377 protein-coding genes, 5 tRNA genes, 1 other RNA gene and 2 pseudogenes (2 of these 385 running past the window's edge) are annotated in these 461,373 nt (G+C 66.3%); 194 read left to right on the forward strand and 191 right to left on the reverse strand.

Going from position 1 to position 461,373, the window contains the following annotated elements; all coding sequences use genetic code 11:
* The 8 genes from Pla108_RS04070 to Pla108_RS04105 all read left to right on the forward strand — a co-directional run.
* Positions 1-353, forward strand: the final stretch of a protein-coding gene (locus Pla108_RS04070; RefSeq protein ID WP_146443263.1) for a hypothetical protein. 592 nt of this gene lie to the left of the window's left edge; 353 of the gene's 945 nt are visible here — the last part of the coding sequence; its start codon lies beyond the left edge, outside the window; its stop codon occupies positions 351-353.
* 2 nt (positions 354-355) lie between these two features.
* A complete protein-coding gene (locus Pla108_RS04075; RefSeq protein ID WP_146443265.1) occupies positions 356-841 on the forward strand; it encodes a SixA phosphatase family protein in 486 nt (161 codons plus the stop codon).
* 86 nt (positions 842-927) lie between these two features.
* A complete protein-coding gene (scpB, locus tag Pla108_RS04080) occupies positions 928-1,569 on the forward strand; it encodes an SMC-Scp complex subunit ScpB (RefSeq protein WP_146443267.1) in 642 nt (213 codons plus the stop codon).
* A gap of 214 nt (positions 1,570-1,783) precedes the next feature.
* A complete protein-coding gene (gene rpe / locus Pla108_RS04085; RefSeq protein WP_146443269.1) occupies positions 1,784-2,509 on the forward strand; it encodes a ribulose-phosphate 3-epimerase in 726 nt (241 codons plus the stop codon).
* Positions 2,510-2,534: 25 nt separating this feature from the next.
* Positions 2,535-3,134 carry a histidine phosphatase family protein gene (locus Pla108_RS04090; RefSeq protein WP_146443271.1) on the forward strand — a complete coding sequence of 200 codons (600 nt, stop codon included), beginning with the start codon at positions 2,535-2,537 and terminating at the stop codon, positions 3,132-3,134.
* A 269-nt stretch (positions 3,135-3,403) separates the two neighbouring features.
* The gene (gene katG, locus Pla108_RS04095; protein ID WP_146443273.1) at positions 3,404-5,725 is read left to right on the forward strand and encodes a catalase/peroxidase HPI; all 2,322 of its coding nucleotides are present in this window, start codon (positions 3,404-3,406) and stop codon (positions 5,723-5,725) included.
* A gap of 45 nt (positions 5,726-5,770) precedes the next feature.
* Positions 5,771-6,661 (forward strand): DMT family transporter, encoded by an 891-nt coding sequence (locus Pla108_RS04100; RefSeq protein WP_146443275.1) that lies wholly within the window; start codon positions 5,771-5,773, stop codon positions 6,659-6,661.
* Between the two features lie 67 nt (positions 6,662-6,728).
* Positions 6,729-8,027, forward strand: coding sequence for an MFS transporter (locus Pla108_RS04105; protein WP_146443277.1), 1,299 nt, complete (start codon positions 6,729-6,731; stop codon positions 8,025-8,027).
* Between the two features lie 798 nt (positions 8,028-8,825).
* Here the strand turns inward: Pla108_RS04105 and Pla108_RS04110 are convergent.
* Positions 8,826-9,785, reverse strand: a complete 960-nt coding sequence (locus tag Pla108_RS04110) for a histone deacetylase family protein (protein WP_146443279.1) — start codon at positions 9,783-9,785, stop codon at positions 8,826-8,828.
* Positions 9,786-10,018: 233 nt separating this feature from the next.
* Between Pla108_RS04110 and Pla108_RS04115 the strand changes: the two genes are divergently transcribed.
* Complete coding sequence (locus tag Pla108_RS04115; RefSeq protein WP_146443281.1) at positions 10,019-11,269, forward strand: hypothetical protein; 1,251 nt, start codon at positions 10,019-10,021, stop codon at positions 11,267-11,269.
* 117 nt (positions 11,270-11,386) lie between these two features.
* On the opposite strand, the gene Pla108_RS04120 is transcribed toward Pla108_RS04115, so the two are convergent.
* The 4 genes from Pla108_RS04120 to Pla108_RS04135 form a co-directional block, all read right to left on the reverse strand.
* Entirely contained in the window at positions 11,387-12,100 is a 714-nt protein-coding gene (locus Pla108_RS04120; protein ID WP_197526226.1) for a DUF2513 domain-containing protein, read from the reverse strand.
* 399 nt (positions 12,101-12,499) lie between these two features.
* Positions 12,500-13,156 carry an RNA polymerase sigma factor gene (locus Pla108_RS04125; protein ID WP_146443285.1) on the reverse strand — a complete coding sequence of 219 codons (657 nt, stop codon included), beginning with the start codon at positions 13,154-13,156 and terminating at the stop codon, positions 12,500-12,502.
* A gap of 322 nt (positions 13,157-13,478) precedes the next feature.
* Positions 13,479-13,769: a hypothetical protein gene (locus tag Pla108_RS04130; RefSeq protein WP_146443287.1), complete on the reverse strand. Its 291-nt coding sequence runs from the start codon at positions 13,767-13,769 to the stop codon at positions 13,479-13,481.
* Positions 13,770-14,231: 462 nt separating this feature from the next.
* The gene (locus tag Pla108_RS04135; protein ID WP_146443289.1) at positions 14,232-15,140 is read right to left on the reverse strand and encodes a cytochrome c; all 909 of its coding nucleotides are present in this window, start codon (positions 15,138-15,140) and stop codon (positions 14,232-14,234) included.
* A 212-nt stretch (positions 15,141-15,352) separates the two neighbouring features.
* Between Pla108_RS04135 and Pla108_RS04140 the strand changes: the two genes are divergently transcribed.
* Positions 15,353-17,152, forward strand: coding sequence for a phospho-sugar mutase (locus tag Pla108_RS04140; protein ID WP_146443291.1), 1,800 nt, complete (start codon positions 15,353-15,355; stop codon positions 17,150-17,152).
* Between the two features lie 187 nt (positions 17,153-17,339).
* Complete coding sequence (locus tag Pla108_RS04145; protein ID WP_146443293.1) at positions 17,340-18,194, forward strand: hypothetical protein; 855 nt, start codon at positions 17,340-17,342, stop codon at positions 18,192-18,194.
* Positions 18,195-18,312: 118 nt separating this feature from the next.
* Here the strand turns inward: Pla108_RS04145 and Pla108_RS04150 are convergent, their stop codons facing one another.
* Together Pla108_RS04150 and Pla108_RS04155 are read right to left on the reverse strand one after the other, a co-directional pair.
* Positions 18,313-19,257: a hypothetical protein gene (locus Pla108_RS04150; protein ID WP_146443295.1), complete on the reverse strand. Its 945-nt coding sequence runs from the start codon at positions 19,255-19,257 to the stop codon at positions 18,313-18,315.
* A 74-nt stretch (positions 19,258-19,331) separates the two neighbouring features.
* Entirely contained in the window at positions 19,332-20,021 is a 690-nt protein-coding gene (locus tag Pla108_RS04155) for a YbaN family protein (protein ID WP_146443297.1), read from the reverse strand.
* Between the two features lie 301 nt (positions 20,022-20,322).
* Between Pla108_RS04155 and Pla108_RS04160 the strand changes: the two genes are divergently transcribed.
* The gene (locus tag Pla108_RS04160) at positions 20,323-21,093 is read left to right on the forward strand and encodes a phosphoadenylyl-sulfate reductase (RefSeq protein ID WP_146443299.1); all 771 of its coding nucleotides are present in this window, start codon (positions 20,323-20,325) and stop codon (positions 21,091-21,093) included.
* Positions 21,094-21,199: 106 nt separating this feature from the next.
* Positions 21,200-21,619: an RrF2 family transcriptional regulator gene (locus tag Pla108_RS04165; RefSeq protein ID WP_146443301.1), complete on the forward strand. Its 420-nt coding sequence runs from the start codon at positions 21,200-21,202 to the stop codon at positions 21,617-21,619.
* A 73-nt stretch (positions 21,620-21,692) separates the two neighbouring features.
* Here Pla108_RS04165 and Pla108_RS04170 read toward each other — a convergent pair whose 3' ends face one another.
* The gene (locus Pla108_RS04170) at positions 21,693-23,759 is read right to left on the reverse strand and encodes an alpha-L-arabinofuranosidase C-terminal domain-containing protein (protein ID WP_146443302.1); all 2,067 of its coding nucleotides are present in this window, start codon (positions 23,757-23,759) and stop codon (positions 21,693-21,695) included.
* Between the two features lie 356 nt (positions 23,760-24,115).
* Here Pla108_RS04170 and Pla108_RS04175 point away from each other — a divergent pair, with 356 nt between their 5' ends.
* Genes Pla108_RS04175 through Pla108_RS04185 form a run of 3 tightly spaced genes read left to right on the forward strand, consistent with a single transcriptional unit; the run spans position 24,116 to position 26,653 of the window.
* Positions 24,116-24,379 (forward strand): hypothetical protein, encoded by a 264-nt coding sequence (locus Pla108_RS04175; protein ID WP_146443304.1) that lies wholly within the window; start codon positions 24,116-24,118, stop codon positions 24,377-24,379.
* Positions 24,372-25,940: a radical SAM protein gene (locus Pla108_RS04180; RefSeq protein ID WP_146443306.1), complete on the forward strand. Its 1,569-nt coding sequence runs from the start codon at positions 24,372-24,374 to the stop codon at positions 25,938-25,940. The genes Pla108_RS04175 and Pla108_RS04180 overlap by 8 nt, the downstream gene beginning before the upstream one ends.
* Positions 25,937-26,653, forward strand: a complete 717-nt coding sequence (locus Pla108_RS04185; RefSeq protein WP_146443308.1) for a prolipoprotein diacylglyceryl transferase — start codon at positions 25,937-25,939, stop codon at positions 26,651-26,653. Before Pla108_RS04180 ends, Pla108_RS04185 begins: the two co-directional genes overlap by 4 nt.
* 52 nt (positions 26,654-26,705) lie before the next feature.
* On the opposite strand, the gene Pla108_RS04190 is transcribed toward Pla108_RS04185, so the two are convergent.
* Together Pla108_RS04190 and Pla108_RS04195 are read right to left on the reverse strand one after the other, a co-directional pair.
* Positions 26,706-28,184 (reverse strand): MATE family efflux transporter, encoded by a 1,479-nt coding sequence (locus Pla108_RS04190; protein WP_146443311.1) that lies wholly within the window; start codon positions 28,182-28,184, stop codon positions 26,706-26,708.
* A gap of 166 nt (positions 28,185-28,350) precedes the next feature.
* On the reverse strand, positions 28,351-29,742 hold the full coding sequence (locus tag Pla108_RS04195; RefSeq protein ID WP_146443313.1) for an outer membrane protein assembly factor BamB family protein: 1,392 nt from the start codon (positions 29,740-29,742) through the stop codon (positions 28,351-28,353).
* Positions 29,743-29,979: 237 nt separating this feature from the next.
* Here Pla108_RS04195 and Pla108_RS04200 point away from each other — a divergent pair, with 237 nt between their 5' ends.
* Both Pla108_RS04200 and Pla108_RS04205 read left to right on the forward strand, forming a co-directional pair.
* Entirely contained in the window at positions 29,980-34,107 is a 4,128-nt protein-coding gene (locus Pla108_RS04200) for a hypothetical protein (protein WP_146443316.1), read from the forward strand.
* Between the two features lie 191 nt (positions 34,108-34,298).
* Positions 34,299-35,144: a hypothetical protein gene (locus tag Pla108_RS04205; protein ID WP_146443318.1), complete on the forward strand. Its 846-nt coding sequence runs from the start codon at positions 34,299-34,301 to the stop codon at positions 35,142-35,144.
* 148 nt (positions 35,145-35,292) lie between these two features.
* Here the strand turns inward: Pla108_RS04205 and Pla108_RS20820 are convergent, their stop codons facing one another.
* A complete protein-coding gene (locus Pla108_RS20820) occupies positions 35,293-36,831 on the reverse strand; it encodes a prenyltransferase/squalene oxidase repeat-containing protein (protein ID WP_197526227.1) in 1,539 nt (512 codons plus the stop codon).
* Between the two features lie 289 nt (positions 36,832-37,120).
* Here Pla108_RS20820 and Pla108_RS04215 point away from each other — a divergent pair, with 289 nt between their 5' ends.
* The 7 genes from Pla108_RS04215 to Pla108_RS20825 all read left to right on the forward strand — a co-directional run bounded on the left by Pla108_RS04215 (position 37,121) and on the right by Pla108_RS20825 (position 44,027).
* Positions 37,121-39,502 carry an NfeD family protein gene (locus Pla108_RS04215; protein WP_197526228.1) on the forward strand — a complete coding sequence of 794 codons (2,382 nt, stop codon included), beginning with the start codon at positions 37,121-37,123 and terminating at the stop codon, positions 39,500-39,502.
* A 160-nt stretch (positions 39,503-39,662) separates the two neighbouring features.
* Complete coding sequence (locus tag Pla108_RS04220) at positions 39,663-40,265, forward strand: NfeD family protein (RefSeq protein ID WP_146443322.1); 603 nt, start codon at positions 39,663-39,665, stop codon at positions 40,263-40,265.
* A gap of 252 nt (positions 40,266-40,517) precedes the next feature.
* Positions 40,518-41,531: a flotillin-like protein FloA gene (gene floA / locus Pla108_RS04225; protein WP_197526367.1), complete on the forward strand. Its 1,014-nt coding sequence runs from the start codon at positions 40,518-40,520 to the stop codon at positions 41,529-41,531.
* A gap of 49 nt (positions 41,532-41,580) precedes the next feature.
* The gene (locus tag Pla108_RS04230) at positions 41,581-42,396 is read left to right on the forward strand and encodes a hypothetical protein (protein ID WP_146443326.1); all 816 of its coding nucleotides are present in this window, start codon (positions 41,581-41,583) and stop codon (positions 42,394-42,396) included.
* A gap of 41 nt (positions 42,397-42,437) precedes the next feature.
* Positions 42,438-42,653, forward strand: a complete 216-nt coding sequence (locus Pla108_RS04235; RefSeq protein WP_146443328.1) for an FmdB family zinc ribbon protein — start codon at positions 42,438-42,440, stop codon at positions 42,651-42,653.
* 395 nt (positions 42,654-43,048) lie between these two features.
* On the forward strand, positions 43,049-43,888 hold the full coding sequence (locus Pla108_RS04240) for a hypothetical protein (protein WP_146443330.1): 840 nt from the start codon (positions 43,049-43,051) through the stop codon (positions 43,886-43,888).
* Positions 43,860-44,027: a hypothetical protein gene (locus Pla108_RS20825; protein ID WP_197526229.1), complete on the forward strand. Its 168-nt coding sequence runs from the start codon at positions 43,860-43,862 to the stop codon at positions 44,025-44,027. The genes Pla108_RS04240 and Pla108_RS20825 overlap by 29 nt, the downstream gene beginning before the upstream one ends.
* Positions 44,028-44,776: 749 nt before the next feature.
* On the opposite strand, the gene Pla108_RS04245 is transcribed toward Pla108_RS20825, so the two are convergent.
* Positions 44,777-44,860, reverse strand: a tRNA-Leu gene (locus Pla108_RS04245).
* A 346-nt stretch (positions 44,861-45,206) separates the two neighbouring features.
* Between Pla108_RS04245 and Pla108_RS04250 the strand changes: the two genes are divergently transcribed.
* Positions 45,207-46,322 carry a DUF1559 family PulG-like putative transporter gene (locus Pla108_RS04250; RefSeq protein WP_146444428.1) on the forward strand — a complete coding sequence of 372 codons (1,116 nt, stop codon included), beginning with the start codon at positions 45,207-45,209 and terminating at the stop codon, positions 46,320-46,322.
* 26 nt (positions 46,323-46,348) lie between these two features.
* Here Pla108_RS04250 and Pla108_RS04255 read toward each other — a convergent pair whose 3' ends face one another.
* From Pla108_RS04255 to Pla108_RS04265, 3 genes are all read right to left on the reverse strand, one after another.
* Entirely contained in the window at positions 46,349-47,059 is a 711-nt protein-coding gene (locus Pla108_RS04255; protein ID WP_146443332.1) for an exosortase-associated EpsI family protein, read from the reverse strand.
* Between the two features lie 172 nt (positions 47,060-47,231).
* On the reverse strand, positions 47,232-48,077 hold the full coding sequence (locus Pla108_RS04260) for a hypothetical protein (RefSeq protein ID WP_197526230.1): 846 nt from the start codon (positions 48,075-48,077) through the stop codon (positions 47,232-47,234).
* Positions 48,078-48,196: 119 nt separating this feature from the next.
* Positions 48,197-49,276, reverse strand: a complete 1,080-nt coding sequence (locus Pla108_RS04265; protein WP_146443336.1) for a polysaccharide biosynthesis/export family protein — start codon at positions 49,274-49,276, stop codon at positions 48,197-48,199.
* Between the two features lie 433 nt (positions 49,277-49,709).
* On the opposite strand from Pla108_RS04265, the gene Pla108_RS04270 reads away from it, so the two are divergent.
* From Pla108_RS04270 to Pla108_RS04280, 3 genes are all read left to right on the forward strand, one after another.
* Positions 49,710-50,903 carry an exosortase/archaeosortase family protein gene (locus Pla108_RS04270; protein WP_146443338.1) on the forward strand — a complete coding sequence of 398 codons (1,194 nt, stop codon included), beginning with the start codon at positions 49,710-49,712 and terminating at the stop codon, positions 50,901-50,903.
* A gap of 295 nt (positions 50,904-51,198) precedes the next feature.
* On the forward strand, positions 51,199-53,502 hold the full coding sequence (locus Pla108_RS04275; protein ID WP_146443340.1) for a polysaccharide biosynthesis tyrosine autokinase: 2,304 nt from the start codon (positions 51,199-51,201) through the stop codon (positions 53,500-53,502).
* 204 nt (positions 53,503-53,706) lie between these two features.
* Positions 53,707-54,084, forward strand: a complete 378-nt coding sequence (locus tag Pla108_RS04280; protein WP_146443342.1) for a DUF2237 family protein — start codon at positions 53,707-53,709, stop codon at positions 54,082-54,084.
* A 116-nt stretch (positions 54,085-54,200) separates the two neighbouring features.
* Here the strand turns inward: Pla108_RS04280 and metG are convergent, their stop codons facing one another.
* The gene (metG, locus tag Pla108_RS04285) at positions 54,201-56,327 is read right to left on the reverse strand and encodes a methionine--tRNA ligase (RefSeq protein WP_146443344.1); all 2,127 of its coding nucleotides are present in this window, start codon (positions 56,325-56,327) and stop codon (positions 54,201-54,203) included.
* 442 nt (positions 56,328-56,769) lie between these two features.
* On the opposite strand from metG, the gene Pla108_RS04290 reads away from it, so the two are divergent.
* Positions 56,770-58,131, forward strand: coding sequence for a trypsin-like peptidase domain-containing protein (locus tag Pla108_RS04290; protein WP_197526231.1), 1,362 nt, complete (start codon positions 56,770-56,772; stop codon positions 58,129-58,131).
* A 152-nt stretch (positions 58,132-58,283) separates the two neighbouring features.
* Entirely contained in the window at positions 58,284-59,522 is a 1,239-nt protein-coding gene (locus Pla108_RS04295) for a hypothetical protein (RefSeq protein WP_146443348.1), read from the forward strand.
* Positions 59,523-59,555: 33 nt separating this feature from the next.
* Here the strand turns inward: Pla108_RS04295 and Pla108_RS04300 are convergent, their stop codons facing one another.
* The gene (locus tag Pla108_RS04300; protein WP_146443351.1) at positions 59,556-60,020 is read right to left on the reverse strand and encodes a RidA family protein; all 465 of its coding nucleotides are present in this window, start codon (positions 60,018-60,020) and stop codon (positions 59,556-59,558) included.
* A gap of 43 nt (positions 60,021-60,063) precedes the next feature.
* Positions 60,064-60,462, reverse strand: coding sequence for a phosphoribosyl-AMP cyclohydrolase (hisI, locus tag Pla108_RS04305; protein WP_146444429.1), 399 nt, complete (start codon positions 60,460-60,462; stop codon positions 60,064-60,066).
* A gap of 230 nt (positions 60,463-60,692) precedes the next feature.
* Between hisI and Pla108_RS04310 the strand changes: the two genes are divergently transcribed.
* Positions 60,693-61,343, forward strand: coding sequence for a glycosyltransferase (locus Pla108_RS04310; RefSeq protein WP_146443353.1), 651 nt, complete (start codon positions 60,693-60,695; stop codon positions 61,341-61,343).
* 338 nt (positions 61,344-61,681) lie between these two features.
* A complete protein-coding gene (locus Pla108_RS04315) occupies positions 61,682-62,260 on the forward strand; it encodes a helix-turn-helix domain-containing protein (protein WP_146443355.1) in 579 nt (192 codons plus the stop codon).
* Between the two features lie 93 nt (positions 62,261-62,353).
* Here the strand turns inward: Pla108_RS04315 and Pla108_RS04320 are convergent, their stop codons facing one another.
* Positions 62,354-63,154: an inositol monophosphatase family protein gene (locus Pla108_RS04320; RefSeq protein ID WP_197526232.1), complete on the reverse strand. Its 801-nt coding sequence runs from the start codon at positions 63,152-63,154 to the stop codon at positions 62,354-62,356.
* Between the two features lie 444 nt (positions 63,155-63,598).
* On the opposite strand from Pla108_RS04320, the gene Pla108_RS04325 reads away from it, so the two are divergent.
* Both Pla108_RS04325 and Pla108_RS04330 read left to right on the forward strand, forming a co-directional pair.
* Positions 63,599-64,282, forward strand: a complete 684-nt coding sequence (locus Pla108_RS04325) for a hypothetical protein (RefSeq protein ID WP_146443359.1) — start codon at positions 63,599-63,601, stop codon at positions 64,280-64,282.
* Positions 64,283-64,323: 41 nt separating this feature from the next.
* The gene (locus Pla108_RS04330; RefSeq protein WP_146443361.1) at positions 64,324-64,854 is read left to right on the forward strand and encodes a hypothetical protein; all 531 of its coding nucleotides are present in this window, start codon (positions 64,324-64,326) and stop codon (positions 64,852-64,854) included.
* A 40-nt stretch (positions 64,855-64,894) separates the two neighbouring features.
* Here Pla108_RS04330 and Pla108_RS04335 read toward each other — a convergent pair whose 3' ends face one another.
* The 3 genes from Pla108_RS04335 to Pla108_RS04345 all read right to left on the reverse strand — a co-directional run bounded on the left by Pla108_RS04335 (position 64,895) and on the right by Pla108_RS04345 (position 67,875).
* Positions 64,895-65,536, reverse strand: a complete 642-nt coding sequence (locus Pla108_RS04335; RefSeq protein WP_146443363.1) for a hypothetical protein — start codon at positions 65,534-65,536, stop codon at positions 64,895-64,897.
* Positions 65,537-65,919: 383 nt separating this feature from the next.
* Positions 65,920-67,185, reverse strand: a complete 1,266-nt coding sequence (locus Pla108_RS04340; RefSeq protein WP_146443365.1) for a hypothetical protein — start codon at positions 67,183-67,185, stop codon at positions 65,920-65,922.
* Positions 67,186-67,239: 54 nt separating this feature from the next.
* Complete coding sequence (locus tag Pla108_RS04345; RefSeq protein WP_146443367.1) at positions 67,240-67,875, reverse strand: ATP-dependent Clp protease proteolytic subunit; 636 nt, start codon at positions 67,873-67,875, stop codon at positions 67,240-67,242.
* A gap of 320 nt (positions 67,876-68,195) precedes the next feature.
* Between Pla108_RS04345 and Pla108_RS04350 the strand changes: the two genes are divergently transcribed.
* Together Pla108_RS04350 and Pla108_RS04355 are read left to right on the forward strand one after the other, a co-directional pair.
* Entirely contained in the window at positions 68,196-68,858 is a 663-nt protein-coding gene (locus tag Pla108_RS04350; protein WP_146443369.1) for a DUF4339 domain-containing protein, read from the forward strand.
* A 40-nt stretch (positions 68,859-68,898) separates the two neighbouring features.
* Positions 68,899-69,462, forward strand: coding sequence for a hypothetical protein (locus Pla108_RS04355; RefSeq protein WP_146443371.1), 564 nt, complete (start codon positions 68,899-68,901; stop codon positions 69,460-69,462).
* 103 nt (positions 69,463-69,565) lie between these two features.
* On the opposite strand, the gene Pla108_RS04360 is transcribed toward Pla108_RS04355, so the two are convergent.
* Positions 69,566-70,540, reverse strand: coding sequence for an SDR family NAD(P)-dependent oxidoreductase (locus Pla108_RS04360; RefSeq protein WP_231934283.1), 975 nt, complete (start codon positions 70,538-70,540; stop codon positions 69,566-69,568).
* Between Pla108_RS04360 and mtnA the strand changes: the two genes are divergently transcribed.
* A complete protein-coding gene (gene mtnA / locus Pla108_RS04365; protein WP_146443373.1) occupies positions 70,539-71,654 on the forward strand; it encodes an S-methyl-5-thioribose-1-phosphate isomerase in 1,116 nt (371 codons plus the stop codon). The two genes, Pla108_RS04360 and mtnA, sit on opposite strands and share 2 nt — an antisense overlap.
* A 104-nt stretch (positions 71,655-71,758) precedes the next feature.
* Here mtnA and Pla108_RS04370 read toward each other — a convergent pair whose 3' ends face one another.
* Positions 71,759-73,000 carry a glycosyltransferase gene (locus tag Pla108_RS04370; RefSeq protein ID WP_146443375.1) on the reverse strand — a complete coding sequence of 414 codons (1,242 nt, stop codon included), beginning with the start codon at positions 72,998-73,000 and terminating at the stop codon, positions 71,759-71,761.
* A 576-nt stretch (positions 73,001-73,576) separates the two neighbouring features.
* On the opposite strand from Pla108_RS04370, the gene Pla108_RS04375 reads away from it, so the two are divergent.
* From Pla108_RS04375 to Pla108_RS04430, 12 genes are all read left to right on the forward strand, one after another.
* A complete protein-coding gene (locus Pla108_RS04375) occupies positions 73,577-74,686 on the forward strand; it encodes a type IV pilus twitching motility protein PilT (protein WP_146443378.1) in 1,110 nt (369 codons plus the stop codon).
* 83 nt (positions 74,687-74,769) lie between these two features.
* The gene (locus tag Pla108_RS04380; protein ID WP_146443380.1) at positions 74,770-76,494 is read left to right on the forward strand and encodes a GspE/PulE family protein; all 1,725 of its coding nucleotides are present in this window, start codon (positions 74,770-74,772) and stop codon (positions 76,492-76,494) included.
* Positions 76,495-76,611: 117 nt separating this feature from the next.
* The gene (locus tag Pla108_RS04385) at positions 76,612-77,940 is read left to right on the forward strand and encodes a type II secretion system F family protein (protein ID WP_146443384.1); all 1,329 of its coding nucleotides are present in this window, start codon (positions 76,612-76,614) and stop codon (positions 77,938-77,940) included.
* 67 nt (positions 77,941-78,007) lie between these two features.
* A complete protein-coding gene (locus tag Pla108_RS04390; RefSeq protein WP_197526233.1) occupies positions 78,008-79,162 on the forward strand; it encodes a type II secretion system protein in 1,155 nt (384 codons plus the stop codon).
* Between the two features lie 26 nt (positions 79,163-79,188).
* Positions 79,189-80,352, forward strand: coding sequence for a type II secretion system protein (locus Pla108_RS04395; RefSeq protein WP_261342516.1), 1,164 nt, complete (start codon positions 79,189-79,191; stop codon positions 80,350-80,352).
* Positions 80,353-80,420: 68 nt separating this feature from the next.
* Positions 80,421-81,878 (forward strand): hypothetical protein, encoded by a 1,458-nt coding sequence (locus Pla108_RS04400; protein ID WP_146443388.1) that lies wholly within the window; start codon positions 80,421-80,423, stop codon positions 81,876-81,878.
* A 92-nt stretch (positions 81,879-81,970) separates the two neighbouring features.
* Positions 81,971-83,410 (forward strand): type IV pilus modification PilV family protein, encoded by a 1,440-nt coding sequence (locus Pla108_RS04405; RefSeq protein ID WP_146443390.1) that lies wholly within the window; start codon positions 81,971-81,973, stop codon positions 83,408-83,410.
* Between the two features lie 94 nt (positions 83,411-83,504).
* Positions 83,505-92,735: a hypothetical protein gene (locus tag Pla108_RS04410; protein ID WP_146443392.1), complete on the forward strand. Its 9,231-nt coding sequence runs from the start codon at positions 83,505-83,507 to the stop codon at positions 92,733-92,735.
* Positions 92,732-93,280 (forward strand): TlpA disulfide reductase family protein, encoded by a 549-nt coding sequence (locus Pla108_RS04415; protein WP_146443394.1) that lies wholly within the window; start codon positions 92,732-92,734, stop codon positions 93,278-93,280. The genes Pla108_RS04410 and Pla108_RS04415 overlap by 4 nt, the downstream gene beginning before the upstream one ends.
* A 253-nt stretch (positions 93,281-93,533) precedes the next feature.
* Positions 93,534-94,931 carry an MATE family efflux transporter gene (locus tag Pla108_RS04420; protein WP_146443396.1) on the forward strand — a complete coding sequence of 466 codons (1,398 nt, stop codon included), beginning with the start codon at positions 93,534-93,536 and terminating at the stop codon, positions 94,929-94,931.
* Positions 94,932-94,987: 56 nt separating this feature from the next.
* Positions 94,988-95,230 (forward strand): AbrB/MazE/SpoVT family DNA-binding domain-containing protein, encoded by a 243-nt coding sequence (locus Pla108_RS04425; protein WP_146443399.1) that lies wholly within the window; start codon positions 94,988-94,990, stop codon positions 95,228-95,230.
* Positions 95,227-95,541, forward strand: coding sequence for a type II toxin-antitoxin system PemK/MazF family toxin (locus Pla108_RS04430; RefSeq protein ID WP_197526234.1), 315 nt, complete (start codon positions 95,227-95,229; stop codon positions 95,539-95,541). The genes Pla108_RS04425 and Pla108_RS04430 overlap by 4 nt, the downstream gene beginning before the upstream one ends.
* Positions 95,542-95,614: 73 nt before the next feature.
* Here Pla108_RS04430 and Pla108_RS04435 read toward each other — a convergent pair whose 3' ends face one another.
* From Pla108_RS04435 to Pla108_RS04445, 3 genes are all read right to left on the reverse strand, one after another.
* Entirely contained in the window at positions 95,615-97,315 is a 1,701-nt protein-coding gene (locus Pla108_RS04435; RefSeq protein ID WP_146443403.1) for a GspE/PulE family protein, read from the reverse strand.
* Between the two features lie 173 nt (positions 97,316-97,488).
* On the reverse strand, positions 97,489-98,544 hold the full coding sequence (locus Pla108_RS04440) for a hypothetical protein (protein WP_146443404.1): 1,056 nt from the start codon (positions 98,542-98,544) through the stop codon (positions 97,489-97,491).
* 78 nt (positions 98,545-98,622) lie between these two features.
* Positions 98,623-100,632, reverse strand: coding sequence for a tetratricopeptide repeat protein (locus Pla108_RS04445; RefSeq protein ID WP_146443405.1), 2,010 nt, complete (start codon positions 100,630-100,632; stop codon positions 98,623-98,625).
* A 177-nt stretch (positions 100,633-100,809) separates the two neighbouring features.
* On the opposite strand from Pla108_RS04445, the gene ychF reads away from it, so the two are divergent.
* Positions 100,810-101,898, forward strand: a complete 1,089-nt coding sequence (ychF, locus tag Pla108_RS04450; protein ID WP_146443406.1) for a redox-regulated ATPase YchF — start codon at positions 100,810-100,812, stop codon at positions 101,896-101,898.
* 86 nt (positions 101,899-101,984) lie between these two features.
* Here ychF and Pla108_RS04455 read toward each other — a convergent pair whose 3' ends face one another.
* The 4 genes and pseudogenes from Pla108_RS04455 to Pla108_RS21585 form a co-directional block, all read right to left on the reverse strand.
* Positions 101,985-102,482 (reverse strand): hypothetical protein, encoded by a 498-nt coding sequence (locus tag Pla108_RS04455; RefSeq protein WP_197526384.1) that lies wholly within the window; start codon positions 102,480-102,482, stop codon positions 101,985-101,987.
* A gap of 90 nt (positions 102,483-102,572) precedes the next feature.
* Positions 102,573-102,689: pseudogene (locus tag Pla108_RS21580) on the reverse strand (hypothetical protein); the annotation flags it as partial.
* Positions 102,673-104,847: pseudogene (locus Pla108_RS04460) on the reverse strand (hypothetical protein); the annotation flags it as partial. The pseudogenes Pla108_RS04460 and Pla108_RS21580, both read right to left, overlap by 17 nt.
* Positions 104,738-105,175 (reverse strand): hypothetical protein, encoded by a 438-nt coding sequence (locus Pla108_RS21585; RefSeq protein ID WP_146443411.1) that lies wholly within the window; start codon positions 105,173-105,175, stop codon positions 104,738-104,740. The pseudogene Pla108_RS04460 and the gene Pla108_RS21585, both read right to left, overlap by 110 nt.
* Before the next feature lie 35 nt (positions 105,176-105,210).
* Between Pla108_RS21585 and Pla108_RS04470 the strand changes: the two genes are divergently transcribed.
* From Pla108_RS04470 to Pla108_RS04490, 5 genes are all read left to right on the forward strand, one after another.
* Positions 105,211-106,050, forward strand: a complete 840-nt coding sequence (locus Pla108_RS04470) for an ATP-grasp domain-containing protein (protein ID WP_146443413.1) — start codon at positions 105,211-105,213, stop codon at positions 106,048-106,050.
* 311 nt (positions 106,051-106,361) lie between these two features.
* Positions 106,362-107,024, forward strand: coding sequence for a biliverdin-producing heme oxygenase (locus tag Pla108_RS04475; RefSeq protein WP_146443415.1), 663 nt, complete (start codon positions 106,362-106,364; stop codon positions 107,022-107,024).
* Positions 107,021-109,309 carry an ATP-binding protein gene (locus tag Pla108_RS04480; RefSeq protein ID WP_197526236.1) on the forward strand — a complete coding sequence of 763 codons (2,289 nt, stop codon included), beginning with the start codon at positions 107,021-107,023 and terminating at the stop codon, positions 109,307-109,309. Before Pla108_RS04475 ends, Pla108_RS04480 begins: the two co-directional genes overlap by 4 nt.
* On the forward strand, positions 109,306-109,704 hold the full coding sequence (locus Pla108_RS04485; RefSeq protein ID WP_146443419.1) for a response regulator: 399 nt from the start codon (positions 109,306-109,308) through the stop codon (positions 109,702-109,704). Before Pla108_RS04480 ends, Pla108_RS04485 begins: the two co-directional genes overlap by 4 nt.
* A gap of 24 nt (positions 109,705-109,728) precedes the next feature.
* Positions 109,729-111,324 (forward strand): hybrid sensor histidine kinase/response regulator, encoded by a 1,596-nt coding sequence (locus tag Pla108_RS04490; protein WP_146443421.1) that lies wholly within the window; start codon positions 109,729-109,731, stop codon positions 111,322-111,324.
* Between the two features lie 7 nt (positions 111,325-111,331).
* Here Pla108_RS04490 and corA read toward each other — a convergent pair whose 3' ends face one another.
* From corA to Pla108_RS04505, 3 genes are all read right to left on the reverse strand, one after another.
* The gene (gene corA / locus Pla108_RS04495) at positions 111,332-112,384 is read right to left on the reverse strand and encodes a magnesium/cobalt transporter CorA (protein ID WP_146443423.1); all 1,053 of its coding nucleotides are present in this window, start codon (positions 112,382-112,384) and stop codon (positions 111,332-111,334) included.
* Positions 112,385-112,475: 91 nt separating this feature from the next.
* Positions 112,476-113,633, reverse strand: coding sequence for a transporter substrate-binding domain-containing protein (locus Pla108_RS04500; RefSeq protein ID WP_146443425.1), 1,158 nt, complete (start codon positions 113,631-113,633; stop codon positions 112,476-112,478).
* A gap of 49 nt (positions 113,634-113,682) precedes the next feature.
* Complete coding sequence (locus Pla108_RS04505; RefSeq protein ID WP_197526237.1) at positions 113,683-114,768, reverse strand: transporter substrate-binding domain-containing protein; 1,086 nt, start codon at positions 114,766-114,768, stop codon at positions 113,683-113,685.
* Positions 114,769-115,017: 249 nt separating this feature from the next.
* Between Pla108_RS04505 and Pla108_RS04510 the strand changes: the two genes are divergently transcribed.
* Entirely contained in the window at positions 115,018-116,016 is a 999-nt protein-coding gene (locus tag Pla108_RS04510; protein WP_231934286.1) for a M48 family metalloprotease, read from the forward strand.
* A gap of 200 nt (positions 116,017-116,216) precedes the next feature.
* On the opposite strand, the gene Pla108_RS04515 is transcribed toward Pla108_RS04510, so the two are convergent.
* Positions 116,217-116,657, reverse strand: coding sequence for a hypothetical protein (locus Pla108_RS04515; protein WP_146443430.1), 441 nt, complete (start codon positions 116,655-116,657; stop codon positions 116,217-116,219).
* 209 nt (positions 116,658-116,866) lie between these two features.
* Between Pla108_RS04515 and Pla108_RS04520 the strand changes: the two genes are divergently transcribed.
* Both Pla108_RS04520 and Pla108_RS04525 read left to right on the forward strand, forming a co-directional pair.
* The gene (locus Pla108_RS04520; RefSeq protein WP_146443432.1) at positions 116,867-117,712 is read left to right on the forward strand and encodes a sensor histidine kinase; all 846 of its coding nucleotides are present in this window, start codon (positions 116,867-116,869) and stop codon (positions 117,710-117,712) included.
* 290 nt (positions 117,713-118,002) lie between these two features.
* Positions 118,003-120,270, forward strand: coding sequence for a DUF11 domain-containing protein (locus tag Pla108_RS04525; protein ID WP_146443434.1), 2,268 nt, complete (start codon positions 118,003-118,005; stop codon positions 120,268-120,270).
* Positions 120,271-120,397: 127 nt separating this feature from the next.
* Here Pla108_RS04525 and tadA read toward each other — a convergent pair whose 3' ends face one another.
* Complete coding sequence (gene tadA / locus Pla108_RS04530; protein ID WP_146443436.1) at positions 120,398-120,862, reverse strand: tRNA adenosine(34) deaminase TadA; 465 nt, start codon at positions 120,860-120,862, stop codon at positions 120,398-120,400.
* Positions 120,863-121,005: 143 nt separating this feature from the next.
* Here tadA and Pla108_RS04535 point away from each other — a divergent pair, with 143 nt between their 5' ends.
* From Pla108_RS04535 to Pla108_RS04545, 3 genes are all read left to right on the forward strand, one after another.
* A complete protein-coding gene (locus Pla108_RS04535; RefSeq protein ID WP_146443438.1) occupies positions 121,006-121,461 on the forward strand; it encodes a VanZ family protein in 456 nt (151 codons plus the stop codon).
* A gap of 265 nt (positions 121,462-121,726) precedes the next feature.
* Positions 121,727-122,317: a hypothetical protein gene (locus tag Pla108_RS04540; RefSeq protein WP_197526238.1), complete on the forward strand. Its 591-nt coding sequence runs from the start codon at positions 121,727-121,729 to the stop codon at positions 122,315-122,317.
* Entirely contained in the window at positions 122,314-124,629 is a 2,316-nt protein-coding gene (locus Pla108_RS04545; RefSeq protein WP_146443442.1) for a PAS domain-containing sensor histidine kinase, read from the forward strand. Before Pla108_RS04540 ends, Pla108_RS04545 begins: the two co-directional genes overlap by 4 nt.
* A 1-nt stretch (position 124,630) precedes the next feature.
* On the opposite strand, the gene Pla108_RS04550 is transcribed toward Pla108_RS04545, so the two are convergent.
* From Pla108_RS04550 to lepA, 4 genes are all read right to left on the reverse strand, one after another.
* Positions 124,631-125,002, reverse strand: coding sequence for an endonuclease domain-containing protein (locus Pla108_RS04550; protein ID WP_146443444.1), 372 nt, complete (start codon positions 125,000-125,002; stop codon positions 124,631-124,633).
* A gap of 225 nt (positions 125,003-125,227) precedes the next feature.
* A complete protein-coding gene (locus tag Pla108_RS20830; protein WP_197526239.1) occupies positions 125,228-125,440 on the reverse strand; it encodes a hypothetical protein in 213 nt (70 codons plus the stop codon).
* Between the two features lie 44 nt (positions 125,441-125,484).
* The gene (locus Pla108_RS04555; RefSeq protein WP_146443446.1) at positions 125,485-125,904 is read right to left on the reverse strand and encodes a hypothetical protein; all 420 of its coding nucleotides are present in this window, start codon (positions 125,902-125,904) and stop codon (positions 125,485-125,487) included.
* On the reverse strand, positions 125,901-127,784 hold the full coding sequence (lepA, locus tag Pla108_RS04560; protein ID WP_146443448.1) for a translation elongation factor 4: 1,884 nt from the start codon (positions 127,782-127,784) through the stop codon (positions 125,901-125,903). Before lepA ends, Pla108_RS04555 begins: the two co-directional genes overlap by 4 nt.
* A gap of 516 nt (positions 127,785-128,300) precedes the next feature.
* Here lepA and Pla108_RS04565 point away from each other — a divergent pair.
* On the forward strand, positions 128,301-129,626 hold the full coding sequence (locus Pla108_RS04565) for a porin (RefSeq protein WP_197526240.1): 1,326 nt from the start codon (positions 128,301-128,303) through the stop codon (positions 129,624-129,626).
* A 301-nt stretch (positions 129,627-129,927) separates the two neighbouring features.
* On the forward strand, positions 129,928-130,953 hold the full coding sequence (locus Pla108_RS04570) for a DUF6666 family protein (RefSeq protein WP_146443452.1): 1,026 nt from the start codon (positions 129,928-129,930) through the stop codon (positions 130,951-130,953).
* Positions 130,954-130,968: 15 nt separating this feature from the next.
* Here Pla108_RS04570 and Pla108_RS04575 read toward each other — a convergent pair whose 3' ends face one another.
* On the reverse strand, positions 130,969-133,908 hold the full coding sequence (locus tag Pla108_RS04575; RefSeq protein WP_146443454.1) for a hypothetical protein: 2,940 nt from the start codon (positions 133,906-133,908) through the stop codon (positions 130,969-130,971).
* A gap of 226 nt (positions 133,909-134,134) precedes the next feature.
* Between Pla108_RS04575 and Pla108_RS04580 the strand changes: the two genes are divergently transcribed.
* Complete coding sequence (locus Pla108_RS04580) at positions 134,135-134,377, forward strand: hypothetical protein (RefSeq protein WP_146443456.1); 243 nt, start codon at positions 134,135-134,137, stop codon at positions 134,375-134,377.
* Between the two features lie 105 nt (positions 134,378-134,482).
* Here the strand turns inward: Pla108_RS04580 and Pla108_RS04585 are convergent, their stop codons facing one another.
* From Pla108_RS04585 to Pla108_RS04600, 4 genes are all read right to left on the reverse strand, one after another.
* A complete protein-coding gene (locus tag Pla108_RS04585) occupies positions 134,483-135,382 on the reverse strand; it encodes a hypothetical protein (RefSeq protein ID WP_146443458.1) in 900 nt (299 codons plus the stop codon).
* A 46-nt stretch (positions 135,383-135,428) separates the two neighbouring features.
* Positions 135,429-136,130, reverse strand: a complete 702-nt coding sequence (locus Pla108_RS04590; RefSeq protein WP_146443460.1) for a PEP-CTERM sorting domain-containing protein — start codon at positions 136,128-136,130, stop codon at positions 135,429-135,431.
* Between the two features lie 354 nt (positions 136,131-136,484).
* The gene (locus tag Pla108_RS04595) at positions 136,485-137,180 is read right to left on the reverse strand and encodes a hypothetical protein (protein WP_146443462.1); all 696 of its coding nucleotides are present in this window, start codon (positions 137,178-137,180) and stop codon (positions 136,485-136,487) included.
* A 231-nt stretch (positions 137,181-137,411) separates the two neighbouring features.
* Positions 137,412-138,524 carry a GNAT family N-acetyltransferase gene (locus tag Pla108_RS04600; protein WP_197526241.1) on the reverse strand — a complete coding sequence of 371 codons (1,113 nt, stop codon included), beginning with the start codon at positions 138,522-138,524 and terminating at the stop codon, positions 137,412-137,414.
* Positions 138,525-138,537: 13 nt separating this feature from the next.
* On the opposite strand from Pla108_RS04600, the gene Pla108_RS04605 reads away from it, so the two are divergent.
* On the forward strand, positions 138,538-139,887 hold the full coding sequence (locus tag Pla108_RS04605; protein WP_197526242.1) for a hypothetical protein: 1,350 nt from the start codon (positions 138,538-138,540) through the stop codon (positions 139,885-139,887).
* Positions 139,888-139,981: 94 nt separating this feature from the next.
* Here Pla108_RS04605 and Pla108_RS04610 read toward each other — a convergent pair whose 3' ends face one another.
* The 3 genes from Pla108_RS04610 to Pla108_RS04620 all read right to left on the reverse strand — a co-directional run bounded on the left by Pla108_RS04610 (position 139,982) and on the right by Pla108_RS04620 (position 142,717).
* Positions 139,982-141,673 carry an FAD-dependent oxidoreductase gene (locus Pla108_RS04610; RefSeq protein ID WP_146444433.1) on the reverse strand — a complete coding sequence of 564 codons (1,692 nt, stop codon included), beginning with the start codon at positions 141,671-141,673 and terminating at the stop codon, positions 139,982-139,984.
* Between the two features lie 160 nt (positions 141,674-141,833).
* A complete protein-coding gene (locus tag Pla108_RS04615) occupies positions 141,834-142,346 on the reverse strand; it encodes a rhodanese-like domain-containing protein (RefSeq protein WP_146443468.1) in 513 nt (170 codons plus the stop codon).
* A 14-nt stretch (positions 142,347-142,360) separates the two neighbouring features.
* Complete coding sequence (locus Pla108_RS04620) at positions 142,361-142,717, reverse strand: ArsR/SmtB family transcription factor (protein ID WP_146443470.1); 357 nt, start codon at positions 142,715-142,717, stop codon at positions 142,361-142,363.
* A 193-nt stretch (positions 142,718-142,910) separates the two neighbouring features.
* On the opposite strand from Pla108_RS04620, the gene Pla108_RS04625 reads away from it, so the two are divergent.
* The 3 genes from Pla108_RS04625 (at position 142,911) to Pla108_RS04635 (ending at position 146,731) form a co-directional block, all read left to right on the forward strand.
* A complete protein-coding gene (locus Pla108_RS04625) occupies positions 142,911-143,888 on the forward strand; it encodes an ROK family protein (RefSeq protein WP_146443472.1) in 978 nt (325 codons plus the stop codon).
* A 329-nt stretch (positions 143,889-144,217) separates the two neighbouring features.
* Positions 144,218-145,273, forward strand: a complete 1,056-nt coding sequence (locus tag Pla108_RS04630; RefSeq protein WP_146443474.1) for a transaldolase family protein — start codon at positions 144,218-144,220, stop codon at positions 145,271-145,273.
* Positions 145,274-145,528: 255 nt separating this feature from the next.
* Positions 145,529-146,731, forward strand: a complete 1,203-nt coding sequence (locus tag Pla108_RS04635; protein WP_146443476.1) for a hypothetical protein — start codon at positions 145,529-145,531, stop codon at positions 146,729-146,731.
* Here Pla108_RS04635 and Pla108_RS04640 read toward each other — a convergent pair.
* The 3 genes from Pla108_RS04640 to Pla108_RS04650 all read right to left on the reverse strand — a co-directional run bounded on the left by Pla108_RS04640 (position 146,728) and on the right by Pla108_RS04650 (position 151,542).
* Positions 146,728-148,167 (reverse strand): pectate lyase family protein, encoded by a 1,440-nt coding sequence (locus Pla108_RS04640; RefSeq protein WP_197526243.1) that lies wholly within the window; start codon positions 148,165-148,167, stop codon positions 146,728-146,730. The genes Pla108_RS04635 and Pla108_RS04640 overlap by 4 nt on opposite strands.
* 510 nt (positions 148,168-148,677) lie before the next feature.
* Positions 148,678-149,835 (reverse strand): glucuronyl esterase domain-containing protein, encoded by a 1,158-nt coding sequence (locus Pla108_RS04645; RefSeq protein ID WP_146443480.1) that lies wholly within the window; start codon positions 149,833-149,835, stop codon positions 148,678-148,680.
* A gap of 150 nt (positions 149,836-149,985) precedes the next feature.
* A complete protein-coding gene (locus tag Pla108_RS04650; RefSeq protein ID WP_146443482.1) occupies positions 149,986-151,542 on the reverse strand; it encodes an undecaprenyl-phosphate glucose phosphotransferase in 1,557 nt (518 codons plus the stop codon).
* A gap of 262 nt (positions 151,543-151,804) precedes the next feature.
* On the opposite strand from Pla108_RS04650, the gene Pla108_RS04655 reads away from it, so the two are divergent.
* The 9 genes from Pla108_RS04655 to Pla108_RS04695 all read left to right on the forward strand — a co-directional run bounded on the left by Pla108_RS04655 (position 151,805) and on the right by Pla108_RS04695 (position 167,489).
* Positions 151,805-157,921 (forward strand): alpha-2-macroglobulin family protein, encoded by a 6,117-nt coding sequence (locus Pla108_RS04655; RefSeq protein ID WP_146443484.1) that lies wholly within the window; start codon positions 151,805-151,807, stop codon positions 157,919-157,921.
* Positions 157,922-158,238: 317 nt separating this feature from the next.
* On the forward strand, positions 158,239-159,531 hold the full coding sequence (locus Pla108_RS04660; protein WP_146443486.1) for a complex I subunit 1/NuoH family protein: 1,293 nt from the start codon (positions 158,239-158,241) through the stop codon (positions 159,529-159,531).
* Entirely contained in the window at positions 159,528-160,202 is a 675-nt protein-coding gene (locus Pla108_RS04665) for an NADH-quinone oxidoreductase subunit J family protein (protein ID WP_146443488.1), read from the forward strand. Before Pla108_RS04660 ends, Pla108_RS04665 begins: the two co-directional genes overlap by 4 nt.
* Positions 160,199-160,549, forward strand: coding sequence for an NADH-quinone oxidoreductase subunit NuoK (gene nuoK / locus Pla108_RS04670; protein ID WP_146443490.1), 351 nt, complete (start codon positions 160,199-160,201; stop codon positions 160,547-160,549). The genes Pla108_RS04665 and nuoK overlap by 4 nt, the downstream gene beginning before the upstream one ends.
* Positions 160,550-160,693: 144 nt before the next feature.
* Entirely contained in the window at positions 160,694-162,817 is a 2,124-nt protein-coding gene (locus tag Pla108_RS04675) for an NADH-quinone oxidoreductase subunit 5 family protein (RefSeq protein ID WP_146443492.1), read from the forward strand.
* A gap of 4 nt (positions 162,818-162,821) precedes the next feature.
* Positions 162,822-164,564 carry a complex I subunit 4 family protein gene (locus Pla108_RS04680; protein WP_146443494.1) on the forward strand — a complete coding sequence of 581 codons (1,743 nt, stop codon included), beginning with the start codon at positions 162,822-162,824 and terminating at the stop codon, positions 164,562-164,564.
* Complete coding sequence (locus tag Pla108_RS04685; protein ID WP_146443496.1) at positions 164,533-166,176, forward strand: NADH-quinone oxidoreductase subunit N; 1,644 nt, start codon at positions 164,533-164,535, stop codon at positions 166,174-166,176. Before Pla108_RS04680 ends, Pla108_RS04685 begins: the two co-directional genes overlap by 32 nt.
* A gap of 108 nt (positions 166,177-166,284) precedes the next feature.
* Positions 166,285-166,716, forward strand: a complete 432-nt coding sequence (locus Pla108_RS04690; protein WP_146443498.1) for a hypothetical protein — start codon at positions 166,285-166,287, stop codon at positions 166,714-166,716.
* Positions 166,716-167,489 carry a TatD family hydrolase gene (locus Pla108_RS04695; RefSeq protein WP_197526244.1) on the forward strand — a complete coding sequence of 258 codons (774 nt, stop codon included), beginning with the start codon at positions 166,716-166,718 and terminating at the stop codon, positions 167,487-167,489. Before Pla108_RS04690 ends, Pla108_RS04695 begins: the two co-directional genes overlap by 1 nt.
* Positions 167,490-167,566: 77 nt before the next feature.
* On the opposite strand, the gene Pla108_RS04700 is transcribed toward Pla108_RS04695, so the two are convergent.
* From Pla108_RS04700 to Pla108_RS04715, 4 genes are all read right to left on the reverse strand, one after another.
* Positions 167,567-168,610 (reverse strand): site-2 protease family protein, encoded by a 1,044-nt coding sequence (locus tag Pla108_RS04700; RefSeq protein ID WP_146443502.1) that lies wholly within the window; start codon positions 168,608-168,610, stop codon positions 167,567-167,569.
* 102 nt (positions 168,611-168,712) lie between these two features.
* Positions 168,713-169,249: a translation initiation factor IF-3 gene (gene infC, locus Pla108_RS04705; protein ID WP_146443504.1), complete on the reverse strand. Its 537-nt coding sequence runs from the start codon at positions 169,247-169,249 to the stop codon at positions 168,713-168,715.
* Positions 169,250-169,448: 199 nt separating this feature from the next.
* Positions 169,449-170,129 (reverse strand): class I SAM-dependent methyltransferase, encoded by a 681-nt coding sequence (locus Pla108_RS04710; protein ID WP_146443507.1) that lies wholly within the window; start codon positions 170,127-170,129, stop codon positions 169,449-169,451.
* A gap of 132 nt (positions 170,130-170,261) precedes the next feature.
* The gene (locus tag Pla108_RS04715; protein WP_146443509.1) at positions 170,262-171,167 is read right to left on the reverse strand and encodes a hypothetical protein; all 906 of its coding nucleotides are present in this window, start codon (positions 171,165-171,167) and stop codon (positions 170,262-170,264) included.
* Between the two features lie 97 nt (positions 171,168-171,264).
* On the opposite strand from Pla108_RS04715, the gene Pla108_RS04720 reads away from it, so the two are divergent.
* On the forward strand, positions 171,265-171,930 hold the full coding sequence (locus tag Pla108_RS04720) for an NAD(P)H-hydrate epimerase (protein ID WP_146443511.1): 666 nt from the start codon (positions 171,265-171,267) through the stop codon (positions 171,928-171,930).
* Between the two features lie 148 nt (positions 171,931-172,078).
* Here Pla108_RS04720 and Pla108_RS04725 read toward each other — a convergent pair whose 3' ends face one another.
* Together Pla108_RS04725 and Pla108_RS04730 are read right to left on the reverse strand one after the other, a co-directional pair.
* The gene (locus Pla108_RS04725) at positions 172,079-172,912 is read right to left on the reverse strand and encodes an Fpg/Nei family DNA glycosylase (protein WP_146443513.1); all 834 of its coding nucleotides are present in this window, start codon (positions 172,910-172,912) and stop codon (positions 172,079-172,081) included.
* A 118-nt stretch (positions 172,913-173,030) separates the two neighbouring features.
* Complete coding sequence (locus Pla108_RS04730; RefSeq protein WP_146443515.1) at positions 173,031-173,798, reverse strand: hypothetical protein; 768 nt, start codon at positions 173,796-173,798, stop codon at positions 173,031-173,033.
* A 234-nt stretch (positions 173,799-174,032) separates the two neighbouring features.
* On the opposite strand from Pla108_RS04730, the gene trpB reads away from it, so the two are divergent.
* The 4 genes from trpB to Pla108_RS04750 all read left to right on the forward strand — a co-directional run bounded on the left by trpB (position 174,033) and on the right by Pla108_RS04750 (position 177,987).
* The gene (gene trpB, locus Pla108_RS04735; protein WP_146443517.1) at positions 174,033-175,253 is read left to right on the forward strand and encodes a tryptophan synthase subunit beta; all 1,221 of its coding nucleotides are present in this window, start codon (positions 174,033-174,035) and stop codon (positions 175,251-175,253) included.
* A gap of 7 nt (positions 175,254-175,260) precedes the next feature.
* Positions 175,261-176,088 (forward strand): YwqG family protein, encoded by an 828-nt coding sequence (locus Pla108_RS04740; protein WP_146443519.1) that lies wholly within the window; start codon positions 175,261-175,263, stop codon positions 176,086-176,088.
* Between the two features lie 97 nt (positions 176,089-176,185).
* Positions 176,186-176,986, forward strand: coding sequence for a tryptophan synthase subunit alpha (trpA, locus tag Pla108_RS04745; protein WP_146443521.1), 801 nt, complete (start codon positions 176,186-176,188; stop codon positions 176,984-176,986).
* 464 nt (positions 176,987-177,450) lie between these two features.
* The gene (locus tag Pla108_RS04750; protein WP_146443523.1) at positions 177,451-177,987 is read left to right on the forward strand and encodes a hypothetical protein; all 537 of its coding nucleotides are present in this window, start codon (positions 177,451-177,453) and stop codon (positions 177,985-177,987) included.
* 4 nt (positions 177,988-177,991) lie between these two features.
* Here the strand turns inward: Pla108_RS04750 and Pla108_RS04755 are convergent, their stop codons facing one another.
* From Pla108_RS04755 to Pla108_RS04765, 3 genes are all read right to left on the reverse strand, one after another.
* Positions 177,992-178,225, reverse strand: a complete 234-nt coding sequence (locus Pla108_RS04755) for a DUF5808 domain-containing protein (protein WP_146443525.1) — start codon at positions 178,223-178,225, stop codon at positions 177,992-177,994.
* A 135-nt stretch (positions 178,226-178,360) separates the two neighbouring features.
* Positions 178,361-179,428 (reverse strand): DUF1559 family PulG-like putative transporter, encoded by a 1,068-nt coding sequence (locus Pla108_RS04760; protein WP_146443528.1) that lies wholly within the window; start codon positions 179,426-179,428, stop codon positions 178,361-178,363.
* A gap of 158 nt (positions 179,429-179,586) precedes the next feature.
* Positions 179,587-180,906, reverse strand: coding sequence for a UDP-glucose dehydrogenase family protein (locus Pla108_RS04765; protein ID WP_146443530.1), 1,320 nt, complete (start codon positions 180,904-180,906; stop codon positions 179,587-179,589).
* A 525-nt stretch (positions 180,907-181,431) separates the two neighbouring features.
* On the opposite strand from Pla108_RS04765, the gene Pla108_RS04770 reads away from it, so the two are divergent.
* Both Pla108_RS04770 and Pla108_RS04775 read left to right on the forward strand, forming a co-directional pair.
* The gene (locus Pla108_RS04770) at positions 181,432-182,763 is read left to right on the forward strand and encodes a methyl-accepting chemotaxis protein (protein WP_197526245.1); all 1,332 of its coding nucleotides are present in this window, start codon (positions 181,432-181,434) and stop codon (positions 182,761-182,763) included.
* Positions 182,764-183,112: 349 nt separating this feature from the next.
* Complete coding sequence (locus Pla108_RS04775) at positions 183,113-184,444, forward strand: methyl-accepting chemotaxis protein (protein ID WP_197526246.1); 1,332 nt, start codon at positions 183,113-183,115, stop codon at positions 184,442-184,444.
* Between the two features lie 235 nt (positions 184,445-184,679).
* Here Pla108_RS04775 and Pla108_RS04780 read toward each other — a convergent pair whose 3' ends face one another.
* Together Pla108_RS04780 and Pla108_RS04785 are read right to left on the reverse strand one after the other, a co-directional pair.
* Entirely contained in the window at positions 184,680-186,545 is a 1,866-nt protein-coding gene (locus tag Pla108_RS04780; protein ID WP_146443535.1) for a hypothetical protein, read from the reverse strand.
* A 9-nt stretch (positions 186,546-186,554) separates the two neighbouring features.
* A complete protein-coding gene (locus tag Pla108_RS04785; RefSeq protein ID WP_146443536.1) occupies positions 186,555-187,586 on the reverse strand; it encodes a glycosyltransferase family 2 protein in 1,032 nt (343 codons plus the stop codon).
* A 105-nt stretch (positions 187,587-187,691) separates the two neighbouring features.
* Between Pla108_RS04785 and Pla108_RS04790 the strand changes: the two genes are divergently transcribed.
* A complete protein-coding gene (locus Pla108_RS04790; protein ID WP_146443537.1) occupies positions 187,692-188,120 on the forward strand; it encodes a secondary thiamine-phosphate synthase enzyme YjbQ in 429 nt (142 codons plus the stop codon).
* 81 nt (positions 188,121-188,201) lie between these two features.
* Complete coding sequence (locus Pla108_RS04795) at positions 188,202-188,936, forward strand: 3-keto-disaccharide hydrolase (RefSeq protein ID WP_197526247.1); 735 nt, start codon at positions 188,202-188,204, stop codon at positions 188,934-188,936.
* Positions 188,937-189,639: 703 nt separating this feature from the next.
* Here the strand turns inward: Pla108_RS04795 and Pla108_RS04800 are convergent.
* Positions 189,640-190,698: an NAD(P)/FAD-dependent oxidoreductase gene (locus Pla108_RS04800; protein WP_146443538.1), complete on the reverse strand. Its 1,059-nt coding sequence runs from the start codon at positions 190,696-190,698 to the stop codon at positions 189,640-189,642.
* A gap of 102 nt (positions 190,699-190,800) precedes the next feature.
* Here Pla108_RS04800 and Pla108_RS04805 point away from each other — a divergent pair, with 102 nt between their 5' ends.
* From Pla108_RS04805 to Pla108_RS04825, 5 genes are all read left to right on the forward strand, one after another.
* Positions 190,801-192,093 (forward strand): protoporphyrinogen/coproporphyrinogen oxidase, encoded by a 1,293-nt coding sequence (locus Pla108_RS04805; RefSeq protein ID WP_146443539.1) that lies wholly within the window; start codon positions 190,801-190,803, stop codon positions 192,091-192,093.
* 208 nt (positions 192,094-192,301) lie between these two features.
* On the forward strand, positions 192,302-192,997 hold the full coding sequence (locus Pla108_RS04810) for an FAD-dependent oxidoreductase (protein ID WP_146443540.1): 696 nt from the start codon (positions 192,302-192,304) through the stop codon (positions 192,995-192,997).
* Between the two features lie 209 nt (positions 192,998-193,206).
* A complete protein-coding gene (locus Pla108_RS04815) occupies positions 193,207-194,550 on the forward strand; it encodes an ATP-binding protein (protein ID WP_146443541.1) in 1,344 nt (447 codons plus the stop codon).
* A gap of 12 nt (positions 194,551-194,562) precedes the next feature.
* Positions 194,563-195,126: a response regulator transcription factor gene (locus tag Pla108_RS04820; protein ID WP_146443542.1), complete on the forward strand. Its 564-nt coding sequence runs from the start codon at positions 194,563-194,565 to the stop codon at positions 195,124-195,126.
* 395 nt (positions 195,127-195,521) lie between these two features.
* The gene (locus Pla108_RS04825) at positions 195,522-195,998 is read left to right on the forward strand and encodes a CBS domain-containing protein (RefSeq protein WP_197526248.1); all 477 of its coding nucleotides are present in this window, start codon (positions 195,522-195,524) and stop codon (positions 195,996-195,998) included.
* Between the two features lie 595 nt (positions 195,999-196,593).
* On the opposite strand, the gene Pla108_RS04830 is transcribed toward Pla108_RS04825, so the two are convergent.
* From Pla108_RS04830 to Pla108_RS04840, 3 genes are all read right to left on the reverse strand, one after another.
* A complete protein-coding gene (locus tag Pla108_RS04830; protein ID WP_146443544.1) occupies positions 196,594-197,373 on the reverse strand; it encodes a hypothetical protein in 780 nt (259 codons plus the stop codon).
* 319 nt (positions 197,374-197,692) lie between these two features.
* Positions 197,693-199,492 (reverse strand): TIGR03545 family protein, encoded by a 1,800-nt coding sequence (locus Pla108_RS04835; protein WP_146443547.1) that lies wholly within the window; start codon positions 199,490-199,492, stop codon positions 197,693-197,695.
* Between the two features lie 49 nt (positions 199,493-199,541).
* Positions 199,542-200,069 carry a TIGR03546 family protein gene (locus tag Pla108_RS04840; protein WP_146443549.1) on the reverse strand — a complete coding sequence of 176 codons (528 nt, stop codon included), beginning with the start codon at positions 200,067-200,069 and terminating at the stop codon, positions 199,542-199,544.
* A 417-nt stretch (positions 200,070-200,486) separates the two neighbouring features.
* Here Pla108_RS04840 and Pla108_RS04845 point away from each other — a divergent pair, with 417 nt between their 5' ends.
* On the forward strand, positions 200,487-201,041 hold the full coding sequence (locus Pla108_RS04845) for a DUF421 domain-containing protein (protein ID WP_146444435.1): 555 nt from the start codon (positions 200,487-200,489) through the stop codon (positions 201,039-201,041).
* Positions 201,042-201,154: 113 nt separating this feature from the next.
* On the opposite strand, the gene Pla108_RS04850 is transcribed toward Pla108_RS04845, so the two are convergent.
* Positions 201,155-201,781 (reverse strand): hypothetical protein, encoded by a 627-nt coding sequence (locus Pla108_RS04850; protein WP_146443551.1) that lies wholly within the window; start codon positions 201,779-201,781, stop codon positions 201,155-201,157.
* A 247-nt stretch (positions 201,782-202,028) separates the two neighbouring features.
* Complete coding sequence (locus Pla108_RS04855; RefSeq protein WP_146443553.1) at positions 202,029-202,313, reverse strand: hypothetical protein; 285 nt, start codon at positions 202,311-202,313, stop codon at positions 202,029-202,031.
* 258 nt (positions 202,314-202,571) lie between these two features.
* Here Pla108_RS04855 and Pla108_RS04860 point away from each other — a divergent pair, with 258 nt between their 5' ends.
* A complete protein-coding gene (locus Pla108_RS04860; RefSeq protein WP_146443555.1) occupies positions 202,572-203,558 on the forward strand; it encodes an aldo/keto reductase in 987 nt (328 codons plus the stop codon).
* A gap of 34 nt (positions 203,559-203,592) precedes the next feature.
* Complete coding sequence (locus Pla108_RS04865) at positions 203,593-204,291, forward strand: hypothetical protein (protein WP_146443557.1); 699 nt, start codon at positions 203,593-203,595, stop codon at positions 204,289-204,291.
* 4 nt (positions 204,292-204,295) lie between these two features.
* Here the strand turns inward: Pla108_RS04865 and gluQRS are convergent, their stop codons facing one another.
* From gluQRS to Pla108_RS04885, 4 genes are all read right to left on the reverse strand, one after another.
* Positions 204,296-205,234 (reverse strand): tRNA glutamyl-Q(34) synthetase GluQRS, encoded by a 939-nt coding sequence (gene gluQRS / locus Pla108_RS04870; RefSeq protein WP_146443559.1) that lies wholly within the window; start codon positions 205,232-205,234, stop codon positions 204,296-204,298.
* Between the two features lie 77 nt (positions 205,235-205,311).
* Entirely contained in the window at positions 205,312-206,847 is a 1,536-nt protein-coding gene (gene amaB / locus Pla108_RS04875) for an L-piperidine-6-carboxylate dehydrogenase (RefSeq protein ID WP_146443561.1), read from the reverse strand.
* Positions 206,848-207,009: 162 nt separating this feature from the next.
* A complete protein-coding gene (locus Pla108_RS04880; protein ID WP_197526249.1) occupies positions 207,010-208,131 on the reverse strand; it encodes a saccharopine dehydrogenase family protein in 1,122 nt (373 codons plus the stop codon).
* 129 nt (positions 208,132-208,260) lie between these two features.
* A complete protein-coding gene (locus Pla108_RS04885) occupies positions 208,261-209,064 on the reverse strand; it encodes a DUF1338 domain-containing protein (RefSeq protein WP_146443563.1) in 804 nt (267 codons plus the stop codon).
* Positions 209,065-209,406: 342 nt separating this feature from the next.
* Between Pla108_RS04885 and ffs the strand changes: the two genes are divergently transcribed.
* From ffs to rpoN, 4 genes are all read left to right on the forward strand, one after another.
* An RNA gene (gene ffs, locus Pla108_RS04890) (signal recognition particle sRNA small type) lies at positions 209,407-209,503 on the forward strand.
* A gap of 60 nt (positions 209,504-209,563) precedes the next feature.
* Positions 209,564-211,180: a DNA polymerase III subunit gamma/tau gene (dnaX, locus tag Pla108_RS04895; protein WP_146443565.1), complete on the forward strand. Its 1,617-nt coding sequence runs from the start codon at positions 209,564-209,566 to the stop codon at positions 211,178-211,180.
* A 127-nt stretch (positions 211,181-211,307) separates the two neighbouring features.
* Positions 211,308-211,673 carry a YbaB/EbfC family nucleoid-associated protein gene (locus tag Pla108_RS04900; RefSeq protein WP_146443567.1) on the forward strand — a complete coding sequence of 122 codons (366 nt, stop codon included), beginning with the start codon at positions 211,308-211,310 and terminating at the stop codon, positions 211,671-211,673.
* A gap of 324 nt (positions 211,674-211,997) precedes the next feature.
* Complete coding sequence (gene rpoN, locus Pla108_RS04905) at positions 211,998-213,506, forward strand: RNA polymerase factor sigma-54 (RefSeq protein ID WP_146443569.1); 1,509 nt, start codon at positions 211,998-212,000, stop codon at positions 213,504-213,506.
* Between the two features lie 123 nt (positions 213,507-213,629).
* Here the strand turns inward: rpoN and Pla108_RS04910 are convergent, their stop codons facing one another.
* The 3 genes from Pla108_RS04910 to Pla108_RS04920 form a co-directional block, all read right to left on the reverse strand.
* Entirely contained in the window at positions 213,630-214,412 is a 783-nt protein-coding gene (locus Pla108_RS04910) for a WecB/TagA/CpsF family glycosyltransferase (protein ID WP_197526250.1), read from the reverse strand.
* A 169-nt stretch (positions 214,413-214,581) separates the two neighbouring features.
* Positions 214,582-215,901, reverse strand: a complete 1,320-nt coding sequence (locus Pla108_RS04915; RefSeq protein ID WP_146443573.1) for a glycosyltransferase — start codon at positions 215,899-215,901, stop codon at positions 214,582-214,584.
* 169 nt (positions 215,902-216,070) lie between these two features.
* Positions 216,071-216,652 (reverse strand): PH domain-containing protein, encoded by a 582-nt coding sequence (locus Pla108_RS04920; protein WP_146443575.1) that lies wholly within the window; start codon positions 216,650-216,652, stop codon positions 216,071-216,073.
* Between the two features lie 211 nt (positions 216,653-216,863).
* On the opposite strand from Pla108_RS04920, the gene nrdR reads away from it, so the two are divergent.
* The 4 genes from nrdR to hemW all read left to right on the forward strand — a co-directional run bounded on the left by nrdR (position 216,864) and on the right by hemW (position 218,992).
* Positions 216,864-217,340: a transcriptional regulator NrdR gene (nrdR, locus tag Pla108_RS04925; RefSeq protein WP_146443577.1), complete on the forward strand. Its 477-nt coding sequence runs from the start codon at positions 216,864-216,866 to the stop codon at positions 217,338-217,340.
* A 94-nt stretch (positions 217,341-217,434) separates the two neighbouring features.
* A tRNA-Ala gene (locus tag Pla108_RS04930) sits at positions 217,435-217,507 on the forward strand.
* A gap of 136 nt (positions 217,508-217,643) precedes the next feature.
* On the forward strand, positions 217,644-217,832 hold the full coding sequence (locus tag Pla108_RS04935; RefSeq protein ID WP_146443579.1) for a hypothetical protein: 189 nt from the start codon (positions 217,644-217,646) through the stop codon (positions 217,830-217,832).
* A gap of 11 nt (positions 217,833-217,843) precedes the next feature.
* Positions 217,844-218,992, forward strand: a complete 1,149-nt coding sequence (hemW, locus tag Pla108_RS04940) for a radical SAM family heme chaperone HemW (RefSeq protein WP_146443581.1) — start codon at positions 217,844-217,846, stop codon at positions 218,990-218,992.
* Between the two features lie 171 nt (positions 218,993-219,163).
* On the opposite strand, the gene Pla108_RS04945 is transcribed toward hemW, so the two are convergent.
* Positions 219,164-219,730: a hypothetical protein gene (locus tag Pla108_RS04945; protein WP_146443583.1), complete on the reverse strand. Its 567-nt coding sequence runs from the start codon at positions 219,728-219,730 to the stop codon at positions 219,164-219,166.
* A gap of 421 nt (positions 219,731-220,151) precedes the next feature.
* Entirely contained in the window at positions 220,152-220,985 is an 834-nt protein-coding gene (locus tag Pla108_RS04950) for a uracil-DNA glycosylase (RefSeq protein ID WP_197526251.1), read from the reverse strand.
* A 184-nt stretch (positions 220,986-221,169) separates the two neighbouring features.
* Between Pla108_RS04950 and der the strand changes: the two genes are divergently transcribed.
* Entirely contained in the window at positions 221,170-222,537 is a 1,368-nt protein-coding gene (der, locus tag Pla108_RS04955) for a ribosome biogenesis GTPase Der (RefSeq protein ID WP_146443585.1), read from the forward strand.
* A 56-nt stretch (positions 222,538-222,593) separates the two neighbouring features.
* Here der and Pla108_RS04960 read toward each other — a convergent pair whose 3' ends face one another.
* Positions 222,594-223,667: a DUF3500 domain-containing protein gene (locus Pla108_RS04960; RefSeq protein ID WP_146443587.1), complete on the reverse strand. Its 1,074-nt coding sequence runs from the start codon at positions 223,665-223,667 to the stop codon at positions 222,594-222,596.
* Between the two features lie 165 nt (positions 223,668-223,832).
* Between Pla108_RS04960 and Pla108_RS04965 the strand changes: the two genes are divergently transcribed.
* Positions 223,833-226,220: a glycoside hydrolase family 127 protein gene (locus Pla108_RS04965; protein ID WP_146443589.1), complete on the forward strand. Its 2,388-nt coding sequence runs from the start codon at positions 223,833-223,835 to the stop codon at positions 226,218-226,220.
* A gap of 9 nt (positions 226,221-226,229) precedes the next feature.
* On the opposite strand, the gene Pla108_RS04970 is transcribed toward Pla108_RS04965, so the two are convergent.
* The 7 genes from Pla108_RS04970 to Pla108_RS05000 all read right to left on the reverse strand — a co-directional run bounded on the left by Pla108_RS04970 (position 226,230) and on the right by Pla108_RS05000 (position 233,411).
* On the reverse strand, positions 226,230-226,697 hold the full coding sequence (locus tag Pla108_RS04970; RefSeq protein ID WP_146443591.1) for a YhcH/YjgK/YiaL family protein: 468 nt from the start codon (positions 226,695-226,697) through the stop codon (positions 226,230-226,232).
* A gap of 168 nt (positions 226,698-226,865) precedes the next feature.
* The gene (cysK, locus tag Pla108_RS04975) at positions 226,866-227,804 is read right to left on the reverse strand and encodes a cysteine synthase A (protein WP_146443593.1); all 939 of its coding nucleotides are present in this window, start codon (positions 227,802-227,804) and stop codon (positions 226,866-226,868) included.
* Positions 227,805-228,034: 230 nt separating this feature from the next.
* Positions 228,035-228,673: a hypothetical protein gene (locus Pla108_RS04980; RefSeq protein ID WP_146443595.1), complete on the reverse strand. Its 639-nt coding sequence runs from the start codon at positions 228,671-228,673 to the stop codon at positions 228,035-228,037.
* A 212-nt stretch (positions 228,674-228,885) separates the two neighbouring features.
* Positions 228,886-229,953, reverse strand: coding sequence for a hypothetical protein (locus Pla108_RS04985; RefSeq protein ID WP_197526252.1), 1,068 nt, complete (start codon positions 229,951-229,953; stop codon positions 228,886-228,888).
* Positions 229,954-230,124: 171 nt separating this feature from the next.
* Entirely contained in the window at positions 230,125-230,607 is a 483-nt protein-coding gene (locus tag Pla108_RS04990) for a CbiX/SirB N-terminal domain-containing protein (protein ID WP_146443597.1), read from the reverse strand.
* Between the two features lie 158 nt (positions 230,608-230,765).
* Complete coding sequence (locus tag Pla108_RS04995) at positions 230,766-231,998, reverse strand: M16 family metallopeptidase (RefSeq protein WP_146443599.1); 1,233 nt, start codon at positions 231,996-231,998, stop codon at positions 230,766-230,768.
* 150 nt (positions 231,999-232,148) lie between these two features.
* A complete protein-coding gene (locus Pla108_RS05000) occupies positions 232,149-233,411 on the reverse strand; it encodes a M16 family metallopeptidase (protein WP_231934291.1) in 1,263 nt (420 codons plus the stop codon).
* 348 nt (positions 233,412-233,759) lie between these two features.
* Here Pla108_RS05000 and Pla108_RS05005 point away from each other — a divergent pair, with 348 nt between their 5' ends.
* Together Pla108_RS05005 and rsgA are read left to right on the forward strand one after the other, a co-directional pair.
* Positions 233,760-234,230 (forward strand): FHA domain-containing protein, encoded by a 471-nt coding sequence (locus Pla108_RS05005; protein ID WP_146443601.1) that lies wholly within the window; start codon positions 233,760-233,762, stop codon positions 234,228-234,230.
* Between the two features lie 117 nt (positions 234,231-234,347).
* A complete protein-coding gene (rsgA, locus tag Pla108_RS05010) occupies positions 234,348-235,502 on the forward strand; it encodes a ribosome small subunit-dependent GTPase A (RefSeq protein WP_146443603.1) in 1,155 nt (384 codons plus the stop codon).
* Position 235,503: 1 nt separating this feature from the next.
* Here the strand turns inward: rsgA and Pla108_RS05015 are convergent, their stop codons facing one another.
* From Pla108_RS05015 to Pla108_RS05025, 3 genes are read right to left on the reverse strand one after another with little or no spacing between them, the layout of a single operon-like run.
* Positions 235,504-235,737, reverse strand: a complete 234-nt coding sequence (locus tag Pla108_RS05015; protein WP_146443605.1) for a hypothetical protein — start codon at positions 235,735-235,737, stop codon at positions 235,504-235,506.
* The gene (locus Pla108_RS05020; protein WP_146443607.1) at positions 235,730-236,335 is read right to left on the reverse strand and encodes an AAA family ATPase; all 606 of its coding nucleotides are present in this window, start codon (positions 236,333-236,335) and stop codon (positions 235,730-235,732) included. The genes Pla108_RS05015 and Pla108_RS05020 overlap by 8 nt, the downstream gene beginning before the upstream one ends.
* Positions 236,336-236,357: 22 nt before the next feature.
* Positions 236,358-237,422, reverse strand: a complete 1,065-nt coding sequence (locus Pla108_RS05025) for a M42 family metallopeptidase (RefSeq protein ID WP_146443609.1) — start codon at positions 237,420-237,422, stop codon at positions 236,358-236,360.
* Between the two features lie 430 nt (positions 237,423-237,852).
* On the opposite strand from Pla108_RS05025, the gene Pla108_RS05030 reads away from it, so the two are divergent.
* Positions 237,853-238,587, forward strand: coding sequence for a hypothetical protein (locus tag Pla108_RS05030; protein ID WP_146443611.1), 735 nt, complete (start codon positions 237,853-237,855; stop codon positions 238,585-238,587).
* Between the two features lie 388 nt (positions 238,588-238,975).
* Positions 238,976-239,713, forward strand: a complete 738-nt coding sequence (locus Pla108_RS05035; RefSeq protein ID WP_146443613.1) for an SDR family oxidoreductase — start codon at positions 238,976-238,978, stop codon at positions 239,711-239,713.
* Positions 239,714-239,845: 132 nt separating this feature from the next.
* Here Pla108_RS05035 and Pla108_RS05040 read toward each other — a convergent pair whose 3' ends face one another.
* From Pla108_RS05040 to Pla108_RS05080, 9 genes are all read right to left on the reverse strand, one after another.
* Positions 239,846-240,586 carry an esterase/lipase family protein gene (locus Pla108_RS05040; RefSeq protein ID WP_146443615.1) on the reverse strand — a complete coding sequence of 247 codons (741 nt, stop codon included), beginning with the start codon at positions 240,584-240,586 and terminating at the stop codon, positions 239,846-239,848.
* A gap of 2 nt (positions 240,587-240,588) precedes the next feature.
* Entirely contained in the window at positions 240,589-241,410 is an 822-nt protein-coding gene (locus Pla108_RS05045; RefSeq protein WP_146443618.1) for an aminoglycoside N(3)-acetyltransferase, read from the reverse strand.
* 1 nt (position 241,411) lies between these two features.
* Positions 241,412-241,624 carry a hypothetical protein gene (locus tag Pla108_RS05050; protein ID WP_146443620.1) on the reverse strand — a complete coding sequence of 71 codons (213 nt, stop codon included), beginning with the start codon at positions 241,622-241,624 and terminating at the stop codon, positions 241,412-241,414.
* 120 nt (positions 241,625-241,744) lie between these two features.
* The gene (locus Pla108_RS05055; RefSeq protein ID WP_146443622.1) at positions 241,745-241,993 is read right to left on the reverse strand and encodes a GlsB/YeaQ/YmgE family stress response membrane protein; all 249 of its coding nucleotides are present in this window, start codon (positions 241,991-241,993) and stop codon (positions 241,745-241,747) included.
* Between the two features lie 27 nt (positions 241,994-242,020).
* A complete protein-coding gene (locus tag Pla108_RS05060; protein WP_197526253.1) occupies positions 242,021-242,383 on the reverse strand; it encodes an STAS domain-containing protein in 363 nt (120 codons plus the stop codon).
* 194 nt (positions 242,384-242,577) lie between these two features.
* On the reverse strand, positions 242,578-243,933 hold the full coding sequence (locus Pla108_RS05065) for a 2-oxo acid dehydrogenase subunit E2 (protein ID WP_146443626.1): 1,356 nt from the start codon (positions 243,931-243,933) through the stop codon (positions 242,578-242,580).
* Between the two features lie 244 nt (positions 243,934-244,177).
* A complete protein-coding gene (gene aceE / locus Pla108_RS05070; RefSeq protein WP_146443628.1) occupies positions 244,178-246,889 on the reverse strand; it encodes a pyruvate dehydrogenase (acetyl-transferring), homodimeric type in 2,712 nt (903 codons plus the stop codon).
* A 187-nt stretch (positions 246,890-247,076) separates the two neighbouring features.
* Positions 247,077-248,501 carry a dihydrolipoyl dehydrogenase gene (gene lpdA / locus Pla108_RS05075; protein WP_146443631.1) on the reverse strand — a complete coding sequence of 475 codons (1,425 nt, stop codon included), beginning with the start codon at positions 248,499-248,501 and terminating at the stop codon, positions 247,077-247,079.
* 441 nt (positions 248,502-248,942) lie between these two features.
* Positions 248,943-249,170 (reverse strand): hypothetical protein, encoded by a 228-nt coding sequence (locus tag Pla108_RS05080; protein WP_146443634.1) that lies wholly within the window; start codon positions 249,168-249,170, stop codon positions 248,943-248,945.
* Between the two features lie 362 nt (positions 249,171-249,532).
* Between Pla108_RS05080 and Pla108_RS05085 the strand changes: the two genes are divergently transcribed.
* Positions 249,533-250,531 (forward strand): trypsin-like serine peptidase, encoded by a 999-nt coding sequence (locus tag Pla108_RS05085; protein WP_146443636.1) that lies wholly within the window; start codon positions 249,533-249,535, stop codon positions 250,529-250,531.
* Positions 250,532-250,590: 59 nt separating this feature from the next.
* On the opposite strand, the gene Pla108_RS05090 is transcribed toward Pla108_RS05085, so the two are convergent.
* From Pla108_RS05090 to Pla108_RS05110, 5 genes are all read right to left on the reverse strand, one after another.
* Positions 250,591-251,502, reverse strand: a complete 912-nt coding sequence (locus Pla108_RS05090; protein WP_146443638.1) for a TIGR01777 family oxidoreductase — start codon at positions 251,500-251,502, stop codon at positions 250,591-250,593.
* 79 nt (positions 251,503-251,581) lie between these two features.
* Positions 251,582-252,571 (reverse strand): rhomboid family intramembrane serine protease, encoded by a 990-nt coding sequence (locus Pla108_RS05095; protein WP_146443640.1) that lies wholly within the window; start codon positions 252,569-252,571, stop codon positions 251,582-251,584.
* A 49-nt stretch (positions 252,572-252,620) separates the two neighbouring features.
* The gene (locus Pla108_RS05100; RefSeq protein WP_146443642.1) at positions 252,621-253,598 is read right to left on the reverse strand and encodes a hypothetical protein; all 978 of its coding nucleotides are present in this window, start codon (positions 253,596-253,598) and stop codon (positions 252,621-252,623) included.
* Between the two features lie 236 nt (positions 253,599-253,834).
* On the reverse strand, positions 253,835-254,428 hold the full coding sequence (locus Pla108_RS05105) for a YceI family protein (protein ID WP_146443645.1): 594 nt from the start codon (positions 254,426-254,428) through the stop codon (positions 253,835-253,837).
* 29 nt (positions 254,429-254,457) lie between these two features.
* A complete protein-coding gene (locus Pla108_RS05110; protein ID WP_146443647.1) occupies positions 254,458-254,946 on the reverse strand; it encodes a MarR family winged helix-turn-helix transcriptional regulator in 489 nt (162 codons plus the stop codon).
* 195 nt (positions 254,947-255,141) lie between these two features.
* Here Pla108_RS05110 and Pla108_RS05115 point away from each other — a divergent pair, with 195 nt between their 5' ends.
* Positions 255,142-255,960 carry a c-type cytochrome gene (locus Pla108_RS05115; RefSeq protein ID WP_146443650.1) on the forward strand — a complete coding sequence of 273 codons (819 nt, stop codon included), beginning with the start codon at positions 255,142-255,144 and terminating at the stop codon, positions 255,958-255,960.
* A 152-nt stretch (positions 255,961-256,112) separates the two neighbouring features.
* Here the strand turns inward: Pla108_RS05115 and Pla108_RS05120 are convergent, their stop codons facing one another.
* A complete protein-coding gene (locus Pla108_RS05120; protein ID WP_146443652.1) occupies positions 256,113-258,656 on the reverse strand; it encodes a serine hydrolase in 2,544 nt (847 codons plus the stop codon).
* Positions 258,653-259,180, reverse strand: a complete 528-nt coding sequence (locus tag Pla108_RS05125) for an RNA polymerase sigma factor (RefSeq protein WP_197526254.1) — start codon at positions 259,178-259,180, stop codon at positions 258,653-258,655. Before Pla108_RS05125 ends, Pla108_RS05120 begins: the two co-directional genes overlap by 4 nt.
* Before the next feature lie 163 nt (positions 259,181-259,343).
* On the opposite strand from Pla108_RS05125, the gene Pla108_RS05130 reads away from it, so the two are divergent.
* Both Pla108_RS05130 and Pla108_RS05135 read left to right on the forward strand, forming a co-directional pair.
* Positions 259,344-260,744: an excinuclease ABC subunit UvrC gene (locus tag Pla108_RS05130; RefSeq protein ID WP_146443657.1), complete on the forward strand. Its 1,401-nt coding sequence runs from the start codon at positions 259,344-259,346 to the stop codon at positions 260,742-260,744.
* Positions 260,745-260,977: 233 nt separating this feature from the next.
* Positions 260,978-262,780 (forward strand): potassium/proton antiporter, encoded by a 1,803-nt coding sequence (locus Pla108_RS05135; protein WP_146443660.1) that lies wholly within the window; start codon positions 260,978-260,980, stop codon positions 262,778-262,780.
* Between the two features lie 13 nt (positions 262,781-262,793).
* Here the strand turns inward: Pla108_RS05135 and Pla108_RS05140 are convergent, their stop codons facing one another.
* The 5 genes from Pla108_RS05140 to Pla108_RS20835 all read right to left on the reverse strand — a co-directional run bounded on the left by Pla108_RS05140 (position 262,794) and on the right by Pla108_RS20835 (position 270,426).
* Positions 262,794-263,132 carry a hypothetical protein gene (locus Pla108_RS05140; RefSeq protein ID WP_146443662.1) on the reverse strand — a complete coding sequence of 113 codons (339 nt, stop codon included), beginning with the start codon at positions 263,130-263,132 and terminating at the stop codon, positions 262,794-262,796.
* 63 nt (positions 263,133-263,195) lie between these two features.
* Entirely contained in the window at positions 263,196-265,301 is a 2,106-nt protein-coding gene (locus tag Pla108_RS05145; protein ID WP_146443664.1) for a DCC1-like thiol-disulfide oxidoreductase family protein, read from the reverse strand.
* Positions 265,302-265,423: 122 nt separating this feature from the next.
* Positions 265,424-266,614 carry a peptidylprolyl isomerase gene (locus Pla108_RS05150; RefSeq protein WP_146443666.1) on the reverse strand — a complete coding sequence of 397 codons (1,191 nt, stop codon included), beginning with the start codon at positions 266,612-266,614 and terminating at the stop codon, positions 265,424-265,426.
* Positions 266,615-266,695: 81 nt separating this feature from the next.
* The gene (gene mfd, locus Pla108_RS05155) at positions 266,696-270,004 is read right to left on the reverse strand and encodes a transcription-repair coupling factor (protein WP_146443668.1); all 3,309 of its coding nucleotides are present in this window, start codon (positions 270,002-270,004) and stop codon (positions 266,696-266,698) included.
* Between the two features lie 122 nt (positions 270,005-270,126).
* Positions 270,127-270,426 carry a hypothetical protein gene (locus Pla108_RS20835; RefSeq protein WP_197526255.1) on the reverse strand — a complete coding sequence of 100 codons (300 nt, stop codon included), beginning with the start codon at positions 270,424-270,426 and terminating at the stop codon, positions 270,127-270,129.
* Between Pla108_RS20835 and Pla108_RS20840 the strand changes: the two genes are divergently transcribed.
* The 4 genes from Pla108_RS20840 to Pla108_RS05175 all read left to right on the forward strand — a co-directional run bounded on the left by Pla108_RS20840 (position 270,313) and on the right by Pla108_RS05175 (position 274,518).
* Entirely contained in the window at positions 270,313-270,903 is a 591-nt protein-coding gene (locus Pla108_RS20840; RefSeq protein WP_390615194.1) for a methyltransferase domain-containing protein, read from the forward strand. The genes Pla108_RS20835 and Pla108_RS20840 overlap by 114 nt on opposite strands.
* Positions 270,904-271,038: 135 nt before the next feature.
* On the forward strand, positions 271,039-272,280 hold the full coding sequence (locus tag Pla108_RS05165) for an MFS transporter (protein ID WP_197526257.1): 1,242 nt from the start codon (positions 271,039-271,041) through the stop codon (positions 272,278-272,280).
* 41 nt (positions 272,281-272,321) lie between these two features.
* Positions 272,322-273,731 (forward strand): TrkH family potassium uptake protein, encoded by a 1,410-nt coding sequence (locus tag Pla108_RS05170; protein ID WP_146443674.1) that lies wholly within the window; start codon positions 272,322-272,324, stop codon positions 273,729-273,731.
* Positions 273,732-273,852: 121 nt separating this feature from the next.
* Complete coding sequence (locus Pla108_RS05175) at positions 273,853-274,518, forward strand: potassium channel family protein (RefSeq protein ID WP_146443677.1); 666 nt, start codon at positions 273,853-273,855, stop codon at positions 274,516-274,518.
* 19 nt (positions 274,519-274,537) lie between these two features.
* Here the strand turns inward: Pla108_RS05175 and Pla108_RS05180 are convergent, their stop codons facing one another.
* The 3 genes from Pla108_RS05180 to Pla108_RS05190 form a co-directional block, all read right to left on the reverse strand.
* On the reverse strand, positions 274,538-275,323 hold the full coding sequence (locus Pla108_RS05180; RefSeq protein WP_231934293.1) for a TerC family protein: 786 nt from the start codon (positions 275,321-275,323) through the stop codon (positions 274,538-274,540).
* A 170-nt stretch (positions 275,324-275,493) separates the two neighbouring features.
* Positions 275,494-276,654, reverse strand: a complete 1,161-nt coding sequence (gene fadA, locus Pla108_RS05185) for an acetyl-CoA C-acyltransferase FadA (protein WP_146443679.1) — start codon at positions 276,652-276,654, stop codon at positions 275,494-275,496.
* A gap of 82 nt (positions 276,655-276,736) precedes the next feature.
* Entirely contained in the window at positions 276,737-279,007 is a 2,271-nt protein-coding gene (locus Pla108_RS05190; RefSeq protein WP_146443681.1) for a 3-hydroxyacyl-CoA dehydrogenase NAD-binding domain-containing protein, read from the reverse strand.
* Between the two features lie 155 nt (positions 279,008-279,162).
* Here Pla108_RS05190 and Pla108_RS05195 point away from each other — a divergent pair, with 155 nt between their 5' ends.
* Together Pla108_RS05195 and Pla108_RS05200 are read left to right on the forward strand one after the other, a co-directional pair.
* Positions 279,163-279,618 (forward strand): DUF4430 domain-containing protein, encoded by a 456-nt coding sequence (locus Pla108_RS05195; RefSeq protein WP_146443683.1) that lies wholly within the window; start codon positions 279,163-279,165, stop codon positions 279,616-279,618.
* A gap of 95 nt (positions 279,619-279,713) precedes the next feature.
* The gene (locus tag Pla108_RS05200) at positions 279,714-280,304 is read left to right on the forward strand and encodes a DUF6580 family putative transport protein (protein WP_146443685.1); all 591 of its coding nucleotides are present in this window, start codon (positions 279,714-279,716) and stop codon (positions 280,302-280,304) included.
* A gap of 121 nt (positions 280,305-280,425) precedes the next feature.
* On the opposite strand, the gene Pla108_RS05205 is transcribed toward Pla108_RS05200, so the two are convergent.
* Positions 280,426-281,613, reverse strand: a complete 1,188-nt coding sequence (locus tag Pla108_RS05205) for a DUF1570 domain-containing protein (protein ID WP_146443687.1) — start codon at positions 281,611-281,613, stop codon at positions 280,426-280,428.
* Between the two features lie 886 nt (positions 281,614-282,499).
* On the opposite strand from Pla108_RS05205, the gene Pla108_RS05210 reads away from it, so the two are divergent.
* The 4 genes from Pla108_RS05210 (at position 282,500) to Pla108_RS05225 (ending at position 288,175) form a co-directional block, all read left to right on the forward strand.
* On the forward strand, positions 282,500-283,894 hold the full coding sequence (locus Pla108_RS05210; RefSeq protein WP_231934354.1) for a trypsin-like peptidase domain-containing protein: 1,395 nt from the start codon (positions 282,500-282,502) through the stop codon (positions 283,892-283,894).
* Positions 283,895-284,678: 784 nt separating this feature from the next.
* The gene (locus Pla108_RS05215) at positions 284,679-285,707 is read left to right on the forward strand and encodes a DUF4331 family protein (protein ID WP_197526258.1); all 1,029 of its coding nucleotides are present in this window, start codon (positions 284,679-284,681) and stop codon (positions 285,705-285,707) included.
* A 150-nt stretch (positions 285,708-285,857) separates the two neighbouring features.
* Entirely contained in the window at positions 285,858-287,051 is a 1,194-nt protein-coding gene (locus tag Pla108_RS05220; protein ID WP_146443693.1) for a tetratricopeptide repeat protein, read from the forward strand.
* Complete coding sequence (locus tag Pla108_RS05225; RefSeq protein ID WP_146443695.1) at positions 287,048-288,175, forward strand: HupE/UreJ family protein; 1,128 nt, start codon at positions 287,048-287,050, stop codon at positions 288,173-288,175. The genes Pla108_RS05220 and Pla108_RS05225 overlap by 4 nt, the downstream gene beginning before the upstream one ends.
* Here the strand turns inward: Pla108_RS05225 and Pla108_RS05230 are convergent.
* The 6 genes from Pla108_RS05230 to Pla108_RS05255 all read right to left on the reverse strand — a co-directional run bounded on the left by Pla108_RS05230 (position 288,162) and on the right by Pla108_RS05255 (position 295,661).
* Entirely contained in the window at positions 288,162-289,469 is a 1,308-nt protein-coding gene (locus Pla108_RS05230; protein WP_146443697.1) for a TlpA family protein disulfide reductase, read from the reverse strand. The two genes, Pla108_RS05225 and Pla108_RS05230, sit on opposite strands and share 14 nt — an antisense overlap.
* A 206-nt stretch (positions 289,470-289,675) precedes the next feature.
* The gene (locus tag Pla108_RS05235; protein ID WP_146443699.1) at positions 289,676-291,871 is read right to left on the reverse strand and encodes a DUF11 domain-containing protein; all 2,196 of its coding nucleotides are present in this window, start codon (positions 291,869-291,871) and stop codon (positions 289,676-289,678) included.
* 164 nt (positions 291,872-292,035) lie between these two features.
* Entirely contained in the window at positions 292,036-293,178 is a 1,143-nt protein-coding gene (locus Pla108_RS05240; protein ID WP_197526259.1) for a terpene cyclase/mutase family protein, read from the reverse strand.
* A gap of 183 nt (positions 293,179-293,361) precedes the next feature.
* On the reverse strand, positions 293,362-293,871 hold the full coding sequence (locus tag Pla108_RS05245; protein ID WP_231934295.1) for a Minf_1886 family protein: 510 nt from the start codon (positions 293,869-293,871) through the stop codon (positions 293,362-293,364).
* Positions 293,872-293,968: 97 nt separating this feature from the next.
* The gene (locus Pla108_RS05250) at positions 293,969-294,994 is read right to left on the reverse strand and encodes a PSP1 domain-containing protein (RefSeq protein WP_146443701.1); all 1,026 of its coding nucleotides are present in this window, start codon (positions 294,992-294,994) and stop codon (positions 293,969-293,971) included.
* 58 nt (positions 294,995-295,052) lie between these two features.
* A complete protein-coding gene (locus Pla108_RS05255) occupies positions 295,053-295,661 on the reverse strand; it encodes a helix-turn-helix transcriptional regulator (RefSeq protein WP_146443703.1) in 609 nt (202 codons plus the stop codon).
* Positions 295,662-296,001: 340 nt separating this feature from the next.
* On the opposite strand from Pla108_RS05255, the gene Pla108_RS05260 reads away from it, so the two are divergent.
* Positions 296,002-296,367, forward strand: a complete 366-nt coding sequence (locus Pla108_RS05260; RefSeq protein ID WP_146443705.1) for a 4a-hydroxytetrahydrobiopterin dehydratase — start codon at positions 296,002-296,004, stop codon at positions 296,365-296,367.
* Positions 296,368-296,531: 164 nt separating this feature from the next.
* On the opposite strand, the gene Pla108_RS05265 is transcribed toward Pla108_RS05260, so the two are convergent.
* Positions 296,532-296,849, reverse strand: a complete 318-nt coding sequence (locus Pla108_RS05265) for a BON domain-containing protein (protein ID WP_146443707.1) — start codon at positions 296,847-296,849, stop codon at positions 296,532-296,534.
* Positions 296,850-297,014: 165 nt separating this feature from the next.
* Between Pla108_RS05265 and Pla108_RS05270 the strand changes: the two genes are divergently transcribed.
* Together Pla108_RS05270 and Pla108_RS05275 are read left to right on the forward strand one after the other, a co-directional pair.
* Positions 297,015-298,037: a YhdH/YhfP family quinone oxidoreductase gene (locus Pla108_RS05270; RefSeq protein ID WP_146443709.1), complete on the forward strand. Its 1,023-nt coding sequence runs from the start codon at positions 297,015-297,017 to the stop codon at positions 298,035-298,037.
* A gap of 198 nt (positions 298,038-298,235) precedes the next feature.
* Complete coding sequence (locus Pla108_RS05275; RefSeq protein WP_146443712.1) at positions 298,236-298,862, forward strand: hypothetical protein; 627 nt, start codon at positions 298,236-298,238, stop codon at positions 298,860-298,862.
* Here the strand turns inward: Pla108_RS05275 and Pla108_RS05280 are convergent.
* Entirely contained in the window at positions 298,859-299,455 is a 597-nt protein-coding gene (locus Pla108_RS05280; RefSeq protein WP_146443714.1) for an anthranilate synthase component II, read from the reverse strand. The genes Pla108_RS05275 and Pla108_RS05280 overlap by 4 nt on opposite strands.
* A gap of 314 nt (positions 299,456-299,769) precedes the next feature.
* Between Pla108_RS05280 and Pla108_RS05285 the strand changes: the two genes are divergently transcribed.
* The 7 genes from Pla108_RS05285 (at position 299,770) to Pla108_RS05315 (ending at position 305,949) form a co-directional block, all read left to right on the forward strand.
* Positions 299,770-300,720, forward strand: coding sequence for an SPFH domain-containing protein (locus tag Pla108_RS05285; protein WP_146443717.1), 951 nt, complete (start codon positions 299,770-299,772; stop codon positions 300,718-300,720).
* A gap of 22 nt (positions 300,721-300,742) precedes the next feature.
* Positions 300,743-300,925, forward strand: coding sequence for an Arc family DNA binding domain-containing protein (locus Pla108_RS05290; RefSeq protein ID WP_146443719.1), 183 nt, complete (start codon positions 300,743-300,745; stop codon positions 300,923-300,925).
* Between the two features lie 22 nt (positions 300,926-300,947).
* Complete coding sequence (locus Pla108_RS05295) at positions 300,948-302,141, forward strand: M20/M25/M40 family metallo-hydrolase (protein ID WP_146443721.1); 1,194 nt, start codon at positions 300,948-300,950, stop codon at positions 302,139-302,141.
* Between the two features lie 57 nt (positions 302,142-302,198).
* Positions 302,199-302,465, forward strand: coding sequence for a (2Fe-2S)-binding protein (locus Pla108_RS05300; RefSeq protein WP_146443723.1), 267 nt, complete (start codon positions 302,199-302,201; stop codon positions 302,463-302,465).
* A 119-nt stretch (positions 302,466-302,584) separates the two neighbouring features.
* The gene (locus tag Pla108_RS05305) at positions 302,585-303,202 is read left to right on the forward strand and encodes a DUF4254 domain-containing protein (protein ID WP_146443725.1); all 618 of its coding nucleotides are present in this window, start codon (positions 302,585-302,587) and stop codon (positions 303,200-303,202) included.
* A 204-nt stretch (positions 303,203-303,406) separates the two neighbouring features.
* The gene (locus Pla108_RS05310) at positions 303,407-304,750 is read left to right on the forward strand and encodes an O-antigen ligase family protein (RefSeq protein ID WP_146443727.1); all 1,344 of its coding nucleotides are present in this window, start codon (positions 303,407-303,409) and stop codon (positions 304,748-304,750) included.
* Between the two features lie 62 nt (positions 304,751-304,812).
* Positions 304,813-305,949 (forward strand): glycosyltransferase family 4 protein, encoded by a 1,137-nt coding sequence (locus tag Pla108_RS05315; RefSeq protein WP_146443729.1) that lies wholly within the window; start codon positions 304,813-304,815, stop codon positions 305,947-305,949.
* Here the strand turns inward: Pla108_RS05315 and Pla108_RS05320 are convergent.
* From Pla108_RS05320 to Pla108_RS05335, 4 genes are all read right to left on the reverse strand, one after another.
* The gene (locus Pla108_RS05320; RefSeq protein WP_197526260.1) at positions 305,946-307,184 is read right to left on the reverse strand and encodes a glycosyltransferase; all 1,239 of its coding nucleotides are present in this window, start codon (positions 307,182-307,184) and stop codon (positions 305,946-305,948) included. The genes Pla108_RS05315 and Pla108_RS05320 overlap by 4 nt on opposite strands.
* Positions 307,185-307,271: 87 nt before the next feature.
* On the reverse strand, positions 307,272-308,387 hold the full coding sequence (locus tag Pla108_RS05325) for a glycosyltransferase (protein WP_146443733.1): 1,116 nt from the start codon (positions 308,385-308,387) through the stop codon (positions 307,272-307,274).
* 67 nt (positions 308,388-308,454) lie between these two features.
* The gene (locus Pla108_RS05330) at positions 308,455-309,312 is read right to left on the reverse strand and encodes an FkbM family methyltransferase (RefSeq protein WP_146443735.1); all 858 of its coding nucleotides are present in this window, start codon (positions 309,310-309,312) and stop codon (positions 308,455-308,457) included.
* Positions 309,313-309,439: 127 nt separating this feature from the next.
* Positions 309,440-310,921 carry a lipopolysaccharide biosynthesis protein gene (locus Pla108_RS05335; protein WP_197526261.1) on the reverse strand — a complete coding sequence of 494 codons (1,482 nt, stop codon included), beginning with the start codon at positions 310,919-310,921 and terminating at the stop codon, positions 309,440-309,442.
* Positions 310,922-311,300: 379 nt separating this feature from the next.
* Here Pla108_RS05335 and wecB point away from each other — a divergent pair, with 379 nt between their 5' ends.
* Positions 311,301-312,443 (forward strand): non-hydrolyzing UDP-N-acetylglucosamine 2-epimerase, encoded by a 1,143-nt coding sequence (gene wecB / locus Pla108_RS05340; protein ID WP_146443739.1) that lies wholly within the window; start codon positions 311,301-311,303, stop codon positions 312,441-312,443.
* A gap of 128 nt (positions 312,444-312,571) precedes the next feature.
* On the opposite strand, the gene Pla108_RS05345 is transcribed toward wecB, so the two are convergent.
* Entirely contained in the window at positions 312,572-314,680 is a 2,109-nt protein-coding gene (locus Pla108_RS05345) for a hypothetical protein (RefSeq protein ID WP_197526262.1), read from the reverse strand.
* A 288-nt stretch (positions 314,681-314,968) separates the two neighbouring features.
* Here Pla108_RS05345 and Pla108_RS05350 point away from each other — a divergent pair, with 288 nt between their 5' ends.
* Complete coding sequence (locus tag Pla108_RS05350) at positions 314,969-315,742, forward strand: hypothetical protein (protein ID WP_146443741.1); 774 nt, start codon at positions 314,969-314,971, stop codon at positions 315,740-315,742.
* Between the two features lie 75 nt (positions 315,743-315,817).
* Here Pla108_RS05350 and Pla108_RS05355 read toward each other — a convergent pair whose 3' ends face one another.
* On the reverse strand, positions 315,818-316,867 hold the full coding sequence (locus Pla108_RS05355) for an endo alpha-1,4 polygalactosaminidase (protein ID WP_146443743.1): 1,050 nt from the start codon (positions 316,865-316,867) through the stop codon (positions 315,818-315,820).
* 148 nt (positions 316,868-317,015) lie between these two features.
* Between Pla108_RS05355 and Pla108_RS05360 the strand changes: the two genes are divergently transcribed.
* Both Pla108_RS05360 and Pla108_RS05365 read left to right on the forward strand, forming a co-directional pair.
* Positions 317,016-317,981, forward strand: a complete 966-nt coding sequence (locus tag Pla108_RS05360) for a DUF1559 family PulG-like putative transporter (protein ID WP_146444443.1) — start codon at positions 317,016-317,018, stop codon at positions 317,979-317,981.
* Between the two features lie 112 nt (positions 317,982-318,093).
* On the forward strand, positions 318,094-319,509 hold the full coding sequence (locus tag Pla108_RS05365; RefSeq protein WP_146443745.1) for a PQQ-dependent sugar dehydrogenase: 1,416 nt from the start codon (positions 318,094-318,096) through the stop codon (positions 319,507-319,509).
* 6 nt (positions 319,510-319,515) lie between these two features.
* On the opposite strand, the gene Pla108_RS05370 is transcribed toward Pla108_RS05365, so the two are convergent.
* Complete coding sequence (locus tag Pla108_RS05370) at positions 319,516-321,678, reverse strand: ATP-binding protein (protein WP_146443747.1); 2,163 nt, start codon at positions 321,676-321,678, stop codon at positions 319,516-319,518.
* Entirely contained in the window at positions 321,675-322,637 is a 963-nt protein-coding gene (locus Pla108_RS05375; RefSeq protein WP_197526263.1) for a cytochrome-c peroxidase, read from the reverse strand. The genes Pla108_RS05370 and Pla108_RS05375 overlap by 4 nt, the downstream gene beginning before the upstream one ends.
* Before the next feature lie 351 nt (positions 322,638-322,988).
* Here Pla108_RS05375 and Pla108_RS05380 point away from each other — a divergent pair, with 351 nt between their 5' ends.
* Complete coding sequence (locus Pla108_RS05380; RefSeq protein ID WP_146443751.1) at positions 322,989-323,573, forward strand: glutathione peroxidase; 585 nt, start codon at positions 322,989-322,991, stop codon at positions 323,571-323,573.
* 127 nt (positions 323,574-323,700) lie between these two features.
* Here Pla108_RS05380 and Pla108_RS05385 read toward each other — a convergent pair whose 3' ends face one another.
* Both Pla108_RS05385 and Pla108_RS05390 read right to left on the reverse strand, forming a co-directional pair.
* On the reverse strand, positions 323,701-324,672 hold the full coding sequence (locus Pla108_RS05385) for an alpha/beta hydrolase (protein ID WP_146443753.1): 972 nt from the start codon (positions 324,670-324,672) through the stop codon (positions 323,701-323,703).
* A complete protein-coding gene (locus Pla108_RS05390; protein ID WP_146443756.1) occupies positions 324,669-325,367 on the reverse strand; it encodes an RsmD family RNA methyltransferase in 699 nt (232 codons plus the stop codon). The genes Pla108_RS05385 and Pla108_RS05390 overlap by 4 nt, the downstream gene beginning before the upstream one ends.
* Positions 325,368-325,637: 270 nt before the next feature.
* Between Pla108_RS05390 and Pla108_RS20845 the strand changes: the two genes are divergently transcribed.
* The 5 genes from Pla108_RS20845 to Pla108_RS05415 all read left to right on the forward strand — a co-directional run bounded on the left by Pla108_RS20845 (position 325,638) and on the right by Pla108_RS05415 (position 334,894).
* On the forward strand, positions 325,638-326,783 hold the full coding sequence (locus tag Pla108_RS20845) for a peptidylprolyl isomerase (protein ID WP_197526264.1): 1,146 nt from the start codon (positions 325,638-325,640) through the stop codon (positions 326,781-326,783).
* 306 nt (positions 326,784-327,089) lie between these two features.
* Entirely contained in the window at positions 327,090-328,064 is a 975-nt protein-coding gene (locus Pla108_RS05400; RefSeq protein WP_146443758.1) for a LysR family transcriptional regulator, read from the forward strand.
* Between the two features lie 56 nt (positions 328,065-328,120).
* Complete coding sequence (locus tag Pla108_RS05405) at positions 328,121-332,800, forward strand: glutamate synthase-related protein (RefSeq protein WP_146443760.1); 4,680 nt, start codon at positions 328,121-328,123, stop codon at positions 332,798-332,800.
* A 68-nt stretch (positions 332,801-332,868) separates the two neighbouring features.
* Complete coding sequence (locus tag Pla108_RS05410) at positions 332,869-333,249, forward strand: GxxExxY protein (protein ID WP_146443762.1); 381 nt, start codon at positions 332,869-332,871, stop codon at positions 333,247-333,249.
* Between the two features lie 70 nt (positions 333,250-333,319).
* Positions 333,320-334,894, forward strand: coding sequence for a glutamate synthase subunit beta (locus Pla108_RS05415; protein ID WP_146443764.1), 1,575 nt, complete (start codon positions 333,320-333,322; stop codon positions 334,892-334,894).
* Between the two features lie 135 nt (positions 334,895-335,029).
* Here Pla108_RS05415 and Pla108_RS05420 read toward each other — a convergent pair whose 3' ends face one another.
* Positions 335,030-335,392: a hypothetical protein gene (locus tag Pla108_RS05420; protein WP_146443766.1), complete on the reverse strand. Its 363-nt coding sequence runs from the start codon at positions 335,390-335,392 to the stop codon at positions 335,030-335,032.
* A 357-nt stretch (positions 335,393-335,749) separates the two neighbouring features.
* Between Pla108_RS05420 and Pla108_RS05425 the strand changes: the two genes are divergently transcribed.
* The 6 genes from Pla108_RS05425 to Pla108_RS20855 all read left to right on the forward strand — a co-directional run bounded on the left by Pla108_RS05425 (position 335,750) and on the right by Pla108_RS20855 (position 342,035).
* Positions 335,750-336,001, forward strand: a complete 252-nt coding sequence (locus tag Pla108_RS05425) for a hypothetical protein (RefSeq protein ID WP_146443768.1) — start codon at positions 335,750-335,752, stop codon at positions 335,999-336,001.
* Positions 336,002-336,614: 613 nt separating this feature from the next.
* Positions 336,615-337,289: an ABC transporter ATP-binding protein gene (locus Pla108_RS05430; RefSeq protein WP_146443770.1), complete on the forward strand. Its 675-nt coding sequence runs from the start codon at positions 336,615-336,617 to the stop codon at positions 337,287-337,289.
* Positions 337,290-337,451: 162 nt separating this feature from the next.
* Positions 337,452-338,831, forward strand: a complete 1,380-nt coding sequence (locus Pla108_RS05435; RefSeq protein ID WP_146443772.1) for an ABC transporter permease — start codon at positions 337,452-337,454, stop codon at positions 338,829-338,831.
* A 109-nt stretch (positions 338,832-338,940) separates the two neighbouring features.
* On the forward strand, positions 338,941-340,635 hold the full coding sequence (locus tag Pla108_RS05440) for a hypothetical protein (protein ID WP_146443775.1): 1,695 nt from the start codon (positions 338,941-338,943) through the stop codon (positions 340,633-340,635).
* Positions 340,636-340,773: 138 nt separating this feature from the next.
* On the forward strand, positions 340,774-341,496 hold the full coding sequence (locus tag Pla108_RS20850; protein ID WP_197526265.1) for a hypothetical protein: 723 nt from the start codon (positions 340,774-340,776) through the stop codon (positions 341,494-341,496).
* A gap of 107 nt (positions 341,497-341,603) precedes the next feature.
* Entirely contained in the window at positions 341,604-342,035 is a 432-nt protein-coding gene (locus tag Pla108_RS20855) for a DUF3299 domain-containing protein (protein WP_197526266.1), read from the forward strand.
* A gap of 9 nt (positions 342,036-342,044) precedes the next feature.
* On the opposite strand, the gene Pla108_RS05450 is transcribed toward Pla108_RS20855, so the two are convergent.
* From Pla108_RS05450 to Pla108_RS05460, 3 genes are all read right to left on the reverse strand, one after another.
* Positions 342,045-343,511, reverse strand: coding sequence for a hypothetical protein (locus Pla108_RS05450; protein WP_197526267.1), 1,467 nt, complete (start codon positions 343,509-343,511; stop codon positions 342,045-342,047).
* A 107-nt stretch (positions 343,512-343,618) separates the two neighbouring features.
* A complete protein-coding gene (locus Pla108_RS05455; RefSeq protein ID WP_146443781.1) occupies positions 343,619-344,575 on the reverse strand; it encodes a C-terminal binding protein in 957 nt (318 codons plus the stop codon).
* Positions 344,576-344,628: 53 nt separating this feature from the next.
* Positions 344,629-346,704, reverse strand: coding sequence for a thioredoxin domain-containing protein (locus tag Pla108_RS05460; RefSeq protein ID WP_146443783.1), 2,076 nt, complete (start codon positions 346,702-346,704; stop codon positions 344,629-344,631).
* A gap of 75 nt (positions 346,705-346,779) precedes the next feature.
* Here Pla108_RS05460 and Pla108_RS05465 point away from each other — a divergent pair, with 75 nt between their 5' ends.
* A complete protein-coding gene (locus Pla108_RS05465) occupies positions 346,780-347,286 on the forward strand; it encodes a hypothetical protein (RefSeq protein WP_146443785.1) in 507 nt (168 codons plus the stop codon).
* A gap of 425 nt (positions 347,287-347,711) precedes the next feature.
* Positions 347,712-348,560, forward strand: coding sequence for a TIGR01457 family HAD-type hydrolase (locus tag Pla108_RS05470; protein ID WP_146443787.1), 849 nt, complete (start codon positions 347,712-347,714; stop codon positions 348,558-348,560).
* A 166-nt stretch (positions 348,561-348,726) separates the two neighbouring features.
* Here the strand turns inward: Pla108_RS05470 and mnmA are convergent, their stop codons facing one another.
* Positions 348,727-349,848 (reverse strand): tRNA 2-thiouridine(34) synthase MnmA, encoded by a 1,122-nt coding sequence (gene mnmA / locus Pla108_RS05475; RefSeq protein WP_146443789.1) that lies wholly within the window; start codon positions 349,846-349,848, stop codon positions 348,727-348,729.
* A 180-nt stretch (positions 349,849-350,028) separates the two neighbouring features.
* On the opposite strand from mnmA, the gene prfB reads away from it, so the two are divergent.
* Positions 350,029-351,151 (forward strand): peptide chain release factor 2 gene (gene prfB / locus Pla108_RS05480; protein ID WP_390615217.1). Its coding sequence is split into 2 segments (ribosomal slippage): positions 350,029-350,097 and positions 350,099-351,151, totalling 1,122 coding nucleotides; the frame shifts between segments, so codons are not numbered across the junction.
* 138 nt (positions 351,152-351,289) lie between these two features.
* Positions 351,290-351,742 (forward strand): hypothetical protein, encoded by a 453-nt coding sequence (locus Pla108_RS05485; protein ID WP_146443794.1) that lies wholly within the window; start codon positions 351,290-351,292, stop codon positions 351,740-351,742.
* A gap of 3 nt (positions 351,743-351,745) precedes the next feature.
* Here the strand turns inward: Pla108_RS05485 and Pla108_RS05490 are convergent, their stop codons facing one another.
* Complete coding sequence (locus tag Pla108_RS05490; protein WP_146443796.1) at positions 351,746-352,552, reverse strand: 3-keto-disaccharide hydrolase; 807 nt, start codon at positions 352,550-352,552, stop codon at positions 351,746-351,748.
* 165 nt (positions 352,553-352,717) lie between these two features.
* Between Pla108_RS05490 and Pla108_RS05495 the strand changes: the two genes are divergently transcribed.
* Together Pla108_RS05495 and Pla108_RS05500 are read left to right on the forward strand one after the other, a co-directional pair.
* Entirely contained in the window at positions 352,718-353,683 is a 966-nt protein-coding gene (locus Pla108_RS05495) for a hypothetical protein (RefSeq protein WP_146443799.1), read from the forward strand.
* Positions 353,684-353,799: 116 nt separating this feature from the next.
* Positions 353,800-354,519 (forward strand): hypothetical protein, encoded by a 720-nt coding sequence (locus tag Pla108_RS05500; protein WP_146443801.1) that lies wholly within the window; start codon positions 353,800-353,802, stop codon positions 354,517-354,519.
* Between the two features lie 104 nt (positions 354,520-354,623).
* Here Pla108_RS05500 and Pla108_RS05505 read toward each other — a convergent pair whose 3' ends face one another.
* The 4 genes from Pla108_RS05505 to Pla108_RS05520 all read right to left on the reverse strand — a co-directional run bounded on the left by Pla108_RS05505 (position 354,624) and on the right by Pla108_RS05520 (position 358,876).
* Complete coding sequence (locus Pla108_RS05505) at positions 354,624-354,899, reverse strand: putative signal transducing protein (RefSeq protein ID WP_197526268.1); 276 nt, start codon at positions 354,897-354,899, stop codon at positions 354,624-354,626.
* Between the two features lie 194 nt (positions 354,900-355,093).
* Positions 355,094-355,462, reverse strand: a complete 369-nt coding sequence (locus tag Pla108_RS05510; protein ID WP_146443805.1) for a putative signal transducing protein — start codon at positions 355,460-355,462, stop codon at positions 355,094-355,096.
* 176 nt (positions 355,463-355,638) lie between these two features.
* A complete protein-coding gene (locus Pla108_RS05515) occupies positions 355,639-356,880 on the reverse strand; it encodes a DUF1501 domain-containing protein (RefSeq protein WP_146444445.1) in 1,242 nt (413 codons plus the stop codon).
* Between the two features lie 178 nt (positions 356,881-357,058).
* A complete protein-coding gene (locus tag Pla108_RS05520) occupies positions 357,059-358,876 on the reverse strand; it encodes a DUF1549 domain-containing protein (protein WP_197526269.1) in 1,818 nt (605 codons plus the stop codon).
* Positions 358,877-359,769: 893 nt separating this feature from the next.
* Between Pla108_RS05520 and Pla108_RS05525 the strand changes: the two genes are divergently transcribed.
* The gene (locus Pla108_RS05525; RefSeq protein ID WP_197526270.1) at positions 359,770-360,099 is read left to right on the forward strand and encodes a hypothetical protein; all 330 of its coding nucleotides are present in this window, start codon (positions 359,770-359,772) and stop codon (positions 360,097-360,099) included.
* Positions 360,100-360,244: 145 nt separating this feature from the next.
* Here the strand turns inward: Pla108_RS05525 and sdhB are convergent, their stop codons facing one another.
* Positions 360,245-361,096, reverse strand: a complete 852-nt coding sequence (gene sdhB, locus Pla108_RS05530) for a succinate dehydrogenase iron-sulfur subunit (RefSeq protein ID WP_146443810.1) — start codon at positions 361,094-361,096, stop codon at positions 360,245-360,247.
* A 255-nt stretch (positions 361,097-361,351) separates the two neighbouring features.
* On the opposite strand from sdhB, the gene Pla108_RS05535 reads away from it, so the two are divergent.
* The gene (locus tag Pla108_RS05535) at positions 361,352-361,687 is read left to right on the forward strand and encodes a winged helix-turn-helix domain-containing protein (protein WP_146443812.1); all 336 of its coding nucleotides are present in this window, start codon (positions 361,352-361,354) and stop codon (positions 361,685-361,687) included.
* 55 nt (positions 361,688-361,742) lie between these two features.
* Here Pla108_RS05535 and sdhA read toward each other — a convergent pair whose 3' ends face one another.
* The 5 genes from sdhA to Pla108_RS05560 form a co-directional block, all read right to left on the reverse strand.
* The gene (gene sdhA / locus Pla108_RS05540; RefSeq protein ID WP_146443814.1) at positions 361,743-363,731 is read right to left on the reverse strand and encodes a succinate dehydrogenase flavoprotein subunit; all 1,989 of its coding nucleotides are present in this window, start codon (positions 363,729-363,731) and stop codon (positions 361,743-361,745) included.
* Positions 363,732-363,828: 97 nt separating this feature from the next.
* Positions 363,829-364,680, reverse strand: a complete 852-nt coding sequence (locus Pla108_RS05545) for a succinate dehydrogenase cytochrome b558 subunit (RefSeq protein ID WP_231934297.1) — start codon at positions 364,678-364,680, stop codon at positions 363,829-363,831.
* 234 nt (positions 364,681-364,914) lie between these two features.
* On the reverse strand, positions 364,915-366,519 hold the full coding sequence (locus Pla108_RS05550) for a tetratricopeptide repeat protein (RefSeq protein ID WP_146443816.1): 1,605 nt from the start codon (positions 366,517-366,519) through the stop codon (positions 364,915-364,917).
* Positions 366,520-366,710: 191 nt separating this feature from the next.
* Positions 366,711-367,391: a hypothetical protein gene (locus tag Pla108_RS05555; protein WP_146443819.1), complete on the reverse strand. Its 681-nt coding sequence runs from the start codon at positions 367,389-367,391 to the stop codon at positions 366,711-366,713.
* A 288-nt stretch (positions 367,392-367,679) separates the two neighbouring features.
* Complete coding sequence (locus Pla108_RS05560) at positions 367,680-369,467, reverse strand: S41 family peptidase (protein WP_146443821.1); 1,788 nt, start codon at positions 369,465-369,467, stop codon at positions 367,680-367,682.
* 720 nt (positions 369,468-370,187) lie between these two features.
* Between Pla108_RS05560 and purH the strand changes: the two genes are divergently transcribed.
* Both purH and Pla108_RS05570 read left to right on the forward strand, forming a co-directional pair.
* Positions 370,188-371,774: a bifunctional phosphoribosylaminoimidazolecarboxamide formyltransferase/IMP cyclohydrolase gene (gene purH / locus Pla108_RS05565; RefSeq protein WP_146443823.1), complete on the forward strand. Its 1,587-nt coding sequence runs from the start codon at positions 370,188-370,190 to the stop codon at positions 371,772-371,774.
* 170 nt (positions 371,775-371,944) lie between these two features.
* A complete protein-coding gene (locus tag Pla108_RS05570; RefSeq protein WP_146443825.1) occupies positions 371,945-372,640 on the forward strand; it encodes an FHA domain-containing protein in 696 nt (231 codons plus the stop codon).
* Between the two features lie 29 nt (positions 372,641-372,669).
* On the opposite strand, the gene Pla108_RS05575 is transcribed toward Pla108_RS05570, so the two are convergent.
* The 11 genes from Pla108_RS05575 to Pla108_RS05625 form a co-directional block, all read right to left on the reverse strand.
* Positions 372,670-373,764: an IS630 family transposase gene (locus Pla108_RS05575; RefSeq protein WP_146443828.1), complete on the reverse strand. Its 1,095-nt coding sequence runs from the start codon at positions 373,762-373,764 to the stop codon at positions 372,670-372,672.
* A 222-nt stretch (positions 373,765-373,986) separates the two neighbouring features.
* Complete coding sequence (gene egtB, locus Pla108_RS05580; protein WP_146443830.1) at positions 373,987-375,273, reverse strand: ergothioneine biosynthesis protein EgtB; 1,287 nt, start codon at positions 375,271-375,273, stop codon at positions 373,987-373,989.
* A gap of 61 nt (positions 375,274-375,334) precedes the next feature.
* Positions 375,335-376,282 (reverse strand): L-histidine N(alpha)-methyltransferase, encoded by a 948-nt coding sequence (egtD, locus tag Pla108_RS05585; RefSeq protein ID WP_146443833.1) that lies wholly within the window; start codon positions 376,280-376,282, stop codon positions 375,335-375,337.
* Between the two features lie 541 nt (positions 376,283-376,823).
* Positions 376,824-376,897: transfer RNA gene (locus Pla108_RS05590), tRNA-Val, on the reverse strand.
* Between the two features lie 113 nt (positions 376,898-377,010).
* Complete coding sequence (locus Pla108_RS05595; protein WP_146443835.1) at positions 377,011-377,382, reverse strand: Sec-independent protein translocase subunit TatA/TatB; 372 nt, start codon at positions 377,380-377,382, stop codon at positions 377,011-377,013.
* A gap of 91 nt (positions 377,383-377,473) precedes the next feature.
* Entirely contained in the window at positions 377,474-377,638 is a 165-nt protein-coding gene (locus Pla108_RS05600; RefSeq protein WP_146443838.1) for a Sec-independent protein translocase subunit TatA/TatB, read from the reverse strand.
* 214 nt (positions 377,639-377,852) lie between these two features.
* Positions 377,853-379,667: a squalene--hopene cyclase gene (locus Pla108_RS05605; RefSeq protein ID WP_146443841.1), complete on the reverse strand. Its 1,815-nt coding sequence runs from the start codon at positions 379,665-379,667 to the stop codon at positions 377,853-377,855.
* Positions 379,668-379,687: 20 nt separating this feature from the next.
* Entirely contained in the window at positions 379,688-380,125 is a 438-nt protein-coding gene (locus Pla108_RS05610) for an ExbD/TolR family protein (RefSeq protein WP_146443843.1), read from the reverse strand.
* A gap of 67 nt (positions 380,126-380,192) precedes the next feature.
* Positions 380,193-380,870 (reverse strand): MotA/TolQ/ExbB proton channel family protein, encoded by a 678-nt coding sequence (locus Pla108_RS05615; RefSeq protein ID WP_146443845.1) that lies wholly within the window; start codon positions 380,868-380,870, stop codon positions 380,193-380,195.
* A 156-nt stretch (positions 380,871-381,026) separates the two neighbouring features.
* Complete coding sequence (locus Pla108_RS05620; protein ID WP_146443847.1) at positions 381,027-381,632, reverse strand: hypothetical protein; 606 nt, start codon at positions 381,630-381,632, stop codon at positions 381,027-381,029.
* Between the two features lie 363 nt (positions 381,633-381,995).
* Entirely contained in the window at positions 381,996-382,826 is an 831-nt protein-coding gene (locus Pla108_RS05625) for a BON domain-containing protein (protein WP_197526271.1), read from the reverse strand.
* Positions 382,827-383,880: 1,054 nt separating this feature from the next.
* On the opposite strand from Pla108_RS05625, the gene Pla108_RS05630 reads away from it, so the two are divergent.
* The gene (locus tag Pla108_RS05630; protein WP_146443851.1) at positions 383,881-384,063 is read left to right on the forward strand and encodes a hypothetical protein; all 183 of its coding nucleotides are present in this window, start codon (positions 383,881-383,883) and stop codon (positions 384,061-384,063) included.
* A gap of 86 nt (positions 384,064-384,149) precedes the next feature.
* Here the strand turns inward: Pla108_RS05630 and Pla108_RS05635 are convergent, their stop codons facing one another.
* A complete protein-coding gene (locus Pla108_RS05635) occupies positions 384,150-386,033 on the reverse strand; it encodes a redoxin family protein (RefSeq protein WP_146443853.1) in 1,884 nt (627 codons plus the stop codon).
* A gap of 883 nt (positions 386,034-386,916) precedes the next feature.
* Positions 386,917-387,747, reverse strand: coding sequence for an enoyl-ACP reductase FabI (locus Pla108_RS05640; RefSeq protein WP_146443855.1), 831 nt, complete (start codon positions 387,745-387,747; stop codon positions 386,917-386,919).
* Positions 387,748-388,014: 267 nt separating this feature from the next.
* On the opposite strand from Pla108_RS05640, the gene Pla108_RS05645 reads away from it, so the two are divergent.
* Positions 388,015-389,901, forward strand: a complete 1,887-nt coding sequence (locus Pla108_RS05645) for a sigma-54-dependent Fis family transcriptional regulator (RefSeq protein WP_197526272.1) — start codon at positions 388,015-388,017, stop codon at positions 389,899-389,901.
* Between the two features lie 319 nt (positions 389,902-390,220).
* Here the strand turns inward: Pla108_RS05645 and Pla108_RS05650 are convergent, their stop codons facing one another.
* The 8 genes from Pla108_RS05650 to Pla108_RS05685 form a co-directional block, all read right to left on the reverse strand.
* Positions 390,221-391,636, reverse strand: coding sequence for an aminotransferase family protein (locus Pla108_RS05650; RefSeq protein WP_146443859.1), 1,416 nt, complete (start codon positions 391,634-391,636; stop codon positions 390,221-390,223).
* A gap of 195 nt (positions 391,637-391,831) precedes the next feature.
* On the reverse strand, positions 391,832-392,620 hold the full coding sequence (locus Pla108_RS05655) for an SAM hydrolase/SAM-dependent halogenase family protein (protein ID WP_146443861.1): 789 nt from the start codon (positions 392,618-392,620) through the stop codon (positions 391,832-391,834).
* A gap of 197 nt (positions 392,621-392,817) precedes the next feature.
* Entirely contained in the window at positions 392,818-394,296 is a 1,479-nt protein-coding gene (gatB, locus tag Pla108_RS05660; RefSeq protein ID WP_146443863.1) for an Asp-tRNA(Asn)/Glu-tRNA(Gln) amidotransferase subunit GatB, read from the reverse strand.
* A 48-nt stretch (positions 394,297-394,344) separates the two neighbouring features.
* A complete protein-coding gene (locus tag Pla108_RS05665) occupies positions 394,345-394,728 on the reverse strand; it encodes a GxxExxY protein (RefSeq protein ID WP_146443866.1) in 384 nt (127 codons plus the stop codon).
* A 43-nt stretch (positions 394,729-394,771) separates the two neighbouring features.
* Positions 394,772-396,310, reverse strand: coding sequence for an Asp-tRNA(Asn)/Glu-tRNA(Gln) amidotransferase subunit GatA (gene gatA, locus Pla108_RS05670; RefSeq protein WP_146443868.1), 1,539 nt, complete (start codon positions 396,308-396,310; stop codon positions 394,772-394,774).
* An 81-nt stretch (positions 396,311-396,391) separates the two neighbouring features.
* Positions 396,392-396,682 (reverse strand): Asp-tRNA(Asn)/Glu-tRNA(Gln) amidotransferase subunit GatC, encoded by a 291-nt coding sequence (gene gatC / locus Pla108_RS05675; protein WP_146443870.1) that lies wholly within the window; start codon positions 396,680-396,682, stop codon positions 396,392-396,394.
* Between the two features lie 31 nt (positions 396,683-396,713).
* The gene (rpmB, locus tag Pla108_RS05680; RefSeq protein WP_146443873.1) at positions 396,714-396,998 is read right to left on the reverse strand and encodes a 50S ribosomal protein L28; all 285 of its coding nucleotides are present in this window, start codon (positions 396,996-396,998) and stop codon (positions 396,714-396,716) included.
* A gap of 288 nt (positions 396,999-397,286) precedes the next feature.
* Positions 397,287-398,141: an inositol monophosphatase family protein gene (locus Pla108_RS05685; RefSeq protein WP_146443875.1), complete on the reverse strand. Its 855-nt coding sequence runs from the start codon at positions 398,139-398,141 to the stop codon at positions 397,287-397,289.
* A gap of 252 nt (positions 398,142-398,393) precedes the next feature.
* Here Pla108_RS05685 and Pla108_RS05690 point away from each other — a divergent pair, with 252 nt between their 5' ends.
* From Pla108_RS05690 to ccsA, 4 genes are all read left to right on the forward strand, one after another.
* On the forward strand, positions 398,394-398,894 hold the full coding sequence (locus Pla108_RS05690; protein WP_146443877.1) for a hypothetical protein: 501 nt from the start codon (positions 398,394-398,396) through the stop codon (positions 398,892-398,894).
* A 36-nt stretch (positions 398,895-398,930) separates the two neighbouring features.
* Complete coding sequence (locus Pla108_RS05695; protein WP_146443879.1) at positions 398,931-400,349, forward strand: helix-turn-helix domain-containing protein; 1,419 nt, start codon at positions 398,931-398,933, stop codon at positions 400,347-400,349.
* 220 nt (positions 400,350-400,569) lie between these two features.
* Positions 400,570-401,682, forward strand: coding sequence for a hypothetical protein (locus tag Pla108_RS05700; protein WP_146443881.1), 1,113 nt, complete (start codon positions 400,570-400,572; stop codon positions 401,680-401,682).
* A 9-nt stretch (positions 401,683-401,691) separates the two neighbouring features.
* Positions 401,692-405,369, forward strand: a complete 3,678-nt coding sequence (gene ccsA / locus Pla108_RS05705) for a cytochrome c biogenesis protein (protein ID WP_146443884.1) — start codon at positions 401,692-401,694, stop codon at positions 405,367-405,369.
* A 180-nt stretch (positions 405,370-405,549) separates the two neighbouring features.
* Here ccsA and cydB read toward each other — a convergent pair whose 3' ends face one another.
* A complete protein-coding gene (cydB, locus tag Pla108_RS05710) occupies positions 405,550-406,566 on the reverse strand; it encodes a cytochrome d ubiquinol oxidase subunit II (RefSeq protein WP_146443886.1) in 1,017 nt (338 codons plus the stop codon).
* Between the two features lie 188 nt (positions 406,567-406,754).
* Complete coding sequence (locus tag Pla108_RS05715) at positions 406,755-408,206, reverse strand: cytochrome ubiquinol oxidase subunit I (RefSeq protein WP_231934298.1); 1,452 nt, start codon at positions 408,204-408,206, stop codon at positions 406,755-406,757.
* 277 nt (positions 408,207-408,483) lie between these two features.
* Between Pla108_RS05715 and Pla108_RS05720 the strand changes: the two genes are divergently transcribed.
* Positions 408,484-409,011, forward strand: coding sequence for a DinB family protein (locus Pla108_RS05720; protein ID WP_146443888.1), 528 nt, complete (start codon positions 408,484-408,486; stop codon positions 409,009-409,011).
* 91 nt (positions 409,012-409,102) lie between these two features.
* On the opposite strand, the gene Pla108_RS05725 is transcribed toward Pla108_RS05720, so the two are convergent.
* A complete protein-coding gene (locus tag Pla108_RS05725) occupies positions 409,103-409,867 on the reverse strand; it encodes a dioxygenase family protein (RefSeq protein WP_197526273.1) in 765 nt (254 codons plus the stop codon).
* A gap of 259 nt (positions 409,868-410,126) precedes the next feature.
* Here Pla108_RS05725 and Pla108_RS05730 point away from each other — a divergent pair, with 259 nt between their 5' ends.
* Together Pla108_RS05730 and Pla108_RS05735 are read left to right on the forward strand one after the other, a co-directional pair.
* Positions 410,127-411,842 carry a glutamine--tRNA ligase/YqeY domain fusion protein gene (locus Pla108_RS05730; RefSeq protein WP_146443890.1) on the forward strand — a complete coding sequence of 572 codons (1,716 nt, stop codon included), beginning with the start codon at positions 410,127-410,129 and terminating at the stop codon, positions 411,840-411,842.
* Positions 411,843-412,030: 188 nt separating this feature from the next.
* Positions 412,031-412,426 (forward strand): L-rhamnose mutarotase, encoded by a 396-nt coding sequence (locus tag Pla108_RS05735; protein ID WP_146443892.1) that lies wholly within the window; start codon positions 412,031-412,033, stop codon positions 412,424-412,426.
* Between the two features lie 148 nt (positions 412,427-412,574).
* Here Pla108_RS05735 and Pla108_RS05740 read toward each other — a convergent pair whose 3' ends face one another.
* Positions 412,575-413,828, reverse strand: coding sequence for a glycoside hydrolase family 28 protein (locus tag Pla108_RS05740; RefSeq protein ID WP_146443894.1), 1,254 nt, complete (start codon positions 413,826-413,828; stop codon positions 412,575-412,577).
* A 252-nt stretch (positions 413,829-414,080) separates the two neighbouring features.
* Between Pla108_RS05740 and Pla108_RS05745 the strand changes: the two genes are divergently transcribed.
* Both Pla108_RS05745 and Pla108_RS05750 read left to right on the forward strand, forming a co-directional pair.
* Positions 414,081-414,163 (forward strand) — tRNA-Leu (locus Pla108_RS05745).
* A gap of 729 nt (positions 414,164-414,892) precedes the next feature.
* Entirely contained in the window at positions 414,893-415,924 is a 1,032-nt protein-coding gene (locus tag Pla108_RS05750; protein ID WP_146443896.1) for a formylglycine-generating enzyme family protein, read from the forward strand.
* Between the two features lie 676 nt (positions 415,925-416,600).
* Here Pla108_RS05750 and Pla108_RS05755 read toward each other — a convergent pair.
* The 6 genes from Pla108_RS05755 to Pla108_RS05780 all read right to left on the reverse strand — a co-directional run bounded on the left by Pla108_RS05755 (position 416,601) and on the right by Pla108_RS05780 (position 422,423).
* Positions 416,601-417,719 carry a tyrosine-type recombinase/integrase gene (locus tag Pla108_RS05755; RefSeq protein ID WP_146443899.1) on the reverse strand — a complete coding sequence of 373 codons (1,119 nt, stop codon included), beginning with the start codon at positions 417,717-417,719 and terminating at the stop codon, positions 416,601-416,603.
* Complete coding sequence (locus Pla108_RS05760) at positions 417,709-417,933, reverse strand: hypothetical protein (RefSeq protein WP_146443901.1); 225 nt, start codon at positions 417,931-417,933, stop codon at positions 417,709-417,711. Before Pla108_RS05760 ends, Pla108_RS05755 begins: the two co-directional genes overlap by 11 nt.
* Before the next feature lie 9 nt (positions 417,934-417,942).
* Positions 417,943-419,124, reverse strand: coding sequence for a hypothetical protein (locus Pla108_RS05765; protein ID WP_146443903.1), 1,182 nt, complete (start codon positions 419,122-419,124; stop codon positions 417,943-417,945).
* Positions 419,125-419,967: 843 nt separating this feature from the next.
* Positions 419,968-420,426 carry a hypothetical protein gene (locus Pla108_RS05770; protein WP_197526274.1) on the reverse strand — a complete coding sequence of 153 codons (459 nt, stop codon included), beginning with the start codon at positions 420,424-420,426 and terminating at the stop codon, positions 419,968-419,970.
* Between the two features lie 503 nt (positions 420,427-420,929).
* Positions 420,930-421,973: a type II secretion system F family protein gene (locus Pla108_RS05775; RefSeq protein ID WP_146443907.1), complete on the reverse strand. Its 1,044-nt coding sequence runs from the start codon at positions 421,971-421,973 to the stop codon at positions 420,930-420,932.
* Between the two features lie 150 nt (positions 421,974-422,123).
* Complete coding sequence (locus Pla108_RS05780; RefSeq protein WP_146443909.1) at positions 422,124-422,423, reverse strand: hypothetical protein; 300 nt, start codon at positions 422,421-422,423, stop codon at positions 422,124-422,126.
* Positions 422,424-422,900: 477 nt separating this feature from the next.
* On the opposite strand from Pla108_RS05780, the gene Pla108_RS05785 reads away from it, so the two are divergent.
* The gene (locus Pla108_RS05785) at positions 422,901-423,614 is read left to right on the forward strand and encodes an HNH endonuclease (protein ID WP_231934299.1); all 714 of its coding nucleotides are present in this window, start codon (positions 422,901-422,903) and stop codon (positions 423,612-423,614) included.
* A gap of 503 nt (positions 423,615-424,117) precedes the next feature.
* Here the strand turns inward: Pla108_RS05785 and Pla108_RS05790 are convergent.
* Together Pla108_RS05790 and Pla108_RS05795 are read right to left on the reverse strand one after the other, a co-directional pair.
* Positions 424,118-424,893, reverse strand: a protein-coding gene (locus tag Pla108_RS05790) for an IS5 family transposase (protein WP_146444451.1) whose coding sequence is annotated in 2 segments (ribosomal slippage) — positions 424,118-424,587 and positions 424,587-424,893 — 777 coding nt in all. Because the reading frame shifts where the segments join, the coding sequence is not laid out codon by codon here.
* A 69-nt stretch (positions 424,894-424,962) separates the two neighbouring features.
* The gene (locus tag Pla108_RS05795) at positions 424,963-425,205 is read right to left on the reverse strand and encodes a hypothetical protein (RefSeq protein WP_146443912.1); all 243 of its coding nucleotides are present in this window, start codon (positions 425,203-425,205) and stop codon (positions 424,963-424,965) included.
* A gap of 726 nt (positions 425,206-425,931) precedes the next feature.
* On the opposite strand from Pla108_RS05795, the gene Pla108_RS05800 reads away from it, so the two are divergent.
* Entirely contained in the window at positions 425,932-426,261 is a 330-nt protein-coding gene (locus tag Pla108_RS05800; RefSeq protein WP_146443914.1) for a hypothetical protein, read from the forward strand.
* A 221-nt stretch (positions 426,262-426,482) separates the two neighbouring features.
* Here Pla108_RS05800 and Pla108_RS05805 read toward each other — a convergent pair whose 3' ends face one another.
* Positions 426,483-426,761, reverse strand: a complete 279-nt coding sequence (locus Pla108_RS05805) for a ferredoxin family protein (protein WP_146443916.1) — start codon at positions 426,759-426,761, stop codon at positions 426,483-426,485.
* 596 nt (positions 426,762-427,357) lie between these two features.
* Here Pla108_RS05805 and Pla108_RS05810 point away from each other — a divergent pair.
* Positions 427,358-427,933, forward strand: coding sequence for an RNA polymerase sigma factor (locus Pla108_RS05810; protein WP_231934300.1), 576 nt, complete (start codon positions 427,358-427,360; stop codon positions 427,931-427,933).
* 226 nt (positions 427,934-428,159) lie between these two features.
* Here the strand turns inward: Pla108_RS05810 and Pla108_RS05815 are convergent, their stop codons facing one another.
* From Pla108_RS05815 to Pla108_RS05825, 3 genes are all read right to left on the reverse strand, one after another.
* The gene (locus Pla108_RS05815; protein WP_146443920.1) at positions 428,160-429,320 is read right to left on the reverse strand and encodes a hypothetical protein; all 1,161 of its coding nucleotides are present in this window, start codon (positions 429,318-429,320) and stop codon (positions 428,160-428,162) included.
* A 23-nt stretch (positions 429,321-429,343) separates the two neighbouring features.
* Entirely contained in the window at positions 429,344-429,865 is a 522-nt protein-coding gene (locus Pla108_RS05820; RefSeq protein ID WP_146443922.1) for a hypothetical protein, read from the reverse strand.
* Positions 429,866-429,978: 113 nt separating this feature from the next.
* The gene (locus Pla108_RS05825; RefSeq protein ID WP_146443924.1) at positions 429,979-430,212 is read right to left on the reverse strand and encodes a hypothetical protein; all 234 of its coding nucleotides are present in this window, start codon (positions 430,210-430,212) and stop codon (positions 429,979-429,981) included.
* A gap of 112 nt (positions 430,213-430,324) precedes the next feature.
* Between Pla108_RS05825 and Pla108_RS21435 the strand changes: the two genes are divergently transcribed.
* The 12 genes from Pla108_RS21435 to Pla108_RS21445 all read left to right on the forward strand — a co-directional run bounded on the left by Pla108_RS21435 (position 430,325) and on the right by Pla108_RS21445 (position 443,615).
* Positions 430,325-431,107, forward strand: coding sequence for a glycine-rich domain-containing protein (locus Pla108_RS21435; RefSeq protein WP_146443926.1), 783 nt, complete (start codon positions 430,325-430,327; stop codon positions 431,105-431,107).
* Positions 431,108-431,247: 140 nt separating this feature from the next.
* Positions 431,248-431,382, forward strand: a complete 135-nt coding sequence (locus tag Pla108_RS21440) for a hypothetical protein (RefSeq protein WP_261342508.1) — start codon at positions 431,248-431,250, stop codon at positions 431,380-431,382.
* A gap of 271 nt (positions 431,383-431,653) precedes the next feature.
* Positions 431,654-433,207: a 2-isopropylmalate synthase gene (locus tag Pla108_RS05835; protein WP_146443928.1), complete on the forward strand. Its 1,554-nt coding sequence runs from the start codon at positions 431,654-431,656 to the stop codon at positions 433,205-433,207.
* A gap of 78 nt (positions 433,208-433,285) precedes the next feature.
* Entirely contained in the window at positions 433,286-433,885 is a 600-nt protein-coding gene (locus Pla108_RS05840) for a hypothetical protein (RefSeq protein WP_146443930.1), read from the forward strand.
* A gap of 27 nt (positions 433,886-433,912) precedes the next feature.
* Entirely contained in the window at positions 433,913-434,083 is a 171-nt protein-coding gene (locus Pla108_RS20860; protein WP_197526275.1) for a hypothetical protein, read from the forward strand.
* 464 nt (positions 434,084-434,547) lie between these two features.
* Positions 434,548-435,633, forward strand: coding sequence for a calcium/sodium antiporter (locus tag Pla108_RS05845; protein WP_146443932.1), 1,086 nt, complete (start codon positions 434,548-434,550; stop codon positions 435,631-435,633).
* Positions 435,634-435,748: 115 nt separating this feature from the next.
* Positions 435,749-437,116 carry an MFS transporter gene (locus Pla108_RS05850; protein ID WP_146443934.1) on the forward strand — a complete coding sequence of 456 codons (1,368 nt, stop codon included), beginning with the start codon at positions 435,749-435,751 and terminating at the stop codon, positions 437,114-437,116.
* A 230-nt stretch (positions 437,117-437,346) separates the two neighbouring features.
* Positions 437,347-438,204, forward strand: coding sequence for a sugar phosphate isomerase/epimerase family protein (locus Pla108_RS05855; protein ID WP_146443935.1), 858 nt, complete (start codon positions 437,347-437,349; stop codon positions 438,202-438,204).
* A 241-nt stretch (positions 438,205-438,445) separates the two neighbouring features.
* Complete coding sequence (locus Pla108_RS05860; protein WP_146443936.1) at positions 438,446-439,504, forward strand: Gfo/Idh/MocA family protein; 1,059 nt, start codon at positions 438,446-438,448, stop codon at positions 439,502-439,504.
* A 194-nt stretch (positions 439,505-439,698) separates the two neighbouring features.
* On the forward strand, positions 439,699-441,684 hold the full coding sequence (nagB, locus tag Pla108_RS05865) for a glucosamine-6-phosphate deaminase (protein ID WP_146443937.1): 1,986 nt from the start codon (positions 439,699-439,701) through the stop codon (positions 441,682-441,684).
* Between the two features lie 486 nt (positions 441,685-442,170).
* Complete coding sequence (locus Pla108_RS05870; RefSeq protein ID WP_146443938.1) at positions 442,171-443,421, forward strand: hypothetical protein; 1,251 nt, start codon at positions 442,171-442,173, stop codon at positions 443,419-443,421.
* Positions 443,422-443,480: 59 nt separating this feature from the next.
* Positions 443,481-443,615, forward strand: a complete 135-nt coding sequence (locus tag Pla108_RS21445; protein ID WP_261342509.1) for a hypothetical protein — start codon at positions 443,481-443,483, stop codon at positions 443,613-443,615.
* A 51-nt stretch (positions 443,616-443,666) separates the two neighbouring features.
* Here Pla108_RS21445 and Pla108_RS05875 read toward each other — a convergent pair whose 3' ends face one another.
* Positions 443,667-444,590: a malate dehydrogenase gene (locus Pla108_RS05875; protein WP_146443939.1), complete on the reverse strand. Its 924-nt coding sequence runs from the start codon at positions 444,588-444,590 to the stop codon at positions 443,667-443,669.
* Positions 444,591-444,757: 167 nt separating this feature from the next.
* On the opposite strand from Pla108_RS05875, the gene Pla108_RS05880 reads away from it, so the two are divergent.
* The gene (locus Pla108_RS05880; RefSeq protein ID WP_197526276.1) at positions 444,758-445,903 is read left to right on the forward strand and encodes a M24 family metallopeptidase; all 1,146 of its coding nucleotides are present in this window, start codon (positions 444,758-444,760) and stop codon (positions 445,901-445,903) included.
* 204 nt (positions 445,904-446,107) lie between these two features.
* Here the strand turns inward: Pla108_RS05880 and Pla108_RS05885 are convergent, their stop codons facing one another.
* The 4 genes from Pla108_RS05885 to Pla108_RS05900 all read right to left on the reverse strand — a co-directional run bounded on the left by Pla108_RS05885 (position 446,108) and on the right by Pla108_RS05900 (position 450,963).
* Positions 446,108-447,874 carry a hypothetical protein gene (locus Pla108_RS05885; RefSeq protein WP_146443940.1) on the reverse strand — a complete coding sequence of 589 codons (1,767 nt, stop codon included), beginning with the start codon at positions 447,872-447,874 and terminating at the stop codon, positions 446,108-446,110.
* Between the two features lie 58 nt (positions 447,875-447,932).
* The gene (locus Pla108_RS05890) at positions 447,933-448,934 is read right to left on the reverse strand and encodes an ABC transporter substrate-binding protein (protein WP_197526277.1); all 1,002 of its coding nucleotides are present in this window, start codon (positions 448,932-448,934) and stop codon (positions 447,933-447,935) included.
* A 216-nt stretch (positions 448,935-449,150) separates the two neighbouring features.
* The gene (locus tag Pla108_RS05895) at positions 449,151-449,966 is read right to left on the reverse strand and encodes an ABC transporter permease (protein ID WP_146443942.1); all 816 of its coding nucleotides are present in this window, start codon (positions 449,964-449,966) and stop codon (positions 449,151-449,153) included.
* Between the two features lie 328 nt (positions 449,967-450,294).
* Positions 450,295-450,963 (reverse strand): metallophosphoesterase family protein, encoded by a 669-nt coding sequence (locus Pla108_RS05900; RefSeq protein ID WP_146443943.1) that lies wholly within the window; start codon positions 450,961-450,963, stop codon positions 450,295-450,297.
* Between the two features lie 163 nt (positions 450,964-451,126).
* On the opposite strand from Pla108_RS05900, the gene Pla108_RS05905 reads away from it, so the two are divergent.
* The 5 genes from Pla108_RS05905 to Pla108_RS05925 all read left to right on the forward strand — a co-directional run bounded on the left by Pla108_RS05905 (position 451,127) and on the right by Pla108_RS05925 (position 457,776).
* The gene (locus Pla108_RS05905) at positions 451,127-451,846 is read left to right on the forward strand and encodes a TVP38/TMEM64 family protein (RefSeq protein WP_146443944.1); all 720 of its coding nucleotides are present in this window, start codon (positions 451,127-451,129) and stop codon (positions 451,844-451,846) included.
* Between the two features lie 73 nt (positions 451,847-451,919).
* On the forward strand, positions 451,920-453,446 hold the full coding sequence (locus Pla108_RS05910) for a mercuric reductase (protein ID WP_146443945.1): 1,527 nt from the start codon (positions 451,920-451,922) through the stop codon (positions 453,444-453,446).
* A 139-nt stretch (positions 453,447-453,585) separates the two neighbouring features.
* Positions 453,586-455,226, forward strand: coding sequence for an acetolactate synthase large subunit (locus Pla108_RS05915; protein ID WP_146443946.1), 1,641 nt, complete (start codon positions 453,586-453,588; stop codon positions 455,224-455,226).
* A gap of 193 nt (positions 455,227-455,419) precedes the next feature.
* Complete coding sequence (locus Pla108_RS05920) at positions 455,420-455,707, forward strand: type II toxin-antitoxin system Phd/YefM family antitoxin (protein ID WP_197526278.1); 288 nt, start codon at positions 455,420-455,422, stop codon at positions 455,705-455,707.
* Between the two features lie 635 nt (positions 455,708-456,342).
* Positions 456,343-457,776 carry an aldehyde dehydrogenase family protein gene (locus tag Pla108_RS05925; RefSeq protein WP_146443948.1) on the forward strand — a complete coding sequence of 478 codons (1,434 nt, stop codon included), beginning with the start codon at positions 456,343-456,345 and terminating at the stop codon, positions 457,774-457,776.
* A 92-nt stretch (positions 457,777-457,868) separates the two neighbouring features.
* Here Pla108_RS05925 and Pla108_RS05930 read toward each other — a convergent pair whose 3' ends face one another.
* Entirely contained in the window at positions 457,869-458,231 is a 363-nt protein-coding gene (locus Pla108_RS05930) for a hypothetical protein (RefSeq protein ID WP_146443949.1), read from the reverse strand.
* Between the two features lie 557 nt (positions 458,232-458,788).
* Between Pla108_RS05930 and Pla108_RS05935 the strand changes: the two genes are divergently transcribed.
* Positions 458,789-458,860, forward strand: a tRNA-Cys gene (locus tag Pla108_RS05935).
* Positions 458,861-459,068: 208 nt separating this feature from the next.
* On the opposite strand, the gene Pla108_RS05940 is transcribed toward Pla108_RS05935, so the two are convergent.
* A complete protein-coding gene (locus tag Pla108_RS05940; RefSeq protein ID WP_146443950.1) occupies positions 459,069-460,091 on the reverse strand; it encodes an alpha/beta hydrolase in 1,023 nt (340 codons plus the stop codon).
* A 520-nt stretch (positions 460,092-460,611) separates the two neighbouring features.
* Here Pla108_RS05940 and Pla108_RS20865 point away from each other — a divergent pair.
* Both Pla108_RS20865 and Pla108_RS05945 read left to right on the forward strand, forming a co-directional pair.
* Positions 460,612-460,749 carry a hypothetical protein gene (locus Pla108_RS20865; protein WP_197526279.1) on the forward strand — a complete coding sequence of 46 codons (138 nt, stop codon included), beginning with the start codon at positions 460,612-460,614 and terminating at the stop codon, positions 460,747-460,749.
* A 353-nt stretch (positions 460,750-461,102) separates the two neighbouring features.
* A protein-coding gene (locus Pla108_RS05945; RefSeq protein ID WP_146443951.1) for a LacI family DNA-binding transcriptional regulator crosses the window boundary here: on the forward strand, positions 461,103-461,373 show its 5' end (the start). 734 nt of this gene lie beyond the right edge of the window; 271 of the gene's 1,005 nt are visible here — the first part of the coding sequence; its start codon is at positions 461,103-461,105; its stop codon lies off the right edge, out of view.

The raw sequence follows: 461,373 nt of genomic DNA on the forward strand, positions 1-461,373 counted from the left end.
AGCACGGCGGCCGCAACCGCTACGGACCTCTGCTGCAGCAGCACTTCCCCGACAGCTGCGTCGAGACGCTCGACGAGGCCCGTCCGGTCAGCCGCTACCGCAGCGGCAACGGCCTGACGTTCGCCTTCCGCACCAACGGCGAGACCGAGCTGCCGGTCGCCCTGGCGTCGATGACGGCGAAGTTGCTCCGCGAACTGGCGATGCGGGGACTCAACGCCTTCTGGACGGCGCACATCCCCGGCCTCAAACCGACGGCCGGTTATCCCGTCGACGCGAAGCGCTACAAGCAAGCGATCGCGGCGAAGCAGGCGGAACTGGGCATCGAAGACCACCTTCTCTGGCGCGAGCGGTAACCATGATTGTCTACCTCGCCCGCCACGCCTGGGCCGGTCACTACGGCGACCCCGCTTGGCCCGACGACTCGCAGCGGCCGTTGACTGACGAAGGGATCGAACGCTACCGGCGGATGGTCGAGCGGCTCGTCGAGGGGGGCTTCGCCCCCGAACGGATCGCTACGAGCCCGTATGTCCGTTGTGTCCAGACCGCCGAGTTGCTCGCCGAGGCAACGGGCGCGCCGATCGAGTCGTTTGCGGAACTCGCCCCGGGGGCCACGTCGATCCCGCTCTTGCGTTGGTGCGAGATCGCCAGTTCGGAGCGGGTCTGTCTCGTAGGCCACAACCCCGACTTGGAGTCGATCTCCGCAAGTTGGCTTGGTGACGACGACGCCTCGATCCGCTTTGCGAAGGGAGCCGTCGCCGCCGTCCGCTTCGATGTCCCGCCTCCCGAGCCGGGCGATGGGACGCTCCTCTGGCACGCGACGGCCAAGCTGCTCGGCGTCTGACGACAGCGGCGCCAGCGTCGGGGCGCCAGCATGGGGGCGTCAGCCGGTCTTCCGGCGCCGCGCGCCCCCGGCTACCGTTCCGTCCGATGAACGAACAAGACGCCAACGACGAGGGACCCGTAACGCTGCCGATGTCACGGCTGCGCGCGGCGTTCGAGCGGATGCTCGACAAGCCGAGCAACGCGTCGCCGGCGCCCGATCCCGACGCCGTGACCCCCGAAGGGATCGTCGAGGCGGTGCTGTTCGTCGGCCGCTCGGACGACGCCCCGATCTCTGCCGAGGCGATCGCCGCGGTGATCCGCGACGTCTCGGCAGCCGACGTCGACACCCTCATCGAGCGGCTCGACCAACACTACGACGAAGACCACGCCGCTTGCCGCGTCGAGCGGTCGCCGGCAGGCTACCGATTGGTGCTCGCCGAGGCGTTCGCCGACGCGCCCGACCGCCTCGGCGGACGCGTCCGGGCGTCGCGACTCTCGCCGGCGGCGCTGGAGTGCCTTTCGGTGATTGCTTATCGGCAGCCGATCGCCGTTGCGGCGATCGACGCCCTCCGTGGGGGGGCGAGCGGCCCGACGTTGCGGCAACTCGTACGCCGTGACCTTGTCCGCTGCGACGAGCCGTCGGAAGGCGATGAGGGGCCCCGCTACGCCACCACGGACCGCTTTCTACAGCTGCTGGGCCTGTCGAGCCTCCAGCAATTGCCGCGCGTTGAGGAACTCGACGACTGACCAGGACCCTTCGCTTGGGGGTGGAGCGGTACGGATTGCCGCACGCCGGGGGTTGCTTCGAAGCGTCCCGCATGACAAAACCGTGAGGCAGTTTCCAGGGGCCCGTCCGAAGACGTGGCCCCCTTGCCGTTAGGGGCCGGCCGCTCGAGCGTCGCCGGGTCCCCTTCGCCGAAGGTCGATTCGCCGAAGTTCCTGTCGCCGAGGTCTTGCCGCGATGCCCGGGCCGCTCAACGCCGGCGAACTCCGTCAGCTGACGCTCCGCGGCGGCGTGGCGATCGCGCCGTCGGTGCTGGCGTGTGACTTCGCCCGACTCGGGGAAGAGATCGCCGCAGTCGAGGCGGCCGGCGCCACGGTGCTGCACCTCGACATCATGGACGGCCACTTCGTCCCGAACCTGTCGATCGGCGTTCCCGTGGTGCGGGCCATCCGCCGCATCACCGACTTGCCGCTCGACGTGCACCTGATGCTCGACAACCCGGCCGACTATGTCGAGCCGTTCCGCAAGGCGGGCGCCGACATCCTGACGGTCCACGCCGAGGTGCTCGACGACCCGCGGCCGCTGCTCGACCGCATCCGGTCGCTCGGCGCCGCCGCAGGGTTGTCGATCAACCCGCCGACGCCGATCGAACAGATCGAGCCGGTCCTCGACGCGGCCGATCTGGTGCTCGTCATGAGCGTCATGCCGGGCTTCGGCGGCCAAGCCTTCAATCCCGTTGCGCTCGACAAGCTCCGCTGGCTGCGGGACCATCCCCGCTGTAGCGCGGTTCTCGAGGTCGATGGCGGCGTCAACGACGAGACGGTCGCCGCCTGCACCGAAGCGGGCGCTGAGCTGCTGGTGGCGGGCACCGCGGTGTTCGGCGCCGAGGACGGCTCTTCGGACTACACCCAGCGGATGAGCACGCTCACGAAGTTGGCGGAAGCCGGCTGTCGCGGGGCGTGAATCCGTTCCTTCTGAGATCCTTGTGATGCTCAAGTTTCTGCTAGTCCGTCCGGGCGCGACCGAGTTCGACCAACAGGGTCGGATCCAGGGGACGCTCGACATCCCGCTGTGCGAAGACGGCCGCCGTCAGACCGAGGAAGCGATCGTCGGCGTCGCCGCCGAGAACCCGACCGCCGTCTACACGTCGCCGTGCCAGTCGGCGCGCGAGGCGGGCAAGATGATCGCCGAGGCGGTCGGCGCCCAGAACAACACAACGGTGAAGTCCAAGCCGCTCGAGAAGATGGTGAACCTCAACCACGGGTTGTGGCAGGGGATGCTCGTCGAAGAGGTCCGCACCAAGCAGCCCAAGGTCTACCGCCAGTGGCAGGACCAGCCGCACACGGTCTGCCCTCCGGGGGGCGAGACACTGCTGCAGGCCAAGGCCCGCGTCGGTGAGGCGCTCCGCAAATTGCTTAAGAAGCACAAGGAAGGGACCATCGCCCTGGTCGCGCCCGAGCCGTTGGCGAGCGTCGTGCGGCACGTGCTCCACCACGACGAGGTGACCGGCCTCTGGAAGGGCTCGGAGCGTTGTGGCCTGTGGGAGGCGATCGAAGTCGTCGAAGAACTGCCGACCGGTGTGGCGTGAAGCGTGCTTGGCGAGCGGGGCGAGGCCGCTATCGCCAACAGATGAAGGGTTCTCAGCGCCCGGTAGCCTGCCTTAACGGCGCCCGAGAATAGCGCCCGCCGCTCAAGGTCCGCTCTTGCGCTTTGGTGGCTGTATGCATTGGGCGCATTCCTACCATCTGGTCGATGCATTGGTCGGGTCATAGGCTAAGCCCCTATAGTTGAGATCCTTGTCCGACGCTTGCGTCGGCCTGAGTCCCATCTCCCCGCTCTTTTCGAAAGAGGAACCATATGTTCGTGCGTCCGTTGTTGCTGATCTCGGCGGTGTTGACGCCGCTCGCCGCGCTCGGAGCCCCCAGCGCGGGCGCCGACGTCGCCAAGTGCCCGGTGATGGGCGACATGATGGATGTCACAGCCCGCGCCACCGCGGCGGGGACGTACACCAATGGCGACTGGTGGCCGAACCAGCTCAACCTCCAGATCCTGCATCAAAACTCGGCCAAGTCGGACCCGATGGGCGCGGACTTCAACTACGCCGAGGAGTTCAAGAAGCTCGACCTCGAGGCCTTGAAGAAGGACATCGACGAGCTCATGACGACCTCGCAGGACTGGTGGCCGGCGGACTACGGCCACTACGGCCCCCTATTCATCCGGATGGCCTGGCACAGCGCCGGGACCTACCGCGTCACCGACGGACGTGGCGGGGCGGGCTACGGCACCCAACGCTTCGCGCCGCTCAATAGCTGGCCCGACAACGCGAACCTCGACAAGGCGCGGCGCCTGCTCTGGCCGATCAAGCAGAAGTACGGGCGGAAGATCTCGTGGGCCGACCTGATGGTCTTCACCGGCAACTGCGCCCTCGAGTCGATGGGCTTCAAAACGATGGGGTTTGCCGGCGGACGGGAAGACGTCTGGGAGCCCCAACTCGACGTCAACTGGGGGCCCGAGACAACCTGGCTTGGTGACGAGCGCTACCACGGCGACCGCGAACTCGATAACCCGCTCGCCGCGGTGCAGATGGGCCTCATCTACGTCAACCCGGAAGGCCCCAACGGCAAGCCCGACCCGCTCGCCGCCGCCAAGGACATCCGTGAGACGTTCGGCCTCATGGCGATGAACGACGAAGAAACGGTCGCCCTAATCGCCGGCGGGCACACCCTCGGCAAGGCCCACGGCGCCGGGAGTGCGGACAACGTCGGCGCCGCGCCCGAAGGCGCCAGCATCGAACAGCAAGGCCTCGGCTGGAAGAATAAGTTTGGCAAGGGCAACGCCGAGTCGACCATCACCAGCGGCCTGGAAGGCGCCTGGACCTCGACTCCGGCCAAATGGTCCCACGATTACTTCGACAACCTGTTCAGCCACGAGTGGGAACTGGTGAAGAGCCCGGCGGGGGCCCAGCAATGGCGCCCCGTCGATGGCGCCGCGGCCGGCACGGTGCCCGACGCGCACGACCCGTCGAAGTCGCACGCGCCGATCATGTTCACGACCGACCTCGCCCTTAAGATGGACCCGCAGTACGGTCCGATCTCGCGCCGCTTCCACGAGCACCCCGAGGAGTTTGAGGAGGCGTTCGCCAAGGCGTGGTACAAGCTCACGCACCGCGACATGGGCCCGGTCTCGCGCTGCCTGGGGCCGTGGGTCGCCGAGCCGCAGCTGTTCCAGGACCCGGTCCCCGAGGTCGACCACGAGTTGGTTAGCGACCAGGACATCGCGAGCCTGAAGCGCAAGCTGCTCGACTCGGGGCTTTCGACCTCCGACCTGGTCGCGACCGCTTGGGCGTCGGCGTCGACGTTCCGGGGGAGCGACAAGCGCGGAGGAGCCAACGGCGCGCGGATCCGCCTGGCGCCGCAGAAGGATTGGGAAGTCAACGAACCTGCCAAGCTCGCGAAGACGCTCGAGAAGCTGGAGAAGATCCAGAAGGACTTCAATAGCGCCCAGTCGGGCGACAAGAAGGTCTCGCTCGCCGACCTGATCGTGCTCGGCGGATGCGCGGCGGTTGAGAAGGCGGCCAAGAAGGCGGGCCACGACGTGGAGGTCCCCTTCACGCCGGGCCGCACCGACGCGACGCAAGCGATGACCGATGTCGAGTCCTTCGCCCCGCTCGAGCCGACCGCCGACGGGTTCCGCAATTACTTCGGCAAGGACCTCGACCGCCCCGCGCCGGAGAAGCTCATCGATCGGGCGAACCTGCTGACGCTGACCGCTCCGGAAATGACGGTCCTCGTCGGCGGCTTGCGGGTGCTCGACACGAATGCCGGCAAGTCGCAGCTCGGGGTCTTCACCAAAGAGCCCGGCGCGCTAACCAACGACTTCTTCGTCAACCTGCTCGACATGAGCAATGAATGGCGCCAGTCGCCCCGCTGCGAGTTCTTCTTCGAAGGACGCGACCGCGAGTCGGGCGACGTCGTGTGGACCGCGAGCTCGGTCGACCTCGTGTTTGGCTCGAACTCGCAGCTCCGCGCCATCGCCGAGGTCTACGCGAGCGAAGACGCGCAGGAGAAGTTCGTCAACGACTTTGTCGCGGTCTGGAACAAGGTGATGGAGCTCGATCGTTTCGACCTCGATCCCTCTTTCCAAGACGGCGGGAAGTCGGTCGCCATGAACCGACGCTAGGCGCCCGGCATTCCGACGGCGGCGGCGCGGGGTTAGGCTCTTTCGGTGCCGTACCTCGCCCTGCTCGCCGGTTGCCTCGCCTGTTCGACCTCGGTCCTGTGGATCAAGCTGTCGCACGTCGACCCGGTGCTGCTCACCGGACTGCGGCTGGCGATCGCCGCGACGGCCTTGGCGCCGTGGGCGGTGCGCGACTGGCGGCGGCATCGGGCCGAACTCAATTGGACCCACCTGCGTGACTCGGCCCTCCCCGGGTTGGTGCTGGCGGTCCATTTTTTCAGTTGGATCTACGGTGCGCGGCTGACGCTCGCCACCAACGGGTCGCTGATCGTCAACTTGACGCCCATCGCCACGCCGTTCCTGCTGGCGGCGTTGTCGAGCGAGCGGGTGACACGGCGCGAGGTGATCGCCACGCTGTTGGCCGCCACAGGCCTGCTGATCTTGTTCGTCACCGACTTCCGGTTGTCGGCCGAGACGTTCTACGGCGACGTCGTCTGCCTCGGGTCGATGGTGCTGTTTGCGCTCTACCTGGTGCTGGGACGCAAGTTTCGCCATCACCCGACGACGATGCTGTACGTGACGCCGCTCTACGCGATCGCCGCGGCGGCGTCGTTCGGCGTCGCGGCACTGGTTGGCAGCCCCTGGCCGACCGACTGGCGCGCCGAGGCGCCGTGGGTGCTGCTGTTGGCGTTGCTGCCGACCATCATCGGCCACTCGCTGCTCAACCGCGCGATGCGACAGATGCGTGGCCAGGTCGTGGCGGTGGTGAACATGTCACAGTTCGTCTTCGCCGGGATGTTCGCTTGGATGGCGCTCGGCGAACGTCCCCACGCGGCGTTCTACCCGGCGGCCTTCTTGGTCGTCGCCGCGGGCGTGGTCGCTGCCGGGGCCGGGTGGCGGTGGCGACGATCCGCGCGGGCGGTCAGCGACGCGACGTAGTTAATTTGGCAAGCTTAGTGCGAAACACCTACGGAACGTTTGGTGATTTGGAACTAAGCTGTGCGGCATGCCGCACCTGCCTGCACCGCCTGCGACCGCACGTCGTCGTGACGTCACCCTGACCTACGCCAACGCGTTGACGTGGGCGTTGGGCAACGGTTTGGTGTCGACGACGTTGGTGGTTTACCTCGCGCTCGACCTGGGCGCCGAGGGGGTCGCGGTCGCGTGGCTGCTCGCGGCGCCCCGCTTCGCGGGGACGCTCCGAGTGATCGCGCCGGCGGCGATCGCGGCCGGCGCGCGGCGTGGCTGGGGCCGCAAGCCGGTGTGCCTCGCGGCGTTTGCGGCGAGTGGCGTCGTGCTTTCGCTGGTGCCGCTCGTCGCCTGGGGCCATTCGGGGGCGGCCGTCGGCGACCGGCCCGCCCTGCGGATCGGCGTGTTGGTTGCCGCTTGGTGCGTTTACCACCTGCTGGAGTACCTCGGCGGCGTCGCGCTCTGGAGTTGGCTGGGGGACCTCTACCCACGCCGGCTGCGGAGCCGCTTGCTGGGAGGACGCGAGCGCTGGCTGACGCTCGGCCGTGTCGTTGGGATCGGCGTGAGCGTGGTGCTGGCCGCTCTCTGGAGGGTCGTGCTGCCCGACGCGACGCGTTGGGCGCCTCTCGCCGCGTCCGCCACGGTCGGAACCGTGCTGATGCTGGCGGCGCTCGTCCCGCTCGCGCTGACCACCGCACTGGCGACACGGCCCAGCGCCACGCCGATGGCGCCTTGGGAGACGCTCTGCCAAGCGATCCGCGAACGGCCCTACCGCCGGCTGCTGACGTTCAGCTGCTGGTTCGGCTTCGCCAACGGCCTGACCGCCACGGCGCAAGGGATGTACCCCAAGGCGATCGGCGTCGACTACGAACGCCTGCAGGCGTACCGCATCGGGATGGGGTCGGGCCAGTCGGCGATCGCCCCTTGGTGCGGCCGGATGGTCGCCCGCTACGGGGCGAAACGGGTGATGCTGCCGGCGCAGTTGATCGTGGCGACCGGGCCGTTGTGGTTCTGGTTCGCAACGCCGGAGAGCGCGTGGCTCGTCGGCGTGGCGTACGCGGTGTGGATCGCCTACGCCGGTCTCAACGTCGGTCTCGACACCCTCAAACTCGGCCTCGCCGACCCACGGAACAACGCCCCGTACCTGGCCGTCTACCACGCCGCGAGCGACCTCGTGAACGGCGTCACTGTGCTGCTGGGGGGCCTATTGTACGACACCCTCAAGGAGAGTGACGCGGACGCGATGCGAGTGTTCGGCGCGCTGTTCTTGGCGGGTTGGGTATGCCGGACGCTCGCGGCGCCGTTGATTATGCGTCTGGACGAACGGGGCGTTTAAGCTGGTCGCGTTCCATAGGGTGTCGCCCTGATTCAAGCGATTATCAACAAGGCAGAGCCGCGGCGGCGCTTCAAGTAACCCATCTTCGATCCGGGCCGAATCTTGCTGAGGTGATGTCCACCGACCGCAATTTCGGGGATACTCGCGAGAATAATGTCGTGGTCGGTGGTAAGCCCCCCATGCGGCGGGCGGGAACTGAGCCTCATACGTTAGACGAATGTGCGGATCACAGTAACTCTCTTTGCCATTGCCGTTCTCGTGCTAGGGTGCGGAAAGAAAGACAAAACCATGACGTGGTCAGACTCACTCGATCCAATTGCGATCACTACTGACGCAGTCGCTTCCAAAGCCAAGCCTGTACTGCTTGTCATACACGAAGACGGACACGGAGGTTGGCAGTTTATGGATGGCGGAGACGTAAGCGGTTCGAAACCGCACGTCATGCCCAAATACGAGTTATTGAAGCTCGACCCCACTCTGAAGGAAGTCATAGACCTTCCGGTAGATTGGGAAGCGCGACGGAGTAGTGCGTCATCTCCTTGGGTAAGGAGGAAGAGGTGACATTGAGGTCGCCTAGCCAGTTGGATGCATAGGTCCTCAAACTCGCGTCGGTGCAGCTCAACCGCCGACAGTTGCGGATGCACGACTAAAGTGCGAATTCATCCATGGACGCACGTCTCGGAGCTTCGAAGCGACGCCTCGGCTAGGAAGCTCTTCCAAAAGGCAAGGCCCGATGTCAGCCATCGTCGATTCGCCGCGACGTCACTCGGGCGACCGTCTCGGCAACATCTCCGGCAACTAACTCGCGTCGCGGGCCTCTTCGGCGTCGCGCTCTAACAACTCGTCGAGATGCGCCGCCACGCAGTCGGCTAGCGCGGGCGGGTTGTAGCCCCCTTCTAGCAGGCTCACGAGCCGCCCGTCGCAGTGCGCGGCGGCGACATCGACAACGGTCTGCGTCAGGCTCACAAAGTCCTCGACTTCCCAGCCGAGGGAACCAACCGGGTCGGTGCGGTGGGCGTCGAAGCCGGCGCTGACGATCACCAGCTGCGGCCGCAGCTTGTCGGCGAGGTCGGCGAGCTCGCGGGCGAAGAGGCTCGTGCAGCGGTCGCGGGACGTCCCCATCTCGACGGGTAGGTTGACCGTCGTGCCGAGGCCGTCGCCGGTCCCCGTTTCGTCCGCGGCGCCGGTGCCGGGGTAGAAGGGCCAGCGGTGCATCGAGAGGAAGCCGACGCGCGGGTCGTCGTAGAACTCGGCCTGGGTGCCGTTGCCGTGGTGGACGTCCCAGTCGACGACCAGCACCCGGTCAAGGCCCAACTCGTCGACCGCCACGCGGGCGGCGATCGCGGCGTTGCCGAACAGGCAGAACCCCATCGCCCCGGTGCGGACGGCGTGGTGTCCCGGCGGTCGGATCGCACAGAACGCCCGGCGGGCTTCGCCGCGGACGACACGCTCGACGGCGTCGCAAGCCGCCCCGACGCCGAGAGCCGCGACGTCGACCGAAGGCGGACTGACGACGGTGTCGACCTCGGCCCGCCCGCCCCCCCGGGCCGCGAGGGCCCGGACTGCCGTCAGGTAGTCGGCGTCGTGACAGCGGAGCAGCCGCTCGTCGGTCGCGGCGGTCCACGCGGGCCGCTCGCAGCGGGCGAGCTGGCCCCCGCGTTCGAGCCGGGCGACCACCTGCTCAATCCGCGCAGGGCACTCCGGGTGCCCCCCCGTGGCGTGGTCACGGAAGCGGGGATCGCTGTAGAGCAGGGTCATTATCGCTTGAACGGGGCGGGGGGCGGCTGGGTTCGGGACCTGCCGATTACGCGGGCGGAGACCCCGGCGGTGGCGGGCGGGTCCCAGAATGTTGACACTTTCGCCGTGGGCTTGCTAGTGTGGCGATGGACCGCCGCGCCCCGCGTGGCGACGTCCCAAACCCTTTTAGCGGCGGCGTTTAGGGGAAACCCCCCTTCTCCGCCAAGCCGCAACGGAACCGGAACCCCCTGGCGATGCGTTATCTCTGCGACACGACCGTTGCGCGCTGGTTGCTTTGCCTCACGGTGATCGCCCTGGCGGCGCCCGCCTCGGCGCAGCGCTACAAGTCCGACGCCGTCGAGAGCCGGCTCTCGTCCAAGGGCGCCATTGCGCGGCGCTACGCCAAGTCGGGCACGGGCGACGCGCAGGAGTTCAAGGAATACGTCGAGAAGTACTTCTTCCCCGCGATGACGCAGCCCACGGCCGAGGGGCTGGCCGACCTTGAGAAGCTGCACGGCGACCTCTTCAAGTACTACCTGTACACCTCGACGGGCGAGACGCAGAAGTACATGAACCAGCAGGCGATGGAGTTTGCGGTCCGCGTGCTGCGCGCCTCGTATCATCCCAGTGTGCGTTACAACGCGCTGCTTATCCTCGGCAAGCTCGACGACAAGTACGCCGACCCCCCCACCCCGAGCGCCAAGGCGTGCGACCTGCTTTGCTCGCTCGCATCGAGGGCGCTCAAGAACGCCCGCGTCCCAAACTACGAGTTGGTTGGCGCGCTGATCGGCCTGGAACGCCATGCGAAGTACGTCCGGGTTCTGCCGAGCGACCAGCAGAAGGCGCTAGCGAAAACGCTGTACGACGTGATGTCGGTCGATAAGCTCGAGGGGGAGTTCACCCCCGAGGTGCGTGAGTGGGTCTTCGTGAGCGCCGCGTCGGCGATCGCCAACTTGGGGACCCCCGGCCCGCGCGGCGTCTTCGCCGCGGCGTTGACGAAGCGGATCGGTGACGAGTCGTTGTCGCTCGAGTCGCGGGCCACCATTGCGGCGGCGCTAGAGAAGCTCAACGCCAAAGCGGGCCAGTTCGATGGCGAACCGGTTGTTAACGCCGTCATCGACCTCGCCGCCGAGATCGGTAAGGAAGAAGCCGAGATCGCTAACAAGTTCGAAGACCTCCAGCTCCAGGTCGGCGGCGGGTTCATCGGCGCCCGCGGCAAGCTCTCGCGGCGGATCGTCCAGAACGCCGAACGTGAGCCAACCATCGTCCGCGAGGCGCTGCTCGCCCTGCTAGTGGACCTGCGGGACGGCGTCCGCGCCGCCAAAGCGATCAGCCCCGAGCCGAAGCAGGCCGCTGTCGCCACGATCGACGACGCCGTCAGCAACGCGATCCGCGTCGTTAGCGACAAGGGGAAGATCGACCTCGACGTCTCCGAGGCGATCAAGGACATGGCCGAGGCGATCCAAGGCGTCGCCAACACCGAGCCGCTCGCGGCGGCCGAGTAGAGCCCGCCACGTTTTCGTTCAGCGCTTCATCCCCCTCCCTGCAAGGGAGGGGGATGAAAGTGAAAAAGGGCGTGGGTTGCATGCAACCCACGCCCTTTTCGCTTAGTTTGACCGTCGTCAGACGACGTAAGTCGGCAGCGTCACGCCGTCGAGGTCGAGCGTCTCGGCGTCGCGGTAGTAGCCGTTGCGGTAGGCCCCTTCCCGGTAGCGCCCCTCGCGCGTGATCGGCTCGCGGTACAGGCCGTCGTGGTAGTACGAGTCGCGCTCGACGCCGTCACGCCAGTCGAACGGGGTCCGCCAATCGAACCGCTCGAGATAGCTGTACGGCGTGCGGGCCGTCGTCGTGACCGGCCGCGGCTCGATGACCGGCTCGACATCGCGCTCGAAGCGGTAACGCGGTTCGACCTGATGGTACGCCGGGCGGTATGCGGCCTGCGGGCGGTAGCCGCGGGCGACGCGACGCGGGCGCCACGACTCGCCGTGGATGGCGGCCTCGTAGGCCCAGCGGGCGAGGACCGAGCGGATGACCGACAACGATTGCGTGCCGGTCCGCTCGCCGACGACCCACTTGGCTTCACGCCAACGGGCCTCGCTGTGGGCCAACTCGAGCAGCTCGTGGCCCGCGTTGGTGAGTCGCACGCACGGCACGCCGGCCGAGGGGCGCTCGACCTCTTTGGCGAGGCCCGCGTCGATCAGCAGACGGACGTGGTAGCGAAGCGTCTCTTCCGCCTCGCCGCTGGCGCCCGGCCGAAGGGCGGTCACAGCGCAGTCGGGGCCGTGCCCCTCGATGTCGGCCAGCAACTGGCGGCAGAGGTCCAAGTCACGTTTCATCGGGCGCCTTCCTTTGCACTCGGAGTGAGGAGGCCGCGTGTCGCACTGGGTCGAGGGCGCCGCGGCCGGGGTATTCGGGAGGAGCATGATGCGCCAACTCCGCCAAATGGGGCAACGCGGATTTATGTGGGCGGTGTTGCTGAGCAGTCGAGTAGGTGGCGGAGCGGTTGGGTGGTTCACTCCCGGCGCTGGCGCTTAGGGCTCCCGAACCCGCGAAATGGAATCGTCAACGACGGGGCGGGGAGCCCTAAGCGCCAGCGCCGGGAGTTGCGCAAGAAGAATCGCCGCGCCAAAAATGCTAGCAGCCGCCCCGAGTCCCACTCGGGGCGGCTGCTAGACGCGATAGCACTCCGGACCCAGTTCGGAGCGTCGTTAACTCTCACTTCCAAAACGCCACCTTCAAACCGCGAACAGTTCGCCCAACTCGGCGGCGAGCCGCTTGCGGGCGACGTGCAGGCGCCGCTTGATGGTGCCGACCGGGGCGCTGAACGAGTCGCTCATCTCCACGAGCGACTGCCCGCGGACATAGAACGCCTCGAGCGTCGTGCGGTCGAGATCGCCGAGCCGCGCCAGCCCGTCGCGGACCTGCTCGGCCCGCTCGGCGGTGAGCGCGGCCTCGACCGGGCTGCGCCGTTCGTCGATGCAGGTCGCCTCGAGGGTGGCCGGCTCGGTGTCGACCGACCGCTTGCGCCGGACCTGCCGGTTGATCGCCATGCGGACGGTGATCGACTTGAGCCACGCGCCGAACGCCCGGGGCTCGCTGAGCTGGTGCAACCGATCCATGGCTCGGATCAACACCTCTTGCGAGAGCTCGGCCGCCTCGGCGTAGTTGCCGAGCCGACGCAGCGCGACGGCCTGGACCATCCCCTCGAAGCGGACGACGAGCTCGCCGAACGCTTCGCGGTCGTCGTCCTGGGCGGCGCGCACCAAGTCCTCGGTCTCCCACTCGGTGAGCGGCAGGTCCTGGGCGGTGACGACCCGGAAGGTCGGCGTGGTTTCGAACAACTCGGCCGCGCTCGGTCGCTGAGCGGACAGCGGCGTGGCGATAGCGGTCATCGTTTCTCTCGCTTCCCTGAAGGCGGAGCGGGACGCGCTAGGGGCGTCGCAGCTCGCCGTATTTCCCGGAGAGCGGGCGCCATGCAGCGTGCAGGGCGTCCCGCGGAACGCGAGCGGCGTGAGACAAGTGCGGCGCGGGTTCCGCTCAATCGAGAGGGGAACGGCGAAGCTTCCCCGTGTGACGGGCCGCATCAAGACGATGCGGCGAGCACACAAGGCAGCTGAGCGCGGCACGAGTCACGTCGATCGCGACAGACTCCACGCGTGGGGACCAGATTTCGGGGACGCTCGGTTGGGAGCAGCCCCGGGGTCTCACGCGGCGTTAGACAACGGCCGACCGGCGGCTGACGATCGATGAACTCGATCGGCTGCCGCGACACGCATCACTCTGCGGGCGACACATGGTCGCCATCGCCGGGTGGGCATGCCGCATCGCTAGTCGTTCGACTAGCGACGCATAGGGTTGGCCTACTACGCCGGGATTAAAGCCGCCTACTACGGAGCGCCAGCGCAGGCGTGACGAGGCAGCGGCCGAAATCACCTTGGCAATCTTCGTGGCGGCCGAAATGGCGGCGGTGAAGGTCGTGGCGATCTTGATGGTCGTTGTCTTCATCGGGGCCTCCGCTCGCGCTGTGGGCGCGGCTATGGAGAGAACGGTTGGAAAGGCGTGGTCAGGTCGGGCGCCGGGAGGGCGACCGAGGGGGTAACCAGCCATCTTGTGGGGTAGATCGGCGGCCGGTCGGGTCCACCTTGTGGCGAACCAGATCGGCGTAGCCAATCCGATCTAGCAAGCTTTTCAGCAAAACCGGCCCCGGTCAAGCAAAATCGGGGCCGATGAGCCGCCGCTAGCGGGAAAACAGCGTCTCCGCTGTCGCCCTAACCGTCGCGGCATGGGGGGGACAACACGGGGGGCGGGGTGGGTTCGCGCGGAATCGGAGTTTTTTTGTGGTTCACTCCCGGCGCTGGCGCTTAGGGCTCCCGAACCAGAGGGATGGAGTCTTCAATCGAGGGGCAGGGAGCCCTAAGCGCCAGCGCCGGGAGTCGCGCCCCATATCGGCTCGTCACTGAGAACGCACTAACCCCGGTAATCCGCGTGGCAATCGACACAACTGCGGCTGACCTCGGTCATCGCCGCGGCGGCGGCGGGCTGGTCCTCGGCCTCGGCGGCGGCCGCCAGCTGCCCCGCGGCGACGCGGAGCCGGCGGGCGTAAGCCTGGTAATCCGGGTCGTCGTGGTCGTCCGCCTCGGGCCGGAGGATCGCCTCCGCCAGCAACGCGAGCACCTGGGCCTCGTGCCGGGCGTCTTCGGCGTTGCGGGCCAGCGCCCGCTCGCTGGCGACCCAACCGCGGAGCCGTTCGCCCTCGGCCGCCTCCATCCGCCGCATCAGCGTCGAGCGGCTCGCCAGCTGCGACCAGTCGACGGTCGGCTCCGCCTCGGGCGTGGCGGGACGTCCCCCGCGGACCAGGTCCTGCAGGTCGGCCGACCGATCCGCAGCGGCGGCGTAGGCGGCGTCGGTCGCGGCGTCGGCCTCCGTCATTCCAGCGGCGAACAGGCCGCGGAGCGCAGCGGCCTCGTCCCGCCAACGGGGTTGGCCCGAGTGCTCGGCGGTCACCGCGAAGAGGGTCGCGATGACCCCCAACGCGTCGGTGGCGTCGCGGAAGCCGCCCGCCTTGTAGGCCGAGGCGGAACGGGTTGTCTTTGCTAGGGCGGACGCCTGCCTTTTGACCTCGGTCTCAAGCACGTCAGGGGCGACTAGATCGGACCACGCCGCGGTCGACGCCGTGGCGGCCGACCCGGACCGTTCCTCGGTCGGCGTCGCGGCGCCGGCCTGCGGCCGGGGGCCGACGAGCGTCGCGAGGGCGTCGTCGAAGAACGCCGCCCGGTCCTCGGCCGTGAATTCCGGCGGCCGGGCGCGGGGCGCTTCGGCGGCGGGGGCGGGGGCGGGGGCGGCGATCAGCAGCAAAAGCAGTGTCGAAACTCGCATTCGCTTACCCTTTTCATCGCTTCTCAGCCGCGGGCGGTAGCCCACGGCGGCCCCGCGGAGCGGCGCCTCACGCCGTTTTGGCCGCTGGCTTCCGCCTGCGGCTGAGGGCCACCAATCGGAGTTTTGGGCCGCGCTGCGCGCTCGCTGTCTGTCGTGCTAGTCTATCGCACCGCACAGCACCCGTCCCGAAACCTAGAACCGACCCCGCCGCGATGTCTGCCGAAGCCCTGGTCTCGAAGGTCCACCAAGCCGTCGCCGACGGGAAACTCACCGAGTCGGCCGAAGTGAACCTCACGGCGTGGCTCACCGAGCCTCGCTACGCGGATTACTCCCCGCAGGTGGCCGAAGCGGTCGAGTCGGGCGATTGGCAGACCCTCGACGACGTCTTCTGGACCATCATCCCGTTCGGCACCGGCGGCCGTCGCGGCAAGATGCACCCGTTCGGCTCCAACGCGATCAACGACCGCACCATCGGCGAGTCGGCCCAGGGGCTCGCCGACTACATCAAGTCGAAGCTCGGCGCGGACAACCTCTCGTGCGCCATCTGCCGCGACACCCGCCACAACGGCGAACGCTTCGCCAAGCTGTGCGCCGAGGTCATGGTCGCCGCCGGCTTCAAGGTCTACTTCCTCCGCGGCTTCCGCAGCACGCCCGAGCTGTCGTTCGCGGTGCGCTACAAGAAGGCGAGCTGCGGCATCATGGTGACCGCCAGCCACAACCCGCCGAGCGACAACGCAGTGAAGGTCTACTGGTCGACCGGCGGACAGGTGCTGCCGCCGCACGACAAGGGGATCATCGAGCGCGTCATGAACTGCCAAGAGATCGTGCGGGCCGACTTCGACCAGGCGGTCACCGACGACAAGATCGTGTTCTGCGAAGAAGAGGTCGACGTGGCGTTCATCGACGCGGTGCTGACCCAATCGCACCCCGGCCCGCGCGACCTGAAGGTGATCTACTCGCCGCTGCACGGCGTCGGCGCGACGGCGGTCGTGCCGGTTCTTGAGCGTGACGGCTTCGGCGATGTCGAACTCTTCGGGCCGACCTCGACGCCCGACGGCGACTTCCCGAACGTGCCGGGTCACGTGTCCAATCCCGAGCGGCCGGTCGTCTTCGACGCGATGATCGAGCGGGCCAAAGAGACGGGCGCCGACTTGTGTGTCGCCACCGACCCCGACTGCGACCGAATCGGCCTGGCGGCGCCTTTGGAGCCGGGCGGCGACGAGTGGCTCACGCTCAGCGGCAACCAGATCGGCGCCCTACTGGCCGACTACCTGCTCGAAGCTCGGCAAGGCTCGCTCACGCCCGAGCACTTCAACATCATCACGCTGGTCACGACGCAGTTGACTCGGCGCATCGGCGACTCGTACGGCATTCGGACCATCACCGACCTGCTCGTCGGCTTCAAGTGGATCGCCGGCGCGATCGACGAGAACGGCCCGGAGAAATTCATTTTCGGCACCGAGGAGTCGCACGGCTACATGGCGGGCACGTACGTCCGCGACAAGGACGGCGCCCTCGCCGCGATGCTCGCCTGCGAACTGGCGGCGAAGCTCAAGGCCGAAGGCAAGACGCTCCACCAGAAGCTCGACGACCTGTTCTGGCAGCACGGCCTGCATGCCGAGCGAACGATCAACGTCCAGATGCCGGGCTCCGATGGCATGGAGCGGATGATAGAGGTGATGGCTAAGTTCCGCTCGCAGCCGCCGACCGACCTCGACGGATTCGGCGTCGCCCAGCTACGTGACTACAAGACGGGGGTCACGCTACAGATGACCGGCGCCGCGCCACCGGCGAAGCTCGAAGGCCCGACCGGCGATCTGGTGATCCTCGACCTCACCGAGTGCGGCAACTATGTCGCCTGCCGCCCCAGCGGCACCGAGCCGAAGATCAAGTTCTATCTCTTCACCTACACGCCCGCCGAGCAGCTGCACGACCTGGAGGAAGCGAAGGCCGACCTTGAGAAGCAACTCGACGCGATCGAGGCCGACCTGCGGAAGTTCGCGGGGGTTTAGGCGCCCACCCCTTCGTGAGCGGCACGGCGCTAGCCGCCGGTATTTCGCCAAACACAACCGGCGGCTAGCGCCGTGCCGCTCACGGACGGACGCTCACGGAAGCTTTAGGCATCGCTCATGCCGAGCCGATGAGAGGGACGAGGGCGTGAGGCTGCGACCCGCTTCTCTCTTGTGTGAGGCCTTTTTGATGACCGTGACCGACATCGCTGCTTTCGGCGCCAGCAGTTCTCTTGGGGCCTTTGGTGGCGCCAGCAACCGGCCCGACCGTCACGTGCAGAGCGCCTTTAGCGCCGTGCTCGAAGAGGCTGGCCGCGAGGGGTACGCTTCGGCGAAGCCGCTCGCTAGCGGCGAGTCGGTCGCCGAGAGCGCCCAGAAGGCGTTGGACGACTGGTTCGGCTCTGAACGCAACGGTCGCTACGCCACCAAGGAATCGCTCGAGGAACTGCAGCAGGCCTTTGGCCAGATCGTCGTCCGGGCGATGGACGAGGGAGGCTATGTCGATCCGAAGGGTTTCTTGGCGGGGCTGAGCCGCGACGAGTTATCGACGCTCCAGTCGGTCAACTCCCTCGCCGAGCCGATCAACGTTGGCGGCCTCACCGAGGAGGGCGCCCTCAACCTGCTGTTGCCGCCCGCCGCGCAGGTCGACCTCAACCACGACGGGATCACGCAGTCGGGCGTCGGCAACGGCCTTCGCTTCCCCAACAGCGACACGCCCGCCGAGGTGGTCGAGGCCTGGGACGCCGCCACCGCCGGCATGAGCCCCGGCGCCATGATGGCGTTCGAGTTGCGGATGATGCTCCCGCTGCTGACGGCGAACATCGAAGTTGACGACAACGGGCAGTTCGTCCGCCACTACGAGCCGGGCGACCCCGGCTGGCGGAACCCCTTCAACGAGGCCGGCTACTCGTACCGCGACGCGGTGCAGTCGATGATCGACGCGCTCGACTTCCAGAAGGAGCAGACGCCGATCGACCAGTACGAGGAGCAAATGGCGTTTTGGCGGCGGTTCGGCGAGGAGCTCGCTGCCAACGGCGCCACGTGAGCGGCATGGCGCTAGCGCTCTTCTGCTCAGCTCTGTCTCGTCGTGAGCGGCACGGCGCTAGCCGCCGGTGATTAACCAAACGCTACCGGCGGCTAGCGCCGTGCCGCACACCTAGAAGCTATCGGTAGACGTGGGCGAACTGCTGGCCGAAATCTTCCAGGTCGGCGTCGTACCCTTCGGCGGCGCGTCGCTCGTTGATCCTGCGGAAGACGCTTCGTCGACGCTGCTCATCAATTGGTAGACGGAGCGCTATCCAGCCGCGGATACCGCCGACGCCGTGCCAATAGCTTTGTTGCAACTGCCAAACGATAATGACTTCGTCGACGCCGTATGTATACAGCGAGTCGATGTAATCAGTCGTGATCTCCGGGTACGACTCCAGGATCTGCTCTCGCTCGTATTCGGGAGCATTCGCGAGCCAATCACTGGCTTCGCGCGCCATCCCTTCGTCGTACGCGGCTAACGTTCGCCAATCGACTCGCAGGCCGTCCCAGAAGTAGTCGGTTTGCCCTTCTCGGAAGTACCGCTTGTGCAGGTGGTACGCCAAATCGGGATCCGCCGCCGCCGAAGCCTTCACGCGCTTGGTCATCGCCGGTGAGTTAGGGGTCCCTACGATCCACCCGCACCCGTTCATGCAGGGGAATGTGCAGAAGTATCCGCCCCAGTAGCGATGCTTGACCCATGCTTCCATATTCGCATGGCGGCACACCCATCCCAGGTCTCTCAAATCAAAGTGGATCTGATCGGAAAAATCATCCTCGATCGACCACCCCGGGAAGCCGAGCACCCGGAACTCCAACCGATCGCTCCCCCATCCACAGTCGGGGCAGCTGCTTAGAACCCATCGTCCATCGACGCCTCCGATCCACAAGACGATCGATCCAACCAGCAGTGCCAAGCCTCTAGGCACATAGAACCACTTACGCAGCCGGCTCCGCAGCGACCACGCCACCAGGGCGAACGCCCCGGCGAGCACGGCGGCGTGCGGGTAGCCGAGGCGCTGCGCCACCACGAGGTAGGCGGACACCAGCGCCGTGACCCACAGGAGGGTGGGTAGTCGCATTCTCAGCACGTCACGCTCGAAGAGTCGGGCCCCGTCTCAGCAGACTAAGGAACGGCTCCCGCTGAGGCCAGCGATTAGCACGCCACAACGCGTAGCCGCATGACGACCGCCGCGCCGACAGCGCCGGCGATCGCGACGGCCCACCAGGCGACCGGCGGCAACGGGGCGAAGAGCAAGCTCGCGCCGATCATCACCGCCATCGCGCCGAGCGCCTTGGTCTTCACGCCGGGGCGGACGCCGCGGTGCAGCCGCCAGTGGCGGAGGGACGGGCCGAACCACTTCGAATCCAGCAGCCGCTGGTGCAGACGCTGCGAGCTGCGGCAGAGCGAGTAGCTCGTCAGCAGCAAGAAGCACGTGCACGGCAGCCCCGGCAGGATCGCGCCCAGCACCGCCAGGGTGAACCAAACACCGGCGAGCGTCAGGTGCATCACTCGGCGCCAGCCGGTCGCTTGCCGCGGCGTGCGGACGTAACTCTCACGCCCCCCTTCGGATTCAGGCCACCGCTCGACCGAGTCTGCGGGCAGAGCGATCGCGGCCGTCGCATTGAGCAGCACGGTCTCAGCCGCGAGATGGCCCGACAGCCACGCCAGCGATGCGCGGTGCACCGTCTGACCCCGGTAGCGAACGGTCGCTTCATCCGCCGTTCGATCAATCGTCAGCGACCGAACCGAAGGGTCCGCCAGGACGCGACGTGCGATCTCGATGCCGGGCGTCGGCTCGTTCGCCCAGGACGGGAGAGGGAGCGGGGTGGAGAGGCTCGCCATAGCACGGCTCCAGGATTCGACGTAACGGCTCGGGAAACAACGACTCGCGGAAACGGAGCCCGCGGAACGCTACACCACGGGGGTGCGTCACGTAGCTCGCCGGCAGGGGGACGCGGGGATTACTCACGACGAACCGCCCGATCCGATAACTTGGCGACCGATTGGTCGGGAAGCAACGGTTTTTTGGGCCGCGTGGCTGTAGGGACGATCCCCGCGTCGCCGATACTAGACTTTGTTGACCAGGGTAGTAATATATAGGTCAGGTAACGCATCGCCCTGCCAATTGCACTGAGATCGCGAAATGTCTGCAGCGCCCCAACTAATCGACAGCCCGAATCCGGCCCCCCCCGTCCCGGGGGAGACGCCGTCGGACGCCTTCTTGGCGGACCTTGCGGCCGAGAGCCAGCGGCTGGAGTCCGCGACGCCCGACGAGATCCTCGCCTGGGCCCACGAGCGCTACGCCCCGAGCCTCGCCATGGGGACCGCGTTTGGCCCCGAAGGCTGCCTGCTGCTGTCGCTGTTGCCGAAGCTAGCGCCATCGACTTATGTCTTCAATCTTGAGACGGGCTACCAGTTCCAGCAGACGTTGGACCTGCGGGACCGGATTTGTGAGAAGTACGGCCTCGAGATCGACATGCTCGAGCCGGAGCTCTCGGTCCCGGAGTACGAGGCCCTGCACGGCGGGCCGCTCTACAAGACCGACCCCGACCGCTGCTGCCACGACCGCAAGATCAAGGTGCTGCAGCGCGCGGCGGTGGGACGCACCGCCTGGATGAGTGGCATCCGCCGCGATCAGTCGCCGGTCCGCGCCAAACAGCCGATCGTCGCCTGGGATCGCAAGTTCCACCTCGTGAAGATCAGCCCGCTGGCGAACGCCACCAAGCAAGGCGTCTGGACGCGGCTTCTCAAGGAGGGCGTCCCCTACAACCCGCTGCACGACGAGGGGTACCCGAGTGTCGGCTGCTGGCCGTGCACGCAGAAGGCCGACGGCTCGGGCGACGAGCGCGCCGGCCGCTGGGCGGGCAACGCCAAGACCGAGTGCGGCTTGCACACGGATGGCGGAGGAATTTGACGAAGTGGGAAGGCGGAAGTGGGAAGTGGGAAAGTTTGACCCGCTAACCCGCTCCCACCTGAACACCAACTTCCCACTTCCGCCTTCACAATTCCCACTTCGAAAAATGCTTTCCGCCAAGACCGAGTACGCGTGTCTCGCCCTTGCTCGGCTGGCGTCGGAGTACGCCGGGGGACAGCCGCTACAGGGGCGTCGTATCGCCGCGGAAGAGGGAATCCCCGAGGGGTTTCTCGTGCAAATCCTTCAGGAGCTGAAGCGGCTGGGACTGGTGACCAGCACGCGGGGCGCGTGTGGCGGCTACCGCCTGGCGCGGGAGCCAGAAGAGCTGTCGCTCGGCGAGGTGATCGATCTCGTGGATGGGCCGCCGACGGGAGCCAGCAACGTCACCACCCCCACGCCGCTCGGCGAGGCGGTCACCGAGGCGATCAGCGAGTCGGCGCTCGCCGAGCGCGAGCGGCTACGCGGGGTGACGCTCGCCGAGATCACCGCCCAAGCGACCGCGCACGGCGCGATGTTCTATATCTAGGCCCACCGCAAACGTTATCGCACCAGCCGACGTCGAGTCGGCGGCTTGCGCTTGGCGGCGCCGAAACGGCCCGTCACTCGGCGAGCCGGACCCGGATAACGGACAGCGAGTGCGGGGGCGCTTCGTAGTCGAAATCCTCGGCAACTTCTAACGGAGAAGAAGTCGGCGTCATCGGTGACTCGGCGCTTCGACCTCGGGCCATTGGGTCCTGCGGGTTCGATGTCATGGGATCGCCGGTCAGCACGTGCACCGTTGCGGAAGACGCGGTTGCGGGCGACTCGGTTGCGGGCGTCTTGGGAGAGTAGCCGTCGGGCAGAGCGATCTGCGTAGCGCACGCCTTGTCGGTGGTGTTAACCAGCTTGACGATGAGGACACGGTTCTCCGAGTCAAGGACCGTCGAGGCGAACACGCCGGTGGCGCCGTCGCCGGGCTCGCCGTCGTTGACGCGCGTCGTGAAGGACTGGTCGCCGCTGTTCCGACTAAAGAGCTGCTGCACGTAGTAGTTGACCGTGGGGTACACGCCGGCTTCGTCGAAGTAGATGAGGTCGGGGGTCCACTGGGTGTGGCCACGTCTCGCTAGCAGCGGCGCGTAAGAGGCAAGCCGCACGATGTCGGCGTTGCGCTCGAGGTGCGTTAAGTAGGCCGCCTCGGCGAGCGCGCTGCGGAGCGTCGCCTGTCGGCCATGGTCGTGGGCCGCGTACTCGCCCAGGTAGACCTGGGACTTGTCTCGGTCGTACCCGTCGTACCGCTGCGTGTTCTCCAGAAACCACTCCGGCGAGCGGTAGTAGTGCTCGTCCACCATGTCGACGCCGAGCGCGTCGGCGATCCGCCAGCCTTCCTCGTAATCCGGTCCCTCGGAGGAGGGCCCGACGGTTCCGATCAGCGTGATCTCGGGGTGCTTCGCTTCAATCGCTTCGTGGAGGATCTCGAAGCGCTTGCGGAAGACCGGGGTGATGTGGTCCTCGTTGCCGACGCCCAGGTACTCCAGATTGAACGGCTCGGGGTGACCCGCTGCGGCGCGCTTCGATCCCCACTCCGAATCGGCGGGGCCGTTCGCCCACTCGATGAGGTCCAGCACCTCTTGGACATAAGCGGGCATGTCCGTCAGCGGCAGGCCCTCTTGCCCCCGTCCGCCGGTGACGCCGGAGTTCTGGCAGCTCACCGCCGCGGGGACGACCGGCAGCGGCTTCGCGCCGATGTCTTCGCAGAACTGGAAGTACTCGAAGTAGCCGAGTCCCATGGTCTGGTGATAACCCCAGATGTTGAGTTGGGCGCGGCGATGCTCGATCGGGCCGATCGTGTCCTTCCAGCGATACATGTTGGCGAGCCCGTTGCCGTGCACCAGGCAACCGCCCGGGAAGCGGACAAACTTGGGCTCGAGCGCCTCGATCGATTCGGCCAGGTCGTTGCGGAGGCCGTTCGGGCGATCGCGGAACGTGTCCTGCGGGAAGAGAGAGACCATATCGAGGGCGATCCCCCCCTGCTCGTGAGCGAGGAGCACGAACCGCGCGCGGGGCTCGGATTTGTCGGCGGTGATCCCGCCCTCGAGGCGGCGCCAGTCGCTGCCCGAGTACTTGAGTTCTGTCTCGCCGAGATTCGCGCCGTCGGGTCCCTCGAGTCGCGCGGTGAGGGTGAACGACTTGTCGTCGGGGATGGGCCCGCCGCCCCAGCGTCGCTCGACGTAGAGCTGACGGACGAAGAGCGACACGTTGTACTTCTTGCCAGCTACGACGGGGACGCCATCGAAGCCGGGGTTGCGCACACCGACCCCCTCACCCACGTTATCGACATTCAGCACAGCGTACGTCGGATTGTTGGGGTGCAGAGGTCGCCCGGCGTCGAGGCCGAGCGAGCCTTTGCCGCCCCCTAATTGGACCACTTCCCAAAAAGAGAGGGGGTTCCAACTGAGTTGCTCGAGGGCCGAGTAGTCGAACGAGCGGTTCTGGATCAACTCCGCGTACAGTCCGCCGTCGGCCGCATAGTTGATGTCCTCGAAGAAGACTCCGACTAGGTCCGTGCTAATGGGCTTTGGCGGCCCCTCGATCTTGATCGCTAACGGGGCGGATGTTTGCGCCGTGGCGATGAGGGGCAAGCCGAACAAGCAGGCGAAAAGGCCGGTGGAGCGAAGAGAGCTATGCATGGTGGTGAGTACCGTCCGATGAGTTGGTCGAGCGTTCCCGATAGCTTAGTTGGGCGAATAGTGGGGTGACAGCGTCCGTCGAAACAAGGGCTTTGACCGCCAATGAGAGACGCCCGCCATGGAGTGGTAGGCGGCGTGCCGGGCTCCACGGTCCAAGTAAAGGCCGTTGTCCGTAGGCAGGCGTCGACCTTCTGGGCGGTTGGAGACCGAAGAACCCGCTATAACATCGGCCCGGGCATCTCCGCTTCGTTGAAAAAGGGACGCTCCCGCAGCCTCCACAAGTCGCCTAAAGCCATCATGGGTACTTGCGAATGACCGATCCTGCTGATCCGACAGAGCCCACAAGGAGCGGGCGTGTGCACGACAAGGCTGACCGCTTCGGACGCGGACTGCTCTTCGCCCTGCTCGTGTTGGTCTCGCCTGTCGCGGTGTTCTTGTGCGGATTCTGCAGCTGCTTGGGGGTGGTGGGAGGGGGGCTCCCGGGCGAGGTCGCTTGGGCGGCATTTTGGGTGGGCTTGCTTGTTGGATTGTTTGTTGCTGTGCTGCTCTTGATCCGCGCGTATAAGTGGTTGTTCGTCGTTGAACCGATCCTGATGGAAGACGTCCGGACCGATGATTGAGCCACTCCGCGCCAGCGACCATGCTTTTCTCGGCCTGACGCAGAGCCTCTGCCCCGAGTGCTTAGAGGTGGTGCCCGCGAAGATTATCCATCGCGCGGGACGCGTTTACTTCCGCAAGCGTTGCAAGACGCACGGGACGCGCGAAGACTTCGTTTCGGGCGACGCGGCGTGGTTTGATCGCCACGTCGGTAACAACATCGGCAAGACGCCGCATCGCAGGGCGATCGAGCCGCGGCGGGGATGCCCCTACGACTGCGGCCTGTGCACCGAACACGAACAGCACACGTGCCTCGCCCTATTGGAGATCACTAGTTCTTGCAACTTGACCTGTCCGATGTGCTTCGCTTCGAGCGCGCCGGGGGGACAGCATCTTTCGCTCGAACAATGCCGCCGCGCGATCGACGCCCTCGTCGAGGCCGAAGGGCGCCCCGAGGTGCTGCAGCTTTCCGGGGGCGAGCCGACGGTTCATCCCGAGTTGCTCCCGATCGTTGATTACGCCCGCGATCAGCCGATCGATATCGTGATGATCAATACGAACGGCGTCCGGCTGGCCAAGGATCGGCGGCTTCTCGAAGACCTCGCCGCCCGCCGCGACCGGCTGGAGATTTACCTCCAGATGGACGGCTTCAACGACGAGGTCTATCGACAGCTACGCGGCGAAGAACTGCTGGAGACGAAGCTGGCCGCCATCGAGGCGTGTGGCGAGGTGGGCCTCAACATGACGCTGGTCGCCATGCTGCAGGCGGGCGTCAACTTTGGCGGGGGGGAGGTCGGCGAGCTGATCGACTTTGCCGCCGCGCGGCCGTGGGTGACCGGCGTCAGCTTCCAGCCGGCGACTTACGCGGGTCGGTACTTCTTGCCGGCCGAGCTAGAGAACCGCGTCACGCTGCCCGATGTGATCCACGCCGCCGAGCGGGAGACCGCCGGCCGCTTCCGTGAGAGCGACTTCACCCCGCTGCCGTGCGCTCACCCCAACGCCCATGCGATCGCCTACGCCTATCGGTCGGGTGACCGCGTCACGCCGCTGGCGAGGCTGATCGATCTAGGCGAGCACATCGACTTGCTTTCCGGCAGGATCACCTACACCCGTCCACGGGCCAAGGAACTGATCCAGGAGTACCTCAGCCGCCAGTGCTGTGGTCCCGGCGGGTGTGGACCGACGGGCTGCGACCCAGTTGCTCCGTCGCCAGTTGTTCCGTCGCCAGTTGCTCCGTTGCCGGTGACGCTGGGGGCCAGCCTGCCCGTGCTCGAAGCGACGCCGAAAGCCGACGACGGCTTGGCGGCGATTGGGCTGGAGTTCGTTGAGCGGGCGATGGCCGAGCGGCTCGATCCGCGCGATGTCTTCCGCGTGACGATCACCAGCTTCATGGACGCTTACAATTTCGACTTGCGGCAACTGATGCAATCGTGCGTCGCGTTTGCGTTGCCGACAGGCCACCTGATCCCGTTCTCGGCCTACAACGTGTTGTATCGCGAAGGGCACGCACCGCTGCCGCCAATCACACCGCGCACGCCAATCACTCCGTCGGCCGATCTCGTTCTGCTAAGGTCGGGTCGATGATCGACCCCGTCTACACGCTCATCATGGCGGCGGCGGTGCTCGCCGGTGGGTTGATGCTCCGCCGCAGCCAGCGGTCGCTGCCGATCGACAAGGCCGACCGCTTGGCGATCGGCGTCGCTGCCTTCTGCGGCGCGATGCTCGGCTCCAAGGCGCCGTTCGTGCTGGCGGGTGACGCCGCTTGGTGGTCAGCGCCGGCTTGGCTCGCCAATGGCAAGACGATCCTCGCCGGCCTCGTCGGCGGTTACTTGGCGGTCGAGTTGGCCAAGTGGGCTCTGGCGATTCGCACCAAGACCGGCGACTCGTTCGCGCCGGCGGTGGCGGTCGCCGTGGCGATCGGCCGACTCGGCTGCTTCCGCGCCGGGTGCTGCTACGGGGCGCCGACCGACGCTCCCTGGGGGGTCGTCTTTCCGCACGAGGACCAGCTGCCGCGTCACCCGACTCAGCTTTATGAGGCAGGCTTCCACGCAGTGATGGCGATCGTGCTCATCACGCTGCAGCGGAGCGGCCGGTTCCGCGGCCAGTTGCTGAAGCTCTACATCATGAGCTATGCCCTCTACCGGTTGGCGACCGAGACGATTCGGCCCGAGCCGACCTACTTCGCGGGGCTGACCGCCTACCAAGCGGCCTGCTTGCTGCTCTTGCCGTTGTTCGCCTTCCTCTGGTGGCGCGACGCCCGCAATATCCCCTCGCCGGACGCGGGCCCGGCGTCTTAGACCAAAGCGGTCGATCGGGCCGTCGCGTCTTTTTAGTGACGCGGCGAGCGACTCATGCGAACTCGCCCGCGTCGGATTCCGGTTCGACCAGCTTCGGCTCGATAACGCGCATCGAACGCCAGCTGCCGTTCAAGAAGCGGAGCAAGAAGACCATGCCGATCGTGCCGACCCACGCCGAGATGACCCCCCAGCAGCCGTACAGGCCGGCGTGGGCGACATCCACCATCAGCCAGGTAAGCAACCCGAGCGCGAGGGCCATTACGAGGCTCGTCAGCAGGATGAACCGCGTATCGCCGGCGCCCTTTAGCGCGCTGACGAAGACGATCGCCATCGCGTCGAGGAAGTTGTAGGCCGCGACGAAGCGGAGCAGCACCAAGGCGGTCGACTCGACGGCGGCGCGCGTCGTGAGGTCGCCCGACATCGGTTCGCCGGCGAAGAACCCGCTGAGGAACAGCTGCGGGAAGAAGACGAGCCCGATCGAAACGAGCGCCATGTAGGCCCAACTGACGTGCAACGCGGTCCAGGTCGCTTGGGCGGCGACGCGGTCGCGGTCCTCGCCCAGGTGCTGGCCCACCAGGATGCTCACCGCCAAGCCGATGCCGAAGACCGGCATGAACGCTAGCGAACTGATGCTGAAGGTGAGACTGGTCGCCTCGTTCTCGACCGAGCCGAGCCGGCCGACCAGCACGACGAAGACGGTGAAGCCGAGCACGTCGAGCAGCATCTGCACGCCGGCCGGGCCGCCGAAGTAGAGCAATCGACGGAAGAGTTTCACGTCGAAAATGGCGTGTCCCGTGCCGAACTCGGCCCGGTAACGTGGCAGGACAAAGATCAGCAAGTAGGTCGCTGCTTTCAGCCATGTGGCGGTGACGGTCGCCCAGCCGGCGCCGGCGATTCCCCAGGCGGGGAACACCTCGAGGGTCTCGTCGCCCCAGGCGACGGTGAGGCCGAAGATCCACCACCAGTCGAGCAGCACGTTGAGGATCGCGAACACGCTGTCAACGATCATCACCACGACGGTCTTTCCGCGGCCGCTGTAGAACGACGACAGCGACTGCGCGAGCAGCATGCCCGGCGCGCCGTAGCAGAGGATCGCGAAGTAGCGCCCCTCCAGTTCGACGTCGGAAGGGGCGTGCCCCGCCGCGAGGAAGATCGCATCGGCAAAGGGGATCGCCGCCAGCAGGAAGGGACTCGCCGCGAGCGCGAACCAGACGCCTTGCCAGACGGCGGGGCCGATGCGACGCGGCTGCGCCGAGCCGTGGTACTGGGCGACGAAGGTCGACGTGTACGAGCAAATGCCGAGGGGCAGACAGAGCGCGGCGAACCAGATCATCGACGCGACGAACGCCGCCGCCATCGCCGCCCCCGACCAGTGGTTGAGGAACATCCGGTCGACGAACGTCATGACCGTCCACGATAGGCTCGACACGACCAGCGGCGCGGCGACCGACAGCACCTCGCGGCCGCCGCCGGGGCGGGACCACCAACCGGTGGGGGAGAGCGTCTCGTTGGCGGTGTTCGTTTCGGACAACTGGAAGCTCCTTCTTCTTCGGCGTCCGTCCTACCCGGCGGGCGGTCGGGGCGCCGCGGCGGTCCGTCGGCGGCGGGAGAGTGACCGGCGCGCCGCCCCCCTCCGTGCTGCGAGCGTAGCGTGCCGAGAGACGACACGGGAGCCAGCGATCAGGTTCGCCCTTCGATCATTCGAAATCGGCGAAGGGGTCGTCCGTATCGGCCGGGGCGTCGTCCCCACCGCCGGCGGGGGCGAACGGATCGAAGGGATTGCCGGCGGGTTCGGCGTCGGCTGGTTCTTCGGCGGGCTCGTCGGCGGGGCCCTCGACAAAGTCGGCGGGCTCGTCGGTTGTCGTGACCGGCTCGTCCGCGGCGGGCGGAACCTCGTCATTGGGCTCGGCGGCCCCGTCGTGGCGCCACGGCGACGCGAGCCCCGCCTCGTGGAAGCACTGGATCAGCCCTTCCGCGGAGACGAAGTACAGACGGTCGTTCTGGGTGTTGGCGATCGGCGTCAGCGCGCCGACGGCGGGCCAACTGGCCACGGGCCTGCCGGTGGCGACGTCGAGCACCCCCACGGCGCCGTCGGGCGTCACGGTATAGACCCGCTTGTCGGTGGCCGAGACAAAGTCGCTGAGCCCTTCGACGGTCCAGAGGTGTTCGCCGGTCGCCGCGTCGTAGGCCCAAATCGCGGGGGCAGCGGTTTGGATGAAAGCGACGCCGCCGGCGACGACGATTGGCTTGTGCACGGAGCCGCCGACCGTCGCCCGCCATGCGGGGCGGCCCCGGTCCGCCTCGAGGGCGTGAATCACGCCATCAACGCCGGCCACGTAGAGCATGCCGTCGACGAGCATCGGCGAAGCCGCGAGCGGCTCGCCGGCCTCGAACCGATAGATCGCGCCCCCTTTGCCGACCGGCGCCGCGTAGATCTCTCCACGGACCGTTGACCAGATGACGCGTCCATCGCCGACGACAGGGGACGCCTCGAGCTGGCCCGGCGACGCGATGATGTAGGGAACGCCGCGCTCTTGGTTGAGCGGATAGGCAAGCAACCGGCCGCTGACCGCGGGGACGTAGACATAGTCGTCACCGAGCACCGGCGCCGAAGCGGGCGAACCGGAGGCCTCGATGGCCATCTCGGACTCGACGCCTCGCTCGACCTCACGCAGCACGTGCAGCGTCGATCCGATGGTGACGGCGCAGCGAACGAGGGTGGTGTCGGCGCCGTCGGCGTCCTTCACCGTGACACGCGACACCGTTGGGCCGAGCACGACGGTCGAACCGCCCGAGCCGAGCCGCGTCGACCAGCGGGTCGCGCCGGTCTCGGCGTCGAACGCCTGGAGGACGCCGGCCGAAGTGAGCACATAAAGCGAGTCGCCCGATAGCTGGGCGCCGACGGTCTCCTGCGTCGCGGGGTCGAGCGCCGCTTGGGTGAACCACGCCCGCTCTAGGCCCGCCATTTCCGCCGTGTGCTTGGCGACGACGCGGGACTCCGCGGGCGACGCTAGCAAGGCTCCCAGCAGCGCCACGAACGGGACAAACCGGCAAAATCCGTCGGACAGCGGGCGGGAGGATCGCGGCATCGGATTGGTCCAGCAGGGGGCTTCAACGGGTGCAGAGAGGGCACCGGCCGGGGGCGGCGCGGGTCCCTGTCATAGTAATCGGGGCCGCGAACGGCTGCACGCGTCCGGTCGCAACGCCGGCCAGCGGCTAGACCCTGCCCGGCGCGACTCCTACATTGCGCGCTACCCGGACCGTTGCGCACTGGGGGGCAAACGCCCCCAGGCCCCCCTTTTTCGCTACTCGCCCCCCCTGCCCGTATGACCGCCCAGCCCGACGATCCGCGGGAACGGCGCGCCCAGTCCGAGCGAGAGGTGCTGGGGTACCTCAACTTTTCATCGGGCGCGACCGACGGCGGCTTCCTGACGGCCGTCAACGAGCTCTTCGCCCTGGAAGAGTCGGTCGCCGCCAACGCGGGGCCGGCGCCGGTCGATCGCGTCCTGTCGAATCTGGCCCACCGGTTAGAGACGCTCCGCGCCGAGGGGAAGGCCTTCGCCGACGCCGAGCAGGCCCTCGGAGTCCTGCGGCTCACCGGGCAGTTCCGCCAGGTCTACAGCCGCTTCCACGCCGACCTCTTGTGGGGCCGCGAGGACCACGAGCTGTGGCGTCCCTTCTTCCTGGGGCGGGTCTTCGAGGCGATCCTCAGCCAGGGGGCGCCGTGGGACGACGCCGCCCTCAACGCGGCCCGCGACCGCCTCGACGACTACATCGGCTACCGCCCGATCGCGGTCCTCGAGACCGACCAGAAGATCGAGCCCTACCGCCACGAGTGGATCCGCCCGATCCCGCTCTACATCGCGCAGGCCGGCGTCGCCCACGGCCGGCGCCACGACTTGATCGTGCGGACCCTTAAGGTGCTCCGCGAGACCGACGACGGGATCCTCCGCGCCGCCTACTTCGACCCCGACCACTTGGACGAACTGGCGCTCGACCCCCGGGCGTACGATTTCGATCACCCGGCGCACAAACGGCCCAACCACCACTTCGGGTTGTGGGACCCGAACCACATCGACTCCAGCGGTTACTACCGGCGCTTCGTCCTCCAGCCGGTGGTGCTCGACGCCCTCTGCGCCCGCGTCGAACAAGACGCGGGCGACCGACCCGACGGCAGCTTCGCGCGCGACGAGCTGCTCGACGAGGCCGCGGCGGTGCTGGCCGGCACCATCTTGATGGCGTCGGGCGTCAGTGGGTCGGGCCCCACCGCCCACAGCGGCGAAGAGACCCTCGCCACGCTCCTGCCACAGATCGCCGCTTACCGCGACCGGTTCTACGCTGACTTGCTTTCGCGGGTCGGCGGCGACCACGGCGAGCGCCTCCGCCGCGAGGCGGAACGCCTCCACCAGCCGTTCGCCGGCGCCCGCCAGCACCTCAACCAGGCGATCGCTCGTCGCCGCGCCGAACAGCTGCAGCGCGTGCGGCTCGCCCGCGTCTACGCCCGGATGGGGGCGGCCAACTCGGCGCTCGAGCAGGCGAACGAAGTGCGGGTCGCCTCGTCGCGGATCCTCTGCAAGATCTACTGCAAGCTCACCGCCGGGCACCAAGCGCTCGACGCCCATGACCTGGCTGTCACCGCCGAGTTGACGCCCGAGATCGAGGACCTGCTGGAGCGGGGCATCGAGTGCGGCGCGCTGGTCGATCCGTGGAACGTCGTCGGGTTTGGCGGCAACTACAGCCTGTTCCCTTCGATCGAGAACACGATCCACGACTACCGCGTCGACGACTTGATCCAGGTGGTCGAGCAGCTGCTTGGCCTCTGCGCCCGCGCTTGGAGCGAGGCGGCGGCGGTCGACGACTCGGAGTACGAACGGTTCTTCTCGACAACGCTCGAACGGATCGCGATCTGGTGGGATCAATTCGCGACGCCGATGGTGAGCGGCGTCCGGCGGCTGCTCGCTAAAGAAGTGGAGGTCTCGACGAACCTCGTCGCCGGGGCGTTGAACGCCTGGCACAAGGCGGGCGCCGCGGCGGGCGACATCGCCTTCTGGGGCATGTTCGTTGACCAGTTCGACTCACCGAAGGCGTTCCAGCAGGTGGTCGAGGCGCTGCTCGAGAAGGGCGACCTCGTGGCGTCGATGGCGCTGCTCATGCGCTGGGTCTGCCAAGTCGATCTGACGCCGCTCGACGACGGCGACGCGTCGTTCCACCCGCTCGCCGAGCGCTGGCTACGGCTCGTCGAGAAGCGGGGCGAAGAGACGGGCGAGGACCAGTGGCCGTTGGTCGCGAAGTTCTTCGCCCACCTCGAGGCCAACGCCGAAGAACTCTGGGACGCCCCCCGGTTCGAGCTCGGTATGCGGCGTGACGACGACGATGACGACTCGCTGCTCGATGAGCTGCTGGGTGACGACGAGGACGATGACGACGACGACCTCTTCGGCTTCGGCGACGAGGACCCCGACTTCGAGGGTTCGGAGTTTGACCCCGACGACGAGTTCGACGACGAAGAAGACGACGACCTGGGCCTCTTCGGCGCCGCCTACGACGGCGTCATTTTCGAGGATAGCAGCGACGACGGCGTCGAAGGCGCCCTCTTCGAGCCCGACGGCGACGAGACCCGTCTGGAGTTCGAAGACGAGGCCGAACGCCTCGAGGGACGCTTGGCGTTCCTCAACACCGTGTCGCGGTTGTGGAAGCACGCCGCCGTCGTCTGGGGCGTCCGCGGGGCGGCGTCCGACGGCCGCGCCGAGACCATCGCCAGCTGGCGCCGCATGGCGACCCAGCGGGGCGGTCAGCTGACCCAACTGCTCGAGTCGGTCCATACCCACCGGTTGCCGCAGCCTATGGGCGACCACGAGTCGATGGTCGAGTACGACCGCCTGCGGACCATCAAGGACGCGATCGTCGAAGGGGTGATCACCACCTGTGTCGAAGCGGCCGACGCGGCTCGGCTGCTCCGCGCGGCGGCCGGGGCGATGGCGGCCGACGACCCGGCCCATTCCGATCCGATCCATTCCGATCCGGCCCAGCCCGATACCAACAATCCCGATGCGGCGAGCCCCGACACCCCCAAGGCGGTCGGCGCGGCGGTTGGCGTGCTCCGGGCGGTTTTGCTCGCCGACGCGGACGGCGTCCGCCATCACTGGCCACAACTCAGCAACGCCCTGGCCGGCGAGGAGTTGCTCTACATCCCGATTAGCCGCGGCGGCGATCCCCGCAAGATCGTCCGCGTCCGCGTCCTGCACCGATTGATCAGCGACCTGCTGGCGTGGATGCCGCGGCTGGGGCTGATCCGCGAGACCACCCGGCTGCTCGAGGTGGCCCAAGGGATGGAGACCGACCACCCGGTCGGCCGCGGCGCCGTCACGGAGTACGACCGCCTATTCGAGGCGGGCTACGCGTCGATCGTCCGCTGCCTGGTCGCGTCGAGCGAGTCGTGGCGGATCACCGAGCGCGTCGAAGAGGCGGGCGACGACGCGGCCGACGTCATGCTCGTCGAAGCGCTGCAAGACCTGACCGAGGCCGAGCTCGGCCGCTGGCTGGCCCACAGCAAGACCGTGCGGCTAAGCGTCGTCGAGCGCCTCGGCGATCCGCGCGAGTGGGAACGCTTTGTCCGCTTCGTGGAAGAGTTCGGCGAGGACTTGTTCACCCAGCGCTTCCTGACGCTCAGCAACCTGCGGGCGATCCTGCATCAGAAGGTGGGCGTCTGGCTCGACAACCTCCGCGAAGAGCCCCCGGCCGACGCGCCGAAGCTCGTCGAAGCGATCGACGCGGGGATCGGGCGCGAAGAGGCGATCCGCCACCTGACCGTTGCGATCGAGGCGGTGGTCGAGAATTACGCCGTCTACCGCGACTACAACGCGACGACGACCCAGTCCGACCACGGCGAGATGCTGCACGCGCTCGTCGATTTCTTGCGGCTGAAGAACGCCTATGACCGGGTCGCCTGGAACCTCAAGCCGGTGGCCCTGGCCCACCGCATCTTGGTAGAGAGCGGCCGCTCGACCGCCGCGGCGCTGTGGCGTAGCGCGGTCGAGGAGCGGACGCGCGAAGCGGCCGACCAGCACCAGCGGGGGCTCGAGCAATTGGCCCAGCGTTACGGCATGCGGTTACCAACGGTCTCGCAGCGGTTGGCCGAGCGGTTCGTCCGGCCGCTGACGATCGACTTGCTCCGCTCGCTCGTCGGTCCCGCCATGGGCGCCGACGCAGCGGTCGACCCGAGCGAGGCGTTCGCATCGCTCGAGATCGAGGTCGCGATGCTCCTCGCCGAAGCGGGCGGGGCGGGGCTCGACCTGCCCGACTGGGTCGAGGCGCTCGAGGAAGAAGCCGAACAACAGCAACGCTTGCTGCGCCGGGGCGAGGACGAGGCCGACGACCCGCTCCGCCGCATCGAGCAGGCGCACCTCTCGTGGGACGAGACCCAGCGGCAGCTCGGCGTCGAGGACGAAGCGTAGCTGAGCTGTCACGCACTCGTAACAAGAAAGCAGCGAGCCGGGAGGCGTCAGCCCCCGGAGTGAAGCGGGTACCCGGCGCCCTCCGGGGGCTGACGCCTCCCGGCTCGCTTTTTGCAAAGGTCAATTCGCTCTTGCAGCGGGCGGGCGGGTTGCGAGACGCTATCGGCGTCACTCCCCCGCAAGGACGCGCCGTGAACGCCTTCCCCCGACTGCTCGCCATCGCCGCCCTCCTCGCGCCGGCCCCCGCCGCCGCCGATTCCGCCACGTTCGGACGCCGCAAAGCAGCGGTCGGCGACGCTATCGAGCAATCGATCGCGATCACCCTACGACTCGACACCACGTCGCGGCAGGGCGAAGCGATCCTCGACCAGGCGACGAGCGAGGTCGAACGCCGCCAACGTCGCCGTGTGACGGCCCAAGCTTTGCAAGACGGCCGCGTCGTCGCCGCCGAGGTGCGGTTCTTCGAGGCGGCGAGCACCCACAACGGCGCCACGGCCACCGAGCCGGTCGCGGACAAGTCCTACCGCTGCGTCCGCGAGGGAGAGAAGCTCCTGGTCACCAACGCCGAGGGCGTGGTCCCGCCGCTCGACGAGTACGCGCTGGTCGTCCGGGCGATGGAGACGCTCGGCACAGCGAGCCCGCTGGCGGAGTTTCTCGCCGGCCGCACCGTCGCGATCGGCGAGCGACTCGAACTCCCCGCCGAGCTCGCGCAACGCACGCTGGGATTCGACAAGAAGATCGGCACGGTCGACAGCTTTGCGCTGACGCTCAACGAGATCGGCGCCGTCGAGGGCCGCCGCGTCGCGCGCTTCGCGGCGACGATCGAGGCGTCGGGCGGGGGCACGGGCCAGATGGGGCTCTTCATCGACGGGACGTTCGACATCGAAGAGGCGACCTGCCGCGTTGTCGCCGCCGAGTTGTCGGGGCCGATCGCGATGAGCGGCCTTCGCGGCGTCGGCGTCGTGGCGCACCAACTCGACGGCCGCGGCCGCATGCAGATGGAGCTCACCGCCCGCTACCGCGACGCGGTGCGGTAGCGGAGAGAACGCCCGCACTCTCCCCCCTCCTTTTCAGGGAGGGGCCAGGGGACGGTGAAGCTGTTCAGGACAAGAAAACATTCCTGTGATGAACGCCGCGACCCTCCCCTAACCCCTCCCTGAAAAGGAGGGGGAGTTTTTGGTGGGGTCAGTCCGGCAGTGCGGTGTTGACCGCTTCGGACTGGTACAGCGGCAGGTAGCGGTAGTAGACCTCGAGCGTCATGGTCGCCATCGCGGTCGTGTAGAGGCGTCCGCCGCGGTCGTTGTGCGGGCCTTCGACCCACCAGCTTCCTCGCTCGTGGCCGCGGGTCGATTGTTGCTCGACGAGTTGGTCGCGGACCGCGTCGTTCCACTCTCGCCAGACGGGGCCGACGCCGCCGGTGTGGTGGAAGATCGCCTGGGCCGCGTAGTAGTTGTGATAGAAGTTGCCCGAACGTGGCCCCTCTTTCGCCAGCCGCTCGACGCCCTGTTTCAGACGCTCGTCCGATTGATCCCAGCCGAGGTACATGCGGCAGAGCAAGCCGACGGCCGAGAGCGTCGGCGTTCCGTTGTAGGCGGGGGCCTCCTCACCCTCGACCGGCTCGGGGGCGGCGAGATAGCCGTACCGCGTTCCGTCCGCTGTGCTGGCGGAATCAAGAAACGCGGTCGCCCGGCTGGCGACACGCTTCGGCGCCTGGAGGCTGGCGAGCACGCCGCTCTTGAGCGCCATGATCTGCCAGCCGGTCACCGACGTGTCGCCCGGTTGCTGGGCCGTGTAACGCCAGCCGCCCCCCTGCGGGTCTTGGGCGTAAGCGAGGTAGGCGATCGCCGCTTGCGCCGGCGCGCGGAGGTCGGGGTCTTTGGTCAGGCCGTACGCTTCGCAGAGGGCGATCGCGCTGATGCCGTGCGCGTACATCCGTCCGCTGTCGGACCAAGAGAGCCCCGGGTTGTCCTCGTCGATCTCGCCCAACCGAACCAAGGCTCGGAGGCCGTTGCGGATCACGCGGCGGTAGCGGCCGTGCTCGTGCGTCTCGCCGGCGCCGAGGAACGGCAGAAGTGCGAGCCCCGTGGCGCTCGCCAGCGAGTCGCCAAACGGGTCCTTGCCGGGGACCTTGCCCGGGTGGTCACAACGGCCACGGCACGCGCCGACGTTGTGGACGAGGCTCCAGGTGCCGTCGGGGTTCTGGTGCTCGGCCATCCATTTCAGCCCGCGGGCGACCGCCGCCTCGCTCGCCGGCGAGCCCCCCTTGGCCGCGACGAGCGCCGCCTTGCCGGCGTCGGAGCGGCCGTCGGTCCCCACGCCCGCCACCACCGACAGGTTCACGTCGGTCGGCGAGGCGATTGCCGAGTCGGCGAGCAGCGTCGAAAGGTCAACGGCCGCCGTGGGCGACGCCGCCATGGCGTCGGGGGTTGGGGCCGCGAGTGGCGGCGCCGACGCGGCGAGCGGTTGCGACAGGTCGTCGGTCGCGAGGTCGAACGAGACGTCGTCGAGGTCGATCGCCTCGTCGATCCGCTCCGCGGGAGGGGGTTCGCCCTGCAGGCTGAAGGTCGTCGAAAGCGGCAGCGGCGGCAGCGTCGACCACGCCAGCACCAGAAACACCATGGCGTGCAGGGCGAAGCTCGCTAGCCAGCCATACGACTCACGGCCGCCGGCGTGGTACGGCTCGTCGGCGGTCGCTTCGGGCGGCGGTGTTGCGGATTCAGCCAAAACGCGGATGGTTAAGTGGCAAGCAGCGTGTGCCAGCAACGAACACAGGGTGGCGATTAGGCGAGAGGGGCGGCGACGGGCCGGTCTCTTTAGGCTACGGCGCCACCCCGCCCCCCGCCACGCCTTGGCCCGCCACGCCTTGGCCCACCACGACTTTGAAAGCGGCGTCCGGCGCCGAAGCTGCCCGAGATTGACAGAAGAGCGGTATAATCCCGTCGGTCGGCTCCACCGCCAGAGGTGGGCGGACAAACTGAGCGGACATGCGGAAAAGCAAAGGTTGAGACCGAGGATGCGAATCACGTCGCCACCGCCGAACGTCGCGGCGCTCTCCCGGCGCTTTGCCGTGATCTGGCGCTTTGCCGTGATGTTGACGCTTGCGCTGTGTTCCGGGGCGGCGCTCGCGGCCGCCGACGGGGCCAACCCGGTCGACCCGGTTACCGAGCCGGCTGTCCCGTTGGCCGCCGAGGGCGAGGAGGGCGACGCTGACGACCGTCCCACGCCGCGCCGTGTCGCCCTGGTGCGACTCCGCATGCCAATCACCGGCAATGACGACGCCGTCTATCAGGCGCGGCTGCAGCGGGTGGTCGACCAACTGCTCGCCGACGCGCCGCCGGATGACGAACGACGGCCCCTGCTGGTCCTCGAGTTCGCCCCCGCCGCCAACGGGGGCGCCACCGAGTTCGAACGCGCGCTGCGGCTCGCGCGGTTCTTGGTGGGCGACCAGATGACCCGCGTCAAGACGCTGGCCTACTTGCCCGACTCGGTCGAGGGACACGCCGTTCTGGTGGCGCTGGCGTGCGAAGAGATCGCCATGGCGCCCGAGGCCCAGATCGGCCGCGCCGGCGTCGACGAAGACGACGCCCGTCCGCTCGAGCCCGGCATCCGTGCTTCCTACCAGCAAATCGCCGAGGCCCGCCGTACGGCGCCGACCGCTATCGCGTTGGCGATGGTCGACCGCGCCGCCGAGCTGGTCCGGCTTGAGACCGATCGCGGTGTCGAGTACGCCCTCGGCGCTGACCTAGAAGACCTCCGCGAGGAGCGCGCCGTCGTTAGCGAGGACGTCATCGCCCCGGCGGGGACGCTCGCCGTCTTCACCGGCCGCGAGGCGCGGGAGGAAGGAATCGCCAAGTACCTCGTCTCGAGCCGCGAAGCGCTGGCCCAGGCGTTGGCGGTACCGGCCGAATCGCTGATGGAAGACCAATCTCAGGCGGGCGAGTGGCGGCCGGTGATGATCGACCTGTCCGGCCCGGTGACTAGCCGCAACGTTCGCCGTCTTGAGACCCTGATCGGCGATGAGCTGGAGCGTCACCGCATCAACTGGATCGGCGTGCGTATCGACTCCGCGGGGGGCGACGTTCGCGCGGCGATCCGGCTCGCGCAGACGCTCGCGGAGCTTGGCGACGGCGAGGTCCGCACCGTCGCCTACGTGCCCCAACGCGCCGAAGGCCCCGCGGCGCTGGTGGCGCTCGCCTGTGACCAGCTCGTGATGCAGAGGGGCGCCGTACTGCGGGGCGTCGAGGCCGACGAAGCCCCTCCCCCGCCCGGCAACGACGCCCCCCCACCCGGCGACGACGTGGGCCGCGTCCTCCGCGAAGGGCTCAAAGATCTGATTGTCGACCCGCAAGAGCAGCTCGACGCCGCTCGCACCACAATCCGCGAAGTCCTAGCGCCCGCGACGTCGCGGACCTGGTCGCTGCTCGCCGCGACAATCGACCCACGCCTTGAGCTCGCGGAGTACGCCAACCGCCAGACCGGTGCGGTGCGGATCCTCAGCCCCGACGAGCTGGAAGGGCTCGACGAGGCCGCCGATTGGCGCCAGGGTCAGGCGGTCAAAGCGGCCGGCGAAGCCCTCGACCTGTCGGCCGAGCGGGCGGTCGAAACCGGTGTCGCTTGGCAAGCCGTCGATCAGTTCGACGACCTGCAGGCGCTCTACGGCCTGACCGAGGCGCCCGCTACAGCGACCCCTAACTGGGCCCTCGAACTGGTCGAAGCGCTCGCGTCCCCCGGCCTCGCGGCGTTGCTCTTGGTGATCGGTATCGTCGGTATCTACATCGAACTGCACACGCCCGGCATGGGGCTCGGCGGGTTTATCGCCACGGTCGCGCTGCTGCTGTTCTTCTGGAGCAAGTTCCTCGACGGCACCGCCGACTGGCTCGAGGTGCTGCTGTTCGCCACCGGCCTTGTCTGCGTGCTGCTCGAGCTGCTGGTGCTTCCCGGCATCGGCATCTTTGGCGTCGGCGGCTCGCTGCTGATCATCGCGTCGCTCGTCCTGGCGAGCCAGACGTTCATCCTGCCGCAGACCGAAGGCCAGCTCATCGAACTCCGCAACTCGTTGGCGACCGTCGCCGGCGCCGGCTTCGGTTTCTTGGTGCTGGCGGGGGTGCTGCGCCAGTACCTGCCGCAATCGGTCCTCTTCCGGCGGGCGACCCTCGGGCCGCTCGACGAGGCGGACCGCATCGAGCAAGACCGCCGCGAGCAACTCGCCGACTACGAGCACCTGCTGGGCAAGACCGGGACGGCCACCACGAATCTGCTCCCCAGCGGCCGCGCCGAGATCGATGGCGAGCCGGTCGATGTCGTCACCCGTGGCGAGGTTGTTGATCGGGGCGAAGCGGTCGAGGTCGTTGAAACCCATGCGAACCGAGTCGTCGTCCGCCGCGTCCAGGGGTAGAGTGAGTTATCCCCCTCCCTTTTAGGGAGGGGCTAGGGGAGGGTCAGAGCGTTCACTACAGGAGAATAAACCTGTGCTGAGAACCTAAACCCTCCCCTAACCCCTCCCTGAAAGGGAGGGGGACTAAACGCTTCCTCCAGCCTCCGGTCTCCAGCCTCCCTTGAACGCTCTCGACGGAATCTCTATCGCCGTGCTGCTGACGCTCATCGGCAGCCTGCTTGTCGTGGCGGAAGTCTTCTTCCCGTCGGGCGGGCTGCTGGGGTTCCTTTCAGCCGCCGCCTTCTGCGGCGCGATTTATAGCGCCTACTCAGCGGGCGGCTGGATGTACGGCCTGGGGTTCGCTGCGGCCGAAGTGATCCTCGCCCCGCTCCTGCTCTACGTGGCGTTCGTCTACTTGCCACAGACGCCGATCGGCCGGTTGCTGGTCGGCGCGGCGCCGACCGAGCAGGAAGTGCTCCCCGAAGGCGATCGCGATGAGCTGGTGGGCCGTGTCGGGGTCGCCCGGTCGAAGATGCTGCCGTCCGGTTCGGTAGAGATCGACGGCCAGATGCTCGACGCCGTCAGTCAGGGCCAAGCGATCGACCCGGGCGAGTACGTTCGCGTCGTCGAGGCGAGCCGCAACCGACTGGTCGTCCGCCGGGCCACGGCCGCCGATCGCCCCGACCCCACGCGAGAGACCGGTGGCGCCGACCTGCTGTCGCGCCCCCCCGAGGAGTTGGGCCTTGAGGACTTCGATTTCGACGACGACCCGCCGCAAGCTTGAGCGCCCGACCGCGAAGAGCCTCCAACCAGCCCGCTTTCAAACGGCCCGCTCTCAAACGGCCCTGAGCCCCGGGCGCGAGCCCGGGGAGTGAATCCGACGCCTACTCGACTCCCCGGGCTCGCGCCCGGGGCTCAGGGGCTCAGGGGCGGGCTCAGGGACGGGGCCGAAGCCGGTCCCCAAGGTTGTTTCGGCGGCGTGGCGGCTCTACAACAGGCTTATCTGCCGACCCTCTTACGATGCCGAACTGCGATGATGGAACTCCTCAAGAACCCGACCGTTTGGATCGTCATCACGGTCGCGGGGATCATCGTCCTGCTGACGATCTTCGCAATCGTCGCCCGGTTCTTCCGGCTCTACATCCAGTCGGTGACCACCGGGGCGGGGATCGGCCTGTTCGACCTGCTGCGGATGACCTTCCGCAAGGTCAACCCGACGGTGATCGTCCGCAGCAAGATCATGGCCACGCAGGCGGGCCTCACCGACGAGGAAGGGGTCACCACCCGCGCGCTGGAGGCCCACTACATGTCGGGCGGCAACGTGCCGCTGGTGATCCGCTCGATGATCGCCGCCCGCAAGGCGAAGATCATCGACCTCGGCTTCAAGAAGGCGACCGCGATCGACCTCGCGGGCCGCAACATCCTCGAGGCGGTCCAGACGAGCGTCTACCCGCGCGTCATCGACTGCCCGGCGAAGAACAGCAAGCGGCCGAGCCTCGACGCGGTCGCCCAGGACGGCATCCAGCTGAAGGTCAAGGCGCGCGTCACCGTGCGGGCGAACCTCGACCAACTGATCGGCGGCGCCACCGAGGAGACGATCGTGGCCCGTGTCGGCGAGGGGATCGTCAGCGCGATCGGCTCGTCCAAGAGCCACAAGGACGTGCTGGAGAACCCCGACCGGATCTCCAAGGCGGTGCTCGCCCGCCGTCTCGACTCGCAGACGGCGTTCGAGATTGTCTCGATCGACATCGCCGACATCGACGTGGGCGACAACATCGGCGCCCGCCTGCTGGCGGACCAGGCCGAGGCCGACACCCGCGTCGCCCGCGCCGCGGCCGAAGGGCGGCGGGCGATGGCCGTGTCGCAAGAGCAAGAGAACATCGCCGGCATCGAAGAGATGCGGGCCAAGTTGGTCGAGGCCGAAGCGGAAATCCCCGCCGCGATGGCCGAGGCGTTCCGCACCGGCAAGCTCGGGATCCTCGACTATTACCGGATGCGCAACGTCCAGGCCGACACCGAGATGCGGACCTCCATCGCGACGGCCAAGTAACCCCCCGCGATGGCTGCCTAACCCCGCGTAATTGACCGAGGAGCCTGCCGTGCCCTTCACGCCCCTTGCCGCCGAATCGAGCCTGCTCGCCGCAGGTTGGGTCGCCGCGGGCTGGATGGACGGCATCGGCCCGCTGTTGGTGGTCGCCTTCTGGGTGCTCCGCCAAGTCATGGTCACGATCCGCGACCAGAAGGAGGCCGCCGACCCGGAGAACCCGGGGCGGGAAGCCCGCTGGGACGACCGCGAGGCGCTGCCAGACGACCTGCCCCGAGCCGATGGGCCGCCCCGAGCCGAGGGGCGTCCGCGCGCCGAGCGCGCGCCGCAGCCCGCTCCAGCGGCGAAGCAAGCCGACCTGCGGTCGGAGGTCGAAGAGTTCTTGCGGCGGGCGACCCAGCAGCACCAGCCCGGCGGCGACCCCGCTCCGCCGAAGCCACGGCGCCAGCCGATCGACCCCTTCGAGGAGCCGCCGCAACGGGCCCCCCGCCGCCAGCCGCCGCCCGCCCGCCAGCAGCCGTCTAAAACGACCCCGGTCGAGGCGGCCGACGCCGAGCGCGAACCGCGCCGACCGCGGCCTTCGGATTCGATGACGCAACGCTCTGAAATGCGGCATCTGCCCGAAAGCCAGCTCGCCGAGCAGGCGGCCCATCTCGGCGAATCGCTCTCGCAAACCGACGAACGCCTTGAGGAACGGCTTCATCAGAAGTTCGACCACCGACTGGGCAACATCGCCGAACGCCCGGCCGCCAGCGCCGCGGCCGAACCGGATTCCGCCGCCGCTCGTATCAAGAAGGCCCTGAAACGACCCGGGGGCGTGGGCGAGGCCGTCATCCTGGCCGAGATCCTCCGCCGCCCATCGGATCGCTAAACCGTCGGATCGCTAAACGCCACCTCGCTGGGAATCGATCGATGCCGCTTTACGAATACCTTTGCAAGAGCTGCGATCACGAGGTCGAGGTGCTGGTCCGCTCTCCCGAAGAGCGGCCCGCGTGCCCCGATTGTGGCCGTACCGAGTTGGTCAAGCTGCTGAGCGTCTGCGCGACGCCGAGCGGCAGCGGGCGTCCCGAAGCGGGTCCGCCGGCCGGCTCGTGCGGATCGGGTTGCGGCTGCTTTCCAGCCGGCTGATGAATCGCCGGATGCTTCGGAGCCGGGGGCGCAAGCCCTTGGCGTCCCCAGATTCCGTCTCTTACTCCGTGGGCTCGCGCCCGCGGCTTCGATCTTTTGAGGTGAAGGGGGTCTTTTGAGGTGGTTGGCTCCTCCCAGGCCCCTACAACCCGCAGAGGCGTAGCGAGCCGACGTAAGTCCCGCATCAGGGCGAGATTACGCAAAACGCTTAAATTGACACCCCTTTTCACGCGTGTCTATACTGCCCAGACGCCAATCGGTCGGCGGGTGCGTGTGGGGAGCGATTCCGCTCCCCGCCAAGAGTCCCCCGCCACCGGCTGCTGGCTCACGGTTTCGAGGTGGCTGTCACCCGCGGGCCGTCCCGCCCTTCGCTGTTCGAGAATAGGCCTCACACGATGAATCTCCTGGGCAAAAGCCTGGTCGTCGCACTGTTCTTCCTGAGCGTCCTGTTCATGGCGCTGGCGCTGACCGTCTACTCGACGCACCGCAACTGGAAGTCGGTCGCCGACGCAAAAACACAGCAGCTCAACGACGAGCGCGCCCGGTACGAAACCTTGGTGCGGCAGTCGAACGCCCTAGAAAGCCAGCTCAAGGCCGAGGCCGAGGCGGCGCTGCAGCAGGTCCGCAAGCTCGAGACCGAGGCGACCCGTCTCGCCGAGGACAACCAGCAGATCAACCGCCGCCTGAACGATCTGAGCGTCAAAGAACGCCAGGCGATCGAGGCGGTGACCGTTTCTCAGCAGGGGAACAACCAACTCGCCCAAGAAGTCACGCAGCTCCGCGACTCGATCAGCGAGAACATCGTGGCGAAGGACCGCAGCTTCGAGGTCGCCCTCAAGGCCACCGAAGAGCTGCAGTCGATCCGCAACGACCTCGAGACTGCGATCGAGCGGCAACGCGATCTGGTCGCCGAGACCGGCCGGATGAGCCGCGTCATGGAGTCCGAGGGCCTCGACCCGAACACGCCCGCCGACGGCGTCACGCCGCGGGTGGACGGCTTCGTCAGCAAGACCCAGCGGCGTAGCGGCGTGCAACTCGTCGAGATCAGCATCGGCGACGACGATGGCCTGCGGGTCGGGGACACCGTCGAGGTGTTCCGCGACACGAAGTACAAGGGCCGCGTCGAGATCCTCAAGACGGCTCCCGACCGCGCCGTGGGCCGTGTCGACACCCGTTTCCAGCAAGGCCCGATCCAGGAGGGCGACCGTGTCGCAACTCGACTCAACCTCAACTAGCCCCGTTGGCCCCGCACGTGGCGTCCTCGTCAAGAAGCCGCCGACGTCGATCTACACGGTGCTGATGATCCTGGCGACGCTCTCGATGTCGCTGGGGTGTCTGTTCCTGGCGCTCGAGCGAGCCAAGTACGGATTCTAGGCCGGGCGGCGGCGGGGATCGCCCCGATTCGCTGCGGTTGCGCGTGTCTTGACGCGACTCCCGGCGCTGGCGCTTAGGGCTCCCGCCCACCAACGGGCAGCCAACACGTGGGCGGGAGCCCTAAGCGCCAGCGCCGGGAGTTGCGAACTCCCCCACGGCGCGGATCGCAAAAAACTCGCCTCGCTACTTCCAGCGCCACGAGACGTCTTCCACTCGCTACGCCCGCAGCGCGATCAGCGCAGCAAGAAACGCGTAGCCCCCGACGTCCGAAGACAGCCGAAAGCCACGCGTTTCTGCGGGGTGGTCGATTATTCCGGCGAGTTTCGCCGGCTGCTTGTTTGGGAGGAACGGTTCCGCTTTCGGGGCTACCGGAGCCGCACAGCGGCGAAACCATTACTACACAGAATAACCAATTCCGGTCGGGGGAGGCAATAATTCCGAAAGATTCGTCCTGAATCTTCGCAACGCTTCAAGGGCCCCAATTCCGGGGTCCCGGGCTCGGATTCCGGGGTCAGCGACCCGCGAAGAAGCCCCCGCTGAAGAAACCTTGCCCCCGTCCCGACCGCTTCAGCCTTCGTTTCCGCTAACAGCAGGTGACCCGCCCTTGGCGAGGCGGGTCGTTCGTCGAAGGATCCCTCGCACCGCTCGCAAGTCGCCTGCTCGGCGTTCTTTTAGCGTTCATCGCTAAAAAACAGCCGTCGCTAAGTCGTTACCTGCGAAAGATTTGCGAAGGAAATCGCTCCGGAAAGTGGGCCCGACTGGAGTCGAACCAGCACGCCCTTGCGGGCACATGCCCCTCAAGCATGCGCGTCTGCCAATTCCGCCACGAGCCCCTTTCTGCAGCCGTCGCGTCGAAACGCGGCGTCGCAGCCCCCTAAAATACTCGGCGGCCCGGCGCCGTCAACGGGCTAAAATTGGGAGCCTCCTGCGGCAAGGTTTTCCCGCTTTCGTGGACAGCCGGGCCCCCGAGCGACACAATGAGGCATGGCGGCCGCTCGTCTGACGCACGGCGAGTCGCCCCCGTGGGGCAATAGCGGGGTCCGGAGACGGCGAATCGTTCGCCAGACCCGAGTCCGCCGCGCCCCGCAAGACGCTCTCAGCCCGTCCGAACGCCGCCGCCCCGGAACAGGTCGCGGCTGGTGGGCATGCGAAAAACCTAACTGGCAGGATTAAGAGACTATGAGGCGCCCCCTCTTCCGCTACGCGAACGCCCCCGCCCGTCCGCTGCCGGGCTTCACCCTGGTCGAGCTGCTGGTGGTGATCGCCATCATCGGCACGCTGGTTAGTCTTTTGCTTCCCGCGGTGCAATCGGCCCGCGAAGCGGCTCGCAACAACACTTGCAAGAACAATATCAAGCAGTTGGTCACCGCTATGACCAACTACGACACGACACAAAGCGAACTGCCGGGACTCATTAACGAGATCGGCAATCAAGGCAGCTCGAAGGCGGCCAACGGCGAACTGTCGGTCGGGCGTCGCGCCAGCTGGGTTGTCATGCTCTTTCCCTACATGGAAAACGGCCCGCTCTGGGACCGCTGGACGCAGAGTTGGAATAACTCGGCTCCCATCACGCAGATCGCCGCCATCGATGCGTCCTTCACACCGGAGATCGCCAGCATGCAGTGCCCCAGCGATCCGGCGGAAACCGTTGGCGAGCCGACGACCTCCTACGTCGGTAACGCGGGCTGGGCGTTCGGCGATCCGTCGAGACCCACTGGGACCCTCTTGGAGTACGCAGCGGACGGGGTCTTCTTTGACCTCAACAAGAAAGCGACGGGCATTCCCACTACAGGCTGGCTCAACGCGGTGGATAACCGCGAGGGGACGCCGACGCTGCAGATGTCGCTCGCTTACATTTCGTCGGGCGATGGAACGAGCAAGACGATGATGATTTCTGAGAACCTCAACGCCGTGAATTACACCTACTCGGCGAATGACAATTCCATCCCGGACGCCAAGCAGCACTTCGGCTTCGTATGGCACCGCGAGCTGCCAACTTCTTCCGGCTATCCCGACAACGTTTACCGCATCAATGGCGGCCGCGATCAGTCGGTTGCGACGCCGACTACGATGGTCGATGTCAACGAGTCGCTGGCTTACCCGTCAAGCAATCACCCCGGTGGCGTCAACATCGCCTTCTGCGACGGAAGTGTCCGCTACATCAATGAGCGGGTGACGTCACGAGTCTATGCCCAGTCGATGACGACCAAGTACAAACGGTCGAACTACTACGACGTCGATGACAACAGAACACCGGACCGCAATCTGCCACAGCCGTCTGAGTCGGACCTGTAGCGGCCGGGGCGGTCAGAAGCGCCGCCTCACGGCGATTCGAAGTCGGCGGGTATCGCGCCGTTGGCGGGCGCCAGCAGCGGCTCGACCGTGGGGAGGAACTCGCGGGCGAACGTCATGCAGACGCTTTCGTCGCCCTCCTGCTCGGCGGCATCGCCGCTGGTGGTGAAGTAGAGCTTGAAGAGGGCCGGCGCGGCCGCGAACTCGTAGCGGGTCGCGCTGTCGCCCATCGACCCCGGCACCCGCCATGTGACCGGCTCGCCGGAATCGGCTTGGGGGCGGAACCAGGTCCAAAAGACGCGTTGCTGCTCGACGCCGCCCGTGCGCGACGGACGAGAGAACTTGGCGGTCCAGAAGTCGGCTTCGGGGTCGTCGAGGTGGAAGGCGCGCTGGTCGCCCTGCATGGCGAAGCCGCTCCCGCCGTAGCAGATGTCGGGGGTGTGACGGAACGTGTCGCGGGCGTGCCCGACGATGAACCAAATGCCTACCGACTGCCCGCTCGCTTCGTTCTTGTAGGTCCGCGAGACATAGCCGCGGGCGCCGGCGACCTCGCGCTCGCGTTCCCCGACCTCGTTGTCGACGCCGACCCAGTTGCCGATTTTCTTGGGGACGTCGTCCAGCAGCGTGGCGCAATAGTCGCAGTGGCGGTTGTCGCCCCAGCGTTCGGACATCCGCCCTTCGATGAAGGTCAGGGCGGCGATCGCAACGACGGCGATCACGATCGGAACAATGCGCGACATCGGGCGCCCTGCGAAGATGCGAAGAAGGGTGACTACGAAACCGACCGGAGCGGGACGGAGCGACGCTCCGCCTCTCGGAACGCTAGACCCGCTTACGGGGTGAGTCAAGCGAACGGGCCGCTCCGTCTGGCGACGGGCGGCCCGTTGGTGGTTTTCGACCGGTTGTGCCGGATCAGCGTGTCAGCGGCAGATGGGCCGAGGCCGGTTGGACGGACGTGTCGAAAGTCGCCGGCCGGCCCCCCGTGATGGGCAGTCGGCGGAGCATGGTTGGCGACCCGCTGTTGGTGAACCCGACCGGCAGCGGCGGCGGCGCGTCGTCGCTCGAGGCGGTCTTCGGCAGGGACGTCGGTTGCGAAGTCGGCTGCGACCCGAACGGCAGGCTCGGCGGCCCGTAGCGGTTGGCGGTGGGGTTGCCCTCGGGCGGGGCGTAGCCGAACGGCAGGCTTTGCGGCGCCGGCGGGGCTTGCTGTTGTCTGGGCGCCGGGGCCGGCATCGCCGGGCGCGGCAGGTTGGGCTCGGGGAAGGCGGGCAGGTCGATCTCGCGACCGGGACGCGGCGCCGGCGGCAGGTCCCTGCCTTCCGTGGGCTCTTCCGAGCGTTCGTCTTCGATGGGGCTGGGGGCCTGCTTGTCCTCGTCCTCGGGCGCCGGCTCTTCGTAGTCGGGAAGCAACGAGTCTTGGGCGTCGGCCTCCTGCGGCTTGGGGCCCCCTTCCTCGGTCCCCGGCCAGCGGCGCCACCGCGTCTGGTTCCAGCCCCAGGTGCCGCGGGACGGATAGCATCCCCCTTCGGCGGTGCAAGGCGGGACGGTGGCGTGATCGACACAAGCGAAGCCCAGCCGCTGGCAGGAATTGCACGACGCCACGGGACCGCAGCCGCCAGGGGGGCAGCTCGCCGCCGGCGGGCCGGCTGCAACGGGTGTCCCCGGCACGTAGTACGAGACGCCAACTCCCGATCCCATCGCCTGGGTGGCGGCGAGGCCGACAACGAACGCTAGGGTTTCGACTGCTCGAACTTTCATCATGGGTCTCATTCCCCTCAAATCAGACCGGCCGCCGGGCCGGCGTCTTCCCCATTGCTGGGGGGATGGCTTGAACGCTTTCCGCTACGCGATCCGCGTCACACGGGTCGCCGAGCCGCTTAATTCGTAACCTGCGAGAAGTTGACGACGCGGTCGATCGAAGAGGCGCCGAGCGATGTGAACCCGAAGAGCCGTTCGAAAGGCCGCGTGATCTTCGAGATCACCGCGTCGAACTTCACCAGCGGGTCGTCGGCGATAAAGACGCGGTCGCCCGGCAGGATTTGGTAGTTGGTCGCGGTCGAGGCGCCGCGGGTGATGTCTTCCCAGTTGACGTTCAAGATCTGCTCGCATTCGGCGCCGTTGCGGGCCGGGCGGGCGATCCAGATCTTGGTCGACGAGACTTGGCTGAGGCCGCCGAGCGCCGCGATGGCGTCGAGCACGGTCTCGTTGCCGGTGATCGGCAGCTGGACAACGTTGTCGCCGAAGCCGCCGCCTTGCGTGATGATGTAGTACTTCTTGCTGTTGTAAGAGAAGATGTCGACGATCACCTGCGGGTCCTCGAGCTTCAGCGACAGCTGCTGCTCGATCGCCTCCTTGGCCTCTTCGATCGTCAGGCCGGTGACGTAAACCGAGCCGTAGTTGCCGAGGTTGACGCGGCCGTCGGGGCCGACGAGGTGCTCGCCGACGATCTGCTGGGCTCCCGACGAGACCGCGAGCGAAACGCTCACTTCGGGCTCTTCGAGGATCGTGCTGAGCTGTTTGCGGATCGCGTCCTTGGCGCCGTCGATCGTGAGGCCGACGACTTTCACCTTCCCGTAGGAGGGGCCCAGGTCGATCATGCCTTCGGGGTCGACGAAGAAGGCGTCCGCGATCGGCTGGTCGGGCAAGGCGCCCGCCGCTCGGATCAACAAGCCGTCGAACGGCTCGACGATGTAGGGCGGCTTGGGGACGACCTTGATCGCGTTGAGCAGCAGGATGTCCGGCGGCTCAATCGTGTAAGGGGGCAGCGACATCATCTCCAGCTCGCGCGGCACCGGCGAATTGGACGAAGGCCTCGGCGGCGACGCCGGGATCGGTTCGCGTGGCGCCATGAAGGCGGTGCAGCCACTGCTGGTAACGGCCACAACGCCACACAACAACGTGAGGAGCCGGGCGTGACCCAGAGGACGGCAGGCAACAGTGAAGAGATCGCCAATCATCGCGTATAATCGCCTCGTCGAAGGGCGCAGCGGACTTAGTGGCCACCTCCCCGGCCGAGACTCTGCTCGGTCGGCGCATCCGTTACTGGCGGCACAGTCGTTATGATCGGACAGGTCGCCCCAGAACTTTGACCCAGCCGTTAAATTCGCCCCAAGTGGAGGGGTCGCCAGCCGCTAGCGCTGGTGGCGCCGGCCGCGACGCGAGCCGGCCTCCCCCTTGTTTGACAGCATGCCGGGTGACGCCTAGGCTCGACTTTGGTGGCGTAGCTCGCGGCTTCGGAGCCGGTTCGTCGTTCGCCCGGCGGTGGGATTCGCCGCCCAATTTTCTGTCCGACACCGGAACTCCCTGCCCGCCGGCGTCGTCCTAAGCCCCGTCAAGCCAGCCGCGGAAAATCCGCCAAGCCGGTTGCGCCCTTCCTGCCCCCTGCTACCCATGGCCAACGACTTCGTCAGCCCCGTCTCGCCGCTGGCCGGCGGCCCCGTCGCGTCGGCTGCCCAGTTTTCGTGGGACGACGCGTACCAGAAGAACACCTACCTGGGCCTGCTGGGCCTGGTTGGCCTGCTGACCTATTCCTATTGGAACATGCTGGAGAACACGTCCGCCGCTTGGCAGACGGACCAGTACTCGCACGGCTGGATCGTGCCGATGATCGCCCTCTACTTGATGTGGACGATGCGGCCGAATCCCGCGGCTCAGGACCCCCCGGAAGGGGTCCCGCAGGAGACCTTCATGGGGGTCCTGCCGGCGTCGCAATTCGGGCGGCTTGGCGCCGGTCTGGGCGCTGCTTTGACGATCGGCGGCCTGTCGATCGGCAACCCGCTGCTGCAGGGCGTCGGCATCGCCGTCGTTTGTCTGGCGGGACTCGCCTATGTGCTGATCGGCCAGCCGATCGAACGGGTCGCCGCCAACGAGCGCTGGATCGGCCTGGGCGTTCTGCTCGCCGCCTACGCGTTGCGGATCTTGCTGGGGGCAGGGCTCTACATGGAGCCGGTCAACCGTGTGTCGTTCTTGGTCGCCATATTTGGCGCCTTTCTGATGCTGGGCGGCTGGTCGCTGCTCCGCTGGACGGGCGCGGCGATCGGCTTTCTGATCTTTATGTTCCCGCTCCCGAGCGGGATCGAGCAGTCGTTGCTCCTCAGCCTGCAAGAGCTGGCGGCCCGTGCTAGCGAGGTCATCCTGACGATCTTGAGCCAGCCGGTGATCCGCGACGGCAATCGCATCACCGTCGACGGGATCCCCCTGGAAGTCGCCGAGGCGTGCAGTGGATTGCGGATGGTGACGATCTTCGGCGGCTTCGCCGTCGCCTGTGCGCTGCTGATGAAGCGTCCCTGGTGGGACCGGATGATCGTCCTGCTGAGCGCCATCCCAATCGCACTAATCGTTAACGTCACTCGGATCGTCGCCACCGCGCTGTTGTTCCGGATGTTCCCCGAGGGCGAGGCGATCCACCAACTGATTCACGACTACGCCGGCTTGGCGATGATGCCGCTGGCGATGGGACTGCTTTACCTCGAACTCAAGGTGCTCTCGTTCCTCAGCGTTGAGGAGGAGGGGATCGACTCCGGGGTCGCGGCGGGCGGGCAAGGCGGCGCGTTCGGTATCGGGGCCCCGACCTCCAGCCGCTGAGGCGGCGGAGCGACACGGCAGCCCATTTGACGCGGTTTTGCAACACATGGCTGGCGGAGAGGATGAGCTGCTGCGGTCGTAAACCCTTCGATTGCAATGGTTTGCGTTCCTGGTAACCGTCCGCGGCCGGTTTGGCCTTTGGATTGCTTCACCGGAGGAACAACCACCGATTCCGCCGCGGGAGCCCCGCAGCGATTCGGTTGTCCCCCCTCCTCGCTAACACTACTCGTCTCCCGCACTCGCCCGCCCTGGATAAGCCAGTGGCGAGGCCGCCCGACCCGGAGAATCTCGCCCGATGAGTCAGAACGAAAACGGCAACGTCGCGTCGCCCCCTTCCGGGGCCTCCCTCGTCGCAACCGCTCCCTCCGCAACCGCGATGACGGAGCATGGCGTCCATGGCCACGGCTTCGGACAGCCGATCGGCTTTGGCGGGCAGGACGTCCTCCGTGGCGGCATGGATCGCGACGGCTTGTTCCACGCCTTGCGGCGGCGGTGGTTGCTCGCCACGTCGATGGGGCTGCTGCTCGCCACGACGGTCACGGGCCTCCTGTACTGGCTCTTCCCCGAGACCAATTCAGCGAGCGCCCAGTACGACGTTTCTAGCAGCCCGCTGACGCTGCTCGAGCGTGGCCCGAACGTCGGGAAGGAAGACTACGAGATCTACAAGAACACGCAGCTCGCCTACATCAAGAGCCCGTTGGTGCTGATGACCGCCCTCGGGGCGAACAACGGCGCCATCTCGCGGCTCGACATGTTCGACGACGTTGACGACAAGGTCGAATGGCTCCGTGATGAGTTGGGGGTCTCCTTCCCCTCACGCGGTGAAATCATGGAGATCTCGATGGCGGGGCCGCACCCCAAGGAGGACCTCAAGCAGGTCGTCGAGGCGGTCAGCAAGGCGTACTACGACGAGGTGATCTTCCGCGACGCCGGCGAACGGGCCCTGCCGCTCCAGATCCTCCGTACGAGTCTCCGCAAGATCAGCGATCAGGTCCGCGACAAGCTCGACACCTACAAACAACTTGCCAACGACAGCGGCACCAGCGATGTCTACAGCGGCTTCGACCCCGAGACGCAGCTCATGCTCACCGAGGTCAAAGAGATGCAGATGCAGCAGTCGAAGCTCGAGAGCGAGCTTTCCAAGGCGACCGCCGAGTTCAAGATCTTCGAAACGCAGATCAACGACCCCGCGTACCAGGAGCAGATCGTTGACGAGATGGTCCAAAAGGACCCGATGATCGCCCAGTTGCAGCAGGAGGCCATGTACTACGAAATGCAGATCCGCAGCCTGAAAGCCACGGTCAAGCGTGGCACGTCGGCCCAGATCCGCATGCTCGAACAGCAGGCCGCCCAGGCCCGCCAAGAAGTCGAGCAGATGAAGCAGCAGCTCCGGGCGCAGATCGCGGGGCAGCAGACGAACGAACCGAACCCCTACCTCAAGCAGGCGACCACCGCCTACCAGATTCAGAGGCAGTTTACCCAGGCCAAACTGAACGAACTGAAGGAGCGTTTCGAGGACATCAAGTCGGCTCTCATGCTGAAGGCCGAGAGCAACACCGACCTGATGCTTCGCTTGGCGGAGATCGAGCAGCTCCAGGATGTCGAGCAGGGGATCGCGACGAAGATCCAGACCCTCCAGGTCGAGAACCAAGCCCCCAACCGGGTCCGCGCCATCGGCAGCAAGGGGAACGAGTCGGCCGTCGCCGAGACGTTCGAGAATCGCAACCGCCTGATGCGTTACGCCATCTCCGGGCTGGGCGGACTGACGACCCTCTGTCTCACCTGCCTCGGAATCGGCTACATGGAGTTCCGTGCCCGTCGCCTCAACGGCCCGCAGCAGATCGACGAGGGCCTCGGCATCCGCGTCATCGGCACCCTGCCGAGCCTGTCGGGCAAGAAGTCGCTCAGTGCGAAGAGCCCGATCCTGGCCCAGCTCAGCGAGTCGATCGACAGTGTCCGGACCGCCCTGATGCACGAGTCGACCTCCAAGAAGCGGCAGCTGGTGCTCGTCACCAGCGCCGAGACCGGCGAAGGTCGGACCACGGTCGCCAGCCAACTCGCCGCGAGCCTGGCCCGCGCCGGACGACGGACCTTGTTGGTGGACGGTGACCTGCGTCGGCCGGCCCTGCACACGCTGTTCAACGCCCCGCTTGAGGACGGTCTGAGCGAAGTGCTCCGGGCCGAAGCCGAGGTGTCGGACGTCGTCCGCCCGACCCAGGCCGAGGGCCTGTGGCTGATGACGGCCGGCTACTGCGACACCGACGCCATCCGCGCCCTGGCCACCGAGCAGGTCCAGCCGATCTTCGACAAGCTCCGGGCCGATTACGACTTCATCATCATCGACGGGGCGCCGGTCATCGGCATCTCCGACTCGCTCCTCTTCGGACAGCACTGCGACGGGGCGATCCTGTCGGTGCTCCGCGACCGTTCGTGTGTCACCAAGATCCACCAGTCGGTCGAGCTGCTCCGCAGCGTCGGCGTGCGGATCATCGGCTCGGTGGTCAACGGCGTCACAACGTCGGCCGACCGCCGCGTGACACACCTGCAGCAGGTGACGCCGAAGAGCGAGCAGAAGAAGCTCGAAATGGCCGACGCGTGATCGACCCTCTTAATCACTAAATTTCCACAAGCGGGGCCCTCCGGGGCCCCGCTTCTTTTTTTGCACGGATTGTCCGTTGCTTCGCATTCCTCACGTCAGACACTGGGTGGATAGACACTGAGCGGCCAGACACTGGGCGGACAGTCGCCCCATCGTTAACGTAGGAATCTTCTGACAGGTTTCCGCTTCAACGTCGTTCGCTCTATGGCCAAGGCCACACCAGTCCCTAAGAACGTCTTCGGGAATCCGCTCACGCCGTGCTGCACCGATCCGGTGACCGGCTTCTACCGCGACGGGTTTTGCCGGACCGGCGCCCGGGACGTCGGCGTCCACACGGTCTGTGCGGAGATGACGGAGGAGTTCTTGGCGTTCAGCCAAGAACGCGGCAACGACCTCAGCACGCCGGTCCCTGAGTACGAGTTCCCGGGCCTCGTCGCCGGCGACCGCTGGTGCCTGTGCGCCGCCCGCTGGAAAGAGGCGTACGACGCCGGCATGGCTCCGCCGGTTGTGCTGGCGGCGTGCCACATCTCGTCGCTGGAGTTCGCAACGCTGGAAGAGCTGCGCGAGCACGCGGTGGAGTGACGTTCTGTAGGAGGGGTCTCCCGACCCCGATTACGGTCTCCTCGCCGAACGCGGCATGGTGCGCGAAATCGGCGTCAGAGACGCCCCTTACAGTTCTCTCGACTAGCCGATATCAACTAGTGGACTCGCTGCCCCGGCTTCGCGCCCTCATCGGGTGAGAGCAGGAAAACCTCTTCGTTTCCTGGGCCGCTGGCGGCGACCATCCCAGTGCTGACGCCGAACTTCATCTTCCGCGGCGCCAGGTTCGCCACGTACATGACGAGGCGTCCGACCAGGTCCTCCGGTGCGTAGGCCTTCTTGATGCCGGCGAAGACGTTGCGAGTCTCTCCGCCGCCGAGCGACAGCGTCAGCTGCAGCAGCTTGTCGGCGCCCTCGACGTGGTTCGCCTCGACGACGCGTGCGATCCGCAGATCGACCTTCGTGAAGTCGTCGTAGACGCACTCCGCGGCGAGCGGCTCGGTGGCGAGCGGCTCGGGGCCGTCGTTCCACTTGTCGTCGAACGTCGTCCCCGCTGCCGCTCCGGGCGCTGACGCTTCCGGCTCGCCTGCTGCGGCTGCGGCGTTTTGCTTCGTCTCGTCAATCATCGCTTGGACCTTCTCGGTTTCGACGCGTTGCATCAGGTGTTGGAACTTGGCGACCGGCGTGCCGACCAGCGGCGTCTGCGATTGGTCCCAAGAGGTAATCGGATCGTTGAGCAGCTCGCCCGTCTGCTGCGCGAGTTTTGGTAGCACCGGGGCGAGGTAGATGGCGATCTGGCGGAACAGGTTCAGCGCGATCGTGCAAACCTCCTGCACTCGATCGGTGTTGGCGGGGTCCTTGCGTAGTTCCCAGGGTTTGTTCTCCTCGACGAACGGGTTCGCCCGGTCGGCGCAAGCGAGCACCAGCCGCATTGCGTGCGAGTAGTCGCAGCGCTCGTATGCCGCAGCGATCTCGTCGCCAGCAGCGGCCGCTTGCTCGAAGAGCCCGCCATCGTCGGGGTACTCCTTCGACAACCCCGTCTTCTCGACAAATTTCGCGGCCCGGCTGGCGAGGTTCACCACCTTGCCCACCAAGTCGGTGTTCACCTTCGACACAAAATCATCGAGCGTGAGATCGAAGTCATCGACGCGGGCCGAGAGCTTCGACGCGTAGTAATAGCGCAGCGGCTGTGGGTCGAGGTGGTTGAGGTACGTCCGCGCGTTGACGAACGTCCCCTTGCTCTTGCTCATCTTCTCGCCACCGACGGTGAGGAAGCCGTGGATGTGGACCTTCGTCGGCAGCGCGAGGCCGGCCGTCTTGAGCATGCCGGGCCAGAAGAGCGTGTGGAAGTAGGTGATGTCCTTGCCGATGAAGTGGTGGACTTCACAGTCGCCGCTACGCCACCAATCATCGAGCTTCTCGACGTTTCCTTGGACCGTCTGCTTGTCGCACCACTGCTGCGTGCTGGCGATGTAGCCGATCGGCGCGTCGAACCAGACATACCAGTAGTTGCCCGGCGCGTCGGGGATCTCGAAGCCGAAGTAGGGCGCCGGGCGGCTGATGTCCCAGTCACGCAGTTCGAGCGGCTTGTCTTTGGGGCCGAGGAAGTGGCCCTTGAGGTAGTTGGCGATCTCCGGCTGGAGGGCGTCGGACGTCTCGACCCAGTCGCGTAAGAAGCCGTGCAGCTTCTCGAGCTCGATGAACAGGTGGGGCGCCGTCCGAACTTCGGGCGTCGCGCCGCTGAGCGTGCTCACCGGGTTCACCAGATCGGCGGGCGTGTAGGCGCTGCCGCAGCTGCTGCAGTTGTCGCCCGGCTGGTCGGCGGCGCCGCACTTGGGGCAGGTCCCCCGGACGAAGCGGTCGGCGAGGAACGTGCCCGCCTCGGGGTCGAACAGCTGCTGGACCTCCTGTTCCTTGACGAGGCCCGCCTTGCGGATCGACGCCCACAGCTCGCCGCACAGCTGGCGGTTCTCTTCGCTGTTGGTGCTGCCGTAGTTGTCGAACTCGATCAGGAAATCCGCAAAGTCGGTTTCGTGCTGGCGCTGCATGTCGGCGATCAGCTCGACCTCGGTCCGCCCCTCTTGGCGGGCGCGGATCATGATCGCGGTGCCGTGCGTGTCGTCGGCGCAGACGTAGACGCAGCGGTTGCCGGTGAGCTTCTGGAAGCGGACCCAGATGTCGGTCTGCAGGTACTCCACGAGGTGCCCGATGTGGATCGGGCCGTTGGCGTACGGCAGGGCCGAGGTGACGAGCAGGCGGCGGTTAACAGGGGTTTCTGCGGGCATTTACGGCGGGCGGTGGGCGGTGACAGCAAGAGCGTGGCCGGCATTCTATCGGCGTCGCGTCGTCCCCACGACCCGACCGCCAGCGGCCCCTCTGGCACGCCAAGTGCAACCAAGTGACGGCGAGCCGGGTGACGTCAGTCCCCGGAGTCCGTTTTCGAATCCGGGGGGCGTCAGCGACTTGAGCGAAACTCGCGAAAAACTCCGACGACTTGTGTCGACGGCTCGCCGAAAGCCCGCCAGCCCTGCTAGCGGCGTTGAAGTTTTGAGGTTGTAACAATTACCGGACTGGCACAAATTTGCCGAGCTGACTGACTTGCCCAGGTCGCCAAAGGATGGCGGCCAGCGCAACCACGAGATTTTTTCGTCGCAGGATGCGGCGTTCGCTCGTGGTGGTCGGTCCACTCACTCGCCGCCAGACCACGTCGTCCAAGGAGGGATGCGGATGGTCACTCGAAGGTTCGTTTTTACATTCGCCACGCTCGCTGCCTTTGCAGCGGTTGCGTCCGCCCAGCAAGTCGAGCTGCTCGACTTCTACCTGCCCACCTGCGGGCCGTGCCGCGCCATGGCGCCGACGGTCGAACGCTTGGAAGCCGAAGGGGTCCGGGTCCGCCGGGTCGATGGCTCCCGCGAGCCGCAGCTCACCGCGCAGATGCGCGTCGATAGCTACCCGACGTTCATCGCGGTCGCCGATGGCCGCGAAGTCGGCCGCGTCGTCGGTGCGACCAGCTACGAACAACTCGCGCAGTTGGTGCGGTCCGCCAAGCCTCGGGGCTTCGAGCAACCGACGCCGGGATTCGCCGCGACCTCGGGGCGTGACAACACATTCGCCGCCGCCCCCACCGCGGGCGCCGTCCCCAATGCGACGGCCGCCAAGCTGCTTTCGCGTTCGGTCCGCCTGACGATTGTCGACGACGCGGGCCGCTCGTTCGGCACCGGCACGGTGATCGACGCCCGCAGCGGCGAAGCGCTGATCGTCACCTGCGCCCACCTATTCCGCGGCGCCGACGGCCGCCCGATCGACCCGTCCGGGCGGATGACCATCGAGCTGTTCGACACCGCGACCGGCACGCTCCGTGTCGCCGAGCGGGTCGACGGGCAACTCATCAGCCACGACTTCGACGCCGACGTGGCGCTCGTCGCGATCCGCCCCAGTGGGGTCGTGCCGACAGCGCCGGTGGCGGCGTCGCCCGGCGACCTGCGTATCGGCGCGGTCGTCCGTAGCGTCGGCTGCGACCTCGGGGCCGACCCGACCGTGCGTGACAGCCAGATCGTTGACCTCAATCGCTACGACGGTCCCGCGAACATCGAGGCGGCCGGCGCCCCGATCCAAGGACGCAGCGGCGGCGGCTTGTTTAGCGACACCGGCGAACTCGTTGGCGTCTGCAACTTCGCCGACGAGTCCGCCAACGAGGGGATCTACGCCGGCCTGGCCTCGATCCACGCGCAGCTCGACCGCATCGGCTTGACCGATTTGTACCGCAACCCCCAGCCCGCGGTTGCGGCGCCTGTCGTCGCCTCGGCGCCGCCGGTCGTTCCCGCGACGCCCGCCGCTATGACCACTCCCGAGCTCACGCCGATTCAGCGGACGCCCGTCATCCGCGGCCAAGACCCAATGTCCGGCCAAGGGGCGCTCACCACCGCCGAGCAGGCGACGCTCAGCGAGATTGTCTCCCGTGGCGAACGGGCGGAGGTGGTGGTGCTGATCCGGCCCGACACGGCGGGGGGGCGGACCGAGGTCCTGACGCTCGACTCCGCCTCGCCGGAATTTGTCTCTGCCCTCCGCAGGCTGGGGACAACCCGCTAGTTTTCTGGCGGCACAACCGGAACAACCGTCGCGGGCGTCGATATTTGCACATTGGCGACCCGCGGCCTTATGCAGGGCGTGAAAGAGCGCGGCTGGATGGCCTACGTTTGCGGCTGAAGTAGGGATTCCCTCTCCAGCGACCGAGCGCTCCGATGCTGCTGTTCGTCTTTTTCGTCGCCACGATGAACCTTGCGGTTGGGTATGCGCTCGGCGCGGGGCTGACGATCCGCTCGCTATTCGCGATGATGCCGACTCGCGCCGCCAAGCCGGTGATCGCCGAGGTCGATGACGCCGAGCCGCTCACCCGCCCGGCGCCAGTCGCCGCCCCAACGCAGGCTCCTGCCGCGCCGGTGCAGGCAGTCGCCCCGGCGGCCGCCACGGGCGTCCCCGCCGAGCCCGCTTCGGCGCCCGCGAAGCCGAAGGCGAAGGCCGTTGACGTGATTGCGAGCCTCTCGGCTTTCCGCGAGCAACTCACCGCGGCGAACGTCGAACTCAAACTCGCGGAGCAAGACGCCGTGAAGTTCGAGCAGAGCGCGACGAACCTACAAAAGGTCAATCACAACTATCTCGAAGAGACCGAGGAAGCCCTCAAGCAGCTCGACGAGCTCGGCGCGGCGGGCGACCAGGAGGCCTCAGCAACCCGTGACGCCGTTTCGCACGGCGCGTCGGAAGTCGCCGCCATCAGCAGCGAGATCGACGGTCTTATCGAGGGCGGGTTCGAAGAAGAGGCCGCGCGGAAGAAGCTGGTTGAGAAGTCGGGCGCGTTGCGCGACGCCGCGATCGAGGCCGAGAAGGAAGCGGTCTCCGCGGTCCCGAAGCCGACGCCGCCAGCGGCGGAAGCCGTTGCTCTCGACGGCGAGATCGACGCGACCTTCGCCGGGATCGACGACCTCTTCGAGCAACTCGAGGCGTTGCTAGATGCGGCCGAGTCCGAATCGGTAAACCATCTGGCCGCTGTGCGCGTCGATCCTATCGCCGACGCCGAGGGGAACGACAAGCTGACCCTCGCGGCCGAGCGCGCGGTCGCCGGCATCGCCAAAGAACTGCTCGCCGAGGACCAGGTGCTCGTCCCCGGCCGGCCGGCGTTGATTCTGCTCAACGGCGACTCGTTTGAAGCCGCCTCCAAGCGGGTGGAGCAACTCCGTCAGCAAGTGGAAGCCACGCAGTTCACGCTCGGCGGGGTTGAGCACAAGGTGACGATCACCTGCGCGATCGCCGACGCCCACCAAGGTGACGAGCGCGACAAGCTCGTCGATCAGCTGAACGGGGCGCTTGAGGAGTCGATGCGTGTCGGCGTCAACCGGACGTTCCACCACGACGGCGCGTTCCCCACGGCGATTCCTGAGGGACAGGTAGAGGTCGCCGCCAAGACGGTCGAGCTGGCCCTGTAAGCCAGTTCCAGGCCGGCGCAGCGACCGCGCGACTCAATCGGTGAGCTGGAAGACGGCCTCGATTTCGACAGCCCAGCCCGCCGGCAGGGCGGCGGCGCCAAAAGCGCTGCGGGCGCCAACGCCCGCCTCGTCGCCGAGGACCTGTTTCATCAACTCGCTAAACCCGTTGATGACGGCCGGATGCCCCTGGAAATCGGGCGCCGAGTTGACTAGCCCCAACGTGCGGACGAGACGGCCGACGCGGTCGAGGCTGCCGAGCTCCGCCTTGAGCGACGCGAGCATCGCGAGCCCGACCAGCCGCGCGGCGTCGGCGCCCGCCTCGATCTCGAGATCCTCTCCTAGTCGGCCACACACAAAGCCCCCCTCCGCCTTGAGCGGACCGTGGCCCGACGTGTAGGCGAGCCCGTCGACCACCAGCACCGGCTTATAAAGTCCGAGCACCTGCGGCGCTGCGGGGAGCGATAGGCCGAGCGATTCGAGACGTTGTTCAATAGACATGGCGGCGACGCAGGGAAGTTGAAGTGAGTTGGCAAGCGGCGGTTCAAACGCCGTACGTTTTTTTGGGGTCGAAGGTTGGCTCGGCGATGACGCGGAGGCCGGCGGCGTCCGCCTCGCGATAGAAGCAGCTCTCGTAGCCGTTGTGGCAAGCCCCCGGCCCGAGTTGTTCGACCTCCAGGAGGATCGTGTCGCGGTCGCAATCGACCAAGACGCGGCGGACCTGCTGGTGGTGGCCGCTGGTGTCTCCCTTACGCCACAAGCCTTTGCGGCTGCGGCTGTAATAGACCGCCCGCCCGGTGCGGAGCGTCTCTTCGTACGCCTGGCGGTTCATGTAGGCGAGCATGAGGACTCGGCCGGTCGCCGCGTCCTGGGCGATCGCCGGCAACAGGGCCTCGTCGTCGGCGAAGGCGGGTCCGGTCGGGAGGTCAGGGGTCGCCGTCATCGGTTGGTCGTCTCGTGGGTTCACAGCGGGGTGGTCCTCGTCCGTGGTGGGGACCGATGGCTCACGACCGTCGTCGGCGGAGCAAGCCGGCCGATCGTCCCCGCCGGCTCGATCGACCCGATCGGCAAAGTCAGGTGCAATCGGAAGACTAGCGTTCTGGTTCGACTTTCGGGGGAGAGGTCGCCGATCCCCATGCTAGCAAACCCCGTCCTCCCGTCGGAGCCCGCGACGTGCCATCCTCCCTCACCGTCGTTCTGCCAATCCACAACGCCGAGCGGTCACTCCGCCGTGACGTCATCGACGTGCTCGAAGCGGCCGCCGAGCTGACGACCGACGTGGAGGTGCTGATCGTCGATGACGCCTCGACCGACGACTCGTTTGAGACCGCGACAGATCTCTCCCGAGAGTTCCGACAGGTGCGGGTGCTACGCCGTTCGCGCCGTCAGTCGCTGCAGGAATCGCTCCGCGAGGTGCGCGCCAGCATCCGCTCGGAAGTGGTCATTGTCCACGACGGCTCGTCCCGCGTGAACCCGGACCAGCTGCGGCTCATCTGGCGCCAGCAGCAGGTCCTCGGCGCGGTCCGCGACGCCCAAGGGGGTCAACACGGTGTGTCGTTCGCCGACCTCCGCCGGCCGTCGATCACGCAGCCGGCGATGGAAGCGGCGCACCGGCGTTTGTGGGGATTCCAGCGGGTCAACACGGCCGAGCCGGCGCCCGCCGCGGCGGCCGTCCCCGTCGCCGAGGCCGCGATGCTGGACGACAACCAACGGGCCGACGACGCGTCGCGACCCCGTCCCACCAAGCGGGGGCTGGGCGTGATCCCCAACCTGCCGCGGGCCAACGTGCTCGGTTCGATCAGCGATTTCGCCCGGGGAGAGTGACGGCCGCAGCGGCGAGAGTCGCCTGCGCGGGGACGTCGCCTCTCTTCTGGCAAAAAGATTGACAAAAATTTCGCCGCGCTGTTTTCATACAGCCGCGCGTTGCATTTCTGAACACGGGGTCCCGTACCGCCACTCGGGCCCCGGCGTGGTTGTGGCATTCTGCCCCGCGCCTTTTATTGCATCCGTAAGCTCTTTTTTCACAACGACTTACGCCGCTTGACGCCGCGCGGGGCCCTTCTAGGATTCACCGCGACGGCGAGAGACGTGTGCTGCTCCGCGGGCCACGCTTCAAGACCTCTTCTTCGTAACGCGGAACCGGAAAGGGTAGGAGGCAGACCATGAGTGTTGCCGACGATTTCGTGATGAATTCGCACTTCATGCCGACCCCCGGGGGAGCGTCGTTACCAACGACCGCGTCGACCCCGTCGACCGATCGCAACAGCGGCGCCCCACGCCGACCGGTGCGTCATCACCGTGTCGCCGAGGTCCGCCAGCAGCAGGGCGTCTCGGTCCGCAGCGCCGCCCGGCGGATGGGGGTCTCGATGGAGCTGGTGCGTCGTGAGGAGCGGCCCGACACCGACCTGACGCTCTCGCAGCTCGCCCGCTGGCAGAAGGCCCTCGAGGTCCCGCTAATCGATCTGTTGGTCGACAACGACGCCCCGCTCAGCGAGCCGGTCCTCAAGCGGGCCAAGTGGTTACGGTTGATGAAGACCGTCAAGGCGCTCGAAGAGCTCAAGGCGACCCCCGCGGCGACCCGCATGGCGCAGATGCTCGAGCAGCAGGTCCTCGAGGTGATGCCCGAGCTGCAGGACGTTGGCGCCTGGCACTCGGTCGGGCAGCGCCGCACGCAGGACGAGCTCGGCCGCATCGCCGAGGACATTGTGCCGACCTCCTTCGCCCGCGACGGGTTGCACTGATCCCCGAGACGCCACCGGCGGCTGACTACGACGAGCGGCGTGGTCGCCCAGCCAGGTCGCTAAGCCACCCAGGTCGCTAATCCAGCCGGCGCCCTAACCCAGCCGGCTCAGCACGGCGTGGTGCAGGGCCTCGGTCGCTGCGACGAGGTAGTCCGCTTTCCAGACGTCGTAGGGCCGGCCGTAGCAGTCGGTGACAGCGGCGCCCGCTTCGAGGCAGAGCAGCACACCGGCGGCGGCGTCCCACGGGTGGATCGAGAAGGCCCAGTGGGCGTCCATCCTTCCCGCGGCGACGTAGGCCAGGTTGAGTGCAGCCGAGCCGGTCCGCCGGACAGCGCGGCTGGCTTGCACGACGGCGATGAACGCCGCCAAGTCGGGCGAACCGGGCTCGACGCGCGGCGGCAGGCTGACCGCGACGAGGGCGTCGCCGAGCGCCATCGCGTCGGTGACGTGGATCGGTTCGTCACCGAGGAACGCGCCGCCCCCTTTCGAGGCGGAGAACATCTCGCCCCGGACCGGGTCGAAGACAGCGCCGGCGATGATTTCCCCGTCGAGCACCACGCCGACGCTGGTCGCGAACATTGGAAAGCCGTGGACGTAGTTCGTCGTCCCGTCGAGCGGGTCGACGATCCAGCAGAGCCGCCCCTGGTGCTCGCCCTGCTCGGCTTTGGGGCTCTCTTCGCCGACAAAGGCGTCGCCGGGCCGGGCCGACAGCAGCACCTCGCGCACCGCCTTCTGCGACGCCAGGTCGGCGTCCGTGACGAGGTCGGCCGGGCCTTTTTCCCGCATGGTGAACTTGTCGCGGTACGCCAGCAGCGTCGCGCCCCCCGCCTGGGCGGCCTGGACGGCGAGCCGGCGGAGCGCCGGGGGGTCGAGCGGGGCGTCGGCGGCGGGCATGGCGGTAGCGGGCTCGGAGCGGGTCGGGGGATGGCGGCGTAAACCGCCAGGAACGCTTGCTTTACGCTCACGGGTAGCGGCCTCGCGGTCAAGCGCCGGGGTCGTGCAGCGGCCGCGCCGCTTTGCTGACCGACACTCTTTTCCAGACATTTCGATCGTTTTAAGAACGCCGCGTAACAAATCGCTGGACACTGGTTTCAGCCTTGTTAGGATAACGCTTGGTTCAGGAGAGACCGGTGCTAAGGATTATCCCCGCTGTTGGCGGGAGGCGATTGCCTAATCCTGATCATCCCCGGTTCCGTAGCGACGGCCTCTTCTCTGTTCCGGCCCCGTCGTTGCACCCTCGGGTGTGCGGCGGGGTTTTTTTATTGCCTCGCGGCGTTCCTCCGCCGTCCTCAGCAGGCTCTTCGATAAAACGGGCTCTTCGATAAACGGATTGAGCGAATGGGCGAGTCGGCGAGTTGGCTAAGTGAAGCCGCCACGGGTGACGCTTCTTCCAGCGGTGATTTATCGGATGGCCTTGCCCTGCTTCGCTGCGGCCCCTTCCGCGCCGCGCTGCCGACCGGCGATCCCGCGGCGGGGCTCCGTGACGTGTCGTTCGATGGCGTTGCGCTCGCGGCGACGCTTTTCTCGGTGACCACCCCGGCGGGCCCCTTGGCGCCGGCGAGCGAGACCTACGTCCGGGGCGGTGACTACGTCAGCACGCACCCGCCGACCGAAGGGTTCCCGTTCCGCACCCAGCTCTACTGGTCCGCCAAGCCGGTCGCGGGGGGCGGCGTCGCGGCGACGCTTAGCCTCTCGCTGCAAACCGACCTGCTCGACACGAGCCCCGTGTTGACGCTCGGCGTGTCGCAGGCCACGGCGCCGACGGTTTCGGGCGACGCCTGCCGCTTCGACCTGCCGAACGCCACGCTGATCATCGCTCCCCACCCGACCGACGCCGCCGAGTGCGAGGCGGCGGCGAGCGACGACGGTTGCGTGCTAAGCCTCTCGCCCCCGTTTCTCGAGAAGGGCGTCATCCGCCGCCTCCGCGTCGCGGCAATTGTGCTCCCTGCCGGAGTGAGCAATCCGGCGGTGAGCGAAGCGATCGCCGATCTAGCCGACGATCCGCTGCCGCTGACGACTTGAGCGAAGGGCCCGTCCGCTTCTCAAGGCCGCCGGAGCTATCCATGCGACATCGCCTGAGAACGATCGGTTCTTACGCCGGCCTCATGGTCGCCTTTGCGATCGCCGCGATCTGGATTCACAGCTACGCGGCGAGCGACGCCCTGTGGTTGGTTAGGGGACGGACTCGATGCGAGCTGAGCTCTTGGCGCGGACTACTCCACCTCAGCGAACGCTGCAGCGACGTGACCTTCGTTGGCGGCCATGCGCGACTCGTCGCCAAAACGGTGGGGGCCGAGAAGAAGCTTGAAGGACAGGATCGGGCACGCGGGTACAGCGGGAGCATCATCGAACCGCAGCCGTTCTCGTTTCGCTTGGGCAAGACTCTCGCCACCTCCCGAGACGGGCGCGTCCACTACGAACGCCACGTGACGCTGCCGCACTGGTTTGTCCTGCTGTTTGCCACGGCGCTGGCGGTGGTCCTGCGCCCCCACCCGCGTTGGCGATTCGGGCTTCGCGACCTGTTCGCCTTCTCGACGATCGTCGCGGTCGTCGCGGCGGGATACACCTTGCTGAGTCGGTTAGCAGGGTCGTGAAGGCGGACCGGGCGCCCCAGCAACGGCTCTGTTGACGACTCTAAAGGCGCGTCCGCTCTGCGCGGCGGCGTACGCAGAGCAGCGGGGTCATTGTCAGCCAGAAGGTCGCTGGCTCGGGGACCAGGGCGATGCCGGGCGAGAACTGGTTCATTTCCGGGGCGCCGAAGATCGGCAGTAGGCCGGTCAAAACCGTGTCGGTTGGATCGCCCGCGGTGAGGTCTTCCGACGAGGTGAGCGTGTAGTGGAGCTCCATCTCATCGAAGGCGAGGCCGGCCGTTAGGGTGACTCCATTGGTTCCGACATGAACCTCTTGAGTTTCAACGGACGTTTCACTCAGAGTGAAAACCTCCATTCCGTCGTTACGGAGCACCAAGTCAAAGTCGCCGGTCCGGACAGCCGACGGGTCGGCGGCGAACGCCATCAGCGGGAAGTAGTCGTCCGAGACCTCAACTAACCAATAGCTGCTATTGTCCGCCGTGATGGTCCACAAAAAATCATCGCCCGGTGCGAGAGAAGCGCCATCCGGGTCGTCACTCCCTGGGACGAGCGTCGCCACGTCGTTCCCCGTGTAGAGGACGTTGAAGACAAGGCTCGTCGCGCAAACTGGCGCTGTCGACAGCAGGCCCATCGCCAGGATGGCTTGTGATAAGAAGGGGCCCACTACCCCGATTTTCCGCTTCATGAGTCGCTCCGTGACAAGGGCTTTTTCGAAATACAGGTGGCGGCAGATCGTCCGACAAGCCACGGAGAGATCGATAGGCAGGCGACCCTCCGTGGGCAGCCGCACTGTAGCCGTTTCCTGCATCAGCGAACAAGAAATAAAAGGCGGAATCCACCGGCGACCAACTTCGCGTTGGCCTGAACCGATCGATAAGAACCCTAGCTACCTGGCGGCGAATCGAGCCTCGGGACACACCGCCGGTTCGGTTCTAAACCCCGAGAGGCCATTCACCCGAGGCCGACACCTTAGCCATGCCGAGCAGGGATGGTTGGAAGGACCTCGCGTCCAGTTACCGGGACTGTCGCTTACCAAACGATAACGCCCGCGTCGATCAGCCCGCTGATTCACTTCAGCAACACACCGAGGCTTACCGGCGGCGCCTCGCCGTGCGACACGGTCACGGAGTTCGCTTCACGCTCGACTTGGTACGGCTCGCCGGTGACGGGGCTGACGCGGTATGGCGGCGGTTTGAGGTCCGCGGCGAGGGCCAGGGCGATGGCCCACGCCTCGACGTGGCCGCGGTCCTCGGCGGCGGTGCGGATCGCCGACGGTAGGTCCTCGGTGAAGAGCGTCGCGGCGAACAGCGTCGGCACGCTGTTGATCTCGTCCATCGCCGCGGCGATCGACTCTAGGCGTTCCGGGTAGGGCGCCGCGGCGGCGTTGATGAGCCGCTGCATGGCGCGGAGGTAACGGGCCTCGTCGGCGTCGATCTCGGCGGGCGTCGCGTTGTCGAGGTTGTCCATCCGCCCCGTTGATTGCAGCTGCTTCCGCTCGTAAAGCGTGACGAGCCGGCTGAGCATCCCGGCGCGGATCGCCTCGTAGGCGTGGATGATCGTCGCGCGTTCGCCGAGGAGCATCCGCTCGTCGGTCGGCCAGTCGGTGACGTGATCACGCAGAGCCGCGTAAATCTGCTCGGCCTCGTAGTGCCGCAGGACGCCCGCCTCGAGCAACTCCGCGGCGACCGCCAGCGACTCGGCCCGCAGCGTGGCGGCTTGCACCCGGGCCTCGACCCGCCGCACGTCGGCGAGCCAGTGACTCAGCCGCAGCGCCCGGAGCACGTCGGCGAGCGCGGCCGCGGTCTCTTTCTTATCGCCGGCGTCGAGCGCCCGGACGAGAAGCAGCCGGACGCCGAGCGCGGCGTCGTCGAGGTAGCTCATCGTGGCGAAGAAGCCGAACTGGTGGCCGACCGAGAACCGGCAGCGGGGCCGATCGACCGCCGCCGCGGCTTGCTCCACCAGCGGTCCGTACGCCTTGACGAACGCTTCCCGCGCCAACGGTTCGGTGGCCGGATCGAGGAGCGTCGCCGTCGCCGTCAGCAGCTCGACGCGTTGCCGCGGCGCGCCGATGGTTGTGAGGGAGACTGCCGCGTTGGAGTCGGACGACTCGAGCGTCGGCCCGGCGAGCTGCAGGGGAAGCCCCCGCTGTTGCTCGACCGCTTTGATGAGCGGCGGCAATTGGGGATCGACCGACGCGAGGGCGCCGGTTGGCGTGGCGAGAGCGAGGATTTGGTCCTCGAAACTCGGACCGCTGCAACCACTCGCCAGGGCGAGTAGGAGGCACAGCGGGAGGCCCAGCAGAAGGAGCGGGTGACGGCTTGACGACGCGATCATGTCGGGAGCCTCCTTGCTCGTGCCGTCGATGGTTATTCAGCAGCCGTTCACACGCTAGTTGTTGCGCCGGGCGGCGGGCCGGCGGCTCTTCTGCCGGGCGCCCGAACCGGGGTCGGCGACGCGCAGGTCGGGCGTGTTGGTTGGGCAGAGCTTCGCCAGGTCGTCGAACTCGACCAGCTCGGCGATGCCGGCGGCGGCGATCTCACGACCCGAAACGTACTTGCCGGGGTTGATCCACTCGTCCATCAGCTTGGTTTCGACGCCGAACATCTGGGCGAGCAGCTCGTCCATCTGACGCTCGAGGTCGCCGAAGTGGCGGGCCCATTCGGCCGCCTCGGCGAGGCCGACGTTCTCTTCGCTCTGCCACCGCATCGGGTGGAACAGCAGCACGCTGTACGGGGTGACGATGCGGCGTTCGCAGGCGGCGAAGGGCCAGAGCGTGGCGCTAGAGCACTCGCCGGTGACGATGCCGGTCGCCTTGATGCGGCGGAGCTTGATGAGCGACATCAGCGACATCGCACAGTAAGGGCTCCCGCCGGGCGAGTCGAAATAGATGGTGCATTCCTCGCCCGGAGCGACGCCGAGGAGGCGGTCGGTGAGGTCGCTTTCCGAGTCGGTGAGGTCGCCGACCATCGAGATCTCGAGGGGGGCGTCGTCGGACTCGAAGTTGTCTTGGGAGGGTGAGCTCATGGCGGTGACTCTTGCTGTCTCTCGACGTGTTGCTTGTCTAAACCGAGCAGTGAGTAGTTGGCGGGTCGCGCCCGCGGTGGGGTAGCGGCGAACGCCAAAAGCAAACGGGGACGGTGGAAAAGCGTTGAACCCGGCCCTCGATTCGCCGGCCCTCGCCCCGACCGATTGCCGCAGGGCGCAAGTTGCAGTCTAGGGAAGAAGTCCGGGCGGCACCAGTTTTGGTTGGGTGAAACTGCGGTCAAAATAGGGGAGGGGGCGGCAAAAGCCGCCTGAACCGCGTAATCTGACCCGGTGTCCGTTGCAACCCAACCCCGCCCGCTATGCCGATCCACTGCGTCTGCCCGAACGGCCACGCCCTGCGTGTGAAAGACAAGCTGGCCGGCAAGTCCGGGACCTGCCCGACTTGTCAGGCCGAGTTCCTGGTGCCGGCGGCGGGGCCGGTGCCCGTCGTCCCTCCGGGTGCTAGCGTTCCCGTCAAGGATCGACCGGCCGCGAGCCCGCCGCCCGCCGCTCCACCGGCCCCCAGCGAAGCGGTCGAGTGGCGGATGGCCCGCCCCGACGGCCAGCAGTTCGGCCCGACCGTGCCGATGGTTTTCGCCCAATGGATCGAGGCGGGCCGGGTGACGGGCGACACCTTGGTGTGGCGGACCGGCTGGCCCGAGTGGCGGCGGGCCGACGCGGCGGGCGCCGAGCTGCCGGCGCCGCTGCCCGAAGCGACCGAACCACCCCCCCTGCCCGCGGCGGGTGTGACCCTTCCGCCCCCGCCAACGGCGACCGCCGCCCCCGCAGCGAGCCCTGCGGCGCCGGGCATCGAGAAGCCGACGGTCGCCACCAGCGCCTACTCCGTCCGCCGCCGCCAACAGGCGCGGCAGCGGCGGAACTTTTCGATTGCCTTGGGGTTGGTTTGCTTGGTCCTCGCCCTACTGCTGGTAGGGTTGATGATGAGCGGCCCGCCGGCCGGCGCCCCCGTGATTCCCAACTGACGCAACTGATCCCCTCGCACCTCTGCGCCGGAGTTCCGCCGTGATTGCTCGCCTGCTGCTTGTCGTCGCCCTAGGCGCCGTGACGTCGTCGACCCGCGCCGACGAGGCCGCGACCCGGGCGATCGAGGTCGCGGAGGGCGCTCTGGTTTTCGACGCGCCGGCCGACTGGGAGTCGGTCACCCCCGCCAACCGGATCATCGAGCACGAGATCGCCGTCCCCGCCCCGAGCGGCAGTGACGCCGGGCCGGCGCGGCTGACCGTCATGGCGGCCGGCGGCAGCGTCGATGCGAACCTCGCCCGCTGGGTCGGCCAGTTCCAGGGGACCGAAGGGGGCGCCGACCGGCAGTCGGCCAAGGTCGAGAAGCAGCAGTCCGGCGGTATGGAGATCACGCTGATCGACGTTGCCGGGACCTACCTCGAGAGCCTCCGCGGCCCGTTTGGCCCCAAGACGCCGCGACCCGATTACCGTCTGGTCGGCGCGATCGTCGAGACCAAGGGCGAGGGGAACTACTTTTTCAAGCTGATCGGCCCCGCCGCCACCGTCGAACCGGCGGTTGAGCGGTTTCAAGCCATGGTTCCAACACTGCGGAAGTCCGGCGAGTGACGCGGCGGAGCAGTTCGGTAGGCGCCCGAGGCTGGCGCCTGCGGCTCAAAGAGGGCTCCCTGCTTAGCCGTCGGCGCTAGCCGTGGGTTGCCCTGGCGAAGCGTCAACGAAGCCGGCCACCGCCATCGACCGGCAAGACGACGCCCGTCATGAACGGGTTCTCGACGAGCATCGCCACCGCATGGGCGACGTGCTCGGCCTTGCCATAGCCGCCGAGATCGTCGGTGCGGATCATCGCTTGGTAGCGGGCGTGGTCCTTCCGTTCCTCGGGCTCTTCGGGCTCGCCGGGCAGGTGCTGACAGATCACGGGGCCGGGGAGCACCGCGTTGACGCGCACCCGTTTGTTCCGTCGCGACAGTTCGACGGCGAGCATCCGCGTCATGCCGGGGATCGCGGCCTTCGACGGGTGGTACGCCGGGTAGTCGCGGTACGGCTTGCCGTCGGGCCCGGTGGCGGCGTCGCCGAGGTTGATGATGACGCCTCCGGACTCCTGGCCCGCCATCCAGAGGCCGGCGTGCTTGGCCAGCAGCAACGGCGCGACTGTGTTGACGTCGAGGCACTTCCGAACGTCCTCGGCCCCAAAGTCCTCGAACGGAGTCTCGGGCCAGATCGCCGCGCAGTTGATGAGTATATCGAGCGCCCCGGCATGCTCGTCGCACGCGTCGCCGGTGCAAGCGAAGTGTCGGGCGACCCGGTGCACGAGGTCCTCGGCGACGCCCTCGTCGGTTAGTTCGGCTTGGAACGCGCCGACATCGGTCCCGTAGCGCTCTTGTAGCAGGGCGCCGAGCTCGTTCGCCTCGTCGATTGAGGAGTTGGCGTGGATCGCGACGCGGGCGCCGCGGCGGGCGAGCTCAATCGCGATCGCTTTGCCGACACGCCGAGCGCCGCCGGTTACTAAGGCAACCTGCCGGGCGAGAGTCGGGGGGAGCGGATCGGCCAGCATGGCGTTAGTGTAGACCATCAAGGGGGCGGAACCCAAACAACTCACACCGACTAGCCGGACAGCCTCCGGCGACTTGCGTCGCCGGCTCGCCCGACCCGCCTTGGTGACAAGCAACAGCAGCAGAACAACCGCCATGAATCGAAACAACTCCGATGGCTTCGAGACCCTCAGCTGGACCGGCGCCGGCGACGGCTTCCTGACGCTGCTCGACCAGACGCGGCTCCCCAACGAGGTGACCTTCGTTAATTGCGACTCGGTCGAGGATGTCTGGCAGGCGATCAAGCGGCTCGCCGTCCGCGGGGCGCCCGCCATCGGGATCGCCGCCGCCTACGGCGTGGTCCTCGGCGCCCGCGACGAGAAGATGCTCGGCAGCGGCGACTCGCCCAAGACGGCCGAACAGGGTTGCCGGGCGGCTTTGGCGGCGTGCGACCACTTGGCGACCAGCCGCCCGACGGCGGTGAACCTGTTCTGGGCCCTCGACCGGATGCGCGGCGTCATCGCGACGGTTGGTGAAGAGCCCTCGGCCGGTCGGGTGGCGGAGCGGCTGCTGGCCGAGGCCGTGGCGATCCACGAGGCGGACCGCGCCCAATGCGCCGCCATTGGCCGCTACGGCGCCGACCTGCTGGAGACTCTTGGCCCCACCATGGGGATCGTCACGCACTGTAATACCGGCATGCTCGCTACCGGCGGCGACGGCACGGCGCTCGCGGTGCTATTCGCCCTCAACGAGCGGGGGATGCAGCCCCACGTCTACGCCGACGAGACGCGGCCCCTGCTGCAAGGCGCTCGACTCACGGCTTGGGAGCTGATGGAACGGGGCGTTCACGTGACGCTGATCTGCGACTCGATGGCCGCCCCGCTGCTGCGCGACGGCAAGGCCCAGGCGGTCATCGTCGGCGCCGACCGCATCACGGCCCGCGGCGACACGGCCAACAAGATCGGGACGTACGGCCTCGCGGTGCAGGCCAAACACCACGGCGTGCCGTTCTATGTGGCGGCCCCCACGACGACGTTTGATCTGTCGATCACCTCCGGCGACGAGATCCCGATCGAGCAGCGGGCCCCCGAAGAGATCACCGAAGCCTTCGGACGCCGCACGGCGCCCGAGGGAGTGGAAGTCGACAACCCCGCGTTCGACGTGACGCCCGCCGAACTGATCACGGCGATCATCACCGAGCGCGGGGTGATCGAGCCCGTGTCGGAGGAGGCGGTCCGCGCGATGGTGGATCCTGAATCGACGCAATCGTAGGCCGGAACCAGCGAAGCGCAGGTCCGGCGTGCCGTTAAGAGGAAGCTTGATCCCGGGTTCTGCCGGACCTGTGCTGCGCTGGTTCCGGCCTACTTGTTGTTGGCCTATTTCTTCGCCCACTGACGGAGGACGCCGTCGTAGACGCCCGCGAGGCTGCGGGCCATCGCTTGGTCGCTGAAGTGGTCGAGGTGGCGTTCGCGGGCCAGCAGCGACATCAGCGGGTAGTCGGTCTCGCCGTTGAAGAGCTCTTCGAGGGCGTCGGCGAGTTGGCTGACGCTGCCCGGTTCGACGAGGAAGCCGGTCTCGCGGTGGAGGATCGCCTCGGTCGTCCCTTCACATCGGGTGGCGACCACCGGCAGGCCGGCGGCCATCGCCTCGAGGACCACCATCGGCAGCCCCTCGCCGAACAGGCTCGGCAGCGCCAGCGCGTCGGCCCGCGCCAGGGCGGCGGGGACGTTGTCTGTAAAGCCGGTCCAGTGGATGTGCTCCTCGAGGCCGAGCTTTTTGACGCGGCTGCGGATGTGGTCCTCATACTCAGCGGACTCGAACGGCCCGATCGCTTCGAGATGGACATCGAGCTCCCGCGACCGCAGGTTGGCGAGCGCGTCGATCAGCACCTCGACCCCCTTCCGCGGGCGGAACAGGGCGACCATCGCCACCGTGTAGGGGGCGATCGGCTTCCGCCGCCGGCGGGCTTCCTCCTCGGTGAGAGGCGGGACGCCGTTCAGCACACAACGCAGCTTGTCGGGCGAGACCCCCATCGTCCGCATATGGTTGGTCAGCGTCGGCGACACCGTGACCAACTGGTCGGCCCGGTTGGCGCAGCCGCGCTCGAGGAAGTGGTTGCTCCAGTTCGCCAGCCGGCGCGTCGAGTCGCGGCTCGCCGGGCTGTGGACGTGGTAGACGAGCGGCACCCCGGCCAGACGCGAGGCCAGATAAGCCACCAGCAGCGAGCGGGGCGTGTGGGCGTGCAGCAGGGAGTAGTCCTCTTGGCGGACCAGCTTCGCGAGGCGGCGGGCGACCCCCAGGTTCCAGCGGCCCCGCATCTCGACCTCGTGCAGCGGGCACGCGACCGACCGCCGGTGGTCGCCGAACTTGCCCGGCTTGAGGCTCGCAAACGCCACCGAGTAGCCGAACGACGGCAGGGCCATCCCAAGCAGGTCCTGGACCCGCTCGGCGCCCGAGTAGTGCTCACCGTTGACGACGTGCAGCACCCGGACGGTCGGTCTTGCGACGCCGCGAGGCGGTTCGGCCGCCAGGGGAGCGGCGGGGGCCACAGGGCCCACCGGCGCAATTTCGGGCGGGGGCGCCAAGGTCGGCGCCGAGGAGGCAACGGAGAGCGACATGGCTCGGCCGGGAGTCGCGAGGAGAGGAGGGAGGGCGTGAGGAGGGGGGACGTGGCGTCGCGCAGCGACGTGGGGTCGTCCGAAAAAAACCCTAGCTCACAATTCGGCCCGGGGTCGCTGGAAGGCCGGCTGGCGCGGGTGGCGCCGGTTGTCGGGGCCGCGCCAGGCGGGCCGGGGGAGCCGATTGCCCGGTGCGGTAACTCCAAGCCTGCAAAAAACTTGTGCGATCGAGGCGAGGAGCAGATAATGTGGCTGCCGGTGGCTGGCCCCCGTCGGCACAGGAACAGAGCCTCTCGAGCCGTCGCCCCTGCCCCGGTTGCCCCGTGCCCCGGAGGACCGGGAGCGACGATCGCTAGGCCCGCCGGCGGCCCCACGGCCGTCTTTTCCCGGTGCGGGCAAGCTCCGGGCCAAGCGGACGATGCGTTCCTCACCAACCGGGCGTAATGCCCCAAGGTGCGGGCCGGAGCCGCCGTTTGTTGTTAAACTGCACTTGGTAGGGCGTGCTGCGCCCTTCGAGCGTTTCCCCGGCTTATCCCCCGGTTATCCGGCGACCTTTAGCGGCGAAGACACAGCGGCATGGGCACGATCCTTATCGACAAGCTGCTCTCGGCGGTGGTGAAGCAGGGCGCGAGCGACCTGCATATCACCGTCGGCCAGCCCCCCGTGCTGCGCCTCAGCGGCCGCATGCAGAAGCTCAAGACCAAGGTGCTCGACGAGGCCGACACGATGGGCCTCATGAAAAGCATCACGCCCGACCGCTGCCAACAAGAGTTCCAGGAGACCGGCAGCACCGACTTCGGCTTCGCCTTCGGCGACCAGGCCCGCTTCCGTGTGTCGGTCTTCCGCCAACGCGGCAAGGTGGCGATGGTCCTCCGGCAGATCCCGGTCGACCTCTACACGATGGATCAGCTGAAGCTGCCCGAGATCTTCAAGTCGATGATCCAGCGGCCGCGTGGGTTGGTGCTGGTGACGGGGCCAACGGGTTCGGGCAAGTCAACGTCGCTTGCGGCGATGATCGACTACCTGAACGACAACGTCGATCACCACATCATCACGATCGAAGACCCGATCGAGTTCCAGCACAACCACAAGAAGTCGACGATCAACCAGCGTGAGGTCGGCACCGACGTCACGAGCTTCTCCGAGGCGATCCGCCGCGCCCTGCGGCAGGACCCCGACGTGATCCTCGTCGGCGAGATGCGGGACCTCGAGACGATCGAAGCGGCCATCACCGCGGCGGAAACGGGCCACATCGTGTTCGGCACGCTCCACACCAGCAGCGCCGCCGGGACGATCAACCGCATCATCGACGTCTTCCCGACCAACCAGCAGGACCAAATCCGCACGCAGTTGGCGACCGCCATTCTGGGGATCCTGTCGCAGCAACTGCTGAAGAAGGTGGGCGGCGGCCGCGTCGCGGCGTTCGAGGTGCTGGTGGTTGACGCCGGCATCGCCAACCTGATCCGCGAGAACAAGATCTTCCGCATCACCTCGGCCATTCAAACCGGCAAGAAGAAGGGGATGCAGCTCTTGGACGACCACATCTACGAGCACTACTGCAACGGCTTGGTCACCAAAGAAGACGCCCTCGGCAAATGCAACTCGCCCGAGGAACTCGCCGCCCGCATGGCGGCGTTCGACAAGAGCGACGGCGACCCCTTCGCGCAAGACGAAGAAGACGACTGACGCCTCCCGCCGGCTCGCGCCGGGGGCTCAGCATGACTTAACCAACCGACGAATTCCCCCCTCCTGCAACTCTCGATTCTGATATGGCGATGCGACGGCTCGGCCAAGTGATGGTCGATATGGGCTACATCGACGACGAGCAGCTCGACCTGCTCGTCGACGAGCAGAAACAGCAGCCCGGGCTGCTGATCGGCCGCGTCGCGATGGACATGGGCCTGATCGATGAGGAGAAGCTCACCCAGGCCGTCGCCGAGCAGATGCTGCTGGAGGTGGTCTCGCCCCACGAGGTGAAGATCAAGAAGGAGGTGCTGGCGCTGGTCTCGGGCCCGATGGCCCAGATGTACCGCGTCATCCCCATCGACTTCGACGAGGACGCCGGCACGCTGTCGGTCGCCATGGCCGACCCGCAGAACCTGTCGGTGCAGGACGAGTTGCGGACGTTCCTCGGCCACAACATCAAGGTGATGGCCTCCAGCGAGTCGAGCATCAACGCCGCGCTGGAACGCTACTACGGCGAGAACACCGACAGCGTCGAATCGATCGTCGAGGGGCTCGAGAACGACACCGAGCTCGCCGCCGCCGCGGCCGCCCTCGATAAAGAAGGCCCGATCGACCTGACGAGCGTCGAGGCCCTCGCCGACAGCGCGCCGGTCCGCAAGCTCCTCAACATGGTCCTCTTGATGGCGATCAAGGACCACGCGTCGGACCTCCACTTCGAGCCCTTCGAGGACGAGTTCCGCATCCGCATCAAGGCGGACGGCGTGCTGTACGAAATGGTCCCGCCGCCGCGGCACTTGGCCTTTGCGATCACGACCCGCATCAAGGTCATGGCGAACCTCGACATCGCCGAACGCCGCATGCCGCAGGACGGCCGCATCGAGCTCACCGTCGGCGGCCACCCGGTCGACCTGCGCGTGTCGGTGCTGCCGACGATGTTCGGCGAGTCGGTCGTTATGCGGGTGCTCGACCGCTCGGTCGTGAACCTGAGCCTGAATAACGTCGGCATGAATCAGGCCAACATGGACCTGTTCCGCAAAGCGATCATCAAGCCCAACGGCATCGTGTTGGTGACCGGCCCGACGGGCTCGGGCAAGACCACGACGCTCTACTCGGCTCTGTCGGAGCTGAACACGATCGAGGACAAGCTGATCACGACCGAGGACCCGGTCGAGTACGACATCGATGGCATCGTCCAGGTGCCGATCGACGCGGCGATCGGCAACACGTTCGGCGCGTGCCTGCGGGCGATCCTCCGCCAGGACCCCGACAAGATCCTCGTCGGCGAGATCCGCGACCTTGAGACGGCCGAGATCGCCGTCCAGGCTTCGCTGACCGGTCACCTCGTGTTCAGCACCCTCCACACCAACGACGCGCCGAGCACGATCACGCGTCTGAAGGACATGGGCGTGCCGACGTTCCTCATCACGGCGACGGTCGAGGCGATCCTCGCCCAGCGGCTGGTGCGGCGGATCTGCAAGAACTGCAAAGAGGAGTACCACCCCTCGAGCGAACTGCTGGCCGACCTCGACCTCACGGCCGACGACGTCAAGGGCAAGAAGTTCTACCGTGGCGGCGGGTGCGAGATCTGCAACAACACCGGCTACAAGGGCCGCGTCGGTTTGTTCGAGCTGATGATCATGACGAACAACCTCCGCGAAATGATAATGGAAAACTGCCAGACCGGCGAGCTCCGCGACGCCGCCGAGAAGGAGGGGATGGTCACCCTCCGCACCGCCGGCATGGCCGCCATGTACGAAGGGACCACCACCGTTGACGAAGTCGTCCGCGAGACCGTTCTGGAAGCGTAAGAAGAAGCGTTCAGCTGTCAGCGATCAGCTGTCAGCTCGGAAGAAAAGAGCTACCGACAAAATCGTTACCGAAAGCTGACCGCTGATAGCTGACAGCCGTTTCCGAAGGAAACTCCCATGCCGACGTTTCAATTCGAGGCGATGGACGCCACCGGCGCCGAGATCAAGGACGTTATCGAAGCGCCCACCGAGGAAGAGGCCCAGGCGACAATCCGCCAGATGGGCTACTTCGTCACGAAGATCAACGTCAAGAAGATCCGCAAGAAGTCCGAGTCGGCCGGTCCTAAGAAGAAGAATCGTGGCCTCGTTATCGGCGGGGTCAAGTCGCGTGACCTCACCACCTTCACGCGGCAGTTGTCGATCCTCCAGGACGCCGGCCTGCCGATCTTGCGCTCTCTCCGGATCCTCGCCGAGCAGGCCAAGCCGGGGCGGCTCAAGTACTCACTCGAGGACACCTGCGAAGAGATCGAAGGCGGCTCGACCCTCTCCGAGGCGATGAGCAAGAGCCCCAAGTGCTTCGACCGGCTCTACGTCAATATGATCAAGGCGGGCGAGGCGGGCGGCGCCCTCGAGCTCATTCTCCAGCGTCTGGCCGACTTCAAAGAACGTTCCGAGTCGCTCAAGCGTAAGATCAAAGGCGCGATGATTTACCCGGTGGTGGTCGTCACCGTCGCGGTGGGCATCCTCACGTTCATCATGATCTTTATCGTCCCGGCGTTCCGGGAAATCTTCGACGACTTCGGCCTCGACTTGCCGATTGCGACCGAGTTCCTCGTCGCGTTTTCGGAATGGACCGTTAACTACTGGTACCTGATCCCAGGCGTCCCGGTCAGCGTCTGGCTGTTCATCAAGCTGCTCCGCAAGTTCAAGCACGGCCGCATCGGCTGGGACCAGTTCATCATCAAGGTGCCGATCTTCGGCCCGTTGATCGAGCAGAACGTCCTGGCCCGCACCACCCGGACCCTGGGGACGCTGATCGCGTCGGGCGTGCCGATCCTCGAGGCGCTCAACATCACCCGCGACACGTCGGGCAACGCGGTCTTCGAGAACATGTTCCAGAAGATCAGCGACGCGATCCGCGAGGGCGAGGCGATCGCCGCTCCGATGAAGGAAAACTCGGTGCCCGGCTTCCACCCGGTCGCGGCGCTGTTCTGGTTCTGCTTTGTCGGCGGGCCGATCGGGCTGTTGCTGTATCTGCTGAAGTTCCGCCAACGCGTCGTCGACGACCTGGTGGTCAACATGGTCGACGTCGGCGAAGAGACCGGCGAGCTCGACACCATGCTTTACAAGATCGCCGACGTGTACGACGAAATGGTGGCGGTCCGGACCGACTCGCTCACCAAGCTGCTTGAGCCGCTGCTGGTTATCTTCCTCGGCGGCGCGGTCGGCTTTATCGTCGTGTCGCTCTTCCTGCCGCTCGTGAAGCTGATCGAAGGACTCACCTGAAGTGGGAAGGCGGAAGTAGGAAATGGAAAAAACTCGGGGCAATGCTCTTAACGGAAGGAACGAGATGATGCGGACTGAAGAAACAAAGCGGCTTGCGCGCGGTGATTCCGCGTTCCGCAATCCGCAATCCGCAATCCGGCGGCCGGGCTTCACGCTCGTGGAACTGCTGGTCGTGATCACGATCATCGGCATCCTCGCGGCGCTGCTGGTCGCGGCGATCGGACCGGCGCTACGGAAGGCGAACCAGACCACCATCGTGGTGCAGATCGGCCAACTCGACGCCGCGCTGAAGGATTACCAGAACGTCTCGGGCAGCTACCCGCCAAACACCCAGACCGATGGCACGACGGGTCCGCTGGCCGAGGCGACGGTGCTCACCGACTTCAAACAACACTTCCAGCGGGCCTTTCCGAGTCACCGCGAAAGGCCACAGATGATTGAAGCGCTGGTCGGCCTGTCGGTCTTGGCGCCGGATAGCCCGGTGGTCGGCACCGACAACAACCTAGCAAACGACGCGACCAATCTGCCCGGCGGCATGACGGCGGCCGAGGCGCTCGTCTTCTGGGTCGGCGGCTTTAGCGACGACCCGAAGTACCCGATCAGCGGACCGGGGGGGCCTTCGTACCCCTTGACAGGTGGCAATCCCAACGAGATCGACCCGATCGCCGACCGCGGTTGGCGCCTCGGGATCGACCTCCCGAACCTCGGGCCGCGTGACCCCGACACCAACTACTTCCCGGCCAACTACAGCCGCCACATCGAGTTCGCCGATCCGCGTGACGGCAGCGTCGTCCGGCGGATCAACTTCTGGGTGCTGAGGGCGCCCGGCTCGCAGTCGCCCTACCTGTACTTTGACGCCTCGCGCGGCAGCGGCGTGCAGGGGACGAACGACGCCCCCGCGGCGACGCTCGGCGACTTCAGCGAGTCCGACGTCATGCAGGAGTCGCTCGAAGCATTGTTCGACGTCTACGCCATTAAGAAGCTGGCTGAGAACGCGCAGGCGACGCTACCTTACCAGTTCGCCAATAATGGCAAGTTCCAGATCCTACACGCCGGTGTTGATGATGAATGGGCCGGCACGCCGCGGATCGATACTAGCGACTCAACTTCCAAGACTCTGGTGCCTCCCGATGTCGTTTACCCAAGGGGCCCTTGGGAGTTGGAGCTTCTCGACACGCTGACGAACTTCAGCGACGGAACCTTGGAGGACGCCCAGCCGTGAGCGAAGTAGGAAGTCGGAAGTGGGAAGTGGGAAGGGCGCAGCCAGCGTCGCATGAACCGCTGCGCCGTCACCTTTTCCAACATCCCGCATCCCACATCCCACATCGTCGTCAGGCGTTCACCCTGGTGGAACTGCTGGTCTCGATCACGATCATCTCGATCCTCGCGGCGCTGCTGCTCGGCGCCGCGGCGGTCGCCGCCGAGACCGCCCGCGACGCCCGCACCAAAGCGCTCGTGGCTCGGCTGCACACGCTGCTGATGGAACGTTACGACGGTTACCGCAACCGGCGGGTCGAGCTCAACGCGAGTTGGGCGGCCAACGCCAATCCGGTGGTGACGGGAATCGATTTCACCGCCTTGGACCCGAGCTACCGAGAAGCGGCCGCCCGGCTTGTCGGTCTGCGGGAGCTGATGAAGCTCGAGATGCCAGACCGTTGGAGTGACATAGTTGGCTCGGCGGTGCCCGTGTCGCCGGGAGAGATCGCCACGAGTCCTGCGGGGGCCTTTCTCCAGAGGACTCCGACGCTCTATTCGGTGTACGCCCGCGCCTACAACGCGATCGTTCCGAACCGGACGGCGCCGGCTACGGCCTACATCAATACGCAGACCAATCTTCCTAACACAAGGGACGACATCGTCGAGAACGAATCGGCCGAGTGCCTCTACCTGATCATCATGAACGCCACGGGCGACGGCGAGACGCGTGGCCTGTTCAAAGATTCGGACATCGACGACACCGATGGCGACGGCGCCCCGGAGTTCGTCGATGGCTGGGGGAACCCGATCGCGTTCCTGCGGTGGGCGCCCGGCTTCGACACCGACGTGCAGTTGAGTGTCGCCTCGCTGAGGCGTACTGAGCAAAAGATCGGCGCCAACGCGGTCGGCGAAGCGATCCTCGCCGACCACGACCCGTTCGACATCTTCCAGCTCGACCGCACCAATGCCCGCGGGTGGCGGCTGCAGCCGCTGATCATCTCGGCGGGCAGCGACGAGGAGTACGGAATAAGGTTCGACGGAGACGGAGTCACAGAGTATATCCCGCGTCTCGACCCCTACGACGACGTTGGCAGCGGCAACTACTTGGGTGAGGCGACGGACGACCCAACCGACCTCGCAATCGACCTCGACTCCGAGCTCTACGCCGACAACATCCACAACCACAACGTCGGCGCCTTGAGCCGTAAACGTTGAACCACTTAGCGACACCACCTTGGCGGGCCGCCGGGGCAGACGGCGACCCCCAACGAAAGGACGAAGCGATGCGCTTCGAAGAGGAGAACAACAGCGGACGACAAGCGGCGGGCGACAGCCCGATTCCGCCTTCCGCCTTCCGCCTTCCGCCCTTGGGGATGACCCTCGTCGAGCTGCTAGTCGTCATCGTCTTGGTGACGACGCTCGTCTCGACGGCGATCCCGATCATCTCGCCCGGCGGCGACAACCGGAAGCTGCGCGAGTCGTCGCGCAACCTCAACGCCTACCTGCAGGGCGCCCAGGCGCGGGCCATCGAGACCGGCCGCCCGTTCGGCGTCTCGTTCCAGCGTCTGTCGGCCGACACCGGCAGCGGCGCCGACAACGCGGTCTGCGTGCGGATGGAGTACGTCGAGGTGCCGCCCTGGTACTCGGGTTTCAGCCCGACGTCAGCGGTGCGGATATCGCCGGCGTGGGTTCCTACGGACACGAGCACCCCTCCGAATCGGCTCTTCTACGATCCGTCCTCGCCGATTGCTTGGCGTCGGATCGGTCCTGTCTGGATTCAATTTGTACAGCGAGGACCAACGCCCAACGGTAGCAAAATGCCTCCTGGCTGGGTGTCCGACTTGACTCCGCCACAGTTCTTTCGACCGGGCGATACGATCGAAGTTCACGGCCAGCGCTATACGCTGCTTGATCGTGCTCAGGCAAATAGCAATTCGGCTGATCTGACCGTTCGATCCGTCGATGGCTACTATCCAGGAACTGTTAGCGGAAGCGTGACAACACTACTAGCTAAGCCGGAAGGTCTACCCAATGGAGCGCCAATCGAGCAACTACCAACCCTCGCCATAAAGTACGACGCTAACGGCAATGCGGTGTCGTCATCCTCTCCTTACGACGAACCCTTCTGGACCGAACCGACCCCCTACAAAATCTACCGCCAGCCGGTCTCCGCGGGCGGTGAGCCGCTCGAGTTGCCGACGGGCGTCGCGGTTGACCTGCAGGCGAGCGTCTTTGGCAACGGGACGCGTGTTTATCAGCCGCATGTTGATTACGTCGAGAGCGCGGTCTCTTTCACCCCGCGGACCGACAACGTCATGGTGCTCTTCTCGCCCGAAGGGTCGATCGACCGCGTCTATGGGCTTGTCGACGCAACCGGCCAAGAGGTCCCGCCGACGACGGTGACGAGCTACCTGGCCCTCTGTGTCGGCCGACGCGACCTGATCCCCGCCAAACCGCGTGACGCGGTGAGCCAAGCCGCCTACGCCGAGCCGATCGACCTCTACACCGACGTGGTTCAGCCCGGCCTGAACGAAACAGAAGCCACGGAGCTCACCGACCAATACAATTGGTTGAACCTGGAGACCCGCTGGGTCCTTGTCGGCGGGCAGTCGGGGTCGGTGTCGACGATCGAGACCAGCGCCCCGTACTACGCCGGGGCGACGAACAACATCTTGATGCAAGCCCAGCTCGGCGCCGCCCTCGAAAACGCCCCCCGGCGCAACAAGGCGGGCAGCCGTTGAGAGGTCGACCGATCCCGGGGCGGGCCAGCCCCGACGAGCGAAACCGCGGCAAACGAAACCGAGAGGGGCGAGAGCCGTTTGAGTCCTAACCCATGCTGAGCACCGCCACGAAAACTCCCACTTCCCACTTCCGACCTCCCACTTCGCGCCGCGCCCTCACGCTGGCCGAGGTGCTGATCGCGATGGGCCTGCTGACGATCGGACTGCTCGGCGTGGCGTCGATCTTCCCGGTCGGCGGCTACTACATGCAGTCGGGCGACATCGCCGACCGCGCCGGCGCGGTGGCCGAGGCGGCGCTCGAGGACGCGATGGTGCGCGGGTACCTCGACCCAGAGCGGTGGGTGGTGCATGACGCGAGTGTCGCTGGCGCCACATCGGGACGGTTTATTTCGTACCTCAATGGCGACGCAGCTGCCGGTCGTATTGGATTGAGGACCGCCGTCGCCAATGTCAGCGCCGTCAAAGCCCAACCGTTGAGCACGATGCCTGCCCTGTCGATTCTCGGTCAGAACCAGAGAACGACTCCCGATCGCTACACGGCGAGGCTCTTCGGTGGTGCGATCGTTCTCGATCCGATTGGCATGACGGCTGCGTTGGGGGGGACGGATGCGTTCAATGCAGCGGTACAAAACCCGGTAGGGTCGGTGGCCGTCAGACGGTTCCCGGCGTCACCTCCGGACAACGACGACATGTCTCTAAGGGCATGGCCGGATTGGTTCGTTGGCCCTTTCCAATGGCCCGTACGCCGGGCGACGCCGATCCATTCCGCAGCAATATTGAACGACAACTCGAACGCCAATAATCGGCCATTTAATAAACAGTTGCCCGCCGCTCTGAATGCTTTCACCGCCCCGGATGACTTGGCGATCACTCTCCCTGAAAATGGAGACGACCCCGCCTTGGGGCTGTGGGACGCGCTCGACGGGACGACCGGGCGCCCGAGCGCGGCGCGGCTGTCGAACCGCGACTTTTCCTGGATCCTCTCGATCGCTCCGGAATCCACCAGCGACCGCGACGCCATCGCGTTTCAACCGGACGCCTACCCCGTTGAAGTTTCAGCCGTGGTGTTCCACAAGCGGGCGATTGGAACAGGGCTGCAGAGCCGGCTTGAATCGGAACGACTGGTTAACGCCCGCTTGGTATCAACAGGCCCTGGCGGGGGGGAGATGCTGCTCACGAAGCGCACTGCCGATTCGGGAGCCGGCTCTCCGTTCGAGAACCTCCGCGTCGGTCAGTATGTAATGGTCACCGGGCCGCACCCGCTTAGCAACGCTATGCGGCCGATGCTCGCGTTGAAGTGGTGCCGTGTCCTCAGCATTGAGGACCAAGGCCCCGTGAACCTCGGCACGGGAACCGTGCAGCTCTCCAAGGATCAAGCGGTGTTGGTGTCGCTCCGCGGGCCCGATTGGCCTTGGACCGACTCCACTAGTGCGGTCGCGAACAACCTCCGTGTCGGCATCCTCCCCGGCGCCGTCGCGGTCCACACCAAGACGATGCGGCTCGAGGCGGGGACCGAGTGGGCGATCGAGTAACGCCGGGCCAACCCACACGGGCCGAAGCGGCTCTTCAACCATTCTCTGCCGGCGGTCGGGCAAGCCGCCGGCTTCTTATAGCGAAGCAAGCGACATGAACCGACGCAAACGACTCCGCCGCCGACTGCTCGCGCGGCGCCAGCCCCAGCGGCGTGGCGTCCTGCTGCTGGTCGTACTGAGCATGCTGGTGCTGTTCCTGTTGATTGGGACGACGTTCCTGCTCACGAGCGGCCAGTACCGCACCGCGTCGAAGATCGTCGAGAAGGCGCACCGCACGACCTTCCAGCCGGCCGACCTGCTGGAGCGCGCGCTGATGCAGCTGGTGCGCGACACCAACAACGCCAGCTCGGTGATCCGTTATCACAGCTTGATGCGCGACCTGTACGGCGTGGATGGGTTTGTGGCGAGGGCGACGGCTGGCGTAAGGATCCCGTCTTCTACGAGTAATCCGGCTATCGTCTCCGCTCCGCAATTGGTTGGCCCACACTACGCGGGCGTTTCAACGACAACTGCCGCCGCGACACCAAGGGGGGCAACTAACGGCCAGCTAGTTGAGTTATATGTAGTCGACGCCGACCGGGAATCGGTTCTCAACCCGGACGATGCGAACGTGGTCGGGTTGGATTTTGATCAGGCGGGTCTGCCGGTCAACCATTCACTGTCGAGGACCGACGGCTACTACGAGGGGTGCCTCCTAACGATCATGACGGGGCCTTGTCGGGGGAGCACGGTTCGAATCGTCGATTACGACTACATCGGAGACGCGGGTCTTCAGTTATCGACGGACCCCACCAATAACGGTTCGTACCAGGGGCCCGTAGGCCGGTTCCGAATCGTCGCGCCATCACGCGCGGACGGACGCCCCCTCACCGTCAATGGTGGCGTCATTACGGAACTTGTGGACGGCGCCTTGGGGCACCGGTTCATCGTCAATGGCCGGCCGTTCAACGGGACCGGTGTGGGTTACAACCCTTTGGCGTTGTCGAGTTCACAAGCCCAGTCGCCGATGGCACGACTCTCGGCGCTGGAGTTGGTTGGTGTTGATGGCGACAATGGTTACGGGATGGAACGTGCATTGATCCCAAACTCGGTGCATAACATTAGTTTCAGTGTCTCCTTGAATCCTTCGGCGGGTGTTGATCCTTGGAACCGTCTCTACGACAGATCAGAGTTCTTGGCGCTAGCACAGAGTTTTGTTTGGGCCGACAATCCTGCCTACAACTCGGCAACGTCACCCCTCTATAAGACGTTCGCCGGTCCCGGCGACACGGACGAGTCCTATGACGCGCCCGATACCCAAAACATGGCATTGGCGTCGCAGTCGCTGGAGCCACGTCTGCGCGGCCGTGTCGTCAACGCGTCCGGTGTGTCGCTTGATCCCGATGCCTACTACCCCGCCGGCGCTGGGACGGCTCCCGCGTATCTCGATCTAGAAGGCGTGACGATCCCGTCATTCCACCGCCCGTCGCTCGCGAACTTCTGGTTCCATCGGCTCTGGCGATCGACTTGGTTGCAGGGGGTCGTTGGCGACGCACACGAACGCGCCCGGGCGATCCTTGAGCCGTACGACTCCAACGGCGCCCCTCTGCATGGGCTCAACGCCGCGCAGGCTTTCCAGATTGCCACCATCAAACGGAAGTTCCTACTGCGTCCCCTGCGGGACGACCACCCATCATTCGACGGCAGCAACGCGCTGTCGCGCTACGGCACAGCCGCCTTACGCGCCGTTATGGGTAACAACACGACTGCAGGCACTGGCGCGCTCGTTAATACGAAGGGAACCGCTGGCGATATTTCCGACGACGAGATCACCTTCCCCTTCTGGGAAGCGGTCGGCCCGTGGGACGTCGACAACGACGGCGACGGCGTCAACGACAGCGTCTGGGTCGATATCGGTCTGCCGGTGCAGCAGACCGAAGATGGCCGCTGGTACAAGCCGCTGGTGGCGATGCTTGTCGAGGACATGGACGGCCGCCTGAACCTCAACGCCCACGGCGGCGAGGCCGACTTGGCGGCGCCGTTGCCGAATCTCAACAACGGTTCCTCCTACGCCAACGACTACTCCAACACGGGCGCTTCCAGTGCGTTGAACGGCAATCTAGCGATGGATTCGCAACGGCTTCAGACGACGCTCTCCGACCGCTTTGATTTCAGCTGGCTCCGTTCGTCCGACCAGCTGCCACAAGGAACCGGCTGGGGTGTCGCCGAGACGTCGTTACGCTCGCTGTTGTCACCGACGTTGCCGATTATTGACGCCCTCAACGGACCCACCTACACCGGCAATCCGCAGTACGACGACTACGCCCGGCTGCTCTACGGCCGTCCCGATCCGCAAGCCGCCAATCGAAACGTCGCCGCGCCGCTGCGGGCGTCGGTCGGTTTCGGGCGTTACGGGTCGGTCGGCGCGGGCGCCGTCCTCGGGACGGTCCCGCTCACCAAGCCGGGCGCCACCTACGTGACCGACCCGACCAAGGTTTCGGCGGGGGCTTCCTACTCCGCGGTTCGCGACCCACGGACGCCGCTCGAGTTTCTAGGCTACCCGGCCTACACCGGCGCCGTTACTGGTGAAGCGCGGAGCGGCTTCAGTTCGGCGCCCGACATGCGGGGCCGTTTCGCGACGGGCCTCTCGGGCGCCGGCGCTCCGGTCGCCGAGGCGACCGCCGAGGCCAATTCGATTGGCGTCCACTGGCGCGACCTTCCGGGCAATGCACCGGACGATTCGCCGTACGAGCTCGACCTGTCGGTCTCGGCGCGGAACCTAGCGCCGGCGAGCCTCGACGCGATCCGCCGTAGCTACGACCCCGACAACAGCGGGCTAGTGGAGCCACTAACGGCGCCGCTGGTGGACGACGCGCCGTTCTCGCCGGCCGAGCTCGAGCGGATCCTCCGCGCGTTCGACGCCGACGCCGACAAGCTGGCCGACCGGCTCTGGAACGCGGTCGACGCCTTCGACCCCGCGAAGCTCGCCGCCCAGAACAACTTGCTTAGCAACGGTGACAACCCCACCTACACACCCACTTCACTCGAGCAAGTTGTCGCCGGCGCCCAGGCCGCCGTGACGCGCCGGCAAGTGACGACCGAGAGCTGGGACCTGCCCGCTCCCAACGAGAACCTCTACGACCGCCTGCTCCTCGGCGCCGACGGCAAACCGGGCGTGCCCGAGTTCCAGAGCGTCGGCGACTGGGTCGCCGATAGTTCGAGCCCGCGGTACGGGATCGCCGACGATGACGGCGATGGTCTCCTCGACGAAGGAGACGAAGCGATCATCGGTTACGACGCAACGAATCAGTCCCATACCTTCGCTGATGGGTCGGTCGCGACCTACCGAGACCTCTTCAACGCCGGTTGCGACGACTACGTGGTCGTCATGCGACAGGACCCGCCGATCCCGGCGCGATTGACTGATTATCTGAAGTACCGCGTTGTGCTGGAGCTGATCCGTAAGGGATCGATCACCTACGGCGAGGTCACCACGAATCGTCCGCGGGTGGATCGACTTTGCGAGCAGATCCTGTTCGGCAAGAGCGTCGCCACCACCGATCCCCTCCGCAACACCGAGCCTTACAGCTTCGGCGGCCTGCTGGCGCCCGAGGTCCTCGCCGGCCGGCGGATGGACCTCAATCGCCCCTTCGGCGACGGCCGCGACAACAACGGCAACGGCGTCGTCGACGAGCCGCAGGAAGCGGGCGAGCCGTTTGTCGACCTCAATGCAGACGGCGTCCACAATGCCGGCGAGCCCTTCCTGAACCTCGACGGCAGCTTTGCTCCCGTGAGCGCCACACGGCAGATCGATGACGCCAACAGTAACGGTCGTCGAGACTTCGATGATCTTAATTCGAATGGCGTCCGAGATCCGTACGAGCCGTACACGGAGGGGTGGATCGACGAAGACACCTACAACGGCCCCTCGGATTACCTCTGGGTCGACGCCGATGGCGACGGGATCGAAGACGCGGGGGAACGGAAGCGGTTCCACTACCTGACGACCGCCGACGCCAGCGGCCGCGGCGCCTTTATCGACAACGATGGCGACGGCGTGTACGACGCCGGCGAGGCGATCGTCCGGGGCGACGACCAATTGGCCCGCCAACTCTATGCGCGGCATCTCTACTGCTTGGCGTTGTCGCTCTTGGACGAGAACTATCTCGCGCCGTACGACCCGAGCGATCCCCAGATGCTGCACTACATCGACCCCCGCAGCGGCACTTGGTTGAATGGGACGCCGTCGGCCGACTCCAGCGAGGCGTACTGGATCGCCTACGAGATTTCGGGCGGCGACCCCGAGGCGTTGGCGACGCAACCGGGCGGGCTCCTCGTGCTCAACCGCGCGCGGCAGATCGCCCTGCGCAAGCTGACCTGCCGGCGTATCGCCCAGTGGGCGGTTAACGTCGTCGACTTCCGCGACGCCGACTCGATCCAGACGGCGTTCGAGTACGACGAGAACCCGTGGAACGGCTGGAACGTGGTGGGCAGCTCCGGAGAGGTCTTCCCGCTCGACGGCGACCTGACCACCGACGAGAACGTCGGCCAGACCCGCACCGTGACGGTAAATGGCTTCTCGACGCCGACCGCGCCCCGCCGCATTACGACGCGGGACGAGTGGACACGCGGCGTGGTTTGGGGCGCCGAGCGTCCCGAGGTGCTGCTGACCGAGGGCGTCGCGTGGCACGACCGTCGTTTGCAGGCTGACGGCGCAAGCGGCGCGCTCGTCGATGATGGCGGCGCGATTGCCCCCGATAAAGACGATGATCTCGATCAACTTCGCAAGCCGAAGAGTTTCGCCTATCTCGAGGCGTTGAACCCATGGATCGGCGACGACCAGCGACCCGCCGAGTTATATTCCCAAGTCGATCGCGACGGCTCGCGGCGCGAGGAGCGGGGCGTCCGTTTCGATCGACTCAGCGACGCGGCCTACACCACCCCGCTACGGGGCGTGACACGCCGCTCGCCGGTTTGGCGGATTATCTGTGTCGAGGAGCAACCACTCGTCCGCAACGCCACGGTCGGCAAGGAACCGGGTTCCAATATAGCGGGACTCGCTCAGGACGACCCGGAGCGGACCAAGAGCGTCGGCGCCGATCCCAACGGATTGTCGTACTTGACCATCCCGTTACGTGGCGGCCCCTGGGTCTATGCAACCGACGGGGTGGGGATCACGTCGGCCGGCGGCACGTCGGTTCCGCAACTGGCGAAGAGCTATCTCGATTTCCATGAGCGGCAGAAGATTGAGACGCGCTACGCGCTAGCGACGACACCCGACCTGGCGGTCGGCGCCAACTTGCTCGACGCCGATGGTGTCACGGTCCCAGCAGGGGTCGTCGAACGCCCTCCCACGGTCCCCGACCCGTCGTTCCCCTCATTCGACCGATTCGCCCAGCCTATCGACTCACGCCAGTTCAATCTGAGCATCTCCAGCGTCGTCGAGCCGACTGGTCCGAGCAGCCCGAAATCAACGATCACCCGCGCCGAGGCGTACAAGCCGCGGACGTTCATTGAGCGGGTCTTCTATCCGGCCGCCGCCAACTTTGCGGTGACAGATGACCCGCAAGGTGGAAACACTAAGCGGAACCTGCCGACGGCCGACCTGATCATCCCCGACGACTTCGACGTAGGCGTTGACCCGGCGACGGGTCCGGGGCTGCATATCCCGCGGCTTTTTTATGAGTTAAATGTCCCCTTAACTGGAGCCGTCACAGGCCGGCTCCGCGCGGAGGGGCGCCAGGTCGGGGTCGATCCGCTGTCGAGGCCAGGCGCCCTACGGGTCTATATCAGCAAGTTCGGAGCGGTTTACGACCGGTTCAATCAGCGACAGAACAACCCGCCCCGGCCCTACGAACTGCTACAAACCTTCAACGAATTCGGTGACCCCGAGACTGGCTTTGCGCCGCTCCTCCCAGGACGCCGAGCCGTCTTCGGCACGACTGGGGCGATGTACAACATCGATCCGACGCTCTCAAACCCTACCATCAACGGCCCCGACGCAGCAAATCTCACCAATCGCTACACGAGCTTGCTCTCGCAGCCCGAAGTCGCTGGAGCGCAGAAGAAGACGACCCCACCCAGCGAAGCCGGGTATCGGCGGGTCGAGATGATCCCGAGCAGCAATCCGAACAAGCATCAGTTCGCGCTGCGGATGAATGGCCTGAACGAGTCGCTCTCGGTCCGACGCGGTTCGACATCGTTCAATGTGACGGGAGGCGAAGCGACCGGGCAGGTCGATGCGACGCTGGCGGCGGCTCCTCCTGTGATCGCGATCCCGATCGATCATTTCTCGATCTCCGAGCCGATCGACGAGTACCTCGTCCGGCAGATCGAGCTCGACCCCAATCTCACGCATTATCCGCAGCCGAGCTACTTGCAGCACACGGGTCAGGCCCCTCCCACGGAAGAGTACTTCGCCAACTCGGGTGGGAGCGCTAATTACCATTTCGACGAACCGTTCGATGTTTTGCCGGAACTGATTGAGAACCAGACGACGCCAAACTATCGTTCGATGCATCTGGAGCGTCTGGCCAATCCGCTGTTGCCGTGGAACCCGCCGCCGGTCGGCCCGAACGGCGACCCGATTGCCCAGCACGACCCCAGCCTGCAGGTGAACCCCTACCTGCCGGTCGACGCGCGGTCGCTCGACCTGACGGCTTTCAACAGCACGTCGATCAAAGAGAACGCCGTCTTATCTCCTACCGGAACGCAACGCCCTGACCCGGACAACGAGTATGTCAACCAGTCCGGCACATTCGGTCCAGAGCAGCGACATCGCCGCCAGCGGAGCATGAGCGGCGCGCTGACCGGAGCCCTGGAGCCTGGCAGAGAGACGGTGATCGGGTTCGCTACGAACGAGCGGGGCCGTCCGTACGGACCCTTCCCGCTGCTTTGGATGACCGAGCCGTCACGGCTCTTGTGGCGACAAGCCGGTGGATCGACCTTCACGGAGATCGCCCACCGTCTGGCGGCAGTCGCGTCGCACAATGGCTACTTGGCTCGTACCCAGGACCAAATAGCGACGATTGGTCGCGACGGTCTCGACTACGACCAGGCGGCGATCAACAAGCCTTATGCCGCGCTGCAGCTTATTAACGTGGCGTGGCGGACCTCGCTCGGGTTCAGTGACTGGATGTTCGGCGAGTTCTACACCGGCCAAGGACTGCGTTGGCACACCGACGGCGCCTCCGAGGGGGCGATCGAAACGATCGACCTCGACGGCGACGGCGCCGCCGGCGACTTGGCGGGCCGCCCCGAGGTGAACTTCGACCCGACTATCGACACCAGCGAGACGATGGCGCCGAACGGCGTACCGGTCGCTGTAAATAACGCCGAGGCCGGCTTGCGTAGTGCTGGGAACTCTCGCCAGTTGTGGGAACGGTTCGTCGCTTCGCAGGGGGTCGATAACTCGACGACCCCCGAGTTGGCGTGGCCGAACCGGCCGCTAGCCAGCGCCGGCGAGCTGCTGCAGGTCCCCGTTTGGGGCGGGTCGCGGATGCTGACGTACTTCTCGGTCTTCAACTGGCAGTACACACAGCATCCCCATTTCAGCCGCCGTACGCAGGTGAACCCCTACGACGGGGAGACGTTCGTCATGCACGACGGCGTCGACTTCGTTCCGAACGAGTTCAGCGTTCCGGACGATTTCAGTGCGAATACCACGACCACGTTCGATGGCGACTTCGCTAATGATCGTGATACCAACGGCAACCTGACGGTTGCTGACGGCGACAACTTGCCGGAGGCCGACTCGACCAACGAGGTCCGCTTCCGCGACGCCTTGGGCCACTTCGGCCACCTGATGAACTTCTTCCAGACGGCCCGCTTCCCCGCGATCGTTGCGGCGATTAGCCGGCAGGACGCCAACGGCGAGACCGAAGAGTACGTTGTCCCCCGTGGGGCGTCGCACTTCTATCGGCTGCTCGATTACGTGCACGTGCCGTCGCGGTTCACGGCGACCGACAAGCTGCTCAACGCCGATGTGTTTGGCGACGCGGCGATCGGCGTCGACGACCCGCGGCAAGAATTGGCGGCGCCGTTCAACCGGATCGACAACTACCGCGAGCCGGGCCGGGTGAACCTCAACACGATCGTCGGCCGCCGCGACGCGAACGAGCCGAAGACCCGCCAGACACCGCTTGCCGCTGGCGGGACCGCGGTGGTGCCGCGGCTGCCTGACTACTGGTCCGAGGTCTATGACGGCTTGATGCACCGAGTGAAGGATGACTCCTTCCTGGACTTTGCCTCCAACTCGTTGGTTCAGCAGGGCCATCTCGGGCCCGCGTGGCGGGACGTGGCTCTGAGCCGCCGGGGATACGTCCAGGCGGGATTTAATCCGTCGCTCGATCCTTATTCGGTCTCAACCCTTGCGGCGGCGCAGCAGAACCAAGTCGACTACTCGCCGATGCGGATGAATCCCGACTTCCCGACGTTGTTCGCCAACCCGTTCCGGGCGCCGGGCGAAGGGGCCAATGTGCCGCTAGCGAACATGGTGCAGACGGGCGTCGATGCGACGATGCTGCGGGCCCACCCGCTATCGCCCGGCGCCGACGGGGCCTGGGGTCGCCGTGGGCAGGACGATTCGGTGGTCGATAAGAGCGGCGACGCGGCTCCAAACAGCGTCGTCGACGCCGACATGAACGGGAACCGAGACGACGCGGCGGAAGCCGGGACGCTCCCGATGCAGATTGGCGACTCACCGGCGATGGGAGTCCTGGAGCGACTCAGCGGCGATACGGTTCTGGCCCGGTTCGCGGCGGACCCGACCGGCGTTGGAACGACCCGACGTGGGAAATTGCCCGACACTTTCCTCGACGATGCATTCAGGCCTACTAGTCTCGATACCAATCCGCGTGAGCTTGCCCCACAGAGCTCGGTGAGGAATACGGAGATCAGCAAGCGCACCACCCCGGTCGCGTTGTTCTCGGGCGCGTCGCTCGAGCCGTCGCTCGACACCGAGCGGAACGCCACGCTCCGTTACCAGCCGATCCAGCGGATGGCGAGCCTCGCCACGACGCGGTCGAACGTCTACGCCGCCTGGATCACCGTCGGGTTCTTCGAAGTGAAGCAGGCGAAGGACGACTCGCGCATTTGGAATCGGTATATGACCGACACGAACTCGGATGGTGTCGGCGACGCCTTCATTTCGCCCGCGTTGCAGGACCTGTTCTTCCGCGTCTACCCGGACGGTTGGACGCTCGGCGAAGAGCTCGGCCGTAAGACGGGCGAGGACGTGCGGCATCGTGGGTTCTACCTCATCGACCGGTCGCGGCCGGCGGCCTTCAAGCCGGGTGAGGACGCCAACGTGTCCGAGACGATCCTCCTGCGGAGACGCATCCAGTGACGCGGCCAAAGGCAAGCGGCGGACGCTTCGAAGGCCCCGTCGGACTGATGGTGGCGGTCATTGCGATCGTCGTCGCCGCGGCGCTGGTGGAACGGCTCACCCGCCCCCGGGGCGGCGAACGGATCACGCCGCTGCCGATGCCCGAACTGCTGGTCGAGGGTTGGCTGAACACGGGCGACGGCCCGAGCCCGACGCGCGAGTCGCTCCGTGGCAGCTATGTGGTGCTCGACTTGTGGGCGACCGACTGCGTGCCCTGCCTGCGGTCGCTGCCCCATCTGGCGCAGCTGTCCCGCGAGTGGGGCCCCCGCGGCGTGGAAGTCGTCGGGCTGGCCTCCGAACCGGCGTCACGTCGCGAGGCGGTCCAAGCGGCGATCGATCGGGTGCCGGGGATGGACTGGCCCGTCGCTTACGGGGCCGGGATGGTCTTCGGGCAGCTGGGGGTCGAGATGATCCCCACCTACGTGCTGTTCGATACGGAGGGCGTCGGCGTCTGGCGGGGCCACTCGCTGGGGGACCTCGAGGCCGAGCTAGCGTCGCGGCTCTGAGAAGGGCCGCGAATTCGGGTGGGCGGTTGGATTGAAAGGGCGAAATCGCTCGTGGTTCGCTCCGGGCGCTCACGCTTCCGGCTCACCGCGATTCGTTTGGCGAGCCGGAAGCGTGAGCGCCCGGAGTCGAAGCGGGTACACGCCCGCCCGCCGCCACCGCGAACCTCCGCCGCTAGGCCGGGGTCCCCCCAGGGCCGTATGGTAGGCGATCCCTCGCCTCCGCCCGCCGCCCTCTCGCTCTCCCCACCCCGCCGTGGCTAGTTCTCTGATCCAATCGCCCGGCACGCTGCGTCCGCTGATGCGGTTGTCGCTGCCGGTGCTCGCGGAGCAGGTGCTGCACTTGCTGGTGGGCCTGTCGGACCTGGCGCTCACCGGCCGGCTGCTGGAGGGGACCGAGTACGTCGCCGGCATGACGCTGGTGATCTATCTGCTGTGGCTGGTGGGGACGCTGTTCGCGTTCATCGCCACCGGCGCGACGCCGCTGACGGCGCGGTTCACCGGCGCGGGGCAGCCCGAGATGGCGAACCGGGTGATGAACCAGTCGATCACGGTCGGACTGGCGTGGACGGTGGTCTTGATGCTCGTCGGGCTGCCGATCGCGGCGCCGGCGGTGGCGATGATGGGGCTCGAAGGCCCCTCGGCCGAGGCGGCCGCGCGCTACCTGACGATCGAGCTGTGCGTCTTGCCGGCGATCATGTTCGAACGGGTCGGCATCGCCTGCCTGCGCGGCGCCGGGGACACGATGAGCGGCCTGTGGGTGATGGCGCTGGTGAACGTCGTCAACATCGGCGTCAGCTACACGCTGGTGACCGGCGCCGGCGGGGCGTTCACGCCGCTTGGTTGGGACGGCGTCGCGCTCGGCACGGCGGCGGGGCACCTCGTAGGCGCGGCCCTGCTGGTGGCGATGCTCGCCGGCGGCCGGGCCGGCTACCGGATGCGACCGAGCCTGATGAAGCCCGACCCCGCGATGATCCGTCGCCTGCTGCGGATCGGCATCCCCGGCGGCGCCGAGGCGGTGCTGCTGGTCGTCTGCAACCTCGCCTATCTGCGGATCGTGCTGAAGCTCGGCGACGTCGCCGCCGCGGCGCACGGCGTCGCCATCCAGGTCGAGTCGCTCGCCTTCTTGCCGGGCGGCGCGTTCCAGATTGCCGCTTCGACGACCACCGGTCAGTACCTCGGCGCCGGCGATCCGGCCCGCGCCACCCGCAGCGCCTGGGCGGCGACCGCGGTCGCCTCGGCTTTCATGGTTGCGGCGGGGGTCGTCTTTTGGTTCACGGCCGAGGACCTGATCGGCCTGTTCGTCTTCGAGAAGCCCGACGTGGTGTCGCTGGCCGCGCAGCTGCTGCGGCTGATCTCGCTGGCGATGCTGCCGCTGGCGGTGTCGATGGTGCTCGCCGGGGCGTTGCGCGGCGCCGGCGATACGCGGTGGCCGCTGTTGTTCACGATCATCGGCTTCGGCTTGGTGCGTGTGCCGCTGGCGATGTACCTGTCGCAAGAGACGGTGACGCTGCCGCTGATCGGGGCGACGTTCGCCGGCGCCGGCTGGGGCGCGGTGGGCGCCTGGTGCGGGGCGGTCACCGACCTCTGCGTACGGGCGACGCTGATGACGGGCCGCTTCGTGAATGGGGGTTGGAAGACGGTTGAGGTGTGACCTTACTGCGGGATGGACTTGTAATAACTTCCCTATTCAACTCCCCCAGTGACGTCATGCGCATCAAGCTCGTCCAGATTGGCAACTCGCAGGGGATCCGCCTACCGAAGGCGGTGATTGAACTCGCGGGGCTTCCCACCGAGTTGGATCTTGAGGTGACGCCAGGCGGGGTGATAATCCGACCCGCGAAAACAACGCGCGCCGGTTGGGCCGAGGCCGCCGCGGCGTGTCATGAGGCGAACGATGGCCCGCTTGATGACTGGGATGCCGCCGCAGACTTTGATGGCGAATGGCGATGAAGCGTCTTGAAGTCTGGCTGGTGAATCTCGACCCGACCGTCGAGAGCGAGGTCCGCAAGACGCGGCCCGCGGTGATCGTTTCACCGGATGAGTTGAACGCCGATTTGCGGACCGTGATCGTCGTGCCGCTGACGACCGGCCGCAGCTACCCCTTCCGGATCGCGACACGGGTCGGCGGAAAGCCGCGAGTCGCTGCGATCGACCAGCTTCGAGCTATCGACAAACCGCGGCTGGTCAGAAAGACGGGCCGTATCGAGGGCTCGACGCCGACCAAAATCTTGGCGGCGATAGCCGAGATGTTCGCGGCATGAACCGAGCGGTGGCGTCGATCCATAGCGGCGGGCCTGGGGAAAGGTGTTTCCAAGCCGCTCTGCGCCGTCACGCTCAATCTTCCGCCTTCTTCGTCACACGGAACACCTCGTCGAGCGTGGTGATGCCCATGCAGACCTTGCGGATCCCGTCGTCGTAGAGCGTTGTCATGCCGAGGCGGCGGGCTTCTTTGCCGATCTCTTGGGTCGAGGCGCCTTGGAAGGTCAGTTCGCGGACGCGGCTGTTCATCGTCATCAGCTCGAACACGCCGAGGCGGCCCCGGTAGCCGCTGCCGCCACAGTTGTTGCAGCCGCGGCCCCGCATGAAGGTGGCGGTGGCGGCCATCTCGGGGGTGATGCCGGCGGCGTCGAGCTCCGCCTGCGTGTAGTCGTAGGGCCCTTTGCACTTGGGGCAGTTCACCCGCACTAGTCGCTGGGCGAGGATGCCGATGACCGAGCCGGCGACCAGGTAGGCGGGCACGCCCATGTCGATCATCCGCGTCACAGCGCCCGGCGCGTCGTTGGTGTGCAGCGTGCTGAACACGAGGTGACCGGTGAGCGACGCCTGGATGCCCATCGACGCCGTCTCGTAGTCACGCATCTCGCCGACGAGGATCACGTTGGGCGCCTGGCGGAGCATCGCCCGGATGATCAACGCGAAGTCGAGGCCGATCGAGTGCTTCACCTCGACCTGGTTGATGCCCGGCAGGTAGTACTCGACCGGGTCCTCGGCGGTGATGATCTTGCGGTCGGGGCGGTTCAGTTCGTTGAGCGACGCGTAGAGCGTGGTCGTCTTGCCCGACCCCGTGGGGCCCGTCACCAGGAAGATGCCGTTGGGGCGGCGGATAAGCTGGTTGAAGACCTTGAAGTCGCGCTCCGACAGGCCGAGCTGCCGGACGCCGACCTTGATGTTGTCTTTGTCGAGGAGCCGCATCACGCAGCTCTGGCCGTGGTTGGTCGGCAGCATGCTCACGCGCAGGTCGAGCTCCTTGCCTCCGGCCGTGATCTTGATGCGGCCGTCTTGGCAGCGGCGCCGCTCGCTGATGTCCATCTTGGCGAGGATCTTGATGCGCGAGAGCAACGCCCCCAGCAGACGCCGCGGCGGGCTGTCGCGTTCGATCAGCACGCCGTCGATCCGATAGCGGATGCGGATGCGGTCCTCGAACGGCTCGACGTGGATGTCCGACGCGCGGAGCTGCACCGCCTCGCCGATCATCAGCTGCACGAGCTTGACGACCGGCGCCGAGGCCTCGTCGACCTCGTTGTCGTCGTCGTCCGAGTCGTTCTCGGTCTCGGTGAAGTCGATTGCCGTGTCGGTGAACTCTTGCAGCATCGAGTCGGCCGACTCGTCGCCCATCTGGCCGTAGTTGCGGTTGATCGCCTCGAGGATGTGCTCTTTGGTGGCGAGCGCGATATCGATCTTGCGATTGAGGATGAACTGCAGCTTCTCGATCGTCTCGAAGTCATCGGGGTCGCTGACGCAGACCACCAGCGAGTCTTCCTTCTCTTCGATCGGGATGACCGCGTTCTCTCGGGCGACCGACTCGGGGACGAGCTCGACCACAGCCGGCGGGATCGGCACGTCTTGCAGGTTGATGAAGTCGAGACCGTTGAGGTCCGCCATCGCCTGGGTGACCTGCTCGGCGGTGGCGTAGCCGAGCTCGACGAGCGAGTCCTCCGGCTTCTTGCCGCCCTTCTTGGCGATGCCGGCGGCCTCGGTCCATTGGTCGGCGCCGATGACGCGCTTGTCGATAAGGAACTTGCCGAGCTTCGTCATAGGAGGGCGCAGAAGGAGCGTGGCGAAATCTGAGACTTAGCCGAGGGCGGAAGCCCACGGCCGCATTGGTACACAATCCACCTTGCCCGTTGGCTGCCGCCAACGGCTGGGCGTCGTAACCCCTTGCTAGTTACAGACTAATGGCGGCCCGCGGGGGTGTCAAACTGCGGGGCCTAGTGAGGGTCCGCAGGGCTCGCGGTCGACAGATCCGGTGTCGCCGGGGGCTCGGTGGGCCCGCCGTGGACGCCTTGGGGCGGTAGCGGGGCGCCCGGCGCCTCGGGCGGGGCGATCAGGTCGTAGTTGGGCTGGGGCATCCCCGGTTCGATTTCGGGCTGATCACCACCCCGATCGGGGCGTCGCCGCCGCCGATCGCCTTCCCGTTCTGCCTCCTGCGGAACGCGGTTACGCTGTTCACCGGTGGACCGCCGGCGTTCCTGCAACTCCCGCTCTTGGCGGCGAATCCGCTGCTGGGCTTCGCCGAGCTCCTTCTGGAGCCGCTCGGCCCGCTCGTTCGCCTCGCCGATGGCCCGGCGGACCCGCTCAACCATGTGGGCGCGCTCGGCGGTTTGCGTGCGGTCGTCCTTCGCGCCATCGGCCGATTCGGGCCGCGACTTCTCTGCCTGGGCGGGTTCCTTTTCCTTGGTTTCCGCCACTTTCCGAGCCGAATCACGCAGCTTCCCGGCGGCCTGACGGAGCGCGTCGGCCTCGTCGTACCGTTCGCTCATTTCGAGCTCATGGGCCATCTGGTCGAGCTGGAACGCCGACTCCCGCAGCATCACCTGCGGCGGACGGTTGGGCTGAGGTCGCCCGTAAGTTGGCGTGGTCGAACCTGACCAGCCGGACCCGCCGGCGGGTTGGACGAAGCGCTGATGGCCGGGAGAAAGTGACCAAGGATTTGCCGACGGCGCCGTCGGCCAGCTCGTCGGCGAGTTCGCTCGATTGGAGGGTTCGTAGGGCTGGTCGTTGGCCCACGCCTGCGGCTGGGGCGTTTGATACTGGTTCTGGCTGGGAGGCGCTGACCAGTAGTCGTTGGCCAATTTCTGTTGACGCTGCTGTTGACCGTCCACACTCCGCAACGCTTCAGCAAACTCGTTTGGATTGGTGCTGAGGGGCGTACCCACCTGCTCGCGCAAGTCGGTGATCTCTTGAACCATCCGCTCGGGTGGCGGGTCGCTGAACGCCGGAACGCCCGTCGTCAGGACCACAAGCATCGTGAGGACGCGCTGCATGACCGTTGCTCCGCCTTATTTGGGTTGCTATTCAGCTTGTCGTCCAACTTCGCGCTGCCCGAGGCTAGCGCCTGCGGCTCAAAAATCGATCGACCGGGCGGGCGTTTCGTTGACGACGGGGGCGACCGGCGCCTCCGGCTCGACCGTCGCCGCGTCCTTCTTATCCCCCTTCTTCTCGCCGTCAGCAATCTCGGCCGCCGCCTTGCTGGCCGGGCCCGAGACGCCTTGCTTCTGCAGCTCGCGCCACGGTTCGTGCGACTGGTAGCACCGCAGTTCGGCCTCGAGTTGGCCGTCGTAGCCGCCGAGCGTGTCGAGCTCGGTCGCCTTGGCGATCGCCTCTTCCGAGCGCTTGACCGCTTCGTCGAAGTCGCCCTTCTCGGCCAGCGACGCCGCGAGCGTGCTGAGGATGTGCGGCGCGCCGTACTCGGTCACCTCCGCCGCCTTGGTCGCCAACTCGACCGCCTTCTCGCCGTCGCGGACGTTGTCGTAGGGGCTCGTCGCCAGGGTCCAGGCGTAGTTGTTGAGCACGCCGGGGTCCATCGGGCTCTGCTCCAACGCGATCTCGAAGTCCTCGATCGCCTTCTCGTGCTCGCCCGCGTAGAGGTACATGTCGCCCCGCAGACGGCGGGCCAGCTCGTTCCCCTCGTCGAGTTCGAGCACCTTGGTGAGGACCTCGATCGCCTCGGGCGCCATCTGCTTGTCGGCGTAGAACGCCGCTAACTGCATCTGCAACTCGGGCCGGTTGGGGTCGATCGCCACCAGCTTCTCGAGCCACGCGACCGCCTCGTCGGTGCGATCGAGCTTGTCGAGCGTCTGCGCCTTCATCAGGTGCGCCCGCACCAGGCCGGGCTGCTGCTTGAGGATCGAATCGACGTCGGCCAGGGCGCGTTCGAACTCGTCGTTGGCGGTCAGCAGTTGCGCGCGGATCAGCAGCGAGGCGAGATTGTTCGGTTGCAGCTCCAGCGCCTTGTCGAGCTGGGCGATCGCCTCGTCGAGCTTGCCGAGCTGGCTGAAGACCTCGCCGCGGTACTGGTAGGGGCTCAGCAAATCAGGGGCGAGTTCCGACGCCCGGTCGAAACTCTCCAGCGCCTCTTCCTGCTTGTCCTGCATCAGCAGGGCGAGCGCCTTGAGCTCGTGGACCTTCGGGTTGTCGGGCGCCATCTCGATCGCCTTGTCGATGTCGGCGATGCACTCGTCGGCGCGGCCGTCGGCGCGGTGGGCTTGGGCGCGGAGCAGCAGGTACTCCGCTTTCGAGGGGTCGATCTCGACCGCCTTGTTGAAGTCTTCGAGCCGGTCGGCGGCGTTCTTCTGGGCGGCGCCGCGGAGGGCGTAAGCCTGCGCGATCGTCGTGGCGTCGGGCGCCTCGGCGTCGGGGTCTTCCTGTGCCGCCTCGGCGAGGCGGATCACCTGCGACAGCGCGCGGCGGGCTTCGCTCGAGCTCCCCATCGGCAGCGACTGCAGCCGGCCGATCAACAGCCACGCCGTCGCCTGCGACTCGTCGAGCGAGACGATCCGCTGCAGGTCGGTGAGGGCGTACTGCCGGACCGTCAGCCAACGCGGGTCACGCCGCGGGTCGGTGATCGGCTGGCCGAGCACGACTTGCGAATAGCTGGCGGCGCGTTGCAACAGTGTGGCGACGAGCAGCTCCTCGGCGAATTCGGAGTTCTCCGAGTCGAGCCCCTCCTCGCGCGCCTCATCGAGCAGATCGACGACTTCGTTGAGGTCCTTCAGCTCCTGGGCGTCGAGCTTCAGCTCGATGGCCCGGTTGAGGGCGTCGACGCCGGGGTTGTCGGGGTCTTCGGGGCTGGCGGGCGGCGCCGGCTTGTCGGCCGCGTCAGGTTTTTCCTCCGTGTCTTCCTTTCCCTCCGTCTCTTTCTTGTCGGTCTTCTCGCTGGGGGCCGACTCTTCGTCCTCGGCGGTGTCTTCCGAGGCCTCCACGGACGCGTCGTCGGCTTGCTCATCCGGCGCCGCGGCGGCGGTCTCGGCCGGGGCGACCGCGGCCTCCTGGGCCCATGCCGGCTGGACGCCCCCCAGCAGGAGCGACAGGGTGATTGCTAGCGTCAGTTTCGTCAGCAGGTGGGTCGACATCGCGGGAGCGTCCTGGGAGGCGTTCGTGGCAGCAGCCGCATTATTACGGGCCGGCGCGCCGGAGACTACGCGCCTTCCGCCGGCTGCGGCTGTCTTCTGGGGCCGCGGCGGCCTAAAATCGCCGCCCCTGCCCTCTCCGGAACTCGAGTCCCTCGCCCCTTAACCCGCGTCCCTCCCATGGAAGCCGGCATCGTTGGCCTGCCGAACGTCGGCAAAAGCACCCTGTTCAACGCCCTCACCTCGGCCGGGATCGCCAGCGAGAACTACCCGTTCTGCACGATCGAGCCCAACGTCGGCGCCGTCCCGGTGCCCGATCCGCGACTCGAGACGATCCAGTCCTTCATCAAGACCCAGAAGGTGATCCCCGCGATCCTCCAGCTGGTCGACATCGCCGGCATCGTCCGCGGCGCCAGCGAGGGTGAAGGCCTCGGCAACCAGTTCCTCACGCACATCCGCAACGTCGACGCCATCCTCCACGTCGTCCGCTGCTTCGACGACCCCGACATCATCCACGTCGAAGGCTCGGTCGATCCGATCCGCGACATCGAGACGATCGACACCGAGCTGATGCTGGCCGACCTGCAATCGGTCGAGCAGCAGATCCACAAAGCACAGAAGAACGCCCGCACCGGCGACAAAGACGCCAAGCGCAAGGTCGAGATCCTGCAGGAATGTCACGACCGTTTAGCGGCGGGAACACCGGTGCGCGGGCTCGTCTACGACGACCCGGCGTCGGCGAAGATTCTGCGTGAATTGCAACTGCTCACGTCGAAGAGCGTTCTCTACATCGCCAACGTCGAAGAGGACGATTTGCTGGGCGAGGGCGAGCTCGTGAAGCGCGTCCGCGAGCGCGCCGCGGCCGAGCAGGGCGAGGTCGTGGCGGTCTGCGCGCGGCTCGAAGCGGAGTTATCGGAACTCGACGAAGCGGACCGGGCCGAGATGCTCGAGTCGGTCGGCCTCACCGAGCCGGCGCTGGCGTCACTCGCGCGGGCGGCCTACAAGCTGCTCGGCCTGCAGAGCTACTTCACCGCCGGCGAAAAAGAAGTCCGCGCCTGGACGATCCCCGTCGGCGCCACCGCCCCCCAAGCCGCCGGCGTGATTCACACCGACTTCGAGAAAGGCTTCATCCGCTGCGAGACGTATTCTGTCGACGACCTGGTCGCGCTCCACACGGAGAAAGCGATCCGCGAAGCGGGCAAGATGCGAGTCGAGGGGAAGGCGTATGTGATGCGCGATGGGGATGTGTGTCATTTCTTGTTCAATTAGGGACGAGTGGTTAGGGACGGGGGACGAGGGAAGCGCAAGCGACCTATTGAGCCGTCGGCGCTAGCCGCGGGTGACGGCGAGATAAGCTACCGCCGCCGCGTGAACCATCCCATCGCGATCGCCGCAAGGGCAATGGCATTCGGCTCGGGGATGGCGTCGACCGTCAGCGCCCCGCCGTAGTTGGCGGCCCAAACATCGTAGTCGGCCGCGGTGACCGTGCCGGGCGTCGCTTGGTTCGGGAGGGTCACGCTCTGGCCGAGGTTGTCGCGCCAGACAGAGTAGTCGGCCGCATCGACGATGCCGTCGTCGTTGTAGTCGCCGGGGAGCGCCGGGAGCTGGCCGACGGTCAGCATCGTGTAACCGGCCAAGTCGCCGGTTGTTTGGTACTCCAGCGTGTAGTCGTGGCCGTAGGTCGCGGCGGTGATCTCGGCCCAGTCGGCGAGGGCGTCGTCCCAATAGCGGATCGCTTTAGTTCCGTCGACCATCGCTAGAAAATCGGCGAGGGAGTCGTCGCCGGTGGCGTCGCTCGTTAGCGCGAGCATGCCGCCGGTTGCAATATTTACGAAGCTGTCATGGCCACTCACGTCATCGTCAACCGAGAGTGAGCCAGCGACGCTGACGAGTCCGCCGTTTGAAATAGTCAGTGTACCGCTGCCCTGGTGACCGACGACCAAGTCGGAACTGTTGATCCATTGGGAGCCGCTTCCAGAGACCGTCGCCACTCCCTTGGAACCAGTGTTGTGGCCCAAAAAAACCAATTCGACTTGTAACGGTTCCGCTCGACTGGACATCCATCTTACCGCTGCCGGAGCCACCGACAAATAGGTCAGCGCTGTTGTCCCACCGGGAGCCTGTTCCGGAAACCGTCGCCTCACCTGTGCTTCCGGAAAAGCTGCCCAGCGCACCTATGGTATTGCTGACCGCTCCGCCCGCCTGGATGCTGAGCTTCCCGCCGCCATTGTTTCCAACTGAGAGGTACCCGTTGTTGATCCATTGGGAGCCGGGCCCGGAGACGGTCGCCTCACCGAGAGAGTTTTTAGAGAGGTAGCCGAGGTAGCTCTCTTCATTGGTGACGATTCCGCCCGATTGGATGTTGAGCGTACCGACGCCCTGATAACCAACGAGCAAGTTACCGGCGGTAGTCCAATGAGAGCCGGTTCCAGAAACCGTCGCTTCGCCGACGGAACCAGGGTAGTTGCCCAAGTAGCCCTTGGAATTGGTGACCGTTCCGCCGGCTTCGATGTTCAGCTTGCCGCTACCCTGGTCACCGACGAACATGAAACCAGAATTGATCCATTGGGAACCTCCGCCGGTAACCGTCGCTTCGCCCTCGAAGCCAGGATTCACACCGAGTGTGCCAACACTGCTGGTGACCTTTCCGCCCGACTGAACGGTGAGGGTCCCGTTTCCGTAACGGCCGACTTGGAGAGAATTAGAGCTGTTCCATTGGGAACCGATACCCGTGACCGTCGCAACGCCCTTGGAACCAGAATTGTATCCGACATATCCATACGAAGACTCCAGAGCGACTCCATCAGCGATGGTTAGACTCCCCACTCCTTTGTACCCCGCTCCGAGAACTCCTCCATCCGCGGTCACGTGGAGGACGCCGCCCGTAGCGAACAAAAGCAGACTTTGATTTCCGTGAGTTGCATCGAAGACCATGTCGCCATCGACGATCGCGCCTTCTGTCGCCGTGATTGTCCCGTCACCGCGCAGGTCTGACAGAGATGCGTACAACGTGCCGGTCGTAACCTGTCCCCCGTCTACGACGCGGAGTTTTCCACTGCCGGCCAGACCCACATAAAAGTCGCCGCGGTTGTTCCACTGAGATCCGATTCCAGAGACGATCGCCTCACCTGTGGAGTCAGCGCTGCTCCCCAAGTATCCGGATGTGCTAGTGACCGTTCCACCCGCATCGATGGAAAGCGTCCCGACGCCCTGCTGACCGACGTAAAGAGTGCCGCGATTGATCCATTGAGAACTGGTGCCCGATACGGTCACTTCGCCTGTCGACCCTTGGTAACGGCCCAAGGACCCGGTGGTGCTGGTGACCAATCCACTCGCTTGGATGCTCAGATCCCCGCTGCCGTCACGACCGATCAAGAGGGCTCCATCAATGTCCCATCGAGAGTCGGTTCCGGAAACGGTCACCTCGCCCGCGGAGCCAGCGTAGGAGCCCACACTGCTGTCGCGGCTGGTGACCATTCCGCCTTCAGCGATATTCAGAGTGCCGGCGCCCCGATTGCCGACGTAAAGAAATCCACCGTAATTGATCCATTCTGAGCCGGCGCCGGAGACCGTAACCTGCCCCGAAGAATCAGGAGAGTATCCCAGGAATCCGTGGCCGTTGCGAACCGTTCCGCCCGCGAGCACATTCAGTGTCCCACTGCCACCATACCCGACTCGCAATTCACCGTTATTGATCCACTGTGAATCGGCCCCGGAAACGGTTGCCTCGCCCGTAGAGCCCGAATTGACACCCAGGTTACCTATGTTATTGCTAGCCTTTCCCCCCGCCAAAATATTGAGCGTCGCCACGCCATTTGAACCAATATTTAGCAGGCCGTTGTTGATCCATTCAGAGCCGATTCCCGAGATCATTGCCAAGCCGGTGGAACCTGAAACGCGGGCAAGGAATCCGTTGCCATTGGTGACTATTCCACCCGCCTGGATGTCTAACGTCCCACTGCCTCGACCACCAATGTAGAGTGAATTGGCGTTATTCCATTGAGAGCCGGTTCCCCAAACCATCGCTACGCCGCTCGATGCAGACGAGTCACCAAGATAGCCGGCGCTGGTGCTGACGGTTCCGCCCGCTTGAACATCCAGAGTTCCTCTACCCTCGTATCCCAGGTAAAGAGATGGAGGGACTAATCCATTGAGAGCCAGTTCCTGAGACCGTCGCCTCGCCCATAGAGCTAGGACTATACCCCAGGTAGCCCGCACCCGATTTCAGATCACTTCCTCCATCGACCGTGATGGTCCCATCAGAAGTTTTTCCAACGTAGCTCTGTGTACTGCTCGTCCACGTCGCAGGATCACCCGGTTCAATGTCGCCGCTCGAAGTAATCGCGGCCAACGCGGACGCAGGGCCGAGCACCGACCAAAGGGCGACGAGGAGCCAATGAAGAGCGACCGAGGATTTCATACCCACCACCGTACCAAGAAGGCAGAAGTAGGCGGTAGCGAGAGGACGTAAGATTTCGGGGATTGGGGACGTTTCCACTAATGCGAGCCCTCTCAACTTCGCATTACCACGCTCCGTCGTGAGCATGGCGCCAGCCGTCAAACGGCTGGTACGATCCCCGCATGATCTACCTTGCCACTTGCTCCGATCACCCCGCCGGCGTTCCGGAAGACCACCTGCTGCTGGAGGGCTTGGCGAGGAACGGACCGGCCGCGGCGATTCGGCCTTGGGACGACGGCGATTGGCGGCTGTCGAGCGGCGACCTCTGCGTCATCCGCTCGACTTGGAACTATGTCGATAAGCGGGACGAGTTTGCCTCGTGGCAGCGAGTTGTTGCTGCTCGCGGGCGGCTGGTGAATCCGCTCGACGTCATCGAGTGGAACATCGACAAGAAGCATCTGCTCGAGCTCCAGTCGCGCGGCGCGCCGACGGCGCCGACCGTGCTCGTCGCGGCGGGTGTGGCGTGTCGGCTTGAGGAGCACTTTGGCGCGTTCGGGTGTGAAGAGCTGGTCGTGAAGCCGACGGTGGGCGCTGGGTCGTCGGGGCTTGAGGTCTACTCGATGGTGGACGCGCGGGGCGACGCGGGGCGGTCTTGGGCTTACGACGTGCTCTTGCAGCCGCTCGTGCCGGCGATTCGGACCGAGGGGGAGTGGTCGCTGGTCTTTGTGGCGGGCGTGTTCCAGCACGCGGTGCGGAAGCGGCCGGCGCGGGGCGACATCCGCTCGCAGCCCGAGTTTGGTGCGACGGTCACCGCTGAAGCGCCGCCTAACCATGTGCTCGCCGCCGCGGAACAAACGATCGCCGCGGGACCGATGACGACGTTCGCGCGGATCGATCTGGTGGACAACAGCGGGACGGCGTTGCTGATGGAGGCGGAGTACATCGAGCCGCAGCTCTTCCTGGAGGGACAGCCGGCGACGGTGCGGGCGTTGGCGGAGGCGCTGACGGCGCTACACGGGTAGCCGAGATCAATTTCTCTCTGTGGGATTTCTCTCTGTGGGAGGGGTCTCCAGACCCCGATTACGCGCACCATGCCCTATTCGGCCACGAGCCATGCGCTATTTGGCCAAGAGGAACGTAATCGGCGTCGGAGACGCCGCCCGGACGGGGGGGAACCTGTTGACAGATGTTCCTGTGCCCCGTCGAATTAACGCCGCGGCGTCCCCAGGGCGTCCTGCGTAGACTTTGCAGGTTGGCCTATGGCAGCCCGACCGCACCGGTTTCAGGGCCGTGGCATGACCACGGTAATCGCGTGCCGAGGGAGGCCGACTGAGTGGAAGATAATTCGCTAGCGATGTCGATCGCCGCCACGGAGCGGCCGCTCGAGACCGCCCCACCTGCGAGCGTGACGGGCGCGGGCGCCCTTCGGCGAGCCACGGCTGGCGCCCATGCCGCAGTGGAGAAAGCCGTCGACTGGAACTACTGGCTAGGCGGCCGGTCGCCCTACGTCGAGTTCCTCCAGCGGCTCACCCGATTAATTGGCGCCGCCGATGCGGCGAACGAGAGCCAACTCGCCAGCCCTCCCGAGTGGTTCCGGCGTCGCCGGACGGCCGAGACGATTCGCCGCGATCTTTCGTCGCTAGCGGGCGAGCCAGCAGCCGGGGCGGGGCGATCTGGGACCCCCCGCGACAAGAGCGACGCGGGTTTCGACTGGGTCGACTGCTCGGCCAAGGCGGCCGGCGTCCTCTACGTGCTGGAGGGCTCGGCCCAGGGGGGCGCGATCCTTGCGAAGATCGTCCAAGATCGCCTCGGCGTCACGCGCGATACCGGCGGCGCCTATCTCTATGGTTACGGCCCCGGCGCCCATGAGCACTGGTCGCAGGTGCGCCGGTGGCTCGATCAACTACTCGCGACTCCGGAAGAGACCGCCAACGCTGCGGCGGCGGCGAATCGTACTTTCAACCTGTATGCCGAATGCCTTGGGGCGCCCAAATGATCCGATCCGATGCTTCGGAGTCGGTCGTCGATACAACGAATTGCGACCGCGAACCGATCCACCTGCCCGGCGCGATCCAGCCGCACGGTTGCCTGTTGGCTTTTTCGCTCAAGGCGAGGACGCTGACGCACTGGTCGTCGCACGCCGATCAGTGGCTAGGGGTTGCGCCGCGAGGGGGCGAGTCGCTAGCCGAGTTTTTCACCCCCACGGCGGTGGCGCGACTCACCGCCCTGGCGGACGACCGGCCGGGCATTGTTCACCCCCTCGGTGGACCGATTCTTAGGACGGGCGCTCCCCGGCAAGCCGCCGACGCCGCCGCGCATGTCTGGAGCGACGCCCTGATTGTCGAGCTCGAAGAGGGTCCCCCGGACGGCCGCGGGTTGGCGCCCGACAACCTCAGCCTGCCGCGCCGGCTCTCGCTGGCCAATCAACACTTCCAGGCCAGCTCAACCCCAGACGGTCTCTACGACGCGATCGTGCGCGAAGTCCGTGAGATCAGCGGCTACGACCGCGTCATGCTGTACCGCTTCTTGAAGGGGGGACACGGCGCGGTTGTCGGTGAAGCGGTCGATCCGAGATTTGGCTCCTTCCTGGGTTTGCACTACCCGGCGACCGACATCCCGCAGCAGGCGCGACAACTTTATGTGCTCAATCCGATCCGCTCGATCGCCGATGTCAACGCCGAGCCGGTCGTCCTTCGCTCGGTGAACCCGCTCTCGTCACCCCCCTTGGACCTGAGCTTCAGCGCCTTTCGCGCGGTCTCGCCGATCCATGTCGAGTATCTCCAGAACATGGGGGTTGCGGCGTCGATGTCGATCTCGCTGGTGATCGACGGCGAGCTATGGGGCTTGATTGCGTGCCATCACTACTCGCCACGAGTGCTCACCTTTGACCGACGGGCGGCGTGCGAAATGCTCGGCACGTTGGCCGGGCCGTATCTGACCACCCGACTCGATAGCGAGGCGGGCAAGCTCCAGGCGACCCGTCGGTCGCTTCTCACCGAGGTGATGCACGACGTGGCGTCGCGCCCCGATTTCCGCGACGGGCTGCGGGATCGCGCGCCCCAATTGCGGCGGGTGCTCGACGCCGACGGCGTTGTCTTCTGCCGACGGCATGATTCTTTGCCGTTCGGACAGACGCCGTCCGAGACGGTTGTGCGCGCGATCGAGAAGCGGCTCGCCGATCATCCCGACGCCGTTTGGTCGACCGACGTGTTGGGGGAGGAGTTCCCGGATTTGGCGGAAGACCTCAGCGGCGTCGCGGGGTGCCTGGCGGTCGCGACCGAGGCGTCGGACCTCAGCGCCGTGATCTTCTTTCGGGGCGAGTACGCCCGGGAGGTCCGCTGGGCCGGCGAACCGACCAAGGTCGAGACGCCGACGGCCGAGGGCGGCCGGCTCTCGCCCCGCCACTCCTTTGCCGAGTGGCGCGACACGGTTCGCGGGCAATCGATCGAGTGGTCGGCGAGCGACCTCGTCTTGGCTAGCGAGGTCCGGTTGGCGCTGATCGAGCTCCTCAGCCGCCGCGCCGCCAACATCGCGCGTCTCAACGACGAACTTTCGCGCATCAACTCGGACCTCAGTTCGTTCGCCTACGCGGCGTCACACGACCTGCGAGAGCCGCTGCGGGGGCTCAATCAGGCGATCTTTCTGTTACGCCGCGAGCTGCATCCCGCCCCGACGCCACAGCTCGAAGACCGTCTGGTCGCCATCGAACAGCTGGCCGGGCGGATGGACGACCTCGTTGGCGGGCTGCTTCGACTGGCGCGGGCCGGGTCGAGCGACCTGCAGTACGACCATTTTCAGTTGGACGAAGTCGCTAGGGAGGCCGCGGAGATGGTCTTGGGGCGACCAATCCGGTCGGATGTCGACCTGCAAATCCAGGAGGGGGTCCCCGTCTCCGGCGATTTTCTCTGCGTTCGGGAATTACTCACGAATCTGATCGACAACGCGATCAAGTACAACCGAAGCGATCGAATAGCCGTTTCGATCGGCGTCGAGGAGGCGGCGAACCACTCCGCCGGCGCCGGTCGAGGTGCGATGGTCTTTGTGGTAGAGGACAACGGTATCGGAATTGCACCGGAACTTCAGAAGGACGTTTTCCAGATCTTCCGCCGGCTCCACCTGCCCGGAGAATTCGGTGGAGGGACGGGCGCCGGCTTGGCGATTGCCAAGAAGGTGGTCGAACGTCATGGTGGACGGATCTGGATCGAATCTGGCTCCGATGGTGGCTCCAAGCTGCTCTTTACTCTGAGTCCGAATCCGACCGAAGACGAGGAGATTGAATGAACAACTCTCCCCCAACGGTCTTCGTTCTTGAAGACTCCGACCTCGACTTCGAGTTGCAGACGCTCGCCATTCGCGAGCTTGTTCCCGAAGCGCGAATCGTCCGCGCCAGCGACTGCTGCAACGCGCCGAAGTCGTTCGAAGAGATCCAGCCGAGCCTGATTGTCATCGACGTCGATCTACCGTCGTGCAATGGGTTGGCGTTCCTTGAAAAGATGCGGAAGAGCCAGAGCGTGTCGGCGCCGGTGGTTGTTTTCTCGACCTCGACCGACGCGTCCAACGAATCCCGCGCGCTCTCTGCGGGGGCGGACCAGTATTGCGTGAAGCCCGTAGCGGCGGCGGCCTACCTGCAAGCGGTGCGGTCGTTTGCGTCGCCCTACTTGGCAGTCGGCGGCTGACCCGATTTCTGGCCCGAGTTCTGGATGAAGATCCGACAAGTCTTAATCGTCGATGACAACCCCAACGATCGAACCGCGGCAATCAACGCCCTCCGGGCCGATCGTCAGGTCCGCTACGCCTTCCATGAGGTCGCAACGGGTGTCGAAGCGTTGGCCATGTTGGAAGTCGCGAGCGAGAGTATCGATCTCGTCATCCTCGACTACCGCCTGAAGGATATGCACGCCGACGCGATCGTGTCGGAGATCACCCGGGACAACGAGATCCCAAAGATACCGATCATCCTCTTGACCGGGAGCGTGGGGACCGAAGCCCGCTCAAGTTTGATCCGCTCGGGCGTACAAGACTACTTCTCAAAATCGGCCGTCACCGCCGAACTGCTTCCCCGGATCGCCGACAACGCCATCGCGCGGCACCGGCTGATGCGGCAGCTTTACGAAAGCGAGCAAGCCGCCGCGGCGGCGCGAGAAGAGGCGGAACGCGCCAGCCGCGTGAAGTCACAGTTCCTGACCTCGATCAGCCACGAGCTACGGACCCCGCTGACCGCCATCCTCGGCTTCACCGAACTGGTCCGGCGGAACCCCCAAGGGCCCGACGCCGACCGTATGCTCGAGATGATGGGCAAGAGCGGCGTCCACCTGTCAGAGATCCTCGACGACCTGATCGATATCGCGAAGATCGAAGCCGAGACGCTCCAGATCGCGCCGGTCGTCTGCGACTTCCCGTCGATCATCAAATCGACGTGCGATCTGTTGGCGCTGCGCGCCAGCGACAAGGGGCTGCGGCTCTCTTACACGATCGACCCCGATGCGCCGACGACCGTGCGGATGGACCCGGTCCGTTTCCGTCAGGTCCTGATCAATCTGCTTAATAACGCGATCAAGTTCACCGACCGCGGCGAGATCGTCTGCGAAGCGTCGTGCGAAGAGGACGACGGATTGGTCGTCCGCGTCACCGACACGGGGACGGGCATCGCGCCCGAGACCGCGGCCCGTATCTTTACGCCGTTCGTTCAGGGATCGTCCTCGGCCGAGAATCTCCGCACCGGGGTGGGGCTTGGACTCGCGATCAGCAAACGCCTTGCCCAGATGATGGGAGGCGACCTAGAGATCGAACAGACGTCGACAAACGGCACGACGTTCGTGTTCACCGTCAAGGCTCCGTGCTCCGATAACGGGCCATCAACCGACGAGTCGGCGTCGCATTTGGCCAACTCGACGTGCGACTCCAACGAGGAGGTTTCGTGGCTCGATAAGCGAATCCTGCTCGCCGAAGACACCCCCGCCAACCAGTTCCTCATTTGCAAGCTGCTCGAGCCGAGCGGCGTTGCGATCGATCTGGCCGAGAATGGGGAAGTGGCTGTTCAGAAGGTGGTCGCCCAATTCGCGCGGGGAGAACCGTACGACCTCATCTTGATGGATATGCAGATGCCCGTGCTCACCGGCTACGAGGCGGTGACGCAGCTGGCGAGGCTGGGGCATCGCACGCCGATAATCGCCGTCACCGCGGCCGCCTTGAACGACGAAAAACAGCGCTGCTTGCAAGCCGGTTGTTGCGATGTCGTCACCAAGCCGATTGATTTCGAAAAGCTGATCAACGTGGCGCGACGCCACCTGAGCTAGTGGGCGGTCATCGACCGAGCCACCCCTTCCGCCAGAAGAAGATGAGCATCCCGCCGGCGGTGCCGAGCATCGTCAGCCAGACCGCCGGGTAGGCCCAGCGCATGTGCAGCTCGGGCATGTGCTCGAAGTTCATCCCGTAGATGCCCGCCAGGAAGGTGAGCGGGATGAAGATGCTGGCCATGATCGTGAGGACCTTCATGACCTCGTTCGTCCGATTGGCGATCGACGACAGGTAGGTGCTCATGAGACCGGTCACCATCTCGCGATACATCTCGGCGACTTCCGAGGTCTGCACGCAGTGGTCATGGGTGTCACGGAGATAGATGCGGACCTCGTCAGAGATCGCGTCGAAATCGCCGCGGACCAGGGCGTTGATCGCTTCGCGCTGAGGCCAGACGCCTCGCCGCAAGTTCACCAGACGGTTCTTGATCTGATTCAACTGGCGTAAAAGCTCTGGGGTGGGATTCATTACGACGTCTTCTTCGAGGTCCTCAAGCCGGTCGCCGATCGCCTCGAGGATCGGGTAGTAGCCGTCGATGATCGTGTCGGCGATGGCGTACGCCAGGTAGTCGGGGCCGTGCGTGCGGATCACCCCCTTGCCGGAGCGGATCCGCCGCCGGACCGGGTCGAGCACGTCGCCGTAGCGCTCTTGGAACGTGAGCACGTAGGTCTTTCCGAGGACCATGCTGACCTGTTCCATGTCGAGCTCATCGTCGTCGGTGCGACGCACCATCCTTACGAGGAACAAGAGCTGGTCCGTGTAGGACTCGGTCTTCGGCCGCTGCGGCACGTTGACGACGTCCTCGAGCAGCAGCGGGTGCATCTGGAAGATCTCGCCGATCCGCTTCATGATCGACCGGTCGCCGAACCCCTGGACGTCGATCCAGGTGACGGCGCCCTCGTCGAAGGCCTGGCTCATCCGCTCGACGTCGGTGATGTCTTCTTCGGTCACGCCGTCGGGCGAGTAGCGGATCGCGTGGATCCGCGGCTCGGGCGACTGCTTAGGGATGACGAGCGTGCCGGGTCGCGAGCCGACCTTGGGGTGGCGTTTCTTGAACACGAACGGCTCCGGGTGGGATCGCAGTGGTTGCAGGTGGCAATTGGTGGAGTGCCGCCTGAGGCTAGCGCCTTCGGCTCAAGCGTAGCCGGGCCTACTCCAGCGTCGGCTCGCCAAGCAGGCGGGCGAGCGAGTCGCTCCAGTCGGCGTCGGAGGTGGTCCGCAGCAAGGCCTGGTTGACCGTCTCCCGGAGCGGGCTGTTCGGAGGGAGGGCGAACGCGTAGTCCTGCCGCTCGAACTCCGCGGGGAGCACGACCACTTCTTCTTCGAAGCGGTTGTGGACCTCGTAACGCAAGACCGGCGCGTCATAGACGACCGCGTCAACGCGGCCCTCGATGAGGTCCTCTAGGGCGGCGTCGATATCGGGCTCGCCGCGCGCGTAGATCCGCCGCGCTCGCAGGTAGGCGGCCGAGGTCGAACCCTCGACCGTAGCCACGCGCGCTCGCGGGAGGTCGGCGGGCCCGTTGATCCGTGAGCGGAGCTGGGTCAGCGTGAGGGCCGACGTGATTGCTGCCGTAAAGCTCGCGATGATGAAGAGGCCCGAGAACATCCAGAGCAGCCCGATAAAACGCCCCGCGGGGCTCTTGGGGACCTTGTCGCCGTAGCCCACGGTGGTGAGCGTCACCGCCGACCACCACAACCCCGAGGCGACGCCGCGGAAGAAGCCGCCGCCGAACTGCTCGCGATTGACGTGACGCTCGAAGTAATAGATGGCGACACCGGTCGCGAGCATCGTCGAAAGCAACGCCGCGACGACCCCCAAGAAGGTTGGCGACAGGATCGACCGCACCAGACCGAAGAGCCCGGTGACCCGGTCGCCGGCGCCAGCGGCAATCCCGAGTCCCGAGCTGTGGAAAGCGTGTGAGAAATCGAGGCGTTTCTCGCGTTCGAAGTTGACCGTGATCGCCGCGGCCGCCATGTCGACCTCGCCGTTCTCGACCGCCGCCAGCATCGGTTCGATGCCCATGTCGCGGTACTCAATCGTGTAGACGTCGCCGGTGGTCTTTTCGAGTTCACGCCGGAACGCCTCGGTGAGCTCGATGCTGATGCCGCGCCAGACGCCTTGCTCGTCACGCATGGCGAAGGGGGGGACCTCGCGGGTAGCGACTAGGAGCACGCCATCGGTCAGTGTCGTCGGTTGGGCGATCGACGTGGTCGGCGCGACGGCGAGCAGCGCCAACGCCGCCGAGGCTAGGCTTCTCCGCCAATACCAGCAGAGTTCTCGGCGTTGTTGGGATATCGAGTGGAGCATGGGGCGGGGGCGAATGTTCAAAGCGATTGGGTCCCTTCGAGGTGGCGGTTCATTGTTCACCGAGGTACCGATAGATCATCTCTTCCCACGCGTCGCTCGCGCGGAAGCGGAGGACGGCGGTGTTGATCGGCTTGCGGAGCGGGCTCTCTGGCGGCAGGGCGATGGCGTACTCTTGCGTGTTGAACGACACGGGCAGCACCTGGATGGTGGAAGCGAAGCGGTCGTTCGCGAGGTGCGCCAGCAGCGGCTTGTCGTAGACGGCCGCGTCGGCCTCGCCCCGCTCAACCGCCTCGAGCGCCGCCTCGACCGAGTCACGCGTCCGGAAGGCGATGCGCCGGCTCCGCAGGTAGTTGGCGGCGGTGCTCTTGGCGACCGTCACGACGCGTTTCGAACGCAGGTCGCTCGGGTCGTCGATACCGACGCCCAGCTGCTGGACCGTCAGCACGGAAGTAATGACGCCGGTCAGCAGTGAGAGCAGCAACAGGCTAGCGATCATCGCCGCCCCGGCGACCAGCCGGCCGGCGCCGCTGACTGGGAAGATCCCCTTGTGTCCCAGCAGCAAGATCATGGACCACCAGAGGCCCGCTTCGATCCCCTTCCGGCGCTTGCCGCCGAAGGTCGTTTGGTTGACGTTGCGTTCGAACCACCAGAGCATCACCCCGCAGACGGCGACGATCCCCAGCATCAATCCGACCAGCGAGAGCAAGCGGGGCGTCACGACGCGCCGCAACAGTTGAAAGACGCCCGCGTGGTTGCCAGTCGCCACGGCGATCCCGAGCCCCGTTGTGAAGTGTGGGTGGCAGAACTCGAGGCGCTGCTGCCGATCGGCGGTCACGCTGATCGCGGCGACCGCGGCGTCGATCCGGCCGGCTTGGAGGTTGGCCAGCAGGTCTTCGAGCGACTCCTCGCGGAATTCGTAGCGGAGGCCCAATTCCGCGGCGACGTGCTTCCAGAGCTCGATGCTGATGCCGGTCCAGCGTCCGCCGGCGTCTTTGTAGGAGAAGGGCGGGCTCAGTTTCGTCGCGACAACGAGGGGTTCCTGGGTCGAGACGGTTGGCCCCTCGGTCGAATCGTCGGCTGCAACCGCCATCAGCGGAACGCCCAGTAGGCTCGCCGCGACGAGAAGCAGCGTCACTAGAGGCCGCATCGGCTGTCCCTTGGGTGGTCGGGTCGGGCGTGCTCGCGTTACGCTCGGGTCGCCGCAACGCCCCTGCCGCAACGCCCTGCCGCCAGGACCCAGCCTACCCGATTCGCCCCGCGACCCGAACGCCGTTGCGTCTCGGCGTCCGTTGGGCCGCTTGTGGGCCATCGGGCGGCTTGTTGGTATGCTAGGCGGGCGTCGTTTGGCGTCCCTCGCATCGCTACTCACACCGCCCCGTCTGCCGTGGCACGAATCCGCCTCCCGTTCCCGATGCCGTCGCGACAGCCACCGCAAAGCCGTGGCTCCTCCAGCGGGCGCATCCCCGGTGGTTACGGGCAACGGCAGCGACCGCCCTTCGGCGTTGGCAATTCGCGGCAGAGTTCGGGCGGCGGCGGACTGCTCAGCGGCGGCATGAAGATGCGGCTGTTGATCGCCCTGGGGTTCATCGCCTTCGCGCTGATCAGCTACTACGGCAAACCGGGCGACGTCAATCAGATCACCGGCGAGCGCGAGCGGGTCGCCTTGCCGGAGGAAACGCAGGAGATGGCCCTCGGCCAGCAGGCCGCGCCCGAGATGGTCGCCCAGCACGGCGGCGCGTCGCGGAGCCGCGACGGTCAGGCGCTGGTCGACAAAGTCGGCGTCGAGTTGCTCGCCGGCCTCGATGTCTGGATGGCCGAGCGAGAGCAACAGATCGGCGTCGAGTTGCACAACCCGTATCAATTCAAGTTCACGTTGCTCGCCGACGACCAGACGGTCAACGCCTTTGCGCTACCGGGCGGTCAGGTGTTTATCACCCAGGCGCTCTTCGCGCGGCTGGAGACCGTCGGCCAACTCGCCGGCGTGTTGGGGCACGAGGTCGGCCACGTCGTCGAACGACACGGCAACGAGCGGATGGCCAAGCAGGCGATGTTCAGCACGATCGCGATGGGCGCCGGCACCGCCGCGGGCGGCGACGCACGGAGCGTGCAGATGGCCCAAGCCGTCGCCAACGTGATCCAGATGAAGTACGGCCGCGACGACGAGCTGCAGAGCGACCGCTGGGGCGTGATCCTCACCGAGAAGGCGGGCTACGACCCGCGGGCGATGATCGGCGTCATGAAAGTGCTCGACGAGGCGTCGCCCGACGGCGGCCCGCCGGAGATGATGAGCACCCACCCCAAGCCCGCCAACCGCGTCGCCTACATCAAGCAAGTGATCCACGACGTGTTCCCCGAGGGGGTCCGCCCGGGGCTCACGCCGTAGGGAGCACGCCGGTGGTGGGCGCCTCCCACTGAAAGCCCCTCAACACGCTGCTCTCAACGTGGAAGACGGTTTCCAACCAGAAGCAGCGTGCCGTTCACCCGGCTCCGCGCCCGAGGCTAGCGCCGACGGCTCAAGTTGCGCCCGCTTTTTGAGCCGTCGGCGCTAGCCTCGGGCAGCGCTAGTTTGGATAGCAATCCTTACTAGGCGGCCCGTCGCGGAACCAGGTACGCCGCTAGCTCATCAGACATCAGCGATCTCGCCAAGCGGTGGTCGCCACGCAGAGCGTGGGCGACAACCTCAAGTCGGCGTCGCGTCGAAGCGTCGAGGTCGAGCACGATCCGCAGCCGGCCGTTGCGCCAGCGGCTGCCGCCGCCCAGGCCGCCGAGCAAGCGACGCCTCACCTCGCAGCCGAGTCGGCGAGCGATGTCGGTCGCCTCTTCGAGCAGTTCGCCGTAGGCGTCGCCGAGGACTTCGGTCTGCTGGCGCACCGCGGCGGCGTCGGCGAACGACAGCGTCGTGGGCCCGTCGCCATGGCGTAGCGCAGCAAGCGAACGAAAACGGGCGGCTCGCGAACGAGAACGGTTCGGGAGCGTAGCGGCGGCCGAGAACGGCAGCGTCGCTACAACCTTCGGAGTGGGCATCCTTGCCTCGCCGGGTTGAACGTCAAAGTTTGGCGCCGCGGATTCCTTCCGGACGCATCGCTGGGGATTCTACGCGCTGCGGTTGCAGAGGGCGAGTCCTGATCGTCGATGGTTTCAATGCGGCGAGTCTCGCGGCCGGCGTTTGCGCAAGCATCGCATCCGGCGCGGCGCCGTCTTCTGGACGACAACATGGCGGGACCGTGCTAGCAATGACTCCAGTCGACTCTTCTCGCAATGACAATCCGACGCTCGAAGAAGAAAACGCGCGTCTGCGTCGCGACCTGCAAGCGGCGCAGCAGATGACGGCGCTGGGTGAGCTCGTCAGCACGACGACGCACGAGTTCAACAACGTCCTCACGACGATCCTGAACTACGCCAAGCTCGGTCTCCGCCACACCGACGAGGCGACCCGCACGCGCTCGCTTGAGAAGATCCTCTCCGCCGGGCAGCGCGCCGAGAAGCTGACCTCGAGCGTTCTCGGCCTGGCGCGGAACCGCTCCGCCGACCCCGCGCCGACCGACCTGGGCGCCCTCTGTGACGAGACGCTGGTGCTGCTCGAACGCGAGCTTCAGAAGTACCGGGTCGGCGTCGACCGTCAGTACGAGGCCAAAGGCCAGGCGATGGTCGTTGGCAACCAGGTGCAGCAGGTGCTGATGAACCTGCTCACGAACGCCCGCCAGGCGATGCCCTCTGGTGGACAGGTCGTTATCCGCACCGCCGACAACGCGGCGGGGACGGTCGATCTGTCGGTCCGCGATACGGGCGCCGGCATCGCGATGGAGATGCTGCCACGTATTTTCGACCGTGGTTTTTCGACCAAGTCGGGCCCCGACGAGACGGGCAAAGGGGGCGCCGGCCTCGGCTTGTCGGCTTGCCGTGAGATGATCGAGGCCCAAGGGGGCAAGATCCGCGTCGAGAGCGCCGTCGGTCGCGGCACGCAGTTCACGTTGCGTCTGCCCGCCGCGAGCGCCGCGGCCCTCGCCGGTCCGGCCGGTCAGCCGATCGCCAAACTGGGCGTCACCGACGCCGAGTCCCGGTCCGCCGCCGCGATCTGACTTTATTGAGGTGATGACACGGGGGTTGAGGGTGAGCCGTCGGCGCTAGCCGCGGGTGAATCCCCCGTGACGACACCCGCGGCTAGCGCCGACGGCTTACCTTGGATCGCCTTTGGCGATCGGGCGATAGCTCGTGTAAGGCAGCGCTAGTGCGCTCTGCTAGCGACACCGGGCCCGGCGTACTTTTTTGCCGAACTTGCCCAGGCGGTCCAGCCGATACCACCGGCACAGGTCCACCTTGCCGGTGGTGTGATGCGCCGGCCAAGCAGCTAGCACACGAGTCTCGTCCCATGCGAAAGCCCCGCCCGTCGTACCGCCGCTCGCTCCGCCATTTCGAGTTGCTCGAGGGACGCCGCCTGCTGGCGACCGACCTGGCGCAGATCGCCGGCTTCGTGCGGAACGACCTCGACAACGACGGCGTTGATGACGTGGTCGCCGTCAGCCAGCAGGTCGAGTTGTTCCTCGACAACGGCACGACGCCCGGCGTCTTCGACCTCGGCGACACCTCGCAAGGGACGACGACCACCAACGCGTCTGGCGCCTACTCGTTCGATGGCCTCGTCGCCGGTGACTACTTCGTCCGCGTGAACCCCACGACCGGCACGCAAACGCGGTCGGGTGAGAACGTCTCGGCGTTGATCTCGTTCGACGCGACCGAGGCGATGGGGACGACCAACCTTACGATCGACGCGTTCGACACCGCCCAGTCGGCCAACGCCTCGACCGCCGGTTTGACGACCGCCTCCGACGCCGACGGCGTGAACGCGGGCGACGGCGGCGCCCGCGACCTGCTGGCCAACATTGTGTCGGGTTCGGGCGAGATTGCTTTGGTCTCCGATTTCGTGGGAACGGGGATCCTCAACCTGGCGACGACGGGCAACGTCCGCGGCGCCGCGAGTGTCGTCTGGGACGGGGCCGATGGCGACGCCGAAACTGTCGATGCGGGCGGCCTCTCCCTCGACCTCTCGAACAGCGGCGCCAATTCGGCGATCGAGCTACAAGCCGCCGCCGACCGTGCCGGCGCCAGCGTGACGGTGCGGCTCTACAGCGGCGCCGGCAATGTGTCGGAAGCGACCGTGACGATCGTCGACGACGACGCGGCCATTGACGGCGACGCCGACGAGTCGATCAGCATCCCTTTCACCTCGTTCACAACGGTTAGCGGCGCCGGGGTCGATCTTTCGGACGTCGGCGCCATTGAGGTCGAGTTTGACTTCGACGCCCCCGGCTTCGAGTCGCTTGACGCCCAAGTCGACGTGGTTGGCGTGCTCGGATACACGACCAAGACGGCCGACTTCACCGTGCTCAACGAGATGAGCCTCGGCGACCAGGTCTGGCTCGACCTCGATAACGACGGCGTCTTTGACCCGGGCGAGACCGGCGTGGCGGGCGTCGCCCTCACGTTGTTCGAGGATTCCGACGGCGATGATTCGATCAGCGGCGAGACGCAGGTCGGCACGGCCACGACCGCTTCGGACGGAACCTATTTGTTCAGCAGCCTCTTGCCGGGTGACTACCTTGTGCGGGTTGACGCGTCGAACTTCACCGGCTCGGGCGCGCTGGTCGGCAAGGTGACGAGCACCGGCAACGATGTCGCCGGCATGGCGCCCGACACCGATGTCGCCAACGTCGATGACACGGACAAGGGAACCGCCCAGATGGACGGCAGCGTCCTCTCGAAGGGCGTCACGCTGGTCGCCGCCGACGAACCAATCAACGACGGCGACACCGACAATGACACGAACCGCACGCTCGACTTCGGGTTCATGCCGTTCGACCTGACGATCACCAAGGTCGACGACGACGCCGGCGCGACGCTCGCCCCGGGGGACACCGTCACCTACACGATCGTCGCCACCAATAGCGGCCCGGCGCCCGCGGCCAATGTGACGGTGACCGACGTCCTGCCCGCCGGCCTGACGTTCGTCTCCGCCGGCTCGACGACGCCGACCACCAACACGGCCGTCGGATCGACGACCGAACTGACTTTCGACTTCGCGAGCATCGCTTCGGGCGACACCGAGACGATCACGATCGTCGCCACGATCGATTCCGGCTTTGTTGGCGCGGTGACGAACAACGTCTCCGTAGCGGCGCCGGGCGAAGTCGATGTGCTCACCAACACGGCGACCGCCAGTTCGACCGTCGCCGTGCCGCTCGGTTCGATCAACGGCAAGGTCGTCGTCGACATCAACGGCAACAACGTCCGCGACGCGGGCGATCTCCCGATCCAGGGGGTCGTCATCTCGCTGTTCGACGCGATGGACCAACTGGTCGATACGGCCGTAACCGACGCCATGGGTTGCTACGAGTTCACCGGCCTCGTGCCGGGCGTCTACCGCGTTGTCCAGACGCAGCCGACGGCGTTTGCCGACAGCAACCAGACGACCGGTTCGACGGGCGCCAACGCCAGCGGCACGAACACCATCACCGGTATTCAGGTCGATGCGGGGAACAACATCCCGGTCGGCCCGGACAACGACTTCCTCGAGGGCTTGCCGACCATCAGCAAGCGGCGGTTCTTCTGGTCGACGGGCTTGTTCAACGCGTTGAACTAACGCTTTCTCAAAGCTGTATTCTAGGATGAGCCGATTGGGCGCTAGCCCCGGTTGAATCGCCAATCACCGTGGCTAGCGCCAAAACGGCTCATGGCGCCAACCTCCATTTTCTAGCTTTGACAAGGCGCTAGCGCCGTCGGGCGCGGAAGAACTCGGTGAGGATCGCGCCGCACGGCTCGGCGAGGACGCCCGCCTGCACGTCGGGGCGGTGGTTGAGTCGGTCGTCGGCGAGCAGCGTGTAGAGGCTCTCGACGGCGCCCGCCTTCGGGTCCGTCGCGCCGTAGACGACCCGCGACGCGCGCGACTGGACGATCGCTCCGGCGCACATCGGGCACGGCTCAAGCGTTACGTACAGCGTGCACCCCTCGAGCCGCCAGGCGCCGAGCGATTCGGCCGCCTGCGTGATGGCGATCATCTCGGCGTGGGCCGTCGGGTCCCGCAACGTCTCGCGCTGGTTGTGCGCCGCGGCGACGATTTCATCACGACAGACAATAACCGCCCCAACCGGCACCTCGCCCGCGGCCGCGGCGGCCTGCGCCTCGGCGAGCGCCAGCTGCATGTAGACGAGGTCTTCGGGTTGTGGCAGAAGCATAGCGGGCGATTTGGTTTCTTTGCGACCAGGGCGGGAACTTCCCGCGGCGACCTGTCGTAAGGTTAACCGAAGCGGGCGTTCGGTTCAGGCGGCCCGACTGCTAGAATGAGCCCAACCGGACAACGACAGCGACGTTTTCTTCTATGACGCCCGGTCCCGCCACCCTTCCCGCCGTTGTGACGCCCTCCCCCGCTTCCGAAGCGCTCGACGCCTCCGGTCCCCGTGAGGGCCGCGGCTGGCGCAAAACGGCCGCCTACTGGCTCGCGGCGCTCGTGTTCTATTGGCTACTGCTCTTCATTGGGACGCACATCCCCGACCCGCAGCTGCCGGGCCCGACGCTCGATTACGACAAGTTCATGCACGCCGGCGCCTACGCGGTGCTGACGACGCTCCTCTTGATCGCCTGTCGCCGCACGGGGGCGTCTCCCAGACTGTGGGGCCGTTTGGCGGTCGCCGGCTTGGTGCTGCTCTATGGGGCGATTGACGAGGTCACCCAGCCTTACTTCGGGCGTTCGTGCGACTTGCTGGACTGGCTGGCCGATCTCGCCGGCGTGAGCCTGGCGGTCGTCGTTGACGCCTGGCGCCACCGGCGCGGCTGACCCCGTTTTTAGCGATGCTTCGGCTGAATTGCAGACGACCCAAGGGGTCGTGCCGTCTATCCGGTTGGGAACTTCCCCCAGGATGTGGAATCCCGTACGTCGCGTGGGGTAAAGACAAGCAACAGTTTTGAGGCCAATCAATCGCTGACGGCCCTCCATGTTTGTTTATCTCCCCGGGCCGATGAGTACGACTGACAGCGATCGCGGGGACAAGAAGTCCGCCGCGCTATCACGATCGCCCGTCGCGGGTTCTCCCAGTCCGGGCGTGCCGCTGCGAACCGTCCTGTTGTGGGCGCTTTGTGTCGGAGCCTCGTTTATCGCCTTAGCGGTTTACAGCAAGACGCCCGGGCCGACCGGTTCGCCACCGATCGACGCAGAAAGCGACGCCGGATCGCCATCAGCTTGGCGGTCATCGGCTTGGCGGATCGTCATGGCGATCCACCCGCAATGCTCCTGCACCGGGGCGTCACTGGTCGAACTCCGGCGTCTACTGACGCGTTACGACGACCGGCTCACTTGCGAGCTCTACGTCTATCGGCCGTCGGACAAGTCGGCCGATTGGTCCGACTCCGCGATCGTCCGCACCGCCCGTCGCACGCCGGGCGTAACGATCATTGACGACCTGGATGGCGCCGGCGCCCGGCGGTACGGCATCGCCACGTCGGGAGGCGTTGTTCTCTACGACAGCAACGGCGTTCCGCATTACCACGGTGGCGTGACCGGGTCGCGCGGCCACGAGGGAGCCAACGCGGGCAGCCATGCCGTCGTCAGCGTTCTCGACGGCGCCGATGAGTCGCCCAGCTCGCGGCCGACTTACGGCTGTTCCCTGTTCTCGACAAGCGGTGATGAGGCATGAGCCGGCCTGCGGAACCAACCCGATCGCACCTCGCCGACGAGCGCTTCCAGCATTCGTTGAGGGAGTTGCAGACCCTCACCGATCGGGTGTTCATTTACTTGCTTCTCGGGCAATGGGCCGCCGCGATTCTGTGCGCCGTTGTTATCTCTCCGCTGACTTGGTCGGGCGGCGCGAGTTCGACGCATGTGCACGTCTTAGCGGCGGTCGTCCTCGGCGGCTTGCTGACGACGTTTCCCATTTGGATGGCGCGAAAGCGACCGGGTGAGTTTGACACGCGCATCGTGATCGCCTCGGCCCAGATCTGCTTCTCCGCCCTGTTTATTCACTTGATGGGGGGGCGAACCGAGGCGCATTTCCATATCTTCGGCTCGCTGGCGGTCCTCTCGTTCTACCGCGATTACCGGGTGTTCGTTCCCGCGGTCTCGCTGATCTTCTTTGACCACCTCTTCCGCGGGATCTTCTGGCCGCAGTCGGTCTTTGGCGTCGCGTCGCCGGAGGTGCTCCGCGTCTTCGAACACGCTGGGTGGGTGCTCTTCGAGACGGCGTTTCTTGTGTGGGGGGTCGCCCAGAGCCGCTCTCATCTGCGGAGCATGGCGGACCTACAGTGCTCGTTGGAACGGGAACGCGATACGCTCGACGCCCGAGTGAATCGGCGGACGGCTGAGTTGACGCAGGTAAAGGACTACTTATCGAATGTCATCGACTCTCTCGACGCCCACATCTGCATCCTCGACGCGCAGGGGAAGATCGTTTCGACCAACTCCGTATGGCGTGAGTTCGCCGAGGCCCGAGGTGGCGACCTCGAGAAGATCGACGCGGGAGCCAACTACTTGGCGGCTTGTCGCGCGGCGACCGGCGAGTGCCAGGAAAACGCCGCCCGACTCGCCGACGCAATCGAGGCCGTGATCGAGGGGCGTCGCGACGGCTACATCGACGAGTACGCTTGTCACGAGCCGGATCGGCCTCGCTGGTTTCAGATCCGCGTCTTACCGTTTGTGGGGGGAGCGGCGTCGGTTGTCGTTTCCCATGTCGACATCACGGAGCGTGTCGCCGCCTTGGACGCGTCCCGAGCCGACGCGGAGCGCGCGGCCGGCCTCGCTCAGATTATCACCGAGTCACCGCATGAGATCTACATCTTGCGGTGGACCGACCTGCGATTTGTCCTGGTCAACGACGGGGCCGTGCGGGCGACGGGATACTCTCGGGAAGAACTCTTGCAGATGTCTCCCGTTGACTTGGTGCCCCATTCCGATCTCGATCGCTGTCTTGCCGATCTCGAACCGCTCATCGAGGGACGCCAAGTCCTCGTCGAGTTTCAAGCCGAGCACCAACGCGTCGACGGGGTCACCTACCCGATCCAGGTGAAAGTCCACGCCGCGGTCTTCAACGGCGAACAGGTGTTTGTGGCGTTCATCACCGACCTCAGTGAGATCCGCCGGCTCGAGGGCCGCCTCGCCCAGGCCCAGAAGCTCGAGTCGATCGGCCAGCTCGCCGCCGGGATCGCCCACGAGATCAACACGCCCATGCAGTGCGTCTCGAACAACATCGAGTTCCTCCAAGACTGCCACCATCGCTTTTTTGACATTGTCGACAGATTGATCGGCACGCTCGACCTTCCCGCCAAGTCGTGGGAGGAGCGGAAGGGCTCGGTGGATCGCTTGATCAAAGAGGTCCGCTACGAACGCCTGGCGTCGCAAGCACCCGCCGCTCTGGAAGAGACCGCCGAGGCTTCGCGCCGCATCGTCGACATCGTCAGGGCGATGAAGGCGATGTCGCACCCCGGCACCCGCGAATTCGTTGCGACCGACATCAACGAGTGCCTCCGCAACTCGGTGACGATCGCCCGCAACCGTTGGAAGTACGCCGCCGAGTTGACGCTCGATCTCGACGACGGCCTGCCGGTGATCCTCGCCTTGCCGGCCGAGCTCAACCAAGTGTTCCTCAATCTGATCGTCAACGCGGCCGACGCGATTGTTGAAAAGAGTGGCGAAGGGGCGGCCCTCGGCAAGATCACCCTCCGCACACGGGGCGAAGGCGACCTCGTGCGGATCGAGATCGAAGACACCGGCGGCGGGATCCCCGCCGACATTCGCGAACGGGTCTTCGATCCCTTCTTCACGACGAAGGACGTCGGCAAGGGGACCGGCCAAGGGCTCGCGATCACCTACGACGCGGTGGTCAACAAGCACCAAGGGACGATCGACCTGCTCAGCACCGTAGGCGTCGGGACGACGTTCGTCGTCTGCCTTCCGCTGCGGTTGGAAGCTGCGGAAGCGTCTTCGGACGTTCCGGCGGCCGTCGGCGAGGCGTGAGTCACGTTCCGGCTACCCCGGTGTGACATTTTAAGGCGAAGGCGATCGCTTCGACCAAAGCGTCGGCGTCCTCCAAGGCGTCGTGGTTCCAGAACCGCACGACGCGGAAGCCTTGCGACTCGAGCCACGCCGTTCGACGCAGGTCGTGGTGCTTGCCTTCTGCTGTGTTGTGCTGCCCACCATCGAGTTCGACGACGAGCTTCGCGTCGAAGCAAACGAAATCAACAATGTAGGCGCCGATCGCCGCTTGTCGGCGAAACTTCCAACCACGCAGTTGCTCGCAGCGTAGTGACCGCCAAAGCTTACGCTCAGCGTCAGTCATCTCGCGACGCAGCTTGCGCGCAAACTCCCGCTGCTCCGCGTCGCGATACATGGCGGTTTACTTACTGGAGATGATGGCCGCAGAGTCTCCCCTCCCCCTTGTGGGGAGGGGCCGGGGGAGGGGGTAGCCCCGGATACACGGCTTGCCAAAGTAACTGGGCGAAAGCACAAAAGCGAATTACACGGAGGCGGCGCGTGTTCCGCTTCTTCCCCCCTCCCAAACCCTCCCCACCAGGGGGAGGGGATAAGAAGCGGCTTCGCCGCGTTGTGCTACGAACTACTGACTCAGTAGCACTTTGAATCGATCAAGTGCGTTGAACATTAGTCGGTCTAACTCCCAACCGTTGAGACCCGCCTGCTCTGCCGCTTCGAGATAGAAGCGTTCCTCACCTTCGTAGGTGGAAAAAGTTAGACCGAGTATCTTAGTGATCGATTGGATTCGACTGTCGATAGCAATCGATTGTCGAAACTCAGGATGGTAGACATCCATCATGATGTTCCGAGCGTATTTCGAGCCTATGCCGTGAAATTGGCTCAGGAAAGCGATCTTCGCTTCGCGTCGATGAGCTTGAGTCGAGCCGATGATGGACCGCCTAGTTCGCGTACAATTTCATAGCTCGTGGCGATATTATTCGCCTTCTGATTAGGCATTCGGACCTTGCCGTTGCGACAGGCTTTCTCAGCTTGTGCGAGACGGGCGGAGCGATTTTCTAAGGCGTCAAGTGCATCGTATGTAACTAGAGAATAGTTCGTTTGGTTACCGATGAGTCCGTGCCATCCATCCGCTCTACCCCTCGTAGCGAAGCTCTGGAGCAGATAATGCCACACGAAATCGGGGCGTTCGAAGTCCGAGTAATTGGCCTTGAGCTCGTCCAGCTTCAACGCATATTCGTTAGCGACCTGTCTCGCGGCAGTGGCTAAACGGTGCTTCGCTTGCTCAAGGTTGGTACTCACTTCTTCGACTCGTCGTCGCCCGTCTCAAGCACCGCCAGGAACGCCTTCTGCGGGATGTCGACGTTGCCGATCGACTTCATCCGCTTCTTGCCTTCCTTCTGCTTGGCCCACAGCTTTTTCTTGCGGCTGATGTCGCCGCCGTAGCACTTGGCCGTGACGTTCTTGCTCATGGCGCTGATCGTCTCGCGGGCGACGATGCGCGTGCCGATCGCCGCTTGCAGCGGTACCTCGAACATGTGCCGGGGGATCTCTTCCTTGAGCTTCTTGATGACGGCCCGGCCGCGGGGGTCGGCGTCGCGCTTGTCGCAGATGATCGAGAGGGCGTCGACCCGGTCGCCCTTCACGAGGATATCGAGCCGCACCAGATCGCCCGCCTCGTAGCCCTTCATCTCGTAGTCCATCGTCCCGTAGCCGCGGGTGATGCTCTTCAGGCGGTCGTGCATGTCGTACACCACCTCCGCCAGCGAGATGTCGTACACCAGCATCGACCGCTGCGGAGAGAGGTACTCCTGACGGACAAACACGCCGCGGCGATCGGAGCACAGTTTCATAACGCCGCCGATATACTCGGCCGGCATCACAAAGTTCACCCGCACGACCGGCTGCTGAAACTCCTTGATGTCGCTCGCGTCGGGGACGCGCGTCGGCGTATGGACCTCGTTCCAGACGCCGTCGTTGGTCTGGATCTTGTAGGTGACGTTCGGGGCGGTCTGCACAAGGTCCATGTCGGACTCTTGCTCGAGCCGCTGCTGAACGATCTCCATGTGCAGCAGGCCGAGGAAGCCGCAGCGGAAGCCGAAGCCCAGGGCGTCGGATGTCTCGGGCTCGAAGACGAAGCTCGGGTCGTTCACCTGCAACTTGCCGAGCGCCTCGCGGAGGTTCTCGAAGTCGTGCCCGTCGCTCGGGTAGAGGCCGCAGAACACCATCCGCTTCGGCTCGTCGTAGCCCGGGAGCGGCTCGGCCTGCTTGCCGCGCGCGGTCGTGACGGTGTCGCCGATGTGGACGTTGCCGAGCGACTTGATGTTGCAGATCATGTAGCCGACCTGCCCCGTCGAGAGGAAGTCGCGCTGGGTCCGCTTCGGCGTGAGCTGCCCGACCTCGAGCACCTCGTGCTCGGTCCCCGCCTGGAGGAACTTGATGCGGTCGCCGGGGCGGACCATGCCGTTCATCAGCCGCAGATAGATGATAGCGCCGCGGTACTCGTCGTAGACGCTGTCGAAGACCATCGCCTGCAGCGGCGCGTCGTTGTTACCCTTCGGCGGTGGGACGCGGTCGATGATGGCGTCGATCACCGCGGCGCAGTTCTGGCCTGTTTTGGCGCTACAGCCGATCGCTTCGGTGGCGTCGAGCCCGAGGGTGGTCTCGATCTCTTCCTTGACCTCGTCGGGCCGCGCGTGGACGAGGTCGATCTTGTTGAGGATCGGGATGATCTCGAGGTCGTGCTCGATCGCCTTGTAAGCGTTGGCGACCGTCTGCGCCTCGACCCCCTGGAAAGCGTCGACCAGCAGCAGCGCGCCTTCGCAACAGGTGAGCGACCGTGACACCTCGTACTGGAAGTCGACGTGCCCCGGCGTGTCGATCAGGTTGAGCTCGTACTCCTCGCCATCGCGATCGACGCGCATCGACACGGCGTGCGACTTGATCGTGATGCCGCGCTCGCGCTCCAGGTCCATGTCGTCCAGCAGCTGCTCTTTCATCTCGCGCAGCGTGACGGTGCCGGTCACCTCGAGCAGCCGGTCGGCGAGGGTGCTCTTGCCGTGGTCGATGTGGGCGACGATCGAGAAGTTGCGGATCCGCGAGGGATCCAGCGGCTCACCGGCCTTGCGCTTGCGCGGGGCGGGTTTCGAGGGCGTGGGAGTGCTAGCGGGGGCGTCGGCCATTGCGGCTCGGGTAGCGGTGGAGGGAGGGAGCGGGGCGTTCACGTCCGGCGCGCACCCCGACCCGGGGCGGCAAGCCGCCGAAACTCCCCATTTGACTCTGCCGACGGCCCCGACGGAAGAGCGACGCCCCGGCGTTTTGCGGCCGTCGGCGTCGCTGATGACCGAGAAAACCCGGCTCTTCGCCGGTAAATCGGCCGGCGACACGCTGAGCAAAAATCCCGGCACGCCCTAGTGATAAAGCCGGGCGTCCTGCCTGATGACGCCATCGACCGACCGAAACGGCATATCATCGTCCTGTCGCCCGCAAGCGGGAGAGTTGCGGGAGCTGGTTGTCTCGTGAGTTAGATGCGTTGGACGCCCGATAACGTTCTTTGGAAGCCGCCATCGGCGCCGATGAAAGCCAATGTGGACCGAACCCGCTCTCGCCGACTGACTCTCGCCGCCGTTGGGCTGCTAGCGGCCTGCGCGCTCTCCACGCCGGCCGCTCTACTCGCGGATGAGCCGCGGCGGCTGCCAATGATCGACGACGCTGTCGCCGCTAGCGTATCGCTGCCGACGGTCACGCCGGTTGTCTACCAACCCTTCATCGGCATCGCTTGCGAGCCGGGGGACGACCCGTTGGCGCCGCGCTACGAGGTGGGCGCCCTCTTCGACAAAGGGTTGTTCATCCGTGGCGTCGATCCCGAGCGCGACCCCTACGCGATGTACATCGGCGGGCGCCTGCAGGTGCGGCACACCGGCTTCGCTCGCAGCGCCGAAACCTGGACCGACTCGGCGGGCGTCACGCGGACCATCCGCAACCGCAACAACTTCGACGCCGAACGGGTGCGGCTAAACATCCAGGGGACCGCGGTCGATCCCGCTCTGTCGTACTACTTCATCCTCGACGGCGACTCGGACGGCGCCTCGACCGCCGACTTTCTGACCTTCTTCTTCGAGTACGAGTTCGACGAGGCGTGCCGGCTGCGGTTCGGCCGCTGGAAGATCGCCAGCGACCGCGAGTGGCTCCTGTCGTCGCGTTTCCTGACGCTTGCCGACCGGTCGATGGCGACCGAGTACTTCCGTGGCGCCTTCAGCGAGGGCGTTTGGTTGCTCGGTGATTTCGGCGACGGCTGGCACTATGAAACGTCGTTCACCAACGGCCTTTCGACGTCCACCCGTCGGCCCTCCGACCTCGATGACAACCTGTGCGTCGCCGCCACCGTTTTTTGGGAGCCTCTCGGAGACTTCGGCGCCACCTTCGTTGACTACGATTGCCACGCAGAGCCGGTTGTTCGCCTGGGTGCCAGCACGGCGTTTGATAAGTCGGACGACCGCAGCGACGCGGGCTTCCCAGGCGGTGACGACAACTTCGTGCGACTCTCCGACGGCACACGCCTCTCGGACCTCGGCGTCCTCGGCCCGGGCGTCCAGCTGCTGGGCGATCGCGTTCTGAAGAGCAGCCTCGACTTTGGCTGGAAGTACCGTGGGTGGTTCGTATCGGCCGAGTGGTTCCTGCGTTCGATTCAAGACCTGACGGCGACCGGCCCGAGCGTGGTCTCGCAGATCGACGACCACGGCTACCGCTGCGACGCCGGCCTGTTCTTGATCCCCAAACGGCTCGACGTCATCGGCCGCGTGTCGCACGTCTCGGGACCGTTCGGCGACGCCTACGAGTACGCCGGCGGCTTTAACTGGTACTGGGGCAGCGGCAAACGAGACGGCAAGCTTGCCGACCCGATCAACAAATTCACGTTCGACGTGACGGCGCTCGACGGCTCGCCCGTCTCGACGACGACAGCCGACCTCTTCGCCGGAGACCGCGGCGTGCTGTTCCGAACGCAGGTGCAGATTGGATTTTAGGTGGTGCTGACAGCGCCCCATGGATCCCCCTCACCCTCGGTTGGGAGGGGGAATCTGGCGAGGGAGTCGCCATGAGAATGGCGCTACAACCTCGTGCAGCGGCATGAAAGCCGTTGCTAGCCACCGTGGTCGGTCTTGGATAATTCCTAGCGGCGAAGCTCTTTACCTACCGCCGAAAGTCTCGCCGCCCCGCCAAAGTCGCCCTGCCTTACGCAGGGCAACTTTCTTCCGGGACCTTGTTGGAAGGATTGTTCGGTTTGCGATAGAGACCGGGACGGCAGCGGATGCCGCAATCGGTACGATGGAAACGACCAAGAACCAGTACATGCCAACCACTTCATTTCGCGCCGTCATGGTGCTGGCGACGATAGCGATCGGCCCCCGTGCGATGGCTGCCGACGACACGTCCTTCGTATTTTCGACTCTCGCGGCGGAGCAGAGCTCGGGGGTCGAACTCTGCGATTACGGTTGCTCCCCCGAATGCGCTGACGCGTGCGGCGGCGGGACCGGCTGGTTCGACGAGCTGACCTTCTTCGGCGGCATCGACGGGTCAAAGCAACCGCAAGACTTCGGGGTCAACGCCAACCTCGGCGGCCAGGCGCATGCCAATTGGGGCCTGCCGCTGAGCGAGCGCCTCGGCCTCGGCTTGCAGATTGGCCAGACCCTCGTGGCGTCCGACAACGCGGTAAGGGTTCAAGAGCTGCTCGGCGAGTCGACCACCCGTTTCCAGAGTTACACGACCCTCGGTCTTTTCCAGCGGACCGATTCGGGGTTCTCGTGGGGTTTTACGCACGACTGGCTCAACGAGGACTCGTACGACCAATTCTCGCTGCAGCAGTGGCGTGTCCGGGCGGCGTACGACGTCAGCGCATGCGACCAGTTTGGGATCACAGCGAACATCGCCAGCGGCGGCGACACCGGCGTCTACAACAGCCCGACCCCGGCGACTGTCCGCCTCGAGGCGATCGATCAGGGCCATTTGTACTGGCGCCACTGGTGGCCCACCGGCGTGCAGACCACTGCCTGGGGCGGCATCGCCTGGGGCCACGGCGAGGACAACGTGGTGACCGGCGCGTCGCCCCGCTTTGGCGATTCGTTCCTGATGGGCGCCGACATCTTGGCGCCGCTCAACAACTACCTGGCGATCTACGGCGAAACCAACCTGATCTTCCCGGCCGACAGCGGGACGGTCGACGCCTTCCTGGGCATTCAGTTCTATCCGGGCGGTCGCGTCAAGTGCGCCCGTCGCGGACAGTTCTCACCGCTGCTGCCGGTGGCGACGCCGACTTCGTTCTCGACCGACCTGCGGATGACAGGCCCGACTTGATGGCGGCGTACGGGATCAGTCCACCAACAAATAGCCCGACCACCAGACCGGGTGTTCGGCCGTGAGGTCGGCGGTGGCGCCCGGCGCGAGCCGCGGCTCGCGGAGCGGGTCGAGCGGTTGGCTGCGGCCGAGCGTTTGCGAACGCTTCCACGACGCGGTCGTCGAGAGGTCGCCCAGCCCGTTGAGCCACTCGGCGACAAAGTCGCGCGCCCTTGCGCCGCCGGTCGGCCAGCGCTCCAGCAGCAGCGGCTCGGCGCCGCCGGCGAGCAGCGACGTGATGAGTTGCATTTCGGGCGCGCCAACCGCGACGGCGCCCTTGGCACGGCGGACCTTGGCGCCCCCCGCTTCACCCCCTCCCATCGCGCGGAGCACCACGGGGGTCGGCTCGGCGAGCGGCAAGCGGCTCCACGCGCCCGCCTCGCGGTCGCCCCGGTCGCCCGGCGTCAGCGGCAGCCCGAGCGGATCGATCCCGGCCGGCTTGCTTCCCAGGTCGATCAGCACCCGACCGGCGACCGCTTTGACCGTCGGCACGCCGGCGTCGAGGCCCCTCGGCGGGGCCGTCGCTTTCGCGACCGCCGCGATGACATCGATCCCCTCGACCTCGACGGCCGATTTCGTGTCGGCGGTCACGGCCCAGGTGGGAAGCTTTTCGTCGCGCTCGATCGGTTCGGTCCGCGGTCGCGTCGCCCAGCCGGGGGTCGGCGCGTAGGTGATTGTTACGTCGGCGAGTGTCTTCCCGTCGTCGGCGCCCGGCAGCGTCAGCAGCGACAGCGGCGCCCGCCAGAGCGGCCCGTCGGGGACGACCCACAGCCGCTCGAGCGTGGCCGCGTCGAGCCGAGAGTCGGCGAAGAGCCGCTCGGACAACGCGTCCGCCCACTCACGCCAGTCGTCGCCGGTCAGACGCTCGGAGTCCCAGGTCTGCTTGGGGCTCGTGCCAACGACTTCGCGCAACAGACGCTCGACGTCGGCGGTTACTTCATCGGTCGGACCAACTCGCCAGAGGTGCTCGCCGGCGGAGGTCAACACGACGGCGTGGATCTCGTCCTGCCATCGATGGAAGACGAGCACCGCCTCGCCTTCGGAGAGACGCCCCTTCGCGGCGACCGGATCGATCGGCGGAGGGAAGACCAGCGGCGTCGGCGTCCGCGACAGCGCGACGCGCAACACGAGTTGTTCCCGAGCGGCGAGCGACTCGGCGAGGTCGTTCGCCGCCCGTCGCGCGGCGGGGTTCGCGGTGTCGGGCTGTTCGTCGATCGCGGCCCGCAGCGCCGCGGTGGCGATCGAGCCGGCGCGGCGCCGCTCGCGATACTCGGGCGCGGCGCCCTCGACGCCGGCCCGCGCCGCCAAGGCGGCGGGCGGCAGCCTATCGTCCCGCGCTTCCATGAGCCAACGCACCGCGACGAGGCGGCCGGCGAGAGGCTGGCTGGCGAAGAACTCGCGGCGCCGTTGGAGGTCAATCACCCTGAGGGCGAGCAGCGGGTCGCGGCGATCCAGTGCCGACGCGAACCAGCGCTCGAACGATCCCCGCTGCGGCGCCGCGTTCGCCGCGAGGGCGTCGAGCGGCTGCGTCTGCCAAGCGATCGTGCTCGGGTCGCCGAGGACCTCGGCGTACGCTTGGCGGGCGAGCCGCTTGGTCAGCTGGCCGTCGTCGAACCATGCGTCGGCGACACACACTTGCAACAGACGTCGCGATTGAGATTGCTGCGCGATCATCGCCCGCCGCGCCTGCGTGACGGCGGCGTTGTACGGGCCGGCGGCCGAAACGATCGCGGCGAGGCGTTCGGCTTCACGCCCCATCCAGCCGCCGGCCGGCTCGCGTTCGCGCCGGAAGAGCTGGCCGAGCGCCGCCCGCGCATTGACGAGGTCGCCGGCGACGATCGCTTGTTCGATGAGCGCCAGCCGGGCGTCGATCGCCACCCGCCACAGGCCGCTCCGTTCGGTCATCGCGATGATCGGCGCGAGGGGGGGCTTGGGGGCGGTCGGGTCGGCGAGCGACAATTCGTGGAGGGCGCGCGTCGCTTCGGCGAGCACGTCGTAGTCGTCGTAGGCGATGGCTGCCGAGATGGCTTGCTGCAACAGCCGGCCCGCGCCGGCGCCGTCTCCCGACCCGGCGGCGAGACGGCCCTGCGCCAGCAGGGCGAGGCCCGACAGGCGGTGCTGCATCCGGCCCCCCAAGAGCGTCGCCTGCTGGAGGTGCGGCAGCGCCTCGATGGCGTCGCCGGTCGCCCCCTTGGCGAGCCCCCACCAGAGTTCGGTCCACGCGGCGGTCCAATGCCCCCCCGGCCCGAGCCCGCCGCCGGCGAGCCGGGTCGCCACCGCTTGGGTCCGGCGGTCGTAAGCGCCGAGCGGCCCGAGCAGGTCGCCGCGTCGGTAGAGCGCCCACGCGATCGTCCGCGACAGCTCTTCGCAGTCGAGCTTCCAGTACTGCGCCTGTTGAACAACGCCCCCCTGGTTCTGCACGGCCGAGTTGTCGACTTGCCCGTACTGGTAGAGAAAGCTCCGCGGAATGTCGGCGTAAACGACGCCACCGCCAGCTGCGGCCCAAGCGGGCATCCGCCGCGCGAGCGAGGCGTCCTCGCGCGGGGACTGCTGCCACTGCACGCGCCGCATCCAGGTGGCTTGGTCCAAGAAGAGGTCGAGCGCCGCGTCGAACTGGGTCAACGACTCCGCCAGCCGCCCCTGTTGATAGAGCGCCTCGCCGAGGCCGGTCGCGAAGCAGATCGAATCGAGCCACCGCGAGTCGATCGTCTTGACCGCCGTCCGCAACTCGGACCGCATCGCCCGTTCGGCCCGGTTGAAGTCGGCCGAATGCAATTCGTCGAGCGCGCGGAAGTAGGTCTGTCCCGGGTACGAGCCGAACTGCGCCGAGGCGGCCGACGCGATCGTCAGCGTCACTAGCAGAGCCGCTAGCAGCGCCGCCGCGAGACGTGGGGCAAGGGAGTCGGCTCGGGGCATGGCGGGGTTGCTAGCGTGAGAAAGCGAGGCGGTAGGGCAAGCTTGCGCCCTCTCTCACCCTACCCCGCGGTGATCATTCCGTCGCGTTGAGGGTTTTTGTGAAAGTCTGCCGGTTGTGACGCCGATAGGGATTGTGACGGCCCGCAGCGCGGACGCCGTCGTACCGCACTCAACCTATCCAGCCGCGGCCGCCAAAGCTGGCGCGTCGCGCTCCGGAGAGATCGAAATGGATCACGGCTCGCGTAAACTCGGCCTCTCGGCCTACGGACTGGTTGCCGCCCTTGTCGCCGCCGCTAGCCCGTGCCTGACGGGTTGCCAGTCGGACATCGCGGGGCAGACGCTGCCGAGCCCGTACTACATGACGGACGACGTGCAGTACTACGCCCCGGGCCCCGAGTTCAAGCTCGCCAACGAGGCGGCCGCGATGAAGGCCCAGAAGGAAGCCCGCATCAGCCAAAAGCAGCCGTGACCACGGCGGCGGTTTGACTCGCGCGAATCGAACAAAAAACCCAGCCGCGACGGAGCGTTCCGTCGCGGCTGGGTTGCGTTGTTACGACGTTGCGTGCGGCGGCGCTCAGCGCCGCAGACGCCGAGTCGCCATCGTCAGGGTGGCGCCGATCACGATCACCAAGCACGACGGCTCGGGGACCTCAACCGCGAGCACCGAGTCGGCCGCGGCGGTCACCAAAAGGCCGTCCGCCGCACTCAGGCCGAGGCTGCTGAGCACGCCGGTCAGCGGGATGTCGGCCGTTGCCGAGTCACCGTAGATCGTGCCGTAAAGGACCAGCGCGTTGAGCAGCGTGCCACGGTTCTGCGCGTGGTAGATGTCGCCCGCGTAGTAGTTGAGCGGGAAGCCCGACTCCTCCCACGCGTCGCCCACGGGGGCGAGCCTGGCGATCTCTGAACCGACCACCGCGTTGATGTTGGCGGTCGACATCTGGTAGCCGTCGCGGAGCTCTTGCTGCATCTGCGCCGGACCGCCGGGGAACGTCGGGTTGGCGCCGGCGTAGTACGAGTGGCCGGGCCCGCGGGCCCAGGTCTCGTACATGACCGGGACGACGTCGGCGCTCCGGTTCGCCACCGCCTGGTACATCGCGAGCGAATTCGACAGGTGCTGCGAAAGGTTGCCGATGTGGGTCGGCGCCGTCGAGAAGTCCTGCAGCACGACGAAGTCCCAGTCCTCCGCGGCGGGGATCGCGGTGTTGATCGCCGACGTGTTGTTCGCCAAGTGCCAAGCGAGCGACTGGCCGTTCGCTGAACGGTTGACGTTGCGGGGCGCCGGACGGCCCGCCGCCACCGCGATGTCGCTAATCACATCGGGGACCGAACGAGAACTGCCGCAGCAGGTCGCGTTCGTAAAGCTGTTGCCAAAGTAGATGATGTCGAAGGGGTCTTCGGCCCGCGCCGGCGACGCCGCCACAAGGGCGGCGATCGCTAAGGCGAGTCCGAAACCCCGACTCGGAAGTCGGAACATGAGTGCTTCTCCGTTGTCGGCGTTGTGAGCCAGGGAAGGAATAAGCTCAACGACGACGGAACAGGAGACCTCCCATCGCAACCCCTGCGATCAGCAGCGACGCCGGCTCGGGGACCGACTCCGAGATCACCATCGCGCCAAGGTAGTAGAACTTACTGCCGTTATCGTTGTTGGGGCCGGCGGACACGTCGATCGAAACAGCGCCCGCTCCGTTCGGCTGGATACCGGAGACAACAACCAGGTCGCTCACGTTGCCCGACGCATTCAGGAAAGCGGTCCCCGAGTTGGCGCCGCTGACGTCGTACATAGTCTCCCGATTGTCGGTGACGCCCGTCCTCGAGCCAAAGAACGTGAAGTCATAGGTCAGCGACGGGTTTAGGCCGGTCAGCGTGACCGTGCCAAGCGACGCGTCGGGGTTACTGCTGAACGGGCCGGTGTGCCCGAACACGTTGTCACGGGTGGCCGTCGCTTCGAGCAACGCACCGGCGGCGCCGGCGGGAGCGGTCTGCCCTGCCGTGTTCGATCCCGGGAAGAACCCGCTGAGCGAGATGCCGATGCCGGTGTTCGCGCCATCCGAGTCGATTGCGTCGGCGATGCTGAGCGTCGCCGGTGGATTGACGAGGATGTTGTTGTAGTTGCCAGCCGTTGGCTGCGAGCTGTCCCCGAAATCGAAGAGCACATTCGCGGCGACGGCGCACTGCGCCAGAGACAAGCCCAAGACGAGGGCGGACGAAACGATCCACTTCATGAGACACACCTTTCTTGAGGAGAAACAAGGATGCAGACGAATCAGCTCTCCAACCTGGGAGCCGCCCGCTGAGAAAAGAAAAGGGATTAGAGAGTAGGCGCCGTCGTCACCACTTCGCCTTAAGGCGTCGTGAAGAGTTCAAGCACTTTCATTCGGCAGACTAGCCACCCCCTCCTGGCGATGCAATGGGTTGGCGGGCCCGCAATAGGACCTCGTCGCAAAGCGGAACAGTAGTCGATTTACCACCAACGACCGCCACTCTCAAATCACCGACAAACGAGTGCGAAGTAGCCGTTACCGTGACGCAAACGGCGCCCCTTCACGCTGTGCGACAAGACTTGCTTTCCGGCCGCATTAGGCACCTCGGCGTCTCGGAAACGTCAGCGCCGTCGCGGCTAGGGCCAGCATCACGGACGACGGCTCGGGGACAGCGTCCACCTGCATCAGGTTGATGTAGTAGAACTCGTTACCGTTGTCGTTGCCCGGCCCCGCCTCGACGCCCACAAAGATGTCGCCGTTGGCATCGGGGAAGACGCCGCCCAGATGCAAGACCTCGGTGTTATTGTTCGACGTCACCGCAACGCCGTTGAGGCTGTTGGCGCCCGAGGCCGTGTACATTGTATCGCGGTTGTCGGTGACGCCGTTCCGCGCGGAGAAGAACGTGAAGTTGTAGGCCGTTGCGGGGTTGAGGCCCGAGAGGCGCACCTCGCCGTACGGGTTGTCGTCGGCGCCGGCGAACGGGCCGGAGTGGCCGAAGAAGTAGTCGTCGGTCGCATCGACCGGGTACCCCGCAGCGTCGCCAGCCGGGGCCTCCGAGCCAATCTGCGAGGGCTCACCCGTCTGGAAGAACGTGTCGGTGATCGAGAGCGTCACGCCGGGCAGAATGGTGCCGTCGGCGTCAAAAACGGCGAACAGGTCGGTCGTCGCGGGGACGATGTTGTTCCAGTTCCCAGCGGTCTGACGCGCCGTGTTTCCAAAGTCGAACAACATTGTCTCGGCGCTGGCGGGCGCTGCTAAGAGCGCGCAGCAGAGAGCGGCATAGCGGCTCATTGGATCAACTCCTCGGTGAAAAGGTCCCTCGAGGACGCTGAACAAGTGTTCCGCAACGACCTTTTGGGCATGACAAGCGTCGTCATGTTTAACCGAGTCCGACCCCAATGCAAGCGCTTTCAGTTCTTCTTTACGCGGATCGGCGAGATATGAGCGCGATTTTATGACCTCGGCCTAAGCGGAGGCTGCGCCACTCGCGGCCTGCTAGTGCGGGGAATGTTTCCCGGGGGCCTAGGAGGCCGGGCGTAGCCGATTGGCCAGCCGCCTGGCTGCCTGCAACGCCCGCGGCCGCCACGCGCCCGCGGCGATGTGGGTCAGTCGGCTGCTCTTCTGGACGATGGTCCGCAGCCGCGCCTTGTAGGCCTCGCCGCCAACGCCCAGATCGAAGCTGCGGTCGCCGCGGTTCAGGCTGTCTTCGATCACCCTGCCTAAGAGCACCGTGCCCGCGCCGGCGGCGAAGTGCGGGTCGTAGCCGGTCCGCAAGCCGAGCACCGCTCCGTTGCAGTGGTAGGCGTAGTAGTAGGCGGCCGGCTTGTCGTCGAGGTACAGGACGCTCATGTCGAGCATGCCGAGCCGGGCGGCTTGCGAGTGGGCGTCGACCAGCATCTCGGCGACGGCGCCGTGGCACAACGTGTTCCCGCTGCGCGAGACCGCTTGCCAACTCTGTTCGGCGATCTGCAAACATTGGCCGTAGAGGTCCCACCGCGGATCTCCCTCGCCGTTGCGGAGCGCCTCGGGCCGGTGGCGGACGAACGTGACTCGATGCTTCCCGGCGAGGCGCCGGCGTTGACGGCGGATCTCGTGGCGGGCCTTCGTCGTCCGCGACGCCAGGTACGCCTCCCAGTTAGCGAAGCGATCGAGCTCGATGACGGAAGTCGATTGGTCGTCTTCGACGACGGCGTGCAAGCCGGCCAATCGCATGGCGTGCTCGGTGCGGCCCCGGTCGGTGGTGTCGTGCGCTGTCCAGCGGGGCAGGAACACGTCCCAGGTGCGTGGCGTCCGGGCCAGGTGCTTCATCGCCATGGCGAGCGTCGCGGTCTGGCTGGCGCCAATCGGTCCGAACCACGGCCCCCAATTGTCGAGCGGATAGGTCAAGACCCGCACCGGGCCGAGCTTCGACGGCTCGGTCTGTTCCACTAGCGGCAGAATGCCGATCGGCCGGCCCCCGGAGCGGACCACCAGAACCCGCAGCCGTTTCCCCTCGCCGCAGTGCTTCCAGTAGGTTTCGAGCCACTCGAAGGTTTGGAAGTAAGAGGCTCGCGGCGTCGCGGCGTGCAGCGCAGTCCACGCTAGGTGGTAGCTGCGGAGCGAATCGAGGTCATTGAGCTCGACGACGTCAGCCATAGGATGCGTCCGGTTGAAGAAGAGGCGACAGGACCCCCGCCCGTCGTGCCACCTCCAGTTGCAACCGGGGCGCCAGAGCCGTGGCGGACCACCGCGGCGTCCCATCGAGATGCGTTCGCGGCGGCAAAACCGTCCCAGCTGTCGCCGCCGCACCCCCGCGGCGTTTCGTCCGGGCGACACGTTGCGTCTCGGCAACCCCAGCCGCCTGATCGACGAGGCGACGCCGCCACTTACAATCAACCCCATGATGCACACCGACCTCATTGAGCGACTCCACGCGACCCCCTGGCGGGGCGTCCTCGCCATCACGGGCGGCGGCAGCGGCGCTATCGAAAGGCTCCTCACGGTCCCCGGGGCGTCGGCGACGGTCCTTGAAGCAGTGGTCCCCTACTGCCAAACGGCGCTGGCGGACTGGCTAGACGAGACCCCTGCCCGCGCCTGCGATGAACGGACCGCCCGCCAGATGGCGATGTGTGGGTTCGAACGCGCCCGGCGGCTCGCCCCAGACGCCGATCCGCGGACGCTTTTCGGAGTCGGCTGCACGGCGAGCCTTGCCAGCAGCCGCCCAAAGCGGGGCGATCACCGCGCGCATATCGCTGTGCAAACGGCGGGACGGACGCTCCTCGTCACGCTCCAGTTTGAGAAGGGCCGCCGCTCGCGCGCTGACGAGGAGGGGGCGACCGCTCACACGGTGGTCGCCACCCTCGCCCAGATCGCGGGCGTGCATCAACTCGATCTCACAAAGACGCCGCCAGGCATTGAGGCGAGTGTCGAGGACGTCGCCGCCCCTGCCGAGTGGGTTGAACTGCTGCTCGGCGAGCGCGACGTGGTGACGCTCCACCACGCCCCGGCGCCGCGGGGCGTGGCGGTCTGTCTGTTCCCCGGCTCGTTCAACCCGCCGCACGCCGGGCACGCCGCGATCGCCCGCCACGCCGCCGAGCGGACCGGCCGGCCGGTGGTGCTTGAGCTCTCGATCACCAACGTCGATAAGGCGCCGCTCGACTACATCGAGCTGACACGGCGCACGCACGCGCTCGCCGGCCAGCCGCTGTGGCTGACCCAGACGCCGACATTCGCCCAGAAGGCGGAGCTCGCCCCCGGCGCGGTGTTCGCTGTTGGCGCCGACACCATCGAACGGATCGGGCAGGGGCGCTACTACGCCGACGACGCGGCCCGCGACGCGGCGCTGCAATCACTCGCCGAGCGGGGCTGCCGCTTCCTCGTCTTCGGACGAATGGCGGACGACCAGTTCGCCGGGCTCGACCACCTAGCGTTGCCACCCGCCTTGCGAGCGCTTTGTGACGGCGTGCCCGAAACCGACTTCCGCGTCGACGTCAGCTCGTCAGAGATAAGGTCGTCGTAGGCCGGGACCAGCGAAGCGCAGGCCCGACAAGCCATCGGGTTGAGTCTCTCTCGGGGTCTGCCGGGCCTGCGCTTCGCTTGTCCCGGCCTACCGGCTAGAGGCTACCTGCGGGACACGGCGCCGTAGCCGACTCGCTCAACCGTCTCGCCGCCGCGACGTGTTGGTAGGTCGTGTAGCCGCCGGTCAGGTTGGCGGCGTTGTAACCGGCTTGCAACAGGATCCGCGTCGCGAGGTAGCCCCGTAGGCCCACCTTGCAGTAGGCGACAACGGGTTGATCGATCGAAATCTCGTCGAGGCGCTCACGCAGGTCGTCGACCGGCAGGTTGATGGCGCCGGGGACCGCTCCGGCGGCGTACTCCGCCGGCGTGCGGACATCGACGATCGTGACGTTCGCGGGCAGGATCCCATCGACGATCACCTCGGAATACATAACCGGGTGATCGTCCCGCAAGACGCCGGCAGCGATGAAGCCCGCCATGTTGACCGGGTCCTTGGCGGAGCCGTACTGCGGCGCGTAACAAAGCTCGGCCTCTTCGAGATCGAAGACCGTGAAGCCCGCCTGGATCGCCATCGCCAGCACGTCGATCCGCTTGTCGACGCCCGCGCCGCCGACCGCCTGGGCGCCAAGAACGCGTCCCTCGTCGGGGCAGAACAGCAGCTTGATCGACATCCCCTCGGCGCCGGGGTAATAACCCGCGTGGTTCGCCGGGTGGAGGTAGATCTTGTCGTACGCGACCCCCGCGGCCCGACACGCCTTCTCGCTGAGACCGGTCATCGCGGCGGTGCGGTCAAAGAGGCCGACGACCGCGGTCCCTTGCACCCCGGTAAACTCCAATTGGCGTCCGACACACGCGTCGGCGGCGATGCGTCCCTGGCGGTTGGCGGGCCCCGCCAGCGGGATCAGCGTCGGCTGTCCGGTAACATAGTTGCGGACCTGCACGGCGTCGCCAACGGCGTAGATGTGGGGGTCGCTGGTCTCCATCTGCTCGTCGACGACGATGCCGCCGCGCGCGCCGACTTCGAGCCCGGCGTCGGTCGCCAGGTGATTGTCGGGGCGGACGCCAATCGCCATGACGGCGAAGTCGACGGCGATCGAATCGCCCCGCTTGGTTTCGATGCGGATCCCTTCCCCATCGACCTGGAACGCGATCACTTCGTCATTGAGACGCAGGTCGACGCCCGCCTCGGCAAGGCGCTCGGCTATGGGGGCGACCATCTCGGCGTCCCACGGCGTCAGCACCTGGCCGTTGCGTTCGACGAGCGTCGTCTCGATGCCCCGCCGCACGAGGTTCTCGGCCATCTCGATGCCGATGAACCCGCCGCCGACCACGAGGGCGCGCTTCGCCGCGAGCGTCGCCGCGTGCAGCCGGTCGGCGTCGGCGAGGTTGCGGAGCGTGTAGACGCCCGGCAGATCGATCCCTGGGATCGGCGGCCGCAGCGGCGCGGCGCCGGGGGCGAGGATCAACTTGTCGTACGACTCGTCGTACTCACGCCCGTCTTGCAGATCGCGGATCCGCACCGACTTCGCCCCGCGATCGATCGACAGCGCTTCGTGCCGGGTCCGGACGTCGAGGCGGTGGCGTTGGCGGAGCAGTTCGACGGGCGCCACCAGCAGCTTGTCGCGCGAGGCGATTTCACCGCCGATGTAATACGGCATGCCACAGTTGGCGAACGAGGGCTCGGCGCCCCGTTCAATCATGACGATCTCGGCCGACTCATCGAGCCGCCGCAACCGAGCCGCCGCGCTCGCCCCACCGGCAACGCCGCCAACAATCACAACTTTCATTTGCATCGCTGATAGGTAAGGAGGAGACGCCCGCCGGCGTCACTTGTGCTGAGAATTGGATTCGTACGGTCCAAAGCGTCACGCTAAACGTTCTAAGCCGATACTCCGCTCGCGTCGCTTTGGATTCAGTCGAATGCGGCATTCCTATTTATTGGCCGCTTTACTGGGTTTGGTTCCAGGGCATTCGCGCAATCAGCATTCCCATCGCGCACGTATCGGTGACGCCGGCGAAGACAAGCCCCGCGCCAACAAAGCCCGCCAGACCGAGCCAAGCGGGATGAACGAACGCGCCGAGCGCCGTGCCGATCACCACCAACGACCCCGCCGCGATCCGCACCTGTCGCTCGAGCGACATCGACTTCCGCCCGCGTTCGAACGGCAGACCGGCCGACTCGCACGCCTCGGTTCCCCCGGCGACGTTGCTGAGGTCGCCCACGCCGGCGGCGGCGAGCTGGTCGCAAGCCTTCGCGCCGCGACTCCCCTTTTGACAGATCACATACAAGTGGCCGTCGTGCGTCTTGAAGTCGGCCGGCTGGAGCCGGTCGAGCGGCACGTTGCGGGCGCCGCGGACATGGACCTCACGGAACTCGGCCGGCGTGCGGACGTCGATGAGGTTGGGATTTCCTTGCCGGAGGGCCTCGGCAAGTTCGGCTGGCGAGATAGTCGCGTACATCGCAGTGTTGGTGGCTAGGGGGACGACGGCGCTCTGCGAGTTGTCGGTGTGTTGACCTTTTTCACGCCGAACCGGGCCTCGATGCACTCGAGGATCGACTCGAGGTGCGTCTCGGTGATCTGGTAGTAGCGTCGCCGTCCCTCCTTAACGCTCTCGAGGAACCCACACCGCTGCATCAGCCGGAGGTGTTCCGACGCCACGTGGCTCGCCACGCCGCACGACTCGGCAAGTTCGCCCACGGTGAAGTCCCCCTGCCGCAACATCTGCAGCATCCGCAGCCGGTGCGGGTGTGCCAGCACCTTGAGGCATTCGGCCGCTTGGGCGAGCGTCTCGAGATCGGTGAGCTGCAGCTTGCGGGGCGGATTGTTCATCGGGCGGAGCCGGTCGCTAAGGGATTAATATATCGGAACCTTACGACTTATCCATCCATAGGGTTCGCAGGTTAGGGCCGAAAAAACGCAATCCGCGATCTCTCGGCCACCGGTTGGTGTCCGCTAGCCCCCAAGGCTCCTGCCGCTTACCATCCGCGGAGCGGAACTCCTTCCTACGGCGTGAGATACGGCTATGGCCTCCAACGTTTTCGCCGGTGTCGATATCGGCGGCACCAACATCAAGATCGGGCTCGTCGATGACGCGGCCCAGACGCTCGCCCACGAGTCGCTTCCCACCGAGCAAGAACGCGGTCCGGCGGACGCCGCCCAACGGGTTGCCGAGGCCCTCAAACGCCTCGCCGCCAAGGCGGGCGTCACCGTGGCCGATATCACGGCGGTCGGCCTCGCGTCGCCGGGGCCGATGGACCTCAAGACGGGCCAGCTGCTCTGCCCGGGGAACCTCCCTCAGTGGCACAACACGCCGCTCCGCGACCTGTTCGAGAAGGCGACCGGCAAGCCCGTTAACTACGAGAACGACGCCAACGCCGCCGCCTACGGCGAGTACTGGGCCGGCGCCGGCGACCGGTTCGATTCCCTCGTGATGGTGACGCTCGGCACCGGCGTCGGCGGCGGCATTATCCTCGACGACAAGGTCATCGACGGCGCCCACAGCTGTGGCGGCGAGATCGGCCACATCATCATCGACGCCGCCGAGGACGCCCCGCTCAACTCGCTCGGCATCCGCGGCACGCTCGAAGGGTTCTGCGGCAGCTACGGCGTCGTCGGCCGCGCGCAATCGGCGATTTCCGACCGCTTCGTCGAGACCTCGCTGCGGGACGTCATCGAGGGGGGCGAAGAGCTCACCCCGCTGTTGATCGCCAACGCCGCCGAAGCGGGGGACGAGCTGGCGATGAAGGTCGTCCTGGAGACCGCCCGCTACCTCGCCATCGGCATCGTCACGGTCGTCCACACCGTCGACCCCGAGGCGGTCGTCATCGGCGGGTCGTTGACGTTCGGCGGCGCCGGCCACCCGCTCGGTGAGAAGTTCCTCGCCGCCGTCCGCGAAGAGACCAACGCCCGGCTCATCCCCAGCCTCCGCGGCCAAAAGCCGATCGAATTCGCCAAGCTCGGCGGCAGCGCCGGCTACATCGGCGCCGCGGGCCTCGCCTGAGCGGCGCAGCAGAAGTAGCGGGCGGTAGCAGAAGTCCCCCTCCCTTCCAGGGAGGGGCTAGGGGACGGTCGGGATGATCAGGACAGGATGACTCTCCTGTGATGAACGGGCCTGTGATGAACGGGATCACCCTCCCCACGATTGTCGACATAGCGGCTTCCCTAAAAAGGAGGGGGATACGCTGGGCGCCGCTTCACGACGCCTGTCCCCCGACGACGGATCCCTGATCGTGGACCCCAGGGGCGTCAGCCCCAACGGTTGCCCTCGCGGCCCGCGAGGCGGATACTTCGCGCAGACCCCTCGCCCGTCTCGTTGAAGGACCGCCCGCCATGCCTACGCCGCTCGAATCGCTCGTCGCTTCCGGAACCAAGCTGTGGCTCGACTCGGTCGACCCCGACTTGGTGGAGAAGAACATCGCCCTCGGCGCCACCGGCGCGACCTCCAACCCGGCGATCATTTCGGACCTGGTCAAGACGGGCCGCTACGACACGCTGATCGGCGAGCTCGTCAGCGAGGGCTTCAACGACGACGACATCGCCTGGGGCCTCGCCGACCACGTCGTCGAGACGGCCCAAGAGGCCTTCGAGCCGACCTGGGAAAAGACCGGCGGTGACGATGGCTGGGTCAGCTTCGAGCTCGACCCGCTGATCGAGGACCCCGAGGCCGACCTGCCACACGCCGACCGGGTCGCCCGCTATATCGAGCTCGGCAAAGAGTGGTTCGCCGACCAGCCGAACCGCATGATCAAGGTCCCCGGCACGCCGGCCGGGATCGACGCCCTCGAAGAGCTCTGCGCCGCCGGCGTGACGCTCAACGTGACGCTCCTCTTCACGCTCGACCAGTACGAGCGGGCCCGCGACGCCGTCTGGCGTGGCGCCCAACGGCGCGACGACCTCTCGACCTTCAAGAGCGTCTACAGCATCTTCGTGTCGCGGATCGACGTCTACACGGAAAAGCACTGCCCCGACCTCGAAGCCCCGGCGCAGGGCCAGGTCGGCGTCGTCAACGCCAAGCGGGTCTGGCAGGCCAACCAGGCGTTCTGGGCCGACAAGGGGCTTAAGCTCAACCAAGAGATCATCTTCGCGAGCACCGGCACCAAGGACCCCAACCAGAAGCCGTGGAAGTACGTCGAGGCCCTCGCCGGCAGCGACATCCAGACGAACCCGCCAGCGACCAACGACGCCGCCCAGGCGAGCGGCGTCACGTTCATGCGCCGCGTCGACGAGATGCCGAGCCCCGCGGTCCTCACGGCGATTGACGCCACGGTCGACTTCAACGCCCTGCACGACACGCTGATGCGCGAGGGGGTGCAGAAGTTCGCCGACCCCCAAAAGGCCCTGCTAGCGGCGATCGCCGCAAAGCGCGCCGAACTGGCCACGGCGTGACCAAAAGAATCGCTGTTTTCTTTTTGGAACCGGTCCCGCTCCCAGACGCGCGAGGTCCTTCTAACAGTTTGGGTTCGCGCACGTGGCCAAATCGTTGGTTGCAACACAACGGGGCTGTCGTCTCTACGCACACGGCTGCCACAGGCGAAGTGAGTCGTGCGAAGTTCTAGGAACCTCTGACGCCCGAGGGGCGACTGAAGGATTGCGGCCGTCGCCAATCGTCCACGGGTCGACCTTGCGTGGGAGCCTACTCGCATGACCTTTCCGATCCTTGCGTTAGCGGTCGCGGCCCTCACAAGCGAGTTGGACGTCACGGTTCTCCGCTCGGAACGCTTCGCCGAGGCCAAGTTCGGCCTTCGCGATCGAATCTTTATCGTTCAGGACGCCTGGGAATTGGAGCGTTGCCGGCGACTGCTGCCGGATTTCCCCCCGATTGATATCCGGACGGAGCACGCCGTTATTGTCCCGAGTTGGAGGTGGCGTCGACGTGAGATCGAATCGATCGAGTCCGAGGGCGACGATCTCGTGGTGCGAATAAAGCAAAGCCCCCGTCCCAGACCCGGCACAATTACTACGACGGACTATGTCCCTCCCGATCTTTTCGTTGCGAAGGCTCCCGTCTGCGGTGGTACGGTGCGTTTTCTGATCAACGACCGCCTGGACCACGTTGTCCTGCGCGGTGACGCGTTGGCAGCACGTACGACGGATTTGCTTGCGGACCTCCTCGCCTGGAAGTCAGGGAGGCGTTGGACCGCAGAGGAGTGGCTCGCACGCTACCGATACGAATATCGCAACAAGCTCGACGGCGAAGAGCTTGACGACGCTCTCACGGTGTTTCGCCGCGACTACACCGAAAGGCGCTGTCGGGTGATCTTAAAAGAGTTGGCGCAACTCCAAGACCGGACGGTCACGCCACGGCTGGTGGGAGTTGCGGCTTGGCTCGGTCCTCACGACGCGATGGTGGGGCATTTGCGCCAAACCCTGGTGGCGCTGGGGGGTAACGAGACGGTCCGGGCCTGCGAGCTGTTGCTCGAACTTGAGAACGAGCAAGCCCGCTTGGTTGCGATCTTGGCCTTGTCGGACTTGTCGATTCCATCGACGCGACCCATGGCCCATGCCCACTTGGCGGATTCGTGTGATGCGGCTGCACGAACAGCCAAAACCCTCTTGCATCAGCTCGGGCTCTCCGTCGAGGACGTTGCGCCAATCACCGAAGCGATCGAGGCGTTGGAACGACAGGCCCAGGCCAAAGGAGCCGATTGCCGGGCAAAGTGGGCCCTCGCCAACTCACTCGTGAGTATTTTGGAAGCCCTCGGACCGGAAGCCGAGTCGGCGATCCCGCTGCTCACACGGCTCGCCACAGGACCTCCGAATTGCTTTTCCGATCAGATCCGTCCCAAGGCGAACGACGCCCTCGCCGCGATCTCGGCCGGGCTGGTTCCAGGGTCTGCGCCTTAGCTAATGGTGTCGACGTTGTTTCCCAGATTCGAGTAGTCCACTTTCTCACGGGGGTTTGTGCCATTCAGGTACTCCTCAACGTTCGTGTAGCCGTCCCCGTCGTCGTCCTTGCTTCCATCGGCGGCTGACTTTGGGTTGAGATCGTACTTCGCTTCCCACTCGTCGGGCATGCCATCTTGGTCGGTGTCGGCGCCGACCTCGGCTGGCGCGTAGGAGTAGTCGGGGTAGCCGCCAACTTCATCGGGATGGCGCAGGATCCCGGTGCTGGTGGCTGCTTTTCCGGTGCGGACCATTTCGGTGACCCGCTCGTCCACCTCGTCGCGATGGGGCAGCGTGGCGCCCGCTTTCGAGAGGACTTCTTCGAAAGCGTTGGAGGCGGTCTGCTGATTGATCGGCCATCCTGCGAACGGCGTATAGACTCGGGCGTGCTTGATCTCGCCCCCGCCCGCATCCAACCGCATCCCCTTCCAATTGTCGGCGGTCACTTCGGGAGAGCCCTCGACAAGGTTCCCTGCGACGTACCACTTGCCGGGACGACTGTCGGTTTTCGGGTACCAGCCGCCGCTCTCGAACCGTCTCGGTGGAGACGACTGTGACCGCTGCTCGATCTTGGCGATCGTGTGAAGCATGTCGTCGTTCGTCGCCGGGCCCGCCTTGTAGTAGTTATTGATGACGTTGATCAGGGAGGTCTCGTCGCCGCCGTCCATGGTCCGATGCCCCCAGTTGAAGATCACGTTATTGCGATAGTCAAAGTCGCCACTCATGCCGATTGAGGGATTCCGGCCGGTGTTGCAGGCGAAAAGGTTGTGGTGGAACGTCGCGTTGTGGCCTCCCCACGTCCCGCCAAACTCGTGGCCGGGTCCAAGCGCCTCGCTCGAGATACAGTACTGGATCGTCAGATTGCTGACGGGGTTCTTGATCTGAGTGACCTTCCCGTGCGCAGGGGGGACCTTGGGGTCGTTGTCCATCCAGCGGTAGAGCGAGAGGTTCTCGTCACGGCCCCAACTGGCGGTGCAGTGATCGACGATGATCTGCCCGACGGGATTGCCCCCGATGTTGTCCGAACCTTGACCCCCCGAGGGATTGCCACGCCGCACCCTGAGGTGTCGGAGGATGACGTTGCGGGTGTTGATGTTCAACGAATGATTCGAGAGGCAGATTCCGTCGCCCGGCGCCGACTGGCCCGCGATCGTGATGTCGGCGTTGTCGATGTCAAGATTCGACTTCAGCGCGATGACGCCTGCGACACGGAAGGTGACGATGCGTGGCCCTTCGGCGTCGATGGCGGCTCGCAAGCTGCCCGAGCCGCTGTCGTTGAGATTGGTCACGGCGATGACCCTTCCGCCGCGGCCCCCCGTGGCGAACATGCCTCCGCCCCACGCGCCGGGGAACGCCGGAATTCCGTACGGCATCATGAAGGGCACCGGCGGCGCCATGCCGGGCTCAGGTTCGGAAACCGAAAGCGGCTTGGTTTTACTCGGCTTGGTTTCAGTCGACGGGGTTTCGTTCGACGGGGTTTCACTCGACGGGAGAGCTCCGTCGCTCGCCAGAGCAACGCGACCACCCGTCAGAAAAGCCAGTGACAGAGAGGCTATCAACAATCGGTTTGTCATCGTTTCCTGATCGGGACGGAGAGAAGTTCGGATGGGATCCGCTTTGGCTTGGACGAGCCTTTCGGCCGTTGCCTGGCTAAAGACGAGCGGTGTCGTTCGCCCCGACGGTCTCGGACGTGAGGGGCCTGGAGGCTTGCTCACGCCTCGTGGCGGCCACCGGCCGTCAACGACCTTCGAGGACGCCTACCTATCTGAAATCAAATGGAGGGCGATCGAGGGCGAAGAACGCCTTTTATTGCGACACGCAGGGGCGATCCCGGTCCTCGAACCGGGGCGATCGACGCCTCGGCGAGGCGCCGTGACCTTTGTTGGCGAGTTTAGTTGGCGAGTTTATTACTTCGTCGGGGCGACCGCCGCCCACGGCGTCGCCTCCGCGTGCCGCTCGTACTCAAGCCGGCCGAACGCCTCCGGGAGCGACTTGCCTTCGAAGGCGTGGTCGGCGAAGTCGAGGAGGTCCTCGACGCTCGGCACGTGGCCGACCGGGCGGAAGCGGATCGAGAGCCGGTCGCCGGCGCCCAACAACTCGTAGACCGGCTTGGCGGCGAGGTAGCTGAGCTGCGACCCCTCCGGATTGATCCAGGTGTCCTCGGTCCCCTCGGTGCTCATCTGCCAACGCGGGGCGACCAGCGCGAGCAGCTCGTGCTGGTCGATCGGCAGCTCCTCTTCGCGGCCGACATACGCGCGGAAGCCGGGGCGGAGCCAGTAGCCGTACTTGCCGGTGATGTTCTCGAGCCGCTCGGCCTTTCCGAAGACGTAGCGGTAGGGCGCGGCGCCGCCGCAACCGGAGTGCTGCGGGACGGTGATGGCGATCCGCTCGTCGAAGGCGCCGGCGACGAGCGCGGCCTTGCCCCAGCGGCTGTGTCCCGAGACGACGACGCGCGACGCGTTGATCCGGTCATGGTTGGCGAGGGCGTCAATCGCCCGGTGGACCGACCAGGCCCACGCCATCAAGCCGCCGCAGTCGATGTCGTCGCCAAAGAGTTGGTAGACGCCCCCTTCGCGGCAGCGCTTGGAGTCGTCGCGGGCGGCGTCGTTGTAGTTGATCTCGACAGAGGCGTAGCCCCGCGCGGCGTAGGGGCTGGGCCCCGGTGGGCGCTTGAACCGGGCCGGCACGTCGCCGAACCAACCCCCTTGGATCACGACAGGGAGTCTTCCGGCGCCCTCGGCGGGCAACGTCAGGCGGCCGTTGACGACGAGTTTGGCGTCGCCTTGCCCGAAACGCATCGCGAAGGGCTTCACGGTGGCGCCGGGCGTCGATTCGGTGTCGGGCTCGCCCCACTCGATGGCGGCCCGTTCGGGCTTCGGCGGCAGGTGGCCGTACTCGACGCGTTGGAACAGCTCCTTGAGTTCCTCACGGCGACGCGCCCAGTCGTCAGCGTCGGTGACGCGTGTCCCGTCGGCAAAGATAAACGGGTCGGGGAGTTCGGCGACGGCTTGTTGCGGGGCGGTGGCGAGGAGGGCCGTAACTGCCAACAAGGGGGCGATACGCATGGCGGACTCGCTGGGGAGAAGAGAAGGTCCCCGCGATTGTAACCGCCGGAGCGGTGGCGAGTTGGTTCGGCCGACTCCCTGACGGTCGCGGCTCGTAAAGCCGATCCCCCGATCCCCCGTCCCTCGCCCCTAACCCCCCGTCCCTCGCCGTCAGTACGCGTTCTTCTGCCCCAGCACGACCCACAGCGTGCGGAAGAGGATCTCGACGTCCATCGTGAAGCTCCACGTGCGGATGTACTCGTGGTCGTAGCGGATGCGACCTTCCATTTTGTCGAGCGTATCGGTCTCGCCGCGGAAGCCCATCACCTGGGCGAGGCCCGTGATGCCGGGCTTCACTTTGTGGCGGAGCATGTAGCCGTCGATGAGCGTGCGGTACTGCTCGTTGTGGGCCGTAGCGTGCGGGCGCGGGCCAACGAGGCTCATTGAGCCGCCGACGACGTTGAACAGCTGGGGCAATTCGTCGAGGCTTGTCTTGCGAATAAAGGCGCCGACGGGCGTGATACGAGCGTCTCCCTTGGTGGCTTGCTGAACGGCTGAACCGGCGTCACCTGGCTGGCAGGTTTCCACCCGCATGCTGCGGAACTTCCAGACAAGGATCTCACGGCCGTCGAGCCCATACCGCTTTTGGCGGAAGAAGGCCGGCCCACGACTGGTGAGTTTGACGGCGAGCCCCGTCGCCAACATTACTGGGCTGAACACGGCGAGCAGCGCCAGACCGGCGATGAGGTCGAACGAGCGCTTCAGCAGGCCGTCGATCCCGTAGAGCGGGTTCTCATGAATACTCACCGCCGGCAGGCCGCCGACGTTGGTGAGGCGGGCGTGGAGCAGCTCGAAGACGAAGAAGTCGGGGACGAGGTAAACGTCGGCCGTCGTGTCGGCCAGCTTGTTGAGGACGTCACGCAGGCGCTTCTCGGCCCGCATCGGGAACGTGAGATAGACGGTGTCGATCTCGCCGGCGCGGCAGGCGGCGACGAGGTCGCTGACGCCGCCGACGACGTCGCCGAGTTCGGCCGGCACGTCGGCCTTCCGCGACGCAGAGGCGACATCGGCGTCGCCACGGCGGTCGGACGACGCCTCGTCACGCCGGCCTTTCTCTTGGTCGTCGGTCGCGGCGAGGGAGCGGCGGTCGCTGGCTTGGCGACGCTCGACGTAGCGGTCGTCGTAGAAGCCGACCGTCTTCAGGCCGAGCTCGGGCATCCGGGACAGGTTGCGGGCGAGCTGGACGCCCAACTCGTTGGCGCCGCAGACGGCGACCCGCTTGGTGTTCCAGCCCTCGGCTTGTAGGCGCCGCTGGGTGAGTCGCAACGCGAACCGCAGCGCCACCATCACCATCGGCGTGGCGAGGATCCAGGCGACCTTGGTCTCGTAGCTGAACCGGGCGTTGTAGGCGGTGACGAGGCCAATCGCGAGGAGCGTGGCGACGGTGTAGGCCCAGGTCAGGGCGAGACAGCCGAGCTCGCCGCGCAGCCGGGCGCCGCGCCAGCTGCGATAGACGCCGGTGAGCTCGCTGACGGCGTGAAAGACGACGACCGCGGCGGCGGTGACGCCGAGCCACTCGTTCACCAGGGAGTGTCCCGCGTCGCCACCGACCGGCGTGAGCTTGGCCGCAACGTTAGAAACGACGGCGACCGCTGCGGCGTCGATGACACGGTGCAGGCTGGTGAGGACGCTCGTGGAGTTGGTGATTCCGCGGTTGAGGGGCGTCATCGGGGGCAGCTCGCAGTTGGGCTAGAGACCGGTCGGGCAAGCTTAGGTTGCGGGCGGGCGAATTCTGGCAGTGGGCCGCCGGGGCCGAATGCCGTAGCTTGTGGGGGAGGGCAGGCGAGTCGGATTGGGAGGGTCGGGCCGGCGGCGGCGATTCCGCAGGTTTGGCGAACCCCCAACCGCATCGCTCCGCACTACGGCCAGGGGGAACGCCGCGGAAGGCGCTCCCCAGACATCACCCAACGAGTGGCGTGAGGGAGCGACTATGCGTCTATTTGAGGCCCTGGCCTGTGGTCTGCTGCTATCGGTCGCCGCCATCGGGGGGGCCGAGGAGGCGTCACGCCGAGCCATTGAGGACGCGATGCAAGCCGGCCACTGGGACGAAGCGCTGAAAATGGCGCAGCTGCGGCTCGACTCGGGCGACGGCCAACGGGCCGACCTGGCGTCGGCGTCGGTCTGCTTGCAGCGACTCGGTCGGGCCGAGCAACTCGACCAACTCATTGAGGGCGCCGTCGAGCGCTACCCGAAATCGGTCCCGATGCTGATCGGAGCGATGGAGGCTTACGCCCTCGCGCCGCACTACGGGGTCGAGGTCGCCGGCGAGTTCCGCCGCGGGCCCCAGCGCGGGGCCGGCACGACGCTGTCGGTCGAAGAGGCCGACCGGGTCCGCGCCTTGCGGCTTGGCGAGCAGGCGCTGGCCGTGGTGGGCGACGACGACAAGCTAGCGGCGGAGGTCTTGGAGCAACTCCGCTCGACGATCGCGATCAGCCGTATGGGCCGGTACGCCTGGCGCCTGCAGTTGCTGACCGACCTCACCGACGAGTTGCCCGAGCCCACCGATCGCTGGGGGGGCGTCGCGCAGAGCGATCCGCCCGTTGCGCCCGACGGCGAGGGGCCGCTGCTCTACGAGGTTCCCGATGGCTGGGCGTCCGCGCAGAGCGACGGCGAGCGCTGGCGGTGGACCCTCGCCGAAACAGCGCGTCGCCTGCCCGGCAAGACGGCCGAAATGGAGTTGGCGTACGCCGACTTCCTCCGCGACCAGTTCGGCGTGCAGTCGCTCGTGCAGCAGGGCTGGTTCCGTCCGCAGCAGGCCGACGACGACGATCCGCTGACCGAGACCTCCGCCTTGGCGGTCGAGACGCTCGACGACAACGAGACGATCGCGCGGCTGGCCACCGGCGTGCGGCGTTTCACGCTCCCCGAGGGGCACCGCTTCGTCGAGCGGTACCGCAAGCACGATCGGTACACGACGCTGGCGGACATCTACCTGAATCGGAACCAACGCCCTAGGGCGGTCGAGGCGACCCGGGCGGCGATCAAAGCCGAGTCGAACCGCGACGTCCGCAAGGGGATCGAGCAGCAGCTCGACCAGCTCATCGACCCGTGGGTCCGTTTCGACGCGACCCTCACGCAACCCGCCGGCGAGGGCGTGCGGCTCCGCGTGGCGCACCGCAACGCGGCGAAGGTCCATTTGCTAGCGCGTCATGTCAACGTGCCGCTGCTGCTAGCGGACGTGAAGGCGATCTTGCGCGACCCGCCCCGCAACGGCCAAGGGATGGCGCTGGAGGTCGAGAGCCTCGGCTGGCGACTGGTGCAGGGCGAGCAAGCGAAGTACGTCGGCGAAGAAGCCGCGTCGTGGACCGTGGACGTCACGACCCCGCCCGACCACCGCGACGGGGACACGCCGGTCGAGACGCCCCTCGAAGAGCCGGGCGCGTACCTCGTGACAGCGACGCCGGTGGCGGCCGACGGCTCGGCCGGGGCGCCGTCGATGGTCGTCGTCTGGGTCGCCGACACGGCGCTCGTCCGCAAAACAACCGCCGACGGCGCGCTCTACCAGGTGCTCGACGCCCGCCACGGCCGGCCGGTCGCCGGCGCGACGGTCGAGCTGTTCGGCTACCGCCAGACGGCGCCGCCGCCGGGAGGCGGCTTCCGCAAACCACAGATCGAGACCACCAGCGTCAGCAAGCCGAGCGATAAAGACGGGATCACGGTCTTCGATGTCGCGCCGCCCGAGAACGAACGCGGCTACGAATGGATGGCGATCGCCACCAGCGCCGACGGCCGGCTGGCGCACCTCGGTTTCTCGGGCGTCTGGCGGAGCTACGCCGACACCAACCCACCGGAGCAGCCGCGGACGTTCGTCGTGACCGACCGCCCCGTCTATCGGCCGGGCGACACGGCCGAGTTCAAGGCGTGGGTCGGCAAGCCCGACTACCTGGCGGCCGCCGCCGAAGGCGAGGAAGCCGAGCCCTCCCCTTACGCCCACCAGGAGTTCCAGGTCGACGTCTACGACGCGCGGGGCGAGAAAGTCGACACCCAGCGTCTCACCGCCGACGCCTACGGCGGCGTCGTCGGGGCCTACGTCACGAGCGACGCCTCGTCGCTCGGCGTGTACCGGATCGACCTCGTCGGCTTTGGGGGAGGTAGTTTTCGTGTCGAGGAGTACCGCAAGCCGGAGTTCGAGGTCACGGTCGACGCGCCCGAAGAGCCGACACGTCTTGGCGAAGCGTTCGAGGCGGTGATCCACGCCGACTACTACGCCGGCACGCCGGTCCGTGGCGGATCGGTCAAGTACAAGGTGGTCCGCACGAAGCAGAGCGAGCAGTGGCTGCCGCCGATGCCGTGGGACTGGCTGTACGGCCGTGGCTACGGCTGGCTCGGACAAGACGCCACGTGGCGGAGCGACTGGCGCCGCTGGGGCTGCTTCGCGCCGCTGCCGCCGTGGGGGCAGCGTCCGACCGGCCCGCCCGAGGTCGTCGCCGAAGGCGAAGCGACGCTCAACGCCGAGGGAGTTTTCCGCCTGCCGATCGAGACCGCGCTCGCCGCGCAGCGCTACCCCGACAGCGACCACGAGTACCGCGTCACCGCCGAGGTGACCGACGCGGGACGTCGCACCATCGTTGGCGAGGGCTCCGTGCTAGCGGCGCGGCGTCCGCTGGAAGTGACGGTCTGGCTCGACGGCGGGTTCTTTGAGGTCGGCGACACGGTCGGCACGAACGTCTCGGTCCGCCGGCCCGACGGCAAGCCGATCGCCGGCGAGGGAGAGCTGCGGCTGATGAAGATCGCCCCGCCGGCCGAGCAGCCGGAGACGGAAGCGGGTGAGGTCGTCGAGCTGGTCGATCCCGACGAGACGCTCGTCCAGGCGTGGCGGCTCGAGACCGGCGCCGACGGCGCGGCCATGATGCGGCTCAAGGCGTCCGAACCGGGCCGGTACCGGCTCGTCTACAGCAGCGAAGCCGCCGACGGCCCGATGCAACCAGCGGTGGAAGGCGCGGTTGTCTTCACAATCCGCGGCCCGGGTTTCAACGACGGCGCGTTCCGCTACGGCGACCTCGAACTCGTCCCCGACAAGGCGGTCTACGCCCCGGGCGACACGCTGCGGCTTTTGGTAAACACCGACCGCGTCGGCTCGGCGGTGACGCTCTTCGTCCGACCGGTGGCGGGCGTCTATTCGACGCCGCGCGTGCTGGTGCTGGACGGCAAGAGCGACGTCGTCGAGATCCCCGTCGAGCGGTCCGACATGCCGAACTTCTACGTCGAGGCGTACACCGTCGTCGATGGCAAGCTCCACAACGTGACGCGGCAGATCGCCGTGCCGCCCGAGTCGCGCGTCGTGAAGGTCGAGGCGTCCCCGTCGGCGACGACCTACCTGCCGGGCGAAGAGGGAACGCTTCTGGTGCGGCTCACCGACGAGGCGGGCGCGCCGGTCACCGGGTCGGCGACGATCGCCGTCTACGACCGCAGCGTCGAGGCGATCGCCGGCGGCCCCTCGGGCGGCGACATCCGCGCGGCGTTCTGGGACTGGACCCGCTCGCACTACCCCAGCACGACGCACAGCCTCGCCCGGAACGAGGGCCCGGTGACGCCGCCCGACGTGCCGGGCATGCAGGACCTGGGCGTCTTCGGCGGGGTGATGCCGCGGCGCCGCGGCGACATGATGATGAAAGGGTTCGGTGGCGGCGCCCCCGTCCCCATGTCGATGATGATGTCCGCCGAATCCGACGCCTTCGGCAGCGCGACCCCCGCGATGGCCCGCTCGGCCGCGACGCCGCCCGGCGGCGAAGCGAGCGAACCTCCCGTCGCGGTCCGCGAAAACTTCGCCGACACCGCGGTCTGGATCGGCGCGGTCGAGGCCGACGCCGAGGGCTTTGCGATCGTGCCGATGCCGCTCCCCGAGAGCCTCACCTCTTGGAAGGTGCGGGTGTGGGCCGTCGGCGACGGGCTCCGTGTCGGCCAGGGCGAGGCGGAGGTCGTCACCCGCAAGGACCTGATGGTGCGGTTCCGCGCGACACGGTTCCTCGTCGACGGCGACGAGGCGACCCTCGCGGCCCTCGTCCAGAACGAATCGCCGCGCGAGCTCACCGTGCGGGTCCGGTTGGAGGAGGAAGGGGGCTCGGTCGCCCTCCCCTCGGCCGTCGAGAAAACCGTCACCGTCGCCGCCGGCGCCGAGGCCTTGGTCGATTGGCGCGTCAAGGCGACGAGCGAAGGCGAGGCGACGCTCCGCGTCGTCGCCACGTCGGACGGGACCCTCTCCGACGCGATGCAGATCAAGCTCCCGGTGCTGGTGCACGGCGCGGAGATCGTGCAGTCGTACAGCGCGGTGATCGCGCCGCAAGACCGGCTGGCGACCTTCGAGGTGATCGTCCCCGAGAAACGCCGCCCCGAGGCGACACGGCTCGAGGTGCGTTACAGCCCGACCCTCGTCGGCGCGATGCTCGACACGCTGCCGTACCTGATCGAGTACCCGCACGGCTGCACCGAGCAGACGCTCAACCGCTTCTTGCCGGCCGCGATCGTCCGCCAGACGGTCAAGGACCTGGGCGTCGATCTGGCGACCCTCAAGCCGACCGAGCCACGCGACGGGCCACGCGTCGGGCCGCCGGGACGACCCGACCCGGTGTTCGACGCGGACGAGCTCGAGCGACTCGTCAAGGCGGGCGTGCAGCGGCTGACCGAGATGCAGCTAACCGATGGCGGCTGGGGTTGGTTCAGCGGCTGGGGCGAACACAGTTCACCCCACACGACGGCGGTCGTCGTCCGCGGCCTGGGCGTCGCGAAACGGAGCGGCGTCAAAGTCGCCGACGACGTCGTGGCGCGGGGCCTCGACTGGCTCGCGAATTACCGCAATGAGCAGCTTGAGAAGATCGCCAACGTAGACGCCGACGGCAAGCCGATCAACGATCAGCGCCCCTGGAAGCACGCCGCCGATAACCTCGACGCCCTGGTCGAACTGGTGCTCGGCGAAGCGGACCGGCCCAGCGAGGCGATGCTCGGCCTGCTCTTCGAAGACCGGCTGCAGCTCGCCCCCTACAGCCAGGCGACGCTCGGGCTCGCGTTGCACCAGCAAGCCGTGGGTGGAAACAAAGTCGCCACCCAACGCCGCGACACCGTCATCCGCAACCTGCGGCAGTTTGTTGTTGAGGACGACGAGAACCAAACCGCCTACCTGAACCTGCCCGGCGGCTACTGGTGGAACTGGTACGGCAGCGAGTACGAGGCGCACGCCTACTTCCTCAAGCTGCTCGCCGCGACCGAGCCGCGGGGAGAGCTCGCCCCGCGGCTGGTGAAGTACCTGCTCGCCAACCGCCGGCACGCGACCCGTTGGAACAGCACCCGCGACACCGCCCTGGTGGTCGAGGCGATGGCCGACTACGTCCGCGCCAGCGGCAAGGCGGCGGTCGATGGCACGGTCGAGGTCTGGCTCGACGGCAAAAAACGCGACCTCCGCGACTTCACCGCCGAGAACGCGCTGCGCTTCGACGGCCGCTTCGTCCTCACCGGCGAAGAGCTCTCCGCCGGCCGGCACACGCTCGAGCTCCGCAAGTCGGGCGAAGGCCGCCTCTACGCCGGCGCGTCGCTCACCAACTTCAGCCTCGAGAGCGACCTCCGCGCCGCAGGGCTCGAGGTGCGGGTCCAACGACGCGTCCAGAAGCTCGTGCCGATCAAGGCGTCGGCCGACGACGTCGACGCCCGCGGCGCCGCCGTCTCGGTCAAAACCGAGCAGTACCGCCGCGTCGATGTGCCGAACCTCGGTGCCGTCGAGTCGGGCGACCTCATCGAGGTCGAGCTCACGATCGCCAGCAAGAACGACTACGAGTACCTCGTCATCGAGGACCCGAAGGCGGCCGGCTTCGAGCCGGTCGAGACCCAGAGCGGCTACAACGGCAACGCCATCGGCGCCTACGTTGAGTTCCGCGACGAGGCGGTCCGGTTCTATGTCCGCACCCTGGCGCGGGGCGAACGATCGGTCCGCTACCGCCTGCGGGCGGAGACCCCGGGCAAGTTCGCCGCGCTCCCCGCGCAGATCAGCGCGATGTACGCCCCCGAGCTGCGTGGCAACAGCGACGAGATGCGCGTGGTTGTCGAGGATGCGGAATAGGCAGGGTTGGTGGTCTTGCTGGATCGCGCTGCTTCGTTATTGGGGGTGGGCCGGGGGGGCGAAGTCTGCTTTTACGCTACCCGAGGCTTGCGCCTACGGCTTATGCGCCGGCTGCCGCTTCGATTTGAGCCGTAGGCGATAGCCTCGGGCAGCAGCGCCAACCAACGCCCCTTCTCACCCCTCCACCGCTCGACCAAAGCCGGCGCCGCATGGGATGTCGGGGCCGGCGCCCGGTTGCGGGTTGGGCTCGGCGGCGGGATAGTGCTGGGGTAACGCTCTCCCCGCCCGCCTGCGACCGCTACCCCCCGTTTGCCACGATGGCGCCGACGATTAATTGGGCGCTCGACCTGCTGGTCGGCTGGGTGGGCCTGTCGATTCCTCCCGACGCGGCGGTGGGATACGTGCTTGCGGCGCTCGTGCAGGTCGGGATGATCCTGAACCTGGCCGCTGTCGGAGGCCTCGTCTTTATCTGGCTCGAGCGGAAGATCGCCGGGCGGATCCAGGACCGGCTCGGTCCGACGCGGGTCGGCGGCCGTTTCGGCTGGCTGCAGACGGTCGCCGACGGGCTCAAGCTCCTCACCAAAGAGGACTTGATGCCGACCTCGGCCGACAGCCTGCTGTTCCGCGTGGCGCCGTACATCGGTGTAGCGGCGTCGGTGGCGGCTTTCGTCGCCCTCCCCTTCGCCGGGGGGCCGCACCCGTTCGTCGTGCAGCGGCTCGACATCGCGGTCTTCTTCGTGCTGGCGGTGCTCGGCCTGGAAGTCTTCAGCATCATCCTGGCGGGCTACTCGTCGGCGTCGAAGTGGTCGCTATTCGGCGCGATGCGCGAGGCGGCCCAGGTCGTGAGCTACGAGGTGCCGCTCGGCCTCTGCGCCGTGGTGCCGGTGATGCTCGCCGGCAGCATGGACCTCGTGACGGTCGGCGACGTGCAACGCGGCGGCTTCTGGAACTGGCACGTGCTCAACGACCCGTTCACGCTGATCGTCTTCTGCGTCTACTTCACGTGCGCCACGGCGAGCGTCAACCGCGCGCCATTCGACCTCGCCGAGGCGGAGAGTGAATTGGTCGGCGGCTTCCACACCGAGTACTCCGGCATGCGGTGGAGTTTCTTCTTCCTCGCCGAGTACAGCTCGATGCTGCTGGTGAGCCTGCTGGCGGCGATCCTGTTCCTCGGCGCTTGGCACGGCCCCGTGCCGCTCGGCATGAACGGCGAGGGGTGGCTTGGATCGGTCGTCGGCTTGGGGGTCGCGAATTACCTCGGCAACCTGCTGGGCCTCGCCTGCTTGATGACCAAGGGGGTGTTTTTGGTCATCATCATGATGTGGGTCCGCTGGTCGATGCCCCGCTTGCGGATCGATCAGGTCATGACCACCTGCCTGAAGTACTGTACCCCCTTAGCGGCGGTCTGCTTCCTCGGCGCGACGGCGTGGCAGGCGGCGTTCCCGGCAGGCCTGCTGTGGCGCCCGCCAACGCCGGGTCTAGTTGAAATATCAGAGCAGAAGACGAGCCCCGGAGGGGCGGCAGCGCGTAGCCAGGGGCGCGAGCCCCTGGAAGCGATTGGCTACGCGCTGCCGCCCCTCCGGGGCTTCTCGACGGAGGCGCCCCAATGATCTGGCACTCGGTTCTGTTCACGCTGTTTGCGGCGATCGCCTGCGGATTCGCCATGGCGGTCGTCTTCACGTCGAACGTCGTGCGGATGGCTTTCTATCTCGTGATCAGCCTCTCGGCGACGTCGGGGCTGTTCTTCCTTGCCGGCGCCGACTTTGTTGGCGCCATGCAGTTGATGATTTATGTCGGCGGCACGCTGGTGCTGCTGATCTTCGGTGTGATGCTCACCGCCCAGCAGCGGTTCGTGCAGATGCGGCCGTCGCGGTCGGAGGTCCTGCTGGCCGGGCTGTTGGGGGCGGCGCTGTTGGTGCTGCTCGCGTCGGCGGCGGTCGGCGTTCCGACTTGGCGGGGGAGCGGCCCCAAGGCCGCGGCGCTCGACGAGCCCCCCCTCACCGCGACGCCGATCGCCCTGGGACTGCTCGGCTTCCGCGTCGACGGCGACCCGGACGACGGTCAGAACCGGGCCGGCTACCTGTTGCCGTTCGAGATCATCTCGGTCCATCTGCTCGTGGTGCTGGTCGGAGCGGCTTACCTGGCCCGCACTCGACTGACAGCGGGCTCGCTAGCGCAGCAACCGCCGGGCGGGTTCGAGCAAGACGCCGCCGAAGACCGGATCGCCGAAGTCGAGGCCATCGCCGCCGATTCGCCGGGCACGGAGGGGCCCCCAACATGATCCTCGCGTCACTCGTTACCGAGCCGGTGGGCGTGGCCCACTACCTGATTGTCGGCGCCGTGCTGTTCATCGCGGGGATAGTCTGTATGGCGACCAAGCGGAACCTGCTCGGCGTGCTGATGGGGGTCGAGCTCGTGCTCAACGGCGCCAACGTCAACTTCATCGCGATCGGCAGCCCTTACTTGCGTGGCGACGCGGCGTCGGTCGGGCTCGATGGGCAACTGATGGCGCTATTCGTCATTGTGCTCGCCGCCGCCGAGGCGGCCGTTGCGCTGGCCATCGCGCTGAACTTCTACAACACCGTCCACACGATCGACGTCGACGCCGCCGACCAATTGCGCGGCTAGAACAAGATGCACCGACCTAACAACTGATCCACCGATTTCCCCTCCTCCCTAAGGAGGAGGGGTTGGGGGAGGGGGGTGAAGCGGGTACCCGGCGCCCCCCCCCTCCCCTAGCCCCTCCCCACAAGGGGGAGGGGGATAAAGAACATGACCCCCGAACGCCTCCTACCAACGCTGCTGCTGCTCGCCTGGCTCGCGCCACTGGCGTCGTTCGTCGTATCGGCGATCGCCGGCTCGCTGTTGTCGCGACGCCATGGCGGCCAAGAAGGAGGGGCGGTCGACGGCGCTGCGGCCCGCACGATCGGCCACGTTGCAACCGGGGCGATAGGCGTCAGCCTTGTCGCCTCGGTGCTCGCGCTCGGGGCGTGGATCGCGGCCCATCCGGCGACCGACGGCCACGCCCCCGCGGCGACGGCCTACGCGGGCGAGTGGTTCGGCGTCCTCGATGTCGGCCCGCTGCACGTCGGCGCCGCCTACTACATCGACGCCCTGACGGTCGTCATGGCGGTTGTCGTGACGCTTGTCGCCACGTGCGTGCATGTCTACTCGTTCGGCTACCTGGCCGAGGAAACCGCCGCCGAAGGCCTCGAGGCGGTCGCCGACGACGAGGCGCCCACCTACTACGGCAACAAGCTCCGCCGCGCCGGGCGGCTGCACCGCTTCTACCAGCACCTGTCGCTGTTCTGCTTCGCGATGCTCGGCGTCGTGCTGGCGGGCAACGCGGTGATGACGTTCGCGTTCTGGGAACTGGTCGGCGCGAGCAGTTACCTGCTGATCGGCTTCTACTACGAACGCCCCAAGGCGGCGGCTGCGGCGACCAAGGCGATGCTGTTCAACCGCGTCGGCGACGTCGGCATGCTCGTCGGCCTGATGGCGCTGTGGGGGCTCGCCGGCACGTTCGACTACGAGCGGCTCTTCGCGATGGCGCCGACCTGGATGGCGAGCCACTACGGCCTGGCGACGCTTGTCGGCGCCGGCCTCTTCTGCGGCTGCATCGGCAAGAGCGCTCAAGTCCCGCTGCAGGGCTGGCTCCCCGACGCAATGGCCGGCCCGACGCCGGTCTCGGCCCTGGTTCACTCGGCGACGATGGTGGCGGCCGGCGTGTTCCTTGTGGGCCGTATCTATCCGCTGCTGACGGTCGAGGTGCTGGTCGGAATCGCTTCGGTCGGCGCCGTCACGCTGCTGGTCGGCGCGACGCTGGCGAGCGTGTCGCACGACCTCAAGCGGGTGCTCGCTTATTCGACGGTGAGCCAGCTCGGCTACATGATGCTCAGCCTCGGTTTAGGCGGCTGGACCGCTGGGTTGTTCCACTTGGTGACGCACGCCGGCTTCAAGGCGTTGCTGTTCCTCGGCGCGGGATCGGTGATCCACGCCGTCGGGACCAACGACCTGCGGGCGATGGGGGGCCTCCGCCGCGCGATGCCCGCGACGGCCGGATTGATGCTGGTGGGCGCGCTCGCCTTGATGGGCGCCGGCGTGCCGGTGCTTGGCCTTGGTTTGAGCGGGTTCTTCTCGAAGGACGCGATCTTCGAGTACGCCGTAGCTTTCGCCCGCACCAACCCTTCGTATGCGTGGCTGTTCTGGGCTCCGCTGATCGGGGCGGTGCTCACAGCCGCCTACATTACGCGGCTCGGGCTGCTGACTTTTGTTGGACAAGCGAGGTCGGAGAAGGCCGAACACGCCCACGAGTCGCCCGAGTCGATGCTTGTGCCGATGGCGGTGGTCGCCGCCATGGCGATCGGCGCCGGCTGGGCCGTGCCGGGGAGCCGCTTGTCGGTCCCGTCGCTATTGGCGATGTCGGCGCCCGAGGCGACCCACCACGCCCGCACCGGCAGCGCCTGGAGCGGCGTGACGCTGCCGGGCGTTGAGTCGGCCCATGAAGTCGACGTCCGCGCCGCGGCGGGCTGGGCCGCGATCGGGGCGACGCTGGTCGGCGTCACGTCGGCCTTGTTAATGCACCGCGGCGGACGCAAATGCGAAACGCCCGCCGGCGCGCCGATGCGACAATTCGACGAACACTGGCTGCCGAGCGTCAGCCGTGGCTGCGACGCCGTCGCGCGCCGCCTTGGCGCGTTCGTTTCGGGTCCGCTCGACCGCGGCGCGATCGATGGCGGCCTCGCCGGAGCGGCGGGGCTGTTGAAATCAACCGGCGGCGGGCTGCGGCGGATACAGACCGGCAGCCTCCGGCAGTACGTCTTCTTCCTCGCCCTGGGGGTCGTGCTGGTCAGCGCGGCCTCGCTCGGCGTCGCCCTCCGCTGGATCAACGGGTGACGCCATGAACGACCACGCCCTCACGCTCCTGGTGCTCCTCCCCGCGGCGGCGGCCTGCGCCATGGCGCTCGTCCCGAAGTCGGCCGGCGGCGCCGCGAAGAAACTGACGCTCGCCACGACGGCGCTCGTCGCCCTCATCGCTTGGTCACTCGCTTTCGATGGCCGGGCGGGGGGCGCCGGCCTCTCGCACATCGTCTCGGCGCCGTGGATCCCGTCGCTCGGCGTACAGTTCTTCCTCGGCGTGGATGGCGTCAGCCTGCCGCTGGTGATCCTCACCGCGAGCCTGTCGTTCTTAGCGGCGCTGGCGAGCCTCGGCGTCGAGCGTCACCCGCGCGGCTACTGCGCGTTGCTGCTATTGCTTCAGACCGGCATGCTCGGCGTGTTCCTCGCGCTCGACTTCGTCGTCTTCTATGTCTTCTGGGAGCTGATCCTGGTGCCGATGTACCTGCTGATCGCTGTCTGGGGGGGCGACGGCGGGCGGCGGGCGGCGTTGAAATACTTCATCTATACCCTCGCCGGCAGCGTGCTCATGCTCGGCGCCGGGCTGCTGCTCTACGGGCAGAGCGACCTGACGCGATTGGCGCCGGCCGACCTCGCCGAGTGTGGGGTGATGGGACCCGACGCCGCCAAGCCACACGCCTCTGGCATGGTGCTCGCCGAGTGGCTGGCGTCGGACGACCCACTGGCGGAGCGCTATGTCGACGCCGAGGCGGCGGGCGCGCCGCTGCGGACGTTCAACCTCTCGGCCATGGCGCGGCTCGCCCGATCGACCGATGTGTTCACGTCCAAGAGTTGGGGCGGCCACAACCTGGCTTGGTGGGCGTTCGTGCTGCTCGCCGTTGGCCTGGCGATCAAGCTGCCGGCCGTGCCGCTACACACGTGGCTGCCCGACGCCCACACCGAGGCGCCCACGCCCGTGTCGATGCTGCTCGCCGGCGTGATGCTCAAGCTGGGCGGCTACGGGTTGGTGCGGATCGCTTGGCCCGTCTGCCCCGAGGCGGCCCGCGACCTGGCGTTTGTCGTCGCCGTGGTTGGTGTCGTCGGCCTCTTCTGGGGCGCGCTGGCCGCCATGGCTCAGACCGACTTCAAGCGGCTGGTCGCGTACAGCTCGGTGAGCCACATGGGCTACGTGCTGATCGGGCTCGCCGCGGGGACGCTCGGCGCCGACGCCTGGGCGCTCGGCGCGACCGGCGCGGTGTTCCAGATGGTCGCCCACGGCGTGACGTCGGCGGGGCTCTTCTTTGCGGTGGGCGTGATTTACGAACGGGTCCATCACCGCGACCTTAACCAACTCGGCGGCCTGATGAATCGGATGCCGACCGCCAGCGGCCTCGCGCTGGTGCTGGCGCTGGCGAGCCTCGGCCTGCCTTGCCTGTGCGGCTTCGTCGGCGAGCTGCTGGTGCTGCTCCCGGCGTGGACGTTCAATCCGTACCTCGCCGCGGCGGCCGCCTCGGTGACGGTGCTCATCGCCGCTTACACGCTCCGCGCCGTGCGGCTCGCTTACTACGGGCCCGAGTACCGCGGCCCCAACGGCGACCGGCTGACGCCCGTCACCCCGCGCGAACTCGCCGTATTGATCCCGCTGGCGGTCGCCGCCGTCGTGCTTGGCGTCCGGCCAGGAATCGTTACCGAGGTCGCCGAGCCCGCGCTCGTTGCGGCCGGGCAACCTTTCGCTCACCCTCACCCCAACCTGCCGGGCATGACGCCCGTGGCCGATGCTGCCGACGCTCGTCGAACAACTCGCTAACGACACGGCGGGCTTGAGCCTGCCGCGGTCGGCGCCCGAAGTGACGCTCGTCGTCACGATCGTGGCGCTGCTGCTAGCGCGCGTCCCGGCGGCGTTGCGACGGATCGACCCGGTGTGGATCGCGTTGACCGGCGCGCTGGTCGCGTTGGGTTGCCTGCTCGGCGAGGCCCGCGGCGGCCTCGCGGCGATCGAGCCGGTCGAGCTGTTTACCGGCATGCTGCGGCATGACGCGCTGGGCGTCTTCTCACGCGGCCTGCTGTTGATGTTCCTGGTGATGATGGTCGTCTTGTCGAAACTGACCGGCCTCGCCAGCCGCGACGACGGGCAGGACTTCTTCGTGCTGCTGTTCGGCGCGACGCTCGGCATGTGCGTCATGTGCCGGGCGAATCACCTGATGACGGTCGTCTTAGGAATCGAGATGGCGAGCGTCCCGTCGTACGTCCTTGTCGGCATCGTGAAGGGGCGTCGCCGGTCGGGCGAAGCGGCCCTCAAGTACTCGGTCTACGGCGCCGCGGCGGCGGGCGTGATGCTCTACGGCGTGAGCCTGCTCGCGGGCCTGCTGGGGTCGGTGCACCTGCCGACGCTCGGCCTGCGGCTCGCCGAGCTGCAGGTGGCGTCGCTCGCCGGTGACCCGTCGCAGCGTGGCGTCATCATGGCGCTCGCCCTGGCGGGCGTGCTGGTGCTGGTTGGCATGGCGTTCAAGCTGTCGGCGGCGCCGTTCCACTTCTGGGCGCCCGACGTCTTTGCCGGCGCGCCGGCCGAGGTCGGGGCGTTCCTCTCGGTGGCGTCGAAGACCGCCGCTCTGGTGCTGCTATTGCGGCTGGTGTCGCTTGTGCTGCCGCACGGCGTGTCGGTGGACGCCGCCCTCCCCGGCGAAGGCGTCTCGCGGCTGGCGGCGATGAGCGACGCCGGCCCCGCCGCGCCGGCGCGGGCGTTCGTCGTCGGCCTGATCGCGACCGCCGCCGCCGTGACCTGCACGCTCGGCAACCTCGCGGCGCTGTCCCAGACCAACGCCAAGCGGCTGCTCGCCTACTCGACGATCGCCCACGCGGGTTACCTGTTGATGCCGATCGCCGCGGCGATCGCCCTGGCGGAGCACGACCCGGCCGGGGCGTCGGGCGCGGCGGCGGCGGTGATGCTCTACGCGGCGGGCTACCTGTTCCTGAACTTCACGGCGTTCGCCGCGGTGGCCGCGATCCGCAACACACGTGGCGCCGAGACGATCGAGGACTACGCGGGCCTCATCCGCACCGCGCCGGTGACCGCCGTGGCGTTCTGCCTGGCAATGATCGGCCTCCTCGGGCTGCCGCCGCTGGTCGGCTTCTGGGGCAAGCTGGCGGCGCTACGGGCGCTGGTCGACGCCGGCGGGCCGTGGATGGTGATGCTGCTCGTCGTTGCGGTGCTCAACACGGCGTTGTCGCTGGTCTACTACCTGCGGGTGGTGAAGACGATCTGCCTCGACGCCCCCCCCGAGGACGCAGGGGTCGAACGGCCCGAGCGGCCGACCCGGTTGCTGCTGGCGGTCGGCGCGGCGCCGATCTTGCTGTTGGGGATCGCCCCCGAGTGGCTCGCGCGGCTCGCCGGTGAAGCGTGCCAAGGTTTATTCGGTTAACTGTCTGCGCAGAGACGCCCTGGGCCCGTCGCCCGGCGTCCCCTACAGTCGAACCATCCCGCCGGCCGTTTGATGGATGGCCCGCCGCCCCCCGCCCCGCTGGTTCCCGTGCCTCACCGCGTCACGCTCCGTACCCTCCGCAGCGCCTGTTGTGTGTTGCGGCGTTCGTTCCTCGCCTACTTGTCGCACGCCCGCCCCTATGTCGGTCCGGAGGCCGCCGCCGAGGAAGAGGTGCTCGACGAGTTGATCGCGCGGCAGGAGGCGCTCGCCGACCGGGTCGCCGCCAAGGTGCAGGCGCTAGGGGGCGAAGAGCCGCACTGCGACTTCCCGGCCGAGTTCACCGCGGCGCATGATGTCAGCATCGGCTACGCGATGCGTCGCGCGGCGGAGCTCCACCAAGCCGATCTGGTGCGTCTCCGCGAGCTGCGTGAAGAACAGCACGACCCCGACGCGGACAAGCTACTCGCCGACGTCGTGCACGAGGCCGAGGCGATCCGCGACCAATTCAAACTGGCGAACCAACCCGCCGGCGCCCGCTGATGCTCTACGACACCCACGCGCACCTCGACCAACGGACCTTCGCCGACGACCTGCCGGCGGTGCTGGAGCGGGCGCGCGGCGCGGGGGTGCTCGACGTGAACGTGATTGGCGTCGACGCCGCGTCAAGCCGGGCAATCGTCGCCCTGGCGGCCGAGCACTCGAAGCTCCACGCTGTGGTGGGGATCCAGCCGAACGACGTCGGCGAAGCGCAGCCGGGTGACTGGGACGAGATCGTCCGCCTCGCCGCCGCGCCCGGCGTCGTCGGCCTCGGCGAGACCGGCCTCGACCGCTACTGGGACGCGACCCCCTTCGAACAGCAGCAGGACTACTTCGACCGCCATCTGCGGCTGTCGCAAACAACCGGCCTGCCGTTCGTTGTCCATATGCGCGAGTGCGAGGAAGAAGTCCTGGCGATGCTCCGCTCGGCTCGCGAGCGCGGCCCGCTCGCTGGCGTCATGCACAGTTACACCGGCACGGCCGCCGGCGCTACCGAGGCGATCGAGCTGGGGCTGCTGGTCAGCTTCGCCGGCATGGTGACGTTCAAGAAGTCGGACGCCCTCCGCGAGGTCGCCGTTGGCGTGCCGCTCGACCGGCTGCTGGTCGAGACCGACGCCCCCTACCTGACGCCCGAACCGGTCCGGAAGGTCAAGCGGAACGAGCCGGCCCACGTCGCCCACACGGCGAGGTTCCTGGCGGACCTACGCGGCGAGCCCTTCGACGCCTTCGCCGAGCAGACGACCGCCAACGCCAAGCGGCTTTTCGTGCCCCGTTGAGACAGCACGGCTCGGTGTTGGAGTCTGTTCTCCAAGAGTTGTCCGGCTCGAGACCTGTCGTCTCGCTGCCGCTCGCTTCACTGTCGCAGGCCCAGCAGCGGGAAGCAGAGCACCGGGATCACCAGCGACGCCATCCCCAGCAGCCAGCGGCCGTTGCCGAGTTCGACCGAGTCGTCCGACGTTGGCGGGTGGTCGACCCCCATCAAGATCACGAGCACCAGCATCGGGGTCCAGACGGCCGCCTGCTCGAGGTTGATCACCACGTAGGCGATCGCCACCACGATGAAGCCGCGCGCAAAGGTGTGGGCGTCGCGGCCGAACAAGCCATAGATGGTGTGGCCGCCGTCGAGCTGGCTGATCGGCAGCATGTTGAGGCCTGTGATCAGCATGCCGACCCAGCCGGCCATGAAGAAGGGGTTCACCTGCGAGATGCCGATCCATTCGCCCGCATTGACCGAGGCGTTGCCGGCGGCGTCGTGGACGGGGCGGGCGGCGTGCTGACGTTCGATCATCCATTTGACGATCTGCGGGCTGTTGAGCTGCACCTCGCCCGGCTGCGGCCGTTGCGACAGGTCGAGCTGGCCGACGCCGTACCAGAGGATCGGAATCGCCACCACGAGTCCCGCTAAAGGACCGGCCAGGCCGATATCAAATATCTCCCGCCGGTTGGCGCGGAGGCCGTCCATGCCGATGACGGCGCCCATTGTGCCGATCGGGTTGAACGGCACGGGGATACAGAGCGGGTAACTGGCCGGAATGCGGTGAATGAGCGTGAGGACGAAGTGCCCCATCTCGTGCGACAGCAAGATGGCGAGCACGGCCAGCATGTAGACGAGGCCCTGCTGCCAGCCCGACGCGAGGGTCTGAGCCATCTCGCCCCAGTCGTCCATCCGCTCGAGCGGACGCCAATCGGCGGCGCCGACCCAGAGGGTGCTGGCGCAGGTGGCGAGGAACAGCCCGACCGGCAGCCCGACGCGGCGCCGACGGCTCCGCCGGGGCGGCTTGGTCCGCAGGTCCGAGGCCCGCAGCTCGGGGCCGACCTCGACCGAAAACTCAGCGGGCGGCGGAGCGGCGAGCTGGTCGTCGACGGGGCGAGAGGGTGGCGGCGTGGCTTCGCTCATGCGGCCGATCGTAGGGCGCCCGTCGTTCAACCTGTAGGAGGGGTCTCCTGACCCCCCCGTCATCGCATCTACGTCGTCGCGATTACTTCGGCTTACTTCGGCTTACTTCGGCGCGAGCGTCGCGATGATGCGACGGCCCTGCATCGAGGGGCCTTGCTCGAGCTTCGCGCAATCTTCCAACTCGGTGATCACGCGCTGCAGGACCTTGAAGCCCTCGTCGGTGTGGGCGTTCTCACGGCCACGGAAGATCACCGAGAAGATGACCTTGTCCTTCTTCTCCAAGAAACCGCGGGCCCGGTTGACCTTGGTCATCAGGTCGTGGTCGCCGATCTTCGGCCGGAGGCGGACTTCCTTGTTTTGGCTCTGGTGCGTGTGCCCCTTGTGGTGCCGCTTCTTCTGCTGGTACTTGAACTTTCCGTAGTCCATGATCCGGCAGACGGGGGGCCGCTCGGTGGGGGCCACCTCGACCAGATCGAGCCCGGCGTCGCGTGCCTTCTGCAGGGCGTCCTCAGTGGGGACAATGCCGAGCTGCGTGCCGTCCGCATCAATCACCCGGATCGGGGTGATGCGGATCGATTCGTTGATGCGTTGGGTGTCTTTTCGATCGGCGTTGCGATCGACGGTACGGAAGCGAGACAAGTGTTTTCCTACGGGGGACTCGGATTGGCCGGCGACCAGGGATTGCCCGGCGCCCGGGCAGGCCGCCTAACCGGACGGCAAGACCCGAAAGTATTGGTCATGGAACGGGTCTGCGTCAACTGAAGCGGCGGCGATAAAGGGGCCGATTTCACCGTTCGGGCCGATTTTTCCGGGACCCACGCCGGCGAGACCGCTCTTGTTAGCCCGCACGCCGGACCTCGAAATAGACCTGCGAATTGCCGTACCAGGTGCCAATCGGCAGCGGCCCGTAGGCGAGAATCTTCGATTCCCACCCCTTTTGTCGCATCGACTGGATCGCCCGGCGGAAGTCAAAGCCGCGGTGGCTCGATTTCAGCTCGGTGGCGCGACGGGCGGGGATTCCGAGCAGGCTCGCCTTGAGGAACTCGATCGGATAGTGCTCCGAAGGCTTCAATCGCAGCAGAAATCGATTGCACTCCTTCAAGAAGAGGGCCGGGCCCACTTCGATCGGGGCGCTCACGACAATGGCCCCCTCGGGCCCGAGGACGGCGTCGCAGTCGGCGAGGAACGCGTCGAGCTCGGCGTCGGAGAGGTGCTCGATCGTTTCGAAGAGCGTCACCGTCCCGAACGGGCCCTGGCCGCGGACTTCGTCCATCGTGGCGAAGATCGGCAGCCCCGCCTGGCAGCGTTCTGCCATGAAGGGCTCGTAGCCGACGGCGCTGCCGGGCCGCTCGGACTCGAGCGAAGCGATCAACACACCCGACCCGCACCCGTAGTCGAGCACCCGCCCCGCGTCCAACCGGCCACGCACCAACTCGAGCGAACGCCGCACTCGGGTCCGGTGGGCGTATCGGGCGAGCGGGTTGGGAGAATTGATCGTGGCGGCGTCGTATTCAGACATCGCGGCTTTTTTGCGGACGGGGTGGATTCGACAGAAAGAGGACGCGTGCCGAAGGGGGGCGATCCGTTCACTTTACTTCGGTTTCGCGATGGCCACCAATGACAGCCGGCGGCGGCCTTTCTAGAGGCCACCCTAGCGCCCGGCCCCAAACTGCTGCGAAAGCCGGCCGAGCATGCGTTGTTCGAGGGCCTCGTCGCGGCCGATGTCGATCCAGCGGCCCGGTCCGGTGATGGCGTCGACCGGGGTCACCCGGTCGGTCGGCAAGGCGCTGTCGTTACGGATCGAGGCGGCCCCGGCGCTAGCGAGCTCGGGACGATTGAGGTCTTCCAACTGCTTTTCGACCCGCACGTCGAGTTCGTAGCCCCCCGCGGCGGGCATCACCCGGACGATCGCCCGGCGGCGGATCGTCTGTAGCGTGCTCTGCCAGCGATTGAAGCCCCCGGCCGAGTCGCGGCGCCAAGGCTCAAAGATCGTCGAGCCCGACGCCCATTGGGTCTCAAGCCGGCCCTCGCTGAGCATCGTGCCGGATTGGCGGATCCGCTCTTCGCTACGGATCGGGAAGTAGCGGCTCGCTTCACGGGCGACCGTCTCCCACGCCGCGTCGGGGTTCGAGGCCCGGACATACAACGGATTAGGGAGTGGGTTGTCGATCCGCGGCTGCTGCGGCAAGCCAAAGTCGTCGCTGATGGGCCCTCCCTCGGGAGGCAGCACGTCGAACCACCCCGGCTCGGCCGTCGCGGACTGCGGCGCCTTGGGAGCCGGGGCGCCCGGAACCATCACCATCGGGGGCCCGAAGGCGCCGATTGGCGGCCCGACCTCGTAGCCGAGCCCGAACGGCGGCGGGGTGTCGCAGCTCAGCTCGCCGGGAGCCAAGTAGCTGGGCCCCCACGGCGATCCAGAGACCGCCATTGGCCCCTGGCCACGGAACACCTCGGTTGACTCCGATTCGACCGCTGCGGCGGGCGGCGCAGGCGGGGCGTCGGGCGCCAATTGGCACCCCATGCTCGTCACGGCGAGGAGGAGGAAGGAACGGTGCATGCGTTCGGGCAGGAGGATCGGCCAGCGAGTGGCGGAGCGTCGCGAAATCGGCCTGCTGCGGCAATGCCAGCCCGCCCGGTTCTGCTAGCATTCCCGCATGTCTCCAAACCCCATGAATCGCGAAGAAGTCCGCGCCTTCGACCGCGACGCCATTGAGCGGCTTGGGCTGCCGGGCGTGGTGCTCATGGAGAACGCGGGCCGCGGCTGTGTCGAGGTGCTCGAGCGGCTCGGCGTCGGCGGGCCAGTGCTAGTTGTCTGCGGCAAAGGGAACAACGGCGGCGACGGCTTTGTGATCGCCCGCCACCTGGCGGTCCGCGGCTACGACTGCCGGGTCGCCCTGGGGGCCGACCCCGCCGACCTGGCGGGCGACGCGCGGGTGATGTTCGAGGCGCTCACCCACTGCGGCGTGCCGATTCTCGACGAAAGCGGCGTCAACGCCGGCCTTATGCTCCAGGAACTCGACGCCCTGTCGCGCGACGCGGCCTGGATCGTCGACGCTCTGCTCGGCACCGGCGTGAAGGGCTCGCCCCGGCCGCCTTACGACACCCTGATCGACTGGATGAATGGCGAGGGGGGGCGGCGCCTGGCGGTCGATCTGCCGAGCGGCCTCGATTGCGACACCGGCGAGCCGGGCTCGCCGACGGTGCGGGCCGACCATACCTGCACGTTCGTGGCCCCGAAGGTCGGCTTTGCGAATCCCGCCGCCGCGGAGTTTCTGGGCGAGCTTCACGTGCTGGATATCGGCGCGCCGTTCAACCGATAGGCGGAATGCGAGACACCACTCACTTCGCAGGTCTGTGGGAGGGTAGGTCTGTGGGAGGCGTCTCCCGACGCCGATTACGGTATCCATCCTGAAATGGCGTGGTGCGCGTAATCGGCGCCTCCCACAATTATCCTATTGAATAACGCCTTTAGCGCCGCTGGCAGCCTACGCAGAAGAATGTCGAGCGTTGCGCCTGGACGATCCGCTGCACCTCCCCCGCACAGCGCGGGCACGGCTCACCGGCCCGGCCATAAACGCGATGGTGCAGCTGATAGCCGCCATCTTGGTTGAGCTTGTTGCGATACGTCCCGTCGCCCAGCGACGACCCCTCATAGCGGACCGCTTCGCTGAGCACTTCGCGCGTCGCCACCGCGATCCGCTCCCACTGCGGGCCCGACAACAAATCGCACCGCGCCGCCGGATGCACGCCGGCAACATGCAAGATCTCCGCGGCGTAGATATTCCCAATCCCCGCCACCGCTCGCTGATCGAGCAGCGCGACTTTCACGGCCCGCCGACTCCCGGCGAGCCGGCGACGCAAGTCGTCGGAGGAAACCACCAACCCATCCGGCCCCAGCAACTCCTCCCCAAACGACGCATCGAACTCCGCCGGAGCGTAGAGCCGAACCTTCCCCAGCCCCCGTTGGTCCCAGAACCAGACGCGCTGGAGCACGCCCCCTTCCAGGCCAAGCTGCACCCGCAGGTAGAGCGGATTGGGCGACTCGCCAGCGCCGACTAAGCCGGTCATCCGCGGTTCGAGGATCAGCCGGTCGCCCGAATCGATCCGCAACGAAACCCGTTTGCCAACCCGCTCGACCGCGACGATCTCACGTCCCACCACCCGCCGCCGCAACCCGTCAATGCGTGGCGTGATGCCGATCGGCTTCCGCGGGCAGGGGAGCCGCTCGAACGAGGCGATGGTGGCGCCCGCCGCGTCGGCGACGCCGCGTCGCATGGTTTCGACTTCGGGGAGTTCCGGCATGGAAGAAGGGTTACCGCCAAGACGCCAAGAACGCCAAGGGCTGCTAGGGAGATTTACCGCGGAGTGCGCGGAGGACGCGAAGAGCAGGACTCATCTGCAAAAAGCACGCGACTAACGGTTAGCTGACGGAAGGGGCCTGAGTGAATGTTCCCCCTGTAAGTCGAAGTCCCAAGAAGTACGTTACGAGTAGATAAGCGAATTGCAGGCCAAGGGCCCCAGCGGCGAAGCCAAGTGTGATTGGTCCGAAGAAACCGACGCCAGGAAATCCGAATCCGGGACCACTCGGGATAATCAAAGCCATTGCCAGCTTAGTAATCCAAATGGCGTTCAGTATTGTCCCACTACCAACCATAAGTGCTGCGGCAGTTTTCCCTCGCGCAGCAAGGGCCGCCACGACATGCGGCATAGCACTAATGGCAAACAAGAACAGGATCAGCATTGAGGGCAATACGGTGTAGGGGGACATCGGGCGAACGAGGCAAACGCACAACCCTAGATACAGAGACAACGATGCGGTGATCGCAAGAAGTGCTCTCGTTGAATACCGAAACCAGTCGGTAGCTAAGTTCGCTCGTGGGAAAGCAACCTCTTCAAACTTCCAGCCGCGCAGCCACCGGGCGATCGAATAGATGGAAATCCCTCCGAGATAGGCTGACAGATAACCGAGGGGCGGTAGAAGGGCTTCAACCGGCAGAAAAGTCTCCCTCTCAAGACGGAACCCAAAGCCGACCCAAGCCATAATCAATAGTACAGGGATCGCAGACAATCCCACACGTATCGCCACAGCTTGTCGAGCAAAGGCTCCCCAAGACGCGCAGGCCAAAACTAGCGACCACGCGAGCCCAAGCGTCGCACCGAACTGAAATTCGTAGAGTGACTCTGACAAACCTTGCCTCCGTTAAGCTGCTTAAAACGCTCTTGCGAGCGGCGCGTTTCTTCGCGTCCTCCGCGGCTCCGCGGTGAAAGCTTCCAGGGGGAACCGTGGCGTTCTCCGCGTCCTCCGCGATCTCCGCGGTAAAATCCCCCACCGAGCCGTGGCGTTCTCGGCGTCCCAGCGGTTCCCTTGATCACGCCGCCCCCCGCAGCCGACAATGGAGGGCTCTCCCACCCAGGATAACCGATGAGCAGCGCCGCCCCCTCCGCCACTAGCCAAGTTCCCGACGCCGCCGGCCGTTTCGGCCAGTTTGGCGGTCGGTACGTGCCCGAGACCCTCGTCAAAGCCCTTGAGGAACTGACGGTCGAGTACGAGAAGTCGATCCGGGACCAGGCGTTCCAGACCGAGCTGGCCGAGCTGTGGCGGGATTTCGTGGGGCGGCCCTCGCCGCTCTACCACGCCAAGCGGCTCAGCGAGACCTGCGGCGGCGCCCAGATCTACTTCAAGCGCGAGGACACCAACCACACCGGCGCCCACAAGATCAACAACACGCTCGGACAGTGCCTGCTGACGATGCGGATGGGCAAGACCCGCGTGATTGCCGAGACCGGCGCCGGCCAGCACGGCGTCGCCACCGCCACGGCGTGCGCCCACTTCGGCCTGCCGTGCGTCGTCTACATGGGCGAGGAAGACATCCGCCGGCAGTCGCCCAATGTCTTCGCGATGAAGCTTCTCGGCGCCGAGGTGCGGCCGGTCTCGACCGGTTCGAAGACGCTCCGCGACGCGATCAACGAGGCGATGCGCGACTGGATGTCGTCGGTCGAGACGACGCACTACATCCTCGGCTCGGTCGTTGGCCCGCACCCGTTCCCGCGGATCGTGCGCGACTACCAGTCGGTGATCGGCAGCGAGACGATCGCCCAGTGCCAGCAGAAGCTCGGCCGGCTGCCCAACGCGGTGGTCGCCTGCGTTGGCGGCGGCTCGAACGCAGCCGGCATGTTCTACCCGTTCGTCGATCACACCGAGGTCGAGCTCATCGGCGTCGAGGCCGGCGGCCGCAGCGACAAGCCGGGCGATCACGCCAGCCCGCTCACGTACGGCCAGCCGGGCGTGCTGCACGGCAGTTTTTCGTACGTGATGCAGGACGAGGACGGGCAGACGTGCGACGTCCACAGCATGTCGGCGGGCCTCGACTACCCGGGCGTCGGCCCCGAGCACAGCTACTGGAAAGACGCCGGCCGGGTGACGTACACCAGCTGCCAAGACGGCGACGCGATGAAGGCGTTCGACGCCTGCGCGTCAAGCGAAGGGATCATGCCGGCCCTCGAGACAGCGCACGCGGTGGCGAAAGCGATGGAGCTGGCGGCCGGGCGTTCGAAGGACGAGGTGATCGTCGTCTGCCTCAGCGGCCGCGGCGACAAGGACGCGATGGAGATCGCGCGGCTGAAGGGGGTCAGCTACGGCTGAGACTTCGATGACCGAGGAAGCGTTAGCGTCGAGAATCGAGGCATTGGGCTTAGGTCCTTTTCGAGAAGAGATAATCGAATCGGCGGAAGCGTGTCTATCGGTAACCACGAGTCGTGATGAGTCACGCCCCTGTGAAATCGGGTCGTCGAAAATTGGCGGTGATCCTGACCTGCCAGCCGATCTCGAATGGCCGAGGGCATCGGAGAATAGCCTCCACTTCATCGCGCAGTTCAAGCTTTCAGAGCTGCCGCCGATCGCTAGTACCAGTCTGCCATCGGTGGGCATGCTGTACTTCTTCTACGACATGAATGGCCAGCATTGGGGTTTCGATCCGGAAGATGGCGAAGGCCATCGAGTGCTTTACTCGGAATGCGAAACGGGCTTGTCTCGACGGTTGCCCCCTGATGACATCGCCAACGACGACGCGGTCTTGGAGTGTCATCTGCAAGTGGCGAAGTCTTTCTCCCTGCCCTCCGATCCTCCCAGCGGCGTTTCTTTTGAGGGAGATCAGGCGCAATGGGACGCCTATTTTGAGCTCACTGAAGGCTCTCACCAACTCCTCGGCCTCCCTTCTGAAATCCAGAATCCAATGGAGCTCGAATGTCAGTTAGCGAGCAACGGCCTGTATGTGGGTGACGCTTCCGGGTACCAAGACATCCGAGCAAAGGCCCTTGAGGAAGGGGCAACTGACTGGCGGCTGCTCTTCCAAATGGATTCGGATGATGACGCCGGGATCATGTGGGGCGATGGAGGGATGATCTACTACTGGATTCGAAAGCAGGACCTTGCCGCGAAGCGATTCGAAAAGAGTTGGTTGATTTTGCAGTGCTATTGATCCGCGATTATCAACGACCCTGCCCGACAGTGGGTTGAGCCCAGTAGACTTAGCGAACTCCGCCTTCCCACTTCCCACTTCCGACTTTGTCTGCTCGATGCCCGCAATCCCCGACCTCTTCGCCAAGCTCCGCACCGAGAAACGCAAGGCCCTGATGCCGTTCGTCACGGCGGGCGACCCCGACCTGGCGTTCACCGCCCGGGTGCTGCGGGAGGTTGTCGGCCGGGGGGCGTCGATGTGCGAGGTCGGCATTCCGTATAGCGACCCGATCGCCGACGGGCCGGTGATCCAGGCGTCGTACACCCGGGCGCTGGAGAAGAAAATCAAGCTCGCGGCGATCCTCGAGATGCTCGGCGACACCTGCCCCGACCTCGGGGCGCCCGCCGTTACGATGGTCAGCTACGCGATCATCTACCGCCACGGCGTCGAGAAGTACTGCGACGACGTTGCTTCGCGGGGCGTCGCGGGGCTGATCGTTCCCGACCTGCCGCTCGACGAGTCGGCCGGCCTGGCCAAGATCGCCGGCGAGCGCGGGCTGTCGCTGATCCAGCTGGTGACGCCCACCACGCCGCGCGAGCGGGCGGTGCGGATCTGTGAGACCTCGACCGGCTTCGTCTACTACGTCTCCGTCGCCGGCATCACGGGCGAGCGGACCGAGCTGCCGCCCGACCTGGTCGACAACGTCGGCTGGCTGCGGACGCAAACCGACCTGCCGATCTGCATTGGGTTTGGCGTCAGCAAGCCCGAGCATGTCCGGCTGCTATCGCCGGTGGCGGACGGCCTGATCGTCGGCTCGGCGATCGTCAAACGGATCGCCGAAGCGGCCACCCGGCCCCAGGCAGACGTGCTGAAGGAAGTCGGCGACTACGTGGCGACCTTGCTGGCGGCCCTCAGGTAATAGGGGCCATTGAGCGGCACGGCGCTAGCCGCCGGTAGCTTGGTTCGGTCGGCTTTGAATACCGATTACCGGTGGCTAGCGCCGTGCCGCTCACTTCTTCGCGGGGCCATCTTCCGCGGACCGTGGCTAATTCCTGTAGCCCGGATTAGGCCGGCGCCGATTTTATTCGTTGGCCCGATTTTGGCGTCGATCCCCATTTTTGGCGTCGACCCCATTTTTGGCATCGACCCAAGTCGCCAACTAAAATATTGGTAGCAAACCAGGCGGCGGAAACGGCCCGGCGGCTCCGGCTGCTGGGCGGTCTCCGCAACACCCACGACGACGCGTCCGCGGGAGTCCTCTCCACGGGCGGCGGTTGGGGTTCAGCGGCGTCGGTCGAAAGGCCGCCCCAACCGATCGCGATGTGGCCCGCTCCCCGAGCGACGCGGCGTTCCTAACGCCAAGCGTACGGAGAGCGACCAGCCATGCGAGACGATCGTCCCGAGGCCGACCAACGTGAGTCGTCCGCCCGTCGGTTCTTTGCCGGCGTCACCGAGCAGGCCTTTATGGTCGAACTCGGCGTCGCCGATCCGCTGCTCATCGACTACGTCGCGAGTCTCCTCACCCGGTTCCTCGCGTCGGACGACATCTACTCGGTCCGCAGCGTCCGGGGCGAAAGGTTGACGCAGGTCGCCGACATGCTCGCCGAAGCCGAGGCCCGCCGCGGCTCCGCGAAGCGGCAACTCCACCGCCACATCGGCGACTTCACGCTCTTCTGGACGGGCGTCTTCCCCGACATCGCCAAGCGCAACAAGCACCTCGGCGGCAAGGACGCGCTGCTCGATTACCGCGAGATGGGCAAGCGAAGCTACGCCGCCGCCAGCCGCATCCCGGTCGATCGTGAGACAGCGCCGAGCCAGCTGTTGGAACGGCTCAGCGACGAGTTCGAGCTCTGCGTCTACGGCCTCGGCGAAGTCCGCAAGGCGTGGGAACAAGCCGAAGGGGGGCCGCTGCTGGTGTAGGCGGTCAACCCGCCGCCACGACGACGCCCACGATCGCCACGACGATCGCCGGCGCGATCAGCGCGAAGAGCCACACCCACGCCGCCCGGTGGGCGAAGTTCAGCGTCCAGCCCATCCAAGGGATCGGCTTCGAGACCCACACACGCGCGTCGCGCGGGCTGTTGTAGACGCCCCAACGCCAGTTGGTGGGGTCGTTCCACTCGGCGTCGTTGATTTCTTGGATTTCTTGCTGGTCCATGGCGTGTCGTCAGTTTACAACGCGACGCCAAACATAATCCTGAGCCGTGGGCGCAAGCCCTCGGAGTGGCGCTTTCTCGCACGCCACTCCGAGGGCTTGCGCCCACGGCTCAGGTTTTGTGGGGTGCTTTGATTTCTAGTCGGTCAGGACCTCTTCGCCGGCGATGGTGCTCATGGCCATGAGCCAGCCCCAGCGGTCGATGACATCTTGGTCGTCCGGGTTCGTGAAGCTTGGCACGTCGCGGATCCCGTTGGGGTTGATCCCGATCGCGACACCGTTGCGGCTGGTGCTGAGGGCCTCGGTGTGGCCGTCGAGGAAGACGAACATCGTCACGCCCGGGTGGGCGCCGCCGCCGAACAGTTGGACGCCGCGGTTGCGCTCGCCCTGCTTCACGCCGTTAGAGTCGGGGCTCTCGGCGAGGCCGTCCTCGGTGCCGCGGAGGATGACGTTGAGGTTGTCGGCGGCGAGGAAGCAGGTGTCGCCCTGGGCGGTGTGCCGCTGGGCGTCGTCCCAGTCGCCGAGGAGCGGCGGGATGTGCTTCTCACCGATGGCCAAGGTCTTCGACATCCCGTCCGTGACGTTGCGGGAAGCGATCTTCGAGTTGCTGAAAACCGGGCCGGCGAGCGACCAATCGACATGGCCGTCCTTAAAGTCGACTTCTCCCTCGACATAATCGTTGTCCTCCATGCCCATGTCCTCTTCGAGGCCGGCGTTGGCGGCGTAATCGCCGAGCACCGCGACCCCGCGCGGCTCGCCGTTGGCCCCGCCACCTTGACCGCCGTTGTCGAAGTCACGGTCGGCAGCCGCGGGGCGGCGACTCGGGCAGGCGTAGACCTCGATCGGCGTCCGCATCGCCGCGGCGTTCGCTTCGGAGTGGACGGGCTCGCTCGGGACGTGCGCGTCGTAAATCGACTGCTCCTCGAGCTGCGGCAGGATCAGAAACGCCCACGACACGCCGTACTCGTCGGTCGAGGTCCGACCGTTGGGGAATTGCCCCTTGGCGTCGTGGAAGTTTTGGACCGCTAGCCCGATCTGCTTGAGCTGCGAATTGCACTGGGTCCGCCGCGCCGCCTCACGAGCCGCTTGCACGGCGGGCAACAGCAGCGAGACGAGGATGCCGATGATCGCGATGACGACCAGCAACTCGACAAGCGTGAAGGCTCGGCGCTCCCTGAGGGGGGGCGTCGTAAGAACGATTGGCATGGAACAACCCTGTTGCGGGACCTACCGCGTCGCGGCTCTTGTTGGACTCTGGCACTCTATGCGCGAGAACCCACAAGACCAGGGCTTTTTCAGCAGGAGGCGAGCTCCGACGGGCCCTCCCTCCCCTCGACGCCGGGGCAAAGGAGAAATCTCGTCGGTCACGCCTTGCGGCCGTCGACCGCGACGCGGCCAATGCTGTGGTAGCAGTAGCCGCGGGCCTTCATGCGGGCCGGGTCGTAGAGGTTGCGGCCGTCGAAAACGACATGGCCCGCCATGAGCTGGTAGATCTCGGCGAAGTCGGGCTGGTGGTACGCCTTCCAGTCGGTGCAGATACAGAGGGCGTCCGCGCCCTTGAGGGCCTTGGTCGCCGATTCGCTGAACTCGACGCCCTCGGTTTCGGCGGCGACGTTCTCCATCGCCTCGGGGTCGTGGGCGACAACGGTCGCGCCGGCTTCCTGCAGTTGGCGGATGAGCACCAGGGCGGGCGCCTCGCGGATGTCGTCGGTCTCCGGCTTGAAGGCGAGGCCCCAGATCGCGATCCGTTTGCCCGACAGGTCGCCGTCGAAGTGCGTCTTGACCTTCTCGAAGAGGACCGTCTTCTGCCGCTCGTTGACGTTGTCGACCGCGCGGAGCATCTCGGGGACGTTCCCCTTGTCTTCGGTCATCGCGGTGAGGGCGCGGACGTCTTTGGGGAAGCAGCTGCCGCCGTAGCCGACGCCCGGGAACAAGAACGCGAAGCCGATGCGGCTGTCGTGGCCGATGCCGCGGCGGACGTCGTTGATGTCGCCCCCCATCTTCTCGCAGAGATTGGCCATCTCGTTGATAAAGCTGATCTTGGTCGCCAGCAGGGCGTTGGCCACGTACTTGGTCATCTCGGCCGACTCGGGCGACATCGAGAGGAAGGGCTTCTCGGTCCGCAGGAAGGGGGCGTAGAGCTGCTGCAGCTTGTCGCTCACTTCGGCGCAGCGGACGCCGACCACGACCCGGTCGGGTTTCATGAAGTCGTCGATCGCGGCGCCCTCTTTGAGGAACTCCGGGTTGCTGGCGACGTGGCAGTCGCGGCCGGTGAGCTCCTTGAGCATGCCAAAGATCTTGGCGTTGGTGCCGACCGGCACGGTGCTCTTGGTGACGACGATCGCGTCCTCCTGCAGGTGGGGGGCGAGCGCCTTGGTGACGGCCCACATCGCCGAGAGGTCGGCCGAGCCGTCGTCGCCCTGCGGGGTGCCAACCGCCAGGTAGATCATCTCGGCCGTTTTAACCGCCGAGGCGGTGTCGGTCGTGAAGTGCAGGCGCCCTTCTTCGGCGTTGCGGAGGACGAGCTCCTTGAGGCCCGGCTCATAGATCGGAATGACGCCGCTCTTCAGCCCGGCGATCTTCTTCTCGTCGATGTCGATGCACGTGACGTCGTTACCGCTATTGGCGAAACAAGTGCCCGTGACGAGGCCGACATAGCCGGTGCCGATGACTGCGATCTTCATTGCGTACCGCGAAAGAGGGAAGGAGTAATGGGCTGCCTGCTGATCAGCGCGGCGGGGGGTGGAGTCGATTGGCCGTCGGAGGCCGTTCTCGAACCGTCATGATAGTTCTGGCGTCCCATTCGTCGAGCCGGCGGCCATTCCTACGGCATGAAACCCGCTAGCCATCGCCCCAACCCGCAATCGCGTCAGACCCGTTCGGGCGTAATCGGCAAAATTGATCTAAACGTGACGGCGGGACGGAAGATACCGGAAACTTTCCCTGAGGGGAGGGCGAGCCGGGTTGTGACGCTTCTGCGGGTAACGAGGTGGCGAAACCCCTCTGCTCGGGGACTGCGGGAACGCCTTGCCTGTTTCTTCGTTCTGTGCCGCCGCGCTCTGGCGGGACTCCGCAGGGGATTTACCGCAGCGGGGCGCCGAAATGCGACCCATGTTTCGGGGCGTCCGCTGAAGAACCGCCCCCCATGCCGCGCCTCTTGTGGCGCTAGTTCCCCAACCTGCTGTTCACGAGAGAGACGAAACATGTTCATGACGAAGACGAAGACATCCCGTATCAACGCCGAGTTGGCGAACGCAACGCCGGCCGACGACTCCAAGGCGGTCCTCGACGCGTTTGGTCGCGCCCAGGCCGTCATCGAGTTCCAGCCCGACGGCACGATCGTCACGGCCAACGACAACTTCCTCTCGGTCCTCGGTTACTCGCTCAGCGAGATCCAAGGGAAGCATCACCGGATCTTCATTGACTCGGCCGAAGCGTCCACCGACGCCTATCGCACGTTCTGGAACGACCTGGCCCGCGGCAAGTTCGCCGCCGGCGAGTTCAAGCGGATCACCAAGTCGGGCGAAGAGGTCTGGATCTCCGCGTCGTACAACCCGGTCCTCGACGAGAGCGGCCGCGTCACGAAGGTCGTCAAGATCGCCTCGGACATCACCTCGACCAAGCGCAACGGCATGGAGCAGGACGCCCTGTTCGACGCCCTGAGCCGCTCGCTCGCCATCATCCAGTTTCAGAGCGATGGGACGATCCTCAACGCCAACGAGAACTTCCTAAAGACGCTCGGCTACTCGATCGACGAGGTTCGCGGCAAGCACCACCGCATCTTCTGCGACGCGGCTTACACCAACACCAACGAGTACGAATCGTTCTGGAAGCAGCTCCGCCGGGGCGAGTTCGCTGCCGGCCGCTTCCAACGCTTCGCGAAGGACGGCACGGAGGTCTGGATCCAGGCGTCCTACAACCCGGTCTTCAACGCCCGCGGCGAGGTTATCCGGGTCGTCAAGCTCGCTTCGAACATCACCAAGGAAGTCCAGGTAGAGCTCGCCAACAAGAAGGAAGCGCAGGCGGTCGGCCACAGCGTGGCGACGAGCACGACGGAGATGGCGGCGACGATCGAGGAGATCAGCAAGAACGTCTCGCGGACGGCGAGCCTCGCCCAACAGGCCGAGGGCCACGCCCAGGTGTCCACGACGGCGACCGACGCCCTGCAAGAGAGCAGCCGCGCGATCGGCAAGGTGGTGGGCGTGATCCAGGAGCTGGCCGACCAGACGAACCTGCTGGCGCTCAACGCAACGATCGAGGCCGCCCGCGCGGGCGAGAGCGGCCGCAGCTTCGCGGTCGTCGCCAACGAGGTGAAGGACCTCGCTTCGGAGACCTCGAAGGCGACGCAGAGCATCGAACAGTCGGTCAAGGAGATCCAGACCCGCATCACCGAGGTCTCCGAGTCGATCGGCAAGATCACCGAGAGCGTCACGGAGGTGTCGGGGAACACCAACACCGTCGCCGCCGCGATCGAAGAGCAGTCGATCACCATGAGTGAGTTGTCGAAGACCGCCGAAGGCCTTGTCAGGCTCTCGGAATAGCACTTATCGCCGCCGCTCTTGCAGCGGGGGACGATGCCAACTGGGGCAGCTGGCGGCGGGGGCGTTCCGGAAGGGACGTCCCCGCCGTCTTTTCGTTGGCGGGCCAAGACTTCCTCGCCGTCGCGCCGTCGATGGCGTGCGGTTCCATCGCCCGAACCACTTCTTGGTGCGGCAACTCCAGAATGGCCCCCGGTGTGAGAAACCACACGGGTTGGCTTCGGGAAGATGAAGGCGCACGGCGCCGATTCGTAACCGACGGTTCAGGGATCCAATTTCGCCGGGCTTCCCCAGCCGCCTTCTTTGGCTAGTCCCAACAAACTCCGTCCGCAGAGAGACCCAAATCATGTTCATGACCAAGACCAAGTCGTCGCGTATCAACGCCGAGTTGGCGAACGCAACGCCGGCCGACGACTCCAAGGCGGTCCTCGACGCGTTTGGTCGCGCCCAGGCCGTCATCGAGTTCCAGCCCGACGGCACGATCGTCACGGCCAACGACAACTTCCTCTCGGTCCTCGGTTACTCGCTCAGCGAGATCCAAGGGAAGCATCACCGGATCTTCATTGACTCGGCCGAAGCGTCCACCGACGCCTATCGCACGTTCTGGAACGACCTGGCCCGCGGCAAGTTCGCCGCCGGCGAGTTCAAGCGGATCACCAAGTCGGGCGAAGAGGTCTGGATCTCCGCGTCGTACAACCCGGTCCTCGACGAGAGCGGCCGCGTCACGAAGGTCGTCAAGATCGCCTCGGACATCACCTCGACCAAGCGCAACGGCATGGAGCAGGACGCCCTGTTCGACGCCCTGAGCCGCTCGCTCGCCATCATCCAGTTTCAGAGCGATGGGACGATCCTCAACGCCAACGAGAACTTCCTAAAGACGCTCGGCTACTCGATCGACGAGGTTCGCGGCAAGCACCACCGCATCTTCTGCGACGCGGCTTACACCAACACCAACGAGTACGAATCGTTCTGGAAGCAGCTCCGCCGGGGCGAGTTCGCTGCCGGCCGCTTCCAACGCTTCGCGAAGGACGGCACGGAGGTCTGGATCCAGGCGTCCTACAACCCGGTCTTCAACGCCCGCGGCGAGGTTATCCGGGTCGTCAAGCTCGCTTCGAACATCACCAAGGAAGTCCAGGTAGAGCTCGCCAACAAGAAGGAAGCGCAGGCGGTCGGCCACAGCGTGGCGACGAGCACGACGGAGATGGCGGCGACGATCGAGGAGATCAGCAAGAACGTCTCGCGGACGGCGAGCCTCGCCCAACAGGCCGAGGGCCACGCCCAGGTGTCCACGACGGCGACCGACGCCCTGCAAGAGAGCAGCCGCGCGATCGGCAAGGTGGTGGGCGTGATCCAGGAGCTGGCCGACCAGACGAACCTGCTGGCGCTCAACGCAACGATCGAGGCCGCCCGCGCGGGCGAGAGCGGCCGCAGCTTCGCGGTCGTCGCCAACGAGGTGAAGGACCTCGCTTCGGAGACCTCGAAGGCGACGCAGAGCATCGAACAGTCGGTCAAGGAGATCCAGACCCGCATCACCGAGGTCTCCGAGTCGATCGGCAAGATCACCGAGAGCGTCACGGAGGTGTCGGGGAACACCAACACCGTCGCCGCCGCGATCGAAGAGCAGTCGATCACCATGAGTGAGTTGTCGAAGACCGCCGAAGGCCTTGTCAGGCTCTCGGAATAGCACTTATCGCCGCCGCTCTTGCAGCGGGGGACGATGCCAACTGGGGCAGCTGGCGGCGGGGGCGTTCCGGAAGGGACGTCCCCGCCGTCTTTTTTTAATGGGTCGGGCGTCGTCCCCCCTCCCTTGCAGGGAGGGGTCGGGGGAGGGTCAACGCGATCAGCACAAGACAACTCCCCTGTGCCGTGAACGAACACCCTCCCCTAGCCCCTCCCTGAAAGGGAGGGGGACCGCTTCGCTATTCGGCGGCTTCGGCCGCAGGCGTCTTCGCGGGCTGCTTCTCCCAGGGCCACGGCTCAACCGGGATCGGCACGCGGAGCGACCAATCGTCGGCCCCGGCAGGGATCTGCGCCGCCATGTCGACCATGGCCTGTTCGTCGGCAGTGAGCTTATCGGGGGCGCCGTCCACCTCACGGATCTTTATCCCCTCGAAGGTCTGCGATGGCCCATAGTAGCTCTGGTCATGACTGCCGCCGTCGTCGACGCCATTGGCTCCGCACGAGTAGAGCAGGTAGCCGTCGTCCGTCAGCCGATACAGGAAGGGGGCGTCTGTGAAGGTGTCAACGGGCAGCTTCGGCAGCACGGCGGGAACGAGCTCGTCGAGCGACGCCGGGTAGGCGTTGTGATCGGTGCGATAGATCGCGAGGGCGAGAGCGAGGCGAGTCGCCTCGTATTTCGTCTTGTCACGTCCCGGTACAGTCAGCTCCCATTCAAATGTTACCGAAAAGCTAGCGAGTACGGCTTGGCTTATCACGCCCGCCCGACCTGCTGGCGTGAGCAACCGCATCGGCTCGGCAAACGGATCGATCTGGCTGACAAGCGCGTAGTCATCGGCAAGCTGTTGAAGGGCGTCGGCTTGCTGTCGGGGCGTCGGCAGCTTGTACGCAGCGTCCTTTCTGTCGTGGTACTCGTTTAACGCGACGAGCACAGGGTTCCAATCGATGGAGGTACGGGACGCCAACCCTAATAGCGGGTCGGTGGGTTGTAACCAAGACTCAAGGAAGGTTGCCTCTCCTCGGATGAGGGAATCGAGTCCGTACCAGCGTTCGCCTTCGATAGTGCGGACGATATCGCAAGCCGGCGGAGAACCATCGAGCACTTTGAGCAGCCACCGCAGGGTGGCTCCGGGCGTTGCGGGGTCCGCCGCCAACGCTTGAATCTGCGCCATTCCCATGCCTTCGAAAGCACTCGCAAGCAACTGATCAATCATCAGTCGACCGCGCCCCACGTGATGAGCCATCTTGAGGAGGCTCACCGATTCATGGGCGGCGTCGTCGTAACGCTTGCAACCAAGTGCGTAGTTGCAAAGCAGTTCCAAGTGGCGAGCCGCGCTACGTATTAAGGAGATTTGGCGATTCCCAAGTTCTGCCATCTTCCCGCCGGCGAGATGCTCGGGGGCGGGTAAGTAGAAATGCGATTTCTCCGCGGCGTCGTGTAAGCGATCGAGCCCGGCGCGATTCGCTTCGATCCACTCGGCCGCAAAGGGAAGGTCTTCCGCCGTCCAGGGACGGTCGAGCGCCAGCCAAACCAACTCTTCAACGCGGATGTCGCCTGCTGCTTGGTCATCGGTCGCCGACCAGAAGGCTGCGTCATTGGTTCCGTAGAGAGTCGGAAACCCTCCACCGAAGTCGATTTCTTCACTAGCCGGCGGGCCTGCGATGTTGGCCGGCTTCGCGACACGAGACCGATAAAGCCGCGCTGCTGCTAGGTTCATCGCATCGCCACCGTACGTTTCGATCCGTCGTGTCGGATTGGGAACGTCCGGCATGCCCAGCTCTTCGATGAGCAGCTTGGCTTCCGTGGGCGAGTAAGCGTCGTCACCTTCGGGCCACATCGCTTCGAGCAGCGGGATCGCTCCGTTGTTGTCCGGTGTGACGTCCTTACGCATTTTGGCGAGCAGCGCCGCCGCGTAGTCGGGCAGGCCGTCCGCGGCGAGCGGCGTCGTCCGGTGCGTCGTCGCTTTGCTGATGACGATTGGCGGGTTCGGCCCGAACGTCACGTAGAGGACAAGGCCCACCGCGGTGAGCGTCGCCAGCGCAAGCAGCCACCACGGCAGCGTCGACTTCTTGGTCCGGCGGTGGCGGTCGATTGGCGAGTCGAACATGCCAGTTTATCAGGCCGCCTGCGACGGCGCCGGCGTGACCTGGGGGGCCGGCGTGTCATGGGGGCAGTCCCATTCGCGCCAATCGGGCGTCGGGCAAGGAACGTCACGGCGGCCGCTCGCGATCGCCAGCGCGCCCCGCACCAACGCCTCGGCGCCGCAGCGCCAGGTGGTGGGCGAGAGGGGTTCGGCCGTGGCGAGTTCACGCCACAGCCGCCAGGCGGTGGCGAGGTTGCCGTTACGGGCCGCCTGCCGGGCCCATTTGCCCCGCGGGTCGGAGAGCTTGCGCTGCGAAGGCTCGCGGCGGGACAGCGGCGCCAACCCGCGCTCGGCCCGCGCTTCCAACAGCAACTGGGTCATCCGTTGCGACTGTTCGGTCCGGCGGTTCCAACAGACCGAGCCGGGATGCAGCCGGTAACGCAGCAACGGTTCGGCGAGGTTGGCGAGCCGGCCCGTCAGCGCGAGCCGCAGCCAGAGATCGGCGTCCTCGACCCACTCGTAATCGGCCCGGTAGCCGCCGGCGGCGAGGACCGCATCGCGACGCATCAAGACCGTTGGGTGGGCGATCGGCGCCGCGCCGGCAAGAAGCGCCGACTCGATCGCCTCGTGCTCGGTCGGGCACGGCAGGGTCCGCAGCAGGTCCCCTGTGGGGTCCATGGTCGTCACCGCCGAGCCGACGAGCGCCACCTCGGGGTGTCGCCCGACAAAGTCGAGCTGCGTGGCCAAGCGGTGCGGCAGCGCGACGTCGTCGGCATCGATCCGGGCGATCCATTCGGCCCGCGCCTCGGCGAGGCCGCGGTTGAGCGCCGCCACGATGCCAGCGTTGGGTTGGTCGATAATTCGGAACCGAGGATCGGCCGCGGCAAAGTCACGGAGGATCGCCAGCGAGCCGTCGGTCGAGCCGTCGTTGACGCAGACCGCCTCCCAATTGGCGAACGTCTGCCAGCGGAGGCTGGCGAGCGTCTCGCGGAGGTATCGCTCGCCGTTGTAGACCGGCAGGACGAAGCTAGCGGCGGGGTGTGGTGTTGCGTTGGGGCGTGGCATGGCGGCGGGATCGTCGCCGACGCCTGCAGATCGGCACAAGATCGATCCGGTGTGTGGTAAATTGCGGGGCCCCCGCCGTCCCACGCTAGCACACCCGCCCGCCCGATGCCCTGGACCCAAACGACGCTCGACCTGCCGCCGCTGCCGCGGGGGTTTCACCTGATTACCCGCCGCGTTGTGGAGGCGATGCCGGAAATCGCGGGAACTCGGGTGGGGGTGTTGCACGTCTTCATCCAGCACACGTCGGCCAGCCTGACGCTCAACGAGAACGCCGACCCCGACGTGCGGCACGACCTCGAGCAGGCGTTCAACCACCTGGCGCCGGAGGCCTTCCCCCACACGCACACCTGCGAAGGCCCCGACGACATGCCGGCCCATGTGAAGGCGTCGCTGCTGGGCGCCAGCCTGTCGGTCCCGGTCCGCGACGGCCGGCTCGCCCTCGGGACCTGGCAGGGGATCACCCTCTGCGAGCACCGCGACCACGCCGGCGGTCGGCGGCTGGTTCTCACCCTGTGTGGCGATGAGCTAGGCTAGCAGGACCGCTGGTTGAGACTTCCAGGCTTCCGCGACGGCGAACGCCACCGGCTCTTTCTTGTACTTCTTGGAGTGTTATTGATGCGACCCACCTTGATCGGCTGCTTCTTGCTCGCCGCGGCGACGCCCGCTTTTGCTCAGAATGGCCAAGCAACCTTCGTTGCCGAGACCTCCCCCTCGGACGACTCCGCGACGCCCAACAACCCGCCGACGCTGGGTGGTCAGTTGATGGCCACCCCCTCGGTAGAGAACGGCTGGCACTCGCTGTTCAACGGCGAGGACCTGAGCGGCTGGACCGCGAGCGAACACAAAGACACGTTCAAGGTCGTCGACGGCGTGATCGTCGTCCACGGCGACCGCTCGCACCTCTTCTACACGGGCGACGTCAACGGCGGCGAGTTCAAGGACTTCGAGCTGTGGGTCGAGGTGCAGACCGAGCCGAAGGCCAACTCGGGCATCTACTTCCACACCGAGTACCAAGAGACCGACTGGCCGGCGAAGGGCTACGAGGTGCAGGTCAACCAGTCGCACAGCGACTTCCGCAAGACGGGTGGCCTCTACGGGATCGTCGATGTGAAGGACGTGTCGCCCGTCGAGGACGGCGAGTGGTATGTCGAGCACATTACGGTGAAGGGCAAGCACATCGTGGTGCGAGTGAACGGCGAAGTCACCGTCGACTACACCGAGCCCGACGGCGTCGAGCGCGAGGAACGCTTCGCCGGCCGCCTGATCGGCAAGGGGACCTTCGCCCTCCAGGGACACGACCCCGAGAGCGTCGTCCGCTACCGCAAGATCTGGGTCAAGCCGCTGGACTGAACCGAGGAAGAGAAGAACAAAAAAGCCACGCCGGCCCCGATGGCCGGCGTGGTTTTTTTATGGTTCCTCTTCTTGGAGCGCAAAGCCAATCCCGTTCACAAGTCGGATTCGACTCCCGTTCACAAGTCGGATTCGACCGCACTGCGCTCCGAAGCCAGCGAAGCCGCTTGTCACCGGTCAGTTGGGCTGGCCGGCGGGGTCGACGCCCTTTGCTAGCCGAGGATTTCACCCAGAAACGGGGGCGTATCGTCCCGCTAGCGGCGCCGGCCGTTGTCACCTGCGCTACAGGGTTTTTCGTTAACTTTTGCGCAAAAGGCCTGACAGGGGGGGCAAGCCAAACTATCTTCGCGGTTAGACGCGGCTCGGAACCCGCTTCGATTGACCCGCTTCGACTAGCTCCGAGATCGGGTCGCGTCGGACCCAGCTCTGAGGTGCAACGCCTCGGAGTAGCGAAACACCCCGCAGACCTAGCTTGAAAACTGTTCCTCAGCTTTGACGGTTCCTCTTGAGCCCTTTTCGGTCCTGTTGGGTGGAGTACGGCACACTTTAGTACGGCATCAATGATCAGACTCGCCCCGGGCAGGCCAGACGGCTTGTCCGGGGTTTTCGTTTCGCCCGGCGGGTTCTTGCGGCGTCGGAGTCTGTGACGCCGCACAGGGGCCTCCAGTTCCGCCGAATTCCCGACGAGGACTGGTTTCCCGCTTTAGGTGGCGAGGATCGCCTCGCCGACGGCCAGCCCGCTAAGGTAAGCGCCCTCGACGCGGGGTCCGCCGCACCAGTCCCCCGCGGCGAACAGCCCTAGCCCGCGGTCGGCCAGCGCCCGTTCGTCGAGCGGGTTTTCCGGCAGGGCAAACCGCCAACGATGGCCAGCCAACGACGTCGGCGCCCGCGGCGTGGCGCCGACGGCCCGCCAGAACGCCGCCAGGAGGCTCTGTGCGGCCTGTTCGGGGGCAACTTCGAGGTTGGCCTCGCTCCACGCCGCCGAGCCGTGCAGGACCCAGTGGTCGCCTCCTACGGCAGGTCGCTCCGGCTTGGAGCTATCGCGGGCGATCCAGCTCAGCGGCGTCGCCTCCGTGGGTCCGTTGACGAACGCGCCGTCGAAATCGACCGGCAGCGGCCCGGCGAACGACGCCATCGCGGCCCAGCAGCCCGTCATGCGGACGCTCTTGGCCGCGTTGGAGAGGGCGGGTGAAGGGGTCAGCAGTTCGGCGGCTTGCGGCGCCGGGGTCGTCACCACCACCTTCGCAAAGTCACCCAGGGGCTCGCCCGACTCGCCCGCTAGCCGCCAGCGGCCGGCCCCCCGCTTCAGCGGAGCGACTCGCACGCCGGTCGTGACGCGGCCCCCCGCCTCGGCGACCTCCTCGGCGAGCCGCTTCGCGACGGCGTTCATACCGGGGACGCCGACGTAGCGCTTCTTCCCTCCCGGCGGGTCGGCGTTCACACAGCCGGCGGCGTCGCATTCGATCGTCGCCAATCGCCCTTCCCACTCGGCCGCGACCCCCGCGGCGACCCATTCGGCGACCTGGGCCCGGAAACGGTCCGATTCGGCCGTGAAGTACTGGGCCCCGTGGTCGAACTGCGCGCCCTGGGTGGATGATGCGTCGCCATTAGCGGTGCGGGTCGAGAGGCGTCCCCCGACGCCGCGTCCCTTGTCAAAGACGTGGACGGTGGCGCCGGCGCGGGCCAGGAGCCTCGCGGCGGCAAGGCCGGCCATGCCGGCGCCGAGGATGGCGATGGTGTCGGGGTCGTTCGATTCAGACATCGGGGTCTCAGAGCGGTGATCGCGGACTCACTGCCGGCGCGCCGGCTGCGTCGTTAGATTAGTCGGACCGCACCTTGCCGCTAGACGCAACCCACCCCCGCAATGCCCGATCCCCACGAACCCGCCTCCCCGGTCGACGATGTTCTTGTGGTCGGCGCCGGCCTCGCCGGGCTCGCCTGCGCACGACGGCTCGTCGCGGCGGGGAAAAAAGTGGCGGTTTTCGAGGCGTCGGACGCCGTTGGCGGGCGGGTCCGGACCGACCACGTCGAGGACTTCCTCCTCGATCGGGGCTTCCAGGTCTACAACCCGGCCTATCCCGACGCGGCCGAGGCGCTCGATCACGCGCGGCTCGAACTCAAGCCGTTCGAACCGGGCGCGCTCGTCCGCCACGGTGGCCAGTTCCATCGACTCAGCGACCCGTGGCGGCGGCCCACCAAGGCGTTCGCCACCGCGTTTAGCGGCGCGGCGACGCTGCAAGACAAACTGCTCGTCGCCCGGCTCCGCGCGAAGCTCCGCCGGGACCCGTCGCTCGACGCCATCGCCGGCGAAGAGGTGACAACGCTCGACGCCCTGCGTCGCTGGGGGTTCTCCGACACGATCATCGAACGGTTCTTCCGCCCGTTCCTCGGCGGCGTCTTCCTCGAGAACGAGCTCGCGACGTCGAGCCGGATGTTCGAATACGTCTTTCGGTTGTTCGGCGAGGGGGAGGTCTCGCTGCCACGTTACGGGATGCAGCAGATCCCGGAGCAACTCGCCGGAGAGCTGCCCGAAGGGGTCGTGCGGCTCAACGCGCCGGTCGAATCGCTCACCACCGAGGGCGACACCCACGACGGTGGCGTGATGGTTGGCGGAGTGCGTCACCAGGCGCGACTTGTCGTCCTGGCGACCGACGGACCCGCGGCCGACCACCTGCTCGGCGAGACGGGCGGCGAATGGCGTTCGACGGCGTGCGTCTACTTCGCGACGGCCGAGGCGCCGATCGACGAGCCGATCCTCTTGCTCGCCGGCGACGGACCCGACGCCGGGCCGATCAACAGCCTCTGTGTTCCGAGCCTTGTCAGCCGCGCCTACGCCCCCAACGACCACGCCTTGGTGTCGGTCTCGGTCGTCGGCGACCCGGCCGTATCGGAGGACGGTCTGGTCGAGTCGATCCTCCACCAGGCGCGCGAGTGGTTTGGTCAGCCGGTCGCGACGTGGCGGCTGCTGCGGGTCTACCGTGTTCGGCACGCGCTGCCCGACCAGCGTCCACCGCACTACCGGACGATCGAGAAATCGACCCGGGCCCGTCAGCGGGTCTTTGTCTGCGGCGACCGATTCGACACGGCGTCGATCAACGGCGCGATCCGCTCGGGCAATCGGACGGCCGAAGCGGTGCTGCGCGAGCTAGCGACTTAACCCGGCTAAGCACCAGTCGCTGCACTCCTTAAGGAACCTACCCGTTACACAGCAGCAACGCCCGCATTCCCCCTCCCTTTCAGGGAGGGGTCAGGGGAGGGTGGCGCCGTTCATCACAGGTGCGTTCTCCTGTCCTGATCACCGCTACCCTCCCCTAGCCCCTCCCTGAAAGGGAGGGGGATAAGACGACGCCTCTCGGCAAATCTTCATGGCCGCTTCTTCCAACACCGGCGGATCGCGACGCTTGGCTATCAACGCCGAGTGGTATGGCCGGTTGCGATGGGTCGTGCGGCTCAACGCGCCGGTCGAATCGCTCACCACCGAGGGCGACACCCACGACGGTGGCGTGATGGTTGGCGGAGTGCGTCACCAGGCGCGACTTGTCGTCCTGGCGACCGACGGACCCGCGGCCGACCACCTGCTCGGCGAGACGGGCGGCGAATGGCGTTCGACGGCGTGCGTCTACTTCGCGACGGCCGAGGCGCCGATCGACGAGCCGATCCTCTTGCTCGCCGGCGACGGACCCGACGCCGGGCCGATCAACAGCCTCTGTGTTCCGAGCCTTGTCAGCCGCGCCTACGCCCCCAACGACCACGCCTTGGTGTCGGTCTCGGTCGTCGGCGACCCGGCCGTATCGGATGACGAACTCGTCGAGTCGATCCTCCACCAGGCGCGCGAGTGGTTCGGTCAACCGGTCGCGACTTGGCAGTTGCTGCGGGTCTACCGCGTGCGGCACGCCCTGCCCGATCAACGGCCGCCCCACTACCGCACGATCGAGAAATCGACCCGTGCCCGTCAGCGGGTCTTTGTTTGTGGCGACCGCTTCGACACGGCGTCGATCAACGGCGCGATCCGCTCGGGCCATCGGACGGCCGAAGCGGTGCTGCGTGAGCTCGACGCTTAACCCGGCTCAACACCCTACGCCTCCCTACCTTGGGAACTAATCCGCTAAACAATAGCAACGCCCGCATTCCCCCTCCCTTTCAGGGAGGGGTCAGGGGAGGGTGACGCCGTTCATTACAGGTGCATCCTCCTGTCCTGATCACCGCTACCCTCCCCTAGCCCCTCCCTAAAAGGGAGGGGGAGTTAGACGACGCCTCTCGGCAAATCTTCATGGCCGCTTCTCCCAACACCGGCGGATCGCGACGCTTGGCTATCAACGCCGAGTGGTATGGCCGGTTGCGCTGGGTCGCTGCGGGCGGCCAGCTGGTGACGATCGCCTTTGTCCTCGGGCCGCTCGGCGTGGCGGCGCCGGGGCCGCCGCTCGTCGCGCTGGTGGGCGTCACCCTGCTCAGCAACGCCTTGTTCTGGTGGTGGACGGCGACGCGCCGGACGCCCCCCACCCGCGGTCAGTGGCACGCCGTGGTCGGCGGGCTCATGGTGCTCGATCTGGCGGTGCTGACGGCGATGCTGGCCCTGACCGGCGGCCCGACGAACCCGTTCATAGTCTTCTACTTCGTCAACTTGGCGCTCTCGGGCGTGGTGCTGCCGGCGCGCTGGGCGTGGGCCCTGTCGGTGCTAGCGATCCTCGGCTTTACGCTCTTGTCGATCGCGCATCAAAGCGTCGACGTGCTCCGCGACCCGGTGCGTTTGCAGAGCCTGACAACGATCTGGGGGCGCGGCGAACGCTCCGTGCCGCTGGCGATTGTCGGCGCCGGGGTCGCCTTCGCGGCGTCGGCGATTGTGATCGTCAACTTCACGACGCGGCTCACATCCGAGCTACGCAACAGCGAACGGGCCCGCCGCCGCGCCGAGAAAGAGATGGCCCGCGTCGAGAAGCTCGAAGCGCTCGGCACGCTCGCCGCCGGCGCCGCCCATGAGCTGGCTACGCCGCTCTCGACGATCGCTGTCGCCGTCAGCGAAGCGCACCGCGAGCTCCTCCAGGCGGGCGGCGACGCGGCGATCGTCGAGGACCTGGCGCTCGTCCGCCGCGAGGTGGGGCGTTGCCGGACGATTCTCGAACGGATGGCGACCGAGTCGGGCCAGCCCGCCGCGGGGCTCCCTGAGCGGCTCACCGCCGACGAATTGGTGGGGGACGTGCTCGACGATCTCCCCGCCCCCGACCGTGTCGATGTCGAGTGGCTCAACGGATCGGCGAACCTCGAACTCGTCGCCCCCTCGGTGGCGCTCGCCCAGGCGATCCGCGCCGTCGTCCAAAACGCGATTGACGCAACGAACGAAGTCGACCCGGCCGGGCGGGTCGTGCTCTGCGGCGATCGGCTGGCGAACACGCTACGGCTGTCGATCGCCGACCGCGGCCCGGGGATGCCCGCCGAGGTTCTCACCCGGGCCAGCGAACCGTTCTTCACAACCAAGGCCCCCGGCAGCGGCATGGGGCTCGGTCTGTTCCTCGCCCGCAGCGTGGTCGAAAGACTCGGCGGCTCATTGCGACTAGAATCGCCGACAGAAGGGGGCGCTTTAGTGACGATCGTCCTGCCGCTCGCCGACTCGGAGTAGAAGAGACGCACCATGAACGAAGCCCTCCCGCTCGCCGGCAAGACGCTCCTTCTTGTGGACGACGACGAGCTGCTACGCGAGCGGATGGGGCGGGCCCTGGCCGCGCGCGGGCTGCGGGTGCGTGTCGCCGCTAGCGGCGAGGAGGCGCTGCGGCTGGCCCACGAAGAGGCGCCCGAGCTCGCGGTGCTCGACCTGAAGATGGCCGGACTCACGGGGCTCGAGACGCTCCGTGAACTGAGGGCGATCGCCCCGCAAGTGCGGACGGTCATCCTCACCGGGTATGGTTCGATCGCCAACGCGGTCGAGGCGCTCCACCAGGGCGCCGAGAACTATGTCACCAAGCCGGCCGACGCCGACCAGGTGCTCGAGGCGTTCCACCGCAGCGGCGTGCTCTCCGACGACGAGGCGCCCCCCGCCAAGGAGGCCGCCCTCCATACGCCGAGCCTCGCCGAGGCCGAGTGGAACCACATCCAGCAGGTCCTGGCCGATTGCGGCGGCAACATCACCCGCACCGCCGAGCGACTCGGCATCCCGCGCCGCACCCTACAGCGCAAGCTCAAGAAGCTCGCGCCGTGATCGATTGGTCGCGTCGGTAGTCGCGGCGCTGTCTCGTTCCCGCCACGCTAGGGTGGCCCCGCGGAACTGGCCCGGCCCGTCGCCGGGTTCGCCAAAGCGTCGCCGGGTTCGCCTAAGCAGCCCAGTCGCTAAAGACGGACGCTCGTGAAACGACGGCCGCGGGCGCCTTCGTGACCACTTTCACAAGGTCGGGAAAAAACCGCCCATAAATGTTCGCATCGGCGCCGTCGGGCCGCTAGTTTTGCCAGGGAGGCCGGCGGCAGCCATGTCGCGGGCATTCCTCTTCTCTCCGACGAGTATCGGCCATCAAGCCTGACCGTGGGCGTCTTCCTCACTGGGAGGACGGCATGGTTTCGCGGTCCGGCTCGGGCGGCGCCTCCTACAGGAGCCACGCGATGATGCAGACGGTATCGGCCCAAGACTTCATGGTCACACGTCTCACGACGTTACCGCCCGAGATGGATGTGCACGACGCCATCCGGCTGTTGCTCCGGCACCGGATCTCGGGCGCCCCTGTCGTTGGCCCGGGCAACCAGTACCTCGGCGTCTTCACCGAGCGGTGCTGCATGCAGGTCATCCTCGACGCCGCCTACGAGCAGCTGCCATCGAATCACGTCGGCGCCTTTATGGACACCAACGCCATGACCATCCCGCCCGACACCCAGCTGCTATCGATCGCGCAGGCGTTCCTCCTTACCAGCTACCGCCGTCTGTCGGTCGTCGATGAGAACGGCATTCTGTTGGGCAATGTGAGCCGTCGTGATGTCTTGAACGCGGCGGTCGATTCGCTCAAGAAGGCGGCGCCGGCCCGCGAGTCCAACCTGCTGTACCTCAGCGCCTTGATGTCGCGTGAGGAAGCGCCAATGGCGTAAGGGCGGGCGGCCCCTGACTCCAGCCCCCGACTCAACCACCCCAGGCCTCAGACGCCGGCTCGTCCCTTCGGCGAGCCGGCGTCGCGAGGCTTTTTCTTTTCCCGCCTCGCCCCGATCGTTGCCCGAGCTAGAGCGTGCTTCTTGTAAGGGTAGCGTTTGGTCGGGCTGCGGCTTCGCTGGGCGTCGTTGACCTGCATCGACGAAGCACCGCTTCGCCTGCTTCGGTCGCCTCGCCCAACTCGCCTCGCCGACGACCAAATCGCTACGCTTACAAGAAGCGCGCTCTAGCGTCTCAGTAAGAGTGGCCACGCTCTAGCTCCCCCGGCCTTCGGCGAGACATCACTTCGGGGACCGTCGCCGAGGCAATCGTCGCCGAGGCAATGGTCGCTCTACGTCGGAGTTGGAATCCGCCTGACGCCATCCCGGATGGGGAACGTATGGCTACGAGCTGCGCCAGGTGACGCTGCTGAGCCGAGGAACGGCAAGCACAGAAATTGCCGCCCTCGAAAAGCAAAAAGGCCCCTCGGCGAGATGCCGAGGGGCCTTTTGTGGTTTTTCTGATCCGCTTGCGACCGCAGTGACTAGCGGCCTTCAACTAGCGGCGACGCGCGGCCAAGCCGGCGAACGCGAGGGCGGCAAGCACCGCAGCGGTCGGCTCGGGGATGACGTTGTCCGGATCGAGCGGGCCGCTCGGGGTGATGTTGAAGTCCTTCTTAGCGATGAACGACAGCGAGCCGGCCTGGCTGGTGGCTACCAGGGTGTTGTTCAGCACGAACTCGCCGGCGGTGACCGCCGACATCGGGCCAAAGTTGTTGGCCGAGAGGGCCGGGCCGAACTCGAGCAGCAGGCCGAGCTGCCAGGGAATGCTGAGGCCGGGGGTCGTGAAGACAGCCGAGTTGCTGCCGATGACCGTGAACTGATTAGCGGGCGTCAGAGCGATCCCGTCGACTTCGGTGACGAGGACTTCGGCGAAGATGCCGGCGTTGACGCTCGTCGTGGGGGGCGTGCCACCGACGATCGTGTAGTCGCCACCCTCACGGACGGTCAACGAGCGGATGCCCGTGCCGGGGAGGGTCTCGAACATGAAGTTCAGCTGGCCGTCGGTGATCTCGAGGACGCCGTTCGAGGCATTCGATCCGAAGGCGAGGGGGTCGAAGTCGAGCGTGTTGACGTCAACTTCCGGCACCCCATAGAGCGGGATCGCGTCGGTCGAGGACGATTCGGTGACGTCTTGGTAATCGACGACGCCGCCGCCACCGTAGTCATTGAAGTCGCCGTAGTTGATCGACGAGGCGAAAGCCGGCGAAGCGGCAAACGCGGCAAGGGCGCACATCGCCCCGAGGCGAGAAGAAAGAGCAAGAGTTGTGACGTTCATTAGGTCGATTCCGCGTGCCGCGAGGATGGGTGTCTTTGAAGTAGGACTGCCGCAGGTATCACGCGTTCATGCGTCGGAGAGCCGCCCATCTGTGGGCAGACAGGTTGCGCATCTTGCCCCGTTTTAAGTCAAGCAGCCGCGGAAGGCAATCTTTATCCGCAAACTTTATCGGGAATCCCCTCCGGTTTCGCTTGACTAGCCCTCTCGCCCCCTCTTCGGGGTGGGGGCCGTCATCGGAAAGGGTCGATGGCCGCTAAAACAAGCACCGATCGGTTCGGCTCTGACTGCAGAAGCCCCCTCGATTGCCGGGCCCGTTCGCCTATTTGAACAGCGATTCGGCCGTAGGCAGCCGTTTGCCGAGCTGCTCGAAGGAGAAGGTGCCGCGGCCCAGCTGCTCGCCGATCCAGCCGCTAGCAAGCCGCTCGATCTCCAGGCGCGGGGCGTCGACCTGGGCGGTCAGCTTGGTCATCGCCTCGTCGAGCTTCCGCTCGAGCGACGCCAGTTCGCCCGCCACCTTCTGCTTGGTGGAAGCCAGCTGCCGCTCGGCTTCGTCGCGGGCGAGCGTCACGGCGGCCGTCTCAAGCGACTCGGCGACAGCCGGCCCCAAGGTCGACCACAGGGCCATGTGCGGGTCATTCAGCGTGCCGCTGAGAGTGACGCGTGTCGCCGGCCGCGCGATGTTCGCGAGGCGTTCTCCGACGGCGCCCCCGAGCCGCGTCACAAGCGGTCCCGCCGAGGGACCCACCGTCGGCGTCAGGGCGACCCGGTCTTGGATCAGCTGGACGTCGCCCGACAGGCGTTCGCCCTCAACCCGGATGCTGACCGACAGGCTGCTCGTTGAGGGCGCCATCGTCAGCGCAAACTTGGCGGCGTTGCCGAGCTCGGTCTTCGGGAGGTCGAGCGTCGGGCAATCGACAATCAGTTCTTCGATGGGCTGAGGGCCGGTGCGGTCGATCGTCGCTCGGACCTCCAGCGGCAGGCCGCCGGTCGTGTGGAGCGTCAGCCGCATCGGCTCGCCGTGCAGGGCGGGCGAGGTCGTGAAGTCAGTCACAACGCCCGACAACTCAACCGGCCGTCCGGCGAGGCGGGCGCTGCCGGCGATCTCGAGCTGGCGGATCAGCAGGTCGGGCCGCTGGCGGACGCCGACGAAGTGGACATCGACGCCCCGGTCCCGCGGCGTCACGCTGCGGCCCGGCTTGGTGGCGGGAACCATCTCGCGCGTCCAGCGGACCCAGCCGACGACGTCCCGTACGGCGCCCGTCATCCGCTCGCCGAGCAGCTGGCTGGTCAGCGACTGGGGGTCGAGTTGATCGATCTGCAGCCGCTCACGCAGGCGGGTCTCGTCCGCGAGGCGGGCCTGGTCGACGCGGCGCCGGTCGGCGGCGACGTCGGTCGGGAGCGAAGCGAGTTCGGCGTGCAGGTTCGCCAGCCGGCCACGGAGCTGGGCGACGCGCTCGGGCGCCTTGGCGAGGAACTCGGCGTTCCGCAACGGGTTGGCGCGGGCTTCCTTGGCCTGGTCGCGGAGCAACTCGACCTCCGCCTGCAACGCCTTGGCGTCGGCGGCGACGGCGGCGAACCGCTCGGGCCAGCGCTTCGACAGGTCCTGAGCCAGCCGGACCGATTCGAAGTCGTCGTACTCGCCCGAGAGCTTCGCCTCGAGGCTGGCGATCCATTTCTCGGCGGCTTGGTCGACCGCCTGCTTAGCGGCGTCACCGAGCCAGCCCGGCGCCGTGCTGGCCTGTTCGTCGTCGGGGTTGAGCGCCCCGGAGGTCTCGCGCGGCGTGCCGAACCGGAGGCCGCGGACCGAGCCGTGGTCGGCGATCGCCTTGCGCCGCAGGAGCGAGTCGGACTCGAAGTCGATCTCGATCTTCTCCGCCTCGAGGAGGTTCTCCATCGGCCGCTGCGGGTTGGCGATCCGCAGGCCGGTGAGCGTGGCCCGCGTCTCGACCACCGAAACATCGGCCCGATCGACCTCGACCCGGGCGCCAATCGCCGCCTGGCCGCCGGCGATCATCGCCCGTTTCAGCGCCCACCCCGAGCCGAACTCGAGCAGGCAGAACAGCACGACCAGCAGCACCAGCCGCGGGACGAGGTAACCGAGTCGGATGTAGCGGGTCATAGAGAAGGGCGAGGGGCTAGGGGCCAGGCCGGGGACGTGAGCAAAGGTCTCAACGTCCCAGCCCGAGGCCGGCGCTCAGCTTGTCGGTGATCTGGACGCCCATCAGCAGGCGGCCCAGCTTGTATTTGAGGATCCAACGGACCGCCGCCGGACGGAGGCGATCCACCAACCCGCGCGTCACGAGGTAGACCGGGTAAGACAGGTAGAGCCCGACCAGCAGCGACCCGCAGGTGACGCTGTTGTGCAACCCCCACCAGGCGCCAAGCGGCGCGTCGTACAGATATGAGTAGGTCGGCTGCAGGCTCGGCACGGTCAGCACCTTGAGCCCGAGCTTGTGGGTGAAGGGGTCCGCCAGGGGCGCCAGCATCCCGACCAGCGACGCGGCGGTTAGGCCGGCGACCTTGTTAACCCGCAGCGCACAGAGCAGCACGCCGAGCAGCACCGCGACGAGGGTCGCTTTGGGCACGAGCCCCAGCACGACGCCGATCGCCACGCCCGCGGCGACCTGCCGGCTCGAGTCATGCGCCGCCAGCACCGCCACCAGACTTCGCAGCGGTGAGATCAGCCATTCGAACATGGGACAACCGGATCAGCAGGGACGCGACGGGCGCGCACGGCGGCGCGCTTCTCCATCGGTCTGCTTCGGCCGGTTGTGCCGGTTGGCTTGAGGGAAACGCTTGTAGGGATCGGCGGGAGCCAGCACTTTTGGCCGCTTCTTGTGGATCGAAGCCACCGAACGGGGCGCGAGGTCGTTCCAATAATACGGTTTCCCGCAGGTGGCCAATCGCCCCTTTACCGACGCCGGTGGCGTCGCCGTGACGCCGATACCCGCCGCCTGGGGCTTCTCCGACCAACCGAGACGCGCGGCGCCTAGCGTAAAACTTCCCTCTTTGCGGTCGCCATCTCCTAGCAACCGCAATCGCCGGGATGGCATGTCGTTCGCACGCTAGCGCGGCTCGCATGCCCGCCCCATCCTCCCTCCGTGGCGATACTTATGATCAGCAAATGGATCACCGCCGGCTTCGACGACGTGTCGATGGTCGTCCTCTCGGCGTTCGTCACCTACGCGGCGATCCTCGTCTACACGCGCTTGGCGGGTTTGCGGAGCTTCTCGAAGATGTCGGCGGCCGACTTCGCGATGACGGTCGCGGTCGGCTCGCTCTTCGCCTCGACCATCGCGTCGCCGAAGCCCCAGCTCGCCATCGGCGTCGTCGCGCTCGGGACCCTGTTCGTCGGGCAGTGGGCGCTGTCCTTCGCGCGGGTCAAGTCGACGTGGTTTAGCGGGGTGGTCGACAACCAGCCGATCCTGCTTATGAAGGGCGAGGAAATCCTCGACGACAACCTGCGGCGTGTGAACGTCACCCGAGCGGATCTTTACGGCAAGCTGCGTGAAGCCAACGCGTTCGACTTCTCACAAGTGCTGGCGGTCATCTTCGAGACCACCGGAGACATCTCCGTGCTCCACTCCCGTGACAGCGACGCCCAACTCGATTCGCGGCTTCTGAATGGCGTCGTCGGTGGCGGCGGCGTCGCCACGGGATCGAGTTGAAGCCAACCAATGAAGTGAAGAGGGGAAAAAGAGAAACGCGACAGAATTGAGAAACGCGGCGAGGGCATCCCCCGCCGCGTTCGATTGGTTTTGGTGGAACTGCCGCACCCAGCTCAGTCGACGCGCCGACGGACGACCGCGGCGGTCAGGGCCGACCCGGCGAGGAGCGCCGTGGTGGGCTCGGGGATCCTATCGATAAAGACCGAGACGTCGTCGATGAAAAAGACCGACACGCTGCCCGAATCGCCACCGGTGACCGTCGCGAACTGCAGGGTGACGCCGCCACTAACGTCAGGCCCGGCGAGCGTTGTGAAGCTGAAGTCCTGATACTGGTTGGTGAGAACGAGCGGGCCGCCCGTGAGGATTTCGTTGGCGGATGTCCCGCCGCCGTCGATCTCGGAGAAGAATTCGGCGAAGACCACACCACCTGCCGCGCCTTCTCCCTTCGCAGAGAAAGAGATGTTGATGGTGTCGCCCGGGTTGACGACGCCGACGCCTAGGTTGGCTTGCTTGATGACGGCGCTCGACGCGGGGTCGTTGTTGAAGACTTCCGCCGCCCAGGCGCCGCTGTTGGCGTCGCTGGTGATGTTGAAGGTCGAGTTAGCCGTCGGGAACGAGACCCAGTCGCTGGTGTCGCCGGTCTCGAAGCCGCCATTGCTGGTGAGTTCTGTCGCGGTCGATAGCGACGCGACGAAGAGGACGCCAAGCGCGCCGATAAAACGCAGGAGGTTCGCGATCATGAGACAGGGTCCTGTGAAGAGAAGCTCATCGAAGAGCCGGGGGAGGAGATCAACCCGTGAGAAGAGGAACGTTGCCGAAACGTCGCACGCGGCGATCGCCCCGACAGCGCGGGCCCCGAACCCGCTAACGACACGCACGTCTCGACGAGAACGTTGTGAAGTCGTGGGGATTCCGAGCGTGGGCTGAACCTACCGTCCTCGACGACCCTTACGCACGCCATGCGTACAGAGCCGCCTGCGTTTCAACTCATTCCAGAACGACGCGGAAGCGGAGGCCACACTCACGGCAGACGCGGTACTGCTCGGCGAACCCCGCCCCATTGATCCGTTTACCGGTAAGAGCTTTTGAGTCGGCCGCGCCGCACCCGGGGCAGCGGACCGCGACGGCAATCACTTTCCAGAGGGCGCCGCGACGGCTGGGTGGCACGTTGATTTGAGCCGACGGATCGTCTGACGAGTCAGCCTCGTCCGGAACGTTCTCCGGCTCCGCCGAGCGGAAACTCGCGTCTTGCGACTCCTGGGTGACCCTCATGATGAGGCCCTCGGGGCAGATTGCCGTGATGAGTCAACGAACTGCCGAAACAATTCGTTGTCGCCGCATGGTAGGCGTCTCGGAAGGGACGGCAATGGCGAGACGTGGTTTCCGGCCACGCCCCATTCAGTAAACAGTTACTGTGCTTCACGCCATCCGCGCAAAGCGCCGCCTGGAGGGGGCCCGTTCGGCCGGTGGCGGTAGGCCCCACTCCGCCATTAGGATCGCGGGGGTCCTGACCCACGAGAGCTCCCGCCCATGCACTACCGACGACTCGGCAAAACCGGCTTCGACGTCTCCGAAATCGCGCTCGGCACCTGGCAGGTCGGCGGCAAGTGGGGCGCGCCATTTGACGACGCCCTTGCCGAATCGATCCTCGACGCGGCGATCGATCGCGGCGTCAACTTCATCGACACCGCCGACGTTTATGGCGACCAGATGAGCGAGGCGGCGGTCGGTCGCGTCGTGCGGCGGCGGAGCGAAAAGGTCTACGTCGCCACAAAATGCGGGCGGCGGATCCGGCCCCACGTCGACGAGGGCTACACCGTCGCGGCGCTGCGCGGCTTTGTCGAAGCGAGTCTCGCCAACTCGGGGCTCGAGACGCTTGACCTGATCCAGCTGCACTGCCCCCCGCCGGCGACTTACTACCGGCCCGAAATCTTTGGGCTGTTCGACGACCTCAAGGCCGAGGGCAAGGTCCAGAACCTGGGGGTCAGCGTCGAGAAGGTCGAGGAGGCGCTCAAGGCGATCGAGTACCCGAACGTCACCACGATCCAGATCATCTTTAATCTCTTTAGGCAACGGCCGGCGGGGCTCTTCTTCCGCGAGGCGCAGGCCCGCGACATCGGCGTCATCGTCCGGGTGCCGCTCGCCAGCGGGCTGCTGACCGGCAAGTTCGGCAAGGAGACGACGTTTGCCGAGGGGGACCACCGCCACTTCAATCGCGACGGCGCCGGCTTCGATAAGGGAGAGACCTTCGCGGGGATCCCCTACGACGTCGGTCTGCAGGCGGTCAACGAACTGCAAGACGTCTTCCCGGGCGAAACCAACCTGGCGCAGGCCGCGCTCCGCTGGATCCTCGACCATCCGGCGGTCTCGACGGTGATCCCCGGCGCGTCGCGCGTCGAACAGATCGACAGCAACCTGTCCGCGTCCGAGCGGGCGCCGCTCAGTGAAGAGCAGCGGGCGAAGATCGACGCGATCTACGCGGCGCGGGTGAAGCCGTTGGTGCACCAGTTGTGGTGAAACAATGACGAGCAAATCTCAAACGAGCCCGCTAGTGTCCAGTGCCTACGAAGTCTTTCAACCGTACCAATACGGCAATGACTTCGAATTGAATTCGAGTTTCCCCGACAACCAGCTACTGGCGGCTTTCGAAAGCACTCCGCTGCGATCACTAAGCCTTGCAGATTTCGGTAGGTACCCCTGCAAGGCTCTTACCACCTGGGGGAATGACCGTCACTTCCGCCACTTTCTGCCGCGAATGTTGGAGCTACTTCTTGACGACCCGTATGACGACCTGTGGCATCACGAGGTGTTTTTGGGAAAGCTTTCCTACGCACGCTGGTGGGACTGGTCTCCAGCCGAGCAAAGAGCGACCGGCTCCATCCTCGAACTAGTATGGCGTCAAATTATTGCGACCCCGCCTCGCTACGATCGAGACGACATCAGCGATTCATTCCTTTGCGCACTTAGCAACGCGAGAATGTCGCTAGAGGCACCGCTTGCCGACTGGCTAAATGAGAATACGATCGAATCCGTTCGACAGCTCGCGGCGTTTGTTGATCTCAACTTGGAGGATGTCCGAGATAAGAATCGGCTCTTCAACTCGTTTTGGGACCGTAGTTCCGCTGGCTATCAGGTGACGCTTTCTTGGATCACTTCGGGACCCGTCGCCAAACGGCTCTTGGAAAGACACGACTATTTAACGGCTGACCAACAGTTCGCAGCAATCCAGCTCGAAGCATTGGCCGAGTGACCCACTAGCTGCCAAGCCAACGATCATCCACCGCGGCGAAAACAACCTGTTCGCTTGGCATGCTGGCTAACTCGAAACGTTCCGCAAATTCCGTTGCCGACATCTCGCGCCGTCCGCCGAGGCCGCACCACTCGGCCAACAAGCCGATGACACGTTCTGGCGACACCCCGCGGTCGCGGTAGTGCGAAAGCCGGGTGTCGCCGTGGCGTTTGGCGAGGCGGCGGCCGTCTTCGCCGACCACCAGCGGCAGGTGCGTGTACGCCGGCTCGGGGCCGAGGCCGAGCGCCCGGTACAGCAGCAACTGGCGCGAGGTGCAGCCGAGCAAGTCGTCGCCGCGGACGACTTGCGTCACCCCCTGGCGGGCGTCGTCCACCACGACGGCGAGTTGGTAGCTCGGCTGGCATTGCTTGGTCGCCACCAAGAAGTCGCCGACCTCAAGCTGCGGGTTGAAGGATTGCGGCCCGGCAAACGCGTCGTTGAACGGGACCGGCTCGTCGGGCGTCAGGAAACGCCACGAGACCTCCGGGTCGTCGAGCCGCGAAAGGTCGATCCGTTCGCCCGGCGCCGGCCGGCACGTGCCCGGATAGCGCAACTCGTGGTCGCCCGCGTGCGGCGCGCTGAGGCTCGCGGCGAGGATCTGCGAACGGGTGCAGCGGCACGGGTACGCGAGCCCGCGGCTGACGAGCCGCTCGAGCGCTGCCCGGTAAGGCGTCAGGTCGTCCGTCTGGCTGACCGGGCCGATGTCCCAGTCGAGGCCGAGCCACTGGAGGATCTCGATCGCCCCTTCGGAGGCGCCCGCTTTGACGCGAGGCCCGTCAAGGTCCTCAATCCGCAGCAGCACCCGCCACCCGTTCTGCCGAGCGAGAGCCCAGTTCACCAGGAACGTGCGGGCGTTCCCGAGGTGAAGGGCGCCGGTCGGCGACGGGGCGAGGCGGGTGAGCATTGAAAGCGTGAGACCTGAGGGAGGAGGCTTGAGTGTTGCGCACTCAGGCCTCAAGACTCAAGCCTCACCCCTTCCTTTTACACGTCGAACTTCACGCCTTGCGCCAGCGGCAGGGCGTCGCCGTAGTTGACGGTCGTTGTCGAGCGACGCATGTACTGCTTCCAGCTGTCGGAGCCGCTCTCGCGGCCGCCGCCGGTCTGCTTCTCGCCGCCGAAGGCGCCGCCAATCTCGGCGCCCGAGGTGCCGATGTTGACGTTGGCGATGCCACAGTCGCTGCCGGCGGGGCCGGTGAAGCGGCCCGCTTCGCGGACGTCGCTGGTGAAGATCGCCGACGACAGGCCCTGCGGAACGCCGTTCTGCAGCATCATCGCCTCGTCGAACGTCTCGTAGGTGAGCACGTAGGTGAGCGGGGCGAAGGTCTCGTCGAGCACCACCTCCGACTGCGCCGGCATCCGCACCAAGGCGGGCGTGACGTAGTAGCCGCCGGCCGGCACGCCGGCCGTGACGCGGTCACCGCCGCAGACGACCTCGCCCCCCTGCTGGGCCGCGGCGGCGAGGGTGGTCTGCATCTTGTTGAATGCGGCTTGGTTCACCAGCGGGCCGACGAGGACGCCCTCTTCGGTCGGGTCGCCGATCGACAGCGTGCCGTACGCCTTCGTGAGGCGGCCGACCAATTCATCGGCGACCGACGTGTGGGCGATGATCCGCCGCAGGCTGGTGCAGCGCTGGCCGGCCGTGCCGACCGCGGCGAAGACGATGCCCCGGACGGCGAGGTCGAGGTCGGCCGACGGGGTGACGATCATCGCGTTGTTGCCGCCCAGCTCGAGCAGGCTCTGCCCGAGACGGCCGCCGACAACAGTCGCCACCTTACGGCCCATCGGGATCGACCCCGTCGCGGAGACCAGCGGGACGCCTTCATTCGCCGCGAGCGCGGCGCCCGTCTCGGCGCCGCCGTTGACGACGCACGACAGCGCGGCGGGGGCCTCGTCCATCGTCGCCGCGGCGCGGAGCACCATCTCGTGGCATGCCAGCGAGATCAGCGGCGTCTGCTCCGAGGGCTTCCAGACGATCGCGTCGCCGCACACCAGGGCGATCATCGCGTTCCACGCCCAAACGGCGCAGGGGAAGTTGAACGCGGAGATGACGCCCACCACGCCGAGCGGATGCCACTGCTCGAGGAGTTGGTGCTCGGGCCGCTCGCTGGCGATCGTGAGGCCGTATAGCTGTCGGCTGAGGCCGACCGCGAAGTCGCAGACGTCGATCCACTCCTGGACCTCGCCCTCAGCTTCGGAGGGGGTCTTGCCCGCTTCGAGGGTGATCAGCTTGGCGAGGTCGGCCTTGTTCTGCCGCGCCATCTCACCGATCCGCAGCACGAGCTGTCCGCGGATCGGGGCGGGGACGGTGCGCCATTTGAGGAACGCCTCGTGCGCGGCGCTGACCGCGGCCGCGACGTCGTCCGGAGCGGCCGCGCCGCACTTGCCGGTCGATGCGCCATCGATGGGCGAGCAGGGGTCGAAGGCCTCGCCGCCGCCAAGCGTGTAGGCGTCGCCAATCGCCAAGCCGGGGCGGGCGCCGTTGATGAGGGCGGGGAGCAGATTCGTGGGTAGGTCCATCCGATTACACCTGAGTTAAGTAGTTACCACGACGGACACGACGAGCACGCCGGCCAACCCGAGGTGCTTGCTCTAGTGGCTTACCAAATGGTTAGAGAGTCTCCCAGTGACGGGCCGTCGTGTCCTTCGTGCCCGTCGTGGTTAACCCTCAACCTAACCGATCTAAGTCGCGGCGATCGGCGCGCGGACGCTCATCGCCTTCGCGTACGGCTCGCCGAACGGGTTCGCCTCGAAGTCGGCGAGCTTCACGTCTTCCTGACGCACGAAGCCCTTCGACGGCAGCTGGCCGCGGCGGTGGAGATCGACGACGCAGCACATGCTGGTGGCGGTGGTGATCTGGATCGAACTCGCCTCGAGGCCGTGCACCTTACCGTGGTACACCTTGCGGGCGTCGGCGACCTGCTCGTAGCGGTCACCCTTCCAGCCGGTGACGGTGCTGAAGATCAGCACGACATCCTGGTTGGTGCAGGGGATCGCCTCTTCCATCAGCTTCTTCAGCAGGTCGCGGTTGTCGTAGAACCGCAGGCCGTGCAGCAAGAACATCATCAGCTCGCGGTGGCCCGTGTAACGGACCGTCTTGTAGTCGAGCTCGTTGACGCGTCCCGCGAGGGTCTCGCACAGCGTGCCGAGACCGCCGGAGGTGTTGAAGGCCTCGTAGTCAACGCCGTCGAGGGCGAAGTGCTCGAGGCCCTCCATCGGCTGCAGGTGCATCTGCTTGCCGTCGCTGATCGCTTCGCACGGGTTGCAGTACTCGTTGATGAGGCCGTCGGTCGACCACGTCAGGTTGTACTTGAGGTGGTTGGTCGGGTAGAGCGGCAGGGCGCCGACGCGCATCTTGACGCGGTCGAGCTTGTCGAAGCCCTGGCAGAGGTCGTGGGCAAGGATCCCGATGTAGCCCGGCGCCAAGCCGCACTGTGGCATGAAGATCTGTCCCTCGGCGGCGCGCTCGGCGATCGTCCGCACGGCGTGCGTCGTGGCGACATCCTCGGTGAGGTCGAAGTAGCTGACCCCCGCCTCGAGGGCCGCCACGGCGATCCCCTCGTTCTGGTCGAATGAGCAGGCCGAGATCACCGCCTTGCGTCCCTTGCAGGCCGCGACGACCTCGTCGTGATTGGTGACGTTCACCACCTTGGCGGTGACGCCGGGCGTCTCGGCCACGAGCGCGTCGCAAGCGCCTTGGGCGATGTCGCCGACCAAGACGTCGTAGTCGCCCGACAGGTGCAGCATCCGCGCGATGCCGCGGCCAATCTTGCCGGCGCCGAGAATCAGGACGGGGTACTTCAAGGGAAGCTCGCTGGAATAAAAGGGAAGGACTATCGGTAGTTGGCTGTCAGCGATCAGCTATCAGCGGTCAGCTGAAAAGTCGCTGGCGCTTGAGCTGAAGGCTGATCGCTGAAAGCTGACCGCTAAGCGTCAGCGCTTGGCGTCAGTCGACTCGAAAATCTTGTCCGCGCTCGCGGCGACGAACCCCGGGTACAGCTCGCCCGACTCGGTCGGGTAGCGCTTCGCGAATTCGTAGTAACAGGTCGGGACCTCGTGCGTGTCGCCGCCGGCGAACTCGATCGGCATCCGGTCGGCGAGCGTCGAGCCTTGCTCCAGCAGCACGGCGGGGGTCCCCTTCACGCGGCCGCCCGAGTCGTTGACTTGGTAGCCGAGGCCTTCGACGACCTGCAGCACCTCTTCGACGCTGGTCGTCTTCTCGAGGTAGTTGATGCCGATCGTGAAATGGTTGGGGCGGATACCGATCGACGCCACCCAGGCGGCGTACTCGCTCTCGGCCTGCAGGGTTTGGTAGTCCTCCCAGCTGACGGGTTCCCACAACGGGCCGGCCCACAGGACGCTCGGGTCAGCGACCCGCGCCGGATCGACTTGGGCGGCGAGCCCCTCGAGGATCTTCGCCGCGGCGGGGGAAAGCTCGTTCACCCGCAATTCGGAGAGGAACACGCGCGGCAGTTCCGGCTCGGGCGGCAAGTAGCCGTAGGCCGAGAGCTTCTTGTCCTTGAAGTCGTACGGCTCGTAGGGCGTGTAGCCGACGGCCAACAGGTGGGGCTCCAACGCCTTCAGCCCGATCGGCTCGAGGGCCAGCGTCCGGAACGCGACGTGGTCGTTGACGACCCGCTCGCCGCGGTCCTCAAAGGCCGATTTAATCCGCCCGGCCTGGGGCGTCATGGCGACATAATCGGACCAGAGATGATCGAAAAACTCGTTGGCGTTCATGCTGCGCCCTCCTGAGAGGCGACCTAGCGGGATCAAAACCGTTCCCGTTCATGCTAGTCCAGCGCACAACCGCGAAGAAGAGTCGCCAGTGCGCACGTGAACCGCGCCGCTGCGTGAATTGGTGGCCTATCACTAACTATTTTATCGGGAAATGAGGGTCACTCCCGGCGCTGGCGCTTAGGGCTCAAACTCTCTGGCGATGCCTCCACACCGCGGGTCGGGAGCCTTAAGCGCCAGCGCCGGGAGTAGCGCCAAAACCAGCCCCGCCCACCGCCACCCCGCCATGCACCCGTTTGACGGTTGGCGGCGGGGCGCCTCATACTTCGGGGCCGTCGGTGGCCGGCGAGGGGTCTCTGCGACGGGGGCCTCGCGAACCTGGTCAGGGTGGAAACGCAGCAGCCATAAGCATGCGTCCACGGGTGTGGGGGCCCCTCGCCCGCCGCCGACGGTTTCTTGTGGTCCACGGGACCGAAGGGCCTCCTACAACGACTGCCGTTCGATGTCCGACGCCACCGACCAAGCGACAAGCGGCGGCGAGTACGTCGTCGTCGCCCGCCGCTACCGGCCGCAGACCTTCAGCGAGCTGATCGGCCAGCAGCACGTCGCCGGCGCCCTGCAGCAGGCGATCCGCACCGGGCGCATCGGCCACGCCTACCTCTTCACCGGCGCCCGCGGCGTCGGTAAGACCTCCGCCGCCCGGATCCTCGCCAAGGCCCTCAACTGCGAGTCGGGGCCGACGCCCGAACCGTGCGGCAAGTGCGACGCGTGCGATCGGATCGCCACCGGCGACGACGTCGACGTGTTGGAGATCGACGGCGCCAGCAACCGCGGCATCGACGAGATCCGCCAGCTCCGGCAGAACGCCGGCGTGCGGCCGAGCCGGTCGCGGATGAAGGTCTACATCATCGACGAAGTCCACATGCTCACGAAGGAGGCGTTCAACGCCCTCCTCAAGACGCTCGAAGAGCCCCCCGAGCATGTGAAGTTCATCTTCGCGACCACCGAGCCGCAGAAGATCCCGATCACGATCCTCAGCCGCTGCCAGCGGTTCGACTTCGCCGGGGTCGACGCCGGCGCCATTGGCGAGCGGCTCCGTCAGATCGCGGTGGCAGAGGGCGTCGGCATCGACGACGAGGCGCTGCAGGTCCTCGCCGTGCGGGCGGCCGGCTCGATGCGTGACAGCCAGTCGCTGCTCGAACAGCTCCTGGCGGTCGCCGACGGGCAGATCACCTCCGAGCATGTGAACCGCCTGCTGGGGATCGCCCCGGCGGCGCGGGTCGCCGAGCTGGCCGAGCGGCTCGCCGAACGCAACGCGGCGGCGTCGCTGTCGTTGCTCGACGCGGCGGTCCGCTCGGGCGCCGACCCGGGGCAGGTGCTCGACCAGCTGATGGGCTACTACCGCGACGTCATGGCGGCGGCCGTCGGCTGTCCCCCGGAGCAGATGCTGACGGCACTCCCCGCGCAGTACGACGCGGCCAAGGAACTCGGCCAGCGGCTCGGCGTCAACACGCTGCTGGCGGCGATGCAGGTGCTCGACCAGACCGCCGCCCGCATGCGGGTGAGCGTGCACGAGCGGACGCTAGCCGACATGGCGATCGTCCGGCTTGCAACGCTCGAGGACCTCGAGGACCTGGCGCAAGCCGTCGCCGACCTCCGCGCGAATCCCGGAGCGGCCATCGCAGCGCCAAAAAAAAACACTGAGCCGAACGCGCTAGCGTCGGGCGAACCCGCCGAACGGGCGCCACGGCCAGCGCTAGCCCCTCCGGTCGTCCCGGCCAATCCGCCACACATCGCCGTCGCGACCCGGCCGCCGTCGACGCCGCGACCGGCCGCCCCCCCAGCGATGGCGCCACCGCCGCCAGCGGCAACGACGGTCGCCGTCGCCACGCCACCGCCCGCGTCGGAACCCGACTCCGACCCGAACAGCATCATGGCGGAGTTCGCCGCGATGCAGCAAACCGTCAAAGCGTCGAAGCCTACGGCGGGCGTCCCCCGCCGCGTCAGCCGGCGCCAACAGCAAACCGAGATCGCCCAGCAGCCGTTCGTCGCCAAAGCGATGGAGCTGTTCGGCGTCGAAGCGGATAAGCTCCGGTACACGCCGCCCCGCAGCGAATAAAACCTATCGTGTAGGAGGCGTCTCCGACGCCGATTTCGGTTCGCCAGCCGTGGCGTTATGGTGCACGTCATCGGCGTCGGAGACGCCTCCTGCAAACCACCCCCTCAGCCCCTCGTCCCTCGCAGTTATGTTTAAAGGACTCGGCAATCTCGCCAACCTCGGCGACATGATGAAGCAAGCCTCGCAGATGGGCGCCAAGGTCCAAGAGGTCCAGGAGCGGATGAAGGCGCTCCGCGTCACCGGCGAGGCGGGGGGCGGCCTAGTGCAGGTCGACATGACCGGCTCGCAAGAGGTGCTCGCCGTGCGGATCGATGCGGGCCTGGTCGAGCGGAACGAGCGCGAAATGGTCGAGGACCTCACCGCCGCGGCGATGAACGACGCCCTGGCCCGCGCCAAGCAGCTGCACGCCGACGCGATGCAAGAGATCACCGGCGGCCTGAACCTGCCCGGGATGGGCGACATGCTCGAGAAGTTCGGCGGCCAGCAGCAGTAACGCCCACTGAAAAGACACCGCCTCACCGAGTTGCGGCGAGCCGGCGGGCGTGAGCCCCCGGAGGACGCCGGGTACCAGGGTCACTCCGGGGGCTGACGCCGCCCGGCTCGCTGCCCCTCGGATGGTGCTGCCCGGCGAGAGGCGGCCCCGCCGCAACGCTGTCTGCGAGCTAGACTTGCTGCGCCCGGTTGTTTGACCTTACCACCCTCGTGGCGGTATGGTACAGCAGTTGCTTGGCCGCGGCGGCGGACTGCAACCCTCCCGCCGCCCGTGGCTCTTTCCACGGACCTATCTCGAGCGGCGTTCAGGCAGGAAAAGACGATCATGCGGATGTCCTTCGGGCAGTCGATGCAGATGGCGCAAAAGCAAGTGCTTGCGCCGCGCATGATCCAGTCGATGGAGATCCTCCAGCTGCCGATCCTGGCGCTGCAGGAACGGATCGAGCAAGAGCTGCAGGACAACCCCTGCCTGGAGCAGGTAGAGCCCGAGGTCGAAGACGCCCACGAGCCGGAGCACGTCGAGCGCGACGACGGTGAGAGCGAGCTCGTCGTCAAGGAGGACTCGAACAACGAGGACGACTTCGAGCGCCTCGTCAACATGGCGGACAACCTGCCCGACGACTACGAGGAGCGGAGCCGTCCGTCGCAGGGCCAGATGGACGCCGACGCCGACCGGGCGTTCGACCAGATGGCGAACATGACCGCCCGGGCCGAGACGCTCTGCGACTACCTCCAGCACCAGCTCAGCTGGTTCGACCTGGAGGAAAGCCTCCGCCGGATGGCCGAGCGGATCATCTATAGCCTCGACACCAACGGCTACCTCAAGTCACCGCTCGAAGAGCTGCTGCCGGCGACGCCGCCCGACCTCAACGGCTCGGCGGAGACTTACCGCAAGGCGCAGGTCGAGCTCGCCGAAAAGGCGCTCACGGTCGTGCAGCACCTCGACCCGCCCGGCGTCGGCGCGCGGTCGCTCAAAGAGTGCCTGCTGCTACAACTGCCGCCGGGACACCCGTTCGAGCCGGAAATGCGCGTCCTCATCGAGAACCACCTCGAGGACCTGCAGAACAATCGCCTGCCGCAGATCTCGAAGAAGACCGGCCTGTCGCTCGACGACATCGGCGAGGTCTGGGAAGAGATCCGCCTGCTGAAGCCGAAGCCGGGCGCCGAGTTCGCCGAGTCGAACGTCCCCAGCGTGCGGCCCGACGTGTTCCTCGAGAAGGACGAGGCGGGCAAGTACGTCGTCCGCCTCGAGGAGGGCGACTTGCCGAGCCTCTACGTCTCGCCGTACTACCGCAAGCTGCTCAAGCAGGCGGCCGACGCCGACGACGAGACCCGCGAGTACATCAAGCGCAAGATCAACTCGGCCCAGTGGCTGATCGAGGCGATCGAACAACGCCGCAGCACGCTGAGCCGCGTGTCGCAGGCGATCGTCGATCACCAAACGAAGTTCCTCGACGAGGGCCCCGAGGCGATCGAGCCCCTCAAGATGCAGCAGATCGCCGACCGCGTGCACGTCCACGTCACGACCGTTAGCCGCGCGGTCGACGACAAGTGGATCCAAACGCCGCGCGGCATCTTCCCGCTGAAGCGGTTCTTCGTCGGCGGCACGCAGAACGCCGACGGCGACGACGTCGCTTGGGACGTGGTGCGGATTAAGCTGCAAGAGATCGTCGACAAGGAGAACAAGTCGAAGCCCCTCTCCGACGACGCCCTGGTGAAAGAGCTGGCGAAGGAAGGTATCGAAGTCGCCCGCCGGACGGTCACGAAGTACCGCAAAGCAATGGACATCCCCAGCAGCCGGCAGCGGAAGGACTGGGCGGCGGAGAAGAAATAAGTTGGCCGCAGATGGACGCAGATAGGCGCGGATGCGTTTACAGGGCTTCAATCTTCTCTTAGTCGCTTTCGCTATCTGACTTAGCGAATAGGTGAGAGCTTGCCCCCCGTTAGGCATCCGCGTTCATCCGCGTTCATCTGCGGCTGATTTCTTTGGGCGAGACCAAAAGGCCCGCCAGAGGAATTGCGGGTTGCCTAGCACGTAGCGGCGCCAGAGGCGGCCGGGGTCGGCAATAAGGCGGGCGGCCCATTCGTGGCCGGCTTTGCGGAGCCACGCGGGGCCGCGGGCCTGTTCGCCGGCGTAGTAGTCGAACGTCGCGCCGAGGGCCCAGACGACCGGGGCGTTGATGCGATCGCGGTTGGCTAGGACCCAGTGCTCTTGGATCGGCGAACCCATGCCGACGAGCACGACATCGGCGTCGAACGTGTTCGCGGCGTCGATTGCCGACGCAGTCTTCTCGGGGCTCGCGACGTAGCCGTCGTGCGAACCGATCGGGTCGAGGCCGCCGACGAGACCGCCAATGTGTTGATCGAGTTCTTCGAGTGCGCGATCGACGACACCCGGTTTGCCGGCGATTACGAAGACTCGCAGGTCTTCTTGCTTGAAGCGCCCCATCAGGTCAGGCAGCCAATCCGCGGCCGTCATGCGTGGCGGCTCGGAAAGACCCTGTAGACGCGCACCCCAACCGATTCCTTTGCCGTCGCAGTAGACGAGGTCGCACAGCTCATTGAGATACTGCCGTAAGAGCGCGTCGCGCGCAGCGAGGTTGGCGACATGGACGTTGAGATAGCCGACCGTCCGCCGAGCCGACTTATCCCGCGCCGCGGCGACGACGTAGTCGAACAACTGCCCTAAATCGACAGGATCGACGGCGAGGCCGGTGACATGGATACGGTCGGGGAGCATGCTTGTGATCCTGTTGAACCGCCTAGGCATGGAGGCCGCGGAGTAAAAAGCACTGAGAAGTTTCTAGACAGGATCAACAGGATTGACCGGATAAGGATGGGAGCCGCTGGCCTTCACGAATCATCCTGTCGATCCTGTAAATCCCGTCTAGCTTTCTTCTCCGCGCCCCTCAGTAACGCTGTGCCTCGGTGGTGAATCGTTTTGCCCAGTCGAGTAATCGTTGCGATTGAGCGAGACGGTCGTATTCCGCAGGCACGCGCGTGAACGCGTGGCGGGTTTCGTCGGTCGTCGCCAGGAAGCGCTCGAGCGCCGCGACGATGGCGGGTTCGTCGTTCTGATCGGCCACCAATGGATCGGCGACGTGCTCTCGCACTAATCGGACCGTCGCCGAGTCCTCGGGTCCAAGCACCAGCACCGGCCGGCGGACCGCGGCGGCCTCGAAGATCTTTATTTTGATGTCTTGTGACTCGGGGCCCGTGTGCACCAACAGCAAGTCGGCCTGCCGCGTGGCGGTTAGAGAGTCTTCGTACGGCTTCCAACCGGTGGTGACGATCTCGACACGTGACGGATCGGGCGCGGGAGGGAGCGACTGAATCACTCGGCCCGCCAACTCCAAGCGAAACGGTTGGCCTGTTTTCTTCGCAACGGCTTCGAGCGCCGCCACGAGCGCCTCCAGCGGGTGACCCTGCCAAAGCGTGCCGCTGAAGAGCAACCGAATTGGCGCCGCGGCGTCGCGCGTCGAGACCGGTTGGTTGAGGATCGCCTCGACGCCGGTCGCGTCGAAGCCGTTGGGGATCCAGCGCCACTTGGCGTCCCCCTCGGTCCGCCAGAAGTCGGCCGGCAGGTCGCTGTGCCGCGAGCGCACCTTGTCGAGCGTGCTGCGGCTGACGACGGTCAGCCCGTCGGCGTCGCGCAACACGGCCGCTTCGAGGCGGCGGTTGTAGGCGCGGTACGCGTTGTTCGGGAACGGGAAGAAGACCGGGTGGAACCAGTCGTCGCGGAAGTCGGCGATCCACGTGACGCGTCCGCTGAGACGCTCCTTAAGCGCGCGGCCCGCTAAGTGAACGCTATTGTACGGGCTTGAGGTGAGCACGATCGCCGGTTCGCCGCCGATTGCCCCGACCGCCGCCTTCACGAGGGTCCGGTTTGCAAGCCGTCGTTGATCGGGCAGCAATAGCCACGGCCGCAGTCGCGCGGCGAGGCCCCGCTTCTCGGAAGTCGGACCTTCCTGGGATCCGGCGCTGATGACTGTCTTGCCATCGTCGCCGCGCGCGAGGCGGGCCGGGTCGAAGACGGCGGGCGTAATCACCGTCGCGGGGCCGTCGTAGCGCTCGGCGGGCTGATAGTACGGGTCGCGGGGGTGCGCCTCGGGCGTGACGACCGTCACCCGGCAGCCGGCGGCGACGAAACCGTTGACCCAACCCAGCATCCGGCGCGCGCCGGGGCCGCCGATCGGCGGGAAGTAGTGGGTGACCAGGACAACGTGCACGGCGGGCGGCTCGCACAGGGCGGGGCGGGAAGCCCCAGCATGCTTGTGGCCGACAAAAAGGGCAACGCTTGCAAACCGCCCGCTCCAGCCGCCGCCGGCCCGACCGTCAGAGGGCGAGCGACCCGCACCACCCGACCTGCCCTACCCGTCCGGGCCAACGCCGCCGCCGTTAGACCGATTCGATGTGCAGCCCGCGCGTGCGGCGTTCGGTGCGGCGGGCGTCGTCGATCGCGTCGGCGACAGTGGCGACGTTCTCGATCCCCGGCAGGTGCAACTCGGGGCTCGTGCGGTCGCTCGAACTGATGACGATCGTCCCAACGCCCAGCATCCGCTCGACGGGGCCTTGGCGATAGGTGATGTCGTCGACGTCGATGAGCTCGACCCGATCGACCGTCCGCCAGAGCAGCCCCGACTCGTGGACAAAACGCTGCGTGCTGAGTTTGTAATGGACGCTCAGCCGGCGGTAGCCGTACCACGCCGCTAGGGCGAGCCACATCAGACCGATCCCAAGCAGCACCGCGAACCAGCCATTGGCGGACGTGTTGGCCAGGCCGGCGACGACGACGGCGGCGACCGTGGCGACCGCGCCGCCGATCCAGGTCCCCAGCATGGCGAGGTGCGAGTAGCTGCCCGACCAGAGGTGGTCCTCGGCGTCGACGCCGTTGGCTTGCTTGTTAGCGACCGCCTGCTTGAAGCGGTCGCGGGGGTCGCCACCCTCGGCGGGCGGGAAGTCGGCGGCGTCGTCCGGCATAGGCTTGCTAGCGTTGAAGTCGAGGGGCGGCGGAGTCGCTGAGCAGCGATCTTTTTCGCGGCGATGGTTTTCGGTTAGCCGCCGAGTATACCGTTTCCGCCGGGGCTTCTTGAGCGGCCGCCTGGAACTTCGCCCCCGGCGGGCTGATCTTGGCGAGAAATCTTGTCAGCAATCCGCTGACCAGCGACCCGCCGTCGGCTATCTTCACGCCATGAGGTGCCCGTACTGTCGTAAAGACAATGACAAGGTGATCGACTCCCGGGCCAGCCAGGACGGGTTGGCGATCCGTCGACGCCGGGAGTGCGTCGCCTGTGGCCGGCGGTACACCACCTACGAGCGGGCCGAAGAGACCCCGATCAAGGTGATCAAGCGGGACGGCTCGCGGGCCCCCTTCGACCGCGACAAGATCCTCCGCGGCCTCGAACGGGCCTGCTGGAAACGGCCTATCTCGACCCGCCAGATCGAGACCACGGTCGCGGCGATCGAGAACGACGTCTACCAGTCGTACGAGACCGAGATCGAGTCGCCCGAGCTCGGCCAGCTGGTGATGGAGCACCTGCGGGAGCTCGACCAGGTGGCGTTCGTCCGATTCGCCAGCGTTTACCGGCAGTTCAAGAGCGCCCAGGACTTTGTCGAGGAACTCCGGCCCTTCCTGGAGAACGGCAAACGGAAGCCGCCCCGTCTGTAGGCAGCGTCCCTGGCTTCGTTGACCCCCGTGGCCGTCGACCCCGTGCCCGTAGACAAAGCCGCCCGCACTTTTTAGGATTTGCGGTTCGCGACATGGGGCGGTAGCTCAGTTGGGAGAGCGCTGCGTTCGCAATGCAGAGGTCGAGGGTTCGACTCCCTTCCGCTCCACTGGTTCTTGGCGGCTCCGCTTACGGCGTGCGCGGCTCAATGCGAGCCGCGCACGCCGTAAGCGGAGCCGCTAGAAAACCCACTGCCGCCGCGTCGCCCCCTTCCTCCGGCGACCCCTTCCCGAGGCGCACCGATCGTGAAACTCACCGACTTCTATAGCGAAGTTTCTCGCCGCGCCGACACCGGCAAGACGTCGATCAACGCGGCCGAAACCCGCCGGGTGTTGTCCGAGGCGTTCACGCTGCTCAACAGCCTGTCGGCGGCCGAGGCGTCCGACGTCGTGGCCAAGGGAATCGCCCAGGCCGCGAAGAAGGCCGCCAAGTAGGCGCCGCTGCTTTGACCGCCATTCCGCCGACCGTCTTGCCGACCTCGGCTTACCTGCACGTGCCGTTCTGCCGGCACCGGTGCGGCTACTGCAACTTCGCCGTTGTCGCGGGCCGCGACGACCTCGTGCCGGCTTACCTCCGCGCCCTAGCGACCGAGCTGGCGCAGCTCACCACGCCCCGGCCGATCGAGACGCTCTACCTCGGCGGCGGCACGCCGACACGGCTCCCCACGCCGCGGCTCGACGAGTTGCTGACGCTCGCTCGCCGCTGGTTCCCGCCGCAGGCGGGCGTCGCGCCCGAGTTTACGGTCGAGGCGAACCCCGGCGACCTCACCGTCGAAACGGTCCGGCTGTTGGCCCGCCACGGCGTCACGCGGCTGAGCCTCGGCGTGCAGTCGCTCAACCCGGCCAAGCTGCGCCAGCTGGAGCGGGACCACACGCCGGCCGACGTCCGACAGGTGGTCGACGCCGCGCACGACGCCGGCATCGCCCCGGCGATCGACCTGATCTTCGCCGCGCCGGGCGAGACGCTCGAAGCGTGGCGGGCCGACCTCGACGAAGCCCTGACGCTGCGGCCGTCGCACGTCTCAACGTACGGTCTGACCTACGAGAAGGGGACGTCGTTTTGGTCGCGGCGATTGCGGGGCGACCTCTCGGAACTCGGCGACGACCTGCAACGCGGGATGTACGAGCTGGCGATCGATCGGCTCGCCGAGGCGGGGCTTGAGCACTACGAGGTGTCGAACTTCGCCCGCCCCGGGCGCCGCAGCCGCCATAACGAATCGTACTGGACCGGCCGCGAGTGGTACGCCGCCGGCCCCGGGGCGGCCCGCTATGTCGGCGGCGTCCGCGAGACCAACCACCGCAGCACGACGACCTGGATCCGTCGCTTAGAGAACGGAGAGCCCCCGGTCGCCGAACGCGAAGAGCTGTCGCCTGAGGAACGGGCGCGCGAGCGCCTCGTCTTCGGCCTGCGGCGTTTGGAGGGGGTCCGCTACGACGCGTTCGCGGCGCAGACCCACCACGAAGTTGCCGAGCTGGCCGGCGAGGCGATCGCCCGCTTCGTTTCGCTCGGCTTGCTAGTCGACGACGGTCAAGTCGTCCGCCTCACGCGCAACGGCCTGATGGTCAGCGACGCGATCTGGCCTGATCTCTTGTAGGGTCCGCTGTGCGGACCGTTCTTATCGAGTTCGCCCCAACGTATCGGCGGCCTAGAACGCACGGTCCGCACAGCGAACACGACTGGTAAGACGGCGAGCCGGAAGCGTTGGTGACGGGAGTGTCTTGGTACCCGGCACACCCCCACACTTAACGCCGCCGGCTCGCCGTTCTCACATGGGCGCCTTCGGCAGTTTTCGCACGAAGGGCGCTTCGCTTGCCGGCGGTAGGTCCTCACCGGTTTCTTCTTGCCACATGTCGCGTTCTTCGGGACTCGCGTAGTAGCGGAGCCATGCCTCGGCGTCTTCGCCCAGGTTGGCGCAGTCCCAGTGCAGGTAGGTCCCTTGGCGGTCGAGCTTCTTCTCGAACGCCGGCAGGATGTCGCGGGCGACGAGCGTGTAGAGTTGCCGGTCGCTGAGGTGGTCGGTGAAGTCGAGCACCACGTTCTTGGTGAATAGCGTCTCGACCGTCTGGGTCAGGAGCCGCGAGATTTCGTCGGCCTCGAGACGGTCCGGCTCGGGCAGCACCAGCGGCGGGTCGAACCACTGGCCGATCGGCAGCATCGGGGCCCGCTCCCAGGCGAGCATCGACTCGAGGAAGTCGTTTTCGTGCGGCGTCGACATCCGACCGACATCGACCACGTCGATCGACTCGTCGAACAGCGGGTCGAGTTGGTCGCGCAGCTCCGCGTTGCGGAGGAGGCAGTCAACCGGGTCGATTTTTTGCTTGGGGGCGAGCATCGAGCGTTCTACCGCAGCGGCGGGGTCGATCGTTGGGCGAAGCAGCGGGCGGCCGGCACGACTGCCGAAGCCCGTCTTTGACTTTATCAACGGGCCCGGGCCGCCGGAAGCAATTGGACGCCTCTCGGCGTCAGGTGGAAGGGTCGCTAGTTCGCACGACCGTCACGACACGCAGGGTCACCCGTTGCAGCTTGCCCAGCCGTCACAAGCCGTCCCTCGCCGGCGCCGCTAGCGTAAAAATAAACTCAAGTCGGCCGGCGCGCACGCGATTCGTGAGGCAGGCGCCCAGCTCCCTTGCGTCGGTTACCTACCGTCAGGGCCCCTGAGCCGGGGGCGCGAGCCCTCGGAGTTGCCGCCGGCGCCCCGCTTCTCTCCGAGGGCTCGCGCCCCCGGCTCAGGGGATTCGTGAAGGCGAACGCCATTAGAGCTCGACGCCCATCTCGCGCATCAGCAGCTTCAGATCGTCCCACGCCGGCTTCTTGGCCGACGGGTTGCGCAGCAGGTAGGCCGGGTGGTAGGTGCAGACCACCTTGCGGCCGGCGTGGTGGTGAACCTGCCCGCGGAGCCGGCCGATCGGCGTCTCGACCCCCAGGAAGTTATGGGCCGCCACCGCCCCCAGGCAGCAGACGTACTCCGGGTCGATCAGCTCCAGCTGCCGCTCGAGGAAGCCGCGGCAGGCGCCGGCCTCGTGGGGGGTTGGGTTGCGGTTGCCCGGCGGTCGGCACTTCAGCACGTTGAGGATGTACACCTCGCCACGTGAGAGGGTGCAGGCCTCGATCATCTTGGTCAGCAGCTGCCCGGCCCGGCCGACAAAGGGCTCGCCAAGCCGGTCCTCGTCGGCCCCGGGGGCTTCGCCAAGGAAGCAGAGCCGCGCGTTGGGGTCGCCCACGCCAAACACCGTCTGCGTCCGCGTCGTGGCGAGCTCGTGGCAAGCGGTGCAGCCGGCGACTTGGTTGCTGAGAACCTCAAGCGATGGGGCCGCTGACGCGTCCGGGACGGGGGACGACGGACGCGGGACGGGGGGAGCCGCCGTCGGCCGTTCCGGTGGGGTCGACCGAGCAACGGGCGGCGAGCCGGCGACGCCAGTCGTCGGAGGTTGCTCCGCCGAAGGGGGCGCCACAACCCGCCCCTCACGCCGCCGCCAATGCGTCACCCCTGCCCCCTGCAGGCTTTCCAGCCGCTGCAGTAGGGCCCGGGAAGACAGCGGCGAGGACGATTCGGCCATGCCCGCTAGCGTAACGGCGAAGCGAAGCATCGGCGAGCCGGGAAGCGTCAGCTCCCGGAGTGACCCGTGAGCCCAGTCCCCTCCGGGAGCTGACGCTTCCCGGCTCGCGAATGCCGTTTTCGCGGCGACTTCCGCCCCCGACGCCTGCTCCCCGAGGCCGCGCGCAGGTACGATGAGGGGTCCCGCTTCGTCCTCCCACCAGCTTCCCCACCCCATGGGCGTACCCCAAGTCGCCATTGTCGGCCGACCCAACGTCGGCAAAAGCAGCCTCCTCAACTGGCTGGCGGGGCGGCGTGTGGCCGTGGTCGACAACAAGCCGGGCATCACCCGCGACCGCATCCTCTACCTGATGCAGCACGACGATCGGTTCTTCGAACTGATCGACACCGGCGGCATGGGTCACATGGACGCCGACCAGCTCACCGACGACATCGAGGCCCAGATCACCCTGGCGATCGATTCGGCCGACCTGATCATCTTCGTCGTCGACACCCGCACGGGGCTCGTGACGATGGACCAGGAGGTCGCCAAGCGGCTGCGATACCTCAAGACGCCGGTCCTCTGCATCGCTAACAAGACCGACGACGAGACCTTCGACAACACGGCCGACGAGTTCGGCAAGCTCGGCCACGGCGCGCCGATCAAGGTCAGCACGCTGCAGAACCGCGGCAAGGCGGTGCTGCTCAACCGCATCGCCGAGGCGCTCCCCCCCGAGGGCGAAGGCGAGGTCGATCCGGGCGAGCCCGAGATGCGGGTCGCCATCGTCGGCCGCCGCAACGTCGGCAAGAGCACGTTCGTCAACACGCTCGCCGGCGCCGAGCGGATGATCGTCAGCGAGATCGCCGGCACGACACGCGACAGCGTCGACGTGCGGTTCGAGCTCGACGGCAAGGGCTTCGTCGCCATCGACACCCCCGGCATCCGCCGCCATCGCGCCCAAGCGAAGTTCGACATCGACTTCTACGGCGCCCACCGCGCCCAGCGCAGCATCCGGCGTTCGGACGTGACGCTGCTGTTCCTCGACGCCGGCGAGCGGATCGGCCGCGTCGACAAGCAGCTGGCCGAGTACATCACGACCGAGTACCGGCCGTGCGTCATCGTCGTCAACAAGTGGGATAAGTACGCCGGCACGATGCCGACCGAGAAGTGGGTCAACTACATCAACGACCAGATCCCGGGCCTCCCCTACGCGCCGATCGCTTTCATCACGGGCCTGACGGGCAAGAACGTCAAGGCGCTGCTGAACCACGCGCAGATGCTCTTCAAGCAGTCGCGCGAGCGCGTCGGCACGGGTGAGCTCAACCGCCTGGTGCGTGACGCCGTCAAGCGGAGCCCGCCCCCCATGCACCAGGGCCGCCGGCCGAAGGTCTTCTACGCGACGCAGGTTGGCGTGCAGCCGCCGACGATCGTGCTGTTCTGCAGCAACCCCAGCGCGTTCCAGAAGCCCTACCTGCGCTACCTGCTGGGCCGGTTCCGCGACGAGCTCCCCTACTCCGAGACGCCGATCAAGATCTACCTCCGCAAGCGCGAGTCGAGCGACAACCGCGACGAGGTCGGCGAGATCGAGGTCGAAGGGCTGTAGTGCGCGCCGTTTCTTGAGCCGACGGCGCTAGCCGCGGGTTGCCCGCTAACCCGCTCTCAATGAGCGTGTGCCGCATGGTGCCGCCGCAGCGTTTCCAATCCAAAATCGTCCGTGGTGCTGTGCCACACCGAGTGGACGTGGTTCGGCTCTTGGAAGTCGAGCTCGAGGATGAACGTCGGGCCGTGGACGCGGAAGTAGTGCCGTTTGGTCGTCGCCGGATCGGTGAGGGTGGCGACGCTGCCCGCCCAGGCGAAGTGCAGCTGGTCGAAGCCCGCCGAGTCGATTTCTGACAAGAGATCGTCGGCCGCCTCGGGGCGCAGCAGGTTGGCGAACGACTCGACGAGGCGCCGCACGGCGGCTTGCTGCGTGGCGTTCATCTCTCTGACCGAGAGGCCGGCCGGGCCTTCGATTTTCGGCGGGGCGCCGGGAACGCCGGCCACGTCGCCCGGCGCTTCGGGGGCGAGCGTCGCGGCGGCGCGTTGCTCGGCGTCGAGCGACGCCATCACCGCCCGGCCCAGATCGTCCTCGGCGCCGAGCGCCCGCAAGCCGACCCGAGGCCCGACGCGTACTTCGGCCGGGTTGGCGCCGAGGAACAGCGGCGTCGACGCCAGCGGGTCGTCCGTCTCGGGGCCGGTCGAGGCGAAGTTCAGCGACACATGGTGTCCCTCGACCCGCCAGCCCCACGGCCGGCCATCGGTCGCCGTGGGATCGCCGAAGACAGCGAACCAGTACTTCTCTTGGTCGCGGCGTGACGCCACGTCGGGCCGGTCGGCCTCCATTGTCCGCAGCACGTTCTCGAGCGACATGATCGTGGTGACTTTCAAGTAGCCACGGTCACTTAGCGCCGAACGCATCAGCGCCCGGGCCGCCCGCCGTTGCGGGAGGTTCATCTCCTTGAAGGCGACGCCCACGCGCTCCATCGGGACGAACTGCCAATTCGTCCGTTCGGGCCCGTCAAAAGCAAACGTTCCCTGCGTCCGCAAGTCGTCGTCGAGCGTCGTGAGCCACGCCGCCGCTGCGGCGCGCATCTCCTCCGTGGCCTCCAGCACCGCGGCGCCAGAGGGCTCACGAGCGCCGGCGGCACTCGCCAGGAGGAGCAGGGCAGCGGTCAGCGGGCGGGCGGACGACATTCGTGACTCCTCGCAAAGTTGGTCGCAAGATGGGGCCGCTAGTATAAACGGCCGGGACGGGCTGCGGCGGGGCGGTCAGGTCGGTCCCGTTTGGGTTATTCTGGGACTCCCACGGCCAACGCCGTCGCCTCATCGCTAGAACTCCATCTCCTTCAGAATCACGCCATGAATTGGCTCTCACTCGGCTTGCTCGCTGTTGGCGTCGTTCCCCAAATTGCCGTCGGCGAGGCGGGACGCGTCGAGATGTTCCCGCTGGCGGAGGTCGAGCTCCTCGACGGACCGCTTCGCCACGCCGTCGAGGTCAATCGCGCGACGCTGCTGCGGCACGACGCCGATCGGTTGCTCGCCCCCTTCCTGCTCGAGGCGGGTCTCAAGCCGAAGGCGCCGAAGTACCCCAACTGGGAGAACACCGGCCTCGACGGGCACACGGGCGGGCATTACCTGAGCGGCCTGGCGAACACGGCCGCCGCCCTCGACGACGACGCGTGCCGCGAGCGGCTGGCGTACGCGGTCGCCGAGCTGGCCCGCTGCCAAGAGGCGAGCGGCGACGGCTTTGTCGGCGGCACGCCCGGCAGCCGCGAGCTGTGGGAACAAGTCGCCTGCGGCGACATCCGCGCCGGTGGCTTCTCGCTGAACGATCGCTGGGTGCCGCTCTATAACCTGCACAAAACGTTCGCTGGTCTGCGTGACGCCTACCGGGTCGGCGGCGTCGAGCAGGCGAAGGACGTCCTCGTGCGGCTCGCCGATTGGTGCGACACGCTGGTCGCCAACCTCGACGACGCCCAAATGCAAACGATGCTGCAGTCAGAGCATGGCGGCATGAACGAGGTCCTCGCCGATGTCTCCGTCATCACCGGCGACGAGAAGTACTTGCGGCTCGCTGAGCGGTTCAATCACCGGTGGCTGCTCGATCCGCTCGCGGCGGGCAAGGACCAGCTGAGCGGCATTCACGCCAACACCCAGGTGCCGAAGGTCGTCGGCTTTCAGAAGATCGCCTCGCTCAACGGCGATCAGCGCTTGCACGACGCGGCGCTCAAGTTCTGGGAGATCGTTGTCGGTCACCGCACGATCGCGATCGGCGGCAACAGCATCTCCGAGTTCTTCCCGGCCCCGAGCCAGTCGATCCGTTGGATCGAGCAACGCGAAGGGCCCGAGACCTGCAACACCTACAACATGATGCGGCTCAGCGAAGAGCTGTTCGCGGTAAGCCCCGAGGCGCGGTTCGCCGACTTCTACGAGCGGGCCGTCTACAACCACGCCCTCTCGGCCCAGCACCCCGAGCATGGCGGCTATGTTTACTTCACGCCGGCGCGGCCCCGGCACTACCGGGTCTACTCGCAGCCGGAAGTTTGCTTCTGGTGCTGCGTCGCGTCGGGCATGGAGAACCAGAGCCGCTACGGCCAGTTCCTCTACGCCCATGACCCAGAGAGCCTTTATGTGAACCTCTACGCCCCCTCCAAGCTGCATTGGCGGGAGAAAGGGGTCGGGGTGCATCAAGCGACCCGCTTCCCGGACGAAGAGCGCACCTCGCTGACGTTCTCGGTGGAGAAGCCGGTCACCATCTCGCTGCGGCTACGGCACCCGAGCTGGGTCCCGGCGGGCGATTTTAAGGTGACGATCAACGGCGAGGCGCAGATCATTGACTCAAAGCCGTCGTCGTACGTCGAGTTGAAACGGGAGTGGCGTGAGGGGGACCGTGTCGATGTCGAGCTGCCGATGCACACCGTCGCCGAACCGCTGCCGTACCTCGACGACTACGTCGCTCTGGTGCATGGCCCAATCGTTCTGGCGGCGAAGACCGGGACCGAGGACCTCGACGGCCTCATCGCTGATGAAGCGCGGATGGCGCACGTCGCGGCCGGTCCGCTCGAGCCGACCAACGAGGCGCCGATGCTGATCGGCGCCGCCGAAGAAGTGACCCAGCAGCTCCGCCCGGTCGCGGGCAAGCCATTGACGTTCACGCTGGCCGACGCGATCCGCCCCGACGCCTTCGACGGAATTGAGCTGACGCCGTTCTTCCGCGTCCATGACGCGCGCTACATGCTCTACTGGCGACAGCTCACCGAAGCGGGCTATGCCGCGGCGCTCGCCGCAGCCGAAGCGGCCGAACGGGCCCAGCTCGCGCTGGATCGCGCAACAATCGACCACGTCCTGCCAGGCGAGCAGCAGTCCGAAGTCGGCCATCAATTCCGCGACGAGCAGAGCGAGACGGGCGTCTGGCTCAGTCGCCGCTACCGGCACGGCAGTGGGTGGTTCGAGTACGTGCTCAACGCCGGAGACAACCGCGACGCCACGCTGCGGGTCACCTATTTCGGCTCCGACCAGCGGCGGTTCACGATCAACGTGAACGGCAAGGAACTCGCCGACGTGGACTTTGACGCGCCGAAGCCGGGAGAGTTTGTCGAGATCGACTACCCGGTCCCGGCGGAGATGATTGAGACGGCCGACGACGGCGCGCTCGCGGTGCGTTTCGCCGCGAAGCCCGGGTCGATGGCGGGCGGCGTCTTCGATGTCCGGCTGATCGATCCTGCCAAGCTCAAGGAGAGCGACTGAAGCCAGCCGTCAATCGAGACGCACCTTGAACACGGCCCGCTTCACCGGCGCCGGGCTCTCGGGCGCGACGCACGGGGCGTGCGCGTCCTCCGGGAAGAAGAACATCACCTGGCCGGGGCGGAAGTCAAACCACTCGCCACGGATCTTCTCGGGGTCGTAGAAGACCTTGTCGGTCGCCGCGTCGTAGGGGGTGCGGACCGGCAGATCGTCGGTCCGCGGCGTCCAGCCCATCCGTTCGGCGCCTTCCAGCAAGCACTGGATATCGGCGTAGCGGTCGTGTGCTTCCCAGACCGTCTCCGGACCAAGCGGCCGCGGAGTCATTGTCTCACAGATCAGGAACAGCCGCTCGCCGTCGATCGGGTGCTTGCCCGGCGTGAGCGCAGCCCAGTCCGCGCCGCGCGCCCACTCGATCGCCTTCGCGAAGTTCGGGCCCAGGCAGGCATAACGCGCCAGGTCATCAAGGGTGGTGAGGATCATTTTACTAGGGTCGTTGGTTTCTTCATCCCCCTCCCTTTCAGGGAGGGGTTAGGGGAGGGTGGAACCGTTCAGTACAGGACCGTTTTCCTGTCGTGACCGCCGAGACCCTCCCCTAGCCCCTCCCTGAAAGGGAGGGGGATCTCTTTGCCGAGCTCCGCTGGCGGAGCGTCAGCCCGCCAAGCCTTCGAACAGCGGCGTCGACAGGTAACGCTCGCCCAGCGAGCACATGATCGTGACGATCCGCTTGCCCTTCATCTCGGGGCGGGCGGCGACTTTCGCGGCGGCGCACATGTTGGCGCCGCTGCTGATGCCGGCCATGATCCCTTCCTCCTTGGCGAGGCGGCGGGCCCACTGGAACGCCTCCTCGTTGCTGACGGTAATGGTCTCGTCCACCAACGAGGTGTCGAGGTTCTTCGGGATGAACCCGGCGCCGATGCCCTGGATCTTGTGCGGCCCCGGCGCGCCGCCCGAGATGACGGGGGAGTCGGTCGGCTCGACGGCGATCGCCAAGAACTTGGGGTTCTGCTTCTTGAGAAAGCGGCTGCTGCCGGTGATCGTGCCGCCGGTGCCGACGCCCGCGACGAGGGCGTCGATGTCGTGGCCCGAGTCTTCCCAGATCTCGGCGCCGGTCGTCGCCTCGTGGATCGCCGGGTTGGCGGGGTTCTCGAACTGCTGTGGCATCCAGCAGCCCGGCTCGGCCGCCATTTCGCCCGCCTTGTTGATCGCGCCCTTCATCCCTTCCGACGCGGGCGTGAGCACGAGGTGCGCGCCGAGCGCCTTGAGCAGCGTGCGGCGTTCGACCGACATGCTCTCGGGCATCGTGAGGGTGAGCTTGTAGCCCTTCGCCGCACAGACGAACGCCAGGGCGATGCCGGTGTTGCCGCTGGTCGGCTCGATGATGTGGGTGTCGGCCTTGATGTGGCCGTCGCGTTCGCCCGCCTCGATCATCGCGGCGCCGATCCGGTCCTTCACGCTGTTGAGCGGCTGGAAGAACTCGCACTTGGCGAACACCGTCGCGTGCCCCTCGGGCACAAGGCGGTTGATGCGGATCATCGGCGTGTCGCCGATCGCCATGGCGGCGTTGTCGTAAGTGCGATTGCGGGGCATGGGCGAGAAGGGGGAGAGCGGAATGACGAAGGCGGACGATTTCAAGGCGGAGTCGAGTCGGGGGCGCAAGCCCTCGGAGCGATCCGGCGCCCCGTCGGTTTATCCGAACGCCCCCCCACAGAACAACCCCGCCGCAGGCCCGGGGGCTCGCAGCGGGGTTGTTGGGAAGGAGTGGCTTGGGCCCGCTCCACCGACTTGCGTCGCCGGCTCGCCGCTTTGTGCGCCGCCGATCATTGGCAGTACAGAGCGAGCAGCTGCCGGGTCATCAGGCGGAGGTTGTCCGTCATGCCGCAGAGGGCGTCGCCGTCAGGATCGCCGACGCCGTGGCGGCCGGCGTGCGTCGGACGGAAGGCGACCCGCGGCGTCGGGTTCGTGCTGCCGATCGTCACCCCGAAATTCCCGCCGCCGATCACCAACCGCACGCCGCGGTGTCCGACAGTGTGGGTCGTGATCTGGGAATAAGCGATGGGGCCGCCGTGAGGCCGGAACGCCGGCTGATGACGCACGGCGTGCCGGCGTGGGTCGGCGAGCGCTTCGCGGACCGCATCCTCAACGTCGCCCGCCTGCTCGTCGAGGCGATGCAACGCGCGATCGATCAGCCGCACCTGCGTCCGGCTCGGGATCGGCCGCGTGATCAGCAGTTCGAGGCGGTCCAGCTCGCGGCAGAGCCGGTCGAGCTCGTCGTAAACATCGTCGGCAATGAGCCGGGCCGACGAGCAGTCGTCGAAGGTCGCGTGGGCCTGAGCTCGCACCAGGGCCATCTGGCCCCGCACCTGGCCGGTGTAGCCGAGCAGCGGGTCGAGGTGGTCGGCGGCGGCCGGAGCGGTCAACAAAGCCGCGACGGCGGCAGTGAGGGTCGTGCGGAGCATGATTGGTTTCCCCTTTGGCGAGTCACGTCACCCCGGGTTGGGGCTCACCGACAAGTGGAAGCAACCGAGGCGCCGACACCCTGGATGAAGCGCGCAATCCCTTGCTAGATAAACACTTAAAGGAAAACGAGCCAGCGACTCCGCGGAGTCGCTGGCTCGTGCAAGATGTCAGAATGAATCGATCGCCAGCCAATCGCGGTCAAAACGACTTCTTAGCGGTGGCTGCGGCTCGAACGCCCCGCGTTGCGGCTGCCGCCGAAGAGGAAGTTGAACGGGTTGTTGGACTTCGGCTTGTCGGCGTCGTGGATGTGCGTGATCGGGAAGCTCTCGACCCGCTGGCCTTTGCGACGCGGCAGGCTGGCGATCGACTCGCCGGCCGGGGGGATCACGAAGACCTTCGGGTCGTCGATCACCCACGGGGTGCTCCACGACTGGCCGTTGTCCCAGTTGGCGACGTTGAAGAAGAAGTTGTCGAACGCCAAGCAGCGGTAGTTGTACGGGAAGCTCGAGGTCAGGTAATCGTCCGCGGTGAGGTCCTCGACGCCGGCGTGGCCGTAGTAGTGGATCTGGCCGTCGGGCGTGAACGACATGCCGAGGGTCCACCAGCCCGGCTCGTCGATCTTCGTACTCCGCATGTCCTGGCCGTTGGTGTTGGCGCGGACGGTGAGCTGGGCGTGGTCGACGCCGCCGTTCTTGGCGTTGCCCTTCTGGAACAGGATGAACATGCCGGGCCAGTAGGCGGCGACTTCCCCCTCAGGGATGCGGCCACGGCAGTCGGTCCGCATGCCGAAGCTCGCGCCGCTGCGCTGCTCCCACTCGCTGAACTCGGGCAGGTAGACCCGCACCGTGCAGCTCGGCTGCCACGTGACCGGGATGGAGCGGCCGAGCTTGCGGTCGACCTTCATCAGCAGGTCGTCCTGCTGCTGCTGGCCGGTGGTCTTGCCGGGGATGCCCGAGTACTTGGTCTGGAACATCAGGGCGCCCTCACTGCCGGCGATGCCGCCGGGGGGCGTCGCGACGCGTTTCACAACGTCGGGGGTGCCGCGCTTGGCGCCTTCGTGCCAGAGCTTGTTGTTCGAGAACCCGCCCGGGGCGCGCTGGTTGTCGTCCTGCTCGTAGCTGCTCTTGGGCAGGTTGAGCACGTACGACCAGTTGGCGTCCTCGAAGTCGTCGAACGCTTGGTAGACGTGGTCACCCGTCCCCGGGACGAACGGCGTGCCGGCGAGCGTGAGGGCCGGCAGGAGCGTGAAAACAACAGTGGCGACGTGGCGGGTGAGCATCCTTGCTCTCCGGTTGAGTGCTAGCAAAGCGGGCGCGGCCGCACGCTTCCTTGCGCGCGGCTTGTTGCTAGGGATCGACACTCGGCGGCGTGACTTCCAGCCAAAACGTCGCGCAACTCCGGGCGCTGACGCTTCCGGCTCGCCACGCGCTCGCTCGGCTAGCCGGAAGCGTCAGCGCCCGGAGCGCATCACGCACCCGCCACTTGGCCGACAAAGATCACAAGCGTCCCCCTCGCCGAGCGAGCGGTGCAAGCACTGCGCGATCCGCTTCCCCATCACCTCGGCCATCAGCTCGTGGAGCCCCAGCGGCGAAGTGACCTGGTATCGCACGCCCGGGTGGTTCGCCGCCGCCTCGGCCGCTAGCCGCGGGATATCCTGGCTCCAGTGCCGGCCTGGCGACAAGAAGTAGGGGAACACGACAACCGTCTCGGCGCCACGCTCGACGCACTTGGCGAACGCCGCGGCGATCGACGGCTCCGCCAGCTCCATATGGGCCGGCTCAACGATGGGCATCCCCGACACCCGCTGGAACAACGCCGCGACGTCGTGCAGCAGCGCATTGCTCTCTTCGCGACGCGACCCGTGATCGACGACGACGACGCCGACCCGCTGGGGATCGAGCCGCAATTCATCGCTTAGCCGGTCGATCAGCATAAAAATATCTAGCCGCAGAGGGACGCAGATAAACGCGGATGGTTGTGACTTGGTCGAGCTACTCTTTGCTAGCTAGATCGAGAAGCCTCAACTTCAGAATAGATGCTGCGCCGCCAAGTGACATCCGCGTTTATCCGCGTCCCTCTGCGGCTAAACGATTAGAGAACCAAGTCTTCACGTGGCCCCACCGTGACGACGGCGTTGCGGTCGAGGGGGTGTTCCGCCGCGACCCGCATCAGGTCGTCGATCGTCACCGCGTCGAGCCGCTTCAGCTCCTCTTCGAGCGATCGGTAGTCGCCGCGCATCTGCCAGCCGCCGCCGAGGTGGAACAGCCGGCTCCGTGGGCGTTCGCTGCCGAGCACGACGCGGGACTTGATCTTGCTCTTCGCTTGTGAGAGTTCGTCGGCGGTCGGCGGCTCGGTGGGGATCGACGCCAGGACCTCTTCGACGGCGGCCAGGTTCTCTTCGAGGTCGTCCGGCTCGCCGGCCAGCCACGTGTAATACATGCCGACGCCTTGGTAATCGTAGTGCCCGAGGCTCGCCGACTCGGCGTGGCCCGGGTCGATCAGTCGCCAGTAGAGCCGGCTCCCCGAGTCGTCGCCAAGGATGGTCGCCAGCAGCTTCGCGGCGTAGCGGTCCTCAGACACGCCGTCGGGGGCGTTGCCGAGCAACAACGCGTACTGCTGCGTGGCGGACGAGTGAACGATCGACTCGCGCGAGGGCGTGACCGACGTCGGCGCCAACGGCCGGCTTGCGTCGCCACGGTCCCACGCGCCGCAGGCCGCCTCGGCTTGCTCGACCATCGCGTCGAAGTCGACCCGACCCGACGCCGCCAGGACGAGGTTGCCCGGTGCGTAACGCCGCTGGAAGTACGAACGCATCGCGTCGGACGTCAACGCCGCGACCGACTCGGCGGTCCCCAGCACGCTGTTGGCGATTGGGTGCGCGCCAAAGCAGAGCCGCTTGAGGTGATCGTCCATGCCGTAAGGCGGCTGGTCGAGGTACATCTCGATCTCTTCGAGGATGACCTTCTTCTCCATGTCGAAGTCCTCCGTCCGGAGGCTCGGCCGCATGATATCGGCCAACAGGTCGATCGACTCGGCCTGGTGCTCGGGCAGGAGCGACGCGTAGTAGACGGTGTTCTCTTCGCTGGTGAACGCGTTGTAGTGGGCGCCGAGCTCGTCGAACTCACGGTTGACGTCCTCGGCCGTGCGGCGGGCCGTCCCCTTGAACACCATGTGCTCGAGGAAGTGGCTGACGCCCGCCTCGGCCGGCGTCTCGTCCCGCGCGCCGGTCTGTACGAAGAACCCCAGGGCGAGCGACAGCGCCGACGGGTCGCACTCGGCGATGACTTCGAGACCGTTCGGGAGGGTGTGACGCTTGAATTGCATGTGGTTGGAACCACCGAGGGACACAGATTGGATTCTTGTGGGAGGCGTCTGCGAGGCCGCTTGCGGTCTCTTGGCCGTGTTCGTCATGGAGACCGCAATCGGCGTCGCAGACGCCTCCTACAGACGGGAGCGCCTACTGGCTTCTTGATCTCAGTTCGGCCGCGTCAGCGGCTGCGGGCCCAGCGTAACGATGGTGAAATCGCTCGGCGGATTCCGTTGGAGGTAGTCATTGATTGTGTCGGCGGTCACCGCGTCGACCAGCTTGTTCACTTCCGCTAGCGAGCGGATGTGTCCCAGGTGGCGCCAGTCGCGCGCCAGCACCCCGGCGCGGGCGTGGGTCGACTCTTGTTGCAGGATCAAGCCGCTCTTCATCCGCGCCTTGAGGCGACCGAGCTCCTCGGCGGTGACGCCGTCGGCCAGCCGCACCAGTTCGCTGTGGGTGACGTCGAGCGTCTCCTGGGCGCGCTCGGCGGTGGTGCCGGCGTAGCAGAAGACGGCCGCCCGGTCCTTCTGCGTCTGCAGCGACGCGTAAACGGTGTAGCAGAGGCCCCGTTTCTCACGGACCTCGGTAAAGAGCCGGCTGCTCATGCCGCTCGAGAGAACGCCGTTGGCGCCCCACGCTTGGAAGTAGTCGGCGTGGCTGTAGGGGACCGACGGGAAGGCGATGCCGATGTGCGCTTGCGACGAGTCGTAGGTTACGTGGCCATCGCCTGCGCCGGGCGTTTCGACCGTCTTCGAGGGCGCCTCGTTGTTGACCCAGTCGCCGAACAGCCGCTCGACGTCTTCGACCATGGCGTCCCAGTCGAACGCGCCGGCGACGGCGAGGATCGCGCTGTCGGGCGCGTACCGCTTGTGTTGGAACTGCCGGACGTCGCGGATCTGGAGCGACTCGACCGCCGCGATGTTTCCGCTCGAGGCCCGGCCGTAGGGGTCGCCGTAGTGGCGGCGGCGGAGCTCTTCCATCAGCTTCTGCGACGGTTCGTCCTCGACGCCCCGCAGCTCTTGCAGGCAGACCTGGCGGCCCGCCTCGAGCTGGTCCTCGGGCAGGTGCGGCCGGCGGACGATGTCGGCGTAGATGGCGAGCGCCGCGGGGAGGTTCTCCGCCAGGGTGCTCGCGCCGAGCGACGTGTGCGACAGGCCAACCGATTCGCCCCGTTCGACGCCGAGGGCGTCGAGGTCGCTCACCAGCGCCCGGCTGTCGCGGTCGCCGGCGCCGCGGAGGGCCATCTCGCAGGTGAGGTTCGCCAGCCCCAGTTGGTCGGCCGCGTCGTAACGGCAACCGGCGGGGATCATCAGCGAGAAGGCGGCCGACTGGAAGCCGTCCGCTGGCTCGCCGATGAGGGTCAGCCCGTTGGCGAGGCGATGGACGCAGGCTTCGCGCGGAGTCGGGGCGTCAGGCGGAGTTAAAGACACGCGGCGGCGGCCCTTGGGGCGGGAGAAAACGAGCAGTCGGGTGAAAAATGGGGGGCGCCGGCGGCTGTAGCGGGGCGTCTCCGTAAGAACGCCCGCCGAAACGCTATCGGGCCGGCAACCCCCTGCGTCCAGAGGACTTAGCGACGTTACCGGTCGTAGGGCCCGCTGGCAACGCCCGCCCCCCCATCCGGCGGGCGATTCGTTGACGTTTGCGCACGCCGTCCGTAAGGTGGAAGAGAGATGGCGGAGTCCCAATCCGGGAAGATCAGGCGCTCACCATCCCCGCCGCGGCTGGCCCCCCCACTCGGCCTTCGCCCCTGCCGCGACCCCTCTCAACGAGACCCACCTATGTACGGCGAGCTTGTGCCGCTCGGCGGCGGGGACCCGATCCCGCTGCTCAAGAAGAAACTGCTGATCGGTCGCCGCGAGAGCTGCGATATCGTTCTGCGGTTCGCTAACGTCTCCGCCCACCACTGTGAGCTGCGGATCGAGGGAGGCTACCTCTATATCCGCGACCTGCAGAGCCGCAACGGCGTGAAGGTCAACGGCATCCGCATGCCCGAAGGCCGGATCGACCCGGGCGACACGCTGGCGGTGGCGAAGCACACCTACCGCGTCGAGTACTCGCCGGCCGACCTCGGCGCCGTCGGCCCCCCGCCGACCGAGAACCGGGCTCAAGAGATCATGAGCACGTCGCTGTTGGCGCGGGCCGGGCTCCAGAAGGCGGAAGCCCGCGGCGCCGATCGCTCGAGTTCGAAGCGGTTCGACCCGACCAACAACTCGGCGGGTCAAATCAAGTTGCCGAGCGACAAGCTCTAAAAGCCCACCAGGGCTTTGTGGGAGGCGTCTCCAGACGCCGATGACGGTCACCAATCCGCTAAGATAGGGTGCACGTCATCGGCGTCTGGAGACGCCTCCCACTGTTTTGGTTCCTGAATGGCTAAGAAACGCCGCAACGTCCGCGCCACCTTCCGTAAGGGGCACGACACCGCCAAGCGCGAACGCGGGCTCACCCGCGCCTTCGAGCAGCACGGCGGCGAAGCCGAACACGAGCGGGGCGAACGTGTCAGCGGCAAGGGTCACCTGACCCGCAAACGCACCGTCGCCGGCGCCGAAGTCGTCGAGGACAGCTCGGGGCAGATCGTGCTCCCCGACGTCGACCGCGAAGTCTGCGTCCTCGGTCGGGTCCTCCGCGTTCAGGGGCTCGTCAGCCGCGTGCTGGGGGACGACGGTCGGCAGTACGCCTGCGCCACGAGGCAGCTCTTAAAGCAATTGGCGACCGAGCTGCGACACGTCGTCGCCGCCGGGGACCGGGTCTGGGTCCGTCCCGAGGGACCGCCCCCCGCCGACGGCGCCCTGCAAGAAGGGATCATCGAACGGGTCGAGCCGCGGCACGGCGTCCTCAGCCGCAGCAGCCGCAGCCGACAGCACCTGATCGCGGCGAACATCGACCAGATCCTCGTCGTCGCCTCGGCGGCCGCGCCGCGGCTGAAGCCGAACCTCGTCGACCGCTACCTCGTCACGGCCGAGAAGACCGGGCTGCGGCCGATCGTCTGTATCAACAAGATTGATCTGGTGGAGCCGGTCGACCTCGTGCCGATCATCGGTGTCTGGTCACAGCTCGGCTACGAGGTGCTGCCGGTGTCGGCGGAGACCGGCTTTGGCGTCGACCGCCTCCGCGCACGCCTCCGCGCCAAACAGACGGCGTTCACCGGGCAGAGCGGCGTCGGCAAGAGCTCGCTGCTCAACGCGATCGACCCGGGCCTCGCCCTCCGCGTGCAGACGGTGAGCTCCGAGAGCGACAAAGGCCGCCACACGACCACGACCGCCGAACTCTACCCGCTGGGCGAGCATGTCGGCGGCGGCTTCCTGGTCGACACGCCCGGCATCCGCAGCTTCGAGCTGTGGGACGTGATCCCCGAAGAGGTCGCCAACTACTACCGCGAGCTCCGCCCCTACGTGAGCCAGTGCCGCTTCCCCGACTGCACGCACACGCACGAGGATTTCTGCGCGGTGAAGGACGCCGTCGCCGACGGCTGGATCGACGCCCGGCGTTACGAGAGCTACGTGCAGATCCGGTCGGGCGAGTGAGCTACTCAGCCGGCGGTGTGTTCTTGCCGCGCCACGGGTCCTCGGTCGAGAGGCTCCCGTCGGGAAGCTCCCAGTGCAGAACGCCGTTAATCGAGTAGACGCACGGCACCCCGGCGCGGCGGGATTCTTCCTGAGCGCGACGGACGCCATTGGCAGCCATCTCTTCGACTTCGGCGGCGAACTCGTGGGCAGCTAGACTGAGCGGTTTACCAGCACCAGCGGTCGAGTCATACATGGTCACCTTCCACGATACTGAGAAACTCGCTCATTGCTTGACGATGAATTATCTGTGTCTTCTCGGTGTCGCCAAACGCAACTTTGCATTCCGAAGTGAATCGGTTGTCGAATAGTGTCCAAAGATCGGCCACCAGACGGTATTGTAGCCAGAAATTGCGGATGCTGCGGTAGAAGCGACGTATCACATCCTCGTCGGGGACGAAGTGACCGCCAGTTCGCACGCGTTGGGCAACACGGGCAATGCTAGTTGCGGGGGCGTCAACAAACGTAAAAGCGATCTCGACTCGGAATCCCAGGTTGCGAGCTCGCTCAAAGTTACGCCCAATCGAGCGCCCTGATAAAGTCGATTCAACGAGGATTCTTCGTTCTGAATGCAGTGCTTGGTCGAACTGCTCAACGAATCCTCGCCCGGCCGCCGCGGCAACCGATTCAGGACGTTCCGGACAGATTTCGGCAGCTATTTTGTCTGCTCCCAGATAAAGCCAACCGCCCTGTTCTAGATACGCGTTTGCCAGGGTCGTCTTACCGGACCCGTTCGGACCGCCGACGACAAGAAGTCGCTTCGGTGGAAGGCTTTCTCCCTGCTCTCCCCCCATCTCATTCTCTCCCTTTAGAGGATCACTCCGGCGTGAAATCGACGTCCGCCTCCAGCCTTAGCACAAACTCGGCCAGCAGTTGGGCCGCGTTGTCGAGGTCCTCGAGCGAGATCACCTCGACCGCCGAGTGCATGTAGCGGAGCGGCAGGCCGACGATGCCGGTGGCGACGCCGGCGCGCGACAGTTGCAGGGCGTTGCCGTCGTTCGAGGCGCCGCGATTGAGGGCGGCCCACTGCATCGGGATGCCGGCCGACTCGCCCGCTGCGCGGACCCGCTTGAAGACCACCGGGTTGATGTTCGGTCCACGCTGTACGACGGGGCCGCCGCTGAGCTTGATATCGGATTCCTGCGTCTTGTCGACAGTCGGGCAGTCGGTTGCGTGCGTCACGTCGACGGCGATGCCGACGTGCGGGTCGACGCCGTACGCACTGGTCTGCGCGCCGCGGAGGCCGATCTCTTCCTGCACCGTCGCGACGGCGTGCACGGCGACGTTAAGGCCCCCCTTCTCCGCCGCGCGGCGGGCCGCCTCGATGCAGACCCACAGGCCGGTCTTGTTGTCCATGCCGGGGGCGTTCGCCAGGCCGTTCCGCATCTCTTGGTAGCCGAGCTGGAGCGTCACCGGATCGCCGATCTCGACGAGCTCCTGCGCCTCGGCTTGACTGCTGGCGCCGATGTCGAGCCACATCTCTTTCTGTTTGACGACCTGCTTGCGCTCTTCTTCGTCGAGCAGGTGGATCGCCTTGCGCGAGATCACCGCCGGCACCGGGCCGCTGGCGGTGTGGATCGTCATCCGCTGGCCGATCAGCTGCTGCGGGTCCCAGCCGCCGATCGGCTTGGAATAGATAAAGCCGAACTCATCGATGTAGGTGACGATCAGCCCGATCTGGTCCGCATGGCCGGCGAACATCACCCGGAGCGGCGCCCCGGGGTTCACCGACACGATGACGTTGCCGTGGGCGTCGGTCCGGACCTCGTCGGCGAACTTCGCGGCGTAATCACGCACGACCCGCTGCACCGGCTGCTCGTAGCCCGAGGGGCTGGGCGACTCGAGGATCTGTTGGAAGAACTTTTTGGCGGCAGGCGTCATACGGTGAGTGGCGCGGGGTTGAGGTACGGCGGACGGGGGAAAGGCGTTGCTAGCAGCCGGGCAGCGAGCCGGAGGGCGTCAGCCCCCGGGAGGGAATCACAAACAAGCTCTCTCTCTCTCATCCACAAAGCCTCCGACGAATGGAAAGCCTCCGACGAATGGCGTCGCCGGCTCGCCCGGGCGTTCGCCGACTTTACCAAGCTTGCCGCCAGCGGGCGACGGGCCGCGGCCGGCCAGTGAAACTGCGGCGACCTTGCCGATTCGGCTCAACGGGGGCGGCCTAATCCGCCGATCCCTCACTACCGAGCGCTAGCCCTCTCGGGGGCTGCGCGTGCTAGTCATGAAATCGCCGCCGGCAGGGATTGCGGGTGGCGAGAAAACCCAGCGGGAGTCTCCAGGGATGGCCCTTTCCAGCTCGAAATCGTCGACGATGGCGAACCTTGTCGCGTTCGTCGCCCTCAGCCTCGCCGCGACCTCGGGTTGCATGGCGTTGCGACCCGGTTGTGGTTGCGGCATCGCCGGCGTTTGTGGTGGCGCTGTCGGCTGCGGCGACGTCAGCTGTGGCTGTGAGCCCGGCTGCGCGGTGGAGCCCGGCTGTGGTTGTGGGACCACCTGTGGTTGCAACGGCCGCTCGATGGCGGGACAGATGTGGTGCGGCGATTGCGGCTGCGACTCACACAAGCCGCTGATTAATGTCTGCACCGGACCGGACTGCTGTGGCGGCTGTGAGCCGGGCTGCGGCTGTGCCCCCTCCTGTGGCTGTGGCATGGAAGCGGGCTGCGGCGTCGAGCCGGGCTGTGGCTGCGACGTCGGTTGCGGCGACACGTGCGGCGTCGGCCCTTGTGGATGCGGCAACTGCCCGATCATCCAGAACGTTGGCTTCGGCCTGAAGTGCATCGGCTCGGAAGTCCGGAACCTGCTGCGTCCGATCGGCACGCCCCTCGGCCTCTGCTGCCCGCAAGGCAGCGGCTGTGGCGGCTGCGGCGGTTGCGGCGACCTCTACTGGAACGAGTGGCACAGCGACCCGCCGCGGTGCTGCGACCCGTGCGACGACTGTGGCAACTGGGTCGGACCGACCGGCAGCACCAGCATGCGGGCGCCCTACGACCACGAGTTCGCCCCACGCCGGATCGCGACCCTTCCGGGGACGGGCACGCTTCGCTGAGCCAACGGGGCTTCTGAGATCTCTGCTCGGAAGCGGTGGGACGACATCAGGATCGATCGCCCGAGGCGAGCCGGCTTCTTACGCCACAAAATTACGCCACTGAACGCTCGTCGTGGGTTGGCGTCGTGGAACGCCCTATCGCTAAGCGTTCCCGTGCCGTCTGGTTGTGCCCCCGCCCAGCGCTCTCCGCGTCGACGGGACGCCAGCGAAGAAGGGCTGGCGAGCCGCGGGCTATGCCGGTCGCGGGGCTGTCCGACGCTATCGCGTTCGGCTCAAGGGGCGTGACGTTGCGCGAGTTTTCGAACCACTCGGTGCGGACTCGCGTAAATCGCCCCTAGCCCGCCCCCGCACTCCCCTCCCCCCCGCACTCTCCTCCCGGAGCCCCGCCATGAGTTTTCAGGTCCAGACCCGCACGGCGCTCGTCACCGGCGCCAACCGCGGCATCGGCGCCGAGATCGTTTCGTCGCTCGTCACCCACGGCGCCCGCAAGGTCTATGCCGGCGTCCGTTCCGCAGAGAAGGCGAAGGCCCTCGTTGAGCGGTTCGGCGACGTAATCGTGCCGATCGAGATCGACTACGAGAAGCCCGCGACGATTGAGGCCGCCGCCAAGGCGGCGAGCGACGTCGAGCTGGTTGTCAGCAACGCCGGCGTGCTACGCACCGCCGACCCGTTCGCCGACGACGCACTCAAGAACCTGCAGTACGAGCTCGACATCAACGTCTTCGGTCTGCTGCGGATGGCCCGGGCGTTCGCGCCGGTTCTGAAGAAGAACGGCGGCGGGGCCTTCGTGCAGCTCAACTCGGTGGCGTCGCTGCGTAGCTTCCCGCCCTTCGCCACTTACTGCGCGTCGAAGGCGGCGAGCTATTCGCTGACCCAGGCGCTGCGCGACACGCTCCGAGAGCAGGGGACCGCGGTCTTGAGCGTCCACCCCGGCCCGATCGACACCGACATGGGCGACCACGCCGGGTTTGACGACTCCGACCCGCCGCTGGTTGTCGCGGAGGGGATCGTCGCCGCCCTCGCCGCGGGCGACTTTCACTTGTTCCCGGACAAGATGGCCAAGCAATTCGGCGAGGCATACGCGGGCTTCGCCGCAGGCGTCATCGACGCCGACCCAGCGGAGTGAGCAGGCCGGGACAAGCGTCAGCGCAGGTCCGGCTGGCGTCACTCAAGCGTCCAATCGAGGAAGCCAGTGACGGTTCGACTAGCTTGAGCACGTCTCGCCGCGTGCCGGGCCTGCGCTAGCGCTTGTCCCGGCCTACTGCGGGTAGAAGGCGCCGGTCCTTAAAAATCGCGCGACGAGCTCGGCCGTCTCGCGTTTCCAGAGGATCCCGGTGTGCCAACCCTCCACCGTCTGGTGATCGCGGGCGCCTTCGAGGTGCGTCTGCTCGGGGTAGAGCACTCGGTCGCGGCTCGCGGCGAGGATGCCGAGCTCGATCCCCGGCGGCACCGGGCCGAGCCGATTGACGAAGCTGTCGGGGGCGTCGATGAGTTCGACCAGCGTCGGTGCGAGGAACCGATGCGGTCTGACGACCAAGCGGTCCCACACCGGATGGCCGCTATCGACCGCCAGCCGGGTCGCCATGTGCGAGCCGCGGTTGGGCGGGGCGATCTGGACGACGCGCCCCAGGTTCGGCGGCAGCTCTTCACGCAGGGCGCAACGGGTGACGATGCCCCCCATGCTGTGGACCACGAGGTGAACCCGCTCGTACCCCGGGGCGACGCGGCGCAAGAGGGCGGCGAAACGCTTGCCGAACGTCGCGTTCGACCACCACGGCGACGGGTAGCCATACAGCCGCACGGCGAACCCGGCGGCGTGGAGCCGGGCCGCTAGCGGCGCCAGGAACAGGCGCGTCGAGCCGATGCCGTGCGTCAACACGACCAGCTCGCGCGACCGCGTCGCTGCGGCGCGCCACTCGGGGCTCGGTTCAGCGGGGAGCGGCTCAGCGGGGACGATCATGCCGGCGGGACGCGGAGGGACGAGCGAATCGGTACGCATCTCTATACGTCAGTGGCCCCGTTTTTGACCATCCACCCGGTCGCGAAATCGACGAGAGCGCGGACCGGGTAGAGCGACGCCCAACCCGATCCGATCCGGCCTTCGCGAAACCAACCCCCTTCGGCGGCGTAGGACTTCGCGATCGTGGCGAAGCCATCCGAGTCGTGGTGGCGTTCTCGATAGGTCCTCCAAATCCGACGGCCCCCTTCGAAGATCGGTGAGCCCTGGTCACGCCAGCGATCGGACGAACGAGCCTCGGCCAAGTGCAACGAGGTGTTGTTGTCGTGCCCGACTCCTAGCAGCAGAATCGACGCCTGGTGCGCGTACAGGCGCCCGAGCGGCGAGCCGTCGCCAAAAGCATCCTCAAGCGGATGTGGGGCGGTGATCGACCCCGCTAGCGGGCCGCGGGCGGCGAACGACGCGACCGGATGATTGCTGCGGGCCGTGTCCGGATACCGCCGGAACGCCTCGGCGACCGCCCCCATCTTGTCGGCGGGCGTCGTCGCCGGGTCGAACACCGGCATCGCCGCACGGATCGCTTCCCACCACGATTCGGGGACGGGCGGATTCGACCAGCCGCTCGGGTCGGTCAGCCCGGTGGTGTGCGTCGGCATCACGAGCGTGCCGGCGTCGCCGAGCACCGTGATCAGCGCTTCGATGACCGCGACCGGCCCGCCGGCGACCCAGCCGAGGCGGCTGAGTGACGTGTGGACAATCAGCGTCTGGCCTTCGGTGGCGCCTAACGCACGAAGGTCTTCGACGAGCGTCGCCACGGTCGCGGGGCCACGGTCGGCCGATCGTGCAATGGCGTCCGCTTCGGACATCTCAGCCAGACGTGTCGAGATGCGCGCCCTTGCCGAGGGCGGCGCCGAGTTGGCCGGCCGACTCGATCAGCGCTACCGCGGCGTCGCCGGCGGACCGCTGGGCGTCGAGCGCCTTGCCCGCCACGGCGTAGGCGATCTTCGATTGTGTGGACGATTGCTGGGCCGCGAGGACGCTCTCGATCGCGGCGCCCGAGCTGGTGCTGGAGATATTCATACCGTTCGGTATCGGCCTCTCGACGCGTCGCTCGCTTGAGTCGATTCACGAAAGCGGCCGTGGAAAACCGCTGGCTCTCCCGACACCTCGCCTAATCGTCGCAACCGGACTCGCGGGGACTCAGAACTTGGGCCCGAAGTAGCGGATTGCGGCGATGCAGATCACCGCCCCGACGGTGGCTGTCACGAGCGTCGCCGGAAAGCCGACCTTCTCAAAGCCGAGCAGTCGGAAGAGGAGCCCGCCGACGAAAGAGCCGAGCACGCCGACGACCATCATGCCGAGGACGCCGGCCTGTCCCGCCTCCATGAACTTGGTGGCGAGCCAGCCCGCGAGGAGGCCAATCAGCAAGAACCAAATCAGACTGAACATAGAAGGGGATTCGCTCCGGCGGAGGGTTTATTGGATCGCTTCGTCGCGCGAGCGAAAAATTGGCAAGACCTCGTCGAGCCGCATCAGGTGCAGCGCCTCGTGAGGATGTTTCTGGAGCCCACTGAGCCGCAGGCGTCCGCCCGCCATTGCGACCCGTTTGTGCACTCGCACGAGCTCACTCATGAGCGCCGACGAGAAGAACGTGATTTCGTCCATCTCCAGCACCACTTGCAACGCGCCACGCCGGTGGATCTCTCGCCAGAGGCCCTCGGCGAGCTGCCACTGGCCGCCACCGGCGGGCGGGTGGAGCCGCACGCCGAGCCAATCGCCGACCGGCTCGAAAGTCGCGCGCCAGCCGTCGAAGAGGTCGATCGTCGATGCCTCGCCCATCGTCGCCTCCGGTGAAAAGTAACCGCCGATGCACGCTGATAAACGTCGATGTCGCTCGTCGCGGGCAAGTGTACGGCGAAGGCGACCCTCCCTGCAAAGAGAAAGGCTGACAATGCAGGAGGACGCGGCGCCAGTGAAGACATCCGCGCCCATCTGCGCTTATCGGTGGCAAATCCCTTAGCGGCTAGGCAGACTCACGGCGCCAGGAGCAGTCGGCCCGGCGCGGCGAGGAAGTTCTTCAACTCGTTGACGAAGCGGGCCGCGTCGGCGCCGTCGACCACACGGTGGTCGTACGTCAGCGAGAGGGGCATCACGAGCCGCGGCTCGATCGTCGCTTCCTTCCCCTTGCCGATCACCCACGGCAGCATCCGGCTGCGGCCGACCAGCAGGATCGCGACCTCGGGCGGGTTGATGATCGGCGTGCTGTACGTGCCGCCCACCGCGCCCATGTTGCTGATCGTGAAGGTGCCGCCACGCATCTCGTCGATCGACAGCTTCCCTTCACGGGCCTTATCGACCAACGCGTCGAGTTGGCGGGTGATCTGCGAGATGCTCATCCGGTCGGCGTCACGCAACACCGGGACGGTCAGGCCCTTGGGCGTATCGACCGCAACGCCAATGTTGACATACTCCTTGTAGATCACTTCCCCCGCTTCCATATCAACCGACGCGTTGACGATCGGGTGAAGCTTCAGCGCGCCGGCGATCGCCTTGATCAGGAACGGCATCTGCGTCAGCTTCAGGCCGCTCGACGCGTAGTCTTCCTTGCTCGCCTGCCGCATCGCTTCGAGGTCAGTGACATCGACGTCGTCGAAGTTGGTGAGCTGCGGGATCGTCGTGTAGCTCGCGACCATGTTCTTCGCGATCGTCTGCCGCATCCGCGACATCTTCTCGACCCGCACGGCGCCCTGGGCGTCGCTGCTGGCGAGACCCGGCGCGCTCGAGGCGGGCGCCGAGGCTCGGGACTGCTCCTGCGTCTGACGGACGTGGGCCTGCACGTCGTCCTCGGTGACGCGTCCGCCGGCGCCCGACGGACGGACGCGGCGCAGATCGACGCCGAGCTCACGGGCCAGCCGACGGACCGAGGGGCTCGCGGCCGCGGCGGCGTGCCCGTCGCCGGGGACGTCCTGCGCGACCGCCGGGGCCGGCTTGGCGGCGGGCTGCGGCACGGGATTGGGCTCGGGGGCCGGAGCGGCGGCCTGCGGCGCTGGCGCCGGTTCGGGCTCACTTTCAGGCTCCGGCGACTCCGCCTCGGCGGGCGCTGGCTCCGGCGCGGCGGCCGGTTCGGGCTTCGGCTCCGCGGCCGGAGCGGCGGCGCCCGCCTCGATCTCAAAGATCGCGGCGCCGACGGCGACGGTGTCTCCCTCGCTCACCAAGATCTTGGTGATTTTGCCGGCCGAGGGGCTCGGCACGGGGACCGTCGCCTTGTCGGTCTCTATCTCCAACAAGTCCTGGTCGGCGGTGACCGTCTCCCCCTCGGCGACGAGGATGGAAAGGATGTCGCCCGACTCGATGTTTTCGCCGAGGCTGGGAAGGGTGATCTGCGGCATCTTCTTCTCGCGGTTTAGCTTGCGGCTTTATGAAGGGAGATGAGGGGGATCAAGTTGGGGATAGGGGGATGGCGTTTCGGCGGGGCGATGCGTGTCTGAAGTTGATGAAGGTTGAATCAGGACGTGTCGACTCAAGAGTTCAACAACTCATGAAAGTTCATCGTTGGCTTTTCGGAGAGATGTCGCCCCGGTCAAGGCCATCCCTACATCCCCCCTCATCCCCACTATCTCCCTTCCTTCGGTCTCAGGCGTAAAGCGGTGACTTCTTTTCGCGGTCGTAGTCGAGGTCGTTGATCGCTTGATCGACCACCTTGGGGTCGAGCTGGCCATCCTTCGACAGCTTGTAGAGCGTCGCGATGACGACGCTCTCCTTATCGACCTCGAAGTGGCGGCGGAGGTTCTCGCGGCTCTCGCTGCGGCCCATGCCGTCGGTCCCCAGGCAGAACATCCCGTTGGGGGCGTACGGGGCGAGCTGCTCCGAGAGCGCCCGGATGTAGTCGCTGGCGGCGATGATCGGGCCTTCGGTCCCTTCGACCTGTGACTCGAAGTACGACTTCTTCCGCGGCGCCGTCGGGTTGAGCATGTTCCACCGCTCGACCTCTTGGGCGTCGCGGCGGAGCTCGGTGTAGCTCGTGATGCTCCAGACGTCGGACGAGACGCCGTACTTCTCGGCCAGCATCTGCTGGGCGTCGAGCACGCCGTGCAGGATCGAGCCCGAGCCGAAGAGCTGCACGCGGTGCTTCGAACCATTCGCCTCGACGCTCTTCACCCGGTACATGCCGCGGATGATCCCTTCCTCAACCCCCTCAGGCATCTCCGGCATGAGAACGTTCTCGTTCTCGATCATCAGGTAGTAGATGCATTGCTCGTTCTCGACGTACATCTTCTGGAGGCCGTGGAAGATGATGACGGCCGTCTCGTAGTTGTACGCGGGGTCGTAAGCGCGGACCGTCGGGAAGGCGATCGCGTTGACCAGGGAGTGGCCGTCCTGGTGCTGGAGGCCCTCGCCGTTCAGAGTCGTTCTGCCGGCGGTCCCGCCCAATAGAAAACCCTTGGCCCGCATGTCGGCCGCGGCCCAGATCAGGTCACCGATCCGCTGGAACCCGAACATCGAGTAGTAGATGTACATCGGGATCATCTGCACGCCGTGCGAGCTGTAGGCGGTGCCGGCGGCGTTGAAGGAGCTCATCGAGCCCGCTTCGGTGATGCCTTCTTCCAGCAGCTGGCCGTCCTGCGCCTCGTGGTAAGAAGCGAGCTCGTGGAAGTCGACCGGCTCATAGAGCTGGCCGGCGTGGGCGTAGATGCCGACCTGCTTGAACAGGCCTTCCATGCCGAAGGTGCGCGACTCGTCAGGGACGATCGGCACGATGTGTTTGCCGATCTTCTTGTCGCGGAGCAAGTCGGTGAGCAAGCGGACGAAGCCCATCGTGGTGGACTGCTCTTTGCCCGGGCCCTTGCTGACCATCTTGTTGGTGAGGGTCTTCTCGTACTCGGCGAGCGTCGGCACCTCGATCGGTTCGGCGTCGCCCTTGCGCGCCGGCACCGAACCGCCCAACGCCTGGCGGCGTTCGCGGAGGTACTTCATTTCCGGGCTGTCCGCCGGCGGCCGGTAGAACGGCGCCTCGGCGACGCGCTCGTCGCTGATGGGGATGCCGAACCGTGTGCGGAACTCGAGGAGCTGCTCCTCGTTGAGCTTCTTGTTGTTGTGGGTCATCATCCGACCCTCGCCCGCCTCGCCCAGGCCGTAGCCCTTGATCGTCTTAGCGATGATGACGGTCGGCTTGCCGTTGCGCTCGCACGCCTTGGCGTACGCTGCGTAGACCTTCTCCGGGTCGTGGCCGCCGCGCTTCATCTTCTCGAGCTTTTGGTTCGACAGGTTCTTGACCCGCTCGAGCAGCTCGGGGTACTTGCCGAAGAACTTCTCGCGGATGTACTCGCCGCCGGCGACGACGTACTTCTGGTACTCGCCGTCGACGACCTCCATCATCCGGCGGGCCAGCAGGCCGTCGTGGTCGTCCTCGATGTAGGGGTCCCAGTCGCCGCCCCAGACCACCTTGATGACGTTCCAGCCGGCGCCCCGGAACGTCCCTTCGAGCTCTTGGATGATCTTGCTGTTGCCGCGGACCGGGCCGTCGAGTCGCTGCAGGTTGCAGTTGATGACGAACGTCAGGTTGTCCAGCTGCTCGCGGGCGGCCAGGCCGATCGCGCCGAGGGTCTCCGGCTCGTCGCACTCGCCGTCGCCCAGGAACGCCCAGACACGCTTATCCTTGCAGTCCTTGATGCCGCGGTCGGTCAGGTACTCGTTGAAGCGGGCCTGATAGATCGCCATGATCGGCGCGAGGCCCATCGAGACGGTCGGGAACTCCCAGAAGTTCGGCATCAGCCACGGGTGGGGGTAGCTCGAGAGCCCGCCCCCCTCGCCCATCTCGCGGCGGAAGTTGATGAGGTTCTGCTCGGTGAGCCGCCCCTCGAGGAACGCCCGGCTGTACATGCCGGGGGCGGCGTGCCCCTGGTAGTAGACCTGGTCGCCGGAGAAGCCGTCTTCGCCCCGGCCGCGGATGAAGTGGTTGAACGCCACCTCATAGAGCGTCGCCGAGCTGGCGAACGTGCTGATGTGGCCGCCCGGCGACGCGGGGTCGCGGTTGGCGCGGGTGACCATCGCCATCGCGTTCCAGCGGACGTAGCTCTTGATGCGCCGCTCGAGCTCGCGGTCGCCCGGGTAGGGGGGCTGCTCGCTGCGCGGGATCGTGTTGACGTAGGGCGTCGTTGCGGTGAACGGCAGCTCGACGCCGTTCCGCACCGCGGCCGCTTCGAGGGCGGCGAGCAGTTCCTGGGCGCGTTCCGGACCGCGGTTCTCCAGAACGTAGTCGAGCGATTCGAGCCATTCACTCGTTTCGACCGGATCAACGTCGTTGGGGATCGGCGAGGCGGGGACTTTGGCGTTGGCGCTGGCCATGCTGACTTACCTGTTTCGATTTAACGCGAAGTTCGCGGAGGACGCGGAGAAGGTCTTAGACAGGATTTACAGGATCAACGGGACAAACGAGGCCGCTTACTTCAACACTTATCTTGTTGATCCTGTAAATCCTGTCTAACGCTTTCTTCTCTTCTTCGCGTCCTCCGCGACCTCCGCGGTGACATGCTTACTTACGTTTTGGCTTGTAGATTTCGGTCGCGGTGCCGAGGTGGACTTCGCCGGCGAAGGCGATCGTTTCGCTGAGTGTTGGGTGCGGGTGGATCGAGCCGGCGATGTCGTGCACGTTGCAGCCCATCTCGATGGCGAGCACCGCCTCGGCGATCAGCTCGCCGGCGCCGGAGCCGACGATGCCGCAACCGAGCACGCGGTCGGTCTCGGGATCTATGATCCACTTGGTGAGGCCGTCGGTGCGGCCGTTGGCGAGGGCCCGGCCCGACGCCTGCCACGGGTAGGTCGCGATCTCGACCTTGCGGCCTTGGGCCTTCGCCTCGTCGGCGGTAAGGCCCGCCCAGGCGATCTCGGGGTCGGTGAACACCACGGCGGGGATCGCCTGGGCGTCGAACGCGGACGGCTTGCCGGCAAGCACCTCGGCGGCGATGCGGCCCTCGTAGGCGGCCTTGTGGGCCAGCATCGGGTCGCCCGCGACGTCGCCGATCGCCAGGATGTGGGGGTCGCTCGTCCGCTGCTGGTCGTCGGTCTCGACGAAGCCCCGTTCGTTGACCGTGACCTTCGTGTTCTCGAGCCCGAAGCCCTTCGAAACGGGCCAGCGGCCGATCGAGACCAGCACCCGGTCAAACGTCACGGTGTCGGTCAGGTCGGGGCCTTCGATCGAGACCTCGACCTTGTCGCCGACATCCTTCAGGCCGGTCACCTTGTGCCCCAGCAGCACGCCGGCGAAGCGTTCCTTGACCCGCTTGGCGAGGGGCCGCACCAGGTCGCGGTCGGCGCCGGGGAGCAGGCCGTCGGAGAGCTCGACCACCGTCACCTTCGACCCAAGTTCGTGATAGACCGTCCCCATCTCGAGTCCGATGTAGCCGCCGCCGACGACGAGCAGCGACTCGGGGATGTCGGGCAGCGCCAGGGCGCCGGTCGAGCTCACCACGCGCGGCGAGCCGATATCGAGGAACTTCGGCATCGCCGGGACGCTGCCGGTCGCCAGGATGCAGTGGTCGAACGTGAGCCGCTCGTCACCGACCGTCGAGCTATGGTCGCCGACCGACTCGAGGTTCAGCGTGGTCGAATCGACGAAGACGCCGCGGGCGTTGATCTTGCGGACCTTGCGGGCGTCGGCGAGCTTGCTCAACCCCCCCGACAGGGCGGCGATGATCTCGTCTTTCTTGGCGCGGACTTTCTCGACGTCGATCGTCGGCTTTCCGAACGAGACGCCCCAATCCGACAGCTCTTGGGCCTCAGAGATGACCTTGGCCGTGTGGAGCAGCGCCTTGCTGGGGATGCAGCCCCGCAACAGGCACGTGCCTCCCAGGCGGGGGTCCGCCTCGACGATGGTCACTTCCAGGCCAAGATCGGCAGCCAAGAACGCGGCGGCGTAGCCACCGGGTCCACCGCCAAGAACTACCACCTGAGAGTGCATCTTCGAGACGGGTCCTGTACGAGGCGAGAAGCGGGAGGGACACGGTAAAAAGCGGGGGGAAGTACGCTCCTGGGGCGACCTTCCGCCGGGTCTCTGTACGCCCACAGTATCGACCGTGACGGGAGACTTGGCTTATCGTCGCCGCCAGCGGGCGGGCTGAGCCGGCTGCGACGGTTCGGTCACCGTCAGCGCAAATCCATTCCGCCCAAGCCGTTACAGCCCCTAGAGTTTACCCACGGCGTCGGGGGGCACAATGGGCTCGCGGAGTAGCGTCCGGCGACCCTCGCCAGCGAGAGAACGGCGGGGAAGTGCCGTCGTGTTCGCTCGGGTAGGACTGGCGCTGGGGTCGGCGGAGGACTCCGCCCGGCGACGCTCCCGATTTACCACCCCGATATCCCAATTCCCCACCCCGAGCGCCAAGCAGGCGAGCCGGACGGTTCGCTAGCTGGGGGCGTCGTTCGACCCGCTGTCCGAATCGGGGTGAGCCGGCGGCGCCTTCTTGGTGATGGGGCCCTCACCGGGGTGGAGCAATGGCATGCCAACCGGCTTGGCGGTCTGAATTTGCTTTTTTCGCACCGACTCGGGCAGGTCGTGAACGACCTTCTTGCCGATCAGACGCGAGGTGCGTCGAGGTGGCTTGGGGTCGGGCTCGGAGGGGGACGTGGTCATCTTGCGACTCGCGGTCTCTCAGACAGGCAGTGGCAGCCAGAAATGGGCCGCCGCGGCGGCTCTCCCCATCTTACGCCCAGAAAGATCGGGAGACAAAAGGCATTGGTAGGTGTCGGCCATGTTGGCAGTAGCTCAGCGGTTGGTGACAACTGCGTGACACTCCGAGAGCAACTCTCCGACAATCGTGCTAGCGTTCCCTAGTTTTTCATTGATAGCGCGTGCTAACGCCGGTAATTTCACCCTTGCACGCGACTCAACAGCGAGCGGGCCTGTGTAAATCGATTCGCGGCGACTCCTTCTAAAAAAGTTCTATTCAGCGACGCTCGATTTTATGACGCCTTGATTCTTAAAGGAGTCTCTCTATGGCTGCCGTCGAGTTGCTGCACTACTCGTACGAGAAGGTCAACAAGCAGGCGATGAGGATGAGCCTGACGGCTCAGGCCTTGCGGATCGCCAAACCCTTCCCAATGCCGGTTATAGAACTCGGCGTCGCCGAACGCGGAGGCGCCGCAGCGCGTACCGCGAAGCGATCCAAGAAGAAGTCCAGCAGTGAGGCAGGCGGAGTCCCGGTGCGCCGCGCAGGCGTTTCTCCGGGGCTATTCGCCGGGGCGGTGGTCGGGCAGGCGCAGCCGCTGCCCTATCAAGCCGACCTCACCGAGGTTGTCTCAAACTATAGCACGTTCCCTTACTCGGCGGTGGGGAAGATGTTCTTCTTCGCGGCCAACGGCGACGCTTACGTCGGGTCGGCTTGGCTGGTTGGCCGCAAGGGGATCATTACCGCGGCGCATTGTCTGTACGACCGCGACGACGACGACGCTTTTTACAGCAATATGACCTTTGCGCCGGCGTACAACGGCGCCGCAACCGGTCAAGTTGAGGTTCAGCTCGACGAGTCGGTGATCGATCCGCGCTACGCCAGCGAGGCGTGGCCCAACTGCCTGATGTGGGATTTCGGCGCAGCGACGTTGAGTGACGATCTGTCGCAGCAATTTGGCTACTTGGGTTACGACGCAAGCGGCGTCATCGAAGCGACCCTGGTCGAAGCGCTTGGCTATCCCGCCGAAGCGCGCCCGATCCCGCGTAATCGAAACGGGGGGGCTGACGACCCTGAGACCTATCCCTTCGATGGCTCGCAGATGTGGCGAAGCGTCGGCGATTATCTCGGCGTCAGCGGGGATGTCGGAGGGGCCGCGAACGAGATGACCGGGGGATGCAGCGGCGGGCCGTGGGTCGAGGGAGACGTAGCGGTGGGTCTCAATAGCCACCGCTATGTGCCCCACGACAATCGCATGTTCTCGCCGATGTTCGACCACGATTTTCTCGCCTTGATCGAGTGGCTTGACGAACGCGGCGCGCTCTAGCGCGAGAGCCAATTGCCGCGGGACAACTTTCGGCGGAAAGCAGGGCCAACGGCCGAGCTTTAGGCCAGCACCCGGTCGAGCGCGGGGCCGAGCTCGGGGGTTTCGAAGTTGAAGCCCGCTGCGGTGAGCCGCTGCGGCGTGACGCGGGCCCCTTCGAGCAGCAGCGGGTCGGCCATCTCGCCCATCGCCAGGCGGAGGGCGAACGCCGGCGCCGGCAGCACCGTGGGGCGATGCAGCTTCGCGCCGAGCGTCGTGGTGAACTCGCGGTTGGTGACCGCTCCGGGCGCTACGGCGTTGATGGCGCCGTGCATCGCTTCGACGTCGCCGACGAACCGCAACGCCCGCACCAAGTCGGGCAGCGCGATCCAGCTCATCACCTGCTCGCCACTGCCGAGGACGCCGCCCGCGCCCAGCTTGAAGATGGGCAGCATCTTGGCTAGCGCGCCCCCCTTGGGGCTCAGCACGATGCCGATCCGCGTCTGGGCGACCCGCACGCCCGCCTCCCACGCGGGGGCGTTGGCGGATTCCCACAACTGGCACGCCTCGGCGAGGAAGCCCTCGCCGGCGGCCGCATCCTCATCGACGGGCGTCGAGCCCCGGTCGCCGTAGAAGCCGATCGCCGACGCCGAAACAAGCGCCCGAGGCCGGTTGGTCAGCCCGGCGACCGTCTCGGCAATCAACCGGGTGCTGTTCACGCGGCTGTCGACGATCAATTTCTTGACGGCCGGCGTCCAGCGGTCGTCGGCGATCCCTTTGCCCGCCAGATTGAAGACGACATCGACCCCCTCGAGCTTCTCGGCGTCGATTTCGCCGGCAGAGGGCTTCCAGTACACCTCGTCGGGCTTCGACTTGCTGACCGGGTGCCGGACAAGCCGCAGCACGCGGACGCCATCGGCGGCGAACGCTTCGGTGAGGGCTTGGCCGACAAGGCCCGAGGCGCCGGTGATCGCGATCGTACGAGGCGAAGACATACGGAGGATGCTCCAGGAGGGGAGGGAGCGGGGCGGGAGGCGTCACGGCGGGCGCCCGTCGGACGCGGATTATAACGGATCAGCGGCGCCGTTGCTGATAACGCCGGCTCGCCTGCTCAAGGATCCGCTGTTCGTCGCGGGTCAGGCTGGCTTGCCCCTCGGCCTGGATCTTCCGCAGGATCTCATCGACCCGGCCCTCGGCCGGATCGGCGCCTGGCGCGTCGTCGTCTTCGCGATGGACCCGGAGCTTCGGCTTGCGTTTCAGCAGCGACTTGAGGGAAGCGGGGGCGGAAGCGCCGCCGCCCAGCCAACCGGGGAGCCAATTGCTGACCCGCCAGCCGAAGCGGTAGTACAGAAACCCGAACAACGCGCCACCCAGGTGGGCCGTGTACGCGACGTTGCCCGATCGACCGACGGCGCCGAACATGTCTTGGGCGATGAACAAGACCGCCATCAGCCACGCCGGGACCGGCAGCACGCCCATGAGGTAAACCTGCACATGGGGGTAGTTCAGGGCAAAGAGCACGAGGACTCCGGCGATCCCGCCCGAGGCGCCGAGCAACAACGCTTGGGGACGGCCCTGGGCGGCGATTGTCTCGACGCCGCTCCATGCGAGCCCCGCGAAGATCGCGGCGGCAAAGAAGAACGCGAGGTACTCACGCCCGCCGACCCGCATCTCAATGACGCGGCCGAAGAAGAAGAGCGCAATCCCGTTGAAGAGCAGATGGTAAAGCGTTTGGGTGCTGTGCAGCATCGCGTAGGTCGCGACGCTGTAGAGACGCCACGGCTCGCGCCACCAGTCGGCCCGCAGCGATAGCTGGTCGGTGAGTTGGCCGTTGAGGGGCCGCTCGAGCAGGACCTGCAGGAGAAAGACGCCGACCATCGCGGCGATCAGCTTGCTGTTGGCGGACCAGGAGGCGAAGCCGCCCCCGACGCCCCCACCACCGCCGTCGCGCCAGCCGCTGCCCGTGTCGTAGCTCCGTTCGTAGTCGCGGTCGTAGATGCCCATCGGCGGATGCTTGCTCTTCCCTGGTGGCGGCGCGGCGCCGTCGGGGCGCTTCTCCAGCAAGTATCGTAGAAGCTCGCCGCCGGAAAGGGCAGCGCGGCTCCGCGGTCGGCTATTCAGCGGGCCAATTGGCGTAGGGGTTCGATGTCTCGGCAGCCGTCGCCTCGGCGAACGCGTAGCCAGCGTTGCCGGCAGCGACCGCCACCAGCGCCAGGCAGACCGCTCCCCGCAGGGCGATCGGCCGCCAGCCGGTGGCGAGACGCTTCGGGAGGGGCAGCCCCGTCGCCGCGAGCGCGCCGGCCAGCAGCAGCGTGTTGACGGCGGTCACTTCGGCGAAAAAGTAGCCCAGCAGCAATAGGCCGCCGGCGAGCGACGCCAGCACCGGCCCGGCCGTTTCAACGCCGCGCCGCCGGTCCGCCGCCACGCCGACGCCGCCGAGCTGGGCGCCGACGATCGCCGCCACCACGATGCCCGCCAGCCGGGCGTAAGAAAGCGATCCCGAGGTCGCCAGAACGATCGCTAGGCCGAGGGCCGCCGCCGCCGTTAGCGCCGCCCGCAGCCAGTCGCTCGCAGCCGACGCTTCGGATTGCGGGCGTGACAGTAACCAGCCGACCGCTAGCAAGGTCGCCGCGAGGCCGGTGCTCCACGCCGCTGCTTCGCCGCCGCTCCACTCGCTCGTCAGGTAGACGCTCCCCCACAGCAATCGCAGCGGCAAGCCGACCGCGAGGGCGACCCCTAAGGCGGCCCCGACGGGGCGGCCATAGCCACCGGCCGTGATGAATAGCGAGATAACCGCGGCCCCGGCGGTCGCCGCCGGCAGCCATTGGCTCGACTCCCGCGGCCAGGCAAACGACGCCGTCGCCCGCGGCAGCGCCGACGCCCAACCCGCGAAAGCGGCGGAGAATCCCTCTCCCCCCGTCGCCCCGGGTTGGGCCGCCAACGCGGCTTGGCCCGCGACAAAGGCGACCCCGACCGCGAGCGGCCAAACAACCCGGTCGCTAACCCCGGCGCGGAGCAGCCCTTGGCGGACGACGAGCGCAACGGCGCCGGGGAGAACGCCTCCGAGCAAGATGTCGGCCGGTCCTAACATCGCAAATGTCTCCGATGCTTGTGCGATCGAACAAAAAAATGGGGGAGGGGGAACAACAAAGAAATGTGGGAGGGGTCTCCAGACCCCGATGACGGTTTCTTGGCCGTAGCGGCATGGTGCGCGTAGTCGGGGTCGGGAGACCCCTCCCACAACTGGGCCGGGAGACCCCTCTGACAACTAACTGAGCAGTTCCCACCGTTAGCAGCCCCCGCAACGGGTTGGTTGCTTGTGGCTGGTCACTTGCGGACCGCCTCGAAGCTGACCGTCACGCCGACGTTGTCGCCGATTGGGCCGACCATGAACTCCATGCCGAAGTCGGACCGCTTCAGCGTTGTCTGGCACAAGAACCCAACGCGGTAGTCGTTGAACGGCGACGACCCTTCGCCCAGGTACTCCATCGGCAAGGTCACTTCACGCGATTCGCCGTGCATCGTCAGCGTGCCGGTGACGTTGTAGATCGCTTTGCCGTCGGCGCCCGTTGTCTTCTCGACCGAGCTGCTCTCGAAGGTGATCTGCGGGAACTGTTTGACGTTGAAGAAGTCGGCGCCGCGGAGGTGCTCGTCCCGCTTCTCGTTCATCGTGTCGAGGCTCGCCGCGTTGATGGCGAACTGGAACTGGCAGACGGCCGGGTCGTCCTTGTCGAACTCAACCGTGCCCGACGCCTCGCGGAACATCCCGTAGGTGTAGCTGTAGCCGAGGTGGCTGATGCTAAAGACGGCCGACGTGTGCGCCGGGTCGATGCCGAACGACTCGGCACGAGCGGACGGCGTGGCCAGTTGGCCAACGGCAAAGACCGCCGCTGCGGCGATCGTGAGCGGGTTAGCACGCATTGTCTCTCCTCTCTCAATGAAACGGGGGATTAAGCAGAATCGTTGTTTGCGCCGGGCGTCGCACCGCGGGCCCGGACCATCAGCTTGTTGATCGAACGCAGCTCGGTCGCCGAGAGGTGGCCGAGCGTGTCGCGGTGCAGCTGCCGCACCTGGGGGTCGAGCTTCGTCAACAGCCGACGCCCCTTGGGCGCCAGCTTCACCAGCACGACCCGGCGGTCGGCGTCGCTCCGTTGACGGGCGGCGAGCCCGAGCTTCTCGAGCCGATCCACCAACCGCGTCACGTCGGGCGCCGGCGTCACCATCTGGGGGCCGATCTCGCCGGAGGGGACCCCATCGCCCCCCGTGCCGCGGAGGATCCTTAGGATGTTGAAGAGCGGCCCGCTAACGCCGTACGACTTGAAGAGCTGGTCGAACGGCTCGGAAAGGCGCGCCATCGTCCGCGCTATGTTGAGCATCGCCTCCTGCTCGGGGAGGTCGAACGGGTCGCGTTTGCCAAGTTCTTCGGCGAGAGGGGTCATGGTGACGGTACGTCGTTGGGACAAATGGTGTTTCAACAAATATCTACTTAGTCAAAATTCGGCAACCCCACTACAAGAGCCGCGTGGGAAGCAGGGAAACGCCGCCGGTAATCTGGCTCACGGTTCGCCGCTCGTTGAACCGGTACAATACGTCTCTGACAGACGAGCTAGCGACCGATCTCTTTGAATGAGCCGATGAAACGCATGGTTTGCCGATACCTTCCAGCGACGATCATTGCGGCTGTCGCGCTCACCACGATGGCGGTCGGCGAATCTCCCCAGGAGGACGTCATTCGTTCTACCTCGTCGCTCCCCCCGGGCGGTTTGGGGGCCGCGATCGAGCTGGGCCGCGAGCTGGTCCACAACACGAGCCGCCACCCGCTGACGGCGGCCTACGTCGGGGCGGCCCTCAACTGCACGTCGTGCCATCTCGACGACGGGACCCACCCCGAGGCGGCGACCTTCGTCGGCGTGGCAGCCGCCTACCCGGCTTGGTCGCCGCGCGAAGGGCGGGTCATCACGCTCGAAGACCGGGTGCTCAACTGCTTCATGCGGAGTGAGAACGGCGTCCGTCCCCCCAACGGTGGCGAGGCGTCGGTCGCCATCAGCGCCTACATCACGTGGCTGTCCGAGGGGGCGCCGATCAAGATGAACCCCAACCGGCCGCTCGGCCCCAACGCGGTGAAGCCGCTCCAGATCGATCCCCAACCGGCCGACCCCACCCGCGGCGCCGACCTCTACGAGACGCACTGCGCGTACTGTCACGCCGAGGACGGCGCGGGCTCGGACGACGGCCCGCCGGTGTGGGGCGAGCGTTCGTACAACCGCGGCGCCGGCCTCAGCCAGAACGCGAAGCTCGCGTCATGGCTCCGCGTCGCGATGCCGCTCGACGACCCGACGCTAACCGACCGCGAGGCGCTCGACATCGCGGCCTATGTGAACTCGCACGACCGGCCGGGGTTCGTGCTGGAGGAGCATTTGGGGCCGTTGCCGGAGGCGGACGTTGTGGATTGAAGGCCCGAGGCTAGCGCCGGCGGCTCAAGTGGCGGCCGCTTCTTTGAGCCGCCGGCGCTAGCCTCGGGCAGCGCCCGTTGGGATGACGCCGGGTGTTCGACGCAACTCCAACGAGCGACGAACCACGCGCTTATCTTTCGCGCGTGTCAGCATTAATCGATCCGCTTCGCCTTCTGCCGCATCCCGTTCTGGAGCAGGTCGACCGAGCTGCAGTTGCCCGCCTTGTCGACATGGAACTCGAGCTTGGCGTCGACCGCTTGGTGGCGCCACAGGGTCTCGCTCTCGGGGGCGAGCGGGTACGTCGACTGACCGGTCGCCCCCACCATGAGCTTTCCGCCTTCGATCGAGACGGTGAGGACAAAGGCCGGCGTGATCGCGTACTTGCCGACGTAACGCTGCATCACCTCGGGCGCCACTTCGGCCTTTTCAGGGAAGACCCGCGGTTCGACCGGCATTCCGGCGGCGGATTGGATAATCTGTTCGGCGAGCTGATCGATCTCGCCGGTCGCCGTGTTGGTTAACACGACCACGGCGGCGTTGAGGTCGCGGCTAACGAAGACCGCGCTGTGGTAGCCGCCAGTCTCTCCGTTGTGCCAACGAGTCGACCCGTCGCGGGCGACGTGCCAGCCGAAGCCCATGGCGAAGTCGGTGTCGGCGATCGGCTTCTGGTGGATCATCCACGCGAAATCGATCGCTTGGCCGAGCTTCCCCTCGGGCGGGTCGAGCTGGGCGGCGGCGAATTTCATCAGGTCGTCGACGGTGCTGCGGATCGCCCCGGCGCCAGCCAGCTTGCCCAGGTCCCAGTTGTGGCCGGGCGCTCCGCCAACCAAGTGCGGAGGCGCCAGGCGGGCCTTCTGGTCGTCGGTGAGCTGGATCGTCGTGTCGGCGAGCCCCAGCGGCTCGGCGACGCGGGACTCCAGGAGCGACTCGTAAGTGGTCTCCTGCTCTTGCGCGAGCAGCTCGCCCAGCAGGCCGGCGCCGAAGTTCGAGTACGCCATCTTCTCGCCCGGGCGCTTCAGCGGTTGGTACTCTCGGAGGAACGCCGCGAGGCGTTTGCCGTCGTAGTCGGCGTACGGGTTGTTGGGGTCGCTCGGCTCGAGGTTGGTCGGCAGACGCGGCAAGCCCGACGTGTGCGTCGCGAGGTGCCACAGCCGGATCGGCAGCGTCTTCTCCCGGCGCGGCATCTTGATGCTGGCGGGCAGCAACTCATCGACGGGCGTGACCGGAGAGACCCGCCCCATGGCGATCGCGTCGGCCAACAGCAAGCCGGTGAAGACCTTGGAGACCGAGCCGATCTCGTAGATCGTTGCGCCGTCGGGGACGCGGCTGTCGGACTCCGAAAAATGGCCGTAACCCCGGACGGTGGCCTCGTCGCCCTGCAAGACGCCGACCGTCATGCCGACGACCGTCTCGCTGTCGACGTAGGGCTTGGCGAGGCGGTCGATCTGCTCGGGCGTCACGGCGACCGCAGCGTTGGTTAACAAGAGTCCGGATAGCAGCGTGGCAGTCGTTCGCATCGTTTCATCTCCGGGTTGAGTTGGGAGTCTACTTGGTTCGGCGGCGGCCGAAGGATCTTGGCGGCGATTGGGGTCATTCTCGTTGGCGGGGGGCTCCTCCCTCCCGCGAGACATGGCGGCGGCCTTAATCGCCCAACGTTTCGCTTCGCTCATCGGCATTTCGTTGAGCACCAGCTCGTCGTCCGAATCGAGCGGCGACACCACGAGGCGGACCGTGTCGCCCGGCTCGTGGCCCATCTGCGTCAGCACCTCGACGAGGTCTTCCTCGAAACGCATCCGCCACTTTGCGAAGTAGTTCCACTTGCAGAACGAAAGAATGTCAGCGGTGGCCACGCTGTCGATCGAGACAAGCTCGTACCAGTCGTCTTCGAGCCGCACCTCGGGGGTCTCCTCGCGCCAACGGATCCCGTCGAACGGCGACCGCTTCGGGTACTCGACATCAACGATCCAGCCAAACAGGGCCATGCCGGCGACGCTAGCCAACAGGATCAGTATCCAAGAGATCACGAAACGCCAGGTTTCCTTCGTGCGGTCGGGCGGATCGGCAGCCGCACGCCCCGGGGCCGACTCCGTGGTCAACGAATCACGCAGGGCAACGAGATCGTTCCGCAGGTCGGTCATGGAGGTCGATGCCACGGAGCGATTCAACGCAAAGATGAACGCGTACATCACCGTCACGAGGAACGTGATGCCCACGAACTCGGTGCAAAGCCCGTCGATCGCGAAGAAAAACAGCGTGACGCCAAGATAGAACGGCGCCAGGTACCAGACGTGCACCGACCGCAGCATCGCGATCTGCTTGTCGACCCGTTTGATCTCGTTCTCGCAGTACTCCCGCATCGGCACGTCGAGCCGCGGCGCCGGCGTGCTGGTGCGAGTCCGGTACAGCCGCCACATCACGAAGACCGCCGCGGCGATGTTGACCACCATGCCCGTCGCCGCCACGCGGGGCAGTGCGAACCCATCGAAGGCGCCCAGCAGCGACCGGCCGAACGAGTAGATGACGAACAAACAGGCCGCCGTCTCGATCAGATCGCGACGCAGGATCTTGGACCAAAAGCGTTCGGTCGCCCTTGTGGTAGTGACGTACCGCTCGAGCCGCTTCTCCTCGGTGGGAGCAGCGCTGACCACGGCTTCGTTCTCGGTGCGCCACGAGGGACCAAGCTGATCGAAGTTCATCGCTCGCCCTCCCCTTGGCAGAAGTCTTCTTCAAACCGTTGGCGGATCCGGTGCAGCCGGGTGCGGTACGCGCCCGCCGCGACGCCGAGCACCTCGGCCGCGTCGGCCTGGGCGACGCCGTCCAGGTGGAGCAGCATCACCGCCCGGTCGGCGTCGTTCAGCGACGCCAGGAACCGGTCGAGCACGGCTGTGACGTTGGTCTCGTCGCCCTCAGCGTCGCTGCCGGCGAGCTGGGCGACGTCGTAGTGGGCTTGGCTAATCTTCGTGGCCCGCGTGGCCGACTTGCGCCGCCACGCCAACGCCGTGTTTAGAGCGACTCGGTAAGCCCACGTTTCGAGGCTCGACGCGCCTGCGAATCCCTCGAGACTCTTCCAGACCTGCAGCGCGATTTCTTGCAGCAAGTCGTCGCGGTCTGCTGGCGCCGCGTACGCCCGCGCGATCCCGATCCAGCGGGAATGGCTCTTGCCGAGCAGCTCGCCGAAGCGAGCCGACGGGTCGGGCTTGGGTTGTTGGGGTGGGGGCATCCGCCGGCCTTGCGGGTCTCGGCCGTCGGGCCGTTCGTTGCGTCGTCTACCCATCTTGGTTGCGCGGGCGGCCCGATTGTTACAGCCGCCGCCCGATTTCTGAACGAGCGGGGTCGGGCTCGCCGCCCTTCTCTCCCGCGCCCGCTGATCCTACGCTTCCCCTATGGCGGACGAAGGCGACGGCGTGACGATCGAAACGACCCCCGACGGGGACGACGGCGCCGCTGCGCAGGCCTTGCCAAAAACGCAGCCCGAGTTCTTCGCCCGGGCCGCCGAGAAGGTGCGGGCCAAGTTCCCCGCGACGCCGGGCGTCTATCTGTTCCAGGACCAGAAGGGACGCGTCCTTTACGTCGGCAAGGCGAAGAACCTCCGCGCCCGGGCCGGCAGCTACTTTTTGAAAGCGGCGGCCGAGGACAAGCGGACCGCCCAGCTCGTCGCCGAGGCGTACGACATCGACTTCCTCGACGCGGAGAGCGAGGTCGACGCCCTGCTGATGGAGTCGCGCCTCGTCAAGGACATCCAGCCCAAGTTCAACCGCGACCTCCGCGACGACAAGTCGTTCCCGTACTTGCAGATCACGACGCACGAAGACTTTCCGCGGGTCGAGATCACGCGCGAGCCAAAGGCGTCGGCCGCCAAGCTTTACGGGCCGTTCACGAATGTGTACGCCCTCCGTGGCGCGCTGCAGGTGCTGCAGAAGATTTTTAAGTTCCGCACCTGCTCGCTCGACATCGACGAGGGGGACGAGCGTTGGCGGTGGTTCCGGCCCTGCCTGCTGGCGTCGATCGACCAGTGCACCGCGCCGTGCAACCTGCGGGTCTCGAAGGAAGACTACCGCAAGGACATCGCTCGGCTGAAGACCTTTCTTGAAGGGGGCCGGACGCGTCTGCTCAAGGAACTGAACGCCGAGATGGAGGAGGCCTCCAAGTCGCTACGCTTCGAGAAGGCGGCGAGGCTGCGTGACGAGATCCAGCTGCTCCAGCGGCTCGACGAGCGCGGCGAGCTCGAAGAGGACGTCCAGCCCGAGGTCTTTTACGTCGACCCGAAGAAGGGCCTCGCCGGCCTCCAGAAGGTGTTGAAGCTGCCGGAAATGCCGCGCGTCATTGAGGGGGTCGACATCGCTCACCTGGGCGGCAACGAGACCGTGGCGTCGCTCGTCCAGTTCATCGACGGTCTGCCGTTCAAGCCGGGCTACCGCCGCTACCGGATCCGCGACGTGAAAGGAATCGATGACTTCGCCAGCATCCGCGAGGTGGTGGCCCGCCGGTTCGGCCGGCTCGAGAAAGCGGGCGAGGCGTTCCCCGACATTTTGTTGATCGACGGCGGCAAGGGACAGCTCTCGCACGGCATGGAGGCGTTCGAGTCGCTCGGCATCACGCCGCCGACGGTGATCTCGCTCGCCAAGAAGGAAGAGCTGATCTATCGCCCCGGCGAGTCGGAGCCGATCCGTCTGAGCCGCCACGCCTTCGCGCTGCGGCTGCTGCAGTACGTCCGCGACGAGTCGCACCGCTTCGCCCAGCATTACCATCACCTGCTGCGGCGCAAGCGGACGCTGGGCGACTGAGTGGGGCGGAGTCGATTGCGGAGGCTACCCGCGGCTAGCGCCGACGGCTCACTTTAGTTCCATTGTGGGAGGGGTCTCCAGACCCCGATTACGGCATCCACACCGAACCGGCATGGTGCGCGTAATCGGCGTCTGGAGACCCCTCCCACAATTGAGTGACGTTCGCCAGCGGCGTCGGGGTGGGCTAGACTTGGCGTCCCACCCCGATACTGGTCCCGCCTGCGTCGCCCGCGATGTTTCTGATCGACACGCTGATCCTCGCGACGGGCGTTCTGCTGCTCCTTGGCATTGTCTCGAGCAAGGTCTCGTCGCGGCTGGGGGTGCCGGTCCTGGTGCTGTTCCTGATGATCGGCATGCTGGCCGGCTCCGAAGGGATCGGCGGGATCGAGTTCGAGAACTACCGGCTCGCCCACGCGATCGGCACGGTCGCCCTAGCGCTGATCCTCTTCGACGGCGGGTTGAGCACGTCGATGTCGTCGGTCCGGCTGGCGTGGAAGCCGGCCGCCATGCTAGCAACGGTCGGCGTGCTGATCACGTCGGTCGTCGTCGGGGTGGCGGCGATGTGGGTCCTCGGCGTGTCGCCCCTGCAGGGGCTGTTGCTGGGGAGCATCGTTGGCTCGACCGACGCGGCGGCCGTCTTCTCGGTCCTGCGGTCGGGCGGCGTGAACCTGTCGCGCCGGCTGACGTCGGTGCTCGAGCTCGAGAGCGCGTCCAACGACCCGATGGCGATCTTCCTGACGATCGGCTGCATCGAATTGTTGCTTGGCCGTATGTCTCCCGGCGTCGGTTTGCTGGGGCTGTTCGTCGCTCAGATGGCGATCGGCACGCTCTGCGGGCTCATCGGGGGCTATGTCGCCGCCTGGGTGGTGGACCGCATCGAGCTCGACGCGTCAGGGATGTACCCGGTGCTGGTCACGGCGTCGTGCTTCTTGACGTTCGGCATGGCGACGCACCTGGGGGGGAGCGGCTACTTGGCCGTCTACCTGGCCGGCTTGGTGATCGGGAACCGACCGCTGGTCTTCAAACGGGGCGTGCGGGCCTACCACGATTCGCTCGCTTGGCTTTCGCAAATCGTGATGTTCGTGGTGCTGGGGCTGCTCTGCTTCCCGAGCCGTCTATGGGCCGTCTCGGGCAAGGCGCTGCTGCTATCCGCTGTGCTGATCCTCGTGGCCCGGCCGCTGGCGGTGGTCGTCTCAACGTTGCCGTTCAAGTTCTCTTGGCGAGAGACGGTGTTCATCTCGTGGGTCGGGCTGAAGGGGGCGGTGCCGATTACACTGGCGACCTTCCCGCTGATGTTCGCGACGCCCGACCACGCGCTCCAAGCGGCGGTGCTGTTCGATGTGGTGTTCTTCATCGTCGTCGTGTCGGCCGTCGTGCAGGGCGCCGGGCTCACGCCGGCGGCGCGGTGGCTGGGGCTCGAGCATCCGCCCGCCCCGGTCGCCCCAGTGACGCTTGAGATCAGCTCTTTGAAGCATGTCGAAGGGGAGGTGGTCGACTACGCCGTCAGCGCCGACTCGCGCGCCGCGGGCCGCAAGGTCAAGAACCTCGGTCTCCCCGAGGGGGCGGTGATTGCGATGATCGCCCGCGGGACGCAGATCATCCCGCCCCAGGGCGCCACCCGCGTCGAGGCGGGCGACCACGTGATCCTCGTGCTGCGTCCCCGCATGCGGACGCTGGTGAATCGGGTGTTCGCCCCCGCGGGCGACTCCGATGGCGCCCTGACACCTTCCTTTGAGTTCCCCCTCCGCGCCGCAACCACCGTGGGCGAACTGATCGAGCTCTATCAATTGCCGCTAGAGGGTCCCAGCGACAGGACGCTGGTCGAAGCGATCAGCCAGCATTTCGGCCGTTACGCCGAGCTCGGCGACTCGGTTTGTTACGGGACGGTGACGCTCCGCGTCGATCGCGTCGGCGACGGCGGCGTGGTCGAGATCATCGCGATGTCGGTGGTCACCGAACCGCCGGCGAGCCGTCCTGTCGGGAAGAAGAAACCCCCGTCGAAGGACGCCAAGCCCGGTCCCGGCCCGGTGGCGTGAGACACGCGACGGCTCACCACCACGTCCAGACGAGCCACCGGCCAACGCCCAACAGCGCGTCGAGCAGGATTACAAAGCCGATGAGCCGCACCGCGTCGGCGTCCTCGAAGGTCTGGGCCTCGTTATGCGTCATGTGCGAGTAGCCTTGGCCGCCGAGCGTGTACCACGACACGAACTCATTCGGGCCGACGACACACGCCAGACCAACGAGCGCCCAGGCGATCATTCCCCCGTCAGCGACCAGTTGGTCCAACGGCCATTGCCGCCAGACGACCAACGCGAAGAGCGCTAATCCAACTAAAGGCAGGCCGTAGAGCCGCAGGTTGGGGAGCAGCCAAGCGGGCGTTTTCATCGGCGACCTTCGGGCGGGTTTTGTGACGCCGGTAGTTCGCTGGGGGTGGTGGAATCTTGCCGCTTAGTGAGCCGATTTCTCGGCGGCGGCCTGGATAGCGGTCCACGGCGCCTCAAAGCCAGGCTCGCGTTCCGCCGGCTCGGCGGGCCGCTCGGGACCGACTAGTTCATAACGCGCCCGAGAGACGACAATCCGCTCGATTGTCGACTCATCCGTGGGCAATTCGCCGGCGTCGCGCCACGCCTCGACGAAGCGCGCGAGCACCTCGGTGGCGCGGGCTTCGTCGACGGGGATTTCGATCAGCGACTTCATCGGCGCGACGTAGCGGGCCGAACCGAGCATTTCACGCACCGGGTCGTCGTCGAGCGGCAACCGCTCGCCATCGATGGTGACCGCCTCGAACTCGGGCCAGACGACCGAACGCCCTTCGATCTGGTCGAACAGCGGGTAGCAGGCGAGCGGCCACGACTTGTGTAGCCGGCCGGCGCCGAGGACGCATTGGCCCAGCAGGATCGTGCCGGCGACCACGGCGAGCGGCTTCCACGACCAGCGGCGTTGCGGCGACACCTGGCCGGCGCCCTTCGTAGCCGTTGGCACGCGGCACGCGCGGCTGTCGGCGACGCGGCGGTAGACCTTCCAGCCCATCGCGGCGACCGGCGGCAAGTAGATCACCGGCAGCGTCAGCCACAGCAGCGGGACCCGCCAAGCGATTTTCTGATAGGCGTCGAAACCTTTCGCCGTCCCCCATTCAGCGGCTCCCCCGTCCCCCGCCCCTCGTCCCTCTACCCTCCACGCCGCGTGCATGTCTTGCATCAGAGCCGCGTCTTCCAGGAAGCCGAGCCCGTCGTCTTCGACGGCCGACCGCTGCAGCGCGTTGACCGGCTTGAGCTGTTGGAGCCAGTCGAAGACGCCGAGCACCGCCATGGTCCGCCGACACAGGCCACAGTTGCCGTCGTAGAGGACGCGTATCGGTTCGCCCAGCAGCCGGCGGCCGACCCAGCGCAATAACCGTTGCCAATCGACGAACATCACGTACATCACCTGGAGGGTAATGAAGCTGATGTTCATCAACAGGTTGGTGAGGTTGTGGAACGTCAGCCCCATCATGGCCCAGACGGCGCGCGAACGCTTCCAGAGCAGCGCGATCGGCAGACCGAGTTCGAAGACGACCGCGAACAGCGCCCCGCCGACGCCGGAGAAGGGCGCCTTGTGCAGCGGGATCGGCGGCGTGTAGGTCTCCAGCTCGAACCACTTCTGCAGCATGTGGTTCTCGAGGTTGTTGCTGAAGACCCACTGCGGGCCGTTCGAGGCGACCTTCCAGAAGCCGGGGAAGAAGTAGACCGTCGCCAGCACCAGCATTGCCAGGCGGATCGGCAGGCCGTACCGCACCGCCCGATGGGGCGGGGCGACGACGCCGCGGTCGGCTCCCCGGAAGGCGCGTACGATGGCGTCGATCGACAACGCGTCGCCGCACTGCGAACAGGCCAGCACCGCGCCGATCAACAGGAGGTGGTGCAGGTGGTTGACCTTCCCCGACAGCTGCGGGATGCCGATCAGGTAGACGCCGAGCAGCACGCTGACAACCGTCGTCGCACGCGTCAGCACGCCGAAGACCGCCAGGACCGTGGTCACGGTGGCGATCGTCAAGAGCGGCGTCACTACCTCGGGCGTGATCGGTAAGAACTGGTAAAACCAGCCGGCGATCAACGGGAACTGGTACATCTCCCGCGGCCAAGCGGCGTACGTTTCGATCAGCTCGGTGCGCAACAGGTAGAGCAGCATGCCGAAGACCGCGATCCGCAGGACGGCGAGGTTGAGCGGCGCCGACGACGCGAACAGGAATCGCTTGAAGCGCCGCCGCACGCTCGGCAGGCCGATGGCGCAGCCGGCGACGCCGGCGAACAGCGTGGCGAGCGCCGAGGCCTTCGTTGCGTAACCCCGGCTCCAGGCGGCGTACCACTCGCGGCTGCCGTCGAGTCCGGCGCCGACGCGGTAGGCGCGGTGATTGGCGATCTTCGTGTTGAGCCAATCGCTCGACTCGCCGTCGAACGCCGACTCAATGAGCGGCGGAACGGCGAACTGGCTGCCGACGACAACGGCGAGCCAACCCAGCGCAAGGACCGCGAGGGCGATTTTTTGGAAGGTCGAGAGCGACCGGTCGCGGGGCATCGGCGGGGCGGGGGTCGGGGCGAGGGACCCTTACTCTAATTCATTTCGCGCCCTCCCTGAAACAACCGCGACAGAACGCCTCGGTTCACCCCTGCCTCAGCGGCGTCCAACCGTCTCAACCGTTACTTTCGGGTCGCCTCTTGCATTTCGGCGAGCTTCTCGTAACTCAGGTCGCCGGTAAAAGTCGTCCAAATCCGGGCCGTCTTCTTTAGCTCGGTCACCTTCGCGTTGATCGCCTTGTTGAAGCGGTCGTCGTAGAGGTCCTTGCGGATCTGGCCCTGGACCTCGCGGAACGGCGTCGGCCCGGCGTCTTTCCGCTCGATGACGCGGACGATGTGGAAGCCCATCGGCCCTTCGAGGATCGGGCTCATTTCGCCGGCGGAGAGGTTGAACAGCGCCTGATCGACCTCTTGCGAGGCGAGCGACCCCTTGGTGGTCCAGTCGTGGGCGCCCCCCTCCTCGGCGGTGAAGCCGTCGGAGTTCTCGGGGGCGATCGCGGCAAAGGCCGGCTCGCCCGCCGCCGCCGCGCCGCTGGCCGCGTAGGCGGCGTTGCCGAGTCGCGCCAGCGCGGCGTAGGCCTCGCTCTTCGAGGGATGGTTGTCGAACCGCACCATCAACTCTTCCCAACGCACGCGGTCCGGCTCGGCGTAGTCGGACTCGTGTTCGCGATAAAAGTCGAGCATCTGCTCGTGCGTCACTTCCTTGCTGATCTTGACCGCTTGCTGCAGCCAACTGCGGGCGATCATCGTCCGGAAGAAGTCCTCGCGGCGTTCGCTGAGCGACGTTCCCAGATCGAGTAAGCGCTCTTCGAGCGCCGCGCGGTCTTCGACGCCGACGCTCTCGATCAGGCGGGGGACCTCGCCCTCCTCAAAGGGAATCTCGAGTTGCTTCTTGATTGCGCCAACGTCGGCCTGGGGCGCGTTGCTGCGGAAGTCGGCGTACAGCAACGCCATCTCGATGCGGCTGACCACCAGGTTCTGGAGCAGGTCCTCGCGCGCCTTGGCGAACAGCGGCGACTTGATCAGTGCCTCGGTCTGTTCGGGCCCGAAACGTTGCTCGAACATCAGCCGCACCTGCCAGTCGAGCTCGCACGCCAGGATCACCTCGCTGTTGACGCGGGCGATCACCTCGCACGATTCCATCGGCTGGACTTCGACCGGGCCATCTGCGCAGGCGGCCGTGGGTCGCATGGCGACAACGTACCCAAGCGTAAGAATCGCGACCGCCACGCGCCACGCCGCCCTACCGAAACGAATTGCCCCACCGTTTAGCAGGCGCGGCTCGCGGGGATTGGCGGCGTCGAGTTGGTTCACAGTCGAATCCACGAATTGGCGACGAGTGGCCCATGCCGGCCCCTTGTCGTCTGGTCGTTGCGGTGAAAATAGCGGCGGAGTCTAGGCGGCGGCCGTTCCGCCCCGCAAGAGCGTTTCCGCTAGCACCAACAGCCCGTTCGGCGTGTCCGCATCCGGGGGAATGGGCAGGTACGCCTCGCTAGCATCCGCGATCCGCAGGCGCCCTTCCGACGACTCGACGAGGCGCCGGATCGCGGGCCGCTGGGTGTACCCGAACACGAGGTACTTCCCTTCCCGACGGATCGACTGCACCCCCCACCCGTGGGCGGCGACCCGCAGACGGGCCAGCTCGATCAGCCGCTCGGCCGGCGGTGGCGGGGCGCCGAAACGGTCGACCAGCTCGTTGAGGAAGTCCTCGACCTCCGCGTCCGAACCCGCCCGCGCCAGCCGACGGTAGAGGTCGATGCGGTCACGCTGGTGGCCGACGTAGCCGGCCGACAGGAACGCCTCGCTCGGCAGGTCGATGTTGACGTCGACCGACAGCCGCGGCGGCAGCTGCTTCAGCTGGCGGACCGCGTTCTCAAGCAGCGAGCAGTAGAGCTCGTAACCGACCGTGGCGATGTGTCCCGACTGCTGGGTCCCCAGCAGCGACCCGGCGCCGCGGATCTCGAGGTCGCGCATCGAGAGGGCGAACCCCGCGCCGAGTTGGCTGAACTCCTCGATCGCCCGCAGCCGCCGCGCCGCCTCGGGCGACAACCGGCGGTCTTCGTCGACTAGCAAGTAACAGTACGACCGGCGGTCGCAACGCCCGACGCGGCCGCGCAGCTGGTGGAGGTCCGACAGGCCGTAGCGATCGGCGTCGTCGATGATCATCGTGTTGGCGTTCGGGATATCGAGCCCCGACTCGATGATCGTCGTCGCCAGCAGGACGTCGTACTCGTGCTGGACGAAGCGGGTCATCACCTCCTCGAGCTCGCCGTCCGCCATCTGGCCGTGACCCACGCCGATCCGCGCCTCGGGGACGATCTGCTGCAGCCGGGCGGCGATGTTGAGGATGTCGTGCACCCGGTTGTGGACGAAGTACGCCTGCCCGTCGCGGTCGAGCTCGCGCAGCAGCGCGTGGCGGATCATCTCTTCCTGGAAGCGGGTGACGCGGGTCTCGACCGGCAGCCGATCGGCCGGCGGCGTCTCGAGGTTCGAGATGCCCCGCACGCCCAGCAGCGCCATGTGAAGCGTACGTGGGATCGGGGTTGCGGTCATCGTCAGCACGTCGACCATCGACCGCAGGGCTTTGAGCCGCTCCTTCACCGCGACGCCGAAACGCTGCTCCTCGTCGATGATCACGAGGCCCAGGTTGGCGAAGTCGATGTCGGCCGAGACAAGGCGGTGCGTGCCGATCAGCACATCGACGCCCCCCTCCTTCGCCGCGGCGAGGGTACGCTTCTGTTTGCCGGCGGAGATAAACCGGCTCAGCCCCTCGATCACGAAGGGGAACTCCGCCATCCGCTCGCGGAAGGTGCGGAGGTGCTGCTCGGCGAGGACGGTCGTCGGCGCCAGGACGGCGACCTGGTAGCCGGCGTCGATCGCCTTGAAGACGGCCCGCATCGCCACTTCGGTCTTCCCGAAACCGACGTCGCCACAAAGCAGGCGGTCCATCGGCCGGGGGGATTGCATGTCCTCCTTGATGGCGGCGACGGCGGTCTTCTGGTCGGGCGTCAGCTCGTAGGGGAACGCCGCGTCGAACTCGCGCTGCCACTCGGTGTCGTCCGGGTAGCGGATGCCTGGCCGCGCGTCGCGGCGGGCCTGCACCTCGAGCATGTCCGAGGCGAGGTCGCTGACCGCTTCCTCGGCCGCCTTCTTCTGGCGTTGCCACGACTTGCCGCCGATCTTCGCCAGCGGCGGTTTGAGCTTTTTGCCGCCGACATACTTCTGCACCAGCTCGATCTTCGAGCATGGCACGAAGATACGCGTGCCGCCGTCGTACTCGACTTCCAGATGCTCTTCGGCGCGGCCCTCCTTCTCCACGAGCTTCATGCCGCGGTAGCGGCCGATGCCGTGGGCGACATGGACGACGAGGTCCCCCTCGCGGAGCTCAAGGAACGAGTCGATCGCCCGCCCCGTGATCGCCCGGCCCCGTTGGCGCGAGACCTCGCGGCGGTTGAACAACTCGGACGAGCTGAGCACGAGCGTCTTTTCGCCGACGAACCGGAAGCCGCCGGAGAGCCCGCCGAGGGCCAACTCAAGCCGCCCTTCGATGGCCAGTTTCGAGTCGCTCAGCAGTTCGCGGAGCCGATGGATCTCCGCCTCGGTGGGGCAGACGATGACGACGCGTTGCCCCTGGCCGATCGTTTCGAGCTCGTCGCGGAGGCGGTTGACGTCCCCCCCCATCGCCTGGCCGCTGAGCCGCTCGACCGACTCGAAGGCGAGGTGCCCCGTCTCTTCGAACGACCCGGCTGGCACGCCGGCGAGCGTCACCGACGGGTGCTTGAAGACCTCGGCGAGGGTCATCCGCACGCTGTGCAGTGTCGCCGGGTTGAGGGACCGCTCGTGGAAGAACTTGCCTTCCTCCTCGAGGTCGGCCGGCTCGATCAGCGCGAACCAGGCGTTCTGACCCGCGGGGCCGGCCAGGTGCGCCGTGAAGTGGGCGCGGCCCGGTTTGGTTGGATCAAGCATCGTGACCGACGTCTCGGCGAGCGTCGCGACGCTCCGCTGGGTCGCCGCATCGAACGAACGGATCGACTCGATCTCGTCGCCGAACAGCTCGATCCGCACCGGCCGCTCCGCCTCGGGGGCGAACAGGTCGACGATGCCGCCGCGGACAGCGACCTCGCCCGGCAGCTCGACGGCGGTCGTCCGGTGGCAGCCGTGCGCCACGAGCCACTTGCACAGCTCCTCGACGTCGATCGTCTCACCGACGGCGAGCCGGCGGGTCGCTTCGGCGATGGCGTCGGGCGTGGGGGTCGGCTGCAGCAGGGCCTGGATGCAAGAGACCACGATCCGCGGCGCGCCCTCCAGCGGGCCGTCGAGCGTCTTCAGCGTCCGCAGCCGCGCGCCGAACGCGTCGTCCGAGACGCGGCGGTCGGCGGCGTCGGTCTGCCACGCGGGGAACATCGCGACCGTCGCCGGATCGCTGACAAAGTTCGCCAAGTCGGCCGCTAGCGGGACGACGTCGCTGAGGTGCGGCAGCAGCACCACCAGCGGCCCGGGACAGCGCTGGGCGAGAGCCGCCGCGACGAGTGCGCGCGACGATCCCCAGACGCCGCCGAGCGTGCCGCCGTGGCCTGCGTTGAGGCTTTCGGCGACCCGGGCGAAGTCCGCGTCGTGGGTCAGAGGTTCGGTCAGCCGGGTCAGCACGGCGGCGGCGCTGGGGGGCGCCGGGCCGGTGGGGGCTTGAGGAGCTTCGGTGCTCACGGAGTCACTATAGGCGGAGCCGCCACGGCGGCGAATGGCCCCCCGGCGACGGCTGACGGACGGAAACCCGACCGTTACAATATCTAGAATCTCGTTAGCCAGCCCCGGAGTTAGCCATCACATCACGACACCGAATCCAATTCCCTCCCGTCGAATCCGCGACGCTCGGCCAGGACGAGGTCTTCTTCTACCTCGTTGAGAACGGTGACCGGATCCGCCTGCGGTTCCACGACTACGACGCGATCTACCGCCGCCCCGGCCTCTACGAGCAGGTTTTTTACGACCGGCTCCAGTGCAACTCGCCCCGGGTGGTTGGCGACCTGCTGAAGTTCGCGGTCGAATCGGCCGGCGAGAACCTCACCAAGTTGCGTGCGCTCGACCTTGGCGCCGGGAACGGCATCATGGGCGACGTTCTCAAGCACCACGGCATGGCCCGGGCGGTTGGGGCCGACATCATCCCCGAGGCGCGTGACGCGGCCTACCGCGACCGCCCCCATGTCTACGACGAGTACTACGTCAGCGACTTCACGGACCTCGACGAATCCGACCATGAGCACCTTGCCGAGTGGTCCTTCAACTGCCTGACGTGTGTCGCGGCGCTCGGTTTCGGCGACATCCCCGCCTCGGCGTTCTTGCAAGCGATGCAATTGATCCAGTCGGGCGGTTGGGTTGCTTTCAATATCAAAGAGACCTTCCTCGACAAGAGCGACAATTCCGGTTTCTCTCGGCTGATCCGCGAACTGATATTCTCCGAGTTCCTCGACTTGCATCAGTTGCAACGCTACCGTCACCGGCTTGCGATGGACGGCTCACCGCTCTTCTACTTCGCTCTGGTGGCGAAGAAGAACGCGGACATCCCGGCGTCGTTTCTTGAAGAGCACGGCTTCGCCGGGGCCTGACTCGTTTCGGCGTCTCACAGCGGGAGCGGTCGTATCGCCACCAACCGATCGGATAGGACCCGCCCGACAGGCGAAGGCCCCCCCGGGAGCCCCGCGGCGCCCGCGCCGTGGCGCCACTACGCGGCCATCGCCAGTTTGATCCTGGCCGGCGAGGCGGTCTTCATCCCGCCTTTCCACCTCGGTCGCTACTTCAAATCGAGCCTGCTCGGCACGCTCGAGATCAATGAGTTCCAGCTCGGCGAGGCCCAGGCGCTCTACGGCGTTGTCGCCATGGCGTGCTACGCGCTCGGCGGGCCGTTGGCGGACCGGTTCGCGCCGAGGCGTCTGCTGGCGTTGTCGCTGCTGCTAACCGCGGGGGGCAGTCTTTGGATGGCGACGGTCCCCAGCCTGCTGGGGTTGAAGCTGCTCTACGCGTTCTGGGGCGCCTCGACGGTTCTCGTCTTCTGGGCCCCCTTGATCCGGGCTACGCGCGAGTGGGGGGGCGAGCCCGCCCAGGGCCGCGCGTTCGGCCTGCTCGATGGCGGGCGGGGGCTGGTCGCGGCGCTCGCGGCGAGTCTTGCCGCGTCGGGCGTCATCGCCGCGCTGGGCGCCGACGCGCTTGACGACCCGGTCAGTCAGCGGACCGCTTTGCAGGGACTCGCCGTTTTCTACGCCCTTTGCTGCGTCGGCGCCGCGGCGGCGGTCTGGTTCTTTGTCGGAAACGATCGCCCCGAGGACACCACCGACCAGGACGACGCCAACGCCCGCCGCCGGGCGCCGCTCGCCGACACGCTATGGTGCCTCCGCCAGCCGACGATCTGGTTGCAGGCGGTGGTCGTCATCGCCGCCTACAGCGCCTACAAGGGCTTTGACTTCTACGGCCTCTACCTGGAAGACGCGGCGGGGGTTTCGAAAACCCGTTCGGCCGAGCTGACGAGCTACCTCAACTACCTGCGGGTGGTCGCCACCTTTGGCGCCGGGCTCTTGGCGGACCGGATCGGCAGCGTCGCCACCGTCGTGGCGGGCTGCTTCGCCGTTTTGATTGGCAGCTACGCCTGGCTGCTGACCGGCGGCGGGGGGTACGCGGTGATTATCGGCGTGCTTGCCGCGGCGAGCGCCGGGTCGTACGCGCTGCGGGGGATCTATTTCGCCCTGCTCCAGGAGTCGCGGTCGCCCCGGCGGCTGACCGGCGCCGCGGTGGGGGTGATTTCGTTCGTCGGCTTTACGCCCGACATTTTTATGCCGTGGGTGAGCGGGTGGCTGGTCGCCTCGGCCCGCGACGCGGGCGACGTCCTGCTCGGCTACGAGCGGTTTTACGGCCTGCTGGCCGGGCTCGCCGCGGTCGGATTGGTGGCGGCGCTGCTGCTACGCCGCCGGGCCGCCAAGCAGTACGATTAGCGGCCCCGATCCCCTCGACCCACCGACCACCGCGTCGTCCTATGCCGCAGTTCGCTAGCTCGATCAATCAGTACCCCGGCCGCGCCTCGCTCGCTTGGTACGCGCTGCTTATCGTCGTCGGCACCGCGGTCCTGTTTCTTATTACCGCTTGCGCGGCGTCGCCCGACCGGCCGATCTCGTTCCTCGACGCCTTGTTCACCTCGACCAGCGCGTCGTGTGTGACGGGCCTCGCGGTGCGGTCCACCGTGCACGACTTCTCGTTCGCCGGGCAGGCGGTGATCCTCGGGCTTATCCAGCTCGGCGGCATCGGCATCATGACCGTGACGACGTTCATCGTCGTCCAGTTCAACCGCTCCGGCAGCCTGCGGCAGCGCAAAGCGATCGCCGACACCCTCGGCGCCGGCGAGGGGGGCGACCTCCGCGTCATTTTGCGGAACGTGCTCGCGATGACCGCGGCGTTCGAGCTGGGCGGCTTCCTGCTGTTGGTTGGCTACAACCAAGCCAACTTCGCCCGCTTCGAGGAGCTCGGCGTCTGGACCTCTCGTGGCGAAGCAACCTGGCACGCGCTGTTCCACAGCGTCTCGGCATTCTGCAACGCCGGGTTCTCGCTGCACGATCAGAGCCTCATCCCTTTCGCCGACAGCTTTGTCGTCAACGCGACGATCGGGCTCCTCGTTGTCGTCGGGGGGCTCGGGTTCCCTGTCGTGAACGACCTTTGGAAATGCCGGAAGAAGCCAGCGCCCGACCGCTGGGGTTCGCTCCAACTGCACTCGAAGATCATGCTGATCGGCACCGGGGTGCTGCTCGCCTTCGGGTTCATCAGCTTCCTCGCCCTGGAGCACGACGGCGTGCTAGCCGAGGACCCCTTCTTGGTGCGGATCTACAAGGCGGCGTTCCACAGCGTCACGTGTCGGACGGCGGGATTTAACACCGTCGAGATCGCCGAGCTGACCAACGCGATGCTCTTCATCAGCATCTTGCTGATGATGGTCGGCGGCGGGCCGTGTAGCACGGCGGGTGGGTTCAAGGTCTCGACGGCCGCCATCATCGCCCTGCGGGCTTGGGCGACCTTCCAGGGCTACACCCGTGTGAATCTGTTCCGCCGCACGCTGCCGGTCGCCAGCGTCGAGCGCGCCGTCGCCACGGCGATGCTTTTCGTCACGATGGGGGGCGTCGCCCTAACGGCGCTGCTCGTGATCGAGCAATCGGAATTCGGCCACCGTGGGTCGTCGGGCCTCTTCCTCGAGATGTTGTTCGAGGTGATCTCGGCGCTCGGCACGGTCGGGCTTTCGATCGGTCTCACGACCGACCTGAAGGACCCCAGCCGTGTCATCATGGTCCTGCTGATGCTGATGGGCCGGTTGGGCCCGATCACGGCGTTCGCGGCCCTCTCGCACGGCGCCCGTACCGAGCCGGTCGAGTTCCCCAACGAAGAACCGATCGTGGGCTAGTCCCCCTGGTCGGGCGTGGCGCCTCGCCAGCCGCCGGCGTCCGGCGCATGATGAGTGGCTGACGCCCACGCCCCCGAGGGGGCGCCTTTCAAGTCCTCCGCCTCACGCCTCAAGCCACTGCATGGCCGAACACAAGCAATTCGTCGTTATCGGTCTCGGTTCCTTCGGCGGCGCGCTCGCCGAGCGGCTTGGCGAGAACGGTTGCCGCGTCACCGGCATGGACCAGAGCAAGGAACGTGTCGAGTCGCTCAAGGACGTCCTCTACGAGGCGGTGATCGGCGACGCCCGCGACCGCGACTCGATCGCCCACCTGCCGGTCGCCACGGCCCACGCCGTCGTCATCAGCATGGGCGAGGACATCACGCAGTCGCTGCTGGCGACGCTCCACGCCCGCGACCTTGGCGCGAAGCAAGTGGTCGTCAAAGGCGTCACCGACGAGCACGCCCGCATCCTCAAGAGCCTCGGCGTGAACCGGGTGATTTTCCCCGAGGAAGAGATCGCCCGGCAGCTGGCGGACCAGATGACCTGGCCGAACGTGCTCGACTTCTTGCCGATCGACCCCGAGTACAGCTTCGTCGAGGTGGCTTCGCCCGACTTCTGGGCCGGCAAGACGATGCAAGAGCTCGACCTACGGCGCAAGCACAACATCTGGATCGTCGGCGTCAAAGACGCCCTCACCGGCAAGCTGCAGATGTTCCCCGGTGGCGACTACCGCCTCTCGGCCGACCAGGTGCTGCTGGTCGTTGGCAAGCAGGTCGACGTAAACAAGCTGAGCGACTTCCGCTGAGGCGGCGCCACACAACGCCCTAAGCCGCAATCTGTCGGCTCTGCTCCCTCAACAGCTTCTTCTGATAACGGCCCTGCACGACGTCGATCAGCACCATCGTGACGATCGTGAAGTAGAACGTCGTCTTGCTGAGCGGCTCGACCGGGTAGTTGAACAGGTGGAGGTGCGCCAGGTGCCCCCCTTCGCCCATCAGCATGACGCCGACGATCAACAGCACGAACAAGCCGAGCACCTCGTAGAGCCGGTTCTTCTTCAAGAACTCTGACACGCCGTCGGCCAGGGCGATCATCAGGATGCCGCTGATGATGATCGCGGTCGCCATCACCCAGAAGACCTTGGTGAGGGCCATCGCCGAGAGGATCGAGTCGAACGAGAACACCAGGTTCATCAGCACAATGGCGGTGATGATCGCCGCCTCGGAAGACTTTTCCTTCTCCAGCCCGTGCGCCAGGTCCTCGATCGCCAGCAGGTGCATGATCTCCTTGAGCGCCGTGTAGAGGATGAACACGCCGCCGAAGAGCACGATAATGGCGTGCAGATTGAACGACCCCGACACGACCGAGCCGACGGGGCTCTCCTCGGGGAGCGTCAACAGGGGCGTCTGGAACGAATCGATCGCTTTGACCAGCACGAACAGCAGCACGATCCGCAGCACGACGGCCAGGGCGATGCCGATGGTCCGCACCCGCTTCTGACTCGCCGCGGGGGCGCGCTTCGATTCGAGCGAGATGTACAGCAGGTTGTCGAAACCGAGCACGGCCTGCAGCATCACCAGCATGCCGAGGGTCATTAGGTTTTCGATCACAGCGGGCGGCTCCAAGAAGAACGGACGGGCGAGTCCGTAGTTCTAGGCGCCCGACCGCCGCCCCGCCAAGGGAGATCGCCGGCAAACCAGCGAGCCGCCAGGCGTCAGCCGGCGGAGTGAAGTGGGTACCCGGCGCACTCCGCCGGCTGACGCCTGGCGGCTCGCTTTTGCTAAACCCGCTCCAGAATCGTCGCGATCCCCTGCCCGGCGCCGATGCACATCGTCGCCAGTCCGACTGCCGCGTCACGGGTGACCATCGCATGGAGCAGCGTGGTGGCGATCCGCGCGCCGCTCGCCCCCAGGGGGTGGCCGATCGCGATGGCGCCGCCGTGGACGTTGACCCGCGTCTCGTCCAGGTCCAGCGTCCGCAGGCACGACAGCGCCTGGGCCGCGAACGCCTCGTTCAGCTCGATGAGGTCAATGTCGGCGAGCGCCATGCCGGCGCGGGCGAGCGCCTTCTTCGTCGCCGGCACCGGGCCGGTCCCCATGACGCAAGGGTCGACCCCCGCGACGGCCGTCACGCGGATCCGGGCGAGCGGCGTCAGGCCGAGCGCCTTGGCCCGTTCGTCCGACATCACCAGCATCGCCGCGGCGCCGTCGTTGAGGGGCGAGCTGTTCCCCGCCGTCACGGAGCCGACAACCGGCATGAAGGCCGGCTTCAAAGCGGCGAGCGCTTCGAGGGTCGTGTCGCGGCGGACGCATTGGTCGGCAGTGATCAGTTCCCGCTCGCCAGCCTCGTTGCGGCCCCAGGTGGGGATGATCTCGGCGTGGAAGTCGCCCGCGTCCTGCGCGGTGGCCGCCTTCTGGTGGCTGGCGAGGGCGAACCGGTCCTGGTCCTCGCGCGAGATGCCTTGCGACTGAGCCAAGAACTCGGCCGTGACGCCCATCATCAGGGCGCCCTTGCTGGTGTACTGCATCAACCGCGGGTTCAGATCGACGCCATCGCCCATCGGGTAGTGGTGCATGTGCTCGACACCGCCGATGACGTGCACGTCCTCGCCGCCGGCGCCAATCGAATGGGCCGCCTGGTTGAGCGCCTGCAGACTGCTGCCGCAGAGGCGGTTGATGGTCGCCCCCGCCACCGAAGACGGCAGGTCGGCCATCAAGGCGACCAGGCGCGCGACGTTGAGGCCCTGCTCCCCCTGCTGCTGGGTGCAGCCGAGCAGCACGTCGTCGATCGCCGCGCCGTCAATGCCGACGCGCTCGACCAGCGCGCGGACAACGCCGACCGCCAAGTCGTCGCCGCGCACGTCGCGATAGACGCCGCGTTCCGGGTGAGCCCGGCCGATCGGCGTGCGGACGGCGTCAACGATAACGGCGGACTTTGCCATTGCGGATTGGGGATTTCGGATTGCGGAATGAAAGAGTTCTCGATCAGGAGGGCAGCGAGCCGCGTCGTCCTCGACGCGGTGGTCACGAGTAAAACGCCGTCTCTCCATCGACCTTCTTCAGCAGCATCTCTGTCGGTTCAAAACGTTTGCCGAACGACTGCAGCGGTTCGAGGCGTTGGGCGATTTCCGCAGCGCCGACGGTGTCGGCCCAGAAGAACAGGCCGCCCCGGTGAGGCGGGAAGCCGATGCCGAGGATCAGGGCGAGGTCAACGTCGCGGGGGTCGCTGACGATTCCCTCGTCGAGGGCGCGCGTCGCTTCGAGCAGCATCGGGAAGAGCAGACGATCGATTGTCGATTGGGGATTGGAGAATTCGGATTGCGGATTCGTTGCTGCATTCCGCATTCCGCAATCCCCAATCCGCAATACTTCCTCGCTCGGCGTCCCCTTCGGCGGCTTGCCCCCCTTGCCGGGCGCCCAGTCGTAAAAGCCCTTGCCGTTCTTCTGGCCGAGGCGGTCGGCTTCGACCAGTTGGGCGACGATCGGAGCCTGTTCGATGCGGTCACCGAGCGCCGCGTGCAGCACCCGACCCGCATGCAGGCAGGTGTCGAGGCCGACCACGTCGTGCAGTTCGAGCGGACCCATCGGCATGCCGAAATCCTTCGCGGCGCGGTCGATCGTTTTGATCGGAACGCCCTCGCTCACCATCAAGGCGGCCTCGTTCATGTACGGCATCAGCAGGCGGTTGACGAGGAACCCGGGCCCATCGTTCACCACGACCGGCGTCTTGCCGAGCTTTTTGGAGTACGCGACGAGCCGTTCGATCGTGTCGTCGCTGGTCTTCGCGCCGCGGATCACCTCCACCAGCGGCATCTTGCGGACCGGGTTGAAGAAGTGCAGCCCGGCAAAGTTCTCAGGCCGTTCTAACCCTTCGGCGAGGGTCGTAATCGGGATTGTCGAGGTGTTCGATGCGAGGATCGCGTCGTCTTGCAGATGCGGTTCGATCTCGGCGAAGATTTGGCGTTTGACGTCCGCGTTCTCAACCACCGCTTCGATAACGACGTCCGCCCCAGCGAGCCCGCCCGTCTCGGGCCGGGCGCCGATCATCGCGGCGCGCTCGATGGCGAGGTCGGCGCTGACGCCGCGCGTCGCCTTGTCGAACGACGCCTCGCGGACGACGCCCTCGATGCCGGCGGCGAGCGCGTCGGGCCGGTTGTCGGCGAGCAGCACACGGACGCCACGCTTGAGATTCGCGGCGGCGATGCCTTGCCCCATGATGCCGGCGCCGACGACGCCGGCTAGCGCTACTTCCCCCGACTTACGTCGAGGGCTCGCCACTTTCTGCTTATCGCCTTCCGCTGACGGCCCACTCTTCTTCGCGCGGTCGGTGAGGAAGAAGACGTTGAGCAGCGCGCGGTTGACCGGCGAGCCGAACAGCGGCGCGAAGCCGGCCGCCTCGGTCTGGCACGCCTCGTCGAGCGTTTGCTGCGACGCTTCGAGCATCACCTCGAGCGCCGCCATCGGCGCCGGGTAGTGCCCCTTCGTCTTCTGCTGGATGACCGCCGCGGCGGTCGCGCCGAGGAACGCCAGCTCGGTCTCTGACTGGGGGATCGCCGCGGACCAGCGCTCGCGGTCACGGCGCCATCCGCCGGACGCCTGCTCGGCCTCGATCATCCGCACTGCGGCGGCGATAAGTGGGAGGTGGGAGGTGGGAAGTGGGAGGTTGCTAGCGGTCTCTGAAGGAACTTCCGACTTCCCACTTCCCACATCCCACTTCACAATGTCGTCCGCCAGCCCCAGCTTGTAAGCTTCGACACCGCTGACGCTCTCGCCGCCGGTGACTAGTTCAATGGCGTTCGAGAGGCCGATCATCCGCGGGGTCCGCGCCGTGCCGCCCCAGCCGGGCATGAGGCCGAGTTTCACTTCGGGGAAGCCGAGCTGCGTCTTGGGCGAGTCGGTCACCACCCGGCGGTCGCACCAGACGGCGAGCTCGAGCCCGCCGCCGACGCAGACGCCATCGATCGCGGCGACGGTGACGTAGTCGCACGACGCCAGGCGGCCGAGCAGCGTCTGGCCGCGGCGGCTGGTGGCGATGATTTGGTCCTTGGGGTGGTCGAGCCCCGCGGCGAACTCGGTGAGGTCGGCGCCGGCGATGAAGACGCCCGGCTTGGCGGAGGCGAAAATCAGCCCCGCGACGCCCTCGGCGGCGTCGACCTCGTCCAGACGCCGCTCGATCTCGTCAAGCATCGCCGACGAGAGCAAGTTGGCCGACTTGCCCGGCAGGTCGAGCGTAAGCACCGCCACCCGGCCGGGGTCGGCGTCGGTTTCGATCCAATCGAGCCGAGTCGCTGCCATTCGTGCTGTTCCTGACGAGGAGCCCGCTGACGAGGAGCCAGTTAAGGGGGAGCCCAGTTAAGGGGGAGAGCCGACGCCGCTATGCTGGTACGCTGTCGCCGTGCCGGGCGTTCGCGGTCAATCTCGTAAAAGCTTACCTCGTAAAGGGTTCCTGCGTGACAACCCCCGCCGTCAAACCCGCCGCCAAGCGGGCCGCCGACCCCCGTTGGCGGCTTGCGATGGGGATGATTCCGGTGTTGGTTGGGGTGCTGATCTACCGGCTGGCGACCTCCATGCCGCTGACGCCCGAGGAAGCCCCGCCTGCTGGGCCGGTCGGAGCGGAGGTCGTGGTCTTGACGATCACACAGCCCGACGCCCCGGCGGTCGAGAAGGAAATCCCCTGGTCGGCCGGGCAGACCGTGGCGGACGCGACCCGGCTGGCGGCCGATACCGAGTGGCGGGGAGAGGGCGAAATGGCCCTGCTCGAGTCCCTCGGCGGCGTCCCGAACCAGGGCGCCGACGGTCTCAACTGGCAGTTCGAGGTCAACGGCAAGTACGCCACCGCCGGCGCCGGCGCGATTCGGCTCGAGCCGGGGGACCGTGTCTTGTGGAAACTGGCCCCGTACGAGTAGGTTCCTATCCTTCCGCTCTACCGACTCCGTCGCGTCGCCCCGCCGGGCGCCAGCGGCGGTTTTCATCTCGCCTGACCAGGCATGAGGTCTCCAAGATGTCGACGCCCCGCCGTTCACCCCTTTCCGACACGCTTCCCACGGTCGCTACCTTCGTCCTCCTCGTGACGATTGGCGTGGTGGGACGCTGGGGCCAGCCCGACTGGTGCGTCACGCCGCTGGCGGCGGTTGGCCTGCTGGCCGGTTACGCGTTGCCGCGTCGCTGGGCGATCGCCACGCCGCTCACGGCGATGCTGATCTCCGACGCCATGCTGCCGTCGTACGGGTCGCTCGGCGTCGCCGTGGCGGTCTACGCCGCGATGGCGACGGCGCCGCTGCTGGGCTCGCTGCTGCGTCGCCCGTTGCCGAGCCGCTCGGCCGGGCTAGCCCGATTGACGGCGCTGTCGCTGACGCCAGCGATGGTGTTCTTCTTCACGACGAACTTCGCCGTCTGGGCCTTCCAGTCGCACTACGCCAAGACCGCCGCCGGCCTGGCCGAGTGCTATCTCGCCGCCCTGCCGTTCCTGCGACGGATGCTGGCTGGCGACGCGGCGTTCGTCGCGGTGCTGTTCGGCGCCGCCGCCCTGGCGGGAGCGTTCTCGCTCACCGGCGCGAAGTGTCGTGAGACGACGCGTCCGGCACAGGCTTAAGCCAACCTGGAGTGTCGCCCGAGGCTAGCGCCTGCGGCTCAAAAGTCGGCCTCATTTTTGAGCCGTAGGCGCTAGCCTCGGGCAGCGGTAGTTTTCGGATGGTGATCCGGAAAAGCCCCCCCTACATCCGCGACATCGTCCGCAGAAAATCCTGCTCGAAGTCGGCGGGGGCGCCAAAGTGATCGCTAAAGGTCTTGAGGCGCCGGCGGGCCTCATCGGCCTTCGGCTCATCAGCCGGCGGGCCGTCGAGCGGGCCCCGTTCGCTTAACGCCTTGACGAACGCGACGTACGCGTCGCCGTGCTTCTTGATCAGGTAGTAGTTGAGCGCCCAGGCGTCGGCGTACGCAACGCCAGCGGTGCGTGAGTCGCGCAAGCGGTCGTCCGACGCCAGCAGGCTCGTGAGTGACGATCCGTTCCACTCGGGCAGGTGGCGCCGGAAGGTCTGTAGACGGCGGTCGTTGACGCGGCCGATGCCGCTCCAGCCGCGGCTCGACCCGGCGCCGGGCGCCTCGAAGTAGGCGGCCATTCCCTCAACCAGCCAGATTGGCAAGTCGGCGTAGCGCTCCATCAGGCCGGTGTTGAAACAGACCTGGTGGGTCGCCTCGTGGACGATAGTCGCCACCAGCGGCTCCGCCGCGGGGAGGCCGAGCATCCGGGTGATCTCGCGCCGCGACCCACGTCGCATCCCAACGCCAGCCGCGCGCAGCTCGTCGGCGCCAGTGATGTCGTACATCCGCACCCGGTTAGTCGCCATGTGGTAGTAGCCAACAGCGCCGGTCGGCACCCCCTCGGCGCGGCTGGCGGCGTTGTAGGCGGCCGCCGTGCGGTGGATGACGATGGGTAGGGGGAACGCCGGCCCTTCGAGCTCGATCCCGGCTCGGTCCCAGTACCGCACCAACGCCTTTTGCAGGCCCTCGAGCAGCGAGCTGGCCCACTCGGCGTACTCGCGGCTGGTGTCGTAGGCGACGACGTAGTGCTTGGTCGTGTGCAGCCGGAACCCGTCCGGCAGGTCGTCCAGCAGGCGCTGGCCGAGCGCGTCGGGCTCGGCGGGGGCGAACGGCGTGTCGTCGCTCGACTCGCTCAGCACGTCGTCCGCGGCGATCAGCCGCCGGGCGCCGTCGACGCTTTCGAAGAACTTGTTTCCGGACGAGTCCTCGACCACCACGCGGCCGGTGGCGGTCTGCTCGTGGTAGTCGGCGTCGGGGTAGGGCCGGTAGCGGTAGGTGAGGGTCTCCATCGCCCCCGCCAGAGCTGGCGGGAAAATGAGGAGGAGGAGCAGAGCGGCGAGCGGCAGGCGTCGGGCGGTCATCCCTCTATGGTAGACCAACCCGGCCGCCGGGCCGACAGCGGCTTGGCGCCCCCTCGAATTGGCCGATTTATTGGATGCCGTCCCGCTCCCAGGAGGGCGGGGGCCTTCCAACAATTCGGGTTCGCGCAGGTGGCCAAAACGTGCCTTGAACGTCAACGACCGCAACGAATCACACCCCGGGGGTGGAGCCCTCAGCGACGGCGCCGGGAGTGGCGCCGAGCGAGCTCGCCGTCGAGTCCGGCGTCCGTGCTGACAAGATTGTAGCGAGGGCGTGAAGTCCCTGGAACGGATCGAGTCCGCTGCCGCGTCGCCACTACGACGCGGCTAAAAAAGCGTCGCGAACGACCGGCGCCGGTTCGCGTTGGCCGCCATTCTGCAAAGAAGAATACATGCCGAAGCAACGTCGGCAGTTCCGGAACGGACCGAGGTGAGCCGCACCGACGCGGCCTAGGGACCTCCGATGAGTGGTCCACGCTCTCCGTCCGGGGTGCCGACTATCCTCAGAGGTCGTCACGACCTCAGCAGATTTGTCCTTGCTCTTCAGCGCCGCGGGCGATGCAACCGCCAGCACTAGCCCCTCCTCGTAAATGCCGGCGTGCGAGCGACCTCTGCAGGAGCTAGCCTCGCGTTGCTGATTTTTTGACGCTTGTGCCTTCAATGAATCCCAGCGACGCTAGCTGTGTACTGGAATTGCCGAGATTCGGGTGATCGAACAAGGCTCATTAGCCGTGCAAGGATCAATGGGACACTCCTTGGCATCGGCTATAATCATCCGCATGGCCGACGTCACGCACTTCGTTCTCTGTCTTGTCAATGGACGCCCGGAATGCAATTGAAGCTTTCGAGGATCGCGCTGCTCCTCTTTGTGTTACTTGCACTAACAGCAATGTGGTCAGGGTCGTTGCTGCCACGGAGTTTGATCTTCACTCCCTCTCCTAGGAACATTGAGGACCTCCGGTCGCTAGAATCACAATTTCAAAAGGTCGCGGACGCCTCTATACCAGCAGTCGTAGCTATACAACAGCCCAACTCGTCGGGGCATGCATCCGGCGCGCTAGTTTCTTCGGACGGACTGATTGTTTCGTCATTCCACGTATCCCATCGCCTTCCCTGGGATGGTGTCGCACCGATTGAGCACCTTAAACCAGGAGAAACGACCACCGTGGTTTTGGCCGATGGAAGAGAATGCAAGGCCAGACTACTTGGAGCAGACCAGACCACGGATATCTCATTGCTCAAACTGGTGGATGGCGGCCCCTACCCGTTTCTGCGGATTTCAGCAGACTCACAGCTGCATCTTGGCGATTGGGTGTTGAAGGTCGGTCACCCTGCGGGCATGCAACGAAACCGACCGCCTGTAATCCGAGTCGGGCGCGTTGTGGTTAGTGAGGCAGAGTTCTTCGTAAGCGACTGCAATGTAACTGGTGGCGATTCGGGTGGGCCTTTCATAGACCTTGATGGTGAAATCGTGGGAATCCCATCAGCTCTAGTTGCCGACGAACGAAATTATGGCATGTCGAATTACGAGTGGGCTCAACGCAAAAGCGGGTCGCCAATCCTGTCTTCGGCGATTCCTGCTCGGCACATCCTCTCGCAGTGGAACCAAATGCTTGCTGGCAAAGTGCTGCCACTAAAAGGGGACACTTCGCGCCAAAGTAGACTTTTGCAAAAAGTCGATCGGATTCTTCCCAGTGTGAATTGGATGCAAGGAGGGAGCCTCGAGAAAGCGTTCAGTTTGGCGTCGAATGATGCGAATGGTTGGGTCGTTCGTGTTCTGGATTCAAGTGGACAGCAAGTTTCGCTCGGCACTATCTGCTCCTCAGACGGAAAGGTCGTGACTGTGAACGGGACATTGCCAGATAGCCCGCGTTGTCAATTGTCTAGCGGTGAGACTTTCGATTGCGATATCGTCCGTCGAGACGATCAGTTCAAATTGGCTGTGCTCAAGATTCCCTTAGAGAGTACGACTGCCGCTAGCTGGGGAACGAGTAGCAGAAATGCGACGGTTGGTGCATTTGTCGCGGCTCCACTTTTCACCAATAGCAGCAACCAGATTCGTTTGAATGTCGGTATTGTTAGCACTCCAGAGTTGGCCCCCATGAGCGGGAGAACGTGCGAAAGTTTTGAAGTCGACATGCGTCTGCCCGACAAGTCGTTCGGTGGACCTGTGGTAAATCTTGACTGCGAGGCGATTGGAATCGCGGTACATTCAACCGTCTACGGGGCATTGGTGATTCCCGCGGCCCAAATCAGGGATCTGCTCGTGGATTCGCCAAGGTAGAGGACAACTTCGTCGTTGAAACTGCGGACGACGTTGCCGAGGTCGATTCACCGCTCCAGATTTAGTCCGTGAGTAAGTTGCCGAAGCTGGACCACCCGTTCGGAGTTGCGCCAGCAGGTAGCTCGCAGAGGCCTCCTTGCAAACAGGGGCACCTCTGCAGTTTCGGAAGACGGCACAAGGGGCCAGCCGTCCGCTTCGCATCTGGGATCGGTGGACATCACCTCAGCGAGATTCATCCGAGCTCGACCTGCCTCGGCGTGGAACGACGCACGGTCTTGCACGTGAGCCCGTCTCGATAGGCGCCCGTCTCGACAGGCAGTCGATTGCCGGTTTGCCGACCGCCAAGGCATAGGGATGGGGCTGCCGCGCCGGAGGGGCTGCGCGTCGTCGTCGGCATTTGTTGTCCCGCCGCCGCACTTTTGGTGTTCCTGGGGTGAGAGGCGTTCATGCTGCGTTCGAGTACCGGCTGGGACTCGCCCTTCTCAGCCCCCCAAGATTGTGCTGGGACGCTCCTTCGCCAAAGTGCTGGCGATCGCTTTCGGCTGCTCTCGGTCCGCCTTTTCGAAAAAAGCCAATCCGGCCCTCCGCCTCGGCCGTAACGACTGGGAATGACTCCGGGCGAAGTCGCCGCAGGCAAAGTCACTGGCAGACTTGTCGGGGCGTTTTCGTCTGGCGCTCTTCTTGCGCGTTACCGCCGATGGCAAACGACTCGCGGCCCGTCATTTGCAGTTTGCCTGCAACCTCGATGTTCCCGCACGTCCTCTCCCCTAGCGAACCCAGAACCATGCACCTCTTTCGATTCTCCGCTCCGCTAGCACTGGCGGTTGGCGCCGTCGTCGCGACGACGGCCCACGCGTCGGACCACCTCGACGCCCCCAACCTGATGGGCAACGGGCAGGTCGACGTTAACGACCTGTACGCCTTTCAGTCGCCGACGAATCCCGCCAACACCGTCCTCATCCTGACGGTGAACCCGGGCGCCGGCGTGCTCAGCCCGCGGACCTTCGGGACCGACGTCACGTACTCGTTTAAGATCGACAACACGGGCGACGCCGTCGCCGACATTAGCTACGACGCGACCTTCGGCGCTCCGGTAGCGGGCGTTCAGGCGCTGACGCTCATGGGACCCGGCGGCGTGATCGCGGCGGGCTCGACCGGCGCCACCGCCCCGACCACCGGCGGCGGGATGGTGCAAGCGGGCGTCTACGACGACCCGTTCTTCTTCGATCTGAACGGCTTCAACGACGGCTTGAACTTCACCGGCGACGATTTCTTCGCGGGCCTCGATACGTCGGCGATCATACTCGAACTCCCCAGCTCGCTGCTCGGCGGTCCGAACCTCGGCATCTGGGCGACCACCACCCAAGGTGGCAGCCAAGTCGACCGCGTCGGGCGCCCCGCGATCAACACCGTGCTGATCCCGTCGGCCCGCAAGCAAGAGTTCAACGAGGCGTCGCCCGCCAACGACTTCTCGGCCTTCGGGACCGACGTGAACTCGGCGATCGCCGGACTGAGCACCCAGTCGAACGCCGACGCGTTGACGCCGGTGCTGCTGCCGGACGTGCTGACGTTCGACACGTCTAGCGCCGCGGGCTTCCTCAACGGACGCCAGTTGGCCGACGACGTGATCGACGCCGAGCTGACGCTGCTGACCGCCTCGTCGACACCGATCGGCGACGGGGTCGACGCCAACGACAAGGCTTTCCTCGGTTCGTTCCCCTACCTGGCAGCGGCGAATATCCCCGAGCCGACGACCATCGCGATCGCCCTGATCGCCGTGTCGGGCCTCGCCACGGGACGCCGTCGCGCCTGAGCAGGGTGACGCCGGTCACGAAGTGAGGGCCGATCATTGAGGGAGCGTGGAGAGCCCGGCCGAACGGCGGTCGGGCTCTCTTTTCTTACGACGCTGTCCTTGCCGACTTTTCGCTCGCTCGCGTTCAACACGGGATAACGCCTCAAGCCGATGTCGAGTCGATCACGAATCACCGCGACGGTCTTGGTCACGTTCGCAGCGGGCGTCGCGATGGCGGGCGACCCCTATTTGCCGGAGGACGACGAGGTCCTCCAGACGCTTCCGGTCGCGGTCTTGGCGGGGCAGAGCGAGGTCGCCGACCTTCGCCGACGCCTCTTGAAAGAGCCCGAGGACGCCGACCTCGCCGCCCAAGTCGCGAACGCGTACGTCCAGCTTGGCAAGCAGGGGGGCGGGCCCCGCTACTACGGCTACGCCCGCGCGGCGATCGAGCCGTGGTGGGACGAGTCGGCGCCGCCGGCGGAGATTCTCCGCGTCCGCGCGAAGCTCAAGGAGACCGATCACGAGTACGCGGCGGCGCTCGAAGACATCGAGACGTTGCTGCAGAGCCGCCCCCGCGATTCGCAAGCGTGGATCGAAGCGGTCAACCTCCACCGCGTGCAGGGCGACTACGACGCGGCGTGGGTGGCGTGCGACCAACTGAGTGAGTTCGCCGAAGGGGTCGCGAGGGTGTTCTGCCGCGTGCCGCTCTTGGCGGTGACGGGGGGCGCCGAAGAGGCCGCCGGGCTCATCGAGCAAGCCTTGCCGATCACCAAAGAGAAACTGCCGGCCGTTGCGCCGTGGCTCTTAACGCAACAAGCCGAGACCGCCCGCGCGCTGGGCCGCGACGACGTGGCGGAGCGGGCTTACCGTGAAGGGCTCGCCCTCGACACCAACGACGGGTTCCTCAAGCGGGCCTACGCCGATTTCCTGCTCGATCGCGACCGGGCCGACGAAGTCGCGGCGATGCTTGGCGACGATTTGAGCGATAACGGCTACTTGCTCGCCGCGGCGATCGCCGCCCGCCAGACCGGCGACACCGCACGGGCCGCCGAGTTACGCCGCGAACTGGCCGACCGCTTCCGCGAAACCCGGCTGCGGGGCGACCTGCCGCACGGCCGGTTCGAGGCGCGCTTTGCGCTGGAGCTCGAGGACAACCCCCAACGGGCGCTCGAGCTGGCGCTCGCCAACTGGGACCGCCAGAAGGAAGCCCGCGACACCCGCAACGTGCTCGAAGCCGCGCTCGCGGCGCAGCAGCCCGTCGCGGCGGCGGAGGCGATCGGCTTCCTCAAGGAGGCGGGCACGCAGGACGTGGCGCTGCAGCGACTCGTCGAGCAATTGGTCGAGCAGCTGGAGGCGAAGCCGTGAAGCTCCCCCGCGCCCTGCCGCTGTTGCTCTTTGGCTTGATCGCCTCAGCCGCTTACGCCCACAAGCCGAGCGACAGCTATCTGCGGATCGAACGCGAAGAAGGCCCGCTACTCGTCGAGTGGGACATCGCGCTCAGCGATCTCGAACTGCTGGTCGGCCTCGACGCCGACCAAGACGGCAAGATCACCTGGGGCGAAGTGAAGGCGCAGCAGGCGGCGATCGCCGGCCACGCGCTCAGCCATCTGCAGCTCACCGCCGACGGCGAACCGTACGAACTGCGTCTATCGGGCATGATGGCCAATCGGCACAGCGACGGCGGCTACGCGGTCCTGTTGCTCGAGGGCGCCGACCCGGGCGAGGCGAAGCTCGACATCGCGTACCAACTGCTGTTCGACGTCGACCCGACCCACCGCGGGTTGGTTCTTTACACCGCCGACGGGTCGACCACGACGCACGTGTTGAGCCGCGAAGAGCCGGAGGTCGAGCTCGGCGCGGGGCAGGGGACGCTCTGGAACGCGTTCGCCCAGTACGTGCGCGAAGGGGTCTGGCATATCTGGATCGGCTTCGACCACATCTTGTTTCTGCTAGCGCTACTTTTGCCGGCGGTTTTGTTCCGCCAGGAAGGGCGATGGGAACCCGTCCAAAACTTCCGCCCGGCTTGCTGGGGCGTGCTGAAGATCGTGTCGGTCTTCACGCTGGCCCACTCGATCACGCTCTGGCTCGCGGTGATGGAGTACGCGACGCCGCCCAGCCAATTGATCGAGTCGACGATCGCGCTGTCGATTGTCGTCACGGCGCTGCACAACCTGTACCCGGTGCTGCGGATCTCGAATTGGGCGATCGCGTTCCTGTTCGGCCTGGTGCACGGCTTCGGTTTCGCCAACGTGCTGATCGACCTGGGGCTCAGCCAGGCGTCGCTCGCGGTGGCGCTGCTGGGGTTCAACGTCGGCGTCGAACTCGGCCAGATGGCGATCGTGCTCGTCTTCCTGCCGCTGGCCTACCTGACGCGCGGCACGTGGTTCTACCGCTGGGTGGTGCTGCGCGGCGGCTCGGTGCTGGTGGCGGTGATCGCGGCGATCTGGTTCTACGAGCGCGCGTTCAACGCCGAGATCATCGGCTTCTGACGTCCGCTGATCCGTCGGCGGCGTTGAGCAAGCGGGCGACTTCGTCACGCAGCGCTTCGCCGGGCAGCCCGATTGCGGCGATCTTGCCTACTTGGTCGATGACATACACCTCGGGGAAGCCATCGACCGACCACTCCCTCGCGACGCGGCCCGGATCGCCGTCGAGTGCGACGCTCCAGGTCAGCTTCCCGTCGGCGACGCCTTCGAGCGCGCTGTCGGGCGTCGCATCACGCATCAGCGTGAGGATTTCGAGACGGTCGCCGTATTCGGTGGTGAGGTCGGCCAGGTCGGGGTACATCCGCGCACAGGGGCCGCAGCCGGTGAAAGAAAACTGCACGACGACTGCCTTGCCACGTTGGTCGGCCATCCGCCACGGCTCGCCGTCGAGCAGGGAGACTTCCAGATCGGGAGCGACCACGCCGACTTTGAGATGGCGTTCCCTGAAGAGGAGCGCGGCGGCCTGGTCGGCGAATCGCTGGGGATGAGGGTCGTCGATGATGCGGATGACGTACCAGCGATCATCGACCCCTTTGGTTCCTGGGATCAAGGGTGACGCCTCGTCGGCGACGAGCTGTTCGAGCGTCGCCACTGCGGCGTCGCGGCGCGCCGCCATCTCGGCTTCGGACGGAGATTTTGCCAGCCATTCCACGTGAAGATCGAGTTCGCCTGGCCGGTAGGGCTTGGCGCCGCTGCGCAAAGCCTCGACGCGTTGCACCGATCGGACCCGGGCGTCCTCCAGTTCGAGGTCGTCATTGGCGAGGTAGAACCGGAGAGCGTCCCGCGTCGCCTTTGGAACCGTTTCTGAAGCGACGAGCGAAGAGATTGCGTCGTGGGCGGCGGGCTCGTAGTTGCCGTAGAACGTCACTTTACCGGCGATCGACAGCAAGTTGCTTTTTGCATAGAAGGGCAGCCGTGACAGCGCCTCACGTCGCCCGACGACTTCAGGAGCGTCGTCCCCTCCGCCGCGGCCCGCCTCCTTGAAGACGTGCCACAACGCCAAGAGGCCGACGTCGTCGCCGCGGTGATCGGCCTCGAAATCGAGCAGCCGCGGGATGTACTCGGCGCTCGGATCGACGAGCGTACTGTCGGCGATGGCTCGGTCGTAGTCTTCCCGCGATTTCAACTCGCTTGTCGCATGCCAGTACGGCTCTAAGGCCGCGTAGTAGTCCGTCATCAACGCGACGAGCTCTTGCTCGGCAGACGTTAAGTCCGGGTTGCGAGCACTTTGGACCGCCCAGATCAGACCCGCGGTGCACGCCACGAGGAGGACGGCGACGGTTAACGAGGTTCGCATCGATGGATCTCCAACCGCCCCGATTTCGGCAACGCCCAGCTGGCGACAAGAACGCCAAGCTACCGCCAAGGAGGTTCGGCGGAGGGGGATTGGTCTAAGAATCTTGCGAAAGTTCACTCCGACGACTTGCGTCGCCGGCTCGCCGTTCGCGCAGGGGTCGGCGGAGCTTCAATCCGAATTCCGAATTCCGAATTCCGCAATCGATCTCACTCGTCGCCGAAGACGCGGGTGCTTTCTTCGCGGCGGATGGGCCGCGTTATCTCGTTTGATTCGACGAGCACCGTCACACGCTGGTCGCCCGGCTCGGCGCCGGTGACGCGGACGCGGAACGCCGCCTTCTGGCCCGGCTCGAGACGCGGCAGCGGGGCGAATTCGGCCCGGGTCGCTTCGACGCGGTGGGCGGCGTCTCCATCGGCGCCGACGACCCGCAGGCCGCTCGGCGCCTCGACGCGGACCCGCACGCCGGTGGCGGCTTGGGTCCCCTCGTTGAGGACGCGGATCTCGTAGATGTTCTCGCCGCCGATTTCGATCGGGTCGTTGAGGTCGCGGACCTCGAAGGAAAGCGACGCCACGCCCTCGACGCGGATGTTCTGCGAGTGCTCGGCCTCGAGCCCGTCGCGCGCTTCGCTCTGGACCTTGAGGACGTGTTCGCCGGCGGTGACCGGCATCGCGACCACCTCGACCTCGCCGCGCTCGCCCTCGGGCAATTCGGCGAGGCTCCAGTAGACGCTGTGCGTGGTGGCGTCGTACTCGCCCAGGTTGTTGGCGCGGACAAACTCCATGCCGCGCGGCAGGTGCGTGACGAGCCGCACGTCCTTGGCGGGGGCGGTGCCCGGGTTGTCGACGCCGATCGTGTAGCTAGCGGGCCGCTCGAGATAACGCCGCGACGGGCCGTCGATCGACACCGACAGCGACGGGGCGACCACGTCGAACTCAACGCTCTTCTCGGCGCGCAGATCGCCATCGGCGATCGCGGCCACCGCGTTCACCACGTGGCCCGCCTGAGCGGCGGTCATGTGCAGATCAATGCGACGGGTCTCGCCCGGCTCGAGCGAGCCGACCTCGTACTCCAGCGCCGCGCCGGCGGCGTGGCGGAGCTGGGGCGGCACGTCCTCGACGAGCAACACGCCCGTCGCGACGCCGGTGCCCGGGTTGTGTAGTTCGATCGAAATGGTCTGCTCGTCGCCCAGCAGCACGTTCTCGGCGGCGGCGATCCGCATGGTTAGCTGCGGACGCGTGGCGACCGTCGCGGCGCTGGCCGAGGCGTCCATCGTCACCGTGGCGACGCTGCCGAGGGGGCCCTCGCGGAGCGGCTCGAACTCCATCTCGACGGTCCGGTCTTCGCCGGCGGCGACCGTCCCGAGGCGCCAGACGAGGCGGCCTTGGTGCTGGTCGGCGGCCGGGTTGGTCTTGAGCAGCCGCGCGCCGGCGGGGGTCTGGTCGCTGAGCACCACGTTCTCGGCGGGGCCGCTGCCGGTGTTGCGGACCTTCACGACGAAGCGGCACGGCTTGCCGATCTGCGCCTCGCGCGGCCCGCGTTTCTCGACGACGAGCGACGCCTCTTGCGGGCCTTCGAGTGTCTCGGGGCCGGGGCGGCCGTTCCCTTCGGTGGGGGGCGTTGGCGACGCGCCGAAGGCGCCGGCAAAGGCGTGGGGCTCGGCGACCGGCGCCGCCGAAGCGACCCGCGGGGCGACCGGTTCAACGCCGTTCTGAACGGGGGGAGCGGTCCGCTCCGTCGGCCGTGTCGCCGCGGGCGTCCGCTCGACCGGCGTCAGCTCGGCGAACTCCTCGCGAGCGATGGTGATTGCCTCGGCGTCGGCCGGCGACGCGAGCGGCGCGGGCGCGACCGGCGTCGCGCCGATCGCGATGCGGTCGGAAGGTTGGGCTGCCGATTGGGTCGTCGGATTCGTGCGCGGCGTGGGGGGCAGGGCCGCGAACGGGTCGTCGCCGAGCGGCGGGGCAGCCAAGTCGCTCGCGTCGCTGGTGGCGCCGACGCGGATCACCTGCTCGGGCGCCGCTTTCTCGGTCGCTTTCAACTCGGGTCCGGCTGGAGCGCCGCGGAGCGGATTGCTCGACGGCAACGTTGCGGCCGACGACGGGTTCTGCCGGATCGAGTTGGTGGCGACGGGGGCCGGGGCGGCGCCGTAGCGGCCGCCGGCGGGGGTGACCGTCGGCGCGTCAAAAGCCGTCGGATCGAACGGCGACGGCTCGGCTTGCGCCGGTGGGGCGATCGCCTTGGCGGGCGGGGCCAGCTTGGCTGTCGCCCAATCGGCGACGTTGAGGGTCGATTCGGTCTTGGTCCCCGACCACGGCGTCGGCGGGGCGTCGTCGCCACAGACGACGGCCGGGGCGGCGCAGGCCGCCAGGACAACGAGTCGGACAAAGAGGCGTTGGCGATCCATCGACGACGCTCACGCGGGGGTTACCGGTCTAGCGGAACACCCACCACGCCGGAGCGGCGCAGCGGTTCCAGGGCGGTAACTAGCAGAACCCCCGCGAGGGGCAAAGAGCGGTAGGGGCCGCCGGCTATCGGCGGCGAACTCTAGCGCCCACCCCTGTGACGGCGTCAATCCGCGTCGCAGTACGACAACGCTAGCAACGCATACGCGGTCGCCAGGTTGGGGTCGGACTCGAGCCAGCGGTCGTTCGAGTTGACCCAGGCGCCGGTCGGCTGTTGCTCGGCGGCGAGCTTGGCGACCAGCTCGCCGCGCCAGTCGTGCGACGTCCCGTCGGAGTCGGTGATCGTCGGCTCGCCGATCGCGTCGAGCGCCTTGGCGAACGTGTGGTAGTAGTAATAGAGGCCCGAGGTCCCCATGCCGGGATTCTCGTCGAGCGAGTAGTGATTCTTGACCCAATCGTAGGCGGCTTTGACGCGGCGGTCGTCGGGGCCGACGCCGGCGTAGATCATGCTCTTCAGGCCGGCGTAGGTCATCGAGGCGTAGCTCCGCAGGCCGCCGTTGTCGGTCTCGCCCGCCTGGCTCGAGCCGCCCGCGGCCGGCGTGTAGTAGAAGCCGCCGTCGTTCACCTTGGCGGCGAACTCGGTCGTGTTGTGCTCGGTCTCGAGGTTCTGCGTGCGGCTCACAAAGGCCAGGGCCTTCTGCATCGCGGGGTCGTCCTCGCCACGGCCCAGCGCGTGCAAGGCGTCGATCAAGAACGAGGTGTTCGACAGGTCGGGCCGGTTATGGTTGCCGTAGCCGGCGCCGCCGTAGCTGGTGCTCGATACGCCATGGCCCTCTTCCTCGTCCCACTGGATCCCTTTGAGGTAGCGCTCGGCGGCGGCGAGCTCGTCGGCGTAGTCCTTCTTAGCGCCCGGCGCTTCGGCCGCTTCCTTGAGGCACTGCATGGCGATGCAGGTCTCGTAGTTGCGGTACATCGAGTCGGGCGTATAGATCCCGCCGTCCGGCTGGGCGAAGCCGGCGACGTACGCGACGGCGTCGGCTACCAGGGGGTCGCTGATGCTGCGGCCGTTGCGGAGCAGCCCGGTCGCGACAAGCCCCGTCACCGCCGGCCCTAGCCGGGGGCTGAAGGCGCCTTTCTCGTCACGCGTCGTCTCGAGGTAGCCCACCGCGCGATCAACGAGAACGCCGGCGCTGGGCTTAGCCGAGGTCGATGCGGCGGCGGTCGACGCGGTAGCCGACTCTTGCGCGCCCGCCGAGTTGGTGAGGGTCGCGAGCAAAGCGGTCAGCACAAACACAGATTGAAGACGCATGAGAGAAACCCCTTCTCACTACGGTGAATTACAGCGGTGAATTAAAAAATGAGAGCCAAACCAAGAACGCCATCCAGCAACCGAGCGCCGTCGCCGCCAGGGGGACCTGCCACCCAAGGGACGTCGCGGGAACCGCAGGTACGGGGCTCGGAGCCACGGAGTTCACCTCGCCGTCTGGGGCGTTCATTCGTCGTCATCGACATTGTCGATCGAGAAGACTTCCGCTTGGCCAAAAGCCTCGACGAAGTTGTAGACGTCGTCGAAGTCTTCGCGGCGGTCGCTGTCGGTCTTACGCATCTGACCGATGCCGATCAGATTAAAGACGATCTCGCCGAAGTCGCCGGTGTTGTGGATGCCCCAGTGCCCCAGGACGCTCTGCGCCAGCATGCCGTACTGATGGATCGCGTAGTGCTGGATCGCCCGACAGAGCTCGGGGCCGGTGACGTGGCGTTCCTCGTCGTCCTCCGCCTCATCGACCTCGTCGCCTTCCAGCTCGGAATCGTCGAACTCCGAGTCGAGCTCTGAGTCTTCGTCCGAGTCGCCGAGGCCGAGTTCCTCTTGGCCGTAGCGGAGCGCGTCAAAGACAAAGACGTAGGCGTCGAAGTGGTATCGCTTATCACGGCGAAGCAGTTCGGCGAGAGGGTGCTTCGGATCGAGCATGACCGACACGTGACGCTCGGGGCTGAGAGGCATCGGGCGGGGAGGGAGGCGGGGGGCACAGGACGCGGTGAGCCCCGCCTTGAGTGTATCCGCCCCACGCGATTGTGGGGACAACCCCCCACGAAAAGGTTCACCCTTTCTCGCCGGCGTCGGGAGGCGATTCGGGTGGGGAGGGATCGGATGAATCATCGGGGGCGTTCTTGCGGGGGCCCGGCGAGCGATCACGCGGCGGGCCCGAACCCCGCCGACTGCCCGATCGTGGGCCCCTCCCCTGATTCGCCGCGGCGTCGCCTTCCGTCGGCTTGCCCTCGGCGGTGTCGTCGCTGGGGCGTGGGGGGCGGACCGCCTTGCCGACAACGGTTAGCACGTCTGAGGCCGGAATGACGATCCGCCGGCGATCTTCGGTCTCGACCAGCAATTCGCCGGTGAGGATCTCTTGCGATAGCACGCGGGCCTTGCCGTCGCGGGTGAGCACGTCGTAGCCGACTTTCGGGAGTTCGCGTTGCAGCTCTTGGTAGGTGTCGTACTCGTATCGCAGACAGCACTTGAGGCGGCCGCAGCGGCCGGAGATCTTGGTCGGGTCGAGGGTCGCCCGCTGCAGCTTCGCCATCTTCATCGAGACGGGCGGCATCTCCGACAGGTGCGTGTTGCAGCAGACCGGCTTGCCGCAATCGCCGTAGTCGGCCAGCAGCTTGGCCTCGTCCCGGACGCCGATCTGCCGCATCTCGACGCGGGTCTGCAGGTCGCGGGCCAGCGCCTTCACGAGCTCACGGAAATCGACCCGTTGCTCGGACAGGTAGTAGATGATGACGCGTTCGCCGCCGTAGAGCCGTTCGACCTGCACCAGTTGCATGTCGAGATTGAGCTCGGCGATGCGGCTGCGGACCGTCTCGAACTCGTTCACCTCTTGCTTGTGCAGGCGCCGCATTTCGACGGCGTCTTCGGCCGACTCGAGGCGGAGGATCTGGCCTGTCCGGGGCTCCTCGCCCATCTGCGCGAGGACGTGTTCGGTCGCCTCGCAGAGGACCTCGCCGACTTCTTGGCCGCGACCGGTCCGGGCGATCACCCGATGGCCGCGTGCGTAGGCGTCGCGGGCCCGGCTGGAGAAGACCCCCAGGTGGCGCATCGAGCCGTAGCGGACGACGTACTTAGGCATGGACGAGCGGTGGCGATCGCGGAGAGCCCTCCAAAACGTCGGAGGCGACCCTGCCAGCCTAACGACCGATCGGGCTGACGCCCAGGTGATCCACCTCCTGCGGACCATGGATGTCGGCGATCCCGCTGCGGACGGCGATCCGCAGCAGCTGCAACGAGGTCGAGACGCCAAGCTTCCGCATGAGCCGGTATTTGTGGTTCCCCACTGTGCTGGGAGAGACCCCCAACGACTCGGCGCACTGGCCCACCGTCTTGCCGAGGCCGACCAGGCGGAGCACTTCAAGCTCGCGCCGTGTCAGCTGCGAGAGCTCCGAATTGTCCTCGCCGCTCGATTGCAGTTCTTTGCCCGCCGCCTCCCGCAAAGCCCGTGTCAGGGCCGTCCAGCCTGCTGCTCGCGACACCGTTCGGCAACAATCGCACGGCTTTGCGGCGCTCGAGTGAATCAGCGCAACGGTTGCGATCGTGAGGTCACTAAAATCGCTGCCGCAGCGGCTCGCCAGGCGGACGTCCGGGGGGGCCGCGAGAGAGCCGCTGTGCACCGAATGGAATCCCGGCTCGAGGTTGACACGCGCCGCGTAAGCTTCACGATCGAGCGACGCGTCGAGGCTCACCAGGACCCGGACGGGGCGCGAGTTGACGACAGGTTTAATGGCAGCCAGTTCAGTCATTGATCACCACAGAGCGAGGAAGGGGTGAATCGGCCCTGGATGATCGCTCACCTGCGGATTCACGCAACGTCTCCTCGCCGAGGGGGGGACGACTAGCTGCAGTCGCGTTTCCTGAGGCTAAATTGTTTTGACGTTGTGGTTTACGTCGTTTTCGACACGCCGAGCCGGTTGATGTCAGCGACAGACAGGTGGCACTTACCGCTCGACGGAAAACAAAAAATAATTCGCAGTTAGAAACCGCGCTCCCCGGGCGGGATGTCGGTTGTCACCGTCGGGCGGAAGGTAACGATTAACCGAAGGACCCGCCCGCTCCGCCAATTACAAGAGGAACGACCCACTCATGGCCACTCAAACGCGCGACGAACTCGTCAACAAGAAGTGCCTCCCCTGCGAAGGGGGCGTCGAGCCGTGCTCGCTTGACGAGGCAAACGGTCAACTCGGTCAGCTCGACGGCTGGCGGCTCACCCATGACGGGCAGCGCATCCGCAAGGACTGGCGCGTCAAGAACTTCATGGCCGGCATCGACTTCTTCAACCGCTGCGCCGAGGTCGCCGAAGCCGACGGGCATCACCCCGACCTACACATCGAGGGGTATCGCAACGTCTCGGTCGAGCTCTGGACGCACGCCATCGGCGGATTGTCCGAGAATGACTTCATCGTCGCCGCGAAAATCGATCAGCTGCCGATCGAGCTCAAGGAGGATTGAGCGCGCGGCATGTTCCCGGCAGTACGGTCCCAGCAGTACGATCCTAAAGGTGGACGTGGTCCTAAAGGTGGATCAGTGGCCCGATGGGAACAACGGCCACGCCGACACGACGAGAAGGCTTCGCCACCGAATTCTCCGCCACCGAAATGGTGACGCCGCGTGGCTTAGACCGCGGTTTGCTTCTGCGGGCTCGCCTGCCTCTTGGGAGTTGCGATCGCTTTCTGGACGGTCACGTGTTGCGGCGCGGGGCTTACCCCGTAGGCGTTGACAACCTCGAGGCGATTAACGACCCGTTCGACCCCTTCGAGCGATTGCAACAAGCTTTGGGCCGCCTGCTTCAAATAGAAACTGGGGACCTTGCCTTCGAGGCACAGGGCGTCCTCTTCGACGTGGCACTCGATGTGCCTCAAGTACAGGTGCGAGCTTTGCCCAAGTCGTCGCACAGCCGCATGGATTACCCGTTCCGCGTTTTCAGCGACCATGAGAAACTCTCCGTAGATAAGCCGGACGGGAGACAGACCCCGTATTCGTTACGATGACCCATCGACCACAGCGTCGTAAAGGTCGAATCGACGCAGAAACTTCTAGTGGCGGCGACATCGCTGATAGCACCCACGTTCTTGATCCTCTTAGACGACGAAATCCTTATGCCGGTCACCGACGATTCATTCTTGGCTTGGGTAGTCCGCGAAAGACCCGACGGCCAATGCGCCGGTCGGGTTGAAAGACAAACCAACGACGACCTGCCCGCCGTCGAGGGCCCCGCGGTGCTAATCGACGTCGAATGCTCTTCGCTCAACTACAAAGACGCCCTGGCTTGCCGCGGCCACCGCGGTGTCGTCAGGAAACTTCCTCATGTTCCTGGAATCGACTGCGCGGGCTGCGTCGTCGCGAGTGACTCCGACGACTTTAGGCCGGGCGACGCGGTCCTTGTCACGGGCTACGACCTGGGCGCCGCGCGCTGGGGGGGCTACTCGGGCCGAGTGCGGGTCCCGGCCGACTGGCCGGTCCGACTCGTCGACGGCTTTACACCTCGCGACGCCATGGCCTACGGCACGGCAGGCTTCACCGCCGCCCAGTGCGTCATGGCGATTGCCGATCGCGTCAGCCCCGACGAAGGCGACGTGGTCGTCACCGGCGCCACGGGGGGCGTCGGCACGTTCGCCGTCGCGCTGCTAGCGAAACTCGGCTACCGCGTGACCGCCGTCACCGGCAAGCCGGACCAAGCGGGGCAACTGCGCAGCCTGGGGGCGACGGAGGTGGTCGGTCGCGAAGCGGTCGCCGACGATTCCGGGACGCCGATGCTGTCCGAACGGTGGGCCGCGGCGGTCGACACCGTCGGCGGGACGCCGTTGACGACCCTCATCCGCTCGCTGCGCTACCGGGGGGTCGTTGCCGCCTGTGGCCTTGTGGCGGGGACCGAGTTGCCGCTGTCGGTTTATCCCTTTCTGCTGCGAGGGGTGACCCTCGCCGGGATCGATTCGGCGAAGTGTCCACGCGGGCCGCGGCTCGAGGTGTGGAGGCGTCTCATGGGTGATTGGCGGATTGAATTGCCCGCCGATCTCCTCACAACGCTGACTTTTGACCGCCTCGAGGAGGGGGTTGAGAGGATTCTGCGAGGGGGCGTCGCGGGGCGCACGCTCATCAAGCCAACTTCGGAGGGGTGTTGATCACGGGTTGCACCGAATGGGGGGGTCGTTTCGGTTTGTCGGACGACGCGTCGAAGCGCTCCGCCGTCGCCCGGCCGCCGGCATGCCCCGAGCGGGTAGAATACTTCAGAGAGGACGCTCGTCGAGTTTGCGGCGTGGGTCGGCTCCATGGCGTGTCGCTACGCGCTGAACCATCGAAACTTCGAATCGGGATTTACAATGGCTCGAACGCTCTGCTCCGCCGTCGGCTTAGCCGTTGCGTTGACGCTGATGAGCGCCCTGCCGGCCGCTGCGCAAAACCCTAGTATCAGCCCTGCGGTCGCTGCCGCCGCGTCCCAGGAGGCGATGACGCAGCTGAAGAGCCAGTCGGGCGGCAGTATGCAGACAATCGACTCGATCAACAGCTCGGTTCTCCGCCAGTCCCGGGCGTACGGCGCCTCAACCGGATTCTCCCCGATCGCGACGATGAACTCCTCGCTGTCGGGCTACGCCCCCTCGAGTGCGACGTCGGGCGTCGGTGCGATTAAGCCGTTTTCCGGAATGAGCCCGAGCTCGACGATCAGCCCCTATCTGAATCTCTTCAACCAGGGCCCCGGCGGTCGTCAGCAGACGGTCGACAACTACAACGTCCTCGTCAGGCCCGCGCTCGAACAGCAGCGGACGAATCAAGCGCTCCAACGCCAGCAGCAGCAACTCAACATGCGGGTGCAGGCCATCTCGGCCCAAGCCGCCTTCGAGGCAGCGGGATCCGAACGGATGATCGCCACCGGGCACCAGACCGGCTTCGGCTACTACTCGCACTTCTACCCGGGCAAGAATCAGGCGCCGCGTGCCCGAGCGCGCTAATTTGCTTCGAGGAAGCGCTTTAGCAGGTCGGTCCCTTGGTAAGTCAGGAAGCTCTCGGGGTGGAACTGCACGCCGTAGAGGGGCCAGTCGCGGTGTTCGACGGCCATGATCACGCGCTCGACGCCGCCCTCGGCGGACGGGTCCTCAGTCCACGCGGTGACGCGTAGCGCTACGGGGAGCGTGTCGGGGCGGATCACCAGGCTGTGATACCGTGTCGCTTGGAAGGGGTTCTCAAGACCTTCCAGCAGCCCGCCCCCATCGTGATAGATCTGGTCGGTCTTGCCGTGCATGAGCCGGCCGGCGCGGACGACCTTGCCCCCCAGGGCCTGTCCGATCGACTGGTGGCCGAGGCAGACGCCGAGCACGGGGACCCGTCCTCCGAAACGGTGGATCGCGTCGACCGACACGCCCGCCTCGGTCGGCGTACAGGGGCCCGGCGAGACGACCACCCGATCGGGCTCCATCGCCACGAGCTCGTCGATCGTGTGCTCGTCGTTCCGCACCACGCGGATATCGATCGACGGGTCGATCTCGCCGAACCGCTGGACGAGGTTGAACGTGAACGAGTCGTAGTTGTCGATGACCAGCAGCATGCGATCGCTCCGCGGGGGGTGGGCTCCCAGCTTAGTCGAAAGGGCTCGGCGCGGGAGGGCGATGGGGGTGGCGTCTCGGTTTACTCCCGGCGCTGGCGCTTAGGGCTCTTATTTCTGGCGTTGCTCCCGCACCGCGGGCGAGAGCCCTAAGCGCCAGCGCCGGGAGTGAACCACCAAACGACCAGCCCACTCCCCCCCGAGGTTCACCCCTTCCGCCGACTCCCAAGAAAATAGGGCGGGGACCTCAAGATTGCGGGCGGGATAGCGAAGTGATATCACATTGCTATCTCTTCCCCATTTTGGAGTCTCCGCTCATGGTCACCGAAAAGCCGCTCCAGCCGATGTCGGGTTGGTTTCCCTTGCTCTGCTGCTTGGCGATGCCACCCCTCGCCGTCGCAATCTGCATCGGAGTCGCCACTCTCGATAGCGATCCGGTCACGCTGCTCTTCGTCCCGGTAGCGCTTGGATTGCTCGTGGCGACGGTGATCACGGCCATTGGCTTTAAGGCCGTGGCGCCAAACGACTCACGGGCGCTGCTGCTGTTCGGCGAGTACCAGGGGACGATCAAAGAGTCAGGCTTCTACTGGGTGAACCCCTTCTACTCGACCAAGAAGGTCTCGCTCCGGGTGCGGAACTTCGAGACCGGATCGACCAACCAGCCGGAGAAGAAGGACGCCGCTGGCAACATCGTCCAGCACAAGTCGCAGTCGGGCGGCCGGCCGTCGAAGGTCAACGACCGCGACGGCAACCCCGTCGAGATTTCGGCCGTCGTGGTGTGGAAGGTGATCGACACGGCCGAGGCGCTCTTCGAAGTCGACGACTACGAGCACTATGTCGCGGTCCAGAGCGAGGCGGCGCTCCGCGGGCTCGCCAGTCGGCATCAGTACGACAGCGAGGACCACGAGACCTCGCTCCGCGGCAGCACCACCGAGGTGAGCGACCAGCTGGAGAAAGACATCCAGGAACGTCTCGGCAAGGCGGGCGTCCAAGTGATCGAGGCTCGCATCAGCCACCTCGCCTACGCCCCCGAGATCGCCGCCGCGATGCTGCAGCGTCAGCAGGCGCAGGCCGTCGTCGCGGCGCGGACCCAAATCGTGGCGGGGGCCGTCGGCATGGTGCGGATGGCCCTCGACCAGCTGTCGGAGGAGAAGATTGTCGAGCTCGACGACGAACGCCGCGCGGCGATGGTCTCGAACCTGCTGGTCGTCCTCTGCAGCGACAAGCACACCCAGCCGGTCGTCAATACCGGCACGCTCTATAACTGAGCCAACCAGCCCGAGGCCTGCTGTGGCGCGAGAGTCGTTCCTGCTTCGTACCGACCCCAAGGTCCTTGCGGCGCTGCGCCGTTGGGCGGACGATGAATTGCGTAGCGTTAACGGGCAGCTCGACTACGTGCTGCGGCAGGCGCTCCGCGAAGCGGGGCGATTGAAGGAAACCGACCAACCCAAGGACGACTCGTCGAGCGGCTAGGCCCACGGCGAGGAGCAAGATCATGAGCACGCCAGCCACCTCCCTCGCCGTTTCGGACGAGGAAGCCCTCGACCTTGTCTGTCAGCTGATGGCGATCCGCGGTCGGGGCGGAGAAGAACGGGGCGTCATGGACTTCGTCGCCGCCAAGCTCACCGAAGCGGGCGCCGACCCCAACCCGCTGCGGTTCGATAACGCCAACGAGCTGAGTTCCCTCGGCGGAGGCGTCGGCAACGCCGTGATGCAGCTCGACGGCGACGCGTCGCTCGGGCCGCGGCGGATGCTGATGGCCCACACCGACACCGTCCCGGTCTGCCTCGGGAGCAAGCCGACCATCGAGGGCAATCTGGTCCGCTCGGGCGATCCCGCGACCGGCCTCGGCGCCGACGACCGCTCCGGCACGGCGGTGCTGCTGACGACGGCGATGGCCCTGCTGCGGAGCGGCGCCCCCCACCCGCCGATCACGTTCCTCTGGACCGTCCAGGAAGAGGGGGGGCTGAACGGCGTGCGGCACGTCGATGTCGGGATGCTCGGCGAGCCCGAGTTGTCGTTCAATTTCGACGGCGGCGACCCGGCCAAGCTGCTGGTTGGCGCCACCGGCGGCTATCGCATGTGGGTCAACGTGCACGGCTGCCCGAGCCACGCCGGCATCGCCCCGGAGAAGGGGGTCAGCGCGGCGGCGATCGCCGCCTTCGCCGTCACGGACTTGGTCGAGAAAGGCTGGCACGGCCTCGTGGAGAAGGGCGACCAACGCGGCACCTGCAACATTGGCATTGTCGAGGCGGGGGTCGCCACGAACGTTGTCGCCGAGCACGCCCGCCTTCATATCGAGGCCCGCAGTCACGACCCCGCCTTCCGCACCCAAATTGTTGCGGCGATCGAGGCGGCGTTCCTCCGCGCCTTGGACAAGGTCGTTAGCAGCGAAGGCCGCCGCGGTACGGTCAGCTTTGATGGCGGCGCCTGCTACGAGTCGTTCAAGCTGCCCGAGGACAACCTGTCGCTCGTCACGCTCGAAGGGACGCTGCGGTCGATGGGCCAGGAACCACGCCGGGCGATCTCTAACGGCGGCCTCGACGCCAACTGGATCACGTCGCACGGCATCCCGACGATCACGCTCGGCACGGGGCAGCACGACATACACACAGTCGATGAGACGCTGAACATCGAGGAATACCAGCTGTCGCGCCAGGTCGCCTGGCGTTTGGCGACGGGGACTTAGTCACTCGCCGTGGCGTCTTTCACTTGGAATCGGCCTTCCTTTGGAATTGGCAGTCCCTTGCAACCCGACGACGAACTCTGCCTCTGCTTCCACGTCACCCGGCGGAAGGTGGAGAACTACCTCCGCGTTGAGCGCCCGGCGGCGCCATCGCAGCTAGCGGATTGCTACGGCGCCGGGACCGGGTGCGGCTGGTGCCGGCCCTTGCTGCGGAAACTCTTCGAGGCGCAGCGGGCGCAGGCCGAGGCCGACCTGCCCGACGCCGCCGACCATGCTAGCGGCCGTGGTGAGCACATCGCCACCGGCGGTGGTACGCCGCCGAAGTAGCGGGTCTGCCGAAGAGACCGGGCCGACGCCGCTTCGGCGGCGCACTTCTGTCTTGTCGCGAATCGCCGCTTGCGCGTAAGGTCGTCGCCTTGCTCCCCGCCCCGGAAAGGATTCCACCGATGCCCCTCGACAGCACGACGATCGTCCGACAGGTCCTCCAGCTCCAGGCCGACGCCGTCGCGCGCTGGCACGTGGAGCCGATCGACAACCCGTACACCGGCCTGTTGAGCGTGGTCTGCCAGCAGCACCAGTTCAACTTCCAGCTCTGGCACGAGGAAGACATCGCCCGTCGGACCGACGTCACCGACGCCCAGATCGCCCAGGTCAAGCGGAACATCGACGGCTTCAACCAGCGGCGTAACGACTGGATCGAGCGGATCGACGAGACGCTCCTCGAGATGCTCGACGCCCGCGGCGTCGCGGCCGCCCCCGACGCCCCCCTGAACACCGAGACGCCCGGCTCGGCGATCGACCGGCTGTCGATCATGTCGCTGCGAGTCTTCCACATGGAAGAAGAGCTCGCGCGTCCCGACGCCACCGAAGAGCACCTGTCGAAGGTCGAGCCGAAGCGCCAGCGCTGCGTCCTGCAGCGAGCCGACCTGTCCAACTCGCTGGGCGTCTTGCTGGACGACATCTTTGCCGGCCGCAAGCAATTGCGGGTTTACCGCCAGATGAAGATGTACAACGACCCGTCGCTCAACCCCGAGCTGTACCGGTCGCAGCGCCGGGCGGGTTGAGCCGTCTCTGCGGGTTGCAGCGGTTGGCGGTAAGACGCGGCCCGGTGGGGGACGCGTCCGGCCCGGCTGATTGGGCTATGCTAAACTATCGAGCCCCGCCCCGGTGGACGCCGTGAATCGTCGCGGCGTGCGGACGGGGCTTGGTCGCCCGGCGGGCGCTGGCTCGCCGAAGCAACCCGGTCCTACGCCCCCCAGCTGCCCCCCATGCTGCTTCTCCAGGTCTCGCAACTCGAGCAGCTATCCGATCTGGCGAAAAACCAGCTTGGGTTGGTGATTTTCGCCGTCATCGTGATGGCGATGTTCGGGGTGATCTCGACCTTCTCCGAGTGGGCCCGCTGCATCGGACTCGGTTTGATGATGTGGCTCGCCTCGCTCGAGCGCCCGATCGAGACCGAGTACTACTCGCTCGAGATGACGCGTTGGTTGCAGATGCTGTCGAACTCGTCGCGCGTGCTCAGTATCGGCCTGCTGGGGACGCTCGTGTTGGGAGGGCTCTTCGCCCGCAACAACGATCGCAAGCAGCTTTTTTCTTGGCCGTTGATCACGCTGGTGGCGTTGCAACTCCTGAATTGCCTGAAGATGCTCGCGCAGGAGGATGTCTCCCGCTTTTTATCGACGACGCCAACAGTCATCGCGATCTTCCTGTTCGCCGCCGTCGGCTTCGGCCGCGTGCTTGGCCGCGAGCGGGGCATCGAGATGCTGCTGTGGGGAGTTTTATTGAGCGGGTTCCTCTTCGTTGGCGGCACGATCCACGAACTGCTGCTCAACTCCGCGTCGGTCTTCGCCAATAATCGACTCTACGGGACGACCTTCAACCCGCAGCCGGCGGGCATGATGTGCGCGTTGCTCGGTATGATCGCGACCTATCTGCTGATCCACGACCGCCGGCACTACCTGTCGAAGCCGGTCCTCTTGGCGCTCCTGGTGCTGCTCGGCCTCGGCCTCGTGGCGACGGGGTCAAGAACCGCCCTGTTGTCGGCGGCGGTTGGGTTTGCCATGCTGCTCCGCAATAAGGCGTTCATCTCGATCGCGGTAGCGGCCGTCGTCATCTACGCGGTGTTGGTTCTCGCCAACAGCTTTGAGGGGATCCAAACCAGCCAAGACCGGCTCCTCGACACCACCAACACCCGGCGAGACAGCTGGCAATCCCTGATCGATCAGTTCCTTAGCAACCCGTTGTTCGGAAGCGAAATCGAAGGGTCGGGAACCGCCGAGAGTTCTTACCTGGGTGTCGCCGCCCGGCTGGGAATCATCGGCATTGGGTTCTTGGGCGCGTTCTGCTTCGCCACGCTGAGAATGCTCTATCAGCTGTTCAGGATCCGCAGCGCCGACCCCCGGCTCCGCGCCGCGGGCGACTTGGTCACCGCCCTGGTGGTGGCCTTCGCCACCTCGTGTTTCTTCGACGCCTACCTGTTCGGCTCGATCTCGTGGCACATGCTGCTGCTGTACGTCGCCCTGACGATCGGACAGTACTTGATCGAGAAGGCGCATCAGCCTGTCGTCGTGATGTCGCGCTACCCGGTCCCGACACGAATGGCGTATCAGTGAACAGCGGCCCGGTAGAACCTGTCCACGAATCCCGCCTGCGACTCGCCGCCTACCATACGGCGATGTCCCCCTACGAGTTGCACTTCTACAACCGGCTCGCCAACGAGTTGCCGGCGCAGATGCTCGTCCTCAACGCCTATGGCGACTCGTCACGGCAGTGGCGGCTAGCGACCCCGTTGGCGTTGACCCTCGAGGACCTCTCGGCCGGCGACCGCACCCCGCAATCGGTCACGCTCGGTCAACAGCGACGCGAATGGCGGCGCGGCGGGGAGGTGATTGAGCGTCTCAAACAGCAGCGTTCCGACGCGTTGATCTTGGTCGGCTACAACGACCTGGGCCGCCTGAGAACCGCTTTCTGGTGCTGGCGGCATAGCGTCCCGGTGTTGCTCCGTGCGGACAGCAACCTCGCCGATGAACAGGGGAAGAGCCCGCTGAAGCTTGCCGTGAAACGGGCCTACATCGCCCTGGTCAGGCGCCTGGTGACGGCCGTTCTGGCGGTGGGGCCGCTCGGCGTCGCCTACTGGAAGCACTACGGCGTCCCGGGCGATCGGCTCTATGTGTCGCCCTACGAGCCCGACTACGCGTTGATCGAGAACGTAAGCGACGACGAGATCGCCGCCGCCGCCGAGCGTCACCAAATCAACCGCACCCGACGGCGGCTGGTGTTCAGCGGGCGATTCGTGTCGGTGAAGCGGGTCGATCTGCTCATCAAGGCCTTCGCCCAGATCGCCAACGAAAGGCCCGATTGGGACCTGCTGCTTATCGGCGACGGGGAACTTCGCCAAGAACTCGAGACGATGACGCCGTCCGACCTCCGCGAGCGGGTCCAGTGGACCGGCTTCATGGCCGAGCAGCGCGAGGTGAACCTGCTGTACCGCCTTTCGGACGTGCTGGTGTTGCCGAGCGAGCGGGAGCCGTGGGCAGTCGTTCTCAACGAGGCCGCCGCCTCGGGGCTCGCCCTGGTCACCAGCGACGTTGTCGGCGCGGCGGCGGCGCTCCTTCGTCCCGGTGTGAACGGCGAGAAGTTCGCCAGCGGCGACCTCGACGGCTTGGCCCACGCGCTACGCACGGTGACCGACCCGACCGCGATCGACCGCTACCGCGCCGGATCGGGCGAGGTCTTGGCCGCCTGGCGGAGCGAAGCCGACCCCGTCGCCGCCGTCCGCGACGCCTTGCGAGACGCGGGCGTAAGCGGCTAGTCGATCAACTGTCGCAGCCACTCTGAGAGCATCGCGGTCTGTTGACGGCGGTCGTAGATCGCTTCCAGTTCCGTCGGTCGCGACGATCGACTCGGTTCGGCGAGCGAGCGGATCGCCGTGGCGAGTTCCTCGGTGTTCGGGTGCGACACCGAGACACAGCCGCTTCGTCGCTTGAGGAACTGCCGATCGGGCCGGGTCGGGTTGACTACCAGCACCGGCTTACAAGCGCCGAGATACTCGAACAGCTTGGAAGTCAGCAGCAGGTGGCGTGACCGCTTCTCGCTCAAGTAAGCGAGCAGCAGGTCCGCGCCGACGACGAGCCGCATCGCCTCGTCGTGGGGCACCAAACCGAGAAACGTCATGAAGTCGCCGTGATCGACCGGCAACTCGGCGACCCCGGCCGGCAGGTGCCCGGCGTGTAAGAAGCGGAGGGGGAGCCCCTCGGCGCGGAGACGCTTGATCGCCTCGTAGAGCGCTTGCGGCGCGTCGTCGGCGATCTGACCCACCGACCGTAATTCGAGCGGGGCTTCGGGCGGGCGCGGTGGCAGCTCGGCGGCGAGTCCCTGTAGATCACTCGGGGCGCCATTGGGCAGCAGCTCTGCCGGGCCGCGACGGTCGGTGTAGTGGCGTCGCGACCAGCGGCCGTGGATCGGGATCGCGTGGATCGTCAGGTCGGCGTCGCGGTAGATCTGTCGCTCGTGTCGTTGGTGCAGCAACGTGAGCGGCGTGAGCCACCCTCCCGGCACGAATCGATCATCCAGGGCGTAGGGGTCACGAAAGTCGGCCGCCCATTTGGCGCCGGTCGCCTGCGCGAGATGACGCCCGATCCAGTGGATCGAGTGGGGGGGGCTCGACGAGAGGATCACATCCGGCGCGATCGACTGCGCCGTCTCAACCGCCTCGACCGCGAGCCGTCGCCACGACAGCAGGGTGATGTCGGGGACGAAGAAACGTTCCGCCTGCCGCTGCAACTCCGCCGCCACGCCCCGCCGCGGCGCGCCAGCGATCCGCCCCGCCGGCGGCGCCGGCCGTTTGGGGCCCAGGTAGTGCAGCCGCACATCGGGGTGGACGTACTGGGCGAGCCGCTCGGGAGTCGCCTCGTAGCCGTAGTGCCGGCAGAGGATGTGGGTCTCCCAGCCGAGGTCGGGCAGCGTCCTGGCCCACTGCGTGACGCGTACGGACTGCACCCCGGGATCGGGGAAGAAGGTCGGAGCGACGATCAACAGACGGGGCAACTTAGACGGCTCGGAAAATTGTCGTATTTAGATTGCTGCTTGATTGGATTGACTATGTGTCCTTCGGAGGCGGTTGCGATACAGGGATCACTCGCCTTCCAAAACAGCTGCCCCCGGACCCTGCGTTTTCGCAATCGCCGCCTTGTAGGCGTCGAGCACCGCATTGGCCATTTCGTTCCACCCCCACCGCGACACGGTTGCGAGACTCGCCGCGCCTCGGGCGGGGAGCGACTCACGGGAGTTTCGCGCCTCCTTCATGGCGTCTAGCAGTCCCTCGGGCGAGGCCCGATCAAAGACGATCATACCGTCGGCCGTCGTCGCATCGAGAAGGGTCGGGATATCGGGAACGATGACGACCCGTCCGAACGAGGCCGCCAGCAGCAACGTGCCCGACGTCAGGATGTTTCGATAAGGCAGAACGACGACATCGGCCGCTCCGAAGTACTTCTGCAGGTCCTCGTCGGGGACCAGGCGGGGGCCGGCGTGCAGCATCACGCCGGGGGTCGCTTCCGATTGCGAGGCTAGGTCCGTGGCGAGCGTCGGATCGATCACTTGCCCGGCCACCACGAGCGTCGCGCCACGGTCGGCGAGCCGACCAAAGTCGCCGATCAACTCCTGGACGCCCTTGTAGCCCCGGATCTTACCGAGGAAGAGGTACACGAACGAATCCTCGCCGATGCCGAGTAATCGTCTCGCTTCGGCGCGCTCCATGCCGCGGGGGTAATCGTCGACATAGTTGGCGTGGGGGGCGACGTGGATCTTGCTGCGGTCGCCCCGGAGGTACTCCCGAGCAACGACGTCGGCGATCGCGTCGCTGTGGACGAGCAGGGCGTGGCTGCGGGCGGCGAGTTGCCGATTGAGCCAACGCTGCATGCGAGGGTTCTTCGCATCGTGACCGACTAGGTTGTGGACCGTCCAAACGATCGCCGTGCGTCGCAGCCGCAGCACGGCGATCTGGAGGCAGAACAGAACCGCTTTGACAAACGTGGCGACGGGCCCTTGCCCGACGGTGTAGTGCTCGGGCCAGTGGAGGTGCACGACGTCGGCGGCCCGCACCTTGGGGGAGAGTAACAACCACGGCGTGAACGGACCCCCCGACACCTCGCAACCGCTCTGATCGAGTTTTTCCGACAGCGAAGCGAGGTACGGGTTGTCCTGCGACGGGGGGCACATCACGACGCGGATCGGGTGCGGCTTTGGCATGGCGGACGCGTCGGGAGAGAGATTAGTGGCGATGCGTTGGCGGTCGAGGCCTCGCGACGTCGGTTGTTCAACGTCTCGCGAAGATGTTGACGGCCAGATCGAACCCGCGCCGTGCCGGCGCTTGGATCAAGGGGTGGCGGGTGACGGCGCCCTCTTTCTCGAGGTCGATTCGGAACCCCGCTTCACGAAGCAGGGCGAGCACCTCGTCCAAGCGCTGGTCGCCATCGGCGGACGAATGATACTCAACGAACGCGGCTTTGACGTTGGACAACAAGTCTCGGCAATCGAGGAGGACGTCGGTCTCGGCGCCCTCGATGTCCATCTTCAGCATGTCGATCGGCTCGTTGAGGTAGTCCGCCAATCGGACCCCTTGCACCGTTGAGGTCGCCGCCGCTTGGGAGTCTAGCGGCGTGTCGCCGCCGATGCGTCCGGTCGTTGAGGCCGGGTCGCTACTGAAGGTCAGCTCAGATTCATCGACCCACACGGCGCGGCGCACCGCTTCGACATCGGCCATGTCAAAGGATTGAAGGTTGGCGACCAGCGCCGCGTGCACCCGGGCGTCGGCCTCGAAAGCGGTCACGCGCGCCTTCGGGTAAAGCTTCTTGAAGTAGATCGACGCCACCCCGATGTTGGCTCCGCAGTCGAGCACCCGGGGCGCCTCGCGGTCGGTCTCGAATCGGTAGATCTCCCGGCACCAGATCTCGTCGACAAGGCGGCAAAAGGCGGCGCCGTTGAAGATCTGCATTGGCCGCCCTAGCACCATCGATGTCTTCGGTTCGCTCGTGGTGTCGCCGGCGAGCCGTTGGTGTTCTAGGAAGGCGCTCCGTGAGAGCGTCGTTTCAGGACCACCCGCGAGGATCGGTCCTAATCCGTAGCCAACCTTGGACAACGCGTGCTTGGCGATACTCTTGAGGTCTCTGCTCATCGGCGGGCTTAAAAGGGAAGAGTCGATTGAACGGGAGTCGATTTAGCGGCGCCGAGCGACGGGCTATCACTTCGGCATCGACGGGTGGTCTGCGGTCGCGTGTGCGTTACTGCTCGGCGTTTTTCACTCACCTTAGCATTTGAGCCATGCTTCTCGGGCTGTGATATCCCTCCACTGCGATCAGCACCGCGAGGATCGCGACGCCAGCGGCGAGGGTGCGTATGACGATGTCTAGCAACGGCGTCAGCGTGAAGAACGAACCGATCAACAACGAAGTCACCACGACCGCGGCGGCCGCCACGGCCGGCCACGCCGCCGCCCGATAAATATCCAAGGTCGAAACGGGTCCGCGCCGGCCGACCCACCACAAGCAAGCCGGGACGATGAGTATCGTGCTGGTCAATGAATAAACGGTCGCGAGCGGAACGGCGCCGAACGGGGCCGACGCGGCAATGCTGACGATCATCGTGCCGGAGCCGAAGACTCCCCACCAGAAGATGTCACGGCCCCGCCCCTGACTGGCGAACAGCCACCCCGAGGTGTGGGCCACGGTTTGGCCGACGCCCGCCAGCGCGAGCCAGAACAGAACCGGCGCGTAGTCGAGCCAGCGATCGCCTAGCATCACACGGATGACCAGGTCCGCATTGACGGACGTGAACGCGGACAACGACATCGAGAAGATCAACGTTAAACGCACGATCCGGGTGAAAACCCGCCGGTATCTTTCGGGTTCGCTCGCAACCCGGCTGAGCGCCGGGACGGCGATCGTCTGGACGGTTGAGTTGATGCACTGGTTCGGAAGGATGAAGAGCCGGTAGGCGCGGTCGTAGCCGCCAACGACGGCGGTGCCGTAGAACTTCGCCAGGAGCAGCGTGTCGCTTTGGCGGGCGAAGTAGTTGATGATGTTGAAGCCGGTCAAGTTGGCGCCGAAGCCGGCCATCGCCTTGGTGCCGACGCCCCGTCGCGGCGGCCCGGGCCGCCAGGGACAGGCGATCCACGACCCGATCATCTCGACGAGGGCCCGCGTCACCGGCGCCGCCACCAACGCCCAGTAGGCGCCGGGTTGGCCTCGCATCGAGAGCGCCAGTAGCACCGCGAGGCCCTGCCCTAGCGTGTGCGCGACGACCTTGATCACCGTGAGACGATCGAACTGCATTGCGCGGCTCAGCAACGCTTGGTGCTGGATCGTCATCCCCGCCAGCACAAAGGCGACGACCGACGCCAGCGTGACCGGCACGATTCGGGGGTCTCCGTAAAACCAAGCGATCAGCGGCGACAGCGCCGCCAGGGTGAGAGCCACCAGGACGCCCAGGGCGGTCGCGATCCAGAACAGGTTGGACACCTGTTCCTTGGTGATCTTTTCTCGCTGGATCGTCGCCGCCGACATGCCGGCGTCGACGAACATCGAGGCGAAGCCGGTGAAGACCGCGACGATCGCCACCAAGCCAAAATCGTCGGGGCTGAGCAACCGCCCCAGGGCGGCGATGGCGCCCAGCGAAACGACAATGGTGCCCGCTTGCGAAATCGCCGAGAAAGCGCCTCCCCGAAGCGATTTGCCCCGTAAGTTCTCTCGCACCGAATCGCCGCAGAAATAGTCTTGCTGAGGCATTCTGAGTGGAACGGTTGGTGGCGGCGTGGGCCGGGTGGCACAAACCAGACGGGGGAGGAAGGCCGATGCGGAGGCGGCTGCGTCGAGCGTAGGGCAAAAGGGGGAGTGAACCACCCCCCTCCGCCCCACCCCAATCGGCGCAGGTGAAGACGCTATCGCCTCGGTTCGGTTAGACTCGGGCGAGCCCCCGACGGTTCCATCGTGGGCCGCCCAAGGCGGCCCCGCAAGCGGCCCGGCGGCGGACCTCCCCGTGGCGGCACGCCGGCGACCGCCACAATCCGGACAATTGCCCCACCCGGGCGACCCCCCAACAGCGGCCGGCTTTTGTCGTAAGTTATCGCTAGTGCGATCGGTCCTGTCCTTCGGCTTCTCCCCCGCTATGAAACACCGCGTCCTGGTCCTCATGGGCACCCGCCCCGAGGCGATCAAGCTCGCCCCCGTGATCGCCGCCCTCGAGGCGGACGACCGGTTTCAGCCGCTCGTCGTCAACACCGGGCAGCACCGCGAACTGATCGACCAGGTGGTGTCGCTCTTCGGCCTGCGGGTCGACCGTGACCTGGCGGTCATGCAACCGAACCAGTCGCTGGCGTCGCTGACGGCCCGGTTGCTGACCGCGATCGACGACGTGCTGGTGGCGCTCGAGCCGAAGCTGGTGCTCGTCCAGGGTGACACCTCGACGGTACTCACCGGCGCGCTCGCCGCGTTCTATCGCCGGACGCCGGTGGGCCACGTCGAGGCGGGCCTGCGGACGGGCGACATGAAGTCCCCCTTCCCGGAGGAAGGCAACCGCCGGTTGACGACGCCGCTGGCCGCGATGCACTTCGCTCCCACGGAGTTGTCGCGAAGCAACCTGCTCCGTGAGCATGTCGACCCGGCGACGATCTTCGTCACCGGCAACACGGTGATCGACGCCCTGCAGATGGAGCTCCGCCGCCAAGAGGACCCCGCGGTCGGCCAGCGCCTTCGCGCGAGTCTCTGCGAGGTGGGTGGCGACGATCTCTTCGACGGGCCGATGGTGCTGGTCACCGGCCACCGCCGCGAGAACTTTGGGGATGGCTTCGAGCAGATTTGCGCCGCGATCGCGACGCTCGCCGAACGCCACGCCGACACCAAGTTCGTTTATCCGGTGCATCTCAATCCGAACGTCCGCGACGTGGTGCACGCGCGCCTCGGCGACCTTCCGAACGTGCGCCTGCTGCCGCCGCAGCCCTACAGCGAGTTCGTCGCGCTGCTGGCGGCGAGCCGCGTGGTGCTGACCGACTCGGGCGGCGTCCAAGAAGAGGCGCCGAGTCTCGGTAAGCCGGTGCTGGTGATGCGGGACACGACCGAGCGGCCCGAGGGGGTCGACGCCGGCACGGTGCGGCTCGTCGGCCCATTCGCCGACAAAATCGTTACGGGCGTTAGCGAACTGCTTTCGGACGAAGCCGCCTACCGACGCATGGCCGAAGCGGTGAACCCCTACGGCGATGGCCAGTCGGCGCCGCGGATTGTCGAGGCGTGCGCGGCGTTCCTACAGGTGTAGGGTGGCTGGGCGCGGCTGTGTCGAGCGCGCTTCTACCCGCGGCTAGCGCCGATGGCTCAAGGCCGATCGCATCGCCTGCGATTGAGCCGTCGGCGCTAGCCGGGGGTAGAAGCCGAATAAGCTTCGCCTCACTTCGCCTGACGCAGCCCTTCGTGACGCACCGTCCAAGAGCCGTCGGCGGGGAAGCCCGGTGCATCGACCGTTGGGTCGGCGTCTTCCCAGCCGGCCGCCATCATCGCCGCGGCGTAGAGCAACCCGCCGTTCGCCGGCAGGTAGACCGGCAGGCGGTCGGCTTGGCGGCAGTGGCCGTTGACGAGGTAGCCATTCTTCGGCGTGTCGCGGAGCAGCAGGTCGATCGCGTCGTTCGGGCGGCCGAGACGGGCGGCGGTCATCGCGGCCATCGGGCAGTCCCAGCCCCAGGTCGAGGGCCAGTCCCAGTCACGTTGCACGTCGCTGAGCGTGCGGTCCATGACGCCGCGGTCGATGAGCCCCACGTTGGGCAGCACGCCCAAGGCGGCGAGCATGGAGGGGTGATCTTCGCGGGTGGTGTAGGGCGCCGTTTCGATTGCCGTGTAGACGCCGTCGCGGATCGTCGGCGGGGCGATCTTGTCGGCGACGGCGCGCCAACGCGGTCTCTCCGGCAAGCCACGCCGCTCGCGCCAGTCGGCCGCGACGCGCAAGGCCCAACGCCAGTAGGCGACTTCGAACGTCGGATTGAGGACCTCGCCCCGCAGGCCGCTGTAAGACTCTTGGGCGGCGACCAGCAGCGGGCCGAGCACGTACTGGTCGCGGTCCTCGTCGTACCAGGCGTAGTCCGCCATGAAGTCGGCGGTCGCATCGACGATCGGCCCGTAGCGATCGAGCGTCGCCGGGCTGGGGTCGGCGTCGTACGCTAGCTCGGCGAACCAGATCGGGTGCGGCTGTTGCCAGATAAGCAGCTCACCGACATCGCTGGGGGAGCTGACGCCGTCGGGCCCCGTCATCTTCGGCCAGCGGACGCCGGCGTAGCCTTGCCGCTCGGCGATGCGTCGCGCGGCGGGCAGGATCTCTTTGTACCAGCCGAGGCTTCGCTCTAAGAGATCGATGCGGTTCCAGAGGGCGAAGTGCGCGGCGTGCCACCAGTGCATCTCGAGGTGGTGCTTGCCAAACCAGCTATTGCAGACGAGCCCCGTCTCTTGCGGCGGCAGCGACCCGGCGCAGTGAATCGCCGTCAGATGCTGCGAGAGCACGATCCGCCGCTCGAGCTCTCGCCAACGCGGGTCGTTGCTGGCTGAGAGATCGATCGCGCCGCCGCGCCTCCAGAAAGCTTTCCAGTGCTCGGCCGAAGCTTGGCAGACTTGTTTGGCGGTCAGCTGGTCGTCAGGAATCTCTTGACCAGCGTTGAACCGTAGGACGGCGTCGAGCCGAGGGGTTTTGGAAGAGAGGCGAATCGTGTGAGGCGTTTCTTGCGTCGAGACAGCGGCGTCGGTATCGACGGCGACGGTGTAATGGGTCTCGTCGAGCGTCCGGGCCACACGCTTCCCGCCCTGGCCCGTGGCGAGGGTGGTCGTATGACGCTGCGGCGCCTTCCAGTCGTCGAGTCCCGGCCCCCATTCGCCCGAAGGGTAGCTGAATCGCAGCTCGATAGCCGCCCGTCCGCTGGCGACGAGTGGCGACTCGACCGACACCGCGATCGCGTCAAACGTCGGATGAGCAACCGTCCGCACGGTGACCGGTTCGCCATCGAAGGTGAAGCGACTCGTCGCTTCGCCCGTCCACAGGTCGAGCGTCTGCGTCGGCGACTGGATATCGTCGCGCGTCGCTTGGCGACCCTCGGCAAAGGTCAGCCGCAGGGCGATGCGGCCGAGGTTGATCCGGTGGGGATTCGCCCGCAGCGTCTGGGCCGCGGTTGACTGGCGATCAGTGGCGTAGGAGATGTCGCGGCCGTGGACCGAGTAGTCACGCAGCGCTTCTTCGTAGGCGACGCCGCGGCTCTCCGGGAACGCGTGCCATGCCCACTGCGCCATCGTCGCCAACGGCACAGCGCCCGGTGCGTCGCTCGGGAAGGTCTGCAGCCCGGTGACGTCGAAGTTGAAGGCGAACTCCCCGTTGCCAACCGCCAGCGGGGCGTCGTCGTGGAACTCGTCGAGGGTGATGGTGTGCCGATGAACGAGCGCTTCGCGGTCGATCGGCTGCGCCGGGGCGGGCGAAGCGAAGAGAACAACCGAGCACGCAGCGAAAAGACGCCAACTGGTCATGTCGGACGGCCTGATGAGGATAGAGGAGCGGCGGAGCTCGGGATCGTCGTCGTGCCCGAGGACGCCCGAGTGTAACCACCCGGCACGGCACGTTGTCCCCCTCCCTTTTTAGGGAGGGGTTAGAGGAGGGTCTTCGCGTTCATCACAGGAGAACGCTCGTGTGGTGAACGCCGTGACCCTCCCCCGTCCCCTCCCTGAAAGGGAGGGGGAAACGCGCCGCCCCTTTTCTTCCCGAACGCCCGGTAGGCTAAGATCGGCGCGTCCCGAAGTCTCAAAAGAAGGTCGGTCTTGTCCGCTGAAGAAGCCTCTGCCGATGAGCCACCCGCAGAGGCGACGCCGGCGCCCCTCCAACGCGTCGCCGCAATTGATTGGGTGGTCGGGTTCTTTGCAATGTGGGGTACGATCGACGTGGTTCACGGTGTCGTGCCCTACCTCACGGGTGACGGCGCCACGCAATCCATTGCTTTGGCTGGCGTGCTCCCTCTCGCCATTGCTTGGGGCCTGTACCGGGGCCATTCGGCAGGACATTGGTGGGCGACGTTGTTTTGTTCAATCATGGCCATTGGCTATGCGCTGATTGCCCTCTTTCTGTTGGGCAGTGGGATGCTCTACCTGGCCGGAAATCCGTTTTCTGGGCGGCCGAACAGCGGCGAGGATTGGCTGACGTTCGCCCGCATGGCGATCGTGGCGCCGATCGCGTTTGCGTGTCTTAGGGTCCTACAGCGAGATGACGTGACGGGCTACTTCAATGACCCGTCACGAGAGCGGCGGCCGGTTCGGCTACAAATCAGGCATCTGTTCTTAGCGACGCTCATGGTCGTCATCGGGCTCGTGACGATTGACCTCGACCCCCGGATAACGACGCCGCGCGAAATCAAGAGGATGCAGCGTGAGAGGCAGGAGGCGGCTCAGGCGGCGATCAAACAAGCTCGGCAAATGCAGCAAGAGCTGCAGGCGCTAAACAATTTGAGCCAGCGGAAAAGTCAGGAGGCGACTGAAGCGGCAAACGGCGGAACGCCTGCGCCGACAAGCGTTCCGGATGTCTCACCAAACGGGCAGTAGCCTAAGCGTAGGGCCAGACAGACTCGCTCGGATCAACCTGTGCTCGCCAGATAGGTGAGCGGCATGCCGCGATCGCTAACGCGCCGGCGCCGCGAGGCGGTCTAGCGCCCGTGTCGGCGCCGCGTACGGAATAAAACCGTCCGCACGGGCCCGCTTCTGAAAGTCGGCGACCTTCGCGGGCTGGTTGATGTAGTCGACCACCAGCACCGGTTTGCCGGCGGCGAGAAAATCCTGCTTGAGGACGGCGACCTTGTCGGTGTCGATCGCTAGGCGATTGTTCTCGTCGTCGTCGCCCCGGTAGTAGGTGTCTTCGATGCCGATCGCGGCGATGGCGTCGAGGTACTCCGCGGCGAGTGCGTCGTCACCCGGCTCCGGGGCCGAGCCATGCCGCAAGTCGTTCAGCAAGAACTCGCCGTTCTGGGGGATGACGAAGAACTTCGGGTGGCTCTGCCGGGCGTGGCGGGTCATCTCGACGATGAAACGGGCCATCCGCCGCGCCGCGTCTTGGCCATCGGCCGGATCGCCGGGCCGCTTCGCGGCCGGAGAGGTCCCGCCGCCCGAAGACTCGTTGCCCCAGAAGTAGTAGGCGTCGACAATGTCGAGGTACGCGCCGTCGAACCCCTGGGCGACGATCTGATCGAGCCAGCCGGTCTTCGCGTCGTTGAAGATCACGGCTTGCCACTCGGGGTCCCAGTAGCGGACCTTCCGCGACTCGGGCCAATCGGGGTTGAACGGACCGAGCCACGCCGGCGCGGCGGCGGTGAGAGGCTGGTTGGCCGAGCCGTTGCGGGTCCACTCGGCCCGCCAGTGGTCGCGGAAATCGCTGGCTTCGCCGATCGAAAGGTACGACACGACGACCTTCCGCTGGCCGTCTCCCCCCGGGCCGTCGCTGGAGTGCTGCATGTCGTGGATTTCTTGCGGCGTGAATTTCGACGCGCCGTCACCGAAGCGGGCGAAGTCAATGACCAGCAGGTCGTGTCGGGCCGCCGCGAGCCGTGCGGGCTCGGCCCGCTGGAGCAGATACGCCCAGTTGTCCACCTCGACCGGCCCGTCGGCCGTGGGGAACGTCTCGGCGTGGGCCGGGAGGCTGGCGGCGAAAAGCAACGCAACGAGGGGGCGGTACACAGGCGGGTCCTTGGCCGACGGGGTGGGGCGGGTCCCCTGCTACGCCGCTACGGCTTGATTTGCTACACCGACGCGGGGCCCGCCGCTTGCGTATACTGTCCGTCCCCCGCCCCTCACTGCCCGAACCGCTCCGCCGGACGCGACTGCTTTGCCTCTTTCCGATCGCCGCCGTGGGTTCACGCTCGTCGAACTTCTCGTGGTGATTGCGATCATCGGCGTGTTGGTGGCGCTGCTGCTCCCGGCGGTGCAGGCGGCGCGCGAGGCGGCCCGCCGCGGCGCCTGCCAGAGCCACCTCAAGCAACTCGGCTTGGCGACGCAGCTGCACCACGAAGCCTTCGGGCGCTTTCCCACGGGGGGGTGGAGCTACGTCTGGACGGGCGACCCCGACCGCGGCTCGGGACGCGATCAGCCGGGCGGGTGGCTCTACAACGTGTTGCCGTACGTCGAGGCGGGCGCTGTGCATAACCTTGGTCAAGGGCTGAGCGAATCGGCGAAACGCCAAGCGGCTGCCGAGGCGGCGGGGAGCGTCGTCGAGATCGCCAACTGCCCAAGCCGACGCCCCGCGACACTCTACCCCTACACCAGCACCAAACCGATCCGCAACGCCGAGCCAGTGGCGTGGGTCATGAAGACCGACTACGCGGCGAGCGCCGGCGATCTGGTGACCAACAGCGAAGGCCCCGAGACGCTGGCGGAAATCGAGGCTTTTGCCGGCTGGGGGAACGCCTTCGACGCGACCGGCGTCCTCTACGCCCGCAGCGAGATCCGCATGGCGCAGGTTATCGACGGCACTAGCAAGACCTACGTTCTCGGCGAGAAGCGGGTGCAACTCGGCGCCTACGAGAAAACGGCCGAGCAGGGGGGCACGTTCGACTGGGGCGACGACGGCCTGGGGCTCGGGGGCCACGGCACGGACGTCTCACGATTCGCTAGTCTCGACACACCACTCGGCCCCGACAGCATCGACCAGTTCAACAAGAGCTTCGGCAGCAGCCACCCGACCGGTTGCGGCTTCGCCATGGCGGACGGCTCGGTCCAGTGGATCAGCTACGACATCGACCCCGAAGCGCATCGGCAGAACTCGACCCGCGCCGATGGAGCGACTTCGCTTTGATTCAGATGGCCCACGAATTACACGAATCGCCGCGAATCGATTTCCATAGAGGCGATTGTTTGATTCGTGGGCGCTTCCTAGACGAGCACGACACCTCCGACCAACCACAACGATGCAACGATATCTCTTGCTGAGCGCCCTGTTGGGCGCGTCTTCGATCACCTTTGCCGAGGACCGGAGCGAGGCGATCTACCTGGAGAAATGCGCCTCGTGCCACGGCCGCGAGCTGCAGGGGGGCAACGCCCAGAGCATGGTCGACGGCGTCTGGCAGTTCGGCGGCGGCGACGGCGACCTCACCCGCAACATCAAGTTCGGCATCAGCGCCGTTGGCATGCCGAACTACGAACCGTCTCTCTCGGACGACGAGATCAACGGACTGGTCCGCTACATCCGCGAGGCGCAAAGCCGAGCCGGCGCCGAGCGGCCGCCGCTCCCCGAGACGCTCCCCACGCGCGACTACGACGTGAAGGTCGAGAAGTGGATCGGCGAAGGGCTCCGTCTGCCCTGGGCGTTGACGTTCGTCGATCAACGGACCGCCCTTCTCACCGAGCAACCGGGGCGTTTGCGGATTATCAAAGACGGCAAGCTCGACCCGAAGCCGATCGCCGGCACGCCGCCGGTTTTCAGCCGGGGGCAAGGCGGCTTGCTCGACGTCGCGGTCGATCCCGACTACGCGACCAACGGTTGGGTCTACCTGACGCACAGCCACGCCCTCGACCGCAAGAGCGAGAAGGGCGAAACCGCCTCGATGACGCGACTGGTGCGCGGCAAGATCGTTGACCACGCCTGGACCGACCAACAGGTCCTCTTCGAGGCCGACCCCGCCACCTACCGGTACACGACGCACCACTTCGGCAGTCGGATCGCCTTCGACCCCGAGGGACGGCTCTACTTCTCGATCGGCGAGCGCGGCCACCAAGACGACGCCCAGAACCCGAATCTCCCCAACGGCAAGGTTCACCGCGTCAATCGCGACGGGTCGATCCCGGCCGACAACCCGTTCGCCGATGGCGTGAAGGGGTTGCCGTCGGTCTTCACCTACGGCAACCGTAACCCGCAAGGCCTAGCGACGCACCCGGCGACCGGCGTCATCTGGGAGAGCGAGCACGGCCCGATGGGGGGCGACGAGATCAACGTTCTCGAAGGGGGCGTCAACTACGGGTGGCCCAAGATCACCTACGGTCTCAACTACAACGGGACCCCCATCACCGACACGCAACGGGCCGAGGGGATGCGGCAGCCGGTCTCGTACTGGGCGCCGTCGATCGCCGTCTGCGGCATCGAGTTTAGCCAGGGCGACGAGTTCCCGCGTTGGAAGGACCACCTGATCGTCGGCGGCCTCGGGCACGAGACGCTCCAGCGGCTGGCGATCGCCGACGGCCACGTGATGCACACCGAGCAACTGCTGCAGGGCGCCGGCCGCGTCCGCGACGTGGCGGTCGACCCCAGCGGCGCGATTTATGCGGTGCTCAACGGCCCCGCGATCGTGATCCGTCTCACCAACGGCGGCGTCGCACGGCGTCAATAAACGGCGTCAATAAACCGCGCCCGGGGACGCCGCGAGGAGGTCTTGTGGGTCGTCGACGGCTTCGTGCCGTTCGTCGGCGGACTCCGGTTCGGCGGGGGCGTCGGCCATGGGCAGCCAGACCCGGAAGGTCGTTCCCTCGCCCAATTCGGAGTCGCACTCGATCCGGCCGCCATGCTTGGTGACGACGATGTCGTGAGAGATAGCGAGCCCTTGCCCGGTCCCTTTTCCGACCTCTTTGGTGGTGAAGAACTGCTCGTACATCCGGCGTTTCACCTCAGGCGTCATGCCGCCGCCGTTGTCGGCGATTTCAATCAACACACCGTCGGACTCGACCCGGGTCGCGACGCGGATCGTCCCGAGAGGGTCGTCCTCGGCGCGGACCTCGGTGATCGCGTCGGCGGCGTTAACGATCAGGTTCAGCACCAGTTGGCTGATGTCGTTGGTGAGGACCGGCAAGAGCGGCAATTCGGGATCGAGATCGAGCTGCAGCTCCGCGGTGTACTTCCAGCGATTGCGAGAAATGGTGGCGGCGCTCTCGACCAACGTATTGAGGTCAACAAGCTCTTTGGCGGCGGTTCCGGGATGCGACATCACCCGCATGGCGCGGACGATCTCGGTGACCCGACCGATCGCGACGTCCGACTCCTCGATCGCCGCGGGGGCGTGCTGTTTGAGACGTTCCAGCATGCGGGTCCAATCCGCAGCGGGACGGGTCGTCTCGGTGGGCGCCTCGGCGTGATGGTCGCGTTGGCACGACTCGGCGATGCCGAGCAGCGTCGCGACCGCATCGCGCAGGAAGGTGAGATTGGCGGCGGCGCATTGGATGGGCGTGTTGATCTCGTGGGCGATGCCGGCGGCGAGCTGCCCGACCGCTTGGAGCCTGTCTCCGTTCTGGACCCGATCACGGAGTCGATTCAATTCGGTGACGTCGGTGTAGACGCCAACGATCCCCGTGATCGACCCGTCGTCTCCGGTCAACGCCGCCTTAGAGACGACCAGCTCTCGTTGGACTCCACTCTTGAGACGCTTCGCCGCCACCCGGTTCGTGACGGCTTCCCCACTCCTGAGGAGCTCCTCCTCAATGGCCAGCTTCTTGATGCGGGATTCGTCTTCCCAAGGCAGGTGCTCGTCAGAAAGGCCGACGATCGACTCCTCGTCGTCGAACTCTACCAGTCTTGCGTAGGCGCGATTGCATCCCAGGTAGACGCCGTTGGTGTCTTTCCAGAAAACGCCGTTCGGAGCCGCGGTAATCAGGGACTCGATCAAGTGGTGTTCGGCGGCCAGGTCCTGTGTCCGCTCGCTGACGCGTCGTTCCAGGGCGGCGTTGAGCGTGGCGAGTTCACCGGCCGTCTGGCGTTGGCGATTAATGAGAAGCCCCCCGTACGTGAGGGCCGCGACGAGCAGCACGATAAAGATCCGCTGCCGGACCGCGTCGTTGTTCGAACGCTCCGTCAGTGCGTGGTGGACCGACGCCAAGGCGATTTCTAGGCAATCGCCAGCGACCGACGCGTCGAGCGCCGCGACCGTTTCGAGGATGGCGTCTCGGTCACGGATCGTCGTCAAGTACCTGGCGACGCTCGCGAGGACGGCCTTGTTGGGCGAATCGCCCGGCGTCTGGCCGAGGACCCAGTTCAACTCTTGACTCGCCTCCTTGAGTTCGCCGGGAGTGACGCCGCCGAGGACGCGGGCGCGATGGATCGTGTCGGCGATCGGAAGCAAATCAATCGCCGTTGATGGCGACTCGGTCTCAAAGGCCTCGGTCAAGCCGCGGAGGGCGTTGTCGGCGGCCCTTGTGGCGTTCCGATAGACCGAGTGGTCGGTCTTGAACTGCTCAATCTCGTCGATATCTCTAAGCAGGAAGGCGAGGGGGTCGACCGTCACCAATTCCGCATCGGGATCGTAACTGAGAAGCGTTTGCCTCAGCGATTCGGCGTTTTTCCTCAATCGCTTTGACGCGGCCGTTAGTGCGTCGTAGTCCCAGGCCTGTCCGGAGGCTAGCCGCTGGACCGCCTTAGTCGCGGTCCGCAATTCCACCGCCGCGTTGTCGATCTTGTTGTGCAACGTCTCCAAACCGACGCCGCGGTCAAGGAGTGACCAAAACGCAAAGCCCAATACGGCGCCTGACAGCACGCCGAGGGGGCCCCAACTCGCAAGGCGATGGTGGCTCACAGCGTCTCCTTCGGCGTGTCGCCCGTGAGCGTGTTCAGGAAGACAACGATCTTGCGGATCTCGGCCAGGTCCGGTTCGTCAGCGCCGACTTGGTAGTGCAGCATCACGTGCACCGCGTCTTCGAGGTTTAGCGCCGAGCCATCGTGGAAGTAGGGTCCTGTGAGCGCTACGTTCCGCAGCGACGGGACGCGGAACACGTGCCGGTCTTGCTCACGCTGGGTGTGATTGAACCGGCCGAGATCGCTCGGGCGTAGCTCCCGCGACGCGACAAAGTACTCCCGCATGACGCCGAGTCGTTGAAACAGATTCCCACCCACCGCCTCGCCCTGGTGGCAAGAGATGCAGCCGTGTCGCTTGAACAACTCGAAGCCCTCGAGGGCTTCCTTCGAGACGGCGTCGTCGTCGCCCTGAAGCCAGCCGTCGAAGGGGGCGTTGAGTGTCGCCAGCGAGGTCTCGAACGCCTCGATCGCGATGCGGACGCGTTCGGCGGTCGCCGGCCCACCGAAGGCGCTCGCGAAGGCCGCGGTCAGACTGGCGTCGTTGCCGATCCGTTGAAGGACCTCGGCCCAATCGGACGCCATCTCTTTCGGGTGATGGATCGGGCCGTCCACCTGTTGTCGCAGGTTCGCCGCGCGGCCGTCCCAAAACTGGGCGATGTTCAAGGCCGAGTTGAACACCGTCGGCGCGTTGATATCCCCGGGTTGGCCGTCGACGCCAATCGAGAAGCACTGCCCATCGTCTCCGCCCTGAGACAGGTCGTGACAGCTCGCACACGAGACCGTCCCGTCGCGTGAGAGCCGTGGGTCGTGGAACAATCGGCGGCCGAGCGCGACGAGTTTCGGGTCCAGTCCGGTCGGCGCCTCGATGGGAGTGATGGGCTTCCCGCGGTAATTGCTCTTGGTTCGACTCGCGACGTGCCGGAAGTTGACGCGGTCGGAAGGTTGCCTAAAGGCAGCCAAACCATGCCGACGCCGACGATCAACGAGACAGCACACGCCCCTAAGACGGGGGCGAAGGACGTTCCCCCCGGCGGTGGCGAGCTGAGAGTGGGCGGATGGTCGGCGCTGCCATGGTCGGCGGCGTAGGGAGGTCGGTGCCGTTATGGGAACCTAGAAATCTGGGCCGCCTCACCGCTCGCCAAACGAGGTTCCCCCTCGGTTAACCGCACGCCCGACGCGTCGCGAGGAGCCGCCTGGAGCGGTCCGGCCCGTTGTCTTGTCGGACCACCGGCAATCCGGGCAGCGATCGCCTACAATCGTTACATCCGCTAGACGCCCCCTTCCCACTCCCACGAGCAAAGGCGCCCTGTCATGTCCCGTTGCCTGCCTTTTGTCGTCGGCCTTCTGCTGGCGATCCCCGCCGCCGTCACCCAAGCCCAGACCGACGCCGTGAATAGCCCACCGCCCGCCGCGCTCGACTTCACGATGGAGACCCTCGACGGCGAGCCCGTCGAACTCGCCGAGAAGTACGCCGGCAAGGTGGTGCTGTTCGTCAACGTCGCGAGCAAGTGCGGTTTCACCAAGCAGTACGACGGCTTGCAGGACCTGCACGCCAAGTACGGTGACCAGGGGCTCGTCGTTGTCGGCGTTCCCTGCAATCAGTTCGGCGGCCAAGAGCCCGGCACGGCGGATGAGATCGCCCAGTTCTGCTCGAGCACTTACGGCGTCGAGTTCGACATGCTCGGCAAAGTCGAAGTCAACGGCGAGGGTCAGTGCCCGCTGTACGCTTACCTGACGAAAGAGTCGCCGTACCCCGGCCCGATCAAGTGGAACTTCGAGAAGTTCCTTATCGGTCGCGACGGCGAGGTGACCGGCCGTTATGCGTCGCGGGTGACGCCCGACAGCGTCGAGCTGGTCGCCGATATCGAGCACGAGTTGGCGAAGGATAACGAGTAAGCGGGATTCTCCCCTCGCTTTCAGGGAGGGGTCGGGGGAGGGTGACGGCGTTCATCACAGGACAGTCTTCCTGTTGCGGAAACTGGTGACCCTCCCCTAGCCCCTCCCTAAAAGGGAGGGGGATTTCTCACTCTGGCTTCGTGGCGTAGCCGCGGCCGACGAGCCAGCCCTCGAGCACCGCGGGCCAAGCCGCGACGCTGCCGCTGGCTGGCGCCATGCCGAAGCCGTGACCGCCCGTCTCGTAGAGGTGCATCTCAACCGGCACGCCGTGGCTCCGGCACGCGTCGTAGTAGCGCTGCGCGTTGGCGACCGGCACGGCGCCGTCATTGATGCTGTGGATCAGTAGCGCCGGCGGCGTCGAGTCGGTCACTTGCTCGTCGGCCGACAGCAGGGCTTCCAACTCGGCGTTGGGCGACGCGCCCAGCAGATTGTGTTGTGATCCCTGATGGGTCACGTTGTCACGCATCGAGATGACCGGGTAGATCAGCACCGAGAAGTCGGGCCGGGCCGAAACCCTGTCGAGAGAAACCTTGTCGAGGGAGTCATCGAACCCTTCGAGCGAAAGGTCGGGGAGCGTCGAGGCCGACGCGGCGAGGTGGCCGCCCGCCGAAAAACCCATCACGCCGATTCGCTGGGGATCGACGCCCCACTCGGCCGCACGGCTCCGCAAGAGGCGGATCGCCCGTTGGGCGTCAAAAAGCGGCACGGGGTGGCGATGCTTGCCGCCGCCACACCGATACGGGACCACCGCCGCGGTGACGCCGCGTTCGGCGAGCCATTGCGCGACGAGATGGCCTTCTTTATCGATTGCCTGCCCGCCATAGCCGCCTCCTGGAAAGACAACGATCGCGGCGCCGGTAGCGCGGTCAGCGTCGGCCCGGTAGAGACTGACGACGGGCTGCTCGACGCCGGTGAGCCAGCGATTCGGCCGGCCGCCAGCGCTGCGGTCTTCGTAGTCGCCGATCTCGCTGGCGGGTGGCGCGGAATCACTCCACAGGGGCAGCTCGAGGGGTTCACTGCCGCGCGCGGCCATGGTGGTGCTCAGCAAGAGGGCGGTCAAAGGCAAGAGGGTGGTCAAGGCGAGGGGCAGGGATCTCATTCGCCGCTTGCTCCGGTATGCAGGACGCCGACTACGGCGGGGCGGTACTCGCGGACGTCCCAGCCGACTTCGCTGCGGTGGGCTTTGACGTCGCCGCCGGGGAGGAGAGAAAAGTCGAACCGTTCGTCCGCTTCAACGATCAGCATGCTCTCGGGCGGCGCGTGCTTCAACAGGCCGCTGATGAGCATCAGCATCTCTTCCTGGCGATCGATAAAGAACGCGTAGGGGGGCGAGACAAACGCCAGCCAGGGGGTCGCCGGGTCGGCCGCCCCTGCCGCGCCCCCGCCGCTGGGCAGGTCCCGCTGCGCCCAGACGAACGCGCTGGCGATCAGCAATTCGCAAGACGACTCGACCTTCACCGCGGCGATGTTTTGTTTGACCACCGCCGCGGTCGGGACATGGCGTTCGATAAACAGGCAGCTGGTCGCCCCGCGGCTGAGCGCCTCGAGCCCCAGGGCGCCAGTGCCGGCGAAGACGTCGATCGCGTGCTTCCCCTCGGCGTGGGTGCCGACCAGATTGAAGATCGCCTCGCGGACGCGGTGCTTCATCGGCCGGGTGACCCGCTCACCGGTCGCCTTGCCGGTGGAGTGCAGCAGGGGCTCGCACGTGAGCTTGGTGCCGCGGTAACGGCCGCCGATGATGCGTAAATCGACTGCTTCGGTCGGCGTGTCGCTCTGCTTGCGTCGCTTGGGCATTCCGTAGAGAGGCTCGGTAATCGGTAAAGAGGGCGGAGGTCAAATGACCGAGGAGTGATAATAACCGGTGGCGGAGGGCTTCGCTGAGCCCCGCACGAATGGCGGGCCAAACTCGGCCCCCCAGCGGAATTTTGGCGGCGGGGGGCGACCTCTTCTGGAGCGTGGCCCGTATCCCCTATCATTGGGGCTCAGCCAACCGGCAATTCGCCCCGTGACGCGGGCGATCGTCCCCGTCACCAGCCAACTATCTCCTAGCCTCTCGAATAAGCGATGCCGCTCCTCCGTACGACGGTCGCAGCCGTTACGCTTTGTCTCGCAGCGACGGCGTTCGCCGACGTCCAGGCCGATTACCAGGCCGCGGTCGGAGCCTACCGGGACCAGATCCGGCAAATCGAGAAGCTGAACTCCGAGTATCAAGACGCCGACGTCTCGCGGCGCGAAGCCATCAATGACCAGCTGAAGCCCCTCGTGGCGGAGGCCTCAACCAAACTCGACGTTATGACCGACGCGGCCCTAGAAGTCTTCAAAGCGAACCCGATGGCCGACGAGCAGATCACCGATCTGCTGCAGACGGTCGTGGAGTTCCAGATCGTCGGCGGCCCCAACGGGGGTGGCGACCAGTACGAGGCGGCCCTGCCAATCCTCGAAGCCCTGATCGATGGCGGCGACAAGAAGCCGGAACTGCCGATGTGGGGCGTCCTCGCCGCGGTCTCCACCAACGAATTCGACCTAGCGGACAAATTCGCCAAGATCGCCGTCGAGACAGGCGCCGTCCGGGCCCAACCGGGCGACTCCGAAGCGGCCCAAGAGACCTTTGGCGCGGCGATGCGGTACCTGGAAGAGAAAGACCGCTACCGGGCCCGGTGGGAGAAAGAGGCGAAGATCCGCCAGGCCGAGGCGGCCGCTGACAACAATCCCCGCGTCAAGATGACGCTCTCCAAGGGCGACATCGTCATCGAGCTGTTCGAGGACCAGGCCCCCATCGCCACGGCCAACTTCCTCTCGCTCGTGAAGGACGGCTTCTACGACGGCGTCGTCTTCCACCGGGTGCTCCCCCGCTTCATGGCCCAGGGTGGCGACCCGACCGGCTCCGGCTCCGGCGGCCCCGGCTACTCGATCGCTTGCGAGTGCTCACGGCCCGACCACCGCCAGCACTTCCGCGGCACGCTCAGCATGGCCCACGCCGGCAAGGATACGGGCGGGTCTCAGTTTTTCCTCTGCTTCGTTCCTACCGATTTCTTGGACGGCCGCCACACCGCCTTCGGCCGCGTCGTCGAGGGGATCGAGCTGCTCGGCGAGATCCAGCGGATCGACCCGGGCGCCCGCAGCGGCGTCGAGCCCGACAAAATCGTGAAGGCCGAAGTCCTCCGCGACCGCGGCGGCGACTACGACTTCAAGAAGCTGCCCAAGAGGTAAGCCCTCGGCACGGGGCCCAAAGGACTCCCCCCTCCCCGGAGCGGCGGCGGCAATTCGGTTGACCGGATTGGCGCCCCTAGCTCCGGGGTTTTTTATTGCGCGAAGCGAAAAAGAGGGCGCCCGATCTTCCCGGATCGATAAGCACCCCACATGGGGGGTTGGGAACCCCCGGTGATCGCCTGATTGACGACCAGCCCCCCGGCGCGTACGCTGGCTTTGCTCTGGCCAATGCTGCGGGCGAATTCTATTCGCCCGCGTTATTGACGGGCCGCTGGCGCCGGCCTGAATCTCCAATTTGCGTTTGGGATGCATCTAAAATCGCTGAAAGTCTTTTGTGACATCATCCGCCTCGGCAGCTTCTCGAAAGCCGCCGCGCTGAATGGTGTGTCACAGCCCAGCGCCAGCCAACTGGTCAATCACCTTGAAGATCGACTCGGCGTCGAGCTGATCGACCGCTCGCGACGCCCGTTCCGTGTCACCGAGGCGGGCAAGGCCTACTACGAAGGCTGCCGCGACCTCGTGCAGCGTTACGAATCGCTCGAAGGTCTCGTCCGCGGCCTCCAGCAGTCGCCCGGCGGGCGGTTGCGAGTCGCGGCGATCTACTCGGTCGGCCTCGGCCAGATTCATCGGGTTGTCGAAGAGTTCCACACCAAGTGGCCCAACGTCGAGCTGCGGATCGACTACATGCACCCCGACCAAGTTCGGGCGGCGGTCTTGGCGGGCGAGGCGGACCTCGGCGTCACCAGCTTCCCCGAAGCGGACCGTCAGATCTCCGTGACGCCGTGGCGTGACGAGGCGTTCGCCCTGGCGGTGAATCCCGACCACGCGCTCGCCAGCGCGCGGCAGATCGCGGTTCAGACGCTCGACGGCGAGCGGATGGTGATGCCGCAGGCCGGCCTCCGCGTGCGTGACGAGATCGACCGCTGGCTCGCTTCGCACCGCGTCACGGCCAAGGTCGCGGCCGAGTTCGATAACCTCGAGTTCGTCAAACGGGCGATCGAGGTCGGCGAAGGCATCGGCCTGCTGCCGGGCCAGACCTTCGTCAACGAAACGTTCGCCGGGACGCTCGTCCGGATCGACCTGGTCGACGAAGCGGGGCGCCCCGAGACGTTCGTCAGACCGCTCGGCGTGCTCCGCCGCCGCGACGACGAGGTCTCGCAAGCCGCCGAGAACTTCCTCCAACTCCTCGATCGGCACGCCAACGACTCGCCAGAGCCGTTGCCTCGGGCCGCCACCGCCGGTTCGAAAGACGGCGGCGCGGCGCAGGCCGCCACGGTCTAGCCGGCGGTGCTCGTCACGATAATTCAGCTTACGCGACCTCTCTTAGCCTTGTAGCGATGCCCAAAAACCAGCCGCTGATCCACCTGCCCGAAGCGCAGGGCCTGTACGACCCCCGTAACGAGCACGACGCCTGCGGCGTCGGGTTCATTGCGAACGTCAAAGGCAAAGCGTCGCACCAGATCGTCTGCGACTCGGAGGACCTGCTGCGCCGCATGGACCACCGCGGGGCATGTGGCTGCGAGGAGAACACGGGCGACGGTTCGGGAATCCTCACCGCGGTCCCCGAACGGTTCCTCCGCTCGGCGATTAAGGAAGACCTCAAAATCGATCTCCCCGAGGCGGGCCGCTACGCCGTCGGCAACGTCTTCTTGCCCCAACTCGCCGACGAGCGCGCCAAGTGCAAGGCCGAGGTCGAGCGGCTCGTGAAGGAAGAGGGCCAGCGTCTCATAGGCTGGCGCCCGATGCCGGTGAAGTCCGACCTGGCGAACCTCGGCGCCACCGCCCGCAACGCCGAGCCCGCGGTCGAGCAGATCGTCATCGAGGCGGCCGACAACCTGGTTGGCGAGGCGTTCGAGCGCAAGCTCTACATCATCCGCAAGCGGGCCAGCAACACGCTCCGCCGCGACAAGTCAATGGAGCAGCGGAAGCTGTTCTACGTCTGCTCGCTGTCGACCAAGGTGCTGATCTACAAGGGGATGCTCACCACCGAGCAGTTGTATAAGTACTACCCCGACCTCAAGGACCCGACCTTCGAGAGCCATCTGGCGATGGTCCACTCGCGGTTCGCGACCAACACGTTCCCGAGCTGGGACCGAGCGCAGCCGCTGCGTTTCATGTCCCACAACGGCGAGATCAACACCGTCAAGGGGAACGCCAACTGGATGTACGCCCGGCAAGGCGTGCTGCAGAGCGACCTCTTCGGCGACGACCTCAAGAAGCTTTTCCCGATCGTCGAGCCCGACTGCAGCGACTCGGGCACCTTCGACAACGCGCTCGAGTTCCTGCTGATGACCGGCCGCACCCTGCAGGGCTCGGTCATGATGATGGTCCCCGAGGCGTGGCAGAATCACGCCACGATGAGCGAATCGAAACGCGCCTTCTACGAGTACCACTCGGCCCTGATGGAGCCGTGGGACGGCCCCGCCTCGATCGTCTTTACCGACGGCAAGTACATCGGCGCCGTCCTCGACCGCAACGGCCTGCGTCCTTCGCGCTATTACCTGACCCACGACGACCGCGTCATCATGGCGAGCGAGGTCGGCGTCGTTGACGTCGATCCCGCCAACGTCAAGGCGAAGGGCCGCCTGCAGCCCGGCAAGATGTTCTTGGTCGACTTCGAGCAAGGCCGCCTGATTCCTGACGAGGAGCTCAAAGAGGACTTCGCCAGCCGCAAGCCGTACGGCAAGTGGCTCGCCGACAACCGGATCGAGCTCAACGACCTGCACCCTGAGAACGAAAAGCACGGCTTCAAGTCCTCGACGCTGCTGGAGCGGATGCAGGCGTTCGGCTACACGGCCGAGACGATGAACTTCATGCTGCTGCCGCTGATCAAGGTCGAGAAAGACCCGATCGGCTCGATGGGCAACGACAGCTGTCTGGCGGTGCTCAGCGACAAGCCGCGGATGCTGTACGACTACTTCAAGCAGCTCTTCGCGCAGGTCACCAACCCGGCGATCGACTCGATCCGGGAAGAGGTGATCATGTCGCTCGAGTGCTACATCGGCCCCGAGAAGAATCTGCTCGAAACGAGCCCCGAGCACGCCCACCGGTTGCGGCTGCCGCACCCGATTTTGTCGAACGAGCAGCTCCGTTCGATCAAGCACATCGAGCGCGGCGACGACGTCGGCAGCTGGCGTTCGACAACGATCGACATCACGTGGCCGAAGGAAGAGGGCGCCAAGGGCCTGAAGCCGGCGCTCGAGCGGGTCTGCCAAGAGGTCGAGGCCGCGGTCGATGCGGGCTACGCCATCGTCATCCTCTCCGACAAGAAGATGGACGCCGACCGCGTCGCGATCAGCGCGCTGCTGGCGACGGGGGCCGTCCACCAGCACCTGATCAAGACGAGCAAGCGGACCCGGGTCGGCGTCGTTGTCGAGACGGGCGAGGCGCGGGAAGTGCACCACCACTGCCTGCTGGTCGGCTACGGCGCCGACGCGATCAACCCCTACGTGGCGTTCGAGTCGCTGTGGCGCGCCCGGCGTGACGGGTTGCTGGATGACGGCAGCGAGCAACTCTCTCCCGAAGAGTCGGGCGAGGGCCACGAGCACCCCACGATCGAGGCGGCCGCCAACGGCGAGGCGATCGACCCGGTCACTTCCGCCGATCACGAGTTGGTCCGCAAGTACCGCACCGGCGTCGCGAAGGGGATGCTCAAGGTGATGGCCAAGATGGGCATCTCCACGCTGCAGAGCTACAAGGGCGCGCAGATCTTCGAGGCGATCGGCCTCCGTGACGAGGTGATCGACCTCTGCTTCACCGGCACCGCTAGCCGCGTGCAGGGCGTCGGCTTCGACGTGCTCGGCGAAGAGGCGATCCGTCGGCACACGCTCGGCTACCCCGCCGGAGGCCAGCGCCGTCTGCCGGTGCTCCCCAACCCGGGCGAGTACCACTGGCGCGCCGAAGGGGAACGCCACATGTGGGACCCCAAGAGCATCGCCGACATCCAGGTCGCCGCCCGCAACGGCGACAAGGACTCGTACAAGCGTTTCGCCGATCACATCAACTTCGACAGCCGCACCCGTTGCCAGCTCCGCGGTCTGCTGGAGTTCAAGAAGGACGGCAACGGCGGCCCGATCCCGATCGACGAGGTGATGCCCGCCAAGGAGATCGTCAAACGGTTCTGCACCGGCGCCATGTCGTTCGGCAGCATCTCGGCCGAGGCGCACGAGACGCTTGCCATCGCCATGAACCGCCTCGGCGGCAAGAGCAACACGGGTGAAGGGGGCGAGGACCCCGCCCGCTGGACCCCCGACTCGAACGGCGACTCGCGCCGCAGCGCGATCAAGCAGGTCGCTTCGGGCCGGTTCGGCGTGACCATCAGCTACCTCACCAACGCCGACGAGATCCAGATCAAGATCTCGCAAGGCGCCAAGCCGGGCGAAGGGGGCGAGCTCCCCGGCCGGAAGGTCGACGACAACATCGCCCGGATCCGGTACTCGACGCCGGGCGTCGGCCTCATCAGCCCGCCGCCGCACCACGATATCTACTCGATCGAGGACCTCGCGCAGCTGATCTACGACCTCAAGAACGCCAACCGCGCAGCGCGGGTGAGCGTCAAGTTGGTGTCGGAGGTCGGCGTCGGCACGATCGCAACGGGCGTCGTAAAGGGGCACGCCGACCACGTGCTGATCGCCGGCGACGGCGGCGGCACCGGCGCTTCGCCGCTCACGAGCATCAAGCACGCCGGCCTGCCGTGGGAGCTTGGCATCGCCGAGACGCACCAGACACTGATGGCGAACGACCTGCGGAGCCGCGTGGTGCTGCAGACCGACGGTGGCCTCAAGACCGGCCGCGACGTGCTAATCGCCGCGATGCTGGGCGCCGAGGAGTTCGGCTTCAGCACCGCCCCGCTGATCACGCTGGGCTGCATCATGATGCGGAAGTGCCACCTCAACACGTGCCCCGTCGGCGTCGCGACACAGGACCCCGAACTCCGCAAGATGTTCCGCGGCAAGCCGGAGCACGTCGTGAACTACCTGTTCATGGTCGCCGAGGACGCCCGCGAACAGATGGCGGAGCTCGGCTTCCGCACCATCGACGAGATGGTCGGCCGGCTCGACATGCTCGACCCCTCCAAGGCGATCCAGCATTGGAAGTCGGACGGACTCGACCTGACGAAGCTGCTCAGCCCCGGGCCACGCCCTTACGACGACGCCGGCAGCTACTGCACCAAGTCGCAGGACCACGGCCTCGAGAAGACGCTCGACCTGCGGCGCCTGGTTGATCTCGCTAAGCCGGCGCTCGAGCTGGGCGAGCCGGTCAACGCCGACCTGCCGATCGTCAACACCGACCGGACGGTTGGCACGATCCTCTCCAACGAGATCGCCAAGCGGTACGGCGAAGAGGGCCTGCCGGACGGCACGATCCACTTCAAGTTTGACGGCCATGCGGGGCAGAGCTTCGGCGCGTTCCTCGCCCATGGCGTGACCCTCGAACTCGAGGGCGACTCAAACGACTTTGTCGGCAAGGGGCTCTCAGGCGGCCGCGTCATCGTCTATCCGGATAAGACATCGACGTTCGAAGCCGAGGACCAAATCCTCGTCGGCAACGTCTGTCTGTACGGCGCGACGCGCGGCGAGGCGTTCTTCCGCGGGCGGGCCGCTGAGCGGTTCTGCGTGCGGAACTCGGGCGCCAAGGCGGTCGTCGAGGGCGTGGGCGACCACGGCTGCGAGTACATGACCGGCGGACGCGTCGTGATCCTCGGCCCGACGGGACGCAACTTTGCGGCCGGCATGTCGGGCGGCGTCGCGTACGTCTGGGCCCCCGACCGCGCCGCGTTCACCCTCGATTGCAACCTGGGGATGGTCGAGCTCGAGGACGTGATTGACGACGAAGACGTCGCCGAGTTGAAGGAGTTGATCGCCCGACACCACGACCTGACCGGCAGTTCGGTCGCCGCGGGTATGCTCGACCGCTGGGACGCGGTGCGAGGCGACTTCGTCAAGGTGATGCCGACGGACTACAAACGCGTCCTCGAGGAGAAAAAAGCGGCGGCGGCCGAACCGGCGGCGGTCTAGGATCTCACGCCAAGGCGCGAAGGCGCAAAGGATGCGCTGCGGTCAATGTATCGTAGGGAATCCTTGAGATGCATGAGAACGAGATTGCTCAACAGGTGATCGACGCCACCTTCAAGGTCCACACTCGGCTGGGTCCCGGGCTGCTTGAGTCGGTCTACGAGGTGGTCCTGGCTTACGAACTGCGGAATCGTGGGTTGGTTGTCGATCGTCAAGTTCCCGTTCCGATTCAGTACGAAGGGCTCAAGTTTGACGAAGGTTACCGCATGGATCTGCTGGTCAATGAATCCGTCATTGTCGAGCTCAAGTCCGTCGAAGCTGTGACCGGCGTCCATAAGAAGCAATGCCTCACCTACCTCAAGTTGGCCGATAAACGACTCGGACTACTGATTAACTTCAACACCGAACTCATCAAGGAAGGAATGCACCGCGTCGTCAACGGCTTACAATAGTTGGCGGTACACGCGGCAATCCTTTGCGCCTTCGCGCCTTTGCGTGAGACCTCAAAGCGTCACGAGAGTCATGGGAAAACCCACCGGATTTAAAGAGTTTCAGCGCGAAGCGGTCCCCTACCGGGACCCGCTGGAGCGCGCTGGCGACTACCTCGAGATCTTCACCCACGCCCCCGAGGAGCACCTCAAGACGCAGGGCGCCCGGTGCATGGACTGTGGGGTGCCGTTCTGCCAGTCGGACGCCGGCTGCCCGGTCGACAACCTCATTCCCGAGTGGAACGACCTCGTCTACCACGGCCGGTGGAAGGACGCGCTTGCACGGCTGCACAAGACGAACAACTTCCCCGAGTTCACCGGCCGGGCCTGCCCCGCGCCGTGCGAGGGGGCGTGTGTCCTCGGGATCACCAGCCCGCCGGTGACGATCAAGAACATCGAGAACGCGATCATCGACAACGGCTGGGAGAAGGGTTGGGTCGTCCCCGAGCCCCCCGAGCTCGAGACCGGGAAGAAGGTCGCCATCGTCGGCTCCGGCCCCGCGGGGCTCGCCGCCGCCCAGCAGCTCCGCCGCGCCGGGCACAACGTCACCGTCTACGAGCGCGCCGACCGCATCGGCGGTCTCTGCATGTATGGCATCCCCAACATGAAGCTCGACAAGGGGACTGTCGAACGACGCGTCGACCAGCTGCGTCAGGAAGGGGTGAAGTTCGTCACCGGGGTCCACGTCGGCAAGGAAGAGGAATTCGCCCCGGGCCACATGACGGCCATCATGCGGGAGCGGAAGGTCCCGCTGAAGATTGTCGATCCGAAACACCTCGTCGACGAGTTCGACGCGGTCCTCGTGGCGACCGGCGCCACCAAGCCTTTCGATCCGACCGGCAACTGCCCGGGCCGGGAGTTGGAAGGGGTCCACTTCGCGATGGACTTCCTCACCCGCAACACGAAGAGCCTGCTCGACTCGAATCTCGGCGATAAGGCCTACCTGTCGGCCGAAGGGCTCGACGTCGTCGTGATCGGCGGCGGCGACACAGGCGCCGACTGCATCGGCACCTCGCTCCGCCACGGCGCCAAGAGCATCGTCAACCTCGAGGTCGTGCCACAGCCTCCCGACGAGCGTCGCGCGAACAACCCCTGGCCGCAATGGCCGCAGGTCTACCGCGTCGACTACTCGCACGCGGAGATGAAGGCGAAGACAGGCGAGGACCCCCGCTGCTACCAGACGCTCACCAAGGAGTTCGTCGGCAAGAACGGCAAGCTCACGGGGGTGAAGACCGTGACGCTCGACTGGTCAAAGCCAATCGTCGGCGGCGCGCCATTCACCGAGGTCGAGGGGAGCGAGAAGGTCTGGCCGTGCGACTTGGCGCTACTGGCGACCGGCTTTGTCGGCCCCGAGTTGGCGATGGTCGAGATGCTCGGCCTCACAACGCAGGCCCCGCGGGGCGGCTGGAAGACGATCGCCGCCGAGCATGGCAAGTTTGCGACCAGCGTCGAAGGCGTCTTCGCGGCGGGCGACTGCCGACGCGGCCAATCCCTGGTGGTGTGGGCCATCAATGAAGGCCGCGGCGCCGCCAGGGCCATCGACGAGTACCTGATGGGCTACACGGCTTTGCCGGCCCCGGGGGTCAACCTCCCGCAACAGGTTGTGTAAGGGTAGAGCAGTTGGTGTAAGGGTCGAGCAGTCAGCGATCAGCTGAACAAAAAGAATACGACAAGAGCCGCGACCATAGCCATGGTCGCGGCTCTTGCTTTTTCTTTTGTAGCTGACAGCTGACAGCTACTCAGCTCAGCTGAGCTTGCCGAGCGCCTTGAGCAGGGACTGCGCCTGGTCGACACCGCCGACCTTCGCGGCGAACTCTTGAGCCTCGATCAGGTGCGAGAGGCTCACCTTGTCGGTGGCGCCGGCGGGACGACCCACGGGACGGCCCGACTTCGCGCCGGTCTTCGGACCGGGCTTGGCGCGCTTCTTCTTTTTCTTCTTCTTGCCGAGCATGGCGGCCTTCACGTTGCTCACGAGGGCCAACGCGACATCGATCCCCTTCTTCTTCAGCTCGGTGGCGACTTCGGTGGGGCCGGCGTCCGGCTTCGACTTTAGGTACTCGCGGATCGCCGCACTCTTGTTCGGTCCATTTGCCCGCTTCTTTGCCACTGTGTCTTCTCCGTTAGAAATTTAAATCGTGGATGACGGCGTCAGCCACTCCAACATAGGTTGCAACCACTACTTGACCGAAAGTCGGCCTAGGGCGCCACCCCTCACTAACAGAAACAGATTCACATGCGGAACGTCGCGATATTGCAAGTGGGTTCGCGAGCATCGTGACAGTTGCAACAGCGGCGCGACCCGTCGTCAGCGTCAACGCCGCTGCAGGAAAGCGTTTAGACGGGGTCGCAGAGGCCGATTCACGCAGCTTTAGTGAGTTGGCGGCCGGTGCGGCAACGATTACGATCAAGCACCGGGCGGCGGCAGCCGCGCGATTCTGTTGCGCAATTTGAAGAGGTGAACCCGATGGCTTGGTTGTTCGAACGGACTGTTGAGGCGGCGGCGTGGGTTGCGTTGCTAGTCGCGTGGATCTCACTCGGCCTGGCGATCTATTGGTTTTATCTCTTCGTCTGGGACTGGCGTCTCGGCCCGGAGTACGAGCTGCTCCGCGACGCGGGCAAGGCGGCCGCCGCATTTGTCGGCTTTTCACTCGCCCTGGGCGGGTTGGCCTGCGTCGATCGATTCCTGTTCGACGCCGACGAAACCCTAACGAAGTGAAATATAAGAACGCCGAACCTGCGGCATCCCGCTATTGATTCAGGCCGGGACTTTCGAAATCCCAATAGCAATTGAAACCCAACACGGCATGAAACCCGTCGGCGCATGAACTGACAGCGCATGAAAAGGGGCCGTCGAGTTGCGGGAGACTCGACGGCCCATTGAGCCCGGCGAATTGTGGGAGCCGGGCGGACGGAGGGAGCCGTGGGGTGGGGGCAGCCCCGTTAGGGAGACGGGGCGGCTAGGAGCACGACGGTTAAGGGTGAGCGGGGAACTTCCGGTCGGGAGTCAACGTCTTTCGGGCGCCGGTCGGCGATCGCTTTGCGACGCCCGATATGACTCGCACTTTCTCTTCTACCGATCGCCCTAGGTGCATCCCTCGTGCCAAACGCCCCGCGGCGTAGCGGTGACGCGTCTAATTGGCGAACTAAACGGCATTCCGGGCCGTAGAGAGGCGTCGGGGCAAGACGCCTTCTTGCAAAGCTTACAAGTTGGCCATGTAGGTTGTTCCATGGGGTGGGGCGGGTGGCGTCCCTCCGTTTGCCAGCGGATAATAGCGGCCGCCGGACCCCGCCCAACCCGATGAAACCCAGCTAGCACGCCGCGACGCCCTATGCTGCTCCTCGAAGGGGTCCGTAAGTCTTACGCTCAGCCGGGAGCCGAACGGCTGCCGATCCTCGACGTGCCGCGCCTTGCTGTCGGAGCCGGCGAGCAGGTGGTGATCCGCGGCCGTAGCGGCTGTGGCAAGACGACGCTGCTGAACGCGATCGCCGGCCTGACGACCATCGACGCCGGCAAGATCGCCATCAAGGGGGTCGATTTAACCCGACTGCCCGAGGCCGCCCGTGACCGGTTCCGCGCCCGGCATATCGGTTATGTGTTCCAGACGTTCAACCTGCTCCCCGGCTTCACGGCCCTCGAGAACGTCCTGCTGGGGATGACCTTCACGGGGCAGCGGCCCGACCGCGCCCGCGCAGCCGATTTGCTCAATCGCGTCGGGCTCGGCCATCGGGGCCACCACAAACCGGCCGCCATGTCGGTCGGCGAACAACAACGCACCGCCGTCGCCCGGGCGCTGGCGAACCGTCCCCTGCTGCTGCTCGCCGACGAACCAACCGCCAACGTCGACCCGGGCCATCAGCAGCAGATCATCGACCTGCTCCGCGGCGTCTGCCGCGACGAGAACGTGTCGATGCTGCTGGTGACCCACTCGAACGAAGTCTCCGACCAGTTCGACCGCGTCGAGCAACTGGAAGAAGTTAATCAAGTGTTGAAGGCGAACGTGTAACGCTTTCTCTAGGAGGCGTCTCCGACGCCGATGACGCGCACCAGACCGTTTCGGAATGGATGCCGTAATCGGCGTCGGAGACGCCTCCCATAAGAAGTCGGTTCAAAGCGATTTCGCCACAAACCCTACCGTCCTAATGGCCTACCCACCTATCTCCCTCTTATGAGTCTCTGGCGGATCGCTTGGAAGAACATGCAGCAACGGGGCGTCGCTTCGTCGCTCACGGTGCTGTCGATGGCGTTGGGCGTCGCCGTGATGGTGGGGGTCATCGTCATCCACGCCGTCGCGGTCAAGCAATTCTCGTCGTACGCCGGCGGCTACCAGTTGATCGTCGGCGGCAAGGGGGGCGATCTGCAGCTGGTGCTGAGCACGGTTTATCACCTCGGCGAGTCACGCTACACGCTCCCTTACAGCTTTTACCGGGAGTTCACCGACGGGAAGTACGCCGACCTCACGGTGACGGCCGTCCCCTACTGCATGGGCGACAGCTTCGACCCGCGGCCGCTGGAAGACGGCCCGAGCGACCAGCTCTACCGTGTCGTGGCGACCACGCCCGACCTGTTCGACAAGCTGGAGTACGGCGTCAACCGCGACGGCACGCCGCGACGGTACCGCTTCCGCGATGGCCGGAACTTCCGTAGCGACCACGCCTTTGAGGCGGTGCTCGGTTCGGTCGTCGCCGCCAAGAGTGGCGTCAAAGTCGGCGAGACGATCAACCCCACGCACGGCATCAGCGGCCGCGGCGACCGACACGACGAGTTCCTCGTCACCGGCATCCTCGAGCCGACCGGCACGTCGAACGACCGCGCCGTGTTCGTGAACCTAGAAGGGTTCTACCTGCTCGACGGCCACTCCCTTTCCCAGAAGACGGTCGAGGAGAAGGCCCTCTCCGGGCCGACGGGGCCGCCCCAGGTCGAGAATCCTCGCGGGGTGCTGCCCCCCGCGACGCTTTACAACAACAACGACGAACCGATCGAACCCCTCAGCGAGCCGCAGCGTGAGGTGTCTTCGATCCTGGTCTTGAGTGATGACCAGATGGGCCCCACGATCCTTACGTCGCAGATCAACAAGGACCAGAACCAAGCGGCCCAAGCCGTCGCGCCGCTCCGCACGGTGGCGAACCTGCTCGAGGGGATCGTCGGACCGCTGCAGGTGGTCCTGCTGGTGCTGACGATCCTGATTGTGGTGGTCGCCTCGATCAGCATCCTGGTGAGCATCTACAACTCGATGAGCGAACGGTCGCACGACATCGCCGTGATGCGCGCCCTGGGGGCGAGCCGCTCGTCGGTGATGCTCGTGGTGCTCAGCGAGTCGATCTTGCTCTCCCTCACCGGTGGGGTGCTGGGGATCATTCTGGGGCACGCCCTGATCGCATTCGCCGCCCCCTACATCGAGGCCCAGGCCGGCATCCAGCTGGCTTTCTGGGAGTTCGACCCCTGGGAGATCGCCGTCATCCCCGCCCTGGTGGTGCTGGCAACGCTCGCCGGCCTCTTGCCGGCAATCTCGGCCTACCGGACCGACGTCGCCCACTCGTTGGGGTAAACCAGCCAACCGCTGACCGCTTGGCATTTGGACAGGATCAACAGAATCGACGGGATGGCCTAGAATCGATCCTGTGAATCCTGTTGATCCCGTCTGGCATTGTTTGATTATGAAATCACTCCGCCTCCTCACCGCTCTGCTCCTGCTGTGGAGCGCCCTGCTGAACACCGTCCCAACGGCCTCGGCGTGCCCGTTCTGCGCGGCCGAGCAGCGGACGCTGACCGAGGAGATAAACGACAGCAGCGTCGTGCTGCTCGGGCGGCTCTCGGCGCCGTCCGAAGCGGCCCGCAAGCTGGCCGACGCCGATGTCCCCTACGGATTCATCGACCCCGAAACGGGCGCCGCTAAGTTCACGATCGAGACGGTGCTGACCGGCAAGCCGCTGGTGGACGGCGTCACCGAGATCGAGGCGATCTACTTCGGCGAAGCCGACACCGAGACGCTCTTCTTCCTCCGCGGCGTCGGCGAGCCGCCCGACTGGGCGATCCCGCTGCCCCTTTCGCCACTAGCGGCCGAGTACGTGCCAAAACTGCTCGAACTGCCCGCCAGCGGCGCCGACCGTTTGGCGTTCTTCCAGGACTATCTGGAGCACGAGGACCTTCTGCTCGCCCAGGACGCCTACGACGAGTTCGCCCGCGCCCCGTACCAAGACCTCATCGATCTGGGCCCACGGATGGACCGCGACCAGCTACGGGCATGGATCACGGACGTCTCGGTCAGCCCAAGCCGCCGCCGCCTGTTTCTGACCATGCTCGGCGTGTGCGGCGAGCCCGCGGACGTCACGATGCTTGAGCGGATGCTGATGTCCGACGCCCGGGTGATCGGTCCCGCCGTCGACGCCGGCGCCGCGGCGGCGATCGCGGTCGGGGGATCGCCGGTCTTTGGCATGACCGGTGAGTTAGTCCGATTCGGCGAGCGGCAGCGCAAGCTCGGCCTCGACGCCCTGGTGGCGTGCTACATGACGCTCGCCGGCAAGCACGGCGACCCGTCGAAAGCGCTCGACCTGATCGACCAGCGGTTCCTCAAGGACCCCGACGCCGATTACTCGCACGTCTACGCCGCGCTGCAGGCGCTGCGGTTCCTCGCCTCCGAGCAGGCCGACCTAGCGCCGCACGACCGATTGCTCCAATCGGCCCGGTTGCTGCTCGACAATCCCGAGTTCGCCGACCAAGTCATCCCCGACTTGGCGCGCTGGGAGGATTGGAGCGTCCTCGAGCGGCTGGCCGACATGTACCGTTCGACCTTCGACGAGAACGACGCGACCGCCCCGGTAAAGTACGTCCGCGAGCCGATCATCACCTACCTCGACGTCGCCAAGGAGCAGCCGGGCGACGTCGCCGAGCGGGCCGAGCAAGCGCTCGCCGCGATCGAGCCGCTCGACCCGGCCGCCGTCGAGCGGGCCCGCACCCTGCGGGAGTTCGGGTTCTTGGCCCAGGCCCGCGCTAAAGCGGCGCCCGCTGTTAGCACGCCGGGAGACTCGGTCACCGAGCCCGCGACCGAGCCTGCCGCTGAGCCCGCCGCCGACATTGCCGTGGACCCGCCGGCGGATGTCGCCGCCGATCTGGCGAGCCCGATGATTGACGAAGCTTCCGAGGCTCCCGCCGCCGAGTCCGCTGTGGAATCGACGGTGGACACCCCGGCCGCCAGCGATCCCGTCGCAGCGGACCCGAATGAGAAGGCCCCGGTGACGGTCGAGGCCGCTCCGACGCCGCCCAGCCGGGTGGTGCTTTTGGGCGTCCCCGTGGTCGCTGCGGCGCTGCTTGTTGGGTTCTTCTGGCTAATTCTGCGGAGCGGCGTCGCCTGACGCGGGCGACCAGATTGGGGGCGAACCCGGCCGGGTTGCTACCGTAAGATAAAGGGTCTCCATGGTTGGAGGCTATTTCTGTAGGAGACGCCTCCTACTGAGATTGGGTTGTTGGCCCCTTGTGAAATCCAAGCTGAAATGTCCGTCTCGACAATGAGCGAAATCGACGCCTCCCTCGCTGATGAGCCCCTCGAATACCGGTCGGTCCACACCTTTGCGGTGCTTGGCCTGCTGTTGGGAGTGCTGTCGGCCGCGCTATTGTTCATGGCGCGGGTCAGCTTCGAGTCGACCGTCCTAATGGCGCCGATCCCGGTCGCGGGGCTGATCGTCTCGCTGATCGCGCTGCGGGGCATCAACGCGGCGCCCGACCTCTACGCGGGCAAGCCGCTGGCCCAAGCCGGTGCGGCGTTGTCGGCGTTGTTCTTGGTGTTGGGCGTCGGTTACGCGAGTGTCGTCTACGCCACGGAGGTCCCTGACGGCTACGAGCGGACCTCGTTTATCGCGATGAAGCCGACCGAGAGCGATGTCGTCAACCGCGACTTCATCCCCAAAGAGGTGCAGGAGTACATCAAGAGCGGCGAGCCTGTCTTCATCAAGGGCTACATCCGCCCCGACTCGATCAAGTTCAAGCAGAACCTCAATAACTTCTTACTGGTGCGGGACAACCAGCAATGCTGCTTCGGCGATCTCTCCAAGGTGCAGTACTTCGACCAGATCCAGGTGAAGCTCGGCACAGGGCTCTCGACCGACTACCACAGCGGGCTATTCCGTGTCGGCGGCGTCTTGAAAGTCGCCCCGGGCGACCCTCGCGCCGGGACGCCGCTGACGTACGAGCTCGTAGCGGATTACATCAAGCCGTGAGCGGGCGAGCGACAACCGCCGCCATCGGGTTGGCCGCCATTTTTTTGTTTGGATGTGACCCGAAGCCCCCCGCCCCGCCGGCGCCGCCCGTCGCGGACGCCTCGCCGATGGTTGAGTCTCCCGTCGAGGCCCCCGTGGCGGAGGCTCCCGCCGAGACGCCGCCATCGCGGCTGTCCGACCAGACGTTCGACGACATCAAGTTCGATATCGAGCCCGACGCCCCGTTTGATCGCTCGATGCTCACCGACAAGGTCCGCGAGCTCGATGGCGAGCGGATCCGCATCCGGGGCTACATCCTGCCGACCGCCCAGCAACGCGGCATCAAGCGGTTCGTCTTGGTGCGTGACAACCAAGAGTGCTGCTTCGGCCCGGGGGCGGCGCTCTACGACTGCATCCTCGTGACCATGCAGGAAGGCGAGACAGCAGAGTTCTCGGTCCGACCCGTCGCGGTCGAAGGGGAGTTTGCGATCGACGAGTTTGTCGGACCCGACGGGACGACGCTCGCGATCTACCGGCTGACGGGCGAAGCGGTGGAGTAGGCGGGCCGCTCAGCGATCCCCATCCCCTTCGTTGCCGAGACCGAGCTTGTTGAACCAGTTGCGGCGGGCCTCGCCCGGCGTCGCCGCTTCGCCCGAGGCGCGGAGCGTCTCGAGCTCGAGCTGTTGCTCAGCGAGTTCGGACTGCGCGCGGGTGATCTTCGCCCTCTCGACCGAGAGCTCGAGTTCGGCAGAGCGGAGCTTCTCACGCCATTCGTCCTCGAGCTTGGCGAGGCGTTCGCGCTCGGCGCGGATCAGCTCGTCAGAGTCGAGGACCGCCGAGATCGCTTCGGTGTCGTCGTCGGCCCTTTCGACCTCGGCAGAGGCTTCGAGTCGGGCGTGGAGCCGCTCGATCTCGGCGTCTTTCTCCGCGACGACGGCGTCCGTGATCTGAATCGTGCCGGCGATCTTTGCGCGCTCTTCTCGGCGTGGTTCGTCGTCGGGCTCTCCCTCGCTTTCGAGCGACGCCAGCAGCCGCCGCTTCTGCGCTTCCCAGTCGTTGCCGTCGCCGGCGGCGACCGGGGCGGACGCCGAGTTCGCCAAGCGGTCCCGCAGTTCGGCGTTCTCGGTCTTGAGCTCGCGGAGGTCTTCTACCGCCATCTGGAACCGCGACCGGAGGTCCTCGACCTCGACCGACGCGTCGCCGCCCGAATAGCTGCGCGCCTCCTCGAGCTGCTCGGCGAGCTGGTCGCGCTCTTGCCGCAGGCTTGCGAGTTCGACCGACCCGTCCGCGGTCTCGACGGGTCGATTGGCGATTTCTTGTTCGAGCTCCGCCACGTGCTCGCGGTGCGATTGGAGATCGGCCAACGCCATCTCGAACTTTTCGAGAAGCGTGGCGTGATCGGTCTCGAGCTCCGAAAGCTTCGCGAGCGATTGCGTCGACTTGTCGAGGGCGGTGCTCAGCTGATTGACCTGCTGCTGCGCCTCGGCGAGTTGTTGTTCCGCGGCGTGCTGGGCGTCAACCGCCTCTTGAAGCTGCGTCAGCAACTCGCTGCTGCTGTCCGTCTTTGCCCGCTCGGCCTTCAGCTTCTGCGACTCGGCCACCAGTCGTTCTTCGATCGCCGAGAGCTCGGCCTCGATCTTGACGCGGACCGCTTCCCACTCTTCGCGTTCGGTCTGCCAGGCTTGGCGTTCGGTCTCGTACTCGGCCCGTTGCTGCTGGAGATCGGCGAGCTGCTGCTCGACTTGCTGACGCGTCGCATCGAGCTCGGTCGACTGCTCGCGGACCATGTCGGCCGCGATCTCGCTGGCGACCTGGGTCGCGAGGCGTTCGATGAGCTCGTTGGCCCGTTCACCGATGACGCCGACGTCTTTGCGGCGCCGTTCGTCGGCCGACCGCAATTCCTCACGCAGCGTCGCTATCGCGGCGCGTGAGCGATCCGCGACTAAGCGGATTTCGTCGGCGGCGGGGCCGCGGGGGTCCATCGCGTCGGGGTGGAGGTCAACGGTGCGGGCGGGCGGGGACCCAGAACGGTCCACGGATATATAGGTCGCACCTCGCGGCGTCGCAAAACGCGATTCCGTTCCGGTTGCGAACACACCGAAAACGCCGGTCGTAACGGCCGGGGGCGGCGTCAGGCGGGCGACTACGCTCCCAGAACCGCGGGATTCACCACCTGCTCGGGGGTCCGTCCCTGCAGGAAATCGACCGCCTGGCGAGCGACGCGGGTCCGCAGCTCGCGGATCGCCTCGGTCGAAACGAACGCCGTATGGGGCGTGACGATCACCCGGGGGTCGGTGTAGGGGGCCTTCGAGAGGTCGGGAGGCTCGCGGTCTTGCACGTCGAGGGCCGCCCCCGCGAGCACGCCCTCGTCGAGGGCGGCGGCGAGGGCCGTGTGGTCCACCAAGCCGCCGCGCGACGTATTTACCAGGAACGCCGACCGCTTCATCTGGCGGAACGTTTTGGCGTTCATGAGGTGCTGGGTCGCGTCGGTCAGCGGGCAGTTGAGCGACACGTAGTCACTGTCGGCCAGCAGCCGATCGAGCGAGACCCACTCGACTCCCTCGGGAACCTGCTTCGAGCGGTTGGTGCCGATCACCCGCATGCCGACCGCCTGCGCTTTCTTGGCGACAAGCGTCCCGATGCGTCCCAGTCCGACGACGCCGAGCGTCTTGCCGCCGATCCGTTCGATCGGCAGCGAATCAACCAAGCTGTAAGAGCCCCGCTTGGTGGCGAGGTGCCCGTCGGCGATCTTCCGGCCCAGGGCGAAGATCAGCGCGAGCGTGTGCTCGGCGACTTCTTCGATGCAGTAGTCCGGCACGTTGGTGACCAGGACGCCGCGGCTCGTCGCATGTGCGACGTCGATGTTGTCGAGCCCGATACCGGTCCGGCACACGTGTCGGCAGTTGGTCGCCGCGTCGAGCACCCGCGAAGTGACCGGCGCCCAGCAAGTGAGGAGGACATCCGCGTCGCCCACCTTGGCGATAAGGGTCTCTTCCCGATTGTCGGGCGACACCTCGAGCGTGCATCCCGCCTCGGCGAGGATCGTTCGCTCCAACTCGACGTCGGGCCACGGATAGTCGGTATAGAACGCGCGGGGCATGGCGGAAGTCTCCTCGAATCGTCTCGACGCTGTCTTGGCGCTGTCGCGGCGGGCTAGTTCTTCTTGAGTTCGGCGCGGATCGCGGCCGCCCCGACGATCGGCTCGCCGCAGGTGTGATCCTGGCAGACGTAGAGGGTCGCTTCGCCGTTGATCGACGACTTGCCGGCGAAGGTCGACTCCATCAGGGGCGACGGCTGACAAGGCCCGATGCGGGCCGCCAGCACCGCCCGCGGAACCGGCCGCGCCCGCAGCTCGGCGACGATCTGCTGGGCGTCGGGGCCGATCCCTAGCAGGACAAACTCCTTGGTCGGTCCGAGCCAGAGGTCGAGCGCCGTGAACATCTGCCCCATCGCGGTCGGGGCCCGCTGCATGAGCGGCGCCGCGGCGGTGAGCGTCTGGTGAGCGGCGTCGAGGTACTTCGCGACGCCCGTCAGCTTGCCGAGCCGCACCAGCGCCGTGGCCGCCAGCGAGTTGCCACCGGGGGTGGCGTTGTCGGTGAGGTCCTTGTTTCGCACGATCAGCCGCTCGGCGTCGTCGGCCGTGTAGAAGAAGCCGCCGCCATCGCGATCGGCGAAACGCTCCAGGACCACGTCGAGCAGCTGGGCCGCTTGCTCAAGGCGTCGCTCGTCGAAGGTCGCCTCGTAGAGGGTGATCAGCCCGCAAGCCATCGCGGCGTAGTCGTCGAGGAAGCCGCTCGCCTTCGCCTCGCCGGCCCGCCAGCTATGCAGCAGACGGCCGTTGTCGTCGCGCATCGCCGAGAGGACGAAGTCGGCCGCCCGGCCGGCGGCGCCGAGGTACTTCGTTTCGCCGAAGACCGCCGCGGCGCGGGCCATCGCGTCGATCGCGAGGCCGTTCCAGCTGGCGATCACCTTGTCGTCGAGGCCGGGACGGGGTCGCTTCTCGCGCGCCGCCAGCAGCTTCTTGCGCCAGGTCACGAGGTCGCGTTCGAGATCGGCCGGATCGAGGCCCATGAGCGTCGCTTGGGCCGCCGGCGTCTTCGGCAGCGAGAGGACATTGCGGCCCTCGAAGTTGCCGATCGGCGTCACGTTGTAGACGCGACAGAACTGGTCGGCCTCGTCTTCGCCGATAATCTTGCGGATCTCTTCGGGCTTCCAAGTGTAATACAGCCCTTCCTCGGCGTGCCCCTCCGGGTCGTCCGGCGGCGCGCTGTCGGCGTCTTCGGTCGAGAAGAAGCCTCCCTCCGGCCCGGTCATGTCGTTGACCAAGTAGTTGAGCGTTTCGCAGGCGATCCGCTTCATCCCGGCGTCGCCGGTCGCGGCAAAGGCTTCGACATAGACGCCCGCCAGCAGGGCGTTGTCGTACAGCATCTTCTCGAAGTGAGGAACGAGCCATTGCTCGTCGACGCTGTAGCGTGCGAACCCGCCGCCGAGTTGATCGTAAATGCCGCCGGTCGCCATGCGCTCGAGCGTCGTGCGGACCATATCGAGCCACGCCCCGCGGCCCGACTCGCGCCACATCCGCAGGATGACGGTCAGGTCCATCGTGTGCGGGAATTTCGGCGCGCCGCCGAATCCGCCGTGCGTCGGGTCGAAGGTCTGTTCCAACTGCTTGCCCGCCATCCCGATGAGGATGCGGTCGAGCACGACATCGGTCGGCCCGTCGACCGTCGCGAGGTCGGCGATCTTCGCCGTGAGCTGGTCGGCCATCTCAAGCGCTTGGGGGCGCCGCTCACGCCAAGCGTCGATCACCGCTTCGAGGACTTGATCGAACCCCGGCATGCCGCGCTGCGCGGTCGGCGGCCAGTAGGTCCCGCCGTAGAACGGCTTGAGGTCGGGCGTCAGGAAGACGCTCATCGGCCAGCCGCCGCGGCCGGTCATCGCCTGGACGGCGTTCATGTAGATCTGGTCGAGGTCGGGCCGCTCCTCGCGGTCGACCTTCACCGGCACAAAGTGCTCGTTGATCACCGCGGCGATCGCGGGGTTCTCGAAGCTCTCGTGCTCCATGACATGGCACCAGTGGCACGCCGAGTAACCGATCGAGAGGAAGATCGGCTTGTCGGCGTCCTTGGCCTGCGCGATCGCCTCGTCCCCCCACGGCCGCCAATCGACGGGGTTGTGCTGGTGCTGTAGCAGGTAGGGCGACGTCTCGCTAGCAAGGGCGTTGGGCATCTTCGTCCGTAATTTCTCAACAATAGGGCGTAGCCGAGGGCGGAAGCCCCCGGCGCGTCGAATTAATGTGACGGCATGCCCGTCTTCCTGATCACGATCCACGCCTACCGGAGCTGGAACGCGGACCACCCTCGCGGCTATGTCCGCCACGGCAAGGGCATCCTACCCCCCAACGCGGAGCAGGCGAAAGCGTACGACGAGCGGGCCGCGGACCTGCCGGCCCTGTTCGGTGACGCTGAGCAAGCGGCCATCGCCTCGATCTCGGCCGATGCTTGCCTCCGACGGATCTGGCGGCTGCACGCGATCGCGGTCGAGCCGACGCACGCTCATCTGCTGGTAAGCTGGCGAGACGACACGCGATCAAGCGTCGTTGGCGGCAAAATCAAGAACCTGATCAGCCGCGAGTTGAACTTAGGGCTAGCGACGAAACGCAAATGGCTGAGTCGTGGGGCGAGCCGCAAGCGGGTGAAAGATCAACGGCATTTCGATCACCTCCTCGAAACCTATCTTCCGAAGCATCGGGGATTGTTTTGGAAGGAAGGGTTGCCGCCGCTGCCGCCGCCGGCTTCCGCCGGCGGCTAAGCGTTTCAGCAACGAGGGGGGTCTCAGCCGTCGGCGGAAGCCGACGGTGTGATCGACCAAATACGCTAGCACCCACTCCCTCCCTGCCCGCAAAGTTTGCAGCATCCGCCCAGATACGCGTCGTGCTTGTAAGTCGGGGGGGAACTGTCGAGGGGGGGCAGGCGAAGGTTCTGCGTCTTTTCGCCCCTTCGTTGCGGAAGTTAACCGCTTCCTCACCTGTCGGGCGCACGGCTTGCGTACACTTCTCTCGGCGTTCGCTTCGTCGCAATGACGGCTCGGCAGCGCCCCCTCTCAAGTGGGAGGGCCCCCACCCTCGCGACGGGCGCAGTGCCGGTCGTCCTGCCTATCGCCGCCGACGCAGCCCCCGTGTGGCAACGCACGGTCTTCCCTGCGCGCGTGGCTCCCCCCTTTCGGATGCGACTCAGATGAAGCGTGGATTTCTGATCGACATGGATGGCGTGATCTACCGCAGCAGCCAGTTGATCCCTGGCGCGGTGGAGTTCATTAAGCTGCTGCAAAAGCGGCGGATCCCTTTCCTGTTCCTCACCAACAACAGCCAGCGGACCCGCCGCGACGTGGCGATGAAGCTCAACCGGATGGGCATGCCGGTCGATGCGAGCCACATCTTCACCTGCGCGATGGCGACCGCCCGGTACCTGGCGCACCAGAAGCCGCACGGCACCGCCTACGTCATCGGCGAAGGGGGCTTGCTCAACGCCCTGCACGAGAACGGCTACGCGATCGTCGACAAGTCGCCCGACTACGTCGTCGTCGGCGAGGGACGCACCCTCAGCTTCGAGATGCTTGAGTCGGCCGTTCAGATGGTGATCGACGGCGCCAAGCTGATCGCCACGAACCTCGACCCCAACTGCCCGACGCAGCACGGCACCCGCCCCGGCTGCGGGGCGATTGTGTCGCTGATTGAAGCGGCTACCGGACTCAAGGCGTTTAGCCTCGGCAAGCCAAGCCCCGTCATGATGCGCGCCGCGCGCAAGGAACTCGGCATGGCGACCAGCGAGACGATCATGATCGGCGACACGATGGACACCGACATCCTCGGCGGCGTCCAGATGGGCTACCGGACGGTGCTGGTGATGACCGGCACGACCTGCCAGGAAGACCTAGCGAAGTTCGCGTTCCAGCCCGACCTCGTGGTCGATTCAATCGCCGACCTCTGCGACCACGACGAGCTGCTCGACGAGCTGGTGCCAACGTTCAACCGCGAGGACGACACCCCGCACGACATGCGGGAGTGGATCGCGGCTCACTCTTGAAAAGGTTAGCCGCGGATGGACGCAGATTAACGCGGATATTTTTTGGCAGATCGGCGCCGATCAGCTTGGCGAGCCATTTGCCAAAAGATTGCTAGTGCCTTGCGAAGGCCTCGCGCTCCGGCGACTCGCATCCGCGTTTAACTGCGTTCATCGGCGGCTACTTTTTTTATTCAATCCACCCTCCGCCAAGGACGCGGGCCGGCTCATCAGCGGCGTAGCAGACAACCGCTTGCCCCGGTGTGACGCCTTGCTGCGGGGTGTCAAATTTCACATAGAAACGCCCGCCTTCCAGCGGCTCAACCGTCGCCGGCGCCGCGGCCGAGTTGTAGCGGATCTGCGCCTCGCAGCGCATAGGCCCAGTCGGTGGTTCGACGAGCCAGTTCGCTTCGTTGGCGGTCAGCTCCGTGCGGTCGAGGTCGCTGCGCTCGCCGAGGATGACGCGGCGCGTGTCGGGATCGATCGCCACGACGAAGGCCGGCTTGCCGAGCGCCACGCCGAGGCCTTTACGCTGGCCGACCGTGAAGCCGTCGACGCCCTCGTGGCGGCCGACGACTTCGCCATCAACGGTGACCAACTCGCCCCCGCGATCGCCGTCGCCCCCTTCCGTCGAATCGAGCCGCCGCTTCACGAACTCGTCGTAACGGCCCTGCGTGACGAAGCAGATCTCTTGGCTGTCCTTCTTCTCGGCGACGTTCAGCCCGATCGAGGCGGCCAGCTCACGGATCCTCGGTTTCTCAAAGCCGCCGACCGGCAGCAGCATCCGCGGCAGGAGCTCGCGACCGATGCCGGCCAGCACGTACGACTGGTCCTTCGAAGCGTCGACACCGCGCAGCAGGGCGGGCCCGTCGGGGCGTTGTTCGAGCCGCGCGTAGTGCCCCGTGGCGACGAACTCCGCCCCAATTGAATCGGCGTAGTCAAAGAGCTTGCCGAACTTGATCCAGTTGTTGCACTGCACGCACGGGTTGGGGGTCCGGCCGCGGGCGTACTCGGCGACGAAGTAGTCCATGATGCGGCCGAACTCCGCATTCAGGTCGAGTGCGTAGAAAGGGATCCCTAGCCGGTCCGACACGCGGCGGGCGTCTTCGGCGTCGGCAGCGGTGCAGCATCCCTGCTTGTGGTCGAGCCGGGAGATAATCGGCAGCGACGACGCGTCACTCGAACAGACCGCGGGCGACTGCTCGCCATGCCGCATGAAGACGCCGACCACATCGTGCCCCGCTTCGATCAGCAGGTGCGCAGCGACGCTCGAATCGACGCCGCCGGACATGGCGAGAACAACGCGGGACATAAACCTTCCGAATCAACCTGAGCCCCAGGCGCTAGCCTGGGGAGCGTGTACCGAAAAACTCCGCAGGCCAGCGCCCACGGCTCCGACGCAATTCCGTGGGGCGTCTTCCCCACTATCCTACGCACTGGCGGGCCCGATATAACTGCGGGTCTCACAAGACGTTTGCCGCGAGAGCTTACGATGGAAAAGGAATGGTACGATCGCGCCGAGGCGATCCGGGAGGCCCTGCTACAGCTCAGGGACTCTCTTTGACTACGCTGGCAAAAAAGAACGAATCGCCGCGATCGAAGCCGAGCAGGCCGCCCCAGACTTCTGGAATAACCAGGAGACGGCTCAGGCCTCAATCGCCGAGCTGAAGGGCTTCAACGCCGTCGTCAGCCCCCTCGACGCGGCCGTGAAGGCGGCGGGCGACCTCGACGCCCTCCTGGAGATGGCCGACGAGGACGAGGCCTTCGCCGAAGAGGCCCAGGGGGAGATCGCCCGCATCGAGGCGATGCTCGAGGGGCTCAAACTCTCGGCCCTGCTGAACGGCCCCAACGACGCGGCCGGCGCCATCATCACGATCCACGCCCGCGACGGCGGCACCGACGCCAACGACTGGGCCGAGATGCTGCTGCGGATGTACCTGCAGTGGGCCGGCAAGAACGACTACTCGGCCGAGCTCCTCGACCGCTCCGACAACGAAGAAGCCGGCATCAACGACGCGACCGTCGTCATCCGCGGCCCGATGGCCTATGGCTATCTCCGCGGCGAGACCGGCATGCACCGCCTGGTGCGGATCAGCCCGTTCAACTCCGAAGGCAAACGCCAGACGAGCTTCGCGGCGGTCGATGTCACGCCCGAGATCGCCGACTCGGCCGAGATCGAGATCGACGAAGCCGACGTCCGCATCGACACCTACCGCGCCAGCGGCGCCGGCGGCCAGCACGTCAACAAGACCGACTCGGCGGTGCGGCTGACGCACTTGCCGACCGGCGTCGTCGTGCAGTGCCAGAACGAGCGCTCGCAGCACAAGAACCGGGCCAGCGCGTGGAAGATGCTCCGGGCCAAGATGGCGCAGCGCGAGGAAGACCGCCGCGACGCCGAGGACGCCGCCGCCCGTGGCCAGCAGGCGAAGACCGGCTTCGGCAGCCAGATCCGCAACTACTTCCTCCACCCCGACCAACGCGTCAAAGACACCCGGACGAAGTACCAGCAAGGGAACTTCCAGGCGGCGCTCGACGGCGACATCCAGGGATTCCTCGACGCCGTGCTGCGTTGGCGCGCCGGACAGCCGATCGAAGTGACGGACGACGACGATTGACCCGGAAGTGTGTGGGAGGGGTCTCCGACCCCGATTTCGGCGTCCAAACCGCAACGGCGGGCAGCGCGTCATCGGGGTCGGAGACCCCTCCCACAGAGATCGTTCGTCCTACATAGATCGTTGCGGAGGAAGTGGAGGATGCCGACCGAGGGAGAGACCGTCGCCGAACTGGTTAACGGCGGACTACGGCTCCGCTTTGTATGGGAGAGCGACCGACTCACGCAGACGCTCTGCCACGGTGAGACGCAGCTAACGTCGCTGGACCAACGGGCGATCGAGACGCCGGTTTTTATCGAGCTCCATCAGCAGGGGGAGCTGATCTTCTTGTCCGGTCAGTCGGGCGATCGGCACTGGTCGGCGAGTATCGAACCCGACGACGAGGGATTCGTCTTCGACCTCGCCTGCCGGGCCAAGTCACGCGCCGAAGGGCTCGGCGTCGCGTACGCCGGCAGTCCGGGACTGCGGATTCTTACCGACGCCGAGCCCGCCCCTCAATTGCTCGACGGCGTGCAGACGCTCGCGATCGAGCCGCCGGCGGGCGACCCGCCCTACACGGCCCGGCGCCGCTATCGGCTCGCGATCAAAGCGTAGCGGTCACTCTTCGGCGGCGATTTCCGCCAAGGTCTTGGTCGTCCCGTCGCTGTGGTTCATCATCATCGGCTCGCGGCGCTGGCCGGTGGGGGGCTCAAACTCACGGACCCAGATGTTGCGGAAGCGGACCGGGTTGCCGTGGTCCTGTAGCGCGATCGGTCCCTTGGGTCCGATATCGACGTAACGGGGCGGGTGGTTCCAAGCGGTGTCCCCTCGCAGCGCGAAGCGGTTCTGCACCAGCACGCCGTTGTGGACGACCGTGACATAAGCCGGCTCCTCGAGTTGGCTCGAGGAGTTGAACTTCGGGCAGGTCCAGTAGATGTCGTAGGTGTTCCACTCGCCCGGCTTCCGCATCGCGTTCGCCAGCGGCGGAGTCTGCTTGTAGATCGCGGTGGCCTGACCGTCGGCGTAGGTTTTGTTGTCGTAGGAGTCGAGGATCTGCACCTCGTAAATGCCCATCAAGAAGACGCCACTGTTGCCGCGGCCCTGGCCGTCGCCCTTCACATTGGACGGCGCGGACCACTCGAGATGGACTTGGCAGTCGCCGAACTTCTGCTTCGAGGTGACGTACCCCTTGCCGGCGAACGCGATGCCGTCCCTGACGGGCCACTGCTCACCGTTCTCCCACGCCGACATGTCTTTGCCGTCGAACAAGACGACCGCGTCCGAGGGGGGGTCCCGATCGGTCTCGCCCGGCGTCACAACGGGGGGCTGGTCCCACTCCATCCCGGGCAGAAACTCGATGTTCTGCGCCGAGGCGGGGGCGGCGATTCCACCCAGTACGAGCAGCAAAGCGGCGAGACGTGTCATGCGGGGCGTATCCGAGGAAAGATTGGGACGAGTTCGAGTCGGCTGATTATGCCTACGGGGATACGACGGATCAAAGGCGGGACGCGCGAGACGTGGACGTTTCCCGCTTCCCCCTCTTCGCGGCCCTTCCTTCTCCTGAGGTCGGCTGCGCGAGATACTAGGGGGATGCCCGCCCCCCCGATCGAACAGCTCCAGCGCGAGCTGACCGACAAATACGTTCTCGTCACCGGCGACCGGCCCGAACTGGCCCGGTTCGACGGCTATGTCGGGCAGGTGAAAACGGTCAACTTCAGCGGCCGGGCCCTCGTTGAGTTCACCGGCTTCCAGAACAACCCGGCTTGGTTCGACATCGATCCGGCGTGCTTGCGGGTGGTCGATAAGCCCCCCGAGCCCGAGGCCCCCGCCAAGCGGACGGCCCGCCCCGCCTCGAAGATTCCGGCCAAGACAGGGGCGTCGGCGGCCGACGTCCTCGCCGCCGTCCGGGGAGGCGCCAAGGCGTCCAAGCCCGACGCGGCGGGCCGGTCTGGCAAGCCGACGGCCGGTGCTCCGAAGAAACCGGACTCGAAACGGGTCAGCCCCTCCGTCGGCGCGAGCACCGCGGATATCCTGGCGGCAGCCCGCGGAGGGAAGTCCTCCAAGGCCCCGCCCGAAAAGACCTCCCCCGCCGAAGGCGAGAAACGCACGAGTCCGTCGGTCGGCCTCTCGACAGCCGACGTCCTCGCCGCCGCCCGCGGCAAGAAGCCGTCCGCCGACCCAGCGCCACCGTCCCCCAAGCAGCCCCCAAAGCAGCCCCCCGCAGCGAGTCACCAGAGCGGTATGACGACCGAAGAAATCCTCGCCGCCGCCCGCGCCGCGAAGAAGCCCGCCGCCGAGGCCCCAAAGACATCGGCGATCGACGAGCTCGCCGCTGAATCGAAAGGCGCGGCGCGGCGCCAGCTGACCGCCGCCGACATCCGCGATATCGGTTTGGGTAAGCTCTCGATCCATCGCGAACCGGTGGTGGCGACCACGCCGCTAGCGAAGAAACCGCGCCCCGCGTCGGCCGACCCACACGTCGAGGCGTTGCCGGCGAAGGTCGATCACACCAAGTACACCGCCGCCGACATCCTGGCGATGGGGCTGCGGAAGTAGGGAACCGCCAAGACGCCAAGAGCCGCAAAGGAACGCGATCGTAGGGCATGCCTCGCCCGCAAGAAGCAGAGTCAAACGCAACGGCACAGCGACCGAAACTCGGAAAGCAAAGTTATATGGAAACTGACCCGAGCAGTTGGCGCAACTACGCAGCGATATCGCTCACATTGAAAAGCTCGCTTTGCGCCTTGATCTTCAGCGCCGTCGCTTTGAAAGGATCTCGTGTGAGATGGTGGAAGCGGCTACTCAGCGGCGTCGGCTGTTTCTTCGTTGAGGCAGGGATACTCATCGCCTATCAGTGCGGACGCGTCGAAGGCGCCTCGTTCAAAGCCTGGCTACCCCGTGTTTTAGTAGGCCTTACCGCCATCGCGCTAGCCCTAGCATCTGATTGGTCCGGCTGGCAGTCTCGAAGTGAGTGGGCCCGCGACTCGATGGTCGGTGCTGTTTATTTGCTGTCTGCCGATGCCGCGAGCTCGGAAGGGAGCATCATTTATACGATGGATGGTAATGCCGGTGAGATTACAGGTCGGTGGAACTCAGCAGTATTCCTTGGCGCGTACGGAGTCGCTCTTGGCGCTTTGTTTCTCCGCAACACTCTTAACGCTGCCATCGCTCTTGGTTGGCTGGGAGCGATGACGGGCGTCATTCTCAGTGTACGTTTCTTTGCTTGGTCTCTCGATTCGCTCGACAATGATGTCTCCCGTTTACACTACAGTTTGAGCTACTACCTTCACTTCCACGGCCCGACCTTGCTAGCGCCGTGGGTGGCGTTAGTAGTCCTAATTCTGACGACACGCGCGACAAGTTCAGACCCTGTTCAGGACGCTACGCCGTAACTGCGTTCGGCTTGTTACGGCCCCCGCAACCCAAACGTCTCTCTGCGTCTCCGCGTCTCTGCGCGAGACTAAAATCGTAGGTTCGGCGCAATCGTGACGATCGGCTACTCTTCGCTTACATCGCCGACATCGACCTGCGACCAGTCGACCTCGCCCGCGAAATCCAGGTCGTGATTGGCGAGCAGCGCCTTTGCCCGCTCCAAATCGGCCTTCGCCACCAGCACCCGGGCGCCGGCGTTGATCGCGATCTGGAAGTCGGAGACCGCGTCGCCATCGACCTCCGCGCGGATGTCGTTGTCGGCGAGATAGCCCTGCACGAGGTGCGCGTCGGTCAGGTGGCCGCAGGTCGTCAGGACGACGATGTCGGTGGGGTCGTTCATGGCGATTGGTCCTGGGGATTGGTTCTTGGAGAGGGAGCGGTTCGCGCGTTCCTCCGGGGACTGACGTCTCCCGGCTCGCATGAAGCGAGTCCGTCATAGTGTACCGTTCGATCCGCCTGCGAGCCGGGAAGCCTAAGCTCCCGGAGTATTCGGGTCACTGACCCTATTCGATTTCCACTTCTAATCCGCACCGCCTACAGGATCAGCAGCACCAGCAGCCACAGCACCACGACCACCGCCGCATGACGCATCCACGAGAACGGCGTCGCGCCACGCGTAATTGAATCGTCTTCCCCTTCATCGGCGTCGCCGACATCCACCTGCGACCAGTCAACGCTGGCGCTCTCGATCCCCTCCTCAGCGAGCAGCCGCTTCGCGAGGTCGAGCTCGTCGGCGCGGACCAGCACACGCACCATCCCCGGCGCCTCGGCGCGGAAACCCGCGACCATGTCGCCGTTGTAAACGGCCCGCACGCCGTGCTCGGCGAGCGCGTCGCAGATCATGATCGCGTCGGCCTCGGTGGGCGTTTCCGTCAGCTTCACCGTTTTGTGGGGATCGCTCATCGCGCTCGATCTCGATCAGGGAAGTTAAAATGGTTTGGTGATTCCTCCGGGGACTAACGTCTCCCGGCTCGCATGAAGCGAGAGCCGCCTGCAAGCCGGGAAGCGCCGTGGTCCAGTAAACAAAGCTCCCGGAGTTTTCGATTTCCCTCGTCCCCCGTCCCTAACGCCTCGTCCCTCTAAGCGAAGAGTTCGCTGATCGGCGCCCCACCCCCCGCGATCTTCATCGGCCGGCCGTTGGTGCTCGTGAAGTTGGTTTGCAGCGACAGGCCCATCGCCTGACACACCGTCGCCATCAGGTCCTCGGCCGAGTGGGGTTTCGACTCGACCGTCGATCCGTCCGCCGAGGTCTCGCCGATCCCCAGCCCCCCTTGGAGGCCGCCACCGCCGACTACGGCGCTCCACGCCCGGGCGTAGTGGTCGCGGCCCGCGTCGCCGTTGATCCGCGGCGTGCGGCCGAACTCACCCATCCAGACGATCACGGTCTGGTCAAGCAGGCCCCGTTCCTCGAGGTCGCTGACCAGGGCGCTCATCCCGCGGTCGAGCTCCGGCAGCTTTTGATCGAGCCGCGTAAAGCAGTCGTCATGCAGGTCCCAGCCGCCGAAGTCGACTTCGACGAAAGGCACGCCCGACTCGACCAGCCGCCGCGCGAGCAGGCAGCTGCGGCCGAAACCCGAGTCGCCGTAGCGCTCGCGCGACTTCGTGGGCTCGCTCGCGACGTCGAACGCCTTCATCTGGTCGCTCCGCATGAGCGAGACGGTCCGCTCGAGGACTTTGGCGTGTTCGCCGGCGGCGGGGCCGCGACGCTCCTTGGCGAACCGGCCCTCGATCTCGGCGAGCAGGGCGAGTCGCTCGTCCATCCGCTCTTTCTCGACGAGCGCCTGAACGTCGCGGACGCGGCCGCTCTGATCGACCTGCAGCGGGGCGTACGCCATGCCGAGGAAGCCGGGGCCCTCGCTCGGTCCGCCGATCGAGACGAACGGCGGGATCTCGAGGCCGGCGATCTTCGGCTCCATCTCGTGGGCGATGACCGAGCCGTAGCTGGGGTGCACAACGTTCGGGTTGGGGACGTAGCCGGTCCGCAGGTAGTAGGCGCCGCGGGTGTGGTCCGCCTCGCGGGTGCTCATCGAGCGGATCACCGACAGGTGCTTCATCTGCTCGGCGACGAGCGGCAGCCGCTCGGTGATCTCGACGTCGCCGGTGGTGCGGATCGGGCGCAGGGGTCCGCCCGTCGCGACGCCCGGCTTCATGTCCCAGATGTCGATCGTCGGCGGCCCGCCGCTCATCCAGAGCAGGATGCACGACTTGTGGTCACGAGAGAGCTGCGACGCCGCCGCCTCGACCGTCCGCCCCAGAGCGAACGACGCCGCGCCGAACGCCGCGGCGCCCGCCATGTGATCGAGGAAGTGTCGCCGGGTCATGCCGCTGTGCATGGCGATTCCGAAGTTTTGAGCCGTACGCGCTAGCGTCGGGTGGCGCCCCGTTTGGCTTCACCCGCGGCTAGCGCCGACGGCTCCGATTGAAGGGGATTGTTTTGTGGGTGGCGGATTCGAGCGTTGGCAAGGGTCTTGGCGAGACCAAGCCGAGACCGCGGCAACTCTAATGCTGCAGGATGAATTCGTTGCTATTGAGCAGCGCCCACCACACGTCGCGGAGCGCCTCGGCGGCGTTCCCTTTCCGGGCGACGAGCAACTGGTTGCAGACGGCGAGTTCCTTGCGGTCGGGCTTCCGCGCCAGGGCCGCCAAGTAAAGCTTCTCGACGCGGTCGGCGTTCGACAGCGATCGGTCCGCGGCGATCGACGACAGGAACCCGGCCGGCTTCTTCTCAGCATAGTCGCCCGCCGCGGCGGACTTCTTCTTCATCTCGACCCAACCGAGTTCGGTCGCCCGCCGCACGAGCTCGCTGTTCATCATCGCCAGCGACTGGGGGATCGATCCGTTGAACGACGTCGCCTCACCATTCTCGTCGTTGCCGAAGGCGGTGGCGAACTGCCGCGTCCAGCGCCGGCGGGCCTCGTCGCGGCGGTCGTCGGAGAGGGCCTCGTCGGCTCGGGTGGCGGTGATCAGCGATTCGTAGATCTGCTCGGCAGAGAGTTGGCGAAGGTAGAACCGGGTGAATAGCGGCGGCTGGCCGAGCGATGGCTCGTCGTCTTGGTTCGATCGCCCCGCCATGCTGTCAAGGCCGTAGGCGTCGCTGAGGACGATCCATCGAGAGAGGCGAAGCAGGTCGTAGTCCGCGTCGCGGAACGCCGTGGCGAGGGTCGCCATCAGGTCGGGATGCGACGGCGGGTTGTGGGCGCCCATGTCGTCGACCGGCCGGGTGAAGCCGTAGCCGAAGAAGCGGCCCCACTCGCGGTTCACCGCCGAGCGGGCGAAGTCGGGCGACTCGGCGATGAAGCCGGCGAGCTCCTCGCGGCGATTCACTAGCGCCAGCCGGCCGCTGTCGCCGTAGTCGTGGCCCCGCTCGAGGAACACGTCGTGCAGCGAATTCCCATCGATGAAGACCGGGTAGGCGACCTTCAGCTTGCCGTTGCGGAGTTCGTAGTACGTCTCGGCGGCGTCGGCCTGGCCCGGCAGGCTCGCCAGCGCCGCCATCCGGTCGCGTCCTTCGCCGTAGAAGTCGCGGTCGACGATACGGGCCTTGGGGCGGTCGTCTTCGTCGTCGCGGACGCGCTCGGCGCGGGTCTGGCGGAAGAAGGCGGCGAGCTCCCAGAACTGGTTCTGACGCCCCTCGTTGAAAGGGTGGTTGTGGCACTGGGTGCACTGCACCGAAACGCCCAGGAACAGCTGCGCTGTCTTGGCGGTCGCTTGCACGCCGTTCTCGTCCATCTTGTCGGCGAGGTAGTTGGCGGCCGGGTTGTGGTCGTCGTCCTCGGGTCGGACGCTGCCGCTGGCGGTCACCATTTCGCGCATGAGCTGGTCGAGGGGCCGGTTTTCGGCAAAGGCCACACGGAGGTACTTCTCGAACGGCTCGCGCACCGCGAGGGAGTTCCGCCCGCCGCCGGTACGGCCGATCAACAAGTTGGCCCACTCGGTGGCCCGCCAGCGGGCGTGTTCGTCGCGGTAGGAATCGCCCAACAGCCGATCGACGAGCCACCGCCGCCGTGACTTGGCGGCCTGGGCGACAAAGGCCTCGAGCTCATCGATCGTGGGGATCCGTCCCACCAGGTCGAGATAGACCCGCCGCGCCCAAGCGCCGTCCGGCGCGGGCTTCGAAGGGGTGACGCCCGAGTCACGCCAACTGGCGCTGAGTGACTTGTTGATGGCGGCAACGATTTGCGCGTCGTCGACCTTGGCGTCGCTGACGGCGTCTTGAGCGGTGGCCGCAAGGCATCTTGCTTCGCCGAGTACCGCAACCGCCGCGACGAGCGTCACGGTCTGGCAGAGCGTCCGGAAAAGAGCTGACGCATGCGTCATCGGCAGCCGTCCTGAGAAGAGCGAAACGAACGCCTCACTAGCAATTCTAACCTTCAACCCGCCGTCGAACGAAGCTAACCCCAACATTGCCCGCTGATCAGACGAATGCGGCCGAACTACCGACCACCTGTCTGGCTAGTTATTCAACCGCCGGAGCCGCCATCGGCGCCGCCCCGAATGGGTTCCGGTCGAAGGAGTGCAATCCGGTCGAGTCGACGCCGTTGAGTTGGCTGGGGCGCGTCTTGGTGATGACGCTCTCCCCCTTTCGATTCGCCAAGAGTTCGATAGTTATCGCCCCAGCGAATGGCGTGGTTCGTCTCGAAGTGCGGCAGAATTGCCCATTGTATCGAAACGATGCGTATCAAAACGCAACAGGCGGGCTGGGGTCGCCTGTTCCAACGACCCCAAGCCCGCCCGTGTTGTCCAGAATCAAAGCCGACCATTAGCAGGGTACGGCGGCCCGCCTTTGGTCGTAACCTCTTCTCCGTTAAGGGATTCCGTCAACAGTTGCGATAGCCTCTTTGTCCGCCGGCCCCTGAGCGCCTCTTCTCATTCCGGCCCATGACTAGCTGTCGGGGACCCGGTGGGTTACCTGCTGACAACTACAAGTAATGCAATCACTGTGCCAAACATTGCAGGTGGATTGCCCCTTCGCATGAGATCGATGTGATTGCGGTTGGCGTCAATTGGATACCATTTGCGGCGCGGCCGGCGATGCGATTTGAGGGCTCGGACGCGACACAAAGTCCCTCAGGGAAGGAAGTTGCCGTTCCGAGGGGGCCGTTCGGCGCCGTTGCTGCGTATTGAGAACTGGCGAATACACGGCACGATCCAGGTAGGGTCGGCCTGGCCAGGCATGGCGCCGCCGCGGCGCCCGAAGGAGAACCCAAACCATGTTGCGTTCGAAGAAAAACCTGCTGAAACGATCGTTTGCCGTTATCGCGATGCTCGCCATCGGCGGCCTGGTGACCCTCGGAGGAGCGTCCGAGGCGCAAGCCCGCCACGGCTGTGGAGGGTACGGCTACGGCGGCGGCTATGGCGGCGGCGGATACGGCCACCACGTGAGCCACTACGGTGGTTACGGCGGCGGATATGGCCGCAGCGCCGTGATCGTCGCGCCGGGCTACGGGTACGGAGGCGGCTACGGCTACCGTGGCGGCTACGGGGTTGGCTACGGCAGCTATTACGGCGGCCGTGGCGTGTCGATCGGCTTTGGCTTCTGAGAGCTCGGCCGGCGCCCGCGTTCAAGGTTAAGACCGGTAGGGCGACGCTCCATTGCGTTCCCTACTGGTCTTTGTTTGTGCAGTAGCTGCAGTGCGATTTGCGTCGCCGACCTTCTCGATACGAGGGGTCGATCAAATCGCTCGCTCAACGATCGAAGAGCTTCTTGATCGAGTAGACGGTCACCTGCCGACCCGCCCTGGCGATCGACTTCGTGAGCGGAATATCTTTGGGGCAGACCGCCACGCAATTTTGGGCGTTGCCGCAGGCCGCGACGCCGCCAGGACCCATGAGGGAATCGAGCCGCTTGTCGGCGAGCATCTTGCCCGTGCCGTGGTCGTTGAAAAGGATCGCTTGGCTGATCGCTTGGGCGCCGAGGAAGCCCGTGTCGTAGGCGGCGGTCTTCCGAGCTGCGTACGAGTCGTCCGTTTCGCCCGGCTTCCGCTCCAGCTCGATCTTGGTGTACTGCGGGCACGCGTCGAGGCAGCAGCCGCACGTCATGCACTCCGACAGCGGGTAACGCGACTCTTGCGAGTCTTGCGATTCCTTCGGGCCGGCGCCGCGGTCGAGGTAATCGTCGACCGGCACCCACGCCTGCACGCGCTCGAGCGCGCGAAACATCCGGTCGCGATCGACGACGAGGTCGCGGAGCACCGGGAATTTCGCCATCGGACGCAGCTCGATCTCGCCGGGCGTCTCTTCGAGCAACTTATCGACCAACGCCGAGCAGCTCTGACGGACGCGGCCGTTGATCACCATGGTGCAGGCGCCACAGACCTCTTCGAGGCAGTTGCAGTCCCAGGCGACGGGGGACGTTTTTTCACCCGCGGCCGTCTTCGCCATCCGTGCGATCTTTTGCAGCACGCTGATGACGTTGAGGTTCGGCTCGTAGGGGATGCGGAACCTCTCCCAACGGGTCGGCTTGCCGGGGGCGTCCTGCCGCTGGACGCGGACGTCGAACGTGGAGGGACGGGCGTAGTCTTTATTCGGGGCGATCATGCGGGCGCCGAAGGGGGCATGCGGTTCGTCGTTAGCCGGCTCCGTGAGGGAGCGGCTTCTCAGGCAATTTAGGGCGTCGGGCCGGCGACCGCCAGAGACGACGCCCGTCTGTCTATCGCGGTTAACCGTTGCGCGGCGGTAGTTTTAACGAGGTCAACGGCCGCAAGATTTGGAACCGAGGCCCTCTAAAGTGTACGATCCGGCCGGCGTGAGCCTTGCTCTGCCCCCCGCCGTCCGCCGACCGGAGCCCACCTCATGGCGAAGAAGACCGCTAAGAAAGCCGCCGCCCCGAAGCCCGCCGCCGAAAAAGCCACCAAGCAGGTCCCGCCGACGCCCACCGCGGCGCCGGTCACGACCAAAGTGACGCCAGCAGCGGCGCCGGCCGCCTATTCCAGTGACGCGATCGGCTACGCGGCTGGCGACGTCTGGGGCGCTTTGCACGGCAAGGGCTGGCAGACCCTCGCGGCCGTGAAAAAAGCGTCGGACTGCCCCGCTGACCTAACGCTCATGGCGGTCGGTTGGCTGGCGCGAGAGGGGAAGCTCGACTTCGCCGTCAGCGGCCGCTCGGTGAAGGTGACGCTCAAGGGCTGACACGCCCGCAGCGGCCGTCGTTAAGCCGTGACCCGTCGTTCACCGTGACCCGTCGCTAAGCCAACGCCGGTTCCCGCTTCGCGGCGGCGTCCTTGGCGGCCTGGCGTTCTTTCCAGACTTCTTCGATCATCTCGGCGCCCACCAGGCCGTAGAGCCGCGGCCGGGGCGGGATCAGCGAGGTGTCGACCTCTTCGTAGGTTATCGACGGCTCGCCGGCGTCGTCGAAGGTGGCGATCGTGGTCTTGAGCCACTTCTCGTTCTTCGCCTGGAAGGCGTCGCACCACTTCTCGGCCTGGCGCCTGCGCTCGGTGGGGTCGTCCGACGAGAGGCCCGGCATCGTAAAGTCGGGCTTGAAGTGGGCGCCCCGGCACTCGTCCCGCTGCAGCGCGCCACGGAGGATCGCTTTGGCGATGGGGAACATGTCGCGGAGCGCCTTGGTGAAGACCACGTTTTGGTTCGTCCAGGCTCCGGTGTCGGAGAGGCTGCAGCGCTGGGCCCGCTCGCAGAGCTCGCCGACCTTGGTGAGGGCGGCCTCGATCTGGTCGTTGCGACGCACCACGGTGGCGGCCTTGGTCATCTCTTCGCCGAGCAGGTGGTGGATCTCATAGGGGTTCTCGTCGCCGTCGCCCGCCTGCTTCAGCAGGGCGTCGTGCTCCGCCTGCTTGGCGGCCACGGCGCCGGCGTGCAGCGAGTCAAACTTGGCGTCGGTCGAGCTCGCCTGCAACGATCCGATCAACTTCTCGATGCCCGGCGCCGCGAAGAGGCCGGTGAAGATGCAGGAGAGCAACGAGTTGGCGCCGAGCCGATTGGCGCCGTGGTAGTGGTAGTCGCACTCGCCCATGGCGTAGAGCCCGGGGATGTCCGTCTGCTGGTTGCGGGGGTTCTCGGCTTCGAGGCCCCCCTCCCGGCTGCGCGCGTAGTCGGCCCAGAGGCCGCCCATGATGTAGTGGACGGCCGGGAAGATCTTCATCGGGACGTCGCGCGGATTGTCGCCCTGGAACTTCTCGTAGATGTTGAGGATGCCGCCGAGCTTGCGGTCGAGCTCCTCCCGGGGGATGTGCGTCAGGTCGAGATAGACGCACTGCTTGTCGGCTTCGACCGAGAGGCCGCCGTTGACGCAGACGTCGAAGATCTCGCGCGTGGCGATGTCACGCGGCACGAGGTTGCCGTACTCGGGGTAGCGTTCTTCGAGGAAGTAGTAGCGTTCGCCCTCGGGGATTTCGCGCGGCGCCCGAGGGTCGTGCGGCTTGCGCGGGACCCAAACGCGTCCCCCTTCGCCACGGGCCGATTCGCTCATCAGCCGCAGCTTGTCGGCGCCCGGGATCGCTGTGGGGTGCACCTGGATGAATTCGGGGTTGGCGTAGCGGGCCCCGGCGCGGATGCAGCGGCTGGCGGCCGAACCGTTGCACGCCATCGACATGGTGCTGCGGCCGTAGATCAACCCACAGCCGCCCGAGGCGACCACGACGGCGTCGGCCTTGAACGAGCGGATCTGCATCGTGACGAGGTTTTGCGCCACCGCGCCGCGGCAGCGGCCTTCGTCGTCGACGATCGGACCGAGGAAGTCCCACCCCTCGTGCATCGTGACGAGCCCGGCGGCCTTGTGGCGGCGGACCTGCTCGTCGAGGGCGTACAGCAGCTGCTGGCCCGTTGTGGCGCCGGCGAACGACGTCCGCTTGAACAACGTGCCGCCGAACCGGCGTTGATCGCGGAAGCCTTCTTGGGTGCGGTTGAACGGCACGCCGAGGCGGTCCATCAGCTCGATGATCTTCGGAGCGGCGTACGCCATCTCCTTGACCGGTGGCTGGTGCTGGAGGAAGTCGCCGCCGTAGACGGTGTCGTCCAGGTGGAGCCACTCGTCGTCACCCTGCTGGCGTGTCAGGTCGTTGACGCTGTTGATGCCACCCTGGGCGCAGGCGCTGTGGGAGCGTTTGACGGGGACGAGGCTCACCAGGTCGACGCTCACGCCATTCTCGGCGAGCTTCATCGTGCAAGCCAAGCCGGCGAGTCCGCCACCGACCACAAGAACGCGTTTTTGAGCCATATTCGATTCGGCTGGTTAGAGCTGTCAGCAGGGGCAATTTGGCGAGCGTGGCCAGGGCGAGCGGCGAGCGGCGAGCACAACGCATCGCGGCGTCGGCCTATTCCTCGGCGTCGGCGTTTTCAGCGGGCTCTTCTTCGACCTCGTCGTGGGCTTTCTTGTGCGAATCGGCCGCGACGAGCCCCTGTTCGACTCGGGAGTTGAACATCTTGTCCTCGATCTGCCGGGCCTGCTCGAAGCCTTCGCCCGAGCCGACAGCGATCATGCCGCCCAGCGCCGAGAACCCAACCGCAAGAAGCCCCAGTCCGAAAACACCGCAGACGTAGAGGGCTTTCTGTTGGGCCTTCTCGCTGGTCCAAACGCCCCACGTGATGCCCATGGTCCAGAGGCCGTTGGCCAGGTGGAAGACGCTCGCCGTGATCCCGAGGGCGTAGAAGGCGATGATCAGCGGGTTTTGCAGCGCGGCGCCGGCGGTCGACGGGGCGTTGTAGGGGCGGAACTGGTGCCCTCCCAGCGGCTCGGCCGCGGCCAGCCACCAGTCGAACTGGAACCAGCCGTGCATGTGGAAGACGTGGTAGAGAATAAACAGCAGGGCGATCATGCCCGTCGCCCGCTGCAACGTGTACCGCACGTTGCTGCCGTAGGCGTAGTGGGTCGTGTTGGGGACGCCGGTCGTGATGATCCAGACCCCCACCGCCGCGTGGAACAGCAGCGGCAGGAAGATAAATAGCCACTCGACCAGCGGCAGGATCTTCCCGAGGGCGTGGATGCCATAGACGTTCTCCTGGAACGTCTCGGGCCCGTTCAGCACGCTAGCGTTCACCGTCAGGTGGACGCACATGAAAGCGCCGACGGGTATCAGACCCGAGAGCGAGTGGAGGCGGCGGATGAGGAACTCGTGTCGTTCGAAAAACGACAGGCCAGTGGCCTTAACGGGCGCAGCGACAGACACCGGCCAACCCTTCCGTTCGACGTGGCATCGCGGGACAAAACCACCCCGCTAGCGCGCCAACCGAATCGCCGAGCTGGGGTTTAACGCCCCTGAGTATAGGGGCGCCCCGCCCAACAGCAACACGGCCCCCCTGGCGCCGTGATTGCCCGAGCACCGCGAATCAACGCAAAAAAACCGGGGGGCGTCATTAAGACGCCCCCCGGTGCGGTTCGCTATCGATTGCGAGCGAGATAATCAGAGGCCGAGGTTCGCCGCTCGGGCGCGGTACTCGTTGGCCAACGCCGTCTGGCCACTGTCGGCCAACTCGTTGGCGAGCGACTCGTACGCGGGCCGCAACGTCTTGTCGAACTCGATGGCGTTCATGTAGGACTGGATCGCCTTCTCGCGCTCGCCGGCCAGCGATTGGGCCTTCCCGCGGCGGTAGTAGTGCATCGCCTCGCTCGGCTCAAGCCGGATCGCCTCGTTCAGGTCGTTGATCGCCTTGCGGTAGTCGCCGTGCGAGAGATGGGCCAGTCCGCGGTTGACATAGGCGGGCGTGTAGCGGTCGCTGACAGCGATCGACTCGCCATAAGCCCGGATCGCCTCGTTCATGTCGCCGAGCTTGGCCCACGACATGCCCTTCCAGAGATTCGAGCGGGGGCTGTCGAAGTCGATGCTCGCCGCCTGTTCGAAATCGCGGATCGCGAGCCGTTCTTCGCCCATGAAGTGGAAGCAAATCCCACGGCGGAAGTACGCTTCGCCCTGGTTGGGGTCGAGTTGCAGCAGCTTGCTGAAGGTCCGAACCGCGTCGGCGAGGTCGCCGTGGAGCCGTTCGGCCACGCCTCGGCGGAACAGGGCGGCGACGCGGATCCCGTCGGTACGGGGGTCCTTCTCGGGGAGTTCTTCGAGGAGCTTTTCGCAAGTCGCGACGCTGACGGCGTACTTTTCAGTGGCCGCCTCGGCGTCGCCTTCCCGCGCTAGTTCCTTGCCCTGCTCCTCGTAGACCGAGGCGAGCGTCAGGTAGCCCTGGGCGAACGGCAGGTCTTCCGCCTCGTCCTTGGGCTCGTACTTGGCGATCGCCTGCTCGAGGTTCTTCGCCGCCTCGGCGTAGTCCTCTTCGATCAGGGCGATTTGGGAGCGCGTGAAGTAAGCCTCGTAGTTGTCAGGCTCGATCGCCAGCGACGCCTCGAGGTCGGCGTTGGCTTCTTCGAACTTCCGCATCGATCCATACGCCTGGGCGCGGAGCCGCAGGGCTTCGGCTTCTTGGGCTTCCTCGCCTTCGGGCAGGTCTTCTTGACCGGCGATGGCGTCGAGGTACTTGGTCAACGCCTTCTCGCCCGGGTCGGACCCGCCGAGCTTGACGAGGGTCTTGCCGTAGTTGAATTGGTACTGGGGGTTGCTGCGGTTGGCCTGGACCGCCGCTTGGAAGTCGGGAAGGGCCGCCTGATAGGCGTCGACCTTCATGTAGACTTCGCCACGCGTGTTTTGAATCTCGGGCAGCACCTGAGGCTGCGTCTGGGCGTACTGGATCGCCTTCTTGAGGTCCTCAATCGCGGCCTCGTAGTCTTCGATCTGGGCGTAAGCCTTCGCCCGGAAGAGCAGCGGGCCCGGAGCGTAGGCGCCGGCTCGCTCGAAAGCATTGACGACGGTGGTGAACGTCGCGGCGGAGGCTTCGTAGTCGCCGTCGGCGAACTGCTGCTGTCCCTGCTCGAGGAGGGCCTGCAATTGTTCCTGGGCCGAAAGTTCGCCCGTCGCGCCGAGGGCGTCGGCGGCGACATCTTCGTCTTGGGCCAAGGCGGAAGAAACCGACAGGCCAGAAGCCAACAGGCCAACGGCGAACGAGCGGAAAAGCAGATTCATGACGGACGCCTTAGCGGGAGTTCCGGCGGGAGCCTAACGAAGAAGGACTAGGCGACCGCTCCACATTCCCGTGGCGCCGGCCGAGTCCAGACCCCCGAGTCTACCCCCCTGAGACGCGGCGGGCGGGGCTTCGGTTCCCCTCGCAACGCCATTTAGCGGCGCGGATGTACCGGTTGCGCCAGCTCCGCGGGTCACACCAGCGGCCGCGCTGTTTGGGTGATTTCTTTCGCCGGCTGCGTATCCTTCTTCCCGGCGACCGCCCTGCGTCCGTTCGATCGGGCGGTGCGGCAGTACTCGGTCGCAAACGCTTCGGCCGCTTCGGCCGTGAAGTCGCGGTCGATCGTCCGCTTCAGCCGCCCCAACTCGTAGATATGAACCACGTAGTTGGTGACCGGTTCGGGCCGGCCGAACTCGTCGGTCTTCTCGTCCGTCTCGGCAGACGTCTCTTCTGTCTCGTCAGCCGTGGGCTGGGGCTCGTCGTCGACGGGCTTGGGCGCCCGCTTTTTCTTCTTGCGGCTTTCGGTGACGGGTTTCTCTGCTCGCTTCTCGGCGGGCTTCGTTTCGGCGGGGGTGTCGTCGTCGTCCGCGTCGTCGAACAGCCCGGCGCCGAATCCGCCGCCCGATTCTGACTTCTTGGCCGCGGTCTTCTTCACCCGCTTACGCCGGACGGGCTTCTCGTCCTCGTCAACGACCACCGATTTGGCCTTCTTCTTGACCGTCTTTTTCTTGACGGACTTCTTCTTAGGCGCCGCGGCCTTCTTCTTGACGCTCTTCTTCGCCGACTTTTTGGGCTTCTCTTCCCCGTCGTCGTCGAAATCAACGTCGGCAACGTCGTGGAACAGGTCGTCGTCTTCTTCGCGCGGCATCGGCATGGCTGGAGAGCCCTGAGAAAGAGCTAAACGCGCGGGACGCAGGGAGAACTTGGTCGGTTCACCCGGCGGGCTCCGCCTGGAGCGGGGACTCGCCCCGCAAAGGACTGAGGGAGACAGCCGCTGACGGAAGACTCCCGCCAGCTGTGGCTGGCCCGCTTGGTGTCGCCCCATTCGGGGGGGCGTCGCGGGCAGTACGGACTACGCCGCACGTTCGAAGCTAGTATCTCGGCCCGTCGGGGACGCTGTCAACTCCGGGCGTGGCCGCCAGGCCGTCCTAGCGGAACCGATTCAACGCATCGCCATCTGCTGGCGGGCCACCTCGATCGCCCGCGCCAGGGCGGTGTCGGCCGGTTCGGCGCCCGCTTCGCCCCGGTTGCCGCCCGCTTCGCCCCGGTAGCCGGTGGTGCGGCGGACCGCCCTGGCGTCGTCCGCGGCGATGGTCACCGTCACGTCGGGGCTCACGCCCACGTCGCTGATCGCTTTACCGAGCGGCGAATAGAACTTGGCGGTCGTCAGCCGGATGCCGGCGCCGGAATGGGTCATCGGGAAGATTCCCTGGACCGATCCCTTCCCGAACGAACGGACGCCGACAATGGTGCCGCGACGGTTGTCGTGGATCGCCGCGGCGAAGATCTCGCTGGCCGAGGCCGAGTCGCCGTCGATCAGCACCACGAGCGGCACCCGCCAAGTGCCGGCTTGATGGGCCCGGTAGTCGAAGTCCTCGCCGTCGCTGCGGCCACGGGTCGAGACGATGTTCCCCTGGGCGACAAACTTGTCGGCCAGCTCAACCGCCGACGTCAGCAGCCCGCCCGGGTTGCCCCGCAGGTCGATGACAAGCGTCCGCATCCCTTGCCGGTGGAGGTCCCAGAGGGCCGACTCGACATCGCGGCTAGTGGATTTCTGGAAGACCGGAATCCGCATATAAGCGACGCCATAGTCGGCGTCGAAGATGCCGGGCTCTTCAATGCTCGGCACCTCGACGTGCTCGCGGCGGACGCGGACGGTGCGCGATTGGCTGTTGAGCGGGGCGTCGGTCGCCGGCTTTGCCGCCAGGTAGGCGAGATCGTCCGACCCCGTCGCCGGGGCGTTCGGCGAGGCGACGGTGACAAACGCGAAGCTCCCTTCCTCGCCGGTCAGCAGCGCGGCGGCTTCGTCGGTCGTCAGGGCGGCGGTCTGCTGGCCATCGACGGCGGTAATGCGGTCGCCGGCGTGGAGGCTGGCCCGTTCGGCGGGGCTGCCCGGAATGACCCGGACGATCAGCAGGGCGCCGCTGTCGGCCTTCAGCTCGACGCCGAGGCCGACGAAGTTGCCTTCAATCTGCGAGTAAACGTCGCGGAGCTGGCCGGGGGTCAGGAACGCGGAGTAGTTGTCGAGGCCGCCAGCGGCCGCGGAAACGAACTCCATCGTCCAAGCCGCCGCCGGGGCGCCGATCCGATTCTCGCCGAGGGCCGACAGGTCCGATGCGATCCGCAGGGCCTCACGGGCGTTGCGGACCTCGCCGATCGCCAGGAGGCGGTCGTTCAGTTCCTGACGCAGCGCCTCGATGCGGGCGTCGGTCGGCCGGATGCCGTGCTGGCTCTGGAAGGCGGGGTCGCGGGTGGCGACGAGCATGGCGTGAGCGCCACGCCGCGTCAGCTTCGTCCAGGGCGGGGTGACGACATAGTGCGACTCGATCTTTGAGAGCAACTCGGAGTGCAGCTCGAGCGCCGCGCGGGCGTCGACGCTGCCGAGGGTCTCGATGAAGCTGGCGTCGGAGTAACGACGCTCTAGACAGCTATGCAGTCGGGCGACGTCAAAACGCCATTCAAGGCGGCGTTCGCCCGGGGTTTCGCGGAGCGCCCGCTCGTAGTGAGCGACGGCGTCGGACCAGCGGCCGAGGCTCTCGAACTCGAGGCCCTTCTCGATCGCCGCGTCGGCCTGCGCCGGGAGCGCGTCGGCGGGGATCGCCACCGACTCGCTCGCTTTCGCGGCGGGCAGAGCGACCGCCGGCTCGGCGAACGCCCCCATCGGGGCGAGCGACAGCAGGGCGGCAAACAGGGCGCATCGGCAGGGCGACGCGTCTAGAAGCTGGGACATAGGCTCGTTCCGTCTCGCGGGGCAGGACACCCCTCGTCGGGCGACGCGAAAAGTCGCGATCGCTACGGCGGGGGGCGGCTCGCTCGCGACCGACGCCGCGACGACGCACCGCTCTGGGCCGGCTCAAGAACGAGCAGGCCGAGAATTGCGGGACGCAGACGCGGGGGGAGGGCGTTCGCGATCGAGTCAGCCGCGGAGTCGGAGCGCGTCCCAGCTCGCGTGCGTTTTCAGCGGACGGTTCCGCCGAATTCAGCACACTCTTCCGACATCCCCCCAGCTCATGCCGGGGTCGTGGCCAAAGGAATATAGATCGCGGTTTCGGGGCGGTCAAAAAACGCGTGGCCGATTTCGACGCCTCGCCAAGCCGTCCGGGCGAGTGATCCGCAAAGGCGGCGCGACTGGCCCGGGCAGGGTCCGATCGCGACGATTAGGCGGGGTGCGTCAACAGCAGCCGCATTGCGCTTTTGGACCGGGAGAAACCCACCCTCGCCCTTGAGCAACGCCCCATTGGGCGTCGCGGCGACAGTAGCGAGAGAAGCAGGTCGCTGTGGCTTCGTGCCGTTAGTCGCCGGGGCGCCCTCGCCCCGGCCGTTCTGAGGCTAAGTACGCGGGCCGCTGGGGCGGGGTTCACGCCGGCTTGTTGATCGTCGAAGTTGGCGGTGCTATCGTCCGTCCCCCGGCCGTCTTTCGCCCTCCCCTCCACGCCCCCTCCCGCGACGCATGCCTACCCTCCCCATCAAGCAGGCCCTGCTCAGCGTCAGTGACAAGACCGGCCTGGTGTATTTCGCCCGGCGGCTCAACGCGGCCGGCGTCGCCCTGCTGAGCACCGGCGGCACCCGCAAGGCGCTCGAGGACGCCGGGCTCCCGGTGCGGGACGTCGCCGACTACACCGGCTACCCGGAGATGATGGATGGCCGCGTGAAGACGCTTCATCCGCTGGTCCACGGCGGCCTGCTCTGCCGTCGCGACAACCCAACCGACGTCGCCTCGGCCAAGCAGCACGGGATCGAGATGATCGACCTGGTGGTCGTGAACCTCTACCCGTTCGAGCAAACAATCGCGGCGGGCGACCCGCCGATCGCCGAGGCGATTGAGCAGATCGACATCGGCGGCCCCTCGATGGTGCGTTCCGCCGCCAAGAACCACGCCTTTGTCGCCGTGGCGACCGACCCGGACCAGTACGAGGCGATCGCCGAACAGATCGAGACCCAAGGGGGCACGACCGCCGAGCTCCGTCGCTTGCTGGCCGCCGACGCCTTCGCCAACACCGCCCGGTACGACACGACGATCGCCGGCTACTTCGCGCGGAAGACCGCCGCGGAGGGGGCGAGTGAAGACGAGCCCTTCGCCGACCGGATCGAGCTCTCCCTGGTCCGCGAGTCGGCGCTCCGCTACGGCGAGAACCCGCACCAAGCTGCCGCTCTTTACGCGCTGGCCGGCGCGCCGACCGCCGCGTTGGTCCACGGCGAGCAATTGCACGGCAAGGAGCTGTCTTACAACAACTGGCTCGACCTCGACGCCGCCTGGGCCGCCGCCAAGGCGCTCCCCTCGCCGGGCGTCGCGGTGCTCAAGCACAACAACCCGTGCGGCGCCGCGACCGCGGCGACCGTCGGCGAGGCGACCGAGCTCGCCTGGGCCGGCGACCCGGTCAGCGCGTTCGGCTCGATCCTCGGCTTCAATGTCGAAGTCGATGAGGCGGCCGCGCTGTGCCTCGCCGAGCCAGGCAAGTTCGTCGAAGCGATCGCCGCCCCCGGCTTCACCGACGAGGCGATGGAAGTCCTCACGACCAAGCCGAAGTGGCGCAACAACGTGCGTCTCGTGAAGCTCGACACCGAGGCCGCCCCCGCCGGCCGTATCGTCCTCCGCGCGATCGACGGGGGCTACCTCGCCCAGACGGCCGACGACGGCCCCGACGAGCCCGACACGTGGCGGTGCGTCACCGAGGCCCAGCCAACCGCCGAGCAGGCGGCCGACCTCCGCTTCGCCTGGGCCGCATGCCGCCATGTGAAGTCGAACGCCATCGTGCTGGCCCGCGGCGGGATGCTCGTCGGCGTCGGCGCGGGTCAGATGAGTCGCGTCGACTCGGTCGAAATCGCGATCCGCAAGGCGGGCGATCGTGTGCGGGGATCCGTACTCGCCTCCGACGCCTTCTTCCCGTTCGAGGATTCAATCGTCACCGCCCACGAGGCGGGCGTCGCTGCGCTGATCCAGCCGGGTGGCTCGAAACGAGACGACGAGGTGATCGAGGCGTGTAACCGCTTCGGCATCCCGATGGTCTTCACCGGCAAGCGGCATTTCCGGCACTGAGCTCCTCCCGTCCTGGGGGCGACGGCGTCGCGGTGAATGCCTGTTTGCGGCCGGAATCCCATGATATAAAGTAAAGCTCCTGCCCCCAGCGACGTTCGCTTTGCCCCAGAGCGACGATCTTCAAAAGCTGGACCTATTCCCTGCCAATTGCGTAACCGCCCGCTCCCTTCATGGCCCGTGTCACGCTGCAAGTGCTCGACGGCGCCGATCGTGGGGCGGTGTTTGATCGCACCGAAACACCGCTGACAATCGGTCGGGAAGAAGGCAATACGATCCAGCTCAACGACGAGCGGATCAGCCGCTTTCACGTCAAGATCCAAGAAGACCAGGGCAAGGTCGTCCTGACCGATCTTGAGAGCACCAACGGCACCCGCGTCAACGGGCTCGACACCCAGCTCCGCATCCTCCAAGTGGGGGACCTAATCGCGGTGGGCCGTTCGACGTTGCTCTACGGCGCCCGTGATGAGATTGCCGCAAGGGTCGAGATGCTCCGCGCCATGGGCGCCCGCGCGCCGAGCGACTCGATGGTCGACAAAGCGACCGGACCGGTCGAGGAACGCGAGCCCAACCTCAACGACTCGGCCAACCTGGTCGATCTGCAGTGGGGGGCCGATTCCCTGGGATTCCCCGGTACGCTCCACCTGCCGGGACCGCCCGGTTTGCCGGAGGGGATGACCCCTGCCCAAGCCGCGCAGGTCGCCGAGATGCTGGAGTATTTTCATACGCGCACCCGAGCGCTGCTGCACAACGCAATCGCCCCGAACGGCGACCGACCGGTCGCGATCGAGCGCGAGCGTTGGCACGAGTTGGTCGATCTGCAGGCGCAGCTCGCCCAGTACCTCCGCCGCATCGGCGACGCGACCTAACGCGGTCTCGACGAGGTGAGCCGACGGCGCTAGTGTCCCGAGTTAGAAGTACGTTCACAGACGCGGGCGACGCGTTGGAGGATGGAGTCGGCGTCGGCGACCCATTGGAAGGGCTTGGGGTTTTGGTTGTACTCTTCTAGGTAGGCGTCGATCGCCCGCTCCAAGGCGGGCACGCTGCGGAACACGCCCCGCCGGATCCGCTCTTGGGTGATCTTCGCGAAGAACCGTTCCACTTGGTTCAGCCAACTGGCGCCCGTCGGCGTGAAGTGGACGTGGTATTCCGGGTGACGCAGCAGCCAACGCTGCACCGCCTCGGTCTTGTGGGTCGCGTAGTTGTCCATCACCAGGTGCACCTCTTGCCCAGGCCGCTTCGCGATCGTCTTGTCGATACGCCGCAAGAACTGCAAGAACTCTTGGCTGCGATGCCGGCGGCTGCACCGGCCGATCACCTCACCCGTGGCGATATCCAGCGCCGCGAACAGGCTCGTCACCCCATGCCGGTGGTAGTCGTGCGTGCGCCGCTCGCACGACCCGGGCGTCATCGGCAGCAGCGGCTGCGAGCGGTCGAGCGCTTGAACCTGGCTCTTCTCGTCCACGCACAGCACCAACGCGCACTGCGGCGGGTTCAGGTACAGCCCCACCACGTCCCGCACGCGGTCCACGAAGAGCGGGTCGGTGCTGATCTTGAACGTCTCTTCGCGGTGCGGTTGGAGGCCGAACGCCCGCCAGATGCGGCTGACGGCCGTCTGCGACAGGCCCGACCGCTCGGCCATCGAGCGGGTGCTCCAGTGGGTGGCGTTCTTGGGCTTCTGCTCGAGGGTGAGCTTCACCACCTCCGCCACCATCTGATCGGTGATCGTCCGCGGGGCTCCGCTACGCTGGGTGTCGTGCAGCCCTTCCAAGCGGTGCTGGATGAACCGGCTCCGCCACTTGCTGGCCGTGCGGCGTGAGACGGCCAGCTGCTGAGCGACGCTCGAAAGACTCGCCCCCTCGGCGCACCGCAGCACGATCCGCGCCCGCAGGACCAAGGCCTGCGACGCGTTGCGGCGGCGGCACAGCCGCCGCAACTCTTCCCGCTCTTGGTCGCTCAGCAACAACTCTCCCTCGGCAACACGACCGGCCATGACGACGCTCCGCGGTGGGGGGACGGAATCACCCCACTCTACCGACGCCCCCTTCTTCGCGCAAGCTGCTTGGGAACGAATTTCTAACTCAGGACACTAGCGCCTACGGCTCAAGCACGGGCGTCAATTCTTGAGCCGTAGGCGCTAGCCTCGGGCAGCCCGACAGCAGAGGCTGACTGCCGGTTCAACAGCCGTCAAGAAATGAATGAGGGCCGCAACGACTCACCCCGCATCGCGGGCCAGCCGCAGACCGCTGAACTGCCACCGCGCCGCGGGCGGGAAGAAATTCCGGTACGTCGGCCGCACGTGTCCGGATGGCGTCGCCACCGAGCCGCCGCGTAGCACGAACTGGTTGCACATGAACTTGCCGTTGTACTCGCCCAGCGCCCCCTCGGGCGGCGCGTAGCCGGGGTACGCGGTGTAGGGGCTCGCCGTCCACTCCCAGACCGTGCCGTAGCTCTGCGCGAGGCCTTGGGGTGAGTTGGCGAGGGGCTGCGGATGCAGCGCCTCGCCGGCGTCGAGCAAGCGGTCGGCGAAATCGCCGTCGACCGGCAGCTTGTCGCAGGCGGCTTCCCACTCGGCTTCGAGCGGCAGCCGGGCGCCGGCCCAGCGGGCGAAGGCCTCCGCCTCGAAGTAGCTGACGTGGCAGACCGGCGCCGTCGGGTCGATCGGTTGCCGTCCCGCGGTGGTGAAGTGGGTCCAATGCCCATCGCCCTCGTCACGCCAGTAGAGCGGCGCCCGCCAACCTTCTTCCTGGACGGTCGCCCAGCCGGCCGACAGCCAGAGCTGCGGCGTGTTGTATCCGCCGTCGGCGATGAACGCTTGGTACTCGCTACAAGTGACGGGCCGGCTGGCGAGTTGGTGGGGACGCAGCAACACCTCGTGCCGCGGCCCCTCGCAGTCAAACGAGAAGCCTTCGCGGTCATGGCCCACCTCCACAACGCCACCCGGCCGGTCGATCCACGCCGCCGCGGGCGTGTCGCCGAGACGGAATTCACCGTCGCGGTAGACCGGGTCGGTCGGGTTCTGGGCGAGGGCGTGCTTGATGTCGGTGACGATCAGCTCTTGGTGCTGTTGCTCGTGGTGCAGCCCGAGCTCGAGAACGCGACGTTGCTCTTCGTTGGGTTCGCCGCTGGCGAGCAACAACTCGATATGCTCATCAACGCTCTGACGGTAAGCGAGCGTCAGCGCGAGCGACGGCCGCGAGAGCACGCCACGCTGCGGCCGGGGGAACGGTTGACCGACCGTGTTGTAGTAGGAGTTGAAGAGCGTTTCGAACGCCGCGTCGAACGGGCGGTAACCTTCTTGGTCGCGGAGCAGGAAGGTCTCGAAGAACCACGTCGTGTGCGCCAGGTGCCACTTCGTGGGGCTCGCGTCGGGAATCGACTGTACCGTCGTGTCCTCGGGCGACAGCGTTTCCGCAAGCCGTTCGGTGAAGCGACGCACGCGGCGGTAAGCGGCGGCCAACTCGGAGGACGACTGGGTAGCGGCGTCGGCCAGGAGCGTCATGCGAGAACCTCTTGACGAAGGGAGGGACGGTGCTGAGCCGAGCATCAGCGAAAGGTACGAATCACTCCGCGACAAGATGCACCACGGCAAACCAGTCGCGCGGGTCGGTCCACGCCTTGCGGACCGTCAGGCCCGCACGGGCGGCGAGCCGCGTGAAGCCGTCCAGCGTGTACTTGTGCGAGTGCTCGGTGTGGATCGTCTCACCACGGCGGAATCGTACGGGCTCGCCGGCGATCTCTACCTCGTGCTCGCGTTGCGCCACCAGCAGCATATCAATGCGGCCATGCTCGGGGTCGTAGTCCGCGCGGTGCTCGAAGTCGTCGAGCGAGAAGTTGGCGTCGAGCTCGCGGTTGATCCGCTCAAGGAGATTGAGGTTGAACGCCGCGGTGACGCCGGCCGCGTCGTTGTAGGCGGCCTCGAGCACCTTGACGGGCTTCTGGAGGTCGATACCCAAAATGGCGCCGCCACCGGCGCCGACCGTCTGGCGGATCGAGGCTAGCAGACGTCGCGCGGCTTCGGGCGGAAAGTTGCCGATCGTCGAGCCAGGGAAGTAAGCCGCCGCGTGTGATGGCATACGCGGGAATGTCGGCAAGGCGAACGCCTGGGTGAAATCGGTACAGACCGGCAGCACATCGATCAGCGGGTAACGCTTTCCGATGCGCTCCGCCGCCGCCACGAGGTGCGACTCACAGATCTCAACGGGCACGTAGGCGATGGGGTCGATCAGCTCGTCGAGCAGCAACCGTGTCTTGAGGCTGCTGCCGCTGCCATACTCGACCAGCGCAGCGCGGGGTCCGATCTGCTCCGCCATCTCGGCGGCGTAACGTCGTGTGATGGTGAGTTCGGTCCGGGTGGGGTAGTACTCGTCGAGTTCACAGATCTGGTCGAACAGTTCCGAGCCACGTTGGTCGTAGAAGTACTTACAGGGGAGCCGTTTCTGGGGGCGGCTCAAGCCAGCGCGGACTTCGCTGAGGAACTGCTGGTTGGGGTGCGTCGCTAAGGCGGTCATCGTCGGTCCTCTGGAGGGGGATAAGCCAGCGGCGGGATCAACCTTTGAGCACAATCCGTGCCAGAACAGCCGAGGGCGGCGACGAGGAAGGCGCAAAAAAAGGAGTGCTCGCCCTGGCGTTGCCAGCGCCTCAGGTTGGAGAGCCTACGGGCGCTATGCCGGTCGGGCGAGAGCCGCAATGGCGCCGATCAGCCGACGCGGATCGGGTCGCTCGACGAACCGCACGGAATCCCGTCGCGGTGGCTCTCGAGGAGAAAGTGACTGCCGAGTAGACACTTCGCTGGCGACGAACCGGTGCGATTTCGGCCCACGCGACCACGCCCTAAGAGACCACGCCCTAAGAGACCACGCCCTAAGAGACAACGCCCTAAGAGACAACGCCCCAAGAGACAACGCCCCAAGAGACAATGCCGAGTGGCCGGGCCGAAGGCCGCCGACGGGGCGTGGTCCTGGCCAACGCTCAGCCGTTCCCGCCTTGCATGCCGTGATCGCCAGCATGCCGTGATCGCCGAGCATGCCGGGATCTTCGAGCATGAAGAAGTGGGCGATACAGAACTCGAATCTGTGACCTCTGCCGTGTGAAGGCAGCGCTCTAACCAACTGAGCTAATCGCCCCGATTTGATCGCCTCGCGGGCGTGGCCCGTGGCGAGCCCCAAATATTAGCCGGTCGGGTGCGGGGACGCCAGATGTGGCGCCGGGCTACTGGGCTAGCCGGCGAATTGGTGGGCTAGCCGGCGGATTGGGCCGGAGCCCCTTCGCGGCGGTCAATGTCGGCGATCGCCGCTTCGTCGGGCGCCGCTGCGGGCGCTTCTTCTGGCGCCGGCTCGCGGGTGTCGTAGGCGGTGTCGCTCGCGCTGTCATCGTGCGACACGGCCGCGGGTCCGCTGAGGCGGCCTTGAGCGCCGGCGACGGGCGTGCGGGCGGCATGGTCCGCCTCGTTCATCGCGGTGCGGAACTCGTGCTGCAGGTCGTTCATCCCGCGGCGGAACTCCGACAAGCTCTTGCCGATCGATCGCGCGACGGTTGGCAGCCGACTGCCGAATAGCAGTACGGCGACGACTCCACAGATTAAAAGCTGAATCGGGCTGAGGCCAAACATATCAAGCTAGCCGAGAGGTGAGCTCGTGAGGATTCAAGGGAGCTCGTCGGGAGGCAAATGAGAGAACGCCGCGATTACTCGGCGGGGTCGCTTACTTGGCGGGGTCGTCGCTGTGGTCCTCGACTTCCTTCACACCCTTCTTGAACTCGGTGATGCTCTGGCCAAAGGCGCGAGCGATCGACGGCAGCCGCGTCCCGAACAGGAGCAGCGCGATCACCAAGACAATGATGAGTTGAAGGGGCCCGGGCGTTAACATGGCGGCGCCACCGGCGACGGCCGATGCGTGGGGGTAAGTCGTTGGGCGCGTGAGAGTTAGCGCGTCCCTTCTAGTCTACGCCGAGGGTAGTGGGCGTCAAATGGGTTGCCGCAACTGGGTCGCCGCAACCCGGCGAGCCGCAAGCGTCAGCGCCCGGAGGGATGGGGGTACCCCGTTCACCCCGGGCGCTGACGCTTCCGGCTCCCCCGGGCCTTCACCGCCGCAAAACCCCTGGGCGGGCGGCGATCCACGGGTCGCGGCCGATCTTTTCGGGATCGTAACGGTAGTAGACCTCCAGGCACATCGTCGCCAAGGCGGTCGAATAGACCCGGCCGCCGTAGCCCCCCCAAACGGTGTCGGGGCCCCAGCTGCCGGCGGTCGGTCCCTGGGCCGCTTGCTTGGGGAGGACGGTCCGCTGCATGGCGTCGTTCCAGCGTCGCCAGGCCTGCTCGGCGCCGTTGCTGGTCGAGCGGTGATGGTGCAGGGCGAGCGTCCCGTAGTACCAGTAGTAGAGATTCGCTTTACCGCCGGGGCTCGAACGGCCCGACGGGGCGCCGGGCAGGTCGGTGAGCAGGTAGGCGGCGGCCTCGTCTTCGGCGGCGGCGCCATGCCGCGTCACGCCGAGGATCTGGCGGCAGTACATCGCCTCGGCGGTCATGGTGCTCGAGGTAGCGCCGCGTGGTTGGTAGCACCCCAACCCGCCCGCCGGCCCGCGCTGCACCGAGGCGACAAAGCGTTCGCAGCCGGTCCAGGTCGGGGCGGGGATCGCGACGCCGGCGATCTCGGCCGAACGGAGCGCCATCACGATCCAGCCCATCTGGCTCATGTCGCCGCGATCGCCGGGTTGATAACGCCAGCCGCCGTCGGTGTGGCTCTGCGAGCGGACAAGGTAGGCGGCCGCCGCCTCGACCGCAGGACGCAGCCGCTCGTCGTCAGTGACCGCCATCGCTTCGGCAAGTGCGAAGGTCGCCATCGAGTGGCAGTAGGTGCGGGCGTAGAGGGTCGCGTCGCCAGCGAGTTCGCCGTTGGGCTTTTGTTGGTCGAGCAAGAACTGCAGGCCGCGCGTGACGACGTCGCGGTAGGGACCGGCGAGGTGCGTGTGGCCGGCGCCCCCCATCGCCAACAGCGCGAGCGCCGTGAGCCCGGTCTCGGCGCCTTGGCCCGCGCCCTTGCGGTCTTGGTCGAGCGTGTACGTCTCGCGGCCGGCGCCCCAGCGCTCGGCGTCCCACCCGCCGTCGGGCCGCTGCGCGCGGGCGAGCCAGTCGACCGCCGCGGCGACCGCGTCGAGCGATTCTTGCGTGCCGCCTTGATCGGCCGAGAGCCGGCGCTGCGTGAGCTCGCCACGTTGCGCATAGGCGCTCGGCGCGACGCTGGTAGGAGCCGGCGTCGATGCACGGGGGACCGGAGTCACCTCCGGCGGCGTGCTCCGCTGCACCGGTTCGATCGGCGCAAGCGGGGCCGCCGACTGCTGATCAGCGGCTGGCTCCGTCGGGGCGTCGGGTGGAGTTGGCTCCGGCTCGGCCGGGCGGGGCAGCGTCGCCCACGCCTCTTCAAAGTCGGCCGTTGGCGCCGGCGTGATCGGTTGCTTGGTGGGAGCGGGCGTCTCGTCTGCCTGCTCCGTATCGGGTTGCTTTTGGAGGGGGACCGGTTCAACGAGCGGCGCCTCCGCCAGCAAGGGGGGCGGCTCGACGGCGTCGGGCTCGGGGGGCGTCTCAACCGGCGCGTCGTCTTGCTCCTCTTCGGGGACGGCCGGCGCTGGCTTGGTCTCGGGCTCTGCTTCGGGAGTCGGCGTGTCGGGCGTCCGCATGACGATCCGCACCTTCACCAGCGGGGCGTCTTCGGCGCCGGCTCGCGGTGGACCGCCGACACGGATGCCCGCCATCGCCGCCAAGAGCAGCAGATGGGCGCCGATCGACAGGGCGCCGTAGCGATGCAACGGCCGGCGGCGCCCCCAGTCGGTGAACGCCATCGCCGCGCAGACGCCCGCCGCGATCAGCGCCAGGGCGATGAGGAGCGTGGTGAGGGACATCGTCTGGCGCGCCCTCGGGGTTAACGCCGGATCGTGTCGGACGTCTCAACCGAGACGCCCACGTTGGCGATCCCCGCGGCGCGGCACGCCGTGAGCGCGGCGGCGACGTGCTGGAAGTCGCAACGCGAATCGCCGTGGATCAGCACGGCGGGGCCGTCGATCGCCGTGGAAGCTTCTTTGGCCGCTTGGAGGTCCGCCTTCAGCTCGTCGATTGAACGGGGAACGCCGTCGAGCGTCACGACCCCCTCGGCGCTAACGCTGACAACACGCTCTTCCTCGACCGCGGCGACTGACGTGCCGTCCGATCCAACCGTGGGCAACTCGAGCTCGACGGCGCGCTCGACCTGGGCGAACTGCGTGGCGGTCATAAAGAAGATGAGCAGCAAGAACACGACGTCGATCATCGGCGTCAGGTTCAGCTGCAGCGGGTCGTCGCTAGTGGTGCGTTTTAGGGGCAACGGAATTTGGATTGCGGAATGCGAAATGCGGAATAGCGACGGACGAGCCGCGACCGTCAGGGAGGCGTCAGGCCGCCTTGCGGGAGCGACGCGACTTTGCCGAGCCGCGTTCTTCGAGCGCCTCGGCGGAGATCAAGTTGACGAGCTCCTGGCCGTGGCGGTCGATCTGCCCAACGAGTGAGTCGATCCGGCCGGTGAGGTGGAGGTAGGCGATCATGGCGGGGATCGCGACGCCCAAGCCCGCCGCGGTCGACATGAGCGCCTCGCTGATGCCGCCGGCGAGCAGCTCGGGCTTGCCCATCGCCGAGGCGCCGGCGATGGCGTCGAACGCCTCGCGCATCCCCCAGACGGTTCCGAGCAGGCCGAGCAGCGGGCAGATCTGGCTGACGCCGCTGATGACGCGGACGTATTTGCGGAGGTCGGCGGCGGCGCGCTCGCCTTCGTCAAGAATCGCCTGTTCGACCTCGACCGCGGGGCGGCCCCAGCGACGCAGGCCCGCCTCGAAGACGCGGGCGATGACGCTCTCGTTCTCTTCGCAAAGGTCGAGCGCGCCCGACTTGTCGACGGCGCCCTCTTCGACCTGCGTTAGAACGCAGTGGACGAAACGCTTCGGCACGACGCGGCTGCGTCGCAGGGCCATCAACCGCTCAATAACGCAGAGCACCATCACGACCGACGCAATGGTGATCGGGATGAGCAGCGGCCCGACGAGCAGCAGCGTTTCAAGGAGTGTGGAGTCCGACATGGAAGACCTGAGGCTTGAGACCTGAGTCTGGCGGGGGTGGTTGGCTCGGCGCTAGGTGCGACTCGCTCCCGCCTCCCACCAGCCCGTGCAAGCCACCGCCGACCTGCACCCAGCGGGCGCGGTCGGCGGCGTGTGCAATCGCTTTTCCGCTTCCGCTCAGTTGAGCGGCGGTAGGCATTCTGCGTTGTCGACGTTGCCCACCATGTGCAGGTGGTTGTGGTCGATGTAGAGCACCTCGCGGGCGTCCTGATCGCGGATCGTGTGAGGCACCGGCCACCCGACGCGGCGGACGTCCTCGTAGTAAACCGTGCACTTGTAGTGGGCGTGGTGCTGTTGGGCGGGCCCGATCATCGGGTAGACCCGCACCGGATCGACGTAGTCGGCGATCTTCTCTTTGACGATCCGCACGTCGTTGCGGTTGCGTTCCCACAAGAGCGGGATGCCGCCCTCGATGGGCCGGGCCTTCTCAAGGGCGCGGATCACCTCGTCGTCGCTCGGCGGGTCGAGCGCCACGGGCGGTCCGCCCGAGTCGTCGATCGGGCCGAGGATCGGCACGCGGTCGTACCGTTCGGCTTCCCAGTACTTGTCCTCTTCCTCTTTTTGGAGGTAGGGAGAGATCGGAATGGGAATCGAAGCGATCCCCAAACTCGGGCCCTGGCTGACCAAGCCCCAGAAGCATCCGGTGCTGGTGGTCGTGACGACTGCCGCCAGCATTGCTGCTGTGGCGAGTTGCGGCCGGAGCATCATGCGTTGCCGTGCCATCGAAAAGGACCCTCTCGTCTGAAAGCGAGCGGCTGGGGCGCGATCCGTCGCCACCCGCCGTTTTGTAGTTCGATAGTCTTCTTATCGTGTGAAGCTGGGCGGAACTTGCGGGTTATTACGAAAAAACCGGCAGACCCACGGCGGCCTCTGCTAGCAACAATCTGAGCCGGAAGCGTCAGCGTCCAGAGTCGTAGCGGGGACACGCCGTTGATTCCGCGTGCTGGCGACTGCTCTGAAGCAGTTTGCGTCCCTCCACAGCAACTCCGGGCGCTGACGCTTGCGGCTCGCTTAGAAAAACCGCGACGCCCTCGGGAGAAGCTTCTCCCGAGGGCGTGCGTCGTTCTAATTAGCCGCCTACCACACTCAGTGGCACTCTTGGTGGCTGAAGTCGAGGAACCACCAGCCGTCGTCCCACTCGAGCGTCACCTTCCGCCATCCCAGCGGGACCTGCGGGTAGGGGTGGAACGGCCCGATGTACGGCCAAGCCGAGGCCGAGTACTGCTGCGGGTAGCTCACCGCGGCGTAGTTCGGGTGCGCGGCGTAGCTCGGCCAGGCGTAGTTCGGCATGTTGGCCTGGTCGTAGCTGACGCCCTGGGCGCCGGCCGTGCTTTGGCCCTGGGGCATCCCGCCAGCGTAGGCGGCGCCGTACTGGGCCGGCTGAACCGGGCCACCCTGCATGGGACCCTGCTGCATGGGACCCTGCTGCATCGGACGCTGCTGCATGTTGGGCTGACCGCCCCCCATCTGCCGCATCGCTAGCGGCATGCCACGCGAAGGAGCCTGACGCGACGGGGCCTGGGCGGCCGGCATCGCGGCGGGGTTCGGCGGCAGCGGCGCCGGCGCCTCGAGTTCGGGCTGGTCGAGCGACGCCAACTGTAGGGCGTCGTTGGTCTTGGTCTCGACCTTCTCAGCGGCCGAAGCCTCGACGATCTCGAGCTTGTTCACGACGTGCGAAACGCCCTCCACTTCGCGGGCGAGTCGCTCGGCGGTGGCGGATTGGTCGGCGCTGGTGACCGAGCCCAAGAGCCAGGCGACGCCGTCCTCGTACTTGACGCCGACACGGTAATTCTGCAACTGGCCGCTCTCGCGAAGCGATTGAGCGACTTGGCTGGCCATCTGCTCGGGCGTAGAAGCCCCAGCCGACGCCGGCCAGAGCAGGGCCGCCCCCGCGGCCGCGACGATCCACTGACGCATCTTACTCCCCCCCTTCGTGTTTCGTTGTGACAGTCCCGGCGCCGGGTTTCGAACCGACGGCCGGTCACTGATCGTGGGTCGGTGGACCCGGACCCTCGCCCCCGGTGGGCGTGGCGCCAACATCCCCTGCGGGCGGTACAACCGCTCCGGTTGGTACTTTCGGCAGCCTTGGCGGTGGGTGGGGAGTCTTTTTTCGGTTTTGCCGGGGAGGAGTTCTTTCGGCGGCCTGCTGGCGCCCCGATCGGGGCCTCTTCAGGCGATGGCATGGCGATTGCCTAAGGAGTGCCTAGGCCTCCGCGCGCCCGCTTTTGGCGCCTCGGTCTTTCCTGCCTTTGAAACGCCCCAGGACTTGGATGAGCTAGCCCAACGAACCCACCCGCCGCTCACACGGACGCCTCGCGCTTTGCCGCGCGGCGCCGCCGTTTGATGCCGCCGTACAACTCAATGTTTCCCTGCAGCAACGCAGGTCTCGTAGCGGTGACGACACGTCGCCGTGCCCGAGGCTCATGGGGCCGCCAGCCGCGGATTAACGGTCGGCGCGCCTTAGCGTGAGGGGCAGGGGAGACCCTACCAAATCGACCGGCGCGTCAGCGACGCCCGGGACGAATGGCTGGCTCGAACGTCGCCTCCGGAGACCCGGATCGTGCGACGACGGGGCCGTGCGCCGTTTCACTAAAATGGTGAAACGCCTCCCTGTTCTTGTGCCACCGCTTAAAGCAAGACAACGTCACGACTTAGAGCGACTTGCGGCGGGGCACGATGCCCTCCCCCTGCGTTTTTATCGCCGTAAGTCGTTTCACAGATGACGCTTCGGGCCGGTTCCCGGATTCGATGACAGGCCAAGGCGACGGACGCTCGTTCCGCCGCCTGCGATTCCGAATTCGCCCGCTTTTTCTGCGGCGATTGCAGCAGTTGCTACCGGGTAGCCTCCGCGGGCTGTTTGCTGGCACGACGCTTGCTTCTTTAGGGGAGCAGAGTCGCAAACCGTTGCGGCCGCACCGTTCGCACAAGGGACCCGCTACTGACAGCCCTGCTGCTTGTTAGGAATCTTGCCATGCAAAACTACGCCAACCACACGTTCCGCTACGACCACTACGAAGACCGCGCCACCGACGACTCGAAGGGCGTCAGCACCCGCAAGTCGCAGCGCTCCAGCCGCCGCCGTTCGCGGAAGCGCTCTTCGAGCACCCCCGGCATGACCGTCAACGGTCGCCGCGGCCGCCGCTGGACTTGGTGAAGCAGGCGTCAGGAGTCCGTAAATCAGGCGTTAGTCTTCAATCCACTGCCTGACTGACGACGGATGACGGACTACCGATCACTCGCTCAGCGAACCACGCGCTGCAGCTCGGTCTCGAGCTCGCCGGCGGTCAGGTTGCGATTGACGACACGGCCGCGGTCGTCGACGAGCAGCATCAACGGCAGGTTGATGACGCCGATCGAGGTCGCCCGATCGCCGTCGAGGCCATCGGCGTCGTAAAGGTGTTCCCAGGACGACTTCGTCTTACCGAGGAACGCCTTAGCGGCTGCCGGATCGCTGTCGAGGTTGACGCCGATCGCGTCGAACTTGCCGCGGTACTTCTGCCGCAGCGCGTCGATCTGGGCGAAGTCCCCCTCGGGACCGCTCCAAGTGGTCCAGTAATGCACGAGCACAAAGCGACCCTTGTAGGGCGCTGCGGCGAGGTCGAGCTTGCGCCCCGAGAGGGTCGGGCCCGTCAGCGGCAGCACCTTGCCGACCGAGCCGAGGCGGCGAACCGCGCCGGCCGCCTTCTTGCCAGCCACCGTGTTGGGGAACTCAGCGGCCGCTTGGCGGTACCATTTTTCGGCGACCTCTGACTCGCCCGCGAACTCGCCCGCCATGCTGCCGAGCTGCAGCAGCGCGTCGGCCGCGTCGGGGCTTGTCGGGTAGGTCTTCACAAAGCTCTCGAGATCGCTGATCCAGTTCTGCTGGACCTTCGCGAAATCGGCTTTCGGATTCTGGTACGCCAACCCGTTCTCGGCGGCGATCTGCTGGTAGCGGAAGTGCGCCTCGAGGTCCTTGCCGACGCGCTGCACGCCCGGTGAGCGGGCCAGGGCGCCGAGCTTGGCGACCCCTTGCTTGTAGCCGTCCGCCTGGATCGCGGCGCTCAAGAGGCCGGCCAGTTGCTTGTACCAAGCGGTCGCTTCGTCGGGCCGGGTCGCCGATTCGGCCAGCTTCTCGAGCAGCATGACGCGGCGGTCGGTGAGCTTTTCGCGGTCGGCCGGCTTGAGCGAAGCGGCTTGGCGGTCGAGCTTGTCGAGTTCGGTCATCCAAGACTGCACCTCGTCGCTCGGGGCGCCAGCGGCCGACGAGCTTTGGAGAGTCGGCACCGAAAAAACGTTGGCGAGTTCGGGGCCAGTCGCCCCGGTCTGCGGCGCCTCGACCAGACGCCAGCCATCGCCGACCTGCACCATCGAGCCGAGCAGCAACTGCTCGGGGGCGCCCCCCGCATCGGCCAGGGCCGACGCGTTCTCGTAGACCACGACGTCCTTGGTCGAACCGTCGAGGCCGGCCGGGATCACGCCGGGTCGCGGGGCGCCGAAGTCCACAAAGCGGCTCTTGGCGTCGATCGCCTTCTGAGTTGAGACAAGCTGTTTGAACTCGCTCGCCGCCCGCTGCCGGCCGTCCGCAAAATTCTCGGCGAGCGTCTTACCCAGGCCGAGCGACTTCGCTTCTTCGGTGGTCAGCAGCAGCCGCTCGAACCGCTCAAGGTCCTTGTTCTGAACGGCGAGGAACGCCTCTTCGGCGACTTCCTGCGGCGAGATCCGCTTCCAGGAGTCGATCTTGGTGTCTTCGTTTTCGTCGAGGCCCCACCGCGAGCCACCGGTGTGGAACCAGCGATACTGGTCGGCCCGGTTGTCGAAGTCGGCGTCGATGTCGCGGTAGACCTCGAGGCCGGCGGCGTAGTAGCACCAGGTGTCGACGACGTTGTCGGAGTTGGCGTCGGCGAAGCGGCGGAGGATGCGGCCCGAGCCGTCGCGGACAATCCACGAGGTCCCCTTGCCGTCGCGCTCGGCCTTGATGGTGCACGCCTTGGCTTCGTCGCCGGTCGGGGTGTCGTACTCAACCCCCTTCTGGATGGGCGAGAGCCCCAGCGCCTGCTCGGCGGTGGGCGCCGACCCCTGGCCGAAGGCGGCGGGGCTAGCGGTGACAGCAAGAGCGATAAGCAGCGCGCGATAGCAGGGCGTCATGACGACGAGTTCCTCGGTCCGTCCGTGGGCGGGAATAGGCAGCGATACGTGCGCGGAGTATCGCGATCCCCGCGGGCGGCGTACAGAGCGATTCGCGCCGGAGGACTCACCGCGGAGACGCAGAGGACGCGGAGCAAAGAAGAGGCCGAGCCGCGACCGTCAGGGAGCCGACCAAGCGAGCCAGCGGAAACAACTGCCCCAAAGGGGCGAAGGACGACAGCCCAGGGCAACGCCCTGGGTACTGTTCGTCCGCCGTGCCCGCAAGCCCTGAAAGGGCGACGGACATCGAACGTACCGTCGCCCTTTCAGGGCTTGGCGTTTGGGTAGTTGCCTTCATACCCAGGGCGTTGCCCTGGGCTTTCCTTCGTCGCCCCGTTGGGGCGAGTTACGATCCGTTCGCGATGTACAGCCAACGGCGAAGTACTTCTGCGAGTACGCAAGTGCTTATAAGGATCTCGAGAAGATCCATCAGGCGTAATCGGTAGCCTTGGAGAGTGAACCGAACCACGCTAAAGAGACAAAGACAGAATGCTCCAATATAGAATCGATTCAGGATTTCTTGCGCCATCTGTGCAAGCCAAAGGGAGTCTCGCACGTAACTGAAACAGTAAGGCCCGATCGCAATTCCAGCGAAAGTAATTCCAACAAGCCACCATCGACAACTCGAAAGCAACCATATTGAGGCTCGGACGAGGCTTGGTAGAACGTCGGAAGGCATCTGGTGCAAGTCTCGTGGGGCGAGCACAGAAGTTCAACACGATTCTATCCGCTCTTGATGCCTCACGATCACGACAATCATTCGAACGGAGCCAGCGGCAAACCCGCCCGGTCGCTCCCTGACGGTCGCGGTTCGTTAGTTGCCCTCCGCGTCCTCCGCGGTGAATCACCCCTTCGCCGCTTTGATCTTGTCCAGCATCCGCCCCGGCGAGCCCATCGCGTTGTAGCCGGCGTCGAGGTGGAGGATCTCGGCGGTGACGCCGCTCGACATGTCGCTGAGCAGGTAGACGCCGCTCTTGCCGACTTCTTCGTGCGTCACGTTGCGGCCTAACGGGGCCATCGCCTCGTAGAGGCCGAGCATCTCGTCGACGCCGGCGCCGCGGCCGCTGATCGTCTGCATCGGGCCGGCCGAGAGGGCGTTGACGCGCACGTCGCGCGGTCCCAGGTCGAACGCCAGGTACTTGACGGTCGCGTCGAGGGCCGCCTTGCAGACGCCCATCACGTTGTAGCCGGGGACCGCCTTCTCGCCGCCGTAGTAGGTGAGCGTCAGGATGCTGGCGCCCGGGTTGAGCAAGTCCTTGGTCGCGCTAGTGATCGCCATCAGGCTGTGGACGCTGATCGCCATGGCGAGCTTAAAACCCTCGCGGCTGGTGTCGACGGTGTCCTTCTTGAGGTCCTCCGGCGGGGCGAAGGCGATCGAGTGGAGCAGAAAGTCGAGCTTGCCGAAGTTCTCCTTGCAGCTGGCGACAACCGCCTCGATGTGCTCGTCGTTGGTGACGTCCATCGGGACCAGGAACTTGGCGTTCGGCTGGTCGTCGATCAGCTTGCGGACGCGGCCCTCGTTCTTCTTACGGGCGTCATCGGGCTTGTCCGGCATGTGCGTGAAGCCGCACTCGCCCCCTTCGGCCATGACGCGGTCGGCGATCGCCCAGGCGAGCGATTGCTTGTTGAAGACGCCCGTGATCAGGCCCTTTTTTCCCTCGAAGAGGCCAGACATAGCGGCGGCTCCCGGATAGCTGGTGGTGGATTGGATAAGCGGGCGATGGTACCCGCGTTGCCGCGTTGCGGAAACGGGCCGAGGGAGCGGCCGATGCAAGACGGCAGCGAGCCGGGAGACGTCAGTCCCAGGAGAGAAGCGGGTACCAGGCGTCCTCCGGGGACTGACGTCTCCCGGCTCTCTGCAACTCGGGGTGGGCTACAGGTCAGACTGGAGGACGCAGCGTGTGGTTGCGTTCCGTCGCGACGCGCGTCACGATCGGCGGTCATGATGACGACGCAACCGCTCGCAAAACTCGCTGTCGATTTGATTGCCGCTGTCGGCGAAGGGGCCCAGCCGTTCGACGGCCGGGTCGCCGCAGCGGTGCGTGACGCGCTAGGGGCGTCGGCCGTGGCGTTGTGGCGGCCGGCAGCGCCCGAGTGGCGGCGGCTGGCGGCCGCGCCGGCGACCCTGGTCGAGCTGCCCGAAGCGGCCGCGGAGGCGCTCGACGCCGAAAGGCCCACCGAGCTGGCGGGCTGGTTCGCGATCCCGATCGCGTCGCCCGATGGCGGCCGGCAGGGCGATGTGCTGGTGCTGCGCGCCCCGACGGTCAAGTTCTCCGCGGAGGACCTGGCGACCCTGGTCGAGTCGGCCCGCACCGCCGCGCTGGCGACCTTGCAGGACGCCGGCCGCACCGAACGGCTGGCGGAGCTCGTCTCGCTGTCGCTCGAGTGGGGCGAGTCGAGCGACACCGCCGCGCTGCTGGAGCGGATGGCCGAGGCGGCGACACGGCTCTTCGATTGCGACCGGGCGACGATCTTCCTCTGGAAGCGCTCGGCGGCGCAGCTGGTGGGCCGCCCCGCGCTCGGCATGCCGGACAACCAACTCACGCTCCCCGAGGACGCCGGCGTGGTTGGCCGCGTCGTCCAGTCGGGCGAGCCGCTCCGCACCTCGCTGCGTGACGCCGAGATGGTCGATCGGGCGACCGACAAATCGACCGGCTACCGAACCGACTCGCTCCTCTGCGTGCCGCTCGACGCCCCGGGCGGCGAACGCCTCGGCGCCTTCGAGCTCATCAACAAGCGAACGGGCGAGTTCTCCGACGACGACGTGTCGGGGCTACTAGAGTTCGCCCGGCTAGCGGCCGTCGCGGTCGCCAATGCGCAGCAGGTCGAAGAGCTGGTCCGTGAGCGCGACGCGCTCGTCGAACAAGCGGCCAGCGGCGTGCGGATGCTCGGCGAGGCGCCGGCGATCGCCGCTTTACGCAAGACGATCCAGCGCGTCGCCGACGCCGACCTAGCGGTGCTGGTGCTCGGCGAGAATGGCACCGGCAAGGAGGTTGTCGCCCAGTCGCTGCACTTCCAGAGCCGCCGCCGCAATGCGCCGCTGCTGGCGGTCAACTGCGCGGCGATCGCCGAGTCGCTGCTCGAGAGCGAGCTGTTTGGCCACGAGCGGGGCGCCTTCACCGACGCGCGTGAATCGCGGGCCGGCAAGTTCGAACTCGCCGACGGCGGCACGCTGCTGCTCGACGAGATCGGCGACATGTCCCCCGGCGGTCAGGCGAAGCTGCTGCGGGTGCTGGAAGACAAGACCGTCGTCCGCGTCGGCGGCGCGGAGGAGCGGAAGGTCGATGTCCGCGTCGTCGCCGCCACCAACCGCGACCTCTCCGAGCGGGTCCGCGAAGGCAAGTTCCGCGAAGACCTCTTCTATCGGCTCTGTGTCGTGACGATCGAGCTGCCGCCGCTCCGCGACCGCGGCGACGACGTCATCCTGCTCGCCGAGCACTTCCTCAAGAACTTCTGCCAGACGCGCGGCCGCAAGGCGCCGAAATTCTCCGCCGCGGCGAAGCGAAAACTAACGACGCACAACTGGCCCGGCAACATCCGCGAGCTGCGCAACCTGATGGAACGGGTCGCCTACCTGACCGACGAGGCGACCATCGACGCCGACGAGCTATCGATCATCGACCGCGGCCCGACGCGCGGCGCGGGCGGCGAGCTGGCGATCGAGGGCGAGCTGACCGAAGCGACCTACGAGTTCCAACGCCGCTACATCAACCAAGCGGTCGAGCGCGCGCGAGGTAACGTCGCCGCCGCCGCCCGCTCGCTCGGCCTGCACCGCTCGAACCTCTACCGCAAGATGGGGCAGCTCGGGATGGACTCGGAAAAGGAGTGAACCATAGATGGCGCGGATGAGCACCGATGCAGAAGAGCGATTTACCGCGCTACGAGCGATGTGGGCGGCGATGCGCCCCACCCTACTAGTCCAAGTTGGAATCGTTCTTATGTCGTCACTGGTTCTTGACGGTGGCGTGATTTACAAATGCGTATTGACCGCCGCGATTTCGTACTGGCTCTTCGTACTAGCCGCGGTGTTTCGCCGCCGTCCGAGATTGGAGCGTCACGATCGCTGGTTTCTGAAGTGGGGGTTCTTCTTCTGGTTGGGCTACGTCGCAGTAGTTAGGTCTTGGGTGGCCTAGATCACCGATCGGCGTTTATCCGCGTCCATCTGCGGTTCCCGACTCCAACCCTTCACTAATCACGTCAAAGATGCGATCGAGGTCACCCGCCTCAATGTTCAGCGGCGGCATGACGTAGACGAGGTCGTCCTTCGCCCGTAGCCAGACGCCGTGGTCCATCGCGTAGCGGCCGATCTGGCGGCCGATCGGTTCGGTGAGATTGAAGGCGGCGATCATGCCGCGTTGGCGGGCGTGCTCGACCAGCGGGTCGGCGGCGAGATGGCAAAGACGTTCGCCGAGGTGGGCGATTCGCGCCGGCAGTCCGTCCAGCAATCCCGACTCGAACTCGTCGAGCGTCGCCATCGCGGCGGCGGCCGCTAAGGCGTTGCCGCTGTAGGTGTGGCCGTGCCAGAAGGTGCGGTCCTCGGTGGCGTTGCGGTTGAGGAACGCCTCGTAGAGGCGCGGCGTGGTGAGCGTCGCCGCCATCGGCACGTAGCCGGCCGTCAGGTGCTTACCGAGGCACAGAAAGTCGGGGACGACCTCCTCGTGATTGCAGGCGAAGAGCTTGCCGGTACGGCCAAAACCGACGGCGACTTCGTCGGCGATCAGCAGCACGTCGTGCTTGTCGCAAAGCTGGCGAAGCCCGGAGAGGAAGCCAGGCGGGTGCATCAGCATGCCGGCCGCGCACTGCACGAGCGGCTCGACGATCACCGCGGCGATCGTGTCGGCTTGCTCAGCGAGGACCGCCTCGACGCGCGCAAGGGCCGCCGCGCATTCCCCCTCCGCCATGCGATTCCCCTCCCCCTGGTGGGGAGGGGTTCGGGGAGGGGGGGCGAAGCGGGTAGCAGGGTTCATCCCCCCTCCCCAACCCTCCCCACCAGGGGGAGGGAGTTTTCTGGAATCTGGCGGATCGACGCGGATCACTTCGCACAGAATTGGCCCGAAGACATCGTGGTAACGCCCGATGCCCCCGACGGCCGTCGCGCCGATCGTGTCGCCGTGATACGCCTCGCCAAACGCCAGGTACTTTGTCTTGGCGGGCTGCGGCCGTTCGCACTGCCGCCAGTACTGCAGCGCCTGCTTCATCGCGACTTCGACCGCTGAGGAGCCGTCGCTCGAAAAGAAGACGTGCTGCAAATCTCCCGGCGCTAAGTCCGCCAAACGCTTGGCCAGGCGCACGGCGACGTCGGCGCCCATGCCGAGACTCGTACAGTGGGCCATGCGGCCGAGTTGCTCGACGACCGCGGCGCTGACGCGCGGGTGGTTGTGGCCGAGCGCTGCGCACCACATGCTGCTCGCCGCGTCGAGATACGCCTTACCTTCGATGTCGTAGAGGGTCGATCCTTCGGCCCGCGCAATCACCCAGGGCTCGTAATCCGCCATCGGCGTGAACGAGTGCCAGTAGTGGGCGCGGTCCCACTCGCAGAGTTGGTCGTTGGTTGGCGTCGTCATTTGTAACTGTTGACCATCCGGTCTGTGGGAGTGGGTCCCCTCATCTGTGGGAGGCGTCTCCAGACGCCGATGACGGTCTCTTGGCCGAATAAGGCATGGTGCGCGTCATCGGGGTCTGGAGACCCCTCCCACAGAGATCGCTGGAGACCCTTTCCACAGGGACTGCTGGAGACCCCTCCCACGGCATTCTGCCTGCTAGTCGCGGGCCGTCCAATCTAAACAAACGGCGTCGCCGACGCCCGCGGCGAGCATCTCGGCGGCGTTGCCATTCACGAGCGCCATTTCCACCATGCCGCCCGAGCTGACGAGCGCTACCAGCGTCTGCGGCGGGTTCTCGGCGTAGGTCCGCCAGAGACCGAAGGTCTCGTGCTCGCCGAGCGTGACGCGGAGCCGTTCGTCGCGCGGGGCGTCTTCGAGAAGGTTGGCGCCGATGTTGGTGATCAGGTTGCCGTAGCGATCGACCTCAACGACGCGGCCTTCGATGCGATCGTCACCGGCGGTGGGGCCGTCTTGTTGTGGGAGCATGGTCAGACATCCGTGTGGCGGGCCAAGTTCGGCGACCGGGGTTCCCGTGAGCAGCAGCGCCGCGGCTGGCGCCATCAGGTCGCGGCCGTGGAAGGTGTGCGAATCGCCGGCGGGTTGGATTTCTTGAGGTTCGAGCGTCCTAATTGAATCGGTCTGGCCGTCGAGCCAGCCGAAGAGGCCGTTGTCGGGACCGACGAACCGTTGCCCGAGCGCCTCGATCACGACGATCGGCCGGTCGGCGCCGACGCCCGGATCAACGACCACCAAATGCACTGTCCCCGCTGGCCAGTAGGGCGCCGCCGCTTCTAAGAGCCTCGCCGCGGCGGCGATGTCTTGCGGTGGGACCTCGTGCGACAGATCGACGACGGTCACCCCGGGCGCCCGGCTGTAGAGCACTCCCTTGAGCTGTGCGACGTAGCGGCTACTGAGGCCGAAGTCGGTCGTGAGCGTTACGAGCATAACTGCACAGGAGGCCAAGCCGCGGGGTGTTCCGTAGAGAAACCCTAACGCAGAAGTGGCTTAGCCGCCTACCGTGCGGACCACCAAGAAGCGCCCGCCATCCCAATCGACCTGAGCCGGGGGCGCAAGCCCTCGGAGGTGGCCTTCGTTGAACTCCGAGGGCTTGCGCCCCCGGCTCAGAGTTTATGGTTTATGTCTCAGACGCCTTTGGCGATCAGCTCTAAGCAGATCTCACGCACGCGGCCGGGATCAGCGTTGGGGTTGCGCTTCTTCGCCTGGCCGATCAGCGCGCCGACCGCCTGCTGTTTGCCCGCTTCGACGTCGGCGACGACGCGCGGGTTGGCGAGGAGCAGTTCGCGGCAGATCGCGACGAGTTCGGACTCGTCGACCGCTGCGATGCCGAGCTTCGCCATCGCGGCGTCGGTGTCGAGGTCGTCGGCGATCATCAGCTCAAAGACCTCGCGCGAGCGGGGGCTCGGCAGGTCCCCGGCCGTGAGCTTGGCGATCATGCCGGCGAGCCGTTCGGGCGGCAGTCCCACTTCCTCAAGCGACTTGCCGTCCGCGTTCATCACCCGCAGCACGTGCTGGGTGACCCAGTTGGCGGCTAGCTTGGCGTCGCCCGACTCGGCGGCGACTGTGAGGAAGTAGTCAACGACTTCGCGGCCCTGGTTCACCAACACGTCGGCGTCGTAGGCCGAGAGGCCGTGGTCGGTAACGAGCCGCAGCCGGAGGGCGGCGGGCAGCTCGGGCATCGCCAGCCGGACCCTCTCGACCTCGAGGCCCGGGTTGAGCACCGGCGCCAGGTCGGGGCAGGGGAAGTACCGGTAGTCGGCCGACTCTTCCTTCTCGCGCTGCGGGATTGTCTTGCCGGCGTTGTCGTCCCAGCCGCGGGTCTGCTTCGGCGCCTCGCCGATGCGGCGGCCGGTCTCTTGCCAGTCGCGCCATTGGCGTTGCGCCTCGTACTCGATCGCCCGCTCAACCGCCCGGAAGCTGTTGAGGTTCTTGATCTCGACAATCGGCGTGGCGATCGACTTGCCGAGCTTCTTGGGGTCGTCGATGTGGAGGTTCACGTTCGCATCGACGCGGAGCGAGCCCTCCTGCATGTTGCAGTCGGAGACGCCCAGGTATTCGGGGCCGAGGATTAGTTTCAGCTCGGTGAGATACGCCTTCGCCTCGGCCGCGGAGCGGAGGTCGGGCTCACTGACGATTTCCAAGAGCGGCGTACCGGCCCGGTTGAGGTCGATGACGGTGTCGCCGCCGGCGCCCGACTCGTCGTGCAGGCTCTTGCCCGCGTCCTCTTCGAGGTGGGCGCGAGTGATGCGAATCGTTCGTGGCTCTTGCTCATCACACGCGATCGCCAGGGCGCCGTGCTCCGTGATCGGCAGATCGAATTGGCTCGTCTGATAGCCTTTCGGCAGGTCGGGGTAGAAGTACTGCTTGCGGTCCCACTTGGTGTACGCGGGAATCGTGCAGTCGAGCGCGACGCCGGTCATCACCGCCAGCCGCACCGCCTCGGCGTTGATGACCGGCAGCGAACCGGGGAGCCCCAAGCAGACAGGGCAGACCTGCGTGTTGGGATCGGCGCCAAACCGGTTGGGACAGCCACAGAACAGCTTCGACTTGGTCGCAAGCTGCACGTGGACCTCAAGGCCGACGATCGTTTGGTAGTCGCTCATAGTGTCGCCAGGGGTCGGTTGCCCACGAATTACACGAATCGACGCGAATCATTCACGTGGTAAGTACCGCTCGTGCTGCAGGCCTTTGCTGTGTCCGAAATTGATCAAGAGTCCCAATGGCAGCTTGGTTGCATGGAGATAGTTGAGAAGTTGTGCGCGGTGCTCATCGGTAAGGTGAGAAACCGCCTTCAGTTCGACAAGAATCGATCCATAGCAAACGAGGTCCGCTCGATACGCCTGCAGCAGAGGCTGCCCTTTGTAATGCACCTGCACTACCGACTGTGGTGTGAAAGGTATTTGTCTTGCCGCAAGCTCCAATTGTAGCGCCTCTTGATAGACCGCTTCCAGAAATCCACAACCGAGGTCGTTGTAGACCTCGAAACTGGCTCCAACGATGGCGTAAGATTCGTCCTTCAGAACGATCTGAGCCATCGGGTCAACCCAATTCGATTTGATTCGTGTGATTCGTGGGCCGTCAGAGCGTTGCTAGTGGCGCCGTGCCAAACGCGTCTTCGTGCATTCTTGCGGCGCGGAGGAGGCGTTCTTCTTCCAGCGGTGGGGCCATCAGTTGCAGGCCGATCGGGAGGCCGCTCTTTGACATGCCGCACGGCACGCTGATCGCCGGGAGGCCCGCCAAGTTGGCGCTGACCGTGTAGAGGTCGAGCAGGTACATCGACAGCGGGTCGTCGGTCAGCTCGCCCAGCTTGAACGCCGGCGCCGGGGTGGTGGGGCCGAGGATCACGTCGACCTTCTCGAACGCCTGGTCGTAGTCCTGACGGATCAGCCGGCGGACCTGCAACGCTTTGACGTAGTAGGCGTCGGCGTAGCCCTCGCTGAGGGCGTAGACGCCGAGCATGATCCGCCGCTGCACCTCGGGGCCGAACCCCTCGGTGCGGCTCTTGCGATACAGCCGCACCAGGGCGGTGTCGATTTTTTTGATGGCGGCCTTATCGCCCGTCTCGGCGGCGGCTTTCCGCTCGGCGGCAAGCTCGGCGTGCATCGCCGTTTCGTCGGTGCGGTGGCCGTAGTGAACGCCGTCGTAGCGGGCCAGGTTGCTCGACGCCTCGCTCGGGGCGATGACGTAGTAGGTAGCGATCCCGTGCGCCGCGTGCGGCAGGTGGACCTCGACGATCTCGGCGCCCAGGTCGCGGTAGCGCTCCACCCCCGCGTCGATGGCCGCTTTGACTTCGGGATCGAGCCCCTCGGCGTAGTGTTCCGGCACGACGCCGACGCGGAGCCCCTTCAGCGGCTCGTTGACGACCGGCGCCGTGGGCTTCGCTTCGAGGTTCGCGGAAGTCGAGTCGCGGTCGCAGTGGCCGGCGATCGCGTCGTACAGCAAGGCGACATCCTCCACCGTGCGGGCGAAAGGGCCCACTTGGTCGAGGCTGCTGGCGAACGCCACGAGGCCGTAGCGGCTGACGCGGCCGTAGGTCGGCTTCATGCCGACAACGCCGCACAGCGCGGCCGGCTGGCGGATCGAGCCGCCCGTGTCGGTACCGATGGCGAGCGGCGCCTCGCAAGCGGCGACCGCCGCGGCCGAGCCACCGCTTGAGCCGCCGGGCGAGCGGGCCAGGTCCCACGGGTTGTGGGTCGGCTGGAAGGCCGAGTTCTCGGTCGAGCCGCCCATCGCGAACTCGTCCATGTTCGTTCGGCCAATCAGCACGGCGTCGGCCGCCTTGAGCTTCGCAATGACGGTCGCGTCGTACGGCGCCCGGAAGTGTTCGAGCATCCGCGATGCGCAGGTGACGATCTCGCCCTCGTCGCAGAGGACGTCCTTGACGGCGACCGGTAGGCCGGCGAGCGGGCCGAGCGACTCGCCCGCGGCGCGGCGCTTGTCGATCGCGGCGGCCTGAGCCAGGGCGCGTTCGCCGGTGACTTTCAAGAAGGCGCCGACGCGGTCATCGACGGCCGTGATGCGGTCGAGGTGGGCCTGCGTCAGCTCGACCGACGTGACTTCGCCGGTGTCGAGCAAGCTGCGTTGCTTGGCGGCGGAGAGCGGAGTGAGATCGGCCATCGCGTTGGTCGCTTCCTGACGGTCGCGGTTCAGTAGGGATGGAGACGCCGAACCGTGACCGTCAGGGAGCGACCACACGGCTCAGCCGTCGAGCACGGCCGGAACTTTGAATCCGACTGAATCCTTACGCGGTGCGTTCGCCAGCGCCGCTTCGTGCGACAGGCCGGGACGCACCTCGTCGGCTCGCAGCACGTTGTGCAATTCGACGGCGTGGGCCATCGGCTCGACCCCTGCGGTGTCGACCGCCGCCAGCGAGTCGACGTAGGCGACGATCTCCGCCAGTTGCGGCGTCAGCGCTTCGAGCTGGGCGTCGTCCAGGTCGAGCCGCGCCAACAGGGCGACGCGCTCAACCTCGGCGCGAGAGATCGCCATGGCGAGACCGGGCTAGGGGCGGGGTCCGAAGTTACTTCTTGCCGGCCTTGATGGCCTTGGCGGGAAGCTGGAACGGCGCGCTGCGGACCTTCTTGACCACGGCGCCCGAGCGGATGCACTGCACGCAGACCCGCAGGTGCGCGGCGTTGCCGTCGGTGCCGGTGACCTTCACCCGCTGCAAGTTCGGCTTGAACTGCCGCTTGGTGATGCCGGTGATCTTGGTGCCGACGCCGCCGAGGTACTTCTTCTTACCGCGGATGGTGACCTGGTTGCCGATCTGCGGGCCTTTGCCGCAGAGTTCACAAGCGCGAGCCATCGGATTGCCTCGTAGTCGGACGGCCCCCGGTGTGGGGGCCCGTCGCCAAAGTGTTATCGGTGTGCGGGATTCGTCGGGCTCGGCGCCCCCCGCCGCGGGCGTCCTGCCGCGGCGAATCGCACAGATTAGCGGACCGGGGCCGGGGGGGCAATGCTCCCGAGCAAGCTAGATGCGTGCAAATTCAAATTGTGGGAGGGGTCTCCGACCCCGATTACGGCTTCGTATCGCTATCGGCAGGGAGCCGTAATCGGGGTCGGAGACCCCTCCCACAGCAGCCTGCAGCGTCACTCACTTCCCGCCGGTGAACTCCAGCACCTGCTTCAGGATGTGGCCATTGGTGGCGATTCCCTCGCCGGCGTGGACGGTCGGTTCGCCGCGCCAGCTGGTGAACGTGCCGCCCGCCTCTTCGAGGATCGGCTTCAGGCACGCGGCGTCCCAGACGCTCATTTCCGCGTCGACCATCAACTCGGCCCGCCCGATCGCGACCATCATGTAGCCATAGCCATCGCCCCAGGTGCGCGAGATGCGGGCCTTCTCTTGCAGGGCGAAATAGACCTCGGTGGCGTCGTTGGTGCGGTCCTGGAAGCCGGCGACGTCGCCCGTCAGGAACAGGCCATCCGCCAAGTCCTTGACGTCCGAAACGTGCGCCTGGGTCAGCTCGCCGCCGCCATTCTGGTACCAGGCGCCCCCGCCGACCGCGGCGTGGATCGTCTCGCCGGACGCGGGGGCGTTGATCACGCCGAGGATCGGCTCGCCGCTCGTTTCTTCGATAACGGCGACCAGATTCGTGTAGAGCGGCACCCCGTGCATGAACGGCTTGGTGCCGTCGATCGGGTCGAGAATCCACTTGTAGCCCGACTCGCCCGGCTTCTCGGGGTACTCCTCGCCGAGGATCGCGTCGGTGGGGAAACGCTCCTCGATCCGCTGGCGGAGGTGCTGTTCGGCGGTCTTGTCGGCGACGGTGACGGGTGAGCCATCGCCCTTCCAGTCGATCCGCAGGGTGGGCGACCGGAAGTACTTTTGGGTGATTTCCCCCGCTTCGAGAGCGATCTGGCGGGCCCATTCGAGCCGCTCGTTGGCGGCGGCCCGCCCTTTCTCAGAAAGTGCGGGCTGTTGGGAAGCGGCAGTGGCGGGCGTCGTCATGACGTCGACGGGGGTCCAGAGTGTCGGATTAAGTGGGGAGTCGAGCGTCGGCTCGCGCCGGGCCAACCGTCCCGGCGCGCTCAGGCTAAACCTGCGAGCGTCGTTTGAGAAGACGTCTGTAGGGGTACCGTAAGTGGAACCGGCGGGAAAATGCCCGTAGAATCGGGTCCGAGCCGAGCGTGGCGAACACCCCCCCTTTCGTGGGCGACGCCGCGGACTCAGCCTCCCAATCCAAAGAGGATGGAGCCTCCCATGCGTCTTGTAACCCCCACCGCAGCCCGCTGGCTGGCGGTTTTGGTCGTCGTCGGCTCCGCCTCCGTGGCGCTGGCGCAGCGCTTCGTTTGGCCCCCCGCCGCTGGGGATCGGATGGCGGATAACACAGCCCCGGCCGCTTCGACGGCCGCCCCTGGGGACGAAGAACCGCCGCTCAACCTAGCGAGCCGCGCCGACGAAACGCCCGTCTCTCGGCCGTTTGCGACCGTCACTGCCGCCGCGATGCCGACGCCTTCGCCCGCCCCGGCGGGTGGCAACCGGCTCGACTGGCAGATCCTGGAGAATCCGAACGGCCCGCACACGGCCCTAATTTTTGACCCAGTCCGCCAGGTCTTCGCCGTTTACCACGTCGACTCTGCTAGCGGTCAGATTATGCTGAAGTCGGTCCGTAACCTGTCAGCCGACCTCCGGCTCCCCCAGTTCAATAGCAGCAACCCGGCCCCGAAAGACATCCAATCGATGCTCGACGAGGCCCGTTAGCGCGCTCCCGCGCCCAACCGCCCGACCTGTCCCGCCATGTCGCAGAAGTTTATTAGCCTTGATGACGCCGCCGCCCGCCTCGGTCTGACCAAGGAGCGGCTCAATCATCTCCGTGAGACGAACGTCATCAACGGGTACAAGGACGGCGCGAGCTGGAAATTCCGGACCGAGCACATCGAGCGGCTTGAGAACGACGGGGTCCCCAGCGAGTCGGACGAAGAAGAGGACTTCTCCTTCGGATCGGGCGACGAGTACAGCCTCGGCGATCTGGGCGGCGACCTGCCCGAACTGGCGCTCGACGACGCCATTGAGAACGATCCGGACAAGAACGAAGGCGACGCCGCCGCCAAGACCGAGATCGGCGGGCCGATCGAACTGGACGACGACGACATCGGTCTGGGCGTCGAGCCCCTGGGCGATGGCGACGACGCCGAGTCGATCCTCCTGACCGGCGACGACGAGCTCGAAGGGGGCCTCCCCCGGCCGCAGAGCACGATCATCGGCAAGAGCGATCTGTCGCTCGAAGACGACCTCCAGCTCGCCTCCGGCAGCGACGCCGCCCCGGCGTCGCCGAAGTCGGGCGCCGCGTTCGAGGACCTCGAAGAGCTTGAGCTCGACCTCGAATCCGAGTCAAGCCGCATCCTCGATTCCAAACAGGCGGATGCGGCCCGCAAGGCGGCCGAAGCGGCCTCCTCCAGCGGCGACGACTTGGAGCTCGACCTTGCCGGCAGCGATCTCGGGCTGGCCGGCTCGGACGTGCTCGGCAAGCAAGAAACCGACGAGGCAGGCACGCCCGGCCTCTCGGGATCGGGCAGCGTTAGCGGCCTCTCGGGCCTCGACAGCATCCAGCTCGGCGAAGACGAGGACGACGACCTTGTGCTCGGCGGCTCGGGCAGTTCGGGCGACCTGGGCTCGGGCGACAGCGGCATCAACCTCTCGCCCTCCGACAGCGGCTTCGCGCTGGACGAGGTGCCCCTCGACCTGGGCGGCTCGGCGATCGGCTCGGCGCTCGACTTGGCGGCTCTCTCGGCGGCCGGCTCGGGCGTGTCAGGGTTGGCGATGTCGGGCGTCGGCGGCGAGGACTTCCAGCTCACGCCCGCCGACTCGGGCGACGAGGAAGAAGACAGCTCGCAGATTGTCGCCCTTGAGGAAGTCAACGAAGAAGACGAAGACCTCCCCGGCTTCGAAGCGATCGACGAGGGGGACGACGACCTCGGTGGCGGCTTCGGAGGGGGCATGGGCGTCGAGACGGCCGCCGCTCCGGTGGTGGTCGGCGGCGGACAAGAAGTGCCGTTCCCCGGCTGGGTCGTCGGCCTGTTGGGCGCCGGCTTTGTCTCGATGCTGCTCTGCGGCGTCATGGCCCTCGATATGGTTCAGAGCATGTGGGCTTGGGACGAGCCCTTCGGCTTCAACAGCTCGCTCATGGACGGCCTGCTCGGCATCTTCGGCGGCTGAAGCTGGCTTGGCTTTTTTGGGTCGATCTGGGCTTATTTGGGTCGATCTGGCTAGTCCGGAAGGGGCGAGAGACTGCGGCAGATTGCCGCCCTGGCGAGAATACCGGCCCACAGGGGGTCGGTCTGGGTAGGCCCGTCGCCGTGCCTGCCCGTAGGATAGGGGGCTTCCGCCATCGGCCGGGCCGATGGCTTTGCCACGCCCCTTCTCCCGCAAGAGAGCCGTGCTCCCCGTTTGCCACAGCGTCACGCTTGCCCTTCTCGTCGCCCTCGCCAGCGGTTGCCGGCCGGAAGACGAGGTCCGCACTTACCGCATCGCGAAACCGGACAATTCCGAGGCGGCGCCAGCCGTCACCGCCCCGGCAGTAGCCGCCCCCCCCCAGGGCGAGCCGACCGACCGGATGCTCGGCGCGATCGTTCCCGGGCCGTCACGGGCTTGGTTCTTCAAAGCGGTGGGACCCGTCGGGGCCATCGATGAAGCCGCCGACGCGATCACTGAGTTCCTCGCCTCGATCCGCTTCGACGGGGACGAACCGACCTGGGAGACGCCCGACGGCTGGACCGAGTCGCGCGCCGCGGGGATGCGACTGGCCACGCTCCAAGTCCCCGCCGGGGACGGCGCCGCGCCGATCGAGCTGAGCGTCATCGGCCTGCCGCTGGTCGCGGAGTGGGACGCCCAGGTGCTCGACAACGTCAATCGCTGGCGGAAGCAGCTGAAGCAGCCACCGCTCGACGCCGCTGCCTTGGCGGCCGAGACGCGTCCCCTCGCCGACGTCGCCGAAGAGGCGGTGCTGGTCGATCTACTCGGCTGGTTCGACGGCGGGACGATGGCGCCCTTCGCGGGTGGCGCCGCGGCGCCCAAACCATCAACTCCGCCATCAACTCCGCCATCAGTTCCGCCAGTCGCGCCCCCGGCCGCGCCGTTCCCGATCGGTTCGTCGGAGTTGAAATCTCAGACGCCCGACGGTTGGACGGCGGGGCCCCCTTCGACGATGCGCAAGGCGTCGCTGAAAACGCCCGGCGGCGCCGAGGTGACCGCGTTCGCCTTCCCGGCCGCCGGCGCGATGGGCGACCGCTTGGCGAACGTCAACCGCTGGCGTGGCGAGGTGAAGCTCGATCCGACAACCGACGAGGGCCTCGCCGAGGCGGCCGAGGCGATGCCGCTGCTCGGCGCAGAGGGGTCGTACTTCGAACTTGTCGGCCCCGACGAGACGACGCACGCCGCGATGGTCGAGCGCGACGGCCAAGTCTGGTTCTTCAAACTACGCGGCCCCCGCGACGAGGTCGCCGCCCAGCGTGACGCGTTCCGCGCGTGGCTCGGATCGTTGTCCCTCTAGAAACAAGCTATGAGCACGACCCTCGAGTCCCAGCCCGCCGCTGCATCGGACGCCGCGCCGGGCGAATCGTTGGAGTCGCGCCCGCCCCGTGGCGCGGCCGGAACGTCCAATAGCTGGCTGGCGGCGCTCGCTTCGCTGCGGCTCACCGTGACGCTGTTCGCCCTGGCGATCTTCCTTGTCTTTGTCGGCACGCTCGCGCAGAAGGACCACGACGTCTGGTACGTCGTCGAGCAGAACTACTTCCGTGTCTGGGTGGCGACGGTTGAGTGGCAGACCTTCGTGCGGCTGGTCGAGATGTTCACCAAGGCCGAGACGCCGCCGATCACCGGTGGCTTCCTGTTCCCTGGCGGCAAGCTGATCGGCGTCGTGATGTTCGCCAACCTGCTCGCCGCGCACGCGGTTCGATTTAAGGTAGCGGCGAAGGGGACGCGGCTCGCCTGGGGATCGGTTCTGCTCGCCGGGGGCGTGGCGGCGACGGCGGCCGTCTTGGCGACCGGCCTCGATACGTCGCTCGTTGGGCAGCTCTCCCCCGAGTTCTGCGACGGCCTCTGGCAGACGCTGCGCGCGGCCTTGGCTGGTGTGGCGCTGGTCGGCGCCTACATGACGATGCAGAAGTACGGCCACCTGCGCCCCGCCGAGTGGTGGTTGTTGGCGGCGTTCAACGCGGTGCTGCTCGGCCTCGCCGGCTATCTGTTCGCTTACCCGACGGTCGCCCCCGACGACGCAGGGATGCGGATCGTCTGGCAGCTGACCAAGTGCGGCGGCGCGGCGCTGCTGTGCCTCGCCGGCTGTTGGGTGGTGTTCCGCCAGCGGGCCGGCATCGTGCTGCTGCACGCTGGGATTGGGCTGTTGATGGTGGGCGAGCTGGTCACCGACCTGGCCGCCGTTGAAGGGGTCATGTCGATCCCCGAGGGGGGGGCCGTCAACTACGCCGAGGATATCCGCCACGTCGAACTGGCGATCGTCACCGACGAAGCCGACGCCCAGCGCGTCACTGTGGTGCCGCAGAACGTGCTGGCGAAGGCCGCCGCGAGCGGCGAGGTGGTGTCACACCCCGACCTGCCGTTCGACCTCCGCGTCGTGCGGTTCGACGAGAACTCGCTGCTCGCCCCGCCGATGGCGGTCAACGAGAACCCGGCCACCGTGGGCGCCGGCCTCGAGCGCGTCGCGATCACCAGCAAGTCGGTCTCCGGCGTGGCGGTCAGCGCCGGCGTCAACCGCCCGTCGGCCTACGTCGAGCCAATCGATAAGCAGACCGGTGAGTCGCTCGGCGTGTGGCTCGTGTCGGCGTCCTTCATGCCGATGGATGGCGGCGGCGGGACGAGCCTCTTGCCGCAAACGATTGACGTCGACGGGACCCCCTACGAGGTCGATCTCCGCTTCAAGCGGCTCTACAAGGACTACTCGGTCACGCTGACCGACTTCCGCTTCGACCGCTACGCCGGGACGAACGTCCCCAAGAACTTCCAGTCGGACATCGTGCTGAGCGACCCGTCGCGCGACGTCGAGCGGCCGGTAAAGATCTGGATGAACAACCCGCTCCGCTACGCGGGCGACACGATCTATCAGCAGAGCTTCGACGAGGTCACCGAACGCTCGACCGTGCTGCAAGTGGTCACCAACGGCGGTTGGATGATCCCCTATGTCAGCTGCGTGCTTGTCGGGCTCGGCATGCTGACGCACTTCAGCCTGACGCTCACCCGATTCGCCCGCCGACGCGTCGAGGAAGCAAACCGCCTCGCCGCGAAGAGCGAGACCCGCAGCGACGCCGGGCCGAGCCTGTTGTCGGCCGAGGCCTGGGCACAGCCGATCGTCTGGGCGCCCGCGTTGGCGGCCCTCCTGACGGTCGGTTACCTAGGGAGCAAGACGCGACCTGCCGTTGACGAACCGGGAGCGATGGCGGTCGAGCGTTTCGGCGCGTTGCCGGTCGCCGAGGGGGGACGCATCAAGCCAATCGATACGCTGGCGCGCACGACACTGCAGGCGATCAGCGCCCGGCAAGAGGTGCTGCCGGCCGAGAAGGGCGAGCCACGCGTCTCGGCGATCACGTGGTTACTCGACACGATCTCGGCGCGCAAAGGCTGGGACACGCACCGCGTTTTCCGCATCGAGAGCCTTGAGCTGCTCGACGCGCTCGGCCTGCCGCCGCGGCAGGGGTCGTTCCGCTACAGCTACGCCGAGGTGATGAAGGACCCCAGCGTGCTCGGCGGTCAGGTCGATCAAGCCTTGGCACGCCGCCGCGAAATCGCCGCCGCCCAGGCGCAGGGCCGACCGGCCGAGCCGCTGTCGCTGGTGCAGGAGCAGACGCTCGGTCTGGCGGACAAGGTGTCGTTGTTGCACCAATTGGCGAGCGCCTTCGGCGAGCCCCGCATTGACGGCGATTCGGAAGAGGCGGTCCGTCAGCAACTGCTCGAGGCCCAGGCACGCGGCGAACAACTCGGCAAGAGCGGCGCCGTCCGCGTCGTGCCGCCGACCGAGCCGACCGGCGAGTGGACGACGCTCTACCAATCGAACTTGGCGAACCTGATGCGGCTGGTGATGAAGCAGCCCCTCGAGCCGGCGGGGGCCGCTTGGTCCGACGCCCTCACGGCCTACGCCCGCGGCGACGCGGCCCAATTCGCCGACGAGCTCACCGACATCGAGGCGGCGGTCGAGAAGTACCAGCGTTCGCTCGAAGCGACGCCCGAGGCGCTCGCCGGCTTGGCCGGCTCCGAGCGGCTCGACACCGGCGCGGTCCGCTTCGAGCACTTTTTTAGCCACTTCAGCCCGTTCTATTACTGTGCGGCGATGTACCTGCTGGCGTTTGTGCTGACCGCCTGTGGCTGGCTAGGGCAGGGGAGTTGGTCGCGCGCGCTTGGCCGGGCGGCGCTGGCGGTGATCGTCGTGACGCTCTGCGTTCACACCTTCGCACTGGTAGGCCGCATCTATATCTCAGGCCGCCCGCCGGTGACGAACCTCTACTCGTCGGCCGTCTTTATCGGCTGGGCAGCGGTGCTGTTTGGCGTCGCTTTCGAAGCGATCTACAAACTGAGCGTCGGCAGCGCCGTAGCGAGCGTCCTCGGCTTCGCGACCTTGGTCGTGGCCCATTACCTTTCGCTCGACGGCGATACCTACACCGTGCTCAGCGCGGTCCTCGACACCCAGTTCTGGCTCGCAACGCACGTCGTCTGCGTGACGCTCGGTTACTCGACGACGTTCCTAGCCGGCTTCCTCGGGGCGGGTTACCTGATCGCGGCCTGCGGCCCCCGCTTGTGGGGCGGCGCCAGCCGGCTTGATAAGCGCGCTGGCGATCAGCTGGTGCGGATGATCTACGGGACGCTCTGCTTCGCCCTGCTGTTCAGCTTTGTCGGCACGGTCCTCGGCGGCTTGTGGGCCGACGACTCGTGGGGCCGCTTCTGGGGCTGGGACCCGAAGGAGAACGGCGCCCTGATCATCGTGCTCTGGAACGCCCTGGTGCTGCACGCCCGGTGGGGCAGGATGATCGGCCCGGTCGGTCTGTCGGCGTTGGCCGTTGGCGGAAACATCGTGACCACCTGGAGCTGGTTCGGCGTCAACGAACTTGGCGTCGGCCTCCACGCCTACGGCGCCTCGGAGAGCAACACGGCGACGATGCTGCTCTTCTTCGCGGCGAGCCAGCTGGTGGTCATCGCCCTGGCGACGCTGCGGCCTCGGATAAAGAGCGTGTAAAAGAGTCTCGCGCAGAGACGCAGAGACGCAGAGAAAAAGCGATTGAAGGTTCAACGCTTTGCGCCTTCGCGCCTTGGCGTGATTCTTCGTTTCGAGAAGGTCTCACGCCAAGGCGTGAAGGCGCAAAGAGGGTGCTGCCAAGCAATTTCTCCGCGTCTCTGCGTCTCTGCGCGAGACTTTTCAATAGCTGTGCTTGTCGATCTGGACTTTGCCGCGGAACGTCCAGTAGACCACCGACGTGTAGGCGAGCACAAACGGCAGGCCGATCAGGGCGAACAACGCCATCAAACGCAAGGTCTTCGGCGACGAGGCCGAGTTGTAGATCGTCAGGCTGTCGGCCGGGTCGGTGGAGGACGCGACGAGCTCGGGGAAGAGGGCGAAGCCGAACAGGAAGACAAGCGCTAAGATCGAACAGCCCGACGACACAAAGGCTTGGCCGTAGCGTCGCTGAGTCAGGCAGCGGGGCAGGTTGAGCACCGCCAGGAGGTTGAGCAGCACGATCACGGCGCCCCACGGGTGCTCGTCGAAGTTCTTGGTCGCCCGGTCGATCGTCCCCACCGCGACGGCGGTCGTCGCGAAGAAGAGTACGACGTAGGCGGCGTAGGCGAACCAGGCCCAGACGCGGGTCCGCTCGCGCAACGCCCCGGTGGTTTTAAGACCCAAGTAGAGCGAGCCGTGCAGGGCGAACGCGGCCACGGTCAACGCGGCGACCATCAGCGAGAAAGGACCGATCTGTTCGAGCGTCGAGCTCGCCATGATCCCCCGGTTGTCGAGCGGCACACCCGCCATCGCCGCGCCGACGGCGGCGCCGTAGACGAGCGTCGTCACGAGGCTCGACAGAAAAAACATGCCGTCCCACAGCAGCCGCCACCACGCACGATCGACTTTGCCACGGAACTCGATAGACACCGCCCGGAAGATCAGCCCCCCGAGCGCCGCCATGAACGCGAAGTAGAAACCGCTGAACGCGGTGGCGTACGCCTCGGGAAACGCCGCGAACAGCGCGCCGCCGAACGTTACCAGCCACACCTCGTTGCCGTCCCACAGGGGGCCGATCGAGTTGATCGCTAGCCGACGGTCGTGGTCGCTCTTGTGCAGCGGGTGCACCAAGCCGACCCCAAGGTCGAACCCGTCGAGCACCGCGTAGCCGGCGAGCAACACGCCGAGCAGAACGAACCAGAGGGTGGGGTAATCCATTGTTTCTCACATGAAAGAATAGCCACCGAGTTTCAAAGACCGAGTTTCAAAGAACGTGGAGTGGTTTCGATCTGACAGGATCGACTGGATGAACAGGATTGGCTTTCGATCCCGTCGATCCTGTAGATCCTGTCAAAACCTCTCTTCACTATCTCAGATTCTACACGGTGGCTGCGCGGTCAGTCTTCTTAGGCGTCTGCCATGCCGATGTCGTGCCGCCGCTCCGGGACCGTCTCGCCGTCGTCGTCACTCTCGCCTAGCTCTGGTCCATGTTGGATCTTGCCGTTGAGGAGCACCAGCCAAAGCACGCCGAGCGTGGTGTAGATGACGCCGAAGAAGACGATCGAGCCGAACACCTGGTCGGCGTGTACCGACTCGGAGACGCCGTCGCTGGTGCGGAGCCCGCCGGTGGCGACGCCGTCGATGATCGTCGGATAAACGATCCACGGCTGGCGGCCACACTCGGCGGCGACCCAGCCCGCCTCGTTGGCGGCCATCGCTAGCACGACCGAGCCGACGAAGAACCAGAGCAGCCAACGCTGCTCGAACAGCGTCCCGCGGCGGTAGAACCACCAAGCGACCCAGGTCGCGACGATCATCAGCGTGCCGATACCGACCATCAGGTGGTACGCCTGGAAGGTGATCCACACGGGGGGCTCGCCGTAGACGGGCCCGAGTTGGTCGAAGCCTTGGACCACTGCCGTCGGGTCTTGGTGCACCAGCAGGCTGAGGCCCCCGGGGATCGCAACGCCCCAATCGACGCGGCGTTCTTGTTGGTTGGGCCAGCCGAACAAGTAGAGCGGCGCGCCGGCCTGCGTCTCGTAAAGCCCTTCCATCGCGGCGAGCTTGGCCGGCTGGTGCTCGGCGACCATCTCGGCGTTGAAGTGCCCCGACACGGCTTGGCAGAGCGACGCGACCGTCGCCAACAGCAGCGCGCCGGTGAACGACCGCTTGGCGAAGTCGATATGCCGCCCCTTTAGCAGGTACCACGCCGAGATGCTCATCACGAAGCAAGCGCCGAGGACAAACGCCCCGAGCCAGACGTGCGTCAGTCGGTGTACGGTCGAGGGATTGAAGACCATCGCCCAGAAGTCAACGATCTCGGCCCGCATCGCGACGCGATCGCCAACAACGTGTTCACGTAGCACGTGGCCGGTGGGCGTCTGCTGCCAGCTATTGGCGATGACGATCCAGACCGACGAGAAGATGCCGCCAATCGCCACCATCAGCGTGGCGAAGAAGTGCATCTTCGGGCCGACGCGGTCCCAACCGAACAGCAGCAGGGAGAGGAAGCCCGACTCGAGGAAAAACGCAAAGATCCCCTCGGCGGCGAGCGCCGAGCCGAAGACATCACCCACGAACCGTGAGTAAGCGGCCCAGTTGGTGCCAAACTGGAACTCCATGACGATGCCGGTGACGACACCCATCGCGAAGTTGAGCCCAAAGAGCCGCGTCCAAAACCGGGCGGCCTGCTCGTAGATCGCCTCTTTGGTCCAGAGGTAGCGTCCCTCGAGATAGACCAGCACCACGCCCAGCCCGATTGTGAGGGGCGGGAACAGGTAGTGGAACATGATCGTCAGCGCGAACTGAATCCGCGACAGCATGACGACATCCATTCCGAAAACGGTCTCGTCGGGCATTTCTGGCGATTGCTCGTGGGTGGCGGCGCGGAGCGTTTACGTTACACCATCGGCCACGACCCGTTGCGCGGATAGCGCGGCAGATGGTCGCGGTTGGGGGAGTTGGGTTGTGAGTTGCAAGTTGGCGCAACTCCCGGCGCTGGCGCTTAGGGCTCCCGACCCATATTGCATAAGCAATACTCGCAAAGGGAGCCCTAAGCGCCAGCGCCGGGAGTGAACCCGCGGACGCCGCAATGCGTCCCTATCGTCGTCCGCTTCGCCCCCGAGGGTTCCCCGCATGTCCCAGCGTCTCGAAGTTACCGACCCCGCCGCGTACCGCCGTAAGCTCCAGGACCAACTGGCTGGGCGCGATCCGCTGGAGGTGATCGGACAAACGCCGGCCGCGCTGCGGGCCCTCTTTGCCGGTGTGGACGAGGCGACCGTCCGGTCGCGGCCGTTCCCTGGCAAGTGGACGCCGCTCGAGGTGCTTGGCCACCTGGTCGACGCCGAGTGGTCGTTCGGTTGGCGGATGCGATTGGTCCTTGGGGACGACACGCCGCCGATTGTGCCGATGGACCAGGAGAAGTGGGTCGTCGCCCAGCGACACAACCAGGCGTCGCTCGGCGAGTTACTCGACGACTTCGCGGCGCTCCGCGCGATCAACCTGCGGCTTTGGCGCCAGATGACGCCAGCGGACTTGCAGCGGATCGGCGTCCATGGCCAGCGGGGAGAAGAATCGCTCGACACGATGCGTTGGATGCTCGCCGGGCACGACGAGTCGCACCTCGACCAGATCGAGCGCTACCTCGTTGCGGCGCGGCCTTAGCACTTCGCTCCGGTCGCTGACGCTCCCGGCTCGCCAGTCAGAGGAACGGCGAGCCGGGAGCGTCAGCGACCGGAACTGAACGGCCCACCCGTCACTGCCGCGGTGGTGGTCCGCCGCGCCGCCCACCGGGGCCGCCGAAGCCGCCCCGTGACTTCGCGATGACCCCCGGGAATTGGCCGTCGTCCCCCTCGGCGGGCGTGCGGCCGAGCGTGAGGTTGAACTCGACCTCGTACTCGTCGAGCGGCGATCCCTCGATCTTGCGGAAGTCGCCCATCAAGAGCTTCCGCTCCGCCTCACCACCGACGCTCCGCAGCACGCCGTCGCGCTCGTTCTGCGGCTGACCGGCGACGAATAGCTGGGTCGTTAGCACCCGTTGGCCGTTTTGACTCACGGCGAAGTGGATGTGTGGCGTGCGGCCCGGGTAGGGGACCGGCTTGATCGTGCGGAAGTAGTAGGCGCCCGACGAGTCGGTCAGGAAGCGGCCGTACCCCTGGAAGTTCTTGTCGCGCTCGGCGTTGCGGTCGGCCGAGTGCAGATAGGCGCCGTTGTTATCGACCTGCCAGATCTCGACGACGGCGTTGCGGACCGGCTCGCCGGCGCGGCTGAGGACCCGACCGGTGAGGTGCGTGATGTCGCCGAGGCCGTGGGCGGTCGCCTCGTTGACGATTAAGAGGTCGTTGTCGGTGTCGAGCGGCAGCCGGTCGGGATAGAAGGGGCCCTCGGTCATCGACGGCGTGGCGAGCAACTCCGCCAGCGCGGCGGGCGACATCGCGGCAATGCCGGCGGCCGTGAAGCCGGTTCGGAGCGAGCTCAAGAGGAATTCACGGCGCGGTAGTCGGACGAGTCGGGATGGCATTTTCGGGGCTCCTGAGACAGCTGGCGACAAGGGCACTCTACCCGAAACCCGGCAGCGAGCCTCAGGTTCCGTTGATTCGGCGGGCCACGAAGAGGCACAAAAAGCACAGAACTGGTGGCGGCGTACGGCCCATTTTTTTTCGTGCCTTCTGTGCCACTTCGCGGCTGCCCTCTGCGGCGACCACCGGGAGTGGTAAATTGGCCGGCGCCGGCTCCGCCCGGATCGCCCCGCCCGCCTATCCCGCCAAGTTGATACCGCGATGTCCACGGAAGAGACGCCCCCCGCCGCTGCGAAAAACTTTATCGAGCAGCAGATCGACGCCGACTTGGCCGCCGGCCGCGCGGACCACGTCCATACGCGGTTCCCGCCGGAGCCCAACGGCTACCTCCACATCGGCCACGCCAAGAGCATCTGCCTCAACTCGGGGCTGGCGCGCACCTACGGGGGCAAGTTCAACCTGCGGTTCGACGACACGAACCCCGCCAAAGAAGAACAAGAGTACGTCGACGCCATCATGGACGACGTCCGCTGGCTCGGCGCCGACTGGCAGGACCGGCTCTGCCACGCCAGCGACTACTTCGAGACCTACTACGAGTGGGCCGTCGCCCTGGTGAAGGCGGGGCACGCCTATGTCTGCGACCTCACGGCCGACGAGATGCGCGAGACCCGCGGCACGCTCACCGAGCCGGGTACGCCGAGCCCCCACCGAGGCCGTTCGGTCGAGGAGAACCTCGATCTGTTCGCCCGGATGCGCGCCGGCGAGTTCCCCGACGGCGCCAAGACGCTCCGCGCAAAGATCGACATGGCGTCGCCGAACGTCAACCTGCGCGACCCGGTGATGTACCGCATCAAGCACGTGCCGCACCAGCGGACAGGCGACGCCTGGTGTCTGTACGCCGCCTACGACTGGGCGCACGGCCAAGGCGACGTGATGGAGGGGATCACGCACTCGATCTGCACGCTCGAGTTCGAGAACCACCGTCCCCTTTACGACTGGTACCTCACTCGGCTGGACGAGTTGAAGCTGCTGCCGCATCCGCGGCCGCGACAGATTGAGTTCGCGCGGCTCAATCTCACCTACACGGTGATGAGCAAGCGGAAGCTGTTGCAGCTGGTGCAAGAGAAACACGTCGACGGCTGGGACGACCCCCGTATGCCAACCATCCGCGGCCTGCGGCGCCGCGGTTATACGTCCGAGGCGATCCGTGCGTTCTGTGAACGGATCGGCGTCACCAAGCAGAACAGCACGATCGACATGCTATGGCTGGAGGACGCCGTGCGCGAGCACCTCAACGAAACGGCGGAACGTCGCATGGCGGTGCTGCGGCCACTGAAGGTGACGCTGACGGCGTTCGCCGACGGTTCGGAATTGCCGGAGGGGGTCATCAAGGTCTGCCAACTCGACAACCACCCGCAGCACCCCGAGCAAGGCTCGCGCGAGATCGAATTGACGCGCGACCTCTGGATCGAGGCGGACGACTTCATGGAGGAGGCCCCCAAGAAGTTCTTCCGGCTCAAGCCGGGCGGCGCGGTGCGGCTGCGCGGGGCGGGGATCGCCAAGTGTGAGGAGGTCATCAAGAACGCCGCCGGCGAAGTGACCGAACTGCGCTGCACCTTCGACCCCGACACCACGGCCCTTGCCGACGGCAAGAAGGTGAAGGGGACCATCCACTGGGTCCCGGCCGCTGATTGCATCGACGCCGAGGTGCGGCTCTACGACCACTTGTTCGCGAAGGAAGACCCCGACAAGGCGGAAGAGGGGAAGACCTTCCTCGACAACATGAACCCGGCGTCGCTAGAAATCGTAGTCGCTAAGCTCGAGCCGGAACTCGCCGACGCCGAACCGGGCGAGCGGTACCAGTTCGAACGGCTCGGCTACTTCTTTGCCGACCCGATCGACTCGGTCGACGAGGCGCCGGTCTTCAACCGCACCGTGACGCTCCGCGACGCTTGGGGCAAAGAAGCGGCGAAGTAGCGCGCAGAGACGCGGAGTCGCAGAGACCTGGGCTTTAAGCACTTTGCGCCTTCGCGCCTTGGCGTGATTTTAACTAATCAAATGAGTCTCACGCCAAGGCGCGGAGTCGCAAAGAGTTTTGATTCACACCTCGGCGACTCTGCGACTCTGCGCGAGATATCCTCTTTTCATGCAAGCGAGCCAGTAGCATGCCGCCTGTTTACGGCCCAACGAATCCGTCGCCCGAGTCCCAGGCCGCTGCGGGTGTGCGACGGTTCGCTTCGTTTGTTGAGCTGAAGCCCGAGCACGAAGCGGTCTACCGAGAGATGCACGCCGATGTCTGGCCCGAGGTCGTCGCCGCCTGCAAGCGGGCGAACATCCAGAACTACCACATCTGGGTCCAGACGATCGGCGATCGGAAGTTCATCTTCCGGAGCTTCGAGTACACGGGCGTTGATCCCGCCGCCGACTTCGCCGCTGTTGGCGAGGACCCGACGATTCGTGAGAAATGGTGGCCGATCACGGACGATTGCATGACGGCCGTCGATGGCGGCTCGGGTGGCGACGTGTGGCGCGACGCCGAGCTGGTGATGTTCCTGCCTTAGCCGTAACGGCCTTCGAGGGAGCCATGAATATCCCCTTTGCGCCTTCGCGCCTTGGCGTGAGACCAAAGCACTTTTATTAATCTCACGCCAAGGCGCGAAGGCGCAAAGGGACTTGCTTCAATCGTCTGCGTCTCTGTGCGAGTTTCTACTATGGTGACTCGACGTCGCGCTTCACGATCGGCTCTCCCTTCTCAGCCGTGACCTCGACGTTGTTGAGCACGACGCCGCGTGCGTGACGGATTTCCAGGCCGGCTCGCTTGGCGGTGATCTGCACGTTCTCCAGCAGGACGTTCTCGATCGGGCATTCGGGCAGGCCCACGATGAAGCCCGCGTCCTTCGTGCTCGTGGCCGTTAGATTGCGGATCGTGATATTGCGGTACCGGGGCGTCGTTTTGGTGATCGGCTGGGCCTCTTCGACCTCGGCGGGGATCTTCGGGTAGTAGCTGGTGATCGTGATCGCGCCGGCGACGTTCTTCATTGTGATGTTCTCGCACAGCAGGTTCTCGACCGTGCCGCCCCGTTTGCGATCGCTCTTGATGCGGATGCCGTTGTCGGTGTCTTCGAATGTGCAGTTGCGGACGATGACGTCCTTCACCCCGCCGACGGTCTCGCTGCCGATCGACATGCCGTGGCCATGCTTGAACGTGCAGTCGGTGACGGTGAGGCCAAGAGCGGCGAACTCCCGGCCGTCGGCTCGCTTGCCCGACTTGACGGCGATGTTGTCGTCCCCCACGTCGATGAGGCAGCGCCGCACGGTGACGTCGACGCACATGCTCGGGTCGATGGCGTCGGTGTTAGGCGCCCGCTCGGGGGCTAAGAAGGTGGCGTCCTCGACGAGCACGCCGTCGCACTCGGTCGGCACGAAGTGGAATTTTGGCGCGTTCTGGATCGTGACGCCGCGGACGACGAGGTTCTTTACGCGGGTCAGCACAATCAAGTTGGGCCGGGGCAGCGTGTAGCCCGACTTCTTCTGGCGGGCCGCCTCGGCGGCGTCCCACCACGCCTGCCCGCCGCCATCGATCGTTCCCTCGCCCTCGATTGTGACATCCTCCAGGTCCTTGCCGGTGAGGAAGTGGTCGAACTTGCCCGGCTCGTCGGGGCGTTCGTAGGCGGTGCGGTCGCTGGTCGCCAGCAGCGTCGCCCCCTCAGCGAGCCGCAGGGTCGTGCGGGTCCCGATCGTCAGCGGCTCGCTCAGGTAGGTCCCCGCCGTGAGCAAGACGCTGCCGCCGCCCGCGTCGCCGCATTCGTCAAAGCACTTCTGGATCGCCGCGGTGTCGAGCGTCGTCCCGTCGCCGACCGCCCCCGCCTCTCGGACATCGAAGACCCGCGGCTCAGCCGCACCGGCGGCGGCTGTGGCGAGGAGCGTCACGAAGAGACCGAGGGAAGCAATCGAGGATTTCATAGAATCGCTGAGTACGAGGCGCCGAGAAGGAGGAAGGTCGAGAAGGAGGGCGGTGAAGAGGCCCGGCGGCACAAGATCTTCGGCCGGGGTCTCTCCCTGTATGCGGTGACGGGGGGCGAGTCGCAACGACGAATCCTGCAAACTGGCGCACCAATCGCGCCGGCGACGAGAATCTCCCGGCGTTCGGCGGGACGTCTTGCATCCCAGCAAGGCTCGCCCATAATGGCCTAACTCGTTGCTCAGCAACGGCTTGCCGGAGTGGCGGAATGGCAGACGCGACGGATTCAAAATCCGTTGCCCGCAAGGGCGTGTGGGTTCGACTCCCACCTCCGGTACTACTACGCTGCGTTTTTCATAGCATTCTCGTTCCGACTCAGTCCAGAGCGGCCGGCATTTTTTTCCGCCTGTGTCCGCAGTTTTGTCCTTTTCTAGGAAGCGTCGGCCAGACACTCCGCGGTGCGGAATCGTCGATGGCCGCGGTAGTTTCTGCGGTATGACCGGATCTGCCGCTGTCGAAAAGACCTTTGCGGCTGCGCCGCCCGCCTTCGAGTCAGGGTTGATGCATTCCCAGCCAGTCGGGCAGTGCGCAGATTGACCGAGGTGAGCTGCAGCTGGGAGGCTTGGCGACTTCCTGGTAGCGGCCCAATGCTCCCCCGGCCGGGTGCCGCCTATCTTCAGAGGTCATCGCGACCGACGCTAATTGGTGGGCTCGCTAACCGCGGACGGGTGAGGCATCCGACGCCGCATGGGCAATCTGGGAAGCGTCCGAAATCAGCTGCACCGCTCCAACTACGCGGTACACCGAAGGTGTTGAGAAGTTTCACTACGACGCGGCGGAAGTTGCCATTATTATTTCGCCGATTTTATGGCCGCCGATAGTAGATTAGTCGGCGCCAAATCTGACATTGGTGATGCACCCGACGCGGGTTCTGCTCCCTTCTTTACACATTTTGCACGCCATTTTTTCCGGCGGGCGCTACCCACGGCGGGGTGGGGCGCTCCGCTACACTCTCATGATCGTTCCCCTGCCTGATCTTCCACCCTGAACAGGAGCGTCGTCCCCGATGATCCACACCCCGATTCTCACCCTCTTGTTAGCAGCCGTGGCAGCCCAGCCGGCCGCTGCCGGCACGGTCTCGTTCGATTGGGCGTTTGTCGGTAACCCAGGCAACGCTGGCGAGCTCTCTGGCACCGGAGCTGGCGGGTTCGGCCCCGACACGATCGTTGGCGCTGTCGACTACTCCTACCGCATCAGCAAGCACGAAGTCACGAACGCCCAGTACGTGGAATTCCTCAACGCCGTCGACCCGACCGGCGCCAATGCACTGGCGCTTTACAATACGAGCATGGCTGGCAACTTTGGTGGCATCGAGCTGCGCGGAGGCAACGGCGATGGCAGCAAGTTCGTCGCCCAGGTGGGCCGGGAGCAGAACCCGGTGACGTTCGTGTCGTTCTTCGACGCGATGCGGTTCGCCAACTGGCTGCACAACGGGCAAGGCGCGGGAGATACGGAGACCGGCGCGTACACCATCGGCAGCGGCATCGACGAGGTCCGTTCGACAAGCGCCAAGTACTGGATCCCCAGCGAAGACGAGTGGTACAAGGCGGCGTACCACGAGGAGTCGGCCGGCACTGCAGGCGTTTACTTCGACTACGCCGCCGGGAGCGACAGCATCCCCGTGAGCGACCAGCCGGGTGACAATCCAGCAGCGGTGAACTACTTCGACGACGACGGCATGGCCGACGGCTTCAACGACGGCTACGCGGTGAGCGGCTCGTGGAGCTTCCCCAGCAGCACGAACCCGTTCACCGATGTCGGCGCCTACACGGCCGCGGCGAGCCCCTACGGCACGTTCGACCAGAACGGCAACGTGTGGGAATGGACAGAAGCAGTCTTTAGTTCTTCTTCCCGCGGTTTGCGGGGCGGTTCGTGGATCAGCAGTTCGAGCGACTTGTGGGCCGCCTTCAGGTACAACAACAGAGCCGCGAGCGAGGGCGCCATAGTAGGTTTTCGCGTGGCAACCGTCCCTGAAACAGGTTCGGTTCTCATAGCGGGGTCGGCAACGATGGGATGTTTGATCCGGAGACGAGCGTAGCATCACCCTGGTGCTCTTACCCTCTTTCCATTTCTTCTTTTCTCTTGTAGCCGAAGGCAGCGGGCGAGACTTCTGACGACAGAGTCTCACCATGAGACTCTGAAACATAGCGGGACCGGATCGCGAGCCGCCGGTCCTGCCCGTTGGATGGTGAACTAGATTTCGGTCGGTCGGATCAGTTTCGGCGGCTTGGCGGTCTGCCGAACTCACGTCGGTGCAGCTCACCTTGGAAAGTTTAGGAGGTGCCCATCCTGCGTAGGCTTCATCGTTCTCAGCAGCTTTGAGTGTCCCCGTAGCCTGCGTCGGTGGACATTACTTCCTTCAGACTTGGCTCGGGCCAAGCTACCGAAGTTGGACCAACACCAGCGGCTTTGCCCAGCCGGGAAGTCGCAGCGGTCTCCTGGCAGCAGAGACACCTCACGCAGTTTCAGAATACGAGTCGCGTCACCCGCTATCTCGAACGCCTTGATGGAATTGCAGACGGTGAGGTGGACCGACTTGCTTCTAGGCAACTTCAAATCCGTGTCTCCTTTCTCACTCAACTAAAGCCGTTTTTTGGCAAGATCATTGACGTATCCATTCCTCGCGATCAGCTGGATACCATAGTTGGCCAAGCCAGTGCGTAGGTGCTCGTTTCCGAGTCGTTGTCGCCGATCATTGGCTATTGCAGCCTGCCTCAAGTCGATACCTCGCACTTTGGGTGGCTTTGCCAAATTAGGTCAGCTGTCCGGTCGGCATCCTGCCCGACGTAGTAGTCCATCGTCGTTGACAGAGACGCGTGCCTCATCAGCTCGCGCAGGGCATGAACGGGGATCCGTGCGGCCCAACGGACTCCAAACGAGCGACGGAAGTCGTGGACCGAGGCGTGCTTCTTCGTCTGCTCATCCACGATGACCCCGGCGTTTTCACCGATTCGAGCGACAACGCGACTCACCCAGATCGGGTTAGCGACTCGGCCGTCGCGACCAGGTGGTCGAAAGATTGGGCCCGTACGCTCACCGTCAGGCGTTTGCTGGAGGAACTCAGCGAAGTCGGGCGTGATCGGGACGCAGCGGTCCTTGCCCCCTTTGTCGTACTCGGCCGGGATGAACAGCATCGGCCGACGTCCCCCGAGCTCGACGCGCGGGACGCCGTGTCCGCGCCACTCGAATAGCAGCGACTCGCGCAGTCTGAGGCCGGATAACCACATGCCTTCCAGATAATGCCGCCAGGCTGCGACCCTTTGGGGACCGACGACCGACTCGGTGGCGTCCAGCATGCTGCGGAACTCATTGTCCGTGAGCGGCCGGCCCTTCATCAGCTTGCCCGTGCCGCGGAGGCTGGGCAGCTTGACGCGGGGCGCCTTCTTGAGGAGCTCGACGTCCTCGCACCAGCGGAGGAACGCACGGAGGTGCGTCAGATGGCTGCGGATGCTGGCCGGTCGCAGTCCCCGGTCGCGGAGCTTGCTTTGGAAGATGCTGATGCGTGAGGCGTCGAGGTCGGTCAGGCGGTGCGGATGCACGACGCGCTGCACCTCGTCGAGCGTCTCGCGGTACTTTTTGATGGTGCTGGGGCGCAGCTCGGGAAGCTTCTCGGCTTTGTGCCGTTGTCGGGCGTGCTCCCAAAGGATGGCGCCGCTGGCGTCGTAGCGGCCGGTGAGAATCTCTTCCTCGAGTCGACCTGCTTCCTTGAGCGCCGCGGCCTTGGTCGTCGCCTGCGTCCTGCGTTGCCGCTCGGCGCCGGTGTCCGGGTCCGTCCAACGCAGCACGTAGTGATCGCGGTCGCGTTTCTTGACGCATTTGACGTTAGGTCTCATCACGCGCGCGCTCCTCCATGAAGGCGATGACCAGGCGACCAGAAAAGTAGGGGCTACGGCCGATGCGGATGACCGGCAGCCCGTCGCGGCGGAGCTCTCGCAGTCTGGCGGGCCCGAGCGCCATCCGTCGCGTGAACTCGGCCAGGGTGTAGAGCTCTCCCTCGGCGATCAGTGAACCACCGCTGCCGTCGGATGCGTCTTGATCAGTTGTCATGGCTCGTTGTCAGTAGGGGAGGGCGGCGTAGTCGAGTTCGAGCCGCTCCTGTTGTGGGTAATTGAGATGCGGCGCCTTCGTTAGCGGCCTGACAGGGACGCCGAGGAAACGGGCGCGACCGGAGGCGTCGAGGTCGTCGCGCCGTTGCTCGAGCTTCTCGAGGAGCCCGTCTCCGCAGACGGCATCGACACGGTCCATCACCCGTTGCAGCACCTGCCTGGCTCGCTTGAACTTCTCCGGCATGGCGGAGCCGACACTGGCGACGAGGCCGCCGATCTGGCGAAGTAGCTTCTCATCGTCTGGCGTGCCGGTCGCTTTCCGGACTAGGGCGACGACCTCGCCTTCCGCCCAGGCTGCGAAAGCTTCACACACCTTGGCCCAGAGTTCGGAAGCCTCGGCGCGGGCGTGGTTGCCGTGCTCGCGATGACGCTCGGCGTCGTCGACGATACGGAACCAGTGCTCTACCAGGTACTGCGTGATGGTCGGTAGGAGGTCGAAAACCTGCTCTACCGTTCGCGCTTCGCCCTGGAACCCGTCGGGAGCCACCGTATGCCACTGGGCAAGCCATTCGCGGCGGAGTTGGTACTCGACCCGCGTCGCGGCCTCCGGGAGCACGCCGCCCCACCGTCGTTGCTTGAGCACTTCGAACTTGGCGGGGTCCGCCTTCTTCGTCGCTTCCAGCAGCTTGTCATAGATCCGCATCATCGCGGACCCTTTGCCGCGGACGAAGCCGGTGTAACCGAGCTCGTCGTCGAAAACGCCACCCGACCTGGCTCGTCCAATGAAGTCGCGCCGCTGGTACGCTTCGCAGAACTCTTTCACGGAGACGCCAGGAAGATCGATGCAGAGGTCAATCCGTGCGACGAGGTTCGTCTGCGTCTTGATACCGAGATCACGCAGCAACTCACGGGCGTCTCGCCAGCACTTCTTGTGGCCGTCGCGCATCAGACGGAACGAGCTGAACTTGATGTGCGCTATCTCGCCACGGTCCCCAGGAACGTCGCTCATCACCAGCACGTCGATTCCGTCCCATTGGAGGTGGTAGTCGAAGAAGAGCGTGCCGGCGCAACGGCTCAAGCCTCGTGGCTTCACACGGACCTTTCGATCCATGACGGTTAGGGAGGCGTGCTGGGCGGTGGCCTTGCTCTTGGCGTACTCTTGGGCCTGTTCCAACTCGGGAAGAAGACGCATGAATTCGCGTTGATGCTGGCCCATGATCCAGACTTCGAGAGTGTCGATGCCCCCAGTAGTTTGTGTTTGACGGTTAGAACCCCCCGTGTTACTCGGGGCGGGGGGTTCTAGGTCTCCGCAGCATTGGCGGCAGAAGCACGTCGCGTCGTGCTGTTGGCCGGCGCGGTCGCTGTTGGTAAAGTACGCATCTTCCCTGATACGCATGGGTCACTCCTTGCGTTGAAGGTCACGCCCAGCGGTCCCGCCTCTCGCCAAAGAAGTTCGGGGCCGTTGGGCCTTTCTGTTGTTACGCCGCTTGTCGCTCCTCGTGGCTCCGGAGCCGCCCCGCTCACCAACAGAGGCTGAGTGGGGAAGTGTCCCCCTGCCACCGTCTCCGCCACGTCCACGTCCACCCTCAGCTATGGGCGAAGGGTGTACGCGTACGCGGCTCCGACGGAGGCAGGGGGACAGCAAGGCTCCTTTTGACGTTCCGTCTTTCCGTTGTTCGTGGTTGCGTGAGTGAGCTGTGCGAGGCCTTCTTCGGATACCGGCTCACTTAATCAGCAGTGCGAGCCAGAGTCCTGCGTCGGCAGGTTAACCCGTTTCCCTTGCGAATCGTTAGGACCGCTCGCCGAGACGATCGGCTACGCTGCTCGCTCGCTCCTTACGTCGCTCTCTGTGCTGCTCGCCGACTCGCTCGACGTTGCCGTGCTTCCGATCGACGCGGTGAACGATTTTCCCACAAGCCGGTAGGCCTGCTCTTTGCTGAGGCCGTGATCGCGGCGCAGATGCCAGTGCATGCCCGTTCGCGTTTTGATCGCGAGCTGGCAGCGAGGGCAGGTGCGGCTCATTTCTCGATCGTTATTAGTCGCCACTTCGTGCGATCCTCGGCGTAAAGTCCAGCGATCCATAGATCGCTCCTGGGTCCCCTGACACATATCGTTGGGGCAGTTGGCCGTATTCCGGCACTCCGCGATGGGCAGCTGCGTGGTCTGCGCTCACCCAAATATCTTCTTCTATCTCGTACTCCCATTCCCCCTCCGCACGGCGTCCAAGGAAGACGCACCCTCTTTGACTCCGCACTCTTACTGCTGCTTCCCCGCGTTCTCTGTAGCCTTCTCCGGGCTGCGAATTCTCCGCACCCCATTCGGCGAGCCCGTGTACGAGTTGCTGCACCGCTATGCCGGCTATGGTCGCTATCCCTTCCAGCTTGTCGTAAAGCTCTTTTTCCAGCCGGATCTCTACGCGGACCTTGCCATCCGTAGTGGTTGACTTCTTCCGGGCCGGCTTCTTCACTGTATTTTTGGCGGTCTTCTTAGGCATGCTTGATGTGGTCATGGGTTTGCGGGTGACTGTCCGAAGTTTCGGCAACCTAGTGTCGTTGCCTTCACGAAACAACGCCGAAAGTTTTCGGTGCGTATTCGGCTTGTCACCGCGCTAGTCCCTTTGTCCCTAACTTGTCCCCTGTAAGGGCTTTATGGGCGTCTGCTTGCCATGCTGGCAGGCAGCGAAAAGCCCTAGAAAAAGGGCTCTTGAGTAGGACCGTGGCGATTCAAAATCCGTTGCCCGCAAGGGCGTGTGGGTTCGACTCCCACCTCCGGTACTGGTTTCTGGCGGTCTCGAAGTGTTTCTGGCGGTCTCGACGTGGCTACGCCACGATTTCGCCACGCGTATTACTGGCGGTCTCTTTGGCTGGCTCAAGACCTCGCCACGCTTGGTTGTACGCTTTGCTTGCTTGAGCCGACGGCGCTAGCCGCGGGCGCCAGTGGTACACGCCTCGTGGCGCTGCCCGCGGCTAGCGCCGTCGGCTCAAGGTGATTCTCGGCTCACAGGCCGTTCAGCGCGTCTTTCAGCACGCCGGTGTAGAAGCCGAAGACGCGGAACACCAGCGCGATAATCACCGCCGCGATCGCGGCCCAGACAAGGAATGCGGCGATGCGGGTCAGAACCCCCACGGCGTGCTCGGCCTCTTCGTCGTAGCGGCGGGAGAGGCGGTCCATCGACTCGACGATCGTGCCGGTCTCTTCGGCGACCTCCAGGTGGTCGAGGAACTCCCGCGGGAACACGCCGGTGGCCGCGAAGCCTTGCGAGAGCGGCTCGCCCCGGCCGACCGCCGCGGCCACCGCGGCGTCGTGCTGCGAGTAGCGGGCGTTGTCCGACGCGCGCAAAACGATGGGCGCGACGCGGCGGAGGTCCATCTCGACGTTCATCGTCAGCCGCAGGGCCCAGGCGATCCGCGCCAGGGCGATCTTCTGTAGGGCGGGCCCGATGACGGGCAGCGTGCTGACGCGGGCGCGGACCGCGGCGGCCCAATCGGGGCGGCGTCGCAGCGCCATCCAGGCCAGCCCGGCGGTCAGCGCGATACCGACCAGGAGGTTGGCGTAAATCACCAGCCCTTGGGCGCCGACGAGCCCGAACCCGAGCATGTCGAGCGGCCTGCCGCGGCCGTCCTTCAAGAAGCCGCCGATCGCGATCAGCAGGCCGACAATCGCCAGCGCCATGCCGAGCTGCACCAACGGCCAAGCGATCTCCGAACGGAACGTGCGCGCCCGGTCGACCTGGCTCTGGTAATGCTGCGACAACCGGCGGAAGACCTCGGGCGCCGAGCCGGTCTGTTCGCCGACGCGCGACAGCTCGACCAACAGCGGCGGGAAGAAGGGACCGGCGTTGGCGATCGCTTCGTCGAGGGGCTCACCCGCGGCGATCGCCGTGGCGACGTCGCCGCAGGCGGTGGCGGCGCGGCCCGATTGACGGTCCGCCTCGCTCCGCCAGATGCGGCGGATGTCGATCCCGGCGTCGAGCGACAGCGCGACGCGGTCACAGAGACCGGCGAGCGTCTTGGCGGAAGCCGGCGCGCCCGCGGTGAGCATTGTAGAGGCTTGAGGTTGCAGGCTTGAGACTTGAGGACGCGCGGCGACTCGCCAGCGGGTCGAGGCGATCGCCTTGAGCAACGAGACGCTTGCCCTGATCAAAGAGTATCCAGGCCGAACGTTTCGTCTACCGTCTCAAGCCGGCGGACTCTAGTTCTCGCTGTAGCCCGTGCGGGCGACGGCGCGGCCCAAGGGGTTCAGCAAGAAGCGCTCGCGGCAGTCGTGGCACAGGTCATAACGGACCTGGCGGTAGAGGTTTTGGTCGTCCTCTTCGTCGAGGTCGTCCATCCGTTCGAGCAGGTCTTCGATCTCTTCGAGGTGGTCCGACTCGTCGGCGCCCGGGTTGGGATCGTCGTCGATCGCGGCGTAAACCTCGAGCCTGACGACGTAGCGGGTTTCGCAGGCTTGTTTGATCGCCCGGCCGCAGCAGTCGCACGTGAAGTGGATCATCGGTGAGGGCCCCGTCTGAGGTAAAAATCCGCTCAATTCGCCTGCAAACTCGCCGCGGTGTACGCCCGCGCTGCTCGCCGTCTCGTGGTCCGTGCTCTCTGCCCTGCAGGTGCATCCTAAGTAGAACGCGCGGCGCCCAGCAAGCCGAAGCCCGCTTTGTTTTAGGATTTGGGGAGAGGGAATTTTAAGAATTGAGGAAGCAGGCGTCGGAAGTTGGTGAAGGAGGGCGTTCTGGCGCCGGCTCGGCTAGCCCGGTCGATTTCTCCCGACTACGATTGGAGGTACCCGGTGGACAACACGTCGGCCGCCCCGCAAAAACGCGCGGCGACTGGGGTTCGCGCAGCGGCGCGAACTTGTCCCCGTCACAACGAGTCCGATTGACGATCGGCCGGCCCCCGCCGAGGGGATCGGCCGTTGAGGCGAAGCACGCAGCGATTCTGCTTACACGGAACTGAGCCTGCCTGTACGGATCTGGGAGTGACGAGTCATATGGCGACGGCTGCATATGGGATGACGCCCTACGGGGCGGCGGGACCGGCTGCGAACGCCGGCGGGTCGGCGCTCCATGCGAGCGTCTTGGTGTTGAACCGCCAGTACATGGCGATTCATGTGATCGACGTGCGCCGCGCGTTTGCGCTGTTGATGCGCGAGCTGGCGGAGGTGATCCACATCGAGGATGGCCAGTACGCCAACTACGACTTCGACTCGTGGCGCGACCTCAGCGAATTGCGGGCGAGCTTCACCGAAGAGGGCGAGCTCGAGCCCGACCCACACGCCGACTGGGTGCGCTCGATCAACTTCCAGATCCAGGCGCCGCGAATTTTGCGCCTGCTGCACTACGACCGGGTGCCGCGCCAGCGGGTGCGGCTCAACCGGCGGAATCTGTTCGCCCGCGACGGCGGGAAGTGCCAGTACTGCCGCAAGACGTTCCCGACGAGCGAGCTGTCGATCGACCACGTGGTCCCCAGCTGCCACGGCGGCGAGACGACTTGGGAGAACGTCGTGTGCGCTTGTGTGAAGTGCAACGTCCGCAAAGGGGGCCGCACGCCCGAAGAGGCCGGCATGAAGCTGGCGAAGAAGCCGGTCCGCCCGAAGCGGAGCCCGCTCTTGGCGATCAAGCTGGGGAACCCGAAGTACGTCAGCTGGCGGTCGTTCGTCGACGCGGCGTACTGGTCGGTCGATTTGAAGTGAGGCGACTCGCACCGAGCCGCCCCTAGGTCCGCCTGTAGAGAACGCGCTCCGCGAAGAATCCCTCGCCCCCTTAAGGGGAGGGGGGGTCGAACCCGGGCGCGAACGACACCTCCTCCCCATACGCTAAGCGGCAAGGAACCCACCCAGGCGGTCGGCGAGAAGCTGGCTGTGTGGCGCCTGCTCAGATCGACGCCTCCTTACGCAGTTGGCTAGGCTCCCGATCACCGTTCGTTAGATATCATCCATTGACCGAGTGCGTTTCGCATCGCCCATCTTCCACGTAGAACGTGATCTCGTGTGGGTCTTGCTCTTCTTGCCATGAAAACCGCATCGTCACGGTGAAATCATCTTTCGCAAAGACTCGCACGCTCAACACCGACTCCGTTCCCCAGACCTGCTCAGGAGCATCAAATGCAGGAACGCCCGTGACGGCGTCCGCATATGGTTCGTAGAAGTCGAACGCTTGGTCTTGGATAAGGCTAAGTAACTATCCCAGAAGTGCCTTATCCGGTCAGTTGTCGTAACCTTCGGTACCAGAGCAGGAGGCAGCCGAGTTGGAAGAGGGCGAGGTAGTTCTCGGCGTGCTTCTCGTTGCGGACCAAGAGGCCGCGGCACTTGCTGAGCCAGGCGAAGGTTCGCTCGACGACCCAGCGTCGGTTCTTGCGCCTTCGTGGCTTGGGGTTGCCTGGCCGCTGGATCGGTTCGATGCGAGGTTCGTATCCGAACTCCTCCGCGACTCGGCGAGCGGCCGGCGTGTCGTAGCCTTTGTCGAGGCAGAGCCGCTCGGTCGAATCGGGACGCTCGACGACCACCATGTGGAGCAGGTCCTCCAGACACTTCGAGTCGTGCCAGTTGGCCGGCGAGGTCATCGCGGCGAGCGGGCCCCCTTGGCCGTCAACGAGCAGGCTCTTCTTCGTGCCGTTCTTCGCCCGATCCGTCGGGTTCGGACCGACATCGCCCCCCCAAAGCGGGCTTTGCCCAGCATCGCGTCGGCCGCCTGCCAGTCCCACTCGACGCCCCCCAGCTCGTCGCAACGCTCCACCAGTGTCGCCCACACCTTCTCCCAAACGCCGTCTTCTCGCCACCGCTGGAACCAGCGGTGGTTGCTCGAGTCGCTCCCCAGCTCGGCCGGCATGCGGTTCCACTGGCAGCCGCTCCGCAAGCGGAAGAGGACCGCGTTGAAGACCTGCCGGAAATCGACCCGCGGCCGACCGGTAAGCTTGGCAGGATACGCTTCAATCAAGATCGGCTCGACAATCGCCCACAACGTATCGTCCACTTCCCAGATCGTCTCCAGCGACGCCGCTACGGCCATCTCGCACCTCCATGGTTCGGGTTGCGAGAACCTCTACGAACTTCGCTCTACCCCGCCAAGACCAGTTCTGGGATAGTTACTTAGCACCTCGCTCCAGTGCGATTCAATCCAATCGTATCCAGATAACGCCACCCCCGACGGTCCATCATCGGAACCGTCAGCAAAGCATACGGCGATTGGTGTCTTGCTGTACGGGACCGAAACCTCGTCAATCTGCCAATCGATGTCTTCCGGATAGAGTTCACCAAGCCTTGGATGGTTGAACGTGTCTTCCATGTAGACCTCCGACTGGTGCTGGCTATTGAATCGATGGCTGGCGGTCAGATGTCCCGGAGCAGCGGGTAGGGTGGGTCGAGACCCACCGGCAGCCGAGTTGATTGCCGATTCATGGTGGGTCTCGACCCACCCTACTTGGCTGCTAGCGAGCGGAACGCTTGATAACGCGATCTCGGTACTCCTGAAACCCTACCCAGCCGGCTTCGGCGTCGGAAAGTTGATGCAGCCACTCGCCCTGGGACGTATCTAGCAAGTACCAACTACATTTCTCGCCGATAGCTAAGAGCAGAGGAACGGCATCTCCGCCTCCACGCACATGCACCATGAAGCCGTAACATGGATCGTCTCGCCCGACATTGAATTCCACAGAGAAGCCCCCGCCGTCCAAGAAGCCCCAACTGGGGTCATTCCAATTGACCGCGGGAGCAGCCTCGCTGATTCTCGCCCGCACTTGCTCAAGCGTGCCAAGGGACTCGCCTCGCCAGTCATCGGGCATCTCGGGCACTGGAGGTGGCGGCACCTTCGCAGCGAAGAAGGAAACGTCCCAGCTCAACGTGGCTCCTCCAGACTTCTGGCGATACTGAAATGCACAATCGGTGACCTCCAAGCGGGTAGGGTGGGTCGAGACCCACCGGCAGCCGAGTTGATTGCCGATTCATGGTGGGTCTCGACCCACCCTACTTAGCTCAATGCCAGGTACAGTGCTCACCTAGGAGTCAGAACGCCGTGATTACGTTTCAGGTTGTTGAGGTCTTGGCAGTCGGCAACCGCCGTGCTGTAGCCGGCAGAGTTGTGGCTGGTGATGTCACCCGCGGGACTAGATTCCACAGCCTCAGCAAAGACTACCTTCTTCTGAACAAGAGCTGCCCAGTGCGTCGCATTGACCTCACTGTGACTCAACTGAGTGCGTATGGAGACGACGATAGAGACTGCTTGCCTGAAGGGATTACAGGTGGGCTGATTCTTGAGGGCGATGGATGGAACTCGATTGGGAACCCGACAATCGACAGCATGGTTTACCTGATTGCCGATACTCTCATCGCGACGGCTTCGTAGGATGTACCGCTAAGTGCAAAGGTGTGACCCGCCTGGGGGCGTCGGAGCGGTCCCCGCCCAACGGCTCGAAACCGCCGCTTGGTAGCCCTTGGCGTGCAAATCGCCCGAACGAGGTCGGTACCCACCGTCTCCGGACAGACACCCTCTAGCCAAAAAGAGCCGCCGATGACGAATCACCGGCGGCTCTTTGCAGTTCTGTCGTTCGCCCGAAGGGCGCCCGCTCAGCTGTCGGCGAGCGGCTCTTTCTTCTCGGTGATGACTTCGCACTCCGGCGCCTGCTCGGCGTTCAGGGCGATGAACTCCTTCCACTCTTCGGGGACGTTGTCCTCGTGGTAGATCGCCTCGACCGGGCACTCGGGGACGCAGGCCTCGCAGTCGATGCACTCGTCGGGGTGGATGTAGAGCATCTTATCCCCCTCGTAGAAGCACTCGACGGGGCACACGACCACGCAGTCGGTGTATTTGCAGTCAAAGCAGGGCTGGGTGACGACGTGCGGCATGGGGGCGGGTCTCCTCGCTGGCGAAAGGCCGCGGAGGCGGCCGATGGGGTTGGCTTACCGCCTTAGGGCGGGTGGCGTTTGGCGGGTGGTCGTTGGTTGGCTTATGCCGTTGAGGCGTTGGTTGCGGCCCCATTGGAGAGGCCATCGGCCAAGCCTAGGGTGCGGCTTGAGGCGGTTGGCTTGTTGCGACTGGGTATCGATAGCCAGACGGCAACCCGTTACCCCGTCTACGCTTACGCATCGTAGCCAAGCGTAACACTTGGGCAAGCTAGGGTCGTTGTGGGGTGCTGTCAACGGGCCGCGATTCAGTTGCTTGCATCGGAGCCGCTGCGTACTATGAAGGTTGGCGGTCTGGCCGCCGGCGCCACGTGGCAAACCGTTCTACTTCAACGGTTTGCGTGCGATAGCCGGCCTCCCGGCTGCCGAATACAGAGGTAGCAAGCGAGGGGGGCGGCCATCGGGCACGTCGCCTCCCGCGGCGATCCTTTCGGGGAGCCGCCGCGTAGCGTTACAGGAACGGCAAGCAGGGGCGCCAACCACGGCCGCCGCACCGCGACGGACTGTGGTTTCGATCCGCTGACATCAGGGGACCGCAGTTGGCGTTCTCACCAATCGATCGCGATTTACTCGACTCCCTGCTCGGCGGCAACGCCGAGGCATGGCCGCAATTCGTTGATCGCTTCCTAGCGCTGATCTCACACGTCGTGAGCCATGCGGCCGACTGCCGCGGCGTCCGCCTCACCGCAGCCGATCGGGAGGACCTGATCGCCGACGTCTTCGTCACCCTCCTCGAGCGCGACAAGGCGGCCCTCCGCCGGTTCCAACGCCGCAGCTCGCTGGCGACCTACCTGACGGTGATCGCCCGCCGGGTGGTGGTGCGTCGCCTGATGCAGCGGGCCGGTCAGACGCCCGTCGCGATCCATCCGGCCGGCTTTACGAGCGAGCCGACCAACGGCGAGGCATCCGCCGAGCAACGCGTCGCCGACAGCGACCAGGTGAACCACATGCTGGGGGGCCTCTCCGAGCCCGACGCCCAAGTCGTGCGGATGTATCACCTCGAAGGCCGCTCGTACAACGAGATTAGCCGCGCCGTCGGCCTGCCGGTCAACACGATCGGCCCGGTCCTGAGCCGCGCCCGCCAGCGCCTGCGTCAGCAGGGCGGCTCGCACTGAGCCCGAAGGTCATGAGCCGACGGCGCTAGCCGCGGGCGCCAGTGGTACACGCTCTCTGACACTACCCGCGGCTAGCGCCGTCGGCTCAGGTCCTTCGTCGTGGTCACGGCAAGGGTTCGGATGCGCTTTTGTGGGAGGGGTCTCCGACCCCGATTGCGCGTCGCTATCCCGCAATGGCTTGGAAGCCGCGATCGGGGTCGGAGACCCCTCCCACAGAATCAGTTGCCTACGGCAACGAGCGGCCGCCTGCGGGGAGGCCAACGAACCCACTCGACTGCGGCAGCGTGACGGGCGTCACGGCGGCGGCCGACGTTTGGGGGTAACTGCTTGGCGTTTGGTAGATCGGCGCTGTTGGCGTTGCCGAGGGCGTCGCCGGCAGCGTTGCGACGGGCGCGCTCGGCGCGGCAGCCGGCGTGCTGGTCGAGGCGTAAGGCGTCGCGATCGGCTGCGGCTGCCCATAAACCGATCCGACCCCTGTCAGGTCCCACGGCCCCGTCGTCGGGGCGGGCGTTCCGCCGGGCGCCGTCAGATCGATGACCGGGTACGAGCCGATTTGAGGGACCGTCCAGAGCTGGCCCCCATCGCCGACCGGGGCGTTCACCACGATCGGCCCCGTGCCGATGGTCAGGTTGAGCCCCGACGCCGGCACGCTGATCCGCACCCGCTCGGGGAGCGAGGTCTGTGTCCCGGGGTCGTAGTGGAACTGGTCGGCAAAGACGCTCGCCGTCAGCGAGCCGGCCGTGTCGTAGACATGCTGTTCGCGGACGCAGGCGGTCTGGGCGTCGATGATCAAGACCCTCGCCCCGCCGTCGGCGACCTGTGTCCGCAGCTCGATCGTGCCGTTGTCGCGGGGCAGGGGCCCGACGTACGCCGCGTTGGGGTCGAGTTGCACAAGGCCGAGCGCCTCGATCAGCCACGCCGGCTCGACGGGCACTTGGCCGCGGACGGGGCTCGTCGCCCACTGGTCGTGCCGGGCCGTGTAGAGCGCCGGCGGCTCGTTGCGGCGGGCCCAGATCCAGAACCGCTCGTCGTTGCTCCCCAGGTCGAGCTCGGGACCGGAGAGCGCCGTGGTCGCCCGCAGGCGGAACCGCATGGGCCGTTCGACCGCGATGCTCGCCGACACCAGCGGCAGGCCGGCCGACTGGGGCATCGAGACCGACGCCGACTGCGCCTGGTAGGTCTGGATCCGCGCCGAGTTGGCGTTCACCGCGGCGACGACGTCGGCCGAGGTCGCCGTCGGCGTGAGCACCGCCGGCGCGGGCGGTCCGGCGATGCCGAACGGCGAGCCGAGCCGCGGCGAGCAGCTAGCGCCCATCGACGAGACAACAACTACCAAGACGGCGAGCGTCGCGGCGAGGCGGGCGAGCGGCGCGGGGCGTTGTCGCATGGCGGGTCGGGGAGGGTTGGATTTCAAGCGGCGCCGAGCAGTTCGGCCAGCCGTTCTTGCAGGCGGGGCGCTTCTTCGGCGTTGGGCGGCGCGATCACCACCTCGATCGGGTCGTCCCGTTCGCGGCAGACCAGCCGCAGCGTCTCGGTGGGGCCGTCGTCGGTTGTTTCGCCCTGCAGGCCGGCGAGGAAGCTCTCGCCCTGCAGGCGGAGCACCCGGCGGCGCACCAGCAGCAAGGCCAGCAGGTAGCGGGCCGGCGCTTGGTCGGGCTTGTCGGCCCACTCATCGAGCAGGCTCAGCAGCGCCTCCCGCGGCGCCGGCTTGGCGTCGCCCGTGCCCGGCATCTGCGACCGCCACCAGGCGATGGCGCCCTCCGGCGGCGCCTTCTCAGCCAGGTCGGCCCACGCCGACGCGGCGTAGTCGCGGCGGACCACCTCGTCGCCCTCGTCGAGCAGCACCGAGACGAACGACTCGCCCGCCGCCAACTCACGGTCCGTGGCGGCGCAGCGGCGCGTACAGCGGCGGACGGAGTAGTCGATCGCCATGCGGGCGGGGGTCCTTGGGCGCGGACGGGGAGGCCGCGGACCGTACGAAATCAGCCCCGTTCGCCGCAAGGCCGGGTGCGGTCGCCGCTAGCAGGCCCAGCGACGACCGTGAATCAGCGCGCCCGGAAAAACCGGTTCGAGCCGCCGCCGGGGCCGATGGCGATCCGCACCTGCGCCAGGCAGCGCGGGCAGCGTCCCTCGTAGGCGTCGCCATTCCGGTTGCGGTAGATGCGGGCGTAGATGCCGCAGCACTCGAACTGCACGCCGAGAAAGGCGCCACGAGCGTCGGCGCCGGGCCCTTTGGGGCCCTCACTGGAGAGGTCGAGTTGGCTGCCCGGATCGTCCATAGAGTGCTAGCGGCTCGACGGGTGATTTCAGCTAAGATGTACCGCGACCGCGGGGCGGCCGGCAAGACGAACCGGCGCCCTCGGCCCGACGCCTTCGGATGCCATGACCCCGATGGACGATTCGCAAAGCGATCTCTGGCGACGGCTCGACGCGTTCCAGCTCGACGATCCGGCCGCGTCGCTCCCCTTCAGCCGCCGCCTAGCGCGGGAGAACGGCTGGGATGTCGGCTTCGCCCGCCGGGTCGTCGACGAGTACAAGCGGTTCGTCTTCCTAGCGATGACCGCCGGTCACGAGGTGACGCCGTCCGACGAGGTCGATCAGGCGTGGCACCTCCACCTGACTTACACCCGCAGCTACTGGGGCGAGCTTTGCGGGGCGGTCCTCGGCCGCCCGCTACACCACGGCCCGACGAAGGGAGGCCACGCCGAGGGCGCCCGCTTCGAGGACCAGTACGAGCGCACGCTCGCCAGTTATCGGGCGGCGTTCGACGCCGACGCGCCGAGCGACATCTGGCCGCCCAGCGCGGTCCGCTTCGGCGAAGCGGCCGACTTTGTGCGGGTGAACCGCCAGCGGACGTGGTTGGTGACGAAGCCGTGGCGGTCGCTGCCAAGCAAGGGACACGTCGTCTTTTGCAGTCTTGCGGCGGCGCCTCCGCTACTTCTTGCCAAAGCCAACTGGTTTCTCTGGGCTGTTGGCGGGTACGTCGTTCTTGCCCTCCTCTACAAGGTGTTCGCGAATCGCCGGCGAGGACGCGGCGGAAACCGGAGGCGTCTGCCGGGAGGCGACACGGGTTGCGATTCCGGTTCCGGAGATGGTGTCGGGATCACCTTCGACAGCGACAGTGGTTGCGGGGGCGGAGGCTGCGGCGGATGCGGCGGCTGCGGAGGAGACTAACCCAGCGAGGGACAGCGAGCCGGGAGACGTCAGTCCCCGGAGTTGCAGCAGGGACCAGCTCAACTTCGGCTCCACTCCGGGGGCTCACGCCTCCCGGCTCGTTGCTTTTTGTCGAACCTTGACGGGGGATCCAGAACGTCATGACCACCGCACTCTTGCTCGCCGCGATCGATTGGGGGAGCGTCGCCTGGTACCTGTGCATCGCCGTGGTCGTCGGCGCCTTGCTCGTCATGACGGGCGGTTCGGGGCCGAAGTTCCCCAATGATCTCCCTTGAAGGGCGTCCCCGTAAAAAATGGCGTCCCTAAGAAAGAGGGCGCGGGGCGAACCTTGACCCTGGCGCCGCGGTCTGGGCTATACTCGACCAGAGCAAAACCATGCCGACCCAAAACCTCCTCCTGCCGCTCCTCCTACTAGCCCTGATGGGGTCCTAGGGACGGCACGCAGTTGCACAACTGATCACGCCAGACCCCGGGGCCATACGGCCGCGGGGTTTTTTCGTATCCTTACCGCTTCAGCGAACTCTTTCTTCAGGCGAACCAACGACCATGTCCCGGCAGATCACGATCTTCGACACGACGCTCCGCGACGGCGAGCAATCGCCCGGCTGCAGCATGAACCTGGCCGAGAAGCTCGAGATGGCCCAGGCGCTCACCGATCTGCGCGTCGACGTCATCGAGGCCGGTTTCCCGATCGCCTCGCCCGGCGACTTCGAGAGCGTCAAGGCGATCGCCGAGCTCGTGAAGGGAGTCCAGGTCGCCGGCCTGGCGCGCTGCAACGACAAAGACATCGACCGGGCGGGCGAGGCCCTCAAGGGGGCCGAGGCGCCGCGGATCCACGTCTTCCTCGCCACCAGCGCCATCCACCGTGAGTTCAAACTCAAGATGGACAAGGAAGAGATCCTCCGCCGCGCCGTCGAAGGCGTGAAGCGCGCCCGCAACCTGTGCGACAACGTCGAGTTCTCACCCGAGGACGCGGCCCGCACCGAGCTCGACTTCTTGTGCGAGGTTGTCGAGGCGGCGATCAAGGCGGGCGCCACGACCGTCAACATTCCCGACACCGTCGGCTACGCCACGCCAGCGCACATGTACAACCACATCAAGACGCTCGTTGATCGGGTGCCGAACATCGACAAGGCGGTGATCAGCATGCACTGCCACGACGACCTCGGCATGGCGGTCGCCAACAGCCTGGCAGGCATTGAGGCGGGCGCCGGGCAGATCGAGTGCACGATGAACGGCATCGGCGAGCGCGCCGGCAACTGCGCCCTCGAAGAGGTCGTCATGGCGCTGCGGACCCGCAACGACTTCTACAACGCCGACACCCGCATCGACGCGACGCGGCTCGTGCCGACCAGCCGGCTCTTGTCGGGCATCACCGGCATGGAGGCGCCCCGCAACAAGGCGATCATCGGCCGCAACGCCTTCGCCCACGAGTCGGGCATCCACCAAGACGGCATGCTCAAGGAGCCGACCACCTACGAGATCATGCGTCCCGAGGACGTCGGCTTCACGAAGACCGACCTGGTGCTCGGCAAGCACTCGGGCCGGGCGGCCCTCGCCGATCGGCTCAAGGCGCTCGGCCACCCGGTCCAGGGCGAGACACTCGTCAAAGTCTTCGACGCGTTCAAACGGCTCGCCGACAAGAAGAAAGAGGTCTACGACGCCGACCTCATCGCCTTGGTCGACAAACGCTCGCCGACCGAGCGCGATTGGTCGCTGGTTTCGTATGAAGTGAAGACCCACACCGACGATCCCCCGTCGGCGACCGTGACGCTCCGCCGCGGCGCCGAGGGAAAGACCGAAGAGCAGACCGACACCTTCTTCGGCGGCGACGGCCCGCTCGACGCGCTGTTCCGCGCCGTCGAAAAGGTCACCGGCCTGCAAATGGAGGTCCGCGACTACCGCGTCCACAGCGTCACCAAGGGCAAAGACGCGCAGGGCGAGGCGAACATCGAAGCGGTCTGCGACGGCCGCCTCTACCGCGGCCGCGGCGTCTCGACCGACACCGTCGAGGCGAGCACCAAGGCGTTCATCGCGGCGGCCAACGGGGCCCTCGCCGGCGGCGGCCCCCCGGCCGACGTACGGCGCAACGCGGTTTAGGCGCGCCGGGAGCGTCAGCGACCGGAGTTCGTAGGAGACTCTAGGAAGGGGGAGGTGGGGATGGAGGGAGATAAGGGGATGGCGACACGTGGCGAGGGGTCCTCATACCAAGCAAGCGTCGTGACGATGAGTGAGCCATTGCCGACGGAAGCCGACTTCTTGCTGAACGACGGTGGCCCCGTTCCTCAAGAGGCATGGAAGAACTTCGGTGGTTTGTCGTTGGAGCAGGCTTACGAGAAGTTTTGCGATCGGGCCTATCTCTACAGCCAAGACTTCGAGTTCATGGGAGAACGTGCTTTCGCTTACTATTACGAGGTGCTTGATCGGTATGTACGAGAAACGATCGAGACGCTCGATGAAGAGCGGTTGATGGTCTTGAGTACCGTTCATCGCATTATTGATGTCCACTTGATCCATCGGAGTGGCTACCTATGCGGGGAATACTCAGGGGAAGGCGCTGTCGATGCGATGGGTTTGCCAGGAAGGGTCGTTAGCCTTTGCGACTGCGTCATGCCGGCTATCGCAGAGCGGTCTTTGAGCTCCCGCATCCCTGACTCTGACGCCACGGATGAAGACTTGACGATTTCTTGGCAAGGTTTGCGGAATCTGGCGGAATCGATGAAACCCTCCGAGCCGCCATCCCCCCATCCCCAATCATCCCCACATCTCCCTTCCTGAAGCGTCCTTACCAAAGAGGCATCCCCCATGAACCCCGCCACGATTGCTTTATCCATCCTCGGCGGGTTCGTCGGGCTGATCATCGGCGGCGAGTTGCTCGTGCGCGGGGCGTCGAACCTGGCGGCGGTGAACGGGGCCCTCGCCGGCGGCGGTCCACCGGCCGACGTACGCCGCAACGCGGTTGGATGGGGGCGTTAAGAAGGGAGATGTGGGGATGAATGGAGATAAGGGGATGGCCGAACGACAGGGCGAAGCCGATTGCGCTTGGACAGTTGAAATCTCGATCGATGATTTCTTGAAACGAGCGTTTTCCAGTAGCGAGAAAGGAGAGCTCCTATTTGGATGGTCTGGCGTAACGTCCCCAGGTAAGACAGTTGATTCACTGTGGAACTGGGTAACTATCTGTGACTACGTGATGGAAGGCTTCGTACACTACGAGCTTCGAGTTGGCAGCGAGGGCAGAAACTCACTTCTAGAATTGAAGTTGCATGGGACTAATCGTGACGAATACGTCCCAAGGCAAATCCACTTCTATCTAGAGCAGAGCGGCTTGAAGGGATTGATCCAAAAGTTGGATTAGTTACTCCGAACGACCATCCCCCCATCCCCACTTATCCCCACATCTCCCTTCCTGAAGCGTCCCTACAACCGAGGCATCTCCCATGGACCCCGCCACGATTGCTTTTTCTATCCTCGGCGGGTTCGTCGGGCTGATTATCGGCGGTGAGTTGCTCGTGCGCGGGGCGTCGAACTTGGCGGCCGCGTTCAAGGTGCCGCCGCTCATTATTGGGCTCACGGTCGTGGCGCTCGGGACTAGTGCGCCGGAACTCGCCGTGTCGGTGCAGTCGTGCTACGTCGGCAAGACCGACTTGGCGGTTGGCAACGTCGTCGGCAGCAATCTGGCGAACCTGCTCTTCATCCTCGGCACTGCGGCGCTCGTGGGGCCGCTGGCGGTCAGCAACCAACTGTTCCGGCTCGACATCCCCGTGATGATTGCGGCCGCTGCGGCGCTGTTCGCCCTCGGCTCCGACGGCGAGATAAGCCGCGGCGAAGGGATTACGCTCACCATCGCGATGGTGCTCTACCTCATCTGGACCGTGAACGAAGGGAAGCGGGAGGGAAAGAAGCTCGAAGAGGAGTTGCGGGAGTTGACGCCCGACCCGGTGCCACACAACTGGCGGCAGTTCACCGCCAACATCGCCTCGCTGATTGGCGGGCTGATCCTGCTGGTCGGTGGCGCCGACTGGTTGGTGAAGGGGTGCGTCGATTTAGCCACCCAGTGGGGCGTTTCGGAACTGGTGATCGGCCTGACGATCGTGGCGATCGGCACGTCGCTCCCGGAGCTAGTGATCTCGATCCTCGCCAGCCTGCGTGGCAAACGCGACCTGGCGGTCGGCAACGTCGTCGGCAGCAACATCCTCAATGTGCTGGCGGTGGTGGGGATCTCGGCCTCGGTCGCCCCGGCGGGCGTGAACGTCGACCCCCAGTCGCTGCGGTTCGATATCCCGCTGATGCTGGCCGTCTCGGCGGCCTGTTTCCCGATCTTTCTGACGGGCAAGCAGGTGAGCCGTTTGGAAGGGGCCGCGATGCTGCTTTTTTACGTCGCCTACCTTGCGTGGCTGGTCTATTCGTTCGCGGTCGCCGGGCAGGCCCCCGGTTACGGGTCGCTGATGGGTTTCCTAGCGCCCCTCGGGGTGGCTATGGTGTTGCTTCTGGTCCGCCGCCGGCGTAGTGGTGGTGGGCGTTGAGCCGCCGGCGACTAGCCATGGGTGCTAGACGCGGGCGACTTTCGACCAGGGCTGCCCGCGGCTAGCGCCGTCGGCTCAAGAAAATCCTTCTCATTCCCTCCAGGGGACTTCGGCGATGGTCTCGACCCGTTTGTCGGTGATGATGTTCCTCCAGTTCTTCACCTGGGGGGCGTGGGCGCCGACGCTCGGGGCGTGCTTCAGCGCCAACAAGCTCAGCGAGGCGACCGCCGGCGTCTACGGCGCCGGGCCGATCGCGGCGATCATCGCGCCGCTCTTCTTGGGCCTGGTGGCCGACCGGCTGTTCTCGTCGCAGGTCGTCTTTGGGTTCTTGATGCTGTTGGCGTCGGCCTTCATGTACCTAGCGATCGGCTACGCCGAGGCGGGCAACAGCGACATGGTCTGGTGGATGTTTATCGGCCACATGCTCTGCTACATGCCGACGCTCGGCTTGGGGAACACGATCGCGTTCGCCAACGTCGACGATCAAAGCAAGTTCCCCGCGATCCGTGTCTGGGGGACGATTGGCTGGATCGTCGCCGGCCTGTTGGTGGGCATCCTCGGCTGGTCGGCCAGCTTCAACATCCTCTGGCTGTCGGTGATCGCGTCGGCGGCGCTCGGCGTCTACTGCTTTACGCTCCCCAACACGCCGCCCCCCGCGAAGGGCAAGCCGCTCGACCTCAAGAGCCTGTTGATGGTCGACGCGTTCCGTCTGATGGCGAACCCGCCGTTCGCGGTCTTCATCATCTGCTCGACGCTGATCTGCATCCCGCTGGCGTACTACTACGCTTTCACCAGCAACCTGCTCACCACCGCGGGCTTCGAGCAGGCCTCCGCCACGATGACCGTCGGTCAGATGAGCGAGGTCTTCTTCATGGTGCTGATCCCGTTCTTCTTCCGCCGCCTGGGTGTGAAGTGGATGATCCTCATCGGCATGGCGGCGTGGGTCGCCCGCTACTTGCTCTTCGCCTACGGGGCGCCCGAGCAGGTGACGTGGATGCTGATTCTCGGCCTGCTGCTGCACGGCGTTTGCTACGACTTCTTCTTCGTGACGGGGTTCATGTACTCCGACCAGAAGGCGCCGGCCGAGGCCCGTGGGCAGGTGCAGAGCCTGCTGGTGTTCTTCACCCAGGGCGTCGGCATGTTCCTCGGCTTCTGGTTCGCCGGCAGCCGCTACGGCGCGACGATGACGAGCGAGCCCGAGCTGGCTCAGGCGATCAGCGCCGCCCGCGACGGCGGGCAGCTCAGCTTCTTGCAGTCGCTGGGAAAGATGTTCAGCCAGTCGCTGCCCGACGGCCTTGATGGCGAGCTCGTCACCCAGACGATGGCCCAGTGGAAGGAGTTTTGGACCCTGCCGGCTTACATGGCGCTGGCGATCCTGGTGCTGTTTGCCGTGGCCTTCTGGGACCGGGTGGATCGGGAGAAAGCGCTCGGCGAGCCGCTCGACGAGTCCTCCCCCGCCACGCCCGAAGGCGCGCCGGCCTAGGTCGTGGGCGCTGGAAATCGAGGGCCGGGCGTGTAAGGATCGCGGGCCCGGCGGCGTAGCAACGGGGCTCCGCCGCCGGCAGGACGACCGATTGGTCGCCTGTGGGAGGCGTCTCCCGACGCCGATTACGGTCTCCATTCCAAAACGGCATGGTGCGCGTAATCGGCGTCGGGAGACGCCTCCCACAAGACCTGATTCTCCCACTTCCGCCTTCCCACTTCCCACTTCGTATGCCCCGCCCGCTTGGAGTTTTCGCCAGCATCGACGCCGGTCTCGGTGTGCACCTGGATGTCGCCCACCAGTTGGGCGTTCCCACGGTCCACCTCCACACGCCGCACAAGGAGTCGCGCACCGAGGCCAACGCCGAGGCGTTCCGCGCCAAGCTCCGCGAACTGGGGATCAAGATCTCGGTCGTCTTCGCCGGCTTCGACGGCGAGTCCTACGCCGACATCCCGACGACGCAACGCACCGTCGGCCTCGCCCCTGCGGCGACTCGTACCGAGCGGCTAGCGGAACTGAAAGAGATCGCCGACTTTGCTCGGCTGCTGTCGTCGCCCGAGACGAGCTACGCGGGGGGCCCGATCCCGGTGGGGCTGCATGTCGGCTTCGTGCCGCACGACCCGACGTGCCAAGAGTTCGCCGACGTCGTCGCCGCGACGCAGGCGATCTGCGACCATTGCGCCCCGCACGGCCAGGCGGTCCATCTTGAGACGGGCCAAGAGCCGGCCGGCGTGCTGCTCGAGTTCCTCGCCGCGGTCGATCGCCAAAACCTCGGCGTCAACTTCGACCCGGCCAACATGATCCTCTACGGGTGTGGCGAGCCGTTGCCGGCGCTCGAAGAGCTCGGCCGCCACGTCCGCAGCGTCCACTGCAAGGACGCCAAGTGGAGCGCCGACCCGGGCGAGACCTGGGGCGAGGAGACGCCGCTCGGCAAGGGCGACGTCAACTTCGCGGCGTTCCTCGGCGTGCTCGACGACATCGACTACCGCGGCCCGCTGACGATTGAACGCGAAATCCCGCAAGAGCCCGAACGCCAAAAAGCAGAGATCGGCGCTGCTTTGGAACTGCTTCGCTCACTCGACAAGTAAGCGATGCGAAGGAAGGGAGATAGGGGGATGCTTGGAGATCGGGGGATCGTGTCCGCCACGGAGAATGCCTTCAGCAATCGAAATCATCAACTCTTCTCAAGCTCATTTTTGATTTAGAGAAAGAGGGTGCTTATCGATGAAGTCCTAAGTGGTCAAACGACCATCCCCTCATCTCCAATCATCCCCCGATCTCCTTTCATAAAGTCAGCCTCTCCAAAGATTCACCTTTAGTAGTTCTCCTATGCTAAGAGTCGGCATCGCCGGGATTGGTTTTATGGGGATGGTTCACCACCTCTCCTACGCCAAGCTGCGCGGGGTGAAGGTGGCGGCGATCGCCGATCCGAGCGCCGAGAAGCGCGCCGGCGACTGGCGTAGCATCAAAGGCAACTTCGGCCCGCCCGGCGCGAAGATGGACCTGTCGGGCGTCGCGACCTACGAGTCGGTCGACGAGATGATCGCCGACCCGTCGCTCGACGCGATCGACGTGACGCTGCCGCCGGCGCTGCACGCCGACGTCGCCTGCCGGGCGCTCGCCGCTGGCAAGCACGTCTTCTGCGAGAAGCCGATGGCGATGCGTCTCGCCGACTGCGACCGCATGGTGCGGGCCGCCCAGCGCACCCAAGCAAACGGGGCGGGCAAACAGCTCTATATCGGCCACGTGCTGCCGTACTTCCCCGAGTACGCCTGGGCGTTGAAGGAGATCGAGAGTGGCAAGCACGGCGCGCTGCTCGGCGGCGCGTTCAAACGCGTCATCTCCGACCCGGCGTGGCTCACCCACTACTGGGACGCCGACCGCGTCGGCGGCCCGATGCTCGATCTGCACATCCACGACGCCCACTTCATCCGCCTGGCGTTCGGCAAGCCCGCGGGGGTGACCACCCGTGGCCGGATGCGCAACGGCTTGCCCGAGCATTGGACCACGCAGTTCGACTTCGGGGACGAAGGCGTGGCGGTCACGGCAACGAGCGGCACGATCAACCAGCAAGGCCGACCCTTCCAGCACGGCTTCGAGATCCACCTCGAACGGGCGACGCTCGTCTTCGACTTCGCGGTGATCGGCGGCGAGGGCGCCTACCTCTGCCCGCCGACCTTGCTAACGCACGACGGCAAGGCGAAGCGTCCCAAGCTGGCCGGCGACGATCCGATGGACGCTTTCAAGGCCGAGCTGCGCGAAGTCGTCCGCTGCCTCCAGAGTGACGAGCCCTCCCCGGTGCTCGGCGCCGAGTTGGCCCGCGATGCGATCCAGCTCTGCCAGGCCCAGTCGAAGAGTTTGGCGACCGGCCGGCGGGTGAAAGTTTGACGCTTCAAACTCCGGGAAGCGTCGACTCCCGTAAGAACCACCAAGAAAGGCTCCATTTCGCCGTTCCGACCCGTTTCGGAGCCTTTTTTTGCGCTTTGGCGAGACAAAGCTACTCGATTCGCCGCCAAGGGCGCCGCGCTCCCGGCTAAACTGACGTTTCCCGACCCTCTCAACCGAACACTTCGCGCAACCACATGGCCGCCTTGAAGCCCGCCGCTTCCACGGACTTCGCCCTCCGCAATCAGATCGAGCGGATCCCCTGCTGCGTGTTCAAACACGCCCAGTCCGCCAGCGAGTATGTCGCCGGACAGATCGCCGATCTCATCCGCCAGCGCGCCGCCGAGGGCAAGCCGTGCGTCCTCGGCTTGGCGACCGGCAGCACGCCGACGACCGTCTACGCCGAGCTCGTGCGGCTCCACCGCGAAGAGGGCCTCTCCTTCGCCGGCGTCCACACGTTCAACCTGGACGAGTACTACCCGATGCAGCCGAACGAGCTGCAGAGCTACGTCCGGTTCATGAACGAGAACCTGTTCGACCACATCGATATCGATCGGGCGAACGTCCGCATCCCCGACGGCACCCTCGCCGAGGAGGACGTGCTCGCCCACTGCGCCAATTACGAGCAGCAGATCGAGGAGCTCGGCGGCGTCGACATCCAGGTCCTCGGGATCGGCCGCACCGGGCACATCGGCTTCAACGAGCCCGGCTCGGGCCGCGACAGCCGCACCCGCATGATCACGCTCGACAAGAAGACCCGCCAAGACGCGTCGAGCGACTTCTTCGGCGAGGACTACGTCCCCCGGCGGGCGATCACGATGGGCGTCGGCACGATCCTCGAATCGGCTCAGATCTACATGCTCGCCTTCGGCGAAGGCAAAGCGAAGGTGGTCGCCGAAGCGGTCGAGGGCGAGGTCACGCCGATCATCGCCGCCAGCTTCCTGCAGGATCACCCGAACTCGATCGTCGTCCTCGACGAGGCGGCCGCCGCCCGGCTCACCCGCTACCAGGCGCCGTGGCTGTTGGGCCCGCTCTCGTCGGGCCCCGGCGGCGTCTTCGAGTGGAACGACGAGTGGACCCGCAAGGCGGTGATCTGGCTCGCCACGAAGCTCGGCAAGCCGATCCTCAAGCTCACCGAAGAGGACTACAACGAGGAAGGCCTCCAAGAGCTGCTCGCCAAGAAGGGCCGCGCCTACGACATCAATCTCCAGGTCTTCCGCCAATTGCAGGCGACCATCTCGGGCTGGCCCGGCGGCAAGCCCCCCGAACGCCGCCAGCCCGGCGACCGTCGCCAGGCGCACGACGACATCTTCCCGAAACGCATCATCTGCTTCTCGCCCCACCCGGACGACGATGTCATCAGCATGGGCGGCACGCTGATCCGCTTGTGCGATCAGGGGCACGAGGTCCACATCGCCTACCAGACGTCGGGCAACGTCGCCGTGTTCGACGACGACGCGATCCGCTACGCCGAGTTCATGTCCGAGTTCAATCGCCAGTTCGGCATCGACCCCGAGCAGACGGCGAAGCTCGAAGAGCACGTCGAGACGTTCCTCAAGAACAAGCAGCCTGGCCAGGTCGATAGCCCCGAGGTCCAGGCGATCAAGGGCCTCATCCGCCGCACCGAGGCCCGCGCCGGCGCCCGCGTCGCCGGCGTCCCCGAAGAGCGGTGCCGCTTTCTCGACATGCCCTTCTATCAAACGGGCCGCGTCCGCAAGAACCCGCTCGGCGAGGACGACGTCGAGCTGATCATGGCCTACCTCGAAGAGCTCCAGCCGCACCAGCTCTACTGCGCCGGCGACCTCTCCGACCCGCACGGCACGCACCGCACGTGCCTCCGCGCCATCCTCACGGCGTGCGACCGCTTGAAGGACCGCGACTGGATGCAGCACTGCGTCGTTTGGCTGTACCGTGGCGCCTGGCAAGAGTGGGAGCCGCACCAGATCGAGATGGCGGTGCCGCTCAGCCCGCAAGAGTTGCTGCGGAAACGCAACGCGATCTTCAAGCACGAGTCGCAGAAAGACAAAGCCCTCTTCCCGGGCAGCGACCCGCGGGAGTTCTGGCAACGCGCCGAGGACCGCAACCGCGGCTGCGCGCAACTGTACGACCGCCTCGGCTTGTCGGAGTTCGAAGCGATCGAAGGCTTCGTCCGCTGGAAGGGCGAACTCGACGGCGTGGTGTGAGCGTTCAAACGCACCGCGATCTCGACGCTGATGCTTGGGGTGCGCGTTTCGATGTTGCTCTCGCATCGTGGTCGTGCGCCCTCAGCGTCTGCGCGGGGAGTCGTCCCACCGAGCCCCCAACGGCACACGATGGCCCTGATCGCGGTGTCTTTTTCAAGATCGCCTAGAAGCCAATCTACTCAGCAAGGCGACGGCCCCCGGGGCTCGGGGACGGCGGACGCCACTTCCACTGTGTTTGAAGTTCCACTGTGTTTGAGTAGTCGTTGGGTTTCTACCGACGCGCCCACGACGGGCGCTGCTTGCGCGTGCTGCCCGCCGGGCGAGCAGGTTGGTTTCAAGGGAGCCAATCAGACCGACGATTTTGCTTCCGTGTTAAGCCTTTCCACCCTTTTGCGGTATTACGGGGCTTTGGCAAGGGGTTTGCGACGAAGGTGTAGTCCGCCAACCACTTTCCACTCACTACGGCCCCCTCACTACGGCAGAGCTATGGAAGACCACACTTACCGTGAAGAAATCGACACCAACTTAAAACGACCCACTCCCATCAGCTGGGGAGCGATCCTCGCCGGCGTCTTCGCGATGCTCGGCGTTAGCTGGATGATGTACCTGCTGGGCCTCGCCATCGGCGTGACCGCGATGGATCTTTCGGATACCACCTTCATCGGTGACGGACTGTCGCAGGCCGCCATCTTCTGGATGATTCTGACCGCGCTCGCCTCCTACTTCATCGGCGCCTCGCTTGCGGCGCGATTGTCGGGCACCGCGGATGACAGCGAGGGCATGATGATCGGCTTTTCGCTCTGGGGCGCTGCGACGACCGCTTCGGTGCTGTTGGCCTATTGCGGCGTTAGCTCCATGATGCAGATGGGGGGATCCCTCGTGACGGCCGCCGCGTCGGCGACGGGCTCCGCCGCCCAAGCGGCGACCTCGGCAGCGGGGAGCACGGTGGCCGGGGCCACCGGCGCGTTTGCCGCGCTAGAGGGGACCGACACCGCTGCGACGATCCGTTCACGTCTGAAGCGGCAGCTCGCCACCACAGTCGCCGATCTCGATGTCGAAGGGGGCGAAGACGTGACGGCCGAGGAAGTCCGTGAGAGCATCGACGACCTCGACGCCGCCGCGCTGGACGACCTTACGAAGCAGCTTATTGATGACGATCGTGAATCCGCCGCCGAGCTGATCGCTTCGGAAACTGAGCTCTCACAGGCGGACGCCAATGAGCTGATTGACGGTGTCTACGAGGCGCTGGAAGAGCGGTACGGCGATCCCGACAACGACACCGGTCTCGCCGGCGACCTCCGTAGCCAAGCGATTGATCGGGTCGCCGAAGCGATCGTCGCGTTCGACGCGAAGGGTGGCGCCAACGTCTCCAAGCAATCCGTGAAAGACGCGTTGCAGGATCTCGACAGCGAATCCCTCTCGGCGGTCGCGAAGGCCCTCTACAACGGCCGGACCGAGAAGGCGAAGGACCTGCTCGTCGAGAACACGGACCTTGAGGAAGAGGAAATTAACGAGCTGGTGAAGGGAGCTTCCAACGCTTACCGAAGCCGCGCCGACGCGGTCGTTGAGGCCGCCGACGAGACGACCGAAGCCGTCAGCACGTACGCTGCGGAGCTTCTCTGGGCCGCGTTTGCAACCACCGGCCTCGGTTTGGCCGCCGCCGTGCTCGGCGGGTGGTGCGGCGCGGACACCTCACGGCGTTTGTACTACGAGGTCCGTGAGGTCCATAAGGACTGAGCGAGCCCGACGCCGCGACGGTGATTCACTCAACCCTCTCTACCGCTCAGGAGCTTCCCATGCGTTTCGGACTAATCGGCACCGTTATTGTCATCCTGCTGATCGCCGCCCTATTGCAAAACGTCGCCATCGGCGGCGTAGGCGGATTGATCCTGCTGGTCTTGATCATCCTGCTGTTGATGGGCCGGATTTAATCCGCCCCGCCGGCGGCGGGGCTCGTCCCACTGCCGGCTCGTCAAACGATTCTACACAGAGCGATCGTCGTCCAGTGTGTCGACGATCGCTTTGCGTATGATGGCCGCGCTACGGCGGAAGGCGTCGGCCTCGTCGTCGTTCAGGTCGGGTTTCATCCAACGCGCCACGCCCGTGCGGCCGACCACGACCGGCACGCTGAGGCAGACGCCCGACACGCCCAGGTAGCCATCGACCAGCACCGAGAGGGGCATCGTGTGGCGAGAGTCGTTCGCGATGCAGTCGATCACGTGCGCCGCGGCCATCGCGATCGCGTAGTTGGTGCAGCCCTTCAGGTCGAACACGTCGAGACCGGCGCGGGTGGCGCGGGCGACCATCTCTCGGCGGTCGGGGCGGTCTTCGAGCGGTTCGCCGCCGGCCGAGGCGCGGCTGAACGCGACGAACTGGCTCTCGCCGTGCTCGCCCATCGTGTAGGCGCGGATGTCGGCCGGGTGGATGCCGACCTGCTCGCCAACCAGTTCGCGGAAGCGAGACGAGTCGATGATGGTGCCGGTCCCCATGACGCGGCTCGGCTCGAAGCCCGACAGCCGGATGGCGTGCCAGGTGAGCACGTCGACCGGGTTGCTGAGCATGAGGATCTTGGCGTCGGGCGACGCGGCCGCTAGCGGCGGGATCAATTCGCGCATCAGCCGGGTGTTGGCCACGGCCAAGTCGAGGCGGTTGTTGAAGCCGTCCTTCCATGGCGCCGAGGCGCAGATCGCTAGCACGTCGGAGCCGGCCGTCTCGGCGACCCCGCCGGCGCGGATCGCGATGTGCTGGTCGACAAACATCAGGGCGTGTTGCAGGTCGAGTGCGTCGCCTTTGGCGACCTCGGGCGTGCGGTTGACGAGGACCAACTCGTCGGCCAGCTCTTTGAGCATCAGCGTGTAGGCGAGCGTCGAGCCGACACGGCCGAGTCCGATGATAGAGACTTTCATGGTTCGATCCGCGTTTAATAAGAACCGCCAAGACGCCAAGAGCGCCGGGGCTCGCCAAGGTGAGACAGGATTTACAGGAACGACAGGATCGTCGGTAATTAGAAGTAATCCCGTCGATCCTGTTGATCCTGTCTAAAGCCTATCCCGTCAACTGCCGAGACCGCGTCGTGTCGCCAAAACCGCCCGCGATTACCGCCGATGAGCACCGCCTGCGGATCGCCAACCTGCAGCATCGGATGGCCGAGCAGGACGTCGACGCCGTGTTGCTGCCCGGCGGGGCGAGCCTGCGTTACTTTACCGGCGTGCGGTGGGGGCTGAGTGAGCGGCTGCTCGGCGCCGTGATCGGCCTTGAGGGGGGGCCGGTCTACATCGCCCCGGCGTTCGAGGAGCCGAAGCTCCGGCAGTTGATGAAGGTCGAGGGCGAGGTCCGTACTTGGCACGAGGACGCGTCGCCCTATGAGCTCGTCGCACAGCTGCTCGACGAGTGGGGGTCAAAGCGGGTCGCCCTCGACGAGCCGACACCGTGGACCTTCCTGATGGGGTTGCTCGAAGCGGCGATAGACGTTGAATGGGCCGAGCCGCTCACCACGATCGCCGCTTGCCGCGCCGCGAAGAGCCCCGCCGAGATCGCTTTGGTGCGGTGGGCGATGGGGCTGACGCTCGACGTGCACCGCCGCGTCCATACGATGATACAGCCCGGCATGACCACGACCGAAATCGTCCGAGCCATTGATCAGATGCACCGCGATGGGGGGGCCGACGGCGGCAGCACGTTCTGTATCGTCGCGTTCGGCGACCAGTCCGCGTTCCCGCACGGGCCCGATGGCGAGCAGACCTTGCGTGACGGCGACACGGTCCTCGTCGATACCGGCTGCACGGTCGAAGGCTACCATTCCGACCTGACGCGGACGTACGTCCTCGGCGAACCGACCGAGCGGCAGCGGCGGCTGTGGGCCGTCGAACGCGAAGCCCAACAGGCGGCGTTCGACGCGGTGCGTCCCGGTGCGGCGGCCGGATCGATCGACGACGCGGCGCGGGCGGTGATCGCTCGGCACGGCTTCGGGCCCGACTACCAGACGCCCGGCCTGCCGCACCGCACCGGGCACGGCCTCGGCCTGGAGATCCACGAACGGCCGTTCTTGGTGCGGGGTGACGAGACGCCGCTCGTCCCCGGGATGATCGCCAGCATCGAGCCGATGCTGTGCGTTTACGGCGAGATGGGCATCCGCTTAGAGGACCACTTCGTCGTGACCGACGACGGCGCGGATTGGCTCTCGGAGCCGAGCACGTCGCTCGACGCGCCGTTCGGGTGACGGCGCTTGCGGCTCAGCTTGCAGGGATTGCCCTCGGAAGCAGCGCGTTTTGAAACGGCAAAAAACCGGGGCTAGCGCCCTGCGGCTGATTGAATCGGCGCATCAGCCGCAGGGCGCTAGCCCCGGTTCCCAATCACCGACCCACCTCCGAAAGTCGCGGAGCGGAAGGGGCAAGAACAGCGCTACTTCTGAGGGCGATCCTTATTAGTTTGGATCGACGGCGTTGTGCTGGTCGATCGCGTCGGCGATCGCGTCGTCGCGGAAGCGCTCGCCGGCGACGCCCTGCGGGTCCCACGGGCCCTCGCTCCAGAGGAACGCCTTGTCGATTGGCGGCGTTGTGTCGGGGCCGTTCTGGAGGTACTCGCAGAGCGCGGCGTGGTACTGCTGGCGGAGTTCGGCCAGCGCCGGGTTGGTCCAGGGGCTGAGGCGGGAGGAGCCGCGGCCTTCGTACGGCTTGGCGGCCACCTCGGCCGGCGTGGCGTACACGGGGCCGTCGGCGCCGGGCCGCACCGTGTCGCCGCCGATGCCGGCCTCGGCGTAGACCAGGCGGGCCTCGGGCGGGAGGTCGCCGCCGAGCGAGCGGAGCTCCTGTAAGAAGTTCTGCGTCGCCTGTTGGAAGTCTTGCGGCGTCGGCGGTACGCTCACGGGGGCGTAGCAGGAAAAGGCGACGAAGTCGAAGGCGGCGAACAGTTCCGCGACCGCTCCGCGATTGATCGTCGCCTGATCGAGCTCACCGGCAAGGCCGCTCCAGTTGAGCGCGACGCCAAGCCGGACGCCCGCGGTGCGGGGGTTCGTGGCGAAGCGTTCGCGCAATCGCCGGACGAGCTGCAGGTAATCGGCGGGGTGCTCGAACAGCGAACGCCCCATCTCGCCCGAGAGCGCGAAATCGACGCGGGTGTCGGACGTCGCCCCGGCCTCGACGGCGTCGGCGAGCGGGTCGATCAGCAGCGACTCGTACGAGCCGGGCCCGATCACGTCGCCGGGGGCAAAGCGATAGAGGTTCCGCCATTCGTTGACGGGGCCGCCGGCCGGGTCGAGGTGCGGCAGCAGCGAGACGTTGAGGCCACGGCGGACGGCCTGCCCGATCGCCGCCGCGAATGCGTCGCGGAAGCGGTCGGCCAGGTCGTCGGTCGCGACGGTGAAGTTGCTGGCGGACTCCCAGGGGCCCCGGCGTGAGCCTTGCAGGCCGTAGGCGTCGATCGTGAGGTCCTCGTTGAGCCGGGTGTGCAACGTCGGCACGAACTGCACCCAGCGGTCGCCGGGCGGGGCGACAGCGACGATCTCGGCGGCGCGATTAACCCGCTCGGCCGCCGAATCAAGTGACTCCGCGTCGAACAGCATCACGGTCGGGCAGAGGGGCGCCCGCGCCGCGGGGCCGGCCGAGACGAGCCGGAACGGCCCCGGCCGCGTCAGCCGGGCGCCCGTGTCGTCGGCGGGCTGGTCCGGCGCCGCGGCCTCGTCGGCCGGCGAAGCCTCAGCGTCTGGCGACGCGTCAGCGGGCGGGGCGGCCTCGGCCCGCTTCGCCGCGGCGGCTTCCATCTTGGCGGCCATCTCCGCGGGGACGGCGGCCCGCAGTTTGACGAGACCCTCGTTGATCTTTTCGCGGATCGGCTCGAAGTCGAAGTCCTCGGGGAATGTCGCCTGGTGCATCGGCTTGTGGAGCTCGCCGAAGGCGTCAAGGAGCACGCCGGTGGCGTCGTCGAGCTCGGTCAGCTGCTGGTCGGTCAGCCCGGCCGGTTTGGCGAGTCGCTTGATCGAGTTGAAGGTCTTGCCAATCTGGTGCAGCGGCCGGTCGGCGGACTTGGGGTCGTCCGCGTCGAAAGCGGCGAAGATCTCTTCGGTCTGCGATTCGAGGGCGACCAGGGCCTTGGGGAACTCGCTCGGGTCGACTGCGGGGTCGTTGGGGGCTTGGTTACAACCGAGCGGCAGAATCACAGCCAACGCGGCGAAGGCGAGAAGGGGATGACGCATCAAGAAACTCCAATCGTGTCAGTGAAGGCAGTGAAAAAAGGCCCGGTGGGGGCCTTGGCTAATTGTCTTGGGACGCGGGCAGCAACTCGGCGCGGCGCTCGAGCCCGACGCCCCGGTTGACGAAGCGGGAGTCGCTCGCCTTGGTCGGGTCGAGCTCGCCCGGCTTGAAGAGGCCCGCGGCGGTCATCGCGTCGAAGAACGCGGTGACACGCTCGCTATCGAGAGCGCCGACGCCCCCCGTGAGCGCGGCGCCCGAATCGACGAGCCCCCACTTCCGCATCATGGCGATCGAGTAGTCGATCTGTCCCTGCGTCATGTCGCGGTTGTCGGCGAGGATCAGGCGGTTGGCCTCGGCGGCGTCGCCATAGAGGTACTCGTACCAGCCGATCGTCGAGGCGTCGACGAACGCCTGGACGAGTTCGGGACGCTTGTCGATGAGGTCTTGGCGGGTTTCGAGCAGGGTCGAGTAACTGGCCCACCCGTGGTCGGCGAGCAGGAAGACGTTCGGCTCCTTGCCGCTCGCTTCGAGGATGCGCCGCGGCTCGGCGGTGGCGTAGCCCTGGACGGCCCAGTCCTTGTGGACCAAGAACGGCGCCAGGTTGTGGTTGTAGGGGCGGATGAGCGACCGCTGGAAGCCTTGCGACGTCTCGAGCCAGAGGAAGAAGCTGTGGCGGCCCGGCGCGCCGAGCAGCAGCGGCGCCTGCCTCAAGTCGTCCCACGTCTTGACGGGCCCGTCGGCGTGGCTGATCAGGCACTGCGGGTCGCGCTGAAAGTAAGCGGCGACAACCCTTGTCGGGATGCCTTGCTTCACGACGTCGAAGGCGGGGATCAGGTTCGTTCCGATCAAGAACTCGGCCTGACCGACCGGCAACAGCGGGCGGTTATTGACCATCGGCCCGCCGACACGGATCGACACGTCGAGACCGCGCTGGGCGTAATGGCCGGCGGCTAGCGCCTGGTAGAAACCACCCAATTCGGGCTGGGCTTTCCAGTTCAAAGCAAGCGTCACCTTCTCGGCGCCGCTAGCGACGAGCGGTGCGAGCGCCAACAGAAGCGGCAAGACGGGTCGAAGCACGACGGAGCAGGGGCAGGGGGACGGTCCGGGGATCGCCCCAGTCTACCAATTTCCCCTTCCGCGGGATGGGAAGCCGCAAGCGGGGTGGGGAGCCGTCAGCGTCAGCGCCCGGAGTCGAAGCGGGTACCCGGCGCGACTCCGGGCGCTGACGCTTGCGGCTCTCGAAGACACATGCTGCTGTCGAGCGCTGGTGGTTTCGTACTACAGCGTCGATTCGTGCCAGCCGGCTAGCAGCCAGCGGCTGAGCAGGTGGGTCGCGAAGTAGCCGGCGATCCCGGTCAGGGCGATCAGCCCCAGGGCGGCGAACATCAGCGGCGTGTCGAGGCGGTACTGCCCCTCGAACACCGCGGCGGCGAGGCCCGACTGCTTGCCGCTGGCCCCGGTCACGAACTCGGCGACCACCGTCCCGACCAGGCTCAGATTGACCGCGGTCCGTAGCCCGGTGAGGAAGTAGGGGAGGGCGGTCGGCGTCAACAGCAGCCACAGCCGCTGCCAACGCGTCGCCCCGTAGAGGTCAAAGAGGTCGCGGAGCCCGGGGTCGGCGCTCCGCAGTCCGACGGTCGTGCTGGCGAGGATCGGGAAGAACGCGACGATCCAGGCGCAGACCAACAGCACGACCTGCGTCTGGGGGATCCACAGCATCAGCAGCGGCGCCATCGCCACGAGCGGCGTCACCTGGAGGGCGACGGCGTAGGGGAAAAGACTCAGTTCGATGAGGGGCGACAGCGAGAACGCCACCGCCAGCAGCAGGCCCCCCGCCACCGCGGCGGCGAGCGCCAACGCCATGGTGCGGACCGTCACCAGCCAAGCCGGCCCGAGGGTCGGCCACTGCTGGACCAGCGCTTCGGCGACCGCCGTCGGCGCGGGGGCGACGTAAGTGGGCACTCCCCGCAGTTGGATCAGCGCTTCCCACCCCGCCAGGGCGAGCAAGGCGACGACGGCGGGCGCCGCGATCCGGCCCCAGGCAAAGCGATGGCGGCTGCGGCGGTCTTGCGGCGGGGGAGTTGTGTCGGGCACCGACCGAGTCTAGGCCCGGCGGCGACGCCCCACAACTTCCGCCCCTGCCGTGCGAAAGTTGCGGGCGTCGCTAATAGCACCAGCTCTTAAAAGCACCGACCCGCCGGTCCTTAGCACTCGGCATAGGAAACGACGGGTCGGCATCTGCCCCACTTAATCAATCGGGGGAAGCCGCAACGATCTACATGAAACCGAAGCGAAATGTGGACCGATGCAATCTTGCACCCCCCTCCGAGGCGTTGACGAGGCAAGCGACCCGAGCGGAGTACTACCGGGTCATGGATGTCCTCTTTGGGATTGGTTGGGATCCGTCCGATTACAGCCGACTTCACTCGTCAGAGTGGTTCCGAAGGCGCCCGTTTGCCGAGGCCTGCCACATCTGCCCCGTCGCGGCGTCGCAGGCCGTGAGCCACCCGCCGCCGTGGCAGTAGGTGTCGAGGCACCAGAGGTAGCCCCCGTCGAGGACCTCACCACCTTTCTGGGAGGAATGACCGACAATCGCCCGCTTGCCCGAGACGTGCTCGGCGGGGAAGTGTTCCTGGAGGCTCTGCCAACGGAGGGCCTCGACGGGCTGGCGGTCGAGTGGCTCGTCCGCCACGTAGTTGGCGTGCGTGAAGAAGACCTCGTCCGCTTCGTAGTAAGGCAGACAGCGGTCGAGCAGGTCGAGGTGCTCCTGTGGAATCACCGAGAGGTCGCCGACAAAGCCGTACGAGTCGAGCGTCGCGACGCCGCCGTGGTGCAGCCACAGGTTCCGTGGGTAAGACCCCCGCAGGGCGCCGAGCATCATCTCTTCGTGGTTGCCCAGCAGCGGGATGAGCCTCCCCGAGGCGTCGATCTCTAGCAGCGTGTCGAGCACGCCCCGCGAATCGGGCCCCCGATCGACGTAGTCGCCCAGTGTCACGAGGCGGTCCTCCTCCTGCAGATCGATCACCTCCAGCAGCGCCCGGAGGGCGGCGCTGCAGCCGTGGATGTCGCCGATGGCGATCAGTCGGGGCATAGGGAGGGGAGGTTTCGGAACGGGAGGGGGCGTACCAGACTGTAACCCATGTCACCGTCATGGCCGACTCCCGGGCTTCCAGGGTAACCGCTACGACGGGCGTGACGCACCAGGGCAAGTTATGGTGACCCCGCCCCGCCCCCGGCAACGACCAGCCACGTCGATGATGCACGCAAAGACTTGGAAGCTCGCCGCGTTGGTCGCACTGCTCGTTGGACTCGCCGCGGCCATTCGCCTTCTCCCCGTCAGCGAGTGGCTGTCCGGCTTCTTGGAGTATTTGCGTGGTCTTGAGTTTTGGGGGCCCGCTCTGTTGGCGGTCGTCTACGTTGTCGCCACGGTGCTGATGGTCCCGGGGCTGATCCTCACACTCACCGCCGGCTACCTGTTTGGCGTGGCGCTAGGTACTTGCGTCGCGTCGGTCGGCAGCGTGCTCGGTGCGACGCTCGCCTTCCTCATCGGGCGTTATGCGGCGCGGGACTTCGTCGAAGGCCTCGCCAAACGCAACCCTCGCTTCGCGGCGATTGACAGCGCGGTCGCCCGCCAGGGCTGGAAGATCGTCCTGCTGACGCGGCTCTCGCCGGCGTTCCCTTTCAACGCGCTCAACTACCTTTATGGCGCCACGCCGGTGTCGCTGAGGGACTACTTCTTCGCCAGTTGGATCGGCATGCTTCCCGCCACGGTGCTGTACGTTTACCTCGGCGCCGCGACGGGGAACCTGACCGACCTGCTCACCGGCAAGGTCGAAGGGGGCGCCGCCCGGCAAGCGCTGCTGGTCGTCGGCCTCATCGCAACGGTCGCAGTGACGGTCTTCGTGACGCGGATCGCGAAGCGGGCGCTGTCGGAGGTGGCTCCCTCGGCCGCCGAACCCGTGGTTGAAGCGTGATACGGGTTCACTCCGGGCGCTGACGCTTCCGGCTCACCTCCCACTTCCCACATCCAACTTCCCACTTCGGCTCATGCCTTCCATCGAACTGCAGCCGTACGACGCCCATAACCAGCGGTTGGAGTCGCACGTCCATCCGCTCGATTGGACGAATCCCACGCCGAGCGGGCCGTACGATCTGGTGGTGATCGGCGCCGGGACGGCGGGGCTGGTCTCGGCGGCGGTGGCGGCCGGATTGGGGGCGAAGGTCGCGCTGGTGGAACGCCATTTGATGGGGGGCGACTGCTTGAACATCGGCTGTGTGCCGTCGAAGGGCCTCCTCAGCGCCGCCCGCGCCGCCCACGCCGTGCGGCGGGCCGGCGAGTTCGGCGTCCACGTTGATGGCGAGGTGCGTGTCGATTTCGGCCAAGTGATGGAACGCATGCGGCGGCTCCGCGCCGACATCAGCCCGGCTGACTCGGCCCGGCGGTTCCGCGATGAGAAGCGGGTCGATGTTTACCTCGGCGCCGCGGAGTTCACCGGCGGCGATGCGGTGCGCGTCGCCGACCAGACGCTCCGCTTCAAGAAGGGGGTGCTCGCCACCGGCGCCCGCGCCGCCGCGCCGCCGATCGCCGGGCTCGACCGCGTCGCCTACCTGACCAACGAATCGGTCTTCTCGCTGACCGAGTTGCCGAGGTCGCTCGGCGTGATCGGCGCCGGGCCGATTGGGTGCGAGCTGGCCCAGGCGTTCGCCCGCTTTGGCAGCGAGGTCCACCTCGTCAACGCCGACCCATGGGTTCTGCCCCGCGAAGACGAAGACGCGGCCCAGATCGTGCAGCGGTCGCTCGAAGCGGACGGCGTCCGGATCTATGGCCACGGCAAGAGCGTGCAACTGTCGCCCGAAGGGGACCGCGTCCGGATCACGGCAGCCGGCGGCGAATACAACGTCGTCGTCGACAAGCTGCTCGTCGCGGTCGGCCGGGCGCCGAACGTCGAGGGCCTTGGCCTGGAGAGAGTCGGCGTCGAGTACGACGGCAAACAGGGCGTGAAGGTCAACGACTATTTTCAGACGACCAACCCGAAGGTCTACGCGGCGGGCGACATCTGCTCCCCCTACAAGTTCACGCACGCCGCCGACTTCATGGCGCGGGCGGTGGTGGCGAACGCCCTCTTCACGCCGCTCGGCTTCGGCAAGCGCAAGGCGAGCTCGCTCGTCATCCCCTGGGCCACCTACACCTCGCCCGAGCTGGCCCACGTCGGCCTCACCGAGAAAGAGGCGGAAGCGAAGGGCGTTGCGATCACGACGTTCCGTCAGGACCTAGAGCACGTCGACCGGGCGATCCTCGACGGCCAGACGGAGGGCTTCGTCAAGATCCATGTCGCCCGCGGGACCGACCGCATCGTTGGCGCCACGATCGTCGCGGAGAACGCCGGCGACCTGATCGGCTCGCTCTCGATCGCCATGACGAACGGCGTGGGACTCGGCAAGATCGCCGCCAGCATCCACCCCTATCCGACCCAGGCCGAGGCGATCCGCAAGGTCGGCGACCTCTACAGCCGTACGAAGCTGACGCCCTTCGCGGCGTGGTTCCTCAAGACGATGCTCCGGGTTTCGACCTAACTCCGAAGCGAAAAAGGTCCTGACGCCAAGGCGCAAAGACGCAAAGGCGTGCAAAATACCGCGATCCTTCGCCAACTCCCCTTTGCGCCTCCGCGCCTTTGCGTGAGTCTTTAGGGACCCGTGTCGCAAAGGAATGGCTATGAAAGCTTCGGATCTTTTCGTCCGCGCCCTCGAAGCCGAGGGCGTCGAGTACATCTTCGGCATCCCCGGTGAAGAGAATCTCGACCTGCTCGACTCGCTGTCACGCAGCTCGATCAAGCTCGTCCTCACCCGCCACGAACAGGCCGCCGGCTTCATGGCGGCGACCTACGGGCGGCTCACCGGCAAGGCGGGCGTCTGCCTCTCGACCCTCGGGCCGGGGGCGACGAACCTCGTCACCGCCGCCGCGTACGCCCAGCTCGGCGCGATGCCGATGCTGATGATCACCGGTCAGAAGCCGATCAAGACCAGCAAGCAGGGACATTTCCAGATCGTCGACATCGTCGACATGATGCGGCCGCTGACGAAGTACACCCGCCAGATCGTGTCGGCCGACAACGTCCCGTCGCGGGTCCGCGAAGCGTTCCGCGTCGCCGAGGAAGAGCGCCCCGGCGCCGTTCATCTGGAACTGCCCGAGGACATCGCCAAGGACCCGTCCGACGCCCACGTCATGGAGGCGAGCAAGGTCCGCCGCCCGGCGGCCGACGACAAGTCGATCCGCATCGCCACCGGCTTGATCGAGAAGGCCAAGCGGCCGCTGCTGCTCGTCGGCGCCGGCGCCAACCGCCGGCTCTGCTGCAAGATGCTCCGCCGCTTCATCCACCAGACCGGCATCCCGTTCTTTACGACGCAGATGGGCAAGGGCGTCATCGAAGACACCCACGAGCTCTGTCTCGGCACCGCGGCCCTTTCGTCGAACGACTTTGTCCACCGGGCCATCGACGCGGCCGACCTGATCATCAACGTCGGCCACGACGTGGTGGAGAAGCCGCCGTTCTTCATGACCCCCGGCGGCGTCAAGGTGATCCACGTCAACTTCACCACCGCCGAGGTCGACCCGGTCTACTTCCCGCAGGTCGAGGTCGTCGGCGACGTCGCCCACAGCGTCTGGCGCCTCGGGAACGAAGTCCGCCCGCAGGCCGACTGGGACTTCAAACGGTTCCAAGAGGTGAAGTTCGCGCTAGAGCAGAACCAAGAGGCCCACGCCGACGACGACCGCTTCCCGCTCACCCCGGCGCGGCTCGTCGCCGAGGTGCAGGCTGTCACGCCCGATGACGGCATCCTGTCGCTCGACAACGGCATGTACAAGATCTGGTTCGCCCGCAACTTCGACGCGCACCAGCCGAACACCGTGCTGCTCGACAACGCTCTGGCGAGCATGGGCGCGGGCCTCCCCGCGGCGATGGCGGCCCAGATGGTCCACCCCGACCGCTTCGTCATGGCGATCTGCGGCGACGGCGGCTTCCTCATGAACGAGCAAGAGCTTGAGACCGCCGTCCGCCTGAAGCTCAACCTCGTGGTGCTGATCCTCAACGACTCGGGGTACGGCATGATCAAGTGGAAGCAAGAGGCCGAGGGGATGACCAACTACGGCCTCGACTTCACGAACCCCGACTTCGTCAAACTGGCCGAGGCGTACGGCGCCCGCGGCCACCGCGTCGAATCGACCGAAGCGCTGCGGCCCCTGCTCAAAAAGTGCCGCGACACGCCGGGCGTCGACGTGATCGACTGCCCGGTCGATTACTCGGTGAACGTGCCGCTGCTGAACGAAGAGATCCCGAAGCTGGCGGCAGCTTTGTAGAGATTCACCACAAAGTAACTAAGGAACAAAGAAGCGAAGCGACTGTAGGAGGGGTCTCCAGACCCCGATTACGCGCACCATGCCGTTTAAGGCTTAAGAGTCCGTAATCGGCGTCTGGAGACGCCTCCTACAAGAGTTGGCGTTTCGAAGTTGACGAGGTCGGAGTCCGCGTGCAGTAGTGCTGTACGAATCAATGGAGTTCATCATGGCTATCGAAACCAGCTACTCCGATGCCCGCGTCCGCTTTGCCTCGTTGCTCGATGAGGTCGTCCTCAATCAAGAAGTCGTGATTATCAACCGCCGCGGCAAAGAAGCTGTGGCGATGATCGCTGCATCCGAGCTGAGCGGCTTAGTGGAAACGGTTCATCTCTTGCGGTCGCCAAAGAACGGCCAGCGATTGCTTTCGGCACTTGAACAAGTGCAGACGACGAACAGCAACTCATCGTCGCTAGACAAGCTCCGTCGAGACCTTGGACGTTAGTGAGACAAAAATGGCCTTCCGGGCAATGAAACATTGGTTGAGGAGGGATTCGGATGGCAGTAGCGCTTCTGGTAGAGATCATCTTGAACTGGTACGCAATCGAGTTCGCTCTGCAATGATAGGTTCGCCGCCTGCCCCTTGGTCCGTTTGCGTCTCCTACCCCATTGGTGGACTGACTGAAGTAGGGTTCGCCGACGATTCGGATCTCTTACTTGTCGTGTCGTTCGCAGGACGAGGGTTATTTGATTGCTTAACGGGCACACTTATTGATCGAAATAGCGATGAACCGTGCCAAGAGTGGTATGACGAGCAACGTCTTATCGCGACAGGGATAGGCTCTCTGTGCGGAACTCAAATTCGACTCTCCGGACTTCACGGCGGGGGATTGGTTAGTTCTGGTAGGGACGGCTGGTGGGCCCAGCGTCTGGACCTTGACTGGCCCGATTCATCGCTATTGCTGGGTGGTCCAGGAGGATGGATTTATGACAACCAAACAGCGTTTGCCAAACTGGCTGTAGAACGAGAAGTTCGAGCTTTCGGCTTCTCTCCCACCGGTCAATCGCTAGTAATTGCAACTAGCAGTGACCTCACGATCATCAACTCCGCGTCCTCCGCGTCTCCGCGGTGAATCCAAAATGCTCAAAGACAAATACCCCTTCTACCTCGCCAACAAGCCCGAGTCGCCCAACGCCGACCTGGAGGTGACCGACAAGTACACCGGCGAGGTGGCCACCAAGGTCGCGATGGCGTCCGCTAGCGACATCGACCGGGGCATCGCCGCGGCGGTCGAGGCGACCGAGCCGATGCGTCAGATGCGGCCCTACGAGCGGCAGGCGGTGCTGCAGCACTGCGTCGATCGCTTCAAGGAGCGTTTCGACGAGCTGGCGATGGCCCTCTGCATCGAGGCGGGCAAGCCGATCAAGGATTCGCGGGGCGAAGTGTCCCGCCTGATCGACACGTTTCGGATCGCCGCGGAGGAGTCGGTCCGCATCGACGGCGACATCCCCAACCTCGAGATTTCGGCCCGGGCGAAGGGCTACCGCGGGTTCGTGCAGCGGGTGCCGATCGGGCCGTGCTCGTTCATCTCGCCGTTCAACTTCCCGCTGAACCTGGCCGCGCACAAAGTGGCGCCGGCGCTCGCCGTGGGCTGCCCCTTCGTCCTCAAGCCGGCGAGCCGCACGCCGATCGGCGCGCTGTTGATTGGCGAGGTGCTGGCCGAGACCGACCTGCCGGCCGGCGCCTTCAGCATCCTGCCGTGCCACCGTGACGGCGCCGACCTGTTCACGACCGACGAGCGCCTCAAGCTGTTGTCGTTCACCGGCTCGCCCGGCGTCGGCTGGGACCTCAAGGCCCGCGCCGGCAAGAAGCCGGTGATCCTCGAACTCGGCGGCAACGCGGCCTGCATCGTCGATGAGGACGCCGATCTGGAAGACGCGGTCGGCCGCCTCGTCATCGGCGCCTTTTACCAATCGGGCCAGAGCTGCATCGGCGTGCAGCGCATCCTGATCCACGAGTCGGTCTACGACGAGCTCAAGACGAAGCTCGTCGCCGCCACCAAGAAGCTGATCGCCGGCGACCCCAAGAACGAAGACACCTTCATCGGCCCGATGATCAGCGAGGGCGAGGCCAAGCGGCTCGACGGCTGGATCCAGTCGGCCGTCAAAGCGGGCGGCAAGCTCCTCTGCGGCGGCGGACGAGAGGGCGCCATGCTCGAAGCGACGCTCCTGGAGGACGTTCCCCCCAGCGAAGACGTCTGCACCGAGGAAGCCTTCGGACCGGTCGCCGTGCTCAGCAAGTTCAGCTCGTACGACGCGGCGCTCGCCCAGACGAACGACAGCAAGTTCGGCCTCCAGGCGGGCGTCTTCACCCGCGACTGGTACAAGATCCAGAAGGCGTGGGACACGCTCGAAGTGGGCGGCGTCGTCATCGGCGACGTGCCGAGCTGGCGCGTCGACAACATGCCCTACGGCGGCGTCAAAGACTCCGGCCTCGGCCGAGAAGGCATCCGCTACGCGATGGCCGACATGACCGAAGAGCGTCTGCTGGTGATCCGCACGCCGTCGGCTTGAGACCTGAGGCTTGAGGTGTGAGGGCTTCGCTGCGTGCCGTACCCGGTCGCCACGCCAACCTTCAAGTCTCAAGCCTGCAGCCTCACCCCGCTTCAGCGGGCGAACACCAGCACCGGCCCGGTGGCGTAGTACGAATCGGGCCGGCCCATCGTGTAGCCGTTGAACTGCGCGCCGTACTGGCCGCCGAACGGCGTGGCGGCCGTTGTCGGGCGGGCCTGCGAGTAGCCGTACCATTCGCGGGTGGCGATCCGGCCGGCGCGCTGGGCGGCCTTCATCTGCGCCTTCTGCTGGATGATCTCCATCGGTGTCATCTTACCGATGCGGCCGGCGTACTCGGGGCGTTCGACCGACGGGGCGCCCACGGGGCCCGGGTCGAGCGTCACCTGCGCGGGGGCGACGTCGCCCATCAGCAAGGCGGCCGCGGCGAGGGTCAGCGAGGCGAGGCGAATACGCATGGCGACGGCTCCGTCGTCTAAGTGGGTCGAGGGACGCGCCGAATCCATTCGGCTGCCGTGAGAATCGTCGCCCCTGGCGTCTCCCGTCCAACCGGTCGCCGCCGGCCCGCAGGACCGACAGAACCGGCGCCAGCGTCATTCCGGGGCCCACGTCCTCCTGGGGGGGCGCGTCTTCCCAAGGACCTACGTACGGACGCCCCATCAAGAATTGCGTCTCTAGCCGCGCACGAAGTAAGCGGACCGGCCCGCAGCGCGTTTCGGAACGCCGGCATTGGAGCCCGTTTCGGTATGCCAGCCGGTCCGCTTACTGCGTGCGCGGCTGGAAGCCCAAGGGCGTGACGACGGCTTTTCCAGGACAGGGGAGGGCCCCTACAACCGGTACAGGTTGACCATCCCCCGCCAATCTCGTAGGTTCGGCTTTAGTGAGGGGTCGGCGAGGCCGATACCATTCTCACAACCGCGTCGAGCGTCACTGCCGTCGCGACCTGCTGGCGCCGCTAGGCGGCCGGCAGACCAAGAGATCCTGCTGGCGCCGCTAGGCGAGCAGCAGGCCCAAAGGCGTCGTAGCCAAGTGGCTAAGGCATCGGATTGCAAATCCGACATCGTGGGTTCGACTCCCACCGACGCCTCTCAGCAGAACCCCGGGAAATCGTTGTATTTCCCGGGGTTTTTTCGTTCCGAGGCCGATCGCTCTCGGTGGGCGAATTGTCAGCAGACGCCCTCACGACGGTTCCTCCGAGAAAAGAACGGCCTTCAGGGTGCAGCGACGGCGGGACGCTAGTCGATTCGCCCTTGACCGTCCCCTACTCGAACACCGCGCTTGCGGAGTCGCCGCGACTACTTGAAAAGTCGCTGCGCGAACAGGTAGAGGTTATTGCTCCACTCGGTCGGGTCGTGACCGTACGAGTCCACGTGCCAGACGTGCGGCACGTCGTGTTCTTTGAGGTAGGCGTGCACGCCTTGGCTGATGCGGATTAGGCCGTCTTTGTTGCCGCAGGCGAGCCAGAGCAGCTTGAGCTTCTCACGCGCCGCGGCCGGGTCGGAGACCAGCTGTTCCGCGGGCTTGGTGTTGGGGGCGGAGGAAAACCCGCCGACCCATGCGAAGGTGTCGAGGTTGCCAAGGCCAAAGTTGAGCGATTGCCCACCGCCCATCGAGAGCCCGGCCAGGGCGCGGTGTTCGCGGTCCGCGGCGACCGAATATCGCGACTCGATTGTCGGAATGACGTCGTTCAGCAGGTCTTTGTCGAACTCCGCAAAGGAGGGCGCCGAACCGAACACGTTGCCCTCGGCCCGGTCGTTCTTCTGGGCGCGGCCATTCGGCATCACGATGATCATCGGCTCGGCTTTTCCGTCGGCAATCAAGTTGTCAAGGATCACGCCGGGCGTGGCGAAGCGTTGCCACTCGGTTTCGTCGCCGCCGATGCCGTGCAGCAGGTAGAGCACGGGGTACTTCTTGTCGGTCGTGTAGCCGGGCGGCGTGTACACGTTCATGTTCCGCTTTGTGCCGACGCTTTTCGAGTCGTACGGGATCATCTCCAGCTTGCCGTGCGGGATGTTGTCACGGACCTTCTTGAAATCAGCAGGTGGGTCGTCAAACGCGGGCTTGTCGTCGGGGCCCAACTCAATCGGGCCACCAAATCCAGGCCCGCCGCGGCGTCCGTTACGCCTCGCCGGCCGAGCGTCGGCGGAATCCTGCCCGGCGGCTTCGTCCTGGCCAGAATCCGCTTGGCCAGAATCCGCTTCGGCCGAGTCGGGCGCGGATGCCTCCTCGGTCGCCTGCGCACGGGTGGCGCCGGCGAGGGATGCGACAAGGGTTGAGACAGAGAGCACCAATAGGGCAATCGAAAACTTGTTCAACATGTTCCGTTTCCTCGTGAGATGAGGTTTCTTGAAAAGCAGCACCAATGCTCGCAGGGGGGCGTGACCTTGTCGTCGCTTACTTCCTTGGCTGTCTCCAACTCCAGGCTTCGCTGCCTCCAACGTCACGATTCCGCGTTTGAACAAAAGGAAGTGATACCTTCCCCTCTCTCCGGGTCTCTCCGACCGCGCCGCGGGCGCCGAATTAAAACGCCTGCGTCGAGCGATGGATCGGCTCGCTACGGCGCGAGCGCCTGAGCCGCTTCGTCGCCTTCGTCATCGCTCACTTTCGACGGAATCGTTCCTGAATGAGGCAACTGTCACGATGAGCAGACGCCCTACCAGCGGAGGGACGCTTTGCCACCAACCGGCGTCTGGTCAGACGATGATGAGCCGCCAAGCCACGATGAGCAAGTTGTCTGCCGAACTCGGCACGGCGGCGCTTTGTAGAAACTACGAGCGCGTCGCAACGTGAGGGAAGCCAGTCTAACGCACTCAGATCCGATGGCTGTCTAGGCCACGCATGCAATCTCGCGCCGTCGCTCGTGACAATCGGGCCGTCATCAGCAGCAACTTACGACTCGCCGAGCATTCCGTAGCCGAATCGACCTACGAACACCTATCGATGTGCTGGACTAACTTCCTGCACACGACGGGATGACGTCGAACGAGCGGCGCCAACGGGAGATCGATCGGCGCTAGCCGGTCGATTTTCCGTGGCGACCCGTTGAGTAGGGCGCCCGACGGCTACCTCAGCGACCCTCGGTCGCCGCGGCCGACGCAAAACTGGCACCGCTGTCACAATAGGTGGGAATTCGCTTGACAATCGCTCGGGCTGGCAATAAGTTCGGACGTTGTGAGGGGAGTTGGCGCGCAGTAGGATTCGCTGCCGTCTCTCTTCCCAGGCAACCTTATCGAGTAAAGAGCCACGCGACCTTGTCCAAAAGAGAGTCGCTGTCAGAAAACGGCAGCGATGCCATTTCGCCCTAGCCAATCCGGCTTCACTGGCTTTCTATGGCTGTCACGATCGATCAGATCGCCGAACGTGCTGGCGTCTCCGCCTCCACGGTTGCTCGTGTTCTTCGCGGTGACGTGAAGGGTGTTCAGGAGCGCAGTGCCCGAAAGTCGCGGGAGATTCTCCGCATCTCTGAGGAACTCGGCTACCAGCCGAATTGGCGTGCGCGAGCTCTATCAAGGGGGAAAACTCACACGATCGGTCTCCTGTATTCCAACCCAAGGTGGATCTTCGAAGACCCGATGAACGAGATTGCAACGTCGTTCACGG

Source organism: Botrimarina colliarenosi (assembly GCF_007859955.1).
Lineage (GTDB): Bacteria > Planctomycetota > Planctomycetia > Pirellulales > Lacipirellulaceae > Botrimarina > Botrimarina colliarenosi.

Bases quoted from the DNA above. Each gene is read 5' to 3' on its own strand.
- Pla108_RS04595 (WP_146443462.1), bottom strand. From the start codon at position 137,180: ATGAGCCGCTATGCCGCTCTCTGCTGCGCGCTCTTAGCAGCGCCCGCC.
- Pla108_RS04765 (WP_146443530.1), bottom strand. From the start codon at position 180,906: ATGAAGATCGCAGTCATCGGCACCGGCTATGTCGGCCTCGTCACGGGC.
- Pla108_RS05925 (WP_146443948.1), top strand. From the start codon at position 456,343: ATGCTCAAAGACAAATACCCCTTCTACCTCGCCAACAAGCCCGAGTCG.
- Pla108_RS05060 (WP_197526253.1), bottom strand. From the start codon at position 242,383: ATGGGCGAGGCATCGACGATCGACCTCTTCGACGGCTGGCGCGCGACT.
- Pla108_RS05315 (WP_146443729.1), top strand. From the start codon at position 304,813: ATGTCCCCCTACGAGTTGCACTTCTACAACCGGCTCGCCAACGAGTTG.
- Pla108_RS04685 (WP_146443496.1), top strand. From the start codon at position 164,533: ATGCTGCCGACGCTCGTCGAACAACTCGCTAACGACACGGCGGGCTTG.
- Pla108_RS04110 (WP_146443279.1), bottom strand. From the start codon at position 9,785: ATGACCCTGCTCTACAGCGATCCCCGCTTCCGTGACCACGCCACGGGG.
- Pla108_RS05005 (WP_146443601.1), top strand. From the start codon at position 233,760: ATGTACGGCGAGCTTGTGCCGCTCGGCGGCGGGGACCCGATCCCGCTG.
- Pla108_RS05405 (WP_146443760.1), top strand. From the start codon at position 328,121: ATGCCCAAAAACCAGCCGCTGATCCACCTGCCCGAAGCGCAGGGCCTG.
- Pla108_RS04270 (WP_146443338.1), top strand. From the start codon at position 49,710: ATGGCCAACGACTTCGTCAGCCCCGTCTCGCCGCTGGCCGGCGGCCCC.
- amaB (WP_146443561.1), bottom strand. From the start codon at position 206,847: ATGGACCTACCCACGAATCTGCTCCCCGCCCTCATCAACGGCGCCCGC.
- Pla108_RS04585 (WP_146443458.1), bottom strand. From the start codon at position 135,382: ATGTTCCGACTTCCGAGTCGGGGTTTCGGACTCGCCTTAGCGATCGCC.
- Pla108_RS04740 (WP_146443519.1), top strand. From the start codon at position 175,261: ATGACCGAGGAAGCGTTAGCGTCGAGAATCGAGGCATTGGGCTTAGGT.
- fadA (WP_146443679.1), bottom strand. From the start codon at position 276,654: ATGGCAAAGTCCGCCGTTATCGTTGACGCCGTCCGCACGCCGATCGGC.
- Pla108_RS05175 (WP_146443677.1), top strand. From the start codon at position 273,853: ATGGCCGAACACAAGCAATTCGTCGTTATCGGTCTCGGTTCCTTCGGC.
- Pla108_RS04440 (WP_146443404.1), bottom strand. From the start codon at position 98,544: ATGCAGCGCGTCCTCACGATGCTTGTGGTCCTGACGACGGGCGTTCCG.
- Pla108_RS04180 (WP_146443306.1), top strand. From the start codon at position 24,372: ATGATTGAGCCACTCCGCGCCAGCGACCATGCTTTTCTCGGCCTGACG.
- Pla108_RS05770 (WP_197526274.1), bottom strand. From the start codon at position 420,426: ATGCCTAAGAAGACCGCCAAAAATACAGTGAAGAAGCCGGCCCGGAAG.
- scpB (WP_146443267.1), top strand. From the start codon at position 928: ATGAACGAACAAGACGCCAACGACGAGGGACCCGTAACGCTGCCGATG.
- Pla108_RS04215 (WP_197526228.1), top strand. From the start codon at position 37,121: ATGCGAATCACGTCGCCACCGCCGAACGTCGCGGCGCTCTCCCGGCGC.
- gatB (WP_146443863.1), bottom strand. From the start codon at position 394,296: ATGAGCGACTACCAAACGATCGTCGGCCTTGAGGTCCACGTGCAGCTT.
- Pla108_RS04990 (WP_146443597.1), bottom strand. From the start codon at position 230,607: ATGCTGATCGACCGGCTAAGCGATGAATTGCGGCTCGATCCCCAGCGG.
- Pla108_RS04680 (WP_146443494.1), top strand. From the start codon at position 162,822: ATGAACGACCACGCCCTCACGCTCCTGGTGCTCCTCCCCGCGGCGGCG.
- Pla108_RS04120 (WP_197526226.1), bottom strand. From the start codon at position 12,100: ATGAAACGTGACTTGGACCTCTGCCGCCAGTTGCTGGCCGACATCGAG.
- Pla108_RS04160 (WP_146443299.1), top strand. From the start codon at position 20,323: ATGTCTGCAGCGCCCCAACTAATCGACAGCCCGAATCCGGCCCCCCCC.
- Pla108_RS05215 (WP_197526258.1), top strand. From the start codon at position 284,679: ATGCACCTCTTTCGATTCTCCGCTCCGCTAGCACTGGCGGTTGGCGCC.
- Pla108_RS04155 (WP_146443297.1), bottom strand. From the start codon at position 20,021: ATGGCGAGCCTCTCCACCCCGCTCCCTCTCCCGTCCTGGGCGAACGAG.
- Pla108_RS04385 (WP_146443384.1), top strand. From the start codon at position 76,612: ATGCCGACGTTTCAATTCGAGGCGATGGACGCCACCGGCGCCGAGATC.
- lepA (WP_146443448.1), bottom strand. From the start codon at position 127,784: ATGGCCGACGCCCCCGCTAGCACTCCCACGCCCTCGAAACCCGCCCCG.
- Pla108_RS04400 (WP_146443388.1), top strand. From the start codon at position 80,421: ATGCGCTTCGAAGAGGAGAACAACAGCGGACGACAAGCGGCGGGCGAC.
- Pla108_RS05535 (WP_146443812.1), top strand. From the start codon at position 361,352: ATGGCGAAGAAGACCGCTAAGAAAGCCGCCGCCCCGAAGCCCGCCGCC.
- Pla108_RS04290 (WP_197526231.1), top strand. From the start codon at position 56,770: ATGGTCACTCGAAGGTTCGTTTTTACATTCGCCACGCTCGCTGCCTTT.
- Pla108_RS05390 (WP_146443756.1), bottom strand. From the start codon at position 325,367: ATGCCCAAGCGACGCAAGCAGAGCGACACGCCGACCGAAGCAGTCGAT.
- Pla108_RS04250 (WP_146444428.1), top strand. From the start codon at position 45,207: ATGAGGCGCCCCCTCTTCCGCTACGCGAACGCCCCCGCCCGTCCGCTG.
- Pla108_RS04635 (WP_146443476.1), top strand. From the start codon at position 145,529: ATGACCTTTCCGATCCTTGCGTTAGCGGTCGCGGCCCTCACAAGCGAG.
- Pla108_RS05740 (WP_146443894.1), bottom strand. From the start codon at position 413,828: ATGAAATCCTCGATTGCTTCCCTCGGTCTCTTCGTGACGCTCCTCGCC.
- trpA (WP_146443521.1), top strand. From the start codon at position 176,186: ATGCCCGCAATCCCCGACCTCTTCGCCAAGCTCCGCACCGAGAAACGC.
- Pla108_RS05910 (WP_146443945.1), top strand. From the start codon at position 451,920: ATGCCTTCCATCGAACTGCAGCCGTACGACGCCCATAACCAGCGGTTG.
- Pla108_RS04115 (WP_146443281.1), top strand. From the start codon at position 10,019: ATGCGTTATCTCTGCGACACGACCGTTGCGCGCTGGTTGCTTTGCCTC.
- ychF (WP_146443406.1), top strand. From the start codon at position 100,810: ATGGAAGCCGGCATCGTTGGCCTGCCGAACGTCGGCAAAAGCACCCTG.
- Pla108_RS04130 (WP_146443287.1), bottom strand. From the start codon at position 13,769: ATGAAGACAACGACCATCAAGATCGCCACGACCTTCACCGCCGCCATT.
- Pla108_RS05725 (WP_197526273.1), bottom strand. From the start codon at position 409,867: ATGCCATCCCGACTCGTCCGACTACCGCGCCGTGAATTCCTCTTGAGC.
- Pla108_RS05755 (WP_146443899.1), bottom strand. From the start codon at position 417,719: ATGAGACCTAACGTCAAATGCGTCAAGAAACGCGACCGCGATCACTAC.
- Pla108_RS05090 (WP_146443638.1), bottom strand. From the start codon at position 251,502: ATGTCTTCGCCTCGTACGATCGCGATCACCGGCGCCTCGGGCCTTGTC.
- Pla108_RS05365 (WP_146443745.1), top strand. From the start codon at position 318,094: ATGCAACGATATCTCTTGCTGAGCGCCCTGTTGGGCGCGTCTTCGATC.
- Pla108_RS05210 (WP_231934354.1), top strand. From the start codon at position 282,500: ATGTGGTCAGGGTCGTTGCTGCCACGGAGTTTGATCTTCACTCCCTCT.
- Pla108_RS05250 (WP_146443701.1), bottom strand. From the start codon at position 294,994: ATGCCTAAGTACGTCGTCCGCTACGGCTCGATGCGCCACCTGGGGGTC.
- Pla108_RS04720 (WP_146443511.1), top strand. From the start codon at position 171,265: ATGTCTCCAAACCCCATGAATCGCGAAGAAGTCCGCGCCTTCGACCGC.
- Pla108_RS05730 (WP_146443890.1), top strand. From the start codon at position 410,127: ATGTCCACGGAAGAGACGCCCCCCGCCGCTGCGAAAAACTTTATCGAG.
- Pla108_RS04920 (WP_146443575.1), bottom strand. From the start codon at position 216,652: ATGCCGGACGACGCCGCCGACTTCCCGCCCGCCGAGGGTGGCGACCCC.
- Pla108_RS05690 (WP_146443877.1), top strand. From the start codon at position 398,394: ATGCGTCTTGTAACCCCCACCGCAGCCCGCTGGCTGGCGGTTTTGGTC.
- Pla108_RS05840 (WP_146443930.1), top strand. From the start codon at position 433,286: ATGGCGACACGTGGCGAGGGGTCCTCATACCAAGCAAGCGTCGTGACG.
- Pla108_RS04515 (WP_146443430.1), bottom strand. From the start codon at position 116,657: ATGCCCACTCCGAAGGTTGTAGCGACGCTGCCGTTCTCGGCCGCCGCT.
- egtD (WP_146443833.1), bottom strand. From the start codon at position 376,282: ATGACCGCCTTAGCGACGCACCCCAACCAGCAGTTCCTCAGCGAAGTC.
- Pla108_RS04840 (WP_146443549.1), bottom strand. From the start codon at position 200,069: ATGTTCGAATGGCTGATCTCACCGCTGCGAAGTCTGGTGGCGGTGCTG.
- Pla108_RS05335 (WP_197526261.1), bottom strand. From the start codon at position 310,921: ATGCCTCAGCAAGACTATTTCTGCGGCGATTCGGTGCGAGAGAACTTA.
- Pla108_RS05275 (WP_146443712.1), top strand. From the start codon at position 298,236: ATGGCTCGAACGCTCTGCTCCGCCGTCGGCTTAGCCGTTGCGTTGACG.
- Pla108_RS05040 (WP_146443615.1), bottom strand. From the start codon at position 240,586: ATGCGTACCGATTCGCTCGTCCCTCCGCGTCCCGCCGGCATGATCGTC.
- Pla108_RS04845 (WP_146444435.1), top strand. From the start codon at position 200,487: ATGATCAGCAAATGGATCACCGCCGGCTTCGACGACGTGTCGATGGTC.
- Pla108_RS04535 (WP_146443438.1), top strand. From the start codon at position 121,006: ATGACGCCCGGTCCCGCCACCCTTCCCGCCGTTGTGACGCCCTCCCCC.
- Pla108_RS04665 (WP_146443488.1), top strand. From the start codon at position 159,528: ATGATCTGGCACTCGGTTCTGTTCACGCTGTTTGCGGCGATCGCCTGC.
- Pla108_RS05875 (WP_146443939.1), bottom strand. From the start codon at position 444,590: ATGAAAGTCTCTATCATCGGACTCGGCCGTGTCGGCTCGACGCTCGCC.
- Pla108_RS04275 (WP_146443340.1), top strand. From the start codon at position 51,199: ATGAGTCAGAACGAAAACGGCAACGTCGCGTCGCCCCCTTCCGGGGCC.
- Pla108_RS05470 (WP_146443787.1), top strand. From the start codon at position 347,712: ATGAAGCGTGGATTTCTGATCGACATGGATGGCGTGATCTACCGCAGC.
- Pla108_RS05695 (WP_146443879.1), top strand. From the start codon at position 398,931: ATGTCGCAGAAGTTTATTAGCCTTGATGACGCCGCCGCCCGCCTCGGT.
- Pla108_RS04600 (WP_197526241.1), bottom strand. From the start codon at position 138,524: ATGGCTGACGTCGTCGAGCTCAATGACCTCGATTCGCTCCGCAGCTAC.
- Pla108_RS04640 (WP_197526243.1), bottom strand. From the start codon at position 148,167: ATGGCGCCGCCGGTGCCCTTCATGATGCCGTACGGAATTCCGGCGTTC.
- Pla108_RS05735 (WP_146443892.1), top strand. From the start codon at position 412,031: ATGCCGCCTGTTTACGGCCCAACGAATCCGTCGCCCGAGTCCCAGGCC.
- Pla108_RS05050 (WP_146443620.1), bottom strand. From the start codon at position 241,624: ATGAATATCTCCAGCACCAGCTCGGGCGCCGCGATCGAGAGCGTCCTC.
- Pla108_RS05855 (WP_146443935.1), top strand. From the start codon at position 437,347: ATGCCCCGCCCGCTTGGAGTTTTCGCCAGCATCGACGCCGGTCTCGGT.
- Pla108_RS04330 (WP_146443361.1), top strand. From the start codon at position 64,324: ATGCGACATCGCCTGAGAACGATCGGTTCTTACGCCGGCCTCATGGTC.
- Pla108_RS04970 (WP_146443591.1), bottom strand. From the start codon at position 226,697: ATGATCCTCACCACCCTTGATGACCTGGCGCGTTATGCCTGCCTGGGC.
- Pla108_RS05410 (WP_146443762.1), top strand. From the start codon at position 332,869: ATGCATGAGAACGAGATTGCTCAACAGGTGATCGACGCCACCTTCAAG.
- Pla108_RS04550 (WP_146443444.1), bottom strand. From the start codon at position 125,002: ATGTATCGCGACGCGGAGCAGCGGGAGTTTGCGCGCAAGCTGCGTCGC.
- Pla108_RS05190 (WP_146443681.1), bottom strand. From the start codon at position 279,007: ATGGCAGCGACTCGGCTCGATTGGATCGAAACCGACGCCGACCCCGGC.
- Pla108_RS04630 (WP_146443474.1), top strand. From the start codon at position 144,218: ATGCCTACGCCGCTCGAATCGCTCGTCGCTTCCGGAACCAAGCTGTGG.
- Pla108_RS04760 (WP_146443528.1), bottom strand. From the start codon at position 179,428: ATGCCAATCGTTCTTACGACGCCCCCCCTCAGGGAGCGCCGAGCCTTC.
- Pla108_RS04235 (WP_146443328.1), top strand. From the start codon at position 42,438: ATGCCGCTTTACGAATACCTTTGCAAGAGCTGCGATCACGAGGTCGAG.
- Pla108_RS05615 (WP_146443845.1), bottom strand. From the start codon at position 380,870: ATGTCGGACTCCACACTCCTTGAAACGCTGCTGCTCGTCGGGCCGCTG.
- Pla108_RS04430 (WP_197526234.1), top strand. From the start codon at position 95,227: ATGAAGCGTCTTGAAGTCTGGCTGGTGAATCTCGACCCGACCGTCGAG.
- Pla108_RS05560 (WP_146443821.1), bottom strand. From the start codon at position 369,467: ATGTCCCAGCTTCTAGACGCGTCGCCCTGCCGATGCGCCCTGTTTGCC.
- Pla108_RS05265 (WP_146443707.1), bottom strand. From the start codon at position 296,849: ATGGTCGCTGAAAACGCGGAACGGGTAATCCATGCGGCTGTGCGACGA.
- Pla108_RS05255 (WP_146443703.1), bottom strand. From the start codon at position 295,661: ATGACTGAACTGGCTGCCATTAAACCTGTCGTCAACTCGCGCCCCGTC.
- cydB (WP_146443886.1), bottom strand. From the start codon at position 406,566: ATGGATTACCCCACCCTCTGGTTCGTTCTGCTCGGCGTGTTGCTCGCC.
- Pla108_RS05240 (WP_197526259.1), bottom strand. From the start codon at position 293,178: ATGCGTCTTCAATCTGTGTTTGTGCTGACCGCTTTGCTCGCGACCCTC.
- Pla108_RS04375 (WP_146443378.1), top strand. From the start codon at position 73,577: ATGGGCACGATCCTTATCGACAAGCTGCTCTCGGCGGTGGTGAAGCAG.
- Pla108_RS04960 (WP_146443587.1), bottom strand. From the start codon at position 223,667: ATGTCGTCCGCCCGCCCGCTGACCGCTGCCCTGCTCCTCCTGGCGAGT.
- Pla108_RS05025 (WP_146443609.1), bottom strand. From the start codon at position 237,422: ATGACGCCTGCCGCCAAAAAGTTCTTCCAACAGATCCTCGAGTCGCCC.
- mtnA (WP_146443373.1), top strand. From the start codon at position 70,539: ATGAATCGAAACAACTCCGATGGCTTCGAGACCCTCAGCTGGACCGGC.
- Pla108_RS05575 (WP_146443828.1), bottom strand. From the start codon at position 373,764: ATGGCCGGTCGTGTTGCCGAGGGAGAGTTGTTGCTGAGCGACCAAGAG.
- Pla108_RS05775 (WP_146443907.1), bottom strand. From the start codon at position 421,973: ATGCTCACCGCGGGCGCGCCGGCTTCCGCCAAGACGCTCGCCGGTCTC.
- Pla108_RS04575 (WP_146443454.1), bottom strand. From the start codon at position 133,908: ATGCCCCGAGCCGACTCCCTTGCCCCACGTCTCGCGGCGGCGCTGCTA.
- Pla108_RS04900 (WP_146443567.1), top strand. From the start codon at position 211,308: ATGTTTAAAGGACTCGGCAATCTCGCCAACCTCGGCGACATGATGAAG.
- Pla108_RS04335 (WP_146443363.1), bottom strand. From the start codon at position 65,536: ATGAAGCGGAAAATCGGGGTAGTGGGCCCCTTCTTATCACAAGCCATC.
- Pla108_RS05425 (WP_146443768.1), top strand. From the start codon at position 335,750: ATGGCTTGGTTGTTCGAACGGACTGTTGAGGCGGCGGCGTGGGTTGCG.
- rsgA (WP_146443603.1), top strand. From the start codon at position 234,348: ATGGCTAAGAAACGCCGCAACGTCCGCGCCACCTTCCGTAAGGGGCAC.
- Pla108_RS04315 (WP_146443355.1), top strand. From the start codon at position 61,682: ATGAGTGTTGCCGACGATTTCGTGATGAATTCGCACTTCATGCCGACC.
- Pla108_RS05555 (WP_146443819.1), bottom strand. From the start codon at position 367,391: ATGCCGATGCCGCGCGAAGAAGACGACGACCTGTTCCACGACGTTGCC.
- Pla108_RS04435 (WP_146443403.1), bottom strand. From the start codon at position 97,315: ATGACGAAGCTCGGCAAGTTCCTTATCGACAAGCGCGTCATCGGCGCC.
- Pla108_RS04655 (WP_146443484.1), top strand. From the start codon at position 151,805: ATGCGTCTATTTGAGGCCCTGGCCTGTGGTCTGCTGCTATCGGTCGCC.
- Pla108_RS04800 (WP_146443538.1), bottom strand. From the start codon at position 190,698: ATGTCTGAATCGAACGACCCCGACACCATCGCCATCCTCGGCGCCGGC.
- Pla108_RS05905 (WP_146443944.1), top strand. From the start codon at position 451,127: ATGATGCACGCAAAGACTTGGAAGCTCGCCGCGTTGGTCGCACTGCTC.
- Pla108_RS04815 (WP_146443541.1), top strand. From the start codon at position 193,207: ATGGCCGCTTCTCCCAACACCGGCGGATCGCGACGCTTGGCTATCAAC.
- Pla108_RS04260 (WP_197526230.1), bottom strand. From the start codon at position 48,077: ATGAAAGTTCGAGCAGTCGAAACCCTAGCGTTCGTTGTCGGCCTCGCC.
- Pla108_RS05505 (WP_197526268.1), bottom strand. From the start codon at position 354,899: ATGAACGACCCCACCGACATCGTCGTCCTGACGACCTGCGGCCACCTG.
- rpe (WP_146443269.1), top strand. From the start codon at position 1,784: ATGCCCGGGCCGCTCAACGCCGGCGAACTCCGTCAGCTGACGCTCCGC.
- Pla108_RS05415 (WP_146443764.1), top strand. From the start codon at position 333,320: ATGGGAAAACCCACCGGATTTAAAGAGTTTCAGCGCGAAGCGGTCCCC.
- Pla108_RS05145 (WP_146443664.1), bottom strand. From the start codon at position 265,301: ATGCCCCGCGACCGGTCGCTCTCGACCTTCCAAAAAATCGCCCTCGCG.
- Pla108_RS04965 (WP_146443589.1), top strand. From the start codon at position 223,833: ATGAATTGGCTCTCACTCGGCTTGCTCGCTGTTGGCGTCGTTCCCCAA.
- sdhA (WP_146443814.1), bottom strand. From the start codon at position 363,731: ATGGCTCAAAAACGCGTTCTTGTGGTCGGTGGCGGACTCGCCGGCTTG.
- Pla108_RS05170 (WP_146443674.1), top strand. From the start codon at position 272,322: ATGCCGCAGTTCGCTAGCTCGATCAATCAGTACCCCGGCCGCGCCTCG.
- Pla108_RS04370 (WP_146443375.1), bottom strand. From the start codon at position 73,000: ATGTCGCTCTCCGTTGCCTCCTCGGCGCCGACCTTGGCGCCCCCGCCC.
- Pla108_RS05115 (WP_146443650.1), top strand. From the start codon at position 255,142: ATGAAACGCATGGTTTGCCGATACCTTCCAGCGACGATCATTGCGGCT.
- Pla108_RS04660 (WP_146443486.1), top strand. From the start codon at position 158,239: ATGGCGCCGACGATTAATTGGGCGCTCGACCTGCTGGTCGGCTGGGTG.
- Pla108_RS04105 (WP_146443277.1), top strand. From the start codon at position 6,729: ATGCCGCACCTGCCTGCACCGCCTGCGACCGCACGTCGTCGTGACGTC.
- Pla108_RS05305 (WP_146443725.1), top strand. From the start codon at position 302,585: ATGCCCCTCGACAGCACGACGATCGTCCGACAGGTCCTCCAGCTCCAG.
- Pla108_RS05595 (WP_146443835.1), bottom strand. From the start codon at position 377,382: ATGTTTGGCCTCAGCCCGATTCAGCTTTTAATCTGTGGAGTCGTCGCC.
- Pla108_RS04185 (WP_146443308.1), top strand. From the start codon at position 25,937: ATGATCGACCCCGTCTACACGCTCATCATGGCGGCGGCGGTGCTCGCC.
- Pla108_RS05045 (WP_146443618.1), bottom strand. From the start codon at position 241,410: ATGTCCGAAGCGGACGCCATTGCACGATCGGCCGACCGTGGCCCCGCG.
- Pla108_RS05665 (WP_146443866.1), bottom strand. From the start codon at position 394,728: ATGGCTCAGATCGTTCTGAAGGACGAATCTTACGCCATCGTTGGAGCC.
- Pla108_RS04790 (WP_146443537.1), top strand. From the start codon at position 187,692: ATGCCCTGGACCCAAACGACGCTCGACCTGCCGCCGCTGCCGCGGGGG.
- Pla108_RS21440 (WP_261342508.1), top strand. From the start codon at position 431,248: ATGACCACCGCACTCTTGCTCGCCGCGATCGATTGGGGGAGCGTCGCC.
- gatA (WP_146443868.1), bottom strand. From the start codon at position 396,310: ATGGCCGATCTCACTCCGCTCTCCGCCGCCAAGCAACGCAGCTTGCTC.
- Pla108_RS05635 (WP_146443853.1), bottom strand. From the start codon at position 386,033: ATGACGCCCTGCTATCGCGCGCTGCTTATCGCTCTTGCTGTCACCGCT.
- Pla108_RS21445 (WP_261342509.1), top strand. From the start codon at position 443,481: ATGCGTTTCGGACTAATCGGCACCGTTATTGTCATCCTGCTGATCGCC.
- Pla108_RS05220 (WP_146443693.1), top strand. From the start codon at position 285,858: ATGTCGAGTCGATCACGAATCACCGCGACGGTCTTGGTCACGTTCGCA.
- Pla108_RS05805 (WP_146443916.1), bottom strand. From the start codon at position 426,761: ATGCCGCACGTCGTCACCCAGCCCTGCTTTGACTGCAAATACACCGAC.
- Pla108_RS05120 (WP_146443652.1), bottom strand. From the start codon at position 258,656: ATGAACTTCGATCAGCTTGGTCCCTCGTGGCGCACCGAGAACGAAGCC.
- Pla108_RS04500 (WP_146443425.1), bottom strand. From the start codon at position 113,633: ATGCTCCACTCGATATCCCAACAACGCCGAGAACTCTGCTGGTATTGG.
- Pla108_RS05510 (WP_146443805.1), bottom strand. From the start codon at position 355,462: ATGAGCGATCCCCACAAAACGGTGAAGCTGACGGAAACGCCCACCGAG.
- Pla108_RS04140 (WP_146443291.1), top strand. From the start codon at position 15,353: ATGTCTGCCGAAGCCCTGGTCTCGAAGGTCCACCAAGCCGTCGCCGAC.
- Pla108_RS05440 (WP_146443775.1), top strand. From the start codon at position 338,941: ATGAAATCACTCCGCCTCCTCACCGCTCTGCTCCTGCTGTGGAGCGCC.
- Pla108_RS04545 (WP_146443442.1), top strand. From the start codon at position 122,314: ATGAGCCGGCCTGCGGAACCAACCCGATCGCACCTCGCCGACGAGCGC.
- Pla108_RS05380 (WP_146443751.1), top strand. From the start codon at position 322,989: ATGTCCCGTTGCCTGCCTTTTGTCGTCGGCCTTCTGCTGGCGATCCCC.
- Pla108_RS04625 (WP_146443472.1), top strand. From the start codon at position 142,911: ATGGCCTCCAACGTTTTCGCCGGTGTCGATATCGGCGGCACCAACATC.
- Pla108_RS04710 (WP_146443507.1), bottom strand. From the start codon at position 170,129: ATGTCTGAATACGACGCCGCCACGATCAATTCTCCCAACCCGCTCGCC.
- Pla108_RS04525 (WP_146443434.1), top strand. From the start codon at position 118,003: ATGCGAAAGCCCCGCCCGTCGTACCGCCGCTCGCTCCGCCATTTCGAG.
- Pla108_RS05850 (WP_146443934.1), top strand. From the start codon at position 435,749: ATGGTCTCGACCCGTTTGTCGGTGATGATGTTCCTCCAGTTCTTCACC.
- Pla108_RS05110 (WP_146443647.1), bottom strand. From the start codon at position 254,946: ATGACCCCTCTCGCCGAAGAACTTGGCAAACGCGACCCGTTCGACCTC.
- Pla108_RS05860 (WP_146443936.1), top strand. From the start codon at position 438,446: ATGCTAAGAGTCGGCATCGCCGGGATTGGTTTTATGGGGATGGTTCAC.
- Pla108_RS05235 (WP_146443699.1), bottom strand. From the start codon at position 291,871: ATGGATCGCCAACGCCTCTTTGTCCGACTCGTTGTCCTGGCGGCCTGC.
- Pla108_RS04480 (WP_197526236.1), top strand. From the start codon at position 107,021: ATGATCCGATCCGATGCTTCGGAGTCGGTCGTCGATACAACGAATTGC.
- Pla108_RS04520 (WP_146443432.1), top strand. From the start codon at position 116,867: ATGACTCCAGTCGACTCTTCTCGCAATGACAATCCGACGCTCGAAGAA.
- Pla108_RS05820 (WP_146443922.1), bottom strand. From the start codon at position 429,865: ATGGCGATCGACTACTCCGTCCGCCGCTGTACGCGCCGCTGCGCCGCC.
- Pla108_RS05280 (WP_146443714.1), bottom strand. From the start codon at position 299,455: ATGCTGCTGGTCATCGACAACTACGACTCGTTCACGTTCAACCTCGTC.
- Pla108_RS04075 (WP_146443265.1), top strand. From the start codon at position 356: ATGATTGTCTACCTCGCCCGCCACGCCTGGGCCGGTCACTACGGCGAC.
- Pla108_RS05465 (WP_146443785.1), top strand. From the start codon at position 346,780: ATGCCCGTCTTCCTGATCACGATCCACGCCTACCGGAGCTGGAACGCG.
- Pla108_RS04860 (WP_146443555.1), top strand. From the start codon at position 202,572: ATGCACTACCGACGACTCGGCAAAACCGGCTTCGACGTCTCCGAAATC.
- Pla108_RS20855 (WP_197526266.1), top strand. From the start codon at position 341,604: ATGGTTGAGTCTCCCGTCGAGGCCCCCGTGGCGGAGGCTCCCGCCGAG.
- Pla108_RS04350 (WP_146443369.1), top strand. From the start codon at position 68,196: ATGCCGATCCACTGCGTCTGCCCGAACGGCCACGCCCTGCGTGTGAAA.
- Pla108_RS20830 (WP_197526239.1), bottom strand. From the start codon at position 125,440: ATGGATGTCTACCATCCTGAGTTTCGACAATCGATTGCTATCGACAGT.
- Pla108_RS05625 (WP_197526271.1), bottom strand. From the start codon at position 382,826: ATGCGTCAGTGGATCGTCGCGGCCGCGGGGGCGGCCCTGCTCTGGCCG.
- Pla108_RS05485 (WP_146443794.1), top strand. From the start codon at position 351,290: ATGCCGACCGAGGGAGAGACCGTCGCCGAACTGGTTAACGGCGGACTA.
- rpmB (WP_146443873.1), bottom strand. From the start codon at position 396,998: ATGGCTCGCGCTTGTGAACTCTGCGGCAAAGGCCCGCAGATCGGCAAC.
- Pla108_RS05720 (WP_146443888.1), top strand. From the start codon at position 408,484: ATGTCCCAGCGTCTCGAAGTTACCGACCCCGCCGCGTACCGCCGTAAG.
- Pla108_RS20845 (WP_197526264.1), top strand. From the start codon at position 325,638: ATGCCGCTCCTCCGTACGACGGTCGCAGCCGTTACGCTTTGTCTCGCA.
- Pla108_RS04255 (WP_146443332.1), bottom strand. From the start codon at position 47,059: ATGTCGCGCATTGTTCCGATCGTGATCGCCGTCGTTGCGATCGCCGCC.
- Pla108_RS04410 (WP_146443392.1), top strand. From the start codon at position 83,505: ATGAACCGACGCAAACGACTCCGCCGCCGACTGCTCGCGCGGCGCCAG.
- Pla108_RS05655 (WP_146443861.1), bottom strand. From the start codon at position 392,620: ATGCTCGTAACGCTCACGACCGACTTCGGCCTCAGTAGCCGCTACGTC.
- Pla108_RS05285 (WP_146443717.1), top strand. From the start codon at position 299,770: ATGGTCACCGAAAAGCCGCTCCAGCCGATGTCGGGTTGGTTTCCCTTG.
- Pla108_RS05455 (WP_146443781.1), bottom strand. From the start codon at position 344,575: ATGCCCCGCGCGTTCTATACCGACTATCCGTGGCCCGACGTCGAGTTG.
- Pla108_RS04390 (WP_197526233.1), top strand. From the start codon at position 78,008: ATGCGGACTGAAGAAACAAAGCGGCTTGCGCGCGGTGATTCCGCGTTC.
- rpoN (WP_146443569.1), top strand. From the start codon at position 211,998: ATGCGGATGTCCTTCGGGCAGTCGATGCAGATGGCGCAAAAGCAAGTG.
- Pla108_RS04855 (WP_146443553.1), bottom strand. From the start codon at position 202,313: ATGAGGGTCACCCAGGAGTCGCAAGACGCGAGTTTCCGCTCGGCGGAG.
- Pla108_RS04170 (WP_146443302.1), bottom strand. From the start codon at position 23,759: ATGCATAGCTCTCTTCGCTCCACCGGCCTTTTCGCCTGCTTGTTCGGC.
- Pla108_RS04830 (WP_146443544.1), bottom strand. From the start codon at position 197,373: ATGAACGTCACAACTCTTGCTCTTTCTTCTCGCCTCGGGGCGATGTGC.
- Pla108_RS04770 (WP_197526245.1), top strand. From the start codon at position 181,432: ATGACGAAGACGAAGACATCCCGTATCAACGCCGAGTTGGCGAACGCA.
- Pla108_RS04485 (WP_146443419.1), top strand. From the start codon at position 109,306: ATGAACAACTCTCCCCCAACGGTCTTCGTTCTTGAAGACTCCGACCTC.
- Pla108_RS05835 (WP_146443928.1), top strand. From the start codon at position 431,654: ATGTCCCGGCAGATCACGATCTTCGACACGACGCTCCGCGACGGCGAG.
- Pla108_RS04850 (WP_146443551.1), bottom strand. From the start codon at position 201,781: ATGATCGCGAACCTCCTGCGTTTTATCGGCGCGCTTGGCGTCCTCTTC.
- Pla108_RS05815 (WP_146443920.1), bottom strand. From the start codon at position 429,320: ATGCGACAACGCCCCGCGCCGCTCGCCCGCCTCGCCGCGACGCTCGCC.
- Pla108_RS05620 (WP_146443847.1), bottom strand. From the start codon at position 381,632: ATGGCACGGCAACGCATGATGCTCCGGCCGCAACTCGCCACAGCAGCA.
- Pla108_RS05140 (WP_146443662.1), bottom strand. From the start codon at position 263,132: ATGAAAACGCCCGCTTGGCTGCTCCCCAACCTGCGGCTCTACGGCCTG.
- Pla108_RS05650 (WP_146443859.1), bottom strand. From the start codon at position 391,636: ATGACGACGCCAACCAACGACCAACTCTGCGAGTGGGACCGCGCCCAC.
- Pla108_RS04715 (WP_146443509.1), bottom strand. From the start codon at position 171,167: ATGCACCGTTCCTTCCTCCTCCTCGCCGTGACGAGCATGGGGTGCCAA.
- Pla108_RS05055 (WP_146443622.1), bottom strand. From the start codon at position 241,993: ATGTTCAGTCTGATTTGGTTCTTGCTGATTGGCCTCCTCGCGGGCTGG.
- Pla108_RS04820 (WP_146443542.1), top strand. From the start codon at position 194,563: ATGAACGAAGCCCTCCCGCTCGCCGGCAAGACGCTCCTTCTTGTGGAC.
- Pla108_RS04590 (WP_146443460.1), bottom strand. From the start codon at position 136,130: ATGAAGTGGATCGTTTCGTCCGCCCTCGTCTTGGGCTTGTCTCTGGCG.
- Pla108_RS04950 (WP_197526251.1), bottom strand. From the start codon at position 220,985: ATGCTTCGCTTCGCCGTTACGCTAGCGGGCATGGCCGAATCGTCCTCG.
- Pla108_RS05930 (WP_146443949.1), bottom strand. From the start codon at position 458,231: ATGCGTATTCGCCTCGCCTCGCTGACCCTCGCCGCGGCCGCCTTGCTG.
- Pla108_RS05330 (WP_146443735.1), bottom strand. From the start codon at position 309,312: ATGAGCAGAGACCTCAAGAGTATCGCCAAGCACGCGTTGTCCAAGGTT.
- Pla108_RS04910 (WP_197526250.1), bottom strand. From the start codon at position 214,412: ATGCTCCCCGACCGTATCCATGTCACCGGCCTCGCCGTCGATCCTGTC.
- Pla108_RS04750 (WP_146443523.1), top strand. From the start codon at position 177,451: ATGCGAGACGATCGTCCCGAGGCCGACCAACGTGAGTCGTCCGCCCGT.
- egtB (WP_146443830.1), bottom strand. From the start codon at position 375,273: ATGACGCTCCTGGCCGACGCCGCTACCCAGTCGTCCTCCGAGTTGGCC.
- Pla108_RS05630 (WP_146443851.1), top strand. From the start codon at position 383,881: ATGCAAAACTACGCCAACCACACGTTCCGCTACGACCACTACGAAGAC.
- Pla108_RS04490 (WP_146443421.1), top strand. From the start codon at position 109,729: ATGAAGATCCGACAAGTCTTAATCGTCGATGACAACCCCAACGATCGA.
- Pla108_RS04200 (WP_146443316.1), top strand. From the start codon at position 29,980: ATGACCGCCCAGCCCGACGATCCGCGGGAACGGCGCGCCCAGTCCGAG.
- Pla108_RS04340 (WP_146443365.1), bottom strand. From the start codon at position 67,185: ATGATCGCGTCGTCAAGCCGTCACCCGCTCCTTCTGCTGGGCCTCCCG.
- Pla108_RS04345 (WP_146443367.1), bottom strand. From the start codon at position 67,875: ATGAGCTCACCCTCCCAAGACAACTTCGAGTCCGACGACGCCCCCCTC.
- trpB (WP_146443517.1), top strand. From the start codon at position 174,033: ATGAGCAGCGCCGCCCCCTCCGCCACTAGCCAAGTTCCCGACGCCGCC.
- Pla108_RS05795 (WP_146443912.1), bottom strand. From the start codon at position 425,205: ATGGAAGACACGTTCAACCATCCAAGGCTTGGTGAACTCTATCCGGAA.
- Pla108_RS05825 (WP_146443924.1), bottom strand. From the start codon at position 430,212: ATGGACGATCCGGGCAGCCAACTCGACCTCTCCAGTGAGGGCCCCAAA.
- Pla108_RS04565 (WP_197526240.1), top strand. From the start codon at position 128,301: ATGATCGACGACGCTGTCGCCGCTAGCGTATCGCTGCCGACGGTCACG.
- Pla108_RS04780 (WP_146443535.1), bottom strand. From the start codon at position 186,545: ATGTTCGACTCGCCAATCGACCGCCACCGCCGGACCAAGAAGTCGACG.
- Pla108_RS04980 (WP_146443595.1), bottom strand. From the start codon at position 228,673: ATGCTCCGCACGACCCTCACTGCCGCCGTCGCGGCTTTGTTGACCGCT.
- Pla108_RS05270 (WP_146443709.1), top strand. From the start codon at position 297,015: ATGCCGGTCACCGACGATTCATTCTTGGCTTGGGTAGTCCGCGAAAGA.
- Pla108_RS05230 (WP_146443697.1), bottom strand. From the start codon at position 289,469: ATGCGAACCTCGTTAACCGTCGCCGTCCTCCTCGTGGCGTGCACCGCG.
- Pla108_RS05750 (WP_146443896.1), top strand. From the start codon at position 414,893: ATGATCCACACCCCGATTCTCACCCTCTTGTTAGCAGCCGTGGCAGCC.
- Pla108_RS05135 (WP_146443660.1), top strand. From the start codon at position 260,978: ATGTTTCTGATCGACACGCTGATCCTCGCGACGGGCGTTCTGCTGCTC.
- Pla108_RS05035 (WP_146443613.1), top strand. From the start codon at position 238,976: ATGAGTTTTCAGGTCCAGACCCGCACGGCGCTCGTCACCGGCGCCAAC.
- Pla108_RS05605 (WP_146443841.1), bottom strand. From the start codon at position 379,667: ATGTCCCTCACCACGCTCCTCATCGCCCTGGCGCTGATCGCGGCGGGC.
- Pla108_RS04775 (WP_197526246.1), top strand. From the start codon at position 183,113: ATGACCAAGACCAAGTCGTCGCGTATCAACGCCGAGTTGGCGAACGCA.
- Pla108_RS05915 (WP_146443946.1), top strand. From the start codon at position 453,586: ATGAAAGCTTCGGATCTTTTCGTCCGCGCCCTCGAAGCCGAGGGCGTC.
- Pla108_RS21585 (WP_146443411.1), bottom strand. From the start codon at position 105,175: ATGCTCACGACGGAGCGTGGTAATGCGAAGTTGAGAGGGCTCGCATTA.
- Pla108_RS04150 (WP_146443295.1), bottom strand. From the start codon at position 19,257: ATGCGACTACCCACCCTCCTGTGGGTCACGGCGCTGGTGTCCGCCTAC.
- Pla108_RS04360 (WP_231934283.1), bottom strand. From the start codon at position 70,540: ATGGCGGTTGTTCTGCTGCTGTTGCTTGTCACCAAGGCGGGTCGGGCG.
- Pla108_RS05640 (WP_146443855.1), bottom strand. From the start codon at position 387,747: ATGTCTGGCCTCTTCGAGGGAAAAAAGGGCCTGATCACGGGCGTCTTC.
- nagB (WP_146443937.1), top strand. From the start codon at position 439,699: ATGGCCGCCTTGAAGCCCGCCGCTTCCACGGACTTCGCCCTCCGCAAT.
- Pla108_RS05500 (WP_146443801.1), top strand. From the start codon at position 353,800: ATGGAAACTGACCCGAGCAGTTGGCGCAACTACGCAGCGATATCGCTC.
- Pla108_RS05105 (WP_146443645.1), bottom strand. From the start codon at position 254,428: ATGCGTGCTAACCCGCTCACGATCGCCGCAGCGGCGGTCTTTGCCGTT.
- Pla108_RS05030 (WP_146443611.1), top strand. From the start codon at position 237,853: ATGGCGAACCTTGTCGCGTTCGTCGCCCTCAGCCTCGCCGCGACCTCG.
- Pla108_RS04825 (WP_197526248.1), top strand. From the start codon at position 195,522: ATGATGCAGACGGTATCGGCCCAAGACTTCATGGTCACACGTCTCACG.
- gatC (WP_146443870.1), bottom strand. From the start codon at position 396,682: ATGGCGATCTCTCGCGCCGAGGTTGAGCGCGTCGCCCTGTTGGCGCGG.
- Pla108_RS05130 (WP_146443657.1), top strand. From the start codon at position 259,344: ATGGCGGACGAAGGCGACGGCGTGACGATCGAAACGACCCCCGACGGG.
- Pla108_RS04470 (WP_146443413.1), top strand. From the start codon at position 105,211: ATGATCTACCTTGCCACTTGCTCCGATCACCCCGCCGGCGTTCCGGAA.
- Pla108_RS04995 (WP_146443599.1), bottom strand. From the start codon at position 231,998: ATGCAATTCAAGCGTCACACCCTCCCGAACGGTCTCGAAGTCATCGCC.
- Pla108_RS05525 (WP_197526270.1), top strand. From the start codon at position 359,770: ATGTTGCGTTCGAAGAAAAACCTGCTGAAACGATCGTTTGCCGTTATC.
- Pla108_RS05520 (WP_197526269.1), bottom strand. From the start codon at position 358,876: ATGACGCATGCGTCAGCTCTTTTCCGGACGCTCTGCCAGACCGTGACG.
- Pla108_RS04300 (WP_146443351.1), bottom strand. From the start codon at position 60,020: ATGTCTATTGAACAACGTCTCGAATCGCTCGGCCTATCGCTCCCCGCA.
- Pla108_RS05100 (WP_146443642.1), bottom strand. From the start codon at position 253,598: ATGTTAGGACCGGCCGACATCTTGCTCGGAGGCGTTCTCCCCGGCGCC.
- Pla108_RS05715 (WP_231934298.1), bottom strand. From the start codon at position 408,206: ATGCCCGACGAGACCGTTTTCGGAATGGATGTCGTCATGCTGTCGCGG.
- Pla108_RS04650 (WP_146443482.1), bottom strand. From the start codon at position 151,542: ATGACGCCCCTCAACCGCGGAATCACCAACTCCACGAGCGTCCTCACC.
- dnaX (WP_146443565.1), top strand. From the start codon at position 209,564: ATGTCCGACGCCACCGACCAAGCGACAAGCGGCGGCGAGTACGTCGTC.
- Pla108_RS04795 (WP_197526247.1), top strand. From the start codon at position 188,202: ATGCGACCCACCTTGATCGGCTGCTTCTTGCTCGCCGCGGCGACGCCC.
- Pla108_RS05065 (WP_146443626.1), bottom strand. From the start codon at position 243,933: ATGCCGCAGATCACCCTTCCCAGCCTCGGCGAAAACATCGAGTCGGGC.
- nrdR (WP_146443577.1), top strand. From the start codon at position 216,864: ATGAGGTGCCCGTACTGTCGTAAAGACAATGACAAGGTGATCGACTCC.
- Pla108_RS04125 (WP_146443285.1), bottom strand. From the start codon at position 13,156: ATGACCGCTATCGCCACGCCGCTGTCCGCTCAGCGACCGAGCGCGGCC.
- Pla108_RS05490 (WP_146443796.1), bottom strand. From the start codon at position 352,552: ATGACACGTCTCGCCGCTTTGCTGCTCGTACTGGGTGGAATCGCCGCC.
- Pla108_RS05015 (WP_146443605.1), bottom strand. From the start codon at position 235,737: ATGTATGACTCGACCGCTGGTGCTGGTAAACCGCTCAGTCTAGCTGCC.
- Pla108_RS05080 (WP_146443634.1), bottom strand. From the start codon at position 249,170: ATGACCACGTCCCCCTCCGAGCCCGACCCCAAGCCACCTCGACGCACC.
- Pla108_RS05600 (WP_146443838.1), bottom strand. From the start codon at position 377,638: ATGTTAACGCCCGGGCCCCTTCAACTCATCATTGTCTTGGTGATCGCG.
- Pla108_RS04380 (WP_146443380.1), top strand. From the start codon at position 74,770: ATGGCGATGCGACGGCTCGGCCAAGTGATGGTCGATATGGGCTACATC.
- Pla108_RS04885 (WP_146443563.1), bottom strand. From the start codon at position 209,064: ATGAACGCCAACGAGTTTTTCGATCATCTCTGGTCCGATTATGTCGCC.
- wecB (WP_146443739.1), top strand. From the start codon at position 311,301: ATGAAACACCGCGTCCTGGTCCTCATGGGCACCCGCCCCGAGGCGATC.
- Pla108_RS04195 (WP_146443313.1), bottom strand. From the start codon at position 29,742: ATGCCGCGATCCTCCCGCCCGCTGTCCGACGGATTTTGCCGGTTTGTC.
- Pla108_RS04240 (WP_146443330.1), top strand. From the start codon at position 43,049: ATGAATCTCCTGGGCAAAAGCCTGGTCGTCGCACTGTTCTTCCTGAGC.
- Pla108_RS05845 (WP_146443932.1), top strand. From the start codon at position 434,548: ATGGACCCCGCCACGATTGCTTTTTCTATCCTCGGCGGGTTCGTCGGG.
- Pla108_RS05760 (WP_146443901.1), bottom strand. From the start codon at position 417,933: ATGACAACTGATCAAGACGCATCCGACGGCAGCGGTGGTTCACTGATC.
- Pla108_RS04445 (WP_146443405.1), bottom strand. From the start codon at position 100,632: ATGTCGACCCACCTGCTGACGAAACTGACGCTAGCAATCACCCTGTCG.
- Pla108_RS04580 (WP_146443456.1), top strand. From the start codon at position 134,135: ATGGATCACGGCTCGCGTAAACTCGGCCTCTCGGCCTACGGACTGGTT.
- Pla108_RS05460 (WP_146443783.1), bottom strand. From the start codon at position 346,704: ATGCCCAACGCCCTTGCTAGCGAGACGTCGCCCTACCTGCTACAGCAC.
- katG (WP_146443273.1), top strand. From the start codon at position 3,404: ATGTTCGTGCGTCCGTTGTTGCTGATCTCGGCGGTGTTGACGCCGCTC.
- Pla108_RS20865 (WP_197526279.1), top strand. From the start codon at position 460,612: ATGCAATCTCGCGCCGTCGCTCGTGACAATCGGGCCGTCATCAGCAGC.
- Pla108_RS04645 (WP_146443480.1), bottom strand. From the start codon at position 149,835: ATGCGTATCGCCCCCTTGTTGGCAGTTACGGCCCTCCTCGCCACCGCC.
- mnmA (WP_146443789.1), bottom strand. From the start codon at position 349,848: ATGTCCCGCGTTGTTCTCGCCATGTCCGGCGGCGTCGATTCGAGCGTC.
- Pla108_RS05920 (WP_197526278.1), top strand. From the start codon at position 455,420: ATGGAGTTCATCATGGCTATCGAAACCAGCTACTCCGATGCCCGCGTC.
- Pla108_RS04405 (WP_146443390.1), top strand. From the start codon at position 81,971: ATGCTGAGCACCGCCACGAAAACTCCCACTTCCCACTTCCGACCTCCC.
- Pla108_RS04570 (WP_146443452.1), top strand. From the start codon at position 129,928: ATGGAAACGACCAAGAACCAGTACATGCCAACCACTTCATTTCGCGCC.
- hisI (WP_146444429.1), bottom strand. From the start codon at position 60,462: ATGACGGCGACCCCTGACCTCCCGACCGGACCCGCCTTCGCCGACGAC.
- Pla108_RS04620 (WP_146443470.1), bottom strand. From the start codon at position 142,717: ATGAACAATCCGCCCCGCAAGCTGCAGCTCACCGATCTCGAGACGCTC.
- Pla108_RS04805 (WP_146443539.1), top strand. From the start codon at position 190,801: ATGCCCGATCCCCACGAACCCGCCTCCCCGGTCGACGATGTTCTTGTG.
- Pla108_RS04135 (WP_146443289.1), bottom strand. From the start codon at position 15,140: ATGCGAGTTTCGACACTGCTTTTGCTGCTGATCGCCGCCCCCGCCCCC.
- nuoK (WP_146443490.1), top strand. From the start codon at position 160,199: ATGATCCTCGCGTCACTCGTTACCGAGCCGGTGGGCGTGGCCCACTAC.
- Pla108_RS05495 (WP_146443799.1), top strand. From the start codon at position 352,718: ATGCCCGCCCCCCCGATCGAACAGCTCCAGCGCGAGCTGACCGACAAA.
- Pla108_RS04295 (WP_146443348.1), top strand. From the start codon at position 58,284: ATGCTGCTGTTCGTCTTTTTCGTCGCCACGATGAACCTTGCGGTTGGG.
- Pla108_RS04325 (WP_146443359.1), top strand. From the start codon at position 63,599: ATGGGCGAGTCGGCGAGTTGGCTAAGTGAAGCCGCCACGGGTGACGCT.
- floA (WP_197526367.1), top strand. From the start codon at position 40,518: ATGGAACTCCTCAAGAACCCGACCGTTTGGATCGTCATCACGGTCGCG.
- Pla108_RS05245 (WP_231934295.1), bottom strand. From the start codon at position 293,871: ATGCCTCTCAGCCCCGAGCGTCACGTGTCGGTCATGCTCGATCCGAAG.
- Pla108_RS05900 (WP_146443943.1), bottom strand. From the start codon at position 450,963: ATGCCCCGACTGATCGCCATCGGCGACATCCACGGCTGCAGCGCCGCC.
- Pla108_RS05645 (WP_197526272.1), top strand. From the start codon at position 388,015: ATGATGACGACGCAACCGCTCGCAAAACTCGCTGTCGATTTGATTGCC.
- Pla108_RS05435 (WP_146443772.1), top strand. From the start codon at position 337,452: ATGAGTCTCTGGCGGATCGCTTGGAAGAACATGCAGCAACGGGGCGTC.
- Pla108_RS04265 (WP_146443336.1), bottom strand. From the start codon at position 49,276: ATGATTGGCGATCTCTTCACTGTTGCCTGCCGTCCTCTGGGTCACGCC.
- Pla108_RS04810 (WP_146443540.1), top strand. From the start codon at position 192,302: ATGGCCGCTTCTTCCAACACCGGCGGATCGCGACGCTTGGCTATCAAC.
- Pla108_RS20860 (WP_197526275.1), top strand. From the start codon at position 433,913: ATGAACCCCGCCACGATTGCTTTATCCATCCTCGGCGGGTTCGTCGGG.
- metG (WP_146443344.1), bottom strand. From the start codon at position 56,327: ATGCCCGCAGAAACCCCTGTTAACCGCCGCCTGCTCGTCACCTCGGCC.
- Pla108_RS05200 (WP_146443685.1), top strand. From the start codon at position 279,714: ATGTCGACGCCCCGCCGTTCACCCCTTTCCGACACGCTTCCCACGGTC.
- Pla108_RS05765 (WP_146443903.1), bottom strand. From the start codon at position 419,124: ATGCGTCTTCTTCCCGAGTTGGAACAGGCCCAAGAGTACGCCAAGAGC.
- Pla108_RS05550 (WP_146443816.1), bottom strand. From the start codon at position 366,519: ATGAATCTGCTTTTCCGCTCGTTCGCCGTTGGCCTGTTGGCTTCTGGC.
- Pla108_RS04615 (WP_146443468.1), bottom strand. From the start codon at position 142,346: ATGTACGCGACTATCTCGCCAGCCGAACTTGCCGAGGCCCTCCGGCAA.
- Pla108_RS04145 (WP_146443293.1), top strand. From the start codon at position 17,340: ATGACCGTGACCGACATCGCTGCTTTCGGCGCCAGCAGTTCTCTTGGG.
- Pla108_RS05870 (WP_146443938.1), top strand. From the start codon at position 442,171: ATGGAAGACCACACTTACCGTGAAGAAATCGACACCAACTTAAAACGA.
- Pla108_RS04610 (WP_146444433.1), bottom strand. From the start codon at position 141,673: ATGAAAGTTGTGATTGTTGGCGGCGTTGCCGGTGGGGCGAGCGCGGCG.
- Pla108_RS04835 (WP_146443547.1), bottom strand. From the start codon at position 199,492: ATGACCCGCTACATCCGACTCGGTTACCTCGTCCCGCGGCTGGTGCTG.
- Pla108_RS05940 (WP_146443950.1), bottom strand. From the start codon at position 460,091: ATGTTGAACAAGTTTTCGATTGCCCTATTGGTGCTCTCTGTCTCAACC.
- Pla108_RS05125 (WP_197526254.1), bottom strand. From the start codon at position 259,180: ATGCCCCCACCCCAACAACCCAAGCCCGACCCGTCGGCTCGCTTCGGC.
- Pla108_RS04280 (WP_146443342.1), top strand. From the start codon at position 53,707: ATGGCCAAGGCCACACCAGTCCCTAAGAACGTCTTCGGGAATCCGCTC.
- Pla108_RS21435 (WP_146443926.1), top strand. From the start codon at position 430,325: ATGGACGATTCGCAAAGCGATCTCTGGCGACGGCTCGACGCGTTCCAG.
- Pla108_RS05385 (WP_146443753.1), bottom strand. From the start codon at position 324,672: ATGAGATCCCTGCCCCTCGCCTTGACCACCCTCTTGCCTTTGACCGCC.
- Pla108_RS04985 (WP_197526252.1), bottom strand. From the start codon at position 229,953: ATGCTCACCCGCCACGTCGCCACTGTTGTTTTCACGCTCCTGCCGGCC.
- Pla108_RS04725 (WP_146443513.1), bottom strand. From the start codon at position 172,912: ATGCCGGAACTCCCCGAAGTCGAAACCATGCGACGCGGCGTCGCCGAC.
- purH (WP_146443823.1), top strand. From the start codon at position 370,188: ATGCCTACCCTCCCCATCAAGCAGGCCCTGCTCAGCGTCAGTGACAAG.
- Pla108_RS05295 (WP_146443721.1), top strand. From the start codon at position 300,948: ATGAGCACGCCAGCCACCTCCCTCGCCGTTTCGGACGAGGAAGCCCTC.
- aceE (WP_146443628.1), bottom strand. From the start codon at position 246,889: ATGGCCAGCGCCAACGCCAAAGTCCCCGCCTCGCCGATCCCCAACGAC.
- Pla108_RS05885 (WP_146443940.1), bottom strand. From the start codon at position 447,874: ATGCGTCATCCCCTTCTCGCCTTCGCCGCGTTGGCTGTGATTCTGCCG.
- Pla108_RS04320 (WP_197526232.1), bottom strand. From the start codon at position 63,154: ATGCCCGCCGCCGACGCCCCGCTCGACCCCCCGGCGCTCCGCCGGCTC.
- Pla108_RS04090 (WP_146443271.1), top strand. From the start codon at position 2,535: ATGCTCAAGTTTCTGCTAGTCCGTCCGGGCGCGACCGAGTTCGACCAA.
- Pla108_RS04785 (WP_146443536.1), bottom strand. From the start codon at position 187,586: ATGCCACGCCCCAACGCAACACCACACCCCGCCGCTAGCTTCGTCCTG.
- Pla108_RS04945 (WP_146443583.1), bottom strand. From the start codon at position 219,730: ATGCTCGCCCCCAAGCAAAAAATCGACCCGGTTGACTGCCTCCTCCGC.
- Pla108_RS05685 (WP_146443875.1), bottom strand. From the start codon at position 398,141: ATGACGACGCCCGCCACTGCCGCTTCCCAACAGCCCGCACTTTCTGAG.
- Pla108_RS05570 (WP_146443825.1), top strand. From the start codon at position 371,945: ATGGCCCGTGTCACGCTGCAAGTGCTCGACGGCGCCGATCGTGGGGCG.
- Pla108_RS04695 (WP_197526244.1), top strand. From the start codon at position 166,716: ATGCTCTACGACACCCACGCGCACCTCGACCAACGGACCTTCGCCGAC.
- der (WP_146443585.1), top strand. From the start codon at position 221,170: ATGGGCGTACCCCAAGTCGCCATTGTCGGCCGACCCAACGTCGGCAAA.
- Pla108_RS04425 (WP_146443399.1), top strand. From the start codon at position 94,988: ATGCGCATCAAGCTCGTCCAGATTGGCAACTCGCAGGGGATCCGCCTA.
- Pla108_RS05205 (WP_146443687.1), bottom strand. From the start codon at position 281,613: ATGACCGCCCGACGCCTGCCGCTCGCCGCTCTGCTCCTCCTCCTCATT.
- Pla108_RS05515 (WP_146444445.1), bottom strand. From the start codon at position 356,880: ATGACCCGGCGACACTTCCTCGATCACATGGCGGGCGCCGCGGCGTTC.
- tadA (WP_146443436.1), bottom strand. From the start codon at position 120,862: ATGCTTCTGCCACAACCCGAAGACCTCGTCTACATGCAGCTGGCGCTC.
- sdhB (WP_146443810.1), bottom strand. From the start codon at position 361,096: ATGATCGCCCCGAATAAAGACTACGCCCGTCCCTCCACGTTCGACGTC.
- gluQRS (WP_146443559.1), bottom strand. From the start codon at position 205,234: ATGCTCACCCGCCTCGCCCCGTCGCCGACCGGCGCCCTTCACCTCGGG.
- cysK (WP_146443593.1), bottom strand. From the start codon at position 227,804: ATGCCCCGCAATCGCACTTACGACAACGCCGCCATGGCGATCGGCGAC.
- Pla108_RS05325 (WP_146443733.1), bottom strand. From the start codon at position 308,387: ATGCCAAAGCCGCACCCGATCCGCGTCGTGATGTGCCCCCCGTCGCAG.
- Pla108_RS05780 (WP_146443909.1), bottom strand. From the start codon at position 422,423: ATGATCCACTTCACGTGCGACTGCTGCGGCCGGGCGATCAAACAAGCC.
- Pla108_RS05430 (WP_146443770.1), top strand. From the start codon at position 336,615: ATGCTGCTCCTCGAAGGGGTCCGTAAGTCTTACGCTCAGCCGGGAGCC.
- Pla108_RS05345 (WP_197526262.1), bottom strand. From the start codon at position 314,680: ATGACCAGTTGGCGTCTTTTCGCTGCGTGCTCGGTTGTTCTCTTCGCT.
- Pla108_RS20850 (WP_197526265.1), top strand. From the start codon at position 340,774: ATGTCCGTCTCGACAATGAGCGAAATCGACGCCTCCCTCGCTGATGAG.
- lpdA (WP_146443631.1), bottom strand. From the start codon at position 248,501: ATGCACTCTCAGGTGGTAGTTCTTGGCGGTGGACCCGGTGGCTACGCC.
- Pla108_RS05310 (WP_146443727.1), top strand. From the start codon at position 303,407: ATGCTGCTTCTCCAGGTCTCGCAACTCGAGCAGCTATCCGATCTGGCG.
- Pla108_RS05400 (WP_146443758.1), top strand. From the start codon at position 327,090: ATGCATCTAAAATCGCTGAAAGTCTTTTGTGACATCATCCGCCTCGGC.
- Pla108_RS05260 (WP_146443705.1), top strand. From the start codon at position 296,002: ATGGCCACTCAAACGCGCGACGAACTCGTCAACAAGAAGTGCCTCCCC.
- Pla108_RS04700 (WP_146443502.1), bottom strand. From the start codon at position 168,610: ATGAGCGAAGCCACGCCGCCACCCTCTCGCCCCGTCGACGACCAGCTC.
- Pla108_RS04675 (WP_146443492.1), top strand. From the start codon at position 160,694: ATGACCCCCGAACGCCTCCTACCAACGCTGCTGCTGCTCGCCTGGCTC.
- Pla108_RS05085 (WP_146443636.1), top strand. From the start codon at position 249,533: ATGGCTGCCGTCGAGTTGCTGCACTACTCGTACGAGAAGGTCAACAAG.
- Pla108_RS05020 (WP_146443607.1), bottom strand. From the start codon at position 236,335: ATGGGGGGAGAGCAGGGAGAAAGCCTTCCACCGAAGCGACTTCTTGTC.
- Pla108_RS04165 (WP_146443301.1), top strand. From the start codon at position 21,200: ATGCTTTCCGCCAAGACCGAGTACGCGTGTCTCGCCCTTGCTCGGCTG.
- Pla108_RS04755 (WP_146443525.1), bottom strand. From the start codon at position 178,225: ATGGACCAGCAAGAAATCCAAGAAATCAACGACGCCGAGTGGAACGAC.
- ccsA (WP_146443884.1), top strand. From the start codon at position 401,692: ATGAGCACGACCCTCGAGTCCCAGCCCGCCGCTGCATCGGACGCCGCG.